Origin of the sequence: Streptomyces longisporus (assembly GCF_039532765.1) — a bacterium.
Lineage (GTDB): Bacteria > Actinomycetota > Actinomycetes > Streptomycetales > Streptomycetaceae > Streptomyces > Streptomyces longisporus.
In genome coordinates this window covers 451892-913264 of record NZ_BAAASG010000002.1, presented here as the reverse complement: position 1 = coordinate 913264, position 461373 = coordinate 451892, and the positions used below count along the sequence as shown (strand labels likewise).

Here is a 461373-nt window from a genome sequence, read left to right as displayed (position 1 = left end):
GTGTCCCGCTCCGGCGTGATGATGATCTGCGCCGCCGCCTGCCTGGTGCTCGCGGCGAGCATGATCAGCGGCCAGGACACCTCCGGCGACGCCGCCCACTCGCAGTCCGCCGCGTCCGTGCGGCACACCGCCACGGCGACGATGTCCCCCGGGCAGCCGGTGGGCAAGCACCTGCCCCGGTCGATGCCCGTGCGCCTGCGCATCCCCAAGATCTGGGTCGACGCCCCCTTCACGGGCCTGTCCATCGGCCCCAACGGACAGCTGCAGCCTCCCCCCGCCAACGACACCAACCTCGTAGGCTGGCACACCAAGGGAGCCTCCCCCGGAGAGACGGGAACCGCCGTCATCGCCGGGCACGTCGACACCAAGACGTCCGCGGCCGTCTTCGCCAACCTCGGCCAGCTGACCAAGGGCGACGTCTTCTACGTCCAGCGCGCCGACGGGCGCACGGCGACCTTCCGGGTCGACAGCGTGGAGACCTTCGAGAAGGACGACTTCCCCAGCGACCGCGTGTACGACGACACCCCCCAGGCCCAGGTGCGGCTCATCACCTGCGCGGGCAACTACGACCGGTCGGTCATGGACTACACGGACAACCTGGTGGTCTTCGCCCACCTCGTCTGAGCATCACCCGCGTAGGCCATACGAGTCGCGCGCTGCGGGCCACGGGCACACGATCGAGGAACGCCGACGCCGACGCCGCCGACCGCGGCCGACGTCGGGTTCCGCCCCCGCGAAGGAGATGTGCGCAGGATGACGACCACGTCCGAACGTGTTTCCAGTCCGCCGGCCCGACAGGTGTCGCCCCGGGTGTCCCAGTCCGTGTTCGACGGCTCCAGACTCCGGGTCGTCCTGCTGGTGGACGTCTACGACGGAGCCCAGCAGCAGTTCCTGGAGGCGTACGAGCTCCTGTGCAACCAGGTGGCCTCCGTCCCCGGACATGTCAGCGACCAGCTGTGCCAGTCCATCGAGAACCCCTCCCAGTGGCTCATCACCAGCGAGTGGGAGAGCGCTCCGCCGTTCCTCGCCTGGGTCAACAGCGAGGAACACGTGCGGATGGTGGAACCGCTGCACAGCTGTGTCCGCGACACCAGGTCGCTGCGCTTCCACATCGTCCGCGAGACCGGCAGCCCGGCCCCCCACGCCGAGCCCGGCGAGCGCCGACTTCAGGCGGCACCCAGGATCGGCGACGGCCTGATCCGGCACGCCCTCACGTTCACCGTCACACCGGGCAGCGAGGAGAAGGTCGCGAAGATCCTCGCCGACTACGCCTCACCCGAGCCGAAGGTCGACGACTCCACCCGGCTGTGCCGCACCTCCCTGTTCATGCACGGCAACCGGGTGGTACGGGCCATCGAGGTGCGCGGCGACCTGCTCGCCGCACTGCGCCATGTCGCCCGGCAGCCCGAGGTGCGCGCCGTCGAGGAGGCCATCAACCCGTACCTGGAGCAGGACCGGGACCTCGACGACCCCGAGTCCGCCCGCGTCTTCTTCACCAGGGCCGCACTTCCCGCCGTCCACCATGTGACGCTGGAGCAGCAGGACGCGCACGAGGAGCGGCACGCCCTGTCCTATCCGGTCCGGCCCGGCTGCGGCATGCGCCTGGCCGAGGCGCTGGCCCGGCAGGACGAGGCCGCGGCGGACGACCCGCGCAGCCCGATCCTGCGCAGCACCGTCTTCCAGCGCGACGACGTCGTCGTACGGCTGATCGACGTACGCGGCGGACTGACGGCCGCCGACCCCGCCCTCGCCCTCGGCCTTCAGGACCCCGGGCAACTGGCCGAGCTGACGACCTTCCGCATCGACGCGTCCGCGCCCCTGCACGGCGAGCTCGCACGCTGCACCGGGCTCGCCCGCATGGACCTCGTCACCGACCGCCGCTCGCCCGAGGCCTGAACCGCCCTCAGCCGGCAGTGGCGGCCACCGCCCCCACGTCGATGCAGGACCTGATCGGAGGAACGCCGTGATCACATCCCGTCCCAGAATCGTGGATCTCAGCGAGGTCGAGCCCAACCGTCGGCGCGGCGGCGATCTGCGTGCCATGCTCACCCCCGCCACGGTCGGCTCCACCAGCGGATTCATGGGCGTCGCCATCGTCCAGCCCGGCGAGCGCATCGGGGAGCACTACCACCCGTACTCCGAGGAGTTCGTGTACGTCGTGTGCGGGGACCTGGAGGTGGACCTCGACGGCGTCCCCCAGCCGCTGCGGCCCGAACAGGGCCTCATGATCCCCATGCACATGCGGCACCGCTTCCGCAACGTCGGCAACGTCGAGGCCCGCATCGTCTTCCACCTCGGCCCGCTGGCCCCGAGCCCGCCGCTCGGCCATGTCGACACCGAGGAGAGCGACGCCGCCGCAGAGGTCCCGTCATGACACGCCGGGTGGCGGTCACCGGCATAGGCGTCGTCGCACCCGGCGGCACAGGAATACCGGCGTTCTGGGACCTCCTGGCCGCCGGGCGCACGGCGACGCGGGGCATCACCTTCTTCGATCCGGCCGGCCTGCGCTCCCGGATAGCCGCCGAGTGCGACTTCGACCCGGCGGCGCACGGTCTCGACGCGGAGCAGACCGCACGGTGCGACCGCTACATACAGTTCGCCCTGGCCGCCGCGGCGGAGGCGATACGCGACGCCGGCCTGGAGCCCGAGCGGGAGAACCCCTGGCGGATGGGGGTCTCGCTGGGCACCGCGGTCGGCGGCACCACCCGGCTGGAGCACGACTATGTGCTGGTCAGCCATCACGGGCAACGCTGGGACGTGGACCCGCGGCAGGCCGGCCCGTATCTGCACCGCGCGTTCGCGCCCAGCACCCTCGCCTCCACGGTGGCCGAGCGGTTCGGGGCGCGCGGCCCGGTGCAGACCGTCTCCACGGGCTGCACCTCGGGGCTCGACGCCGTCGGATACGCCTTCCACACCGTCGAGGAGGGCCGCGCCGACGTGTGCATCGCCGGCGCCTCGGACTCGCCGATCTCCCCGATCACCATGGCCTGCTTCGACGCGATCAAGGCCACGTCCCCGAACAACGACGACCCCGCACACGCCTCGCGCCCCTTCGACGCCGACCGCGACGGGTTCGTCATGGGCGAGGGCGGCGCGGTGCTCGTCCTGGAGGAACTCGACCACGCCCGGGCCCGCGGCGCGCACGTGTACTGCGAACTCGCCGGCTACGCCACCTTCGGCAACGCCTACCACATGACCGGACTCACCCGTGAGGGCGTGGAGATGGCGAAGGCCATCGAGGCCGCCCTCGACCACGCCCGGCTGGACGGCACGGCGATCGACTACGTCAACGCGCACGGCTCCGGCACCCAGCAGAACGACCGCCACGAGACCGCCGCCGTCAAACGGGCCTTGGGCCCGCACGCCTACGACACCCCGATGAGCTCCATCAAGTCCATGGTGGGCCACTCCCTCGGCGCGATCGGCGCCATCGAACTCGTCGCCTGCGTCCTGGCGTTGGCCCACCAGGTCGTCCCGCCGACCGCCAACTACGAGACCCCGGACCCCGAGTGCGACCTGGACTACGTCCCGCGCATCGCGCGTGAGCGGAAACTGGACAGTGTGCTCTCGGTGGGCAGCGGGTTCGGCGGCTTCCAGTCCGCGGTGGTCCTGACCCGGCCGAGGGAGAAGACACGATGAGCGAACCGCATCCACGGCGGGCGGCCATCACCGGAATCGGCGTGGTCGCACCCAACGGATCAAGCACGGAGACCTTCTGGAAGTCCGTCAAGGAGGGCATCAGCGCCCTGGACCGGGTCACCCGCGAGGGCTGCACGCATCTGCCGCTGCGGGTGGCGGGCGAGGTCCGGGATTTCGACCCCTCCACCGCCGTCGAGGAACGCTTCCTCGTCCAGACCGACCGGTTCACGCACTTCGCCATGGCCGCGGCCGACCTCGCGCTGGACGAGGCCCGGATCGGCCGGGCCGCGACCGACGGCTCCCCGTTCTCCGTGGGCGTGGTCACCGCGGCCGGTTCCGGCGGTGGTGAGTTCGGGCAGCGGGAGCTGCAGCAACTGTGGGGAAAGGGCAGCCGGTTCGTCGGCCCCTACCAGTCCATCGCCTGGTTCTACGCCGCCAGCACCGGCCAGATCTCCATCCGTCACGGGTTCAAGGGCCCCTGCTCGGTCGTCGCCGGCGACGAGGCCGGCGGCCTGGATGCCCTTGCGCACGCGGCGCGGGCGGTGCGGCGTGGCACCGACGTGATCGTGACCGGCTCGACCGAGGCGCCGCTCGCCCCCTACTCCGTCGTCTGCCAGCTCGGCTACCCGGAGCTCAGCACCGAGGCCGACCCGGCCCGCGCCTACCGCCCGTTCACCTCCGCGGCCTGCGGATTCGTGCCCGCCGAGGGCGGCGCCATGTTCGTCGTGGAGGACGAGGAGACGGCCCTGGCGCGGGGCGCGCGCGTGCGGGCGGTGCTCGCCGGACACGCGGCCACCTTCACCGGAGCCTCCCGCTGGGAGGAGTCCCGCGAAGGCCTCGCCCATGCCGTCCGGGGCGCCCTGGCCGAAGCCGGCTGCGCCCCCGAGGAGATCGACGTCGTCTTCGCCGACGCCCTCGGCGTGCCGGAGGCGGACCGCGCCGAGGCCCTCGCCATCGCCGACGCGCTCGGCGCGCACGGCACCCGCGTGCCCGTCACCGCACCGAAGACCGGCATCGGCCGCGGCTACGGCGCGGCGGCGGTCCTCGACACCGCGGCGGCGGTGCTCGCCATGGAGCACGGGCTGATTCCGCCCACCCCCAACGTCTACGACATCTGCCATGACCTCGACCTCGTGACCGGCCGGGCCCGCGCCGCCCAGCCCCGTACGGCGCTGGTCCTGAGCCGGGGCCTCATGGGGTCGAACTCGGCGCTGGTGCTGCGGCACGGCGCCACCGGCGCCTCGTCCTGAGGCGCCGCCGAGCAGTAGAGGAGAACCGCATGTCCGACCGAATAACCGTCGAAGAGCTGGCCGAACTCATGAAGAAGTCCGCCGGTGTCACCGTCACCCCCGAGGAACTCGGGCTGCACAACCCCGGCTTCGACACCCTGGGCGTCGACTCGCTCGGCCTGCTGGGCATCGTGGGCGAACTGGAGAACCGCTACGGCACGCCGATGCCCGCCGACGCCGAACGCTCCAAGACCCCCCGGCAGTTCCTCGACCTCGTCAACAGTGCCCTCATGACAGGAGCGTGAGATGACCGGACACACGCAGAACGAGATCACCATCGCGGCACCGCTGGATCTGGTCTGGGAGATGACCAACGACCTGGAGAACTGGCCGCGGCTGTTCACCGAGTACGCCTCCGTCGAAGTCCTGGCCCGGGAGGGGCGCAAGACCACCTTCCGGCTGACCATGCACCCCGACGAGAACGGCACCGTGTGGAGCTGGGTCTCCGAACGCGAACCGGACCGCGACACGCTCACCGTCAGGGCCCGCCGGGTCGAGACGGGACCCTTCGACCACATGAACATCCACTGGCAGTACGAGGAAGTGCCGGGCGGCACCCGCATGGTGTGGACGCAGGACTTCGCGATGAAACCGGAAGCACCGGTCGACGACGCCTGGATGACCGACAACATCAACCGGAACTCCAAGGTCCAGATGGGGCTGATCCGGGACCGCATCGAGAAGGTCGCCGCCGAGCGCGGTGCCACTCCGGGTCTGACCGACTGAACCGGACGGAGAACCAGCCCCCATGCACCAAGCACTGATCGTCGCCCGTATGGCCCCGGGATCGGCCCCGGACATCGCCAAGGTGTTCGCGGAGTCCGACCGCGGAGAGCTGCCGCATCTCGTCGGGGTGGTCCGGCGCAGCCTCTTCCAGTTCGGCGACGTGTACATGCACCTCATCGAGTCCGAACGGGACCCCGGCCCCGCCATCGCCAAGGTGACCGAACACCCCGAGTTCCGGGACGTCAGCGAGCGGCTGTCCGCGTACGTCAGCGCGTACGACCCCCAGACCTGGCGCTCCCCGAAGGACGCCATGGCACAGCGCTTCTACCTCTGGGAGCGCGACCCGGCCGGCTGACCCCGCCGTGACCTCACCGGTCGCCGGGCCCGCAGCTTCGCGGGCCCGGCGACCGGTGGTCTTCGGGGGGCCGTTCAGCCCGGGACGTGGCAGTCGAACGCGTGCAGATAAGGGTTGACCGGGCGGATGTCGTCGATGACCAGCCCCGCCTCGGTCAGCCGGCCGACCATGCTGTCGGTGGTGTGCTTCGCCCCGCCGACGTTGAGGAGCAGCAGCAGGTCCATCGCGGTGCTGAACCGCATCGAGGGCGAGTCGTCGACGAGGTTCTCGATGACCACGACCCGGGCCCCCGGGCCACCCGCAGCACGCACGTTGCGCAGCGTCCGGGCGGTGCTGTCGTCGTCCCACTCCAGGATGTTCTTGATGATGTAGACGTCCGCCGCGACCGGCACGGACACCCTCACGTCGCCGGGCACCACACAGGCGCGGTCCGCGAGGTCGCCGCCCGGCCGCAGCCTCGGCAGCGCGTTCTCCACCACCCGCGGAAGGTCGAGCAGACTGCCGTGCAGCGAGGGGTACTTGTCCAGCAGGCTCACCAGCACATGCCCCTGCCCGCCGCCGAGATCGGCGACCGACGCGCTCCCCGACAGGTCGAGGAAGTCGGCCACGTCCCGCGCCGACTGCACGCTGGATGTCGTCATGGCCCGGTTGAAGACGTCGGCGGACTCCGGGGCGTCCTCGTTGAGGTAGGGGAAGAACTCCTTGCCGTAGAGGTCCTCGACGACATTGCGCCCGGTGCGCACCGCCTCGTCGAGCCTCGGCCAGGCGTCCCAGGTCCATGGCTCGGTGCACCACAGCGAGATGGCGCGCAGACTGTTCGGATCGTCCTCGCGCAGCAGCCGGGAGACATCGGTGTGGGCGAAGGTCCCGTCCGGCAGCTCGGCGAAGACGCCGTAGCAGGAAAGGGTGCGCAGCAGTCGGCGCAGCGGCCGGGCCTCGGCCTTCACGGCGGCCGCAAGGTCCTCCGCGGTCATGGGGTGGTCACCGAGGGCGTCGGGGACTCCCAGCCGGGCGGCCGCCCGGAGGGCGGCGGCACATGCCGCCGCGAAGGCTAGCTCCCTCAGCCGCATGGACGGCGGTGGGGCTGTCTGTGCGGTCGTCATGTGCCGCTTCCTTCCTTCTGGGCCCGCAGGCGGGCCATGACCTGCGGGTCAGCACATTCCCGCGGGCTGGGAGGCCCGGCAGGAGTTGCGTTCGAAGGTGTTGCCCGTGCCGTGGTCGGCGTTGATGAGGTCCGCGGGGGAGTTGCCCTCGACCACGTTGTCGTTGATCCGGTTGCGGTCGCTGGTGACGCCGACAAAGCTCTTGAACAGGACGATGCCGCCCGACATCGACGAGTTGCCGACGTTGTTCCTGACCACGTTCCGGGTCACCAGGGTGTCCTCGGCGCCGGTCAGGACGATGCCGGAGCCCTGCAGGGCGTCCAGCCGCGCCGTCTTCGGGCACGACTTGTTGTTGCGTACGAGGAGGTTGTCGCGCACGGTGAGCGCGCCGGCCTTCGGCTTGTTCTCGTCACCGACGACGAACACCGCCACGCAGTTGGCGGTCGCGCGGTTGCGAGCGACGGTGAGGTTGCGCAGCCGCCGGACCGTCACGCCGATCCGGTTGCCCTCCAGCCGGTTGTGGTCGATCAGTGTTCCCCCGGTGTCCGTGGCGCCCGCCTCCTCATTGATCGTGTTGGCGAGGAAGACACCCGCGTCGCCGTTGTTCAGGGCGCTGTTGTCCTGGATCACCGAGCGGACCGACCGCTCCTGGGCGATGCCCCACACGCCGTTGCGCGCCGTGGTCACGTTCCGCACGGTCAGCTGGTCGGTCGCCATGGCGAACACCCCGGTCCTGGCAAAGCCCGTGACGGTCAGCGAGGCGATGGTCACGCCCTTGACGTCACGGTCCTTCGTGCCCAGGACACAGATGCCGTTGCCGCCCTCGGCACAGCTGTTGGCGGCCTTCTTCCCGCTCGGCTCGATCACGGTGGCTCGCCCCATGCCGCGCAGGGTCAGCCCGGGCGTGGTCACCTTGATGCTCTCGTGGAACGTGCCGGGGGCCACGAGAACGGTGTCTCCGGGCTTTGAGGCGTCCACCGCCTTCTGGATCGACTGGCCCGGCATGACCACATGGAACGCATGACGGGCGGCCGGCGGAGCGGCACCCAGTCCGGTCCCGACCACCACGGCGGTGCACATCATGTACGTAATGCGGTATTTCTTCATATCGCGAACGCTATGACCAGATAGGCCGTTTACCTGCTGAATGGGCCATTCGGCGGCGTGTCCTGCGGGCGCCCTGCGCCTGGCGCGGGCTCGGGGCGGGGCGGCATCCGTCGAACAGGGCGATAACCGGAGATAATTCGTACGGCGCCTTCGGAGTGTCCGGGGCGTGTCGCGTGAGCAGGCCGCTGCGGGCCGGGCGGGAGCGATGTTGATCCGTGTTCTTCTCGTCGAGGAGACCGACCTGGTGCGCGGGGCCCTGGCCGCCCTGCTGACACGTGAGGAGGACATCGAGGTGGTCGCAGCGGCACCGGGGTGCGGACAGGCCGTCACACGGGCGCTGTCGTACCGGCCCGACGTCGTCGTCATCGACTGTGACGGCGATGCCGTCGAGGACGGGGCGCTCGGTACCTCGCAGGAGCTGAGCGAGCGGCTTCCGGAGTGCCGGATCCTGCTGGTGGCCGGCGCGGCGACGCCCGAGTATCTGCGCCAGGCGCTGGCCCACCCCGTCGCGGGGCTCATCGGCAGGAACAGCCCCAGCAACTTTCTGACGGAGGGCGTACGCAAGGTGGCGGCGGGCGGGCGGTTCATCGACCCGGAACTGGCGCTGCTGGCGCTCTCCTCGGCCCGGAGCCCGCTGACCCCCAGGGAGCTCGAGGTGCTGCGGCTGGCCGCGGACGGCACTCCTACGCGGGAGATCGCGGAGCGACTGTCACTGTCGGTGGGAACGGTCCGCAATCATCTCAACGCGGTCTCCCGGAAGACCGGTGCCCGCAACCGCATCGACGCGATCCGCATCGCCCGGCAGTCGGGCTGGCTCTGACCGGGCCTGTGGCCGGCCGCCCGGCTCACATCCCTCTACGGCAACCGAGCTCGCCGCCGCCGGCCGGTCGCTCCGTACCTCCCTTGCCCGTCCCAGTGGCCGATCAGGTGGCGGTTGGGGGTGCAGTCTGTCATCGGCCGGCCGTCCGGCCATGCTCTGTCCGGCTCATGTCGCTTTGCGGTGGGTGAGTTCGCGGCCGTCGGCCGGTTGTTCCGTACCCTCTCGTCCGTTGCAGTGGCCGATCAGATGGCGGTTGGGGGGCGCAGTCCGCCATCGGTCGTCCGGCCACGTCCTGTCCGGCTCATATCGCTTTGCGGTGGGTGAGTTCGCGGTCGTCGGCCGGTCGCTCGGTATCGTCTTGGCCGTTGCAGTGGTCGATCAGATGGGGGTTGGGGGTGCAGTCTGTCATCGGTCGGTCGGCCATGCTCTGTTCGGTTCATGTCGCTTTGCGGTGGGTGAGTTCGCGGTCGTCGGCCGGTCGCTCGGTATCGCCTTGTCCGTCCCAGTGGCCGATCAGGTCGCGGTAGAGGGCGCAGTCGGCCATCAGTCGGTCGTGGGTGCCGAGGCGGCAGTGGGAGCCGTCCATGACGAGGACGAGGTCGGCGCGCAGCGCGGAACTGATCCGGTGGGCGCACACGATCAGAGTGGCCGGGCGGCCGGCGAAGGCCCGTTCGGCGACCGCCTCCGCCGCCGGGTCGAGGTGACAGGTGGCCTCGTCCAGCAGGACCAGCCGGGCCGGCGGCAGCAGGGCCCGGACCAGGGCGATCAGCTGCCGCTCTCCCGCCGAGAGCACGGCAGGATCCACGGTCGCGCCATAGCCGCCGAGGCGCCGGACGAGCGCCTGCGCACCGATGGCGTGGACCGCCGCGTCCAGATCGGACTCGGTGGCCGTGGGCTCAAGGTAGGCGAGATTCTCGCGCAGGGTGCCGGCGAACACATAGGCCTCCTGCGGGATCAGCACACGGCACCGGGACAGCCGTCCCCGATCCAGCTGCCGCACCGGCACACCCCCCAGCCGGATCCGGCCGGCCCGCGGTTCGAGCACCCCGGCGATCAGCGAGGCCAGCGTCGACTTGCCCGCCCCGCTGGGGCCCACGACGGCCAGATGCGTGCCAGGCGCGAGTACAAGGTCGAGATCCCGGACGACCGGCTCGGCGGAACGGGCGTATCCAAAGGTGACCCCGCGCAACTCCACCCGGCCGTCGCGGGGCTGCGTCCTCCCGGGCGGGTCGGCCGCGGGCATGGGGAGTGGCCCGACGCGTCGGGATGTACCCGGACGGGAGACGGGGGCGGCGCCTCTCCTGAGGGAGTGGGGCCCTTGGGGCCCGTCCGGCACAGCCCCGGGGGAGAGGCTGGGTCCGGGAGGGGGTGCTGCTGCCGTTGGGGTGGATGCTTCCAGGATTCGGGTGAGGGTGACCAGGAGCCACAGGCCGCTGCCGCCGAGGCCCTGGACGAAGCCCCGTAGGGCGGGTTGCAGGGACTGGGAGACGTAGGTCAGGGCCCCCAGGATGGCGCCCGTCGTCATGCCGCCGTGGACCAGCCAGGGGGTTCCGGCGAGGATCAGCACGATCGGGAGCCAGCCGCCGACGCCCAGGGCGGCGGTCCGCACGGCCGTGAGCCGGGCCAGGGCGCGGGCCGCGTCCGCCGCCGCGTCGATGCGGGCGCCGACCCGGACACGTACGACATCCTCGGCGCCGCAGGCCGTGACGTCCCGCAGACCGTCGGCCACCGTGCCCACCTGCTCGGCAATGGCCTCGTCGGCCAGTACGACAGCCCGCTGCCGAGCGGCCATCGCGCGCAGGGCCAGCAGGAACAGCGCAAGCCCGGCCGCGAGGGGCGGCAGCACGAACAACAGAAGGGCGGGATCGAGTACGACCAGCCCGAGCAGCACGCTCACCGCGGTGACCGAGAAGGTCTGCACGAACATCACGATCGCCCCGTACGACTCACGGGCGATCTCGACCTGCTCGGTCAGCCGTGCCACGCCCGCCGTGTCGGGCGGCCCGGTCAGGCGGGCGGAGCGCTGCAGCGTGCCCGTGGTGACAAGGGTGACCAGGTCGTCGCGGAACGGCTCGACGACCTCGGCGAGTTGGAGTGTGGCCCGCCGTGTGCCCCAGGCGCCGAGGAGGACGCTGCAGGCCAGCAGCGCCAGCCAGCCGAGGCCCTCGGCACTGCGGCCGGCGAGGAAGCCGTCGTCGACGGCCCGGGCGACCAGCCAGCCGGACAGCAGCGCGGGCACCGCCTGCACCAGCGACCAGCCGGCGAGCCGTGCGAACTCCGGGCGCCGGGCGCGGAGGGCGGAGCGAAGCAGACCGTGGGCCGCCCGGTTCATCGCGGCCCCCCGTCGGGCGGCCGGAACACGGCCCGGTACTCCGGGTCCGCCCAGAGCTCGCGGTGGGTGCCCTGTCCGCGGACGCGGCCCGCCTCCAGCCAGACGACGTGGTCCGCGCGGGCCGCGGTCGACGCCCGGTGGGTCACCACGAGCCGAGTACGCCGGGCGAGCCGTCCGGACCCGGTGAGCACCTTGCCGATGTGGTGCTCGGTGACGGTGTCGAGGCCGGCCGTCACGTCGTCGAGAACCAGGACGCGGCCGGCCGGGCCGGCCTGGACGAACGCGCGTGCAAGACCGACCCGTTGGATCTCCCCGCCGGACAGCGGGGCGGCGGCCGGCCGGGTGCCGTACCCCTCGGGCAGGGTCTGCAGGAAGGCGTCGGCGCGTGCGGCGGTCGCCCCCGCCAGCACCTCGGCCCGCGCGGGGGCGCGGACCCCGAGGGCGATCGCGTCGGCGTACGTCTCGCCCAGCAGCACCGGCCGGTCGAAGCCGTACGCCACGGCCCGCCGCAACGCCGCGCGGCCCACCTCACGCAACGGCACCCCGTCGAGCAGCACCTCGCCCTCGTCCGGGTCGGCCAGCCGCCCGGCCAGCGCGGCGAGCAGCGACTTGCCGGATCCCGAACGCCCCACGACGGCCGTGAGCAGACCGGGTGGCGGCGCCAGGTCGATCCCGTCCAGCACCGTGCCGCCCTCCGGCGTGCGGACGGTCACCCGGCGGAACTCCAACCGGCCGCCGCCCCCGTCCGGCAGTGGCGTGTCGCCGTACACCACCGCGGGTGCTCTCAGCACCTCGGCGACCCGCCCCGCCGTGGCGCGCGCGAAGGCGAGCCGGTGCGCCGAGGCCACCAGCGAACTCACGCCCGTGGCCAGCAGCACGTACTCGCTCGCGGCAAGCGTCTGACCCGGTGTGATGCGGCCCCGGGCGAGCTCCAGTCCGGCCACCGCCAGCACGGCGACCTCCAGCAGCGGGACGACCGCCGCGTCTTGCGAGCAGACCCGGGCGTACGCCCGCCACATCCCCATGCCATGGCGGTGCAGTTCCGGCAGCGGCCGCAGGATCCGCTCGGCCTCCCGGGCCGTGGTCCCGGCGGCGGTGATGGAACGGATGCCGGTGAGAGCGTCGACGAGGCGGGCGGCGATACGGCCCTGCGTGGCGAAGTAGCGGTCGTTGACGTCGGAGACGTCACGGACGAAGGCGCGCACCACCAGGACGACCAGCGGCAACCCGGCGAGGAACGTCAGGCACAGCCGGGGGTCGATGAGGGCCAGCGCGACCACCGCCCCGACCGGGGGGAGCACTTCGGTCACCGCCCACACCAGACCCGAAGGAGCGCTGCCCGTCCGGGCGGTGTTGCTCACCAGGCGCGTCACCAGATCGCCGGGAGTGTGACGGCGGGTGGCGCGGGCGCCCATGTCGAGGACGTGCCCCAGCAGGGTGTGCCGCAGCCATGCCGTGGAGCGGGAGTTGGCGACGGCGCCCGCGTAGTCGTCCGCCGCGTCGCACACCACGACGAGCGTGACGGCCACGGCGGACAGGCTCAGCCACAGGCTTGCGTCGCCGCGCCCCAGCACGGCGTCGACCGTGCGGCCCAGGACGGCGGGCAGGACGACGTAGACCCCGGCGAGCACAAGAGATGTGGCGGCCAGGACACCGCCCCAGGCGCCGCCCCGCCGGACCGCCGTCAGCAGCAGTCGGTCCGCCGCACGTCGGTCCACCGGCCGCTCCCGTCGCCGTCGTCGATGGTTCCAGCGGAGGGGGCGGGGACACCGGAGGTGCCCCCGCCGTTGGGGTGAGAACTAGCAGAGCAGCAGGCTCAGGCGGCTGCCTCCACAGCCCTTGCTCGCGCGGCTGCCCGGCGGCGGAGCGTGCCCGGTTTCGGTCTCGATGGTGAGACCCTGCAGTTCGAGGAGCGACATGGCGTCCTCACCTCCTCTCTGGTACTCGCATGGGGACGGGGAAGTCATGAGCGGGCAGGTCGGGTGTCAGGAACGGCAGTCCGGCCGACCGGGAGTGGAAGGCGGCGCCCAGCGCGAGCAGGACGCCCGCGCCGCCTGTTGCCAGGTCCATGGACAGCCGCAGCAACTGCTCGCCGGGGAAGGCCAGTTGCCCGTCCAGGAGACAGGCGTGGCGGGCCAGACGGCGTACGTGGTCGGCGATCAGGGGGTCCCGTTCGGCGGCCGTGCCGGGCGGGTGCGGGCGGCTGAGGTGGAGGATCATCCCGGCGAGACCGTCGAAGAGCCCGGGCTCGATGTAGAAGGACGCCCTGGCCGCCTTACGGATGGCCGCGGCGGCGTCCAGGAACTCCTCGTCCGCGCGATGGGCCAGATAGTCCTCGAGGACCATTCCGATGCCCACACTGCCGTCGGCGAGATACGGCATGGTGCGCCAGCCCTCGTTCACCTCCATCGACCCCTCCTCGCGCACGACACAGCGACGCAGGTCCTGGCGCAGCGCCGTGGCGGCCAGGTCGAGCAGGGCCGGGTCCTTACTGCGCTCGTACAGGCGCAGGAACAGCAGCGCCGGCCCGGAAGACCCGAACATCAGGCCCGCCCTGGGGTGGGCACCGCCGCTGGTCTCCGGCACGGCGTCGGCCGGGCCCAGGCGGTCGGCGACGACCTCCGCCACCCGGCAGGCGGTGTCACGGCAGGTGGCGTCGCCGGTGGTGGTCGCGAAGTGCAGCAGGTTGAGGCCGATGCCGGACAGGCCGCCCTTGAGGTCGAGGGGCAGCGGCTCCCACCGTTCGCCCAGGCACATGTCGAGCACCTTGACGGCCTCCTCGTGGTGCCCGAGGCGCTCGAGGACATGGGCGACGCCGTGCAGGCCGTCGTAGAAGCCGAGGCGGGTGCCCGGTGCCGGGTCGAGCGCGTGCCGGATCAGCCACTCCTCGTGGTCGGGGTTGCGTCCCGCGCCCGTCACGTCCAGCGCGTACAGCACGCCTGCCGCGCCGTGGGCGAGGCCCAGCCCGCTTCCCGGGAGCAGGAACTGCTCGATGTCGCCCGGGAAGAGCCGGTCGTGCCGCTCCGGTGTGGCGGCGGCCAGGACGGCGGAGGCGATCGAGTCCCGGGCGTGCAGCCAGCCCGCCCGGTCGGGCTCCAGTCGGGGCGCGTCGTCCGCGCCCTCGTCGATGCCGCCGTCGCCGGTGATGGTGCGTACCGCCTCGTCGAGGAAGGGGCGGGGGACAGGGAACAGGCGGGCGGCCTCCCTGGCGAGCTGCCCCGCCTTGCCGACGTCCAGTTCGATCAGGCCGGTCAGCGGCAGGAACAGGAACAGTCGCAGACTGGCCAGCGCATACCGGTCGATGTCGAAGCCGGTGGCGCCGCGGGGGGCGATGAAGCCCGGTGCGGCGAGGACCTGACGCCGGGCCTGCGTCACGTCCATGGCGCCCTCGAAGTCGACCAGCACCACCCTGCCGTCGGGGCGCACCAGGATGTTGTCCGTGTGGACGTCGCCGATCACGATGCCCCGCTCGTGAACCGCCGCGACCGCCTCCTCCACCTGCCGGTGGATGTCGAGAGCCCAGTCGGTGTAGTCGGCGAACGCGGCGGCGTCCGGGGCCAGGGCGGCGAGCGGATAGCGCTTGACGAACTCGTTGTACAGAGCCGTGGCCTCGACGAGTTCCTCCACGAGGAAGTGGTGGCCGCCCAGCTCGAAGTGGTCGCGGACCGCGGGCACGAACGGCAGTCCGGCCAGCCGCTCCAGGGCCTCCCGCTCGCGCCGGAGCCGGGTGACGGCGTCCGCGCCGTCCGGGGTGAGCCCCGCGTGCGGTCGCCCCTCCTTGAGGACGACCCGCTCCTGCGACCGGGTGTCCACCGCGGCGTACAGTCCGCCGGCGTTGGAGAAGTGCAGCGCCTTCTCGATCCGGTAGGGCAGGTCGGCGACGGTGGTGCGGCGGCTCTCGGCGAGGTGGGGTTCGAGGAATCCGGGCAGCTGCACCCACTCGGGCAGCCGGAAGGTGGGGCCGCGCACATCGGGCACCAGACGGCCGGAGGGATCCTCCACCGCCTGCTCCAGCTCGCCGTCGTCCGACACGCAGTACCGGTCGGCGAAGGCCCCGTACCTGACGTAGAGCGGACCCTCGCCCCAGCGCAGGTCGCTGAGAATGTACGGGCCCTGCCGGCCGTCGAGCAGAGCGCCCAGCTCGGTGAGGATGCGCTCGCACTCGGCCTCGTCCACGGGGTAGACGGTCACGAACTTGCCGCTGGAGCCGCGGTGCGCGTACTTCGCGTTCGCGAGGAACAGGGCGTCCATACCGGGCAGGAACTTGAACGCGATGCGGCGCGGGACGCAGTAGTCCCACACCTCGTCCAGGATCGACTGCGCGTTGTCCGGACAGGCCGAGACATGGATCTTCCAGCCCTGCCGGGGAAACACGGTGCCGTTGGGACGGCACACTACCCAGTCGCCGAGCTCCTCGCGCGCCCAGGAAGCGGGCAGCGGCCGGGCGGCCTGCCGGAAGCGGCCACGCGTCCGGCCGTGATGCGGTGCGTCGTAGAAGTGGGGGTCTGTGAGGCAGTAGACCTCGTACCGCTTGTCCACGGAGTCTCCAAGGGTTCAGTCCGCCTCCCTGGTGCCTCTCACCTCCCACGATGGCAGAAGGCGCAGGCGTGGACATCGTGCGTCTGTCACCTGACGAGCGTGGGATTCACCCGGCTTCCCTGTGCGAAACGCACACCTCGGGACGTGGATAATCACGACCGCAGGAGTATTCGAACCTCCCGAAAGGGTGGGTGTTTCCCGCCATGCGCAACGGTCCCGCACGATGAGCGTCGCCGACTCCTTCCCGCTCGGTGCCGCCACCACGCTCGACGAACTCGCCCGGGACCCGCATGCCCGCCTGGCACAGCTGCGGGCGCACGAGCCGGTGTCCTGGCTGCCGGAGCTGGGCGGCTGGCTGGTGACGCGCCGCGACCTCGCGCTGCACGTGATGCGGGACGCCGCGACCTTCACCGTGGACGACCCCCGGTTCTCCACCGCACGGGTCGTCGGGCCGAGCATGCTGTCGCTGGACGGCGAGCAGCACACCCGCCACCGCGAGCCGTTCAACGCCCCCTTCCGGCCACGGCAGGTACGCGACGGATTCGCCTCGTTCATCGAGCAGGAGACCGGCCGGCTCATCACCGCTCTGGAGCCGGCCGGCGCCGCGGAACTGAGACGTGCCTTCGCCGGACCGCTCGCGGTCGCCGTCGTGACCGAGGCACTGGGGCTGGCCGGTGCCGGAACGGACACGGTGCTCTCCTGGTACGACTCCATCGTGCGCTCCGTCTCGGACATCACCGCCGGACACGAGGCGGGACCCGACGGAGCCGCCGCGTACGCGGAGCTTCGGGCCGCCGTGGAGAACACCGTTGCCGACGGGGGCAGTTCCTCGCTGCTGGTCTCCGCCGCCGGGCGGCTGGCGCTGCCCGAGGTGGCGTCCAATGCCGCGGTCCTGATGTTCGGGGGCATCGAGACCACCGAGGCGATGATCACCAATGCGCTGCTGCACCTGCTGGGCCACCCCGACCAACTGGCCCTCGTACGTGCTGACTTCGAGCTGCTGGACGGTGCGATCGACGAGTCGCTGCGCCTGGAACCGGGCGCGGCGGTCGTGGACCGCTACGCGGTATGTGACACGGCGCTGGGCCCCGCCACCATCCGCCGGGGCGACCTGGTCACGGTCTCCCTGGCCGGCGCCAACCGCGACCCAGCCGTCTTCCCCGACCCCGACCGCTTCGACGTCCGCCGCGGGAACGCGCGCCTCCAACTGGCCTTCGCCCACGGCCCGCACCACTGCATCGCCGCCCACCTGGCCCGCCTGGAGACCCGCATCGCCCTCCAGCACCTGCTCGAACGCCTCCCGGCGCTGCGCCTCGACCCGGACCGCCCCACAGCCCCCCACGGCCTGGTCTTCCGCAAGCCGTCGGCCCTGCATGTGCAGTGGGACAGCCCTTGCTGAGCGGCAGTTGCTGCCGTCATCGCAGTGCGTCGGCGGAGGGTGCGGCAGGACCTCCGGTCCGGCGCACGCCGCGCATGCCCCGATGCCGAGGAAACCGGCGTCACCTCCGGCAGCGGAGCGCGGTGTGTCCGGCCGCGAACAGGTCGTCGCCCAGGCGGCACGAGCCCTGACCGGCCGGCTCGCAGGCGCGCGCTGCTCTGCGAGCGGGCGGACCGGGCCCGGCGCCTCGGCCTCCACGAGAATGGGTCTCGATGCCATCGTCGGCGGGAACATCCCGCTCGCCCGTACCGCCGTGCGCACCCACCTGCGGGCGCGCACCGTCGTGGTCCGGGAACGACACGCTCCGGAGGAGGGTTCCGGCTCGGCCCCCCCGGCTCGTAGGTTCGTCACGTGAACAGCGACAGCCGAGAACGAGCGGAACGATTCGTCCAGTTGCACCAGCAGGGCTGCTTCCTGCTCCCCAACGCATGGGACGTGGGCAGCGCCCGGATCCTGGAGGCGGCCGGCTTTCCGGCCGTGGCGACCACCAGCGCGGGTGTCGCGTTCTCCCTGGGACGCCCGGACCACGACTTCTTCGCCGAGCAGCCGGAGGGCCGCATCGACCGTGAGACGATGCTGCGCCGCATCCGCGAGATCGCCGACGAGATCACGGTGCCGCTGAGCGCCGACCTGGAGGACGGATACGGCGAGGCGCCCGAGACGGTGGCGACCACGATCTCCATGGTGCTCGCGGCCGGCGCGGCGGGCGGCAACATCGAGGACTTCACCGGCGAGCGCAAGGTGCCGCTCTACGACCCGGCCCTCGCCGCCGACCGCATCCGGGCAGCCCGCGCCGCCGTGGACGCCGGCGGCGAGCCCTTCGTCCTGGTCGGCAGGACCGACGCGCTGCTCGTCGGGGGCACGCTCGACGAGTGCATCCGGCGGGCCAACGCATACCTGGCGGCCGGAGCGGACTGCGCGTTCGTGCCGGCAGCCGCCGATGCCGGGACCATCGGCACCCTGGTGCGCGAACTCGACGGCCCGCTCAACGTGGTGATGGGCCTGACGGGCGGCACGCTGTCACTGGACGACCTGCGCGAACTCGGCGTACGGCGGGTCACGGTCGGCGGCAGCATCGCCCGCGCGATGTACCGTCACCTGCTGAGCGCCGCGCGGGAACTGGCCGACCGGGGCACCTTCTCCTACGCCGACGACCAGATCCCGCAGCCGGACCTCAACGACCTCTTCCAGCGGCGTCATTGATGCTCAGACGGCGACATCCAGGCCCGCGACGACGTGCCGCAGGAAGTCGGCCGCCGTGCCGCCGTCGCAGACCCGGTGGTCGAAGGTCAGGGACACATTGACGACCTTGCGGACTTCGACGCGGCCGTCCTGCGCCCAGGGGCGGTCGGTGATGCGGCCCACCCCGATCATCGCCGCCTGGGGGTGGTTGAGGATCGGCGTGGCGCCGTCGACGTCGAAGCCGCCGTAGTTGTTCAGGGTGAAGGTGCCACCGGTGCGGTGTTCGGCGGGCAGTGCACCGTGGCGGGCGAGGTCGGTGAGCCGTCGTAGTTCGGCGGCCAGGGCGTCGAGTGAGAGGCGGTCCGCGTCCCGGACCACGGGGACGACCAGTCCGTGGTCGGTCTGCGCGGCGAAGCCGAGATGCACGTGCGGGAGGCGCACGAGCTCCTGACGGTCGGCGTCGACACGGGAGTTGAGCTCCGGGAAGGCGGCCAGCGCGTCGAGGCAGGCCCGGGCGAGCAGGGGCATCAGGCCCGTACCGAGGGCGGTGCGGGCGGCGAGCAGGCCGCCTGCGTCGGTGTCCGCCCAGATGGTCACCGCAGGTGTGTCCCGGTGCCCGCGGACGAACTTGTCGGCCGAGGGGCCCAGCGGAGTACGGCTGGCGGACGCCGCCGCGTGGACCGGGCCGTACGACTCGTGTACGGCATCGGTCGTCCTGGTCGTGTTCGCCGCACGACCCGCCCGCCCGGAAGTTCCGTAGCCGGTCAGGACGGCACCCGAACCGGACGCGGCTGCCGACTCCTCCACGGTCAGCAGCGGCGCCCCCACCTCGACGACCTCACCCGTCCCGCAGTGCAGGGCCGTGACGGTCCCCGCGAACGGACTCGGCAGCGTCACCACGGACTTGGCCGTCTCGACCTCCGCAACGACCTGATCGTGCTCGACGGGATCGCCCACGGCGACCTTCCACTCCAGCACCTCCGCCTCGGCCAACCCCTCACCCAGGTCGGGCAGGAGGAACGTACGGCCGGACACGGGTGCGTCTGCGGCGGCGGGAAGGGAGGGGCGGGCCCGTCGCGCGGAGGAGGGCAGCAGGCGGCGCAGACCGTCCAGCACCCGGCGCACGCCCGGCAGATGGGCGTCCTCCAGCAACGGCGGCGGATACGGGATGTCGAGCCCCGTGACCCGCAGCACCGGAGCCCGCAGCGCGTCGAAGCACCGCTCCTGCACCCGCGCCGCGATCTCGGCGCCGACCCCGGCGAAGCCCTGCGCCTCGTGCACCACCAGGCACCGGCCGGTCCGCCGCACCGACGCGGTCAGCGCGTCGTCGTCGAGGGGCACGAGGGTCCGCAGGTCCAGCACCTCGACGTCCAGGCCTTCCGCGGCGGCCAGCCGGGCCGCCTCCAGCGCCACGGCGACCGAGGGGCCGTAGGCGACGAGCGTGGCGTCGTCTCCGGCGCGGCGTACGGCGGCGGCGCCGAAGGGCCCGGTCCGGACCGGGAGTTCGAGATGCTCCTTGGTCCAGTAGCGGCGCTTCGGCTCCAGGAAGATCACCGGGTCCGGGTCGTCGATCGCCTCGCGCAACAGGGAGTACGCGTCCGCCGCCGTCGCCGGGGTCACGACCTTCAGGCCGGCCGTGTGCGCGTAGTACGCCTCGCTGGAGTCGCTGTGGTGCTCCACACCGCCGATGCCGCCGCCGTAGGGGATCCGGACGACCAGGGGCAGCGGGAGGGCGCCGCGGGTGCGGTTGCGCATCTTCGCCATGTGGGAGGTGATCTGCTCGAACGCCGGGTAGGCGAACGCGTCGAACTGCATCTCCACCACGGGCCGCCAGCCGGCCATCGCCATGCCGACCGCCAGGCCCGCGATACCGGCCTCGCTGACGGGCGTGTCGAAGCAGCGGCCCTCGCCGAAGGCGTCCCGCAGCCCGTCGGTGACCCGGAAGACGCCGCCGAGCCGGCCGACGTCCTCGCCGAAGACGACGACCCGTTCGTCCGCGCCCAGCGCGTCCCGCAGGGCGGCGTTGAGTGCCTGGGCCATCCCCGTGTCGACCGCGGTCATGTCAGCGCTCCTCCAACTCGGCCCGGAGGATGGCCTGTTGATCGGTCATGTGTGGGGTCGGCGAGGAGAAGACGTGGTCGAAGAGGGCTGCGGGGTTCAAGTCCGGATCTGCGCGGAGTCGTTCGCGTACGTCGGTGGCGTACGCCTCCGCCTCGGCGGCTGCGGTCTTCACGTCCTCGTCCGTCAGCAGGCCCCGTGCCCGCAGCGCCGACTCCAGCCGGGCGATCGGGTCGCGCTCCCGCCAGCCGTCGGCCTCCGCGGCCGCGCGGTACCGGGAGGGATCGTCGGCGCTGGTGTGGGGGCCCATCCGGTAGGTGTGCGCCTCGACCAGCCACGGACCACCGCCCGCCCGGGCGTCCTCGACCGCTCCGCTCAGTACGGCGAGTACGGCCGCGGCGTCGTTGCCGTCCACCTGCTGCGACCGGATGCCGTAGCCGACTCCCTTGTACGCCAGGCTCGGTGCCGCGCACTGCTCGGACAGCGGGACCGAGATGGCGTACCCGTTGTTCTGCACCAGGAACACCACCGGAGCCTTCAACACGCCCGCCAGATTGAGGGCTTCATGGAAGTCGCCCTCGCTGGTGGCGCCGTCGCCCACCAGCGCGAGGGCGACCGTGTCCGCGCCCTTGAGGCGCTCGCCGTGGGCCACTCCCGTGGCGTGCGCGGCGTGGGTGGCCAGCGGGGTGCACTGCGGTGCCGTGCGGTGCCGTATCGGGTCGTAGCCGCAGTGCGCGTCCCCGCGCAGCAGCGTCAGCGCCTCGACGGGGTCGATCCCCCGGCTGACCAGCGTGACACAGTCCCGGTAGGTGGGGAACAGCCAGTCGGTGGCACGCAGGGCGAGCGCGGCGCCCACCTGGCAGGCCTCCTGGCCGAGGCTGGAGGGATGGACCGCGAGCCTGCCCTGCCGGGCGAGCGCGGTCGCCTGCTCGTCGAAGCGGCGCCCGAGGACCATCTTCCGGTACACCGTCAGCAGCGACTCGGCCGGAGGCTCGGAGTACGTCGTGCTCACCGTCCCGCCGTCCGAGGACAGAAGGGAAACCGGAACCGGGGAGGGAAGCCAGCGCCAGGGCTCCGTCTCATTCCCCGCTTTCGTCCCCGTCGGCTTGTCGCCCATGTATCCGCCACCCTTTCCGAACGGCTATCGCGCTTCGGATGATCTCCACGGGTATGCGCTTTCTCAACTGTCCGGCAGATAAGGGCAAGTGAAGCGGAACTGAACAGTCCGCCGATCCGCATAAGGAGATGGTAAGCGCTTCCTGTCCGTCAACCAGGCGTCGCCAAAAGGTAATTCGTGCGTCGCCCGCCCTTCCTGAACCGCCGGGTCCAATTGATCAGCGAGACGCGGCACTGCGGAAGGCAAGCGAAGATGTCCGGAGTAGGCCCGGGAACACGTCACTACACCGTCGTCTGTTCCTCCTGCGGAAACCGTTACGAGGACGACGGCCTCCTCCTCGACTGCTCCCGCCGGCACGAACCGGCATTCCTGCGCACCGAGTACAACGGCGACCACGAGACAACCGGAACCCGCGTCGGCGAAAACAGCGGCCTGTTCCGGCATGCCTCACTGCTGCCGGTGGTGCGCACCTTCCCCGACGTTCCCGGACCGGTCGTCCACCGCGCCGAGCGCCTCGGGCGCCGTATCGGCCTCGACCGGCTGTGGGTCGCCTTCAACGGGTACTGGCCCGAGCGCGGGGCGGCCCTGCCGACCTGTACCTTCAAGGATCTTGAGGCCTACACGGTGCTCGGCCGGCTGCCCGCCGAACCGCCCGTGCTCGTCATTCCCTCCGCAGGCAACACCGCCGCCGCCTTCGCCTGGGCCGCCACCTGCCACCGGGTGCCCTGTCTGCTCGTCGTGCCCGCACCGGCCCTGGAGCGGATGCGCTTCCCCGCACCGCTCGACCCCCGCGTCCGGCTCGTGGTCCTCGACGGCACCGCCACCTACAGCGACGCCATAGCCTGCGCCGACCTGCTGTCCGCCCTGCCCGGCCACCATGCCGAGGGCGGCGCACGCAACGTCGGCCGCCGCGACGGCCTGGGCACCGTGATGCTGGCCGCCGCCGATGCCCTCGGGCGGCTCCCGGAGACCTATGTGCAGGCCGTCGGCAGCGGCACCGGAGCCATCGGCGCCCACGAGGCCGCCCGCAGACTGCGTGCCGACGGCGAGGCACTGCCCCGCCTGCTGATGTGCCAGAACGCGCCCTTCGCACCGCTGTACGACGCGTGGCGATGTACCGGCGCCACTCCTGCCCACCGGGACAGCGATCGCGAACTCGAGCCGCTGGCACGCGAACTGACCAACCGGCGCCCGCCGTTCACCGTCCGCGGCGGTGTCCGCGACGTGCTCACCGAGAGCGGCGGCGACGTCCTGTGCACCGACAACGTCACTGCCCTCGCCGCGATGGCCCTGTTCGAGGAAATCGAGGGCATCGACATCGAGCCGGGTGCCGGAGTGGCCCTGGCCGCCCTGGCCGAGGCGGCACGGACCGGTCGCGTCCGCCGCGACGAACTCGTCCTCCTCAACATCACCGGAGGCGGTCGGGCACGCCAGGCCCGCGACCTGCCGCTGATCTCCGCCGAGCCCTGGCTGCGCGTGCCCTGGCCCGGCCGCGACGAGGGCCCGCGGCACGCGGCCGAGCTCGTGGCACGGCAGCTGACCGACCTCACGGCGGTCACGGAGGCCGCCCGATGACCCTGCCCCGCACCCTGGACGTGTCCGCCGCCCAGCGCTCCATGTGGTTCGGGCAGCGGCTCGACCCCGCAGGGCCCGCCTACAACGTAGGTGAATACACCGAGATCCACGGCCCCGTCGACCCCGTCCGCTTCCGGGCGGCCGTCCAGAAGGTGGTGGCGGCCACCGAGACACTGCGGGTCCGGTTCACGGCCGAGGACGATACCGTCCGCCAGCTCGTAGACCCCGACCCCGCCTGGGAGCTGCCCGTCGTCGACCTCACGGGCGAAGCCGACCCCCGGTCGGCAGCCGAGGCCTGGATGGCCGCCGACTTCGCCACGCCGTTCGAGCTCGACCGGTCACCGCTCTTCCGGTACGCGCTGCTGCACCTCACGGCCGCCCACTGGATCTGGTACCAGCGCTACCACCACATCGCCGTCGACGGCTACAGCTGCTCCCTCCTCGCGCGCCGGGTCGCCGACGCCTACAGCGCCCTCGTCGCGGGCACGCCGCACGTCCCGCCGCCCGCGCCCCTCACCCCGCTGGTCGCCGCGGACGAGGCCTACCGCGCCGGCCAACGACACGCGGCGGACCGGGAGTTCTGGACGTCCGCGTTCGCCGACCGCCCCGACCCGGTGAGCCTGTCCGCCCGACGGCCACATGTCGCGGGGCGCTTCCTGCGCCGTACCGGCCATCTCCCGCAAACAGCAGGGGACTTGGTGCACGCGGCTGCCGAACAGACCGGCACCCGCTGGTCGCGTGTCCTGCTCGCGGCGACCGCCGCCTATCTGCACCGGCTCACCGGCGCCCGGGACATCGTCCTGGGCCTCGCCGTCACCGCCCGCGAGAGCGAGACCGAACTGGCCACGCCGGGCATGGCGTCCAACGTGCTTCCACTGCGGCTGTCCGTACGGCCCGACACCGCCGCTGAAGACCTCGTACGCCGGACGGCCGCCGCCACCCGCGAGCTGCTGGTGCACCAGCGGTACCGCGGCGAGGACCTCCGCCGGGAGCCGGACTGGCCGCAGGACGGCCCCCGCTTCTTCGGGCCGGTCGTCAACATCATGGCGTTCGGCCCGGAGCTGCGGTTCGCCGGGCATCCGACCACCCGGCACAACCTGTCCACGGGGCCCGTCGAGGACCTCGCCGTCAATGTGTACGACCGTGCGGACGGCGGCGGCATCCGCATTGACCTCGACGCGGGCCCCGACCACTACACGGACGCCGAACTCGCGGCCCATCACCGGCGCTTCGCGCGCTTCGTGGAGCACTTCACCCGAGCCGTCGTCGCCTCCGGCACCCCGGTCGGCCGGGTCGAGGCGACCTTGCCGCAGGAGCGGGCGGACGCCCGGCTCGTCGGCTCCGCCGCGCCCGCGGGAGCGGCGACGACCGTGCCGGAACTCCTCGCGGCCCGGGCCGCGGCCACCCCGGACGCCACGGCGGTCATCCAGGGCGAACGCACCACCACCTACCGGCAGTTGAACAGCCGCGCCAACCGGCTCGCGCACCGCCTGATCACCCTCGGCGTCCGCCCGGAGGACCGCGTGGCGGTCCTGCTGGACCGCTCCGACGGGCTGCTGGCCGCGCTCCTGGCCGTACTCAAGGCGGGCGCCGCATACGTCGGCCTCGATGCGCGCGCGCCGGCTGCCCGCACCCGGCAGCTCCTGGCCGAGACCGGCGCAAACGTCCTGCTGACCGACACCGAGCCGACCGAGCCGTACGACGGCGTGACCACGGTCGCTCCCGCGGACCCGTCGCTCGCCGCCGAACCGGACACGGACCCCGCCGTGCTCCTGCACCCGGCGCAGCTCGCCTACGTCAGCTACACCTCCGGCTCCACCGGCACCCCCAAGGGCGTCGCCGTCACCCACCGCGACGTCACCGCGCTGGCCGCCGACCCGGCCTTCGCGGGCGGCGCGCACGCGCGCGTGCTGGTGCACTCGCCGACGGCGTTCGACGCCTCCACCTACGAGATGTGGGTACCGCTGCTGACCGGCGGCACCGCCGTGGTCGCCGGGCCGGAGGAGGACGTGGACGCCGCCGCCGTCGCCCGTCTGACACAGCGCCACGGGCTGACGGCTCTGTGGCTCACCGCCGGGCTGTTCCGCCTCGCCGCCGAGGAGGACCCGGGCTGCTTCGCGGGACTGCGCCAGGTCTGGACCGGCGGAGAGGCCGTGCCCGCGCCGGCGGTCCGCCGGGTCCTGACAGCCTGCCCCGAGCTGACCGTCACCGACGGCTACGGCCCCACCGAGACGACCACCTTCGCCACCATCCGCCCCTGCACGGCGGCCGCGACGGTACCGGACCCGCTGCCCATCGGCCGCCCTCTCAACGGCATGCGCGCCTACGTCCTCGACGGCGCCCTGCAGCCACTCCCACCGGGCACCGTGGGGGAGCTGTACCTCGCAGGACCGGGTGTGGCCCGCGGCTACCTCGGCCGTCCCGGCACCACCGCCGAACGCTTCACCGCCGACCCGTACGGGCCGCCCGGGTCCCGTATGTACCGCACGGGCGACCACGCGCGCGTGACGGACGACGGCGAGCTGGAGTTCCACGGCCGCACCGACGGCCAGGTCAAACTCCGCGGCTTCCGCATCGAACCGGGCGAGATCGAGACGGCTCTCGCCGCCCATCCCGAGGTCACCCAGGCGGTGGCGGTCGTCCGCGAGGACCGGCCGGGCGACCGACGGCTGGTCGCGTACGCGGTCTGCACCGGGGTCAAGGCCACGACGACGGGTGAACCGTGGGCCGCCGACGCTGCAAGGTCGGCATCCGCGCGCGAGCCTCGCCGAGCTGAACATGCCTTGTCGGCGCGGGCGGCCCGGCGAACTGAGAACGCGGGGGTGGTGACTGAGGCCGGGCGTGTGGCAGATCGGGCACCGGAACAGGGAGCTCCCGCCCCTGGTGCTCAGCTCGCCCACCGTGCTGTTCTCGCCTCCGGCGTCGATCCAGCCCGCCGTGCTGTTCTCGCCTCCGGCGTCGACCCAGGCCACCGTGCTGTTCTCGCCGCCGGCGCCGATCCAGCCCACCGTGCTGTTTCCGCCTCCGGCGCCCACCCCGCCCACCGTCCCGCTCCCGCTCCCGAAGATCTGCGGGACCACCTCGTCGCCCTCCTGCCCGACTTCATGGTTCCCTCGGCTGTCGTCGTCCTCGACCGGCTGCCGTTGACGCGCAACGGCAAGCTCGACCGGGCCGCGCTGCCTGCTCCGCCCGCTGCTGCCGCCCCGCAGGCGCACGCGCCGCGCAGTCCCCACGAAGACGTCCTGTGCGTCCTCTTCGCCGATCTGCTCGGCCTCCCGGACGTCGGCCCCCGGGACAGCTTCTTCGCGCTCGGCGGACACTCGCTGCTCGCTCTTCGCCTCCTCGGGCGTATCCGCACCACCCTCGGCGTCGAACTGACCCTGCGCGAGGTCTTCCAGGCGCCCACTCCGGCCGGGCTCGCCCCGTTGCTGGCGGGAGCCGGGGCGGCCGTACGACCCGCCCCGCGGCCGACTCCGCGCACAGAACTCGGTGAGGCCCCGCTGTCCTCCGCCCAGCGGCGGCTGTGGTTCCTGCATCGGCTGGAGGGCCCGAGCGCGGCCTACAACATCCCCCTCGCCGTCCGGCTGACCGGCGCAGGCCTCGACGCGGACGCCCTGCGCGCGGCCCTCGCCGACCTGGTCGCCCGGCACGAGATCCTGCACACCGTCTACCCGGACGCCGACGGCCTGCCGTGCCAGCGGCTGCTGGACCCCTGTCCGCCGGAGCTGCAGGCCGACCACGTGACCGAGGCCGAACTGCCGCAGCGGCTGGCGCAGTTGGCGGGGGAGGGGTTCGAGATCTCGGCGGACGTTCCGTTCCGGGCGCGTCTCCTTGTCCTCGGTCCCGAAGACCACGTCCTGCTCCTCGTCCTGCACCACATCGCCGCCGACGGCTGGTCCCTCGACCCGCTGCTGCTCGACCTGGCGACTGCCTATCGGGCCCGGCTGGAGGGCCGGGAGCCGGACCGGGCGCCCCTGCCCGTCCAGTACGCCGACTACTGCGTCTGGCAGCGCGAGGTGCTCGGCGACGACCTGGACCGTCAACTCGACCACTGGCGCCGGGCGCTCGCCGGGCTCCCCGACGAACTCCCGCTCCCCGCCGACCGCCCGCGCCCGGCCCGCGCCACCCACCGGGGCGGCGACATCCCCGTCAGGCTGGACGCGGACCTGCACCGGCGGCTGCGGGCACTGGCCGGCGAGACCGGCACGACGGTGTTCATGGTGGTGCAGGCGGGCCTTGCCGCCCTGCTGACCCGGCTGGGCGCGGGCACCGACATCCCGTTGGGCACGCCGGTCGCCGGTCGCGCCGACGAGGCGCTGGAGGACCTCGTCGGCTGCTTCGTCAACACCCTCGTGCTGCGCACCGACACCTCGGGCGAGCCCAGCTTCCGTGAACTGCTGGCCCGGGTCCGGGAAACCGACCTGGCGGCCTACGCCCACCAGGAGCTGCCCTTCGAGCACCTGGTGGAGGCCCTCAACCCGCCCCGCTCACTCGCCCGGCACCCGCTCTTCCAGGTGATGCTCGCCTTCCGCCCCACCGCCGGACCCCGTCTCGACCTCCCCGGACTGCAGGCCCGGACGCTTCCCGTCGAGACCGGCGCCACCAAGATCGACCTGACCTTCAACCTGGGCGAGCAGCGCGCCTTTGACGGCTCCCCTGACGGGATCGAGGGCATCCTCCAGTACAGCGCCGACCTCTTCGACCGGCGCACGGCCGAGGACCTGGCCGCCCGTCTGGAGCGGCTGCTGCGGGCCGCCGTCCGTCATCCCGACCGCGCCATCAGCACGCATGACCTCCTCGACGACCGCGAACGCCACCAGCTCCTGGCCGAGTTCAACGACACGGCACACGAGGTACCGGACATCACCTTTCCTCGGCTCTTCGAGGCGCGCGCCGCCGAGTCGCCGGCCTCCGTTGCCGTCGGGGACGGCACCACCTCACTGACGTACCGTCAACTCGACGACCGAGCGAATCGTTTGGCGCGTGTCCTCTCCTCGCACGGTGCCGGTCCGGGGCGGATCGTCGCGTTCTCGCTGCCCCGGTCGGTCGACCTCGCGGTCGCCGTGCTGGCCGTCCTCAAGGCGGGCGCCGCGTATCTGCCACTGGACCCGGAACATCCGGCCGACCGCACCGCGTATCTCCTCGCCGACGCGGATCCGGTGTGTCTGATCACCCGGGACCGGCTCCCCGCCGGGTGCAGCGTCGGCTGTGCGGTGGTGGAGCCCGACGCGGCCCCGGACGATCCGGACACACCTCTCCCGGAGGCCCGGCCCGCCGATCCCGCCTACCTGATCTACACCTCCGGCACCACCGGCCGCCCCAAGGGCGTCGTCGTCGAGCACCGCAACCTCACCACCTATGTGGCCCGTTGTGTCGAGGCGTACCCGAGTCTGCGCGGTGCCTCGCTGCTGCACGCGACGATGTCCTTCGACGCCACCGTGACCACCCTGCACGGGGCGCTGGCCGCCGGAGGCCGCGTGCACATCGCCGGTTTCCACGATGCGGGCGCGACGCCGGCGAACGGCGGCTACACGTTCCTCAAGGCGACCCCCAGCCACCTGCCGCTGCTGCCCGTACTGCCGCACGACCTCTCCCCCACCGAGGAGTTCATGCTCGGCGGCGAGGCACTGGTCGGCGAGGCCCTGCGCACCTGGCGCCGCGACCACCCCGACGTACGTCTGATCAACCACTACGGCCCGACCGAGCTCACCGTCGGCTGCACCGACCACCGCATCGAGCCCGGCGACGAACTGCCGACCGGACCGGTGCCCATCGGCCGCCCCATGTGGAACACCCGGACGTATGTGCTCGACGCCCGGCTGAACCTCGCACCGACCGGTGTGGAGGGCGAGTTGTACGTCGCCGGCGATCACGTGGCCCGCGGCTACTGGAGGCGGCCCGGCCTGACCGCCGAGCGGTTCGTCGCCGACCCCTTCGATCCGTCCGGCGGACGCATGTACCGGACCGGTGATCTCGCCGTGTGGCGGGCCGACGGCACCCTGGAGCTGCGCGGGCGGGCCGACGGCCAGCTCAAGATCCGCGGACTGCGGATCGAGCCCGGCGAGGTCGAGGGCGTGCTCACCGCCCACCCGGCCGTCGCCCAGGCCGCGGTGGTGGTCCGCGAGGACCGGGCCGGAGTCCGGCGCCTGGTCGGGTACGTCGTGGGAGCCACCGAGGCCGACTGCCCCACCGTCCTCGCGCACGCCGCCCGCCATCTGCCCGCCCACATGGTCCCCGAGGCCCTCGTGGCGCTCGACGCGCTGCCGATGACCCCGAACGGCAAGCTGGACCGCACCGCCCTGCCCGCACCGGACACCACCCGGGAGACGGCGACAGGACGGGCACCGCGCACCCCCCAGGAAGAGGCACTCAGGGACCTGTTCGCCGAGGTCCTCGTAGTTCCCGCCGACGCCGTCGGTGTCGACGACGGCTTCTTCGACCTGGGCGGCGACAGCATCACCTCCATCCACCTGGTCAGCCGCGCGCTCGCCGAAGGGCTGCGACTGACCCCGCGGGACGTGTTCGAGCACCGTACGGTCGCCGCTCTCGCCGTCGCGGCCGCCTCTCGTCCGGCTCCCAGTCCGTTCCCGGAACAGGACTCGCCGATCGGCATGCTGCCCCTCACCCCGGCCATGCACCGGCTGCGGGAACGCGGAGGTCCGATCGGGGCGTTCAGCCAGTCGGTGCTGTTCGTCACTCCGCCCGGCGCGGACGAGAAGCGCCTGACGGCCGCGCTGCAGGCCGTACTCGACCACCACGACGTGCTACGGATGCGTCTGACGCCCGACGAACGGAAGGCCGAGATTCCTCCGCCCGGGACCGTCGACGCGGCCACGGCGCTGGAACGCATCGCCGGACCGGCAGACTTCGCACAGATACTGAACAAGTCGGCGTCACAACTACGGCCCGATCAGGGGCAGTTGCTGCGCGCGGTGTGGTGCGATGCCGGTCCCGACCGTCCCGGGCGGCTCCTTCTGACCATCCATCACCTCGCCGTGGACGGTGTGTCCTGGCGCATCCTGTGCTCCGACCTGGCCGCGGCCTGGCGCGAGGAGAACCTGCCCGAGCGGGGCACTTCCTTCCGGCACTGGGCCCGCCTGCTGGAGCGGGAGGCCTGTACCCCGGCACGGGCGGCGGAAATGGACGTGTGGCGCGATGTGCTGGAGGACCCCGGTCCTCCGCTGGGTGCCCGTCGGCCCGACCCCCGGCGGGACGTCGTCGGCGAGATGCACCATCTCACCCGGCAGCTCCCGGCCGCGGTAACCAACGATCTGCTCACCACCGTGCCCGCCGCCTTCCACGCCGGCCCCGACGACGTCCTGCTGGCCGCGCTGGCCGCCGCGTTCGTGCGCTGGCGGCGCGCCAAGGACGGCCACCCGGCCCTCCTGCTGGACGTCGAGCGGCACGGCCGCCAGGAGATCGCCGTCGGACTGGACCTGTCGCGCACGGTCGGCTGGTTCACCAGCGTCGTGCCCGCCCGGCTCGACCTCGCCGGAGTCGACCCCGCGGATCCGGCCCAGGTCCTCAAGACCGTCAAGGAACAGCTGCGGTCCGTCCCGGACCACGGCATCGGATACGGCCTGCTGCGCCACCTCGACCCGTCCAACGGGCCGCTCCTCGCGGCCCTCCCGGCGCCGGAAGTCGGCTTCAACTACCTGGGCCGGGCGGCCCGTTCCGCCGACGGCGACTGGCCCCTCGCACCGGAAGCCCTGCGCAACCTCGGCGCCGTGCACGATCCCGCCATGCCCGTGGCGCACGGCCTGGAGATCACCGCCGTGACCACCGAGGACGGCCGGCTCGACACCACCTGGTCCTGGGCCCCCGGCATCTGGTCCCAGGACGACGTACACGCCCTCGCGGACCGGTGGCTGACGGAGCTGACCGCGCAGGCCGCGGGCGGCACCCGCGCGGCGGGCGGGCACACCCCGTCCGACCTGCCCCTGGTGTCGCTGTCCCAAGCAGAGATCGACGAACTCGAAGCCGAGTTCGGCAATGAGTGGAGGTAACCCAGGTGACTCGGTCCGGTTCCGGAATCGCCGACATCCTGCCCCTGTCGCCGCTGCAGGAGGGCCTGCTCTTCCACGCCCTGTACGACGACGAGCAGTCCCCCGACCTCTACGCGACCCAGCAGATCCTGGAGCTGGAGGGCCCCGTCGATTCCGCGGCCGTACGCGCCGCCGGACAGGCCCTGCTCGACCGGCACCCCAACCTGCGCGCCTGCTTCCGCCGCCGGGACGCCGGGCGACCCCTGCAGATCGTGCCCACGGACGTCGAACTTCCCTGGGCGGAGGCCGACTTGACGGCCCTCGGGGAGAGCGAGCGCGACAAGGAGTGGGAACGGCTGCTGGACGAGGAACGCGCCCGCCGGTTCGACCTCGCCAAGCCCCCGCTCCTGCGGTACCTGCTGGTCAAGTGGTCCGCGGACAGCTACCGCCTGCTCGTCACCAATCACCACATCCTGCTGGACGGCTGGTCGAAGCAACTGCTGGTACGCGAGTTCACCGCTCTGCACGCGGGCGAGCACCCCACCGCCCTGCCGCCGGCGCCCGCCTACCGCGACTACCTCGCCTGGCTGGAACGGCAGGACCGCACCGCCGCCGAGTCCGCCTGGCGCGAGGCCCTGTCGGATGCGGACGAGCCCACCCTGCTCGCCCCCGCCCCGAGCACCGCCGTCCTGCCCCGCGAACTCGTCGTCGAACTCCCCGAGCAGCTGACCTGGGGCGCCGAGGCCACCGCCCGCTCCCTCGGCATCACCCTCAACACGCTGGTCCAGGGCGCCTGGGGGGTACTGCTGGGCCGTCTGACCGACCGCACCGACGTCGTCTTCGGCCAGACGGTGACCGTGCGCCCGCCCGAGCTGCCCAACATCACCGCCATGGTCGGCTTCTGCATCAACACCGTCCCCACCCGGGTCGGTTGGGACGAGGGCGGCAGCGTCACGGACCTCCTCGCCGCGCTGCACCAGCGGCAGACGGCCCTGCTCCCGCACCAGCACCTGGGACTCGCCGAGATCCGGCGCGCCGCGGGAAGCAGCGGCGAACTCTTCGACACCCTGCTGGCCTTCGAGAACCACCCGGCCGTCACCGGCCCCGGCGCTTCCCGGGTCACCCAGCTCACCGGCCGTGACGCCACCCACTACCCGCTCACCCTCGCCGTCCTGCCCGCCCGCCGCCTCGCCCTGCGCCTTTCCTACCGGCCCGACCTGTACGACGAGACCGGCGCCCGGCAGCTCCTGGACCGGTTCGCCGCCGTACTGGAGGCCTTCGTGGCCGATCCGACGCGGCGCGTGCGCGAGGTCGAGATCCTGCTGCCGGGGGAGCGGGAGCTCCTGCTGGAGGACTGGCAGGGCGAAGCCCCGGCCGATACGCAGGCGGACACTCTGCCCGCGCTCTTCGCCCGCCAGGCGGCCCGTACCCCCCACGCCACTGCCGTGATCCATGACGGCATCCGGCTCACCTACGCCGAACTCGACGCCCGAGCCGAGCAGCTGGCCCGGCTGCTCGCCGCCCGCGGCGCAGGACCGGAGCGGCTGGTGGCGCTCGCGCTGCCCCGCTCCCCGGACCTCGTGGTGGCGATCCTCGCGGTCCTCAGGACCGGCGCCGCCTATGTGCCGCTCGACCCCGAATACCCGGCGGAGCGGCTGGCCTTCACCCTGGCCGACTCGGCACCGGTGCTCCTCCTCACGACCTCCGACCTGGCACCCGGCCTGCCTGCCGCCGGCGTCCCCGTGATCCTGCTCGACGACCCGCGGCCGACAGCGCAACTGCCCTCTCCCGCACCGAATCTGACAAGCGATCACATCGCCTACGTCATCTACACCTCGGGCTCCACGGGCCGCCCGAAGGGCGTGGCGGTCACGCACCGCAACGTCGTGCGGCTCTTCGAGCACACCCGGCACTGGTACGACTTCGGACCGGACGACGTGTGGACCCTGTTCCACTCCTACGCCTTCGACTTCGCCGTCTGGGAGATGTGGGGTGCCCTGCTGTACGGCGGCAGCCTGGTCGTCGTGCCGTTCACGGTGAGCCGGGAGCCCGCGGCCTTCCTAGAGCTCCTCGCGCGCGAACGGGTCACGGTGCTGAACCAGACGCCGACCGCCTTCTCCGCACTGGTCCGCGCGGACGCGAACGCACCCGACACCGGGCGCGGACTCGCCCTGCGCTTCGTCATCTTCGGCGGCGAGGTGCTGGACCTCGGTCAGGTCGCCGACTGGTACACGCGCCACCCGGACGACGCCCCCGTCCTGGTGAACATGTACGGCATCACCGAGACGACCGTCTTCGTGACCGGACTTCCGCTCGACGGCCACCGGGTGACCGGCAGCGGTCAGGCCGACGGCATCGGACGGGCCATCCCCGACCTGCGTCTGTACGTCCTGGACAACGGGCTGCGGCCGGTGCCGCCGGGCGTGACCGGCGAACTGTACGTGGCCGGTGCGGGCGTGGCCCGCGGCTACCTCAACCGGCCCGCGCTGACGGCCGGACGGTTCGTCGCCGACCCGTTCGGCGGCCCGGGCGAGCGGATGTACCGGACGGGCGACCTGGTGCTTCGGTCGGCCGACGGCGGGCTGGAGTACGTCAGCCGGTCCGACCAGCAGGTCAAGATCCGCGGCTTCCGCATCGAACTCGGCGAGATCGAGACGGTCCTCGCCGACTGTCCGGGCGTCGCCCAGGCCGTCGTGCTGGTGCGGGACGGGCGGCTCGTCGGATACCTGGTCGCCGAGGGTGCGGCGGCCGCCCTCGACACGGCGGCGGTGCGACGGCAGGTGGCCGCCGCCCTGCCGGACCACATGGTGCCGGCCGCCGTCGTCGCCCTCGACCGACTGCCGCTGACCACCAACGGCAAGCTGGACCGCGCCGCCCTGCCCGAGCCGGCGTCAGGCCCCGGCGCGGGTCGTGGGCCGCGCACCCCGCAGGAGGAGATCCTGTGCGGACTGTTCGCCGGCCTCCTCGGGCTGCCCCCTCACCAAGTGGGGCCGGACGACAGCTTCTTCGCCCTCGGTGGCGACTCCCTGACCGCCATGCGGCTCGCCAACCGGATCAAGGGCGTGCTCGGCACCGCGCTGCCCGTCCGGGCCGTCTTCGAGGCGCCCACCCCCGCCGGGCTCGCCGAGCTGATCGGCACGGGCGAGGACGCGAAGCGCCCCGAACTCGCGCCCCGGCCACGGGACTCGGCGCCGATTCCGCTCTCGTACGCCGGACAGCGACTGTGGTTCCTGAGCCGCCTCGGCGGCGGAAACAGCACGTACACCGTGCCGTTGGCGGTACGCCTGACCGGGCCGCTGGACCGGGGCGCCCTCGAAGCGGCGCTCGCCGACCTCGTGACCCGGCACGAACCGCTGCGCACCCTCCACCCGGACTTCCAGGGCGTCCCCTACCAGCGGATCCTCAGCCCGGAGGCGGCCCGACCGCGGCTGTCCGTCGTCCCCGCCACCGAGACCGGACTCGCGAAGCGGCTCACCATCGAGGCGGGCCACCGCTTCGACCTCGCGGCCGAGCCGCCGCTGCGCGCCACCCTGTATCCGCTCGGCGACGACCTGCACGTCCTGCAGCTGGTGATCCACCACATCGCCGTCGACGGCTGGTCCACGGCGCCGCTGATGCGTGACCTGGAGACGGCGTACGCGGCCCGCCTGGCAGGCGAGCCCCCGGCCTGGGCGCCGCTGCCCGTGCAGTACGCCGACTTCTCGCAGTGGCAGCGCGAGGTGCTCGGCGAGGCGACCGATCCCGACAGTGCGATGTCCCGTCAGATCGGCTTCTGGCGGCAGGCGCTGGCCGGAATCCCCGATGAACTGCCGCTGCCCGCCGACCGCCCCAGGCCGGCCGAACCCACCGGCCGCGGAGACCGGGCCCCGATCACCATCGACGCCGACCTGCACACCGCACTCGTCGACCTCGCCGCCTCCTCACGCGTCACGGTCTTCATGGTGCTGCAGGCCGCCCTTGCGGCCCTGCTGACCCGGCTGGGCTCCGGCACCGACATCCCCATCGGCACACCGATCGCGGGCCGCACGGACGGCAGGCTCGACGACCTCGTGGGCTTCTTCGTGAACAGCCTCACCCTGCGCACCGACACCTCCGGCAACCCGACCTTCCGCCGACTGCTCGAACGGGTACGGGACTTCGACCTTGCGGCCTACGCCCACCAGGACGTCCCCTTCGATCTCCTCGTGGAAGCCCTCAACCCCGAGCGCTCGCTGGCTCGCCATCCTCTCTTCCAGGTGATGCTGGCCTTCACCGGCCACGGCTCCGGCCCCACCCTCACCCTGCCGGGCCTGAGCGTCGCCCACGAAAGCGTGGAGACCGGAGCCGCCCGCTTCGAACTCTCCCTGTACCTCGGCGAACAGCGCCATGACGACGGCACACCCGCGGGCATCGACGGCGTCGCCGAATACAGCACCGACCTGTTCGACCCCGCCACCGCCGAACGCCTCACCCAGCGACTCGTCCGCCTGCTGACCGCCCTCGCCGCCGACCCCGACCGGCGTATCGGCGACGTCGACCTCCTCGACGACGGAGAGCGCAGCCGGCTCGCGGAGTGGACCGCGACCGCGCCCGAGGTGCCTGCCGCCGCGCTCGCCGAGATCTTCCGGCGCCAGGTGCGGGTGGCTCCGGAAGCCCCGGCGCTCAACGAGCTGACGTATGCCGAACTCGACGCGCGCGCCGACCGGTTGGCACGCTTGCTGGCCGGGCGAGGCATCGGGCCGGGTGACGTGGTGGCGGTGCTCATGCCGCGTTCCGTGGAGCGGGTGGTCGCGATTCTCGCGGCGGCGCTGGCGGGGGCGGCGTTCATGCCGGTGGATCCGGGGCTGCCGCGTGAGCGGGTCGACTTCATGCTGGACGATGCCCGGCCCGCCCTCGTGATGTCCGACATCGCCCTGGACGGCGAGCGAGGCGAACTGCCCACCGCGTACGACCCGCGGCAGCCCGCCTACGTCATCTACACCTCCGGCTCGACGGGCACCCCCAAGGGTGTCATCGTCGAGAACCGGGGCCTGGCGGCCCTCGCCGACACGCAGATCGAGCGCTTCGGCCTCGGCGCGGACTCCCGGGTGCTGCAGTTCTCGGCACCCGGATTCGACGCGTCGGTGATGGAGCTGCTGATGGCGTTCGCCCCCGGTGGCGCCCTGGTGGTCCCGGAGGAGACCGGTCCGCTGGTCGGCGAGCCCCTGCGGCGGGCGCTGACCGACGGCGCGATCACCCACGCCCTGATCCCTCCCGCCGCTCTCGCCACACTCCCCGCCGGCGAACTTCCCGCACTGCAGACCCTGGTGGTGGGCGCCGAGGCATGTCCGGGCGAGCTGGTGGCCCGGTGGGCGCCCGGTCGCCGTATGGCCAACGCCTACGGCCCGACCGAATCGACCGTGTGCGCCACCATCAGTGGGCCGCTGTGCGGCGATGAGGCTCCCCCCATAGGGCGACCCGTCGCCGGTACCCGGGCGCAGGTCCTCGACCCCTGGCTGCGGCCGGTCCCGCCCGGTGCGGTGGGCGAGTTGTACCTCTCCGGTACGGGCATGGCGCGCGGGTACCTCGGCCGGTCCGCCCTCACGGCCGGACGCTTCGTCGCCGACCCGTCCGGCGAACCGGGCGGGCGGATGTACCGCACGGGCGACCTGGTGCGCTGGTCGGCGGACGGTGAGCTGGAGTACGTGGGCCGCAGCGACGACCAGATCAAACTGCGTGGCTTCCGTATCGAGCCCGGCGAGATCGAAGCCGCGCTGACCCGGCATCCGCACGTCGCCCGCGCGGCCGTCGTCGTACGCGAGGACGAGCCCGGACAGCGGCGTCTCGTCGGATACGTCGTCCCCGAGCCCTCCGCCGTGGCCGACCCGGCGGTGCTCAGGCGGCACGCGGAGGAAACGCTGCCGGACTACATGGTCCCGTCGGCGATCGTCGTCCTCGACGCCCTGCCGCTGACCCCCCACGCCAAGCTCGACCGCAAGGCCCTGCCCGCCCCCGGCCCCGCCGCGCCCGCCGGCGGACGGGAACCGTCGACGCCCGTCGAGCGCATCCTCGCCGGTCTCTTCCGCGAACTGCTGAAGCTCCCCGAAGTCGGTCTGGACCAGGGGTTCTTCGCGCTCGGCGGTGACAGCATCTCCTCGATCCGGCTGGTGAGCCGGGCGGCCGAGTCCGGTGTGGTGATCAGTCCGCGTGACGTGTTCGAGCAGCAGACGGTGGCCCGTCTCGCAGCGGTGGCCCGCGGGCCCGTGGCCTCGGCGGACCCGGACGACCACGGCATCGGCACACTCCCGCTCACCCCGGTGATGCGGTGGCTGCTGGAACGCGGCGGCCCCATCGACCGGCTCAGCCAGTCCGTGCTGCTCACGGTCCCGGCCGAGGCCGACCAGGCGCGTCTCACGGATGCCTTGCAGACGCTGATCGACCACCACGGCATGCTCCGCGCCCGGCTCACACCCGCACGGGAACTGGAGGTCGGACCCATCGGCCGCACCGCCGCCTCCGACCTCCTGGACCGGCGGGACGTGTCCGGCACCGACGACCTGCGGACCGCTGTGACCGAGGAGTTCGACCGGGTCATCGGCCTGCTGGACCCGACGGCCGGGGTGATGCTGCGCGCGGTGTGGTTCGACGCCGGTCCCGACCGCACCGGACGGCTGATGCTCGTCATCCACCACCTGGCCGTGGACGGGGTGTCCTGGCGCATCCTGCTCCCCGATCTGGCGGCCTCCTGGACGGCGATCGCACAGGGCCGCACGCCTGAACTCCCCCCGGTCGGCACCTCGTTCCGCCGCTGGTCCTTGGCTCTCGGCGACGAGGCCCGCCGGCCCTCGCGGACCGCGGAGGCGGAGCTGTGGGGCCGCATGCTCGCCGCCCCGCGCACCCCGCTGGGCGCCCGTGCGCTCGACCCCGCCCGGGACACCGCGGCCACCACGCATTCCCTGCGTCTCACCCTGCCACCCGAGACGACCGGCCCGCTCCTGACCACCGTCCCGTCCGCCTTCGGCACCGGAACGCAGGACGTCCTGCTCGCCGGACTCGCCCTGGCGGTCGCCGACCGGCAGGGCTCCGGGCACGTCCTCGTCGACGTAGAAGGGCACGGCCGCGAGGAGCTGGCACCCGGGCTCGACCTGTCCCGCACGGTCGGCTGGTTCACCTCCCTCTACCCCGTCCACCTCGACCTGGACGGCATCGACGTGCGCGAGGCGCTGGCCGCCGGACCGGCCGCAGAGGACGCCGCCAGGCGCACCGGCGCGCTGCTGCGCGCGCTCCCGGACCACGGCATCGGCTACGGCCTGCTGCGCCACCTCAACCCCGGCACGGCACCGGCACTGGCCGCACCGCCCGCCCCCGAGATCGGCTTCAACTACCTGGGCAGGTTCGCCGCCCCCGACAGCGACGGCGACTGGACCTTCGCCCCCGAGTCCTCGGCGCTCGGCAACGGAACCGACCCCTCACTCGCCGCCGCCCACGCCCTCGAACTCAACGCGGTCGTCCACGACACCCGCACCGGTCCCCATCTGGTGGCCGACTGGTCGTGGCCGGACGGCGTGCTCACCGAGCCGGAGGTACGCACCCTCGGCGAGGCGTGGTTCACCGCGCTGGCCGCCCTCGCCGCCCGCGGGGGCCACTGCGCGGGGGCCGGGTCCGACGGGATGCCGAACGGCCGGTCCCCACAGGTGCTCTGTGACATACCGCTCGACGAACTCGACGAACTCGCCGCGGGTCTTGACGGCTAGCTCCGCAGGAAGAGCAGTGACGAACGGCGCGGGATCGCGCAGGAGTCACCGAGGCCGCTCAGCACGCACCCCACAAGGACGGTGACCACACGCCATGACGCAGCCCGCGTTGGCCGACGTACTTCCCCTGACCCCCCTGCAGGAGGGGCTGCTCTTCCACGCCCTGTACGCACACGAGCGGGACGCCAAGGATGTCTATCTGGTGCAGCTCGTCCTCGACCTCGACGGCGTCGTGGACGCGGCCAGGCTGCGCGTCGCCGGACAGGCGCTGCTGGACCGCCACCCGAACCTGCGGGCGGCCTTCCGGCGCCGCCGCGGCGGCGGGCCCGTGCAGGTGATCCCGCACAAGGCCCTACTGCCCTGGACCGAGGCCGAGTTGACCGGGCCGGGCGTCGACACCGAGGCGGAGTGGGCCCGGCTCCTGGAGGAGGACCGGGACCGTGACTTCGACCCGGCCACCCCGCCCCTGCTCCGCTTCACCCTGGCCCGCACCGGCGAGCGACGGCACCGCCTGCTCATCACCCACCACCACATCCTGCTCGACGGCTGGTCGGTCTCCGTCCTCGTACAGGAACTCCTCGCGCTGTACGAGTCCGGCGGCGACCCGGCCGCGCTGCCGCCCGCCCCGCCCTACCGCGCCTTCCTGGAGTGGCTGGGCCGCCGGGACCGCGGTGCCGCAGAGGCCGCCTGGCGGGACGCGCTGGACGGCCTGACCGAGCCGACCAGGCTCGCCGCCACGGCGCGCGACGGCCGGGGCTCCGGTGCGCTCGCCGAGTCCCGCGCCGAACTGTCCGCGGAGGCCCAATCGGCTCTCACCGACCTGGCCCGACGCCTGGGCGTCACGGCGAACACCCTCGTCCGGACCGCATGGGCGATCCTTCTCAGCCGTACGACAGGACAGAACGACGTCGTCTTCGGCGCCACCGTCTCCGGCCGCCCGGCCGAGCTGCCCGGCGTCGAGTCGATGGTCGGCCTGTTCATCAACACGGTGCCCACCCGCGTCCGGCTGCGCCCCGACGAACCCCTCAGCGGCCTGCTCCGGCGGGTCCAGGACGGCCACGTCGAGCTCCTGGACCACCACCACTTCGGCCTCGCGGACATCCAGCGGGCGGTCGGCGTGCCGGAACTCTTCGACACCCTCGTCGTGTTCGAGAACTACCCGGCGGATGCGGTCAGCTCGGGCGTCGACGGGTTGCGTGTCGTCGGGTCGGGCGGACGGGACGCCACCCACTACCCGGTGACCCTGGTGGCCCTCCCCGGCCCCCGGCTCCGGTTCCGGATGGCCTACCGGGCCGATCTGTTCGACAGGGACTGGGCCGACGCCACGCTCGCCCGTCTCCTACGGATCCTGCAGGACATCGCGGCCGACCCGGACCGCCCGCTCGGTCGGCTCGCACTCCTGCCGCCGGCCGAACAGGTCCACCCGGCCGCGGCCCCGGAGACCCGTACCCTCATCGAGCTGTGGGCGGCCCAGGTCGCGGCCACTCCCGACGCCGAGGCCGTACTCGACCACGGCCGCATCCTGACGTACCGCGAACTCGACGCCCGTGCCGAGCAGGTGGCGCAGGCCCTCACCGCCCTCGGCGCCGGACCCGAGCGGATCGTCGGCATCGCGCTGCCGCGCACCGTGGAGCTGGTCGCCGCGGTCCTCGGCGTACTGAAGTCCGGCGCCGCCTATCTACCCCTCGACCCCGCCTACCCGGCCGACCGCCTCGCCTACATCGTCGACGACGCACTCCCCGTCGTCGTGCTCGCCACCGGCGAGACGGCCGAGGCGCTGCCCGCGGGCACACCGCTGCTCACCCTCGACGACCTGGATGTGCCGGGCAGTCAAGAAGGCCTGCCCACAGCCGCCTTGGACAACCTGGCCTGCATCACCTACACCTCCGGGACCACCGGCCGTCCCAAGGGCGTGGCCGCCACCCACCGCAACGCCGCCGAGTTCGTGACGTGGACACACACCGCGCTGGGGCCCGAGCGACTGGCCAGGGTGCTGTTCTCCACCTCCCTCAACTTCGACGTGTCCGTGTTCGAGATCTTCTCGCCGCTGCTGTGCGGGGGCCGGATCGAGATCGTCGAGAACCTGCTGGCCCTCACCGCCGACGACCGCGACGACTGGGACGCGACGCTGATCAGCGGGGTGCCGTCGGTCATGGCCGCGGTTGCCGCGGGCCGCCCGAACGTACCCGCCCGCACCGTCGCGCTCGGCGGTGAGCCGATCCCCGAGCAGCTCCTCACCGACCTCGAAGCGGCCTTCCCGGGCGCGCGGATCATCAACTTCTACGGGCCCACCGAGGCGACCGTCTACGCCACCGCATGGCAGTCCGACCTCGACCCGTACGGCAAGGCCGGCCCGCCGCCCCTCGGCCGCACCCTCGCGCGCAACCGCCTCCACCTCCTCGACCAGGCCCTGCACCCCGTGCCCGACGGGGTGACGGGGGAGGTGTACCTCGCGGGCGGCGGACCCACCCGCGGCTATCTGGGCCGCCCCGGCCTGACCGGGCAGCGGTTCGTCGCCGACCCGTTCGGCGGGCCGGGCGAGCGCATGTACCGGACCGGCGACCTGGCGGTGCGCGACCCCGACGGGCAGCTTCGCTTCCTGGGCCGGGTCGACCACCAGGTGAAGGTCCGCGGGTTCCGGGTGGAACTCGGCGAGATCGAGGCCGTGTTGACACAGCATCAGGATGTCGCGAAGGCGGCGGCCGCAGTGAGCGCGGACCATCGGGGCGAGAACCAGCTGGTGGCTTATGCCGTCGCGGTCGCGGGGCGGACGATCACCTCCGCGACGCTGCGGGCGCACCTGGCGCGGACCCTGCCGGCCCACATGGTGCCCGCGGCGATCGTCGTCCTGGACGCACTGCCGCTGACCACCAGCGGCAAGCTGGACCGCAAGGCCCTGCCCGCCCCCGGGGCACCGGCCCCGGCGCACGGCGTGCCGCGCACGGAACCGGAGCTGCGGCTGCGGACGATCGTCGCCGACGTCCTGGGCCTGGCTCCCGACCGGGTCGGCGTCCACGACAGCTTCTTCGACCTCGGCGGCCACTCCCTCCTGGTGCCCCTGCTGACCTCCCGTATCCGTACCGAACTCGGCACCGACCTGCCCGTACGGGCGGTCTTCGACGCCCCCAGCGTGGCCGGTCTGGCCGCACGGGCGGGCGGAGGCGAGACGGACACGATGCCCGCCTTCGGCAGGGCAGCCCTGGGTCCGGTGGTCCCGCTGCGCAGTCGCGGCGACCGTGAGCCGCTGTTCTGCTTCCCGCCGGTCTCCGGGCTGGCCTGGGGCTTCGCCGGACTGGCCCGCCACCTCGACCCGGACCGCCCGCTCTACGGACTGCAGTCCCAGGGGCTGACACCGGGGCAGCCGCGGTCGGCCGGCCCGGCCGAGACGGTCGCCGGTCACCTGGCCCGGATCCGGGAGCTCCAGCCGCGGGGGCCCTACCACCTGCTGGGCTACTCGATGGGCGGCCTGGTCGCCCAGGGCGTTGCCACGGCACTGCAGGCGGCGGGGGAGGAGGTCGCCCTGTTGGCCCTGCTCGACTCCTTCCCCGGCGCGTGGGCACGCCGGGGCCCGCGCCCGGACGACAGGCCGGCCGTGCTGCGCAGCCTGCTCAGCATCCTCGGGCGCCCGGTACCGACTCGGAACGCGACGGAAGAGCTGACCCAGGCGCGGTTCGCCGAGCTGGTGCGCCAGGTGTCCGACCTGCCCGGCAGCCTCGACGACGCCGAACTCGCCGCCCTCGTCGAGGTGACGGCGAGCAACCGGCGCCTGCTGGCGGACTTCGCCCCCACGCCGTACCGCGGCGATCTGCTGATCTTCACCGCCGCGCACGATCCCGACGCGCAGCCCGGCCGGCACGGCACCTGGCGGCCCTATGTCGAAGGCCGTATCGACAACCACGACATCCCCTGTACGCACGGGGAGATGACCGGGCCCGCGGCGCTGGGCCTCATCGGACCCGTGCTCGACCGCCGGCTCCGCACCACCGCATCCGCATCCGACAGGAGGAACCCCGCATGACGACCAATCCCTTCGACGACGACACCATCGAGCACCTCGTGCTCGTGAACGACGAGAACCAGCACTCGCTGTGGCCCGCCTTCGCCGAGGTCCCCGCCGGCTGGACCGTCGTCCACGGCCCCGCGAACCGTCAGGCGTGCGTGCAGTACGTGGACGAGCACTGGACCGACATGCGGCCCAAGAGCCTGATCCGGGCCATGGGCGCATAGCGGTTGCCCCTTCGCCCTGCGAGGTTCCTTCGGTGCTCGGTCTCCCGCCGCGAGACCGAGCACCGAAGGTGTCCGATCATCCCGCCGGCGATCGGTACCCGGGATCGACCCAGGTGAGCCCGTCCTCCGAAGCCACCAGCCCACCGGGTCGCACCGGCGTCTCCTCCTCCAACGGCCCGCCGAACACCCCTCGTTCCTGCAGAACCGCACCCTCCTGGAACACCTCACGGATGGCGGCGGACTCGAAGAGCGGGTTGCGCAGTCCGTCGGAGTCCGGCAGCCGGCCCACCGCCGTGCCGAGCTCCGAGGAGGCCGCCGTCAGCCGGGCGCCCGCCTCCCCGAGCCCCCCGAAGCTCGCGTCCCCGGAGGCCAGACCGCCCACCAGTTCCACGAACGCCTCCCGTTCCGTCGCGCCCACGTTGGTGACCTTGCGGGCCTTCCAGAAGTAGGAACGCTCGTCCTGATGCATGTCGTAGAAGGACACCAGGAACTCGTAGAACAGCCGGTACTCCTGCCGGTAGCGGGCCTCGAACTCCTCGAACAGGCGATGCTCCTCCAGCGTCCCGGCCAGGCCGGCGTTGATGGAGCGGGCCGCGAGCAGGGCACCGTATGTGGCGAGATGCACGCCGGAGGAGAGCACCGGGTCGACGAAGCAGGCCGCGTCCCCGGCCAGCAGCATGCCGGGCCGCCACAGCCGGGACTTCCAGTACGACCAGTCCTTGCGGACGCGGACCTGGTCGTAGGGCATCTCGGTGGCTTGTGGAACCCCCTGGAGGAGGTCGCGGACCTCGGGGCAGGAGTCGATCAGCCGGCGCCAGGCCGTGGCCGGGTCCCGCTGTATCCCGGCGGCGTTCTCCCGGCTCACCACCGCCCCCACGCTGGTGAGGTTGTCGCGGAGGGGGATGTACCAGATCCAGCCCTCGTCGAAGGCGGCGCAGAAGATGTTGCCGTCGTTGGGCTTGGGGAGCCGCCTGCCGCCGGCGAAGTAGCCGAACACCGCGATGTTGCGGAAGAAGTCGGAGTACGTCCGGCTGCCGCCGACCTCGGTGTGGATCCGGCTGCCGTTGCCGGACGCGTCCACGACATAGCGGGCCCGGGCCTCGCGGAGTTCGCCGCCGGGGCCGCTCCAGCCGACGCCCCGCACCCGCTCCTCGTCGGCGATCACGCCTTTGACGCGGCAGTTCTCCCGCACGTCGACGCCGACCCGGCGGGCGTTGTCCAGCAGGATCGCATCGAACCGGGACCGCTCCACCTGGTAGGCGAACGAGGTCGGGTCGGCCAGCCGGGGAGACAGGGCGAAGGAGAACTGCCACGGATCGCGGTTGCGGCCCCACCGGAACGTCCCGCCGCGCTTCAGCTTGAAGCCCGCCCGCGCGACCTCGTCCTCGACGCCCAGGATGCGGCACACACCGTGCACGGTGGACGGCAGCAGCGACTCGCCGATCTGGTAGCGGGGGAACGTCTGCTGTTCCAGGAGCAGGACCCGGTGACCGCGCAGGGCGACGGCGGTGGCGGCGGTGGAACCGGCCGGACCACCGCCCACGACGATCACGTCGAAGTCCTCGACCGCCCTGTGTTCACTGGTGGGTTGGGCAACGGTCACTGTGCTTCTCCTAGGGAGTCGAGCCATGCGCGCAGGGCCGCCACGGTGGTCGGGGCGTGCTCCTGCATGAACGAGAAGTGGTCGCCCGGGACGTCGACCTCGGTGTGCGGCAGCGGCCAGGACGTCCGCCACTCGTCCGGGCCCGCACTCGCCGCCATCTCCGGCGTGGGCAGGGTCGCCCGCACCAGCAGGGTCGGGGTGTCGACCGGTTCCGGGGCCCAGCCCAGGAACATGCGGGTGTACGCCCCCAGGGCGGCAACGCCTGCGTCCTCGTCCCCGGCGAACTCGGTGCCGCCCAGCCGCGGTGCGATCACCGCGGGCAGCGCCAGCAGCCAGTCCTTGTCGCTGTTGCCGTCGTTGACGAGGTATGTGTCCAGCAGCACCTGCCCGAGGGGGGCGGCCCCCAGCGTTTCGAGCCGCCGGGTCACGGCATGTGCCACAGCGCCCCCGGTGCTGACCCCGACGACCACGAACGGCCTGCCGCCCACGTGCCGCAGCACCGACTCGGCATGGGTGAGGGCCAGGGTCTCCCGGTTGGCCGGCACCGCGCTGCCCGCACCGATGCCCGGGTGCGGGAACTCCAGGACGTCCCACTCCCCTTGAAAGCAACCGTGGAAGCGAGCGAACTCCCCGCCCGGCGCGCCGAACGTCGGGTGGGTGCCGGTGAAGAACACGAGCACCGGCGCGTCGGCCCCGGCACCGGTGGCGCGGCGCACCGGCGGGATCGCGTGCCGACGACTCTCGCTCGCGTCGAACGTCGGAACCGCCCAGGACGCCGTGACCAGCATCTGCATCGCGGCGACCACCTGACCGGCCTCGCAGACCCGCCGGTAGAGCGAGGACAGCGTCTGCGCGGGCCGCGGAGCCGCGGCGCTCCTGGCGTCGGGCGCCGTCGCAGGCAGGTCGTCCTCCAGCAGGCCGAGGATGTGCCGGGCCAGCCCCTGAGCCGTCGGATGCTCGAACACGACGGAGGCCGAAAGGCGCAGTCGCAGCGCCATGCTCAGCCGGTTGCGGACCTGCACCGCCATCAGCGAGTCGAAGCCCAGCTCGGCGAAGGACCTGCCGGCCGGGAGCGCGTCGGCGTCCGGGTAGCCGAGCACCGCGGCGACGTCGGCACTCATCAACTCCGTGAGCCTGCTCTCCCGTTGCCCGGCGGGCAATCCGGCCAGCACCTGGCGCCACGCTCCCGGCTCCCACGCCTGCTCGGGACCCGAGCGGGCCTTTTCGACAGCAGCCGTACGAGAGCGCACCAGCCCTTGCAGGAGCGGTGGCAGCGGCCCCTGGACGGAGCGCAGGCCCGCCCGGTCCAGCAGGACGGGCGCCAGGACGGGCCCGCCGTCGCGGAGCGCCGCGTCGAACAGGGCCAGGCCCTGCGCCGTGGACAGCGGCCGGAGCACGTCACCTTCGTGCCGCAGTGCCCCGGCCATACCCCCTGCGGCCTCCCACGGCCCCCACGCCAAGGACACGGCCGGCAGGCCGAGCCGGGCACGGTGGCCTGCCAGGGCGTCCAGGAAGGAGTTCGCCGCCGCGTAGTTGCCCTGGCCCGCGCGACCCAGCAGACCCGACACCGAGGAGAACAGGACGAACGCCGACAACTCCCGGTCCCGCGTCAGCTCGTGCAGATGCCAGGCCGCATCCGCCTTCGGCCGGAGCACCGCTGCCATCCGCTCGGGGGTCAGCCCGGTCAGCACCCCGTCGTCCAGCACCCCGGCGGCATGCACCACGGCGGTCAGAGCGGGCGCACAGCCGTCGATCACCTCGGCGAGCGCGGCACGGTCGGCCGCGTCGCAGGCCACGATCCGCACCTCGGCGCCCAACTCCTCCAGCGCGACGCGCAGTTCCGCGGCGCCCGGAGCCTGGGGGCCCTGGCGCCCGGTGAGCAGCAGGTGCCGTACGCCGTACGAGGTGACGAGATGGCGGGCGAGCTCCGCACCCAGAGCGCCGGTACCGCCGGTGATCAGGACGGTGCCGGTCCAGGGAGGGGCATCTGCGGACGCGGTGCCGGTGGCCCGAACCAGCCGCGGCACGCTCAACTTGCCGGAGCGGATGGCGAGTTGGGGTCGGTCGGTGGCCACGGCCGTCGGCAGGAGCCGTAGCGACTCCGGCCGTCCGTCCACATCGACGAGGGTGATGCGCCCTGGTATCTCGGACTGGGCCGTGCGCACCAGCCCCCACACCGCTGCACCGGCCAGGTCCGGGTCCGGTGCGGTTGCGTTGCGCGTGAGCACCAGCAGGCGCGAGCCCGCCGTGCACGGGTCGTCCTGCCACTCCTGCAGCGCGCGGAGCACCTTGGCGGTCAGCGTGTGCACGGCGGGCAGCGGGTCGGGCTCCGTCGTCCCTACGGCCGTGACGACGAGGATGTCCGGTTCGGCTGCGGCGGTGTCCACGACGTCCGGGAGCAACCCGCACAGGTCCAGCTCGTCCGGGCCCAGGAGCGCCCAGCGGGTGGCGATGTCCCGTTCACCGTCGGACGGTTCCACGGGTGCCCAGTCCGGGCGCCACAAGCCCTGCCGCGCCACGTCGTGTCCGGTCGTCGGGACGGGTAGCTCGCGGGTGACGAGGGAATCCACGCACGCCACCGGGCGGCCCGCCCGGTCGGCGAGCGTCACCGAGAGGGAGTCCGCTCCGTTCGGGACGACCCGTACGCGTACCTCCGACCCCCCCGCCGCATACAGCCGCACGCCGGTCCACGCGAACGGCACCCGGAGGGCCTCCGTCTCGGATCCTGTCAGCAGCGGTGCGTGCAGTGCCGCGTCCAGCAGCGCTGGATGGATGCCGAAGCGGTCGGCTTCCCTCGACTCCCCTTCGCGAAGCCGGACGTCGGCGAAGAGGGCGTCCCCGCGCCGCCACGCCGACCGTACGCCCCGGAAGGCCGGCCCGTACGCGAGGCCGCCCTCGGCGAGACCGTCGTAGGCGTCCGTGAGGTCGACCTCGACGGCGCCCTGCGGGGGCCATGCCGTGAGTTCGGGGTCCGGCGGCGGAGTCTCCCCGGGGGCCGGGCCGAGCAGACCGGTGGCGTGTCGGGTCCAGGCGGGCTCTTCGTCCACGTCGGGGCGGGCGTAGACGTCGAACGGCCGTCGGTCGGACTCGTCCGGCTTTCCTACGACGAGGTGGACGCGCATCCCGCTGTCCGGGGCGAGGGTGAGCGGGGCCACGAGGACGAGTTCGTCGAGGATGCCGCAGCCGAGCTCATGGCCCGCCTGTACGGCCAGTTCCACGAACGCCGTCGCGGGGACGAGGACCGCCCCGGCGATCACATGGTCGCTGAGCCATGGGTGCGTGGTCGGGGACAGCCGTCCGGAGAACACCGTGCGGTCGGTGTCCGGCACGGTGAACGCCGGGCCCAGCAGCGGGTGTTCGTGGGTGTCCGCCGCCGGGGCCGGGGTGCGCGGCACGTCCAACCAGTAGCGGCGGCGCTGGAAGGCGTACGTCGGCAGGTCCACCCGCCGGGCGCCGCTGTCCGCGAACACCGCGGGCCAGTCGACCTGCGCCCCGTGCACATGGAGGCGGGCCACGGCGGTCAGGAGGGTCTGCGGCTCGTGTTCGCCGCCGCGGGTGGCGGTGACGCACACGGGCCCGTCGCCGTCCGGGCCGGTCAGACATTCCTCGGCCGCCGCCGTGAGCGCGGGCCCGGGGCCGATCTCCAGGAACGCCGAGACGCCGTGGTCCCCGAGCCAGTGCAGGGCGTCGGCGAACCGCACCGGCCGGCGGGCGTGCCGTACCCAGTACTCCGGGGAACACAGCTCCGCGGCCTCGGCCGGGCGGCCGGTCACCGCCGAGACCACGGGCATTCGTGGCGGCCGGAAGGCCAGCCTCTCGGCGACCCGGCGGAAGTCGTCGAGCATCGGCTCCACCAGCGGCGAGTGGAAGGCGTGGGCGACCCGCAGGCGTACGGTCCTGCGGCCGCGTGCCTCGAACCCGGCCGCGACGGCGAGCACCGTCTCCCGTACGCCGGAGATCACCACCGAGCGCGGCCCGTTGAGGGAGGCGATCGCCACCCGGTCGCCGGCGTGCTCCAGCGCGGCGAGGACCTCTTCCTCCGTCGCGTGCAGCGACATCATCGCGCCGCCGGCGGGCAGGGCCTGCATCAACCGGCCGCGGGCCGCCACCAGTTCGGCAGCGTCGGGCAGCTCCAGCACTCCGGCGACATGGGCCGCCGCCAGTTCCCCCACGGAGTGCCCGGTCAGGAAGTCGGCCCGCATGCCCCAGGACTGCAGCAGCCGGAACAGCGCCACCTCGAAGGCGAACAGAGCGGCCTGCGTGAAGTCCGTACGGTCGAGCAGGGCGGCCTCGGGCGAGCCCCGCTCCGCGGACAGTACCTGGTCCAGCGGCAGTTCGAGACGCCCGTCGAGCTCCCGGCAGACCTCGTCGAAAGCGGCGGCGAAGACGGGGAACGCGGTGCGCAACCCCGCGCCCATCCGGACGCGTTGGGCTCCCTGCCCGGTGAACAGGAAGGCCGTGCGCAGGCCCGGGTCGGCGACGGCCCGCATCGAACCGTGGCCGTCGCCGCCCCCGGCGAGTGCCTCCAGGGCTGTCAGCATGCGCGTCCGTTCGTCGGCCGGCACCATCGCCCGGTGGGCGAGCGCCGACCTGGAGACGGCCAGGGAGAAGCCGACGTCGGCCGCGGACAGGTCGGGGCGGGCCTTCAGGTGGTCGGCGAGTCGGCGGGCCTGAGCCCGCAGGGCTGCCTCATCGGCGCCGGAGAGCAACCAAGGCACCGGCGGTTCGGCAGCGCCCTGGAGGGGCGCGGGGAACGGCGCGACCAGCCACGACGTACCCGCAGGCGGTCGACGGCCCATCGTGGCACTCTCCGCAGAGCGCTTGGGCTCCTCCAGGATCACATGCGCATTGGTGCCTCCGATGCCGAAGGCCGACACCCCGGCCCGGCGCGGCCCGGCGCCCGTCGCCGGCCACGGACGGGCCTCGGTCAGCAGCTGCACACGGCCTGCGGACCAGTCGACGTGCGGTGAGGGGGTCTGCGCGTGCAGGGTACGGGGGAGTTCCTCGTGGTGCAGGGCCTGCACCATCTTGATGACTCCGGCGACTCCCGCGGCCGCCTGGGTGTGACCGAGGTTGGACTTGACCGAGCCGAGCCACAGCGGCGGCCGGTCCTCGGGCCGCCCCTGGCCGTAGGTGGCCAGCAGCGCCCGCGCCTCCAGGGGGTCGCCGAGCGTGGTGCCCGTGCCGTGCGCCTCCACGGCGTCCACGTCCTGTGCACGGAGCCCGGCGTCGGCCAGTGCCCGGGTGATCAGGCGTTGTTGGGCCTGGCCGTTGGGGGCCGTCAGACCGTTGGACGCGCCGTCGGAGTTGACCGCGGAGCCACGCAGCACGGCCAGCACCGGGTGACCGTGGCGGCGGGCGTCGGACAGCCGCTCCAGCAGCAGCAGGCCCGCGCCCTCGGCCCAGGCGGTGCCGTCCGCCGCGGCCGAGAACGACTTGCAGCGGCCGTCGGGCGCCAGACCGCGCTGGCGGCTGAACGCCGTGAACGGCTTGGGCGTCGCCATCACCGTGACCCCGCCCGCCAGCGCCAGGGAACACTCCCCGGAGCGCAGCGCCTTCGCCGCCCAGTGCAGCGCCACCAGCGAGGAGGAGCAGGCGGTGTCGACGGTGATCGAAGGCCCGCGCAGGCCGTAGACGTACGAGATGCGGCCCGAGGCCACACTGCCGGCCGAGCCCAGGCCCAGATGGGCCTCCAGTTCGTGGGTGGTGAAGCGGGCGGAGTAGTCGCCGTGCATCACGCCCACGAACACGCCGGTGTCGCTCTCGCGGATCGTGGCCGGGTCGATGCCCGCCCGCTCCCAGACCTCCCACGAGGTCTCCAGCAGCAGCCGCTGCTGCGGATCCATGGCCAGCGCCTCGCGCGGCGAGATCCCGAACAGCCCCGCGTCGAACTCCGCGGCCCGGTGCAGGAATCCGCCCCGGCGGGTGTACGAGGTGCCGATCCGGTCCGGGTCGGGATCGTAGAGGGCGGCCAGGTCCCAGCCCCGGTCGGTCGGGAAGTCCGAGGTGGCGTCCCTGCCCTGGGACACCAGGCGCCACAGGTCCTCGGGCGATTCGACGTCACCGGGCAGGCGGCAGCCCATGGCGACGATCACCACCGGATCGTCCGTGCTCGCCTCTGCAGCGGAGGGCTGCGGAGTCGGGGTGGCCGGGGTGAAGAGGGTGTCGTGCAGGTGCCGGGCCAGCGCGGCCGGTGTGGGATGGTCGAAGACCAGCGTCGAGGGCAGCCGCAGTCCGGTCGCCTCGCCGAGCCGGTCGACGAGCGTGACGGCACCCACGGAGCTCAGGCCGAGGTCGGTGAACGGGCCGTCGGCGTCGGGCCGTTCGTACGGCCCGCCGTCGCAGACCGCGGCCGTCTCCGCGAGCACCGCCTCGCGCAGTGCCCGCTCCCGCCCCTCCGGCGGCAGGGACAGCAGCCGCTGCCGCAGGGCTCCCGCGGCGGCCGTGGGGGAGAGTGACAGGGTCGGCCGGGCCGCTCCCGTGACCACCGCGTGGCGGGCGATCTTGCCCGACGCCGTGCGCGGTACCGCGGCGATCTCGCGGATCTCGACGGGCAGTTTGTACGCGGCCAGCCGCGTACGGCACGCCTCCAGGATCTCCCGCGGGTCGAACCCTTCCGCTCCCGGGACGACGTAGGCCACCGGGACCTCTCCGAGGACGTCGTGCGGGACGCCCACCACGACCGCGTCCCGCACGCCGGGGCAGCGCAGCAGGGCCTGTTCGATCTCCGTGGGGTGGATGTTCTCGCCACCGCGGATGATCAGCTCGCTGACGCGCCCGGTGAGGGTGAGATGGCCGTGTGCGACGCGCCGGCCGAGGTCGCCGGTGCGGTACCAGCCGCCCCGCAGCGCGGCCTCGGTCTCCTGCGGACGGTTGTGGTAGCCGCTCATCAGGCTCGGGCCGCGCACCCACAGCTCGCCCTCGTCGCCGTCCGCGACATCGTTGCCGGAGCCGGGATCGACGACGCGCACCTCCATGCCCGGCACGGGCGGACCGCAGGAACCGTCGACCCGCGGCCCGTCCGGACGGTTCACCGCGATCATGCCGCAGGTCTCGGTGCTGCCGTAGGCGTCGAGGAGCGGAGCCCCCAGCAGGTCCTCCACCGCCCGGCGCAGGGCGGGTGCGCTCGGGGCGCCCGCCACGATGCAGGTCCGCAGTCCCGGAGGGGTCGGGGAGGGCTGCTCCCGGGCGGAGGCCAGCAGCTGGTGGTAGGTGGCGGGCACCCCGGCCAGGACGGTGTAGGGGCCGCCCAGTTCTTCGAGTGGTGCGCGCAGCTCCCGCAACAGTCCGTCGGGCGGCAGGAGTTCGGCGGTGATCCTGGCACTCGCGCCGACCACGGTGACGCCCAGGACGGCAAGGGAGTGCCCGAAGCTGTGGAACAGCGGCAGCGGCCACAGCAGCCGGTCCGCGGAGGAGAGCCCGAAGAGCGGGGCGTAACAGGCCGCCGCCGACCACAGGGCGGCGCGCTGCGTGGACAGCACACCCTTGGGACGGTGGGTGGTGCCGGACGTGTAGAGCATCCAGGCGGGCTCGTCCAGGCCGAGATCGTCCCGGGGCGGCCCGGCAGGAGAGGGATCTGCGGCGACGGCGTCGAAGAGGACCGTGCCGTCCGGGGCGTCCTCGGGGAGCGGTCCCGGGCCGGTCAGCAGGAGGCGCGTACGGCGCTGTCCGGGGCCCAGGCGGTGCAGCCGGGCCAGGCGCGCGGGGTCGGTGACGAGGACGGAGGCGCCGCTGTCCTCGAGGAAATGGGCGAGTTCCGCGTCCGAGGACCGGGGATTGAGCGGCACGCCGACCGCCCCCGCCCTGACGACGGCGAGCACACTCTCCACCGTCTCGACACAGTTGCCCAGGCAGATCGCGACCCGCTCGCCCCGCCGAAGCCCGGTCCGGGCGAGGTACGCGGCAAGCCGTCCGGTGCGCTCCTCCAACTCCGCGTAGGTGACGGCGCGTACGTCGTCGGCGAACGCCACACGTGACGGTGCCTCCACCGCGTGCGCCTTCAGCAGCTCCGGCAGCGGCCGGATCAGCCCGTCGTGCGTCATGGTCCTGCCCCTCCGGCGCGTGCTCGGCACGGCAGCCGTCAATCCCCTTGCAGGTCAATGACGTTGAGCCTACGGGGCGGAGGGCCGGGTGATCGAACATTCCGGCGGGGTGGCGCAAAGGAGGAGCCCCTGCCTCACCGGCGGGGCTCCTGACTCACTGCGGGTTGAAGTCCGACGGATCCCAGTCCTGGCTGCTGCTCGACGCCTGCGGTGCCTGGTCCTGCATCTGCTCCGCGGCCACACGGGCCTCGGCCACGACGTCACCGCGCTCACGCAGCAGGCTCTCGTAAACCGGTAGGTGATCGTTTCCGGTCGGGTTCGGTATCACAGTCTGGTCCTTCTCCGTGGTGAGCTGGTCGTGCGGGCCGGCCGGTCACGGATGCCGTGACCGACCAGCCAATAAATCAGGACAGGCGGACCGAATTGAGGAGAAGGAGAACGCCTTCGGTGTCCATGGTGAAAATGTCCTGTGGGCTCAGGACTACGCGGCCGCCACGGCCGTGGCCGTCACCGTGTTGTCGCACTCCGCGAAGACACCGTCGTCCAGGGCGACCTGGTGTGCCCCGGAGCCCGGCAGACCGACCACCAGCGTCGGGTAGGCGACTGGCTTCGCGCCGGACTTGCAGTAGCCGTCCGCCTCGCCCTGGACCTGGACGAAGGTCAGCTTCAGCCAGGCCCTGGCGCCCGGTGCCAGCTTGACCGGAGCGGCGGAGCCGGACGGCGTCACCTTCAGCGGGGCGTTGTGCTGCGGGGAACCGTTGCCCGCGCCCGCCACGGTGGGGTGGCCCTGCAGGATGCACGGCTTGGCGGAGACATTGGTGAACACGACCACCGCCGCCCCGGTTCCGGTGCCCGCCGGGCGGTCGGCGGCCTGGTGCGCCGTCACCTTCAGGGCGGTCGCCGCGCAGGTCTTCACGGCCGTACCCGTGGAACCGGACCCGGATATGGGGGATGCCTTCGCGGTCGGAGCCTTCGAGGTGGGCGCGTGGGAGGGCTCCTGGGTCGTCGCGCCCGGGGTGGAGGCGGAAGCGGACGGCGCGCTGCTCGGCGCCTTCGACGACGTTTCGGCCGCCGCCTTGGAGCCGCCGGCCTGACACGCGGTCACCGACAGGGCGGCCAGGAGTGCGGCGATCGCCGGTGCGGCCTTGCGGATGCCGTTCACGTACTGCATGGAGTCCCCCGAGTTCGAATGGTGCGGGGCCGGTCCTTCGCCGGCGCCCGACCATGGAGACATGACTGCCTCACCGGGGGTTTCGCCTGTGGGTCAGCTGTGACACGTGTGGATCTTCTGTGACAGCGCCGTGACGAGACGGCACCGGTCAGGTGGACCGGCGCCGTCTGGAACGGGGATATCGGGGGTGTTCAGGCGGCCGCGGGCTCCTCCTCCGCGATGCCGACCGTCGCGTCCTTGTCGCCCTTCCCGCGCAGCGCGATCACGCTGAGGAGGCAGCAGGCCAGGGCCGAGAGGCCGCAGATCACATAGCCGATGGCGTACCCGTTGCCGAGGGCTTCCAGGGCGAGGGGGACCGCGCCTCCCGGCGGGGAGGACGGCGGTACGGAGTTGGAGGCGAGCGGGCCGCCCTCCGCCGCCACCTGCCCGGCCGCCGCCTTGACCTCGGCGGACAGATGGGAGGCGGCCAGCTTCGAGGTGAACTCGTCCGCCGCACGGCTCAGTGCGATCGCGCCGATGACCGCCGGGCCGAGCGTGAAGCCGAAGTCGCGCAGCAGGCTGGTCGATGCGCTGGCCATGCCCGCGTAGTGGACCTCCACCGTGTTGACGGCCGTCGCCGTGATCGAGGAGACCGTCAGCGCGAAGCCGATGCCGACCAGGCCGATGGGGAGGATGAGAGAGGTCAGGGCACGGTCGTGGACCGACAGGGTCGCGGCGATGAAGTCTCCCGCCGCCATCAACCCGAGACCGGCGCCGAGCACCCAGCGAGGGCTGACCTTCTCCAGCAGCCGGGAGATGAGCGGCATCAGCAGCAGTGTCCAGGCGTTGAGGAGAATGAACGCGAACGAACCGCGCAGCGGGCTCTGGTGCTGGATCGGGCCGAGCCGGATGCTGGTCGCGTAGGCGGTGCCGAGGTAGCTGAACATGCCGACCACCGCGACGAACGACGCCACCGCGAACGCCCGGTTCCTGAACAGGTCGAGCCTGAGCAGCGGGGAGGCGGCCCGGCTTTCGGCCACGACGAACAGGCCGATGAACACCGCGGCGACCACGTACGCGATCACCACCGGCGTCGCGGTCCAGCCGTCCGCCGGGCCCTGGATCACCGCGTAGAGCAGGGCGAACATGCCGATGCCGATGGTGATCTGGCCCGCCAGGTCGAGTGAACGGCCTTCCGGCGCGCTGGAGTTGTGCGCCAGCAACTGGCTGAGCACGGTGCTGATCAGGGCGAGGCCCGTGACGACGATGAACGCCCAGCGCCAGGAGCCGTAGTTGCCGGTGATGCCGCCCAGGACGGGGGCGACGAAACCGCCGCTGGACAGGGCCGCCGCCCAGACCGTGATGGTGCGGGCCCGGTCCTTGGCCGAGTGGGTGCCCGCGGCGATCATCGCGAGCGACGTCGGGAACAGCGCCGCCGCACCCAGACCGGCGATGGCCTGGCCCACCCAGAGCATGTGGATGCCGGTGCTGGCGGCGGCCAGCGCCTCGCCGACCACCAGCAGCGCACCGCCGCCGACCAGCAGCCGCTTGCGGCCGAAGAGGTCACCGAGGACGCCGAAGGTCAGCTCCAGTACGGACACGGGCAGCAGGAACGCGTCCGAGATCCAGGTCAGCTGCGAACCGACGGGATGCAGGTCCTGCTGGAAGAGCCCGTTGAGCGTGGCCGGCATGGCCAGGGCGATCTGTGCCAGACAGACCGCGAAGCAGCCGGCGATCAGGGTACCGACGGGCAGGCCGCCGGATGGTTGCGAGGCGGCGGTGGCGCCGGTTTGGGTGCGCGTTTCGGTGGACACGTGTGCTCCCCTTTGAGCGGCTGGGCGGCTTGGAACGATGCGGGGACGCCGAGAACGCGATGAATGTAGGGCAGTTTTTCGACGGCGGTCAATAGATTGCCCAGTAACGATGGGCATGGCCGTGCCCGCCGGGTGCCACCGGAGGTCCGGGTCGTGTTACGGGGCGGCCACCCGGATCACGTCGAGAGTGCTCGCGGCCGCCTGACGGGCCGGCTCCTCGCAGCGTCGCGCCAGCTCGTGGAACCGCTCCTCCGCGCGGGCCGCAGGCCAGTCCTCGGGCAGGTGCTCGGCCGGCAGATGGGGGTCCTGGCGGACCTGGTCCAGCCAGTCGGTGTGCAGCAGCAACTGCCGTACGAGGGCGTCCGCCGGTGCGTCGGCGTCCGTGCTCCAGCGGGCCAGGAACGCCTCGTATCCCTTGGCGACGGACTCCACGTCGAACGCCGTGTGCAGGATCGTCCGGGCGTCGGTCGGGGCGACGGCTGTGGCGCCCTGGAAGACGCGCAGATACGGGTCGAGGTCCAGCCCGGCGACGATCTCGGGCACGTCCACCGCGCCGGGCGCCACCCACAGGCCGTTCTGCAGCGGCCCGAAACCGCTCCACACCAGCCGGGACCGCAGGTCGTGCCGCTCGCGCCGCCACGCCTCCGGGAGGGAGAAGCCGACCAGCGTCCAGGTGCCGTCCCAGGTGCGGTTGACCGCGCCGGTGCACCAGATCCGGTCGTGGCCGTCCTGCAGCACGCGGGTGGCGCGGGGCGTCGGGGCGAAGTACGTCTTACGGCCGCGCCGGTGCCGTTCCAGCAGGCCGCGCTTGACCATGCGGGTCAGCGTCGACCGTACGGCGTCCTCGGTGATCCCGGCCTGCCCGAACACGTCGATCAGACTGCTCGCCGACAGGGCGACGTCCCGGCCCAGGGCGTGAATGCCGAGGAAGCTCAGCATCAGCGACTGCGGCCGGGGTGCGCTGCCCGCCTGGTCCGGTGGATCGAAGCTGGTCACCGGGCAAGGGTAGATCCGGTCCTTTCCACCTCGGCGGACACGTCGTTGTCCGCCGTGCCACCGGGGCGCGCCCGGCTGCGGTCACCTACCCGATGTCGACCACCCGGGCCCAGGCGGGCGGCGTATCGGGCACATGGTCGGGATCCTCCTCGTCCCAGTTCGCGCCGTGCCGGGGGAACAGGCCCACCACCGTCCGGCACGCCGGTCGGGCGTCCGGCCAGGGGGTCTGGCCGTCGGTCAGCACCACTACGACATCGGGGCGCGGCCGCGTGCGCAGCGCCTTGGCGAAGCCCGTGCGCAGATCCGTGCCGCCGCCGCCCAGCAGCGGGATGCCCTCGGCCCGGCACAGCGGGTGCGCGATACGGGCCGCCGCGTCGCACGGCACCACGGTCACCAGGTCACGGCGGCCGCCCACGGCACGGGAGATCGCGGCGACCTCCAGGAGCGCGCTGCCCAGTTCGGCGTCACTGACCGACCCGGACGTGTCGATGATCACCGAGACCCGGGGTGGCCTGCGCCGCAGGCTCGGCAGGACGACACCGGGCAGTGACGCCGAGCGCCTGGCGGGCCGGCCGTAGCTGTAGTCCTCGCCCGCACCCGACCCGGAGGCCGCCGAACGGACCGCCGCGCCCAGCAACTCCCGCCACGGCTGCGGCGGATGGAACGCCTTCTCCGCCCACCGCCGCCACCCCTGCGGGGCGTTGCCCGGACGGCCCTTGAGCCCCTCCGCCACCCGGAACCGCACGGCGTCCTGTTCCTGCGCGCTCAGGCCGTGCGCGCCGTCCGGGCCCAGCTCCCACTCCCGTGCCAGCCCGTCCGCGCCGCTGCCGCAGTCCAGCCAGGCCATGCTCTGCGTCCGCTCGCCGAGCGTGAACTGGCGCAGGTAGTCCTCCATCAGCTGCCCCTCGGACAGCCCCAGGGCCGTCGGCCGCACCGCGCCCCGGGGCAGGACCAGCCCGTCGCCGTAGATGTCGTCGTTGATCTCGCAGTCCGCGGCGATGTTCATCCGCAGCCGTTCGCCGGGGCCGGTCAGCCCCCGCTCCCGCGCGACCCGGTCGCTGCGCCCGTGGTGGTCGCGCAGCAGATGCGACACCTCGTGCACCCATACGGCCGCCAGATCCTCCACCGGCATCCGGTCCACGAACCCCGGCGAGACATAGCACCGCCAGTGCCGGTCGACGCCCATCGTCGGCACCTGCCGCGACTCCACGGTGTGCAGGGCGAACAGCGCGGTCGCCAGGTAGGGGCGGGCCCGCGCGGCCTGCAGCCGGGCCGCGAAGAGCTTGTCGAGGTCCAGAGCCCCGGGTTCGGCGGGGCTCATCGGCCGGCCTTCGCGGTCACGGCGGCGCGGGCCGCCGCCTGGTCCGCGCGCCGGGACACGGACACCGCTCCGGCGAGCTTCTCGATCGACGCCGGTACGTCCCAGTCCTCGCGGCGCAGCGCGGCGAGCGTGGTCGCCGGCACCACCACCAGGTCCGGTGCTCCGGTCTCCAGCGCGCGGACCAGGAGTGCCCAGGCCGCGTCCCAGCGGGACTTCTCGGGGCGGTTGCGGACCGCCGCCACCACGCCGTCGAGCACGGCCTGGCGCAGATCACCCCGCTCGGGCAGCTCCGCGTTCGCAGGGTCCGCCAGGAGCACCTCGGGGTCCGGCAGGTCCAACCGGTCCAGACTGGCCAGCAGTTCAAGGCCCGGCCCGTCGCCCACCGTGCCCCGGACCAGCAGCGAGAGCACATCCCGTGAGGAGCCGGCCGCGGTCGCGAAGGCGATCAGGCGCAGCGTCATCTCCCAGCTTCGGGGCGACGGCCAGGCCCCGCCCCGCCGCATCTCGTTGCCGGGAAGCTGGTGCACGAGTTTGGGGCGCGCGGTGAGCAGCCCGCACACCGCACGGCGGGCGAAGTCCACCGCCTCCGACAGCTTCTGCGGTGAGAGCCGCGGCAGCGTGGCCCGCGGCCAGGTCCCGCCGAGGCCGCGCACGACGACCTCGTGGTCGTGGGTCCACTGGAGATGCACGAAACGGTTGGCCAGCGGCGGGCTCAGCTCCCAGCCGTCGGCCGCCGAGGACCGCGGGTTGGCGGCGGCCACGATCCGCACCCCGGGCGGCAGTCGAAGGGCGCCGATCCGCCGCTCCAGCACCAGGCGCAACAGGGCGGCCTGGACCGCGGGCGGCGCGGTGGACAGCTCGTCAAGGAACAGCAGCCCCCGCCCGGCCCGCACCAGGCGCACCGCCCAGTCCGGCGGGGCCATCGGGACCCCCTGCTCCGCCGGATCGTCCCCGACGACGGGCAGCCCGGAGAAGTCGGCCGGCTCGTGCACGCTGGCGATCACCGTGGTCAGCGGCAGGTCGAGGGCCTCGGCGAGCTGGGTCAGGGCCGCGGTCTTGCCGATCCCGGGCTCACCCCACAGCAGCACGGGCAGATCGGCGGCCACGGCCAGCGTCAGGGCCTCGAGCTGTATGTCGGGACGGGGTTCGGTGGTGGCGTCGCGCAGCAGGGTCAACAGCTCCTCAGCGACGTCGAGTTGGGAGCCGGAGTCAGCGACGGTGGCAGCGAACGGAGTGTGTGCAGGCATGTGTGTGGTCACCTTTTCGTCGGGGTGAGCCGAGTGAGACGGGCGTACGAGGGTGAGGTCAGCGGAAATTCGCGTGGCGCGGGTGGGAGCGGTGGCGAGGGGTACGACAAACGTCCCCGGGTCGGTAGCGGGCAGGCCCGCGAGCAGGTCCGGTCAGCCCCTCCCTGAACAGGCCGTAGGTGATCCGCCGCTCCGCGGCCGCCTCCAGCTCGTCCCGCAAGGGGCCATCGCGCAGCACTGCCTCAGGGCCGAGGAGGCCCTCCACGACGGCCAGTGCACCAGCGATGTCGCCGTGGTCCAGACGTTCGCGGACGCCCGTGAGGCACTCCGGACGACGATGCGCCTCGTCGATCGCCTGAAGGCAGGGCAGCGGAGTCCCGGTCAGCGCGACCAGCAGCTCCTCCCGCCGGATCTCGGCCGGGTCATGGTCCAGCGGGGCCAGTACCCCGTCCACCAGACCGATCCGGTGCCGAGCTCCACGGCACTCCACGAGACGCGGCTGCCCTGCCGGGTCCGGAGCAGGGAGCGGTTCGGCCGGCGAGTGGTCCGGTGCGAGGGCGGTGGCGACCAGCGGGTGCAGCCGCTCGGGCGTGATCGCACCGGTGCGCAGGAGCTCCAGGTCGGGCGGGACCCAGGTCGCCGCATCGGGCAGCACGGGCAGCGCGGAGCCGTCGCCGTAACCGGACGCCTCGGTGAGTCGTACGGAGGGCGGCCCGGCCTCGTCGCTGCCCGCGGCCAGGTCCAGGACCAGGCGATGCCTGCCCCCGAGCCGCACGAGCACGCGACCGCCCGGCCCGCGCCGCCCTTCGGCGCCGAGCAGTAGCCCCGCCTCGGCCGCCCACCGGTCGACGGCACAGCACCGACCGTCCGGCACCGTCCCGGGCAACTCCCGTTGCCCGGCAGTGCTGTTGTCGTCGCTCGGCCGATCGGCCCCGGACCGTGTCCGCAACTCGTCGGCTCTGCTCGCGTCCCACAGATGTCGGTGCAGGTCGAGACGGAAGCGCCGGCTGGGAAGGGGGTGCGGATGACGCCGGGCCGCGACCTCGGTGTGGGATCCGTCCCACAGCGCGAGGCTGATCCGCTGCCCGGCATCCGCCCAGGCCGGCGGAGTCCGCACCACCAGGTGGACCGGAGTTGGCCCGTCCCGCCCGGCAGCAGCGTAGCGGGCCAGCGCGATGGTCAGCCCCGGGCGCAGCAACCCGTCGGGAGCGATCCTCGGCATGTGCCAGCGCAGCAGGTCGGGAGCCAGCCGGCGCAGATCGGCCCGCACCTGAGCTGCGAGCTCGCGGCCGTGGCTTCGCGCCACCGAACGCAGGTTGAGATCGACGTCGAGGCCTGCGGCGGCACACGCTCCCGCCCAGTCGCCGACCAGGCGGCGGGCGGTCGCAGTCTCGATCATGGAGGGCGGCACGGCAAACTCGCGCACGCGCTGCCAGAAGGAAAGGCGGGGATTCCCGTTCGCGGTCTCGGTGGGCATCAGCACTCACCTGGCGCGGACGGGACCCCCAATCTGTCAACAGAATGAGTCGTCATCGCGAGGAAGCGTAGCCTTCCCCCGTCTCGCTCGGCCAGGGGTTTTCCGATCCGCGTGCAGGCGGCTGACACGGCCTGTTGCCATGCCCGCCCGTGATCGCGGAGGATCTTTGGCGCCGGCCCGGCATTCGACAGGAGCTCTCGTGACGTACGACATCACCGCCATCCGCTCCCAGTTCCCCGCCCTGGCGGCCGGAACGGCGCACTTCGACGGACCGGGCGGCACCCAGACCCCGCAACCCGTCATCCGGGCCATCGCGGACGCCCTGTCCAACCCCCTGTCGAACCGCGGCCAGGTGGCGCAGGGGGAGCGCAACGCCGACACCATCGTCACCGGCGCCCGTGGGGCCATGGCCGACCTGCTCGGAGCGGATCCGTCGGGGATCGTCTTCGGCCGCAGCGCCACCCAGCTCACCTACGAGTTCTCCCGCACCCTCGCCAAGACCTGGCGGCCCGGCGACGAGGTGGTCGTCACCCGCCTGGACCACGACGCCAACATCCGCCCCTGGGTCCAGGCCGCCGCGGCGGCCGGCGCCACCGTACGCTGGGCCGACTTCGACCCCGCCACCGGTGAGTTGACGCTCGACGACATCCGCGCCGTCCTCACCGGACGCACCCGGCTGGTCGCCGTCACCGCCGCCTCCAACCTGATCGGCACCCGTCCCGCGATCGCCGAGATTTCCCGCCTGGCGCACGAGGCGGGAGCGCTCAGTTACATCGACGGCGTCCACTTCGCCGCCCATACGCTGGTCGACCTGGAGGCGCTCGGCGCGGACTTCTTCGTATGCTCCCCGTACAAATTCCTGGGCCCGCACCACGGCGTCCTCGCGGCCCGGCCGGAGCTGCTGGAGACCCTGCGGCCGGACAAGCTCCTGCCCGCCACCGACGCGGTCCCCGAGCGCTTCGAACTGGGCACACTGCCCTATGAGTTCCTCGCGGGCACCACCGCCGCGGTCGACTTCCTCACCCGCCTCGACCCGGGCGCCACGGGAACCCGCCGACAGCGCCTGACCGCCGCGTTCGCGGCGCTCGAAGCACACGAACACGGCCTGCGCACACAGATCGACAAGGGACTGTCCTCACTCGAAGGCATCACGGTCCACTCCCGGGCGGCCGACCGCACCCCCACCCTGCTGCTGACGTTCGAGGGCCGCTCCACCACGGACGCCTACCGCTTCCTCGCCGAGCGCGGCGTCCACGCCCCCTCGGGATCCTTCTACGCCATCGAGGCCTCCCGCCGGCTCGGCCTCGGTGACACCGGCGGCCTCCGCATGGGCCTCGCGCCCTACAACAGCGCGGAGGACGTCGACCGGCTGCTGGGCGGACTGTCCGAGTTCCTCAGCCTCTGAGCAGCGGCCCGGACGCCCGAAAGTGCCGCCGGGCCGTGTGGTTGACTACGGCCGTGCTGCACGAGTCGGTCCTGCGGACCCTGGATCTGCCGGCGGGCGACCGGTTCGACGCCTGGACCGAGCGCATGGGCCGCACCCACGCGCCCATGCAGCGGGACCTCGCCGACCCGGCTCTGCGCACGCTGCCGATCCATGCCATAGCCGCCCGCTGGGGCTTCCCCCGGGCCGCCGAGTTCACACGGGCCTTCCGTTCGGCCCATGGTGTTCCGCCGAGCGAGTTTCGCCAACGGAGCGGATCGCCCGCCGAGTAGCGGCCGTGGACTCTGCGCCAAGCAGGTGTGGACCGTCCGCCAACGACAGCTCCGCTGCCCTCTGCGCATCCTGGTGATCAGCGCGAGCAAGACGCGCGGACCGGGGCGGGGCCAGGACTGCCGGGGAGTCCTGGCCCCGTCGTTCCGTCCGACCAGGTGTATGTTTGAAGGATCAAACGTATTGCTCGGTTGTTCGCTCCCGGATCGAGGCCGGTTCTCATGCACGTCGTCATCAGTGGTTCCTCAGGGTTGATCGGCGGCGCGCTCGCCGCGTCGCTGCTGGCCGACGGTCACCGTGTGACCCGGCTGGTCCGGCGCGAGCCGCAGACCCGGGCCGACGGAAGCGTCGAGGCGCGGTGGGACCCGCGGGCGTCCGCGGTCGCGGTCGGTCCGGCGGTGCTCGACGGCGCGGACGCGGTGGTCGGGCTCGCCGGAGCCGGAGTCGGCGACCGCCGGTGGACCGCCGCGTACAAGAAGGAGATCCGCGAGAGCCGGGTGCGTGGCACCGCTGCCCTCGCTGAGGCGATCCGTGGCTGCGAGAAGCCGCCGCGGGTGTTCGTGTCGGGGTCCGCGGTCGGCTACTACGGCGAGACCGGGCAGACCGTGGTGGACGAGTCCGGCGGGCCGGGCCAGGACTTCCTGGCCGGCGTCTGCCAGGAGTGGGAAGCCGCCGCCGACGCTGCCCGGGCGGCCGGGACGCGGGTGGTCACCACCCGCTTCGGCATCGTCGTGTCCGGCGCGGGCGGGGCGATGGGCCGGCTGCTGCCGCCGGCCCGGGCGGGGCTCGGCGGGCGGCTGGGCAACGGCCGCCAGTACTGGAGCTACATCTCCCTGCCCGACACGGTCCGCGCCCTGCGTCACCTCCTCGACACCGAATCGGTCAGCGGCCCGGTCAACATGACCACCCCGCACCCCGCGACCAACCGGGACATCACCGCCGCCATCGGCAAGGCACTGCACCGCCCCACGGTGCTGCCCGTGCCCGGCTTCGCCCTGCGGCTGGTGCTCGGGGAGTTCGCCGACGGCATCCTGATGAGCCAGCGGGTCGTGCCGGGACGCCTCCTCGACTCGGGCTTCACCTTCGAGCACCCGACCTTCGAGGCCGCCCTCGGCTCAGCGGTCCACTGACGGTGCTTTCAGGCGCCCGCCGCGCGACGACGGCCCAGGACGGGCTCGGCCAGCACTCTCGCCGTCCGGCAGAGGGTCTGGCCGTGCCGGGCGAAGAGTTCGTCGCGCGAGTCGAAGTGGCCCAGGTCCGCCAGGACATAGGCCGAGAGATCGCACGAGGCGCCGTCGGCCGGGCAGAGTGTCACCCCGTCCCAGTCGACCGCCGTCCTGGACAGCGCCTCGAACAGCGTCTCCGCACCGGCGTTGGTGAAGCCACCGCCCCGGCCGTCGCTCAACTCGTCAAGGCTGCCGAAGAGTTCCGAGACCGCCAGCCAGGGAGCGGCGGCATGGGCGGCCGGCGCCACTGCGTCGAGACGGAACTCCGGCCATGCCAGGAGGACCTGGTCCGGGACGATCCGGCGCAGCCGCGGGAAGCGCGGATACCAGAAGGCCCCGTCGACCAGCAGCCCGCGCACCCGGGTCGCCACCCCGGACCCCCGCGCCACCGCCTCCAGCACGGCCAGCCGCTGGCTGCACGAACCACGGCCGCGGCGCAGCACCTCGGACACGGGCCGCTCGTCCTGCACCGAGTACACCGGCCGCACCGTCGCGGCAATGACCCGGTGCGCCCGGCGCAGGTCCGCTGCCCGGCGGTCGGGCGCCGCGCCCGTCCCCACGGCCGGTGCCGCGTCGATCTGCCGAAGCAGGGAAGTGACCCGCGGGTGCTGCCAGTTGAGGATCCGCGTCGGGGCAGTGCCCCCCGCCGCCACCCCGGCCGTGGTACCGGCGCGAGAACGGCCTCGTGGCGTGAGAAGCGAGCTCGTCATGACGGTGGTCCTCTCTCGGGCACCCCGATGGCATCCGTATCATCGCCCATGAATTGAACATGTTCAACTGTGCTGTGGTCGCCCGAAAATACGTGGTCATGTCCCGCACCGGCCTCTAACCTCTCCGCTCGTGGACGACAACGGGCGGAAAGCAGTGACGGCGGCGAGTGAAAGGGTGCCCTGCCGACGGGGGAGCAAGATCGCCCTCGCCCCTCTGGAGGTCGACGACGCCGAGGTGTTGCAGCGGTGGCGCTCCGACCCGGTGGCCGCGTACGAGATCGGCGTCTGGCCCCGGTCCCTGTCGTGGCTCCGTGAACGGGTGGAGCGTGACCTCGACGACTCGGACCGCGACGACTTCCTTGTGCTGCTCCCCGACGGCACACCGATCGGTTGCACGGCGCTCATCGATCAGGACCTGGCCGACGGTACGGCGGAGGTCGTCATGCTGCTCGCTCCCGAACACCGCGGGCAGGGGCACGGCGCCGACGCCCTCGACACCATGGTCGACCTGGCCTTCGGCGAACTGCCCCTGCACCGCCTCCAGGCAGTCACCCACACCGAGAACACCGCCGCCCTCAAGGTCCTGGCCAAGTCCGGGTTCGTCCGGGAGGGCGTGCGCCGCTCGGCCTGTCTGCACCGGGGGCGCCGCCACGACGTTGCGGTGCTGTCGCTGCTGCGCCCCGAGTGGGAGACGCTGTGGCGCCCGCGGACCTGGGACCTGTGAGGCCCCGTCAGCCCAGGTAGGCGGGGGCCACGGCCGAGGTCATCAGCCGGCGGGCCGTGCCGGTGCCGTCGGACGGAACGGTCCACAGGTCGGAGCCGTAGTCGCCGGGGAGGGCGTAGACGAGGGTGGAGTCGTCGGCCCACAGGGCCTGGTCGTCGACGTCGCGCTGCTCGGCGGTCGCGGTCTCCTTCATGGTGCGCAGGTTCAGCACGTACAGCCGCCAAGGGGCGTCGGGAGAGGCTCCCTTGACGCGCCTCTTGTAGGCGATGCGGGTGCCGTCGGGGGAGAGGGAAGGGCATTCGACGTTGCGGTGCAGGGTGGTGAGGGTGCGTGCCGCGACGTCTCCTCGTACGAGGTAGGTCTTGCCGCCGGTCGCCAGCGTGGCGTAGAAGCGGTTGTCGTCGGCGAAGGTGACGCCCCAGATGTTGGTGTCGGCGGCGCGGTACGTCCGGCCGTCCTTGATGATGCGGAAGGTCTCCAGGTTGTCGTCGACCTTCCAGGTGCGGGTGTCGACGACGGCCGTGCGGGTGGAGAAGTTCGTACCGGCGTAGGAGTCTCCGCTGACGAAGACCGTCCAGGCCACCAGGTGGCCGGAGGGTGAGACGCGGGCCCGGGTGGGGATGCCCGCGGCCGGGAAGCGGTGCCGCTCACGCAGGTGTGCGTCGAGGACCACCGCCCGGTAGGTGTCCCTGAGCGTGCCGTGCACGGCCTGCAGGCAGATGCCGGTGCCCGCCGCCGCGTGGAAGCGCAGGCACTTGACGCCCGAGGCGGTGCGCGGCCCCTGCGGATCGTCGGCGGGCACGGTGGCGATCTCGTCGCGGTGCGGGCCCCAGGCCAGGTTGCGCACCAGCAGCCGACGCCCGGCCGTCGGCCGGAGCGAGACGGTGCCGCTGCGCACGGTCGGGCCGTTCGCCTGCTGCTCGTCGCGCATGCCCGAGCGGTGGGCGGCGTACAGGACCGCCCCGGTGCCGACGCCACCGAGCAGCAGGACGGCGGCCAGCAGGATCACCAGACGGGTGGTTCGGGTCATGCGGACACCTCGGCGGGGGACATGTCGTCGGCGGGGCGGAGCACGAACGAGGCCACGACGGCGCTGACGGCCAGCGCGGCGGCGGTCACGGCCAGCGCGGTGCGCCCGCCCCACAGGCTCCAGGCCGCGCCGAAGACGAGCGAGCAGGTGAACCGGGCCAGCGCCTGGCCGGTGCCCACCAGTGCCTGCCCGGCGCCCTGGTGCTGGGCCGGCACGGCTGAGGCGGTGGCGGCCGCGAGGACTCCGTCGGTGGCCGCGTAGAAGGTGCCGTGCAGGACGAGTACGGCGACCACGGCGGGGATGCCGTGCCAGGGGGAGAGCACCAGGCCGTAGCCGAGCAGCAGGACGCCGTGACCGGCCAGGAACAGCCGACGGCGGCTGACGCGGTCGGCGAGTGCGCCGAGCGGGACGGCGAGCAGCAGGAAGACGGCGGCGGTGCCCAGGGGCAGCAGCGGGAACAGGTCGGCGGACAGGTCGCCCTCGCGCTGCAGCAGCAGATACAGGAAGGAGTCGCTGACGGTGGTGAGACCCAGCAGGGCCGCGCAGAGGGTGAGCCGGCGCAGCTCCGGGCGGCGCAGCAGGCCCAGCGAATCGCGCAGGGCGGGCCGGGCCGCCGATGCGGGCGGTTGCACGGCACCGGCGGGCGTGATGCGGCCAGGCACGAACAGCACCAGCACCAGGACCCCGAGCACCGCGACGCAGCCGCTGACCGTGAAAACCGCGTCGTAGCCGTCGACGGTGGCCCGCAGCACGGCGAAGGCGACCAGCGGGCCGAGCAGTGCGCCGGTGGTGTCCATCGCGCGGTGCACCCCGAACGCCCGCCCCCGGCGCTCCGGTTCGGTGGCCAGCGAGATCATCGCGTCCCGAGGGGCGGTGCGCAGCCCCTTGCCGGTGCGGTCGGCCGCGAGCACGGCGCTGATCACGGGAAGCGTGTGGGCGAGCAGCAGCAGCGGCTTGCACAGTGCCGACAGACCGTAGCCGAGGCCCGCCACGACCTTGTGCCGGCGGCCGCCGCGGTCGGCGAGATGACCGCCGGCCAGCCGGACCAGCGCCCCCACGCCGTTGTTGATGCCGTCGAGGAGACCGAAGCCGAGCGGGGACAGGCCGAGGCCGGCGACCACGTAGAGCGGCAGCACGGCGGTGACCATCTCCGAGGAGACATCGGTGATCAGGCTGACCGCACCCAGGGCCAGCACGGTGCCGGGCACAGCGGCCGGCCGCCGCCCCGGACGGATGCCCGGGGCGGCGGCGGCCTTGGTGCTGCGGGAGTCCGCGAGATACACGGGCGTCAGTTCCAGATGCCGGAGATGTCGGACGCCGAGGCGGCGTTGCCCGCGTGGGCGCTCAGACCGGCCAGGTCCTCCAGGGTGCGCAGGACGTTGTAGTGGTTGTACGTCGTCGCGTCGGAGCTGCCGGGGGCGACGTGCTGCCCGTAGAAGAGCGTCGGGATGCGGTTGCCGGAGAGCTTGTTGTCCTCGTCGAAGGTGACGGCGAGGATGCTGTTGTGCGTCTGGGCCCATGTGGCGTACGCGCCCAGGTTGTTCTTGATCCAGGTGTCGCCCGTGGAGACCGAGCAGTCGTGCATGTCGCTGCACAGGTTCGGGATGACGAAGGACACCTTCGGCAGGGTCGTGTAGTCGGTCGGGAACTGCGCGAAGGTCATCGCGGTGTTCGTCGGCACGTTGGAGAAGCCGAACCACGGGTTGTGCTTCTGTGCGTAGTTGCCGCTGCTGCAGGTCGTCGAACCCTGGCTGGGCAGCGACTCGTTGTAGCTCTTCCAGGTCTGGCCCGCGGCGATCAGCTCGGAGGCGAGGTTCGGCGCGGAGATGGACCCGACGTTCACACAACTGTCGTCGGTGCGGCCCTGGTTGGAGCCCGAGAAGAGCATGTAGTAGTTCGGCTCACTGGGGTGGGTGAGGGCGTAGGACTGGGTGAGGTTGGCGCCACCCGCCTTGAGGGTGTTGTTGATGTACGGGGCGCTGGAGCTTCCGATCACCTGAGAGTAGGCGTGGTTCTCCATCACCACGACCACCACGTGGTCGGGGGCGGGGAGAGCGGCTGCCTGAGCGGCTGAGGTCGTTGCGGCCCACACACCGACCGACGTGGCGGTGAGGGCGACAGCCCCGGCGAGTGCGGTGAGGGGGCGTCTGGTGCGCTTGGAAGCCTTTACGGCGGTCATGACTGTCCTCCGGACAGAAGTGACGGGCACGTGCGGGGGGAGGCGGCGCCGCAACCATAGGAGTCTCAGGCCGGTACTGCGTGAAGCCCAGACGAACGCCGGACCCCGATGGGCAAACATCGCACGACATGCTGGTCATGTACAGGTCATGCGCAGTGCGGGCTCGCGGTCGCCACGACATACGACCCGCGTACCCCGAGGTCCGCGGATCGATCGGCCGCGGAGCCCGTGACTTACCGCTGCGCGGACGTCATGACCTGCAGATGGCCGAGGAAGGCGAGCGTGGCCGGGTGCGTGGGAGTACGCGGCCAGGCCATGCGGACCGTCACGGGCGGTACGTCGGCCAGGGGCAGATACCGGACCCCTGGGTGCGGATGGCTCTGCTTGGTGGCTTCCGCGGTGACACCGACCGCCTCCCCGGTGGCGATCACGGTGAGCCATTCGTCGACGTTGGCCACCTCGAACGTGCGGGGCCGTCGTCCCTCGGGCCACAGCTCCGCGGTGGTCGCGGCGGTGGCGCACAGCACCACCGGCCGGTCGGCGAGATCCGTCAGCCGCACCGACGGACGCGTGGCCAGCGGGTCGCTGTCGGGTACGGCGGCCATGCGCCGCTCCCGGTACAGCGACCGCACCTCGAGGGCGGCACCGGGCGCAGGCGCGGTGCGCACCAGCGCCGCGTCGATCTCCCCGCGGCGCAGCGCCACCTCCGGATCGTCGCGCCGGTACACCTGCACCGGGGTCCCCGGATGTGCCTCCCGCCACGTACGCAACAGTGGCACGGTCAGGTCGCCGAGCGCCGCCCAGGCGAAACCGATCCGCAGCGGCCGCACCCCGGCCGCGGCCTCCGTCAGCGCGTCGTCCAGCTGACGAAGGATCAAATGAGCCCTCTCGTAAAGCTGTTGACCGGCATCGGTGAGCGAAAGAGCGCGGGTGGTACGTTCCACCAGGCGCACGCCGACCCGGCTCTCCAACTGCTCCAGGGTGCGCGAGAGGGCGGGCTGGCTGACATGGAGCACGGCCGCCGCGCCGGTGATGGTGCCCTCGTCGCCGATCGCGGTGAGTGCCCGCAGATGCCGTAGCTCCACATTCATAACTCTGGAGCATAAGTGCTCCCCAGAAGGTATTTCCCTCCCGCAGGGGGCCGGGCCTAGCGTCGCAGGCATGAAGATTCTGCTCATCGGCGCCACCGGCACGCTCGGCGCGGCCCTCCACAAGACACTCGGCACCCGCGGCCACGAAGTCCTCACCGTGGGACGCAGCGGCGGCGATCTGCGCCACGACATCACCGACCCCGCGCAGGTCACCGAGGTCTACGACCGTGCCGGCCGGGTGGACGCCGTGGTCAGCGCCGCCGGACACGTGCCGTACAAGCCGGTCGCCGAGCTGACCCCCGAGGACCATCTGGCCGCCTTCCACGGCAAGGTGCTCAGCCAGATCGACCTGGTGCGCCAGGGCATCCCCCGGATCGCCGAACGCGGCTCCTTCACCCTCATCACCGGGGTGCTGGCCCGAGAGCCCATCCCCACGGGCAGTGCGGCCTCCATGGCCAACGGTGCGCTGGAGGCGTTCGTCCGCGCCGCCGCCATCGAGATCGCCCCGCAGCGCATCAACGCGATCAGCCCGACGGTCTTCACCGAGAGCCTCGCCCAGTACGGCGACTACTTCCCGGGCATGCCACCGGTCGATCTCGCCGACGTCACCCAGGCATACGTCCGGTCCGTCGAGGGTGCGCAGACCGGGCAGATCTACGCCCTGTAGCGAGCTGAGTCCTGTCCCGGACAGGCGCCCCTTGCTCCGCTTCGCCGCGCGGACGCGCTCTGGGCCGGGGTGCGGCCCGCGGCGGGCGGGGGACGACCACCGTGTTGGCGCGCGGCCTCGTCGAGATCGCCTCGAAGACGGCGGCGGTGTCAGGGACGGAACCCTGAGCGGCGGACGGCCCTCACGAAGCCGACCATGACGCCTGGGCCGCCGGCGTCGTGGGGCAGGTTGGTGTCCTCCACGATGAGCTCCCTTGATCTCGTGCGCCGTGGCGTCGCCGATGGCGTCCTGCAGTGCGGCGGGCCTCAACACCTCGCAATGAACGGCGAGTTCAGTACCGGACGGCGCGGGCGACGAGATGGGCAGCCGCGCTCCTGGCCCGCGGCCAGGAGGTCCTCGACGTCGGACCGCTCGGGTCGGACCGGGCGCCGTGCGCGGTGGGTGCGCGACAACGGTGGCGTCGAGCCCCGTGAAGCGCCGGGCGGCCGCGCTGCCGGCGACGCCGAAGCGTGGCGGGCGACAGAGCGCCGTCCAAAGGCAGGCCCAGATGTCGGGCCGTCCCCTTGTCCGAGTCGGCGACCCGTCGCCGACGACGCCGAGCCCGTCGTACGCCGTACCGCCGAGCTGCTCGGGCGGGCCGCGGACCGCCTCGCGATCGTCCAACGCGTCCTGGACGATGGCCGCGTCGCTCTCGGGCAGCCCCATGTCCAGCCCCTCACGAGCGCGATGTCGTCGACCCCCATGCGCTGCAGCGACTCCAGGATGCGCGCCGAGCCAGTTCTTTCGGGGCATCGGCCGAGTACCGCGCCCGGCGCTCGGCGTCACCGGCGACGTCGGCGCAGTCCCTCCGGGCCGCGTCACTGGACCGTCGTCATGCCCGCCCCGCCTCGAAGTGGGCCGCGGCGACCACCAGGTCCTGCCAGGCCATGCCCACGCTCTTGAACAACCGTGGGCGATCGGAAGGGAGTGGGGCCCGGCCCCGAACGAGATCGGCGAGGCCGACCAGCGTGCCGGGATCGAGCGCCCCTGCCTGCACGGCCAGCACGATGTCGCCCGCCTCACGCAGCGCCGCCGAAACCGCCTCCACCACCACCGTCGAACGCCCGACAGCCGACTCGTCGACCTCCCGGGCGTCCGGCTCGTGCGATCCGACGGCCACCACGGTCGCGTGCGGCGGCAGCAGCGATCCGTCGAACAGCGGTGTGCGCGCCGTGGTGCAGCAGGCCACGACGTCCGCGTCCGCGACATCGTCCGCACTGCCGACTCGCGCCTTGATGTCATCGGCGAACGCGCGGGTGCGCCGGGCGTCGCGGCCGACGACCACGACGTCCCGGATCGGCCGGACGCACCGCAGGGCCTCGGCATGCGACCGTGCCTGCGGCCCCGTCCCGAACAGCACCAGTCGGCTCGCGTCCGGCTCGGCGAGCACGTCGGCGGCGACGGCGGACACCGCGGCGGTACGTACGTTGGTGAGCGCGATGCCGTCCAGCAGGGCCAGCGGGGTGAGGGTCTCGCCGTCCAGGAGCAGGTAGTTGCCCTGGATCCGCGGCAGTTCCCGCGCCGGGTTGTCCGGCGCCACGGTCACCACCTTGACTCCGGCGTACGAGCCCCAGTGCGCGGGCATGAGCAGGAGCTCACCCCGCGGCACCGGCACGGCCGAACGCGGCGGACCTGCCTCCGGATCGAGCCCGCCGAGCAGGCTCGCACGCAGCGCGCCGATGGCCGCCTCCATGGGCGGCGCACCCTCCAGAACGGTGATCACAGCCGGAAACCCTCCTTGCCCACCGGTCATCCACGACCGTTCCTCCCACGATGTGGGCCGGACAGGCGCACCCACAAGGCCAGAAGATCATCCGACTGGCGACCGCGGCACACCGCCTGGCCGCCTGAGTGCCCGGGTGCAGGCGGGCCTGCGTCACGTCGTCGCACCGCGCCGCGTACCGGCCACCGCCCGCAGCACATCGACCAGTGCAGCCACCGTCGGCCGGTGCTCGGCGGCGGAGCGGAACACCACGACGATGTGCCGCTCGACCCTCTCGCGCAGCCGCACCACGTCGAAGCGGGAGGCGCGCAGCCTGAGCATCAGCTCCGTCACCGTGCTGATCCCGATGCCCGCCTCGACCAGCGCCAGCGTGGCCGCCGTGTCGGTCACCTCGTGCTGGACGTCGGGTTCGATGCCGGCCCGCCGGCAGACAGTGCGCACGGCACGGCCGTAGTAGCTGTCGGGGGAGGGCAGGATCCAGCCCAGGTCCTGCGTCTCGGCCAGGGCGATCTCCTCGCGGCCCTCCAGCCACCCGGTGGGCACCGCAAGGGAGAACCGCTCCCGGTCCAGCTGCATCACCCGCAGCGCCGGATCGCGCGGGATGGGCACTTCCGGGTAGTCCAGGCCGAGCGCCAGGTCCACCGCACCGGAGGCGACGGCGTCGTACACCTCGTCCACGTCCATGTCGCGGCTGTGCACGGCGAGCCCGGGATGCGCCTCGCGCACCCGCTGCAGCGCCGGCGGCAGGATCTCGGCGGCGGCCGTGGCGAACAGCCCCACGACCAGCACCCCGGAGACCTCGCCCCGGCTGCGCTCCAGCGCCTCGACCGCCTCGGCCTCCGTGGACAGGATCCGCTCGGCATGCCGGGCCAGCGTCATCCCGGCGTCGGTCAGCTCCACCCGCCGCCCCACCCGCTGCAGCAGCTCCATGCCGGTGGCCTTTTCCAGCGCGGCGATCTGCTGCGAGACCCCGCCGGGCGTGTACCCCAGCGCCCGGGCCACCGCGGTGATGGTTCCGCGCCTGGTCAGCTCCACTAGCGAACGCAGCTGGGAACTCGTCCAGTCCATATAGGAACACTAATAGATCAGGCGCAGCAACTGTTCATGGACGTCAAAGGTCGGGTTGCGTCACGATGACGGCCAGAAAGCCCGATGCCCCGGCCCGGCGCGGCCTCCGGAAGGGACGGCCCCTTGTCCTCCTCATCCGCCTTCCGCTCCGTTCCGCCGACCGCGGACGTCGTGATCATCGGCGGGGGCGTGATGGGCGCCAGTGCCGCGTTCCACCTCGCCGAAGCGGGGGTGACCGACATCGTCGTCCTGGAGCGCGGCGACCTGGCGTGCGGCAGCTCGGGCAAACCGATCGGCGGCGTACGCGCCCAGTTCTCCGACCCGCTCAACATCGAGCTGGGCAGCCGGAGCCTGCGCGCCTACGAGGACTTCCCGCACCGCCCCGGCGCCGACATCCGCCTGGACACCGTCGGCTACCTCTTCCTGCTGACCACGGACCGGCAGGCCGCGGACTTCGAGGCCGGCGTCAGGACCCAGAACGCCCTCGGCGTCCCCACCCGCATGATCGCCCCGGACGAGGCCCACCGCCTCTGCCCGTACGTCAGCACCGACGGACTCGTGGCCGCCGCCTACTCGCCCGACGACGGCCACGCCCGCCCGGTACTGGTCGTGAAGGGATACGCCGACGCCGCCGCCCGAGCCGGCGCCATCTTCGCCACCCACACCACCGTGACCGGCATCGACACCGCGGGGGACCGCGTCACCGCCGTCCACACCGACCACGGCAGCATCGCCTGCAACACCGTGATCTGTGCGGCGGGCGCCTGGTCGGGCCTGATCGGCGACATGGTCGGCATCGACCTGCCGGTGCGGCCGGTGCGCCGCCAACTCGCCTTCACCGAACCGCTCGTGCCACCCGCTCCCCGCATCCCCTTCACCATCGACTTCACCTCGTCGGCCTACTTCCACAACAGCGACGACGGCCTGCTGTTCGGCCTCGCCGACCCCCGCCAGCCCGACGGCTTCGACACCACCTGGACCCCGGAGTGGCTCGAACTGTTCCGGGACGCCGTACGCACGCGGGCCCCCGAACTGGCCGACATGAGGACCGTCGGCGGCTGGGCCGGCCTCTACGAGGTCACCCCCGACCACAACGCCCTCATCGGCCGCTCCGGCGAACTCGTCAACTTCCTCTACGCCACGGGGTTCTCGGGCCATGGCTTCCTCCAGGCCCCCGCCGTCGGCGAGATCCTGCGCGACCTCCACCTCGACCGCGCCCCCTTCGTCGACATCTCCCCGCTCAGCGCCGACCGCTTCCGTTCGGGCGCCGAATTCCGCCCCGAGGCCCACGTGGTGTGAACCTGCCGGAGCCCGTGGGGTGCGCCCCTGATCGCGCTGACCGCCCTTTCCCGACTGCCGAACCCGAAGGAAGCACCATGACGAGCACGACCCTGCCCAGCACCGAGGCCTTGCGCGCCCGCGCCCGTACGAGCCTGGAGCGCATCGGCGTCACCGTCCCCGAAGGCGCCGACTTCCGGGCCCGTACGCCGATCACCGGCGAGGATCTCTTCGGCCTCACGGCTGCCACCGCCGCCGACACCGAGGAGGCCGTCAAGGCCACCCGCGCGGCCTTCCTCACCTGGCGCAGCACCCCGGCCCCGCGCCGCGGTGAACTGGTGCGCCGACTGGGCGAGTTGCTGCGCGAGAACAAGAGCGACCTGGCGGACCTCATCACCATCGAAGCGGGCAAGATCCGCTCCGAGGCGCTCGGCGAGGTCCAGGAGATGATCGACATCTGCGACTTCGCCGTCGGCCTCTCCCGCCAGCTCTACGGCCGCACCATCGCCTCCGAGCGGCCCGGCCACCGTCTGGCCGAGACCTGGCACCCGCTGGGTGTGGTCGGCGTGATCTCCGCGTTCAACTTCCCGGCCGCCGTGTGGTCCTGGAACACCGCCGTGGCCCTGGCCTGCGGTGACACGGTGATCTGGAAGCCGTCCGAGCTCACCCCGCTGATCTCCGTCGCCTGCGACCGGCTGCTGGCCCAGGCCGCCGAGGACACCGGCGCGCCCGCGGACGTACACCGCCTCCTGCTCGGCGACCGCACCGTCGGCGAACAGCTCGTCGACGACCCGCGCGTCGCCCTCATCAGCGCCACCGGCTCCACCCGCATGGGCCGCGTGGTCGGCCCCCGCGTCGCGGCCCGCTTCGGCCGCAGCCTGCTGGAGCTCGGCGGCAACAACGCGGCGATCGTCACTCCCTCGGCCGACCTCGACCTCGCCGTCCAGGGCATCGTCTTCGCCGCGGCCGGCACCGCGGGGCAGCGCTGTACGACGCTGCGCCGCCTCATCGTGCACCACGACATCGCCGACACGCTCGTCGCACGGCTCACGGCCGCCTACGCCAAGCTCCCCATCGGGGACCCCTTCGACGAGGACACCCTCGTCGGACCGCTCATCTCCACCAAGGCCCTCGACGGCATGCAGGACGCCGTGACCCGGGCCCGGGCCCAGGGCGGCAAGATCCTGGCCGGCGGTGAGCGGCGCCTCGCCGACGCCGCGCCCCGGGCCGCCTACGTCGAACCGGTCATCGTCCGCGTCGACGAACAGACCGACGTCGTACGGGAGGAGACCTTCGCGCCGATCCTCTACGTCCTTACCTACGACACGCTGGAGGAGGCCATCGCCCTGCACAACGACGTCCCGCAGGGCCTGTCCTCCAGCATCTTCACCCGCGACCAGCAGGAAGCAGAGCTCTTCCTCTCCGCCGAGGGCTCCGACTGCGGCATCGCGAACGTCAACATCGGCACCTCCGGCGCCGAGATCGGCGGCGCGTTCGGCGGGGAGAAGGAGACGGGCGGCGGCCGCGAGTCGGGCTCCGACGCCTGGCGCGCGTACATGCGTCCGGCCACCAACACCATCAACTACTCCGGCCGACTCGCCCTGGCCCAGAACGTCAGCTTCCTGTAGGGGGCCGCGGGAGTTCAGGTCGTCGCGGCGGAGCGCAGCGGGCCGGGGACCGCCAACCTGCGCGCTGCCCGCTCACGAGGTGAAGCGGGCGTGGAGCTAGGGCACAGGGCCGGTGGCCACTGATCACCGCGTCCGCCCCGGCCCACGGCAGCACGTCCGCCACCGGCGGCACCGCCAGGCCGGAGAACACGCCGACCCCGCCACCGAGGGCGGCGAACCGGGCGCGGGGGGGCGAGAGAGCCTGCTGAGCGGGTCCGTAGGCCGTGCTGGGTGCGGCGCCGTATCCGGACGGGAAAAGCCCTGCCCTTCCGCCGTGGCACCCGCGAGCGCGGCCACTCAGCGGTCGCGACGGCGTGCGGTCACGTCCGCCAGATAGCCGCGCAGCATGACCTTGGCCTCGTCGAGGAGTTCCGCGTCCCCCTCGGCGTCCTGCCGGAACGCCTCCTGGGCCAGCGCGTCGGCCGCGAGGACCGCGGCGTGGCAGGCGCGGGCGAGGGTCTCGTGGTCGTGGGCCCTGTCGAGCGCGAGCAGGACACGGCGGATTCCGTCGGCCATCCGGCACTTGTGCGCGCGGTCCGCGGCGCGGGTCCGCTCGGTCAGGCCGCTGCCGAACCACAGGGCCCGGAAGCCGTGCTCGGTGCGGTAGATCCCGGCGAAGGCGTCGATCAGCACACCCACCGGGTCCTCCCAGCGCTCCACCGCCGCGGCCTGAACGAGGCCGTCCATGGCGGCCTCGAGTTTCGCGAAGTAACCGGCGGCCAGGGCGTCGATGATCGCGTCGCGGTCGGGCAGGTACTGATACAGCGAGCCGACCGACACCTTCGCCTCCGCGGCGACCCGGGTCGTCGTCAGCGCCTCGACCCCCTCACCGATCAGGACACGCTCGGCGGCCTCCAGGACCCGCGCCAAGCGGGCCTTGCTCCGCGCCTGTTGGGGGGTGCGGCGCAAAGGAGCGGCCCCGCTGACCTCCGCGGTCGGCTCACCCACGAACGACCTCCGAACCTGAACGTGACATTGTTTCATGTTTAGGTTACGGTCCCGCCATGACCGACTCAAGCGCGGCGCTCGGGCGGGAGCGGGCCGCCGTGGCGGACGCCTGCCGCCGGCTGGGGGCCGAGGGCCTGCTCATCGGTACGGCAGGGAACGTGAGCGTGCGGGTGGAGGAGCAGGTCGCGATCACCGCGACCGGGGCGGTGCTCGCCGAACTCACCGCGGACCAGGTGACGGTGGTCGACCTGGACGGGAAGATCGTGGCCGGAACCCTGGAGCCGACCTCGGAGCTCGACCTGCACCTCGGTGTCTACCGGCGCCACGGCACCGGCGCGGTCGTCCACACCCACGCCCCGATGGCCACCGCACTCTCCCTCGTCCTCGACGAACTGCCCTGCATTCACTACCAGTTGCTCGCTCTCGGCGGCACCGTCCGCGTCGCGCCGTACGCCACCTTCGGCACCCCCGAACTCGCCGAGTCGGTGCTTGCCGCGCTGGAGGGCCGCAGCGCCGCCCTGATGGCCAACCACGGCGCACTCACCCACGCGCCGAGCCTCGACAAGGCCGTCGAGCACGCCCTGCTGCTGGAGTGGGCCTGCGGTGTCTACCAGCGCGCGGCCGTGCTCGGACCACCCCGCGTCCTCGACGAACAGCAGCAACTCGCGGTCATCGAGGCCGCCATCGCCCGCAACTACGGCACCACCCACCCCGTACCACCCGCGCAGGAGGAAGAGCGATGAAGGTCGTCACGATGGGCGTGCACGTGCTGGACGTACTGGTACGGCCGGTGGAGGAGATACCCGAGGGCCAGGGCGCGACCCTCGTCGACGACATCCGGATGACCGCCGCCGGGACGGCCGGCGGCACCGCCCTCACGCTCGCCAAGCTCGGCGCCCAGGTCCGCACCGCAGGTGCGATCGGCAGCGACCCGACCGGCGACCTGCTCGTCCAGCTCCTCGACAGGGCAGGCATCGACACCGGGTTGCTCGTCCGCCGTATCGACACCTCGACCTCCACGAGCGTCCTGCCCATCCGACCCAACGGCGACCGTCCCTCGCTGCATCTGCTCGGCGCCAACATCACCTACGGCCTCGATGACGTGCCCTGGGACGCCGTGGCCGAGGCCACCCACCTCCACCTGGGCGGCCCCGAGCTGATCGGCGCCGATGTCGCCGCGCGCATCCTGGCGTACGCCAAGGAGCACGAGGTGGTCACCTCGGTGGACCTCCTCGCCCCCGGCGAGCTGGGCACCTTCGACCAGATCGAACCGCTGCTCCCGCACGTCGACTACCTGCTCCCCAACGACGACCAGGTCCTCGGCTTCAGCGAGGAGCAGGACCTCGTGACCGGCGCGAAGAAGCTCCTCGCCGCCGGCGCCGGCCTCGTCGCGGTCACCCGCGGCGGCGACGGCGCGCTCCTGGTGACCGCGGAGGGCACGGAAACGGTCCCTGCCTTCGAGGTCGACGTCGTCGACACCACCGGCTGCGGCGACGCGTTCTCGGCCGGTTTCCTGCGGGGCATCGGCCTCGGCCGCACCCCGCGCGAGGCCGCCGTGCTGGGCAGCGCCGCGGCCGCACTGGTGGCGCAGGGGCTGGGCAGCGACCACGGGGAGTTCGACCTGCCGGAGGCCGACGAGTTCGCCATGACCCACAAGACCCGCCCATGAGCCGCTCGACTCCCCGAAGACCGGTGTGAACCGTCACCCGATCAATCAAGTGGTGACGGTCACGACAGGGGCGTACGGTCGAACGGTAGACGCCGGGGTGGACGGAACCGTTCACTACGCCCAGTGCGACACGCCATGAGCAGCAGCCCGCAGCCGACCTCCGCATCACAGGCCGCCACCCGCGAACCGGGCGGCGGCGGAAACGGCATGGCGCTGCTGGTCATCGCGTCCTGCCAGCTGATGGTGGTCCTGGACATCACCATCGTGAACATCGCGCTGCCGCACATCCAGAGCGCCCTGAACTTCTCCACCACCAGCCTGTCCTGGGTGGTCAACGCCTACACCCTCACCTTCGGCGGCCTGTTGCTCCTCGGCGGCCGTACCGGCGACATCCTCGGCAGGCGGCGCATGTTCGTCTTCGGGGTGCTGCTGTTCGCCATCGCCTCCCTGCTGGGCGGGCTCGCCCAGAACTCCGGCGAACTCCTCGCCGCACGCGCCCTCCAGGGCGTCGGCGGGGCCATCGCCTCGCCGACCGCGCTCTCCCTGGTCAGCACGACCTTCCGCGAAGGCCCGGAACGCAACCGGGCCTTCGGCGTGTTCGCGGCGGTCTCCTCCGGCGGCGGCGCCATCGGGCTGCTCGCCGGCGGGATGATCGTCGAGTGGCTGAACTGGCGCTGGGTGCTGTTCGTGAACGTCCCGATCGGCGCGCTCATCGCCCTCGCCGCACCCCGCTGGATCAAGGAGTCCGAACGTCATCCGGGCCACTTCGACATCGTCGGCGCGCTGACCTCCACCGTGGGCATGGTGCTGCTGGTCTACGGGTTCATCAGAGCCGCCCAGGACGGCTGGCGGGACGCCCTCACACTGGCCTCGTTCGCCGCGGCGGTCGTGGTCCTGGCGGTGTTCATCCTGGTCGAGCGGGGCTCGCGGCAGCCCATCACCCCGCTGCACATGTTCGCCGACCGCAACCGCGCGGGCACCTACGGCATCATGCTGAGCCTGGCCGCCGCGATCTTCGGCATGTTCTTCTTCCTCACGCTCTTCGTGCAGGACGTCCTGGGCTTCAGCCCGCTGCAGGCCGGGCTCGCCTTCCTGCCGGTCAGCGCGGTCATCGCGGTCGGCGCGGCGCTCGCCTCGCGGTTCCTGCCGAAGTTCGGCCCCAAACCCTTCATGGTGGCGGGCGCCGTTCTCGCGGCGGCGGGTCTGGCCTGGCTGACCCTGACCGACGTCCACTCCACCTACGCGGGCAGCATCCTCGGCCCCATCTGCGTCTTCGGCCTGGGCATGGGCATGGAGTTCGTCTCGCTGACCCTCATGGCGCTGTCCAACGTCCCCGTCCGGGAGACCGGCGCGGCCTCCGGACTCCTCAACGCCACACAGCAGGTGGGCGGTTCACTCGGCCTGTCCATCCTGGTCACCATGTTCGGCACGGCCAGCACCAACGAGGCGCACAAACAGATCCCGCGCTTCCTGGCCCAGGCCACCCCGGCCGAACGCCTGCGCTTCAAGCACACCGGGCAGCTCCCGAGCCCCTGGTCCGACCACGTCCTCACGTCCGGGATCTCGGCGGCCTTCATCATGGCAGCGATCTTCACCGTCCTCGCCGCCCTGATCGCCCTGGTCGTCATCCAGGTCCGCCCCTCCGACCTGGAACGACTCAAGGGCGGGACGGGACCCGCGCCGGGCTGACGCTCCTCAGCCGACCGAGACCGACTGCCCGCCCCACTCCTCCGGCGCAATGTCCGCGAGGGTCTGCGAGAACGTCCACCGATGGCCCGCGAGGTCCTCGGCCGTGTACTGGCGTTCCCCGTACTCGAAGTCGGTCGGCTCCATGACGATGCGTGCTCCGTGTGCCCGGGCCTGTTCACAGTGGGCGCGGGCGTCTTCGACGCGCACCATGACCGAGTGCGTGACCTCGCCGGGCCGCGGTGGACGGCGGTCCTTGCGGGTGTCCCCGACGATCACGGCGCCGTCCCCGAACCCGAGCTGCGCCCGGTGGTCCTCGCCGATCCGCACCCGTTCCACGAACCCGAAGGCCGCACCGAGCCACGCGACCGCCGCGCGTACATCGGGGTAGATCAGGACGGGGATGACGGTCGAGGAGGGGATGGAGCGGTTCGGCTTCATGGCCGACTCCCTGTCATCGGGAACCCGTCGCCGGAATACCCGGCCTCGGAAAAGGAGAGGCGGAGTGTGCGCCGGTCGTGCCAGGCTAGCCGGTCGGTTCATGCCTGCGCCGTACGTCCACGAGTCCGCCATGGGAGTGTCGGTGACCGTATCCCGTCTGGCTCCGTTGCTGGAGCAGTTCGACTTCGCCTGTGGGCGTCTGACCGCCCGGCTGACCGGGCCGGTGATGGACAGCGGCGACGGTTCGGACACCGAGGTCGGGCCCATGACCGACGAGGAGTACCTGTGGGAGCCGGTGGCGGACTGCTGGTCGGTGCGGCGACGGGCGGACGGGCCAGGGCCGCGCGCCACCCTGCTGGCCGGCGCCGCGGACGGAGACTGGGGGCGTGACGCGGCGTCCTACCCGCACCCCTGGCCGCCGCCCTTCACCACCATCGCGTGGCGGCTGAGCCACCTCAGCGAGATGCTGACCCTCCGCGCCGATCACACGGCAGGCACCCACAGCCTCACCCGGGACGACTACCTCGTCAGCGGGGACGTGGCAGCGGCCGTCGCCGCCTTCGACGCCGGTGTCACGGCCTGGCGGGGGGCGCTGCTGAGCAGTGGCGACGCGGCGCTCGACAAGGTCGGCCACTGCACGTATCCGCACGGCAGCGACCCGGAAGAGCCCTTCGTCGACATCGTGTGGTGGGTCAACCAGGAAGTCCTGCACCACGGCGCCGAGATCGCCCTGCTGCGCGACCTGTACCGCGCGCGCCGGCCCTGACCGCGCCGCCACCGGTCACGGCGTGGGGATCAGCCCCAGCTGCTGGGCCCGCAGGACCGTGCTGACCCGGTCGCGGGTGCCGAGTTTGCGGTAGATCTTCTCGATGTGCTTGTGGACCGTGCGGTCCGAGATGCCGAGCCGCCGGCCGATCGCGGCCGCGGTCAGGGCGTCCGTGAGCAGGAGCAGGACGGTCATCTCCCGCGGGGTGAGAGGACAGTCAACGGCCGTTTCGCCCGCGGATTCCGGGGCGGGCGTCCGCTTCAAGCGCTCCAGGAGCTGCCGTTGCTGCTCGACCGCCGCCAGCAGCGGCTGCAGCTGCCGGGCCACCCGGACGTGGTCCTCGGTGAAGTCCGTACCGGAGCGGTAGATCATGCAACCGGTGATCGGCGTCGTCGTCTGGGGCAGGGGTACGGCCAGCACGTGGTCCGCGTCCATGACGTCGCCGATCAGCCGCGCGGTCGGGCTCGCCGACCATGCGGCGCCGGCGGCCGCGCGTGCCGTGAGGGGAGTCCGGTCCGGCCCGCCCGCGTAGTGGTCCGCGAACGGAAAACCCGCCCGCAGCAGGCCCAGGTCCTCCTCCCCGAGCCCGTCGAACTCGACGGCGACCTCGGAGGGCATGCCGACCGTGCCCTGGGCCTCGTTCCAGTCGTCGAGCTTGTAGATCAGGGTCTCGCCGCCGCACAGGCCGGGCAGGGCGGACGCCAGCAGCGGCCACAACCGCTCCGGCTCACGCTCGTTGAGGGCGGCGACGGCCACCGACAGCATGCGCTCGTGGGCCCCGCCCGGCACCTGTGCCACGTTCTTCTCCGCTCGTCCGCCGCGTACGCAGTTGTACCCATACCGGCGACGTCGTCCACTGCCCCAGACTGCATGCGAGCACCCTCGAGCAACAACGACGTTCTCGCATGTACTCCAGCACACCGGCGCCACGGCAGCCGCAGCGGGGAGTCCCGGCGCTCGGGGAGGACGCCGGGAACCCCAGCCGTGCCGGGGCCGCCGGCGCGGGGGACCGGCGGCCCCGCACGGCTCACTCCGGCACGGGCGGGTCCGTACGCATCGCATCCGAGATCGACTTGACGCCCCCGTGCGCGGTGAGGCCCCCGTCCACCGGAATCTCCGCCCCGGTGATGAACGACGACTCGTCGGACAGCAGGAAGACCACGAGCGGTGCGATGTCCTCGACGCTTCCGCTGCGGCCCAGCGGGGTCTCGCGGAGGGTCGCCTCCCGGAAGGCGGGAGTGGCGGCCGCCGTCATCTCGGTCTCGACATAGCCGGGGTGGACGGTGTTCACCCGGATGCCCCGTGGCCCCAGCTCCATCGCGGCGATCTTCGACACCCCGCGCAGCGCCCACTTGCTGGCCGTGTACGCCACCGGGTAGTAGCCGGTGAGCGCGGCGGACGAGCCGACGTTGACGATCGACGAACCGGGCGGCATCAGCGGGGCCAGGTACTGGATGCCGAGCAGCGGTCCCGTCGTGTTCACCGCCTGGACCTGCGCGAAGTCCTCGGGACGCACCTCACCCAGCCGTTCGCGCCGGATGACGCCCGCGTTGTTGACCAGCCCGTGGATCTCCCCGTACGACTCCTTCAGCTCGGCGGCCAGCGCCGCCCAGTCGCTCTCGCTGCTGACGTCCAGGCGGCGTACGTCGCCCTCGGGCCGCACGTCGGTGGCTATCACCCGGGCGCCGGCCCGGGTCAGCGCCTCCGCCTCGGCGGCACCCTGGCCCCGGGCCGCCCCGGTGACGACCACGACCTTCCCGGCCAGTCGCTGTGTGTTCTCGTTGCTCACGCGGTCATCCTTCACCACCGAGGCAGCCTGAGCTCGTACTCCGGGTGGATCCGCCGCAGGTAGCCGGTGTCGTCGCGGCTGCGCATCCGGCTGAAACATTTCACCGAGCCCGTGCATGCGTCACCGGATGCCGCGGGGTGCCTGTGGCGAGCAAGAAGAAGGCCGCCGACTTCCGTCGGCGGCCTCCTAGTTCATCGGGCTGCTGGTGTCACGCCTCTGCCGGCGTTCCTGATCTCATACAGGGCGTACGGCGATACGGACCGCGGCTTCGCCTGCATAGTTCACCGAGTCCTCGCGGATGACCGCGCCCGGGCCGGGCGCGTGAATCATCAAGGCGTTGCCGGTGTAGAGGCCGACATGGCTGAAGTTGTCGTTGAAGAAGATCAGGTCTCCGGGGCGGCTCTCGGCCAGCGGAATCACCGTGCCGGCGCCCGCCTGCTCGTACGTCGTCCGTGGCAGGGTGACCCCGGCGGCCCGCCAGGCGGCCTGGGTGAGCCCGGCGTTGTCGTAGGACTCCGGCCCGACCGCACCCCACAGACACGGCCTGCCGATCTGTGCACGGGCGAAGTCGATCGCCCTGTCGGCCTTGGTGGCGGTGGGCGCAACGGCGGCGGACACACCCGTGTCGAGGACGGACGGCTGCACGGTCCACCCCCCGGCCTGGGGTATTCCGCTGTCGAGCACGGGGGACGCCTCAGTGCGCCATCCCTCCACCGCAGGTACGCCCGTGTCCAGCACGGAAGGCTGCGTATACCACTCCTGCGTCGCGGGTGCACCCGCGTCGAGCACGGAAGGCTGCGTGCGCCACTGCTCGACCGCGGGTACGCCGGTGTCGAGGACGGACGGCTGCATGAGCTGTTCCCCGGCCGGGGGCAGGCCCGTGTCGAGGACCGTCGGCTGCTGCAGCCGCCACGCCTCCTCGGCCGCCGGACCTGTCTGTTGCGCCTGGCCCTGCCAGGGGAGCTGGGCCGGTACGGCCTCAACGGCCGGGCGTGGTGCGGAGGTCTGCCGGGCGGTGTAGCGGTACAGCAGCTCGCTGGCCGCCGCGATCTTGCGCTGGTTCTGCTCCTTGGACCTGCGCAGGGAGGTCTGCCTGGACTCGGGGGCCGTAGCGGGCAGCGCGGGGGCGGCCTCCTGGCGGGGCTGGGGGACGGCGGGGAGTGCGGCCGTGGGACCGGCGGTCAGCTCGGCGACCGGACGGCGGGACTCCGCGGAGGGCAGCTCGGCCGCGGGCCGGGCGGTCGCCGCCGGCTCCAGGGCGGTGGAGCGGCCGTCCGCCGGGCGCCGGGGCTCGGCCTGGCGAGCCGGCATGCGGTCGGCCGGGAGCACCGCGGGAACCGTCGGACCCAACGAGGCGCGTGCTCCGTCGAACCACCGCCGGGACACCGAGTCGAGTGCCGGATCCGAGCGGCCGCGCTGGCGGGGCGGGGCGGCGGGCGGCCGCGCTCCCAGCAGCTGGGCCCGGGTGAAGTTGTAGTTGCCGGTGTCGGACTCGGCCTGGTCGTAGAGGCTGCTCACCCGCTGCCGGACGGCTTCGCGGCTGGGCCCCTCGTCACCGGTCGTCGGTGCGGCGTCGGCGGTCTGCGAGAACAGGGCCACCGAGGTGAGGGCCGCGGTCGCGAGAGCGGAGTTGCGCATACCGGGAAGGCCGAAGCCTCCGGTGCGCGATGGTCGATCCGGCGCCATGGGAGCCGTACTCCTTCCGTACTCCGCCTACCGAGTTAGCTGTCGGGTTCGGGCGGTCGGTTCCGGAAGGCATGCCCTACGGCCCCTGCCTCGCGGGCAGTTGGGCCGATTCACCCCGTCGTTCGGTTGGGTCCCCGGTTCCGGCTGCCGCAGGGGCGCACCGGATTCGGCGGAGGCCGCGCGTCCCGGCGGGGTTCGCCGGAGGAACTCGTGCGGCCTGAAGCCACGCTAGCCAACTTGTGCGGCTCGTGTGAAGGTTGAAGGGCGGTATGTCCGATACGCTTTTGTGACCTTCGTCGTGACGCGCCGTCAGAACCGTGTGTTGTGCACACAGTGGATCCGGACGGCGACCGTCCGTCGCGAACGGGCCGCGTCAGGCCCGCGGGCCCTCGCCGCGAGCCTCGCGCTCGGCGTTGCGCTTCTTGATGCGCGCCGCCTCCTTGCGGACCTCGGCCTGGGTGGCGCGCTCCTTCTCCAGCCACTCGGGCTGTTCCTGCTTCAGGGCCTCGATCTGCTCGGTGGTGAGCGCCTCGGTGATCCCGCCGCGGGCGAGACCCGCGATGGAGACGCCCAGCTTCGCCGCGACCACCGGACGGGGGTGCGGGCCCTTGGCCCGCAGCTCGCGCAGCCACTCGGGCGGCTCGGCCTGGAGCCGGTCGAGCTCGGCTCGTGAGACGACACCCTCCCGGAACTCGGCGGGTGTGGCCTCGAGGTACACACCCAGCTTCTTCGCCGCGGTCGCGGGCTTCATCGTCTGGGTGCTCTGGTGCGACTTCATGCCGTCCAGGGTATCGAGCATGTTCGAGCCCTCCGACCACGGCCGGTAGCCTGGCCTGGTGACAGGCTCGGAAGAATCCCAGGCGTTCCGGCTTGCGTACGTCCCGGGAGCGACGCCCGCCAAGTGGGTGCGGATCTGGAACGAGCGCCTGCCCGACATCCCGCTGAACCTCCTCGCGGTACCGGCCGCCGAGGCGTCCGACGTGCTGCGCGCGGGCGGGGCCGACGCGGGACTCGTACGGCTGCCGGTCGACCGTACGTTCTTCAGCGCGATCCCGCTCTACACCGAGACCACGGTGGTCGTCGTCCCCAAGGACCATGTGATCACGGCGGCGGACGAGGTGACCGTCGAGGACCTCGCGGACGAGGTGCTCCTCCATCCCCTCGACGACGTCTTCGACTGGGACCGGCCGCCCGGCGAGCCCGCCTTCGAGCGCCCGGCCACCACCGAGGACGCCGTGGAACTCGTCGCGGCGGGCGTCGGCCTCCTGGTCGTCCCCCAGTCGCTGGCCCGTTTGCACCACCGCAAGGACCTCACGTACCGGCCACTCTTGGACGGCCCCGAGTCGAGCGTCGCCCTGGCGTGGCCCGAGGAGGCGACCACCGACCTGGTCGAGGACTTCATCGGAATCGTCCGCGGTCGCACGGTCAACAGCTCCCGCGGACGCAAGACGGCGACAGGGGAAACGAAGGCCAAGGCGGACGACACGACCGGCGCCCGACGCAAGCCCGCGGCGGCAAGGACGACCGGAAAGTCGACCGGGAAGTCGGCGGGACGCAACCCGAGAGCCGGTTCCGACGTCTCCAAGGGCGCCAAGCGAAGGAAACCCCGCCGCCGGGCATAGCCCCCCTAGGGGCGGCCTCGCCCCGTTACGACCCTCCGGTGGGGCGATGGACGGGAGGCGGGGGAGTTTTGCTACGCAAGGGGGTGCGGTGCGCGGGCGGCGTCGCGGATTGGCTGCGTGCCCACGGACTGTGGGGCGATCCGGCCGACCGTGAGTACCGGCGGCCGCGCGGCGCGCTGTGGCGGGTGTCGGCATTCGTCGTGCGCACGCTGCGGGGCGAGTGGCAGGGCATCGTCGTCGATCCGGTACGGCAACTCAGGCGACGCGGGGTGCCCGCACTGTTCCTGGCGTTCCTGGCCGCCTTCGGTGTCATCTTCTTCCATGCGCTGGCGCAGCGGCCGGCCGGCGCGGTGGTCGTACGGCTGCTCGGCGGTGTCAAGGGCGACCTGCCGTTGTGGCTGGCCCTGCTGCGGACGCCGGTGTCCCTGTATGTCCCGGCCCTGGATCTGCCCGTGTGGGCGGGGATCACGAGCCTGTTCCTCGCGTTCGCCCTCGCAGAGCTGATCCTCGGCCGGGCCAGAACGCTCGTCATCTCGTACGCGACCACCCTCGCCGGCACCCTCATGGTGCGGGTGATGATCGCGCTGGGCCCGGGCTGGGGCGGGCTGGGGTTGCCGCGTGGCGTCGGGCACGTGCTGGACACCGGCCCGTCCGCCGCCGTCGTGGGTCTCTTCACCTATGTCGCGATCGTCCAGCGTGCTCCCATCGTGTTCGCCCTCACCGGCGGGTCGATGGTGTGGGAGTCGATCGCCGTACCCAATCTGGCCGGCCGCGAGCATCTGATAGCGGTCGGTACCGCGATCGTCCTGGCCCTTTTCCACGAACGCGGCCGCAAGCGGGCGCCCGCCCGGCCCCTCCTTCCGGTATGCCGGTCGGAGTCGCCGGGGGCGCGGGCCGAGCGTCCGCGCCCGGACGATCACGTCGCGGTCGGGTGAACGAGGTCGGCGCGCGTCGGACGCCGGTCAGGGCCGCGGGGTGCCGCCCATCTCCGCCGCGAAGAGCGTCGGGTCGCTGTCGAAGCCGCGGACCATCGCGTGGAACTCCCAGGCACCGGAGGCGTCCCGGGTGAACTCGGCGACCGTCGCCGCGGTGGCGTCGGCAACCTGCCCGAAGTCGTCCTTGAGCAGCTCCGTGTACCCGTCGACGACCAGCACGCCCGTGTTCGATATGTTGCCGAAGAACTTGGGGCCGCCGCTCTGATGGATCGCCACACCCACGACCACCCGCGCGAAGGAGGGTGCCAGGCGATCGAGCTCCATGACCATCACCTCGACGAAGCCGAGGCCCAGGCCGGTCTCGCTGTGCCGGCTCATGTTGATGGTGCCGTCCGGTGAGCGGCTCTCGGTGTGCACGACGTACACCGGCCGTCCGTGCGGGGCGTCCGCCGAGTAGGTCGTCGCCATGATGTCCAGATGGTGGGGCGGCCGGTCCCAGGGGCTGGGATCCCACTTGAGCCGCACTTCGATCTTTCCCTGTATCTTGTCGCCGCCGCTCACCCGGACGCTGCCCCTCTCGAATCAGGCCACCGCGGGACGGTCCCCCCGCAAGGTCAAGTATGTTCCCGGTCCCGTTCATTCATCCGCCCGCGACGGCGTGTGCGCACCGTGAGGGGAGTGATCCTGGCTTATCTTCGCCACGAATCCGACATCCGGAGAAAATATGAATAAAACGGATGAACTGGTTGGTGTGGCGGAAGAAGTGGCGCTCGTCGCGCCGGCCGGCCATCAGGGGCGCCGCGTCACCGGACGGCCCCTGCCCCTCGTCGTCCTCACCGCCGTCGGCTCGGTGGCGCTCCTCTCGCTCACCGGCGTCGGATGGCTGAACCAACCCGCCGTCGCGGCCTGGCGCACGGTCTGTCTGGCCATCACCGTCCAGGCGCTGCCCTTCCTCCTGCTGGGCACGGTCCTGTCGGGGGCGATCAACGCGTTCGTACCGGCCGATCTGTTCACCCGGATCCTGCCCCGCAGGCCCGCACTCGCCGTCCCTGTGGCCGGCGTGGCGGGGGTCGTCCTGCCGGGCTGCGAGTGCGCCTCGGTGCCGGTCGCGAACAGCCTGATCCGCCGCGGTGTCACCCCGTCCGCCGCCTTCGCCTTCCTCCTCTCCGCACCCGCGATCAACCCGATCGTGCTCACCGCCACGGCCGTCGCCTTCCCGGGAAACCCCGCCATGGTCGCCGCCCGGCTGCTGGCCTCCCTGATCACCGCGGCCGCGATGGGCTGGCTGTGGCTCTGGCTGGGACGCGAGGAGTGGCTGCGTCCGACCGTCCGCCACACCGGCCACCGGTCAGGACACAGTCGCGCGCGGGAGTTCCGCCTGGGCTTCCAGCACGACTTCCTGCACGCCGGTGGCTTCCTGGTATTGGGCGCGATGGCCGCGGCCACCTTCAACGTGGCCGTGCCGCGCTCGGTCCTCGACACCTTCTCCGGCTCCCCCTGGCTGTCGGTGCTCTTCCTGGCCGCGCTCGCCGTCCTGCTGGCCGTCTGCTCGGAGGCCGACGCGTTCGTCGCCGCCTCACTCACCGGCTTCTCGCCCACCGCCCGGCTGGTGTTCATGGTGGTCGGCCCCATGGTCGACCTGAAACTGATCGCCCTTCAGGCGGGCACGTTCGGCCGGTCCTTCGCCCTGCGCTTCTCGACGGCGACCACGGTGGTGGCCGTGGCCGCCGGGGTCCTGATCGGAGGCGCACTACTGTGAAGCGCCACGCCCAAATCCTCCTGCTGGTCCTGACCGGCCTGGGCCTGCTGCACGCCGCCCTGTTCAGCGACCTCTGTCTGCGCTACGTCAAGGAAGGCCTGCGCCCCCTGCTGATCGCCTCCGGGGTGCTGCTCCTGCTGCTGGGCCTGGTGGCAGCAGCGCTGGACCGGGCGGCCCCCGCAGCCGACGCGCACGCACACGGCCACGACCACTCCACCGCACCCCGCATCGCCTGGCTGCTGTTCCTGCCCGCGCTCAGCCTGCTCCTCTACGCACCGCCCGCCCTCGGTGCGTACACCGCCTCGCACGCGAGCAACAAGGCCGTGCCGAAGGCGCAGCGGTTCGATCCGCTGCCCGCGACCGTCCCGCTGCCGATGACCCTCACCGACTTCACCGCCCGGGTCCAGCAGGACCGGGAGCAGGCCGTCAGAGGCCGCAGCATCCAGATGACCGGCTTCGTCACCCCGGCGGGGCACGGCGGCGGCTGGTATCTCACCCGGATCATCTTCACCTGCTGCGCGGCGGACTCCCAGTCGGTCAAGGTCCGCATGTACGGGGCCACCGCACTGCCGGCCAACACCTGGGTGGCCGTCACCGGAACCTGGCACCCCAAGGGCACGCTCGGTACGAAGTCCGCGACGGCAGCCCTCGACGTCCACCGCACCGAGCGCATCTCCCCACCGGTCAACGCCTACACGGACGACCTTCCGCTCACGCCGTCGTGAGGGCGGATCCCGCTCCCCGCACAGGGTCGACGACGGCGGCAGCGATCCTGAACCGTTCGTCGAGCGCCCACCAGATCTCGTCCAACAGTTCCGGCCCGTTCCCGGCGTCGACGGTGACCTCGGTGAAAGGAGCGGCCACCGACACTTGTTCGCCGTCGGATTCATAGGTCGTCAGCAGGACCGCCTCGCCCGGTTGCAGATCCTCTACGGCGAGGGTCATCACGTTGCTGGTCGGGCGTGCGGCGCGGCTGGGGCGGGCGGCCCCGAAGAATGTGGTGCGTCCGCTGTCGCGGCTGATCAGCGCGGTGAGGCGGGAGGTGCGGATCGGAGGGTCGGGTTCGTACTCGAAGCCGCTGAGCGCCTCGGTCGGCGAGGCTCCCGCCCTGAGCCGTTCCGCGGCCTGGGACACCTGCTCTCCGTTGCCCAGCACCAGCCATTCGCTCGTGGTCGTGGCGGCGGCGTAGTGACGCAGGGGATCGCGCTCCCCGGGAGTGAGCGGGCCCACCACGAGGTCGTCGTCGATCAGCCGCAGCGCGCGGTCGCGTGAGGCCGGGCTGCGGCCGGTGAGGAAGTAGCCGCCCAGCACGGCCCCGGAGCGGGTGCGGGCGCACAGGACTCCGCGGCCGGGGTAGGGGTTGGCGGCCAGCAGGTCATGAACGGTGAGCATGCTGATGAGCTTTCTGGTCGGTGCGAGGGCGTCGGGTTTGGCCTGACGGGGCGTTGCTCAGTGGTGGAAGAGCCTGAGGCCGGTGCGGACCAGGCTGATCCCGTGCTCGCGGCAGGCGTCCTCGATCTCCGTGGAGCGGATCGATCCGCCCGGCTCGGCGATGTAGTCGACACCGTGCCGCTGGGCGTGGTCGACGTTGTCGCGGAACGGCAGAGCTCCGTCGGAGACGAACGAGACCCCCTTCAGACGGGCCGTCCACTCGGCGCGGCTGCCGGCCGTGAACTCCGGCACCGGCTGCGCCAGGGCAGCGGACAGCCTGGCCCTCTCGTCCGCCGTGAGGTCCCCCTCGATGAACCGGAGCTGCCAGTTGATCCGGTCCTGGCGCCGGACGCCCGGCCCGAAGGCGAGCGCGCGCACCGCCGGATGGCGGCGCAGCCACCAGGTGCCGGCCTTCGCCCCCGCCAGCCGTGTGCAGTCCACGCGGGACTGCTGCCCGGCGCCGATGCCCAGGGTCGCCCCGTCGCGCAGATAGCACACGGAGTTCGACTGCGTGTGACGCAGCACCACCAGGCCCAGCAGAAGGTCTTCCGCGGCCGTCGTGGGGAGCGCGCCGCACACGACGTTCTCCAACAGCGTTTCCGCACACGGCACTTCGTCCCGCTGCTGACTCAGCCGCAGACCGAAGAGCTCGCGCGTCTCCCGCTCCGGCGGCACAAAGGCCGGATCCGCCTCCAGGACGAGGAAGCGGCCGTTCTTCTTCCTGCCGAGTCTGCCCACGGTGCCCGGCGCATAGCCGGGCGCGATGATGCCGTCGCACACGACTTGGGCCAGCAGTTCGGCGAGCTCCTCGTCGACCGGGTGCGAGACGGCGGCGAAGTCGCCGTAGGACGACTTCGGGTCGGCGTCCCGGGCGCGCAGATACGCACTGGTCAGGGCGCCAGTCTCGGCCCGGTCGACGCCGTGCAGCTGTGCCGTCACCTCGTCGACGGGCCCGGCCACGGCCGCACCGGCTGGTGAGACGTGCTTGAAGGAAGCGGCCGCTGGCCGGCCGAGGCAGCGGCTTGCCTCCCGCACCAGCTGCCAGCCGTTCAGGGCGTCGAGCATGTTGATGTACGACGGTCTTCCGTGCACCACCCGAACCGGCCACCGGCCGGGCCGCACCGGCGTGGCATCCGCACTCTGCTGCGGGTTCATTCCGTACCGCAGATCCACGTCATGGCCTCCTCAGCGGGAACATCACCGACGGAGGCGCCCAGGCGGTCGACGCTCACGCTGAACCACGGCCGCTCCCCGGTGGTCGTCCACCCTCGCCAGTCGCGGCCGGACCCGACTCTACCGGCAACATCCGACCGGCAGGACCCGTCATCCCGCCCGGCTCCGGTGGCAGAATCGGCGGCGTGGACCGGGGGATCCTCGAGCGCGAGCCCGAGCTGGCACAGCTGGCCACGGCCGCACGGGAGGCGGCCGACGGGGCCGGTTCGGTGGTGCTCGTCTTCGGCGAGGCAGGAATCGGCAAGTCGAGCCTGGTGAGGGCCATGCCCGAGCGGCTCCCCACGCAGGCCCGGGTGCTCGTCGGACAGTGCGACGACCTCGCCACCCGGCGCCCCCTCGGGCCGTTCCGCGACCTCGTCGGCAGCGTCGGAGCCGAACTCGCCCGCGCCGTCACCGAGGGCGGCGACCGCCACCGCGTCTACGAGGCCCTGCACGGCGAGCTGGCCGTGACCCCGCACCCTGCGGTACTCGTCGTCGAGGATGTGCACTGGGCCGACGAGGCGTCCCTGGACGCCCTGCGTTTCCTCGTCCGGCGCATGGAGCGGCTGCCCGCCCTGCTCGTCCTCACCTACCGCGACGACGAGCTGAGCCGCGGACACCCCCTGCGCCACCTCCTCGGCCAGGTCTCCCGCGCACCCCGCGTGCACCGCCTGCCCCTGGCCAGGCTGTCACTCGCCGCCGTCCGCACGCTCAGCGCGGCCGGCCGCCTCGACCCCGCTCAGGTCTACGAAGTCACGTCCGGCAACCCCTTCTTCGTCGCCGAGGTCCTCGCCTCCGGCGGCACCGGGGGAGTGCCCCCGACCGTCGTCGACGCCGTGCTCGCCCGGCTGCGCGGACTGGAACCGGCCACCGTCGACGCACTGGAGCAGCTCGCCGTCGTCCCCTCGGCGGTCGAACGCCCGCTGGTGGATGCGCTGCTCCACGACGGGGTGACCGTCCTTGCCGCGGCCGAGCAGCGCGGGCTGCTGGCCGTGGCACCGGAACGGGTGGCGTTCCGGCACGAGTTGATCCGGCGGGCGGTCGCCGACTCCGTGCCCACCGCCCGGCGCATCGACCTCAACCGCGGCGTCCTCGCGGCCCTCGTCGCCCGGCCCGGCTCGGATGCCGCCCGCATCGTCCACCACGCCGCCCAGGCCGGCGACCAGGACGCCATCGCCCGCTACGGGCCCGACGCCGCTCGCGACGCCGCGGGAGCCGGTGCGCACCGCGAGGCCGCCGCCCAGCTGCGCCTCGTCCTGCGGCAACGGCACCGCTATCCTCCGCCCGACCTCGCCGACCTGCTCGAACGCTATGCCGTGGAGAGCTACACCATCGCCGACTCGACTGCCGCCGTCACCGCCCAGCGCGAGGCGGTCGCCCTGCGCCGCTCCCTCGGCGACACCCTCGCCCTCGGCGCCGACCTGCGCTGGCTCTCCCGTATCCACTGGTGGGCCGGGGACGCCGACGAGGCGCAGGAGGCCGCCCGCGAGGCCGTCGCCGTCCTGGAACACGCTGGCGACGACCGGCTGCTGGCCCTTGCGGTCAGCAACATCGCCCAGCTGCGCATGCTGTCCGACCGCTATCCCGAGGCCGTCGAACACGCCGAACGGGCCATCGTGCTCGCGCAGAAGACCCAGGACGCGGCGATCCTCTCGCACGCCCTCAACAACATGGGCACGGCCCGCTGGCGCGGTGGAGATTCCGGCGGCCGGCACCAGTTGGAGGAGAGCCTCGCGGTCGCCCTGGACGCCGGTGAGGTCGAGCACGCCTGCCGTGCCTACGCCAACCTCATCTGGACCCTGCTCGACCACCTGCAGTTCGCGGAGGCCGACCGTTTCCTGCTCCCGGCCATGGACCTGGCCGACCGCGCCGAACATCTGGGCTTCCTCACCTACCTCCATGTCGAGCTGGCCATACGCCGGCTCGCCGCCGCCGACTGGGACGAGGCCGAGCGGCACGCCGAGTTCGGCATCCACGACTTCCTGCCCGCGCGCTGCCCGGCGCTGACCGTCCTGGCCCGGGTGCGCACCCGCTGCGGCCGGCCCGGCGCCGACGAACTCCTCACCGAGGCCCGCGAGATCGCCGTACGCACGCGGGAACTTCAGCGCACGGGCCCCGTCGCCGCCGCGCTCGCGGAGGCCGCCTGGCTGCGCGGCGACCACGCCGCCGTCGTCGAGGCCGTCGCCCCGGTGCACGCCCAGGCCCGCCACCTGGCCGGTGTCCCCTACCGCGCCGAACTCGGCTACTGGCTCACCAAGTCCGGGCACCCCGTCCCGGCGGACGACTCGGGGCATCCGTATGCGCTGCAGGCTCGCGGGCAGTGGCGGCGGGCCGCGGCCCTGTGGCACACGGCGGGCTGCCCCTACGAATACGCCGCCGCCCTCGCCGAGAGCCCGGAGCCCGCCGACAAGCTCACCGCCCTCGCCCGGCTCGACGCGCTGGGCGCCGAGCCGCTGGCCCGGCTGGTCCGCGCCGAACTGCGCGGCCTCGGCGTGCGCCGCATCCCGCGCGGCCCGCTCGCCGCCACCCGCGGCAACCCTGCCGGTCTCACCGAACGCCAGCTGCAGGTGATCCGGCTGCTCGCCGAGGGCCTGACCAACTCGGAGATCGCCGCCCGGCTCGTCGTCTCCGTCCGCACCGTCGACAACCACGTCCGGGCGGTCCTCGACAAACTGGGCGCGCCGACCCGGCGGCACGCAGCCGTCCGCGCCGCGGAGCTCGGCCTGCTCGCCGAGGACGAAACGTAGGTACCCCACGGGTCCGAGCTAGGTGATGCCCACGGATGCCCCGGCGGACGCAACCCGAGTAGAACGTGCGGATCGACCCGACTCCGAAAAAAACGGGGGATATCCGTATGTCCAGTACACCCGCCCAGGCGGCACGCAGGGAACTGGCCGACTTCACCGGCGAGTTGATCGGACCCGAGGACTCCGGCTACGGACGGGCCCGCGCCGTCTACAACGCGATGATCGACCGGCGCCCCGCCCTCATCGCACGCTGCGCCGACGCGGACGCCGTGGCGCGTGTGATCGGCTTCGCCCGCACGCACGACCTGCCCCTCGCCGTCCGCGGCGGCGGCCACCACGGGGCCGGCCTGGGCACCGTCGACGGCGGCGTGGTGGCCGACCTGTCACCCCTGAAGGACATCCACGTCGACCCCGTGGCGCGTTCCGCGCGCGTCGGCGGCGGCTGCGTCTGGGGCGAGGTGGACCGGGCCACCCACCGGCACGGTCTCGCCACTCCCAGCGGCATCGTCTCCACCACCGGCGTCGGCGGCCTCACCCTCGGCGGCGGCCTCGGCCACCTGACCCGCAAGTGCGGCCTGACCATCGACAACCTCCTCGCCGCCGACATCGTCCTGGCCGACGGCCGGCAGGTGCGCGCGAGCGCCGACGAGAACACCGACCTGTTCTGGGCGATCCGCGGAGGCGGCGGCAACTTCGGCGTCGTCACCTCCTTCCTGTTCCGGCTGCACGAGGTCGGCACCGTCGTCGGCGGCCCGACCTTCTGGCCCGTGGAGATCAGCCCCGAAGTCCTCAGCGCCTACCGGGACTTCCTCCCGAACGCACCACGCGAGCTCAACGCGTTCTTCCTGTACGGCACCGTCCCACCCGCCCCGCCGTTCCCCGAGGACCTCCACCTGCGCAAGACGGCCGGGGTCGTCTGGTGCTACGCGGGCGACGACCCCGAGGCCGCCGCACGCGAGATGGCACCGCTGCTGGACGCCCTGCCGACGCCGATGCTGCACGCCGTCGGACCGATGCCCCACCCCGACCTGCAGTCCATGTTCGACGGGCTCTACCCGCCCGGCCACCAGTGGTACTGGCGTGCCGACTTCGTCAACGAGATCCCCGACGAGGCCGTCCAACTCCACGCCAAGTTCGGCGCCGAGGTGCCGACCATCCAGTCGACCATGCACCTGTACCCGATCGACGGCGCCGCCCACGACGTCGGCCCCGACGACACCCCCTGGGCCTACCGAGGCGCCCAGTGGTCCACCGTCTACGCCGGAGTCGACCCCGACCCCGCCAACGCGGAGCTCGTCAGGCGCTGGACCGTCGACTACTTCGAGGCCCTGCACCCGTACTCGGCGGGCGGCGCCTACGTGAACATGATGATGGACGAGGGCCAGGACCGCGTCCGCGCCAGTTACCGCGGCAACTACGACCGCCTGGCCCGCATCAAGGCCGACCGCGACCCGGACAATGTGTTCCGCCTCAACCAGAATGTCCGGCCCAGCTGAACGAGGCCCCGGATCACCAGGTGTCGACGAACGGGCGGTGCCCTGCCTCCGGGACAGGGCACCGCTCCAGCGCCGCGAGGATCCAGGCCCGCGACCCGGCCGGGTCGATCACCGCGTCGATCTCCAGCGCGGCCGCCGCGTTGACCGCCTTCCCGCGTTCGTACAACTCGGCGACCCGCTCCTCGAAGACACGCGCACGCTCGGCCGGGTCCGTGATCGCCGCCAGCTCCCTGCGGTAGCCGAGCCGCACCGCACCCTCGAGCCCCATCCCGCCGAACTCGCCGCTCGGCCAGGCCGCCGTGGCCAGCGGCGCCCGCGTCGAGCCGCCCATCATGGCCATCGCCCCGAGCCCGTACGCCTTGCGCAGCACCAGACTCACCAGCGGCACCCGCAGATTGGCGCCCGTCACGAACAGCCGCGCGAAGTGCCGCACGGTGGCGGTCCGTTCGGCGTCCGGGCCCACCATGAACCCCGGGGTGTCGCACAGCGAGACCACCGGCAGCCCGAATGCGTCGCACAACTGCAGGAACCGCGCCGCCTTGTCGGCCGCGTCCCGGTCGATCGCCCCGCCCAGATGCGCCGGGTTGCTGGCCAGGAGGCCCAGCGGCCGCCCCTCGATCCGTACGAGACAGGTCAGCACGCTCACGCCGAACTCCGGCCGCAGCTCCAGCACCGAGTCCGTGTCCGCGAGCCCGGTGACGGCCGCCCGCACGTCGTAGGCCCGCCGTCGGTTCTCCGGCACCACCTGCCGCAGCAGCCGCTGATCCGGCGCCTCCCAACCGTCCTGCTCTCCTTGGAAGTACGACAGATACCGCCGCGCGACCCGCACGGCCTCCGCCTCGTCGGCGACAGCGAGGTCCACCACCCCGTTGGGCACCTGCACCGGCAGCGGTCCCACCTCCTCCGGCCGGAACACCCCGAGCCCACCGCCCTCGATCATCGCGGGCCCGCCCATCCCGATCGTCGCGTCGGGCGTGGCGATCACGACGTCGCAGCAGCCGAGCAGCGCCGCGTTACCGGCGAAACACCGCCCCGAGACGATGCCGACCAGCGGCACCAGCCCGCTGAGCCGCCCCATCCGCTGGAAGGTGGTCACGTCCAGGCCCGCCACGGCCGTGGTGTCGGTGTCCCCGGGGCGCCCGCCGCCGCCCTCCGCGAACAGCACCACGGGCAGCCGCCGCTCCTCGGCGAGCTCCAGCATCCGATCCGTCTTGCGATGGTTCTGCAGCCCCTGGGTGCCGGCGAGAACCGTGTAGTCGTACGACATCGCCACGCACGGCAGGCCGTTGATCCGCCCGGTGCCGGTGACCATGCCGTCGGCCGGCGTCGACCGGATCAGGTCGTCCAGCGAGCGGCGGCTGCGCTGGGCGGCGATCGCGAGGGCGCCGAACTCGGTGAAGGTGCCGGTGTCGCACAGGTCCTCGATGTTCTCGCGGGCGGTGCGCCTGCCCAGGGCGTGCCGCCCCGCGACCGCCTCCGGCCGGTTCTCGTCGAGACCGAAGGAGTGCCGCCGTACGACCTCCGCGAGGTCCGCACGAACGGCGTCCGGATCGACCGCCACCGCCACGGGCCCCTCGCCCGGTGCACCGGAGAGGTCGTCCAGGGTGGCCAGTGGGGAGCCCTCGCCGACCGTTTCGCCCACGCGCGTGTGCAGCAGCCGTACCACTCCAGCCCCGCAAGCCCGCACCACGTGCTCCATCTTCATCGCCTCCAGCACCAGCAGCTGCTGTCCGGCCCGCACCGGTTCGCCGGGGGAGACGTCGACGGAGACGACGGTGCCGCTGAGCGGGGCGACGACCGTGCCGTCCGCGGCCGCCTCCTCGGGAACGCCATGGGCCTGTGCAAGCTCCGCCACCACGCCCGTGTGCGCCCAGAAACGCGGGTGCGCCAGTACCTCCCGCAGCAGCGGAATCCCCGTCCGCACCCCCTCCACCGCGAACTCGCCCAGCGCCCGCCGCGCCCGCGCACAAGCCGCCTCCGCATCTCCCGCCGGGGCGTGCGCGACCACCTTGGCGAGCAACGGGTCGTACCGGACACCGACTTCGGCTCCGGCGCGGATCGCCGTGTCGATCCGCACACCGGGCCCCGACGGCAGGTCGAACCGCGTGATCCGCCCCGTCCCCTCGGCCGTGACCCGCGCCTGCACGGCGAACCCGCGCGGCGCAGCAGGCGGCCCCGACAGCCCCAGCTCCTCCAGCGTGGCCCCGGCCGCCAGGCGCAGCTGCACGGCGACCAGGTCCACCCCTGTCACCTCCTCGGTGACCGTGTGCTCCACCTGAAGCCGCGGATTGGCCTCGATGAACCAGAATTCCTCGCCCCGGAGCATGAATTCGAAGGTGACCAGGCTCGAACAGCGGGCGGCCCGGGCCATCCGCAGTGCGGCGCCGAGGATCCGCTCCCTGGTGTCCTCGGAGAGTTCCGGGGCGGGCGCTATCTCGATCACCTTCTGGTGGCGGCGCTGCGCGCTGCAGTCCCGGTCCCACAGATGCGTGACGGCGCCGGTCCCATCCCCGACGACCTGGACCTCGATGTGCCGGGCGCCCTCCAGAAGCCGCTCCGCATACAACTCGTCCCGCCCGAAGCCCTGTTGGGCCTCCGAGGCGCACCGCTCCCAGGCCTCCTCCAGCTCCTCGGCCCGCCGTACGACCCGCATGCCGCGTCCGCCGCCCCCGCCCACCGCCTTGATCATCACGGGCCCGGCCGCCAGCAGCTCCCGCGCCCCTCCCGGGCCGTCGGCCCCGGCGAGCACGGGAACCCCCGACTCGACGGCGAACTCACGCGCCCGCGCCTTGTCCCCGAAGACCGCCAGCACCTCGGGCGTGGGCCCGACGAAAGTGACCCCCGCGTCGGCGCAGCGGCGCGCGAAGGCCGCGTCCTCGCTCAGAAAGCCGTACCCGGGGTGCAGGAAGTCGCAGCCGGTGCCGCGCGCGGCGGCGAGCAGCGCGCCGCCGTCGAGATAGTCGCCCAACGGGACGGCCTCATCGGCCAGCCGAGCGTGCGCGTCGTCGCCCTCGGCGTACACCGCGACCGAGCGCAGCCCGGCCTCCACGGCGGCCCGCAGAATGCGTACGGCGATCTCCCCGCGGTTGGCGACGAGCACGGCGGCATTACCCATGGGAGCCCTCCAGGACAGGAACGAACACCTTGTGCCGGACCCTGGTCACGAGGACCAAGTGCACATGCATCACGAAAGCACAGTGGCGACCAGTTCTGATCTCCTGCATCTCACCCGTAACCCGCGTACGAGGGTGTCCCGGCCGAGGCCGAGATCGTGCCCGAACTGCCCCTCACCCCGACCGGGCAGGTCAGGAAGACGGAGCTGAGCGCACGAGCCAGTCGTACGCGCCCCGCGCCGTGAACACCCCCTGACCGCGGCGCAGCAGCAGGTCCGCGGTGGCGAACTCCGGGGCGTCGGCCTGTGCGGCGACGTACGGGATCGCGATGCAGCGCATGCCGGCGGCGTGCGCCGCTGCGGCGCCGGGGGCTGCGTCCTCCAGGACCACGCAGTCGGCCGGGGCCGCCCCGAGGCGGCGGGCGGCCTCCAGGAAGACATCCGGAGCCGGTTTGCCGCGGGGGACCTCGTCGGCCGAGACTACGGTGCGCAGATACGTGTCCAGGCCGGTACCGGCGAGGATCGCCTCGATCGCCTCCGGCGAGGACCCCGAGGCCACGGCCATCGGCACGCCCTCGGTCGCGAGGAGTTCCACGAACTTCCGCATCTCCGGGTACGCGTGCGTGGCGGCCCGGGCCAGCTCCAGATAGCGGCGGTTGGTGTCGGCGAGGAGCTCGGCGGCGGGGGCCGCGAGGCCGTACTCCTGCTTCCACAGGGCGGCCGTCTCCTGGGTGCTGACACCGACGTACCGCTCGTGCTCCGCCCACGTGAAGTCAGGGACGCCGTGCTCGGCGAGGGTCTGCCGGCCTGCTTCGTAGTAGTTCGGTTCGCTGTCCACGAGCGTTCCGTCGAGATCGAAGATGACCGAAATGGCGCGGAGCTTGCTCATGCCTCCAGCATGGCAGCGCACCAGAGCAAGGTCATTTGCGGGCCGCGCGGCCGATCGACTCGACCAGCGGCAGCAGCCGCTGCGGGACGCGCTCGCGCAGCGCCACCTCGGTGCGGGTGCGGACGACGCCGGGCAGGCTGATCAGCTTCTGGATCACGTCCTCCAGATGGGCGTTGTCGCGCGCCACGACCCGGGTCAGCAGATCGCCGCCGCCGGTGATCGAGAAGGCCTCGACGATCTCCGGCACGGAGGCCAGCGCCTCACCCACGTCGTCCAGATGCCCCTGCGTGACCTCGATGTGCACGAAGGCGAGCACCGGGTGGCCGAGCGCGGCGGGGGAGAGCGTCGGGCCCGTGCCGGTGATCACGCCGTCCCGCTCCAGCCGATCGAGGCGGGCCTGCAGGGTGCCGCGGGCGACGCCCAGGATCCGGGCGTACTCGCGCACGCTCGTGCGCGGCTGCTCCATCAGCAGCCGCAGGATGCGGGTGTCGAGCTCGTCGACGGCCATGGTGCCCGGCCTCCTCGTGCATGGTCCGTTGGCTCGCTCATGGCCGCCGACGGACCGATATGCCTGTGCCAATGGTCCAGCATATTCGAGGCCGCTTGAGCCAGCCGACGCCGTGATGCTGCAATGTTCACGTCGATGGCGCTGCGGACCCCGCGGCGCCTTTTTCATGCCGGTGATTTTCGAGGGGTGGGAAGCAGTGCTGAAGAGGGTGTTCGTGGCGCCGGATCCGGGGCGGACGCGGCTGCGCTTCGCCGCGCGGGCCGTCCTCGGCATCGGGCTCGCGGTCGTGGTCTGCCTGCTGGCCGGACTCTCCCTGGCCGGTGCCGTCACCGGCGGGCTGGCCGCGCTGCTCGCCCTGTTCACCGTCACGGACCCCACCGTCCGCGGGCAGGCCGTCACCACCGCGCTGCTGCCCGCCGTCGGGCTGCCGGTGCTCGCCGCCGCGGCCGAGCTGCACGACCATCCCGTGGCCCGCGACCTCACCTTCCTCGCTGTCATCGGCGCAGGCGTGTACGCGCGCCGCTTCGGACCGCGCGGACACAGCCTCGGCGTCTTCGCGTTCATGACCTTCTTCGTGGCGCAGTTCCTGCACGCCGCCACGGGCCGGCTGCCCGAGCTGTACGCGGCCGTCCTCCTGTCCGTGCTCAGCGCCTTTGCGGTCCGCTTCGGCCTGTGGTGCTACGAGGCCAAGCTGCCCCCGGCGCCCGTACCCGCCCCGCCCGCCGGCACCGGCCTGGCCCGCGTCACCACCCGCCAGGCCGTCCAGGCCACCGCGGGCGCGGGCTTCGCGCTCGTCGTGGGCCAGCTGGTGTCCGGGCAGCGCTGGTACTGGGCCGTCGGCGCCACCTGGTGGATCTTCGTCAACACCGCCTCACGCGGCGAGACCCTGGTCCGCGGCTTCCGCCGGGTCCTCGGCACGGTGATCGGCATCGGCCTCGGCCCGCTGATCGCCGCCCTGCACGGAGCGGCCCTCCCCACGGCCGCGCTCCTCGCGGTCTGCGTCTTCGGCATCTTCTACACGGCCGCGGTCTCGTACACCTGGATGATGCTCTGGGTCACGCTCCTCGCCGAACTCCTCTACGGCCTGCTGGGCGTCCTGAACCCGGGCCTGCTCGCCCTGCGCCTCGCGGAGACCGGCGTCGGCGCACTCGGCGCCGTGCTCGCGGTGCTCTTCGTCCTGCCCGTCACCACGCACACCATCACCGACGCCTGGATCCAGCGTGCCCTGCGCTGCGTCCACGCCTGCACGGCAGAGGCAGCCGCCCGCCTCGCGGGCTCCACGGCCGCCGACCCGGCGCGGCGGGTCGCGGAACTGGAACAACTCCTCGGCCGCGTACGGCTGTCCGTCGCGCCCCTCGTACACCCGCTCAACCCGATGCTCGGCCGCAAACGACGCGCCCGCCAGGTGCTGGACCTGCTCGACGACTGCGCCCGCGAGACCCGCGGCCTGGTCGCCGTCGCCGCCGACCCGGAGGCCTCCCACGACGCCCGACTGGCAGCCGCCTGCTGGCGCGTGGAGGCGGCGGTGGAGGCGCTCACCGGTGGCGAACACCCCCGCCTTGACATCGCCACCGAGGCCCCCGCCGTGGAACCCGCCCTGGCCCACCTGCACGGCCTGGAACGGGCCCTCGCGGAACTGGCCACACCGCTGCGGACGCCGTCCGGGTCGCCGCTCGTGGGGGCGTGAGCCCCCCGCCCCGAGGCACTTTTGCCGGCCATGCAGAGGCAGGGTCAGGGCCACCACGCGGTGCGGACGCCGTGGCCGAGGCGTCCGCCGGGCATCTGTGACGCCCTCACCTCGAACCCGTCCGCGGCACCGGCGACCCACGCATTACCGGCGTCACCGCCCTCGCTGTCCGCCTCGGCGACCCCGGTACCTCCTTCGACGTCCTGCCGCAGATCGCCGGCCGTCTCGGCCTCGACCCCCGCACCGACCGCGCGCTGTGGAAGGACCGCGTGCGGACCCGGGGTGTCACTGCGCCGGGCGGGCGCCGACCGGTCGTCGATCGTGTCGCACCTACGGCACCGTCGAACCCCGCTCGATCCACGTCCACCACCCGAGTCCTCGCCCGAGCCCGCCGCGCGACAGGCTCCTCGGTTGCGGCCCGGTCAAATAGCCCGCATATGGTCTAGACCGCTGGTGATCGACTGCTAACGTCGCCCCGACGGCACAGAACCGAGAGGGGACAGCGGTGACAGACGGCGGCGGGCGGCGACGGCGGGCCTTCATCGGGTCGTTCACGGCGGCGGGAGGCCCCGGGATCGTGACCGCGGCCGTAGCCCCGGACAGCGGTGCGCTGACCGCGCTGAGCAGCGTGGACGGCGTGCCCGACCCCTCCTACCTCGCACCGGCACCCGACGGGCGGACCCTCTACGTGGTCAGCGAGACCGCCGAGGGAGCGGTCGCCGCGTACCGGGTGACGGGAGACCGGCCCGAGAAGACGGGCGCGCCGGTCCCGGTCGGCGGCAACACCCCCACGCACCTCAGCGTGTTCGCCGGGCACGTCCTGACCGCCAACTACGGCTCCGGCAGCGTCACCGCCGTGCCCGTCCGCTCCGACGGCACCCTCGCCGGCGCCGCCTCCGATGTCCTTCAGCACAAGGGCTCGGGCCCGCACACCCTGCGCCAGCAGGGACCCCACGCCCACCAGGTGCAGCCCGACCCGAGCGGGCGGTGGGCCGTCAGCGTCGACCTCGGCACGGACTCGGTCCGGGTCTGCACGCTGACCGGCGGCCGCCTCGAAGTGCACCGGGAGATCGCCCTGCGACCCGGCTCCGGACCGCGCCACCTGGCCTTCCACCCGGACGGCACGCACGCGTACGTCCTCAACGAACTGACGCCGACGGTCACCGTCTGCCACTGGGACGCCGCGACCGGTTCCCTGGAACCGCTGACCGAACGGCATGTGCTCCCCGGCGCCCCGACCGGCGACGCCTACCCCTCCGGCATCGTGGCCTCCCCCGACGGCCGCTTCGTGTGGACCGCCACCCGCGGCGAGGACGTCCTGTCCACCTTCGCCGTCGAGGGCGACGAGCTCCGCCTGATCGGCACGGTCCCCTGCGGGGGCCACTGGCCCCGCGCGATCGCCGAGTCGGACGGATTCCTCTACGTCGCCAACGAACGCTCCGGCGAGGTGACCTGGTTCACCCTCGACCCCGCCACGGGCCTGCCGCGATACGAGGCTTCCTTGGCGGTCCCTGCCGCGTCCTGCGTGGTCTTCGCCTGAAGACAGCAGGCGAGCGCCCCGAAGGGGCGCGGGGCTGTATCGACATGCGGCTCCGCCGCGCGGGCGCGACCGGCCACGATGGCGCGGTCGACGATCGACGGCATCTCATGCCGCGGCGGAGCCGCTGATCGGCCCAGCCGCCGGAGCGCTTGGCGGCGGGCGTACGGCGAGGGGCCCGCTCCCGGAGCGGGCCCCTCGCCGTAAGTGATTTTGAGCAGCAGCGCTGCCGCACGCCTCAGCGAACCGGCGTCCCCTGCGGCTGCGGCGGAGCGATACCCAGCGCCGTCGTGTACTTGGCCAGCGCGAGCTTGCCGATCGCCGGGTACGGGCCGAGCGCCTCGGCGGCGGAGCAGCCCGCCTCCTTGGCCGCCTCCTCGACCAGGCCCGCGTCGATCTCCGGCCCTATCAGGTACGGCGCGAGCGCCAGCTGCTGCGAACCCGAGCCGCGCAACTGCTCGGCGACGGCCGCGATCGAGCCGTCCTGGTCCAGCGCCGCCGCCATCACCGGCACGGCGAGACGCGCCGCGAGCAGCATGCCGGTGATCCCGGCCGCCTGAACGGCCTCGTCGCCGCCCACCGAGGCCAGGATGATGCCGTCCGCCGCGGTCGCCACGGTGAACAGGCGGGCGCGGTCGGCGCGGGCGAGACCCGCCTCCGACAGGCGCACGTGCAGCGCCTCGGCGAGCAGCGGGTGCGGGCCCAGCACGTCGGTGAGGTCGGCCGCGACGCGGCTGTCCATCACGGCCTGGCGGATGCGGCGCAGCAGCGCGCCGTCGGGGCCGGCCAGCAGCGGCACGACGACGGCGACCGGGCCGTCCGGCTCCTTGACGTCCAGGCCGGCGGCGCGGGCGTGCTCGAAGCGGGCCGCACGCTCCTCGGAGGCGTGCGCGAGCACGGCCTGCAGCGTGGGGAACTCCGCCTCGTCCCCGTCCAGGTACCCGATCCGCGCATCGAGGCCGGGCAGCTCGGAGCGGGCGATGCTCACGACCTCCTCGGCGAGGCTGCGCGTGGGGGCGCCGGGAGTGCCCGGCACCGCGAGGACGAGCGCGGGCGCGCCCTCAGGAGCCGCCAGCGGCTCGGGTCGGCGGTGCCGCCCGGGCTGGCGAGGTCGCGGCATTCGTACTGGCAGGCCGGACGCGGGCCCAGTGGGGGAGCTCATGGCGACGCATGTTACTGGCTTCCTGGGCTCCCCTGTTCGGGGAGGGTGCAGGTGAGCGGTTTCTGTCCCATTTTGTCTGATGAGTTACATACGGATCAGAAGCTTGTGGCGTACGGAGATCAGCCGTCGTCGCCGGTCATCACGCTCAGCATCGCTTCATCACCCGGGAGAGTGAGCGTTCCCGCCGCGAGATCGTCGGCGATACGCACCGAACCGGCCAGCGGATCGCCGGCGGCCGGCACCACCGGTGCATGCGGCAGCCGTTGCGACAGCTCTTCCGTGAGGGGGGCGAGCAGAGGGTCGCCCATCTTGAACAGGCCGCCGGTCAGGGCCACTTGAACGTCTCCCGCGGGCGGACAGACCGCGGCCGCGGACTCCGCCATGTGCCGGGCCGCCGCGCGCAGGATGCCCGCGGCGACCGGGTCGCCGCCGGTGCAGGCGGCCACCTGGGGTGCGAAGGAGGCGAGCACGGCGGGCCGGTCCGGCCGCGGGTAGAGCCTGCCCGGCAGCCCCGGCAGCGGACCGAACATCTCCTCGGCACGGGCCAGCAACCCGGGCGAACCGCCGGGTCTTCCGTCGAACGCGCGCAGGGCCGCCTCCAGCCCGGCCCGCCCGATCCAGGCGCCGCTGCCGCAGTCGCCCAGCAGATGTCCCCAGCCGTCCGCGCGGCGCCAGCGCGTCAGGTCGGTACCGACGGCGATCAGGCCCGTCCCGGCCGCGACCACGGCGCCCGGGCGTGGCCCGAGGGCGCCGACATAGGCGCTGACGGCGTCGGCGGCGAGGGCGACGGAGCGGATGCCGAACTCCCGGCCCAGCGCGCCGGGGAGTTCGGCACGCAGGGCATCGCCGAGGGAGGCGAGCCCGGCGGCCCCAACGACGGCCGTACGCAGTGCGGAGACACCGGTCTCTGCGATCAACGCGCGTACCATCGGCACGAGTTGGGCCATGAGATGGTCCGGATCGATCCCCCGGACTCCGGTGCGCACCGGCTCCCGGGACTCCCGCTGGGCCGGCGGACCGTCGTCCGTGCGCTTGACGACGACCCGCAGACCTGAGCCCCCCGAGTCGACCGCGAGGATTCCGGTCGTGCCCGCCCGCGCTCGGTGCCCCGCCGCGCCCGTGCCCGGTCCGTCCCCCGCACCGCTCACGGCAGGCGCCAGTCCACCGGCTGCCCGCCCTGTCTGATCAGCAGGTCGTTGGCCCGGCTGAAGGGACGCGAGCCGAAGAAGCCGCGGTCGGCCGACATCGGGGACGGGTGGGCCGACTCCACCGAGGGGAGGCTGCCGAGCAGCGGCCGCAGATTGCGGGCGTCCCGGCCCCACAGGATGGACACCAGAGGCTTTCCGCGCCCGGCGAGGGCGCGAATGGCCTGTTCGGTGACCTCCTCCCAGCCCTTTCCGCGGTGCGCGCCCGGCTTGCGCGGGGCGGTGGTGAGCGCCCTGTTCAGCAGCAGCACGCCCTGCTGCGTCCACGGCGTCAGATCCCCGTTGGACGGCTGGGGCAGGCCCAGGTCGGTGCTCAACTCCCGGTAGATGTTGAGGAGACTGCCGGGCAGCGGACGCACCTCGGGCGCCACCGAGAACGACAGCCCCACGGCGTGCCCCGGCGTGGGATACGGGTCCTGGCCGACGATCAGGACGCGTACCTCGTCGAAGGGTTGCTGGAAGGCCCGCAGAACATTCGCTCCCGCCGGAAGGTAGGTGCGCCCGGCGGAGATCTCCGCGCGCAGGAAGTCCCCCATCTCGGCGATCCGTCCGGCCACCGGTTCCAGGGCCTTCGCCCAGCCCGCTTCGACGATTTCATGCAACGGTCGTGGTGCCACGGGCGTCACCCTACTGCCGTAAGGGCAGCGGAGATCAACCGGTGGCCAAGGCCGTGCGCTCCCCCCGCAGCACTCATCCGATCACCGCGGCCCGCACGCACAGCACATCCGGCAGATGCGAGGCCAACTGCCGCCAGCTGTCGCCGTCGTCGGCGGACGCATACACCTCGCCGTTGCGGTTGCCGAAGTACACTCCCGCAGGGTCCGCGCCGTCCGTGCACAGCGCGTCGCGCAGCACCGTGCCGTAGTGGTCCTCCTGCGGCAGGCCCGCCGACAACGGCTCCCAGCTCTTGCCCGCGTCGGCCGTGCGGAAGACCCGGCAGCGGTGACCGGCGGGCACCCGGTCCGCGTCCGCGTTGATCGGGAACACATACGCCGTGTCGCCGCGGTGCGGGTGGGCGGCCGCGGCGAAGCCGAAGGTGGACGGCAGCCCTTCACCGATGTCGCTCCAGTGCCCGCCCGCGTCGTCGCTGCGGTACACGCCCCAGTGGTTCTGCAGATACAGCCGGTCCGGGTTGGCCGCGTCCCGCGCGACCTTGTGCACGCACTGCCCGAACTCCGGGTTCGGATCCGGCAGGAACACCGCGGAGACACCGGAGTTGGACGGTGTCCAACTGGCCCCGCCGTCAGTGGTCCTGAACACCCCCGCCGTCGAGACGGCGACCGTCACCGCCCGCGGGTCACGCTTGTCGGTGAGCACGGTGTGCAGCCCCTCACCGCCGCCGCCCGGCACCCACTTCGAGCGCGTGGGGTGCTCCCACAGGGGGCGCACCAGCTCGAAGGTCTCCCCGCGGTCCTCCGAGCGGTACAGAGCGGCCGGCTCCGTGCCCGCGTACACGACGTCCTGTTCCGCGGCCGCCGGATGCAGCTGCCACACCCGCTCCAGCGAAGCCCCGGTGTCCTTGGGGAACTTGACGGCCGGCCGGGCGGGTTCCGTCCAGGTGCGGCCCAGGTCGTCGGAGTGGAACACGGACGGGCCCCAGTGGGCGCTGTCGCCGCCGGCCAGCAGACGCGGACGGTCGCCGCGAGTGTCGATCGCGACCGAGTACACGGCCTGCGCGTTGAAGTAGGGAGTCTCGTCGAACTCCCATGCGCCACCTCGCCGACGCCCGATGAACAGGCCTTTGCGTGTGCCCACGGCGAGCAGTACCTCGGTCATGCCGAATCACCTCCGCTGTGTCTGTGACCGCTCTGTCCCAGACATCGGCCAGTCTGCACCCCACCACTGACAGTCACCTCTGGATCGGCATCGCGGCAGGTCAAAGCGGTGTCGGCGGATCGAGAGGCGATAGCGGGCCCCGTTTGTGAAGACGCCTGCGCGAGCGGGGTGACGCATGCGACCGTCGAGTCGGTGGAGTCGACCTGAGTATCCGGCGGTCTTCGCCCGTATGGGAGGGAGGTTCCGGATGATCGTGCGCTCATGAGGAGGATGCCTTCGATGGCGTTCCGTGGTCCCAAGGTGTGGCTGTGGCGCTGGCGGCGCAATCCGCTGAGGCGTCGCGCCGACGCGGTGGAGGCGTGGGTCGTTCTCGGTACCTGGCTGGTCACCGTCCTGGTCGGTGTGCTCGCGGGTCTGGCGGCCACCAGGTCCGTCGAGGACGGTCTGGCCCGCGAGCGCGCAGAGTGGCGGCAGGTTGCGGCGCGGCTGACGGAGAAGGCGCCCGGTTCGGCCTCCGACCACCCCGCCACGTTCAGCGGCGACCGGGTGTGGGGAAACGTGCGCTGGACCGCCCCGGACGGCACCACGCACACCGGTCAGGTCCGGGTCGGCCCCGGCAGCAGCGCCGGCACGGCGGTCACCGTCTGGAGCGACCTGCAGGGCCACCTCGTCTCCCGGCCCGCCACCGCCGCCCAGGCCCAGCTGCGGTCCTCGCTGATCGGCGCCCTGGTGGGCATGAGCGCCGCTGCGGTGCCCTTCGTCGGCGGGCGCGTCCTGTGCGGCCGCCTTGAACGCCGCCGCATGTCGCAGTGGGACACGGAGTGGGCCCGCTTCGGACCGCTGTGGGGGCGCAAGACGAGCTGACGAGGACGCCTGCCGACAGAACCGCCGGGAGTCGTCGCGCTGCGGGTTCACGGTCCCTGTGCCATCGTCGTAGGTGACGCCCCCGAGGCGGCACACACAGGCGTTGCCTCAGGGCGGAAGTGGTGGCGGTTACTCCAGTTGATGCTGGGCCCCTGGACGCCTCGCGTCGGACAACTACCCTCGCGGACACAACCATTTCTGGCGGAAGGCGGTGCCTCATGGCGGAGCAGACTTCCAGAAGGGAACTGGTCGGCGAACTGTCGGCGGAGTTCCTGGGCACCATGATCCTGATCCTCTTCGGCTGCGGTGTGGTCGCCCAGGTCGTGGCGGCCGGGATCGGTGATCACGACAGCATCGCCTGGGCCTGGGGCCTCGGCGTCACCATGGGCGTCTACGTCGCCGCCCGGCTCAGCGGCGCCCACATCAACCCCGCCGTCACCCTGGCCCTGGCCTGCTTCAAGGGCTTCGAGTGGAAGAAGGTCGGGCCCTACGTCGTGGCGCAGACCGCGGGCGCTTTCGTCGCCGCGCTGCTGGTGCGCTGGAACTACACCGAGGTCCTCGCCAAGACCGACCCAGGCCACACGATCAAGACACAGGGGGTCTTCTCCACCCTCCCCGGCAACGGCGCCCTGCCGGTGAGCGAACTCGGCGCCCTGCGCGACCAGGTGATCGGCACCGCCATCCTGGTCCTGGTCATCTTTGCCATCACCGACCTGCTCAACACCCCGCCCGGCGCCAACCTGGCCCCGCTCATCATCGGTCTCCTGGTGGTGGCGATCGGCATGGCCTGGGGTACCGACGCCGGCTACGCCATCAACCCGGCCCGTGACTTCGGGCCGCGGCTCGCCAGCTTCATCACCGGGTACGGGACCGCCTGGCGGGATCAGTACGGCAACATCTACTTCTGGGTGCCGATCGTCGGGCCCCTGGTCGGCGGCGTGGTCGGTGCCGCCATCTACAAGCTGTTCATCTCGCCGTATCTGACCGGCGAGGAGCCGCAGGAGCCGGGCCGGGTCCCGACACCGGACGGCGAACACATGGACTAGCGGGAACGGCCCGTATCGAGCCGGGCGGGCGGCGGCCTTCACCAGAGGGTCCGTCACTTGCCCGGCCGCTCTCCGCCCGACCGAGTGCGGTTACCGTCGTACGCAGCGGTGTGCGCCCGTTCGCGCAGGGCGACGAAGTCCCGCACGCCGGGCGAGGAGCACCACGGCATGGCCGGGTGGGGGAGCAGGACTACGCCGACGGCCCAGGCCGCCGGGCCGGGGATGCGGCCGTGGCGGTTCGTCGTCACGTTCGGCACGGTCAGCATGCTGGCCGACTTCGTCTACGAGGGCGCCCGTTCCGTCACCGGCCCGCTGCTCGCCTCGCTCGGCGCGTCCGCCCTGGTCGTCGGCGTGGTCACCGGCGTCGGCGAGGCCGCCGCTCTGGTGCTGCGGCTGGCCTCAGGGCCGCTGACCGACCGCACCCGCCGCTTCTGGGCGTGGACGATCGCCGGATACACGCTCACGGTGGTCTCCGTGCCGGTGCTCGGACTGGCCGGGGTGCTGTGGCTGGCGAGCGCGCTGGTGATCGCCGAACGCGTGGGCAAGGCGGTGCGCTCCCCGGCCAAGGATACGCTGCTGTCGCACGCCACCGCCGCCACCGGGCGCGGCCGCGGGTTCGCCGTCCACGAGGCGATGGACCAGATCGGAGCGCTGATCGGCCCCCTGGTGGTGGCCGGGGTGCTGGCCGCGACCGGCGACGACTACGCGCCCGCGCTGGGCGTCCTGGCCGCCCCCGGCGTCGCCGTACTGGCCCTGCTGGTGTGGCTGCGTCACCGGGTGCCGGATCCGGCCGCCTACGAACCGGAGCCGGAACGCGCGGTGGCCGTGGAACAGGCGGGCAGGGCGCGGCTGCCGCGCAGCTTCTGGGTGTATGCCGCCTTCACGGCCGCGACGCTGGCCGGCTTCGCGACCTTCGGCGTGCTCTCCTACCACCTGGTCCAGCGGCATCTGCTGCCCACCGCCGCGGTGCCCGTGCTGTACGCCGCCGCCATGGGCGTCGACGCTCTCGCCGCGCTGGCCACCGGCTGGGCCTACGACCGGTACGGCGCCCGCACGCTGGCCGTACTGCCCGTCCTCGCCGCCGGTGTGCCCCTGCTCGCCTTCACCGACACCGTCGGCCTGACCGTGGCCGGCGCGCTGCTGTGGGGCGCCGCCATGGGCGTACAGGAGTCGACCCTGCGGGCCACCGTCGCCGACCTCGTCCCGCCCGGTCGCCGCGCCACCGCGTACGGCCTGTTCGCCGCCGTCATCGGCGCGGCCACGCTGATCGGCGGCATCCTCGCGGGAGCCCTGTATTCCCGCTCGATCCCGGCGCTGATCATCGTCACCGTGGCCATCCAGGCCCTGGCGCTGGTGCTGCTCGCCGTCACCCGTCCGGGGCGTACGTCCTGACACGCGCGGACGGTCCGCGGGGCGAGTGCCCAGCGGACCGTCCGGTGCAGACTCTCCTAGCTCGCGATGTGCCCGATGCGACGCTTGCGGCGGTGCAGGGCGAACGCGGTGCCGGTGGCACCCGCGGTGAGCAGACCCGCGGCCAGGGCTATCGGGAGCGCCGGGGAGGCCGAACCGGTGTCGGCGACGTTCTGCGCCTTGAGGTCCTGGACGTAGGGCGGGTAGGCGCCCTGCGTGGAGACGGCGGTGACCGTCCCGCTGTGGTGCGGGATGCCCTTCACGGACTTGACGGAGCCGTCCGTGTTCAGCAGCACCTGCTTGTTGTTGGGGTGCTTGAAGTCGAACAGGCCGCTCAGGCTGCCGGAGCGCCGGTCGAAGGAGGCGTCACCGATGCGGCCCGTGTGCCAGTTGTTCTCGATGAACCGGGTGATCGACGCCTGCTCGGTGGCGGTGTGGTCGATCGAGTTGACCCTGCTGTACGGGGAGATGACCAGCAGCGGCTGCCGGGTGCCGGGGCCGCAGCGGTCCGCGTAACCGCCGGCCGCGGCCGGACCGGACTGGCAGGCCGGGCTGTCCAGGGCCTTGCCGTTGGAGCCGACCGTGGCGTCCTTGGAGCCGTTGAGCACCTTGGCGGCCACGTGGTCGTACCAGCCGTCGGAGTCGTCGTAGGCGACCACGACCGCGGTGGACTTCCACTGCGGCGACTGCTGCAGCGCGTTGATCTCCTTGACCAGGAAGTGCTGCTCGTCGATCGGGTCCGAGTAGCCGGCGTGACCGTCCTGGTACTCGGCCGCCTTCAGGAAGCTGACCGCGGGCAGGCGGCCGGCCTGGAGGGCGGCGTCGAAGTCCGTCAGGTCGTAGTTGTGGTTGGCCCGGCCGGCGTGTCCGATCTCGGCGATGCTCTTGGGGGCCAGGTGGTGCGGGTTGGACGTCGACTTGTAGTACTCGAACGGCGAGTGGTGCGGGCTGTAGTCCACCGAGGCCGCGCCGCCGACGTTGGCGTGGGTGGTGCCGCCGCACTTGGCGTAGTCGCCCTGCTTGCCGTCCCAGGCGGTGCTGGGGCGGAAGCCGCCCTGGAACCAACCCCAGCTCACGCCCCGGGAGTTGAGCAGGTCACCGATGTTCTTGCCCTGCATGACCGCCAGCGCGTTGGTCGACGTGTGGTCCTTGTCGGAGCAGTCGTCGAAGGCCGGGTCCGGGTCGTTGACCAGCGTGCCGACACCCTTGGCGTCGGGAGAGAGGACCGTGTACGGGTCCGGCTTCGAGGTCTGCTTCGGGTCCTCCGTGCCCGAGGCCGGGTCGACGGAGATCACGCCGTGCGTCTGGCCGGAGATCAGGTTGAGCGCGCCGGGCGTGGAGGGCCCGTAGACCGAGCTGAACGACTTGTCGTTCAGCGCGTAGTGCTGGGCGTAGTTCCACAGCGCCGTGACGGTGTTGCCGTCGTAGTAGTCCATCACCAGGCCGGGCTCGCCGAAGAGCCCGCTGCACTTGTTGACCTCGGTGTTCTCGACGTACTTGTCGGCCTTGCCGCCGTCGGCCGCGTACTGCTCGGGGCCGTAGGAATGGTTCTGGTCGCAGGTCATGGCCTGCGAACTGGCCAGCCGCTTGGGCTTGTAGAGGTTCGGGTTGTTCTTCAGGAGCCCCGCGTTGAGGAGGTTGTCGGCCTTCGGGGTGTGCGGCGCCGCCTTGAAGGGGGTGCCGTCGGTGTTGGCGGCCTTCGGGTAGGTGGCGAAGTAGTGGTCGAACGAGTTGTTCTCGTCGTAGATCACCACCAGGTGCTTGATCGGGGTCGCGGTGTGCGCGCCGGAGGGGACCTGAACGCCGGAGGCCGCCGAGGCGGGGACAGCACCGCCCGCGCTCGCCAGGGCGGCCGCACCGAGCAGGGCGCCTACGCGCGTCAACCCGCGCCGCGCCCTTGGGGTTCTACCTGTGCCGATCATGCTGTCTCGCCTTCCGGAAGCACCGAATTCCACTGCAATTCCATCGAATCCACTGCCACGGAATCCGTGGCCATGGCATCTACGGCTGGATCCTGGGCAATGGTGGCGGCGGGGCGGGGGAGTGGCAATGACGCGTCAGCGAATCTTCGGTCAGGAAATCCTCATCGTCTCTTGGCATGCTCTTGACCGGAGGGGTGGGGCGGGGTCAGGTCAGCAGGGCGCGCCCCAGCCAGTCGGAGCCGTCCCGGACGCCGGGCAGGGCGAAGAAGTAGCCACCGCCGAACGGGGTGATGTAGTCGACCAGCGGCTCGCCGGCCAGCCGCTTCTGCACCGTCTCGAACTGGCGGGCGAGGTCCTGCTGGTAGCAGCAGAACAGCAGGCCCATGTCCAGGTTGCCGTTGCTGTCCGTACCGCGGTCGTAGTTGTAGCCGCGCCGCAGGATGCGCTGGTCGTCGGTGGCGCCGGTGCGCGGATTGGCCCGCCGGATGTGGCTGTCCAGGGGGATCACATCGCCCTGGGGATCCTGCGGGTAGTTGGGAGCGTCGGTCTCGTGGCGTCCGTCCAGGGGTGCGCCGGTGTCCCGGGCGCGGCCGAACATCCGCTCCTGCTCGGTGATCGAGACCCGGTCCCAGAACTCCACCAGCATGCGGATCAGGCGTACGACCTGATAGCTCCCGCCCACGGCCCAGTCGGGCTCGCCGGTGCCGCTGCCCACCCACACCAGGCGGTCCATCGTCCGGGCGTCGCGCCGGTCGGGATTGGCGATGCCGTCCTTGAAGCCCATGTGGTTGCGGGGCGTGCCCGAAGGGCGGGGCGGGCTGATGAAGCCGTCCATGCGCCAGCGCACCTGCATGCCACCGCGGGTGTGCCGGGTCAGGTCGCGCAGGGCGTGCAGCACGGTGTCCTGGTTGGCGGCGCACAGTTGCACGCTCAGATCGCCGTGGCACCAGGCGGCATCCAGGTCGTCGTCGGGGAACGACGGCATCGTGGTGAGCCGGTGCGGCCTGCGGGAGCCCAGGCCGTAACGGTCGTCGAAGAGCGAGGCGCCGACGCCCACGGTGACGGTCAGGGCGTCCGCGGGGACGTCCGGGCCGAGGGTGCCGGAGTCGGCGGGCGGCCCGGTGATGCCCAGCTCCTCCGGGCTGCCACCGGCCGTGAGGAACCGCGCCCTGTCGGTCAACGTACGCAACAAATCGGTCAGTTCGCCCCGGTTCTCCGCGGTCGCGTCGAAGGCCACGAACGCCGTGGCCCGCTGCGCCGGAGTGACGATGCCCGCCTGGTGCCGGCCGTGAAAGGCCACCCCCCCACCCTCACGGACCGGGCCGGCGGCGGACGCAACCTGACGGTCGGCGCCCACAAGCCCGGCCCCGGCAGTGGCGGCCGCGGCGGCCAGGAGGCCGCGGCGTGCGATCTCGGGCGCCGGGGTCACGTGGTCCTCCGTATGCCGCTGGAGGTGGCTTCGGCGGGGGGTCGCTCGCCTGGCGCGCCCAGGTTGGTGCCGATGGTCTTTCGAGGGGTGCGGAGTTGCGCGCCGGCAGAGGCGGTGTGGTGCTCGGCGGCCATGAGCCCGGTCCCGCTCGTGGCGGCCAGGGGGATGTGGGATGCGATGTCGGGCGGCCGGTTCACGTGGTTCTCCGTGGGTTGGCGGGGGAGACGGCTTGGCGGTCGGTGGCCGAGAGGGCGGTTCGGGCCCTGGCGGACGCCGTGGCCAGGAGACCGCGGCGTGCGATGTTGGGCGGCGGGGGCACGCGGCTCTCCGTATCGTCGGTCGGGTGGCCAAGGCGGAGGCGGGCTTGGCGGTCGGTGGTGAAGAGGCCGCGGGGTGCGATCCAGGGTGCCGGCCACGTGATTCTCCGTGTGCCGGCGGATGTGGCTTCGGCGGGGGGTTGCTCGACCGACGCGCCCAGGTGGATGCCGATGGTCTTGCGCCGCGTGCGGAGCCGCGGGTGGAGGCGGTACTGCTGGTCGGCGGCCATGAGCCCGGTCCCGCTCGTGGCGGCCAGGGGGCCGTGGGGTGCGCTGCCGGGCGGCCGGTTCACGTGATTCTCCGGGTGTCGGCGGAGCTGCGCCGGGGCGGACGCGGTCTGGCAGTCGGCGGCCACGAGCCTGGCCACGGCGGCCCGGAGGCCGGGGTTGGTGATGTCCGGCGGCGGGGTCACGCAGTCCTCCGTACGTCCGTGAGCGTGGCCACGGCGGCGAGGTGCTCGGTCAGTTCGCCCAGGTCTGCGTCGAGCTTCTCCCGCTGGGCGCGGGGGAGGCGGTCCAGCGGTGTCCAGTCGCCGTCGTGCTCGGCGGCGTCGAGCGTGTGCCGGGCCCGGGTCATCCAGGAGTCCAGCTCGGACAGGCCCTTGTCGCGGGTCTTCAGCAGTGGACGCAGATAGCCGAGCAGCACGCCGGTGCCGTCGAGGTTGGCGCGGGCGGTGGCCAGATTGGTGCCGCTGCCGTAGTCGGTACGGCCCGTCAGCTCGAACTGCACGGTGTTCTCCAGGATCTCGTGCGCGCGCAGACCGACGTCGGCCGGATCCATCCGCTGGTCGGGCCAGCCGTCACGCAAGGCGTGCACGGCCTTGGCCAGCCGGTCCACAGGCCCGCGCAGGCTGCTCGCCGACTCGCCGTGCCACAGCCCGTACTCGACCCGGTGGAAGCCCGTGAAGCCCGCGTCGTGCACCCCGCCGGACAGGCCCGCCGTGGTCCCGTTGATCGCCGAGTCCGCGTCACCGAAGGTGCCGTAAGCGGCGCCCATCCGCTCGTACACCAGGTGCGCGGGAAGCCAGGCGGCGCGGGCGGCCGAGAGGTCCCCGCGGTCGATCGCATCGCGCAGCGCGTCGGTCCTGTCCGCCAGCTCGACCGTCCGGGCCCCGATCCACTTCTGGTAGGCGAGCGTGGGCGGGATGAGCTGCTGCTGGGTCACCGGGAGGGCAGCCGGACCGCTCCGAACGTTTCCGCCGGTGATGTGGACGGTGGGGCCGGTGACGGCGTCGGCGTCCTCGGGCAGGCACTTGAAGGCGTATGCGCCCTTGCCGAGCGTCACCCGTATCGGGCGCTCGGTGCCCGGGGCCAGCCCCTCGACCTCGCCGTAGACCGCGCCCGTCCTCGCATCGGTCAGATAGACCTCGGCCGCCGAGCCGGAGGTGTTGCGCAGATCGAAGACCTGACGGCCGGGTTCGGGATGCGTCCAGCCGCGGCCGCAGTGGGCGGAGGTGACCTCGACGGCGGTGTGCCGCAGCCCGTCGGCCGCCTTCGGCTGCTGCCGGCCCCCGCCGGAACCACCGGCAGTCAGCACACCTGCCGTCACCGCAGCCGCTGCAGCCAGGGCACCGCCTGCGAGCAGCGCGGTGCGCCGCCGGGCCCGGGGAAGGGGTGGACCGGATGCGGTGTCGGGCATGCCGGCCCTCCTGATAGTCGTACGAACGAGTCGGCGCCGAATGATCCTAAGCAGGCCGCAGGACCGCAACAGCCTTCCTGACCGGTTCCTGACCGGAGGAAGAGCCAGAATTCGGCCAGGGTTCACCCGCCCGTCGGGCAGCGTGGCGGCGTCTCACCTGCGAAGAACCCGGGCCTACGGCGCCTGCGCACCCCGCGTCGTCTCAATCCCCGCCCGGCAGCGCCCGCTCCAGCACGGCGTCCAGATCGGCGGCGTCCGGCAGAGTGCCGAAGGCGTGTCCCCAGTCGCCGCCCAGCCGAGTCGCGCAGAAGGCGTCGGCGACGGCGGGCGGGGCGTGGCGCACCAGGAGCGAGGCCTGCAGGGTGAGGGCCATCAGCTCCACCAGACGGCGGGCGCCGGACTCGGACCCGGTGGCCAGCAGGCCCTCGAGCCGGACCACGGCGGTATCCAGCCGTTCGTCCGCGCCCCGCGCCAGGGCGAGCTCGTCGAAGAGGGCCTGTGCGGTGCCGGGCTCACGCCTCAACGCCCGCAGGACGTCAAGGGCGTTGACGTTCCCGGAGCCCTCCCAGATCGACAGCAGCGGAGCCTCGCGGTAGTGGCGGGGCATGCCCGACTCCTCCACATAGCCGTTGCCGCCGAGGCACTCCAGGGCCTCCGCGGTGAAGGCCGGGCCCCGCTTGGTCACCCAGTACTTGCCGACGGCGGTCGCGATCCGCCGGAACGCCGCCTCCCCCGCGTCCCCGCGCACCGCCCGGTCCGCCGCGCCCGCCAGCCGCAGGGTGAGCGTCGTCGCGGCCTCCGACTCCAGCGCGAGGTCCGCCAGCACATTGCGCATCAGCGGCTGGTCGACGAGGCGCGCCCCGAACGCGCTGCGGTGGCGCACATGGTGCCCCGCCTCGACCAGCGTCTTGCGCATCAGCGTGGCCGACATCATCACGCAGTCGAGCCGGGTGCAGTTGACCATCTCGATGATCGTCTTGACACCGCGGCCCTCCGGCCCGACCAGCCAGCCCACCGTCCCGTCGAACTCCGGTTCGGAGGAGGCGTTGGACCGGTTGCCCAGCTTGTCCTTGAGCCGCTGGATGCGGAAGGTGTTACGGCTCCCGTCGGGCAGGATCCGCGGTACGAGGAAGCACGACAGACCACCTTTGTCCCTGAGAGGGGATGCCTGCGCCAGCACCAGGAAGACGTCGCACATCGGCGCCGACGTGAACCACTTGTGCCCGCGCAGCTGGTACACGCCCGGCTCGGCCGTCGGCCACGCGGTGGTCGTGTTCGTACGGACGTCGGAGCCGCCCTGCTTCTCGGTCATCCCCATGCCGGCGAGCAGACCGCGCTTCTCGGTCGGCACCCGCAGCCCCGGCTCGTACTCCCGGCTGGTCAGCAGCGGTTCGTAGATCTTCGCGAGCTCGGGCTGGGCCCGCAGGGCGGGTACGGCCGCGTAGGTCATCGAGGTGGGGCAGCCGTGCCCGGCGTCGGTGTGTCCCCACACCAGCCCGCCCGCGGTACGGGCGACATGGGCGCCGGGCCGGTCCTCGGCCCAGGGTGTGGCGGCCAGGCCCTCGGCGACCGCGGTCCGCATCAGATGGTGCCAGCTGGGGTGGAAGTCGACCTCGTCGACGCGGTTGCCGTAGCGGTCGTGCGTGCGCAGCACCGGCGCGTGGGCGTTGGCCTGCTCGGCCCACTCCTGCGCCTCGGCACTGCCGGCCCGCAGCCCGAGCCGCCGGACGTCCGCCTCGGCCCATCCTGCGCCCTCCCGGCGCAGGCCCTCCAGCAGGGCCGTGTCCTCGGAGGCGTCGTACGGCGTCAGGGCGGGCGGCTGGTTGGTGACGTCGTGCGTGGCGTACTGCCGGCGGGGCTGCGCGGGCGCGGGTGTCGAGACCATGCAGCCATGTTGCACCTTTTCTGCAACCGTAGCAATGTTGCAACAACAGGTGCGCACGTAAAGTACCTGCCCATGCGGAGGAACATGTCGGCCCAGCCCGGCGAGGTCGACCTGCCGCCGCTGTCCGCGCGGTCGGTGGTGCTGAGCCTGCTGCTGGGCACGCACCCGCCGGAGCTTCCGGTGAAGGAGCTCGTCCGTGCGGTGGAGCCCTTCGGTGTCGGCGGCTCCACGCTGCGTGCCGCGCTCAGCCGGATGGTGGCCGCCGGTGACCTGCGGCGCGCCGACGCCGTCTACCGGCTCAGCGACCGCCTGCTGGCCCGCCAGCGCCGCCAGGACGAGGCGGTGGAGGCCCGCACGCGCGCGTGGGACGGCGACTGGGAGATGGTGGTGATCACGGCGACGGGCCGCGGCCCCGCCGAACGCGCCGACCTGCGCACCCGGTTGACCGCCCTGCGCCTGGCCGAACTCCGCGAGGGCGTCTGGCTGCGCCCCGCGAACCTCAGCCGCTCCCTGCCGGACGACCTGGAGCAGGTGGCCCAGTCCTACACCGCCCGCCCCGCCCGGCCCGCGCACGAACTGGCCGCGCAGCTGTGGCCGCTGGACACCTGGGCCGCCACCGCCCGGTCCCTGCTCGCCCACGTCGCCGAGGCGCACCGTCCGGCGGACCGCTTCACCGCCTTCGCCGCGGTCGTCCGCCACCTGCTCGCCGACCCCGTGCTGCCGCCCGAGCTCCTTCCCGAGGACTGGCCGGGCGCAACGCTGCGTGCCGCGTACGCGGCGTTCCAGGGGGAGATCACCCGATCGATCGGCACTGAATCGATCGGAAGCTGACGCGACGGCGGCCGTACGAAGCGCCGTGCCGAGGCGCTTCGTACGACCGGTCTCACCGTGGGGGCACGGACCTTCTTCGGTTTCGACGGCCCCGGACCCGCCCCCCAAGCCAGCCCGGCGCCTGCAAGGTGACCGTCACCACCAACGCCTGGAACACCGGCCTGACCGCCTCCGTGACGATCACCAACACCGGCACGACGACGATCAACGGCTGGGGCGCCCCCGCCCCGGGCGTGAGCGTCACCATCGGCTACCAGGCCGGCCACACGGGCAACAGCCCGGCCCTGCCCGTCTTCACGCTCAACGGGACGGGCTGCACGAGCAGTTGACGTCCAGAGCCCACGGCGGCCGGGGCGCCGGGCTCCGGCCGCCGTGATCTCCATGTCCGCAGTGGCTCCGAAGTGATCAGCCTCTCCCCGGAGCCGGCAGGAATGTCATCTCGGCACACCGAGGGCGGGTGACGTCGCATTTCGCGGGAACCCGGTGCGCACACGAACGGCGACGTCATACGAGGTGAAGAGAGCTATGGACACGCAGCAAGCGTCGACGACTCTGCTCGAGCCGCTGCGGACCGCGGCCTCGGCGCTGCGCAGGGTGCCCGGTGCGGGAGCCGTGACCAGGGCGGCCGAAGGAGCCCTGGACCGGATCGGAGCCGTCTCGCCGCAAGGGCGGCGGATAGCCGTGTACACCGGAGCCGGAGTGCTCGGCCTCGCCGGTGTCGTCGAGTGGCCGATCGCCCTGACCGGAGCGGCCGTGGCCTGGCTGACCCAGCCGAAGCCGGAGGACGAGCCGAGCACGTCCGGGAGCGGGAGCACGACATCCGGCACCCGCGGCAGGACGACCGCGACACAGACCAAGAAGGCCGCGACACAGACCAAGAAAGCCACGGCAATGGCCAAGAAGGTCACGGCCTCTGCCGGGAAGTCCACGGGCCAGAGCGCGAAATCCAGCGGTCCGGCCAGTAAGTCCACCAGCAGGAAGACGACGTCCGCCGGTCGCGGCAAGTCCGCCGCGCGCACCGGCTCGACGGCCCGCCGCAGCAGCGCAACCGGCTGAGGGTGAGAGATGGTTCTGGAACTGCTCACACGCCCGGCGAGCGCCGCCGTAGGGATCGTGTCGGCCGGTCCCCGGCTGCTCGCCAGGGGGGCCGCTCCCGCCGTGGGTGTCGCCGCCGGAGCGGTCGCAGGCACGGCACGGGCCGGGGTACGGGGCGCGGACGCCGCCGTTCGTGTCGCACGGGTCGCCCGCAACGCCGTACCGCTCACCCCGCATCCCTGGCGGGCCGGATCCCGGGCCCACCTCGCGCTGCGGCCGGCCGAGCCGGACCGGGTACGGCACGCGGGCGGCATGGAACATGCTGCGCGCCGGGTCGCCAAGGCCCTGGCCGAGCGGCCTGACGTGGCCCTCGCGTACTGGGACGGCGGACTGGGGCGGCTCGTGGTGACCGCGACCGAGGAGGCCCTCACCGACCGGGTCGTGGAGAAGGCGACGGAACTCGCGGCCCGGCACGGTCTGGCGCAGACCGACGAGGAGATCGACGACGTCCCGCACCCGGCCGATCCCGCCGGGGTGCGGGCCGCGGCGACGGCGCTCGCGGTGGACGGGGCGGGCATCGCGGCCGCACTGATCGGCTACGGCCTGCGGCTGCCGGCCTCGCCCCGGATGGTGACCGCAATGGTCACCATGGTGCGGGAGAACCCGCGCTTCCGCGGCTGGCTGCGGGCCCGGATCGGCCGGTCCCGCATGGACCTGGCGCTGGCCGTCGCCAACGCGGTGGCCCATGGCGCGGGCCGGACCCCGACGCCCCTGGTCCTCGACGGCGCGCTGCGTGCTCTGCAGCTCGCCGAGACCGTGGCGCGCACGGCCGCGTTCGACGCGGTCCACGACCAGGTCTGCGTGCCCGAGCGGGACAGCATCGCCACGGGGGACCGCTGCCCGCGTCCACCGCTGCGCACCTCACCGGCCCAGGAGTACGCCGAGAAGGCGGAGACGGGCAGTGTGCTCGGCGCCGCTGCCATGCTGTTGATCAAGCACGACGGCAGGGAGGCGGCCGAGGCGGTGCTCGCGGGCTCTCCCAAGGCCGCGCGCTACGGGCCTGCCGCCTTCCACGCCGTCCTGAGCGGCGCGCTGTCCCGTGCGGGCGTGCTGGTGCGGGACACGGAACGGCTGCGGCAGCTGGAGATGGCCGACACGGTCGTCCTGCATCCGAGCGCGCTGCGGGCCCCGGGCGAGGGCGCCGACGCATGGGCCGAGGCCGTACTGGACGTGGCACGGCGCGCCCGGCTGCGGGTGGTGATGGTGGACGACCCGGCCCTTGCCGACTTCACGAGCCTCGTCGACCAGGTGGTGAGCGCCGAGCGGCCGCTCGCCGAGGTGGTGAACGCGCTGCGCGACGAGGGCGCCGTCGTCGTCACGGTCGCCCGGCCGACGGCGTCCGACGAGGACGTCCTGACCGGGCTGCTCGCCGGAGACGTGGCCCTCGCCGTCAGCGACGGTGACAGTGCCGTCCTGTGGGACGCGGACGTCCTGGCCCTGCACGGCCTGGTCGACGTGTGGCGGCTGCTCACCGCGGTCCCGGCCGCACGCGCGGTGGGCCGCAGGTCGCAGACGCTCGCACGGTCCGGTGCCACGCTGTCCGGGCTCCTCGTGACCATCGGCGAATCCCGCCGCGGACGCCCCACCCCATGGCCGGGCCTGCGGCACACACCGGTCGACGTGAGTGCGGCCTGGGCCCTGTTGAGCGGAGCCCGAGCGGCCCTCGCCGTGGCGGCGGCGCGCGCCCCGCACCCCCGGCCGCGCGTGGCCTGGCACGAACTGCGGCCGGCCGAGGTGCGTGACCGGCTGGAGCACGAGACGGAACCGGAGCCGGCCTTCGCCGAGCAGCTCACGGACCGGGCACGCACGGCGATCCGCACCCTGGGCCGGCAGCCCGTGCTCGCGCCGGTCCGCGGGTCCCTGGAGCTCGCCCGGGCCGTGCGCCGCGAACTCGACGACCCGCTGACCCCGGTGCTGGCGGTCGGCTCGGCCGCCGAGGCGATCCTCGGCTCCGTCGTGGACGCCCTGCTGGTGGTCGGCGCGCTCGATCTGAACGCCCTGGTCGGCGGCGTCCAGCGGCTGCGGGCCGAACGGGCGCTGTCCAAGCTGCTGGCCGAGCAGAAACCGAAGGCACGGGTCACGGAGGAGGAGACGTCGGCCGAACCGCACCTCGTGGACGCCGCCAAGCTCAAGCCCGGTGATGTGATCGAGCTCCGGGCCGACGACGTCGTACCCGCCGACGCCCGGATCCTGTGGGCGGACGGCCTGGAGGTGGACGAGTCCGCGCTCACGGGAGAGTCACTGCCGACCGGCAAGGACACCGACCCGGCCCCGCACGCCGCCGTGCCGGACCGGCACTGCATGGTGTTCGAGGGCACCACCCTGGTGGCCGGACGGGCCCGGGCCGTCGTGGTGGACACCGGCGACCGGACCGAGGCCGCCCGGGCCGTCCACCTCGCCGCCCGCACCCCGCCCGCCGCCGGGATGCAGGCCAGGCTGCGGGAGCTCACCAACAAGGAACTGCCGTTGACGCTGGCGGGCGGGGCCGCGGTGACCGCGCTCTCGCTGCTGCGCGGCGCACCCATCCGCCGTGCGGTGAGCGGCGGCGTGGCGGTGGCGGTGGCCGCCGTCCCCGAAGGGCTGCCGCTGGTCGCGACCGTGGCGCAGATGGCGGCCGCACGCCGGCTGAGCAGCCGCGGCGTCCTCGTCCGCACCCCGCGGACCCTGGAGGCCCTGGGCCGGATGGACACCATCTGTTTCGACAAGACGGGCACCCTCACCGAGAACCGGCTGCGCCTGGTGCGGGTGAGCGACGCGGGCGGCACCGCCCATGCGCCGGACGACGAGGCGGCCGACACCACGCTGCGGACCGCGGCCCGCGCGTGTCCCCGGCTGAACGGCGGCACCGAACGGCCTGTGCACGCCACCGACGAGGCCGTCCTGGACGCGGCAGCCCCGGACCCGCAGTGGACCCAGACCGCGGGGCTGCCGTTCGAGGCCGGCCGCGGATATGCCGCCGCCGTCGGCCAGGAGGAGGACGGCGCGCCGCAACTCGTCGTCAAGGGTGCCCCGGAGACCGTGCTCCTGGCCTGCCCCGGTCTGTCCCCGGAAGCCTCGGACGCGGCGCAGGCCCTTGCCCGCGACGGACTGCGCGTACTGGCCGTGGCCCGGCGCCGCCTGGACAGTGCGGACGCGGCCTCGCAGGTCATCGAACAACCCCTGCAGGACCTGGAGTTCACCGGGCTGCTCGCGTTCGCCGACGTACCGCGCGAGACCTCCACCGCCCTGGTCCAGGGCCTGCGTGCGGCCGGCGTACGACCCATCGTGCTGACCGGCGACCACCCGCAGACCGCCCGGGCCATCGCCGCCGACCTGGGCTGGCCGGAGGACACCGGCGTGGTCACGGGCGACGAACTGGCGTCCGCGGACCGGGAGGCGCGCGCCCGGATGCTGCGTGACATGGGTGTCGTGGCCCGGGTGGCGCCCGAGCAGAAGCTCCAGGTCGTCGAGGCGCTGCGGGACGCGGGCCGGGTGGTCGGCATGGTCGGCGACGGCGCCAACGACGCGGCGGCCATCCGCGCCGCCGACATCGGCGTGGGCATCAGCGCCCGCGGCTCGGCGGCCGCCCGCAACGCCGCCGACCTGGTTCTGACCGTCGACGACCTCACGGTCCTGATCGAGGCGGTCGCCGAAGGGCGGGCCCTGTGGCACAGCGTCGCCGACGCCACCACCATCCTGATCGGCGGCAACGCGGGCGAGGTGGGCTTCGGCATCCTGGGCACGCTGCTGTCGGGCGCGGCGCCCCTGTCCACCCGTCAGATGCTGCTGGTGAACCTGCTCACGGACCTGTTCCCGGCGATGGCGGTGTCGGTGACACCGCAGGCGGCGGGGGACCGGCAGCCCGGCTCGTCGGAGGCCGCGAACGGCGCCGAAGGGACCGAGCCGCTGGGTACCTCACTCCTCGGCGCCCCCCTGGTGCGCAAGATCCGTCACCGTGCCCTCACCACCACCCTGGGTGCGACCACGGCCTGGCTGTTCGGCCGCTTCACACCGGGCACGGCGCGCCGCTCCGCCACGATGGCACTGTGCGCCCTCGTCGGCACCCAGCTCGCGCAGACGCTGGTCGACCGCCGCAACAGCCCGCTGGTGGCGGCCACCGCCCTCGGCTCGGCGGCCGCCCTGTTCGTCGTCGTGGAGACCCCGGGCGTCAGCCAGCTCTTCGGCTGCACCCCGCTCGGCCCGCTCGCCTGGACCGGCGTCGCCGCGGCGATCGCGGTCGCGGTGGCCGGCCAACGGGCGGTGCCGCACGTGGAGCGCGCGGTGCTCCGCCATGTGCCGGCCTGGAGGCGGTGAGGGGGGCGCTCAGACGGATCGGTGGTACTGGTCGGGCACGTGCACATCGCCGCCGAGTTCCCGTGCGGCGTGCCGTGCCCACGACGGGTTGCGCAGCAGTTCCCGTCCGAGCAGCACCGCGTCCGCCTCCCCGTTGGCGAGGATCTTCTCGGCCTGCTCGGCATCGGTGATGAGCCCGACCGCGGCGACCGGCATCGTCGTCTCGGCCTTCACCCGGGCGGCGAAGGGAACCTGGTAGCCGGGGCCGACGGGAATCCGGACGCCCGACGCGTTGCCGCCGGTGGACACGTCGACCAGGTCGATGCCGTGGGCCTGGAGGTCGGCGGCGAAGCGGACGGTGTCGTCGGCCGTCCAGCCACCCTCCTCCAGCCACTCGGTGGCCGAGATGCGGAAGAACAGCGGCTTGTCGTCCGGCCACACCTCCCGTACGGCGTCCACGACTTCGAGGGCGAAGCGGGTGCGGTTCTCGTACGAGCCGCCGTAGGCGTCGGTGCGGTGGTTGGAGTGCGGGGAGAGGAACTCGTTGATCAGATAGCCGTGCGCGCCGTGGATCTCGGCGACCTCGAAACCGGCGGCCAGCGCCCGGCGGGCGGCGTCCGCGAACCGGCCCACGATCTCCTGGATCTGATCAGTGGTCAGCTCGCTCGGCACGGGGTGCCTGTCGTCGAACGGGACCGCGCTCGGCGCGAACGCCTGCCACCCGTGTGCGTCCGCACCGACCGGTGCGCCGCCCTTCCAGGGCCGGTCGGTCGAGGCCTTGCGGCCGGCGTGTGCAAGCTGGATTCCCGGCACCGTGCCCTGTGAGACGAGGAAGCGCGTGATCCGGCGGAAGGCCTCGACCTGGGTGTCGTTCCAGATACCGAGGTCGTACGGGGAGATGCGGCCCTCGGGTGAGACGCCGGTGGCCTCGACGATGATCAGCCCGGTGCCGCCGGCCGCGCGCGCCGCGTAGTGCGCGAAGTGCCAGTCGTTCGGCGCACCGGTCTCCGGGCCCTCGGGGGCGGCCGAGTACTGGCACATCGGGGGCATCCAGACCCGGTTCGGGATGGTCACATCGCGCAGGGTGAAGGGCTGGAAAAGGGCGCTCATGGGGAGCTGCTCCGTTCTCGCGGGACCGAAGGACGGCTCGTACGATAGGCATCGTAGTACGGGAGATGTCAAACTACGATGCCTCTCGTACAATGGGTGGCGTGAGTACCACCGCCCCTGCCACCGCCGGCCGTGATCTGCCGCACCCCGCGCGTACCGAGATCCGGCTGGAGGCCGTGCTGCACGCACTCTCCGACCCGATGCGGCTGCAGATCGTGCGGGAGCTCGCCGCCGAGCGCGACGAGCTCACGTGTTCGCACTTCGACCTGCCGGTCACCAAGTCCACGTCCACGCACCACTTCCGGGTGCTGCGCGAGGCGGGGGTGGTCCGGCAGTGCTACCGGGGCACGGCCAAGATGAACGGCCTGCGCCGGGAGGACCTAGACGATCTCTTCCCGGGGCTGCTCGACAGCCTGCTCTCCGCCGCCGCTCGGCAGGCCGTCCGTCTCGGCGGCTGAAGTCGCCTTCGAGGGAAGGTGGTTGAAGAGCAGGTTCAGCAGGATCGCCGTCAGACAGCCCGCGCTGATGCCGCTGTTCATCACCGTCTGGAACCAGTCCGGGAACTTCGCGTAGACCGTCGGGACGCCGACCGGCAGCATGCCCACGGCCACCGACACCGCCACGACGGTGAGGTTGTGGTTGTCCTTGAAGTCGACCTGGGCGAGGGTCCTCAGACCGCTCGCGGCGACCGTCCCGAACATCACCAGACCCGCCCCGCCCAGCACCGGCGCGGGTATCGCCGCGACCACGGCGCCCAGTTTGGGCAGCAGGCCGAGCAGCACCAGGATGCCGCCCGCGGTGGCCACCACCCAGCGGCTGCGCACCCGGGTCATGCCGACGAGGCCCACGTTCTGCGCGTACGCCGTGTACGGGAAGGTGTTGAAGACGCCGCCCAGCACGGTCGACAGACCGTCGGCCCGCAGACCGTCCGCCAGCGAGCGCGCCTCCACCTTCCGTCCGGTCATCTCGCCGACGGCGATCAGGTCACCGGTCGTCTCGGTCATCGTCACCAGTGCCACCACCAGCATGGAGACGATCGCCGAGGCGTGGAAACTGGGCGTTCCGAAGTGGAACGGCGTGCTGATGCCGAGCCAGTGGGCGTCGCCGACCCCGCCGAAGTCCGTGAACCCGAAGGGGATCGCCACCGCCAGACCCACCGCGATGCCGATCAGTACCGCGATCCGGCTGAGGAACGCCGGCGCGAACCGCTGCACGCCCAGCACCACCGCCAGCACGAAGGCGGCCAGGGCCAGGTTCTTCGGCTCCCCGAAGTCCTTCGCACCGACCCCGCCCGCGGCCCAGTTGCCCGCGACCGGCAGCAGCGACAGCCCGATGATCAGGATGACGGTCCCGGTGACCAGCGGCGGGAAGAAGCGCAGCAGCCTGCCGAAGACCGGAGCGAGCAGCACGATCGCAAGCCCCGCGACGATCACCGAGCCGTAGATCGCGGGCAGGCCGCCGCCCGTCGTCCCGATGAGCACCATCGGCGACACGGCAGCGAACGTACAGCCCTGCATGATCGGCAGCCGCACCCCGAAGCGCCAGAACCCCACGCACTGGATGAGCGTCGCGATACCGCACACCAGCAGATCCGCGGTGATCAGATACGCCAGGTCCGCGGGCGACAGTTTCATCGCACCGCCCACGATCAGCGGCACCGCCACCGCGCCCGCATACATCGCGAGCACGTGCTGCAGGCCGAAGGCGGCCAACTGCCGTACGGGTGGGACCTCGTCGACGGGATGGACGGGGGTGGTCGTGGCCATGGGCACTCCAGAGCGGCGGCGAGCAGGAGGGGTACATCCGAACAGCACGAGACCGTAAAGGGCTTGAACAGTTTGTTGATGTCTACGGTGTTGCCGATGTGTGTCCTGCCCACCGGGCACCGTTCGACTCTGCTACGGCACCTGCTGCGAACCCGCCGCCCGCGCCGCAGCCAGCAGCGACTCCCAGTCCGCCAGCTTGACGACACCGCGCCCGAGCGAGGCCCCGAGCGTCGCTTCGGCCCGCTCGATGGCCTGCCACCCCGCCCATGACACCGGTTCGATTCCCTCCGCGCGCAGCGCCGCGACCGGATCCTCCGCAAGCTCCTTGCGTACGAGCACGGGGGCGTCCTCGAGCAGCGACAGCACCGTTTCCTTGGCGCACGGACGGTTGGTGCCGATGACGCCCGTCGGGCCGCGCTTGATCCAGCCGGCCACGTACTCGCCCGGCGCGACCACGCCCGCGCGCAGCACGCGGCCGGCCAGATGCGGCACGGTGCCGCTCGCCGCGTCGAAGGGCAGCCCCTCCAGCGGCACCCCGCGATAGCCCACCGAACGGAGCACCAGCTGCGCCTCGATGTCCTCGTAGCGCCCCGTCCCCGTCACGCCGCCCTGCCCGTCGGGCGCCGTCCGCTCGAAGCGCACCGCGCCCACGCGTCCCCCGTCGGCGAGCAGTTCGACGGGGCGCAGGAAGAAGCGCAGCCGGATACGGCGCGGGGCGTCCTTGGGCGGCGCCGCGGCCCAGCCGCGCAGCACGTCCACATTGCGGCGCGGGACCGCCGACAGCGCGGCAGGATCCACGTAACCCGGATCGAGCGCCAACTCCGCCGGACCCACCAGGAGTTCGGTGTCCGGAAGACCGCCCAGCTCGCGCAGTTCCTTGGTGGTGAAGCGGGCCTGGGAGGGGCCGCGGCGGCCCACCATGTGGATGTCGGCCACCCGGCTCGCGGCCAGCGAGCTGAGCGCCGCCTGCGGCATGTCGGTCGGGCTCAGCTCCGCCGGACCCCGGGCCAGCATCCGTGTGACGTCCACCGCGACGTTCCCCACGCCGATGACCACGGCCGACCGGGCACCGCGTACGAAACCGTCGTCGGCGGAGTCCGGATGGGCGCTGTACCAGGACACGAACTCCGTCGCCGACCAGCTGCCCGGCAGGTCCTCGCCCGGGATCCCCAGATGGCGGTCGGTGGCGGCACCCACGCAGTACACGACCGCGTGGTACAGCTCGCGCAGCCGGGCGGCCGGAAGCCCGCCGGGGCCGATCCGGACGCCGCCGAGAAACCGCACCCGCTCGTGCTCCAGCACCGTACGCAGGTTGTTCTGCAGTGACTTGATCTTCTCGTGGTCCGGTGCGACGCCGTAGCGCACCAGGCCGTAGGGGCACGGCAGCCGGTCCAGGACGTCGACGAGCACCCCGGAGTCGAGCTGGACGAGGTTCTGGGCGGTGTAGACCCCGCTCGGCCCGGAACCGACGACGGCGACACGCAACACGGCGGAACTCCTTACGAGAGGAGATCGCTGACGGCTCCAGCATCGCACCGCCGGTGCTCCGCTGACAGGGTGCAGGCGCGGTACCGACGTGCGTGTCCACCCTTGCTGAATGTGATCAAGTGGTTACGTTCCGCGTGTGCTAGACGCATCCTTTCTTAATCTTTCTGATCGTTGTCCGACGGACGGCACGGTGTCCGTATGGCCCGCGTGGGAAGTGCGGGAGGACGAGCGCGCCACCTCGTGGTTCACCGTCCGGCTTGCGTTCACCGACGGTGCCCGGATCGACGCGCTCGCCGTGGTCTGCGAGGGCTGTGCCTCGCTGGAGGAGGTCCGCTCCCAGCCGGCCCTGTCCCTGCACGACCTCGCGGAACTCGCCGAGTGGATCGAGGAGCCGCTCTTCCGGGCGTGCGGCCCCGGGACGGATCCGGCCGTCGCTGGTGACGGACCCGCGGTGCCTCGGCGGGCCCGTCCCGCGTGGCCCTCGGGAGTCGAGGGCCGCTGGCTCGTCGCCCAGGAGTACCGCGCGGCACAGGAAGGGGGCTTCGACCCCGTCCTCGCGGTGATGTGCGCGACCGGCCACAGCCGCCGCAAGTCACTCAGGCTGATCTCGCAGGCACGCGACTCGGGCTTTCTGTCGCCCCGTCACGCGCGGCGCTGACCGGTCTCGGGCCCGGGCTCCTCACCGGTCGCGAAAAACCTCGAAAGATCCGTCTCGCACGTCGCGCCGGAGGCCGCTTCGGCGTCCGGCGGCACGCCCATCGCCCAGTCGAGCCGGTAGCGCTCGAACAACTCGGCCCGCAGGGTCGTGATCGGCATCGGCACGTTCGGCAGCACCATCGCATAGACGGCGCCCATCAGCAGGGAACGCAGCAACGGGTAGTCCACGTCGACGTCCTGTGCCCCGTTCCGGGCGACGACGTCCCGCAGCACCTCGGCGAGGCGCTGCTGCTCCGGGCACTGCACGAAGCCCTCCGCCTGCAGCAGCCCCGCCATGTGCTGGCGCATCAGCACGGGCCGGTCCCGGGCCAGCCGCAGAATCGCGTCGATGGCCCGCGCCATCCGCTCCCGGCCGTCCTCGGTGCGCGGCTCGCGCTCCACCGCCTCCTCCAGTGTGCGATGCATCAACCGGTGCACCGCGGACTGCACGAGCTGGCGTTTTCCCGGGAAGTAGTACGACACGAGGCCGCGCGCGGAGCCCGCTCTGTCGGCGATGTCGCCGAGGGTCGTCGCCTCGTAGCCGTGCTCGCCGACGAGTTCGACGGCGGCCTGGAGGAGCCGCTCCCGGGAACGTCTCCGCAACTCTTCATTGACCGAGGCGCTGCGCGGGGACATGCTGTAACTCCTGCGTTGACTGGCTGCCAGCCAACTATACTCAGAACGTCCTGATCGGAGCTCCATAGGGGCTGGTCAGGGCTGCCGTCTGCTTCGGGCGACGCGGGGGATCGTCCGAGGCGGGCGGCCTCCTCGCCCTGAAGGTGTCCTCAGGCTACTTTCCGGGCCGGTCGTACGTAGGCGGAGGCCCGGGACATGGAACAGGACCAGCAGATTCTGGCAAGAATCACGGAGATGGTCGAGGACGAGCGCAAGTTGCGTGAGTCCCTGGCGTCCGGCGAGATCGACGGCGCGACGGAACAGCAGCGGCTCGGGGTGCTGGAACGCGAACTCGACCAGTGCTGGGACCTGTTGCGGCAGCGGCGCGCCAAGGTCGAGTTCGGGGAGAACCCGGACGACGCGCAGGTACGGCCCTCCTCGCAGGTGGAGGGCTATCAGGGCTGACCGGGCGGCCCGGCGGTCAGCCGGCCAGCTCCAGTACCGGCCGCAGCCCGTCCGGCCGCTCGGCCGCCGGCAGATGGTCCACCAGGTGCACCCGGCACCCCAGGGCCGCCGCGCCGCCGTCCGCCCGCCGGTCGTCGCCGACCATCAGGGTCTCCCGCGGATCGGCCTCGAGCGCCTTGCAGGCCACCGCGAACAGCCGCGGGTCGGGCTTCTGGATGCCGTGCTCGTACGACAGGACGTACGCGTCGACATACCGGTCGAGGCCGTGCTCGCGGAAGACCGGGCGCAGATCCCAGCCGATGTTGCTGACCACGCCGATGCCGATCCCGCGCTCGCGCAGCGCGGACAGCACCTCGGTGGCGTCGGGGTACGGGGTCCAGGCGGCCGGCGTCTTGTGCCGGTCGTACAGCGCGTCGTGCAATCGCGGGTCGGGGAGCGCCACTTGGCGGGAGAGCCCGGTATAGGCGGCCCGGTGCAGTTCGGCGCTCTGGTCCCGGATCCGCCACACCTCGGCCAGTTCTTGGGGCAGTTGCGCCGGATTCGCCCCGCCGGGCAGGGCTCCCGCCACCTCCAGTGCCTTCGCCGCCTGCACCAACTCGGGCTCCGGCAGCGTGATGTCGGCGTCGTCCAGCACCGCCCGCAGCCAGGACGCGGTGGACTCGATGCGGAAGAGGGTGCCGGAGAAGTCGAACAGGACAGCCGTCATGAGTGGATCTTACGTTGATGGACCAGCACGGCCAGCGCCACCAGCATCGCCCCCAGCAGCCAGCCGCCCACCACGTCGGAGGGCCAGTGCACGCCCAGCCATACGCGCGTCAGCCCCACCCCTAGCACCGAGACCACCCCCACGGCCAGCGCCGTACGCCATACGGCGCGGCCGGGGCCGTGGCGGTGCAGGAGCCACAGCAGGAGGCCGCAGACGACCGTGGCGGTCATCGCGTGACCCGAGGGAAAGGCCGCGTAACTCGCCGAGTCGACGGGGTCGGACCAGACCGGGCGCGGGCGGTCGACCGCGGCCTTGAGGGTCTGTTGCAGCAGGCTGCCCAGCGCGCAGGTGACCGCCAGCCACAGCGCCGTCCACCACGCCGAGCGCCGCCAGGCCAGCCACACGACGGCGACCGCGCACACCAGACGCATCGTCCAGGGGTCCCAGACCCAGTCCGTCAGGATCCGGAAGGCGTGGGTGAGGCCGGATTCGTCGACGGCCCAGCGGTGCGTGGTGCGGGCGATGTCGCCGTCGACGCTGAGCAACGGGTGCCACTTGAGGACGACCAGGGTGAGCAGCAGCGCGGAGCACAGCGTCAGGGCGGCCGCGGCGCGGGTGGTGGTGCGGTGGTCCGGCGGGCGGGGCGGGGACTCGACGGGCGCGGAATGCATGCAGTCGATCCTCGCCGACCGACGGGGTGCGAGGCCAATGCCCGTGGTCGCGCGGCCCCGCGTCAGAGCGTGATCAGCATCGCCACCATCGCGATCCCCATCGACAGCCGGCAGGCACGCGCCAGCTCCGGACGGTCGCCCCAGCCCACCGACCCGCCGCCGGCCGTGGCCGCGCCGGGCATCAGCCGGACGCCGGCCAGCAGCACGAATCCCGTGAAGTAGAGCAGCAGTACCCCCGTCACCAGAGGGACTCCGCCCGAACCCCCGTGCCCGGCATGGTGTCCCGGGGTGGCCGCCATCACGACCGCCATGTACACCATGGCCGAGGCGCCCACCAGGTGGTGCAGATGGTGCGCGTTCGTCCGCGCCGCCCACAGGGCGCGCAGCGCGGCGGCGCCGAAGACGGCCGCGTAGCCGGGCCAGGCCCAGGTCGGCGGGCTGAACGCCGCCGCCGGTACGGCCATGGCGGCCATGCCGAAGCCCATCAGCGCCTCGCCGCCCGCGGCCCGGCGCTGCTCCTCGACCGTGCTGCGCATCCGCAGCAGACAGTAGGCCCCGGCCGCCGCACACACCGCGACCAGCAGCCAGCCGGGCGAAGCCGGTCCGTGCACGCGCACCTCCCCGCTCGACGGTGTCGACAGTCGGTGGTTGCCCGCAGCACGCGGCGCGCACGCAAGCGCAAGGATGTACACGGGGAGCATTCGCGGGAGCACAACAGGTGAGCGAGGATCGTTGAAAATCCTTTACTAGTAAAACACCTGCTAAGCTCATGGACCATGAACCGTGCGACCCCCGCCTCCGCCACCCCGCGTGTCCGCCGTCTCCCGCTGGCCGGTGTGCTGCGGGTGGGCCGTCCCGCGGACATCTGGTTCAAGCCCGCACTGAGCGTGGTCGCCTCGGTCGCGCCGCCCAATCTGGCGCTGCTGGCCCTCGGCCGGCTCGACCTGGCGATGTACACGATGGCCGGGTCGCTGTCCGCGCTGTACGCGCACCACCGTCCCTACGCCGCCCGGGCCCGCACGCTGGCCCGGGTGGTCCTCGGCATGGTCGGCGGTCTCGCCGTGTCCCTGGTCGCCGCCTCGCTCACCCACAGCGCCGTTGTGCTGGTCACGATCGGTGCGCTGCTGGCCGCCGTGCAGAAGGCGGTGTGCGACGCGACCCGCATCGGCCCGCCCGGCAATGTCGTCCCGACCTTCATCACCTCCGCGTCCCTCTTCGCCCCGCAGACCCTCGCCCAGATCCCCGCCCACCTCGCGCTGGCGCTCACCGCGGGCGGCTGGGCCTGGGTGGTCGGCATGGCGCCCGGGCTGCTGCGCCCGCACGGACCGGAGCGCCGGGCCACCGCGGCCGCGTTGAGGGCCGCCGCCGCTCATGCCGTCACCCGGGGCGCCGGCGGCGGCCACGCCCGGACCCGTGCCGCGGCGGCCGCCGCCGTCCAGGCTGCCTGGCAGTCGCTCCTGGCTGGTCGTGACACCCGCACCCGGCGCGCCCTCGAACGCCTCGTCGTCCGCGCCGAGGTCGCCCTCGCCGCCCCCGCCGACGCCGACCCCGAGCAGCTGCGCGCCTGGGCCAGCGAGCTGACCGGGACCGGACCCGTCCCGGTGGTCCACGACCCGGCGGCCACCGCCGAACTCCTCGGCGTGGACGCCGAACTCGCCATCCTGCCCCGCCCGTTGCGGCAGCGGCTCGCCCCGCTCACCCCGATCGCCGTACGCACCGCCCTGGGCTGCGCCCTCGCCGGCTACGCCGCCCTCGCCCTCGGGACCGGCCGCCCCTACTGGGCCCTGGTCACCGCCGCCTCCCTCTACCAGGCCAACCTCGCCCTCACCTGGAGCCGGGGCGTCCAGCGCGTCGTCGGCAACCTCGTCGGCGTGCTGCTCTTCGCCGTCGTCGTTCCGCTCGCCCACCTCGGCCCGGCGGCCCTCGTGCTGTGCTGCCTCGCCTTCAACTTCGGCGCCGAGGCCCTGATGGGCCGCAACTACTGGCTCGGCAGCGTCTGTGTGACCCCGATGGCCCTGCTCATCACCGAGTTCACCCGGTTCCAGGAGCCGACGGAGCTGATCACCGAACGGGTCGTGGACACCCTCGTGGGCGCCCTGGTCGGCTTCCTCGCCGCCGTCGCCGTCACCAACCGCCGTGCGGGCAGCCGCGTCGAGCAGGCGCTTGCCGCCGCCGAGCGCGCCCGCGAGCACACCGCCCGCCTGCTGGCCGAGCCCGCCCCCGCACCCGCCGCCCTGGAGGCCGCCCGCCGCTCCCTCGCCGCCTCCCTGGCCGATCTGCGCGCCACCGTCGACGCCGCGTCCGGCGAGTGGTGGCAGCGCGCCCTGCCCCAGGAGCGGGTCGTGCACGCCGAGCAGGCCGGACACCGTACGCTCGCGGCGACGGCAAGAGCCTGTGGCTGGACCCCGGCCGCCCGGTAGGGGGTCCAGCCACAGGCTCTGAGACACCAGGGACTGCACCGGAGCGCGAGAGCGGAGGGCGTACGGCCATGACGGCAGCGAACGGACGGCAGGCGGAGGCGACCAGGGGTGAGGACACCGTCTCCGCGGTCGTCCGGCAGTGGCAGGCCGTCCACCCCGACCTCGACACGGGCCCCATGGAGATCATCGGCCGTATCAACCGCTGTGCCGCCCTGCTCCAGCAGGCCGAGGACGCCCCGCTGCGCCGGGCCGGCCTCAGCCGCCCCGAGTTCGACCTGCTCGGCGCGCTGCGCCGCACCGGCCACGAACTGACCCCCGGCGAACTCGCCCGCGAGACCTTCTCCTCGGGCGCCGCCGTCACCAAGCGCCTCAAGCAGCTCACCGAGCGCGGCCTGGTCGAGCGCCGCGGCGACACCCGCGACCGGCGCGTCGCCCACCTCCGCCTCACGGACGCCGGCCGCGATCTCGTCGACGGCATCCTCCCCGAGCAGCTGGCCTACGAGACCTCCGTACTGGCCGTGCTGGATCCGCAGGGGCAGGGCGAACTGGCCGGGCTGCTGGGCGAGTTGCTCGGCCGGCTCGAGGGCCGCCTCGGCGCGCTGCGCGCCTGAACCCCGCTGAACGGCCGCCTCCGGAACTTTCGGAGGCCGTGTGCCCGTTGACGTGATCTACACCGACTCCCTACGTTCGACCAGGCCGGTTCGGATCACCGACTGGCGTACGACATGCCGAACGAGAGGGTGATGCCGTGACAGCCGAAACGCTCACCGTCGATCTGGGCACGGAGACAGGCCCCTTCCACCGGCGGCGCGAGCGGCACGCTCTACGGCCTGTACGGCGACGGTGTGCCCAGTCGCGCCGTCGTTGAGGGCATGTACGTCCGCACGGTCACCACCAAGGCCCAGGACGGCATCCAGCACCCCGGCGCCGACGCTCTGGAGATCCTGCCGTCCTTCGTCGCGGCGGGCGGCAAGGACGTCTACGTCTACCTGACCGACATCCACCGCGGCTTCCCCTACGAGTGGCCGGGCGCCACCGGCGAGGAACGGCTCACCGCCTACCTGGCGGACATCCGCCGCCAGGTCGCCCAGGTGCAGACGCTGGGCGCGCTCAAGTCCCATGTCGTGTACGTGCCGTTCAACGAGCCCGAGGGCAACATGTTCGGCACGGGGGAGTGGAGCTACGACCAGGTCTCCTGGCACACCGAGCCGGGCCCCTACTTCGCGGCCTGGCAGCAGGCGTACCACCTCATCAAGGGCCTGGACCCGGAGGCACGCATCGCAGGCCCGAACACCTGCATCCTCTACCCGGAGGTGCGCGGCTTCCTGGAGTTCGCGCGCGAGCACGGCGTGCTCCCCGACGTGATCACCTGGCACGAGCTGTCCTCGCCGGACGAGGTCCGCAGGAACGTCGCCAAGTACCGGGAACTGGAACGGGAGTTGGGCATCGGCCCGCTGCCCGTCAACCTCAACGAGTACGCGCACAACTACCATCTGTCCGTCCCCGGGCAGATGATCCAGTGGATCGCCGCGATCGAGGAGTCCAAGGTCGACGGCGACATGGCGTACTGGAACATCGCCGGCAATCTCAACGACTCGGCGGTCGAGGCCAACAAGGGCAACGGCCAGTGGTGGCTGTTCAACGCCTACGGACAGCTGTCCGGCAACACGGTCCAGGTCACCGCACCGCACCCCGACGTCCAGTACACGCTCCAGGGCGTCGCCACCCTCGACCGGCTCAAACGGCAGGCCCGCGTGCTGTTCGGCGGCGCGGGCGGCGCGGCGGACCTCGTGCTCCAGGGCGTCGACGCGGACGTGTTCGGCACGACCGTCCACGTACGCCTCCAGGAGATCGCCTGGAGCGGCCAGGTCGGCGCGAGTGCCCAGCCCTTGCGGTTGCTCGACGCCGCGCTGCCCGTGGTGGACGGCCGGGTGACGCTGGCGCTCACCGACCTGGACGAAATGTCCGCCTACCAGTTGATCGTGGCCCCCGGCGGCCACGGCGCCGCCCTGCTGCCGCCCGCGGCGGGCCGGAGGCTGACCTACGAGGCCGAGGACGCCACGTACACCGGGGACGGCTGCGTCAAGCACGGACCCGAGGGATCCCTTTCCGAGGTCGACAAGTTCGCGACCTCCGGCGGCTATCACATCGGCGGCCTGCGCACCGGCTCCGACGGTGTGCTCGCCTTCGATGTCGAGGCCCCGCAGGACGGGACGTACGACCTGCGGGTCTTCGCCAATTCGCACAACCTGGCCGAGCTGGTGCGCGAGAACGGCCCCACCAACGTCTTCCTGCGCGTCGACGGCAAGGACGCGCGCGAACTGCGGCTGCCGCTCGGCTACAAGTGGGCGGTGTGGGGTCACAGCGACACCGAGGTCGAACTGACCGCCGGCCCGCACCGGATCACCCTCGCCGCGCAGGACCCCGACCTCGGCACGACCCAGGGGGACGCGGTCGTCGACAAACTGGACCTCGTCCTGCGCGACGGCCAGGAGGCCCTGTACGAGGCCGAGTTCGCCGCCCTCGACGCGGGCGCACGGGTGAGCTACGCCAACCCCGGCGCCTCCGGTCCCGGCGCCGCCGTGCTCCCGCGAGGCGGCACCGTCACCTTCTGGGTGCATGCCGCCGACGACGGCGAGGCGACGGTCACCGTCGACCTGCTCGGCCCCGGCGAGGGCCTGCTCACGGTCAACGGCGAGGAGCTCGGACGCGTACAGCGAGGCGCCGTCCCGCTCTTCCTGGCCGGCGGCATCAACAAGGTCACGGTCACCGGGACGTCGGACCGCCTGGTCGTGGACCGGCTGCGCGTCGCCCCCTCCCGCTCACTGCTGCCCGCGTACGTGTCCGCCGCCGAGGAAGGCGTCCTGACCGGCACCGCAAGGGTGACGGGCCGCTCGTACGCCACCGGTGGCAAGGCCGTCGACGGCATCGGCGCCGGCCCCGACAACGCGCTCACCCTGACGGTGACGGCCGAGCGCGCCGGACGCCACGCGCTCACCATCCGCTACTCCAACGGCGAGCAGGCACCCGCCACCCACTACAACCCCGACCCGGTGTGCCGCCACGCGGACATCTCCGTCAACGGCGCCGCCCCGGAGCGCGTCCTGTTCCCCACCACCTTCCACTTCAACAACTTCTGGAACCTCTCCGTCCCGGTGACCCTCCTTCAGGGCAGCAACACGCTCACCTTCACCGCCGACGAACTCCCCGACTTCGACGGCCACACCAAGAACGCTTACGGTCAGCGCTCGGCGTACGCCCCGGTCATCGACCAGGTGACGGTGACACCGCTTGCGGGGCCCGATCGTGACGGGCACGAGGAAGAGGCCTGATGCTGGAGTTCACGTTCGCAGGCCGGGTGATCGAGTGGCGCGGCCCGGCGCCCTACTACTACCTGCCCGTGCCCGAGGAGGAATCCGCGGAGATCCATGAGATCGCGGCCATGGCCAGCTACGGCTGGGGCGTGATCCCCGTGGCCGCGCGAATCGGCGAGGTCGACTTCGAGACCTCGCTGTTCCCCAAGGACGGTGGCTATCTGCTGCCGCTGAAGGCCGCCGTCCGGGCGCCCCGGCAGATCACCGCCGGCGACGAGATCACCGTCGAGATGACCGTACGGCTCCCGCACTGATCAGTGCTCGTCGCCCGCCCGGTACACGCCGAACACCGCCGCCTGCCGATCCCGCAGCACCGCGATCCGCGGCCCGTCCGGCACCGAAGTGGGCTCCATGAGGACGGTGCCGCCCGCCCGTGTCGCCGTGGCCGCGCAGGCGTCCACGTCGGCCACCGCGAAGTACGGCAGCCAGTGTGGCGGCACCTCGGGCGGGAACTTCTCGTCCATGCGCACCATGCCGCCGAAGTCCGCGCCGTCGATGCCCCATTGCGGGTACTGCTCCGAAGCGCTGACGCTCCAGCCGAACACCGTCGTGTAGAAGCTCTCGGCCCGCTCGGGCGCCCGGGTCAGCAGCTCCACCCAGCCGAGCGAGCCGGGCGCGTTGAACAGTCCGGCACCCGGGAAGGCCAGCGCCTGCCACAACTGGAAGGCGGCGCCCGCCGGATCGAGCGCCACCGCGAAGCGGCCCACGTCGAACACGTCCATCGGGCCCAGCAGAACCGTCCCGCCGGCCGCGGTCACCTCCGCGGCGGCGGCATCCGCGTCCGCCACCGCGAACGACACGTTCCATGCGACGGGCTGCGACTCCTGGTACAGCGGGGTCAGCGCGGCGACCGCGGCGTCCCCGAGGTGCGCGACCGTGTATCCGCCCGCCTCCTGCCGCGGATCCGTCTCGCTGCGCCAGCCGAACAGCTCCGCGTAGAACCGCTTGGCAGCCGCGAGGTCGCTGCTAAGCCCGGCCCCGCCCTCCGGCCATCCGACCGAACCCCTCGGCCCCGGCGCCGGCCCCGACCTCCCGCATGCCCGCGCCCACGGTGCGCCACTCTCGGTCAGCCTCCCCCTTGAACTCATCAGGCAACAAGACCACCGAACTGAAATTCCGGACATAAGGGTCGATAATTTGCTTCAGATCTGCGGAGAGTGGAGCGACATTGATCCGCGTACTGCTCGTCGAGGACACCCGCCTCGTGCGGGGAGCCTTCGCCGCCCTTCTCTCTCGTGAGGACGACATGGAGGTCGTCGCGGAGGCCGCAGGCGACGGCGAGGTGCTGGCGCGGGCGCTGATGTGCCGCCCCGACGTGGCCGTGATCGACGTCGACTCCGAGAAGGGCGAGGAACTCGCCCTGCGGGGCGAGCTGAAGCGGTGGCTGCCCGAGTGCCGAGTGCTGCTGATGATGGCCTCGACCACACCGGCGCGGCTGCGGCGGATGCTCGATCTGCGCGCCGCCGGGGTGATCAGTACGAACGCTCCGGCGGACAGACTGGTCCATGGCATCCGCAAGCTGGTCAGGGGTCAGCGGTTCATCGACCCCGAGTTCGCGCTGGCCGCGCTCGACGCGGGAGCGAACCCGCTGACCCCGCGGGACGTGGAGATCCTGCGGCTGACCGCCGACGGCATCCCCGCCCGGGAGGTCGCCGAACGGCTGTCGTTGTCCGTGGCCACGGTCCGCAACCATCTGTCGGCGATCACCAGGAAGATCGGCGGACGCACCCGGATCGACGCCATCCGGATCGCCAGGGAGTCGGGCTGGGTGTGACCACCCCGGAGTCGGAGCGGGCGGTGGCCGCCGCCGGGCCGGGTTCTCACCGCTCCCCGAGGCGCGCACCGGCACGTCGGCGAGGCGCCCGAGCCCTGCCTGCGGTTCGAGCAGCGCCGCGCTCAGCGGCGACCGAACCTCCCTGCGGACCGCGGGACACGGCGGTACCGGCAGGCGTTCCGAGCCGTCAGATCCCCGGCCGATAGCGGATCGGATGGTCCGCCGGCACCTCGACCAGCACGATCCGTGTCCCGTCCGGATCCGCGATCCACATCTCGATCAGCCCCCACGGCTCTGTCACCGGCGGCCGTACGATCTCGACGCCCTTGGCCCGCAGCTCCTCGTGCGCCGCGGCCGCGTCCTCGACCTGCAGCCACAACCGGACGGCGGGGGAGGGCGGGGTCTGGGAGCGGCCCGAGACCTCCAGGAAGCCGCCACCGAGGAAGTAGACGGTGCCGCGCTGCGGCCCCGTACCGAACTCGCGGTAGACGGCGAGGCCCAACTGCTCGCCGTAGAACGTGCGGGATCGCTCTGGATCGCTCGGCTGGAGAAGGGTCCGGCTGCTGAGAACGTGCACCATGCACCCGGAGCCTAGTGGCAGGGTTACCCTCGTCCCTGCCTGTGCCGAGCCAGAAAACGGGAGTGACGCCCATGGAGACCACCGCCGCCGGACTGACCTTCCGCGACGCCACCGACGCCGACGTCGACGTGCTGGTCGCGCTGATCGAGTCGGCGTACCGCGGGGACTCCAGCCGGGCCGGATGGACCACCGAGGCGGACATCCTGCAAGGGCAGCGCACCGACCCGGAGGGCGTGCTCGCCGTCATCAAGTCGCCCGACAGCCGTCTGCTGACGGTCGAGCGGGACGGCGCCGTGGTCGCCTGCTGCCAGCTCGAACACCGCGGGGACCACGCCTACTTCGGGATGTTCGCGGTCAGCCCGCAGCTGCAGGGCGCGGGCCTCGGCAAGGTGATCATCACGGAGGCGGAGCGCGTGGCGCGCGAGAGCTGGGGCGTGCGCGAGATGCACATGACCGTGATCTCCGTGCGAGGCGACCTCATCGCCTGGTACGAGCGCCGTGGTTACCGCCGTACGGGAAAGATGACGCCGTTCCCGTACGGCGACGAGCGCTTCGGCATTCCGCAGCGCGACGACCTGCAGTTCGAGCTGCTGGTCAAGGAGCTGGTCTGAGCCTCAGGCCGTGAAGCGGCCGGTGCGCTTGATCTCCGGGTAGTCGGTGGTGGCGCCGTCCAGCTGCAGCGCCCGGACGAGCCGCAGATGGTCCTGGGTGTTCACCACCCAGCCGATGATCCTCAGGTCCGCCTTGCGGGCCTGCTCCACGATCTCCAGGGTGAGGCGGCGGATGTTGAGGCAGACGGTCGCGGCACCGGCCTCCACGGCGCGCTCCACGATGTCGGTGCCGTAGCGGCTGCCGATCAGCGCGGTCCGTACGCCCGGCACCAGGCGGGTGATCTCGGCGATGGCCTCGTCGTGGAACGAGGACACCTCGACCCGGGCGACCAGGTCCCGTTTGAGCATGACCTCGGCCAGCGCGCGTGCCGCGGCGATGTCCTTGATCTCGGCCTGCAGCGGTGCCCGCACGGCTTCGAGGACCTCCTCGAAAACGGGGACGCGCTCGCCGCGACCCGCGTCCAGGGCGCGCAGCTCGGAGAGGGTCTTCTCGGCGATCGGGCCGGTGCCGTCGGTCGTGCGGTCCACGTCGGCGTCGTGCATGACGACGAGGGCGCCGTCCTTGCTCAGATGCAGATCGAGTTCGATCACGTCGAGCCCGGCGTGCTGGGCGGCGACGAAGGAACGGAGGGTGTTCTCGGGCTCGGTACCCATGACTCCGCGATGACCGATGGTAAGGAAGTTCAAGGTTCAACTCGCTTCCGTCGACGGCGGCTCGGCTCCGCGCGCGGACCGGAGCGGACGGCCGCGCGGGCAGAGCCGCAGCCTAATGGCCCGGCCCGGCGATGAACCCGCGCGTACACGGGGTATCGGCGTGCCGCCGGGCGCGGGCCTGGCCTGTACCCGTCGGGGATCACCCGGGCGTGGGCGAGTCCTTCCGGCATTGACCGGTGGCCGGTTTCGACGCTCCGCCGCCGGGTAGCCGCGCGATACCCAAATGTCTGCCGGACGGGTTTCCGGCAGGAAAAAGTTCGGTGACCAAGGAGAAGCGCAGGATAATCTCCCGCGACCCCTCTTGCTGAGAGGAAGTCCGTATGTATACGGTCTCCATACGTGAGCTTCTCCCGTGGAGGATGGGACATGACGGAAATTCTTGTGCAGGCGGCTTCGGAGGAGCAGGTTCCTCCGGTGACCAGGGTGGTTGAGCACCCGGCCTGGGCCGTGCTCAAGAATGCCGTGGAGCAGATCCGGCCATGGCAGTCCAAGGACGGGTCGATCGACCTCGAGGCCGAGGGCGCACCCGAGCGCGCGGACGCCGAGGCGGCCGTACGGCGTGTCGTCGCGGCCGTCGAGGAGCTCTCCCCGCTGCTCCCGCACGACGCCGACTACCACGAGGCGCTGGCCAAGGACCTGCTCCGGTGGGCCGAGGGCGGCTTCGAGGTGCCCGACTTCCTCGACTCGCTGCTGGCCTTCCAGCCCGCCGCCAACCGTGCGGACGGTCTGCAGCACCTGGTCGTCTTCCCCATGTACACCCAGAACGGCAACCCGGACCGCAACCTCGAAGCGGTCGTGCTGCGCATGGTCTGGCCCGACTGGCTGGCCGAGCTGGAGCGCACCCGCTACGACAACCCGCTGTTCTGCGGCATCAAGTTCGAGGACTTCACGGCCGGCTACGACACCAACTCCGCCGTCCTCTTCCCCGAGACCATCGCCGTGCGTGAGGCGCCGGAACGTTTCTCCTGGGGTGGCATCTTCTGTGACCGCGAGGCCGCACGCTTCCGCCGCGTGACCGACGCCGCCGTCGACATCCTGGGACTGGACCTGCCCGAGGACATCGCCGCGATGGTTCACGACCAGAAGCGCTGCGAGGAGGCCTTCGTGCTGTGGGACATGGTCCACGACCGCACCCACAGCCACGGCGACCTGCCCTTCGACCCGTTCATGATCAAGCAGCGCCAGCCGTTCTGGATGTACGGCCTCGAGGAGCTGCGCTGCGACCTCACCGCCTTCAAGGAGGCCGTGAAGCTGCAGGAGGACGGCGTCCCGCAGGCCCGTGACGTGCAGTACGCCGTGCTGTTCGACCGGATGTTCCGCTTCCCGGTCACCGGCGAGCGGGTACGCAACTACGACGGCCTCGGCGGCCAGCTCCTCTTCGCCTATCTGCACAAGCACGACGTGATCCGCTGGACCGACAACAAGCTGCACATCGACTGGCAGCGCGCCCCGCAGGTCACCAACCAGCTGTGCGCCGAGATCGAGGACCTCTACCGGGCCGGCATCGACCGCCCGAAGCTGGTCCACTGGTTCGCCGCCTACGATCTGGTGTCGCAGTACCTCGCCCCGCACCCCGGCTCCCGCTGGGCCAAGGGCCCCGACGCCCTCGACCTGAGCCGCCCGCCGCGCAAGCTCGTCGATGACGTGCTTCCGGACGAGTTTCCCCTGAGCATGTTCTATGAGGCCCTCTCCAAGAAGCTGAAGAATGTGATCGCCTCCACCAAGGGCATCACGGCAAAGAGCGCCGAGCGGGTCGCCGCATGAGCGACCGCAACACCAGAACCACTGCTCAGGAGGCGAAGACCATGGCGGGGAACGGAGCTCTCAGCGGTGCGGTGATCGCGGTGGCCGGCGCGGGCGGACCCGCCGGGCGCGCGACCCTGATCCGGCTCGCGGAGGCGGGCGCGACCGTCGTCGCCGCGGACAACGATCCCGAGCGGCTCGCGGAGGCCGTGGACGCGGCCCGTTACGCGTCCGGCGGCGCCACCGTGACCGGCGAGCCGGTCGACCTGCTGGACCTGGAGTCCACCCGCGACTGGGCCATGCACATCGAGAAGGAGTTCGGCCGCGTCGACGGCCTGGTCCACCTCGTCGGCGGCTGGCGCGGCAGCGAGACCTTCATCAAGACCAGCCTCGACGACTGGGACTTCCTGGAGCTGCTGCTCATCCGCACCGTGCAGCACACCTCGCTCGCCTTCTCCGAGGCGCTGCAGCGCAGCGAGCGCGGCCGTTACGTCCTGATCAGCGCGGCCGGCGCGACCAGGCCCAGCGCGGGCAACGCGGCGTACGCCGCCGCCAAGGCCGCCGCCGAGGCGTGGACCCTGGCCATGGCCGACTTCTTCCGCAAGGCGGGAGGCGCCGAGGGGCCGACGTCGGCGGCTGCGATCCTGGTGGTGAAGGCGTTGGTGCACGACGCGATGCGCGCCGAGCGACCCAATGCGAAGTTCGCGGGCTTCACGGACGTCAAGGAGCTGGCCGAGGCCATCGCCGACGTCTGGAGCAAGCCCGCCGCCGAAGTGAACGGAAAGCGTCTGTGGCTGACCGAGAAGCCGTGAACCCCCCGAGGACCGACGCGCGTCGCCATCACGACCCGCAGGTCCGCGGCTTCGCCAGCGACAACTACGCCGGGGCCCACCCGGAGGTGCTCGCCGCCCTGGCCCTGGCCAACGGCGGGCACCAGGTCGCGTACGGCGAGGACGACTACACCGACAACCTCCAGAGCATCGTCCGCAGCCACTTCGGGGCCACGGCCGAGGCCTTCCCGGTCTTCAACGGCACCGGCGCGAACGTCGTCGCGCTCCAGGCGGTCACCGACCGCTGGGGCGCGGTGATCTGCGCCGAGAGCGCACACATCAACGTCGACGAGGGCGGCGCACCGGAGCGCATGGGCGGCCTCAAGCTGCTGACGGTGCCGACGCCGGACGGCAAGCTCACCCCCGAACTGATCGACCGGCAGGCGTACGGCTGGGACGACGAGCACCGCGCGATGCCGCAGGTCGTCTCGATCACGCAGAGCACGGAGCTCGGCACGCTCTACACGCCGGACGAGATCCGCGCGATCTGCGAGCACGCCCACGCGCACGGCATGAAGGTGCACCTGGACGGCTCCCGGATAGCCAACGCGGCCGCGTCCCTGGACGTCCCGATGCGGACGTTCACCAACGCGGTCGGCGTCGACATCCTCTCGCTCGGCGGAACGAAGAACGGCGCGCTGTTCGGCGAGGCGGTCGTCGTCATCAACCAGGACGCCGTCCGCCACATGAAGCACCTGCGCAAGCTGTCCATGCAGCTCGCCTCCAAGATGCGCTTCGTCTCGGTGCAGTTGGAGGCCCTGCTCGCCAAGGACCTGTGGCTGCGCAACGCCCGCCACTCCAACGAGATGGCCCAGCGCCTGGCCGAGGGCGTGCGCGCCGTGCACGGCGTGGAGATCCTCCACCCGGTGCAGGCCAACGGGGTGTTCGCCAAGCTCCCGCACGACGTGAGCGAGCGGCTGCAGAAGCGGTTCCGCTTCTACTTCTGGGACGAGGCCGCCGGTGTGGTGCGCTGGATGTGCGCCTTCGACACCACCGAGGAGGACGTGGACGCGTTCGTGTCGGCGCTCAAGGAGGAGATGGCGCACTGAGGCACACCTCTACCTTGCATAGGTATGCGGTCGCCTGAAAAGTCATTGACTCTCCGGTGATCGTATTCCTATGCTCTGCGGGCATGGAGCTGATCCAGAACACCCCCGACCTGTCCGCCTATTTGGCCGCTGACGAGGTCGTCGACCATGACCATCCGGTGGTACGGGAGACGGCTGCCCGTCTCGCCCGGGACGTACCGGACTCGTATGCCTATGCGCGGGCTGCTTTCGAGTTCGTGCGTGACACCATCCCGCACTCCCAGGATTCGGGCGACCCGCGTGTCACCTGGCGGGCCTCCGACGTACTGCGGCAGGGCACCGGCATCTGCTACGCCAAGGCCCACGCTCTTGCCGCCCTGCTGCGGGCCGAGGACATCCCCACGGCACTCTGCTACCAGAGGCTGGCCCACGACGACGGCGACGGCCACGCCGTGCACGGTCTGATCGCCGTCCGCTTCAACGGCGCCTGGCACCGGCAGGATCCCCGCGGCAACAAACCGGGCGTCGATGCCCAGTTCTCCCTCGAAGGCGAGCGGCTGGCCTGGATCCCCGATCCGGAGTCCCATGAGGTGGACTATCCGGGCCTGTACGCCGCACCGCATCCGGCGGTCGTCGAGGCCCTCAAGGCCGCCGCCGACCGGCCCCGTCTTTGGAAGCTGCTCCCCACCGCACTCTGAGGCAGACCATGAGGCCGGCGCACGGCGGCTCGTCAGCGGAACTCGCCGAACTGCCGGAGAAGTTCAGCCCGGGGCACGGATCACCGGCCACGCCCCGGCGTGACGATTCAGCGGGCCTCGGCGGCCTTCACCTCTTCGGGGGTCGGTGCCGTGCCGCCGAGGTGGGCGGGCATCCACCAGGTGTCGTCCGGACCCTTGGGCCGTACGGGATAGGCGCGCTGCGCCGCCTCCAGCAGCTCCTGGACGCGCTCGCGCAGCCGCCGGGTGATGGCGCCCGCGTACTGGTCCGGGGGGGCCTCCACCGGCTCGCCCACCCGGATGGTGATCGGCGTGTGGCTGCGCTTGAAGTTGCGCGGGTGGCCCTTGGTCCACAGCCGCTGGGTGCCCCACAGCGCCATCGGGATGAGCGGCACGCCCGCCTCCTGGGCCATGCGCGCGGCACCCGACTTGAAGCTCTTCAGGGTGAAGGACTGCGAGATGGTCGCCTCGGGGAAGACGCCCACGATCTCGCCGGAGCGCAGCGACTGCAGCGCGTGCTGGTAGGCCGTCTCGCCGTTCTTGCGGTCCACCGGGATGTGCTTCATGCCGCGCATCAGCGGGCCGGAGATCCGGTGCCGGAACACCGACTCCTTCGCCATGAAGCGCACCAGTCGCTTCTGCGGCAGGGCGGCCAGACCGTCGAAGATGAAGTCCAGGTAGCTGATGTGATTGCTCACCAGCACGGCGCCGCCCGAGCGCGGAATGTTCTCCGATCCCTTGAGGTCGATCTTGAGGTCCCAGACCTTGAACAACGTTTGGGCGAGACCGACGACAGGACGGTAGACAAGCTCAGCCATGGACGGGGTGGACCCTTCTCTCTGCCTGGACGGGTTCTCCCGGCGGGAAGTTACGCAGCCGTAGGTTTACGGCATTGCGCAGATCGTGCCCCAAGAACGAACGGGGGGCCAGTCCTGGCGCCGTAGAACGGCGAGATCCTCGTCACGTCCGACAACTGATCCACCTCGGATTTTTAATCGGCCTTTACTCCGTACGGACCGTCACCCGCCGTACGAGCAGGTACATCTCGCAGCCCAGGCAGTACCCGAACGCGGCATTGAGGAACGCGGCGGCCAGTGCGGCGGCGGTCGCCGCGAGCCCCAGCCAGGCCGGGCCGAGTCCGAAACCGACCAGCCCGACGCCTGCGAAGACCAGCCCCACCGCCTGCGCGAACCGCGGCGGCTCCGGCGACTCGAACTCGGCCGGCGGCCCGAGCCTGGGACGCACCACCTTGCGGAACAGCCAGCCGTACGGCGAACGGCCCACCCCGCCCGCCGCGCCCAGCGCGAACGCCAGCGTCTGCCAGGCGAGCAGCCAGGCGCTCCCGGTGATCAGCACGACCGCCAGGACGACGGTCGTCACGGCCGCCCCGAAACGGGGCCCCCTCACATCAATGTCCATGAAGCAAGCATTCCGTATGGGAAAAGATCCGGGGAGCCGGGAATCTTTGCAGTCTCGTGAATGCTTGTGCAGGTGATGACCGGACTTGTGGTGTGCGCACTGGTGCTCGTGGCGACGAGCGCCTACGGAGTGATTCATCGACGGCGAAACGGGAGGGTACGCGTGCGTGGGCGCGACGGCGGGAAGCGGCTCGCGGCAGCCGAGTTGGGCGCGGAACTCGGCGAGCGCGCCACGCTCCTGCAGTTCTCCAGCGCGTTCTGCGCGCCCTGCCGGGCCACCCGACGTGTCCTCGGTGAGGTGGCCGGGATGGTCCCGGGCGTGACCCACGTCGAGATCGACGCCGAGGACCATCTGGACCTGGTGCGCGAACTCGACATCCTCAAGACCCCGACCGTGCTGGTCCTGGACGCCGACGGCCGGATCGTACGGCGTGCCACCGGCCAGCCGCGCAAGGCCGACGTCATCGCCGCGCTGGGGGAGGCGGTTTGACGGCCGTGCTGCGGACGGTGAGGCATCTCCCATATGCCGGAACGTACTTGACTGCGCGCACCACCTATCGTCAGCCTGACCGTATGCCTACGGAACTCCTTCTCTACGGGCGGGTGCACGTCGACCTCGCCCGCACTGCGAGCGCGCGCTGTCCGAGCTGTTGAGCAGCCACGACGCCCGCCCCTCCGCGTAGAAGGACAACTCCATGACGGCCACGCCCGACCTCGGCACCCGCACCCCCCGGCTCGCCTCTCCCGACCTGCTGCGCTCCGTCTTCCGGCGGCACGCGGCAGGAGTCGCCGTGATCACCGCACGAGGCGACGCCGGTCCGGTCGGCTTCACCGCCACCTCGCTCACCTCCGTCTCCGCCGAACCCCCGCTGCTGTCCTTCGGCATCAGCACCGGGGCCTCCAGCTGGCCGGCGATCTCGGCGACCGACCACATCGGCGTCCACATACTCGGCGAGCATCAGCAGGACCTCGCGGCCACGTTCGCCAGGAGCGGCGCCGACCGCTTCGGCGCGCCCACCGCCTGGCGTACGGGCCCCGAGGGTGTTCCCGTCCTCGACGGCGTCCTCGCCTGGCTGGTGTGCCGGATCGTCGGCCGCGTCCCCGCCGGGGACCACCGCATCGTGCTGGCCGAGGTCGTGCTCGGCGACCCCACGGGCCCCGGCCGCCCGCTCCTCTACCATCAGGGTCATTTCAACGGCCTGCGCGACTGACCGCCGTCCGTCTCCGCCTGCGAAGCGGTCGAGTTCCGATTACGCTGCGTTGCAAAGGTCACAGTTCAAAGCGCTTGCTTAGCGGGAACGAACTGGGTGTACTGACGAGTAATGTTTCGCTCGGAGCGCGGGTCGCCCCGATCGGGATCGGCCGCTTGAGGCGCCTATGCTGCCTGAAAGTAGGCAGCACCGAAATGACGATTGCAGTAGGAGAGCCGGCGTGAGCTTGAGGATCGTTGTCACTGTGAAGTACGTGCCCGACGCCACTGGCGACCGGCACTTCGCCGATGACCTGACCGTCGACCGGGACGACGTGGACGGTCTGCTCTCCGAGCTGGACGAGTACGCGGTCGAGCAGGCGCTGCAGATCTCCGAGAACTCCGACGACGACGTGGAGATCACCGTCTTGACGGTGGGTCCGGAGGACGCCAAGGACGCGCTGCGCAAGGCGCTGTCCATGGGTGCCGACAAGGCCATCCACGTGGAGGACGACGACCTGCACGGCACCGACGCGATCGGTACCTCGCTGGTGTTGGCCAAGGCGATCGAGAAGGCGGGCTACGACCTGGTGGTCTCGGGCATGGCCTCCACCGACGGCACGATGGGCGTGGTTCCGGCCCTGCTCGCGGAGCGTCTGGGTGTGCCGCAGGTGACGCTGCTGTCCGAGGTGAGCGTGGAGGACGGCACGGTCAAGGGCCGCCGGGACGGCGATGCCGCCTCGGAGCAGCTGGAGGCTTCGCTTCCGGCGGTGGTGTCGGTGACCGACCAGTCGGGTGAGGCGCGGTACCCGTCGTTCAAGGGGATCATGGCGGCCAAGAAGAAGCCGGTCGAGTCGTGGGACCTGTCCGACCTGGAGATCGACGCGGAGGAGGTCGGTCTGGCGGGTGCGTGGACGAAGGTCGCCTCGGCGGCCGAGCGTCCGGCCCGTACTGCGGGCACGATCGTCAAGGACGAGGGCGAGGGCGGCAAGCAGCTCGCCGAGTTCCTCGCGAGCCAGAAGTTCATCTAAGGGACCTGCCGGTCCCTCGAAGGCTCAACTCCCTTACCGCCCCTCAGACTTCGCAATCCGCAGGAGAGCAATCCCATGGCTGAAGTTCTCGTCTACGTCGACCACGTGGACGGTGCCGTCCGCAAGCCCACCCTGGAGCTTTTGACCCTCGCGCGCCGCATCGGTGAGCCGGTCGCCGTCGCGCTGGGCAACGGCGCCGCCGGCACCGCGGCCGCGCTGGCCGAGCACGGCGCCGTCAAGGTGCTGACCCACGAGGCGTCCGAGTACGCCGACTACCTGGTCGTCCCCAAGGTGGACGCCCTGCAGGCCGCCGTCGCCGCCGTGTCCCCGGCCGCGGTGCTGGTGCCGTCCTCCGCCGAGGGCAAGGAGATCGCCGCCCGTCTGGCGCTGCGCATCGGTTCCGGCATCATCACCGACGCCGTCGACCTGGAGGCCTCGGACGAGGGTCCGGTGGCCACCCAGTCGGTGTTCGCCGCGTCCTTCACCACCAAGTCCCGGATCAGCAAGGGCACCCCGGTCATCACCGTCAAGCCGAACTCCGCCGCCGTGGAGGCCGCCCCGGCCGCCGGCGCGGTCGAGGCCCTGACGGTCTCCTTCTCCCAGCAGGCGACCGGTACCAAGGTCACCGGCCGTACGCCGCGGGAGTCGACCGGGCGTCCGGAGCTGACCGAGGCCGCGATCGTGGTCTCCGGCGGCCGCGGCGTCAACGGCGCCGAGAACTTCCCGCTCATCGAGGCGCTCGCCGACTCCCTCGGCGCTGCCGTCGGCGCCTCCCGTGCCGCGGTGGACGCGGGCTGGTACCCGCACACCAACCAGGTCGGCCAGACCGGCAAGAGCGTCTCCCCGCAGCTGTACATCGCCAACGGCATCTCCGGTGCCATCCAGCACCGGGCCGGCATGCAGACCTCGAAGACCATCGTCGCGGTCAACAAGGACCCCGAGGCCCCGATCTTCGACCTCGTCGACTACGGCGTGGTCGGCGACCTCTTCGACGTCGTCCCCCAGCTCACCGAGGAGATCAACGCCCGCAAGGGCTGATCACCCGAAGGCCGGTCGAGGCCCCCGCGACTGCACGAACAGTCGCGGGGGCCTCGGCTCATTCCAGGCTGAGCGAGGCCTGCACGGGCAGATGATCGCTCGGGAACTGGCCGTCGGCGGAGAAGGTGTCGACGGAGGCCCGGTGCGTCGTCACCCATGGCGTGGTGAGGATCCAGTCGATGCGGTCGCCGTTCGGGGTGAGCCCCTTGTAGCCGTGGAAGGTCCCGTACGGAGCGCTGCGGTGCGCCGCCGCGTCCCAGGTGTCGAGGAGCCCCGAGCCCACCAGGGTGTCGTAGACCGGGTTCCCGTGCGCGGCGGCGTTGAAGTCGCCGGTCACCACGGCCGGCAGCGAACGGTCGAGCTGGGCGATCCGCTGGACCAGCAGCGAGGCGCTGCGCTCGCGCGCGTACTGGCTCGCGTGGTCGAAGTGCGTGTTGAGGACGTAGAACTCCCGTCCGCCGTCGGCGAGATCGCGGAAGCGGACCCAGGTGACGATGCGCGGGAAGGCGGCGCCCCAGGTGTTCGAGCGGATGACCTCCGGGGTGTCGGAGAGCCAGAAGGTGTAGTGCTCGACCGGGGTCAGGCGCCGGTTGTCGTAGAAGACCGCCGTGGACTCGTCGCGGCTGCCGCCCTCGCGGCCGGTGCCGATCCAGTCGTAGGACGGCCCGAGGTCGGAGTCGATGTCGCGCAGCTGCTGGTAGAGGCCCTCCTGGGTGCCGATGACATGGGGGTGCGCGCGACGCAGCAGCTCGCCCATCACCGGTCTGCGGTCGCTCCAGCTGTTGGGTTCCTTCGTGCTCGCGAAACGTAGGTTGAAGGTCATGACCTCGAGACGGGGCGCCCGGCGCGCCTGTGTCGAGGGGGACGGCGCGGGCGAGGCGGACGAGGCGGAGATCGCGGCGCCGGCGAGCGGCACGGTGACCGCCGCGGCCAAGGCGGCCTTCAGGCCCAGACGGCGGGTGACTCGGCGTTGGTTCGGCACGGAGGCTCCTTCGGTGGCGGCAGCCGGACGAGTCGTGCGAGGGCGAGTCGTGCACAGGGAAGTGTCATACCCGGGTGTGAGATGGGCGTGAACATGCCGAGATCACGGCGCTGCTCCCCGTGGACATGGTGTTGACCACCGGAAGGTGCCCAGATAACTTCATTCTACGGATTGTTGATTCCGCACAGTGGAAAACAGGAGGGTATGGGATGGGTCAGGGCCAGCAGGAGAAGGTGGCGACGAGCCTCGCAGGCGCGATCAGCGAGGAGATCAGCGCCTCCCTCGCCCCGGTCGACGCCGAACTGGAGCGTCGCTACCCGGGGGACCCCGGCACCCGCCAGCCCGTCCACACCGTCTACGTCCCCGGTGACGTCTTCGCCGCCGACACCATCCGCTCCTGGGGCCACCAGGCCCTTGCAGCCCTCGACGCACACGCCCCGGACGCCGCCTCCTTCGCGGCCGTCCTCGGCCTGTCCGACGAGCTCGCCGAGCCCGTCTACACGCGCGTGCGCGCCAAGCTGGAGCGTGAGCCCATCGAGGACCTGCGCGTCGACTTCGAGGACGGCTACGGCCCCCGCCCGGACGCCGAGGAGGACGAGGCGGCGGCCCGCGCGGCCCGCCTGATCGCCGAGGCGTATGCAAAGGGGACGGCGGCCCCGTACATGGGAATCCGCATGAAGTGCATGGAGGCGCCGGTGCGCGACCGGGGCCTCCGCACCCTCGACATCTTCCTCAGCGGCCTGATGGAGGCCGGCGGGCTGCCCGAGGGGCTGGTGCTGACGCTGCCCAAGGTGACGTACGCCGAGCAGGTCAGCGCCATGGTGCGGCTCCTGGAGGCCTTCGAGAAGGCGCGCGGGCTCGAGCCCGGCCGGATCGGCTTCGAGATCCAGATCGAGACCAGCCAGTCCATCCTCGCCACCGACGGCACCGCCACCGTCGCCCGCATGATCCAGGCCGCCGAGGGCCGTGCCACCGGACTGCACTACGGCACCTTCGACTACAGCGCCTGTCTCGGCGTCTCCGCCGCCTACCAGGCCAGCGACCACCCGGCCGCCGACCACGCCAAGGCGATCATGCAGGTCGCGGCCGCGGGAACGGGTGTCCGGGTGTCGGACGGCTCGACCAACGTGCTGCCCGTGGGCCCGACCGAGAAGGTGCACGACGCCTGGCGCCTGCACTACGGCCTCACCCGCCGCGCGCTCGCCCGCGCCTACTACCAGGGCTGGGACATGCACCCCGGTCACATCCCCACCCGGTACGCGGCCGTCTTCGCCTTCTACCGCGAGGGCTTCGAGCAGGCCGCCGCCCGCCTCGCGCGGTACGCCAACCGGGCCGGCGGCGACGTCATGGACGAGCCCGCCACCGCCAAGGCCCTCAGCGGCTATCTGCTGCGCGGTCTGGACTGCGGCGCGCTGGACATCGCCGAGGTCGCCCGGGTGACCGGTCTGACCCGGGCCGACCTGGAGGGCTTCGCGGCGCCCCGGCGCGGCGACCTGACCGCGTCCGCCAAGTAGCGGACCTGCCACAGCCGTTACCACCGGCTGGCGTTGTCACTCCCGCCCCGTAGTCTGTACGGCACGCATTGACATGTCACAGGAACGGGGCGGGCGGTGTCTTCGGGGGAGTCCTCAGGCGGGAACAACCAGGCTGACGGGACAGGGCGGCTGCTGGCGGGGCGCTATCGCGTCGTGTCGCAGCTCGGCCGTGGCGGCATGGGCGTCGTCTGGAGAGCCGTCGACGAGGTGCTGGGCCGTGAGGTCGCCGTCAAGGAACTGCGCACCTACACCGATGCCGCCGGGCCCGAACTAGCCGATCTGCGGCTGCGGATGCAGCGGGAGGCGCGCGCGGCGGCCCGGGTGCGCCACCCCTCAGTCGTCGCCGTGCACGACGTGACCGAGGTCGACGGCCGTCCGCTCATCGTCATGGAGCTGGTCGAGGGGCCGTCCCTGGAGCAGGTGTTGCGCGAGCGCGGCTCCCTCGACCCGGTCGAGGCCGCCGGTATCGGCGCCAAGGTGATGGACGCGCTGGCGGCAGCACACCGGGCCGGCGTCCTGCACCGTGACGTGAAGCCCGGGAACATCCTGCTCGAGGGGTCCGGTCGCGTCGTCCTGACGGACTTCGGCATCGCGGCCATGGACGACCCGGGCGACGGCGCGGCCACCCATCTGACCCGCAGCGGTGCGCTCGTCGGCTCCCTGGACTACCTGGCGCCCGAGCGGGCCCAGGGCGCCGAGGCGAGCCCTGCCTCCGACGTCTGGGCCCTGGGAGCCACGCTGTACGCGGCCGTCGAGGGCTCCTCACCCTTCCGCCGCACGTCGACGTACTCCACGCTCACCGCGATCGTCACCGAGCCCCTCCGGGAGCCGGAGCGTGCCGGCCCGCTCACCCCCGTACTCCGGCAACTGCTGGACAAGCGGCCCGAGACCCGTCCGGAGGCCGAGCAGGGACGCGCTCTGCTGCAGGCGGTGGCGGATGCGGGCGGCACGGACACGCCGACGACGACCCTGCGCGATCACGGCGCGCCGAGGGCGCAGACGGAGCCCGCCGTCCCGTCGCTGCCCCCCGGGTTCCTGATGCCGGGAGCGGCGCAGGACCCCGCTCCCACCGAGCAGCGCGGGCCGGTGCCACCCGGCTCCGACCCGGCACCACGGCACGACCAGGCCGCGCCCGGCTCCCATCCCGCGCCGTTTGCCGCACACGCGACGCCGGGCTTCGGCCCGCCCGCGCCGCAGAACCCGGCACCGGACCTGGCGACGGCCCCCACCGGGCCCATATCCCCGACGACCTCCCCGCGCCGCAAGGGCCGCGCCCTGCTCGCCGCCGCGGCCGTCACCGTCGTCCTCGCGGCGGCCGGCGGCACCGTCGCCCTGCTGAACGCCCGGAACACGGAAGCGAACACGCGCACCTCCGCATCCCATTCGGATGCCCGAGCGTCCGCGTCCGCCACCGACCGCACCGACGCCGGCCACTCGGACGGCCCCAAGCCGACGGAACAGGGCGACAAGAAGACCCCGGCGCCGACGAAGACCCCCGGTCAGAAGGGTGGGGCCACGCCGACGAACCGGGCCTCGTCCTCGTCCACGGCGAAGTCCCCGGGCGGCGGCACCACCGGGGGCGGTACCACGGGCGGCACGACCTCGGGCGGCACCACCGGTGGCGGCAGCGGCGGTACGACGGGCGGAGGGGGCGCGACCACCCCGGCACCGGCCTGCACCTCCATAGGCGGCGGCAAGTACAACTGCACGGTCTGGCGCACCGCCAAGTCCTACACCGCCTCCGGCACCGAGGTCGGCGTCCTCGGCGCGGGCACCAACTACTTCTACTGCCAGCAGAACCTGGGCCGGCGCGAGACATACGGCCAGTGGACCAACGTCTGGTGGGCGAAGACGGACGACGACAGCGGCAACACGAACGTCTACATCAGCGACGTCTACGTCAAGGGCGGTGACAACGACCAGCCGATCCCCGGACTCCCGGTCTGCTGACGCCGGGCACGCTCACCCGTCCGCCAGGTACCGTTCCAGCCCCGACTCCGTCACCAGCTTCTCCTCGGCCAACACCCGGGTGCCCCGCTCGCACAGCTCCGCATCGGCACGCGCCCGCCTGCAGAACTCCTCGGGTGTGACACCGAACAGCTCCCTCAACCGCGCCGAACCGACGAGGAGTCCGGTGAGCAGCGCCCGCTGGGCGACCGGTCCGCGTGGCCTTTCCGAACCGTTGCGCAGGACCCCGCGGCGATTGACGTAGAGATACGCACCGGGCAGCCGCGTCCCGTCCTCCAACTCGATCCGCACCTGTGGCTCCTGCAGCCAGGCGCGCCGGTAGTTGCCGTACGGCAGCGGCACGCCCTCGCTGGCGTCGATCATCGCGAGTTGCCCGGCGTCCAGCCAGGTCACGAACAACTCCCGTACGGTGCCGGGTGCCTCGACCGGTGACGCGGACACATAGCCCATGCGGCTGACGTGCGCGGAGACGCCCACGTCGATGCCGGTGACCCGGGCGCGCACCATCGGGACGGGCGAGGTGATCCCGGACTCGTCCATCTTGTGGCGCAGTTGGCCCGGGCAGGCGTTGGAGCCGACCGCCACCACGGGGACGCGGTGCTCGTGCACCAGGCGGTCGAGGGGCAGAAACCGGTCGCCGTCGAGGAGCCCGGACCGCGCGGGCCAGGCTCCCGGGTAGAGCAGCGGGTGGTCGCGCGGGGCCGTCGCGAGGCCCAGCGCTTCGAGGCTGTGGTCCGCTTCGCCCTTCATGGGCGGCTCAGTCCGCCGGCGGCAGCTCGCCCGAACCGCGGGTGATCAGCCGGGTCGGCAGCTCGATGCGCTCCGGGGTGAGCAGCGTGCCGTCCAGTTGACGGAAGAGGCGGTCTGCGGCGGTGCGACCGAGGGCCGCCGCGTCCTGGGCGACGACGGTGACGCCCGGCTGCAGCAGATCGGCGAGCTCGAAGTCGTCGAAGCCGACCAGGGCGACCCGGCGGGACTGCTCGGCGAGGACCCGGACCACGGTGACCGTCACGCGGTTGTTGCCCGCGAAGACCGCGGTGACCGGGGCGGGCCCGGAGAGCATCTCCTCGGCGGCCCGCCGCACCCGCTGAGGATCCGTCACGCCCAGGGACATCCAGGAGTCCTCGACCGGGATGCCCGCGTCCTCCATGGCGGCCCGGTAGCCCCGCAGCCGCTCGGCGGCCGTGTGGATACGGGGCATGTCGCCGATGAACCCGATCCGGCGGTGGCCGTGGGCGATGAGGTGGGCGACGCCGTCGCGGGCGCCGCCGTAGTTGTCGGACAGGACGACATCGGCGTCGATCCTCCCGGCGGGCCGGTCGACGAACACCGTGGCGACGCCCGCCTTGATCTCGGGTTCCAGATAGCGGTGGTCGTCACCGGCCGGGATGATCACCAGGCCGTCCACCCGTCGCGCACACAGGGCCAGGGCCAACTCCTGCTCGCGATCGGGGTCCTCGGCGCTGGAGCCGTTGATCAGCAGGGCGCCGTGCGCGCGGGCCACCTCCTCGACCGCACGGCTGAGGGGGCCGTAGAACGGGTCGGCGAGGTCCTCCAGGACCAGGCCGATGCTGGCGGTGCGGCCCTTGCGCAGCACGCGCGCGCTGTCGTTGCGGCGGAAGCCGAGCGCGTCGATGGCCTCCTGGACGCGGCGCTCGGTCTCGGGGGTGACGCCGGGCTCGCCGTTGACCACGCGGGAGACGGTCTTCAGGCCGACTCCGGCGCGCGCCGCCACGTCCTTCATGGTGGGACGGTTGCCATAACGCGTCGCGGAGAGGGGGGCTGTTCGGCGAGCGGTCTCGGGCACGATGCGCTGTCCTGTCCTGTCTCGTCCACGGGTCTCGTCCACAGGGATGCGTCAGACCATGAGTTTGTATGAGGATGTGGCGTCGAGCATAGAGCCTGGACAACGTTGTCATATGCACGAGAGACTGTCCACCGCAATCTCCGGCCTGCGCCCCCACCGCCAGACCGGCCCGCCCATCTCCGTAGTCGAAGGGGGAACTCCCCCTGACCGACGGGGATCCGATGGTTTTCGGGGAGATCCGACACTGATGCACACCGACCTCGTGGCAGCGCTCGACATCGGCGGCACCAAGATCGCCGGGGCGCTGGTGGACGGCCACGGCCAGATCGTGGTGCGCGCTCAGCGGGCGACGCCCGCGCAGCAGGACGGCGAGACCGTGATGGGTGCCGTGCGGGAGGTCCTCGGCGAGCTGACCGCCGCGCCCCTGTGGGGTCGCGCCACGGCGCTCGGGATCGGCAGCGCCGGCCCGGTGGACGCCTCCGCGGGCACGGTGAGCCCGGTGAACGTGCCGGGCTGGCGCGACTATCCCCTCGTACGGCGGGTCCAGGACGCGGCCGGGGGTCTGCCGGTCGAGCTGATCGGTGACGGCGTGGCGATCACTGCGGCCGAGCACTGGCAGGGCGCCGCCCGCGGCCACGACAACGCGCTGTGCATGGTGGTCTCCACGGGTGTCGGGGGCGGCCTGGTCCTGAACGGTCAGCTGCACCCCGGTCCCACCGGCAACGCGGGCCATATCGGCCACATCAGCGTCGATCTCGACGGCGACTCCTGCCCGTGCGGCTCGCGCGGCTGCGTGGAACGCATCGCGAGCGGCCCCAACATCGCCCGCCGCGCCCTGGAGAACGGCTGGCGGCCCGGCCCCGACGGCGACACCTCCGCGGCCGCGGTGGCAGCCGCCGCCCGTGCCGGGGACCCGGTCGCCCTCGCTTCCTTCGACCGCGCCGCCCAGGCCCTGGCCGCCGGCATCGCGGCCACCGCCACGCTCGTCGAGATCGACATCGCGGTGATCGGCGGGGGAGTGGGCAAGGCGGGCGACGTGCTGTTCACCCCACTGCGCAAGGCCCTCGGCGACTACGCGACCCTGTCCTTCGTACAGCGCCTGGAGATCACGCCGGCCCAGATGGGCACGGACGCCGGGCTGGTCGGGGCGGCCGCGGCCGCGCTCGCCAAGCGGGCGGACGCGGCCGCGGTCTGAGGGACGGGCACCAACGGGCTGCCGGACCCTCCGGAGCGGACTCAGCAGGTCAACTGCGCGTTCGCCCAGTCGGCATGGTCCGAGTCGATGCCGTCGCCGCCGTCGGTGACCACCAGGCGGACCACCTGGGCGCCGGTCACATCGGCGGTGAGCGGCTGGGCGGGCATCGCATTGGTCAGCACGCCGGTCGAGGCGACCTTGGCGCCGTCGGCCCAGATCTCGAAGGCGACGGTGCCGTTCGAGCCTTTCTCGTCGTCGACGCCGACATCGGCCGTGACCGTCCTGCACGCCTTGCCGGTGTAGTACTCCACGGCGCTCTCCGCGTGGACGCCGAGTCCCTTGCCGTACACCACCCCGCCGATGGTGAGGGGGTTGCCGTCACCCGCGGCGCTCTCCCCGTTGCTGGTGTTGCGCTCGACCGGCCCATAGCCGTTGGTGGCCGACAGCCACGGCAGATCCCCGAGTCCGGACGTCCCCGAGGGCGGTGGCAGGACGACGGACGCGGTCAGCGGGACCGTGCTGTCGAGGCGGACACCGGCCGATGAACGGTAACTGGCCTTGAGCGTCAGCTCGTACGACCCTGTCGGCGTCCCCGGCGGGGCGGTGACCGACCACCGGGTGCGCAGGGAGCGGCCGGTCGGCAGCGAGGCGGCCGTGGTCCGTGAGGTGGCCCCGACCGCCCAGTCCTGCGGCCCGGTCAGCGAGACGGACACGCGCTGGGCGGGCGTACGGCCCAGGTCGGTGACGGCAGACGTCAGTGCGGCCGCCTTGCCCGCCTCGACCAACGGGCTGCCGTCCAGGCCGAGTTCGACGGCGGGCGGGTGCGCGGCCCACTTGGGGTCGGCAAAGACGCGCAGCAGGACCGTGCCGTGCGCCGGTACGGTCGCCGAGACGGTGCCTGCGGTGTTGTAGCTCTTGTGCTGCCACAGGTCGCGCAGGGTGTAGGCGTCGGCGGCGGGCAGGCCCACGGCCTTGGCGGTGGTGCTGATGTGCTGGGCCGTGCCGGACTCGTTGAAGAGGGCCACCGCGCGGCTGCCGTCCTTCATCTCCTTGGCGACGACCCAGCGCCCGCCCTGCGAGGAGACGACCGTGCCCTGCTTGCCCAGTGGGTCCTGGTCGACGGCGACGACCTCCTTGTTGTCGAGGATGTCGAAGGTCGCCTGGGAGGCCTTGCGCAGGTCGGAGCCGATGAGGAGCGGCGCGGCCATGATCGACCACATCGAGAAGTGCGAGCGGTACTCGGTGTCCGTCATGCCGCCGTTGCCGACCTCCAGCATGTCGGGGTCGTTCCAGTGCCCGGGGCCCGCGTACGGCGCGAGCGGCAGGTTCTTCTTCAGGATGGACAGCATCGAAGCCCAGTTGTCGCTGATGTCGCCCGTCGTACGCCACAGGTGGCCCACGTCGGCGGCCCATTCCCAGGGTTTGTTCTGGCCCCATTCGCAGATGCTGTAGACGATCGGCCGGCCGGTCGCCTTGAGCGCGTCGCGCATGGTCGTGTAACGCACCTTGGCGTCCACGCCTTGGTTATTGCAGTTGTCGTACTTGACGTAGTCCACGCCCCAGTCCGCGAACTGTCGGGCGTCGCTGTACTCGTGACCGAGCGCGCCCGGGAATCCGGCGCTGTTACAGGTCTTCGTGCCCGCGCTGGTGTAGATGCCGAGCTTGAGCCCCTTGGCGTGGACATAGTCGGCGACCGCCTTGATCCCGTTGGGGAAGCGGGCCGGATCGGGTACGAGTTTGCCGTCCGCGTCCCGGGTCGGCAGGGCCCAGCAGTCATCGAGGTTGACGTACTGGTATCCGGCGTCCTTGAGGCCTTTGTCGACGAAGATGTCCGCGATTCCCTTGACCATGGACTCGTTGAACTCGGCGCGGCAGTGCGTGGAGTTCCAGTTGTTGAAGCCCATCGGCGGGGTCAGGGCGAGGCCGTCGGCCAGGGCGGGGGCGGCGGGCGCGGTGGTGGGTGCCGCCGCGGCGGGTACGGCGAGCCCCGCGGCGCCCAGCAGTCCCGCGGTGAGCGCTCCTACCACTCTTCGGCCGGTTGTGCGGTTGGGAAGGTGACGCATCGTTACGTTCCTCCGAGCACGCGAAAGGTGGGATGACATCATGTCCGCGTCATCGCTGCGCGTTTACGGTAGAACGCGTCGGACTCTGTTGGAAGGGAGCAGGTGGGAGTTGTTCGATATCGCGACTGAGGGCTTGTGGCCATGACTGCACGGTTGTTGCCGGAACTATTGGTCTAGTCCATCTTTCCAGAGGTCATCGGATGTTCCGGATGGTCGCCTATTGCTTTTGAACGCGTTCAAGTTTTTCGGCTAGGCTTCCGCTCTACGAAGGGGGAAGCCTGATGAAGATCGTCATTCCCGGTGGGACGGGACAGGTCGGCACGATTCTGAGGCGTGCGCTGGCGGCCGCCGGTCACGAGGTCGTGATCCTCACCCGGCGGCCGGTGCGCGAGGGCGAGGTCCGCTGGGACGGCGAGCACCTGGGCCCCTGGGCCGAGGAGATCACCGGCAGCGACGTGGTGATCAACCTGGCGGGGCGCAGCGTCAGCTGCCGGTACACCCCGGCCAACCTGAAGGCCATGATGGACTCCCGGGTGAACTCGGCCCGTGTTGTCGGCGAGGCGATAGCGGCCGCCGCGCGGCCGCCCCGCGTCTGGCTCCAGATGAGTACGGCCACGGTGTACGCCCACCGCTTCGACGCGCCCAACGACGAGAGGGCCGGGGTGATCGGCGGCAGCGAGCCCGGCGTCCCCGGCTACTGGGCCTACAGCGTGGAGATCGCCAAGAACTGGGAACAGGCGCAGGAGGACGCCGACACGCCCCGCACCCGCAAGGTCGCCCTGCGCTCCGCCATGGTGATGAGCCCCGATCGCGGCGGAGTCTTCGACGTCCTGCTGCGACTGGCGCGGCTCGGCCTCGGCGGCCCGGTCGCCGGAGGCGCCCAGTACGTGTCCTGGATCCACGAGCGCGACTTCGTCCGCGCGGTGGAGTTCCTCGTCGACCGGGACGACCTGGCCGGACCGGTGAACCTCGCCGCACCGGGGCCGCTGCCGCACCGCGCCTTCATGCGGGCCCTGCGCACTGCCTGGGGCATGCCGGTCGGGTTGCCCGCCACGCGCTGGATGGCGGAACTCGGCGCCTTCGCCCTGCGCTCGGACACCGAACTCCTGCTGAAGAGCCGCCGGGTCGTCCCCGGCCGGCTGCTCGAAGCGGGGTTCGCCTTCGAGCACGCCCGGTGGCCCGAGGCCGCCGCCGACCTGGTACGCCAGGTGCGCCGCGGACGAGGGCGTGACCCGCGGGCGGTTTCACAGTTGAACCGGGCATGAAGAAACGCAGCATGCTTGCCATCGCCTCCCTCGCGACCGGGTTCGTCGTCGCGGCCATCACCCCCTCGCAGCACGCCGACCACCAGGTGGTCGGTGATCACCAGACGCTCGGCGACCTGGGCGTCGAGGACACCGTCGGCACGGTCACCCACACGACCGGGGACGAGGGCCTCGCCGGCTTCGGCAAGGCCCTCGGCCAGTAGCACCGACGCGGACGAGGCCGGATCGCGGCGCCGGTGCCCCTGCGGCAGGGGCACCGGCGCCCCCTTTCGCGCCCCCTCAACTGGGGCTGGTTTCCGTGGCAGGGTGGAGCGGGCAAGCCTCAGGGGGCCAATAGAAGAGGGGGACCTGTGACCGTCGTCTGGATCAACGGCGCGTTCGGTGCGGGGAAGACCACCACCGCACGGGAACTGATCGAGCTGATCCCGAACAGCACGCTCTTCGACCCCGAGGTGATCGGCGCAGCGCTCACGCATCTGCTGCCGGCCAAACACCTCGCCGAGGTCGGCGACTACCAGGACCTGCCGATCTGGCGACGTCTCGTGATCGACACGGCGGCCGCAATGCTCGCCGAACTGGGCGGAACCCTGGTGGTTCCGATGACCCTGCTGCGCCAGGAGTACCGCGACGAGATCTTCGGTGGCCTCGCAGCACGCCGTATCGCTGTCCGACATGTCCTCCTCGCCCCGGCGGAAACGATCCTGCGGGAGCGAATAGCCGGCCGGGAGGTGCCGCCCGACCTGCCGGACGGGGAGATGCGGGTACGGCAGTGGTCGTACGACCATATCGAGCCGTACCGCGCCGCCCTCGCCTCCTGGCTCACCGCCGATGCCTATCCCGTCGACACGGGGGCCCTCACTCCGTATGAGAGTGCGCTCCGTATCGCCGAGGCCGTCAGCGCGGGGGAGGTGGAGGCATGTGACATCGTGCAAACCCCCGAGCCCACCGCCGAGACGCTCGCTTCCGGCGTCCTCCTCTTCGACGAGCAGGACCGCGTCCTCCTCGTGGACCCCACCTACAAGGCCGGCTGGGAGTTCCCCGGCGGTGTCGTCGAACCCGGCGAGGCGCCTGCCCGCGCCGGCATGCGTGAGGTCGTCGAGGAGACCGGCATCCACCTCGACGAGGTGCCCCGCCTTCTGGTCGTCGACTGGGAGGCCCCCGCACCGCCCGGCTACGGCGGACTGCGCCTCCTCTTCGACGGCGGCCGCCTCGACTCCACCGAGGCCGCACGGCTCCTGCTGCCCGGGCCCGAACTGCGCGACTGGCGGTTCGCCACCGAGGAGGAGGCCGCGGACCTGCTGCCGCCGGTGCGCTACGAGCGGTTGCGCTGGGCCCTGCGGGCCCGCGAGCGCGGGGCGGCGCTGTATCTGGAAGCGGGCGTCCCGGTCGGCTGACCTGCACCGAAATCCCGTGGTGCCAACGGTACTTCTGGGGTTTCTGAGTGCTTGTCAGGTGACTTTGCCCGGCGGAGGTGGTTCCTGGGGAAAAGCGAGGGTGAATCGTCGCCGTCCCGGTATGAACAGGAATCCGAATAAGGTACACACGAGTTCTACCGTCAGTGCGCAGCTCAGCTCTCTCGCGGCCGCTCGGCCGCCTCGACAAGGCCGCGGAGCCTCCGTCGGCCGGAGGAGGGACATGCGCGCGCAACCATCGGCCCTCACAAGGGGACTTGCTCTGGCCGCCGGGCTCGTGCTGGCTCTGGCCGCCTGCAGCAGCAGCGGCGGCGGTGGCAGCTCCGACAAGGGCAGCTCGGCCGGGCTTTCGTCGTGCAACACCCAGGGCAAGGCCAACACCTGCAACTCCGCCGCCACCAAGTCCGGTGGAACGTTCACCTATGTGCTGGAGAAGAACATCCAGCAGTGGAACGTGCAGGACACCAACGGGAACACCTTCGAGAACGCCGAGGCCCTCGAGGTCGTACTGCCCCAGGTCTTCGTCCCGCTGCCGGACTTCACCGTCGCCCTCAACAAGGACCTGGTGACCTCGGCGACCCAGACCGGCACCAGTCCGCAGACCCTCGTCTACAAGATCAACCCCAAGGCGGTCTGGAACGACGGCACCCCCGTCACCGCCGACGACTTCGTCTACTACTGGCGCACCAACGACGGCAAGGACTGCCCGCCGCCGCCCGCCAGTGACAGCACCCAGACCAAGGGCTGCCTGCCCCAGAGCACGGCCGGATACGACCGCATCAAATCGGTCACCGGATCCGACGGCGGCAGGACCGTCACGGTCGTGATGGCCAAGCCCTTCTCCGACTGGAAGCAGCTGTTCGGCGCAGGCTATCCGCTGTATCCGGCGCACATCGCCGAGAAGCTCTCGGGTGCCAAGGCCGGCGACGCCGCACACATGACGGCCGCCCAGATGACCCAGGGCTGGCAGTACTTCCAGAAGAACCCGCCCACCAAGTACCCGACGGCGGGCCCGTACAAGATGACGCAGTGGGTGGACAACGACCACGCCACCTTCGAACCCGACCCCAAGTGGTGGGGCGCGACCAAGCCGTCCCTGCAGCGGCTGATCTTCAAGGTGATCTCGGACGCCACCCAGGAGCCGATCGCCCTGCGCAACAACGAGGTGCAGGCGATCTATCCGCAGCCCGAGGTGGACCTGGTCAACCAGGTGAAGTCCATCCCGAACGTCACCTACAACATCGGCAACGGCCTGCAGTGGGAGCACTTCGACCTCAACCTGCACAACCCGGTCCTCGGCAAGTACACGGCGCTGCGCCAGGCGATGTTCACGGCGATCAGCATCAAGGACATCATGTCCAAGACCGTCGCCCAGTTCGATCCCTCGGTGAAGCAGCTCGGCAACCACAACTACGTTCCCGGGCAGGCCGGTTACCAGGATCTGGTGACCGCCACCGGCCAGGGATCGGGTGATCTCACCAAGGCGAAGAAGTACCTCACCGACGCCAGGTTCACCGGGGTGGGCACCGCGCTGAAGACGCCGGACGGCCAGGCAGTCGGACCCTTCAACTGCCGCTACACCACCGGCAACCAGATCCGGCAGAGCGAGTGCCAGATCCTGCAGAGCGACCTCGCGAACCTCGGCGTCAAGGTCACCATCAAGCCGATCGGCGCCGCCGACCTCGGCACGGTGCTGGCCGGGCACCAGTACGACATCATCGTCTTCGCCTGGGTCGCCTCGCCGTTCCCGACCGCCAACGCCCAGCAGAACTGGGTCACCGGAGGCGGCGGCAACTACGGCGGCTACAGCGACAAGCAGGTCGACTCGCTGATCGCCCAGGCCGTCGGCACGACCGACCAGTCCAAGGCCGCCGCCCTGCTCAACCAGGCGGACAAGATCATGGTCGATGCCGCCTACGTCCTGCCGCTGTACCAGAAGCCGACGTTCCTCGCGGTCCAGACGCGGTTCGTGAACATGCGCAACAACTCCACGAACGTGGGACCGCCCTACAACACCGCCGAATGGGGCCTGAAGAAGTAGCCGCCGCACCCGTCATGTCCGGTCCCGGCGACCCCGGGACCGGGCCCGGCCCGCGAGAGAAGACATCATGCTCGCCTACACCGTGCGCCGCATCCTCGTCTCGATCCCCGTTCTGATCGCCTCGACGTTCATCGTGTTCCTGGTCGTCGTCAACGCCGGCGACCCGGTCGCCAACTTCGCCACCTCACGGCAGCCCCCGCCCAGCAAGGCCGCCGTCGCCGCTTTCGCCCGGCACATCCACGCCGACGAACCCGCCGTGCAGCGCTACTGGAACTGGATCACCGGAGTCCTGCACGGCGACTGGGGCCCGTCCGTGCAGCCCAACCTCGACATCGGGCACGACCTGTTCACCCGCTTCCGGGTGACGCTCACCCTGGTGGCCGCCGCCATGCTCATCGCCCTGGTCCTGGCCGTGATCTTCGGTGTGTTCAGCGCGATCCGCCAGTACACGGCCGCCGACTACACCATCACCTTCTTCGGGTTCCTCTTCCTCGCCATGCCCGTGTTCTGGTTCGCGGTGCTGCTCAAGCAGGCCGGAATCTGGTTCAACGAACAGACCGGCAGCCAGTTCCTCGGCACCATCGGCGAGAAGTCCCCGTACCTCGAAGTCGACACCACCTGGAACCAGTTCACCGACCGCATCGGTCACCTCGCCCTGCCCACCATCACCCTGGCCCTGGTCTCCTTCGCCTCCTGGACCCGCTACACCCGCGCCTCCATGCTGGAGGTCCTCAACAGCGACTACGTCCGTCTCGCCCGCGCCAAGGGGCTGCGCCGCCGCACGGTCATGGTGCGGCACGCGCTGCGCACCGCCCTGATCCCGCTGGCCACCGTCACCGCCCTCGACATCGCGATCATCCTGGGCGGAGCGGTGATCACGGAGACGATCTTCCAGTGGCACGGCATGGGGGAGATGCTCGTCGAGTCGGCCGCCACCGTGGACGTCTACCGGACCATGGCGTGGCTGCTGCTCTCCGCCGTCGTCGTCATCGGCTTCAACCTCCTCGCCGATCTCCTCTACGCCGTACTCGACCCGAGGATCCGCTATGACTGACATCGAGGCAGCCGGATCCGCGGGCACCCAACTGCCGCCGACCGAGCATGAGTTCACCGTCAGGCAGCGCACCCAGACCCAGCTGGTGCTGCGCCGCTTCCTGCGGCACCGGGCCGCCATGGTCAGCCTGGTGGTCTTCGTGCTGATCCTGCTGTGGGCGTTCATCGGCCCGCACCTTTGGCACTACTCGTACCAGAAGTACACGCCCGACAACTCCCGACCCCCCTCCTGGAAGCACCCGTTCGGCACCAACGCCTCCGGCTACGACGCCTACGCCCAGGTCATGCGCGGCACGCAGACCTCGCTGAAGATCGCCATCCTGATCGCGCTGGGCTCCACCCTCGTCGGTGCGGTCTGGGGCGCGGTCGCGGGCTTCTACCGCGGGTTCGTGGACGCGGTCATGATGCGGATCGCGGATCTCGTCCTGACGCTGCCGCTGTTCGCGATCGCCCTCGTCATCTCCTCCCGCAGTGGCGGCTCCTGGTACTGGATCGCCGCCGTCATCGCCGGACTGACCTGGGCGTATGTGGCGCGTGTGGTGCGCTCCACGGTCCTGTCGCTGCGCGAGAAGGAATTCGTGGAGGCGGCGAAGGCGCTCGGCGCCTCGGACGCGCGGATCATCTTCCGGCATCTGCTGCCGAACTCGCTCGGCCCGATCATCGTCAACGCGACGGTGCTGGTCGCCACCGGCATCCTCACCGAGACGGCCCTGTCCTTCGTCGGCTTCGGCGTCCAACCGCCCGACACCTCCCTGGGGCTGCTCGTCTCCCAGGCGCAGACGGCGGTCGACACCCGGCCCTGGCTCTTCTACATCCCCGGCGCGTTCATCATCGCCATCGCCCTGACCATCAACTTCATCGGCGACGGCCTGCGCGACGCCTTCGACCCCCGGCAGCAAAGGGTGCGACAGTGACGGTCATCGGCAAGGGCGAGGAGTCGGGCGCGGTCCTCGAAGTGGAGGACCTCAGCGTCGAGTTCCCCACCGAGGACGGTCTCGTACGGGCCGTGCGCGGTGTCGGCTACCGCCTCGACCGCGGCGACTCGCTCGGCATCGTCGGCGAGTCCGGCTCCGGCAAGTCGGTCACCGCGCTCGCCGTGATGGGACTGCTGCCGGCCACCGCCCGGGTGCGCGGCTCGGTCCGCTTCGAGGGCACGGAACTGCTGGGGCTGCCCGACGCACGCCTGTCGGACCTGCGCGGCAGCGGCATCGCAATGATCTTCCAGGACCCGATGACCTCGCTCAACCCGGTCTACAACGTGGGGTACCAGATCGCCGAGACGCTACGACGCCACCACCCCGGCCTGACGTCCCGCGCCGCCCGCACCCGGGCCGTCGACCTGCTCGGCACGGTCGGCATCCCCAGCCCCGAGCGGCGCGTCGACAACTATCCGCACGAACTCTCCGGCGGTATGCGCCAGCGCGTGGTCATCGCCATCGCCATGGCCAACGACCCGGACGTGATCATCGCCGACGAGCCCACCACCGCCCTCGACGTCACCGTGCAGGCGCAGATCCTCGACGCCCTGGAGACCGCCCGCGCCGAGACAGGCGCCGCCCTGGTGCTCATCACCCACGACCTGGGCGTCGTCGCCGGGCACAGCGACCGGGTCGCCGTGATGTACGCGGGCCGCATCGTGGAGACCGGCTCCGTCGAGGACATCTTCTACACCCCGCGCATGCCCTACACCCTCGGCCTGCTCGGCTCGCTGCCCCGAATGGACCGCGAGGAGGAACGCCTCACCCCGATCACCGGCTCCCCGCCCTCCCTGCTGAACCTGCCGCCCGGCTGCCCATTCGCCCCCCGCTGCCCGCTGCGCCGGGAGGCCTGCGACAGCACGGAACCCGCACTGCGCAAGGCCGGACACGAACTCCACCTCAGCGCCTGCCACTTCGCCGACGAACTCGTCGACACCGGCGCCGCGGAGGTGTTCGACGCGGTCGGCGCCGACTCCGAGGCGCTGGCCCGCTTCGCCGACACGACGACGCCCTCGCCCCACTCGACCAGCGCCGAGGAGGACTCCGTATGAGCGCCCCCGCCCAGGCCGCCGACGCGCCGCTGCCCCCGCTGCCCGGGCACGGCGGCACCGGCGAACCCGTCCTCCAGGTCCGCGACCTCGTCAAGCACTTCCCGGTCATGTCCCGGGGCGTCGTACGCCGCCGCGTCGGCGAGGTGCACGCCGTGTGCGGGGTCTCCTTCGACCTCTTCCAGAACGAGACCCTCGGCCTGGTCGGCGAGTCCGGCTCCGGCAAGACCACCACCGCACGCACCCTCCTCGGCCTGGAGTCCGCCACCTCCGGTCAGGTCCGCTACCGCGGCACCGAGCTGACCGGGCTGAGCAGACGCCGGATGCGGCCGTTGCGCCGCGAACTGCAGATCGTCTTCCAGGACCCGTACGCCTCCCTCGACCCGCGCATCACCGTCCATGAGATCGTCGCCGAACCCCTGCGCATCCACGGCCGCTACGGCGCCGGCGGCAAGGACGAGGTGCGCGAACTGCTGCGCCTGGTCGGCCTGAACCCCGAGCACGGCAACCGCTACGCCCACGAGTTCTCCGGCGGTCAGCGCCAACGCATCGGCATCGCACGGGCGTTGGCCCTGCACCCCAAGGTGATCGTGCTGGACGAACCGGTGTCGGCGCTCGACGTGTCGATCCAGGCGGGCGTCCTCAACCTGCTGATGGACCTGCAGAGCGAGCTGGGCCTGTCCTTCCTGTTCGTCGCCCACGACCTGTCGGTGATGCGCCATGTGGCCGGCCGGGTGGCGGTCATGTACCTGGGCCGACTGGTCGAGATCGCCCCCGCCCGCCGTCTGTTCACGACCCCCGCTCACCCCTACACCCAGGCCCTCGTCTCGGCCATCCCGCTGCCGGACCCGCGCAAGGAGCGCGCCCGCACCCGCATCCTCGTCCAGGGCGACATCCCCAGCCCGGTCCGCCCGCCCAGCGGCTGCCGCTTCCGCACCCGCTGCCCCAAGTTCGCGAACCAGCTGACCGAGAGCGAGCGCGAGACCTGCGTCGAGGAGGTGCCGGCGCTGATCGACCGGGGCGGCGGGAACCCGGTCGCCTGCCACTACGCGGAGAGCGTGGAGCTGTTGTAGGCGAGCCGCAGCTCCTCGTACGGGTAGGGGGTCTGCCTGCTCTGGGTGCGCAGTCGGCCGAGGAAGCCGTTGACGACGGCGGTCAGTGTCGCATCGCGCTTGATGATCGTGGCGGCGGCCTCGGGGACGCCGTCGGGGTGCGCCCCGACGGCACAGGCGCGCACGAACGCCTCCCGTTCGAGTCTGTCGTACCCGTACAGGGCGGTGACGAGCCAGTTCACCAGGTGGGCGCGGCTGTAGACGAGGTCGTAGTCGCGATGCCGGTCGAAGAAGGCGCGCTCCGGCCGGGAGAGGCGGAACCGGGAACTGAACGCGAGCCCGTAGTCCGCCAGGTAGAACCCCTCACCGTCGGTGAGGACGTTCTGGAAGTGCGCGTCGAAATGCAGCAGTTGGCGTTCTCGGAGGAAGCCGGTGAGCGCGCCCAGCCACTCGTCCACCCGGGTGCAGATCCGGTCCGAGTCGACGGTGCGCACCTGTGTGTCGAGCCAGTCGTGGAGGGTGTGAGGGAAGTACTCCAGGAACAGGGCCAGGCTCGCGGACGAGGTGCGCAGGGCCTCCAGGCGCTCGCGGACCTGTGGGGAGCCGCCGCAGTAGGCCACCGTCCCTTCCACGTCGGCCAGTTCCTCGGGAAGCGGCTGGACGGCATCCGGCAGCACCCGCCAGTGGTGCATCAGGGGGAAGCCGGGGAAGCGGTCGGAGAGCACCCAGTTCGTCGTCATCGTGTGCACGGCCAGCTCGCGCCAGGCGCCGAAGCCGGGGCTGCGGCCGGTGCCGTAATGGCAGAAGGCCGGCAGCTCGAACAGGTTCGCCGTGGACCGGGAGTTCTCGGGCAGCAACTCGACGTCAGTGAGCGGTATCCGCTTCACGAAGACCCGCCTGCCGTCCACCTCGACCAGCACGTAACGCCCGCCGATGCCGACGCCCGCAGGGGCTCCCGATGCCAGGAGGTCCGCCAGCTCGTGGTCGCTGAGAAGGGAGAGGGTGGTGGCGAGGTCGGCGTGGACGGCGCGGCGCGCGGCGGAGGACATGACCTCCATGGTCAGGGTGACGGCGGCTGCGTGTCTGCCGATCGGTGAAGCGCCGTCCTGGCGGGTGCCATCGTGACGACCCGCCGGTGGACAGGGCTTGAGCGAGTGTCAGGTCCATCATGCCTGGTCAAAGACGCTTGCGGTAGGACGTAGCGCACGCCCGTTCGGCCTTGTGCCGGGTGGTTCCGCACCCGCAGACTCGTCGTCATCCACTCTCCGGCCCACGTGCCGGCAACCGTCATCGGCTGCCGGTGCGTTCGCCGTGCTGTCTCGCCGTGTGACACGCACCGGCCGGGGAGGGAGGGGACGAAGGGGATCGATGGACCGGGACATGGTTGTGCTGGCAAAAGTCCGGCTGCTCAGTGCCAACCGGCGGGTGGTGCGGGGTGCCGAGGGACTGTGGATCTACCGACTGCTGGCGCAGGTCGAGCCGGAGGTGTACGGATCGAAGCTGGTGTACGTCCTGGTGGAGGAGAGCGGCTCACCCCTGGTGCGGGAGTTGCCCGAGCGACGGCTGGCCCTGCTGGACGAGGCCGTGGACGTGGCGAAGGCCCTCAGCACGGCGAACCCCTACCGGGAGAAGATGCTGGCGAGGGCGCTGGCCGCCAGGCAGCGCGAACTCGGGGCTGGTGCGGCGAAGCCGCGAGAACTGAATGACCCGGCAGGCGACGTGGCCCCGACGCGGCTCCTGGACGAGGGAGGACTGTGAGATGACGGTGCGCGTTCTGAGAGCGGACGAGCGCCCGGCCGTGCCATGGAAGAACGGGGGCGGACTGACCCGCGAGGTCGCCACTTTCCCCGGCCGGGCAGGGATGTCGGACTTCGTGTGGCGGGTGAGTCTCGCCGACGTGGCCGAGCCGGGACCGTTCTCCCGCTTCGAAGGTGTCGACCGGATCATCACCCTGGTCGAGTGCCCCGGCATGGTGCTGACCGTCGACGGCACCTCGCACACCGTGGCCGAGCGGTACGTCCCCTTCCCCTTTCCGGGGGACGCCGTCACCGACTGCCGGCTGCTGGGCTGTTCGCTCGTCGACTTCAACGTGATGGTCCGGCGTGGACGGGCCACCGCGCAGGTCCGGATCGTACGGGACCGGGTGCCGCTCACCCCTCTCGCCGACACGACACTGCTCGCGGTCGTACTGGACGGCTCCGCGGTTTTCGAGGCGTCCGGCCTGGTCCTCGACCGCTTCGACGCGGCCCTGATCGGCGACGCTCCCGACGAGGCCCTCAAGGTGACCGGCAGCACGGCCCTCGTCACCCTCACCGGCACAGCGGCACAGGGGTAGTTCAGGAGGCGCGACCCAATCCTCGACCGCGGCAAGGACGGTCCGGGTAGGAGAAAGGGCCCCCGCCCGCGGGCGAGGGCCCTTTCCGTGTGACAGAGCCGTCAGTTCGCGGCGTAGTTCTGCAGGAACAGGGCCTCCGCCACCGACAGCCGTTCCAGTTCCTCGGGCGAGACGCTCTCATTCACCGCGTGGATCTGGGCCTCCGGCTCGCTCAGGCCGATCAGCAGGATCTCCGCCTGCGGGTAGAGGGCGGCGAGGGTGTTGCACAGGGGGATCGAGCCGCCCTGGCCGGCGTACTGCATCTCCTGGCCGGGGTAGGCGACCGCCATCGCCTCCGCCATCGCCGTGTACGCCGGGCTGGTGGTGTCGGCGCTGAACGGCTGGCCCAGGCCGGCCTGTTCGGTGCGCACCCGGGCGCCCCACGGGGTGTGCGCCTCCAGGTGGGCCTGCAGCAGCTTGGTGGCCTCGGCCGCGTCGACGCCCGGCGGCACCCGCAGGCTGACCAGGGCGCGGGCGCCCGCCTGCACCGACGGGGTGGCGCCGACGACCGGCGGGCAGTCGATGCCGAGGACCGTGACCGCCGGGCGCGCCCAGATGCGGTCGGCGACCGAGCCGGAGCCGATCAGCTGCACGCCGTCCAGCACCTTGGCGTCCTGGCGGAACTGCTCCTCGTCGTACTGCAGGCCGTCCCAGCGGGTTTCGGGGGTGAGCCCGTCGACGGTGGTGGAACCGTCCTCCGCGCGCAGCGAGTCCAGTACGCGGATCAGCGCGGCCAGGGCATCGGGGGCGGCGCCGCCGAACTGGCCGGAGTGGAGGTTGCCGCGGAGGGTGTCGATCTGGATGCGCACCACGGTCATGCCGCGCAGCGTGGAGGTGACCGTCGGCAGGCCCACCCGGAAGTTGCCCGTGTCGCCGATCACGATGGTGTCGGCGGCCAGCAGGTCGGGGTGTGCCTCGGCGTACCGCTCCAGACCGCCCGTGCCGATCTCCTCCGAGCCCTCGGCGATCACCTTGATGTGCACCGGCACGCCGCCGTTCGCCTTGAGGGCGCGCAGCGCGAGCAGGTGCATGATCACGCCGCCCTTGCAGTCGGCGGCGCCGCGCCCGTACCAGCGGCCGTCGCGCTCGGTCAGCTCGAAGGGCGGGGTGGTCCAGGCGGCCTCGTCCAGCGGCGGCTGGACGTCGTAGTGGGCGTAGAGCAGCACGGTCCTGGCGCCCTCGGGGCCGGGCAGGTAGCCGTACACGGACTGAGTACCGTCGGGGGTGTCGAGGAGGGCGACGTCCTGGAACCCTTCGGCGGTCAGCGCGTCGGCGATCCAGTGCGCCGCGCCCTCGCTCTCGCTCCTGGGGAACTGGTCGAAGTCCGCAACCGACTTGAACGCCACCAGTTCGGCGAGCTCCGCCTGCGCCCTCGGTATCAGCGAGGCGACGGTCTCGGCGACCGGATTCGACGACATGGGCACGCTCCTTGTGGGTGCGACGTTGTACGTGTGGATATCGGGATCCTCCCACAGCGGCCTGCGGTGATGTCCGCCGTAGGATGCGGGGGACAGGTGCGGCAGCGGCTTGATCGGGAGCAGTAGACCATCGTGAGCAGCGAGAACTCTTCGGCGGACGACGTGCAGCGGGTGTGGGACGTCGTCGTGGTGGGCGCGGGGCCCGCGGGGGCCTCGGCCGCCTACGCGGCGGCGGTCGCGGGACGCAGCGTCCTGCTGCTGGAGAAGGCGGAGCTGCCGCGCTACAAGACGTGCGGCGGCGGGATCATCGGCCCCTCGCGCGACGCTCTGCCGCCCGGCTTCGAGCTGCCGTTCCGGGACCGGGTGCACGCGGTGACGTTCTCGAACAACGGGCGCTTCACCCGCACCCGGCGCTCCAAGCAGATGCTGTTCGGCCTGATCAACCGGCCCGAGTTCGACCAGCAGCTCGTCGAGCACGCGCAGAAGGCCGGCGCCGAGCTGCGCACCGGCGTCACCGTGCAGCGCGTGGAGCAGCACGGCTCGGCGGTGCCGGACCGGCGTACGGTCGCGGTGTTCCTGCAGGGTGGCGAGACGCTGTTCGCGCGGTCCGTGGTGGGCGCGGACGGCAGCGCCAGCCGGATAGGGGCGCACGTCGGGGTGAAGCTCGACCAGGTGGATCTCGGCCTGGAGGCGGAGATCCCGGTGCCTCAGACCGTCGCGGAGGACTGGAAGGGGCGGGTGCTCATCGACTGGGGCCCGATCCCCGGCAGTTACGGATGGGTGTTCCCCAAGGGGGACACGCTCACCGTCGGGGTGATCTCGGCGCGCGGTGAAGGCGCGGCCACCAAGCGGTACTTGGAGGAGTTCGTCGGACGGCTCGGCCTCGCCGGGTTCGAGCCGAGCGTCTCCTCCGGCCATCTGACCCGCTGCCGGGCCGACGACTCGCCGCTGTCCCGCGGGCGGGTTCTGGTGTGCGGGGACGCGGCGGGGCTGCTGGAGCCGTGGACCCGCGAGGGCATCTCGTTCGCGCTGCGCTCGGGACGGCTCGCGGGGGAGTGGGCGGTGCGGATCGCGGAGGCGCACGACGCGGTGGACACCCGGCGCCAGGCCCTGAACTACGCGTTCGCGATCAAGGCGGGGCTCGGCGTCGAGATGAGCGTCGGCAAGCGTCTGATGACGGCGTTCGAGCGTCGGCCCGGCCTGTTCCACGCGGCGCTGACCGGGTTCAGGCCCGCGTGGAACGCGTTCCGGGACATCACGCGCGGTTCGACGTCCCTCGCCGAGATCGTGCGCACCCACCCGATGGCGCAGCGTGCGCTGACCGCGCTCGACCGGAGCCCGGTGGCCGGCGGCGAGGTCAGCTCCTGACCGTGATCAGGAAGACGGGGTGGTCCGGGGCGATACGGCGCAGATCGGCATCGGGGGAGTCGGGGCCCACGCCCTTGAAGAAGACCCCGACCTCGGCCTTCCAGCGCTTGAGGTAGGCGCGCAGCAGCGGGACCTTGTCGTCGTCGGCGACCTCGGTCGCCGTGAACACGTCCACGTTCTTGCCGAGGCGCAGCTCGCCGCCGCCCGCCGCCCGCATGTTGTGCGTCCACTGGACGTGGCCGCGCGGGGCGAGCAGATACTGCTGCCCGTCCACCGTCAGCAGGTTCACGGGGGTGGTCCGCCACTCGCCGCTCTTGCGCCCACGGACCGCCAGTACGCGTGAGCCCCAGACGCTGATGCCGCGACGCGTCATCCACGCCACGGCGCGGTTGAAGACGTTGACGGTGAACCAGCCGGGCTTCTGGACGTGTGTGGACATGAGGACCCCCATCGGTATCGGAGAGATCGCCGCTCACTTTTGCGAGCACTGCTCTCGCTTGTTGAACAGTCTGCACGGGATCGGTGATCGAAAGCAAGAGCGGTGCTCTCTTTTTTGTTCGCTGCTCTCTATTGTGTGCGCTGCTCTCGTTTCATGGGAGACTGCATCCCATGAGCACCGCACACGGCGCCCGCGCCCGAGCCAGGATCGAGGTCACCGCGGCCATCAAGGAAGAGGCGCGCAGACAGCTCGCGGCCGAGGGCGCCGCCAAGCTCTCGCTGCGCGCCGTGGCGCGCGAGCTCGGCATGGCCTCCTCCGCGCTCTACCGCTACTTCCCGAGCCGCGACGACCTGCTGACCGCCCTCATCATCGACGCGTACGACTCCGTGGGCGAGGCGGCCGAGGCGGCGGACACCGCCGCGGCCGACGCCGGGCCCGTGCAGCGCTGGACCTCCGTGTGCGAGGCCGTACGCGAGTGGGCCCTCGCGCATCCCCACGAGTACGCGCTGATCTACGGCTCGCCGGTCCCCGGTTACACGGCCCCCGACACCACCGTCCCGGCCGCCGCCCGCGTCGGCCTCGTCCTGATAGGCATCGTCCGCGACGCCCGGCTGGGCCCCGGCCTGGCCCTGCCCGCCCTCCCCGCCGAACTGCATCCCGAGGCCGAGCGGATGGCGGCCGACTTCGCCTCCGACCTGCCGCCCGCCGTCGCCCCGGCCCTCGTCGCGGCCTGGGCCCAGCTCTTCGGGCTGATCGGGTTCGAGCTGTTCGGCCAGTTCCACCGGGTCGTGGAGGACCGGGCAGCGTTCTTCCGGCATGCCGCCGGACAGCTCGCCCTCGGGGTCGGGCTGAGGTGAACGCAGGCGCGGCGTCGTACTTCCCGGGGAGTACCGGTGATCACCACGCCCGGCGGACGCCCCGCGCGCCCGGTCACGTCTAGCGTGGCCGTCATGGACGAGCAGCGTGGGCACGGCAGCGGGCCGCCCCAGTGGTGGCGGCACGGGCCGCCGTGGCTGAACCGCTGGGGCGAGGAGCACCAGCGGGCCCGGTGGCCGTGGCTGTCCACCGTGCTGCTCACCGCGTTCGTGCTCGCCGGCTCCCACTACGCGGCGCATCAGCAGGAGGGCAAGCGGGCCGCCCTCGACATGTTCGCCCGCGTGCTGCTGCTGGTGGGCTCGGGACTGCTGCTGTGGCGGCGGCGCCATCCGGTGCTCGTCGTGTACGGCACGGCAGCCGCCGCGATGGTCTACCTGGGGGCCGGGTACGCGTACGGGCCGGTCTTCTTCACCGTGGTGGTGGCCTGCTTCAGCGCGATCGTCTCGGGGCATCGGCGAGCCGCCTGGGGTGCGGTGGCGATGCTGTGGGCCGGGCACATGCTGGTGGCCCACTGGCTCTACCGCTGGCTGCCGCCGTCGCGGGACTCGGCGGCCCCCTGGGCGCAGGAGGCCGTGATCGCCGCGTGGGTGGCGGCGATCGTGGCGGTGGCGGAGCTGGCCCGGATCCGGCGCGAGCAGTGGGCCAAGGAGCGGGCCGAGCAGGCGCAGGCAGCGCGGCGGCGGGCCGACGAGGAGCGGTTGCGGATCGCCCAGGAGCTCCATGACGTCCTCGCTCACAGCATCTCGGTGATCAACGTTCAGGCGGGTGTCGGCCTCGCCCTCATCGACACCGACCCCGAACAGGCGCGGACCGCGCTGACCACCATCAAGGCCGCCAGCAAGGAGGCGCTCGGCGAGGTCCGCCAGGTCCTCGACACGCTCCGCACACCGGGAGACGCCCCGCGCGCTCCGGCACCCGGCCTCGACAGGCTGCCCGAGCTGGTGGAACAGGCAGCGAGCGCAGGCCTCACGGTGGACGTCCAAGGCGAACCTCCGCTTCTTCCGCCCGGCACCGACCTCGCCGCCTTCCGCATCGTCCAGGAGGCCCTCACCAACGTCGTACGGCACTCGGGTTCACGCCACGCGCGCGTGCACCTCGGCCACGACGAGCAGACGCTACGGCTGCGCATCGACGACGACGGCCCTGCGACCGGCGCCGACGCGGGCGGCAGCGGCAACGGTCTGGCCGGAATGCGGGAGCGTGCCGCAGCGCTGGGTGGCACGATCGAGGCGGGCCCGCGCCCGGACGGCGGCTTCCGGGTGCTCGCCGTGCTGCCGCTCAAGGTCAAGGCCAAGGAGGACGACCGGTGATCCGCGTACTGCTCGCCGACGACCAGTCGCTGGTGCGGGCCGGCTTCAAGGCGCTGCTCGACGCGCAGCCCGACATCGAGGTGGCCGGGGAGGCCGCCGACGGCGAGGAGGCGCTGCGCAAGGTCCGCGAACTGCGCCCGGACGTCGTCCTGATGGACATCCGCATGCCGCTGCTGGACGGCCTGGCGGCGACCCGCCGGATCACCGACGAGGAGGCCCTGCAGGGCGTCAAGGTGGTCATGCTGACCACCTTCGAGCTCGACGAGTACGTCTTCGAGGCGATCCGCTCCGGCGCCTCCGGCTTCCTGGTCAAGGACACCGAACCGGAGGAACTCCTGCGCGCCGTAAGGGCGGTGGTCGAGGGCGACGCCCTGCTCTCACCCGGTGTGACCCGCCGGCTGATCGCCGAGTTCGCGGCCCGCTCCAAGGAGCCCGCGGCCGCCGGCACCCTCGCCGAACTCACCGAGCGGGAGCGGGAGGTGATGGCCCTGGTCGGCATCGGCCTGTCCAACGAGGAGATCGCCCGCCGGCTGGTCGTCAGCCCCCTCACCGCGAAGACCCACGTCAGCCGCACCATGGTCAAGCTGGGCGCCCGGGACCGGGCCCAACTGGTCGTCCTGGCCTACGAGTCGGGGCTGGTGCGGCCGGGCTGGCTGGGCTGAGCGCCCCTGCGGAAGCGCACCACGACGCTCACGACCCGGACCACGAACACGATGGGTGCGAGCGTCATGCCCAGCCGCAGCAGCACCTTGGACAGCAGGTCCGGCAGGTCGAAGAGCAACGCCGGTCCCGCGACGGCACCGAACACCACGGCCGCCGCGAACACCGCACTGACCAGCGCGTAACCGATCTCGACGGTCAGCGCATCCTGCTCGGCCTTGTGACGCCGGCCCCCGTATCCGTCCATCCACCCAGTCTCACGGCGATGCGCCCGGCGGGGCAAGCAGGCCCCGCCGGGCGCACACAGGGGAGGCGTCCCCCTAGTCGCGTACGGGTACGCGCTCCGCCTCCAGGGAAGTGGACTTGGCGACCACGACGGACTGCTGGGTACGGCGCGTCCGCAGGCCCGTGAGGGTGATCAGCAGGCCGGCGACGGCGATGCCCGTCACCACCACCAGTCCGGGGCGGTAGCTGTCCAGCACGGCCTGCGGGGTGGCGTGCTGGGGGGCTCCGGCGGTCACCACCGCGGTCACGACGGCCAGGAAGATCGCGCCGCCCACCTGCACCGAGGTGTTGAGCAGCCCGGAGACCATGCCCTGCTCGTGGTCCTCGACGCCGTTGGTGGCCTGGATGTTGAGCGAGGGGAAGACCAGCGCGCAGGCCGCACCGATCAGCAGCATCGACGGCAGGATGACGGCGGCGTACACGGGGTCGAGGTTCACGCGCAGGAACAGCGCGTATCCGACGACCATCAGCGCGAAGCCCGCCGCGATCAGCCGCTGGGTGCCGAACCGGTCGACGATCGAGCCGACCTTCGTCGAGGACACCGCCACCAGCGCGCCGGCCGGCAGGAAGGCGAGCGCGGTGTGCAGCGCCGACCAGCCGAGCAGTGACTGCATGTACAGGGTGACCAGGAACTGGAAGCCGACGTAGGACCCGAAGAAGGCCATCGCGCCGAGCTGGGCGCGGATCTGGCTGCCGGAGCGCAGCACACCGAGCCGGATCAGCGGACCGGCCGAGCGCCGCTCGACGAGCACGAACACGGTCAGCAGTGCGGCGACGGCCAGGAACGACAGCAGCGTGCGGGCAGAGGCCCAGCCGACCTGCGGTGCCTGTACGACGGTGAAGACGAGCAGCAGCATCGACGCGGTGCCGATGACGGCGCCGGGGATGTCGTAGCCGTTGTGGTCCTTCTCGCGTTCGCTGCGCGGCAGCAGCTTCAGGCCCGCCACCAGGGCTATCAGGGCGATGGGCGCGGGCAGCAGCATGGTCAGGCGCCAGCTGGCCTCGGTGAGCAGCCCGGAGAGCACCAGACCCATCGAGAAGCCGGTGGCCGCGCAGGTGGTGTAGATGGACAGGGCCCGGTTGCGCAGCGGGCCCTCGGCGAAGGTCGTGGTGATGATGGACAGACCGGCGGGCGCGGTGAAGGCCGCGCTCAGGCCCTTGATGAAGCGGCTGGCGATCAGCAACGGACCCGAGTCGACGAGTCCGCCGAGCAGTGAGGCGAGGGCGAACACGCCCAGGGCGATCAGGAAGACCTGGCGCCTGCCGAGCAGGTCGGCGGTGCGTCCGCCGAGCAGCAGCAGACCGCCGTAGCCCAGGATGTAGCCGCTGACGATCCATTGCAGCGCCGAGGTGGACAGATTCAGGTCGGAGCCGATGGACGGCAGCGCGACGCCGACCATCGACACATCGAGCGCGTCCAGGAACATCGCGGCGCAGAGCACCAGCAGGGTGCCCCACAGTCGGGGGGTCCAGCGAGCAGCCGAGGACGGGGCCGCAGGGGTGGAGAGCGGAGAGGTCATGGACACAGACACTACATGCGCATGCATCGAATGCAAATGCATTTAATTCCGGTGCAATAATTCTCTGTCTCTGCTACGGTGCGCGGATGGTGGCGAAGAAGGCCGAACAGGCGCTCGTGGACCAGTGGCGGGACATCCTCGCGCTGCATGCCCGCACCCAGTGCGAACTCGACCGCGCACTGCATCAACACGGCCTGTGCGCCAGTGACTTCGAGGTGCTGGACGTGCTGTCCGGCGACTCGTGCAACTACCGCGTGCAGGAGATCTCCGAGCGGGTCCATCTCAGCCAGAGCGCACTGTCGCGGCTGATCGCCCGGCTGGAGAAGGACGGCCTCGTCGAGCGCGCGATGTGCGCGGAGGACCGGCGGGGCGTCCGAGTCGCCCTCACCGCGAAGGGGCGCACGCTGCACGGCGAGGTGCTGCCGGTGCAGCGTGCGGTGCTGACGCGGATGCTGGCGGACGACCTCAGCTCCAGGTGACGGCCGACTTCTCGCGCCACAGCGTGGCGACCGCGCCGTCCCCCGTCACGTGCGGGAACGGCAGCCGGTTCCACAGCGCCAGGTACAACTGCGCGACGGGCCCGGCCACTTCGCAGTCCGCGTCTCCTGTCGCGTCCCGGACGGCCACCGGCGGCTCCTGAGACAGCCGTACGGTCCACACCGCGTCCTCCGTGTCCGTCGCCCGTACCCGCAGCACCCGGGGCTCGTCGCTGCGGACCTTGCTCGTGGACCGGGCGTGGAAGCCGCGCAGCAGCTCGTCGATGCCGTCCGCCGCGAAGCCGGGGTCGATCCCGCTCTGCGCTGCGCCCCTCGCCGACTCCGCGTCGACCCGGTGCACCGTGGTCTCGTGCGCCTGCCGCCGGGCCCAGAACGCGAGCGGTGACGGTGCGGGCAGGAAGTGCCAGCACTGCACGTCGGGCGCGGCGGAGGCGAGGCTGTCGACGAGATGCCGGTGTCCCTCGCGGAACCAGGCCAGCAGTTCGTCGCCGTCGAGGTCGGGCAGCCCGCCGTCGGGATGGTAGGAGGTGTGCCCCTCGGCGACGAAGCCGGCCGCCCACCGGTGCACCATCCCCGTGTGCCGCAGCAGGTCCTTCACCTGCCAGTCCGGGCAGGTGGGCACCTTGGCGTCGGTCCCTGCCTCCTCGGCGGCCACGACCAGCAATCGGCCCTCCCGGTCCACGATCTCCACGAACTCGGCTGTCTCCATGGGGCGAGTGTGCCGCATGAAGTGCGGTCGAAGGGAAGAGGGCGCGGCTGTGCCAGCCTGCTCAGGGGCGGCCGACGCGCAGCCGCCCCTGAGTGCCGGCCGGCTGCCTTACCGCTGGGTGTAGATGAAGCCGACCTTGTCGACCTCGTCGCCCGAGCGTCCGTGGAAGCCTGCGATCTGCCAGCCCGAGGGGGCGGTGCGGGTCACGCAGTCCGAGGTCGTGGTGCCGCCGGTGAGGGTGCGGCCCAGGTTGGTGGTGAACCTGGCGTAGAAGATCCGCGTGTGGCTGTCGTACGCGCCCTGGCAGAGCTGGGCGCTGGTCACGTACTCGCCGCTGCCGAGGGTGAGGGAGGACGCGGTGCCGCCCGTCCCGCCGTGCGTGAGCGTGGTGCCGTTGGCGAGGGTGAGGCTCAGCTGGTCGACCCGGGAGCCGGAGCGCAGCGCGATGGTGGTGGCGCGGGCGCCGGCGGGCACGCTGTCGATGTCGTTGTAGTAGTCGCCGTGCGGGCCGCCGAACTGGTCGCTGAGCTGGTAGGCCGAGTTGCGCGACCAGGTGAAGCCGACGGTGATCGGATCGTGGTCGGAGAGCATCAGCCCGGCGTCGGTGAGGAACTTGGCGTGCTCGTTGTTGTACGACGTCGCGTTGAGCGAGACCAGCTTGCTGCTGCGGTAGAGGACCTTGTCGACGACCTCGCAGGTGTTGGGCACGGTCGGCCCGGACTGGTCGCAGACCAGGGCGTCGCTGCCCTTGGCGGGCGGGGTGCCGCCCCGTATCAGCTGCACCCAGGCGTCGGTGAGGCCGTTGGCCGCGGCGAACTCGGCGATGGTGTCGGCCGAGCGGGTGTAGCGGGTGTTGGTGTCACCCATGACCACGACGGCGTTGCCCGCGGAGTGGGTGTTGATGAAGGCGGTGAGCTGGTTGAGGTTGTCGGCGCGGGAGGCCTCGTCGCCGTCGTTGGTGCCGGCGTTGGTGTGCAGGTTGTAGAAGTCGACGTAGACGCCTTCGGCGAGGCGCTCGCGCATGAAGGTGAAGCCCTTGGGGGTGAGACAGTCACCGGAGTCGACCTGGCATGAGTTCCAGTGGACGCGCTCGAAGTCGTCCGTGTCGTAGGGGATTTTCGACAGCGTGTTCAGTCCGCTGCCGATGCCCGCGCCGCCGCTGGTGGGGGTGCGGTAGGCGTGCGCGGTGTCGGCTGCGTAGAGGTAGGAGTGGTAGTTGAAGTCCTCCTCGACGTGGACGACGTCGTACGGGGCTATCCGCTGCCCGATCGCCGTGGTGCTGGACTCGCGGGGTGTCGGCGCGCTGTTGATGGCCGCGGGCAGGCCGGCCACGTTGTAGCTGAGGACGTTGAAGCTGCCCGAGTCGGCCGCCGCCGCGGAGGGCGCGGCGGCGGTGAGCCCGCCGAGGACGGCGGTGGCCGCCGCCAGGCAGGCGAGGAGTCTGCGCATGGGGTGTGTCTCCTGTGGAGGGAAAGCGGTTTCGGCGTGAGCCTGACAGAAGTTACCGCCGGTTACCCCAGGCGTGTCGAGTGTTTGGACGCTCTTTCGCAGGAGTTGTCGCCCCGGACTCATCCCTGCGTCGTGTACGGCACCACGCTCACGTGCAGGGTGAAGGCGGTGCGTGCGGCGCCCGCCACGTCCGGGGCCTTCGCCAGCGCGGTGACCACGGCCTCGCCGCCGCGGGTGCCGGCGCACCGCAGTGCGGCGTGGGCCGTTCCGTCGGCGTCCAGCCGCCATCCGGAAGCCACAACGAGGGCCGGTGCGGAAGTGTTCACGCCCTCCCACCGCTTGTCGTCCGTGCGGGGCCGCAGGACGAGGGACACCACGGTCCCCGGTCGCACGCACAGCCGCTGCGCGACCGCGTCACCGGGGGCGACGCTGATCTCCGCATGCCCGGCGGCACAGTGGCCCGCCGGAGCCGAGGGCGCCGTCGCCGACTTGCTCGGGCCCGGCCCGGAAGGAGACGCGGGCGCGCCCGTCGGGGCCGTGGCGGACGGCCGTGCCGAGCTGCTGCCTGACGACGACGCCGGTCCCGTGGATCCGCCGCCCGCCGACGTGCCGCAGGCCGCCAGTACGACGATCCCGGCGATCATCCATGCCCCGGACCACCACCGCATCCCAGAACCTCCCGACCCGTACGTACCGAAGCCAGCATCCCGCGGAATCCGGCCGGCAGCAGCGGGCCGCCGCCACTTTTCACGGCCGGGCGCTAGTTGAGGGCGCTGCCCTTCTTCCAGGTGGCCCAGGGGACGTTCCAGTCGCCGTAGCCGTTGTTGGCCGCGACGGTTTCGACGGAGTGGACGACCGTGACCGGATCGCCGAGCTGGACCCGGCCGTAGAACCACTGTGCGTCGCCGGTGCTCATGCCGATGCAGCCGTGGCTGCCGTTGACCACGCCGAACTTGCCCTCGTTCCAGGGCGCCGCATGCACATAGGTGCCGGACGGGGTGAGCTGGACGTCCCACTTGACCGCCCCCAGGTCGTACGCCTCGGGGCCGAAGATCCGCACGGTCGAGGAGTCCATGCGGATGGTCGGCACCTTGCCCAGGACGACCATGGTGCCGTTCCAGGTCTCGTAGCCCTTCTTGCCGCTGGAGACCTTGAGGGTGCGCAGCGTCCTTCCGTTCTTCCGCACCGTCATCGTTTTCGTCGTGACGTCCACCGTGCTCGTCACGGCGTCCCCGATGCGGAAGTCCACGACGCGTTGCTGGGTGCCGTAGAGCCCGTTGCCCGCGTTCACGCCTGCCAGGTCCATGCGCAGGGTGACACGGGTGCCCGGCTGCCAGTAGTTCACCGGGCGGTAGTCGACACGGTCCTTGCCGTCGCGGTCCTTCATCCAGCTCCAGGCGCCCTGGACCGCGGGGGAGGCGGTGACACGGAGCTTCCGCTCGACCGCCGCCTTGTCGCGGATCGGCTTGTTGAAGGTGATCGAGACCGGCATGGCGATACCGACCGTCATACCCCCGTCGGGGTGGTACTCGCCGACGAAGGCGTTCTTCGGCGTCTCGGTGGTGAAGGAGGCGGTCCTGTCGAGAGCCGACCCGCCGTCCGTCCTGCCGTGCGCCGTCACCGTGTAGGTGGCGCCCGGGGCGAGCGGCGTGGTCGAGGTCCACACGGACCTGTCCTCGGACCAGGTGCCGGAGATCCGGCCCGGGCCCGGGGCGCCCACCTGGACGGAGATCAGGGATCCGCCTCGTGCGTGCACCGTCACCTTCCGCCCGACCGGCACCTTCGCACTGCCGGCGTCGGGCTGCACGACTATCGCGGGCGGTCCCCCCTTGTCCCCGCCGTCCGCATCCCCGCCCGAGCTGCATGCGGCGAGAAGGACGGCGGCGGCCGACGCGAACGCGAGCGGAGGTGCGGTCCGGCGGCCCCACGGTGCCGGCAGGCGGTGTCGCATGGGACTCTCCCCTTCCCCAAGGGCTTACGTGCGTTTCCTGGTGCGTTGCTTTGTCGCTTTCCTGGTACCCCGGGAAGGCACCCGGCCGACCGGCCCATCGGGTGACTGCTCAGGGTGGGCGCCACCTGCGCCCTCTTTGGGCCACGATTCGAATGGGGGCCGGCGGTGACGGAGATCGGTCGCTGGACGGACGGCCTGGAGGAACAGGCCGCACGCGCTCTGCCGCCCGAGACCTACGGCTATTTCCGCCGGGGTGCCGGCCAGGGCATCAGCGCGGCCGAGGCGGCCACCAGCTGGGACGGGCTGCGACTGCGGCCCCATGTGCTGCGGGACGTCTCCGTCTGCGACACCTCGACGACCGTGCTGGGCACGCCGGTCGGCACCCCTGTCCTCGTCGCGCCGAGCACCTTGCAGCGCCGTGCCGAACCGGAGGGCGAGGCGGCCACCGCGCGCGGTGTCGCCCGTGCAGGATCGCTGCTGGCGGTCACCCCCAACACGGTGATCCCCTTCTCCGGGCTCCCGGCGAGCGAGGCGCCGTGGTGGGTTCAGGTCTACGTGGCGCGGGACCGGCCGCTGACCGTGGAGGTGCTGGAACGGGCCAAGGCCGCCGGTGCCCGAGCGGTCGTGCTCACGGCCGACACCCCGGTCATCGGCTCGTACGGCAGGCCCGGAGCCCATGTGGCGGACTTCGTCGGACCGGAGGACCTGTACGGGAACATCACCGGCATCCCGGCCCGGGAGGCGGCTGAGCACGCGCCCGACCTCACTCCGGAGGTGATCGACTGGCTGCGCGAGCGCACGGGACTCCCCGTCGTGGTCAAAGGCGTGCTCCGCGACGACGACGCCCGCGAGTTCGCGGCAGCCGGGGCCTCCGGGCTGCTGGTCTCCCACCACGGCGGACGGCAACTGGACGGGCTGGTGCCGACCGCCTGGGCGCTCCCGGAAGTCGCCGACGCGGTGGCCGGCACGGGCACGGAGGTATACGTCGACGGCGGGCTGCGCCGGGGGACGCACATCCTGGCCGCTCTCGCGCTCGGCGCACGCGCGGTGTTCGTCGGACGGCCGGTGCTGTGGGCGCTGACGGTCGCCGGGGACGCCGGAGTTGCCCGGTTGCTCGGCGAGCTCACCGGCGAACTCGCCGAGGCGATACGCCTGACCGGCATGTCGTCCCTGGACCGGGTGACGCGCGATCAGCTCTGGAGCGGGCCTCCAGCCGTGAGCTGAGGGTGCGGCGAGTGCCGAGGGGTGAGACCTTCGGTGGCCGCACGGCGTGTCACTCCGGTTTGCCGCGCGATGTCCGCGCCGGTGGGCGTTTGTGCTGGGGGCCCGGGGGTTGTCCCCCGGGAAAGCGCAGCACCAGTCCGATGAGCGCGGCGACCGCTGCCAGTGCCGCGACGCTGGTGAGGGCGGTGGGCAGGGAGAACCAGTCGGCCATGAAACCGATCGCGGGCGGGCCGAGGAGCATGCCGCCGTAGCCGAGGGTGGAGGCGGTCGCGACGCCGCTCGGGCCGGCGAGCACCCCGGCGCGTTCGACGGCGACCGGGAAGAGGTTGGCGAGACCGAGTCCCGTGACGGCGAAGCCGATCAGAGCCGCCCACAGGGAGGGCGCCAGGGACCCGGCCAGCATGCCGAGTGCGGCGGTGGCGCCGCCCGCGATCACCGTGCGGGTACGGCCGAGATGTTCGAGCAGGGTCGTCCCCGTCAGCCGCCCGACGGTCATGGCGAGCGCGAAACACGAGTACCCCAGCGCCGCGGCACCCGCGGAGGCACCCAGGTCCTGTTCGAGGTGCAGCGCGCCCCAGTCGGCCATGGCTCCCTCGCCGTATGCGGTGCACAGGGCGATGAGCCCGAAGACGGCGACCAGTCCGCGGCGACGACCGTCGAGGCGGCGCGGACCGTCCTGTGCGGGGTCGCCTGCGGGCTCGGGCGGCTTCGGTGGCTGCTGACGCAGTAGGGAGCGACCCGCCACGGCCGTCACGACGAGCCCGACGAAGGCCAGGCCGAGAAGATGCCGGGTGGGCGAGAGATGCCCGGCGACCAGCCCGCCGAGCCCGGCGCCGAGCATGCCGCCCAGGCTGAAAGCGGCGTGGAAGCTCGGCATGATCGGCCGCCGCAGGGCGCCCACGAGGTCGACGGCGGCGCTGTTGAAGGCGACGTTGATCCCGCCGTAGGCGGCGCCGAAGACGAGGAGCACGGCGCCGAGCGCGACGGCCGAACGGGTCAGCGGCGGCAGGGCGACGCTCAGGGACAGCAGGATGCCGCAGATCACGGTGACGGTGTGGCTGCCGTAGCGGCGGCACAGGCGTCCCGTGAGCATCATCGTGATCACGGCGCCGGCGGACACGCCGAGCAGGGCGAGCCCGAGGGCGCTGGCGGAGGCGCCGGTCTGTTCCTTGATCGCGGGGATGCGCACGACCCAGCCGGCGAAGATGAAGCCGTCGAGGGCGAAGAAGACGGTGAGGACCATGCGGAGCCGGGTGAGGCCGGTGTTGTCGCTGCCCGGCACGACGTTGTGCGTTCGGGGTTTGTTTATTTGCGGCACAAAACCACGCTAGAGGGACGTGGAGAGCAGGGCAAGGGATTTGCTCCGCTCGCAGGGGGCCTCGGTGGCGAGGGCGTTGCGGGCCTGTTGGGGCCGCACCCGTGTTTGAGCCGCGCTGAGGCGTGTACGCGACCGGTATGACCGAGTCGAAGCGTGAGACAGAGCGAAAGTACGATGCTCCGTCGGCCGATGACACCTCGTGGCTCCCGGAGCTCACCGGCGTGGCCGGCATCGTGGCGGTCGTGGAACAGGGCACCGATGAGCTGGATGCCGTGTACCACGACACCGAGGACCTGCGGCTGGCCGGCGCGGCGGCCACGCTACGGCGCAGGAGGGGCGGACCCGATGCCGGCTGGCACCTGAAGCTGCCCCTGTCGGGGGACAGTCGGGAGGAGGTGCGGGCCCCGCTGTCCGAGACGATTCCGGACACGCTGCGTGACCTGGCCCTTTCCCGTACCCGTGGGGCAGAACTGACGCCGGTCGTCCGCATCAGGTCCACCCGCACCACGCGGCACCTCGTCGATTCCCAAGGCGCGGTCGTCGCGGAGCTGACCGTCGACGAGGTCCGCGCCGAGTCCCTGCGCGGCACGACCACGCTGGCTGCCTGGACGGAGATGGAGGTCGAGCTCGCCGACGATGCCGATCGGGCACTCCTGGACGCCGTGGACAAGACGCTGCGCAAGAACGGCATCGACCGTGCCGCCCGTCCGTCCAAGCTGATCCGGGCCCTGGAGGAGACAGGAGTGGGCGGGCCGCGCCTGCCGGACGCGCGAGCCGAGGCCGTCGTACCCGGCTCGGCAGGCGATGACGTTCTCAGGTACCTGGACGAACAGGTGCACGCCCTGGTGCGTCTCGATCCCGCGGTGCGCCGTGACGTGCCCGACTCGGTGCACAAGATGCGCGTCACCTGCCGCCGGCTGCGCAGCACCCTGCGTTCCTACCGGTCGGTGCTGGATCGTGCGGTCACCGATCCGATCCGCGACGACCTCAAGTGGCTGGGCGGCGAACTGGGCGCGGAACGCGACCAGGAGGTCCTCATGGAACGGCTCGGTGCGCGTCTCGAGGCCCTGCCCGCGGAGCTGGTTCTCGGGCCGGTCGCGGCCCGGTTGAAGGCGTGGAACGTCGCCAATACCGACGAGGCGCGCCGGCGCACCCTGGAGGCACTGCACACACCTCGCTATCTGGCCCTGCTGGACTCCCTGGCCGCGCTGACCGAGCAGCCGCCGCTGCGTCGCAAGGCCGCCCGTGGACCGGACAAGGCGATGGCCAAGGGGATCTTCAAGGAGTACGACCGGTTCGCCGCTCGGGTGGCGCACGCGCTGGAACTCCCGCCCGGACCGGAACGCGACACGGCCCTCCACGAGGCCCGAAAGTCGGCCAAGAAGACGCGCTACGCCACCGAACCGGCACGTGCCTCGCTCGGCAAGCCCGCGAAGCGGCTCGGCAAGCGTGTGAAGGCCGTGCAGAAGGTACTCGGGGACCATCAGGACAGCGTCCTGGCCCGGGACGTCCTGCGGAAGCTGGCCCTCGCGGCGCACGCCGCGGGGGAGCCCGGTTTCACCTGGGGGCTGCTCTACGGCCAGGAACAGGGCGTGGCCAGGGAGCGCGAACGGGAACTGCCGGCCGCATTTGCCGATGCGTCGAAGCCCAGCCTGCGCAAGGGGCTCGCGCCCTGACATCGGCCCTGGGCAGGGGGGCCGGCCGGTTGCGGGGCGCCCGCCCGGGTGAAACCGCCTGGGCCTGCGGGCCGGTGCACCGAGCGCCGTCCGCACGAGGCGGCATCGTGGCGGAGTCTTGACCCCAGACTTCGCAGGAGGAAACACATGCTCGGCACCGACTTCCGCACCGGATCACCCAACTGGATCGACCTCGGCAGCCCCGACACGGGTGCGGCCGCCGCGTTCTACGGCGCCGTCTTCGGGTGGCAGTTCGTGTCCGCCGGGCCCGAGGCCGGCGGGTACGGGTTCTTCCAGAAGGACGGGAAGACGGTCGGCGCCCTCGGTCCGCTGAGCGAGGAGGGTGCCGGTTCGGCCTGGACGACGTACTTCCAGAGCGACGACATCCAGGCCACCGCCCGCGACGTGGTGGCCGGCGGGGGCGCCGTGCGCACAGAACCCATGGACGTCATGGGTGAGGGCTGGATGGGCCAGTTCACCGATCCCCAGGGCGCGCAGTTCGCCGTATGGCAGCCCGGCAGGACGAAGGGCCTGGAGAAGGCTTCGGAGGACAACACGCTGGTGTGGGTGGAACTGCATGTCGGTGACCCGGAGGCGGCGATCCGCTTCTACGCCGGTCTGTTCGGCTGGCGTTCCCAGGAGATGCAGGCACCCGGGATGACGTACCGGGTGCTCAGCCTCAAGGACGGCGACCAGCAGGAGGGCTCCTTCGGCGGTGTCGCCCCGCTCCAAGGCGAAGGGGAGGAGACGCGCTGGGTGCCGTACTTCGCCGTGGCCGACGCCGATGCCATCGTGGCGAAGGTGCAGGAGAACGGCGGCTCGGTGCTCATGCCTGCATCAGATGTGCCGGATGTCGGGCGGATCGCCTGGCTGGCCGACCCGGCCCAGGCGGTGTTCGCCGTGCTGAAGCCAAACCCGCGGCAGGCATGACAGCGTCCCGGTCACGTGTCGAAGGTGTGCAGAGGCCGCCGGAGGCAGCTGCACTCGGCAGATGGCACTGAGGGGGCCGGCGGCCGAAGGGGGTCCTGGCCGGTGGTGGGGCGTCCCTCCCGGGCCACCGGCCGCGCCGTCGCCGCCGAGATGCCGTTCCGTCTCTCCGGGAAGGGAGATGCCGCACCGTCGCCGGATTTCGTCCCTCACACGCAGTGTGGTCAGCGAGTCGGGGAGCGGGCGGACCGGCGTCTGAAGCCTGGCCGGCGTCGATGCGCCGGGCCACCTCCGCAGCCTCGAAGTGCAGGGCGCCGTGTGAGGTGTGTGGCTCGGTTGCGTCAGTTGCGTGCCGCACTGGTGATGTCAATAAGGGTCAGGGCGTATCGACAAGAGGGCCGGTGTGTCAGGCCCGTCCGTGCGCCTCCTGCGAGCGTCGTGACAGTGCGTCGATGACCACCGCGGCGAAGAGCACCCCACCGGTGATGACGAACTGGATGGCCGTCGGGGTGTCCGTGATCGCCATGCCGGACGCGATCGACTGGATGACCAGCATGCCGAGCACCGCGGACCAGGTCGTACCGCGTCCTCCGAACAGACTGGTGCCGCCGATGACGGCTGCCGCGATGGCGTTGAGCAGCAGGACGCCCGATCCCGAGCTCTGGCTGACCGAGGTGATGCGCGAGGCGAGGAACAGGCCGCCGACCGCGGCCATCGTCCCGGAGACCGCGAGCACCGCGGTCTGGATGCCGATCACATTGAGGCTGGCGCGACGGGCCGCCTCGACGCCGCCGCCCAGTGCGTAGACCTGCCGGCCGTAGTGCGTGTGGCGCAGGACGATGTCGAGTCCGGCGACCACCACGAGGAAGATCAGAAGGGCGAGCGGCAGCCCCTGGAACCGGTTGAGCAGATACGCCGTGGTGAAGGCGACCACCGCGAGTCCTCCCGCTCGTACCACGATGTCCCGCATCGAGCGGTGCGGCATGCCGGCGGCCACGCGGCGGCGCCGGTCCAGGTACGACATCAGGAAGACGAGGCCCGCGCAGAGCGCCGCCAGGCTGTAGGCGACGGCGTCATTGGTGAAGTAGTAGCTGGTCAAGTCGGCGACCAGCCCGTTCTCGTCCAGGTTGACCGTGCCGCTGGTGCCGAGGACGTAGAGCATGAGGCCGTTCCAGGTGAGCAGCCCCGCCAGCGTGACGACGAAGGCCGGTACCCGGGTCTTGGCGCAGGAGAAGCCCTGGAGGGCTCCCGCCGCGGTGCCCGCGAGCACCGCGAGGATCAGGGCGATCCATTCGGGCACGCCGTTGTTCACGTTCAGCACGGCGAAGATGGCCGCGGCGAAGCCGCTGATCGAGCCCACCGACAGGTCGAGTTCACCGAGCAGCAGCACGAAGACGATGCCGACCGCGATCAGGCCGGTGCCCACGATGTCCACGCTGAGGTTCGACAGGTTCCGCGGCGAGAGGAAGTTGTTGTTGAGGGACTGGAAGATGATCCAGACCGTGGCCAGCACGAGGACCACGGGCAGCGAGCCCAGTTCACCGGCGCGGAACCTGCGCCGCAGGAAGTCGGCCCCGTCCTTCACGGCGAGGGCCAGGGCCGCCCGGCCGTGCGGACCGCGGGGCTCGGCGGCCGCGGCCTCTTCGGCCCGCGTGTTGTCCGTCATGCGGCGCATCCCTTTCACCACGCCTCGTGGGTGGCCGGCCGGCGGGGCACGTTCTCCGTGGCACCCGTGATGGAGGAGATGATCTGTTCCTGGGAGGCGGTGTTCACGTTGAAGAAGCCGTTGTTGCGGCCGAGCCGCAGCACGGCGGCCCGGTCCGCGAGCGCTTTGACGTCCCCCATGCTGTGGCTGATGAGCAGCACTCCCATGCCGCGGTCGCGCAGCGCGTCGACGAGGTCCAGGACCTCGGTGGTCTGCTCGAAGCCCAGCGCCGCGGTCGGTTCGTCCAGCAGGAGCACCCGGGGCTCGCCGAGGAGCGAGCGTGCGATGGCGACCGTCTGGCGCTGGCCGCTGGACAGGGAGACCACCGGCGCGCGCAGTGCGGGCACGGTCCTGGTGAGGCGTTCGAGCAGTTCGATGGTGCGGCTCTCCATCTCCATCTCGTCGAGGAACCCGAACCTGCGGATCTCCCGGCCGAGGAAGAGATTGCCGACGACGTCGAGGTTCCCGCACAGCGAGAGGTCCTGGTAGACGGTGGCGATCCCGAGGTCCCGGGCGTCGTGCGGGCGCCTGATGTGCACCGTGCGGCCCTCCCACTCGATGACGCCCTTGTCCGCGGGTGCGACGCCGGAGATCACTTTGACGAGGGTGGACTTGCCGGCCCCGTTGTCGCCGAGCAGGGCGACGACCTGACCGGCGTGGATCTCCAGCTCGACGTCCTTGAGGACCTCGACGGCGCCGAAGCGTTTGCACACGCCGTGCAGCGCCAGCAAGGGGGAATCCGGCACTCGGACCATCTCCTTCCCGGGGCTCGGACTCGGCGAAGCCGGTTCGTCAGGTCAGTCCGGACCTGCTGCAGGCAGCCTGGAGTCGGGGGATGCAGATCTGCCGGACGGTGTAGAAGCCGTCCTTGACCAAGGTGTCCTTGATGGTGGTGGCGGTCACGGACACGGGGGTGAGCAGGACCGCAGGAACGGTCTTGCCGCCGTTGGCCGTGACCTTGTCCTTGGCGACCTGCTGGAGGCCGGTCCGACGCGCCGCCGCCACGGCCATGGCGGCGCCCGCGGAGGCCTCGGGGCCGAAGGGCTTGTAGACGGTCATGTACTGATCGCCGGCGACGATGCGCTGCACGGCCCCGAGTTCGGCGTCCTGCCCGGTGACCGGGGGCAGCGGGTCGACCTTGTTCGCCTTGAGGGCGGCGATACTCGCTCCGGCGAGACCGTCGTTGGCCGAGTACACCCCCTGGATGTTGGCCACGCCCAGGGCGGCGATGGCGCCGGACATGTTCGTGTTCGCGATCTCCGGGCGCCACTGCGGTGTGTCGTACGCCTTGCCGATCTTCACTCTCCCTGTGAGCACGGACAGCGCGCCCTTCTTGAACGACACCGCATTGGGGTCGCTGGGATCGCCGTTCATCATGACGATCTGGGGCAGGCGGCCGTGGTTGCCCATGGCCTTCAGCAGCGCCCTGCCCTGGAGCCTGCCGACCTCCTCGCCGTCGAAGGAGACGTAGCCCGAGATCGGGCCCTGCGCGAGCCGGTCGTAGGCGATCACCGGGATGTCCGCCCGAGCTGCCGCCTGCACGGAAGTGGCGAGCGATCGGGCGTCCACCGCCACGAGCAGGATCGCGTCGACGCCCTTGGTGATCATCGAGTCCATCTGCTCCTGCTGGAAAGCCACATCGCCCTTGGCGTTGGCGTACTCGATCGTGCAGCTCCGGCACAGCTCCATGATCTTCTTCTCGAGCAAGGGCCTGTCCTGGGTCTCCCAGCGGGCCGTGGTGGCATCCGGCAGCAGCAGGGCGATCTTCGGTGCGGTCCCCCCGTCGGAGGGGCTTCCGGTGCCCGACCCGCAGGCCGACAGGGCGACGGCCGTCGAGACCGCGGTCATGACCATGGCCGCGCCCCGTATGCAGGCCTTCATGTGCGAGACCTCCCTCCGAGCGCGGGTCGGGTGGTCACGCCGGCATGGAGATCCAGAAAGGCACTGGTCGCTGCCCGCACGCGGCGACACCTGGCCCTCTCACGTGAGCGGCAAGACGACCATGCCGTCAGTGTGGCACCGGCTACGGCGATCTGCGAATGCAGTGGCGGTTTGCTCCGATATGCGATTCTGTTGTGGGGACGCCCGATCTCAGCCGCATCCGCGGCACGGACGGGAGGTAGGTTGCGGACATGCCTGAAGACGGCGGTGCCCGGGCCGGAGTCTCTCAGCTGCGGGCATCCGGAGCCGATGCCGCGGACGCGGGCGGGCTGCCCGCGGTGCCGGAGGCGGCAGCGGACGAGCGCGCTCTGACCTTCGCCGGAGTGGCCATGGCAGCGGTCTATGTGCCTGCCGGTGACACGGACGAGCTGCGCCTGGCGGAGACGGCCCGCTGGGCCGTTTCCGACTACCGGCTGCCCGAGTGTCTGCCCCTGTCGGGGGGCTCACCCGCCGCGCACGCCTTCCGCACCGACCGGCCGCTGTGGCTCACCCCCGCGGAACTGGCCGCCCACTCCGAGGGCGGGCCCACTCCGCCGCACACGGAGGCCTCGCTCGGAGCCCTGCCGCTGGAGGCGGACGGCAGCCGGCTCGGCTGCCTCGTGGTCGTGGGCGCCGGTGCGGACGGCTTCGAGGACGAGCAGCGCCGCTTCCTGGAGCGGTACGCCGACGCCGTCGCCGGTCTGCTGCTGGCCGCCGCCGGCCGGTCCCCGCCGTCGCCGCTGCTGGGTCCCGCGCTGCGGAGCCTGCGCGTCGGCTCGTTCGTACTGGTGCCCGACACCGGTCTGATCGACGCGGACGACGCCCTGCTCGAACTCCTCGGTATCACGCCGGCCGACTTCGACGGCAAGGCGGACACCCTGCTCGCGCACGCCCTGCCCGAGGACATGCACGCGCTGGTGTCGGTCCTGGAACCGGCTCCGCAGGCGTTCGGCCGGCGGGAGCTGGAGTTCCGGGTGCGCGGCCCGACGGGGGAGATGCGCTGGCTGAGCCTGAGCTGCCGGGTCCTGGCGGGCACCGACGACCGCCCCGAGCAGGTGCTGGGCGTGGTGACGGCGACCTCCGTGCTGCGCCGCGGCCCCGACGACGTCTCCAGGATCCAGTGGCTGACCGCCGCACTCGACGACGCCACCACGGTCCGTGACGTCAGCCGCGTCGTGGTCACCGCGCTGCGGGAGCCGCTGGGCGCCGACCGGGTGGCCCTCGCGGAGCTGCAGGGCGACCGGCTCATGGTCACCGTGCTCGATCCGCCGCAGCCCGCCGCCTGGCCTCAGGCCTGGCGCGCCGAGTGGCGTACCGAGTGGCCCGACGCACCGGTCAGCGCCCTGCCCACCCTCCAACTCGCCCTGCGGGACGGACGGTTGGACCTGTGGCCGGCCGGCACGGCCTTCGAACCGAACCTCGCGGGCATCGGCGACGGAGGCCTCGCCGTGCTGCCGCTGCCCGCCAAGGGCCGGGTGGCCGGCGTCTGCATGGTCGGCTGGGACCAGCCGCACGAGTTCGCCCCCGACGAAAGGTCCCTGCTGACCGCCACCGCGGCGCTGGTCGGACAGGCCCTCAAACGGGCGCACGAGCACGACGCCGAGCAGGAACTCGCGACGATGCTCCAGCGCAGCCTGCTGCCCCGGCGCCTGCCCGAGCTGCCCGGCGGCACGGCCGTGGCCAGGTATCTGCCCGCCAGACGGGGCCTGCAGGTGGGCGGCGACTGGTACGACGTCATCGCCCTGTCCGAGGACCGGGTGGCCCTGGTCATCGGCGACGTCCAGGGGCACAGCGCCGGAGCCGCGACCATCATGGGCCAGATGCGTACGGCCGTCAGGGCCTACGCGGTGGAGGGCCATCCGCCCGACGTGGTCGTCTCCCACGCCAACCGCCTGCTGGTCGGCATGGAGACCGACCTCTTCGCCACCTGCTGTTACGCCGAACTGGACCTGGAGCAGGGCAACACCCTCTTCGTGCGGGCCGGGCACCTCGCCCCCCTGGTGCGCCACCCCGACGGCAGCACCGAGGAGATCGAGGTCGAGGGCGGACTCCCGCTGGGCATCCTCGACGAGGCGGAATTCCCCATGACGGCGGTGGAGTTGTCTCCCGGCACGGTCCTCGCCCTGGTCACCGACGGCCTGGTCGAGGCCGCCGGGCTGCCCCTCGACGAGGGCATGCGCCAGACCCGCACGGCGCTCGCCGCCGCCGATCCGGAGGATCTGGGGCGCATGGCCGACCAACTGCTCGGCGACGTGGGCCGCCGCGAGGACGACGTCGCGGTGCTGCTGCTGCGCTACGACGGCATGGGCACCCGGCCGATCAGGGCCGGCTGGGTGGTGTGGCGGCTGCCCGACGCCGTCATGCACGCCCGCCGCTTCACCGCGCGCACCCTGCGCAGCTGGCGGGCCGAGGACGTGGCCGACGCGGTCCTGCTGGTGGTGTCCGAGCTCGTCACCAACGCCCTGGTGCACACCCAGGGCCCGGTCCGCCTCGACCTCATGCTCCGCGGCGACCGGGTACGGGTCTGCGTGGCCGACTCCTCGCCCCGTGCGCCCGCCAAGCCGGTGATCGTGGACTGGGAGTCGACCGGCGGCCGGGGCCTGCTCCTGGTCGAGGCGATGTCGGAGTCGTTCGGCTCGATGCCGGTGGCCGGCGGCAAACAGGTGTGGAGCGAGATCGTCCTGCCGGGACGAGCACCGGCACCCACCGCCTCGGGCCCGGGAACGGAACGAGAGGGCCGGCGGTGAGAACCCGCCGGTGGCAGGTCGTCGCCGCGCTCCTCGCGGGACTCCTGACGATGTCCCAGGCCGCCTGCGGGGGAGACGGCAAGGCGGGATCGGGCAGCTTCACCGTCGGCCTGCTGCTCCCGAGCCGGTCGGTCCCCCGCTGGGAGCACTCCGACCGGCCGCTGATCAACAAGCGGCTGAAGGAGCTGTGCCCCCGCTGCACCATGGAGTACGCCAATGCCGAGGACGACGCCGACCGGCAGCGGCAACAGCTGACCTCCATGATCACCACGGGGGTCAGGGTCCTGATCCTCGACGCCGCCGACGCGAAGGCGCTGCGGTCCTCCATCATCGAGGCCCACCGGGCGGGCGTACCGGTCGTCGCCTACGACCGGCTCGCGGAAGGCCCGGTCTCGGGCTACGTCACCTTCGACGGAGCACAGGTCGGCAGGCTCCAGGGCGAGGCGCTCCTGAAGGCGATGGACGGGCGGGTGAAGAGCAGCCAGGTCGTCATGCTCAACGGCGATCCGACCAGCCCCAACGCGGCCTGGTTCAGAAAGGGCGCCCTGTCCGTCCTGGCGGGCAAGGTCAGCATCGGCAGGTCGTACGACGTCCAGGGCTGGAGCACGGACGACGCCCACGCCCAGATGTCCGCCGCCGTCGCGGCCCTCGGCCCGGACCGGATCGGCGGGGTCCTGGCGGCCAACGACGCGATAGCCGCGGGTGCCGTCTCCGCACTCAAGCGCGCGGGCGTCAGACCGCTTCCCCCGGTCACCGGTCAGGACGCCGACCTCGACGCCGTACGGCGCATCGTCGTGGGCGAGCAGTACATGACCGTGTACAAGCCGTTCCGGGCGGAGGCGGATGCGGCCGCCGCCATGGCCGTGGCGCTGGGGCGTGGCGACGATCTGAGCAAGGTCGCCACCACGACGACCGACAGCCCCACGACCCGCCGTATCCCGTCCGTGCTGCTCACCCCGAGGGCTGTGACGGCCCGCACCATCGAGCAGACGCTCGTCAAGGACGGCGTGTACACCGTCGACGAGATCTGCACCCGCGCGCTCCGGACTGCCTGCCGGCAGGCCGGGCTCGCGCGGTAGCCACCGTCACCAGGTGATGGAGGGTCAGGGAGTCCACTTGATGTTCGGGTTCACCTGGCCGGTCCAGTTGAAGGTGGCCATGTTGTCCCAGCCGTCCCCGCTGTTGTCGATGTCGGCGGGATCCCATCCGTTGCCGGGGACCGCGTACCAGGTCGGCTCCCAGTAGAAGACGCCGATCGCGCCGGCGCCGCGGGCCGTGTTCTGGACGGCCGTGAAGTTGGCCGCCTGGCCCTGCCAGGTGAGGGGGTAGCCCGAGCAGCCGGAGGTGACCGAGTTGGCTGTGCCGTCCGCGTTCCCCGTGGTGAACGGATACGCCGTCTCGGCGATGATCACGTCCTTGCCGTAGCGGGACTTCATGTCGGACACGACGCTGCCCATGGTGGACAGCGTGCCGTGCCACATGCAGTAGTAGGACAGCCCGGTGATGTCCCAGTTGACGCCCTTGGACTTGATGCCGTCGTAGAACCAGCGGGCATGGGCGTCGCTGTCCGCGTCCGCGGTGTGGATGACCACCTTGGTGCCGCTGTTGCAGGCCTTGGTCGCGTTGTAGCCGGACTTGAGCAGCAGGCTCAGGTTGGTGAAGTCGTTGTTGATCACCTTGCCGTCGTCCCACAGCATGCCGACGTTGATCTCGTTGCCGATCTGCACGCTGTCCGGGGTCGTGCCCTGGGCCTTGAGGCTGTTGCAGACGTCGTAGGTGTAGTTGTAGACGTCGGTCTGCAGTTGGCTGATGCCGTGCCCGGACCAGGCCGCGGGCTTGTACTGCTTGCCGGGATCCGCCCAGGTGTCCGAGTAGTGGAAGTCCACCAGCAGTTTGAGGCCCTTCGCCTTGACCGTCTTCGCGTACGCCAGGACCTTGGCCTTGTTGTTGTAGCCGCTGGCCGGGTTGTTCCAGATCCGCAGGCGGGCGTAGTTGACGCCGGCGCCCTTGAGGATGTCCAGCGGGTCCTTGGCGTTGCCGTTCGCGTCGTAGTACTTGGCGCCCAGGTCGAGTGCCCGCTGTGCCGTGGAGACATCGGCGCCGAGCATGCTGAGCGAGCCCGCGGCGGAGGCGCCCGTCGGCGTGGTGAGCATGGCCGCCGGCAGCGCGGCGGCCACTGCGAGCAGGGCGGCGACCTTCATGGTGCGCCTGGGGCCGTGCACGGACATCCCGATCTCCTTTGACCCGGCGTCGAGTTGACGAGAGGCAGCTGCTGAGAACGTGCACAGTAAGGGCTGTGGTTGTCATGGGCAATGCAAAGCGCAAGGCGGATGCGTAGGACTGGGAACGTGCACACCATGAGCACCCTCTCGTCGGACGAGGGGAGCGTGACCGCTCAGTGCGTGCTGCAGACCGTCTTCGGTGCCGCACTTGTGGCGGGCTGCGCGTCCTGCACTGCCTGTATGTCCTTGAGGAGGTGCGGGATGCCGGGGTCCTGGCGGTGGGGGGCGGCGGCCCTTGCCAGGGTCAGCAGGACGGCCTCGTAGAAGGCGTCCCGGACGGCGGGGGCCATGACGTCGGAGGCGTCCAGACAGCGCGGGCCGTCACCGGTGAGCCGCTCGGTGATCTCGTCCTCGACCCGGCCTTCGTGGGGATGTACCTGGCGATTGGCCGAGAAGACGTGCGCCACCTTCGCCCACTGCTGCTGGCCCTCCTTGGAGGCCAGCCGTTCGATGAGGTCCTTGGCCGGGCGGCGGTCGCTGAACAGTGCGGCGAAGTCTCCGGTCACCTCATGGGCCCGGACCTGATCCGGGCCTCCGGGCAGCAGCGGAGCGGAGTCCATCAGCTGCGCGTGCTTCGCGTCGGCCTCTCCGTAGAAGGAGCGGGCGAAGGAGCCCTGGTGCTCCAGGGCGCATCCGGGCCGACCACCGAACAGCAGCCCGTTGCTGCCCGGGGCGCCGCGGTGATCGGTGAGCAGGGCGTGCGCGGCCGCAGCCTTGTTCTGCTCGAACGGGCGGGCCCACGCCTCCCAGGCGTCGCGCACCGCGGCACTGGTCCACCACTTTTCCTTCTTGTTCCTGCCCAGCGCCCACTTTCCGTAGATGTCCGGGCCCGAGCGCTGCAGCACCAGGTCCTCGATCCAGTCGGTGCCGGGCCAGCCGGACGCGCCGTCGTCCCCCATGCCGATGCACCAACTCTGCAACGGCGCCGGCGCGTTGGCGGGCCTGTGGCCCTGTCGGTACCAGACGATGCTCTTCAGGTCCGCCTTGACCGGGACCCAGTACACGTCCCGGGAGGTCCCGCTCGCCGCGCTCCACGGCGAGCCGTACTGCTCAGGGTCGTAGAGGCCGTTGAGGCGCTTGAGCCGCTTCTGGTCCGCGTACTCGGCGAGTTCACCGATGCCCGGCATGATCACGATGTCCGGAGGCTCGCCCGACTGCACCTTGGAGAGCAGCACCTCGCGCTGCGCCGCGGTGCCCTGGTACCGGAAGGGGATGCCGAAGCCCTGCAGCACCTGCTTGAACTGCTTCTCCTGAGTGCCGGTCCACGTCCCGAGGATGGTCACCGGCTGCTGGTCGTCCTGCTCCGCCCACACCACCACGATGCCGGTGGCAGCGGTCAGCAGCAGTACCACGACGAACACCAGCACCTTGAACCGCCGGGTCACCGTCGCCTCCAGTAGTCGCTGTCGAGTCGGAGCACGAGCCCTGTCGCGGGCAGGAGGACGACCAGCAGTCCGCCGATCAGGGTGCCCCGGTAGACCCTGTCGGTCCAGGCGTCGTCGGCCAGTTCCCCCCGGACCTCCTCGGACTTCTCCGTGACCTCTTGCTGCGCGCCGACCAATGCGTGGCTGCAGCAGTTCTGACCGGATACCTCGGTGATCGTCTGGAGGTCGCTGAACGCGTTGTCGAGGTCGTCCTCGGTGGAGGACGTGGTCATCACCGGGACGACCGCGAGCAGCACCGTGAGGACGAAGCCTGCGAGCAGGTACGGATTCCAGTCGCGGCCGCAGCGGTCGCGCAGCACGAACAGCGCCGACATCAAAGTCAACACCAGTGCTGCCAGGGCGAGTTCGGCGACCCACCAGCCGCTGCGCTGCACCCACCCCATGGCGGCGGTGCCTTCGGCGTGCTGCAGCTGGATCTGCTGCAGTCGGTCCAGTCGTGGCACGAGTCCCACGCCCGGGCGGATGAGCAGCGACTTCGCCTCCCTGAGTTTCTGCTCCTGCATGTACGGCTGGCCCTGGTACAGCGAGGTACCGAGATTGAGGGAATTGCCGTAGGTGGCGAGCAGACCGTTGACGGTGCCCAGGTCCTGGTCCGTGCGGTCCGCGATCCGGGACAGGCTCTGGTCGGCGGCGGAGAGCTGGGACCGGTAGGTCTCGCCCGAGCCCGCGACGCGGATGAGATCGTTCTTCAGCAGGACCTCGGTCTCCCACTCGGCACGCAACACCGCGAGCCGGGCGGCGGCGAGCCCCTGTACGGCCGGTGCCTCCCGGGACGAGAGCGCCTCGGCGCCGCGCTGGGTCTGGTGGTAGGAGAGGAGCAGGGCGCCCACCGCCACCGTCGCGCACACCGTCAGGAGCAGAAGGTGCGCCTCCAGCAGCCGGCGGGTCCGAAAGGGGCTCAGGCGCCCGCGCCAGAAGGCTGTCGGGGAGTAGTCGCGCCGGGAGGCGGCGTGTCCGGTCGTCACAGCAGCTCCTTCCCGCAGGCGATGCAGTAACGGGCCTCGCTCCCGGCCGGGGTCGAGCATTGTCTGCAGTACGGGCCCGGCCGCGGGAACACCGTGTCGGTCAGGGTTCCGCCGGGATAGGACCCGGCGCGCAGGATCATCGGGCGCAGGGCACCGGAGTCGACGGCGGTCGGCAGCCGGACCCGCCCCGCGGCAGCGTCCTCGATGTCGGCGACTTCACGGATCTCGCCCAGCACCCAGTCCGCCTCGAACTTCTCAGCCATGCTCGCGGCCTGCCCCAAGCAGCGTTCGGCGACCTCCCGTTGGCCTTTCTGGAGAGCTTCGAGGCCCTCCCGAAGGGCATTGCGCATGGCGGCGGTGCCGGTCAGGAAGCGCACGCTGGCAGCGCCCGCCGAGGCGTGCGCCGGTGCCGGCCCGGGGCGGTGCCAGCGGGCGACGACGGGCTCATGGACATCGCCGATGGAGACCATGGCGAACTGCAGGTCGGTCTCCAGCGGGTCGGTGTCCGCGTCCGCGACGAGCGTGAGCAGATAGTCGCGCCTGCCCTGCTCATGCCACTGGTAGGTCGGGAAGCTCCAGCGGTGCGGCCGCTCGGGGTGGGCCTGTGCGCGCAGTCGGCGCGGCCGGGGCGCCTTCTCGCTGAGCGAGACCTGGCGCACGGAGGGCCGCACGGTCACCTCGATCGGCAGGCGCGGGGTGTGCACCCGCCGCAGTCGCTCGATGGCACCGGTGATCGCCCCGCCGAGCCCCTCGTCCACGAACTCGGCGGTTCCGTGCAGCCGTTCGGCCAGGGCCAGCAGCGGGTCGGGGTTCCAGTCCGCGCCCACGGCGAACACATCGCAGGTGAACTGCCCGGCGCAGGCCTCCAGTTCCTCCTCCAGCCGGGTCTCGCCCGGGGCACTGCTGCCGTCGGTGATCAGCACCAGATGGCGTACGGACAGCGGGCGGCCGGTGAGCAGGGCGCGCGCACCGGCCGCCCAGACGGCGTATCCCGCGGGCCGCGGACCGTCCCGGTGCAGCGGGAGCGCGCCTGCGGCGAAGACGGCCCGGCGCCTCACGGCATGGTCGGCGACGGCCCACTCGGCATCACCGCGCGGATAGCACCGCACCGGCTCGGGCCCGCTGCCGAGCACGGTGAAGGAGATGCCGTCGGGCAGGGCGCGCAGTGCGGTCGGCAGGGCGTGCCGGACGGCCGGGCGGTTGGCCTCGGCGACGTCCACCGCGATGATCACGGCCAGTTCCACCGCGGGCAGGTCGACGGGAGCGCTGTCGGCGGCCATGTCGACCCGCAGATGCGCCTCGATCTTCGCGCTGCGGTGCGGGCGCAGATCACCGTCGAGATCGACGTGCAGCCGGATGGCCGGCTGCAGCGGCAGGGTGTGGCTGCTCATGCCGTACGTCATCGCTCCTTCCCCTTCGTCGCCGTTCGGGCTGTCGTTGCCGTGCGGTCGGACGTCGGCCCGTCAGAACACGGTCTGAGGCCGTATCGCGTGCAGCAGGTCCACCAGGTGCTCATGGGCCGCGGCCGACTCCCGGTTGCGGGCTGCCAGTTGCCGGTAGTGCGACTCCAGCTCTCTGCGCAGCTCGCGTTCCGCCGCGCGCATGCGTCTGAGGCTGCGGACGTACAGCCGTCCGGCATTCCCTCCCGCGGGGCCGGGCCGGTCGTCGAGGCTGCGCAGGGCGTCCAGTTTCCATTCGTGCAGTTCGGTGCTCAGGCGGAGCGCCTCGTCCTCCGACAGGCTCGGCTCACCGGCGCCCGGCGTCTGGTGCACCAGGCCGGCCAACTCGGCCAGCGCTGCGTCGACGTCGGCCGGCGCGGGCAGCTGATCGTGCTCCCCGGGCAGCCGGGCCGCGCGGATGCGCAGGGAGGCGATCCGGGCGACCGTGTGGTCCAGGGTGCCGGGGCGGACCCGGCCGAGCACGTCGAGGGCCGCCCGGCGGTCGCCCGCACGCAGCGCGAGGCGGGCCAGGCCCAGGGCGGCGCCGCCGTGCGCGGGGTTGCGGGCGAACACGGCCTCGTACAGTTCCTTGGCGCTCGGCCCGGCCCGGTCGTCGCCGAGCCGCTCCCCGCAGTAGGCGAGGGCCAGTTTCGGCGCGTACTCGCCGGGCAGCTCGAGGTACACCTGAGCGAAATGGGTCCTGGCCTCGGAGACCTGCCGGGGGTCGTCGTGCAGGCCGGCGCTGCGCAGGGCGAGCAGCGCGCGGTGCCACTCCAGCCGCCATCGGCGCACGGCGGACGGCCCCGGGATGGAGTCGGCGGTGTCGAGCTCCAGTTGCGCCCGGTTCAGATCGTCCTCCGTGTTCCGGTCCAGCAGGACGCGCACGTTGTGCAGGCAGATCTCCACCGAGCGCGGCTCCCTGTCCTCCTGGTCGAGGAGTTGCCCCGGGTCGTAGCCGCTGCTCACCTCGAACCGCGCGGTCTGCGGATCGCCCGGATACCGCCGCGGCACCGGCAGACAGCGGGCGATCTCGGCGGGGGTGGGTGCGCCCAGGTCGAGGGCGGGGGCCATTGGCGGTTCGTAGCGGAAGCGGCGGGGGCGCTCCAGCCAGTGCTCGATGCCCGGGACCGTGCCGAGCCGGGCACCGAGCAGCTGCGGGGACGGCCGGAAGTAGTCGGAGGGCTCGGGCGGGTCGGTCTTGCCGCGCAGCGCACGGATCTCCCGTAGCGCGCCGCGCAGTTGGCCGGCCATCTCCCGGGCGTCGGCGAACCGCTTGCCCGGGTCGGTCCGCACGGCGCGCTCGACGACCTTCCAGAAGGAGGCGGTGCCGAGACCGGGCACCTTGTCGACGGCCCAGCCGCCGAGCTCCCGCAGGGTGACGCCGACGGTGTGCAGGTCGTGGGCGACGGTCGGGCTCGGCAAGTACGCGGTCTCGGGGGCCATGTACGGGGGCGTGACATGGGCCGGGGGCCGGGTCTGGCCGTGTTCGCGCATGCCGCCGAGATCGATGACCTTGACGCCGTCCTCGTGGTGCACGACGTTCGAGGGCTTCATGTCCCCGTACACGAAGACCCGTTCGCGGCCGGCGTGCAGATGGACGAAGGCCTCCAGGATCTGGCAGCCGTAGGCGGCGACATGCTCGATGTCGAGGACCGTCTCACCGCGCCGGGTCTCCTCGACGACCTTCTCGAGGGTGCCGTCGCCGACGTCGTCCATGACGATGTAGCCGCCGGTGACCTGGCCGTCGGCGTCGCTGCGGGCGACGAAGTCGCGGATCTGGACGATGCGCGGGTGGCGGATCGCGACGAGGTTCTGGCGTTCGACGTCGGCGAGCCGGGCGCCGTCGTGCTCGTACCGGTTGAGCAGTCCCTTGACGGCGACGACGTCACCGAGATGGGTGTCCCGGGCGAGGTAGACCCAGCCCTGGCCGCCGTGCGCGATGGGCCCCATGATCTGGTACTGGTCGCGCAGCATCTCGCCCTCGCCGAGTTCGGGACGGTACGAGTAGGGCTTGCCGCAGACCGGGCAGTGCCCCTCGGTCGGCACCGGGCCCTCGGTGTAGGGCGGGGCGAAGGTGATGCCGCATTCGGAGGACGAGCAGGCCATGGTGATGCGCAGCGGTGCTTCGGGGTCGATGAGGCGTTCCTCAGGGGGGCGCGGCACGCGCTGGGGCAGTGCGAGGAGCTCGTCGGGCCCCAGGTCCCGGGGGTTGTCGGGCAGGGCGGGCAGCTCGGGGGTGTCCTCGGCACGGCCGCAGTGGGAGCAGTACCCGGTGGGCAGCACGGTGCCGCCGCAGGGGGCTCCGCTGAAACGCCGGTGCGGGCAGGCCGTCATGCTCTCGTCCTCCTCCTCCGCTGCCCGGGCCGGGCGGGGCCCCTCATCCCTGGCCTCCGTGCTGCCGCAGATCGGCACGCACGGTCTTGATCAGCCCGCGCAGCCGGGACAGTTGCTCGTGCGGGTCCGTGAGGCCTTCGATCACGCGGAGCTCGTGCCGCCGCCGGTCGGCCGTCTCGGTCGCGCGGCTGAGGGAGGCGCTGTCGACGACGCCCCGGCGGATCGTGCGGCCGAACTCCTCGGTCTGCAGACGGGTGATCAACGCGTCCGCATGGGCGAGCAGCGCGGGCCGCAGGAGTTGGTCGCGGGCGGCGTTCCAGCCGGTGCCGCCCTCGTGGCGGAAGACGAGCAGCAGCCGGACGCCGAGGACCCGTAATCGGACCAGGAGTTCGATCAGCGGGCCCGGCTCGGGCTCTTCGTCGAGGCCGTCGACGAGGACCGTGACCGGGCGGACGGGCGCGCGGTCGGCCGCCCGCTGCGGCTGGGGCTTGCGGCCGAGCAGCCAGTACCAGTACGCCAGGTACTCGCCGGTCGGGACGGTGATCCTGTCCAGGGCGCGGTCGGCGAGCTCCGGTCTGCTGGCGCCGCCGCGATGGACGACGTCGGCGCGGTGCAGCAGATGGCGCAGCGAGCGGTCCTTGCCGCTGCCCGGTGTCACCACGGTGATCTTCACCGGGTCCTCGTCCCGGTCCTCGAACCACCTGATCGACCGCTCCTCGAAGTCGCGGTCCCATGCGGACGGGTGGCTCAACTCCTCCACGAGCGGCGAGAGTGCGGCGATGCGTTCCATGGGGATCAGATAGGAGAAGGCGAGCCGGTTCTTCTCGGGCAGCACCTCGTTCATGTCGCCGCGCCAGCTGACGACGAGGCCGACCACGCGTACGGGAGGCCCTTCGCGCGGCCCGGTGCACACGCCGGCGCCGCTGAAGCCCCGGCGGACCACCTCCGCCTTGGTGACGGCGTCGAGCTGCACCAGATCGCCGCTGGCCCCGCTGATCCGGCCCCACAGGCTCATGCCGTCGTCGAAGCCCACCGCGTAGCCGGTCGCGTACACCTGCATGCCGCTGTGCAGTGTGCGCTCCAGCGGGGCGGGGCGCGCCTGCGGGCGTGGGCTGTCCAGGCGCAGCACGGCCACGTCCTCGCCGCGGTCGGGCAGCCAGCCGCCGGGCAGGACGCGTGCGGCCACCGGTTCCAGTTCGCTATTCTCCGCGAACTCCAGCCACATGACCGCGTCCGGTTGGTCCACCACATGTGCGCAGGTAAGCGCCGTATTCTGGTCGACGAGCACGCCGGCCCCACAGATGGGCCCATCAGCGCCCTCGCGCCGCAGCCTGAGTCTCCAGTCCGCACGCAGTTCCCCCATGGTGTCTCACACTACGCTCGGAGCATGCTGCGTCCCTAGACTCGTGACCAGGATTGATCGGTCAATCAATGGAAGTCGGCCATGAGTTGACATGAGGGTTCCCCGCGCCCCTTGTGGGGGCGCGGGGAGTGTGCGCCTAGTGCCGGTGGTCTCCGATCCTGACGGTGCCGGTGGTCCTCGTACCGTCCTGGTTGTCGTAGACGACGTCGCCGGTGGACTTCCTCCAGATCCTGATGCGGTACGTGTCAGGGCCGTCGGTGGCGGTGATGCGGAACGCGTAGCCGCCGTGGCCGTCGACCGAGCCGGAGCCCTGGTAGACGGCCCGGGAGCCGGCGATCACCAGCCAGTCGGAGCCGGTGGAGCGGAAGGTGAGCTTGGCGGCGCCGAAGACGAAGACGGCCTCCCCGGTGGGGGTGGTGGCCCCCTTCCGGTACCGGACGCCGAAGGTGAACGCCGCCTTGCCGGTCAGTCCCGGCTTGGCCGGGAAGGCCCCGGCCGGTGACGTGATCGTGCCGGCGCCGAACGCCGGACCGGCGCCGCGGTCGTAGACGATCACCTCGGGGAGCGTCGTGCCGGCCGTGCCCCCGTCGTCGTCGGAGACGGTGATCACCGGGCGGTGGATGCCCGCCGTGGCGTAGAGGTGCTCGGCGCGGCAGGTGCCACCGGAGGCGGTGATCCGGCCCGATGTCGGTCTGGTGCCGTCCTTCCAGTCAATGGTGCAGGTGTGGCTGTCGGACGTGCCCGGATCGGTGAAGGAAGCGGTGACAACCACCGCTTTCCCGACCGGAGTCGGGGTCGCCGGGCCTGTCGCGGAGGTGATCGACGGGGCGGCGTTGGAGACCGTGACCGTGGTGGTGTCGGTGCTGCGGCCGCCGGTCAGGGTGAGCTTGAAGGTGCCGTTGTCGGTGCAGGTGACGGTGGTGCGGGCCGAGCCCGGGTCCGCGATCGTGCAGGGTGCGCCGGTCTCCACCGTCCACTTGGGCGTGCCCGCACCGGAGATGGTGCCGGCGAGCGGGATGGCGTCGCCCTCGGTCCCGGTGGCACCCGGGCCCGCGTGGACGATGGTCACGGGGTCGATGCTGGTGAGCGTCGGGACGACCTTCTTGATGAGTCCGTCGGAGTCGAACTCCATCTTGTCGATGGTGGTTTCACGGTGGGTGCCGTCTCCGCCGGGGATGGCGAAGCGGTGGTAGGCGATGTACCAGTCGTCGGTGTTCGGGACGTGTACGACGCTGTGGTGGCCGGTGCCCTTGATGCCCTGGGAGAGGTCCTTGGAGAGGATCACGCCCCGCTTGGTCCAGGGACCGGTGGGGGAAGGACCGGTGGCGTAGGCGACGCGGTAGTTCTCGTCCCGGGTGTCGTTCTCCGACCACATGAAGTAGTAGGTGCCCTTGCGCTTGATGACGAAGGAGCCCTCGTTGTAGCCGCTCGGGGTGATGTCCTTGACCTTCGAGGTGTCGATGGAGGTCATGTCGGCACCCAGCGGGACGACGTACGCATGGCCGTTGCCGAAGTACAGATACGACTGGCCGTCGTCGTCGGTGAAGACCGCGGGGTCGATCATCTGTCCGCTGAAGTCGCCCGCCTTCAGCAGCGGCTTGCCCAGCGCGTCCTTGAACGGGCCCGTCGGCGAGTCGGCGACCGCGACGCCGATGTTCGCGTCGGCGCAGAAATAGAAGTAGTACTTCCCGTCCTTCTCGGCGATGGTCGGCGCCCAGGCCCTGCTGTCCGCCCAGGAGATGTCCGGGCCGAGGTCGAGGATGACGCCGTGGTCCTTCCAGTGGACCAGGTCGGTCGAGGAGTACGCCTTGAACTGCGTACCGCTCCAGCCGTCGAAGCCGTCGGTCGTCGGATAGATGTAGAACGTGTCGCCGAAGCGGACGATGTTCGGGTCGGCGTTCAGGCCCGGCAGCACCGGGCTTTTCATCACGACTGCTGAGACCGTCCAGTTGCGCTTCTTGCCGTCGGAGCCCGTCACCTCGTACGTCACCGGCTTGCTGAAGTCCTGGACGCTGCCGGAGGCGGGGCTGATGGCCGCGCCGTGGGCCAGGGTGAACTCCGGTGCCAGGGAAGTGAGGTCGGTGCCTTCCTTCATCGGCAGCGTGATCCTGCTGTCCGCGTTGTCGACGATGGCGTCGACCTTCAGGTCGGGGTGCGTGGCCTTCGCGATGCCCGCCGTGTTGCCGCTGAGCTCCATGACCTCCGCGGCCGACAGGGCCCGGTCGTAGATGCGGAAGTCGTCGACCTCGCCGCCGAAGTACGGGTCGGCCGAGTACAGGGAGCGGCCGATGTAGCCGCTGTAGTCCTTGTTCGCGTCGTACAGCTCCGACGGCTTGATGGTGGTCGTCGTGCGGGCCGCCTCGATGCCGTCGACGTAGAGGACCATCGCGCCGGTCGAGCCGTCGAGGGTGACGGTGACGTGCCGCCACTCGCCTGGCGTGAGCTGCGAGCCGGCCGTCAGCTTCGACTCCGCCGACCAACTGGCCTTGGTGATCGCCGAGTAGAGGCTGGAGCCGCCGTTGGAGGGGGTGGCGAAGAGGTACTTGTCGCTGTCGGGCCCGAGCCCGAACAGCCACTGGAAGCTGCTGCCGCCCTTCCACTTGGCGTATGTGGACACGGTCACGCTGTCGGCGTTCTTCAGCACCCCGTTCGGGATCTTCACATACGGCGAACTCGACGCGTCCCCGGACATCTTGAAGGAGCCGCCCGTCACGCCCGTGCCGAAGTCGGGCGTGCGGACATAGGTGCCGTGGTAGCCGTGTCCGCTGGAGTCGTGGGCGATGTTGCCGCCCGTCTCGTCGAAGTCGTAGTGCAGGAGCAGGTCGGCCGGGACGTCGGCACCCTCCTGCGACACCGTGACCTCGGCCTGGACGGGGAGGGAGGTGCCGTCCGGCAGGCTGCCGGTCACGGTGAAGGTCCCGGGGTTCGCATAGGCCGAGGCCGGGACGTCGTCCCAGGTCACGGCGACGGGCCGGTCGACGCCGTCGGCGTACTTCGCGATCACGGTGGCGGGCAGGACCGGCGCCTGACCGGTCTTCGTCTTCACCTTGACGCCCTCGACGCTCTCCACCAGCTGGTCGGGCTGGTAGGCGCGCAGCAGGCGGTCGTACTCGGCCTGGGTGACCGGCAGGACGGTGCCGTGGCGCGGCTTGGCCGGGAGGTCGTAGCCGGTGGACGGGGTCCAGTTGCCGGAGGCCAGGTCCGTCGTCTCGAACGGGATGTAGCCGCGGCCGCCGAACTCGTCGAGGAAGGCGTACCACTTGTCCTCGGTGTTCGACTTGAACACCAGCGGCCCCTCGGCCGCGCTCATCGTGCCCTTGCCGATGCCCTCGGCGACCGGGTCCCAGGAGCCCAGGATCGAGTCGCTCTTCTCCTCGAAGATGAACTTGCTGTTGGGGGTGGAGGAGGTGTTGTTCCGCTCGTCCTTGGACAGGCGGTAGTACGTCCCGTCGTGCTGGATCATCGTGGAGTCGATGACCGAGTAGCCGCGGTCGATCCACACCTTGGGCTCGCTGAAGGTGTAGAAGTCACGGGTGGTGGCGTACATCATGCGGTTGTACGTGTCGCCGCTGTGCCCGGCGTTGTCGTACAGCTTCGACGCCCAGAAGACCACGTACTCGCCGCGTTTCGCGTCGTAGAAGGCCTCCGGCGCCCAGGTGTTGCCCGCGCTGTCGGGGGAGATCTTCACCAGCCGCTGGTTCGTCCAGTGCACCAGGTCGGTGGACTCCCAGATCATGATGGACTTGCTGCCGGTGCGCTGGGCGGCGTCCCAGTCGCCGTTGCCGTAGATCCTGAGGTCGGTGGCGATCTGGTAGAACTTGTCGCCCTCGGGGGAGCGGATGATGAACGGGTCTCGCAGCCCCTTCTCGCCGAGCGTGGAGGTGAGGACGGGCTTGCCGTCGTTCAACTCCCGCCAGTGCAGCGGGTCGTTGCCCTTGCTGAGGGCGTTGTAGATCTGCTCGCCGTCCGCGGTGCCCTCGCCGGTGAAGTAGCTGAACATGTAGCCCTTGAGGGCTGCCTTGGCGGGCAGTTCGGGCAGATGTGCGGTGAAGGTGCGGGTGGCGGTCGCCTCGCCCTTGGTGACGGTGGCGGTCAGCTCGACGGTGGTGGCGCCGTCGCCGTGCGCGGGGCGGTGGACCACACCGTCGGCGGAGACGACGTCCGGGTTCGCGGAGGACCAGGCGACCTGGGTGGCGTACGAACCGCTGGTCGGGAGGGTGAGGTTGCCGCGTACGTCGTCGAGGTTGTGGACGGTCAGGGCGTCGGCGGCCTGCCGGGTGGCGGTGGCGTCGTCGAAGTCGGGCAGGACCGTCACCTCGAAGGTGCGGGTGTCGGTGACCGTGCCCTTCTTCAGGGTCGCCGTCAGCGTGGCGTGGCCGTCCGGTGCACCGGCGGCGGGGCGGGTCACCTTGCCGGAGTCCGAGACGAGGGCGGTGTTGTCGCTGGTCCAGCTGATCGTGGAACCGCCCGCCGTACCGGTCTTCGGCAGGTCCAGGTCGGCGGTGACGGCGCTGGTGTCACCGAGGCTCAGGGCCGCCTTGTCGTCGGCGACGCCCTGTGTGTCGACGGGAAGGGCGAGTTGCTCGACCTCCGAGCCGGCCAGTGCGCGGTCGTAGACGCGGAAGTCGCGGATACGGCCCTTGAAGAGCCTGTCGCCGGAGTACACGGACTTGCCTATGTAGTTGGCGGTGGTGGTGCCGGAGCCGATCGCGCCGGGGGTGATCGTCACCGACGTGTTGCGGCCCACCTCGACGCCGTCCTCGTAGAGCACGCCGGTGGTGCCGGTCTGGGTGTAGGCGAGGTGCTTCCAGACCGCGCGGGTGAGGTTGTGGGAGTCGGACGGCTTCGTGGTCTGTTCCGTCGACCAGTTGCCGGTCGCCACCGAGGTGCGCAGGGAGTTGCCGGTCGTGAACAGATAGCCGTTGCCGTTGCCGCCGCTGGAGTTGCCGAAGCCGTAGAGGAAGTACGGCGTGCTCTGCGCGGAGTCGAGGAGCACGTCCAGGGAGACGGTGATCGAGTCCATGCCCTTCATGACGTCGTCCGGCACCTTGATGTAGGTGTCGGATCCGTTGAAGGCGAGTCCCTGGCCGGACGCCGACCAGTCGGCGGTGCCGCTCACCGTGCCGTCGCGGCCGTTGCCGGAGGCGTCGCTCACGGTGGTCCCGGATCCGCCGTCGAGTTTGTACCAGAGGGCGAGACCGTCGTTGAGGCCGGAGGCCCCGGCCGTCGGCGCCGCCTGTGCGGGGAGGGCGGGACCTGCGAGGGTCAGGAGCAGCGCGGCGGCGGTCAGTCCGGCGAGCCGGCCCGCCAAGCGTCTCGCGCGGCCGTGAAGTCGTGCGCTGTGCGTCATGTCGGGATTCCCTGCTGAGACATGGCTGATGAGGGGGGAAAGGCTGAATGCGGGCAAGCGGGAGCGGGCCGACAGCGCATGCGCCGAGGGCCTGGTGTTACGTGGAGGTGACGTCGTGTTGCGAGAGTTTCAATCGGCGTCCTGTGGAGCGTCAAGAGGTTTCGAACGATGTGCGACAGGTCGAACGAAAGGAGTCGGGATGAGTACGGCGACCGTCGTCGGCGCCGGGCCCAACGGTCTGGCCGCCGCCGTCGCCCTGGCCCGGGCGGGCCTGCGGGTCACGGTGCTGGAGGCGGCCGACACGATCGGCGGCGGCACCCGCTCCGGCGAGGCGATCGTGCCGGGACTGCTGCACGATTTCTGCTCCGCCATCCACCCCATGGCCGTCGGCTCGTCGTTCCTGAACTCGCTGGGCCTGGACCGGTACGGGCTGCGGTGGGCGTGGCCGGAGATCGACTGCGTGCATCCGCTCGACGGCGGCACGGCCGGGGTGCTGCACCGCTCGGTGACCGCGACGGCCGCCGGTCTCGGCGCCGACGGCCGGACCTGGCGGCGGCTGTTCGAGGGCCCGGCGGCGGCGTACGACACCTTCGGCGACGACATCATGGGCCCGCTGCTGCGCCCGCCCCGGCACCCGCTGCGCCTCGCCCGCTTCGGTGTTCCCGCGCTCGCCCCCGCCTCCCTGCTCGCGAAGGCGTTCAGCACCGAGGAGGCCAGGGGCCTGTGGGGCGGGGTCGCCGCGCACGCCTTCCACCCTCTGGAGCGGCCGTTGACCGCGAGCATCGGGCTGGGCATCGTCACCGCGGGCCACTGCTACGGCTGGGCCGTGGCCGAGGGAGGCTCACGGCGCATCACCGACGCGATGGCGGCGCTGCTGCGGGAACTCGGCGGGACGATCGAGACCGGGGTACCCGTGCGGTCGCTCGCCCAACTCCCGTATGCAGACGTGACCTTGTGGGACGTGGCACCCACCGCCCTGGCCGACATCCTCGGCGATCTGCTGCCGCCCCGGACCGCCCGCGCCTACCGGCGCTACCGCTACGGCCCGGGCGCGTTCAAGGTCGATTTCGCGGTGGAGGGCGGGGTCCCCTGGCGCGCCGAGGCCGCACGGCGGGCCGGCACGGTGCACCTCGGCGGCACCTACGCCGAGATCGCGGCCGCGGAGCGGGACGTCCATGCCGGGCGGATGCCGCGGCGGCCGTTCGTCCTGGTCGGGCAGCAGTACCTGGCCGACCCGGCACGCTCGGCCGGCGACATCCACCCCGTCTGGTCGTACGCCCACGTCCCGAACGGCTACACCGGCGACGCCACCGCGGCGATCACCGCCCAGATCGAACGGTTCGCGCCCGGCTTCCGGGACCGCGTCATCGGCACCGCGGTGCGCACCACGCCCGGCTTCGCCGCATACAACCCCAACTACGTGGGCGGCAACATCATGACCGGCGCCACGGACATCCCCCAGCTCCTCCTCGGAACGCACCTCACCCTGCAGCCCTACGACACCGGAGTCCCCGGCCACTACGTGTGCTCCGCGGCCACCCCGCCCGGCGCCGGCGCCCACGGAATGTGCGGAGCCCACGCCGCGGCACGGGCACTGCGGCGGCTGCGCACGTGACGCTGGGGCCGTGAGGGATCAGCGCCCGTCCCGGGCCGCTCGTACCAGGGCGTCGAAGAGGCCCTGCTGGGCGGTGTCCTCGTGGGCGGTGTCCTCCGGGTGCCATTGAACGGCTGTGAACCACCCGCGGGCGTCGGGGAGTTCGAGTCCCTCCACCGTGCCGTCCGCGGCGCGGGCAGTGACGGTGAGCTCCCTGCCGGGGCGGTCCACCCGCTGGTGGTGATAGCAGGACGCCTCCACCTTCTGCACGTTCGTGGCCTGCTCCAGCAGGGTGCCGGCCAGGACCGCCACCGGGTGCACGAGGTGCCGGTGCGCGCGTTCCGGACCGCCCATGTCCTGGTGCAGGGTGCCGCCGAGGGCGACGTTGACGACCTGCAGGCCACGGCAGATCGCCAGTAGCGGGACTCCCAAGTGCAGGGTCGTACGGGCGAGTTCGAGGTCGAAGGCGTCCTGGAGGTCGTCCACGTCGTACACGGTGGAGTGGGTGTCGGTGGCACCGTAGCGGTGCGGGGCCAGGTCGCCGCCTCCGGGCAGCAGGACGCCGTCGAAGGGGGCGAGCCGGGAGGCGACCTCGCAGTCCGCCGGATGGATGCTCACCGGTTCGCCGCCGGCCCGCCACACCGCCTCGATCAGCGCGCGGGCGTTGACCTCGGCGGCGTACCGCAGGGCGGAGGTGGTGGCGGAGAAGCGCGCGGGAATCGCTATCAAGGGGCGCGTCACAGCTGGATCCAGACCGTCTTGAGCTCGGTGTACTTCTCGATGGCGTGCACGGACTTGTCACGCCCGTTGCCCGACTGCTTCACGCCGCCGAAGGGCACGGTCAGGTCGCCCTCCTCGTAGCAGTTCACCCAGACCGTGCCGGCCTTGAGCGCCCGGGAGACCTTGTGGGCGGTCGACAGGTCGGAGGTCCACAGGCCGGCGGCGAGGCCGTACTCGGTGGCGTTGGCGAGTCGTACCGCCTCGTCCAGGTCGTCGAAGGTCAGGACGGACAGGACAGGCCCGAAGATCTCCTCGCGGGCCAGCCGCATGCCGGGGGTGACCTGCTCGAAGACGGTCGGCTCCAGGTAGCTGCCGCCGGTTGCCGTGAGGGTGCGGGAGCCGCCCGTGAGCAGCCGCGCGCCTTCCTCGCGGCCGGTGGCGATGTGGTCGAGGACGCGGTCCAGATGGGCTTCGCCGACCAGGGCGCCCATCTCGGTCGCCGGGTCCAGTGGATCACCGACCCGCAGCTCGCGGGCCCGGGCCACGATCGCCTCGGTGACGCGTTCGGCGACGGAGGAGTGCACCAGCAGCCGGGAGGGTGCGGTGCACATCTCGCCCTGGTTGAAGAAGATGCCCCAGGCGGCGGTGGCGGCGGCCTTCTCCAGGTCGGGGGCGTCCGGGAGGATGATGTTCGGTGACTTGCCGCCCAGTTCCAGCCAGACGCGCTTGAGGTTGGAGTCGGCCGCGTAGTGCAGGAAGTGGCGGCCCACCGCGGTGGATCCGGTGAACGCCAGGACGTCCACATCGGGATGCAGGCCGATCGCCCGGCCGGCCACCGGCCCGTCGCCGGTCACGACGTTGAGGACGCCCGGCGGCAGCCCGGCCTCGGTGGCGAGCCGCCCCAGCAGAAGGGCGGACAGGGGGGAGTTCTCGGAGGGCTTCAGGACGACCGTGCAGCCCGCGGCCAACGCCGGGGCGATCTTCCAACTCGCGAGTGTCAAGGGGAAGTTCCACGGTACGACGGCGCCCACGACACCGGCAGGTTCCCGGGTGATCAGGGCGAGGGCGTCCGGGGCGGTGTGCGGGGACTCGTCGGTGAGTTTGTCCGCCAGCTGCCCGTACCAGCGGAAGGTGTTGATGGCGGCACGCAGTTCGATGTCGTGCGCGTCCGTGATCGGCTTGCCCATCTCCAGGCTGATGGTCAGCGCGAGCTTGTCCCGCTGCTCTTCGAGCAGTTCGGCGATACGCAGCAGGATCCGGCCGCGGTCGGCGGGCGCGAGGCGCGGCCACGGGCCGGAGTCGAAGGCCCGGCGTGCGGCGGCCACGGCCAGGTCGACCTCGGCGGGGCGGGCGTCGGCGATCTCGGCGAGGACCTGTCCGTCGCGCGGCGAGACGACCGCGAATGCGGGGCCGGCGCCCGGTTCGTCAGCACCGTCGATGTGGTGAAGGGTGGGCAGTTCCAGATCCTTGGCGCGACGCAGCAGGTCGTCGTGGGCGAGGGGCGGCATCAGCTGTCCGCTCCCTGGTCCTGGCGGCTTCCGGAGGGTTCGGACCGCTGCCGGTTCCGGGTCAGCCGCGCCGCGGCCAGTCCCAGGACCAGCACCGCCGGGACGGAGAGCTGGAGCCAGACAGCGGTGGCCTGGTCGCCGCCGATGAGCGTGGTGAAGTTCTCGATGATCAGCCAGATCCCGCCGGCGATGCCGAGCGCTCCCACGACCGGTGCGACCAGGGTGTTCCAGGTCCGAGTGTCGGCCCGGGTACGGCGGAAGAAGACGACCACGGAGACCGAGGTCAGGAAGTACAGGAGCATGATCCCCAGGACGGCGACGCCGCTGAACCAGGAGAAGAGCGTCAGCACCGGGTCCTTGCCCAGCAGCGCGAACGGCATGACCAGGGCCACCGCGATCACCGTCTGGACGATCCCGGCCGCCCAGGGGGAGTGGCGCCGGTTCAGCGCGGTCAGCCGGTGCGGCAGCAGCCCTTCACGGCCCAGGGAGAACAGGTAGCGGTTGGCGGAGTTGTGGAACGCCAGGATGCCGGCGAACAGCGAGGTGGCCAGCAGGACGGGCAGCACATCGCCGGTCCACCCGCCGAACTGGGCAGCGATGGGTGCGAAGACGAAGGACGTGGCGTCGCCCGACGCCAGCGCCTTGCCGGCCTCCGCGGTCGCCCTGGACGCGCTGTGCGCGGAGATCAGCATCCACGAGGTGAAGGCGAAGAAGCAGGTGATCACCGCGACCGCCAGATAGGTGGCGCGCGGGACCGTCTTGCGGGGCTCCCGGGCCTCCTCGCCGTAGATGGCGGTGGCTTCGAAGCCGATCATCGACGCCACGGCGAACATCAGGGCGACGCCGGGGGCGCCCTGGAGCGCGGCGTGGGGGGAGAAGCTGTCGCCGAAGGCGAGGCCCTCGGGGCCGCCGCCCTTGAAGAAGGTCACCAGAGCGAAGACAGTCAGGATGCTGAACTCGGCCAGCACGAACACGGCCAGTACCTTGGCGCCCATCTCGATCCCGGCGGCACCGAGGACCTGGACGACCGCCATGGTGACCAGCGTGCAGACCCACCAGGCGACGTGTACGTCCGCGTAGTGCTGGATGAGTCCGCTCACCGTCGCGCCGTACAGCCCGTACATGGCCGCCTGGACGGCGCAGTAGGCGAGCAGGGCGACCCCGGCGCTGCCGGAGCCGGTCGAGCGGCCCAGGCCCTTGCCGATGTACATGTAGAAGGCGCCGGCGTCCACGACGTGGCGGCCCATGGCGACGAAGCCGATGGAGAACAGCAGGACCACGAGCCCGGCCGCGAGGTAGGCGGCGGGGGTGCCGGCGCCGTTGCCGATCGCGACGGCGATCGGAACCGCTCCGGCGATGCCGGTCAGCGGTGCCTGGGCGGAAAGGACGAAGAAGAGGATGCCCAGGACACCGAGGGAATCGGGCTTGAGCCTGCCGGTCATGGATGCATCTTGCGCGCTGTGCGGGGAGACCGCCGTCTGACTGTCCACTCGGATCACCTGTCGGGGGACGGGGAGGGATGGTGGTTCGTTTAGGGTCAAACGAGTTGCTTCATGGTGGGCTGGAACTATCCGTTTGGCAAGGGGGTCGGCCCAGTTTTCTGCCCCACCGCAAAAGGCCCCGGGAAACCCCCCGGGGCCTGGAAAAAGTGCAGCTCAGGAGCTGGCGTCGAGGAGTCTCAGCAGGGCGCGCAGCTGCTCCAGGGCGGCGTCCGTGACCTCCGGCTCGCCGAAGACGAGCTGGTGCAGCACCAGGCCGTCGAGCGCCGCGAAGACCAACCGGGTCATCGCCTGGTCCGCGCCGGCCGGCAGCATACGGTTCAGCTCGCGCCGGGTGGCCTCGAAGTACTCGTCGTAGAGCGCGCGCAGCTGTGGCAGCAGCTCCGGCCTGCGGCGCGCCTCCAGCAGCAGCTCGTACTGGAAGGCCTGGATGCCGGGATCCGCCGTGACCATGTCGGAGAGCCCGGTCGAGAAGTCCGCGACCTTGCCGGTGCCCGGTTCGAGGGCGCTGGTGCTCAGCGAGGTGCGGATCGTGTGGGCGAGCGCCTCCTCGATCAGCGCGTCACGCGAACCGAAGTGGTGCACGACGAGTCCGTGGGTGACCCCGGCCTCCTCGGCGACTGCCCGGTAGGTGAGCTTGCGCAGTCCGCCCCGGGCCACCACGCGCACGGCCGCGTTCAGCAGGGCCTCGCGCCCCTCGCCGTACTGCAGGCGCTTGCGTGACGGTCGGCCCTTCGGGGCGTCTGCGGACTCGCTCATGGCGGTGACCCTACCCGCAGCTGCTGAGCGGCCCTTTCGGCGTCAGCGCCGGGGCGGCCGGATGCCGCGGAACTCCCAGTCGCCGCCGAGCGCGGTGGACAGCACCTCCTCCGATTCGGTGGGCTGAGCGCCGACGTCGGAGCGGATCGGGGTCGGGCCGGTGACGATGTGGTTGGTGAGGCGGCCCAGGCCCTCGACCTCGACCTCGACCACGTCACCGGGCTGTACGGGGCGGGAGTTGGCCGGGGTGCCGGACAGCAGCACATCCCCCGGATACAGGGTGATGGTGCGGGCGATGTCGGCGACGAGATAGTGCATGTCCCACTTCATCTCGTCGGTCGAACCGTCCTGGACCACCTCGCCGTTGACGTACGTCCGCAGGGTCTTGCCGTGGAAGTCCCAGTCGGTGACCAGGCCGGGGCCGAGCGGGCAGAGGGTGTCGGAGCCCTTGACGCGGAGCATGGAACCGGCATCGGTGTCACGGAAGTCGTGCAGGCCGTAGTCGTTGGCGATCGTGTACCCGGCGATGTACTCGCCCGCCTCGGCCGGGGAGATGTTCCGGGCGGTCCTGCCGATGACGATGGCGACCTCGCCCTCGTAGTTGAGCCACTTGCAGCCCTCGGGGCGGACGATGGCGCCCTGGTGGGAGTTGAGCGCCGAGGTCGGCTTGTGGAAGTAGGTGGGCGTGTCGGGCAGGTCGATCCGGAACTCGTCCACGCGGCTGCGGTGGTTGAGGTGGACGGCGATCACCTTCGACGGCACGGCCGGCGGCAGGTGCTGCGCCTGTTCGGTCTTGACGCGGCGGCCGTCCCCGGCGACGAGTTCGTCCCCGTCGACGGTGACCTGGACGGCGGCGCCGTCGAGGAGGATGCGGCGGTATTCGGGCATGGCGGCCTTCCTAAGGGCGACGGTGCGGGTGGTGGGGCGCGGCGGGCACGGGTGCTCCCGTGCCGGTCCAGCCGTCGGCCGGGCGGTCGAACCACAGATGGACCTGGCCGGTGCCGACGGCGTTCTCGTACTCGCCGTACTGGCGGGCCCTGGCGGTGCAGGCCCGCTCGCCGAGGGCGCCCGCCATCATCAGGTAGTGGAAGAACTTCGCCTCCGGCTTGAACTTCCAGAACTCGTCCATGGTGTCGAGGACCTTGTCGTGCCGACCCTCCTTGAACCAGCCGATGCGCTCGAGGTCGGCGGCGCGGGCCTCCGGCGTGAAGATGTGCGAGGGATCGCTGGCCTCGTGGTCGCGGATCTCGCGCAGCGGCCAGAACGTGTGCGACAGCGCGCCGGAGGCGATCAGCAGGACGCGCCGGCCGGGCGTGGCGGCGATGCCGTCCGCGAGGGCGCGGCCGAGCCGCAGGTGGTCCTCCATGTCGCCGGTCTGGCACACCCCGATGGTCACCCACCGCTTGTCCGGCAGCCCTTCGCCGAGGAACTTCCAGAGGTTGATGGTGGCGTAGTAGATCGGCAGGTAGTCGTCCTCGATCGCGGTGATCCAGGTGCCGTGCTTGTCGGCGAACTTCTCGATGTTGCGGGCGAGTTCGGGATCTCCTGGAAAGTCGTACGGCATCCGGCACATGCCGCGCGGCAGCTCCTCGGAGGTGAACAGCCCTGCCCGGCGGGTCTGCGCGGTGACGACGAACTCGACCGTGGTCGCCCAGTGGGAGTCGAGGACGACGACGGTGTCGTACTCGTTGGCGGCATCGCGCTCGAAGACGTCCCTGCGCAGCTCCCGCAGACCGGTGACGAGGGTGATCTCCTTGCCCTCGTTGAGCTCCAGCCGGTCGGCCTCGGGGAGCACGATGGTGGGCACGTGGGCGAGCAGCCCGGCCCCGACGATCTCACCCATGGTGGTGCTCCCATCCCTTCGGGGCGGTCACGGTGTTCTTCAGGTCGCAGTAGAAGTCGAAGCTCCAGGTGCCGCCCTCGCGGCCGACGCCGGAGAGCCGGGAGCCGCCGAAGGGGGCCTGCAGATCGCGTACGAAGAAGCAGTTCACCCACACCGTGCCCGCTACGAGCCGGGCGGTGACGCGGTCGGCGCGCTCGCGCGAACCGGTGGCCACGGTGGCGGCCAGTCCGAAGCGGGTGTCGTTGGCCAGCCGGATGGCCTCGTCCTCGTCGGTGAAGGTCTGCAGCGTCAGGACCGGGCCGAAGACCTCCTCCTGGACGATCTCGCTGTCCTGTCGGACATCGGTGAGCAGGGTCGGTGCGTAGTACTGGCCGTCCCCCCGGTGGCCGCCGACGAGCGCGCGGGCTCCGGATGCAAGCGCCCGCTGCACGAATCCGTCGATCTTCTCCAGCTGCCGGGAGTGGATGGTGGGCCCGATGTCGGTGGCCTCGTCGCGAGGGTCGCCCTGCTTCAGCGCAGTCGCCTTGTCGACAAAGCGGCGGGTGAACTCCTCGGCCACCGACTCCTCGACGAGCAGGCGCGTCGCGGCCAGGCACACCTGCCCGGCGTTGTCGTACTGCTCCACCGCCAGGTCGACGGCGAGGTCGAGATCGGCGTCGGCGAACACCAACAGCGGGGATTTGCCGCCCAGTTCGAGGCTGAGCGGAGTGAGGTTGGCCGCCGCGGACTCCGCGATCCGCCGGGCGGTGGGAACGGATCCGGTGAAGCTGATCCGGCGCACATCCGGGTTCGAGGTGAGAGCGTCGCCGATCTCCGCGCCGTAGCCCTGCACGACGTTCAGGACACCCGCCGGCAGGCCCGCCTCGGCCGCGATGTCGGCCAGCAGGGAGGCGGTCAGCGGAGACCACTCGGCGGGCTTCAGCACGACGGTGTTGCCCGCGGCCAGCGCGGGCGCCACCTTCCAGGTCGCCAGCATCAGCGGGGCGTTCCACGGGGTGATCAGGACGCTCGGACCCGCCGGGTCCCAGCTGACGTGGTTCGTGTGGCCGCGTGTCTCGAAGTCCTCGTGGTCGAGCTTCAGCAGCCAGTCGGCGAAGAAGCGGAAGTTGTGTGCCACGCGGGGCATCACGCCTCGGCGGTGCGAGCGCAGCAGGGCGCCGTTGTCGGTGGTCTCGACGATGGCGAGCTCTTCGAGCCGCTTCTCCACACCGTCGGCGACGGCATGCAGAATGCGGGCCCGTGGGGCGCGGGGGGTGGCGGCCCAGGCAGGGAAGGCGGCCTTGGCGGCGGCGACCGCGGCGGCGGCCTCCGTCGCCGTACCGCGGGCGATCTCCCCGATCGTGCTGCCGTCGATCGGGGAGACATCGGTGAAGGTGTCGGCGGAGGCGACGCGCTCGCCGCCGATCCAGTGCCGGGTGTCGACGGCGACCCCGGCGACGGTGATGCGGTGCTCGGTCATGTCCGGTCTCCAAGTCCCTTGAGGCGTACGGTGGTCACTCGGCTCCGGACGTGCCGGACTCCAGCAGTCGCCCGCCGTCCCAGACGACGCCGACCTGGCGGTAGTAGGCGGCGATCGGCTCGTGGATCTCCAGGCGGGCCAGCTCCTCGGTGGGTGCCTCGAACAGTTCGAGATCGGCGTCCCCGACCCAGGGCTGCCCGGCCTCGAAGGCCGCGGCCCCCGTCTCGATCAGCTCGTCCAGGGCCAGGCCCTTGCCCTTCTCGACGGACGGCAGCCAGCGGTGGTGCGCCATGGGGTGGCCGTTGACGAACCCGTTCGTCGCCGACGGCTCCCGCAGCGTCACCACGGCCTGGGCCAGCCGACGGTCGGCCGCCGCAAGGGTCGCCCCGAACCGTGCGCCCGCCTCGATGCGCGGTGCGGGACCGTAGGGGTGCGGGCGGGTCTGGTGGATCGAGCCGAGTTTCTTGGGGTAGCCCTGGTGCAGGCCGCGGGCGATCGCGAAGTCCTTGTCGACCCAGATGTACACGCAGCGTGAGTACGTCTGCCCGCGGTACGTGCAGCGGACGACCGCGAAGGCCTCCTTGTACTGGGAGAGCACCGGGTCGAGCAGCTCCGCGCCCGACGCCGAGCAGGACTGCCAGTCGGCCCAGATCAACGCGACCGCGCCCGGGTCCTCGTCCGCCAGCTCCAGTGGCTCGGGCAGCAGTTCGCGGACCCGTGCGGGGTCGGTGCGGTACTCGACGGTGAGCAGGTCACCGGAGTAGCGCCAGGGCGGGGAGGGGATCAGCGACGAGGTGCCCGTCGCCGTCTTGGGGTGGAAGTAACCACGGACAGTGGTCATGGTCAGGAGCTCCCTTGGGCGCTGAGGGCGGGCTGCTTGAGCAGTTCGGCGCGGTGACGGGCGGCGGCGGATCCGGCGGCGGGGCCGCCGAGCGCCACGACACCGACCAGCCGGCCGTCGTGGTGGTAGCCGACCAGGACGTCCGCGGCCGGGTCGCCGTCGAGGACCCGCACGTCGCCGGTGCCGAGCGCGGGCGCGCCGAAGGACTGCAGCCGGAAGTCGTGCTGGTCGCTCCAGAAGGTGGGCAGCGGAGCGAAGGGCGCCGGCTCGGCGTCGGCGCCGGTGAGATGGGCGACCAGCACCTTCGCCGCGTGCCTGGCCGTGTCGGTGGGGATGCACCAGTGCTCGACCCGGCGCGGTACGCCGTCGTAGCGGGCGTTGGGGAAGCGCGCCACATCGCCCACCGCGACCACCTCCGGCCGGCCGCCGACCCGCAACTGCTCGTCGGTGAGCACCCCGTCGGTCAGGTCGAGGCCGTTGCCGTCCAGCCATTCGGTGTTGGCGACTGAACCTACCGACTCCACCACCACATCGGCGGGCAGCACGGTTGAGTCGGCGAGCACCACGCCGGTGACCCGGTCCTCGCCCTCGAAACCGGCGACTGAGGTGCCGAGCGCGAAGCGCACTCCGCGCTGTTCGTGCCGCTCCAGCAGCGCCCGCCCGAGCAGCTCGCCGAGCGGGCCGACCATGGGCAGCGGCAGCGGATCGACCACCGTCACCTCGCGGACACCGAGTCCTACGGCGGTGGCGGCCACCTCGCAGCCGATGAACCCGGCGCCGACCACGACCAACCGGGCGCCGGGCCGGGTCAGTTCGTCCCGCAGCCCCTGGGCGTCGGCCAGCGTACGGACCGTGTGCCGGCCGGCGAGCGGGCCGGGGCAGCGCAGCCGACGGGGCCGCATGCCGGTGGCGACCACGAGCCCGTCGTAGGAGAGCGTCGAACCGTCGTCGAGCTCGACGATGCGTTCGGAGAGCCGGGAGGCCACGACCTTCGTGCCAAGGCGCCACTCCACGTCCGACACGCTCGCGCGGGGGCGGAAGGCGAGCGATGCGAAGGGTGCCTTCCCGGCCAGTACTTCCTTGGACAGCGGGGGCCGGTTGTAGGGCATGTGCGGTTCGTCGCCGACGAGCGTGATCGCCCCCGTCCAGCCGGCGGCGCGCAGTTGTTCCGCGGCGCGCAGACCGGCCATGGAGGCGCCGGCCACGACGATGCGTGCGCTCATGCTCAGGCCTCGATCCGGATGGCCTGCAGCGGGCAGACGTCGGCGGCTTCCTCGACCTCGTCGCGCAGCGCGTCGTCGGGGTCGCTGACGTATCCCAGCCGCCCGTTCTCGTCGAGCTGGAAGACGTCGGGGGCCGCGAAGACGCACTGGCCGTGGTCCTGGCACTTGTTCATGTCGACGACGACCTTCATGGCGGACCCTCCTGGATCTCGTTTGGCTTCAAACAACATAGGAAGCGTGCGACCCCTGGTCAATACCTGTCCAGGTGGATAATTTTTTGATGCCACCCCCTTGCGGGTGATGGAAGCCGTTCTTATCGTTTGGCATCAAACAACATGCCGGCCGCCGAGGAGACAACGGTGAGCGCATCCGAAACACCGGACGTCCGTCAGTACCAGGAGCGGCTTGCCGCCGAGGGCATCGACGTGGTCCGGGTGACCTATCCCGATCTCATCGGCACCGACCGGGCCCGCGACGTCCTGCTCGACCAGCTGCCGACCGCCTGCGAGCACGGGCTCGCCTTCTGCCGGGCCGTCTACCACACCTCACCCCAGGGGGACGTGGTCCCCGTGACCGGTGGCCTGGACGCCGGCCTGCCCGACATCACCGTGCGCCCGGACCTGGACACCTTGGCCGCGCTGCCCTGGGAGCCCGGCGTCGCCGTCTGCCTGGGGGATGCCATCGATCCGGCGACCGGGGCACCCGCCCCCGAATCCCCCCGTGACCTCCTGCGCTCGGTCCTCGCCCGGTGCGCCGAGCAGGGGCTGCGCCCCGTGGCCGGACCCGAACTCGAGTACTTCCTGTGCGAGGAGGACCCGGGGTCCCCGAACGGCTGGAAGCGCTACTCCGCAGCCACCGGAGCCGTCTACACGGCAGGCCTGCGCGCCGACCCCGACAACCACTTGCTGCGCACCCTGCGCGGGCTCCGCGACCTGGGCATCGGCGTCACCAACGGCAACCACGAATTCGACGGCGGACAGTTCGAGATCAACCTCACCCACTCCGAGGCCATGTCGGCCGCCGACCGCGCCTTCCGCTTCAAGGCGGCCGTCAAGGAACTCGCCCGCAAGGAGGGCCGGCTCGCCACCTTCATGGCCAAGCCCTTCAACGACGCCGGCGGCTCGGGCTTCCACCTCCACCTGTCCTGCGAGGACGAGCACGGCCGCAACGCCTTCGACGACCCGGCGGGCGCCCACGGCCTCTCGGCCACCGCCCGTCATGCCCTCGCCGGCATCCTCGCGCACGCCCCGGCCCTCGCCGCCCTGGCCAACCCGACCGTCAACTCGTACAAACGCTTCGGCCCGGACACCCTCGCGCCCTGGCTGATCGACTGGGGCCTGGACAACCGCAGCGCCATGGTCCGCATCCCGCCCGAGCGCGGCTCCGGCGCCCGCCTGGAGCTGCGGCTCGGCGACGCGAGCGCCAACCCGTACCTGTTGCTCTCCGGCACGATCGCCGCCGCGCTCCTCGGCGTCCGGGCGGCGGAGGAGCCGCCCGCCCCGCTGGAGGGCTACGGCTACGACACCGCACGCGCGTCCGTGCTGCCGACGAGCCTGTCCGCCGCCCTCGACGCGCTGGAGGCGGACACCGCCCTGGCCGAGGTGATCGGCAAGGACTTCACCACCTCATACCTCAGCTACAAGCGCAACGAGGTCGAACGCTTCCAACGGCACGTCACCGACTGGGAGTTCACCGAGTACGCCTACCACCTGTGACGTTTGGGAGCCACCGATGACCGAGACCCTGACCACCGCCGTGCACGAACCGATGCCGCTCGCGGACGTGGACCTCGCCGACCTCGACAACTTCACCGACGGGGTGACGCCCTGGCGGATGTTCCACACCCTGCGCCACCAGGACCCCGTGCACTGGCAGCCGGAGGAGGCCCCCAACTCCGGTTTCTGGGCGGTGACCCGGCACGCGGACATCGCCCGCGTCGACCGCGACGCGCAGACCTTCACCTCGACCAGGTTCGTCAACCTGGAGGAGGTCGACGACGACCAGATCAAGAAGCGGGCCTCCATCCTGGAGATGGACGGTGTACGGCACCGCGCGCTGCGCAGCGTGATCCAGCGGCAGTTCGGCGCGAGCGTGATCAACGGCTACACGGACTTCCTGCGCGGCCTGACCGCCACCACGCTGGACGCGGCCCTGGCCAAGGGCAGCTTCGACTTCGTCGCCGACGTCTCCGCCGACTTCCCCATCAACGTCCTCGCCCGGCTCCTCGACGTGCCGCCTCAGGACAACCAGAAGCTCATCGACTGGGGCAACCGGATCATCGGCAACACCGACCCCGACTACGCGGACGTGCTGCTGCACAGCGCGGAGAGCGAGAAGTACCGCGACCTGCCCTTCCGCTCACCCGCCTCGCTCGAAGTCTTCGACTACGGCCGCGAATTGGCCCGGCAGCGGCGCGGCGGCGACGGCACCGACCTGGTCTCCCGGCTCGTCAACACGACGCCCCGCGACGGGATCCCGCTCTCCGAACAGGACTTCGACAACTACTTCCTGCTGCTGGTGGTGGCCGGCAACGAGACCACCCGGCACACCATCACCCACTCGATGCTGGCCCTGCTCCAGCACCCCGAGCAGCTCGCCCGCCTGCAGCAGGACCCGTCCCTGATCCCGGTCGCCGTCGAGGAGTTCCTGCGCTGGGCGTCCCCCGTCTACCACTTCCGCCGCACCGCGACCAGGGACGTGGAACTGGGCGGCAAGCAGATCAGGGAGGGCGACAAGGTCGTCATGTGGTTCGCCTCCGGCAACCGTGACGAGGAGGTCTTCGGCAACCCGTACGACTTCGACGTCACCCGGCAGCACAACGACCACGTCACCTTCGGCAAGGGCAGCCCCCATCTGTGCCTGGGCAACCTGCTCGCCCGCACCGAGATCCGCATCATGTTCGAGGAACTGATTCCCCGGCTCGCGGACATCCGCCTGACCGGCGACGTGCCGCGCGTACGGTCCAACTTCGTCAACGGCATCAAGAAGCTGCCCGTCGAGGTGACCCTGGCCTGAGGGATCAGGACGTCATCCCGTAGTGGAGGACACCGCCCGAGGTCAGCACCCCTTCCGGAAGGAAGGGGCCGTTGACGGGGAGCCCGTTCAGTCTCAGGGACCGTACGTGGGCGTTCGTGGCCGAGGCGTCCGGGGCGAGGAGGGAGAGAGTGACCCCGTTGCCGCGATGCACCGTGGCAGCCGGGAACAGCGGCCCGGCAAGGGCCAGTTGGGCGCTTCCCGGGACCTGGGGGTACATGCCCAGACATGCCCAGACCGCCCACGACGACATCTCGCCCAGGTCGTCGTTGCCGACGAGACCGTCGGGCCGGTCGGTGAAGAGAGTGGTGAGGGCCCGCCGCACGATGTCCTCCGTGCGGTCGGGGCGGCCCGCGTAGTCGTACGCCCAGGGGATGTTGAAGGACGGCTCGTTGCCGAGATAGGCGAACGGCTTGTCCGCGCCCGCGTTGAGCTGGGTGAAGAAGGTGTCGAGACGGGCGGTGGCCGCGGCGGTGCCGCCCATCGCCGTGAACAGACCGGGCAGGTCGTGCGGCACCAGCCAGGTGTACTGCGCGGCATTGCCCTCGACGTACTCCCCGTGCTGGGTGGGGGAGAAGGAGGGCCAGCTTCCGTCGGCGTTGCGGGGCTGGATGTAGCCGCTGACCGGGTTGAAGAGATTGCGCCAGTTGCCGGCGGCGCGGGTGAGGACCGCCTGGGTCTTCGTGTCGCCGAGGCGTCCGGCCAGGTGGGCCAGCGCGGCGTCGGCGATGGCGTACTCCAGCGTGGTGGCCGCGCTGCCCCAGACGCCCTTGGTGCCGGCCGGGATGTAGCCCAGGGTGTCGTACTGCTGGTGCCCCGGCCGCTGCCGGTCGTCCTGCCGGCCCGCCACGGCCGCGCGCAGCAGCCCCCGGGCGTCGAAGTCGGTGCCGCCGAAGGCGTGGATGGAGGCGGCCATGGCCGGCAGCGGGTCGCCGACCATGACGCGGGTGCCGCCGTTGGCCACCGTCCAGCGGTCGAAATACCCTGCCTGGCGGCCTTGGTTGAGGATCGACTGGGCGACGTCGGACGCCTCGTGCGGCGCGATCAGAGCCAGCAGCTGGCCCTGGGAACGGTAGACGTCCCAGCCGGAGAAGTCCGCGTACTGCACATGCCCCGGCCGGGTGCGGTGGACGCGGCCGTCCATTCCCCGGTAGCGGCCGTCGGTGTCGCTGAAGGCGCTGGGGTGCAGCAGCGCGTGATACAGCGCCGTGTAGAACACCCGGCGCTGGGTCTCGGTGCCGCCGCGCACGGCGATCCTGCCCAGCCACTCGTTCCAGCGGTCACGGGCGGCCCTGTTCAGCTGGTCGTAGGAGCGCTTGCCCTGCTCCGCGGTGACATTGCGGCGGGCGGCGGCCACGTCCACGAAGGACACGCCGACCCGGGCGGTCACCGTACGGGTCCCGGGCGCGAAGGAGACGTACGCGCCGGAGGTCTTCCCGTCCAGGGGCTCGGTGTGCGCGAAAGGGCGGTCGAAGACGACGTGGAAGTAGAGCCGGTAGCGGTTCGAGGAGTGGCAGAAGCCGCCGCTGTCGGTGTAGCCGGACAGGGTGCGCGACCCGATGCTGATCTTCCCGGTGGCCTTGTTGAAGGCCCGTCCCGCGTCCACCGTCAGCCCGGCGGGCCCCGCGTCGCCGGCCGGATAGGTGAAGCGCGCGATGCCGGAGCGCTGGGTGACGGAGATCTGCGTGCGGATGCCGTTGTCGAACCGGACCCCGTAACTGCCCGGCGACGCCTCCTCGTTGGCGTGGGAGAAGGTGGCGTGGCGCGCGGCGGGGTCAGGGTCCGGGCGGCCGGTGAGCGGCATGAACGGCACGTTGCCGTAGTCGCTGCAGCCCGCGCCGGAGATGTGGGTGAGGCTGAAGCCCCGGATGCGGTTGTCCTTGTACGCGTACCCGCCGTGCTGGCGGGTGACCGTGTCGGGGCTCCACTGGATCCCGCCCAACGCCGCCGAGGCACCGGGGAAGGTGTTCCCGGCGCCGCCGCCGTGGCCGAAGTCGGTGCCTCCCGGAGCGGTGCCGACGAACGGGTTGACGTAGCCGGCGGGGTCGTCCGTGGCGCGTGCGGGCTCGGCCGCGGCCGGGGCGGCGGACGCCGCCGGGAGCGGCGAGGCCAGCAGCACGGCCGAGGTCAGGGCAGCCGCGACAGGGTGCAGGCGCAAGAAGCTCTCCTCGAGACGGTGGGACGTCGCGGTGGCGAACGACGACGGACTGCCCACCTTCCCGGCCCAACGGCGTGGTTGCGCGACGCCTTGCCGTGGAACGCGCGCGGATCAGGCTCACGGCGCAATGCACCGGAGTGAACAGGGGCGCGCAGGAGGAGAGCTCACACCTCCCGGTGGTCGATGCCCAGCAGGCTCGCCGCGGCCCGGAAGTCGGCGCCGTGGCTGCCGACGGCGAGGGACCAGTGGTGGCCGACGCCCGTCGCGCTCCAGGCGTCGACCCACTCGCCGGGGTCACGGCCGAAGTCGACGCGGCTGGTGGTGTTGCCGATCTCCAGCAGGGGACCGGGCACGACGGTGCCCTCGGAGGTGACGAACGACAGGCTGCCGTCGGCGTCCTGGCCGAGGCCCAGGAGGGTGACCGGGCCGTGCCGGACGTCGAACTCCACGCTGACGCCCCAGCCGCGCTTTCCGTGGTAGACGCCGAGACCGCGCAGCAGCGGGTCACGGGCGCTGACGGCGAGGTGGGCGGGCCCGTCGTGACCCATCTCCACCACGCCGTCCTCGAAGTCGAGGGCCTGGATCTCGGTGAAGGAGCCCCCGGCGCCGACGCTCTGCGAGACCAACTGGGCGACGCTGGTGCGCAGTTCGTACTCGCCGGCCGCGGGCACGCCCCGGGCGGTGAGCAGGGAGGCGCCGAGGATCATGCCCGCGCCGAGCCGTTCGTGCAGTTCACCGTCGATACCGCGGTGGTAGTAGGCGAGCGTGTCCAGGCCGAAGTCCTCGACCAGCCGGTCCAGCGCGACGGACACCCTCGCGCCCCATGCGAAGTCCTCGTCCGCCACGCTGTCGTCGAGGGTGAAGACCCGGCGGGCCAGCGCCATGCGGTCGCGGGTCTCCGCCTCGCTCACCTGCTCCACCCGGTGCCGCAGGTCGTCGAACTCCAGTACCTCCACGTGCGAGCCGAAGGTCGCTGGCAGCAGGGTCAGATCCGTTGACACGTCCAGCATGCCCGGATACAGATGCCCCATCAGGCCGTGCCGGGCGTGCCGCAGCGCCGCGCGGACACGGGCCGCGCGGATCCACTGCTCGATGCGCCGCCAGGCGGACTCCTGGCGCAGCCAGCCCGACACCGACCGGAAGGGGATGCCGGCCCGGCGAAAGACATTGCCCACCTCGGGCACCGAGCACTGCGCGCAGTACGCCAGCCAGGCGCCCGTGTCGAAGGTGGCGTGGTCCATCCGCTCGGACGGCTGGAGGTCGACGACCAGCACGGGAGTGTGCGAGCGCCGGGCGATCGGCAGCACCATCGACGAGGTCAGATACGTCGTCAGGAACAGCACGATCAGATCGCAGTCGGCCCGGCGCAGCTCCTCGGCGGCGCGGGCGCCCTCCTGCGCGTCGGAGATGAACCCGACGTCCGTCACTTCCGCGTCCAGCTGCCCGAGCCGCTCGGCCAGGTACGCGGCCGACTCCTTCAACTGCGGCAGCAGACCGGGAAACTGGGGCCAGTAGGTGCCGAGCCCGCCCGAGACCAGGCCGATACGGGTACGGCGCCGCTGCACCGGCGGCAGCAACTCCTGCAGGGACATGGAGTGTTCGGCGGTTGCCATGGCTCGGGGTAGCTCCTTCTCAGGTCCGCGGTCGGATTCCAGGGGGCCCGGGCCACCCCCTACGCCCGGGCCACTCCCAGATCCGCCGGAGCGGCAGCGGCGCCGGGGAAGCGCTGGATGAGGACACGGACGATGTACACGCCCGCGACCGCCGAGGCCGCCATGCACGCGGTGATCGACCAGAGCAGCACGGAGGCGCTGTACTCCATCAGGGCGGGTGTGACGAAGGCGACGCCCGCGAAGACGCCCCGCGACACGGCGTAGGTGAGGCCCTGGGTGGTACCGCGGGTGTCCGGCGGCAGCGTGAGCTGCGACCACACCTTGTAGCTGGCCTCGCCCGCGAAGGGGTTGGAGATCTGGTAGAGCACGAAGAAGACCAGCATCCCGGCCAGCGCGCCCGCGGTCAGGGAGGCGATGCAGAACGCGACGATCTGCACGACGGTGAACACGTAGAACAGCCGGTCGCGCCAGGCGGTGTCGGCGAGCCGGACGAAGACGAGGGTCAGCACCAGTGCGATCGGCAGGAACGCCAGGTTGATCCCGGTGGCCAGGCTCTGCGAGGCGCCGCTGACCGTGACCAGCAGGTAGGTGCCGAACTGGCCGAAGGTGTTGGCGCCGATGCCCCAGGTCACGTAGTAGGCGAAGGTGGCGGCCATCGGCAGCAGTGCGGCGCGGTTGAGGATGTTCCGCAGTTCGATACCGCGCGGGGCGGCCAGCGCGGCCGCCTCCTCGGCCAGCTCGGTGTCCGAGGGCTCGTCGGCCAGGTCGAGCCGGGAGCGCAGCTGCCAGGTGACCAGCGCGGCGACGGCCAGATGACCGGTGATGATCCGCGCCCCGGTCATGCCCGTGTCCGACAGCAGATAGCCGAGGAAGATGACGACGACGATGCCCGCCACCCACATGACCTGGGTGAAGGACACCAGACGCGCCCGGCCGTCGGCGGGAGCGGCGTCCGAGACCACGGCCAGGGAGGTCGGCAGGTCGGCACCGGCCGCAAGCCCCGCCACGAGCACGCCGATGAAGAGCACGATGTCGTTCGGCGCGAGCGTGATGACGACCGCGCCGAGCGCGAAGCAGAAGATGTCCCAGTTGTAGACACGGCGGCGCCCGAACATGTCGGCCAGCCGCCCGCCGACCAGGGAGCCGACCGCGATGCAGCCGGTGACGATCGCGCTGATCGCGCCCGCCATCCACACGCCCATGTCGTAACTGTCGCGGTAGATGGCCAGGTTGACGGCGATGCTGACGATGAGAGCGGCGTCGAGGTAGGAGGCCATGCCCGACAGGGCCGCCACCTTCCACAACCGCCAGGGGATGGGTTGTTCCGGGCGTTCGGGAGCGGTCGGGGTTCGGACCATGATGCGACTCCGTCGTCTGGGGATGGGCCGAGCGGAGAGGGACGGCGCGGCTCTGAGGCCGAGTGCAGTGAATATAGGGTCGGAAAAACGTTCCAACAACCCCTCATGCGCCCATTTGCAGGAAGACGCGTCGGCGTGCTTCCCGCACCCGGGATCCGGTGCGAACATTCCAGGTTGTCGGCGACCAGACCCATGTAAAACGTTTTGAACCGCGAGGGTGCCCAGCCGTTCTCGGAAGGACCGTGTCCGTGATCTCCTCCGCGTTGCAGCAGCTGTTCGACGACCCGCCCAGGGACTTCGGCCCCACCCCGCTGTGGTGGTGGTCGGGGGCGAAAGTCACCCGCGAGCGCCTCGCCTGGCAGCTGCGCAGGTTCGCCGAGGGCGGCGTCCACAACCTCGTGGTGATCAACCTGGCGCCGGCCGGCCCGAGCTTCGGCGCCCGCGCCGACGAACCGCCGTGGTTCGGCGAGGAGTGGTGGGCACGCTTCATCGACGCCTGCGAGATCGCCCGGGACCTGGGCATGCGCCTGTGGTTCTACGACCAGATCGGGTTCTCCGGCGCCAATGTCCAAGGTGGCGTGACCCGCCGGCACCCCGAGGCGTCCGGCCTCGCCCTGCGCTGCCGCACGGCGACCGTCTCCAACGGCGCCGTCCCGCTGAGCAGTTCGCATACGCTCGTGGGCGCGTACTCGCCGGAGGGCCGGCGCCTTCCCGTCACCGGCACCGCGCGGATCGCGGCCGCCGACGGCAGCGAGGTGCAACTCGTCACCGCCGTCCCCACGGCCTTCGACTACCTGGCCCCCGGCGCCGTCCGCCTGCTCCTGGACGCCGTGCACCACGAGTACGACCGCCGCGTCCCCGAGTACCTGGGCAACGTCATCGCCGGAAGCTTCCAGGACGAACTGCCCGGCACCAACGCCTGGAGCCGCCGCTTCCCCGAGGAGTTCCTCGCCCGTCGCGGCTACGACCTGCTCGACCACCTCCCGGCCCTCTTCCACGACACCCCCGACGCCGCCCGGGCCTCGAAGGTCCGCGCCGACTACTACGCGGTCCGCGCCGAACTCACCGAAGAGGCCCTGTTCAAGCCCCTCGCCGCCTGGCACGACGAACGCGGCATGCTCCTGGGCTGCGACCAGAGCCATCCCGCCCGCTCCGGGTTCCCGGCCCAGTCGACACAGATCTACTCGGACTACTTCCGCACCCACCGCTGGTACGGCGCCGCGGGCAGCGACCACCACGGCGACGCCAAGGTCCACTCCTCCATGGCGCACCTCTACGGCCACGAGCGGGTCTGGATCGAGGCGTTCCACTCCTCCGGCTGGGGTGGCACCCTCGAGGACACCTACGACTGGCTCCTGCCGTTCCTGCGCAGCGGAGCCAACCTGTACAACCCGCACGCCAGTTACTTCGGCACCGCCGGCGGCTGGTTCGAGTGGGCGCCGCCGTCCACCGACTGGCGCCAGCCCTACTGGCCGCAGTACCCGGCCTTCTCCCGGGCCGTCGCCCGCCTCTGCTCGATCCTGTCCTGGGGCACCTACAGCGCCGACGTCGCGGTCCTGCACCCCACGACCACCATGCAGTCGCTCATCCCGCTGGACGCCTCCGTCCAGCACTTCGGCGACGGCCGCCTCGGCGAGGGCCACACCGAGGTCGACGAGACCCAGCGCCACTACCTCGACCTGTGCGGCACCAACAACTGGCTGCGGCCCCACATCGGCACCCTGGACCGGCACGGCGTCTCCTACGACGTCATCGACGACGCCTCGGTGCAGCGGGCCACGCCCGCCGACGGCGCCCTGCGGGTCGGGGACCTGGCGTACACCGCGGTGCTGCTGCCTTCGGCGAGCGTCCTGGAGCAGGACACGGCACGACGGCTGACCGAACTCCTCGACGCCGGCGGACGGGTGGTCGCCGTGGGCCGCCCGCCGACGGCTGCGGCAGGCCTGGCCGGTGACGACGCCGTCGTGGCGGCGCTGTGCGCCCATCCCGGGCTGGAGCGGGCGAGTGACGCCGAGGCAGGCGCCGCGGCCGTGGCAGACGCTGCCGGTTACGCCACGGGCGACGTGCCGCTGCTCGTGCGGCGGCAGGGCGGGGAAGCGGTCGCCCTGGTGACGGGTGCCTTCCCCGATGCCCGCACGCATCCGCCCGAGGGCAACCACGACATCGATCCCGCCCGCTACGCCACCACCAGGGTCCTCACCGTGCGCGCCCCGGTCACCGAGGCCGAGGTCTGGAACCCGGCGAGCGGCGCCCGACGCCCCGCGCGCGTCACCGTCACCGAAGGCGTCTCGACCATCGAGGTGCCACTGGAAGGTGCCCCCGCCGCCCTCGTCGTATGGCGAGAAGGCACTCCGTCGATCGCCAGGCCCGCACCACCCGAGGCGGCCCGGACCATCGACCTGTCCGACGGCTGGGAGGGCCGCCTGGCGCCCACCATGGACAACACATGGGGTGACCTCGCGCTGCCCGCCGGGTCGTCCGTCGAGGAACCGCAGATCTGGACCATGCGGTGGACCGAGAGCGACGCACCCGAGGCACGCTGGGAGCAGACACGGGCGACGTACGGCAACCGGGCACGCGTGCTGCCCCCGGTGCCCGCCGCGAAGGCCCCCGACCCGCTCGACCAGGCCTCCGTCGCACGGGTCCTGGCCGGAGAGCAGCCCCTTGTGCCCTGGGACGAGAGCTGGAGCGTGGCGCTGTTCTCGTCGAGCCGCGGAATCCCGGACCCGGACGGGCTGCTGGGCAACAAGGGGCTGGTGCCCGAGGAGTTCGTACGCGTCCCGGTGCCGGGCCTCGGAACCGTCGCCCGGGTCCGGACGATCGTCGAGACCGGCCACCGCGGGCCTGCCGATCTGCACGTCGGCGCGGCAGCGGTCAAGCGGGTGTGGTGGAACGGCGAGAGGCTGCCCACGGGCCACGGATACCTGGCGTCCGCCCGGGTGGAGGTGGACCGGCCCCGCAACGTCCTGGAGTACGAACTGTCCGACGCCGAGGACCGCCCCTCGGTGATCTCGGCCAGGGCCCAAGCCCCGTTGGGCAGTTACTTCTGTCTGTCTCTCCCGGACGGGTTCGCGGCGCGTCCGCAGTTCATGTGCCTGCCGGACGGCGTACGGCCGGACGGCGGCGTCACCTACCGGGGCCGTCTGCGTCTCTCCGGCGGCGGGGAGCGGGCGGTGCTCGTGGTGGGCGCCGCGGCGGGAGTCACCGTGCTGCTCGACGGCGCGGTCGTGGCCCGGCAGGAGAAGGTCGAGTACTACGAGTCCGACTGGGGCGCGGTGCCGATGTTCTTCCGCCACGAACTGACCCTCTCGGCGGGCGATCACGTGCTCGACGTCGTGGCCGACAGCGTCCGCGCCCGGGATGCCGTGTTCGTCGACCTCGTGGCAGGAGCAGGTGTCACCGCGCTGGTCAGCGGGGCCGGCTGGGAGGCCGGGACCGGGGAGTGGCGCGGGCGTACCGTCGAACACGAGGGCAGGTGGGGGGAGTTGCAGCACTGCCACGCCGCCGTACGAACGCACCCCTTGCCGGACACCGAGTGGCTGACCGGCGGACCGGTGCTCGGCACCCCCGTCCTGCCGCTGTGGTCCACCGACGAAGTCCGCCCCCGCGCACAGCGTTTCCGCTTCACCGTGCCTCCGGGCACCGTGTCGCTCAGGCTGCCGCTGGCGCTGCCCGCACGAGTGAGGGCCGCAGACGGCGCGGAACAGCCACTCGAAGGGCAGCTGCTGACCCTGACCCAACCTACTTCTGGCGCAACGCAGTTCGAGGTCATCACCGAACCGACCGCCGTGCTGCGGGGCGGCTCCGCCTGGTGCGGGCCGGTGCGTGTCCGTACCGTGGCGGCGCCCCTGCCCCTCGGGGACTGGCAGTCGCTGGGGCTTGGCGGCTGGAGCGGCGGTGTGACGTATTCGCGGGAGGTGGAGGTGCCCGCCGGGCCGGACCCGGTGCTCGACCTGGGGCGGGTGCGGGGGAGCGTCGCGGTTCTTCTCGACGGGAAGCCCGTCGGCGAGGCGTTCTGCGCGCCGTACCGCTTCGAGCTGCGCGGTGCCGCCGGGCGCACCGTGCGGGTCGACGTGACCGTCCACAACACCCTCGCCCCGTATCTCGCCGAAGCCACCCCCACTGCCTGGGCCTTCCCCACCCAGTTGGCGTCCGGGCTGTTGGGGCCGGTGACGCTGCGGATCCCGGAGTCAGCCGCCGGGGAGTGACCGGGTGGAGTCCCGCAGGGCCAGTCGGGGCGCGAACACCCTTGTCTCATGGGCGTGTTCGGCGCGGGCCTCCACCTCGTCCAGGAGCATCTCCACGGCGGCCCGGCCGAGATCCTCGACGGGCTGCCGGACCGTCGTCAGGGTCGTGCCCACGAAGCTCGCGATGTCGAGGTCGCCGTACCCCACCACCTGCACGTCCTCGGGGACCTTCACACCCCGCTCGGCCAGGCCCCGGCACAGCCCGGCGGCGAGGAAGTCGTTGGTGCAGAACATCCCGTCGGGCAGTTCGTCGAGCCCCTGGGCGATCTCCATGCCGTACGCCACCGTCATCTCCTCGGCGACCACCTGGCCGAGCCGTGCCTCGCGCCGGGTGCGCACGGCCTGACGGGCGCCCTGGTAGCGGTCGGCGCACTGCCGTATCGACCGTTCGCCGTTGACGACGAGGATGTCGCGCGCCCCGCACTCCAGGAGGTGCAGCACGGCGATACGGCCGCCGGCGATGTCGTCGACGGAGACGGAACAGCCGTCCTGCGCGGGCATCGCACGGTCCGCCAGTACGAGGGGAATGCCCCGCTCGCGCAGCCGTGTGAGCCGGGTGGGGTCGGCGCTGAGCGGGACGACCACGGCGCCGACGGCACGTTGTTCCACGAGCATGGTGAAGTAGCCCTGCTCGCGCTCCGGGGTGTCCCCGCTGTGGCAGAGGACGAGGGAGTAGCCGTGGTCGTACGCGGCGTCGGCGGCGCCCCGTGCGATGCGGGCGTAGAAGGAGTTGGTCACGTCGGGCAGGACGAGGCCGATCGAGGACGTGTGGCCGGTGCGCAGTCCCGCGGCGCCCGGATGGGGCACGTAGTCGAGCGCCGCGACCGCGTCCCGGACCCGCTCGGCCGTCGCCGCGTTCACACGCTCCGGGCGGTTCAGCACGTTCGACACCGTCGACACCGACACTCCGGCGGCGGCTGCGACGTCCTGGATCCGGGCGGGGCGAACCGGGATGGCGTCCACCCCCCTCGCTGTGACAGCCGTGCGACCAGGCACGACGTGGTCCTCATGGGCGACGCAAGTCTACCCCGAAGGCGGGTAAAACGTTTTTCAGCCCGCAGGGCCGCCGGACCCTCATGCAAACCCTCGCCTGACGAGCATCAGCACGCCTTCGCTGCTTGTCCACGGCCCGTGCTCCATTCCCGGATGCCGGTACGCGTACATGCCCGCGGTGAACGTCTCGCCGAGGCGCAGGTCGGTCAGCGAGCCGTCGACGAGATACACCTCCTCGAAGTAGTCGTGCCGGACGCTGCCCTGCGCGCTGGTGTCCGTGCCCGGCTCGTACCGTTGCAGCACGGTGGCGTCCCCGGTCCGCGGATCCTCGGCCAGCACCTGCTCCCACACGCCGTCGGCCGCACCGGGCGGCCGACGCCAGGGCGCCTCGGGACGGTGGAACTCGGACTGCGGTCTGCTCATCGGCGATGCTCCTCACTGTGTCGACCGAGTTCAGCACAGGCGCCGGCCCATTCACCCTCTGTCGTGCCGTCCGGCACTTCCCGCGACCGGCAGGTCGCCGACTGTGCCGGACCCCTTCGAGGTGGGACGCTGGGACGAGAGGCATCGCCGAGGGGACTCGGGAGGGCCCGATGGGACGTGACGTACCTGCCCTGGTGTTCACGCGCGAGGACCGCCGCCGCTACCGGGACAAGATGCACCTCTGTCTCGACGTGCTGGCGCAGATGCTGCGCGAGTCGGGCTTCGAGAGCGAGCGCCCCCAAGTCGGACTGGAGATCGAGCTCAACCTGGTGGACGGCGACGGACGGCCCGCGATGCGCAACACCGAGGTGCTCCAGGCGATCGCCGACCCCGCCTGGTCGAGCGAGCTCGGCCGCTTCAACCTGGAGATCAACATCCCGCCCCGGCAGCTGACGGCCGGTGGCCCCGGCGCCTGGGAGCAGGCCATCCGCGACGCCCTCAACCACGCCGAGGCACGCGCCTCCGACGTGGGCGCACACATGATCATGGTCGGCATACTGCCGACGCTCAGGGAGTCGGACGTGGGCGAGTCCGCCCTGTCCGGCGACCCGCGGTACAAGCTGCTCAACGAGCAGATCTTCGCGGCCCGCGGCGAGGACCTGCGCATCCGGGTCGACGGCGTGGAGCGCCTGTCGATGTACGCCGACGCCATCACCCCCGAGGCCGCCTGCACCAGCACCCAGTTCCATCTGCAGGTCGCCCCGAAGGAGTTCGCGCCCTACTGGAACGCGGCCCAGGCGATCGCGGGCGTACAGATCGCCCTGGCCGCCAACTCGCCCTTCCTCTTCGGGCGCGAGCTGTGGCGAGAGACCCGCATCCCCCTGTTCGAGCAGGCCACCGACACCCGGCCGCAGGAGATCAAGGCCCAGGGCGTACGGCCGCGGGTGTGGTTCGGGGAGCGGTGGATCACCAGCGTCTTCGACCTCTTCGAGGAGAACGTCCGCTACTTCCCGGCCCTGCTGCCGCTGTGCGACGAGGAGGACCCGCAGGCGACGCTCGACGGCGGCGGCGTCCCGCAACTGGGCGAACTGACGCTGCACAACGGCACCATCTACCGCTGGAACCGCCCCGTGTACGCCGTCACCGAAAGCGGCCCGCACCTGCGCATCGAGAACCGCGTCCTGCCCGCCGGCCCCACCGTGGCCGACATCATCGCCAACGGCGCCCTCTACTACGGCCTCACCCGCGCCCTGGTCGACGAGGACCGGCCGGTGTGGACGCGGATGTCCTTCGCGGTCGCGGAGGAGAACCTGCACGCCGCCGCCCGCGACGGCATCGACGCCCGTCTGTACTGGCCCGGCGTGGGCGAAGTCCCGGTCACGGAACTGGTGTTGCGGCGCCTGCTGCCGCTCGCCCACCGGGGCCTCGAACTGGCCGGCATGGACGCGACCTGGCGCGAACCCCTGCTCGGCATCATCGAGCAGCGCTGTGTCACGGCCCGCAACGGCGCCCTGTGGCAGGCGGAGACGGTCCACCACCTGGAGAAGACCGGCATCTCCGACCGCCAGGAGGCACTGCGCCGGATGACCACCACGTACATGGACTACATGCACCTCAACGCGCCTGCGCACACGTGGCCCGTGGACTGACGCCGGTGTTGCACGAGGCGAATTCGACCGTGACTTCGGCCCCATCCATAAGGTAATCTAAAGGCAAAGAAAGATTCGCCGTATGGCAAAGGGGGCAGAGGTGTTCGATCTTCGGACAGAGGCAGAGATGAGGCTGCACTCGGAAAAGACGGCCAGGGAACTCGCCCTGAAGAAGCAGCGTGAGGAGACCCTGACGGCTCCTGGCGTCGGCGAGGAGAGTGCGAGCGCTGAAACACAGCCGCCACCGACGTAGCGCACTGGTCGGTCCCCTCTGTCGGAGGGTGGCTGACCTGCGTCTTGTGTGCGGGGTGGCGTGATGGAACGCTTCCTGTCCACGGCGGCAGGGGGAGCGTACGGATGGACCTGGAGCTGCGGCATCTGCGCGTCCTGTGTGCGATCGCGGATGCCGGGAGCGTGGGCCGCGCCGCCTCGGACCTCGGCTACTCGCAACCCGCCATGAGCACCCAACTCCGGCGGATCGAGCGCCACTTCGGGCAGCCGCTGTTCGAGCGCGGGGCGACAGGGGTCAGGCCGACACGGTACGGCGTCGAGGTCGTCGCCCAGGCCCGTGACGTCCTGGCCCGCGCCGCAGCGATCGGGTGCCGTCCGGCCGCCGGTGCCACGAGCGGCCGTAGGACCCTGCGCGTCGCGGCGACCAACTCGCCGGTGCTGTCCGGCATGGTCTCGCGGGTCCGGGCCCGGCTGCCGGACGTCACGCTCGCGGTCAGCAGCGTGTACGCCTCCTCGCGGATCGTCGAACTCCTGGAGGACGGCGAGGTGGACGCGGCCGTGGCCGCGGACTACCCCGGGATGGAACTGAAGCATGCGGACACGGTGACCCACCGAGGAATCGTCACCGAGCCCACATTCGTGGCGCTGCCGACCCGCCATCGCCTCGGACATCGCGCCCAGGTCTCGCTCGCCGATCTGGCCGAGGACGCCTGGTTCCTGACACCGGACGACGGAGCAGGTTGGCCGGGCGTCTTCTACACGGCCTGTGCAGCGGCCGGTTTCTCGCCGGTCGCCGTACATGAATTCCTCGGTGACCAGCTGCAGTTGCAGAGCATGATCGCCGACGGTCTCGGGGTGTCCGTCGTGCAGGCGACGCTGCGGCCTATCCCGGACGTGGTGATCAGGCCGCTGATCGGTACGCCGCTGTGGTGCCGCTATGTGCTGGCCTGGCGGCGTGACGCGGTGGCGGAGGGCGTGGTGGAGGACCTGTTCCACTCCGCCGCCTCCGCATACCGCGAACTCGCCGGGCGATCACCGCACTTGAGGGCGTGGGCCGCACGCACTTGGCGGGGGAGCGGGGCGTAGAGGGAGCCGTTGGCGGCCGGGTGTTATGGCAGGCCGCCGCACAGTGCTATGTCACATTCCATTGTTGGGGGCAGTCGGCGCTGAGATGGTGCCTCACGCGCCTCAACTCCCTTGTCGAGGCGCATCCTTCCGCAGAGGAGTCCAGAGATGCGCTACCTCTTCGCGCTGCCCAGACGCGCTGCCGTCACCCTCGCCGTCTGCACCACGCTCGCGGGCGTGCTGTCGGTGCCGGCGCTCGCCGCACCCCCCGCCCGGCAAGGCGCCGCCCCCACGACGCCGGCCCGGAAGGCGCCGCCGCCCGCCGGCTCGACCGCCACCGCCGCCGACCGGCCGGCCGTACAGGCCCGCCCGCTCACCACGCCCCAACTGCCCCCGTTGAAGCCGACCGGACCGAAACCCAAACCGAAGCCGGTCTCGTGCACCCCGGCCGACTTCGCAAGCAGGACCGGTCCGGCGCTCGTCACCTTCGTAGAAGCCTCGACCACAGACTGCGTCAACACCCTGTTCGCGGTGACCGGCACCGACGCCCGCGACATCTTCCGTCAGCCCCAGATGATCACCGTGGCGAAGGCCTTCAGGCGAGAGGCGCAACGGTACAGGGGCGACAACTCCACCGGGGTGTGGCAGCTCGTCCTGTTCCTGAGGGCCGGCTACTACGTCCAGTTCAACCACCCGTCCGACGTCGGCCCCTACGGCGCACCCCTGGCCCAGGCCACCACCCGCGGCCTGGACGCCTTCTTCGCCAACCGGCACTCCCGGGACGTCACCGCGGCGAACGGAGACGTGCTGGGCGAGGCCGTCATCCTCACCGACAGCGCCGACCAGCAGGCCCGCTATCTGAAGGCCTATCGACGCCTGCTCAACGCCTACGACAGCTCCTACGACGCGGTCCCCAGCATGCTCACCGCCGTCAACGACGTCTACACACCGCTCTGGCGCGGCAACTGGAACCCGGACTACGTCACCGCGGTGACCGCCGACCCGGGCATCGCCCGGACGCTGCACGGGTTCGCGCTCAAGCACCTGGACCTGCTCGGCACCGACCGCGCCTACCTGGACTCCAATGCCGGGATGAACGTCGCCCGTTACGTCGAACACACCGCGCTGCGGGCCACGGTCCAGCCGCTGGCCAAGGACCTGCTGGACGCCTCGAAGATCACCGGTCCCACGGCCGGGCTGTGGGTCGCGGTGGCGACCCAGGCCGACTACTACGACCGCCCCTACTGCTCCTACTACGACATCTGCAACCTGCCCGCCCGGCTCACCGACGCGGCCCTGCCCCTCACTCACACCTGCGACGCGACCCACACCGTCCGGGCCCAGGCGCTCACCTCCGCCGAACTCGACGCCGTATGCGCCGACCTCAGCGCCCAGGACCCCTACTTCCACGACCTCGTCAAGGACGACGGCCCCATACCCGGCCAGTACCTGTCGACGGTGCAGCTCGTCGTCTTCGCCAGTCGCGCGGACTACCAGACCTACGCCGGGGCGATCTACGGCGTCAGCACGGACAACGGCGGCATCACGCTCACCGGGGACCCCACCGACCCCGCCGACCAGCCGCTCTCGATCATGTACCAGAAGCCCTCCGACGACGGCTTCACGGCCCGCGTCTGGAACCTCAACCACGAGTACACGCACCAACTCGACGCCCGCTACGACATGAAGGGCGACTTCAACCGGCAGACCTCGGTGCCGGACGTCTGGTGGATCGAGGGCCTGGCGGAATACGTCTCCTACAGCTACCGGGGCATCACCGACGAGCAGGCCGTCGGGGAGGCGGGCAAGCACACCTACCGGCTGAGCACGCTGTTCCAGAACACCTATGCGAACAGCGACGTGATCCGAACCTACCCCTGGGGCTATCTCGCGGTCCGCTACATGTTCGAGAACCACCCGGCGGACATCCAGCGCATGCTCGCCCGCTTCCGGGTCGGCGACTACACGGGCGGATACGCCGTCTACAACTCCGACATCGGTACCCGCTACGACGCCGACTTCGACCAGTGGCTCACGGCATGCGCCGCCGGCGCCTGCTCCGACACGCCCGCCCCCGGAAGGCGTAGCGCGTCGGTGTCGTGGTCCGGGCGGGGCTGAGGCCAGTGCTGGGGCGCGAGTGGCGCGCTGAACGCCGAACCGAGGGCGTGACGCCGGACTCCTGCGGATGCGCTGCGGGCCGAAATGGAGTATTGGACGTGCCCAAGATCCCAAATTACTACTTAGTGCATGTATATGCTCACACTAAGTAGTCAATCCAGGGCTTTGCGCCCAGGTGAGAAAGGGTCAACCATGCGCAGGTTTCAGCGCGCTGCGGTCGTAGCCGTAGCGGTGGCGGGGCTGTCCGTTCTCGGTGTCGGTGTCGGCTTCGCCGACGACGCCGACGGGCCGCGGCAGGCCACCGAAGTCACCCCGCCGTGGCACTTTGCGCCGACGGTGAGTTCCAAGAAGGCGACGCCGGAGCAGGCGCCCAGATACACGGTGCCGGAGCTGGATCTCAATCGGTTCATCGATGCGTTCGTCGCCCCGGTTTCCAAGGATGCCCCGGTTTCCAAGGATGCGAGCGACAAGTAGCCAGGCGCCAAGGGTGCGAGCGGCTCCGTAGCCCGCACCCCGGTAGGCCCACATCCGTCAGAGCGGCAAAGGCAGCCCGGACGCGCAGAGACCCACCAGGGTGCGCGCCCGGGCTTTTGCCGTGTCCGCCACCTCCAAGGCCTTGGTGCACGCCGGTCGACGGCGACCGCACCGGGGCCTCGATCGTGTTCGGGAACAAGCACACGTTCCATAGCTCGGGTATCCGTGAGGGAAAGGCCTCGATCAAGGGGAGGGAAATCAATCATCTGTATTCACGAATGCCGGACCGGGACGGGTTCCCGTTCCGGCAATTCGGCTTTCTGGGACACCGACGGACGGCCGGCTTTTCCGCGCATGCGAAAACCCCGGTGCCCCGGCTTGCGGCCGGGGCACCGGGGTGGGCTTTTGTGTTACTTACCGCCGACGCTGTTGTTGCAGCCCATGGACGAGCCGAGCGAGGTCGACTGCGCGCCCTCGTTGCCCTCGCCGTTCAGGGCGCCGCCCAGCAGGCCGTTGAGCAGTCCGACCTGGCCGAGGATGTCCAGGTTCAGGTCGTGTGACCTGCAGGTTGTGCTCTGCAGGACGGTGCTGCCGCCGCCCTTTCCGCCGTCGTCGTGGGCCTGAGCGGTGCCGGCACCCAGGAGTCCGACGCTGACGGCGGCGACCAGGACGGCAGCCTTGCGAAGCTGGTGCATGTCATCTCCGGTGGAGTGAAGTGGATGCGACCTGCGATAGATCGACTTCGTGCAGTTGTGGAGGTTAATAAGAAATATCCCCGGAACATCCGGCGGCGCGCCGAATTCGGGGAATGACTCACTACCCTGGTCGATGGCCCGGAAATAGGCCTTGTGAGTGAACCACGGCGTAAGCAGATATTGAGGCCTGCCAACTTGGCCGACTGCCGGGCGAGTTGTTGCGCGCCCTGTGCGACTGACGCACGCTGGTCACATGGGTGAGCACGACGGCCCCACGCTGATCACTTCCGTCCAGCGGGCCTTCCGGCTGCTGGAGGCGGCGAGCGCGCACGAGAACGGCGCGCCGGCGAAACAGCTGGCACGGGAGACGGGGCTGCCCCTGGCCACCGCCTATCACCTGCTGCGGACGCTGGTCCATGACGGATACCTGCGGAAGCTGGGCGACGGCGGGTTCGTGCTCGGCGACAGACTGCAGACGCTGCAGACCACGGGCCGTGGACAGGCACTGCTCAGCCGGATCCGCCCCACGCTCGCCGCACTGCGGGACGAGTTCGCCACCGCCGCCTACCTCACCTTCTACGAGGACGGCGAGATCCGCGTCGCCGAGATCGTCGACAGCGCCCGGGCACCCCGCGTCGACCTGTGGGTCGGGTTCGAGGACGCCGGGCACGCCACCGCGCTGGGCAAGTCGGTGTTGCGCGAACTGGACGACGAGGCCCGCAGGGACTACCTGTCCCGGCACCACCTGGCCGACCTCACCCCGCGGACGATCACCAGCAGGCCGGAGCTGCTCCGGAGGCTGGATGCCTCACCCGTGGCCCCGGCGGTCACGGACATGGAGGAGTACACCCTCGGCACGGTCTGCGTCGCCGTTCCCGTCTACAGCGGCGACACCCTCGGCTCGCTCGGCGTCTCGATGCCGGTGGATCGGCTCTCCCGGCTGCCTGAGATCCGGGCGCGGCTGCTCCCGACGGCGGACCGCGTGACGAGGAGCCTGTCGCTCACTATCTGAAAAACCTCTGCTTGTGACTGCCGGGGCTCACCCCGTTTCCTGGATGAAACAGACATTTCAGTGGCGGGCTCCAGGACCGGCGTGCCCCACACAGATGAGGACTGCAGACACAAGATGAGTCAGGCCCGAGACCATGGCGGCGGACACTGGCCCATACGGTCGCTCAGACGCGCCGTCGCACAGCTGGCCGCGGGGGCACCCGTCCTGCCCGTGCTGATCGTCTCCGTGATCGTGCTCGCCGACCTGGTCGGCGGAGCCGGTATCACCTGGCTGCCGATGCTCGCGGCCGGGCCCGCCCTGGCCGCCACCACCAACGGTCCGCGCGGGGTCCTGTGCGTCGGCCTCCTTGCCGCGGCGCTGGGCGGCTCGCTCGGCACCCGCAACGGTGTCCCGGGCAGCGAGCTGGCGGCCGTACTGTCCGCTCTGGCGGCCGTCACCCTGGCGAGCGGTTTGGCCAGCGCGTTGCGCGGACGCCGCGAACGCGTGCTCGCCGCCGTCCGTTCGGTCGCGGAGACCGCTCAGCATGCGCTGCTCACGCCCGTCCCGGCGACCGTCGGCCCCTTCCAGGTGGCCGTCCGCTACAGCGCCGCCGCGGCGGAGGCCCGTATCGGCGGTGATCTCTACGCGCTGATTCCCACCCCGTACGGGGTACGGCTGATCGTCGGCGATGTGCGGGGCAAGGGGCTGCCGGCCGTGGGAACCGCCGCGCTGGTGCTCGGGATCTTCCGGGAGGCCGCCTACGACGAGCCCGATCTCCTGGCCGTGGTCGACAGGATCGAGCGGAGCCTCGCCCGCAACCTCGGCAGCGACGACTTCGTCACCGCCGTGGTCGCCGGACACCCGAGGGCCGGGCAGCTGGAGGTGGTGAACTGCGGACACGCGCCGCCGCTGCTGGTGCGCGGGGACGGCAGCGTCACGGCGGTGGAGTCCACGCACCCGGCCCCGCCCCTCGGGCTGCGCGCGCTCACCGATCACACCCCCGGCCGCCAGGTGCTGCCCTTCGCCGAAAGGGACCAGCTCCTGCTCTACACCGACGGCGTCACCGAGGCGCGCGACCGCGGCCGGACGTTCTATCCGCTCGACGAGGGGCTGGCGCGCCATGTGTCCGACGACCCGGCCCGCACCCTCGGCGCGCTCCACGACGAACTGCTGGCCCATGTCGGCGGCCGTCTCCACGACGACGCGGCGCTGCTCTTGATCCGCAAACCGGCCCTCGCCGAGCTCGTCGCCGGCGCGGAGTCCGGCGGCAGGGACCTGGCCTCGGAGGCCGCGTGAGGGGAAGGCGCCGTCGGTTTCACCGTGCGGCGGTTCGGCCGGCGGCCGGTTCTCTCCATGTCTCGGCGGCCGTGAGCGGAACCAGAGCCGGTGGCGGTGCCGAGGTCGTCAGCTCGATGCGGCGTCCCTCGGTGGACGAGCGGAGCAGGGCGGTCATCGTCTCCAGCACGTGCAGGGCGAGATCGCCGCTCGCACGAGGCGCCCGGCGCCCGTCGGCGGTGAGGAAGTCGAGCAGACCGAGGCCGCGTGCGCCGTCGACGTAACCCGCCGACGGCGAAAGCGTGCGCCACTGGGTGCCGCCGAGTTCGAAGAGCCGCACCTCGCCGTCGAAGTGGTTGGGATCCGGCACCGTGAGCGTGCCGGTCTCGCCGTGGACCTCTATCGGGGCGGCCGTGGTGGCCACACCGTCGAAGCTCGTCGTGATCGTGGTGAGAGCACCGCCCACGTGCTCCAGCACACCGGAGACATGACTGTCCACCTCGACCGGAATCCGTTCGCCCGCCCGCGGGCCGGAACCGATCACGCGCTCGGTGCGCAGCCGTCCGACCGCCCCGATCACGGCACGCACCGGACCCAGCAGATGCACCAGGGACGCGAGATAGTACGGCCCCATGTCGAGCAGGGGGCCGCCCCCGGCGGTGTAGTAGAAGTCGGGGTGGGGATGCCAGCGCTCGTGGCCGGGAGTCACCATGACGGCCGAGGCGAACTGCGGGCGCCCGATGCTTCCCGCCTCCAGGGCCGCCCGTGCCGTCTGGACTCCGGTGCCCAGGACGGTGTCCGGCGCGCATCCCACGCCGACCCCCGCCCTCTCGGCGGCTTCCATGACGGCCCGGGCGTCGGCGAGGGTGGCGGCCAGTGGCTTCTCCCCGTAGACGTTCTTCCCGTGGGCGATGGCGCCCAGGGCTATCTCGGCGTGGGCGGCGGGAACCGTCAGGTTCAGCACCGTGTCCACGTCCGGGCTGCCCAGCAACTCCTCGACGGCCAGCGCCCGGGCGCCGGGCAGCTCGGCGGCGACCGCGGCCGACCGCGCGGCGTCGAGGTCGGCGACCGCGGTGACGTGTACGGCGGGATGGCCGAGGAGCGTGTCCAGATACGCGCCGGAGATGACGCCGAGACCTACGACGCCGATGCGGTGCGCGTCGCCCACAGCATGCCCCTCTCGATGACGGTACGGACGTTCGGGTTCTCCAGTACGTCCAGGCTGTGCCCCGGTGTCGTCACCACGATCCGCCCGGTGCCCCACTGCCGGGTCCAGATCGCCGGTGAGGTGACGGGCCGCTGCCAGGGCTGCCAGGGGCGGGCGGGGTGCGTGGTGGTGGCCAGGACGTCGATCAGGTCGTCGTGGAGCACCCAGTACTGCTCGGTGCACAGCTCGAAGTCGTCGAGCCCCTCGGTGACGGGGTGCTTGCGGCCCAGTTCGGTGATGTCGATGGTGTGCGGCAGGAAGTTGTCCTCGGCCTCGCCCCGGCGCTCGCACGGCTCCTTGCCGGGGTGGCACGCGAACTGGCCTCCGACCAGCTGGAGATAGTCGGAGGAGGCGCGGAAGGAGTCGGCGACACCGCCGTGCCAGCCGGTGAAACCGGTGCCGGCCGCGACCGCCGCGCTCAGTCCCGACAGCTGCTCGGCGCTGATCTCCGACATCGAGACGCACTGCACCACCAGGTCGGTGCGGGCCATCTCGGCGGTATCGGCGTAGACGTCGGTCGATTCCTCGACCCGGACGGTGAAACCGCTGCTTTCGAGGAAGGGCAGGAACAACTCGGTGGCCTGGACCGGCCGGTGCCCCTCCCATCCGCCTCGGACCACCAGGGCTTTCTTCGGCTGCATCGTGTTCCTTCACCCCGTCGTACGGAGTCCTCACTATGCGTCAGTCACCCGCGCCGGGCAACGGGCTGCCGGATACGCGAAAGTTTCGCGGCTGCGGAGCCCTCGGCCCGGGTCAGCGGGTGTCCGAGGTGGCCGACGCGCGGGCTTCGACCAGCCAGCAGGCGGCGGTGAAGCGGACCTCCGCGCCCTGCACAAAGGGGTCGAACGCGGTGCGGACCGTGTTGATGACGTGTGCGCGGGTCGGCTCGTCGGCCCCGTTCAGGGCCAGCCCGACCGGGCCGAGCCGGGTGAGGTAGTGGCCCAACTCGCTCTCGGGCAGGGCACAGGACACGTCGATCGGGCGGATGTCGACTTCCGTCCAGCCGCTCTCCGTCAGGATGCGGCGGACCCGGTCGGGGTCCGCGAAGGCGAACTGCCCCGGCTCGTCCGGGTGGCGAACGGGCAGGTCGGGCAGCAGCGGTGCCGCCGCGCGCTCGGCCGTCGTCATGAACGGGTTCTCCGCGGGGCCGCGCCAGGCGATGAACCGCAGCAGCGCCTCGTCCGTCGCGGCACGCCGTAGGTTCGCGAACGCCCGCACGAAGTCGTTGAAGAACATGACACCGAAGCGTGAGATGACGGCGTCGAAGGTGGCGGGCTCGAAGGCGTGGTCCTGGGCGTCGGCGAGGACGAAGGACGCCGGTGTGCCCTCGCGTTCGGCGCGCGCCCGGGCGGCGGCGATCACCGGTTCGGAGATGTCGACGCCCACGCTGCGGCCCGCCGCACCGAGCCGGCGCGCTACGGCCAGCGTGACGCCGCCGGTGCCGCAGCCGACATCGAGCACACGGCCCGCGTGTCCCGCGGCCACGGCATCGACGAGCAGGTCTTCGAAGGGCTTGAACATCTCGTCCAGCACCGCCTGCAGCTCGACCCAGGCATTGCCGCCGGGCCCCTTCCAACGGGCTGCCTGATCGTCTTCGCTCCCGCGCCTGACGTCCATGAACGCCTCCTCAGCTTGCCTTGGTCCGGTCGAGATGACACCGTGCCACTTCAAGTCGACTTGAGGTAAAGAGGATGACAGAGCTGGACATCGCCGAGGTGGTGCAGCGCGCCGGAGTTCCCGCCTCCACCCTGCGGTTCTACGAGGAGAAGGGGCTGATCGCGGCGAGTGGCCGGCGGGGTCTGCGCCGTCAGTACGATCCCGCCGTACTGGAGCGCCTGGCGCTGATCGCGCTGGGGCGCACCGCCGGCTTTTCGCTCGACGAGATCGCGCGCATGTTCGCACCGGACGGGCAGCCGCGCATCGACCGCCAGGTGCTGGCGGCCAAGGCGGAGGAGCTGGACCGCACGATCCGTGAACTGGGCGTCCTGCGCGACTCCTTGCGCCATGCCGCGGCCTGCCCCGCCCCGAGCCATATGGAGTGCCCCACCTTCCGCCGCCTCCTCAAGGCGACCGCCACGGGCACTGCAGCCGCACCGAGGAAGCGGGCTCCGCGCTCACCGCAGGAGCGCTGACGGATCCTGCGGGACCGACACCCTCAGGCCGAACTGGCGTCGTACTCGTGCCGGGACCGCTCGACCTTCTCCAGGTTGTCGGCCGACCATTCGGCGAGATGCGCGAAGAGGGGGGCGAGGCTGCGGCCGAGTTCGCTGATCTCGTACTCGACCCGGGGCGGGACCTCCGGGTGGTAGGTGCGCACGACGAGACCGTCGCGTTCCAACTGCCTCAGCCGCTGGGTCAGGACCTTCGGTGTGATCCTCGCGATGCGCCGCTCCAGCTCGACGAACCGCTGCCGGCCGTGCGTGTGCAGGCTCCACAGGATCGGTGTGGTCCACCGGCTGAACACGATGTCCACGACCGGACCGATCGGACAGGCGACTTCCGGATCCGTCCCGGCAGCTGCCGCCTGCATGCCCTTGACCGCCATGCGCATCCCTCCGGGATAGCCACTTTCCCCTAGGTACCTACTATATCGGCGGTGTTAGCGTCCTGACGGCGCCCGGGGAACAGCACTCCGCGGCGTTCGCGCCCCGCTCAGGGCATCGACAACACACCGAATCAACAGGGGAGTTGACCGTGATCGTAGTGACGGGGGCGACGGGTAACGTCGGCCGATCGCTCGTGCAGACCCTCGCAGCCGGCGGTGCGCAGGTGACCGCGACCTCCCGGGCCGTATCGGCCGTGGACACGCCGCACGGCGTCCGGCACCGACAGGCCGACCTGACCGACCCGGAGAGCCTCCGGCCGGTGTTCGACGGCGCCGAGGCGCTGTTCCTGCAGAACGGCGGTCCCAGCGCGCACCTGCTCAGCCCGCGGGACATCCTCGACGTCGCCAAAGCCGCCGGGATCGAACGAGTCGTGCTGCTCTCCTCCCAAGGGGTCGCGACCCGGCCGGAGTCGGCCTCGCACGGGGGTGTCGCACGGGCCATCGAGGACGCCGTCCGGCAGTCGGGCCTGGACTGGACGATCCTGCGGCCCGGCGGCTTCAACTCCAACACCTACGCCTGGGCCGAGTCCGTGCGCACCCGACGAGCGATCGCCGCGCCCTTCGCCGACATCGGCCTGCCCACGATCGACCCCGACGACATCGCCGAGGTCGCCGCCGCGGCCCTGCGCGAGGACCGCCACGCCGGACAGACCTATGAGCTGACCGGACCCGCCCTCACCACGCCCCGCCGGCAGGCCGAGGCGATCGGCGACGCCCTCGGCGAACCGGTGCACTTCATCGAGCAGACCCGCGACGAGGCCCGCGCACAGATGCTGCAGTTCCTGCCCGAGCCCGTGGCCGACACGACGCTCGACATCCTCGGCGAGCCCACACCCGCCGAGCAGCGCATCAGCCCCGACGTCGAACGGGTCCTCCACCGCCCGCCCGGCACGTTCGCCGACTGGGCGCGGAGCCACGTCGCCGCGTTCCGATAGGCCCAGGGCGTGCCGCGCACTCCGTCGGCTGATCCCGGCGTAGCCCGCTCTGCCACGTCGGCGCAGACTGAGGCGGTCTGCGGAGTCAGCCCGTACCGGGGTTTGGGCGAGCCCACACCTGCCGAGCAGCGCGTCAGCTCCGACGTCGAGCGGGTTCTACGCCGTGCTGCCCAGGGCCTGTGTGGGCTTCCCCGGTTGATCCGGGCGTAGCCTGCTCTGCCATGTCGGCGCGGATTCGGGCGGTCTGTGGAGTCAGCCCGTACCGGTTTGGGCGAGCCCACACTTGCCGAGCAGCGCGTCGGCCCCGACGTCGAGCGGGTTCTACGCCGCGCTGCCCAGGGCCTGTGCGGGCTTCCCCGGTTGATCCCGGCGTAGCCCGCCTCAGCTACACCGGCGTGGATTCAGGTGGTCTGTGGAGTCAGCGCGTACCGGTTTGGGTGAGTCCATACTTGCCGAGCGGCGCGTCAGCTCCGACGTCGAGCGGGTTCTACGCCGCGCTGCCCAGGGCCTGTGCGGGCTTCCCCGGCTGATCCCGGCGAAGGCCGCCTCAGCTACACCGGCGTGGATTCAGGTGGTCTGTGGAGTCAGCGCGTACCGGTTTGGGTGAGTCCATACTTGCCGAGCGGCGCGTCGGCCCCGACGTCGAGCGGGTTCTACGCCGCGCTGCCCAGGGCCTGTGCGGGCTTCCCCGGCCGATCCCGGCGAAGGCCGCCTCAGCTACACCGGCGTGGATTCAGGCGGTCTGTGGAGTCAGCGCGTACCGGTTTGGGCGAGCCCACACCTGCCGAGCGGCGCGTCGGCTCCGACGTCGAGCGGGTTCTACGCCGCGCTGCCCAGGGCCTGTGCGGGCTTCCCCGGCTGATCCGGCGAAGCCCGCCTCAGCCGCACCAGCGCAGATTCAGGCGGTCTGCAAGGTCAACCCGTACCGGTTGAGGATCTCGTTGACCGGCTGGTACCAGGTCTCGCCCCCGGAGCTGCAGTTGCCCCAGCCGCCGGAGGTGACGCCCTGTGCCTGGTCGCCGCTGATGAAGGAGCCGCCGGAGTCGCCGGGCTCGGCGCAGACGTTCGTCTTCGTCAGCTCGTGGACGGCGCCCTGGCTGTAGTTGACCGTCTCGTTCTTGGCCAGGACGGTACCGCAGTGCCAGTGCGAGGTGGAGCCGGAGCGACAGATGGACGCCCCGACGGGGGCTTCGGCGGAGCCGCGCACGAGCTGGTCGGAGACGGTGCCCCAGCCGAGCACCACCGGCACGGTCCACCAGCCGCTGCCCACGCTCACCCAGGCGTAGTCGTTGTCCGGGAACGACGAGCCCTGGAAGTTGCCGACGTAGGAGCCGTCCCAGCCGTACACCGCGCCCGTGTGCTGGTCGCAGTGCCCGGCGGTGACGAAGCCGCCGTACACCGAGAAGCCTATGGAGCAGCGGACGTTGCCGGTGTAGTAGGGGTCGCCGCCCACGGTGCCGGCGGCGAAGGTCTGCGGTGCCTCGGCGGTCTGCCGCACCGTGACCGGGCCGGTTTGGCGAGCCCGGGCCAGGAAGGCGCGGACATCGTTGTCAGCACGGTGGGCGGCGACGACGTTCACGACGACCTTGTTGGTCTTGACGTCGACGTACCAACTGCCGACACCTGCGGGCGCGGAGAGCGCGTCGATGCGTTTCTTCGCCGCGTCCAGCTGCCGCGCGCTGTGCTGCACGAGGCGTACGGTCGCGCCGGTCGCGCGCACGGCCTCGGTGTTGGCGCCACGGGTGACGGCGACGGTCAGCTTGCCGCTTCCGGCGTCGAACCATGAGCCGCCGTATGACGACCCGGCGGCACGCTTCGCCTCCCGTTCCACGGCCGTCGCCGTCTTCTCGGCGGCCAGACGCGCTGCGGCCTGACGCTTCGTCAGGCCCAGGTCGTGCTGCATTGCGAAGAGGAGCGAGGCGGATGCCGGCGGTTCGGGGGAACGTGCGGGGGAGTCGGCGGCGGCCGGCGCGGCACTCGCGGTGGCCCAGCTGCCGAGCAGGAGAAGTGCGGACAGTGCGGTGCGCATGGCTGTTGTGCGTCTCAAGGGAGTGGCCCCTTCGTTGTTCCAGCAGGGTGGGGGTGGAACAGCAGAACGTTGAGAGCGCTCTCACTTCATGCGCGGCAGAGCCTAGCGGCGGATGGAGGGGAGGTCCATACCAATCCCAAGCGCGATGCAGGTGTGATGAGTTCGATCACCTCGGGCCTGTTCGCTCGTGCGGATGCCCATCGCTGCACGGGGGTTGTCCTGACATTCCCCCGCACCTAAGGTCGCCTTCGGGCGCAAGCGCTTTCTGCAACCAGGCCAGGCATGGCAACCACCCCCACACTGCGCCCCGAGGAGTGCGCATGAGCATTCGCGTCAGTCACGCGTACGGCGACCACATCGCGGTCGCGGCGCCGGACGGCACCGAGATCCTCCGCTACGTCTACCGTCCCGACCCGGACGCCTTCGAGGCGCGCAAGCCCTATGCGCACCCGGTGCGCACCCTCGCCGGACGCACCGTGACCGGCTACCGCCCCAGCGACCACCGCTGGCACAAGGGCCTGCAGATGACGGCCAGTCATCTGTCCGGGCAGAACTTCTGGGGCGGCAACTGCTATGTCCACGGCCAGGGTTATCTGCCGCTGCCCGACCGCATCGGCTCGATGCGCCACGACGGCTTCCCCGTGTTCACGGTCGAGGACGACCGGCTCGCCTTCACCGAGGCCCTGACCTGGGTGGAGAACGGCGGCGCCGAGTGGGCGCGCGAGGAGCGCGGGCTCACCGTCCACTCGGTCGACGAGGAGGCCGGGGCCTGGGTCCTGGACTGGTCGATCCACCTCACCAACGTCCGCGACGAGGCCCTGGCCTTCGGCTCGCCCACCACCGAGGGCCGCGAGATGGCCGGCTACACCGGTCTGCAGTGGCGCGGCCCCCGCGACTTCACCGGCGGCACCGCCTTCGGCCCCGACCTCGACGGAGGAGCGGGCGCCGACGCGGGCAAGCTGATGGGCACCCAGGGCCCCTGGCTGGCCTTCACCACCGAGCACGACGACGTCGACGCCCACTCCACGCTCGTCTTCGCCCACGCACCCGAGAACCTCGACGGGCAGTCGGCGATCCACGACTCGCACTGGTTCGTGCGCTCCGAACCGATCCCCACGGTCGCGTTCTCCTGGGCGTTCTTCGAGGAGTTCGAGCTGCCGCCCGGCGAGTCCTTCGCCTACCGCTATCGGCTTGTCGTCGCCGACGGCGCCTGGGACCGCGACCGCGTCGTCGGCCACCTGGCGGGCCTGGCGTGGTGACCGACCGGCCCTGAGAGCAAGCAGTTGTGAGGAAAGAGGTGACCTCGGCATGCCCGGACACAGGACAAAGGGGTTCTGCGCAGCGGCCGCCGCACTCGTGCTCAGTGCGGTGCTGGCCGGCTGCGGGGGATCCGGGGAATCGGCCGGCGGCGGCAAGGTCGTACTGCGCTACACCTGGTGGGGCAACCCCGACCGCGCGGCACGCACCGAGCAGGCCGTCGCCCTGTTCGAGAAACAGCATCCGAACGTGCGGGTGCAGACGTCGTTCTCCGGCTACGACGCCTACAAGCAGAAGCTCGCCATCCAGGCCACGGGCGGCGACGCCCCCGATGTGATGCAGCTCGACTACCGCCAGATCGACCAGTACGCCACCGGCCATGTCCTGCTGGATCTCGGCAAGGTCAAGGACGTCCTGCGCACCGCCGAGATCGACCCGGGCCTGCTGGCCACCGGCCGGGTGAACGGCACCCAGTACGCCGTTCCGCAGGGCCGCGGCACCGAGACCGTCGTCTACGACGTGCAGGCATGGAAGGCATCCGGGGTGCCCCTCCCGCGCAAGGGCTGGACCTGGAACCAATGGGCCGACGGTGTAAGGGAGTTGGCCAAGAAGACCGGCAGGCCCGGTGCCACCGATCCGGGCCAGAGCGAGGACGCCTTCGAGGTGTGGCTGCGCGGCCAGGGCAAGGCCCTCTACACCAAGGCCGGCGGCCTCGGCTTCACCGCCGACGACCTCGCCCGCTGGTGGACCTTCACCGACCGGCTGCGCCGGGAGGGCGCCGTCTCCCCGGCCGAACAGACCACGCAGCTCGACGGCTCCGTCGAGAACACCCCGCTCGGCCGCGGCAAGGCCACCGCCGACTTCAACTGGGACGCCCCGTCCAGCGGTTACCTCGCGCTCGTCAAGGGCGGCGTCGCGCTCGCGCCCATGCCGTCGGGGGAGGACGGCACGCCCGGCCAGTACTTCAAGCCGTCCATGTTCCTCGGCATAGGAGCCCACACCGGCCACCGCAAGGAGGCCGCCGCACTCGTCGACTTCCTCCTCAACGACCAGCAGGCGGCGAAGATCCTCGGCGCGACCCGCGGCATCCCCGTCAACGAGACCATCCGCAAGCAGACGGCCTCCCAGCTCAAGGACTTCGACAAGACGGTCGCCGACTTCCAGTCCTCCCTGGAGGGCTCCCTCAAGGACCCGCCGCAGGCCCCGCCCTCCGGCGACAACGCCCTGCAGACCACCTTCCAGCGCGACTACGACCAGGTGTCGTACGAGCGCATGTCGCCGCGCCAGGCGGCCGAGAACTATGTCACCGAGGCGAAGGCGGAGCTGAGGTCATGACCACCACCGACATCCCCGCACCCACCACACGCCCACCCCGGCCCGCACCCGCCGCCGCGCGCCGCCCCAAGCGCGAACGCGAGGGCGCCGCCTGGGTGTTCCTGTCCCCGTGGGTGCTCGGCGCGAGCGTCCTCACGCTGCTGCCGATGGCCGTGTCGCTGTATCTCTCCTTCACCGACTACGACCTGTTCAACCCGCCGCACTGGGTGGGCATGCGCAACTACACGCAGATGTTCACCGAGGACCCGCGGTACTGGCGGTCGGTCGTGACGACCCTGACGTATGTCGTGATCGCGGTGCCCCTGCAGCTGGCGCTCGCCCTCGTGGTCGCCCTCGCCCTCAAGTCCATGAAGCGCGGCAAGGGCTTCTACCGCTCCGCCTTCTACGCCCCCTCGCTGCTCGGCGCGTCCATGTCCATCGCGCTCGTCTGGCGTGCGGTCTTCAACGACGGCGGCACCGTGGACAACCTCCTCGGCACCGGCGGCTGGGTCGACAAACCCGGCTGGGCGCTGCTCGCCGTAGCGCTGCTGACGGTGTGGCAGTTCGGTGCGCCGATGGTCATCTTCCTGGCCGGACTGCAGCAGATACCGGCCGAGCTGTACGAGGCGGCGGCAGTGGACGGGGCGGGCAGGTGGCGGCAGTTCCTGTCGATCACCGTGCCGATGCTGTCCCCGGTGCTCTTCTTCAACCTGGTGCTGCAGACCATCCAGGCGTTCCAGGTGTTCACCCCCGCCTTCGCGGTCAGCGGCGGCAAGGGCGGCCCTGCCGACTCCACCCTCTTCTACACCCTCTATCTCTACGACCGCGGCTTCGTCGCCTCCCACATGGGCTACGCCTCCGCCATGGCCTGGGTGCTGCTGCTCGTCATCGGCGCCGTCACCGCGGTGCTGTTCCGCACCTCGCGCTCCTGGGTCTTCTACGCCTCCGAGGGGGAGCGATGACCACAACTGCCGTAGCCCGAAGGCCCGTTCGCTGGGGCCGTATCGCCGTACATGTCGGCTGTCTGGCCGCACTGCTGGTCATGCTCTACCCGCTGGCCTGGCTGCTCGCCACCTCCCTGAAACCGGCCGACGAGGTCATCGCGAGCCTCAACCTGCTGCCCAGCCGTCTGGAGTGGTCGAACTACAAGACCGCCCTGGACGGCGTGAACGGCGTGTCCGTCTGGCGGTTGCTCGGCAACTCGCTGCTGATCGCGGGCGGTGCGGTCGTCGGCAACGTCGTCAGCTGCTCGCTCGCCGCCTATGCCTTCGCCCGGCTGCGCTTCCGCTTCCGCGGGCCGATGTTCGCGTTCATGATCGCGACGATCATGCTGCCGCACCATGCGGTGCTGATCCCGCAGTACATCGTCTTCAACAAGCTCGGCATGGTGAACACGTACTGGCCGCTGATCCTGCCGAAGTTCCTCGCCACCGAGGCGTTCTTCGTCTTCCTGATCGTGCAGTTCATGCGGGGACTGCCGAGGGAGCTGGAGGAGGCGGCGCGCATCGACGGCTGCGGGCCGTTCCGCAGCTTCTTCCAGGTGATCCTGCCGCTGACGCGCCCCGCGCTGATCACCACGGCGATCTTCACCTTCATCTGGACGTGGAACGACTTCTTCACCCAGCTGATCTACCTCTTCGACCCGGACAAGTTCACGCTCACGCTCGCGCTGCGCTCGTTCGTGGACGCCTCCAGCCAGTCGGCCTTCGGGCCGATGTTCGCGATGTCGGTGATCGCGCTGCTGCCGATCGTGCTGTTCTTCCTCGCCTTCCAGCGGTTCCTGGTGGAGGGCATGGCCAGCTCCGGACTGAAGGGGTGAGCGGGATGAGCGATGCGCGGCCGCGCGAGCCGGGGGAGGTCTTCGGGCCGCGCATGACCCTGTTCGCCGACATGCTGAGCCTCGGCCTCGCCACGGCCGCGGCCTGTCTGCCGCTGCTGACCGCCCCGGCCGCGCTGTCGACGGCCTGTGCGGTCCTGCGGGGTGCGCGGGAGGACCGGCCGGTCACCGCCGGCCGCTACTTCGCCCTGCTGCGGCGGCGCCTGCGGGCGGGCGACCTGGTCGCCGGCGCCGCCGCCCTGGCGGGTGTGCTGCTGTTCGCCGCGGACCTGGCGCTGGCGGGGGCGGGGCTGCCGGGAGCACCGCTGTTCGCGGTGACCGCGGCCGCGATCGGTGCCTGCGCCACCGTGGTCGCCCTCAGGGCCTGCGCCCGCCCCGAGTCCCTCGACGACTGGCCGACGGCCCTGCGCGAGGCCGCCAAGGATGCGGTACGGGACCTGGGCGGCAGCGCTCTGGTGCTCCTCGCGGTGGCGACGGCCGCCGTGTGTGCCTGGGTGCTGGTGCCGCTGGCGTTGCTGGCGCCGGGGCCACTGGCCTTGGCGCTCACGGCTGTGGACGTACGGCGTGCGCCTCGGGCCGACGCTGGGCGGGGATCGTCGGCGCCGGGCGGGTGATGCCGGACAGGTCGCGGGCGGTCATGCTGTTGCGGTCGGTGACGGAGCGGCCGAGCGCGTGGTGCGGCCACAGTCCTGCGGCCACCCGGCGGCTGCGCTCGGTCCATTCGCGGGCCGCGGCGCCGCTCGCCTTGTAGTGGTTCACGGCGTACCCACCCGAGTGGATCCGCAGCAGACAGAAGCCGCCGGGATAGTCCTTGACCGCGCTGACCTCCTGCATCGTGACGTGCGGGGCCTGCGGCAGCACCGTGCGCTTGTTGCGGTGGGTGTGGCCCGCGTGATGGAGGAAGACGCCGGGTGCGCTCGCGTAGGCGTCGAGGATGGAGCGGGCCTGCCGGCGGCCGAGGCGCTGCCCGCCGGTGACCGGGAAGACGGAGTCCCGCACGGCCAGCGGATGGTGCCCGAACACCACCGTGGGCTGGTCCCTGTCCTCCCTCAACCGGGCCCGGAACCAGGCCAGTTGCTCGGCGCCGAGGCCGCCCGCGTCGGCGCCGTTGCCGTCCTTCTCGTAGGTGTCGAGTCCGACGATCCGCAGCCCGCCGAGGTCGCGTGCGAAGTACGCGGGACCGTCGCCGCCGAGGAACCCGTCCCGGAAGGAGTCCCCGCAACCGCCGTCACAGGAACGGCAGTTCCCGTGCCCGGGCCGGTCGTGGTTGCCGCGTACGACGAAGTAGTCCTGACCGTGGGCGCCGAAACCGTCCAGGATCTGCCTGGCCTCGGCCAGGTCCCGCGCCGCCCCGCCGGCCGAGATGTCCCCCGCGGCCAGCAGCACGTCCGCCCCGCGTCGGCGGGCCTCCTCGACCACGGCCCGGCTCATGATCTCGGGATACGGTGCGCGGCCCTGTTCCTGCCTGATCCCGCGCATCAGGGGCATGCCGGTCACCAGTCCGGCGGTGGTCTCACCCAGGTGCAGGTCGTTGCAGAGGGCGATCGACAGCAGGTGCCGCCCCGGCGGCGGCTGCGGCGTGGTGAAGGAGTACGGGCCTCCGGCCGAACCCAGCCCGTGGCGGTTGGTGCCGACGGCGTTGCCGCGCACGAGATGCAGCGGCGTAGGCGTCGCGGCCACGCCCCGTGAGCGGGCCTGGTAGTAGTACGTCTGCCCGGGCTCCAGGTCGGTGAGTTCCACATAGTGGTGGGCCACCGGACCGTCCTCCGCCGCGACGCGGGTGAGGCGGCCGGGGTGGGTGCCGTAGACGACCTCGCCCTCGGTGACTGCGGGGAGCATGTGGCCGAAGCCGTCGTCGGTGCCGGGCACGCCGGTGTACCAGGTGATGACGGCGCGGTCCTCGGTCAGCGTGACCAGTTCCAGATGGACGGCGGCCAGGCCGTCGCGGTGGCTGTGCCTGCTCCTGCCCGCGGGGCCGCGCAGGGCATCGGCGGCGGTCCGCAGCAGGGCGGGGGTGAGCAGGGCGCCGGAACGCAGGATCTGACAGGGGTCCGGCAGGGCCGAGAGGGCGGCGAGGGGAGCGGACAGACAGCAGCGCATGCCCCAGTGTGCGCGCCCGCAGTGAACGGCGGCAGTGATGTGGATGCCGGGAGAGCGGCCGGCGGGCGACAAATCCCAGGTCGGCCCGCCTGCGACCGGTCCGGGTGAGAATGCTCACCTCATGATGATCGGCGCGGTTCACCCCGATATGTACCGAAGTACCAGCGGTTGCCTTCGGGGTCGCGGGCGGCGAAGTCGCGGGAGCCGTAGTCGGTGACGTGCAGATCCGTGGTGATCTCGGCGCCGGCGGCCTTGGCGCGGGCGTGGACGGCGTCCGGGTCGGCGGTCACGACGTAGGCGCTGAAGGCACCGGGCGGTGTCGGGCCGGTGCCGGGCTCCGTTTCCTCGCGTACGGAGCCCAGCATGATGCCGCCGCCCTCGGGCCAGCTGAGCTGGGCGTGCTGGACCAGGTCGCCCTCTGCGTAGACCACGGTCTCCTCGAAGCCGAAGGCCTCGACCAGGAAGCGGATCAGCGCGCGGGCGTCGTGGGCGCGCAGGGTGGGCCAGACCTGCGGGGCGGGCGGCTGCTTGCTGGTGTCGGGCGTACTGGTCGTCATGGTGATGCGCCTCCGTTTCGCGGGAGCCGGGAGCCTGCCGGGGGTGGCCGGCCGCTCTCACCAGGGTCACGCGGGCGGATGGTGCCCGGATTGGATGTTTCGGAACTCCTGCGCCAGCCAGGCGCTCGGTGTGCAGGAGGCGAAGGCGGCGAACTCGCGGTCGAGGTGGGACTGGTCCGCATAGCCGCAGTCGGCGGCCAGCCCCGCGAGGTCGGGCGGTCCCGGGCCGGCCGCCAGGCGTCGTCGTGCCAGGTCGAAGCGGATGACCCGGGCGGCCGCCTTGGGAGTGAGGCCGATGTCGGCGCGGAAGCGGTTGCGCAGGTGCCGCTCGCTGAAGCCGGTGTCGGCGGCCAGCTTGTCGACGCGCAGGCGACCACCGGCGGACAGCAGCCGCTGCCAGGCCTCCGCCACCGGGGAGGTGAGCGTCCCCATGCTGTCGTACCGGGACATGCGGTGCAGCAGCCAGTCGTCGACGAGCGCGAACCGGGCAGCCCAGTCCGGTGCCTCCCGCACCTTGTCGTGGACCTCGCGCACGCCCGCGCCCAGTACGTCGTCGGCGTGGACGTCGGTCCCGGCCAGCTCACCCGCGGGCAGCCCCAGCAGGACGCGGGCGCCGAGCGGGCTGATCGCGACCTGGATGCCGGACTGCCGCCCGGGGATGTCGATCAGGGCGGGCGTCAGGTGCAGGCCGCCCAGCAGGGTGGGGTAGTCGCCGGGGGCGGCGCCCGGATCGGGATGGGCGGCCATGCTGAGCGGCTCGTCGAGGGTGATGATCAGGGTCAGCCACGGCGAGGGCAGCCCCCGGTGCCGGCCGTGCGGGACGCCGCGCTGGCGGTAGCCGGAGTACCAGCCGACCAGCCCGCGCAGCGGCGGCGCGGGCACCGCCCGCACCGCCTCGTCCACCGGCTCGTCCATGCGGTCATTGTCCTGCGCCGGGCGCGGACGGCGCTACGGAAGCCCCCACGCCGCACCGGGCTCGCTCACCGCCACCGGGGCGATGACGAGATCGGGCCGTTCGCCGGTGTACAGCAGGACCTCACGGCCCTTGGGGAGGTCGATCGCGAGGGTGCCCTCTGAGGTGGTACGGGTGTGCGCCGGGCGGCCGTCGTCGAGAACGGCGGTCAGCCGGCCCTCAGGCAGCCCGTGGCGCAGTTCCAGCGGCTCACCCGCCAGGCTGCGCACGCGCACGAAGCGGGTGACCCCCTGGGTGCGGACCGCGCTGACCAGGAAGGCGCCCTCGGTGCGGAAGTCGTGCAGGGTGACGTCCGGCCAGGAGGGCGGGACGGCGGGGAAGACCCGTACGACTCCGCCCCAGCTCTGGCACAGCATGTCGTGCAGGGACTGCGAGGCCGACAGCGGTGTCTCGATGACCGGGCCGGCCTCGGTGTAGTGGGTGTTGGCCCGGCACGGGTAGCGGGTGGTGGGGTCGAAGAACTTCTTCAGGTACGTCAGTGCGGTGTCGCCCCGGCCCATCATCGCGTACATCGACGCGGCGCCCGTGTAGCTGTAGCCGCGGTGCGCGCCGGTCAGCGCGTGCCAGCGCACCACTGTCTTCTCGATCAGCTCCCGCTGCTCCGGCTGGTCCCAGTTCACGAGGTAGAGCGGATACACCATCAGCAGATGCGAGTAGTGGCGGTGGGACTGGGCGTACGGAGTCTCCGCGCCGATCATGAAGCCGTTCTCGTCGACCGGATACGGGGTCAGTCTGGCCAGTATCTCCTGCCAGCGCTGCTTCAGCGGGTCGTCGACCCCGAGCTGGGCGGTCGCGTCCAGGAGCGTGGTGCAGCCCCAACGGATCAGCGCCAGGTCGTAGTTGGTGTCCCGAGGGGGGACCACGGGGTACTCCGGGGAGAGTGTCGAGGGCAGGTGCAGCCTGCCGTCGTCGCCGGGCTGGAGGAAGTGCCAGTAGTAGTTGATCGTGCGGCGCAGCAGCGGGTAGATCGTGTCACGCAGCAGGGACTCGTCCATGGTGTGCCGGTAGCTCAGCCACGCGTTGTGCAGCGCCCAGGTCAGGTCGCCCACTTCGGCGCCGGTGCCGGGCATGCCGACGCTGCGGTCGCCGAACATGTCGGAGCTGCGGCCGATGCCGGCACTGTCCGGGCGGTAGGCGGAGGGCACATTGGCGACCAGCTGCTCCTGGCTCTGCCTCAACGTGCTGACCAGCGAGTCGAGTTCGAGATGGTTGGAGCCATGGATGAGCCAGTACTCGAGCTGGACGTTGAGGTTCCACCACACGGCGGGCCAGGGTGTCGGTTCCAGCCACGGCCCGGAGGTGGCCATCACGGGGCCGCCCGCGCGGCTCGCCGACGCGACCTTGTACAGCTGGATCCAGTGGAAGCTCTGCAGCCGCTGGTCGGGGATCGAGACGAAGCTCTTGCGGTAGAACGCGTGCCACCAACGGGTGTGCTGGGCGCGGAGTTCGCCGTAGGAGCCGGCGCGCTGGACCTTCCTGAGCGAGACCTCCCCGGCCCGGGTGTCGGAGGGGTGGCTGTGGGCCACGCTGAGCACGAGGGTGTCGCCCAGGCGGCGGTGGGCCGTCGCGGTCTGGCCGCCGCCGACGAGCGGCTGCAGGACCTGCTCGACGTCGCCGGTGGTCTGTGTGGTCCAGGGCGGGTTGGCGACGTATCCCGCCGGTGGCGCCTCCTGGATCTTGCGGGGGCTGATGGCCTCCTCGGGGTGGAAGGTCCAGCGGACCTGCTCCTCACCGTCGGCCGTCACGCGTGCGGCGAGGATCCCGTCGTGGATGAGCGCGGAGAGGGTCAGGGTGCCCTTGTCCGTGGTGACCGTGCCGGTGAGCTCGGCGTTCCACAGGCTCAGCCGCCAGTCGACGGAGGTGATGGTGCCGGCCGGGTCGAGGGTCAGGTGCCCCACGGGCAGCCGGGCGGTGCCCCAGCCGCTGCCGAGCTCCGGCCGGTGGTCCTGCACTTCGCCGTGCTGCACGGTGAAGCGGATGCTGTTCGCGTCCGGCTCCCGGTACACCATGCTGCCCAGGCGCCCGTCGCCGAGGAACGGCCCCTCGTACCAGACCGTGGGCAGCCGGTGCCACAGCAGATCCTGACCCCGCAGGAAGCCCGCCCACGCCTCGTCGGAGTCCATCCGGTTGCGAAGCCGCCAGCGACCGCCGGCCGCGGAGGTCTCCGGGGGAGCGGTGGCGGCAGCGGCGACGCCGGGTAAGGCGGCGGCCGTCGTGGCGCCGAGCGCTGAGCCGAGCACGGTTCGTCTAGAGGTCATTGCGGGGTGCCTCCACGATGCGAACGGACGGTTCTGACGGGTTGATACATCGGATCTATTTTTCGGAGGAGCGTAGGACTGGCACACAGTAGGCGTCAACTGTCCCAACACGCCGAAGATTGATCCGATGTACCGGGGTCGTTGCGCTGCCGTCGTCGAGCCGTCGCACCGCCGCCGGCATTCGCGAGGACGTCCTCCGTCGCGGCCTCGGCGGGCCCGTCGTCGATGAAGATCACTTTGCCGCCCGGAGCGAGCGCTTCGGCGACGTGCTCCAGAAGCGGGGCAACCGCGCCGGCGGGACATGCGAGAGCCAGAAGGCGAAGAAGACGGTGTCGCAGCGCCGAGGCGGCCGCCACGCGAGCAGGTCGGCCTCGACGAACTCGTCGGTGCCTCGGCGACCGCGTCGACGGCGGTCACCGAGCGCGCCCGCGCGGCGAGCAGCCGGGTCCACTGGCGCGTTCCGCAGGCCGGCTCCAGCACATCTCCCGCCATGGGGAGACCGGCGACGGAGGCCAGGAGCCCCTTCACGTCTGCGAGCTGCAACTGCGCGGCCGGCAGGGGTCGTCATCCATACGGCCACGGTCGGCCCTGTCCCTCGGGCAGGGGCGAGGCCGACCGGACATCTGGCGCGGCGGTCAGGCGCCGACGTACTCCGCGAGGTGCTCGCCGGTGAGGGTGGAGCGGGCCGCGACCAGGTCGGCCGGGGTGCCCTCGAAGACGATGCGGCCGCCGTCGTGGCCGGCGCCGGGGCCGAGGTCGATGATCCAGTCGGCGTGCGCCATGACCGCCTGGTGGTGCTCGATGACGATCACGGACTTGCCGGAGTCCACCAACCGGTCCAGCAGACCGAGGAGTTGCTCGACGTCGGCAAGGTGGAGGCCGGTGGTCGGCTCGTCGAGGACGTAGACGCCGCCCTTCTCGCCCATGTGCGTGGCCAGCTTCAGTCGCTGGCGCTCACCGCCGGAGAGCGTGGTGAGCGGCTGGCCGAGGGTGAGATAGCCGAGCCCGACATCCGCGAGACGCTCCAGGACCTTGTGCGCGGCCGGAGTGCGGGCCTCACCCTCGGCGAAGAACTCCAGGGCCTGAGACACCGGCATCGCGAGCACCTCGGAGATGTCCCGGCCGCCGAGCCGGTATTCGAGGACCGAGGCGTCGAACCGCTTGCCCTCACAGTCCTCGCAGGTACTGGCGACCCCGGCCATCATCCCCAGGTCGGTGTAGATGACGCCCGCGCCGTTGCACGTCGGGCAGGCACCCTCGGAGTTGGCGCTGAACAGGGCGGGCTTGACGCCGTTGGCCTTGGCGAAGGCCTTGCGGATCGGTTCGAGCAGACCGGTGTACGTCGCCGGGTTGCTGCGCCGCGAACCCCGGATCGGGCTCTGGTCGACCGAGACGACCCCGAGCTCCGCGGGGATCGACCCGTGCACGAGCGAGCTCTTGCCGGACCCCGCGACACCGGTGATCACGGCGAGCACACCGAGCGGGATGTCCACGTCCACGTCCCGCAGGTTGTTCGCCGTGGCGCCGCGGATCTCCAGCGTGCCGGTGGACCTGCGCACCCCGTCCTTGAGCTTCGAGCGGTCGTCGAGGTGGCGCCCGGTGACCGTGTCGCTGCCGCGCAGCCCGTCGAGCGTGCCCTCGTAGCAGACGGTGCCGCCCGCCGTGCCGGCGCCGGGGCCGAGGTCGACGACATGGTCGGCGATCGCGATGACCTCCGGTTTGTGCTCGACGACGAGCACCGTGTTGCCCTTGTCCCGCAGCCGCAGCAGCAGACCGTTCATGCGCTGGATGTCGTGCGGGTGCAGACCCGCGGTCGGTTCGTCGAAGACGTAGGTGACGTCGGTGAGCGAGGAGCCGAGGTGGCGGATCATCTTCACGCGCTGCGCCTCACCACCGGAGAGCGTGCCGGCCGGCCGGTTCAGCGAGAGATAGCCGAGACCGATCTCGACGAACGAGTCGAGGGTCTGCTGCAGCGAGGTGAGCAGCGGCGCCACCGACGGCTCCGCCAGTCCGCGCACCCAGTCGGCCAGGTCCCTGATCTCCATCGCGCAGGCGTCCGCGATCGAGATCTTCTTGATCTTCGAGGAGCGGGCGTGCTCGGCGAGCCGAGTGCCCTCGCACTCGGGACAGACGGTGAAGGTGACCGCACGCTCCACGAAGGCCCGCACGTGCGGCTGCATCGCCTCCTTGTCCTTGGACAGCATCGACTTCTGGATGCGCGGGATCAGACCCTCGTAGGTCATGTTGATGCCCGCGATCTTCATCCGGGTCGGCTCCCGGTGCAGCAGGTCGTGCAGCTCCTTCTTGGTGAACTTGCTGATCGGCTTGTCCGGGTCGAAGAAGCCGGACTCCGCGTACAGCCGGGAGTTCCAGCCGCCCCCGGTGTAGCCGGGGATGGTGAACGCACCCTCGTTGATCGACTTGCTGTCGTCGTAGAGCTGGGTCAGATCCAGATCCGAGACCGAGCCGCGGCCCTCGCAGCGCGGGCACATGCCGCCCACCTTGTTGAAGGTGACCTTCTGCTTGGCGCCGCCGCCCACCGAGATCGCACCGGCTGCGGAGACCGAGGGGACGTTGAAGGCGAACGCCCCGGGCGGCCCGACGTAGGGCTTGCCGAGCCGGCTGAACAGGATCCGCAGCATCGCGTTGGCGTCGGTGGCGGTGCCGACCGTGGAGCGCGGGTCGGCGCCCATCCGCTGCTGGTCGACGCTGATAGCGGTGGTCAGACCGTCCAGGACGTCGACCTCCGGCCGCGACAGGCTGGGCATGAAGCCCTGCACGAAGGCGCTGTAGGTCTCGTTGATCAGGCGTTGCGACTCCGCGGCGATCGTGTCGAAGACCAGCGAGCTCTTGCCCGAGCCGGAGACACCCGTGAACACCGTCAGCCGGCGCTTGGGGATCTCGATGCTGACGTCCTTGAGGTTGTTCTCGCGTGCGCCGTGCACGCGGATCATGTCGTGGCTGTCTGCGGCGTGCAGCGCGGGCACCTGCGCGTTCGTCCTCTTCGCCGTGGTCATCGTCTCTCCATGGGTCGGTCCGGGCGGGCGCGGGAGTCGTCGTTCTGCGGTCACGTTAGCCGCGGCTCACCAGAGCGCGCTTCTCGATTCCTGATCGGTTCCTGCGCCGGGCCTGCAGCAGGACGCACGCGAGCGCGCCGAGCGCCACGGTGGCGAGCCCCGAGCCGCCGAGCGTCGCGCGCGGGCCCAGCGCCGTGGTGAGCGGTCCACCGAGCGCCGTGCCGAGCGGCGACGCGGTGAGCAGCACCGCGCTGCGGGCCGCGAGCATCGCCGCCAGGTGCTGCGGGGGCGACTTGGCCTGCAGCAGCGTCACCGAGAGGGCCACGAACGGGCCGTAGATCGCGCCGCCGAGCGTGAAGCACGCGACGGTGACGGCCGTCGGCGCACCGGCCCCGAACGGCACCAGTACGAGCCCCCAGGCCGTCATGATGCCGACCGTCACGGGCCACAGCGGCAGCCGCTGCAGCGCGCCGACCGCCAGCGAGCCGAGCACGGCCCCGAGGCCGAACAGCATCCAGTACAGGCCGAGCAGGGTGCCGGGTGCGTGCAGGTCCTCGGTCACATGCAGCGGCAGGGCGACCTCGACCGGGCCGTACAGGAAGTTGAAGAACCAGGTGAGCGCCAACAGCCCCAGCAGCTCGGGGCGGGACCGCAGCAGCGCGAGCCCGCCGCGGGCGGCCGTCCCGTCGACGGGGGACACCTGCCCCGACTCCGGCAGCCGGGTGCGTACGACGAGTGCGGCGAGGAAGACGTAGGTGAGGGCGTCCAGGCCCAGTACGAGCGCGGAGCTCCCGTAGGTGACCAGTACTCCGGCGAGGGCGGGCCCGGCGATCGTGGCGGCGAAGTCGAGCGAGCCCACGAGGGTGTTCGCGGCGAGCCGTTGCTCGTCCGGCAGCAACTCGGCGAGCAGCGTGTACTTGCCCGCACTGCCCCAGGCGTGCAGCAGCGACGAGACCGCGAGCAGCACGACGTACAGCCATGGTGAAAGCAGCCCCGCGAACCAGGCGAGCGGTACGGCGCCCAGGAACACACCCCGCACCACGCTGTCGGCGATCAGCAGCCGTCTGGCCGGCACCCGGCGCAGCCTGCGGCCGAGCAGGAGCGCGCCGAGCACGCCCGGCAGGGTGTACGCGGCGACCGCGCCACCGACCCACAGCCACGCACCGGCCTGCGGCGCGAGCTCGATGGCGAGCCACGCCACCGCGACGAAGCTCATGCCGTCGCCGAGGCAGGAGACCGCGAAGCCGAGGAACAGCCGCCGGAAGAGCCGGTGGGCGAGGACCGGCCGGTAGGTGGAGGGAACGAGGCGTCGGATCACCTGGGTCACGCTAGGTGTGGCCCCGTGGACTGCGCTTCTCGATTCCTGACCGCTCTGTACGGGGTGCCCGGTGAACGGCCGTCGCCGTCCACGCGTACCCCTGTGGTACGCCCGTCCAAGCGGGGCGGGGCCACCAGCGCCGAGATGGAGACGCACGTGTTGCCGCACCCCTCGCGAGGACGCACCGTACGCGTTCCGCCCACGACCCGGCTCGTACGCGGCGCGACACTGGCCGGCAGCCTGGCGCTCGTTCCGCTGGCCGCGGCCTGCGGCGGGGGTGAGGACGGCCTCTCCGAACGGTCCAGGGCGAGCAGGACGGCGGTGACCGCCGCCCCGGAGGCCGCAGTTGTGGCACCGGCGAAGGTGGAGGTCATCGCCGAACTGACCGGCTGCAAGGCCAGGATCCGGGTGGAGGCCGAGGAACTGCGCCAGGGCGTCTGCCACACGAAGAACGCCGACTACCTCATCACCACCTTCCCCCAGGAGGAGTTCCAGCAGGTCTGGCTGGACAGCGCCGCCATGTACGGGGGCAAGTACCTCGTGGGTACCCGCTGGGTGGTCAGCGCGCAGCCGAAGATGCTGGAGCGGTTCCGGCCCAGGCTCGGCGGGACCATCAGGCAACTGGGCGAGGCCGGCCCGACACCACAGCCGGGTGCGTCGTGAGCCGGGTCCTCTAACCGGCGGCCGACGGCGTCCCGAACCGGACCGAGACGCCCGGCGAGTACAGCACGCTGACCGGCGCCTCCGCCATCCGCGGCAGACCGGCCGCCGTGATCAACTCGTCGTCCAGGTCGAGCAGTTCGGCCCGGTGCAGCGGCCAGGGCGCGTGCTCGTTCGGCAGGTGCACCGTGCGGCCGTGCCAGGGGACGTGCATGCCCCAGCGGGCGGTGAGGAACAGCTCCAGCGGTGTGGGCTGCGCTATGGGCGCGCCGGGTCGCACCACGACCCGGCTTCGGGGGCCGCGTTCCGCGGATCGTCCGCGGCGGCAGGTGTAGATGATCCTGTCGTGCTCGCGGTGCAGCCGCATCGCCGACCACACATAGGGCAGCCGCACGCCCAGCCGCCCCACCAGCACGGGCAGCAGCCGGGTCGCGTCCAGGGAGCGGAACACGACACCGCGGCGGCCCTGCCCGTCCACCGAGTACAGCCGTACGTTCGTCTCGCAGAACGTTCCTAGATACGGCAGACCGGGCCCCGGGCCGAGGCCCACGCCGCGCATCAGGAACGGCACGAGGCCGACGTAGGTGACCCCGTCGAGGGTGTCCGGCCGGGTCCCGGAAGGCAGCAGAGGGGCCACCCGCTCCGGCTCCACCGGCCAGTGCAGGAAGGTCAGTTCGTGCCAGCCCTGCACCAGCGTCGGTCTGCGCACGGGCCGCGGGGTGGAGGGGGTGACCGGTTCGATCTCCATGCCCTGCCTTGTAGCACGCGGGCAGCGGCCCGGCGGCTCGAACGGGCCTGACTTCGCGGGCGTTGTGCGCGACGGCACAGTCATCGGCGTCCCTCCGGCGGGGCGGCGGTGCTGTGCCTGACCACCAGGCGGGTCGGGACGAGATCGGTGCCGGGCTTGGAGTCGCCGCGGGTGCGGATCTGCTGGAGGGCGTCCTGGACGCAGCGACGGCCGACCTCCGCGAAGTCCTGGTGGACCGTGGTCAGGGGCGGCACGAAGAAGGCGGCGTCGGGGATGTCGTCGAAGCCGACGACGCTGATGTCCGCGGGCACTCGCAGGCCGCGCTCGTGGAACGCGCGCAGCAGCCCCAGCGCCATCTGGTCGTTCGCGGCGAACACGGCGGTGCAGTCCGGCTCTTCGGCGAGCGTGAGCCCTGCCGCGTAGCCGGACTCGGCCGACCAGTCGCCGTGCAGGGGCGGCGGCACCGGGCGTCCCGCCTCCTCGAGGACCGTGCGCCAGGCCTGGGTGCGGCGCTGCCCGGCGAAGGACGTCTCCGGGCCGGTCACGTGCCAGACGGTGCGATGGCCCAGGTCGAGCAGGTGGCTGACGGCCTTGCGGGTGCCGTCGGCCTGGTCGGTGTCGACCACGCTGTAGCGGTCACCGGCGTCGGAGTCCACCACGACGACGTGTACGCCGGGCGGCAGCTGGACCGTGCCGGTGTCCAGCAGATGGATCTCCATGATGACGATGACGGCGTCGACGGCCAGCTCTCCCATGCGCGTGAACGCCCCCAGGACGTTGTCCTGGGTGGGGACGTCGATGGGGATCAGGGTGATCGCATACCCCTCGGCCGCGGCATGGGTGGCAATCGCCTCCACGGTGCGGCTGTTGCCCGTCGAGGACAGGCTGAAGAGGATCACGCCGATGGTGTTGAACTGGCCGTAGCGCAGTGCGCGCGCCGCGCTGTTGGGCCGGTAGCCCAGGTCCCGCATGGCCGAGAGCACCTGCTCCCGGGTCGAACTGATCACCCCGGGGTAGCCGTTGGAGACCCGCGAGACCGTCTGGGAGGACACGCCCGCGAGCTTGGCGACGTCGGCCATGGAGACCCGCTGCTTGCGGCGCCCGCCCGGGACGCCGGTGCTGCCCCGTTCCACCACTGGTGCCTCCCTCGGGTGCCCGACCTGTTGCGCGACGCACCGGATGTTACGCGTGAGGAGCCTTGACGGCCGCTGGGGCGGATGCCACGATTCCGGCGCCGCCGAGTTTACGTAAACATCCGTTGCGACGACAGGCCATGTTTACGTAAACATGCGGGGCGCCGAGCCGACCTCATGAAAGGCCACGTCGATGCGCAAGACCCCCACCCACCGCCTCGCTCCCCGGCTGCGCGCCGCCTGCGTGGCGGTCGCGATCGCCGCGGTCAGCGGCGCGACCCTCACCGGCAGCCCCGCCTCCGCGACACCGAAGACGGACACCACCCAGTTCAAGGGCGTCAACTGGGCCGACCCCCGGGACAACTACGCCAACGACCCCGTCGTCCTGTCCGGCCTGTCGCTCTCCGACACCTACGCCCAGACGTACACCAAGGCGAGCCGGGTCATCTCCGCGTTCCGCGCCAACCTCGGTGCCAACACCGTCCGGCTGCCCATCAACCCGTACACCGTCAACGGCTCGTACTGGAAGTCGTACCGCGGCGTGATCGACGCGGCGACGGCCAAGGGCTTCAAGGTGATCCTGTCGTACTGGGAGGGCACGGGCGCCCAGAAGGACGGCTTCATCGACGACGAGGCCACCTACTGGCCGATGTGGAACACCGTCGTCAAGGCCTACAAGGGCAACTCGAAGGTCTACTTCGAGCCGATGAACGAGCCGCACGGCTACACCGACACCCAGTGGGCCGACATCGCCGCCAAGTGGCTGTCGACATACGGATCCGTCCCCCGCAACCGGGTCTTCGTCAGTGGTGCCGGTTACAACGACCATGTCACCTCGGTCTGCGCCGACCCGCGGCTGAAGGGCACCTACCTGTCGTTGCACCACTACGGCTTCTGGAAGTCGTACGCCACCTACGACCAGTGGACCGCCGATCTCAAGGAGCGCATCGGCGACTGCGCGAGCCGTACGGTCATCGACGAGTTCGGCGCCCCGATGACCACCGGACTGAACTACAACAAGCCGGCGCCCGACGACAACTACGTCAACTTCATCCAGGCCGAGACCGACACCGCCCGCGAGCTGAAGATGGGCTCGGTGTACTGGCCGGGCCTGCGTACCGACGACATCTACTCGATACAGAAGCTCGTCGGCGACGCCTCCCGCCCCTGGCTGGCGACCACCAACCAGTCCGGCGCCGACCGTCTCGCCTGGGCCTGGGGCCGCGGCCGGCCCGTCCAGCCCTGACCCGCGCCACAGCCGCCGGACGGCCCCGGAGCCACTGGGCCCGGGGCCGTCCGGTCTCTCCCAAACGTCACGGCTACGGTTTGATGCCCACCCCGGTCCAGAGGCTGACCTCCGCGTCCGTGGCACCGGGGTCGCCGTCCGGGCGCCAGCGGTGGCCGACCGCGATTCCGGGGTCGAGCAGCTCCAGTCCGCTGAAGAACTTGGCGACGTCGTCCTTCGAGCGGAACTGCACCGGCGTGCCCGCACTGGTGTAGATGTCGGTGACCTTCTGCCAGGTGACCGGGTCGAAGTCGGGCGTGCAGTGGCTCAGGGCCAGCGCGCTGCCCGAGGGCAGGACGGCCAGCAGACGGTCCACGATGCCGTACGGGTCCTGCGCGTCCGTCACGAAGTGCATCAGGGCGTTGAGGGACAGTGCCACGGGCTGGTCCAGGTCCAGGACCTCGGCCAGCGCGGGGGAGTTCAGCAGCGCGGCCGGGTCGTTGACATCCGCCTCGATGTACGTGGTGCGGCCCTGGGCCGTGCTGCGCATCAGACGCTCGGCGTACTTGAGGACGAGCGGGTCGTTGTCCGCGTACACCACCCTCGCCTCGGGGACCACGGACTGGGCCACCTGGTGCAGGTTCGGCTCGGTGGGGATGCCGGTGCCGATGTCCAGCCACTGGCGGATGCCGTGCTCCTGGGCGAGCACCCGGGTGGCGCGATGCATGAACGCCCGGTTCTCACGGGCGCACACGAAGATCGCCGGATAGACCGAGGCGACGGTCTCCGCGGCCTGCTTGTCGACCTCGAAGTGGTCCTTGCCGCCGAGGTAGTAGTCGTACATCCGGGCGGAGTGGGGCCTGCTGGTGTCGATGTCCCGCGCGGCGTGCGAGTTGGTCATGCTGTCCCTTTCGGTGGGCGTGGGGGGTACAGGGCCGTCAGATGATCGGCGAGACCTCGTTTGACTCCCGCGACGAACGCGGTGATCTCCTCCGGGGTGTAGATCAGTGCGGGTCCTGCGGGGTCGGTCGACTGCCGCAGGGCCACCCGGCCGTCGGCGAGCTGTTTCGTCTGCACGCACTGGCCCCCGTTGGGACCGCTCCATGGAGACTCCCAGCCCTGTTCGCCGAGGTCCGACGCCGGCATGCCGTTGTAGACGCCGCGGACGGCGCCGTCGGCGCTGGTCATGAGTACTCCTTTCGCATGCGGTTCAGGAGCGCCCTGCTCTCCGTGTCCGAGGTCAGCAGGGACATGCGGTTGTGCGCCTCGAGATGGGCCGCGACGTCCGAGCGCTGGTCCAGGTACATGGCGCCGGAGAGGATCTCGCTGTAGACGATGTCGGGCAGCTCGGGCTCCTTGAACCGGAAGTAGGTGAACGGGGCGCACGCTCCGAGGTGGGCGCCCGCGGAGAACGGCACGACGTCGACGCTGACGTGCTCCAGCTCCGAGACCTCCAGGAGCCGGTCGATCTGCTCCCGCATCACCTCGGGCCCGCCCACCACCCGGTGCAGCACCGTCTCTTCGAGTACCACCCACAGCGTGGGCGCATCGGGTCTCTCCAGCAGGCTCTGCCGGCGCAGCCGCAGATCCACCCGCCGCTCCAGCTCCTCCTCGCTGCCGCTCGGGAAGCCGCCGCGCAGCACCTCGCGCGCGTAGTCGTGGGTCTGCAGCAGCCCGGTCACATAGTGCGGCTCGTAGGTGCGCAGCGTCGTCGCCCCGGACTCCAGGCTGACGTAGCCGCTGAACCAGCTCGGCAGCACATCGCGGTACACATGCCACCAGCCGGGCTCGTTGGCCCGCTCGGCGAGGGCGACGAACTCGTCGATCTCCTGCCGGTCGGCACCGTACGTCTCCAGCAGCTTGTCCACGTACAGGGGCTTGAGGCCGACCTCCGCCTTCTCCAGGCGGCGGATGGTCAAGGACGTCACCCGCAGGGCCCTGGCCGCCTCGTCCAGCGTCAGACCCGCATCCTGGCGCCGCTCCTGCAGCCGCCGACCGAGGATCATGCGCAGAACGGTGGGTGCGCTGGGGCTGTTGCCCGCGCCCGACCGACCTTCGTTCACCACGCACTACCTCCTGAGTCGCCGTCACCGCGTCGCCGACGAAAGCGACTTGCCGATGCGGTCGGACAGATACCGGCTCCATGAAATTATCAGGCAGCTGGTTGCAGCTTGAACTGCCCTGTGAGCATAGTTACTTACGTGATTCGTTTCGACGGTCACTGCGCGCCCCGCTCCCCACGGAAGGCAACTGCGTGTCCCCCCACACGACTTCCTCGCCGCAGCTCTTAGACGCCCCGAACCAGGAGCGCACCCACTGGCTCGAACTGCCGCCGCACCGCTCCAGCATCAAGGTCGCCCGCCGTTCCATCGGCGCGCGGCTGAGTGCCTGGCGGCTGCCGGGCGACCTGTGTGCGGACGCCGTCCTGCTCGTGTCCGAACTGGCCACCAACGCCGTACGGCACACGCTCAGCGCCCGGATCCTGTGCGGCATCGGGCTCATCACCGACCAGTGCCTGCGCCTCGAGGTCCACGACCACGACCGCAGCGACCGCGCCCTGCCCCGGTGCGAGCCGTGCCCCGACGACGAGAGCGGCCGCGGGCTGCTCATCGTGGAGGCGGTCGCGGACAGCTGGGGAGTCGACCGGTCCAGACTCACCGGCGGCAACGCCGTGTGGGCACACCTGACGGCCTGAGAGCTTGACGAGGAAGGGCGTTCAGCCCTTCTGGGGGGTCAGCTCGGCGAGCAGCAGGGTGCGGTCGTCGGCGGCGGCCGCGGCGGAAGGGGTGCTCAGCAGCCGTCGGCACAGGGACTGCAGGTGATCCTGCTCGCCGGCTGCCGCGGACTCGACGGCCGCCGCATCCAGGGCGCGCGCGAGGCGGACGATCTCCTGGTCGATGTCGGCGTCCCGGGACTCGACCAGGCCGTCGCTGTACAGGACGAGCAGAGCGGGCTCGTCCACGGCCAGTACGGTCGCCTCGTAGCTGCCCGTGCCCAGCCCCAGGGGCAGGCCCGGGCCGGCGAGCGCGACCGGCGACGTCCGGCCGTCGGGGCCGCGCAGCAGCGGGGGCGGGTGGCCGGCCCCCACCAGGGTGCAGGTGTGCCGCCGGGCGTCCCACTCGGCGTACATACAGGTCGCGAACGAGGCTCCCGGGGTGTCGCAGGCGAGTGCGTCGAGGCGGCGTATGAGATCGGCCGGCGGGATGTCGAGGGTCGCCAGCGTGCGGACGGCGGTGCGCAGCTGGATCATCGCGACGGCGGACTCCGGGCCGTGCCCCATGGCGTCCCCGACGACCAGACTGACCCGGTCACCGGGCCGTCTCAGCACGTCGAACCAGTCACCGCCGATGATGTTGCCCTGCCCGGCGGGCAGACAGCCGTGTGCGATGCGGCAGCCCTCGACCTCCTGCGCCGTGCCGGGCAGCAGGCTGTTGCGGATGGCCAGGGCGGTACGGCGCTCGCGCTCGTAGCGGCGCGCGTTGTCCAGGGCCGTGGCGGCGCGTGCGGCCAGCGCCTCCGCGGCCACCACATCCGCGGGCCGGAAGGGGGCCCGGTCCGGGCCGCGCGAGCAGGCGACGAAGCCGACCGCGGTGCCCCGCAGCTGCAGCGGGACGACGACGAAGGACGACACGTGCAGCAGCTCGTCGATCCGCGCGTCGCCGCCCCCGGAGGCCACAAGGCGCTGGGAGGTGTGCGGGTCGATCGTGTCGAGCAACTGCGCGTGCCCGGCGGCGAGCGCACGCGCATACGGCGTCTCGCGCGGGAAGACGATCACCTCGCCGACCGGGAGCACGCCCTCCCAGTCCTCCACCGCGTCCGTGCCGATGCGCAGCGCCAGCCGGCGCGCCTCTATCTGGGGCGGGTCCGCGACGGCGTACGCGTTCTCGTCGCGCAGCCAGCGCTCCAGCAGGTAGATCGAGGCCGCATCGCAGAAGCCGGGGGTCAGCGCGTGCACGACATGGCTGCCGGTCAGCCCCAGGTCGAGTTCCGAACCGATGGCGTCGGCGGCGGGGGAGAAAGCCGACCGGCGGGGCGAGGGCAGTGCGGCGGGGGGTACGTCGGTGCGGCTGTGCGGTTCGTTCCGCAGGGGTCGTGCCTTTCCGGGTGGGGGCCGGGCGCACGGCGATGAGGGTGGCTCGCCGTGTGTCGTCGGCAACTATATGATGTCGCGTCAAGGCCCCTGGCCGGGAAGGGAGTTGTAGTGCTCGACAACGAACGGATCCCGCCGGGGACCGATCCGGACAAGGCGAGTGTGGCCCGCATGTACGACGCCATGCTGGGCGGTCAGCACAATTTCGCCATAGACCGGGAAGCGGTGGCGGCCGTCACGGGCATCGATCCCCAGGTGCGCACGCTGGCCCGGGCCAACCGCGCCTTCCTCGGACGGGCCGTGCGCCACCTGGTCGACGCCGGGGTGCGGCAGTTCATCGACCTCGGCTCCGGCATCCCCACCCAGGGCAATGTGCACGAGGTGGCCCAGACGGCGAGCCCGGGGGCCCGGGTGGTCTACGTGGACAAGGACCCCGTGGCCGTGGCCCACAGCACCTCCCTGCTCGCGGACAACCCGGACGCGGACATCGTCGACGCCGACATCCGCCGGCCGGCCGACGTCCTCGCCGCCCCGAAACTGCGCAAACTGATCGACTTCGAGCAGCCCGTGGCCGTCCTGATGGTCGCGATCCTGCACTTCGTCACGCCCGAGGAGAACCCCGCCGGTATCGTCGCCGCCTTCCGGGACGCCCTGCCCGAGGGCGGCTGGCTGGCACTGACCCACGCCACGAACGAGGACCGCCCGGACACCGCCGCCGCCGTGAGCAAGCTGTACAGCGCCAGGGCCACCTCCCCGGTCACCGCCCGCTCCCACGACGAGATCCGCGACCTGTTCACCGGCTTCGACCTCGTGAAGCCGGGCCTGGTCCACGTACCCCTGTGGCGCCCGGACCCCGGCGACCCGATCCCGGAGAAGCCGTCGGAGTACTGGGTGTATGCGGGAGTCGGCCGCAAGGCCGGGTAGCCGGGCGCACCATGTCCGGGTGCCGGTCGCCGTGCGCTGTCGATTCGGCGGACCCTCGTTCGTGTAGAGGTCGAGAGGCCGGCACCGGGCCGGCCCGAGCCCAGGGCTGTGAGAACGATGACCCATGTATCCACGCTGCTCACCGGACGGGGCCTGGTCGAGTCACCCCGCTGGCACGGCGACCGGCTGTATTTCTCCGACTGGACGGCCGGCGAGGTCCTCGCCGTCGACCGGGACGGCCGCACCGAGGTCGTCGCAAAGGTGCCCTCGCTGCCGCTGTGCACCGCCTGGCTGCCCGACGGCCGACTGCTGATCGTCTCGTCAGGAGAAGGGCGGTTGCTGCGCCGCGAGACCGACGGCAGCCTCGTCGAGTACGCGGATCTCGGCATCCCGGGCTGGAACGACATCGTGGCGGACGGCCGCGGCAACACCTACGTCAACCGCGCCCACTTCGACCCCATGGCGGGCGAGGCCGTCGAACCCGGCTCCGTCCACCTGGCCACGCCCGACGGCTCGGTCCGTGAGGTGGCCGACGACATCGCCTTTCCCAACGGCATGGCGGTGACCGCCGACGACACCACCCTGATCGTCGCCGACTCCTACCGCCACCGCCTGCTCGCCTTCGACATCGAGGCCGACGGCACCCTGTCGCACCGGCGCATCTGGGCCGACCTCGGCCAGGGCGTCCCGGACGGCATCTGCATCGACGCGGAGAACGCCGTCTGGTACGCGGACGTGCCCGACCGGCGGTGCGTACGGGTCGCGGAAGGCGGCGCCGTCCTGCAGACCGTGCCCCTGGACCGCGGGGCCTTCGCCTGCGTGCTCGGCGGCCCCGACCGCAGCACGCTGTTCATCACCGCGGCACGATGGCAGGGCATGACCGAGACCGAGATGGTGACACCCGGAACCGGCCAGGTGCTCGCGGTGCCGGTCGAGGTACCGGGAGCAGGACGGCCGTAGCAGAGTGCCGCCTGCGCCTCACAGGAACGGCGTGCCCGCATCGAGTCCCGACAGGACCCGGCCGTAGATCTCCAGATTGGTGGCGGGATTGACGAACGAATGCAGATTCAGGGCCTGCACATCGCGCACCACCCGCTGAATGGGCACCTCCCGGTGCAGCGAGGACGCCCCGGAGGCGGAGGCGATCAGGTCGACGGCCTCCTTGCACAGGCGTGCGACATAGCCGCTCTGCCCGCGGATCCTGGCGCGCTCCTGATGACCGTACGGTTCGCCGGCCTCGATACGGGCGACGAAGTCGCTGGTCAGCAGCTCGGCGCAGGAGATCTTCAGCGCCGCCTCGGCCGCCTGGAGATGGGTGACCGTCGCCTCGTTCTGCCGCTGGTGGAACGTATAGGTGATGCCCCGCCGATGGATCCGGCCGGTGAACTCCTCCAGCGCAGCCCGCGCCAGGCCGAGCGCGTTCGGGGCCGTCCAGGCGCAGAACATCAGCAGGACGGGCATCCGGTAGAAGGGGTCGTCGGCGTTCGACTTGGAGGGGAACTCGCCGTTGAGGAGGGGCCCGAGGGGCATCGCCCGGTGGGCGGGCACGAACACGTCACGGGCGACCACGCTGTTGCTGCCACTGCCCGCCAGCCCGGAGACATACCAGTCGTCCAGGATCTCCAACTCGGCCATGGGTACGGCGGTCCACAGCATCTCGGGCGGCCCCTCACCGGACTCCACGCGCACCGTCAGCAGATGCCAGTCGGCGTGCCGGCAGCCAGTCGCGAAGCGCGAGGTGCCGTTGACGACATAGCCGTCGGCCGTGGCGACCGCGGTGGCGTCCGGGACGAGGGTGCCGCCGACCCGTACATCAGGACTGGTGAAGATCTCGTCCTGCGCCTCGTCGGGGAAGAGCGCCGCGATGAACGCGCAGCCGGCCTGGATCAGGGCCGTGAAGCCGGTCGAGCCGCACGCGGCGGCGATCTCGGCCAGGGCGTCGACCTGGGTGCGCAACCGGGTCTGGTAACCGCCGTACCGCCAGGGCACGTTCATCCGGTGGATCCCGGCCTCCGTCAGCGCCGCGACGACCTCGCCCGGCACACTCCTCTCCTGCTCGGTACGGAGGGCCTGCTCGCGGATCAGCGGTGCGATCGCGCGTGCGCGTTCGACGATGCCGGCGTCGGAACGTGGTGCGGACGACGAAGCCATGGACGACCTCCGGGCACGACGGGCCCTCACCGTGACCCGGATCGTGCGCCGTGTCAACGGCGCCCGCAACGGCCGGAGTTGGCGTGGCCGGGAGTGTCCCTGCCGACGGTTGAGGCCGACCGTTGCGAGGGGCGGATCATCCCCGCAGCGGATTGGCGCGGGCCGCCGCGAGCAGATACCAGGCCGTGGCGCCGACGTGTCGGTAGGGGTAGTAGCCGAAGCCGAAACCGGTGTCCAGAGGACTGCTGGCCGAGACCACGCCCGACCGTTCGGGCAGCGCTCTGCTCCCCACCGTCTGGCCCGTCCCGAGCTGGTCCTGGGCCCGCTCGATGGAGGCGATGAGGCGCGCGGCACGCCGTTCGTCACCGCTCGTGCAGCGGTCCCGCAGGGCCAGGGCGAGGTGGGCGGTGCCCTCGAACCACACGCCGTTGCGGTCGGGCTTGGGCTGGGAGGCTGCGATGGGCGAGCTCTCATCCGCGACGAGGGACGCCGAACTGAAGGTGACCCCTTCGTACGACTGCCCGGCGGGGACCGTGCTGTTGGGCCGGTCGGCGGTGTCCAGTACCGCGAGGTGGACTGCCGCCCAGTCCACCGACCGGGCACGACGGCGGTCGTGGAGGGACAGACAGCTCCAGGTCTGGGTGTCCTCGGGCACCGGGGAGGTGTTGACGGTGACGCCGTCGTTGGTGCCGGTGTAGAAGAAACCGCCGGACTCGTTCCACATCTTGTCGAGGAACGCCCGCGCGCGGGCCCGCCGCTCCAGCCAGACGCCGTCCCCGGTCAGCCGGGCGAGACGGGCGAAGAGGCAGGTCAGGTCGATGTTGTGCTCGGTCGAGGTGAACGGGAGCTTCTGATCGCTGCCGTCGACTCCGAACTTGTAGCCGCCGAGGGGCTCGTCGGTGCGGCCGTGGGTCTCCACCCACTCACCGATCCGCACGGCACCCGCCAGGAACCGCGCCGCCCCCGTGCGGGCGGCCAGCGCGGCCAGCGCGATGCCCGCCCAGGCCATGTCCCCGACCGCCGTACCCGTGAAGCCGAACTGCGTGCCGACGTTCACGGTGCCGTCCGCGCGCACGAAGCCGTCCGGTTGCGGTGAACCGTCGTAGAACACGTACGGCCCGACGTTGTACGCCTGGCGGAGCCTGCCGTCCGTGTGCTGCGGGTCGTGGGTCTGCGCGTAGAGCAGCGCGTCCCCGAGGGCGACGGCTCTGGCGCGCGACCCGGGGCCGGAGCCGGCGAGATGGGCCAGGATCGCGAGGGCGTTGTCGTATGTGAACGCCGTACTGAAGAGCCCGGCCTGATCGCTGTAGCTCTGGGCCAGGCGGATGCCGCCGTGGTCCGGGTAGCCGTCCATGGCCGCATCGAGAAAGGCGTAGCCACGCGTCCGGGCATCTCCCGCCTCGACGCCGGGAGTTGAGCCGCCGGCCGCGCGAGCCGTGCCACTGCCGAACACGGCCAGGGCGGCAGCGGCGCTCCCCGCCCCGATGATCGTCCGGCGGGCGATCTCGGCCATGGCTGCTCTCCTCGGGGTCACTGACGCTGCTGGGTCCGAGAGTTCAGCTCTTTGAGAGCGCTCTCAAGGGGCCACATTCTGCTGGTGCGGGCGGTGGTGGTCAAGGTGATGCGCGGGGAAGAAGCGTCTGGGTGCCGGAGGGTGACCGGTGGCCCGTGTCAGTCTGTCGCGCCCGCAACCTGGTCGAGGAACCCGTCGACCAGGTTGCGGGCGTTCGCCCGGGCGGCCGGTTCCAAGTCACTGCTACGGGCGAGGAGTTGGCCGGGGTCGACGCCGTGCCGCAGCGCCTGCTGTTCACCGCCGTTCGCCAGCCATCCGCACAGCATCCACAGGGTGATCTCCGGATGGAACTGCACCCCGAGGCTCCGCCCGACCCGGAACGCCTGCACGCCCACCTCGTTCCGCGCCAACTCCTCGGCGCCCGGCGGCAGTACGCACCGGTCGTAGTGCCACTGCATCCAGGGGCCCGGGCCCACGAGCGAGGGGTCGTCCGTGTCGATCTCGGTCCAGCCGATCTCGGGACGCGGCGACGGCTCGACCGAGCCGCCGAGGGCGGTGGTCAGTGCCTGGGCGCCGAAGCAGACGCCGAGCACCGGTATGTCGAGATGGTGGGCCTTGCGCAGCAGCGCGAGCTCCCCGCCGATCCAGCTTCCTATGGCCGTCTCGTCGTACACCGACCAGGGCGCGCCGAGCGAGACGACGAGATCCCAGTCGGCGGGGTCGGGGAAGCCGAAGGCGACGTCCGGGGTGAGGTGACGGTGCTCGGGCACGACCGTCACGACCTCGAGGTCGTAACCACGTTCCACGAGGCGGGCACCGACCAGCCCCGGTTCCGTCGTGTGGTCGTGCTGGACGACGAGTGCGCGCACGGTGGCGACTCCTTGGTTCTTGGCGGGCCTCTTCGAGTATGTTGTTTGAGTTCAAATGATAGTGGGTGTTTGCCGCACCCGACAGGGATCACGGTGGCCGAAACTCAGCCCTTCGCCCGGCGGCCACTCCGTCGGGGTGCCGGCTCGGCGCCGTTGAGAAGGGACTGGCGGCGCTCCTCGCCGTTCTGCTCCACCTGCATCACCACGCGCCGCAGGCCCTCCGCCAGGGTCCGGCACTCCTCGTCCGTCAACTGGCCGGTGACGAAGGCCTCTTCCTCGTTGAAGGCAGGGAACAGCCGCTGCATCAGCTGCTCGCCCTCGTCGGTGAGGCTGAGCAGCACCAGCCGGCCGTCCGTGGGGTGGCCGGCCCGCTTGACCAGTCCGCGCGACTCCAGGGTGCGCGACACCCCGGTCAGGGTCCCCTTGGAGATGCCCGCTTCCTCGGCCACGTGCCGGGTCTCCGACTCGCCCCACACCCATACGACCCACAGCACGACGAACGCCGTCCAGGTCAGGTCGGAGCCGCGCAGCACCGAGTTCTCCACGTGCTGGCGCACGGCGGAGGCGGCCCGGTAGATGTTGGCCACGGCGGCCATCTGGTCCCGTCGTATCGGGATGCCGCCGAGTTTCGCCGCGGCGAGCTTCTCGGCTTCGGTGATGGATCGCTGGCCGGGCACGGGCGCTCCCTCGCACTTCATTGACCGTTCGGACTCAAATTGTACGGGTCAGCGTTCGTGGACGATGTGCCCGTCGAACACCGTCAGGTCCACCTCCGTGTCCGTGATCGCATGGGGATCCAGGCCGAGCAGCGGGCGGTCCAGGACGCACAGGTCCGCGACCTTGCCGGCCTCGACCGTCCCCTTCCGCTTCTCCGCGAAGTCCTGCCGGGCCGCGTTGACCGTGTACGCCCGCAGGGCCTCGGCGAGGCCCACACACTGGTCGGGGCCGCTGGGCCGGCCGCTCGCCTTCGACTCCCGCAGCATCATCGCGGCCACTCCCTGCCGCCAGTCCGGCTCGGTGATCGGTGCGTCCGAACTGGCGCAGACCGCGATCCCGGCTTCGACGGCGGACCGTACGGGCCACTGGTAGGCGGACCGCTCGGGCCCGACGACCTCGTCCATCAGGTCGGAGATCGTCCACTTGATGGCGGGGTTCATGTTGATTCCGTAGCCGTGCGCGGCGAGCTTGGCCAGGCTGCCGGCGCCGATGAAGTCGCCGTGAATGACGTAGTGCCGGGCGTCGGGCCGGGGCGCGGCCTCGTTGGCGGCGACGAAGGCGTCCACGACCGTGTCGATGGCGCGGTCACCGGTGACATGCACACCGAGCTGGAAGCCCGCCTCGTGCGCGGTGCGGATCATCTCGCGCAGTTCGTCGACCTGGAGCGCGGGAGTCTCGCCGTGCACGCACAGCGCGCCGTGGCCGCCGCCGGCGTAGGGCTCCTTCATCCAGGCCGTACGGTTCGGAGGCACCCCGTCGGCGAAGATCTTCACGCCGATGGCACGCAGCAGGCGCGGGTCGGCCGACTCCGGGCGCCGCAACTCGGCCAGGCCCTTGCGTACGTCGTCGGCGGAGCCGCCCATCGGCGCGGGCAGCAGCAGGACGCTGACCCGGGCGTGCAGCTCACCGGCGGCGGCGAGGTCGGCGTAGGCGGTCCAGTTGTCGGTGCTCAGCCCGCCGAAGAGGGTGGTGGCGCCGCCCGGGCCGAGGCCGGGTTCGGTGTAGCTGGTGATGCCGCGGGAGTGGAGTTCGGCGATCACGTTCCGGATGGCGTGGCGGCGCTGCTCGACGGTGGGGGAGGGGAGGGCGACCTGGACGAGCCCCTGGGCCGCCTCGCGCAGGATGCCGGTGGGCTCGCCGTCCGGGCCGAGGTCGACAACGCCGCCGGCCGGCGGCACGCTCGACGCGGTGATGCCGCACTGGCGCAGCGCCGCGCTGTTGACCCAGGCCATGTGTGAGGAGAAGTCGGTCAGACAGACCGGATTGTCGGGCGCGACCGTGTCCAGGTCCCGGCGGTGCGGGAAGCGACGCGGGTCGGCGAGGCACTCCGCGAGGTAGCCGGGGTCCCAGCCGAGGCCGATGACCCACTCCCCGGGCCGGGCGCCCTGCACCGCCCGGCCCACGGCGGCCGCGATGTCGGCGATCGAGCCCACCGCCGGGTGGCCGACGGCGAGGGCGAACGGCGGCTTCGTCATGCCGTACGCCGCCCCGTGCAGATGGGAGTCGTTGATGCCGGGCAGGACGGTCCGCCCGCCCAGTTCGACGACCCGCGTGCCGGGCCCGGCCAGGGCACGCATCTCGGCGTCGCCGCCGACGGCGACGACGGTCCGGCCGCGCACGGCCACGCCTTCGGCCACCGTGAAGCCGTCGTCGACGGTCAGGACCTGGCCGCCGGTCAGGACGAGGGTGGGGGTGCTGTCGCTCACGTGCTGCCTCTCAGCGATGTGTAGGAGGGTACGAGGGACGGGGTACCGGTCACCGCGCCGGTCGCGGGCCGAGGCGGGCGAGGGCCGCGCCGGCGACGAGGGCGGCGCCCTGGGCCATCTGCTGCCAGAAGGTGGGCACGTTCAGCAGGGTGAGACCGTTCTGCAGGCAGCCGAGGAAAAGCACGCCGAGCAACACCCCGAAGACCGAGCCCGAACCGCCGGTCAGCGCGACTCCGCCGAGCAACACCGCGGTGAGCACGGTCAGTTCGAAGCCGGCACCTGAGGTCCCGGCGACGACACTGTCCAGCACCGACGCCTTGATCGCCCCGGCCAGCGCGGCCGCGACGCCCGTGACCACGAACAGCGCGAAGGGCGTACGGCGGACGCCGATGCCGGAGAGGTAAGCCGCCTCCCGGTTCACACCGATCGCAAAGACATGCCGCCCGGCGGGCGTGAGCGCCAGGAACAGCGCGCCCGCCACCAGCACGAGCACGGCGATGACGACGGGGGCGTCGACGCCCGCGACACGCGACCCGCCGAGCCAGGCGAACCCCGATCCGAAACCGCTCAGCGGCAGCGGAAACAGTTGCTGCGCCAGCCCGCGCACCGCGGTCAGCATGCCCAGCGTCACGATGAACGCGGACAGGCCCAGACAGCAGCACAGGATGCCGTTCACGGCGCCCACCGCCCCGCCCACCACCAGAGCGCCGAGCACCGCCACGACCGGCGACTGGTGCTGCTGCCCGGCGAGCCACCCGGCCACCAGCCCGCCCAGGGCGAGCGTGGATCCCACCGACAGATCGAGGTAATCGCTGATCACCAGCAGCGCCAGAGGCACCGCCACGATGGTGAGCGTGGCCGCGTCCGTGGCGATCCCGCGCAGATTCCCCCCCGTCGAGGAAACTCCCGGTCGTCAACTGGATAACCAGCACCATCAACCCGAGAACACCGAGCAACGGATGCCGCCGCACGAGGCCGATCCCGCTGCCGACGAGGGCACGCGGCCCCGGGACCAGGCGGTCGGCGGGGGAGGTGGTTGCGGTGGTCATGCCGTTCCTTTCGGGGACGTGGGGGTTGGGATGGGTTCGCATCGGGCAGGTCCGGCCGAGGCGGGTTCGTCCCGGTCGGAGCCGACCGGGCTGGACACGGCCGCCTCGTGTACGGCCGACAAGAGGGCGGATTGGGCACCGAGATTGGTGGCCTGGGTGTCGGCGTTGCCCGCGTCGCTCGTGGTCAGCAGGGAGAGGTGCTGCATCTTCGCGGCGGTGGTGGAGAGCTTCACCAGCGTGGAGTAGAGCGGGAGTTGGGTGAAGGGGTAGTCCAGGCCGATCCTGGTGAGGGCTTTCGGGTCCGATGACGAGCCGGCGGCTACGCCCGCCGCCTTCGCCGCGCCGGCTCCGTCGCCGGGCGCCGAACAGCCCGCCGCGGCCAGAGCGCCGGCCGCCGTGAGACCGCCGGACCAGGCGAGGAACTGCCGGCGTGAGGGCGAGGAGGCGGTCTGCGGGAATCTGGTCATGGCGGTGCGCTCCCAGGGAAACGGGCCCGTCACGGCGGGCGTCCGGTGGTGCCGAACAGAAAAGCCCCGGGCCTGTTCGCCCCGCCATCCGTACAAATACCGACTCTCCGAGCGCTCCCCGCCCACCTGCGGGAAACCGGTCACGCCCAACCGCGAACGGCTTGTCCTGGGCGGCCGCCGCGCCTACCGTTAGGGCCCAAACAATCTCCGGAGCCCTCGGGAGGCGCGCATGCTCACCCACCAGCAGATCGCCGCCGCGACCCGCATCGGCATGCTCACCCGTGAACGTGACACGGCCACCGCATGCGACCAGGCTCTGCAGGAGCTCGGCCGGGCCCTCCCGTTCGACGCCGTGACCCTGCTCGGCATCGACCCCCTGTCCGGGGAGTATGTGCAGATCGCCGGCGTCGGCTACACCGCCGAGACCTCGCAGGCCTTGGCCGCCGAGTTCGTCTCCACTCCCTGGTACCGCAATGTCGTACGGCAGGAGCTGCCCCGCTCCATCTCCGAGGACGCCGACGATCGTCCAGGACCGCGCTTCCGGCACGGCTGGTTCTACGCCGAGCGGGTCCGGCCGGCCGGATTCCGTGACGGGCTGACCGGGGCGCTGCGCCACCAGGGGCGGCTCGTCGGCCTCATCCATCTGTCCACCGAAGGGGCCGATGCCTACGACACCGAGGCGCGGCACCTGCTCGCCTCGATCCTCCCGGCACTGGGCGTCCTCACCGACCCGACGGCTCACGCCGACGGCCTCGCCGGCCTGCCGTCGGGTGCGGGCGCGAACCTCGTCACCGCCGACGGGGTGATCGACCTGCCGGGCCGGGCGCCCGCCGAATCGTTGCAGGACCCGGACTTCGCCCGGCTCGTCGAGGTGTTCGTGCTGTCGGGCGGGCTGCGGCTGCGGATGCTGTGGCCGCTCGGATCCGGCTGGTGCCGGGTCGTGCTGCACCGGTGCACAGTGGGGCCGGGCGCCGCCCGCAACGCGGTCCTGGTGCACGAGGAGCGCGTCCACCTGCCGTACGGCCTCAGCACGCGCGAGCTGGAGGTCCTCACCCGGGCCGCCCGCGGCCAGACCAACCAGGCCATCGCACAGGCCCTGTTCCTCTCGCCGCGCACGGTCCACAGCCATATCGAGCACCTGCTGCGCAAGACCGGCTGCGCCTCGCGCGCCGAGGCCACGGCGCTCGCCGTACGCGACGGCGTGCTGCGGCCCACCCCCGACGACCTCGAGTACTTCGTGGAACGGGCGCCCGCCGCCCGGGAAGAGGGAGAAGACCGACGATGACCCGCACGCCCCGCATGCTCCTCGTCCTCAGCGAGAACTGGACCCTGACCGGCGGCCGCGCCGATCTGCCCACGGCCGTACGGTGGGCCCGCGAGGCCGAGGACGCCGGCTTCGACGCGGTCATGGTCAGCGAACACATCGTGCTCGGACCGGACGCCGGCGCCGACGGCATCATGGGCAACCCCCGCGACTACGCCCTCCCGGGCAACCAGGACCCGTACAGCCCCTGGCCGAACTCGCTGCTGCTGCTCGCCGCCATCGCCTCCGTCACCGAACGCCTGCGGCTGGCCGCCGCGGCCGTACTGGCTCCGTTGCGTCATCCGCTGCTCATGGCCCGGGAGTTGGGCACCCTCGACCTGATCAGCGAGGGCCGGCTGCTGGTGCAGCCCACGGTCAGCTGGAGCAAGGACGAGTACGACGCGCTGGGGGTGCCCTTCGGCATACGGGGGCGGCTGCTGGACGAGCATCTTGAGGTCTGGGCCAAGGCCTGGGGGCCGTCCCCGATCTCGCACGAGAGCGAGCACTACCCCTTCCGGAACGTCTTCTTCGAGCCCAAGGCGTACCGTCCCGAGGGGCCGCGGCTGTGGTTCGGCGGCCAACGCCTGCACGGACCCGTCCTGCGCCGACTCGTCCGGTACGGTCACGGATTCCACCCGCTGGGCCGGCCCGCACCGCAGGACCTGCAACTGCTCAAGGACGCGATGGCCGCCGCCGGCCGGGACGTCAACGAGGTGGAGATGATCGGCGGTACCCAGGCCGTGTTCCCCGACGACCACTCGCCGGCGGACCTCGGCGCGGCCCTCGCGTCGATCCCCGAGCAGCTGGAGCAGGGCTTCACGACCTTCTGCATCAAGCCGAACCAGTTCATCGACGACCCGGACGGGGTCGGAGCGTTCTGCCGTGACGTGATGCGTCGGGTTTCCTGACTTTCGCCCTCAAGGTGGCCTGACCGGGCGACCCTTGGTTCATGCCGCAGCGCGGGCCGGGGGTTGTCCCGGCCCGCGCTTCGTCGATCCGCCGTCAGCAGCCCGGGGTCAGCCGAGCAGCTTGCTCGCCAGGGTCGCGGCGTTGTACGAGCCCCATCCGGTGGTGAAGTCCCAGCCGGTGGCTGCGGAGTAGGCGCCGTTGCTGCCGCTGGTGATGTCGTGGAAGCCGGTGCCGTTCGCCGAGTAGAGGGCGGGGTTGGCGAAGCCGAGGTTGGCCTTGCCGGCCGCCGCGGCCTGCTGGTTGTACAGGGCCGCGAACGCCGCCCACTCGGGAGCCGCGGCACTGGTGCCGCCGACCGACGACCAGGAGCCCTGCGAGTAGATCGAGACACCCGGGCTGGGGTTGGCGTGCGCCGAGACGTCCGGGACTTGGCGGAAGCCGCCGCCGGCGCTCTTCTGCACCGCGGTCTGCCAGCTGGGAATCTTGAAGACGGAGGACTTGCCGCCGCCACCGCCGGACCAGGCGACCTCCTTGCTGAAGGTGTTGGACGAGGTGACGGTCAGCTTGGTGCCGCCGACACCGGTGACATACGGGTCGCTGGCCGGGTAGTCGACGGAGGTGCCGCCGTCGCCCGCGTCGTCGGAGCCGCTGTCACCGGAGGCCGCGTAGAAACCGAGGCCCTGGGCGGCACCCGCCTTGAAGACGGCGTCGACCGCGTTGATGCCCGAGGTGGTGCGGGCGCTCTCGGCGGCGCCCCAGCTGATCGAGGTGGTGGGGATGCCGCTGTCGACGATGGCCTGGTAGGTGTCGACCTCGCCGGCGTCGGAGTTGGGGCCCTCGAAGACGGTGACGTTCGCCTTGGGGGCGATCGCGTGCAGGACCTCGATGTCCAGCTCGACCTCGACCTGGCCGTCGCCGAGAGCGCCGGAGCCGCCGTCGACCTTCTGCACGGTCGGGTTGGGCGAGCCCAGGCTGTAGTTGGTGTCGTACTTGGTGATGTTGGACTGCTGGAAACCGTCGAACTCCAGCAGCGCGATCTTCTGGCCGCTGCCGGTGTACGTGCCGGAGACGTTGTAGCCGCCCTTGAGCTGCGCCGGGGTGTAGCCGCCGCCCGGGCCGTTGTGCGGGGTGAGGGTGGAGGGCGCCTGGTGGTGCAGGGTGAGGCGGTTGTTGAGGCCGGCCACGTCACTGACGAGGGAGGCCAGGGAGGCCGGCAGCGTGGGCGCGGTGTCGTTGGCGTAGAACGAGCGCCCCGAGGCCGTGTCCTTCCAGGTCGACAGCGTGGTGCCGAAGGCCTTCTCCAGCTGGGCGGCGGTGCCGTCGGCGTCGACCAGCAGATTGCCCGAGTGGACCTTGCCGACGGTGAGGCCCTGCGCGCGCAGATAGTCCTTGAGCTGCTGAACCTCGGCGGCGGTGCGGCCGAAGCGCGCCGCGAACTGGCCCTTCGTCAGGTAGTGGCCGTAGGAACTGGACCGCGGATCGCTGACCTTGGCGACGAAGGTGTCGAGCGCCTTGGCGTTTCTGGGGGTCAGGCTGATGGCCACGGATATCCGCTTGCCGGCGGCGACGCTGCCGGTGCGGGTCGCGTTCTTGTTCAGTCCCTTGAGGACATCTCCGGTGACGGCCGCGCGCGTCGCGTGCGGTTGGGCGGTGCCGGCGGCGTAGGCGGAGGGTACGGCGGCGGCGAGCAGCGCCGGCACGGTGACCAGGCCGAGCAGTTTCAGGCGTGACTTCACTGAGGTCCTCCGGAGGTGGGGGGTGGTGTCCCGGAAGTCGGAACGGCTTCAACGTAGGAACATCCGCCCCACCCGCATAAGCGGGGGAACCCTTGCTTCACGTGTTAACAACTGATGTCACGTGAACGCCGGATGTCACGTCAGCGGCGGCTGTCCAGCGCACGGGCCGCCCGGATCCGTCCGGGCTGACTCGACGTCACTGCCTGTACGGCAGGCGTGACTTGGTCGTCGTCGGAGTTCACGGCCGTCGCCCCGGATGCGATGACGGCGACCGCCATCGCATGGGCGAGGGCGGTACGCGAGCGGACGCCGACCTTGCGGTAGACCCGCGACAGGGCGCCTTCCACCGTCTTGACGCTGATGAACAGCTCCGCGGCGACCTCGCGGTTGGTGGCCCCGCCGCCGACCAGTTCGGCGATCCTGGCCTCCGTCGGGGTGAGTTCGGGTCCGGCCGCGCCCGCCTCGCCGCCGCGGTCCCCGGCATCCAGCCGTGCCAGCTCGTCCCCGGCCCGCGCCGCCAGCGGAGCGGCGCCGATGCGTCTCGCGGTCTCCAGCGCCTCGCCGAGTGCTGCTCGTGCCGCGGTCCTGCGGCGCGCGCGGCGCTCGACCGCGCCGAGCGCGATCAGAGTGCGCACCAGCTCCATGGGCAGGGGGAGTTGGCGCAAGCGGTCCGCCGCGGCACGCAGCCGCAGCGACCCCTCCTTCGCGCGGCCGAGCCCCGCCTCCCGCAGCCCCTCCGCCCGTTCCAGAGCCGCCAGTACGCTGCCGGGCGCATCGCCGGACACCCGGGTGCGGGCCTCGCGGAGCACCGCCCCTGCGGTGTCCGTCTCGCCCAGGATCACCAGGGCTTCGGCCAGGTCGCCGTACCAGTGCAGCAACGGCGGATCGGCGGCACCCATCGCCTCGCCCAGTTCCCTGACCCGGTGCAGCGCCTCGGCCGCGGCCGCCGCGCCCCGCGGGTCGCCGGCGAGCAGCCCGGCCTGTCCGAGCACCGCAAGCGCGCGCAGCAGGAACAGCCGGTCGCCGTCCGCCTCCGAGGCCCTGACCGCCTGTTCGGCCAGCTGCCGGGCCTCGTCGGCGGTGCCGCCCGCGGTCGCCGCGAGCGCCGCCGCATACAGCGCGGGAGCCGCCTGTACGCCCGTCGCGGCGAGGGCGCGCGAGCAGCGGCCCGCGGTGCGCAGTGCTTCCCGGCAGTGCCCGGCGCGCACCTGGATACGGGTGAGCGCCACCAAGGTCGCCATGACCTCCTCGACCCCCGCGAAATCGCCGATGTCCGCGAGGAGTTCGGAGACCTGCTGTCCGGCCTCGGTGACCCGGTCCGAGTCCAGGGCGAGGATGGCCCGCATCCGGATGAGCCCCCAGCTCTCCGGGCCGGCTTCGGCGCCGCCGACCAGAGTGAGGGCCTCCTCCAGTGCGGCACTGGCGGCGGCCGGTTCCCCGGCCAGGGACTCCACCCGGGCGAGGGTGGCGAGGGCGCCGATGCGGGTGTCGGTGTCGTCTGCCCGGGCCGCCTGCCGTGCGGCGCGCCGGGCATGCCGGGCCGCCTCAGCCAACTCCCCGCACAGCAGGCCGCGAACGGCAGCCCAGTGGTGCAGCCATCCCTCGGCCTCGGGGTCGCCGTCGGCGTCCCGCAGGCCTTCCTCGATCAGGTCGCGGGCGCCGCCCAGCGCCTGCCCGGCGTTGCGCAGCAGGATCAGCCGGGCCTGCACCCGCTGCCGTGCCGAGCCCGACCCGGCGAGCACGGTCTCGGCAGCCTGCCCCGCCTCCTCCAACTGCCCCGCGTCACATGCGTAGTCGGCCGCGGCCAGCAGCCGGTCGGTCCGGTCCGCGGGGCGGTCGCCGGGAGTGCGCAGGGCGGCGAGCCCGGCCAGTTCGAAGGCGGCATCGGGTGCGCCGTCGCGGCGCGCCGACTCGGCCGCGGACATCAGCGTGCGCGCGGTGTCCTCGTCCTCGTACGGGTGCGCGAGGGCGAGGTGGCGGGCCTGCTCCACGGGCTCGGTGACCGCACGGGCCAGCAGGGCATGCGCCTGCCGGCGGCTGTGTTCCGGGGCGTCGGCGCAGACGGCGGCCCGGAACAGCGGATGGCTGAAACGTACGGTTCCGTCGGCGTCGACCGCCGCCACACCGAGCCGTTCGGCCTCCGCGAGGTCCGCGGCCGGGTCGCCGAGCCCGGCGGCACGCAGCACGGTGAGGCTGGGGCGGGCGGCGGTGGACGCGACGAGGAGGGTGTGCCGAACGGCCTCCGGCAGCGTACGCACCTGGTCCAGCAGCAGAGCGCGCAGCCTCCGGGGCACGGGCAGCGCCCGCCCGAAGCCGACGGACACCGCATTCCGCGGGGCCGCCCGCCCCAACTCCAGTGCGTACGACGGGTTTCCGGCAGCGGTGTCCTGGACCGCCCGCAGTACCGCCGACGGCAGATCGGCACCGATCACGGCGCTCACGAGGTGGGCCACCTCGGCGTCCGTCATGGGCGGCACCGGCAGCTCGACGGTGCCCGGCGGGCAGCAGCGCAGCCGTTCGGGCTGCACGCCGTCGGGCACCCGCTCGGCGGCCACCACCCGGACAGCGAGGCCTTCGAGGCGCCGTACCGCGAAGGCGAGCACCTCGGTGCTCGGCTCGTCGAGCCACTGGAGGTCGTCGACGACCAGGAGCACGGGGCCGGTGGCGGCGAGGGTGCGCAACACGTCGACGACGGCGACGCGCACCGCGAGACGGACCTGGTCGTCGGCCGGCTCCGGGCCGCGCAGCAGGACCGCCCGCAGCGCCGCCCGCGGCTGGGGCGCCAGGGCCTCCAGGCAGTGCTCCGGAACTCGCGCGAACAGGTCGATCAGGCCGACGAAGGGCAGCCGGGCGTCCTCCTGGGCGGGCGAGCAGTACAACACCGTGCCTGCCTTGTCCTGTGCGGCCAGGGACGCCGCCAGGGCAGTCAGGAGAGTGGTCCTGCCGATGCCCGCGGGGCCGTGGAGGAGTACTCCGGGGCGGGCCGTCAACTCGGCCAGGGCGGTGTCGAGCAGCGCGCGGCGCCCGCTCAATGACGGTACCCGCGGCGAGGGCAGCAGGTCCCAGAGCATCGCAGCATGTGGACATGACAACCTTGGTTGATCCGGCTTGTCAATGACGTCCGGCGCCTGCCGGTCACGGGCTGCGTTTGAGGACCACGTAACCGTAGGCGGCGTCGTCGATCGCGTAACGCGCGTGGGGGTGCAGCTGATGGGCGTATGCCTGGACGTCGTCGACCCACTTGCCGGTGTTGTTCAGGGCGATGTAGTCGGGCGTGATGCCCCGGGTGGCGCCGATCCAGAAGACACGGCAGCGGGAGGTGAGACGGCTGCTGGGACCGATGTCGGCCTCGACCGTGGCGTCGTCCGGGATGCGGTCCAGGGCGCGTTCGATGCGGGGGACGCCTTCGGGGGTGTCGTAGGTGGCGGATTCCGTCAGCGTGGCCAGCGGCAGCGTGGTCGTGAGGGCCAGGGCGGCTGCTGCGACCGCCGCGGGCAGGTGCTGGGCGTACGAACGCAGCCAGGGCCGGGAGCTCACCCGTGCGCGGGTGAGCGCGTCGACGAGGGCCAGCGCGACGACCGGCATCAGGACCGCGCTGTAGTGCCAGCCGGTGCCCCAGTAGTGGTCGTCGGAGGAGTAGAAGCGCCAGCCCAGGGTGGGCAGTGCCACGACGGACAGCGGGGAACGCAGGGCGAGCAGTCCGCTGGTGGGGATCAACAACCAGGCCAGGGTGCGGAGTTTGATGTCCGTGCCGTCGAAGAGGGTGAAGCCGCTGTCGACCTTGGTCCAGTACTCGTAGCCACCGGAGGTGTTGAAGGAGGGGATGACGAGGGTGAGGGTGACAAGGGTGGCCGCGATGCCCAGGACCGCCACCGTGAGGGCGTACCCGAGCGCGCGCGGGGAGCGACGGCAGCGCAGGGCGACGACCAGCGCGATGGCGGCCACCGTCAGGCCCAGGTCCTCCTTGACCAGCAGCAGCGGCAGCGCCCGGAGCAGCGCGGGCCGCCATCTGCGGGCCAACAGCGCCTCCAGGCTGAAGGCGATCAGGGGTACGGCGAAGCAGATCTCGTGGAAGTCGAAGTCGACGGCCCGTTGCAGACCCCAGGACAGCCCGTACGCGACGCCGAGGACGAGCCCGCGCGGCCGCCCCAGCAGCCCCGCGGCCGCCCGGGTCACCGGCACGGCCGACAGCGCGAACAGTGCGGCCTGGGCGATCAGCAGCGTGACAGGGGAGGGGAAGAGCCGGTAGACGGGGGCGAGCAGAGCGAGCACCGGGCTGAAGTGATCGCCCAGGATGTTGAAGCCGGGCCCCTTCAGATCGACGACCGGCGCCCGCAGATGGGCGTAGGCGCGGACCGCCTGCTCGAAGATGCCGAGGTCCCAGGAGCGGGTCGCCAGGTGCTCGTACCGGAGGATGGACAGGATCGCGTACGCGGCGAACAGGGCGGTCGCCAGGAGGTAGGGATCGTGACGGCCGGGCGGACAAGGGCGCCGGTCACGCGGGGGAGGCGCGACCGGCGCCGGTATGGAGGGGTCGGAGAGAAGCGAAGTGGGGGCGTCCTGCTGGGTGTTGGGCACGGTGGGGGGCGTCCTTATGTGCCGGCACGGATCATCCGCCGCGGGCACTCGATGACTACGTCATCTGCTGTGACCGTCTTGACCGGCCCCCGGTTCACCCGCTGAGACGTAGATCACTTACTGCTGGGGCGGCCAGCGTCGGCGCCGCGCCCGTCTCAACGGGGCTCGTACGGCTTGGGCAGGCGCATACCCCGGTCGGCCATGATCTGCCGTACGTGGTTGGGGTAGTTGGTGATGATGCCGTCGACGCCCATGTCCATCAGCGCTTCCACGGTGGCCGGATCGTCGCAGGTCCACGGGATGACCTTCAGGCCCCGTGCGTGGGCCTCCTGGACCATCGTCCGGTCGGAGTAGAAGCGGAAGTCCGGGTCGCCGACCTTTCCGGTCTGCGGGAAGCCGTAGTTGGGGGAGAGGGCCCTGACCCCGGGGATGGTGGCGGCCGCCCTCACGAAGTCGCCGCCGTAGTCGTCGGCGTCGATCCCGCCGAGCCACGGCGAGGCGCCGGGCCGGCCGACCTGGAGGAAGTCGTAGTTCGTCAGCGCGACGAGGGGCCACTTCGGGGCCAGTTTGTGCATCGCCTTGAGCGCGCCCCAGTCGAAGGACTCGATGGTGACCTGGCGCTCGATGCCGGAGCGGTGGATCTCCTCGTAGACCCGGCGCACGAACAGCGCGCGCGGTGCGGTCTGTTCGGGGGCGCCCGCCTCGACCTTGGTCTCGATGTTCAGCTTGAGCTGCTTGGCGTGATAACTCCTCACCAGATTCAGGACGTCCTTCAGCTCCACCATCCGGAACCCCTTGACCACCTCCTGCTCGGGGAAACCGGGCAGCTGCCGGTAGCCGCAGTCCATGGTCTTGATCTGGGCCAGCGTGAGGTCCTTGATGTACTTCCCGACGTACGGATACATCGGATCGCCCGGTGTGACGGGCGCGGTGTCACGGCACTTCTGGGCGCTGACCTGCCGGTCGTGGTTGACGACGACCTTCTCGTCCTTGGTGATCTGGGTGTCCAGCTCCAGGGTGGACACCCCAAGACGCATCGCCTTGCCGAATCCCTCCAGGGACTCCTCGGTCGTCATGCCGATGCCGCCCCGGTGAGCCTGCAGATCGAAGTGCCTCTTCCCGGGCGGCACGCGGGAGCCGTCGTACGTCGTCGCATGAGCCGCCGCCGGGAAGGCGAGCACCGGAGCCAGCGCCAGGGCGGCGAGGGTGTGTCTTGCGGACATCGAAACCTCACTCGGGTCGGTTCGGGCCACGGCACGACGCTAGTTGGAGCCCTGCTCGGCGGAACGGCCCGCACATGAGGTCGGCGTGAAATGTACGTGCGCGGGAAGGAGCGCTGCTTCCGCTGCCGTTTTGTAGCGGCAGGCACTCTTGACAACATGCGTACTGTTTCGCGACGTTTGATCCTCGGCGGACAGTTCGGAACCCGAGGATCGACCGCGCAACGACCGTGTACACGGCCGGGAACCGGCTGATACTCAAGGAACGTGGTAGGACGCGGACAGTGCGCCGCGGGGGGACGTCACGGGGGGAGCGGTCGCGGATGCGATCAATGAACAGGGGTCCACACGCTCTACCGGCCTGCCCTGCGGCCGGGTCGTCCCTCGCGGAACCTGGGGAAGGGCGGATGATCTGACGTGGACGTCACGATCCACAGAGTCGACGAACTGAGCACCTCGCTGCGTACGGCGTGGCATGCGGCGATGGACGAGTCCCCCGAGTACGCCAATCCCTTCCTGGCTCCGGAGTTCGCCCTCGGGATCGGCAGATACCGCGCCGGCACCCGGATCGCCGTCCTGCGTGAGGAGGGGGCGCCGGTCGGCTTCTTCCCGTACGAACGAAACGCTTTCGGCGTCGGCCGGGCCGTCGGGCTCGGCCTCTCCGACTGCCAGGCGCTGGTGCACCGCCCCGGAGTCACCTGGGACGCCCAGGAACTGCTGAGAGCCTGCGGGCTGTCCATCTTCGAGTTCGACCATCTCGTCGAGGAACAGAAGCCGTTCGGCCGGCATGTCACGGGGATGTTCGCCTCCCCGGTCGTCGATCTGAAACCCGACGAGAGCGGTTATGCGCCATGGCTGCGCGGTGCCTACCCGGGGCTGGCCAAGACGACGCTGAAGAAGGAACGCCGTCTCGGGCGCGACGTGGGCGAGGTGCGCTTCGAGTTCGACGAGCGCGATCCGCGGATGCTGCGTCGGCTCATGCAGTGGAAGTCCGCCCAGTACCGCAGGACGGGCCGTATGGACCGCTTCTCGCGGCCGTGGATCGTCGACCTGGTGGACCATCTCTTCGAGGTCCGCGAGGAGCACTTCACCGGTGTGCTGTCGGTGCTGTACGCGGGCGACCGGCCGGTGGCGGCGCACTTCGGGCCCCGGTCGCGGACCGTGCTGGCCGCCTGGTTCACCGCCTACGACCCCGACCTGCACTACTACTCGCCCGGCCTGATGATGCATCTGCGCACCGCCGAGGCGGCTGCCCGGAACGGGGTGACGCTGATGGACCTGGGGCGCGGCGACAAGGAGTACAAGGACTGGCTCAAGACCCGCGAGCTGCGCGTGGCGGAAGGATTCGCCAGCCGCCCCCACCCGGTCGCGGCGGCGCACCGGCTGTGGCGGAGACCGGTGCGGGGCCTGCGGAACACGGTCAATGCCCACCCCGAGCTGCGCGCACCCGCCGACCGACTGCTGAAGACGGTCGGCACCCTGCGCACCTCGGGGCGGACGGACTCCGGCACCGCGGGGCCCCGCACACGCTGAACAGGCGCCGGCGTCAGCCCGCAGCGAAGTCCGGTCCGCCTGCCGGAGCAAGGGTGTAAGCATGTAATACGCGCATGCATGCCCTTGGGCCAGCGGAAAGGTCGACTCGTGGCCGAGACACTTTCCGAGCCCGACCGCTCCCGTCAGGAGCAGGCCGCGCTCGACTCCTACTCGCAGATCGTCACCTCCGTCGCTGCCGAGCTCACTGCGAAGGTGGCGGCCCTGAACGTCGCGCACCGCCGCTCCAGAGGCCGATTCGTCAGGGGGACCGGCTCCGCGGTGGTCTTCACCGACGACGGCTTCCTGCTCACCAACGCCCATGTCGTGGGGCACTCCGACGCCGGTACGGCGCACTTCGCCGACGGCACGACCACCCCCTTCCATGTCATCGGCGCCGACCCGCTCTCCGACCTCGCGGTGGTCCGCGCCGACGGGCCGACCCCGCCCCCGGCCCGGCTGGGCGAGGCCGACGCGCTCCGGGTGGGACAGCTGGTAGTGGCGGTCGGCAACCCCCTCGGACTGACCGGCAGCGTCACCGCCGGCGTGGTCAGCGCACTGGGGCGGTCACTGCCGGCGAGCGCGGGACGGGCGACCCGGGTCATCGACGACGTCGTCCAGACCGACGCCACCCTCCACCCCGGCAGCTCGGGCGGGGCGCTCGCCACGGCCGACGGCAGCGTGGTCGGCATCAACACCGCCATCGCCGACGTCGGCCTGGGCCTCGCCATCCCGGTGAACGGCACCAGCCGCCGGATCATCGCGACCCTGCTCTCCGACGGCAGAGTCCGCCGCGCCTACCTCGGCCTCGCCGGCATCCCCGCGCCGCTGCCGCCCCTGCTGCGGGCGCGAACCGGCCGCCACACGGGCCTGCGGATCGTCGAGGTCGTGCCCGCGTCCCCCGCCGCCCGGGCCGGACTACGGGACGGCGACCTGCTGATCACCGCCCACGGCGAACCGGTGACCAGCGCCCAGGCCCTGCAGCGGTTGATGCTCGAGGACGCGATAGGGCGCCCCCTCGCCCTCACCGCCCTGCGCGGCGACGCCCTCGTTGACGTCATCGCCACACCGGTGGAACTGATCGCGGAGGACTGAGGGGCTGAGGATCCCGGCACGCCGAATGATGGATCCCCTGCCTCGGCCGGTACGTGGGCTCGCAGCCCGGCGTCGCATCCGCCGTCGGGGGCGCGCCCGTCGCGAGGCTTGCGACTGGCGCCTGGGCCTGCGCCCCGGAGAGGCGTGCACTGCCTGAGTTCGCGGTCGGGTGCCTGGGCGTGGGGCCGAGCACCCGCGCGGTCCAGCGCCCGTGCCGTCCAGTGCCCGTGCTGTCCGGCGTCCGCGTGCCGTCCGCGTCCGCGTGCCGTCCAGCGCCCGCGCAGTCCTGCGTCCGCGCAGTCCTGCGTCCGTGCTGTCCGGCGTCCGCGTGCCGTCCAGTGCCCGTGCCGTCCAGCGTCCGTGCCGTCCAGTGCCCGTGCTGTCCGGCGTCCGTGCCGTCCGGGGTCCGTGCCGTCCAGTGCCCGTGCTGTCCGCTGTCCGTGCTGTCCGGTGTCCGTGCTGTCCGGTGTCCGTGCTGTCCGGGGCCCGTGCCGTCCAGTGCCCGTGCTGTCCGGCGTCCGTGCCGTCCGGCGTCCGCGTGCCGTCCAGCGTCCGTGCTGTCCGGCGTCCGTGCCGTCCAGTGCCCGTGCCGTCCAGTGCCCGTGCCGTCCAGCGTCCGTGCCGTCCAGTGCCCGTGCTGTCCGGCGTCCGTGCCGTCCGGGGTCCGTGCCGTCCGGCGTCCGCGTGCCGTCCAGCGTCCGTGCTGTCCGGGGTCCGTGCCGTCCAGCGCCCGTGCTGTCCGGCGTCCGTGCCGTCCGGCGTCCGCGTGCCGTCCAGCGTCCGTGCCCGTCGTCCAGCGCCCGGTTCCGTCGAGGCGGCGGTGCTTTCGATCGGCGGCCGGGCTTCGGGCCCGCCAAGGCGCCTGAGGGTCGGCGATGGGCCGTTCCGTCCGGGAGGGCCCGACGGCCGGCCGACGGGCTGGGGCCCGAGGGCGGGGCCTGCCCGTCGGCACTCAGCTCTATGTGGGCTTGCAGTCCGGCGTGCGTTCGCCGATTTGCCGAAACGGCAACAGGCATCGACCGCATCGCCGCCCACCCGGCATGATCGTCGCCCGCGCCTTCGGTCGCGCTCGCCCCGGGAGGGACCCATGCCGCAGACCCCCGCCGACCAGCCTCACCACCGCCTTGTGCCCGCACCCGCCGGCCGGATCCATCTGGTCGAGCAGGGCAGCGGGCCCCTGGTGCTGCTCGTGCTGCACCAGCTGCAGGCCCTGGCGGCCGCCGGTTACCGTGCCGTGGCCCTCGACGTCCGCGGTTACGGACGTTCCTCCAAACCCGGGGACGTGGCCGCGTACCGCATGCTCGACCTGGTCGCGGACAACGTCGCCGTCGTCGACGCCCTCGGCGAGCCGTCCGCGGTGATCGTCGGCCACGACTGGGGCGCGACCATCGCCGCCACCTCGACTCTGCTGCGGCCCGATGTGTTCCGCGCGGTCGGGCTGCTGAGCGTGCCCTACACCCCGCCCGGCGGGCCCAGGCCCAGCGAGGTCTTCGCGGGAATGGGCGGCGAGGAGGAGTTCTACGTCTCCTACTTCCAGAGCCCCGGCCGGGCCGAGGCCGAGGTCGAGCCCGACGTACGAGGCTGGCTCGCCGGTTTCTACGCGGCCCTGTCCGCCGACACCATGCCCGCGCCCGGCGCGCCCGACCCGCACTTCGTCGGCCGCGGCGGGACGCTGCGCGACAGGTTTCCGGCGGACCGTCTGCCGCACTGGCTCGGTGAGACCGAACTCGACGTCTTCGCCGGGGAGTTCGAACGGACCGGCCTCACCGGCGCCCTGAACCGCTACCGGAACATGGACCGCGACTGGGAGGACCTGGCCGCCCACCACGGCGCCCCCGTCGCGCAGCCCTCGTTGTTCGTGGGCGGAGCCCTCGACGCGTCCACCATCTGGCTGGCGGACGCGATCAAGGCGTACCCCACCACCCTTCCCGGTCTGACCTCCTCTCACGTCCTCGACGGCTGCGGCCACTGGATCCAGCAGGAACGCCCCGAGGAGGTCAACCGGCTACTGATCGACTGGCTCGGCTCTCTCGATTCTCCAGACTCTCCTGGTGTCTGACGCGCGTCAGGGCTTGCCGGTCCAGGTGTGGGCCACGTCCACGATCACGTGGCCGTCCGTCCGCAGCACACGGAACGGCAGCCGGGCCCGGACGCCGAGCCCGAGCTGGGTGTCTCCCTCGAAGCTGCCGGCGAACCGGGTGTCCCGGAAGGCGCGGTACCCGGTGAGGTCGACGCCCGGCAGCGGTCGGCCCGCCCGGGCGGGATAGGTGGGCGCCCCGGTGTCGGGGTCGTAGCTGGGCGCATGCACCCGCACCTCGAGGATGGCGCCGCCGCCGACGGGTATGAGGCGCCCGGAGCCGTCCTGGTAGAGGCGGTTGACGTACCTGACGGAGTAGCCGAGGCTGCTCCGGCCCGCGCCGGGGATGTCGATGACCATCCGGTCGTAGCAGGTGTGGCGACCGGTCCTGATGTTCTTGACCGGCTTCGTCGTGGATGCTGCGCGTGTCTTGGCGAGGCTGCCCCAGCCGGTGGGGCAGGCGACGGTCCGGGCGGTGGCTGCCGGTGCGGCGTCGGCCGGAACCGCGGTCGCTCCCATTGCGGCGCCCAGGAGCATGAGCGTCGCCCATGCGGTTCTGCTGCGTATTGCTCTGCTTCGTCTCATCTCGTCCCCCGAAGCATGGTTCGTACTGGTATTTGATGAGACATTCCGGGTGGCTGAAAGGTTGCGGCTTTGGGCTGGTCATTTCCAGGATCCATGGGGGCTCCGACAGCATCGACAAGCCCCGGTGCAGGCAGCGGTCGCGAATGCCGTTGCGGAAGTGATCCCATGAGATACCGGCTCCGCTGTGCGTCCTGTGTCCCCGGGGGTACCCGGTTCGCAGGGATGCCCTGGCGGTTTCTCCAGTGACGGGAGGCAGAGATGACGGGCCTGGATGGTCCGCGGGAGGCGGTCGCCCTGGCTCTGGACACCCTCGGCACGGGCGCTTACCTGACGGACGAGCGAGGCTTGATCGTCGCAGTCAACACGTGCGGCGAACAGCTCCTGGCCCGCCCCACCGCTGATCTGGTCGGCCGGGACGCCCACGACCTGCTGCACCGCACCAGCTGCGGAGAACTGGTGCCGAGGGCGCAGTGCCGCATGCAGGAGAGCGTTCCCGGCGGGCGCACGCAGCAGGGTGAGGGCGAGTGGTTCGAGCGCGGAGACGGCACCCTGCTGCCGGTGGGGTGGCTGGCTACCTCCTGCGACATCGGCATCCGTGAGTCGGCCACGCTGGTCCTCTTCCACTCCGCGGGGCGCCCCGATCGCCCGGCGCAGCGACCACCGGCCGGAGGACGGCTCCTCGAACTGGAACGGCTCGCTCTCCTCGCCGAGACGACCACCCTGCTCACCTCCACCCTGGACATCCACGAGGCGCTGCGCCGCCTGATCGGTCTCGTGGTGCCTCGCATCGCCGACTGGACCGTCATCGACCTGATCGGCGAGCGGGACGAAGTCCGGCGCTTCGCTGTCGCCCATGCCGAGGACGGCACCGTGAGGTTTCGCGAGGACCTCCAGGGGCCCATGCCACCGGTGCCGCAGGAGTCCCCGATGCCCCTGTCCCGGGCCCTGCGGGGCGTCGCGTCCTCCTTCGCCGGCCCCGAGACCTATCAGGGCCCGCCCGACTCCGGGATTGCGGTGGAGCAGCGGCGCCTGTTCGAGGCGACCGGCATGCACTCGGCCATCGTGGTTCCGCTCCGCAGCCTGCACGAGGTGATGGGCGCCCTCACCCTGGGCCGCGCCGACCAGCCCGAGCAGTTCACCGCGGCTGATACCGCCCTGCTGGAGGACATCGCCCGACGGGCCAGCCTCGCCCTGGAGAACGCCCGCCTCTACGAGCGCCAGCGCCAGGTCGCCGAGACCATGCAGCGCCATCTGCTGCCGAAGCTCCCGCGCTCGCCCGGCCGCGCCATGACCGCCCGCTACCTGCCCGCGCCGGACGCCTCCCACGTCGGCGGCGACTGGTACGACGCGTTTACCCTCACGGACGGCGCCATCGCCCTTGCGGTGGGGGACGTCGTCGGCCACGACCTGGAAGCGGCCGCCGGCATGGCCCAGCTGCGCAACATGCTCCGCGCATACGCCGTATCCCAGCAGAGGCCACCGAGCAAGATCGTGGAATGGCTCGACCATGCGACCCTGCACATCGCCGAGGTCACCATGGCCACGCTGGTCTTCGCCCGCATGAGCGACAAAGCCGACGGCAGCTGCGAGTTGTCCTGGACCAACGCGGGCCACCCACCTCCCCTGCTCGTCACCCGTGAAGGTGTGGCCCGTTATCTGACCGACGGCCACGGGATCCTGCTGGGCGTCACACCCGAGCAGGCCCGTCCCGACGCGACGGCGGAGCTGCCGCCCGGCGCAACTCTGCTCCTCTACACCGACGGCCTGATCGAGTCCCCGGGCCACACCCTGGACGAGGGCCTGGAGCGCCTGCGCCGGCACGCCGCATCATTGGCCCATCGCCCCCTGGAACCCTTCACGGACGAGTTGTTGGCGCGGGCGCGCCCACCGGACAACGACGACGACGTGGCCCTGCTGGCCGTGCGGCACGGGTCCGGTGGTCTTCTCGACGCGGGGACACCTTCTGATCCGTAACTCCGTATGCGGTTCTGTGGACGAAAATGTTGTCGCCTCGGTTGATCAGGAGCGCCGTTCGCCGTCAGTGCGGCCCGTGCGACCACCGTCCGCCCAGCATCGTGGCGTGCACCGGCGTCTCCCAGAGCGTGCGCGCGTCCGCCTCGCGGCGTCCACGTCCACGACCATCAGGTCTGCCGTGTCACCGACCCGGAGCTGCGAACGTCCCCGCGCCGCCGCCGCAAGCGCCGCCGCCACCGGGATCCGCTGCTCGGGACGCCAGGCGGGCCGCTCGTCGTCCGTCCGGTGTACGGCCGCCGCGATGCCCAGCCAGGGGGCGATCGGGGCCCGGTACGCCGTCGAGGCTCGTCATCAAGGCTCCGGCGGGTGAGGTCCCGGTGATCCGTGGCCGAGGCTACGCGGCGATGGCGTCGCGCAGGCGGGTGGAGCTGCGGTAGGTGGAGATGCCGACGGCCAGCAGCCAGTAGCTGAGGATCGCCCCCATCAGGGCGGTCGTGCCCCAGCCGTTCGCGGCGTAGAAGTGCGCGGGTGTGTTGCCGAAGAACAGGGACGGTACGAAGGCCACGTTGATCGCGGCCAGGACGTAGGCCGAGCGGCTGATCCAGCGGGGGAGCACGTCGGTGCGGGCGACGATGTAGCCGACCGCCGTCAGGAAGAGGCCGAGCATCAGCCGGGAGATCGATCCGTAGAGGATGTAGGTGCCGCTGACCGTGATGGTCGGATCGATCGGATGGTCGGCGGCGATGACCGCGCCGGCCTCCAGGCCCATGGAGACCAGGGTGATCGTCGCGTAGACCAGCCCCGTGGCGGAGGCGATCGAGCCTGCCAACTCGTAGCCGGGATGGGTGCGTTTGACCAGTTCACGGAAGGCCGTCACGAACACGACCAGGCATGCGAGGGCGACGATTCCCAGCAGCAGCCGGGCGAGTACGTTCGCGTCCGGCGGCGGGCCCGAGTAGACGAAGTACAGCGGTACTTCGACGATGAGTGCGGCCGCGGCGGCGATGCCGGCGACGCCTGTCAGGCGCCTGGCGAAGGCTTCGGTCATGGGTGTTCCCCCGAGTCCGTGAGGTGGATTCCGCGTCGGCCTGTGTGCCGACGTGATGAATCCTTCCGGCCGCGGGGCCCGCCGTCCCTGGGCCTGGGGACCCGATCCAGGGTGTCCCCAGCACCACCCTCAGCCCAGGGCCTTGTCCAGGTTGAAGGCCGCGCTGATGAGGGCCAGATGCGTGAACGCCTGGGGGAAGTTGCCCTGTTGCTCGCCGGTGTGGCTGATCTCCTCGGCGTACAGGCCCAGATGGTTGGCGTAGGTGAGCATCTTCTCGAAGGCGAGGCGTGCCTCGTCGATGCGGCCGGCGTGGACCATGGCCTCGACGTACCAGAACGAGCAGATGGAGAACGTGCCTTCGTCGCCGCGCAGCCCGTCGGGGCTCGCCATCGGGTCGTAGCGGTAGACGAGGGAGTCGGACACCAGGTCGTGGGTGAGCGCGTCGAGGGTGGACAGCCACTTGGGGTCGGTGGGTGCGATGAACTTCGTCAGCGGCATCATCAGGACGGCCGCGTCGAGCACGTCGTCGCCGTCCTCGTGCTGGACGAACGCCTGCCGGGTCTCGGACCAGCCCCGCTTCATGATCCGCCGGTAGATCGTGTCACGGGACTCGCGCCAGCGGGGCAGATCGGCGGGCAGACCGCGGCGGTTGGCCATGCGAATGGCCCGCTCGATGGCCACCCAGCACATCAGCCGGGAGTAGAGGAAGTTCTTGCGGCCGCCGCGGGTCTCCCAGATGCCCTCGTCGGGCTGGTCCCAGTGCTGGCACACCCACTCCACCAGCGTGCACACGTCGTCCCACTGGGCGCTGGATATGGGCTTGGCCCATTTGTCGTAGAGGTATATCGAGTCGATCAGGGCGCCGTAGATGTCGAGCTGGAGCTGGTCGGCGGCCGCGTTGCCGATCCGTACCGGCGCGGAGCCCTGATGCCCCTCCAGATGGTCGAGTTCGACTTCGGTGAGGTCGGTGCGGCCGTCGATGCCGTACATGATCTGCAGGGGTGCGGAGGTGCCGTCGGCGCACGGACTGACGTGCCGGGTGAGGAACCTCATGAACGCCTCGGCCTCTTCGGTGAAGCCGAGCCGCAGCAGCGCGTACACGGCGAAGGCTGCGTCACGTACCCATACGTAGCGGTAGTCCCAGTTGCGTTCGCCGCCCAGCTGCTCGGGAAGGCTCGTGGTCGGCGCGGCCACGATCGCGCCGGTGGGCGCGTAGGTGAGCAGCTTCAGGGTGAGGGCGGAGCGGTGCACCATCTCCCGCCAGCGGCCACGGTACTTGGAGGCCGACAGCCAGCGCCGCCAGTACGCCACCGTCGTGCCGAACTGCTCCTCCGCCTCCAGCTTCGCGCACCGGCGCGGCTCCACGTCGCCGCCGACCTGGTCCAGCGCGAAGACGGCGGTCTCGCCCTCGGAGAGCTTGAAGTCGGCCCGAACGTCCCGTCCGTCGGCCTCCAGCGGCACCGTCGCCGTCAGAGCGAGCGACAGCTCCTCGGATGCGAACACCGCGACCTCGCCGACCAGGCGCACGGTGTGCGGCCGGGTGCCGTAGTCGAAGCGCGGGGCGACCCGCGTACGGAACGGGATGGAGCCGCGTACGCACACCACCCGCCGGATCAGCCGGTGTCGCTCGGTCTCGACGTCGCCGCCGTTGAGCGGCATGAAGTCCTGCACCTCGCCGACGCCGTCCTCGGTGAAGAACCGGGTGATCAGCACGTTGGTGTCGGGGAAGTAGAACTGCTTGGTCTTCGCCGGCACGGCCGCCGCCAGCTCGAAGGAGCCGCCGCGCTCCGCGTCCAGGATCGCCGCGAAGACGCTCGGCGCGTCGAAGGCCGGGCAGCAGTACCAGTCGATGGTGCCGTCGGTGCCCACGAGGGCCACGCTGCGCAGATCGCCGATCAGCCCGTGCTCGGCGATCGGCAGATACCGGGGAGCGGGCTCCGGGACGCCCTGGTCGATCGCTCCTGAGCCCATCGCAGCCTCCCTGCCCCGACCCGCATCTGCGCTTCCAGCCTAGGCGGAATCAACCGGCCGGGCGTCTGGATCGCGCGGGCCGGGGCGCACTGTCGTGAGTCGGACCGTGACGACCGTGATACGTCCGCGAGCGGCACTCGACGTGCAGCCGGCCGCGCTCGACGAGCAGTCTCCGCAGCGCCTGCCCACGGGCGTCGCGGGACATGCCCACGCTCCGTTCCGCGAGGGCCCGTCGCCCCTGCCGGACCCCGCATGCGCCCGAATGCTTGATTCTGCTCGAAAGCTGGCTATATCTTGCAATAGCAATCAAGCGTGTCATCGCGTCAAGATCGAAGCAGGGGAGGGCCCGGCATGACCCATGTCGAGGACGAGCTGACCAGCCAGCCCGAGTGCTGGATACGTGCCGCGTCGGAGGTCGACCGCTACCGCGGAGCGCTCCCGGAGCCCGGGCAGCGGGTCGCGATCGTCGGGTGCGGCACCTCGTACTTCATGGCGCAGGCGGCCGCGGAACTACGCGAGGGCGCGGGACAGGGCGAGACGGACGCCTTCGCCGCCTCCGAGTTCCCCCACGGCCGCTCGTACGACCGTGTCGTGGCCCTCACCCGCTCCGGCACCACCACCGAAGTCCTCGACCTGCTGGGCCAGTTGAAGGGACGCACGCGGACCACGGCGATCACCGCCGACCCGGACACGCCGGTCATGGCGGCCGCCGACGACCTCGTCGTGCTCGACCACGCGGACGAACGCTCCGTCGTGCAGACGCGGTTCGCGACGACGGCGCTGACCCTGCTCCGCGCGCACCTGGGCCTGCACACCGACGCTGTCGTCACCGACGCCCGCACCGCACTCGCGACCCCGCTGCCCGAAGGACTCGTCGCCTGCACCCAGTTCACCTTCCTGGGCCGCGGCTGGACGGTGGGCCTGGCCAACGAGGCCGGCCTGAAGATGCGCGAGGCCGCACTCGCCTGGACCGAGTCCTATCCGGCGATGGAGTACCGGCACGGCCCCATCAGCATCACCACCCATGGCACGGCGACCTGGATGCTCGGCGAAGCCCCCGAGGGCCTGGCCGAGCAGGTGCGCGCCACCGGCGGCCTGTGGATCGCGGGCGGCCTCGACCCGCTCGCCGAACTGGTCGGTGTCCAGCGCCTCGCGGTCGCCGTCGCCGCGGCCCGCGGCCTCGACCCGGACCAGCCGCGCCACCTCACCCGCTCGGTGATCCTCGCGCCCTGACCGACCCGAAAAGCCCGAAGGAGAAGCCGTGCCTCTCGTCACCACCGGCGAACTGGTCACCCGGGCCGCCGCCGGGCGGTCCGCCGTCGCCGCCTTCAACATCATCACCCTCGAACACGTCGAGGCCGTCATCGCCGGCGCCGAGTCCGCCGAGGCCTCCGTCGTCCTCCAGGTCAGCGAGAACGCCGTCAAGTTCCGCTACGGACGGCTGCTCCCGCTCGCCCGCGCGGCCGCCGTCGCCGCCGAACGCGCCTCGGTGCCCGTCGCCCTGCACCTCGACCACGTCCAGAGCGACGACCTGCTGCGCCAGGCGGCGGACGCGGGATTCAGCTCCGTGATGTACGACGCGGCCCGCCTGCCCTACGAGCAGAACCTCGCCGCGACCCGGGCCGCCGTCGACTGGGCGCACGCCCAAGGCCTCTGGATCGAGGCGGAGTTGGGGCAGGTCGGCGGCAAGCCGGGGCCGGGTGGGCGGGAGGAGTCTGCCGCGCCCCCGCTGGACGCCCACGCGCCCGGCGCCCGTACCGACCCCGCCGAGGCGCGCGCCTTCGTGGGCGACTCCGGTGTGAACGCCCTCGCCGTCGCCATCGGCAGCACCCACGCCATGACCACCCGCACCGCAACCCTCGACCACGACCTCCTCAAACGCCTCTCGGCCACCCTGGACGTGCCCCTGGTCCTGCACGGCTCCTCGGGCGTACCGGACCACGAACTGGCCGCGGCGGTCGCGGGCGGCATCGCCAAGGTGAACGTCGGCACGGCCCTCAACATCGCCATGACGGGCGCGATCCGCGACTTCCTCGCCGCCCATCCCGAGGCGGTCGACTCACGCAAGTACCTGAGCGTGGGGAGGGAGGCGATGGTGCGGGCGGTGACCGGGATCATCCGGACCGTCGGCCGGCCCGCCGCCTGATCACTTCCTGACGGCCTTCAGCACCACGAACTTCGGGTCGCCGGCGACCAGTTGACTGTTGCCGAACACCTTGCGCAGCTTCACGTGGTATCCCAGGTGCCGGTTGCCGACCACCCACATCTCACCGCCGGGACGCAGCACGCGCCGCGCCCCGGTGAACATCCGCCACGCCGTGGTGTCCGTCGTCGCCTGGTGCGAATGGAACGGCGGATTGCTCAGCACGAGGTCCACACTCCCGTCCGGCAGCCCCGCCAGCCCGTCCCCGACCCGGAACTCCGCGTGCCCGGGCACCCCGTTCGCCTTGTACGTCGCCTCCGCCGAGGCCACCGCCTGGAACGACTCGTCCACGAACAGCACCTCGGCCGACGGCTCGGCCACCGCCACCGCCGTACCGACCACGCCGTTGCCGCAGCCCAGGTCCACCACCCGCCGGCCGCCGAGCGCGCCCGGCAGATGCTGCAGGAAGAACCGCGTGCCGATGTCGAGGCGGTCGGCGCAGAACACCCCCGCGTGGTTGACCACGGTGCGCCCCGAGACCGGGCCGATGCCCTCGGGCAGCGCATAGCTGTACGGCCACGGGTTGGCGGGCCGCTCCAGTGCGGTGTCCGGCGTGCAGAAGATCAGCCGGGCCTTCCGCTCGGCCAGCGAGGTGCGGGTCGGGCCCAGGATCCGCTCGAACAGCTGCAGCGTCGAGGTGTGGATCTCCTTCACCATCCCGGTGCCGACGACGACCGTCCCCTGGTGCACAGCGGGCGCCAGCCGCAGCAACTGGTCCTCCAGGAGCGCAAGGCTCTTGGGCACCCTGACCAGGAGGACGTCGACACGCTCGGGCGGCGGATCCTGCGTGGTCAGCAGCCGTACGGCACCGGTCTCGACGCCGGCTTGGGCCAGGTTCGCGCGGGTCGCTTCCTGCGCCAGGAGCGAGTCGGTGATCTGCACCGGCCGGTGCGCCGCGAGCGCGGTCACCAGGGCGCCCCAGCGGTCGCCGAGGACCACGACCGTGCCGGACAGCGGCACCTTCTCGGCTTCGAGGTGCCTGAGCAGGTACTCGTCGGAGGCGTCCCAGGCACGCAGCCTCTCGCGCGGGTCCTCGGGGAAACGGGCCAGCGCGAGCTCGCCCCACGGCGTCGTCATACGGTCGTTCATCGTGTGTCAAGGCTAGCCGAGCCGCAGCTCACGGCCGGTGGGGGAGGATGGATGACATGGATGCCGAGCTGTTCCCACGGGAGCGCACGCAGGTCGCGCCCGGCGCGGTGCACGTGCCCGGCTGGCTGGCCGCGGACTCCCAGGGCGAGCTGCTGGACGCCTGCCGCGAGTGGGCACGCCCACCCGCAGGCCTGCGCACGGTGCGCACGCCCGGCGGCGGCACGATGACCGCCCGACAGGTCTGCCTGGGCCGGCACTGGTACCCGTACGGCTATGCGCGCACGGTGGTCGACGGTGACGGCGCTCCGGTGAAGCCGTTTCCGGGATGGCTGGGCGAACTCGGCCGACGCGCGGTGCTGGAGACACTCGGCGAACCGCCGGAACCGTACGACATCGCACTGATCAACTTCTACGAGGCCGAAGCCCGCATGGGCATGCACCGCGACAGCGACGAGAAGTCCGACGCACCGGTGGTCTCCCTGAGCCTGGGCGACACCTGCGTCTTCCGCTTCGGCAACACCGGGACCCGCACCAGGCCCTACACGGATGTCGAGCTGCGCAGCGGCGACCTGTTCGTGTTCGGCGGACCGTCCCGGCTCGCCTACCACGGGGTGCCGCGCGTGTACGCGGGCACCGGGCCCCCGGAGTTGGGGCTGGCAGGACGGCTGAACATCACGCTCCGGGTCAGCGGCCTGTAGCCCGCTGTAACTGCGGATCATGGGAGACTCGCCCTCATGAGCGGCAAGGCGGACCCCCGGCCGACGGGGGAAGGGACCACCTCGAGGACGCGGTTGGACCGGGGGCGCGGTGCGCTCGGGCCCGCGTTGGAGCTCGTGCACACCGGGCGCGCGCCCACGAGGGCGGTGCTCACCGCCGAGCTCGGCGTCACACGGGCCACGGCCGGAGCGGTGGCCGCCGAGCTGGAGGCCCTCGGGCTGATCCGGGTCGACGCCCGGCCCGGCGCGGCGGCCGGCTCGCAGGGCAGGCCCTCGCACCGGCTCGCCGTCGCCGAGGACGGCCCGGTCGTCCTCGCCGCTCAGGTGCACGCCGACGGGTTCCGGGCGGCGCTGGTGGGTCTCGGCAGCCGCATCGTCGCCACCGCACCCGGCAGCGAGACCGTGGACGCCGACCCGGCGAAGGTCCTCGGCTCGGTGGTGGAGGCAGGCGCCGAGCTGCTGCGCTCGACGGGGCGGCGCTGCGTGGGCGCCGGACTCGCCGTACCCTCCGCGGTCGCCGAACCCGACGGGCTCGCCCTCAACCCCCTGCACCTGGCGTGGCCCGTCGGTGCGCCCGTCCGCCGTATCTTCGCCGAGTGCGTGCGCGCCGCCGGCATCACCGGGCCCGCCTTCGCCGGCAACGACGTCAACCTCGCCGCCCTCGCCGAGCACCGGCACGGCGCGGGCCGCGGCGCCCGGGACCTGCTGTGCGTGGCCACCGGGCACCGGGGTGTGGGCGGCGCGCTGGTCCTGGACGGCCGTCTGCACACGGGCAGTTCGGGCCTGGCCCTGGAGGTCGGCCACCTCACCGTCAACCCCGAGGGCCGCCCCTGCCACTGCGGCAGCCGCGGCTGCCTCGACGTCGAGGCCGACCCGCTGGCCCTGCTCACGGCCGCGGGCCGCGAGCCCGGCCCCGAGGTCAACCTCCTCCGGCAGGCCAACGACCTGATCCGCCACCACTACGACGATCCCGCCATCCGCACCGCGACCGAGACCCTCATCGACCGTCTCGGCCTCGGCCTCGCGGGCCTGGTCAACATCCTCAACCCCGACCGCATCATCCTCGGCGGCCTCCACCGCACGCTCCTCGACGCCGACCCCGAGCGCCTGCGCGCCGTCGTCGCCGACCGCAGCCTGTGGGGCCAGAGCGGCGGCGTCCCCATCCTCGCCTGCACCCTCGACCACAACAGCCTGGTCGGCGCCGCCGAGTTGGCCTGGCAGCCGGTACTGGACGATCCGCTGGGGGCGCTCGGCCGGTGAGGCCGCCGGCGCCTTTTGCGGTTCGGCACCCTCCCCGGAGAACCGGGCAGCCCGCTCGGCGGTGAGCCTGGGGGGCAGCCTGCCTCGGTCAGCCTGTCCTGGTCGCCCTTGAAGGCCGGGGCAGCGGGGCGAGCACGGGCCCCTACTCGGCCGTCTCCAGGATGCGCGTCCGCGGCGCCCCGGACAGGGCGGGTGCGTTGTCCGGCGAGGACCACACCGTCGTCCTGAGGAACCCCAGGAACCGCTCTGCGTCCGCCACGTCGTCGAAGTCCAGGTCGATGACGACGTACGCGGGATCGTCGACCGGGCGCTGAACGCGGTGGCGTCGTACGCCCGCGCTCTTCCGGGCGGACGCGAAGCGGTCGAAAGCCGTCTTCCAGGTGGCGAAGTCCGTGATCGGGTGCTCGATGTGCAGGGTCGCCATGGCTCCTCCTCAGGGGTTCTCGCGGTGCACCTTCATGCTGGGCGGCGGGCCGGACCGCCGTACATCCCAGATGTGTGGGGGATGGCGCGGCGTACGCTCGGATCATGGCCGACCAGGACCGGCTCGCAGCCCGCCACGACCGCATCGTCCGGCTGTGCGAGGCCGGTGGCGACGCGCGGGAACTGCGGATGCGGCTCCTGGACGAGCTGGGGGCCGCCGTCGGGTTCGACGCGTACGCGTTCCTGCTGACCGACCCGGAGACCGCGGTCGGCTGTGCACCGATCGCCGACGTGCCCTGTCTGGCGGAGCTGCCCCGGCTGATCCGTCTCAAGTACCTGACGCCGACCGGCCGGTGGACCGCGATCCGTGACCTCGCCCTGCTCAGCGACCACCCCGAGCCCGAGCGCGGTCCGCTCTGGCAGGATCTGCTGCGGCACCACGGCGTCCGGGACGTCGCCTCACTGGTCTTCAGGGACCGTCACGGCACCTGGGGCTTCCTCGACCTGTGGCGCCGCGACCGGGAGTTCAGCCGCGCGGAGGCCACCCACCTGGCCGGGCTCACCGCGCCGGTCACCGCCGCCCTCCGCCGCGCCCAGGCCGCCACCTTCGTCGTACGGCCCCACCAGGCACCGCGCCCCGGCCCGCTGGTGCTGCTGCTCTCACCCGGTCTCGACGTGCTCGGCCAGACCCCCGAAACGCACGCCTACTTGCGCGTCCTCGTGCCGCCCGAGCAGGGACGCCCGCCCGTTCCCGCCGGCGCCTACAACGTGGCCGCGCAGCTCCTCGCCGTGGAGGCGGGCGTGGACACCCACCCGCCACGCGCGCGCGTGCACCTTGCCGACGGGCTGTGGCTGACCCTGCGCGCGGCCCGGCTCGGGGAGGAAGGGCCCCGGGGGCAGCGCACCATCGCCGTCACCATCGAGGAGACCGCCCCGGGCGAACGGCTGGCCCTCTTCGGCCGGGCCTTCGCCCTCAGCGCACGCGAGCGCGAACTGCTCGGCCTGCTCACCAAGGGCGCCGACAGCCACACCGTGGCGCGCAGCATGTACGTCACCGAACACACCGTGCAGGACCACCTCAAGTCCGTGTTCGCGAAGACCGGCACGCACAACCGCCGGGACCTGCTCACCCGCGCACTGGGGGCGTGAGCCCGGCGGAGTTAGGCTCCGGAGCATGCGGATCTCGGTCTCCTCGGACATGGACGAACCCGTGGCGCGCTCGCTCGTCGCGGAACTGGGCAGACGCGGCCACGAGGTCGTACCCCATGGGGCCCTGAAACCCGGGGACGACCCCCAGTGGGCCGCGTGCTCCGAGGCCGCGGCCCGCGAGGTCGCCGAGGGAACCGCCGACCAGGCGGTGGTGTGCTGCTGGACCGGCACGGGCGCGTCCATCGCCGCCAACAAGGTGCCCGGCGTACGGGCCGCCCTGTGCACCGACGCGTACACGGCGGACGGTGCCCGCCGCTGGAACGACGCCAACGTACTGGCGCTCAGCCTGCGCCTGACCTCCGAGCCGCTGCTGGGGGAGATCCTCGACGCCTGGTTCGCGGCGCAGCCCAGCCAGGATGCCGAGGACCGGGAGAACGTGGAGCGCGTGGGACGGCTCGACACCGGCAGGACCACCCGCTGAGGACACGTGCCGCCGCTCAAGACCTCGACGATCACCTCTTGCTTACTTCGATAAAGGCGCTTTAACTTTGTCAGCATGATGTTGACCCAGCGGGAGCGCGAGATCATCGCGCTGCTGCGCCGCGACCCGCTGGCCGGGCCACAGGCGATCGCCGACGCCCTCGGCAGCACCCGGGCCGCGGTGAACGTGCACCTGTCCAACCTGGGCAAGAAGGGCGCCATCCTCGGCCGCGGCTACATCCTCCGCGAGGAGAACGCCGTCGTGGTCGTCGGCGGGGCCAACGTCGACGTGAAGGTACGCAGCCTCGCCCCCGTACGGCAGCGGACCAGCAACCCGGGGCGGGCCGGCACCACCGCGGGCGGCGTCGGCCGCAACATCGCGGAGAACCTGGCGCGGCTGGGCACCCCGACCCATCTGATCGCCGCCGTCGGCCGGGACGCGGCGGGCGAGCGGCTTCTCGCCGAGACCGCGGCGGCCGGGGTGCGCCTGGACCACATGCACCGCAGCGCCCACCCCACGGGGACGTACACGGCGGTCCTCGACGCCGACGGGGACCTGGTCGTGGCGGTCGCCGACATGGCGGCCACCGAAGCCCTGGCACCCGAGGACCTGCACCCGGCCCGCGAGCTGATCGCCCACGCCGACATGCTGGTCCTGGACGGCAATCTGCCCGCCGCGGTGCTGGCCCACGCGATGGACGTCGCGCAGCCCGCCGCCGTACCGGTGGTGATCGACCCGGTCAGCGCCCCCAAGGCGGCCCTGCTCGCACCGCTGCTCACCGACCGCCGCCCGGTCTTCGCCCTGACACCGAACCTCGACGAACTACGGGCCCTGCTCGGCCGTCCCGTCGGCGACAGCGAGGCCGAGGTGACGGCCGCCGCCGACACGCTGCACGCGCGCGGGGTGCGCCATGTGTGGGTACGGCTCGGGGCGCGCGGCAGCGTGCTGAGCACCGCCGGCGAGGAAGGGACCCTCCTGCCCGCACCGCCCGCCGAGGTCGCCGACGTCACCGGCGCCGGGGACGCCATGCTCGCCGCGTTCGTCCACGCCCTGCTCGCCGGCGGCGACCCGGTGGACGCCGCCCGCTACGGACACGCGGCCGCGGCCCTGACGGTGCAGAGCCCGGCGACGGTGCGCCCCGACCTGACCCCGCGTCTGATCGAGGACGCCCTGACCGACCCGACCGAACCGACCGACCTGAACGATCCGATGCGGAGCCAGAGATGACCACGCCCACCCCCGCCCCGACTCCCGCGACCCCCGTACCGCACCCGCGTCTCGTGCTGACCGACGAGGTCCGCGAGGCGCTGCGCGACGGGTGTCCCGTCGTGGCGCTGGAGTCGACGATCATCAGCCACGGCATGCCGTACCCGCAGAACGTGCAGATGGCCGTGGAGGTCGAGCAGATCATCCGCGAGGGCGGCGCCGTCCCCGCGACGATCGCCGTCCTGCACGGCCGGCCCCACATCGGGCTGACCCAGGCGGACCTGGAACTCCTCGCGACCGCGCCGGACGTCACCAAGGCCAGCGTCCGCGACCTCGCCTATGTCATCGCACGGGGCGCCCACGGCGCGACGACCGTCGCCGCGACCATGCGGCTGGCCGCCCTCGCCGGCATCCGTACGTTCGTCACCGGGGGCATCGGCGGCGTGCACCGCGGGGCGCCGACGACCTTCGACATCAGCGCCGACCTGACCGAACTGGCCGCGACCGGCGTCGCGGTGATCAGCGCGGGCGTCAAGAGCATCCTCGACATCGGCCTGACCCTGGAGACGCTGGAGACCCTGGGCGTGCCGGTCCTGACCTACGGCACGGACGAGTTCCCGGCGTTCTACTCGCGCCGCAGCGGCTTCACCTCGCCCATGCGCGTGGACTCGCCCGCCGAGATCGCCGCCGTGATGCACGCCCGCTGGGACCTCGGCATCCCCGGGGGCGTCAGCATCGCCAACCCGGTCCCCGAGGACGAGGAGGTCCCGGCCGAGCGCATGGACGGCGTCATCGCCCAGGCCCTGGCCGAGATGGACAAGGCCGGCATCACCGGCAAGGACACCACCCCCTACCTCCTCGGCCGGATCGTCGAGCTGACCGGCGGTGAGAGCCTGCGCACCAACATCGCGCTGGTCAAGAACAACGCCCGGCTCGGCGCGCGCATCGCCGTCGAGTACGCCGAGCTCGGCTGAGACCCGGGCCGCACCCCTCACAGGCTCCACAGCGCCGCCACCAGCGGCCGCCGTGGATCCGCCCGCCGTACGCACAGCCCGATCGGGAACTGCTCCGGCGGCGGATCCGCGGCAACCACCGCCAGCCGGTCGCGCACCGCACTGTGCTCCAGCACGAGCCGGGGCACCACGCCCGTGCCGCAGCCCAGGGCGACCGGCGTCAACAGCCCCTCGTGGCCGTCCGGTTCACAGGCCACCTCGGGTTGCACACCGCGGGCGCGGAACCAGCGGTCGGCCGCCTCGCGGACCAGCCCGCGGTGGGGGAGGACGAACGGACCGTCACCCACCCCGTGCACGAGGCGCCGGCCGCGGCGGCGAAACTGCGGCCGTCCGTGGACACCTCCGTCTCCTGAGGTCGTTGTCAGTGGCGGCGGCTAGCCTGCGGGCATGATCGAGACGATCGGCGACGACCGCCGCTTTCCGTCTGCCCTGGCCGCCGTGGCCGAGGTGGAGTTCGACTACGACGACGGCGAGGGCATCGACTTCGAGCCCTACACCGCCTTCGACTCCGCGGAGGAGAGCACCGACTGGATCCGTCACTGGACCGGCAACCACGAACTGGACGGCGACGCCTACCGGGTCTTCGGCCAGGACGGCACCGGAGGCCTCGCCGCCCTCTGGTGCACGCGGCCGGGGCGGCCCCTGGCCGAACAGCCCGTGGTGTTCCTGGGTTCGGAGGGGGAGCGGGGCGTCATCGCCGGCAACCTCTCCGACTTCCTGTGGGTTCTGGCCGACGGCCTGGGCCCGATGGAGGTCATCGAGTACGAGCAGCGCGAGGCCCGCCCCAACCCGACGCTGACCGAACTGGCCGAGCGCCACGCCACCACCCCGCGCCGCACCGCCCAGGAGATCGTCGCGCAGGCGCAGGCCGAGTTCCCGACCTTCTGCGAGGACCTGGACGAGCTCTGCCGTTGATGCGGGAGGTCAAGGACCGGCCCCATCCAGGTGCTGCGCCGCCCCATCACCGAGCGACCAGTCGGCCGACCCGTCCTCGGTCATGATGACGAAGACGTTGGGTGGCTCGGTGCATGCGCAGGCATGAGCGAGTTGGCCGGTCCGGCGGTGTGGCGCCGGTTCCTGGGCAGGCAAAGCCTCGCGCACGGCTCTGTCCGGGGCGTCCAGGCGGGCCGGATCGGCACCCGGCGCGTCGCTACGGGCCAAGGGCATGGGCGGTGACCCTGCCGGTCAGTGCCACTCGACAGCGAACGCCCGGCCCGGGTTGTCCGTGAGGACGCGGTTCATCAGTTCCTCACCCAGCTCCCGCGCGAGACGTGGTCGGATCCTGCGTAGCAGATACGGCATCCCCGGGCCGCCGTCGACCGACCGCGCCCCGGCGACCACCGTGTCCCCACCGAGCAGCAGCCGGTGCCCGAAACCCGCCGCCGCGAGGGCCCGTACCGCGTCCGGCATGCGCCAGTCGGTGGCGTGATGGGCGCGGGAGGGGCCGTCGAAGGCCAGCCAGCAGCCCGCCTCCGCGGCCTGGCGCTGGACCACGAGGTCGGGGCAGCGGTTGAGGTGGCCGAGGATCACGCGCTCGGGCGGGACGCCCAACTCGCCGCACAGCAGGTCCAGTACATCGAGTGCGCCCGTTCCCATCTCGAGGTGGACGGCGATCGGCGCCCCCGTGGCGTGGTGGGCCTCGGCCGCCGCGGTCATGGTCCAGCGGGCGTGCGCGTCGAGCGCATGGAAGCCGCCCGCCACCTTGACGAGGCCGGCCCGGACGCCCGATGTGCCGATGCCCTCGGTGAGTTCGGAGACGAACACATCGGCGAGCCTGCCGCGCAGCTCGTCGAGCAACTCCGGTGCGTAGTGGGCGGCTTGGTGCAGTCCGGTCGCGCACACCACGTGCACACCGGCCGCTCGGGAGAGGAGGGGCAGGTCGGCGGCCCGACGGCCCATCCCCAGCGGGGTCCACTGGACGACGCTCGCTCCGCCCGCCGCACGGAACGCCTCCAATTCGGCCCGCGCGGCGGCGGCGTCGTTCAACTCCTGGCCGGGCAGCTGCGGGCTCCGGAGGAAGAGATGGTCGTGCGCGTCGCACACCCCCAGGTCCTCGGGCCGCACGTCCCCCAGCACCGTGCGGACGCCGCTCACCACTGGCGCCCGCGCGGCAACTTCTCACGCCCCGGCGCCGACAGGTGCAGCACCTCGAACACATCGCCGTCGGCCTTCGGCGTGTCGTGCTCCCACAGCGAGAAGTGGACCAGCTCCCAGCGGCTGGAGTCCACGGCCGCCGCCGCAAGCACCGCGCCGTCCTCGTCGGCCAGCCGCACCGTCTCCTGCGCCGCGTCCGCCATGACGTCGGCCAACACCACGCCCTCGGGCATCGGTTGACGCCGCCGCACCGCGAACCGCGCCGGTGAGCCCGGCGCGCCGCCCTCCTCGTATGCCAATCCGGTCCACTGCCGCACCGACGGCCGCCCGAAGTCGTTGCTGAGCCCCTGGAAGGCGCCGCCCCACAGGAAGGTGTTCATGCCCTCCATGGTGTTCCACAGGTAGAACGGCGCGTACTGGTTGACCGGTGAGCCGTTCACACCGCGCTCTCGCAGGAGATACGTCTTGAGGCCGAGGCCCTCCCAGTCGTCCAGCAGATGCCCGATACGGGCGACACGGCCGCGGATGATGCCCGTGTCGTAGTCGGCGGGCAGCGTCAACTCGTACTGCATGGCGTGCATCGGATGCCTCCTCAGGCAGAAGAGCCGTTCGCGGGACGGTCCTCGGGACCGACGTGCGCGTCCCACTCCGTGGTGGTGCCGTCCTCGGCGGCCTCGACGACCGCGAGATGCGTCATGAAGGTGCGCGGCCCGGCGCCGTGCCAGTGCCACTCGTCCGGCTCGATCCACACGGTGTCGCCCGCGCGGATCGACTCCGGCGCGCCGCCCTTGCGCTGCACGAGTCCCTCACCCTCCAGGACGTGCAGCACCTGACCGTGCGGATGGCGGTGCCAGGCGGTGTGGGCGCCGGGCGCGAAGTGGACGTTGAACATGCGCAGTCGCGACGGGGCCGCGGGCGCGGCCAGCTCGTCGAGCCAGACCGAGCCGGTGAAGTTCTCCGCCGGGCCCTGCCGGGTGTCGGGGCGCTTCCTGGTGATGTGCACAGACCTGAACTCCTAACGCGGGGCGAGCAGGGAGAGCAGCCCTCGGACGCCGGCGTCGAAGGCGGCGGGGGAGCCGGAGGCGCGGGCGAGGACATAACCGCCCTGGACGGTCGCGAGGACGGTCGCGGCGATCTCCTCGCCGTCCAGCGAGGGCGCGAACTGCCCCTGCTCCTTGCCCTCTTCGACGATCCCGGCGATCAACTCCCGGATCGCGTCGAGCGTGTCGTCGACCGGCGCACGCAGCTTGTCGCTGGCGATCACGTCCGGATCCATCGTCAGCCGTCCGACGGGGCAGCCGCGCAGCACGTCACGGTCGCGCAGCAGATAGGCCTCGATGCGCTCGTACGGCGTTCCCGGCCCGCCCAGTACTCCCTCGGCGGTAGCCCGCAACTCCTCGGCAGTCCGCCTGATCGCCGCCAGGGCGAGGTCCGGCTTGCCCTTGAAGTGGTGGTACATGCTGCCCTGTCCGGCGCCCGAGCGCTCCAGGATCGCCTTGGGGCTGGTGCCCACGTAACCGCGCTCCCACAGCAGCTCACGGGTGGACTCGATCAGACGGTCCGAGGTGCTCTCCGAGGTGCTCATGCACGGACTGTACATACTAGTAGTTACAGAAGTCGAGCCTTTGGGGAGCAGCGGCCACGACCGCGCCTACTCCCCGGGAGGTACACGCACTGCCGCTGACCGTACGACGACCCGGACCCCTCCCCGGCGGGAGCCTCGAGCCATCACCACAAGACGCACCACAGACCCACCCAGGAGATGACCCGAGATGCAGACTTTCGCAGACTGGCACGGCGGCCCCGGCCCGTGGATCCTGTTCTTCCCGCTGATCTGGGCGGCCGTCGTGATCGGCGTCGTGACCGTCCTGCGCCGCACCGTGTGGCGCGGCCGCGGCGGCCCGTGGCGGCCCATGGGGGACCCCCGGCCCTCCGGCGACTCACCCCTGGCCGTGCTCGGCCGCCGCTTCGCCTCCGGCGAGATCGACGAGGACGAGTACTGGCGCCGACTGTCCGTGCTGGACGAGCAGTTCGGTCGCACCAAGGGCGGTGCGGCGTGACCACCACGACCGCCCTCCGTACGGCCGCCCGGGTCGTCGACGCCGTGAAGGTGTACGGCCGCGGCGACACCGAGGTGAGGGCCCTGGACGGGGTGAGCGTCGACTTCCCGGTCGGCCGCTTCACCGCGATCATGGGGCCCTCGGGCTCCGGAAAGTCCACCCTGATGCACTGCGCGGCCGGCCTCGACACCCTCAGCGCGGGCACCGCGTACATCGGTGACACCGACCTCGGGGATCTCGACGACCGCCGCCTGACCCTGCTGCGCCGCGACCGCGTCGGCTTCGTCTTCCAGGCGTTCAACCTGGTGCCGACGCTGAGCGTCGCGGAGAACATCACGCTGCCCCTGGACCTCGCCGGCCGCAGGGGCGACCCGGAGTGGATCGAGGCGCTCATCGACGTCGTCGGCCTGCGCGACCGCCTGCACCACCGGCCCGCCGAACTCTCCGGCGGGCAGCAGCAACGCGTCGCCGTGGCACGGGCGTTCGCCGGGCGGCCCGACGTCGTCTTCGCCGACGAACCCACCGGCAACCTGGACTCCCGCTCCGGCGAGGAGGTCCTCGGCCTGCTCGGCCGCGCCGTGCGCCAGACCTCCCGCACCGTCGTCATGGTCACCCACGACCCGGTCGCCGCCGCCCACGCCGACGAGGTCGTCTTCCTCGCCGACGGACGCCTGGTCGACCGTATGGAATCCCCGACCGCCGACAGGGTCCTGGACCGCATGAAAGCCCTCGAGGTGCCCTCGTGAACGCCTCCGTACGCCTGAGCGTGTCCTCCCTGCGCGCCCACAGACGGCGCTTCGCCGGCACCTTTCTCGCCGTGTTCCTCGGCGTCGCCTTCCTGGCGGGCACCCTCGTCATGGGCGACACACTGCGCGCCGGCTTCGACTCGATGTTCGGCCACGCCACCAGCGGCACGGGCGCCGTCGTCCGCAGTGCCGACGCCATCACCACGCCCGGTGAGAGCCAGGGCGTGCGCCAGCCGGTCGACACGGCCCTGGTGAACACCCTCGAACGGGTGCCCGGGGTCGCGGCCGCCGCACCCGACATCGAGGGCGCCGGCCAACTCGTCGGCAAGAACGGCAAGCCCATCGGCGGCAAGGGCCCGCCCACCCTCGCCGGCAACTGGATCCCCGACGCCAGGCTCAACCCGTACCAACTCGCCGAGGGCCGCGCCCCGCAGAAGTCCGGCGAGGTCGTCGTCAACCGCGGCGCCGCGAAGAAGGGCAACCTGAAGATCGGCGACACCACCATCCTCCGGACCCCCGACCCGGTCAAGGTGACCATCGTCGGGCTGGCGACCTTCGGCGGCGAGGACGGCATGGCGCAGGTGACCTTCACCGGCATGACCCGCGCCGACGCCGAGAAGTACCTCACCGCCCGCCCCGGCGAGGCGGCGAGCATCAAGGTGCGGGCGGGCCCCGGCGTCAGCGAGAAGGAACTCGTCGCCCGCCTGACCCCCGTACTCCCCGAGGGAGTCGAGGCGATCACCGGTCAGGCCTCGGCCCAGGAGAACACCGACATGATCTCCAGCCAGTTCCTGACCATCTTCACCACCTTCCTCCTCGTGTTCTCCGGCATCGCCCTCCTCGTCGCGACCTTCTCCATCCACAACACCTTCGCGATCGTCGTCGCCCAACGCGCCCGCGAGAACGCCCTGTTGCGTGCCCTCGGCGCCTCCCGCCGCCAGGTCACCGCCACGACCCTGATCGAGGCCACCGCCGTCGCCGTGACCGCCTCGGCGACGGGCCTCGCGGGCGGCATCGGCATCGCCGCCGGACTGCAGGCCCTGTTCCCGGCGATCGGATTCCCCTTCCCCGACGGCAACCTGGTCATCAGCGCCCTGTCCATGACCCTTCCGCTCGCGGTCGGCATCGTGGTCTGCCTGGGCTCCGCACTGCTGCCCGCCGTACGCGCCGGCCGCACCGCGCCGCTGGCCGCCCTGCGCGAGACGGCCGTCGACACCTCCGGCGCCTCCCGCACCCGCGCCGTCACCGGCATGGGCCTGGCCGCCCTCGCCGTAGCCACCACGCTCAGCGGAGTGCTCGTCTCACCGTCCCTCTGGATGGCGGGACTCGGCGCCGCACTGGCCCTGGTGGCTTTCGTGGTCCTCGGCCCGGTCGCCTCGACCACGGCCGTACGCATCCTCGGCGGCCCGCTCGACACACTCCGCGGCGTCACCGGCGGCCTCGCCCGCCGCAACGCCCTGCGCAGCCCCAAGCGGACGGCCGCCACCGCGAGCGCTCTGATGATCGGCGTGGCCGTCGTCTCCCTCTTCACCGTCTTCGGCGCCTCGCTGAAGGCCACCATGGACCAGACCGTGTCCCGCTCCTTCGCCGGCGACGTCGCCGTCAGCACACCCTCCTTCGGCGCGGGCGGCAGCGGCCTGAGCCCCCGGCTCGCCGGCGCGATACAACAACTCCCCGAGGTCGACACGGCCGTGGGCCTTGGCCGCGGAGTGGCGAAAGTCGACGGCAGGGGACGGGCGTTGACCGTCACCGACCCCGTCGCCCTGGAGCGCACCTTCGACCTCGGCAAGGTCGACGGTTCACTCCGCACCCTGGGCACCGACGGCATCGCCCTCACCAGAACGGAAGCCGACAACCAACACCTGTCCACCGGTGACAGGGCCCAACTCACCTTCACCGACGGCAAGAAGCAGACCTTCACCGTCCGAGCGGTCTACGGCCGGTCGGAACTCGCCGGGGACTACGTCATCACCCGCGCCGCCTGGGCCCCGCACCGCACCCAGGACTCCGACACCCTGATCGCCGTCTCCTTCAAGGACGGCGTGAGCACGGACGCCGGCAAGGCCGCCGTGCGGAAGGTCGCCGCCCGCTACGGCAACCCCCAGGTCCAGACCCGCAGCGAGTACGCGCAGTCCTCGGCCGGAGGCATCGACATGATGCTGACCCTCGTCTACGCCCTCCTCGCCCTCGCGGTCCTCATCGCACTGCTCGGCATCGCCAACACCCTCACCCTGGCGATCCACGAACGCACCCGCGAACTGGGTCTGCTCAGGGCCGTCGGTCAGACCCGCCCCCAACTGCGCGCCATGGTCCGCTGGGAGTCGGTCCTCGTCGCCGCCTTCGGCACGGCCGGCGGCCTGGGCCTCGGCGCCTTCCTCGGCTGGGTCCTGGTCAAGGCCTCGGACGGCGCCGACGACAGCGCCTTCACGTTCGCGATCCCACCCACGCAACTCGCGATCGTGGCCCTGGTGGGCCTTGCAGCCGGCGCCCTGGCAGGCCTGCGCCCGGCCCGACGGGCGGCACGCCTGGACGTCCTGCGCGCCATCGCCACGGAGTGACCGACACCGGGCAACGTGGCGGTCAGCGGCCGCCCTACAGCTGGCGGTACAGGCCCTCCAACGCCCACTGCACCGCCGGACACCGGCCGGGAGGGAGCCGTACGCGACTCGGGCGCCCCGAAGGCGACCGACCCGTCCAATACGGTCACCGCCCGGTCAGCCGGGAACGGCGGACCGGGCGGGAGCGTGCGTGGACCTGTGGCTGTCGGCCGCGTGCTCGAGCTCCACCAGCCGGCGGGCCGGCGTGTCGGCCGTACGGCGCGGAGGGCGGGCCGGGGCAGCCACCGGAGCGGGTGTCGTGGGCAGCGCGAACCAGACGACCTTGCCCGAGTCGCCGTCCGGGCGCGCCCCCCAGCTCTCGCTCACCGCGGCCACCATGGCCAGCCCGCGCCCGGTGGTGGCGGAGGCTTCGACGTCCCGCACCTCGGGCAGGCGGGGGTCGTGGTCGTGCACGGAGACCATGAGCCGGTCCAGCACGAGCTCTATCTCCACGGTGCACTGTTTGTCGGGCTGGGCGTGCAGGTGGACGTTGGTCAACAGCTCCGTCACACCGAGCGCGGCCCGGTCGATGAGTGCGTCCAGATGCCAGTAGCGCAACTGCGCAGAGACGATTCTGCGGACCTGGCCGATCCGCGACGGCAGGGCTTGCAGCTCTACCGTGCAGTGCCTGCTTGGGTGACTGATCACGGCTGCGACTCCCCGACTTAAGAGGTCCGGAAGAACACGGAGTACGGATCCAGCAGGTGCCTGAGGGCCTGGCCACCTGCCGTCGTGCCCGGCGGGCTGGTTCGCAGCGTTATCGCCGGTAAACCCAGAGTGACGTGAGAACAGCGTGACCCAGGGGGCGCGGGAGCGCAACTCGCGATCGGCTGCGCCGACCGCGCGGGTGCAGGCCCGCCTCCGGCCTGTCGGCCCTGTCAGCCGCCCCGCCCCGCCGCTTTGCGTACGGCCTCGATGAAGCGGCGCGCCGCGGGCGGCCCCGGCTCGCCCGGCGCGGGGTCGTGCTCGCCCAGGGTCAACAGGTACCGCTTGCCGTTGAGGTCCGCGAGCGCCCGGTCCTCCGCGGCGAACCAGGGCTTGGAGGCGCGCACCGCCTGCACCGGCGCGCTGTCGATCTCGGTGCCGTAACTGGTGAGCAGCGCAAGTCTGCCGTCGCTGATCCGGACCTGCCCGGCCCGGGTGAGCGAACGCAGCCGTTTTCCGATCCGCACGCCCGTCGCCGTGAACTCCGGCTCCGCCATGCCGCCGCCCCCTTGTGGCCGTCCGGTGCGCTGGACCGTGCTCCTGCGCGGATCGTGATCCAGCTCGTGTCGTGATCCAGTGTGCGCCCCCGTTCGGTGCAGTCTGCCCCCACCCGACGTCTGGCACCAGTACGCACGACACGCTCGGGGCGGGCGCCCGGAGCACTCGCGCGAATGCGCCCCCACCTTCGCCCCGCCCCCGTCCCCAGGGTGTTCTTTGGGGTGCTCAAAGGTGCGTTTATGCAGGTGAGAAGCGTGCGCAAGGTGTTTATGATCGGTGCGTCGGCCGCGCCACGCGCCGTCGGCGCACAGCCTAAGGAGCATCCGTCGTGAGCACCCCCCAGCAGACCCGGACCGGCAAAACCCTCGATGTCGACCACAGCGACGCCGCCTATCGCGACTGGCTGAAAGAAGCCGTCCGCAAGGTCCAGGCCGATGCCAACCGCTCGGCCGACACGCATCTGCTGCGGTTCCCGCTGCCCGAGAAGTGGGGGATCGACCTGTACCTGAAGGACGAGTCGACCCACCCGACCGGCAGCCTCAAGCACCGGCTCGCCCGCTCGCTCTTCCTCTACGGACTGTGCAATGGCTGGATCCGGCCGGGCCGCCCGGTGATCGAGGCGTCCAGCGGCTCGACGGCCGTCTCCGAGGCGTACTTCGCAAAGCTGATCGGCGTGCCCTTCATCGCCGTCATGCCGCGCACGACGAGTGCCGAGAAGGTCCGCCTGATCGAGTTCCACGGCGCGCAGTGCCACTTCGTGGACGACTCCCGCAAGATGTACGACGAGTCGGCCCGCCTCGCGGTGGAGACCGGCGGCCACTACATGGACCAGTTCACCTACGCCGAACGGGCCACGGACTGGCGCGGCAACAACAACATCGCCGAATCCATCTTCCGCCAGCTGGAGTTGGAGCGGTTCCCGGAGCCCGCGTGGATCGTGGCGACGGCGGGCACCGGCGGCACCTCGGCGACCCTCGCGCGCTACGTCCACTACACCCAGCGCGACACCCGCATCTGTGTGGCCGATCCGGAGAACTCCTGTTTCTTCGAGGGCTGGACCACCGGCGATCCGGACGTCACCAGCGACTGCGGCTCACGCATCGAGGGCATCGGCCGGCCCCGTATGGAGCCGAGCTTCGTGCCCGGTGCCATCGACCGGATGATGAAGGTTCCCGACGCGGCCAGCGTCGCCGCAGTACGGGCGCTGGAGCAGGCCATCGGCCGCAAGGCGGGCGGCTCCACGGGCACCGGGCTGTGGAGCGCGCTGAAGATCGTTGCCGAGATGGTGGCCGAGGGGCGGCAGGGGAGCGTGGTGACGCTGCTGTGCGATCCGGGGGACCGGTACCTGGACAAGTACTACTCGGATGCGTGGCTCTCCGAGCAGGGGCTGGAGATCGAGCCGTACGCGGCGGCGATCGATGCGCTGCTGGAGACGGGCGTCTGGCCCTGCTGAGCCGCTCCGCGGGGTGCCGGCTGTCGTCTGCGGCTTCGTCGTGGCTGGTCGCGCCCGCGCGGCGGAGCCGCACATCGACACAGCCCCGCGCCTTTGAAGGGGCGCGGCTGAACCGTAGCGGACTTGGCCTGCTCAGTCCTGGCGGGCGAGCCGCCGGTCCAAGGAGATGACCGCGTCCCGGAAGGCCCGCCCCAGCCCCGCGCGCGCCGCCTTCACCGCGAAGCGGAACGGTGTCGTGCCGTCCGCGGCGAAGGTCCACTGCACGCGGGTGCCCGTCCCGGTCGGTACCAGTCGCCACTCCTCGGCGAGGGCGCGGGCGCCCGGTGCGTTGGTGACGTCGACCCGGTAGGCGTACACCTCCGGCTCCTTCGCCGCGATGACCGTCTCCCGGAAGCGCCCGCCGCCCTTGAGCCGGATGTCTCGCCCGGCGCCGTCGTCGAGGGACCGCGCGTGTGTCACGGCCGCGAACCATTCCGCCCACCCCGGCACATCGTCGTTGAGGGCGTGGAAGACCGCCTCGGGTGTCGCGGAGATCTCCTGGGCGAAGACCAGACGCACGGGTGCGGTGTCGATGAAGTCGAGCCCGACGGGACGCAGACGGTGGGCCATGAACGCGAACCCCCTTGGCGCAGAAGGGTGGTTGACCGGGGCGTCGTCACGATAGCTGGCGACCCGTCAGATGTCAGCAGCGCCCCGAGAAGTCAGCTTTCCGACTCGCCCACCACGACCAGCCGGCGCAGATGCTCGGAGATCTCCTCGCGCGCGTCGCCCGCCAGACCCGCGTCCGTCACCAGCGTGTCGACCTGCTCCAGCGCCGCGAACGAACTGAGCCCCACCACGCCCCACTTGGTGTGGTCGGCGACCACCACGACCCGCCGCGCCGACTGCACCAGGCGCCGGTTGGTCTCGGCCTCCGCGAGGTTCGGCGTCGACAGGCCGGCCTCTACCGATATGCCGTGCACACCGAGGAAGAGCACATCGAAGTGGAGCGCCGCGATCGCCTGGTCGGCCACCGGCCCCACCAGCGAGTCGGAGGGTGTGCGCACCCCGCCGGTCAGCACCACCGTGGCCGCACCCTGCCGGGGGCCGGAGGTGCGCTGCGCCGCATGGAAGACGTCGGCCACCCGCACCGAGTTCGTCACCACGGTCAGGTCCGGCACGTCCAGCAGATGGTGGGCCAGCGCATACGTCGTCGTACCGCCCGACAGGGCGATGGCGGTACCCGGCGCCACCAGTTGCGCCGCCGAGCGGGCGATGTCCTCCTTGGCCGTCAGCTCAAGGCCCGACTTGGCCTCGAAGCCCGGTTCGTGCGTGCTCGCCTCCACGACCGGCACCGCGCCGCCGTGCACCTTCTCCAGCACGCCCTGGCGGGACAGTGCGTCCAGGTCGCGGCGCACCGTCATGTCCGACACGCCGAGCTTGCGGGTCAGCTCGTTCACACGGACCCCGCCCCGGCGCCGGACCTCGTCCAGGATCAGGGCGCGCCGCTGCTCCGCGAGGAGGTTCTGATTCTCGCTCACGTACGCTCCGGTCCTTTCGCCTCAAGCCGTCCGACACGCCCTGCGCACCTGCTCCGACAAGGACATTCTTCCCTGCCCCGGTGCGCGGACGCCCCATCCTTGCACGGGTGGGCCCCCATGACGCCACCTGCCCGACGCGCGCATGTCACCAATGCCCCTTCTGTTCCACCCAGATCACCCGGATCGGGGAGATTCCGTGTTCACGGGTGTACGCCCCCGCCCGAGCAGAGATCCTTGTGCCCGCACGGTGACAAGAAGACGGCGCGTCACGGGGGAAGTGCGAACAGTGGAACATGCACAGGAACGTGTCCCGACCAGCGGTCCCGTCCCGGGACCCGAGAGATCCGCGATCGCCCTGGAACTCCTGGTCCACGGCGTGGGCGGCACCACGCCCCAGGAGATGCTCGATGATCCGCGGACGGTGCGGATCACCGGCGACGACACGGCGGCCGTCTTCCGGCGCGCCGAGGACGTCGACGCCGAGAGCAGACCCGGGGACTACCGCGGCAGACCGGTGCCGGAGGCCTACGTCTGGTGCAATCTCACCTCCGGCAACAGCGCGCGGGCACTGTGGCTGCTGCTCCTGCCGTTCATGGTGGTCAACCTCGCCCACTGGATGCGGCCCACCGCGCGCGGCCACCGGCGCACGGTCCGCCTCTACGGGCTGCTGGTGCGGCTGGCGGGTCTGACGCTGACGGTGCTGTTGGTCGCGGCCGCCTGCGAGGTCGCCCTTGACCTGGCGGTCTGGCAGTGCGCGGGCACGCGCGCGTGCGCCGAGCGACACTCCTGGCTGGGCTTCCTGTCACCCGAGGTGTCGCAGAACGGCTGGTGGAGCAGGCCCGGTCGGCGGCTCGCCGTCGCGGCCCTGGTGCCCGCAGCGCTCACCGCCCTGCTGTGGTACCTCTCCCACCGCACCTGGAGCGCGTACGAGTCCCAGCAGCCCATCGACCGCCGGCCCGGACCCGACGAGGAGACCGGCCGCACCGCCCTGGGCCGGCCCGGCTTCTGGTACGGCCGCCGACTGGTCGCCCGGCTGCGCGCCGCGCACACCGCGGCGGGCCTGCTGACGGTGGCCGCGGCGGTCGCGTCCTCCCCGGCCCGCTTCGACCGCAGGCCAGGCGGCCCCGCGGCACTCGACACCGTGGGCCGGCTCCTGGAGATCGCACTCGTCGCCACCGCCGTCGTCGTGGTGTGGGTGGTCTGCCGCCGGGGGCGCACCGAGAACCGCGTCGACCAGGAACTCGACGAGCACCTCGTACGACGCCTGCCGCTGACCGCGCTCGGCCTGCTGCTGCTGTGTGCGGTGTACGCCGGCTGGGAGCGACCGGGCTGGCAGTCGGCCGGTCTGCTGCCCGGCGGCGGCACCACCTTCGGCGCCCTCGCCCTGGTCCAGGGCTTACTGGTGATCGCCCTGGCGGTGGTCGCCCACCTGCTGTACCGCGGCCATCCCGATGCCCGCGCGGTGCTGCGCGGCCAGGGCGGACCCGCCGTCGCGATGCTGGCCTGCGCCCTGGGCGGGGTGATGTCCGGTGGCGTCTCCCAGCGGGTGTCCGACTGGCTGGACGGCACCGGCACCTCCATCGACGGCCCGCCGGTGCTGCTGACCTGGCAGGCGTCCGTGATCCCCGTACTGCTCCTCGTCCTGCTCGTCTTCTGCGCCGGGCTCGGCCGGCGGGCCTGGCTGCTGCGCCGCACCGAACTGGGCACCGTAGAGCTCGACTACCCCGGCGAACCCAAGGACACGGCGCGCACCCGCCGCATCGCCACCACCCGCGCGCTCGCCGCACTCACCGATCGCGGCCCCCTCGTCGTCGCCGTCACCTCCGCCACGACCCTGCTGCTGGGCGCCGGAGCCCTCCTCGGTGCGAAGATCACCGAAAAGGCGCCCGGCGAGGCCGCACAGCATGCCTTCGCCTTCGTGCACGGCGCCGCACAGACCGCCCAGGCGCTCGGCTCCTGGCTGATCGGCCTGGGCTTCATACTCTTCGTCACCTGGGGCAGGCGCGCCTACAAGGACGCCTCCGCCCGCCGCACCATCGGCATCCTGTGGGACGTCGGCACCTTCTGGCCGCGCGCCGCCCACCCCTTCGCCCCGCCCTGCTACGCGGAGCGTGCGGTGCCCGACCTGACCTGGCGGATGGCGACCTGGACGCGCGCCACGGGCGGCCGCCTCGTCCTCTCCGGGCACTCCCAGGGCAGCGTGCTCGCGGCCGCCGCGGCCTGGCAGCTGAAGCCGTCCGTCCGCAGACGCGTCGCCCTGCTGACCTACGGCTCCCCGCTCGAGCGCCTCTACGGCCGCTGGTTCCCGGCCCACTTCGGGCCCGCCGCCCTCAGCTCCCTCCACCACGACGTCGACTGCTGGCGCAATCTGTACCGTCTCACCGACCCCATCGGCGGCCCGGTCCGGCTGTCCGGTGACTGCGGCCCCGAGGTGGACCGCGCACCCCTGAAGGACCCCCTCGTCTACGGCCGCACGGCACAGCACCCGCTGCCCGCCCCGATCCTGGGCCACGGCGACTACCAGGCCGACCCGGCCTTCGCCGAGGAGCGGGAGCGGCTGCTGGCCCGCCTGCGTTCGGAGGTGCCCGGTCCACGCCCCGAGCCGGTACCTCAGGGTGACTCGGGCAGATCCTCGGCGTAGAGCAGGGTCAGATCGTCCGTGCTCGGCTCGTCGACCTGGGCGACCCGGCCCGCATGCCGTTCCACCATCGCCTCGAAGGTCTGGCGTGCGGTCCGGCCGTTGCCGAACGCCGGGCCCTTCGGGAGTGCCGTGAAGTACTTCAGCAGCGCCTGAGCGGTGCCCGGCGCCAGCCGGTACTCGTGCTCGTCGGCCTGCTGCTCGACGATCCTGAGCAGTTCGTCGGGCTCGTAGTCGCTGAAGGTGATGGTCCGTGAGAAACGGGACGCCACACCGGGGTTGACCGAGAGGAACCGCTCCATCTCGGCCGTGTAGCCCGCGACGATCACCACGACCGCGTCCCGGTGGTCCTCCATCAGCTTCACCAGCGTGTCGATGGCCTCCTTGCCGAAGTCCCGGCCCGAGTCCTCCGGCGACAGCGCATACGCCTCGTCGATGAACAGCACACCGCCGCGCGCCCGGTCGAAGGCCTCCTGGGTGCGGATCGCCGTCGAGCCGATGTGCTCGCCGACCAGGTCGACCCGCGACACCTCGACGAGATGCCCCTTCTCCAGCACACCGAGGGAGGCGAGGATCTCGCCGTAGAGCCGGGCCACGGTCGTCTTGCCGGTGCCGGGGGAGCCGGTGAAGACCAGATGCCGCTTGACGGAGGCCGCCTTGAGGCCCGCCTGCTGCCGGCGTCGGCCCACCTCGATCATGTCGGTCAGGGCCCGCACCTCACGCTTGACGCTCTCCAGGCCGACCAGCGCGTCGAGTTCACCCAGCACGGCCTTCGACGTCCGTGCCGGCTGCTCGGGCTGCGGGGGCTGCGCGGCGCCCAGCAGGGGCTCCTGTTCGGTGCTGCGCTGCCCCGGGATCGCGCCCAGCAGGCCGGGTGACTGAGCAGTCTGCTGTACGGCGGTCTCCCGGGCCGCGGGCGGCCTCAGGCCCGCGCTCTCGTCGCTGGTGCAGTCCTCGACGACCGGGCCCGAACCGGGGGCCGCGTCGCCGCCCTCCGCGAACTCGTACCCGCCGCGCGCGCACCGCTCCGTGCGGCACTTGCGCAGCGTCGTGCGGCTGCCGTCGATGACATGGAAGCCGTAGCCGCCGCTGCCGGTCACCCGGCAGCCCACGAAGCTGCCGCGGCCGCCCGCCGACACATAGAAGCCCGCCTCGGCGGGGGCGTCGATGGTGCAGCGCTCGATGGCCGGGTCCGCGCCCTTGGTGACGATCACGCCGGTCTGGGTGGCGTCGATGGTGCAGTTGCTCAGAGTGCCGCCGCTGCCGTGGTCGCGGAACCAGGCGCCCGTCGCGGCGTCCCGGATGCGGCAGTCGTCGAGCTGGGCGGTCGCGCCGTCGCTCACCGACACGGCCGTGTTGCGGACCTGGGTCAGGTCACTGTCGACGACGTCCGCGCGCGAGCCGCGGTCCAGGACGAACAGGGCGTCCGGCACGTCGTGCACCCGGCAGGACTCCAGCACCGCGGTGGCGCCGTCGCTGACCCACACCGCCGGGTAGTCGCCGGTGCTGTCGAAGATCTCGCACTGGTTGGCGTCCACGCGCGTGCCCGGATCCCACACCGACAGGCCGTTGCGCCCGAACTGACGCACCGTCGTGCGGGTCAGCGTGAGCACCGAGCGCGAGCGCAGATCGACCGCGTTCTCCGGGATGTCGTGGATGCGGCAGTCGGCCAGGGTGAGAACCGCGTCCGTGTCCAGGGTGACACCGTCCGCGGTGGTGCGGTGCACATCGCAGTCCGTCAGGTGCGCGGTGGCCCGGCCGGTGACCTGGACGCCGCTGCCGCGGACCTCGTACACCTCGCAACCCACCGCCTCCAGCGCGGAGTTCTCCCCGGTCGCCGACAGGCCCGCCCCCGAGGCGTGATGGATCCGGCACCGCTCCAGGCGCGGGTGCGCACCGCCGCGGACGGCGACCCCCGACTGACCGGCGGCCACGATCTCGCACTCCTCGAACACCCCGCCCCCGCCGTCGAGTACGGCGATGCCGATGCCGGCCGGGTTGTCCACGGTGCACCGTCGCACGGTGGGACGGGCGCCGGCGCGCACCTCTATTCCGGCCGCGGAGCGGGTGATGATCCGAATGTCCAGCAGCTCCGGTGTGCCCTCCTCGACCAGCAGGGCGGGCACCGAGGCGTCCTGCCCCTCCACGTGCAGATCCTGGACCACCGCCGAGGCACGCACGGTCAGCGGCACTCCGTCCACCGGTGCGATCCGCACCGAACCGGGGGAGCCCTCGGGCCCGCGCAGGGTCACCGACCGCTGGACCACGAGGTTTTCCCGGTAGGTACCGGGCGCGACGGTGAGGACGTCACCGTCGGCTGCGGCCTCCAGGGCGGCGGCGAGCGATGCGTACTCACCCGTGCGGCGTCGCCACCGCGATGTGCCGGTGTGCGTCACCTGGACCGTGCCCTGTGCCATGGCGTTGCTGTGCCCCCACCTCGTGGTACGCGGGTTGATGCCGATTGCGTTCGGCCGGTCCACCGTAGCGTGCGCGCGGGCGGTGGGTTGACCAGAGCCGTAAGGCCGTCAGCTGCCCGTGCCGGTCCTGCCCCAGTCCGGGCCCGCCCGGTCCCAGGCCTGGTCCCAACGGGCGTACCGGCGACGGACCATGCGCCAGACGATCAGCCGCCGGGCGCCCTCGATGGCACCCGCGGTGAGCATGGCGGCACCGAACCCGGCGAGCACCGCATGCGTCGTCGCCGTCGTGGAGTCCAGGGGACGGGCCACCATCTGGCCGTGCTGGTCCGTCCATATCGTGAAGTGGTCGCCGCGGTGCGGTGACTTGAGCTGCGCCAGGGCCGCGCCGTGGTGGCGGGAGCCGTCCGGTGCGGTCCAGTCGGCGACGACGCGGCTGCGCAGGTCCCGCGCCGAGGCCGTTTCGGGGTCGGTGTCCAAGGGGGAGCGGTTCAGTTTGCGCACCACGGTGGCCGTCACCAGGTGGCGGGCAGTGCGCTGGTCGCGGACGGACCGCTGCAGGGCGTCCTGGGCGATGCCGCCGACGAGGGAACCGACCACGGGCGCGACGGCCAGGATCAGCAACAGCGCCACCAGCGCCACCCACGCCTCGATCAGATCGCTCGTGCGCCGCAGCGGATTGTGCCGCCAGCGCCAGAGTCCGCCGATTGCTCGCACTGTCCTGCACCCCCTTCCCGCTCCGTGATAACCCCCGGTGGAGCCGTTCACCCGCGGGCCCGGTCAAAGAGAGATCGAAATCACCTGCCCCCGGGGCCTCTCATGAACTTCTCACGAAGAACCCAACGCCCAGGCCCCCGACGCGGGTTCCCGCGCACCGGTCCTTGACCGGATCTTTCTCCGCCGGCCGTCGCGCAGCCGTCCGAGAGTCGTCCGCCGGAGAGCGGCTACGCGAGGGCCGTCACCGGATCGCCGACCCGGATCGTGCCGGGGGAGAGGGGAACCAGGTTCTGGCCGAAAGCCAGCTTGCCGTCGATGCGGCGGTGGCGTCCCAGTGTGGCCAGGGGTTCCTTGCCGCGCACGGCGCTGTTCTGGTCGGTGGTGGTCACCACACAGCGCCCGCAGATCTTGGCGACGCGGAAGGTGACCTCGCCGATCGCGATGCGGGACCAGTCGTCCTCGGCCCACGCCGCGGTGCCGGCCACGACCACGTTCGGCCGGAAGCGGTTCATCGGCAGCGGCCCCTCGGCCGGGCGGGCACCTTGGGCGATCAGGGAGTTGAGAGCCTCGAGGGAGGCGACGGTGGTGAGCAGCAGCGGGTAGCCGTCGGCGAAGCTGACGGTCTCGCCCGGCTGTGCGTACTCCGGGTCGAGCGGCCGGCGCGTGGCCGGGTCGTCCATGTGCACCAGACGCGCTCCGATGCCGAGATACGCGCTGCACCAGGCGTGCGCGGCCGCCTCCGCGGCGGGGACCCCCTCGACCTTGTCACCGAAGATCTCCACCGGGACGGTGCCGACCGCACGGGGTACCGGCACGGTCAGCGGGTCCATGCCCGGCGCGGACAGACGAACACCGCCGCCGGGCAGGAGCTCGGCGGCGGCCAGCGCGAGGCGCGGCTGCTGACGTTGTGTGACGACCTTTCCCCCGTCGTCGATCAGCACCCAGCGCCGGTCTCCGGCCAGCCCCCAGGGCTCCACGACGGCTTCCCGGGGCGCAAGGCCCCGGAACGCCTTCACCGGATGGACGTGAATCGACTGCAGCAGCGCGTTCCCCATCAGGCCATCCTGCCAGGCGGCAGTGACAACCGGGGAGGAGCGGTCAGTAGCCGCGGTACTGCTGCTGGTTGTTGTACGGGTCCTGATACGGAGCCGGGGCGGGCCGGGCGGCCGCGGGGCGCATCGCCTCGTAGCCCGTGCCGGCCGCCATCGGCCGTTGTGGCTGCGGCGGCTGCGGGCCGGGATAGCCGCGCGCCGTGGCCTGCTGGGGGATGTAGGCCGCGGGCGCCTGTTGCAGCGGAGCCGGCTGCTGCGCCTGCGGATAGCCGTAGGAGGGCTGGGAGGGGCCCGCCGGAAGGGCGGGCAGGGCCGACGGCAGGGCCGGCAGGTAGCTGCCCGGCGCGTCGTACGCGGCGGGGACCCGGATCGGAGCGATCTGCGGGGTGCCCCGCTCGGCGACGAGCCGGTCGTAGATCGGGGTGTCCGGGAAGGCGGAGTAGTAACCGCCGCCGAAGGTGGAGCGGGGGGAGGTCATGGCTCATAAGTTAAGCCCTCGATGTGCTAGTTGGGGAGACCGATAAGAGGGTTGTTTTGAGTGTTCGCAGTGACGCGGGATCCCCAATGCGAGCGAACTTGGCAAAAAAGGGCGTCGAACGAGGTACAGGTCCTGTAAAGGCCAAGCTCCGGGCGGGTTACCGGCGGGTCGGTCTCCGCTCTTCCTGTGCCCCTCGTGGGAGTTCGCCGCCCCGGGGAATAGGTTGTGCGGGTAGAGAACCGGAAGAGCCGCCGGGGCCACGGACTGGCGCAGTGACACGTGATGGGGGCGGACATGTCAATGCCGAAAGGATCGAATACCCCGGTGCCGACGACGGCACTGCGGGTGGAATTGGGCTGGCGTTCCGGTCCCGGTGTGCCGGACGCGGACGCCTCGGCCCTCCTGCTGGTGGGCGGCAAGGTCCGTTCCGACGGCGACTTCGTCTTCTACAACCAGCCCGCGCACGTCTCCGGGGCGGTCCGGCACGAGGGCAAGCGCGACGGTGGCGGCCGCATCGTCGACACCCTCCTCGTCGACCTCGCGCGCGTGGAGCCCGCCGTCGAGACGATCGTCCTCGCCGCCTCCGCGGACGGCGGTACGTTCGGTCAGGTCCCCGAGCTCTACATCGAGGTCCGCGATGCCGCCCAGGGCGGTGTGGTCGCCCGCTTCGACAGTACCGGCGCGAGCGTGGAAACCGCTTTCGTGCTCGGGGAGTTCTACCGCCGCCAGGGCGCTTGGAAGTTCCGTGCAGTGGGACAGGGCTACAGCAGCGGACTCGAGGGCCTGGCGACGGACTTCGGGATCACGGTGGACGAACCGCAGCACACAGCTCCGGCGCCCCCGCCCCCGGTCGCACCGCCGATGACCCCGCCGCCGGGCCACATGGCCCCGCCGATCGCATCCCCGGCCGCCGCCGTGCAGCCGCCACCCCCGCCACCCGCACCCCCCGCGCAGCCGGTGCGCCTGAGCAAGGTGACGCTCACCAAGGCGGCCCCGGCGGTCTCGTTGGCCAAACAGGGCGGCACCTCGGGCGCCATGCGGGTGAACCTCAACTGGCAGGTGCGCAAGCAGTTCTCGGGATGGGGCAGCAAGCGCGGCCGCGCGGTCGCCATGCATGCGGACCTCGACCTCGACCTGTGCGCGCTGTACGAACTCACCGACGGCAGCAAGGGCGTCGTCCAGGCCCTGGGCAACGCCTTCGGGTCCCTGCAGCGGCCGCCGTACATCCACCTCGACGGCGACGACCGCACCGGCGCCCTCGCGAGCGGCGAGAACCTCACGATCAACCTGGACCACAAACAGTCCTTCAGGCGGATTCTGGTCTTCGTGACCATCTACGAGGGCGCGCGTTCCTTCGCCGACCTGCACGCCACGGTAACCCTCCAGCCGCAGCACGGCGCCGCGATCGACTTCTCGCTCGACGAGTGCACGGTCCCCTCGACGGTGTGCGCCCTCGCCCTGATCACCAACACGGGCAGTGACCTGGTCGTCCAGCGCGAGGCCCGCTACCTGGTGCCCGAACGCGGAGTGAGCCCCCAGCGGACCGTCGACCACGCCTACGGGTGGGGCATGAACTGGACTCCTGGCAGGAAGTGAGCGCTCCACCGGCTAGCGCCACGCGCCGGCTCGGCACGCCTTGGACCACTCCACCAGGAGGAACCGGTGTCATACCCGCAACCGCTCACCCCCGAGGAGAAGCTCGCCGACGCGAAGAAGCAGCTGGGCCTCGCGCGTATCGTCGTGATCTGCGGCTCCACCCGCTTCATGACCGAGATGACCGAGGCCGATCTTCGGGAGACCAAAGCCGGCAAGATCGTCGTCAAGCCGGGTTGCGACATGAAGTCGCCGCACGAACTCTGGTCCGATGCTGTCGAGGCGGCGGCGCTGAAGGTTCGACTCGACGATCTGCACCGGGCGAAGATCCGGCTCGCTGATGAGGTGCTCGTGGTCGGCGACTACATCGGAGACAGCACCCGAGCCGAAATCGCCTACGCCCGGTCGCTGGGCAAACCCCTGCGGTTCACGCACCCCGAAGTCGACCCCGACGCCTGACTTCTAAAGGGGGTGCTCGTCCACGACGGCGTCCGGGCGCGCGTAGGTGCGGCCCTTCCAGGCCGCGCCGCGTCCTCTGTAGTGCTGCACCGCTGAATCGACCGTCATGAGGAGATAGAGCAACGCGGTGAACGGCAGCAGCGGGGCCAGCCACAGCGGCTGGCGGTAATAGCGGAGCATCGGGAGGTACGTCCCGGTCATCACCAGCCACGCGGCGCCGCCGACGAGGGCGGCTGTCCCGTCCCCGGCGGTCAGACCTGCGACCAGGGCCGCGGGCGGCACCAGATACACCAGGACCAGCCCCGCGACCGTCCCGAGCAGCAGCAGCGGGTTGTGCCGCAACTGTGCGTACGCGCTGCGTGACACCATCCGCCACAGGTCGTGCAGCCGCGGATAGGGCCGCACGCTGTCCACCCGCTCGGCCAGCCCCAGCCAGATGCGTCCGCCGCTGCCCTTGACCGCCCGCGCGAGCGCCACGTCGTCGATGACGGCGTGCCGGATCGCGTCCGGGATCCGCGCCCGCTCGGCGGCCTCGGTGCGCAGCAGCACGCAGCCACCCGCGGCGGCCGCCGTCCGCGTCTCCTTACTGCCGATCCGGCGGAAGGGGTACAGCTGCGCGAAGAAATAGACGAAGGCCGGCACGACGAGCCGCTCCCACAGGCTCTCCACCCGCAGCCGGGCCATCTGCGACACGACGTCGAAGCCGCCGCCGCGCGCAGCGGCGACCAGCTTGCGCAGGCTGTCCGGCGCGTGCGCGATGTCCGCGTCCGTCAGCAGCAGATATGCGGGTCCACGCGCGCGTGCCAGACCGATGCCGTGCCGCACGGCCCACAGCTTGCCCGTCCAGCCCTCGGGCGGCTCGCCGGGGGAGGCGACGGTCAGCGGCAGTCCACCGTGCCTGTCCGCCAGTTCGCGGGCCAGCTCCCCGGTGCCGTCCGAGCTGCCGTCGTCGACCAGGAAGATCTCCGCCCGGCCCGGATATTCCTGGGCGAGCAGTGACGGCAGGCTCGCGGGCAGCACGGTGGCCTCGTCACGCGCGGGGACGACGACGCACACCGACGGCCACTGGTCGGGATCCCGGAGCGGCGGCAGCCTGACGTCCGTGCGCCAGAAGAAGCCCTGACACAGCAGCAGCCACAGCCAGGCGGCCAGTGATACGGCGGCGATCCACACGATGGCGCTCACCCGCGCAGTCTGCCCCACCCGACCTGCCCGTAAGGGCCCATCGTCTATCGTGGCCGGGTGAAGATCGCGCTCATGGACTCCGGAATCGGTCTGCTGGCGGCCACCGCTGCGGTACGGCGTCTGCGACCCGACGCAGATCTCGTACTGTCCCTGGACCCCGACGGCATGCCCTGGGGACCCAGGACCCCCGAGGACCTGACCGCGCGCGCCCTGGCCGTGGCCGAGGCGGCCGCCGCGCACCGGCCCGACGCCTTGATCGTCGGCTGCAACACGGCGTCCGTGCACGCCCTGTCCGCCCTGCGCGCCCGTCTCGAACCCGAGCTGCCGGTCATCGGCACCGTCCCGGCGATCAAGCCGGCCGCGGCGGGCGGCGGCCCCCTGGCGATCTGGGCGACACCGGCCACCACCGGCAGCCCGTACCAGCGCAACCTCATCGCGGAGTTCGCCGACGGTGTGACGGTCACCGAGGTGCCCTGCCACGGGCTCGCCGAGGCCGTGGAACACGCCGACGAGGCGGCCATCGACGCCGCCGTCGCCGCGGCCGCCGCGCTGACCCCCGGCGATGTAACGACCGTCGTCCTGGGCTGCACCCATTACGAACTGGTCGCCGAACGCATCCGCGGAGCCGTGCAGCAGCCCGGCTTCCCGCCGCTCGTCCTGCACGGGTCCGCGGGTGCCGTTGCCGCCCAGGCGCTGCGACGCCTTGGTGAGCAGCCGGCCCCCGAGGCGCCGGCCACCGGGACTTTGACGGTGTTGCTGAGCGGACGTGAGGGCACGCTCCTGGCGCCTGCCCTGGCTTATGAGGAGGGCCGGCTCCTGCAGGCGGTCACTCCCGCACGGTGACGGAAGGCCGCGAGACGGGCGCCTGTGGTCTGTGATCGGCAACGTCACTGGACGGCTCGGCCGGTGCCGTTGCCGCCCAGGCGCTGCGCCGCCTTGGTGAGCAGCCGGCCCCCGAGGCGCCGGCCACCGGGACTTTGACGGTGTTGCTGAGCGGACGCGAGGGCACGCTCCTGGCGCCTGCCCTGGCTTATGAGGAGGGCCGGCTCCTGCAGGCGGTCACTCCCGCACGGTGACGGAAGGCCGCGAAACGGACGCCCGCGGCCCGTGGTCGGTCCTGTCGGCATGGTCACACTCCGCGACTCGGTGCCCGCGCAGCGAAACCTGAGTAACCTCGTAGCCATGAGGGACCACCCCCACGGCGAGAAAGCCAAGCACCCCGACGTCTGGACAGGGCACGCCACCAAGCGGGTCCAGTGGCTGCCGGCGCTGGCCGGTGCGGCTGTCATGGCGCTCGGTATCGAGCTGGCCGTCGACTCCGCCTGGACGTCGGGCATCGCCCCGCTCGTCATGGCCGTCGTCGGCTGCATCGCCGCCGGGCTGCTGGTCCTCTTCGGCACGCTCGCGTTCCTGCACGTCGATCTGAAACTCGACACGGAGTGCCTCGAGGTGCGCTGCGGCCACATCGGGGTGCCGCGCCGCCGCATTCCGCTCTCCCATGTCGCGGGCGCAGAGTTCGCGGAGCACGTCACGCCCTGTCACTGGGGCGGCTGGGGCTACCGCTGGCGGCCCGAGAAGGGCACTGCGGTCGTCGTGCGGCGCGGCGAGGGTGTCGTGCTGCGCCTGTGGGACGGGCACACGTTCACGGTCACCGTGGACAACGCCGAGGCCGCGGTGCGAGTCATCAAGGACCGGCTGCGTCCGGGTACGACCGGCGCACTGCACTGAACAGCCCCGTCATGGAGTGAGCCGGTCACGGCGCGGTCGTACGACCGCCTCCCGCTGAGGTGGCTCGTCGGCGAGCGGCCGGGCCGTGGCCAGGCCCGCGAGGAGGCCCGCGCCGACCGACACCGCGGTGAAGCTCAGCGCGTTGCCGACCGCGGCGATCGCCGCGAGCCCCGTCAGGGCCGCCCCCGCGGTGAGCACCACCGGCGTGGGCCGCGGTGAGCGCCACAGCCCGTGCAGCACCCAGCAGAAGGACGCCCCCAGCAGCACCACCCCCACGACGCCCTGTTCCGAGGCCTGCTGCAGCAGCGCCGAGTGCGGCTTGCCGTCGGAGAGCAGGGTCCGGGTGGCCGTCGTACTCAGTTCACCGAAACGCTCCGGGCCCACGCCCAGCGCCGCGTTGCGGTGCGCCATGTGCAGGGCGTCCTGCCACAGCTGAATCCGGTGCTGGGTGAGCGGGCCGTCCAGGGACGTGGTCAGTCCCTCGGGCAGCGAATTGCCCGCGACGGCCCACGTCAGTCCGGTGACCAGGGCCGCGGTCAGGGCGAGTCCGGCGATGCCCGCTCTACGGCTGTGCATGCGGCCCGCCGCCAGCGAGCACAGCAACACCGCGGAACAGATGATGAAACCGCTGATCGACCCCAGGAAGGCCGCGGTCACGGTGATGCCGGCCGCCAGCGAGCCCATGGCGAACCGCGCGGCCGGCGAGTCGGCGGCCCAGGCTGCGCAGCACGCAGCACCCACGCACAAGGTCAGCAGCGCGGCAGTGGCACCGGTGTGTCCGAGCGGTGCCACGATCTGCGGCCCCGGGACGAGGTGCGGCACGGCGACTGCCAGGCCCAGTCCGGCCAGCGCCCCGGCACACGGCGCGGCCACCGGCAGCAACGCCCCGCAGATCCGCCCCGCGGCATAACCGGCTGCCACGGCCAGCACCGCGAGCAGCACACCCTCCGGGCGGCCGTCATGCACGGTCGCCGTGACCAGCGACCAGGTGGCGCACGCCCCGAGCACCACCACGCCCACCGCGTCGGAAACGTTTCGTCTCTCGCCGACCTCCCCCGGACCGGCTTCAGACGTCATCCCTGTGGAACCCACCCCGCCCCCCGAACCGGACCGAAGCCCCCCGACCTCGAACGACCCAGGCCGCCGAGGCCGTGACCGGCCGCGCGACTGTGGCTGGGCACACCGTAACTGCTGATGGACGTTTTGTGGATGAGTTGGACCGAGTTGCGCAGGAACGATACGGCTCCCACGCGGACCGGCGCCCCGTGTCGCCCCCTGGACCGTGCTGTCCGTGTCAAAGTCACGCGCCGTACACTCCCGGAGTGACCGTCACCGCAACCTCCGTGGACGAGTCGGACCAGTTGCAGCCGCAGGGCGCGCCCGCATCGCGCGCGGCGCGCCTCGTACGCTTCGTTCCGGCCCTCGCCGCGGCGCTCTCCGGAGTGCTGCTCTACGTCAGTTTCCCGCCCCGCACCCTGTGGTGGCTGGCCGTTCCGGCCTTCGCCGTCTTCGGCTGGGTGCTGCGCGGCCGCACCTGGAAGGCGGGCCTGGGCCTCGGCTACCTCTTCGGCCTCGGCTTCCTGCTGCCGTTGCTGGTGTGGACCGGCGTGGAGGTCGGCCCGGTGCCCTGGCTGGCGCTGGTGGCGATCGAGGCGATCTTCGTGGCGCTGGTCGGCGCGGGTGTCGCCGTGGTGTCCAAGCTGCCCGCGTGGCCGGTGTGGGCGGCAGCGGTATGGATGGCCGGCGAGGCGGCACGCGCGCGTGTGCCGTTCAACGGCTTCCCCTGGGGCAAGATCGCATTCGGTCAGGCCGACGGCGTCTTCCTGCCGCTGGCAGCGCTCGGCGGCACCCCGGTCCTCGGTTTCGCGGTCGTCCTGTGCGGCTTCGGCCTCTACGAGGTCGTACGCCTGGCCCTGGACGCGCGGCGTACCCGGGCCGTCCAGCGGTCGGCCGCGGCTGTCGCCCTGCTGAGCGTGGCCGTCCCGGTGGTGGGCGCGGTCGCCTCCCGCTCGCTGGTCAGCGACAAGGCCGAGGACGGCTATGCGACCGTCGCCCTCATCCAGGGCAATGTGCCGCGCTCCGGGTTGGAGTTCAACGCCCAGCGGCGTGCCGTGCTCGACAACCACGCGCGCGAGACGATGCGCCTGGCCGCCGAGGTCAAGGCGGGCAAGACGCCCAAGCCCGACTTCGTGCTGTGGCCGGAGAACTCCTCCGACGTCGACCCCTTCGCCAACGCCGACGCGTACGCCGTCATCGACAGCGCGGCCAAGGCGATCGGTGTGCCCATCTCGGTCGGCGGCGTCGTCGAGCGGGGCGGCAAGCTGTGGAACGAGCAGCTCCTGTGGGACCCCAAGAAGGGCCCCACCGACAGCTACGACAAGCGGCAGATCCAGCCGTTCGGCGAGTACCTGCCGCTGCGCTCCCTCATCGGCGCGATCAACAGCAACTGGACCTCGATGGTCCGCCAGGACTTCAGCCGGGGCACCAAGCCCGGCGTGTTCACCATGGGCCACGCCAAGGTCGGCCTGGTCACATGCTACGAGGCCGCCTTCGACTGGGCCGTACGCTCCGAGGTCACCGACGGGGCGCAGCTGATCTCCGTGCCGAGCAACAACGCCACCTTCGACCGCAGCGAGATGACCTACCAGCAGCTCGCCATGTCGCGCGTGCGCGCCGTCGAACACAGCCGGACCGTCACCGTGCCGGTCACCAGCGGCGTCAGCGCGGTCATCATGCCGGACGGGAAGATCACCCAGAAGACCGGCATGTTCGTCCATGCCCACCTGGTGCAGAAGGTGCCGCTGCGCTCCTCTCAGACGCCCGCCACGCGAGTGGGCATCCTGCCGGAGATCGCCCTCGTGCTGGTCGCCGCGGGCGGCCTCGGCTGGGCGATCGGCGCGGGTCTGCGCGGGCGGCGCGCCCGGAACGTGTAGCCGTACGCCCGGCGCACGCTCCCTGAAGTGCGCCGGGACCGGGACACCGGCCCCTTAGGGTCGGTGTCATGCCAACACCTGACTTCATCCGCGAGATCCGGGCCTCCGCAGGCCACCAGCTGCTCTGGCTTCCCGGCGTGAGCGCCGTCGTCTTCGACGACGAGGGCAGAGTGCTGCTCGGGCAGCGTGCGGACAACCACCGGTGGGCGCTGATCTCCGGCATCCCGGACCCCGGCGAGCAGCCCGCCGCCGCCCTTGTGCGCGAGGTGGAGGAGGAGACCGGCGTCAGGGTCGCCGTCGAGCGGCTGATCACCGTCCGGTCCGGACGGCAGGTCACCTACCCCAACGGCGACGTCTGCCAGTTCATGGACCTGTGCTTCCGCTGCCGCGCCATCGACGGCGAGGCCCGGGTCAATGACGACGAGTCCTTGGCGGTCGGCTGGTTCGCCCCGGACGAGCTGCCGCCCATGACCGACTACCACTACTTCCGGATCAAGCAGGCCTTGTCCGACGAACCCACATGGTTCGAGCCTATGAGTTCCGAGTGAAGTATGGGTGCTGAGCACATGTGGTGAGGCGCGGCTGCTGCTTAGGGTCGAGACATGACCCCGCCCAGCGCCCTCCCGGCTCCCCACGCCCCCTCCCTCGACCTCGGCGGCCGCACCGCCCTCGTCACCGGCGCCGCCGGCGGCATCGGCCGCGCCTGTGCGCTGCGCCTCGCGGCCGCCGGGGCCAAGGTGAGAGCGGTCGACCGGGACGCCGAGGGTCTGGACTCGCTGGCCGAGCAGGCCCGGGGCCTCACGGGCACGGTCGAAGGGCAGGTTCTCGACCTCACCGACCTGGACGCCGCCGAACTGGCCGCCGCGGGCACCGACGTGCTCGTCAACAATGCCGGCCTGCAGCTGGTGCGGCCCATCGAGGAGTTTCCGCCCGAGGTCTTCCACACCGTGCTCACCGTGATGCTGGAGGCGCCCTTCCGGCTCATCCGCGGAGCGCTGCCCCATATGTACGGCCAGGGGTGGGGCCGCATCGTCAATGTGTCCTCCGTCCACGGACTGCGCGCCTCGGCCTACAAGTCGGCCTATGTGGCCGCCAAGCACGGTCTGGAGGGCCTGTCCAAGACTGCCGCTCTCGAAGGCGCACCCCACGGCGTCACCTCGAACTGTGTGAACCCCGCCTATGTGCGCACCCCCCTCGTCGAGAAGCAGCTCACCGACCAGGCGCAGGCGCACGGCATCCCCGCGGAACGCGTCCTGGCGGAGGTGCTGCTGCAGGACAGCGCCGTCAAACGGCTCATCGAACCGGAGGAGGTCGCCGAGGCCGTGGCCTACCTGTGCAGCCCGCAGGCCTCCTTCGTGACCGGCACCTCGCTCGTCCTCGACGGCGGCTGGACCGCGCACTGACGGGGCAGGCACTGGTGCATCGGCAAGTTGTCCACAGGGCTGACGGGGCGGCCTCGCGATGAGTAATCCTGTGGGCATGTCCCGCGATCACGTGCAGTCCGCCGAGCGCACCGACGCCGAAGCCGCGGCTGGAGGCCTCACCGGCGCCGAGACGCCGTTCCTTCAGCTGCTGGCCCGGGGTGCGTCCGCCGATGCCTACGAGCAGCCGGTGCTGCTGGCCCGCGCCGAGGGACGGCCCGCCGAGGCGATCGCCGCGCTCGAGCACGCCAAGCTGCTCGCGCTACGCGTGCGCGCGGAACTGGAGGGGCGCCGCCGCCGCGAGGCCGAGCTGTCCGCGCTCTTCGAGACCGCCCACGACCTCGCGGGCCTACGGGACCTGGACGCCGTACTGCAGGCGATCGTGCAGCGCGCCCGCTCCCTGCTCGGCACCGACGTCGCCTACCTCAGCCTGAACGACCCGGAGCGCGGCGACACCTACATGCGGGTGACCGAGGGTTCGGTCGCCGCCCGCTTCCAGCAACTGCGGCTCGGCATGGGGGAAGGGCTCGGCGGGCTCGTGGCCCAGACGGCCCGCCCGTACGTCACCGACGACTACTTCAAGGACGACCGCTTCCAGCACACGCACGCCATCGACGCCGGTGTGCACGACGAGGGCCTGGTCGCCATCCTCGGCGTGCCCCTGATGCTGGGTCACCACGTCATCGGTGTCCTCTTCGCGGCCGACCGGCGCGCCCGCGTCTTCGAACGGGAACAGATCGCGCTGCTCGGCTCGTTCGCCGCACTGGCCGCGGCCGCCATCGACACCGCCAACCTCCTCACCGAGACCCGCTCGGCCCTGGCCGGTCTCGAGCGTGCCAACGAGATCATCCGCGACCGCAGCGCCGTCATCGAACGCGCCTCCGACGTCCACGACCGGCTCGCGGAGCTGGTGCTGCGCGGCGGCGGGGTCCACGACGTGGCCGCGGCGGTCTCCCAAGTCCTCGACGGAACGGTCGAGTTCACCGAGGCGGGCGACGCCCCGGCAACACCCCTGGAGGTCTCCCGGGCCGAAGGGCATGCCGTACGGCACGAGGACGACTGGATCGCGGCCGTGGCCGCAGGCGGCGAACTGCTCGGCGCGCTCGTCCTGCGCGGCCACCCCGGCCTCGACCCCGTGGACCAACTCACCCTGGAACGCGCGGCGATGGTCACCTCGCTGCTGCTGCTCGCCAGACGCTCGGCCGCCGAGGCCGAACAGCGCGTGCGCGGCGAGCTGTTGGACGACCTCCTCGACGCCCGCGACCGCGACCCGCGCCTGCTGCGCGAGCGGGCGTCCCGGCTGCACGCCGACCTCGACGCCACCCACGTGGTGCTCGCCGCCCGACTCGACGGCACCGCACCCGACGCCGACCAGGAGGCGGCTGCCCGCCGCCGCCTGTGGTCCGCCGCCTCGCACCTCGCCGCGACCCGGCACGGCCTGGCCGCCGCCCGCGACGGCGGCACCGTCCTGCTGCTGCCGCTGGCCCCCGGCGACACCGCCACCGACCTGGCCCGCCGCACCGCCCGCCAACTGGGCACGGCGGTCCACGAGGCGGTCACCGTCGGTGCCTCCGCCCCCGTCCAGGACCTCGCCGCCCATCCCGACACCGCGGCCGCCGCCTACGCCGAGGGCCGACGCTGCCTGGACGCCCTGCGTCTGCTCGGCCGCTCCGGCGACGGAGCCGCGGCCGAGGACTTCGGCTTCCTCGGACTGCTGCTCGCCGGGGACCGCGACATCGCCGGCTTCGTGGACCGCACCATCGGCCAGGTCGTCGCCTACGACGAACGACGCGGCACCGAACTCGTGCACACCCTTGACGCCTACTTCACCTGCGGCATGAGCCCGGCCCGCACCAAGGACGAACTGCACGTCCACGTCAACACGGTGGCACAGCGCCTGGAGCGCGTCGCCCGCCTCCTGGGCGACGACTGGCAGGCTCCCGCCCGCGCCCTGGAGATCCAACTCGCCCTGAGGCTGCATCGGTTGTCGGCCCGTGCACAGCACTGACCCCCGTACGCGAGGCGTACGGGGGCAGGCTGACGGCAGGTCACACGGTGCGGGCGTCCGCCGCCGGGGCAGTCCCAGGCTCCGCGCCCGCGGACGGTTCGACGTCGGACAGGTCCCGCTGACGGGTCTCCTTGGCGAGCCCCACCGCGAGGACCGTCAGCAGGGCCGCGGCGATGACGTACAGGGCGATCGGGGTGGAGCTGCCGTAGTCCTCCAGCAGCGCGGTGGCGATCAGGGGTGCCGGGGCGCCCGCCGCGACCGACGCGAACTGGGCGCCGATCGAGGCGCCCGAGTAGCGCATCCGGGTCGCGAACATCTCGGAGAAGAAGGCGGCTTGGGGTGCGTACATCGCGCCGTGCAGCACCAGACCCACGGTGACCGCGAGGATCAGGTTGCCGAAGCCGCCGGTGTCGATGAGGGAGAAGAACGGGAACATCCACAGCCCGACGCCGACCGCGCCCAGCAGATACACCGGACGCCGTCCCACCCGGTCCGACAGTGCGCCCCAGGCCGGGATGACCGCGAAGTGCACGGCTGACGCGATCAGCACCGCGTTGAGCGCGGTCTGCTTGGAGACGCCGGCCGAGGTGGTGGCATAGACGAGGATGAACGCCGTGATGACGTAGTAGCTGATGTTCTCCGCCATGCGCGCGCCCATCGCGACCAGCACATCCCGCCAGTGGTGGCGCAGCACGGACACCAGCGGCAGCTTCTCCGCCTCCGCACTCCGGTCGGCCTTGCGGGCCTCGGCCTGCGCCAACGCCTGCTGGAACACCGGCGATTCGTCGACAGACAGACGAATCCACAAACCGACGATCACCAGCACCCCGGAGAGCAGGAACGGAATCCGCCAGCCCCAGGTCCCGAAGGCGTCGTCCGACAGCACGGCCGTCAGCAGGGACAGCACACCGGTGGCCAGCAACTGCCCCGCGGGCGCGCCCGTCTGCGGCCACGAGGCCCAGAAGCCGCGCCGCCGGGCATCCCCGTGCTCGGACACCAGCAACACGGCCCCGCCCCACTCGCCGCCCAGCGCAAAGCCCTGAATCAGACGCAGAGTTGTCAGCAGCACGGGCGCCGCGGCTCCGACGGTCGCGTGGGTGGGCAGCAAGCCGATCGCGAACGTCGCCCCGCCCATCAGCAGCAGACTCAGCACCAGCAGCTTCTTGCGCCCGATCCGGTCGCCGTAGTGGCCGAAGACGAGTGCGCCCAACGGACGGGCCGCGAACCCGACGGCGTATGTCAGGAAGGACAGCAGCGTGCCGACCAGGGGGTCGGAGTCCGGAAAGAACAGCTTGTTGAAGACGAGCGCGGCGGCGGAACCGTAGAGGAAGAAGTCGTACCACTCGATGGTGGTGCCGATGAGACTGGCGGCGACGATGCGCTTGAGGTTGGCGGGCGGTGGGGGAGCGGTGGTTGCGGAGGCCATGTGCGCCACTTCCTCGTGTGCGGTGGGGACGGGTACGTGTTCGCACACCGTAGGAAGGTGCAGGTCAGGGGCACATGTGGCGGGGCAACATAGTTCGGGGCGCGGCTATGCGTCGGACCACCATGACGGCTCACGGAGCGACGGCCGAGAGCCTTGGAGAGGGGCGAAGTGAGTGCTGCCCGGGAAGGACGCCGAGCCTGGCTCGCTGCCCGGCCGGCGGGCGCGGTTCGATGGAGCGCAGGGGCTGCGGCGCCAGTAGGTACTTCAACGTGGGCAGTCCGCGCCGGGCGTGCGCACGCTGCGGTCACGGTGATCTTGGGAGACTCGCCGCCTCCCAGGTGGCCGCCAGGCAGCTCGGCGGGCGTCCCGAACTGTTCCGGCAGGACAGTTCGTTCGTGCCGGTGGCGTCGGACGGGGTCCGCGTAGTCTCGCGGGGTGCACTCTCATCCGAGCTTCGAGAACCCTCCGGCTCTCCCTCACGAGGTTGTGGTCGAGAAAACATCGCGTCGTCCGGATCACCACCGGACGACGCGTCACCACGGGGCGAACGTTGCTTGATGCGGCACTAGTTGCGCCATTCAGATCAAGGATCTGCACATGGACGAGACACTCGCCGGCCCCTTGTCGTAGGCGGTGTGTGCCTACACGGCCGACCAGCGGGCCCGTGTCGATGTCCTCGCAACAGTGCTGGAGGACATCGCCGCCCATGGGTAACCGGCCGTAAAGTCTGGCGTGCCGTGGGAGGACGCCCGCGACGCCCATTGGAGCGTCTCGCCGGCAGCACAGGTTCGTCTAGCAGTAAACCCATGCACTGGTGGCGAGGTTGCTGTCATCCAGCGCGCGCGACGTCCATGCGGGGGTTTCGTCCCACCGCCCGTCCTGGTAGGTGACCCTGAATTTGTTGCCGTGGGCTTGACCTGCGTTGAACCAGTAACTGAGGCCGTGCATACCGCAGCCGATAAAGTTCCAGGCATTCCCGCGGCCCGGGTCCCCGTGATTCGTCCAAACGCACGCCCGTCCGGGATCACAGCCATTGGCCCAGTACCCGTCGGCGGCGGCGGCCGGACCACTGCTGAGTACCACGGTGGCTCCCACGGCAGTGGCCATCGTGGTGGCCCACACGCTGATTCGGCTGATTGATCGCATCTCAGATCTTCTTTCTTCTAAACGACCGTAGAGAGCTGATGCCCGCAGGCGCGGCAATCCGCTGTGGCCAAGGCTTCCGGGATCGGGAGTCGAATCCGCGGCTCGTTGACGTTTCACCGCCGGCTCGCAGTCGCGAGAACCTCCGTGCTTGCACGGAAAAGTAGACCCCGACCCGAGCCGAACCCTCCATCAATTCGATCGTATTCGAAGTGTGTTTAGCGGCGGTTCGAGCTGCTATGGCTCACAGCAGGTCGACCACGGCGTTGCCGCGCTAGGTGCGTCGGATTACGCACGTCGTCGGCCTTGCCGCTGACGCTCGATGAGCCCGGTGTCCGCGAGCTGTAGGCAGTGATGAGTGGCCTTGGCCGGGCTGAGACCGAGCAGGTGGGTTACTTCGCTCATGGTCTACGGCTGCGCAGGCGCCCGCAGGATCGCCGCGCGCAGCGGGCCGACCACCAGCGACAGCACGTCGACCGTGTGGGCAGGGGCGCCTGCGGGCGCCACCCACATCCGGCCGATCGCGGACAGCCGATATGCGATCCGCACCGGGTCCGAGCGATCCAGCGCGAACATCGACGCACCCGGCCCCGACACGATGGGGACCAGGACCAGCCACCGCCTGTTCAAACGAAAGGTTTCGGCCTGTCGATCGGGCAGATGCAGGCTGCCGCCCTGCAGGCGAAAGCGCGGACTCAGGTCCTGGAACACTAGGTCGGCGCAGCCTTGGAGGACCGCGGCGCCCACTCGTTCAGCTTCCCGTCGGATGTGCTACTCCGCATGCTTCCGGACCGGTTCGAACTCCCGCCAGACGCACCGGGACAGCCGGGCATAGGCACGCATCCACTACTGCGGACGGTCCACCACCAGCCGCCACCGCTCGGGTACGGCGATGCGGAACTCCGGGTTGTCCGCGCTGTTCCCCGTTTTCCCCGCACGACCTGGCACGCAATTGGCACGAGTCATTCGGCGTAGCACCTCTCCAGGGCCGGACTCGCGGTTCCTCTCGGTCAGCAGTCCGGCGTCTCGGGTATGGCGAGCATCCGGCGCACGAACAGTTCGCAGGTGGCGCAGACTTCCTCGAATGCGAGACTTCCTTGAGCAAGGAGTAGTTGTGCGCCCGTGCCTCGCAAGAGGCCAGTGATGGCGGCTGCCCCACCTGCTGAGTCGACGTCCTGCCTGATCTTGTCGTGTCCCTGACCGGCGCGGGCGAGCTCTTTGTGACGCAAGCCTGGGGCCGTGCCGCCTGGTCCCGTCCTGCCCTGTCCGGCAACTCTCGTGCACACTTGGCGAGTTGCTCGAAGAACTCGCGCCCTGGGTGCAGGCCGCGAAGGCGGGCAGCCGGCGCCGGGCCTACTGACTTCCTCGGGGTGTTGTCGGGGTGACGGGTGGTGATCCCTACGGTAGGCCGGTGGTATGCGGTACGCGCAGGTGGCGGGCTGACCGCCGAGAGGTGACGGCTTCGTGAGCGGAACCGGTACGAGGCAGGTGAGCGGTTCGGCCGTGGGAGAGGACCGCGGTGATCTCTCTCGGGCCGGTGGCCGAGGACTGCCGCACTGCCGGAACCGCCGCTGGCCACCCTGCGACCGCATCCGGCTCGCCGAACAGTCACTTCCACCGGGTCACAAGCAGCCGGTAGGGGCTGAGGCTGGGGCTGGGGCTACTACTTGGTGCCGACCGTGCGCAGTGTGGCGAGCACCAGTGCCCGGGTGACGGTGACGATGTCGCTCACGCGGACCTGTTCCTGCGGACCGTGCGCGAGGCGTACGTCGCCGGGGCCGTACTGCAGCGTGGGGATGCCCGCCCCGGAGTACAGTCGCAGGTCGCTGCCGTAGGGGGCGCCTCGCTCGGAAGGTCGCGGGCCGCCGGTGACGTCGGCGTGCGCGTCGGCGACCTGGGCCGCGAGCGGATGCCCGGCCGGCAGCCGTCCGCTGGCGAACTGTCCGCCGGGCCACGTCACCGTGGCGGGGTGCGTGCGCAGCCAGGGGTCGGCCGCGCAGGCTTCGGCCACGCACGCCTCCAGTTCGGCGCGTGCCTGGGCCGGATCCTCGCCCAGCCGGACGCCCAGTCTTCCCTCGGCCACCAGGAGGTCGGGCACGCTGCTGGCCCAGTCGCCGGAATGGACGGTACCGACGGACAGCGGGTAGGGGATGGGGTATTCGGACATGAGCGGGTCGGCGCCGACGTTGCGGCGGGCTTCCAGATGGGCGAGCGCGCGGTGGATGGGCAGGTATGCGTCGATCGCGCTCACTCCCACGTATCTGGTGCTGCCGTGGGTTGCCCTGCCGGGTACTTGGATGCGAAAGGTCAGGGCGCCGGCGTTCGCAGTCATGACCGCGCCACTGGTCGGTTCGGTGATGATGCAGGCGTCGCCGGTGTGGCCGCGTTGGAGGGTGCCGAACGCCCCGAGTCCCCCGTCTTCTTCGCTGACCACGAAATGCGTGGACACCTGGCCGCGCAACCTTGCGCCCGCCTCCCGTATCGCGGCTAGGGCGGCGAGTATCGCCACCACACCCGCCTTCATGTCGCACGCTCCTCGTGCGTGCACCACGTCCCCGGTAACCCGAGGGCGGAACGGGTCACCCTCCCAACGCGCCAGGTCTCCGGAAGGGACGACATCGACGTGCCCCTGGAGGATCAGGGTCGGCCCGTCGGCCTGGGGCACCGTGCCGCCCACCAGGCCCCACGCCTCGGTGCGCGGGGCCTCACTGCCGGGAAAACGGGGATGGTCACATAGCTCGGGCAGGTTCATGGACCACAGGTCGACATCGAGGTCCATCCGCTTCAGATGCCGGGCCAGGACGTGCTGAACCTCGGACTCCGCGGCGCTACCCGTCACGCTCGGAACAGCGAGAAGTTCCAGCAGCAGCCGGGCGATGGCCGCCTCGTCCACCGCGGCCAGTGCCGAGGCTTCCACATCGCTCAGGCTCGCTGTCATCTCAACACTGCTCCCAGCACGTGACATCAGGACAAGCCGGAGACTATGTTCGGCGGACAACGCAAGCAATCGCCATTTGCTGCTGCCTACTGTCGCTTTCTTGCAATGTCAGCGGGCTCCTGGCCATTTCTTGCGCCGGGCCGCAGGCTCCGACGTCTGGAGTGAGGTCATGGACGCCATCGATCAAGCGATCATCCGGTACGTGCTGCACGACGCGCGGGCCACATACGCCCAGATCGGCAAGGCGTGCGGGCTGTCCGCGCCCGCCGCCAAGCGGCGTCTCGACCGCCTCGTGGCCACCGGAGCGATCCGCGGTTTCACCGCTCTCGTCGATCCTCAGGCGTTGGCCTGGCATACCGAGGCTTTCGGCGAGGTCTACTGCACCGGCAATCCCACCCCCGCCGAACTGCGCCAAGCCCTGGAGGCCATCCCCGAGGTCGTCGAAGCCTGCACCGTCTCGGGCGCGGCCGACGCAGTCGTCCACATGCTCGCCAGAGACATCCCCCACCTGGAACAGGCCATCCAACGCGTGCGCGCCACCGCTCCTGTGGAACGGACCGAGAGCGCCATCGTGCTCTCCCGGCTGTTGAACCGGCCTCGTGTGTGATCGACACCGTGGGACCACCGCGAGTGCCGAGGCCGGCGTCCCAACCCGTTGTCGACGTACCACACACCGCCGGGATTCCGGTCGGTCAGCAGCTGCTCCACCGTCAGCACCAGGTGGTTTCCCAAGGCGGCCCCACCGTCGGTGGCAGCGACCTGTATGTGCTGTACAGCGACGTCAGCCGACGACTCCTGTCGCTGGAGCTGGAGTTCGGCTCCGGACAGACCTGCTGGCGCCGACTGGGCCGGTGGCACGAGGCCGGGGTCTTCAGGCGCTGCACCACATCCTGCTCGCCGAATTGCACGCGGCCGACGCCCTGGACTGGACCCGGGCCTGCGTGGACGCCTCCCACGCTCGCGCGAAATAAGGGGCGAGGCCGCCGGCCCGTCACCGGTCGACCGCGGCAGGACGGGCAGTACACACCCACCTGATCTGCGACGGAAAGGCCACCCATTAAAGGTCATCACTGCCGCGGCCAACGTCAACGACGTCACCCAGACCCTGGCCCAGGTGGTCGAGCAGACCTTCGCCCTGCTCCAACCAGCGCAGCAGGATGCGGACCGGTCCGGCGTGCACGTCCAGGGGAACGCCGACAGGCTGTTCCGGGCTCACAGCCATCAAGTACCGCCATCTGACTGACCAGTTGGCGAAGGTGCCGCTACCGTGGGAGGTTCCATCGCCTGAACCACCAGCTCCAGGCGCGGAAATAAGGGGACCGCCCTCGGGCCCGGAAGGGGTTTTGGGCCCGAGGGCGGCACCTTCCACAGACGGGGACCGGTATCCCCTTGCCGGCGCCCCGGACGGGCTCGCCCGTCGTTCTATCCGCGTTGGAGCTGGACTCAGGAGGTGGAAGGTGGCCGAGAACAAGAAGGAGTGGCGCAGGGATCTGGCCTCAAAGTTCGTCGTCGCAGCAGCTGTAAAGGTGCTGTGGGGTCTGATCGTTGAGCTGGTGATCCGCCCTCACGAATGATCTTGGCGTCAAGCGGTGCCCCGGTTACCCCTTACCGGGGCACCGCCCACCTCCCCGCATGAGGACACGCCCGGTCCGGTCAGCTACCGGAGTCCCCGACAGCCTTCGGTGGGTCTCCCCCACAACGTCACGCAAGCAACCTCGCGTGGAATTTCCTCGCGTGGTCGCGCTCGCGTTCTGCTCGGGTTCCAAGCCGGCTTCGGTGTCCCGCCATATACGCCCCTGATCTGCGCGTCCTACGGTGTGGCGACCGCCGAACGCCGTCCGAGTTCTTGGCGCGGGCACAAGCGCACACACCATGGAGATGCTGCTGGGGCCTCGGCGACGAACGCATGGCCGCGGCACTCCATCGCGCAGATTGTCGAAAGTGACCCTTGACTTCCTCGTGGTCCAGGGCGGCCGTCTGCGCAGCCCCGGTGTCTGCCTGCGTCAACAGAGCGGGCAGATTCCGTTTTCCGGGTGCCGTCGACCGCTCCCACCCGCAACCACCGCCCCGTGCTCACCGACGAGATCGCGTCGGACGGACCCCGTCCGCACCCGGCAGCACAGGTCACAGGCGCGTCCTCCGTCGCCACGGCACCCGCAGGCGGGCACCGATCCATTGGAGCCATCTTCAAATCTCGGGCACAAATTCCACACGTTCCTCTCTCCAGGCGGGTTCCGATGGTCTAGATTGACCTTGCTTCGCATGCTGGGACACGAGGCGACAAATGGTGATCCATGGGTCGGCGATGCAGACGGCCAGTAGCCGCGTCTCTGGCGCCGACGTGGGGGTGATCAATTCTTGGGGCCCGAAAGGGGCTTCGGGTGCGGGGAGCATCCGAGGTGCCGACGGGTTTCCGTACAGCTCGAGAGTCTGGCCGGGCATGTGAGTCGCCGCGGCCGGGGCGAGTTGTTCAGGTGCGGTTGCAGTAGCCGTGATGTCGTGCGCGGGAGGCGGGGGCCTCCCTCGGGAAGGGACAGCGCATCGCGGGGGCGGGGACCTCCCAAGGGGAGGAAGCGTGCGGGAGGCGGGGGCCTTCCGTGGGGGAGGGGCAGCAGTGTTGGGCGAACACGTCGTATCACTGGGGACCGGGGGGTTTCTGTGCGACAGGGGGGAATAGTCGACCCTTTTTCGTCGGCGCGCGGGCGTCTGGCGAAAGAGGCGATCAGTCAGCCCGCGAACGACTGGGAACAGCGGTACCGCCGTACCGTGATCACCAGCGACACCGTGGCCACCGCCTTGGTGGTGGCATCGATAGGCAACTTCTTCGGGGCCCGGGACGCGGCCAACTGGCACGAGAAGTGGGGGATACTCGCCTTCGGCACCTGGCTGCTGGTGCTGGCAGCGCTTGCGGTCGGCCGGGCCTGGGCTCCGGCCGTGCTCGGCCAGGGCGCCGAGGAATTCCGAAGACTCGGACGCTCACTGTTCGCGGCGACGGTCGTACTGGCGCTCGGCGGGATAGCCCTCACCTCGCGCAACATCAAGCTCTGGATCTTCGTCGCGATCCCCGCGATCGCGTTGGTCACCATGACCGAGCGGTATGTGCTCCGCCTCTGGCTGCACAAACAGCGCAAGGAAGGCCGGTGCCTGAGACCGGTGCTCGCCGCCGGAAGCCCGGCCACGGTGCGCGACCTGATCACCCGAACCCGCAAGTTCCCGCACATCGGCTGGCGCGTTGAGGCCGTGTGCACGCCGGACGGCCGCGGGCGCGACGGTGACCAGCTGGACGGAGTGCCGGTCGTCGGCCGGCTGACGGACGTCGCCAAGCACGTCCACCACGACGGCTACCGTGTCGTCGCCGTCACACCCGACCCGCACTGGACGCCGGACCGGCTGCAGCGGCTGGCCTGGAACCTCGAAGGCAGCGATGCCGAGATGGTCGTGGCGCCGGTGCTGATGGAGGTGGCCGGCCCGCGGCTGCATGTCGACGCGGTGCTCGGTATCCCGCTGCTGCGGGTCAGCATGCCGGCCTTCACCGGAGGCCGCCGGGCCATCAAGGCGGTCGTCGACCGAGTCGGCGCGGCGGTCCTGCTGATGCTGTTCGCGCCGCTGATGGTGTTCGTCGCGCTGCTCGTGCTGGCGGACAGCCGGGGCGGGGCCTTCTACCGCCAGCGCAGGGTCGGCAAGGACGGCCGAGAGTTCACCATCCTCAAATTCCGCACCATGGTCGTCGACGCCCACCGGGCACGTGCCGAACTCGCCGACCAGAACGAGGGCGCAGGGCTGCTGTTCAAGGTCCGCCACGATCCGAGGGTGACCCGGGTGGGGGGAGTGCTGCGCCGGTACTCGATCGACGAACTCCCTCAGCTCTTCAACGTACTGACGGGATCGATGTCGCTCGTCGGTCCGCGGCCGCCCCTGCCGGAGGAGTGCGCCGCGTACGACCCGGACATCCGGCGGCGGCTGCTGGTCAAGCCCGGGCTCACCGGTCTGTGGCAGATCAGCGGACGCAGCGACCTGCCGTGGGAGGAGGCGGTCCGCCTCGACCTCAGGTACGTGGAGGACTGGTCGCTCGCCCTGGACACGGTGATCTTGTGGAAGACGATGCGTGCGGTGCTTCACGGGCAGGGGGCCTACTGATGCGCGGGGGGCGTCGTCCGGCCGACATGTGGACGGCAGGCCACAAGGGCCTTGCTGGGGGGACCGCAGGCCACAAGGGCCTGTGTGGGGGGAGGAACGGGTCATGAGAGTCAGCGTTTTCGGGCTCGGCTACGTGGGCTGCGTATCGGCCGCGTGCCTGGCCAGCATGGGGCACGAGGTCATCGGCGTGGACGTCAACCAGGTGAAGGTCGACCTGGTCAACGACGGCAAGGCCCCGGTGGTCGAAGAGCGGATCGGCGAGCTCATCGCCGACGTCGTGCGGACCGGCGCCCTGCGCGCCACCGCCGACGTCCGCGAGGCCATCATGGACAGCGAGATCTCGCTGGTCTGTGTGGGCACGCCGTCGGAGCCCAACGGCAGCCTGTGCACCACGTACTTGGAGCGGGTCACCGAGGAGATCGGCGCCGCGCTCGCCGAGCGCGGCGGGCGGCACACCGTCGTGTTCCGCAGCACCATGCTCCCGGGTACCTGCCTGAACCTGCTGGTGCCGATCCTGGAGAAGAACCTCGGCGGTACGGTCGGTGTGGACGTCGGGGTCGCGGTCAACCCGGAGTTCCTGCGCGAGGGCACCAGCGTGCGGGACTTCTTCGACCCGCCCAAGACCGTCGTCGGCGAGCTCGACCCGGCCAGCGGCGACGCGGTGATGGCGCTGTACGAGGGCCTGCCCGGCGAGGTGTTCCGGGTGCCGGTCCCGACGGCCGAGGCGATCAAGTACGCGGACAACGCGTTCCACGGACTGAAGATCGGCTTCGCGAACGAGCTGGGCGCGGTGTGCCAGGCGCTCGGGGTGGACTCGCACCAGGTGATGGACGTGTTCCTGGCCGACCGCAAGCTGAACATCAGCCCCGCCTATCTGCGGCCCGGCTTCGCCTTCGGCGGCTCCTGCCTGCCCAAGGACCTGCGCAGCCTGGTCCACGCGGCGCAGCGGGCGGACGTCTCGGTGCCCATCCTGTCCCACGTTCTGCCCTCCAACGCCGACCATCTGCAGCGCGCGGTGGACCTGGTCGAGCGCACCGGCAAGCGCAGGGTGGGAATGTTCGGGCTGTCCTTCAAACCCGGCACCGACGACCTCCGCGAGAGCCCGCTCGTCGAGCTGGCGGAGCGCCTCTTCGGCAAGGGGTACGACCTCAAGATCTACGACGCCAATGTGAGCCTGTCCCGGCTGCTCGGCGCGAACCGCGAGTACATCGAGAACCGGCTGCCGCACCTCGCGCAGCTGCTCGCGGAGTCCGTCGAGGAGGTGCTCGACCATGCCGAGGTGTGCCTGGTCGGGACCCGGGATCCGGCTGTGCTGTCGGTGCTGCCCCATGGGAACACCCCGGTGATCGTCGACCTCATCCACCTTCCCGACGCCGATGAGCGTCGGGCCGAACCGGGGTATGTGGGCCTTGCTTGGTAATGCAATCAGCGGTGAGGGGCCGGGGCGACGCGCCCTGATCCTGGTGGAGAACCTGTCGGTGCCCTTCGACCGGCGGGTGTGGCAGGAGTGCACGACGCTGCGCGACGCGGGCTGGACGGTGGACGTCATCTGTCCGCAGGGCACCAAGCGCGACACGGAGCCGGAGGCCGTGATCGACGGGGTGCGGATCCACCGCTACCCGTTGCGCGCGGCCACCGGAGGGCCGGCCGGCTATCTCAAGGAGTACGGATCGGCGCTGTGGCACACGGCCCGGCTGGCCCGCAAGGTCGGCCCGGTCGACGTGGTCCACGCCTGCAACCCGCCCGACCTGCTGTTCCTGCCGGCCCTGTGGCTCAAGCGGCGCGGCGCGCGGTTCGTCTTCGACCAGCACGACCTGGTGCCCGAGCTGTACCTGTCCCGGTTCGACCGCGGCAAGGACCTGCTCTACCGCGGTGTGTGCGCGCTGGAACGGCGCACCTACCGGGCCGCCGACATCGTCCTCGCCACGAACGAGAGCTACCGCGACGTCGCGATGCGCCGTGGCGGTAAACGCCCGGAAGACGTCTTCGTGGTGCGCAGCGCACCCCAGATCGAGCGGTTCCAACCGGTGCCGTCCGAGCCGGAGTTGAAGCGCGGCAAGCCTCATCTGCTGTGCTACCTGGGCGTCATGGGCCCTCAGGACGGCGTCGACTACGCCCTGCGGGCCCTGGCGAAGCTGCGCGACGAGCTCGGGCGTACGGACTGGCATGCGGTGTTCGTCGGCTCCGGGGACGCCTTCGACGCGATGGTGGAGCTGTCCAAGAAGCTCGGCCTCGCCGAGCAGGTGCAGTTCACCGGGCGCATTCCGGACGCGGACCTGGTGCGCTACCTGTCCACCGCGGACGTGTGCCTGTCTCCCGACCCGCGCAATCCGCTCAACGACGTGTCGACGATGAACAAGGTCCTCGAGTACATGGCGATGGGCCGGCCGATCGTCTCCTTCGAGCTGAAGGAGGCGCGCGTCTCCGCCGGTGACGCCGCCGTCTACGCACCCGCCAACGACGAGGCCCGGTTCGCCGAGCTCGTCGCCGAGTTGATGGACGATCCGGACAGGCGGGCCCGGATGGGCAAGATCGGCCAGGAGCGGATCAGCGGGCCGCTGTCCTGGGAGAACTCACAAGCGTCGCTGCTCGCCGCCTATGCCGCCGCCTGCCGTGACCACACCCCGGTGTCGGCGGTCGAGCCGGTCCGGACAGGGAAGAGGCAGCGCAGTTGAGCGAGGACACGATACGCCTGGTCACCATCGGGCGGATATTCCGTCGGCGCTGGCGGCTGCTCGCCGTCCTCGCCGTCGTGGGCGCGCTGGTCGGCTTCGGCGCCTCGGTCGTGGTGTTCCCACCGCGGTACACGGCATCGGCCCCGGTACTGCTGCCGGGACTGTGGGAGGAGCGCGAGCTGCTCACCCAGGTGGATCTCGCGACCAGTTCGGCGGTCGTCGACCGCGCGGCCGACGCTCTGCACTGGTCCGGCGTCAGCACCACCGACCTGCGCAAGCAGGTCAGCGCCAAGGCCGCGGACGGGAACATCATCACGATCGCGGGTACGGCCGACACCCCGAAGCGCGCGCAGCAGCTCGCCGACCAGGTGGCCCAGCAATTCGTGCAGTACACCGCGCAGATCGCGGGCAGTGGCACGGACTCCGCAACCACCACGGCCAACGACACGCTGCGCAAGCAGGTCGAGGAGACCAACCGCCGCATCAGCGACCTGGCCAAGGCGGCCAACCCCGGTCAGACCGTGGAGAGCGTGCAGGCCCGTACTGCGCTCGAGAACCTGCGCACCTCGCTGGAGGGGGCCATGAAGAAGGTGGACGAGGCGAACCCGGCGACCAACAAGGCAGGCATGGTCGTCATGGGCCCCGCCGCCCCGCCGACCGGCGAGGCCGCGCCGACGAGGATCCAGCTCATCGTCGGCGGAGCGCTGCTGTTCTTCCTGCTCGCGGTCATCGGCCATCTCGTGGCCGCCCGCATGAACCGCCGGCTGCGCACCGAACCGGAGATCGCCGCGGCGCTGGGTTCGACGCTGCTGGGCACCGTCGACGTGGCCGGTGAACGGCGCGCTCACCGGCCGGAGGGCGGGGGCCCCAGAGCCGGGATCCGCCGACTCGTCGGCCTTGACACGCCGTGGAACGTACCGGCCCCGCAGAAGTCCGGTGACGAGGCCGGCCGACGGCTCCGCTACCGGCGGGTGTGTGCCCGCCTGAAGGAGCGACTGCCCGCTGCCCAGCGGCTGTTGCTCGTCGTACCGGCGGGCGACGACATCGCCCGCCGGGCCGCAGGACAGCTCGTCGCCGAGGCCAGGAGCGGTCCGACGCTGCGGATGGTGGAGGTTTCGGTGGACCGCCCGGTGGTCCCGGACCGCGAGAACGAGTCCGGCGCCGTGGTGGTCCTCAGCGCGGACAGCTGGACCGCGGAGGAGCTCGTCGGCATCGCGGAGGCGTGCGCGGACGGCAGGCACGAGGTCGTCGGCATCGTCGTCGCCGACCTGGTCCAGGCCCGCCCCACCAGGTCCGCCGGCCCGCTTCCGGACGATGCCACGCTGGCACTCGCGGTGCGCGGCCACGCAACGGGAGGTTCAGCGTGACGACAAGCACGACCTCGGAGTCGTCGGCTGCCACTCCGCTCATCGACCTGCAGGCGCTGGTGGTGGCGGTGCGCAGGCGCCGCCGCCTGTGGACGGCCATGGCGCTTCTCGGCCTGCTGGCCGGCGCCGCGGTGGCGGTCCTGATGCCGCCGCCGCCGACCGCGGTGACCAAGGTGCTGGTCACCCACGCGGAGGACCAGCCGAACGACACCGGAACGCTGATCCGCACCGACGTCCAGCTGCTGCAGACCACCCAGATCGCCGACAAGGCCCTGCAGTCCCTGAAGTCCCCGGAAAAAGCCGCGGACTTCATGAAGGAGTACCAGGGCGCCGGTCTGACCAACAACCTGCTGCAGATCACCGTGACAGGCGACAGCGAGGCGCAGGCGGTGGCCCGCGCCAAGGCACTGGCCGACTCGTTCGTCGCCGACCATGTACGGCGGATGAAGGACACCGCGCAGGCCGAGGCCAAGGCCCTGCTCGACCAGCGTGACCGCATGCGGGTCGAGCTCGCCCAGGTCAACAAGCAGATAGGAAACCGGTCGCCGGACAGCGACCCGAAGGCGTCGGCGGGCATCGAGACGCTCTTCGCCCGCCGGGCCGAACTCAACTCGCGCATCTCCGACTTCGACCAGCGCGCCGCGGACGCCCGCACCGGCACGCCCAAGGTCATCGCCGGCACGCAGATCGTGGACGCGCCGCGCGCGGTGCCCCACTCCCTGCCCAAGGCGCTGGTCACCGACGCCGCCGTCGGGGGGATCCTCGGGCTCGTGATCGGGCTTGCCATCGCCGCGGTCGGCACGGTGGTGGCGGACCGCCCCGTGCTGCGCCGGGACATCGCCGCCAACCTGGGCGCCTCGGTCATCGCGGAGCTGCCCCGCCGCTCGGGCAAGCTGTGGCGGCGCCGACGCACCCGGGTGACCCGAGAACGGCTCACCGCGACCCTGGCCCGTACGACGGGTGACTCCACGGAACCGGTGTCGCTGCTGGAACTGGGGTGTGCGCGCAGCACAAGCGTGATCGCCCTGGACCTCGCCAGGGCCCTGGCGGCACAGGGCCCGGTGACCGTCGTCGACGATCTGCCCGGCGGGCAGCTCGAAGGCCGCACCAAGCCTGGAGATCCGCCCGTGGTCAGCGGCGAGCGTGCCGCGACCCTCTCGCCTCAGGAGCGCCGCATCGGCGTCGGCTCGGTGGCGCCCGGCACGGCGTGGACCGACCTGCGCCACCTCGGCACCCAGACCGTGCTCGTCGTACGGGCCGGACACGGCAGCGCCGCCTGGCTGCACACCGTGGCACGGCAGCTCGCGGACCAGCGCATCCCGGTGATCGGTGTGGTGCTGATCGACCCCGATCCGCGTGACCGGACCGACGGCACCCTGTGGGACGGGCTGCACACCGCGCTGCGCGGCCGTGCCGAGCGGCCGGCCCGGCAGAACGGCACCAACCAGCCGCGGACGGAGCGGCAGCCGATCTGGGCCGCACACGTCCCGGGCAACGACCAGGACGGGCGGTAGCACATGTGTGGCATCGCAGGCACCTATCGCTGGCCGGACGGAAAGGTCGTGACCGACCGGCTCACCGAGACCCTCGTCCACCGCGGCCCGGACGGAGCGGGCCGCTACGGCCACCCCGTCGGTGACGGCGAGGTGCACCTCGGGCACCGCCGCCTCTCCATCATCGACCTGACCGAGACCGGCGCCCAGCCGATGGTCTCGGACGGCCTCGCCCTGACGTACAACGGCGAGCTGTACAACGCGCCCGAGCTGCGCGCCGAGCTGGAGGCGGCCGGGGTGCGCTTCCGCGGCACCTCGGACACCGAGGTGCTCCTTGAGGCCTGGCGGCGCTGGGGCACGGACTGCCTGCCCCGGCTGCGAGGCATGTTCGCGTTCGGGATCTTCGACGAGCGCACCGGTGAACTGGTCCTGGTCCGCGACCAGTTGGGCATCAAGCCGCTGTTCCTGCTGCGGCGCGGCGGGGGCCTGGTGTTCGCCTCCGAGCTGAAGGCACTCGCCGCCGCCACCGGCGGCAAGCTGGAGGTGGACCACGCGGCGCTGGTGGCCTCCCTCCTCTACTACTGGGTGCCGGACTCCCGGTGCGCGTTCCGCGAGGCGGAGAAGCTGCCGCCGGGCAGCTGGCTGCGGTGCCGGCCCGACGGCCGGGTGGAGCGCGGCCGGTTCTGGGACCTGAAGGAGGTCGCCGCCGAGGGCCGGGAGCGGGCCCGGGCCGGCGAGCAGCCCGACCTGGCCGCCGTCGTCGAGGAGTCGACCCGGCGCCACCTGCTCTCCGACGTACCCGTGGCCACCTTCCTCTCCGGCGGCCTCGACTCCAGCTATCTGACCGCGCTGGCGGCCCGCCACCAGCCGGGCATCTCCGCCTACACGATCGGCTTCCGGGCCGAGGACGCCAAGTTCGAGGCGATGCCGGACGACCTGCGCTACGCCCGGCAGGTGGCCCAGCGGTTCGGCGTCGACCTGCACGAGATCGAGATCGCCCCGAACGTGCTCGACCTGCTCCCCGAGATGACGTACCACCTCGACGAGCCGATCGGCGACCCCGCCGCGATCAACACGTTCCTGATCTGCACGGCCGCACGCGAGGCCGGGGTCAAGGTGATGCTCTCGGGAATGGGCGCCGACGAGCTGTTCGCGGGCTACCGCAAGCACCTGGCCAACCTGATCGCGCTGCGCTACCAGCGCGTCCCGCGGTCCCTGCGGCGCGGGGTCTCGGCAGCCGTGGACCGGCTGCCGGTCGCCACCTCCCGCCGGGGGTTCCGGTCGGTGCGCTTCGCGAAGCGGTTCCTGTCCTTCGCCGATCTGCCGGAGGAGACCGCCTTCCGGCGCAGCTACACCATGTACGACCAGGACGAGCTGCTCGCTCTGCTCGACCCGGATCTGGCCGGGACGGTCGACGACGTACTGACCGAACACAGGGACGTCTACCAGGACAACGAGCTCGACGACTTCGTCAACCGCATGTGTCTGACCGACGCCCGGATGTTCCTGCCGGGGCTGAACCTCACGTACACGGACCGCTCCAGCATGGCCGCGTCGACCGAGGTACGGACGCCGTATGTGGACGTCGAGGTGGTCAAGGCGGCGTTCGTCATCCCCGGCGACCGCAAGATCGCCGGACGGCAGGGCAAGGCGGTCCTGAAGGAGGCGGCCACCTCGATCCTGCCCCGGGAGATCGTGTACCGGCCCAAGGGCCTGTTCAGCGCCCCGCTGCGGGCCTGGATGAGCCGGGATCTGGCACCGCTGGTGCGCGAGGTGGTCAACGACGGCGAGCTCGTCCGGTCCGGGATCCTGCGCCGCGACGCGCTGAGGCGGATGGTCGCCGAGGACGCGGCCGGACAGCAGGACTTCTCCAAGCATCTGTGGCACGTACTGACGCTCGAGTACTGGTATCGCGACGCGACCTCTGGGTCCGGCCAGAGCACTCGTTTGACGGCTTAGGAATTTCAGAGGAGTTCGGGTGAAGCAGGTTGTGCAGAACTACAAGAGCGGCGAGCTGGCGGTGCTCGACGTTCCGGTGCCGGGGTGCAAGCCGGGCGGGGTGCTGGTCCGCAGCGCCTACTCGCTGATCTCCACCGGCACCGAGATGATGAAGGTGTCCGAGGCCGGCATGTCGATGCTGGGCAAGGCCCGCTCCCGCCCGGACCAGGTCGCCAAGGTCATGCAGAGCGTGGCCACCAACGGGGTGCCCGCCACCTACCGCAAGGTGATGGGCAAGCTGGACTCCTACACACCGCTCGGCTACTCGCTGTGCGGGTTGGTCGAGCAGGTCGGCGCCGGCATCGACGACGTGAAGGTCGGCGACCTGGTGGCCTGCGCGGGCAACGAGCACGCGCTGCACGCCGAGCTCAACTGGGTGCCGAAGAACCTCTACGTCCCGGTGCCGGACGGCCTCGCGCCGCAGCACGCGGCCTTCGGCACCGTCGGGTCGATCGCGATGCAGGGCGTCCGCCAGGGCGAGCCGCAGCTCGGCGAAGTGGCCCTGGTCATCGGCCTCGGACTGATCGGGCAGCTGGTGGTGCAGCTCCTGGCCGCCTCGGGCGTCCGCGTCGTCGGCGCCGACCCCGACCCGGCGCGCTGCGAGCTCGCCGAGCGCCTGGGCGCCGCGGCCTGCGGCGACCCCGCCTCCGCAGCCGTGGAGAACGCCGTCGCCGAACTCACCGACGGCCACGGCGTGGACCAGGTGTACCTGGCCGCCGGCGGCGGCAGCAACCAGCCCGTCGAACTGGCCGCCAAGCTGGCCCGGGACCGCGGCCGGGTCGTCGACATCGGCAAGTGCCGCCTGGACCTGCCGTGGAACGCGTACTACGAGAAGGAACTCGACGTCCGCTTCTCCCGCTCCTACGGCCCCGGACGCTACGACCCGGAGTACGAGCTGGAGGGCCGCGACTACCCGATCGGCTACGTCCGCTGGACCGAGCGCCGCAACCTGGCCTGCTTCCTCGACCTCGCCGCCCGCGGCAGGATCGACGTGGAGCCCCTGATCTCCCACGTCGCCGACTTCGACGACGCCGTCGAGACCTATCAGCGCCTGAAGGACGGCGAGCTGAAGGCCATCACCGCGCTGTTCCGGTACCCCGAACAGACGGGGGAGGCGGAGGAGGCGAAGGCCCCGGCGGTGGCCGTACCCGCGGTGACCGTGAAGCCGAGTCCGGCGCGCGGCGCCAGGACGCCGGTGAAGCTGGCGTTCGTCGGCGCCGGGAACTACGCGACGTCGATGCTGCTGCCGCACCTGGCACAGCGCGAGGGCGTCGAGTTGTCGACCGTCGTCACCACGACCGCGCTGTCCGCGGCCAACGCGCAGCGGAAGTTCGGCTTCACCGAGGCGACCACCGACCTCGACGCCGTGCTCGGCGACAAGTCCATCGACGCGGTGTTCGTGGTCACCCGGCACAGTTCGCACGCCGACCTGACCCGCAAGGCACTGCTGGCCGGCAAGACGGTGTTCGTGGAGAAGCCGCTGGCCCTCACCGAGGACGAGCTGGCCGGTGTGATGGCGGCGGTGGAGGAGTCCGGCAACGACCGGCTGCAGGTGGGCTTCAACCGCCGCTTCGCGCCGCTGCTGCAGGAGGCCAGGAAGCAGTTCGGTGCCCGCACCGGCCCGGCGAGCCTGCGCTACCTGGTCAACGCGGGCCGGCTGCAGCACGGCAGCTGGTACCTCCAGCAGGGCACCGAGGGCTCACGGTTCGCCGGCGAGGGCGGCCACTTCATCGACACGGCGAGCTGGCTGCTCGACGCCGACCCGGTCTCCGTCTACGCGGTCGCCCCCTCCGGCAACGAGGACCTGCAGGTCGTGCTGCGCTACCCGGACGGGTCCACCGCCACCATCAGCTACGTCACCACCGGCGCGGCCGGCTTCCCCAAGGAGACGCTGGACCTGGTCGCCGACGGCAAGGTGCTGCGGCTCGACGACTTCGTCCGCGCCTCGGTCTACGGCCGTAAGAAGTGGGTCAGTTCGCGGCTGCCCAAGGCCCGCGACAAGGGCCAGAACGCCGAACTGGCCGCGTTCATCAAGGCCGTGCGGACCGGTGGGCCGATGCCGGTGCCGCTTCAGTCGCTGGTCGCCACCACCGCGGCCACCCTCGCCGTGCAGGCCGGCCTGGCCGCCGGTGCGCCGGTGACGTTGGAGAACGCACGATGACGATGAGCGCGGGCTGGTACCTGCGGCGGCTGTCCCGGATGGGACCGCAGGAGGTCGCGGGCCGGGTGGGCGACACGGTGCGCAGACGGCGGTGGCGGTCCGCGCCGCCGGCCTGCCCGAGCGTGACCGGCGCCCGGTTCACCGCGGCGCTGCCCGCCGAGGCGATCACCGCGGTGCCCTCGGACGCCGCGAAACGCCTCGTCGCCGAGGCGGACCGGCTGATGGAGGGACACGTCGAGTACTTCGGGGTGGCCCGCGACGACCTCGTCGACCCGGACTGGTGGTACGACCCGAAGACCGGGCGCCGGGCCCCGTCGGGCTACGCCTTCGACGTGCCGTACCGCAGCGAGGACGCGGTCGGGGACATCAAGCAGATCTGGGAGCTGTCCCGGCACCACTACCTGACCCAGCTCGCGGCCGCCTACGCGATCACCGGGGACGAGCGGTACGCGGAGCGCGTGGCCGCGCACCTGCGGTCGTGGTGGGAGGCCAACCCGCCGCTGCGCGGGGTCCACTGGATCAGCGGCATCGAGCTGGGCATCCGGCTGCTGTCCTGGGTGTGGGTGCGGCGGCTGCTGGAAGGATGGCCGGGCGCGGCCGGGCTGTTCGAGGACAACCCGGTGGGGTTGAACCAGATCTGGCACCACCAGCGCTGGCTGGCCGCCTTCCCCAGCCGGGGATCGTCGGCGAACAACCACGTCATCGCCGAGGCCGCCGGGCAGTTCGCCGCGGCCTGCGCGTTCGGCTGGTTCCCCGCCTCGGAGCGCTGGCGGGCCGACGCCCTGCGCTCGCTCGACCGGCATCTGCGCAGCAACACCTTCATCTCCGGCCTCAACCGTGAACTGGCCTCCGAGTACCACGGACTGGTGCTGGAGCTCGGTCTGGCCGCGCTGGCCGAGGCGGACGCCGCGGGCGTGCCGGTCCCCGCGACCCTCCGTCTGGTACTGCTGCGGATGACCGACGCGCTCGCGGCCGTCGTGGACAACCGGCTGCGTCCGCCGCGCCAGGGCGACGCGGACGACGGCCACGGTCTGATCCTGGACGGCGAGGGCACCGACCGCTGGGGCTCGCTGCTGTCCACCGGGGAGGCGGTGTTCGGCCGGCTCGACTGGTGGCCGACGGTGACCGGCACCGATGTGCGCACCCCACTGCTGGCCGCGCTCATCCGGCCGTACGCGAAAAACGGAACCGGGCGGGCCGTGTCCCGCCCGGCGAGCAGGCCCGGTCACTTCGCCGATGCGGGCATGACGATCCTGCGCGGCCCGGAGGAGATCTGGTGCCGCTGCGACGGCGGCCCGCACGGCTTCCTGTCCATCGCCGCGCACGCCCACGCGGACGCACTGTCCGTGGAGGTCCGCCACGACGGCGTCGACGTGCTCGCCGACCCGGGGACGTACTGCTACCACGGGCAGCCCGAGTGGCGGCAGTACTTCCGCTCGACCCTCGGCCACAACACCCTCGAACTGGACGGCGCCGACCAGTCCGTCTCCGGGGGCCCGTTCCTGTGGACTCGGCATGCCAACAGCCGCGTGCTGCTCGCAGAGACATCCGGCGAGGGGGCGGCCCGCTGGAGCGCGGAGCACGACGGCTACCAGGGCTCGGTGCACCGCCGCCAGGTGGAACTCGCCGCCGAGAGCCGGGAGTTGAGGGTGCTCGACGAGGTGCGCGGCCCGGGCGGGGCCGTGCGGCTGGCCTTCCACCTCGGCCCGGCGATCACCGCCGACCTGGTGGACAACCGGGCGGAACTCACCTGGACCCGGGACGGCGAGGACCGCTCCGCGGTGCTCGACCTGCCCGGGCAGCTGTCCTGGCAGGCGCATCGCGGCGAGACCGATCCGCCGCTCGGCTGGTACTCCGCGGGATTCGGGCGCAAGGAACCCGCCACCACCCTGGTCGGCACCGGCTTCACCGACGGCACGGAGGGCTTCACCACCGTGCTCAGGTTCCGCGGCTAGGGAGGGGCACGTGGGGATCAAGAGGCGGCACTGGGCGTGGGCGGCGGCACCGCTGACGCTGGCCCTGCTGGCGTTGACGGGCTGCGACAGCTCACAGCCCGCCGAGGCGAAGACGACGACCGCCGCGCCCACCATGTCCGGGGCGCGGTCCGCGGCCGTGGCCCGGGTGTGCGCCAAGCCCGAGGCCGGGCCGGCGAAGGCGCCGGCGGGCGCGGTGACGGTCGACCCCGCCAAGGTCGGCGACCTGGCGGAGAAGACCAAGGACAACCCCGCGAACACCACGTTCTGGTTGCGACCGGGCCGGCACCGGCTCGACCCCGACCGCTACGCCCAGGTCATCCCCAAGAAGGGGGACCGCTACCTCGGCGCGCCCGGCGCGGTGCTCGACGGCCGGAAGACCAACCAGTACGCGTTCGCCGGCACCGCCGAGGGCGTCACCATCGGCTATCTGACCGTGCAGGGTTTCGTGCCGCCGCAGAACGAGGGCGTGGTCAACCACGACTCGGCCGACGGGTGGGTGATCGAGCACTCGACGATCCAGAACAACCTGGGTGCCGGGCTGATGGCCGGAGCCCGCCAGCAGGTCCGCGGCAACTGCCTGCGCGCCAACGGCCAGTACGGCATGAACGCCTACAAGGGCAGCGGCCGTATCAGCGGCCTGGTGGTCGAGGGCAACGAGATCGTCGGCAACAACACGGGTGACTGGGAGCGGCGCCAGCAGGGCTGCGGCTGCACCGGGGGCATCAAGTTCTGGGCCGTCGACGGCGCCGACGTACGCGGCAACTGGGTGCACGACAACCGCGGAACCGGGTTGTGGGCGGACACCAACAACAACGACTTCCGCATCGAGGACAACGTGCTGGAGGCCAACGACGGTGCCGCGCTGATCTACGAGACCAGCTACAACGCGGTCATCCGCAACAACACGATCCGGCGCAACAACTGGGTCGAGGGCCGCAAGGCAGCAGCCCGCGGCGACACCTTCCCCTTCGCGACCGTCTACCTGTCCGAGTCCGGCGGCGAACCACGGGTCAAGGCCCGCACGAGCGAGATCGAGATCTACGGCAACCTGATGGAGAACAACTGGTCCGGAATCACCCTGTGGGAGAACGCCGACCGGTTCTGCAACAGCCCGGCCAACACCTCCTCCGGTGACTGCACGCTGCTGGTGAAGAAGACCAGCCGCTGCACGAAGTCGACGATCACCAAGGCACCGCTGTACGCGGACTGCCGGTGGAAGACCCAGCGGGTGGACATCCACGACAACCGCTTCGTGCTGGACAAGTCCGTCCTCAAGTGCACGACGAAGTGCGACCGCATGGCCGTGCTCTCCAACTACGGCACCTATCCGGACTGGTCGCCCTACAAGGGCGAGGCGGTGGCCGACGCGATCACCCTCAAGCAGCACAACCGCTGGCACGCCAACGTCTACGTCGGGCCGTGGGCCTTCGTGGTCCACGACCCCAGCAAGGTCCTCGACTTCCAGAGCTGGCAGGGCGCGCCCTACCAGCAGGACGCGGGCAGCACGATCAGCGGACAGGCGGGTGGTTGAGATGAGCACGCTGTCCGGCGCCGAACCGCGCCCTGCCGGCGCACCGAGGATCATCGGGATCGTCTGGGGGCTGCTGGTCCTCAACACGTTGGGCTCCGCCGGGGCGAAGACCATCGTCCCGCTGCCCCGCTCCCTCATCCAGATGGTCACGATGGGCGCCCTGGTCGCCGCATTCACCCTGGCGCTCGCGGTCAACCTCCGGCTGCGCATCCGGCCCAGCGCCTACGTGCTCCTGCTCACCCTGCTGCTGGTGTCGAGCATCATCTCCAGCGCCCACCTGGAGTCCGGTTTCGGCGCGCTGTTCCGCTGCTTCAGGCTGACTCTGTTCGTCGGCACCCTGTGGCTGCTCACCCGCTGGTGGAACGGCGGCCTGACGTTCGTACGGCACCACATCCGGATGTACTTCGCGGTGCTCGGATCGGTGGCCGCGGGACTCGCCGTCTCACCGGGCGCGGCCCTGCCCGACCTCTACGGCGGGCGCCTGGTCGGCGCGTTGTGGCCGCTCACCCCGCCGCAGATCGGACAGTACGCGGCGGTGATCATCGGGCTCACCGTGCTGCTCCTGCTGGGCCGCCGGACCGACAAGAAGAGCGCGGCGGTCATCATCGTGCCGTCCCTCGTCCTGCTCGCGCTGACCCACACCCGTACGGCCACGCTCGGCCTGATCGTCGGGCTGGTGCTGGCGATCGGCTCGCTCCTGCTGACCAGCGCCGCCGCCCGCCGCTTCTTCAGCTGGACGGTGGTGTTGGCCGCGGTGGCCGCGGTGGGGTTCGCCTCCGCACTGCAGAGCTGGTTCCTGCGCGGACAGAGCCAGGAGAACTTCTCCAGCCTCACCGGCCGGGCCAAGGTCTGGGACGCCCTGTTGTCCGCACCCCGCTCGACCTCGGAGCAGCTGTTCGGTGTGGGCCTCGGCGACAAGTCGTTCGGCGGGCTGCCGATCGACAACAGCTGGCTGGCCGTCTACAACGAGCAGGGCCTGATCGGCGTGACCCTGGTCGCGGTGATCATCGTGGTGCTGGGCGGTGTCGCCCTGCTGCGGCCGCCGTCGCTGCAGCGGGCCTGCGCGATCTTCCTGATCAGCTATTGCGCGATGGCCTCGTACACCGAGGCCGGTCTCGGTGACGCCTCGCCGTATCTGCTGCATCTGGCCCTGGCCGCCTCACTGCTGGCGCTACCTGCCGAGGCCACCGTCCTCTCGACGCCCGACGTCCCCCGGCTCGCGATGCCGGAACTCCCGCGACAGCGCGTCCCGCGCTGGGCCCGCCGATCGGAGGCGACCTGAGCATGCACATCCTCGTGGTGCACAACCGCTACGCCTCGGCGCAACCGAGCGGCGAGAACAAGGTCGTCGACCAGGAGGTGGAGCTGCTGCGCGCGGCCGGCCACCGGGTCGAGGTGTTCGAGCGGCGCAGCGACGACATCGCCGCCCGCTCCCTGCTGGGCAAGGTCGCGGTGCCGCTGCTCGTGCCGTGGAACCCGGCGGTGCGCACGGAGCTCGCCGCCAAGCTGCGCAGCGAGCGGCCGGACGTGGTGCACGTCCACAACGTCTTCCCGCTCCTGTCGCCCGCGGTCCTCGCCGCCTGCGCCGACGCCGGCGTGCCCGCCGTGGCCACGCTGCACAACTACACCCAGGTCTGCCCGCCCGGCACGCTGCAGCGGGACGGCCGGCCGTGCACCGAGTGCGTCGGGTCGGCGGTACCGCTGCCCGCCGTCCGGCACGGCTGCTACCGGGGCTCCCGCCTGGCCACGGTGCCGCTCGCGGTCAGCATGTCGGCCAACCGGCGGCGCTGGTGGTCCGGCGTGGAGCGGTTCTTCTGCATCTCGGCGGCGCAGCGCGACACCCTGGTCGGGGCCGGAATGCCGGCCGAACGGCTGGTGGTGAAGCACAACTTCGTGCCCGACCCGGGCGATCGCCGAGCAGGCGAGGGCGAGCATCTGCTCTATCTCGGCCGGCTCGCGGAGGCCAAGGGCGTACGGCTGCTCATGGCCGCGTGGGACGAGCTCGCGGCGAGCGGTGGTGCGGGCGTGCCGCTGGTGATCGCCGGCACCGGGCCGCTGGAGGCGGAGGTGACCGCCTGGGCGGCGGGCCGGGACGACGTCCGCTACGTCGGCCTGCTGGACACGGCGGAGTGCCAGAAGGCCATCGCGCGATCGGTCGCCGTGGTGGCTCCCTCGACCTGGCTGGAGGCGTTCGGCCTGGTGGTCGTGGAGGCGATGGCGGCGGGGGTCCCGGTCGTCGCGGCCGGGCACGGCGCCTTCGTCGAACTCGTCGAGGACGGCGTGACCGGGCTGCTGCACCAGCCGGGCGAGTCCGCCTCGCTCGCGTCCTGCATACGCCGGATCACGTCCGAGCCGGAGCAGAACCGGGAGATGGGCCGAGCGGCCCGGCTCCGGTACGAACAGGGTTTCAGCCCGGCGGTCGGCCTCGACCGCCTGGTTGATGAGTACCGCACCGCGATCGCGGGGCGGTCAGCACAGACTCGCGGCGGGGACATCCGCGCGAGCAGGGGGGATGGGAACAGCAGATGACACGATGCCGACTGTGCGGCTCGGAGGCGACGGCGAGCGTCGTCGACCTCGGGGCGACGCCACCGTGCGAGAGCTTTCTCGCCGCGGACCAACTCGACCAGCCGGAACCGGCGTACCCGCTGCATCTGCGGGTCTGCACCGACTGCTGGCTGGCGCAGATCCCGCCGCTGATCACGCCGGAGGAGACCTTCAAGGAGTACGCGTACTTCTCCTCGTACTCGACCTCCTGGGTGGAGCACGCCCGGACGTTCGTCGCCGACGCGGTGCAGCGGGTGGGACTCGGCACCGAAGGCTCCGACGCCTTCGTGGTCGAGGTCGCCAGCAACGACGGGTACCTGCTGAAGCACGTGGTGGACCGCGGGATCCGCTGTCTGGGCATCGAGCCTTCGGTGAACGTCGGCGCTGCGGCCCGGGACAAGGGCGTGCCCACGCTCACGGAGTTCCTGAGCCCTCAGACCGGTGCGGCCGTCCGCGAGGAGCACGGCCCGGCGAACCTGGTCGTGGCCAACAACGTGTACGCGCACATCCCCGACGTGGTCGGCTTCACCCAGGGGCTGCGTGCCCTGGTCGCCGACGACGGCTGGGTCTCCATCGAGGTGCAGCACCTGCTGACCCTGATCGAGGAGAACCAGTACGACACGATCTACCACGAGCACTTCCAGTACTACACGGTCGCCTCCGCGATCCAGGCGCTGGCGAGCGGCGGACTCACGCTCGTGGACGTCGAGTTGCTGCCCACGCACGGCGGCTCCATCCGGCTGTGGGCCCGCCCCGCCGAGGTCGCAGGCGAGCCGACCCAGCGGGTCGCCGACGTACTGGCCCGGGAGAAGGCCGCGGGGCTGCAGGAGCTGTCCGGGTACACCGAGTTCTCCGCCCGGGTGGCCAAGGTGCGCCGCGACCTGCTGAAGTTCCTCATCGAGGCGGCCGAGCGCGGCGAGACGGTCGTCGGCTACGGCGCCCCCGGCAAGGGCAACACCCTGCTCAACCACTGCGGCATCCGCCCCGACCTGCTCGCGTACACGGTCGACCGCAACCCGTACAAGCACGGCAGGTTCACCCCGGGCACCCGCATCCCGATCCTCGCGCCCGAGCAGATCGCCGTCGACAAACCGGACTACGTCCTCATCCTCCCGTGGAACCTGCGGGCCGAACTGGTCGAGCAGCTGTCCTACGTGCACGAGTGGGGCGGCCGGCTGGTCTTCCCCATCCCGGAACTGAGCATCGTCGAGGCCGCGTCCCGAAAGGTCACAGCATGAAGGTCGTCCTGTTCTGCGGCGGTTACGGGATGCGGATGCGCAACGGAACCTCCGACGACGTGCCCAAGCCGATGGCGATGGTCGGCCCCCGGCCCCTGATCTGGCACGTCATGCGCTACTACGCGCACTACGGGCACAAGGAGTTCATCCTGTGCCTCGGCTACGGCGCCCACCACATCAAGGACTTCTTCCTCAACTACGAGGAGACGACGTCCAACGACTTCGTGCTGCGCAAGGGCCGGACCGAGCTGCTGTCCACCGACATAGCCGACTGGACCATCACGTTCGCGCAGACCGGCATCGAGTCGCCCATCGGGGAGCGGCTGCGCCGCGTGCGCCACCACCTGGACGGCGACGAGATGTTCCTCGCCAACTACGCCGACGTCCTCACCGACGCCCCGCTGCCGGAGATGATCGACAACTTCGCCCGGCGCGACGCCGGCGCGTCGATGATGGTGGTGCCGCCCCAGTCCTCGTTCCACTGCGTTGACCTGGGCGAGGACGGCCTGGTGGGGGGCATCACCGCGGTGAGCGACATGCCGCTGTGGGAGAACGGCGGCTACTTCGTGCTCCGCCAGGAGGTCTTCGACCACATCCCGGAGAACGGGGACCTGGTCGCCGACGGATGCGCCCAACTGGCCAAGCGCGGACGGCTGGTGGCACACCAGCACCGCGGCTTCTGGAAGCCGACCGACACCGTCAAGGAACGGGCCGCGCTCGACGAGGCCTACGCCCGGGGCGACCGCCCCTGGGCCGTGTGGGAACACGACAACGCCGGGGTGCACGCGTGATCCGCCTCGAAGCCGGGCGCCTGGACCGGATCGTCGCCGTGGGTGCGCACTGCGACGACATCGCCATCGGCGCCGGCGGCACCCTGCTGACGCTGTGCCACGCCCGGCCGGGCCTGCGCGTCGACGCGCTGGTGCTCTCCGGCGGCGGCAGCGAGCGCGAGCAGGAGGAGCAGGCCGCGCTCGCCGCCTTCTGCCCGGGCGCCGACCTGCGGCTGACCGTGCACAAGCTGCCCGACGGCCGGCTGCCCGTGCACTGGGACGAGGCCAAGGCCGCGGTCGAGGAACTGCGTGCGCAGAGCGACCCGGATCTGATCCTGGCCCCGCGCACCGACGACGCCCACCAGGACCACCGCGGCCTGGCCCAGCTGATACCCACCGCGTTCCGCGACCACCTGGTCCTCGGCTACGAGATCGTCAAGTGGGACGGCGACCTCGGCCGGATGGCCGCCTATCAGCCGCTGTCGACGGAGATCGCCGAAGAAAAGGTACGGCTGCTGCAGGAGCACTACGCCTCGCAGCGCCACCGGCCCTGGTACGACCGCGAAGCCTTCCTGGGTCTTGCCCGGATCCGCGGCATCGAATGCCACGAGCGATACGCCGAGGCGTTCGCCGTCACCAAACTCACGCTCAACCTGGGGGGTTGAACCATGCGCGTACTCCTGACCGGACACCAGGGATACCTGGGCACCGTGATGGCCCCGGTCCTCACCGCCGCCGGCCACGAGGTCGTCGGCCTAGACTCCGGCCTGTTCGCCGACTCCGTCCTCGGCGAGACACCCGCCGACCCGCAGGGGCACCGGGTGGACCTGCGCGACGTCACGGCCGAACACGTGGCCGGAGTGGACGCCGTGATCCACCTGGCCGCGCTGTCCAACGACCCGCTGGGCTCGCTGGCGCCGGAACTCACCTACGACATCAACCACCACGCCTCCGTACGCCTGGCCCAGTTGGCCCGCGACGCCGGAGTGCGGCGCTTCCTGTACGCGTCCACCTGCTCGGTCTACGGCGCCGCCGGCGGCGACGACCTGGTGGGCGAGGACGCACCGCTGCGCCCGGTGACGCCGTACGCCGAGTCCAAGGTGCGGGTGGAGGACGACCTGCACGCGCTGGCCGACGACGACTTCACCCCGGTGTACATGCGCAACGCCACCGCCTTCGGCTACTCGCCCCGGCTGCGCGCCGACATCGTGCTGAACAACCTGGTCGGCCACGCGCTGCTGTCCGGTGAGGTGCTGGTGCTCTCCGACGGCACCCCCTGGCGCCCGCTGGTGCACGCCGCCGACATCGCGCGGGCCTTCACGGCCGCGCTGACCGCGCCGCGCGAGGCGGTGCACGACCGGCCGTTCAACATCGGCAGCGAGACCAACAACGTCACGGTCGCCGAGATCGCCGAGCAGGTCGCCGAGGCGGTGCCCGGCGCGAAGGTGAGGATCACCGGGGAGAACGGGGCCGACCCGCGCTCCTACCGGGTGGACTTCTCCCGGTTCCGCGCCGCGATCCCCGGCTTCGACATCGAGTGGTCGGTCAAGCGCGGCGCGCTCGAACTCGCCGACTCCTACCGGAAGTTCGGCCTCACCAAGGAGGACTTCGACCAGCGCTTCACCCGGCTCGCCGTGCTGCGCGCGGCGTCCGAGGCCGGCACCGTCGACGACACCCTGCGGTGGCGCCGATGACCCGTCCCGGCGAAGAGATGCACGCCCTGGTGGAGCGGATGTACCCGCTGTGCCGGAGCATCACCGGCGACGGTGTCCGCGCCACCCTGGACATCGTCGGCGAGTACCTGCCGCTGCAGGTGCACGAGGTGCCGACCGGGACGCAGGTGCTCGACTGGACGGTGCCGCAGGAGTGGAACATCCGCGACGCGTACATCGCCGACAGCGCGGGGAACCGGGTCGTCGACTTCGCCGCGTCCAGCCTGCACGTGCTCGGCTACAGCGTCCCGGTGTCGGCGACCATGCCGCTGGCCGAGCTGCGGGAACACCTGCACACCCTGCCGGACCACCCGAGCTGGGTGCCGTACCGCACGAGTTACTACAAGCCGGACTGGGGGTTCTGCCTGGCCCAGGAGACCCTGGATGCGATGCCGGACGGCGAGTACGAGGTCCGCATCGACTCCACCCTCGCCGACGGCCACCTCACCTACGCCGAGCACGTGGTCCCCGGGCAGGTCTCCGACGAGGTGATCGTCTCTTGCCACGTCTGCCACCCTTCGCTGGCCAACGACAACCTGGCCGGCATCGCGGTGGCGACGTTCCTGGCCCGGGAACTCGCGGAAAGAACGCCGTACTACACCTACCGGTTCATCTTCGCGCCCGGCACCATCGGGGCGATCACCTGGCTGGCCCGCAACGCGGAGCGGGTGGAGCGGGTCAAGCACGGCGTCGTGCTGGCCTGCGCCGGGGACCGCGGCCAGTTGACGTACAAGCAGAGCAGACGCGGTGACGCGGAGATCGACCGGGTGATGCGGCACGTCCTGACCGCATCCGAACGGCCGCACCGCGTCACCGAGTTCACTCCGTACGGCTACGACGAGCGGCAGTACTGCTCACCCGGGTTCAACCTCGGCGTGGGCTCGCTCACCCGGACCCCGTACGCCGGTTACCCCGAGTATCACACCTCGGCGGACAACCTGGACTTCGTCTCCCCGGAGGCGATGGCGGACACCCTCGCGGTCTGCCGCGAGGCGTTCGCCGTCCTGGACCGCAACCGGAGCTACCTCAACCTGAGCCCCTACGGCGAACCGCAGCTGGGCCGGCGCGGGCTGTACGACGCGCTCGGCGGCCGAAGCGACACCAAGCAGGCCCAGATGGCCATGCTCTGGGTGCTCAACCTCTCCGACGGCGAGCACAGTCTGCTGGACGTCGCCGAGCGGTCCGGGCTGCCGTTCGTCACCGTCGCCGCCGCAGCCGACGCCCTGCACGGCGCCGGGCTGATCAAGGCGTGACGCAGATGACCATGGAGGGGGAGAAGACGACGGCACCGGCCGGGTCCGCCAAGCGGGCCCTGGTCGGCCGGCTGTCCTGGGGGCTGGCCGACCAGGCGGCCTCCAGCATGTCCAACTTCGCGGTGGGCATCTACGTCGCCCGCTCGCTGGGGGTGACCGCGTTCGGCGTGTTCAGCCTCGCCTGGGTGACCTACGGCGTGGTGCTCAACGTCTCCCGCGGCCTGTCCACCGACCCGCTCGTGGTGCGCTTCAGCGGTGTCCCGGACGCGTCCTGGCGCGGCGCGGTGGCCCGCTCCACGGGCACCGCACTCGGCGTCGGCACCGCCATAGGCGCGGTGTGTCTGCTGGCCGGGCTCGGTCTCGGCGGCCGGCTGGGGCCCGCGTTCGCCTGCCTCGGCGTCATGATGCCGGGCCTGCTGTTGCAGGACGCCTGGCGGTTCGGGTTCTTCGCCGCAGGCAACGGGCGCAAGGCGTTCGTCAACGACGTCGTGTGGGGCGTCGCGCTCGTCCCCGCCATGGTCGTCGCCGCCCATGTGGGCAGCGTGGCCGCCTTCGTGCTCGCCTGGGGCGCGTCCGCCGCCGTGGCCGCCGCGTACGGCTGCCTCCAGTCCGGCATCCGGCCGCGGATGACCGAGGCACGCGGGTGGCTGCGCGAACAGCGCGATCTCGGCTACCGGTACCTGGTCGAGAACGTCAGCCTCAGCGGGGCCAGCCAGCTGCGAGCGTACGGGCTCGGTGCGATCGTCGGGGTCGGCGCGGTGGGTGCGGTGCGGGGCGCCGAGCTCCTGATGGGCCCGTTCCTCGCCCTGCTGATGGGCCTGTCGCTGGTCACCGTCCCGGAAGCGGCACGCGTACTGCGCCAGGCCCCGCACCGCCTCGGCGCGTTCTGTCTCCGGCTGGGCGGCGGGCAGGCCGCCGCCGCCCTCCTGTGGGGCGGGGCCCTGCTGCTGATGCCCGACCGGCTCGGAGACCTCGCGCTCGGCGACGTCTGGCGCTCCTCCTCGCACCTCATCGCGGCGATCACCTTCAGCGTCGCGGGCGCGGGCCTCGGCACCGGCGCGGCGGCCGGACTGCGCGCGCTCGGCGCGGCCCGGCGCAGCCTGCGCTGCCAGCTGTTCGCCTCCGCCTGCTACGTCGGCGGCGGGCTTGGCGGCGCTGCCCTGGCCGGCACGGTCGGCTCGGCCTGGGGTGTCGCCGCCGCGACCGTCGGTGGCTCGGCCGTGTGGTGGCTGCAACTGCGGGCGGCCCTGCGTGAGCGCGACCACAACTCCGTTCCCGAAGTGAGGACCTCATGACCGCCCAACCCAGGCTGAGCATCGGCCTGCCCGTGTACAACGGCGAGGAGTACCTCGCCGAGTCGCTCGACGCCCTGCTCGGCCAGACCTACGAGGACTTCGAGCTGGTCATCTCCGACAACGCCTCGACCGACGGAACCGAGGACATCTGCCGCAAGTACGCCGCGCAGGACTCCCGCATCCGCTACATCCGGCTGCCCCGGAACGTCGGAGCCACGCCGAACCACAACTACGTGTTCACCCAGTGCCGCGGCGAGCTGTTCAAGTGGGCCTCGCACGACGATCTCTACGCCCGCGACCTGCTGCGGCGCTGCATCGAGGCCCTCGACGAGCAGCCCGACGTGATCCTCGCCCACGCCGACCAGGCCGTCATCGACGGCGACGGCCAAGTGAAGGTGCCCTACGAGTACACGCTCGCCACCGACTCCCCGCACGCGCCGGAGCGCTTCCGCAGCCTGCTGTTCGAGCCGGGCGGCGACGACTTCTACGGGGTGATGCGGGCCGACATGCTGCGCCGGGTCAAGCCCCTCGACAGCTACCACCACGCCGACCGCACCTTCGTCGCCGAGATCACCCTGCACGGGCGCTTCCACCAGGTGCCGGAGCTGCTGTACTTCCGCCGCGACCACCCCAACCGCGCCGAGCGCGCGAACCCGTCCAAGCGCGCCCGGTGCGTCAACCTGGACCCGCGCCGGGCGGGCCCGCTGCACCCGACGCCCCGGCTGCTCGCCGAGTACATCTGGGGCTTCGCCGCGGCGATCCGGCGGGCGCCGCTGTGCCCGGCCGACCGGCGCGAGTGCTACCGCCACATGGGCGCCTGGATGACCAGCCGGGTCCGGCCGGGCGCCGGCGAGCGGGTCGAGGACCGCGCCCCCGTCGACCCGGCCGCACTCACGGTCTCCGTCGACGACCTCGTCGCGGGCCGCGAGGGGCGGCGGGCATGAAGACGGCGACACGCGTGGGCGTGTTCGGCCTCCTCGGCTCCGGCAACCTCGGCAACGACGGCTCGCTGGAGGCCGTACTCGGGTATCTGCGCACCGAGCACCCGGACGCGGTCGTGGACGCCCTGTGCGGCGGACCCGAGGCCGTGACGACCCGGTTCGGGATCCCCGCCACACGGCTGCACTGGAACCGCGCGGAGTACCGGACCGCGTCACGTGCGGGCGCGATCGTGTCGAAGGGCGTGGGCAAACTCGTCGACGTCTTCCGCACCGCCGCCTGGGTGCGCCGGCACGACGTGGTGATCGTGCCGGGCATGGGCGTCCTGGAGGCCACGCTGCCGCTGCGGCCCTGGGGCTTCCCGTACTCGCTGTTCCTGCTCTGCGCGAGCGGCCGGCTGCTCGGCACCCGGGTGGCGCTGGTCAGCGTCGGGGCCGCCGAGATCCGCAACCGGCCCACCCGGGCCCTGGTGCGCTGGTCGGCGCGGCTGGCCGCGTACCGCTCCTACCGGGACGCCCAGTCCCGTGACGCGATGCGGGCGATGGGCGTGGACACCGCACGCGACGAGGTCTACCCGGACCTCGCGTTCTCCCTGCCGACGCCGCAGACGAGCGCGCCCTCGGGCTCGCCGGGCACGGTCTGCCTCGGTGTCATGGACTTCCACGGCGGAAACGACGACCGCGCCCGGGCCGACGAGATCCACCGGCGCTATCTCGACGGGACCATCCGGTTCGTCCGCACGCTGGTCGAGGAGGGCAGACCCATCCGGCTGCTCACCGGCGACCAGTGCGATGTGGCGGTGGTCGAGGCGATCCTCGACGCCGTGGACTCGCCGCTGGTCACCGCCGCCGAACCGGCCTCACTCGCCGACCTGATGAAGGAGATGGCGGCGGCCGACACCGTGGTCGCGGTCCGCTATCACAATCTGATCTGCGCGCTGAAAACCGGCACTCCGGTGCTCGCCCTCAGTTACGCGGCCAAGAGCGACGCGCTCATGGACCGGATGGGCCTCGGCGCCTTCTGTCACCCGGCCCGCGAGGTCGATGCCGACCGGCTGCTCGAACAGTTCCGGACGCTGGAGAAGCGATCGGCGGAGCTGCGGCAGGTCCTCACCGAGCGCAACCAGGCCGCGGCAGAGCAACTCGCCGAGCAGTTCGCCGCCTTGAATGCGGCCCTGTTCCCGGCGGCCGACCAGCCCCACACCCTGCGGAAGGCTTCATGAAAGCGACCCAAGTCCCGGAGATTGCCGGCGCGTACCTGTTCGAGCCCACGCCGTACGCCGACGAACGCGGCTTCTTCTGCCGCACCTTCGACGCCGACGTGGTCCGCTCGGTGGGCCTCGACCCGAACGCCTTCGTCCAGGACAGCGTCTCCCGCTCGGTGCGGGGCGTGCTGCGCGGCCTGCACCTGCGCTCAGGGGCCGGCGAGGCCAAGCTGGTGCGCTGCTCGTACGGGGAGATCTTCGACGTCGTCGTGGACCTGCGCCCCGACTCACCGACGTACCGCAACTGGACCTCTTTCGAGCTGTCCGGTGACACGCAGAAGACCGTGTACATCCCGGCGGGATGTGCCCACGGCTTCCAGGCTCTTACCGAAATCGCAGACACCTCTTACCGTATCGACCGTCAGCACGATCCGTCCGAGGACGTGACGATCGCCTTCGACGACCCGGAACTCGCCATTCCCTGGCCGCTGCAGGTCACATCCATGTCCCAGCGGGACCGGGAGGCGCCGAGCCTCGCCGAGGTCCTCAAGCACCAGGAAGGGTGAAGTCGGTTGACCACCGAACACACCGAAGCGACCGCGGAGTTCGTCCTGTCCCGGTCACGGGCGGCGAACGAGCGCCTGCACGCCATGATCCCCGGAGGCGCGCACACCTACGCCAAGGGCGACGACCAGTACCCCGAGAACCTGGCCCCGGTCATCAGCCACGGCCGCGGCGCCCATGTGTGGGACGTCGACGGCAACCGCTACATCGAGTACGGCTCCGGCCTGCGCTCGGTCAGCCTCGGCCACGCCCATCCACGCGTGACCGAGGTGGTACGGCGGGAGATCGACCGCGGCAGCAACTTCGTCCGGCCGTCCATGGTGGAGGTCGAGGCCGCGGAGCGCTTCCTGGCCACGGTGCCGACCGCCGAGATGGTGAAGTTCGCGAAGAACGGCTCCGACGCCACCACCGCCGCGGTGCGCCTCGCCCGCGCCGCCACCGGCCGCCCGCGGGTGGCCCTCTGCGCCGACCATCCGTTCTTCTCCACCGACGACTGGTTCATCGGCACCACGCCGATGTCCGCCGGCATTCCGGAGACGACGAACGAGCTCACCGTGTCCTTCCCCTACGGGGACCTGGCCGCCACGGAGGAGCTGCTCACCCGGTACCAGGACGAGATCGCCTGTCTGATCCTCGAACCCGCCACCCAGACCGAGCCGCCGCCCGGATACCTCGCCGGACTGCGAGCACTGGCCGACCGGCACGGCTGCGTGCTGATCTTCGACGAGATGATCACCGGCTTCCGCTGGTCCGAGGCGGGCGCCCAGGGCCTGTACGGCGTCGTCCCCGACCTCTCCACCTTCGGCAAGGCACTGGGCAACGGATTCGCCGTCTCCGCGCTGGCCGGTCGCCGCGAGCTGATGGAGCGGGGCGGGCTGCGGCACTCCGGCGAGCGGGTGTTCCTGCTGTCCACCACGCACGGCGCGGAAACGCACTCGCTGGCCGCCGCCATGGCCGTGCAGAGCATCTACGTCGAAGAGGGCGTCACCGCACGGCTGCACACGCTCGGCGAGCGGCTGGCTGCCGGGGTCCGCGAGGCCGCGGCCGGCATGGGCGTCGGCGAGCACGTCGTCGTCCGGGGCCGGGCCAGCAACCTGGTCTTCGCCACCCTCGACGAGAACGGGCAGCCGTCGCAGGAGTACCGCACCCTGTTCCTGCGCCGGCTCCTGGAGGGCGGTGTGCTGGCTCCGTCGTTCGTGGTGAGCAGCGCGCTCAGCGACGCCGACATCGACCACACCGTCGATGTGGTGGCCCAGGCATGTGCGGTGTACCGGAAGGCACTGGACGCCGGTGACCCCATCCCCTGGCTGGCCGGACGACCGGTGAAGCCCGTGTTCCGCCGCTTGGCGTGACGTCAGCGATGCTCCAGCCGACCGGCGTCGGCCGTGCGAACGGCCCGCCGGTCGGCCGCGCGGTCGATCAGCCAGGCGGTCGCCGGTACCACCGCCAGTGCGGTGCACCAGCCGCCCAGCGCGTCGGTCGGGTAGTGCGCACCGAGGGCGACCTCCGCCCAGCCCATCGCGGCGCCGGCCACCAGCGCCGCGACGAGCACGAGTGACATGCCGGCCGCCCTGCCGAGGCCGAGCCGGCCGGTCGCGGGCAGCGCCGCCGCGAGGGCGAGCGCGGTGAAGAAGGCGGTGTGCCCGCTCGGGTAGGACAGGTTGTCGGCACCGTGGATGGTGCGTCCCACCACGTGCTTGAGCAGCGTCGCCGTCCCCACGGTCAGGCCGACTCCGGCCACGACGAGCACCGCGACGCGAGGACGCCGAAGCAGCAGACATCCCGCCACCGCGGCCAGGATCACCATCACCGATCCAGCGGGCTCCCCCAGGAAGTCGAGGGTCAGAGCGACATACCGCCACGGCGGCCGCACACTGTCCGCGGTCGGCGCGATGATCCACCGGTCCACCCTGCCCGGCTCGCTGTGGCCGGCGTACAGGATCCCGATCGCGGCGACCACCAGCACGGCGAGAACCGCGATGAGCCCGAGCCACGGGCGCAACGACGAGGGCAGCACCGCGGGCGCCGGCCGGCCGGTCACACGCACACCGCGTCCGGTCGGCCCGCGCCGACGTCCAGGCCCGCTCCTGACAGGCGATCCAACGCGAGCCCCCCGTCGTGTCCGATTCCCCCTCCGGCGATCATAACCGCCGCGTGGACACCCGTTCTGGGCCCTTTACGACTCCTAGGGATAGTTGGTCAGGTTGGCCACGTTGGTGCTGGAGTTGGACGGGCCGCCGGTGTTGTTGACGATGTGGCTGATGGTGCCGGTGCCGCCGAGAGCGACCGTCACCATGCTGGTGAAGCGGACGCCCGCGTTGTTCGGCGCCTCGATGGCGTGTGCGGCCACGACACCGGGGTTCACGTTGAAGTAGCAGTAGCTGCCGAGACCGTACGCCTGGTGGCTGGTCACCGAGTCGGCGACCTTGTAGGCCGCGTAGCCCTGGGTGGAGCCGTTCATCCAGGCCGCCTGGCTGGGCGGGTCGTAGGGCATCTCGTTCTGGAAGAAGTAGGTGCGGCCGCCGTTGCCGTTCCAGACTGTCTGGTACTTCTGGAAGTGCTCGACGAACAGGCCGTACATCGTCACGTCGTCACCGTTGACGATCATCCCGGTGTCCGCGGTGTTGCTGGTCCAGCCGACGCCGCTGCCGTGGTCGGCGCGCCAGATCCACATGTGGTCGCCGATGACGTTGTCGCTGTTGACGATCAGGCCGGTGGTCACCTTGCCGACGCCCGCGCCGCCGACGCGGAAGTAGACGTCGTGCAGGGAGGTCGGGTCGGTCGTGTGGGCCACGGCGGAGCCGCTGGGCCCGACCTCGAGCAGGGAGGGCGAGTTGGCCGTGCCGGCGTCGAACAGCAGGCCCGCGATCTTCACCCCGTCGACGTCGGCGACCCTCATGGCCGTGATCCCGTTGTCGGGGACGAAGGTGGCCAGGCCCAGCCCGAGCACGACCGTGTCGGCTCGGTTGATCTGCAGGGTCTGGTCGAGGTGATAGACACCGGGGGTGACCAGGAGGTTCTTGCCCACCGCGAGGGCGGAGTTGATCTGCGAGGCGGTGGCGCCCGGCTTGACGACGTAGAAGGAGTCCAGCGAGAGCGAGGAGCCCGAGGTGCCGCTCGACCAGCTGGTGCCGGACGAGTTGGACCGCAGGGACGGCACGAACACCTGGTAGGCGCCGTTGGAGTCGACGTACAGGAACGGCTTCTCGCGGGAGACCGGGCTCTGGGCGACCGTCGTGTAGGGCGGGTGGGGGAAGCTGGTGGCGGGGACTCCCGCGCTGCCGGTGAAGACCATGTTCCAGTTGGAGCCGGTCCAGCTGCCCAGCTGGGAGTTACGGGTCAGCCACTGCTGCTGGGTGCCCGAGTTGACCTGGCCGTCGATCCTGCTGTCGGCGATGAGGCCGCCGCTGGACCAGCCGCCGTCGTCCAGGGCGAGGTTGCCGCGCAGATGCATCCGTCGGTACGGCGCCGCCTGCGAGACCGCCCAGCGGTCGCTGCCGCCGGTGGGGTTGACCGACAGGTTCTCCGCGCCGCGCCAGAAGTTCTGGGTGGCGTTGCCCTGGAACCAGTCGGCCTCGGCGTGCACCGCGCCGTTGATCGTCACCGCGTCGGGCGACAGACCGAGGCCCAGCACCTGCGTGGAGAAGCCGACGTTGACGTCGGCGCTGTAGGCGCCCGGCTTGAACAGCACGGCGTAGCGCTGGGAGCCGAACTGGTTGGTCTCCTGCTGCTGGAAGATCGAGTCGAGTCTGCTCTGGATCGTCGAGGACGACATCGACGGGTCGAAGACGACGACGTTCGGGCCCAGGTCGGGGTGGGCGGCCGACTGGGTCACGGGTACGACCTGGAAGCGCTGGGCCGCGGTGCCGTTGCAGCTGTACTGCACGAACTGCACGCTGTCGGCGGTGGAGGCCGCCGGGTCGTCGAGGCACTTGCCGCTGTTGCGGTTGACGAAGTGGTAGGCGCCGCCGCCGTCGTCCACCGGCAGCCACTGTTGGTTGGCGCCGCCACCGTAGGCCCACAGGTGGACCGGTGCGTTGTCGGCGGTGGAGACGTCGGCGACGTCCGCGACCTGGTTGGTGTCGTTGGCGTTGTTGATCCGGACGTATCCGTCGCCTGTGGCGGTGAAGCTCCACTGCTGTGCCGCGGTGCCGTTGCACGAGTACTGCTGCACGACGGTGCCGTTGGCGGTGGCGGCCGCCTTGGCGTCCAGGCACCGGCCGCTCGCGGCGTTCATGACGGTCGCGAAGCCGGTGGGCAGGGTCGTGGCTGCGGCGTGCGCGGGGGCGCCGGTGAGCAGGCCGGCGGACAGGGTGAGAGCGGTGACCGCCAGGGCGGCGGATACGGGGAGCCGTCCGGGTCTGGGCATGACGGGCGCCCTTTCGTGGGGGGTGGGTACCCGCGCCGCGTTCACTGTGTGAACGGGCCAGTGCGCGCGGGGGGTTGGGGTCGCTCGGTGAAACTAAAGGTACGGACCACATCCGTCAAGGTGTGAAGTAAGAGTTGAGGGAAGGGGTTTGCTGGGCCCGAGCTGAGTGGCGAGGACCGTCAGCTGTGCAGGAGCCGCAGGTCGATGGCGTCCGCCATGGCCTTCATTCCCGCGTCGTTGGGGTGGATGTGGTCGCCGGAGTCGTACGCCGGGTTGAGGGCGGCCGGGTTCGCGGGGTCACGCATGGTCCGGTCGAAGTCGATGACGCCGTCGAAGGTGCCGCTGGTGCGGATCCACCTGTTGACGCTCTGGCGGATCGCCTCGGCGGCGGGTGTGTAGTAGCCGTTGCCCTCGTCGGGCATCAGGGTCGCCCCGATGACGTGGACATGGGCGGCGTGTGCCTGGTCGATCAGGGTGCGGTAGCCGGCGACGAGGTCCTGGGCGGTGAGCGGGCGGCCGTCGGGGCCGGCGTTGTTGCCGATGTCGTTGATGCCTTCGAAGAGGATCACGTCCTTGACGCCGGGTTGGCCGAGGGCGTCGTGCCGGAAGCGCTTGAGGGCGCTGACGCCCTGCCACAGGTTCGGGACGTCGGTGAGGACGCGGTTGCCGCCGATGCCGGCGTCGACGACGCTCAGCCTCTGCGGGCCCGGTCCGGCGCCGAGCCGACGTGCGAGGAAGTCGGGCCAGCGGGTGTAGGTGCCGGTCGAGGAGTGGTAGCCGTCCGTGATGGAGTCGCCGAAGGCAACGACGGTCCCCCTCGCGGTCGATGACAGCACGTCGAGGCCCGCCAGGTAGTACCACGAGGTCGTGGTGGTGCCGAACGCGGTCGCGCTGTCGTCACCCGTGTGGTTGCCGGAGGCGATGTAGGTGGTGTCGAAGGCGTCGGAGTGCCAGGTCGACATGCCGGTCGCACCGGGGACGTAGAGGCTGACGAGCAGGTTCTCGCCGGCGCGAACCGGGATCGGGACCACGTCACTGACCGCCTCCGCGCCCGCCGGGATCGTGGGGTGGCGGGAGCCGGCGAAGGTGACGTTGCGGATGGTCCCACGTGTCGCCTCACCGCCGTCGGCCTGGACGGCCACGTCCATCTCGCCGACATCGAGCGGGGCGCTGCTGTACCGGTTGGACAGGGTGATGCGTGCGCCAGAGCCCCCGACGCTGCTGTGGACCACCATCCGGATGGTCTGGTTGTCGAAGGACGGGCCGCCGGTGGTCATGCTGGGCGACCAGGCGCTGACCCTGGTGGCCTTTCCCTGCGGCGCAGAGGTGGCCGCGCTTGCCAGGTGGGAGGTGCTCAACGGAACGACCGTGAGCGCCATGCCGGTCAGTGCGGCGCACACGGACGGCAGCGGTCGGCGAAACGCCGTAGGTCTTCCCTTTGCAGAGGACATCGTCGTTCTCTCCGCTCATGTCGTCGTGTCGGGGGATTGGGGCCGGACCGGACTCAGCCGAAGTTGCTCAGCGTGACGGACGCACCGGGCTTGAGGCTGACCTTCCGAGAGGTGCTGCCCGCGAAGACGGTCGTGTCGCGGCCGCCGACGCTCCTCAGCGTCAGCTGTGTGACCTTGCCGCCTCGCCACCTGAGGTCGGCGACGAAGCCGCCGCGGACGCCGACGCCGGACACCGAGCCGGACGCCGCCCATGCGGCGGGCAGGGCGGGCAGCAACTCGAGGTGACCCGGCCGCGAATAGACCAGCATCTCGATCATCGCGGAGGGCGTGCCGAAGTTCGCGTCGATCTGGAAGATGCCGCGGCCGCCTCCCATGTCCATGATGTCGAAGAGGTTGGACGCGCTGCCGTTGCTGCCGTTCACCGATGGCTTCAGGTTGTTGACGACCAGCTGGTAGGCCTTCTCCGCGTTCTTCAGCCGGGCCCAGCACAGGCTGCGCCAGGCGTTGGACCAGCCGTAGCTGTTCATGCCGCGGGCGGTCAGCAGGGCCGTCGCACCGGCGAGGATGTCCTTGGGTGTGGAGCCGTCCGGGCGGATCCGGTCGCCGGGGAAGAGGCCGAACAGCGGTGAGAGATGACGGTGCGTGGTCTCACCGAGGTTGTCGGGCGACATCCACTCCTCCAGCCAGCCGGTCGTGGGGCTGACCACGGGCAGATACAGGCGTTCACGCAGGCCGTCGACGGTCGCGCCGTAGGAGAGGTCCTTGCCGAGTACGCGGGTGGCGGTCCGGAAGTTGCCGAACAGGTTCCACACCGCTTCCTGGGCGTAGGTGATGCCCTTGGCGTCCTGCGGGCCCTGCTCCGGCGACCAGTCGCTGTCGTCGACGAGGACCTCGCGAGAGGCTCCCGAGGCGTCGGTGACGGTCGTGGTGATGAAGCGGGCCTCCCAGAACTCCACGGCGCCCTTGAGGAGGGGATAGATCCTTTCGAGGTAGGCGCGGTCCTGGGTGAACTCGTAGTGCTCGAACAGGTTCTGGCAGAGCCAGGCATTGCCCGCCGGATGCCACCACCAACCGCTGCCGCCATAAGGGTTGGTGGAGAAGGCCACAGCCCAACCGGCGACCTTTCCACTGGAGTTGCGGAACCTGTTGGTCGAGGTGTTGAACAGCCGCTGCGTGACGTCCGTCCACGAGGGCAGCTGTGCGAGGCAGTAGTCCGCGAAGGCGTCGAAGCAGTCCGGCAGGCCTGTCCGGTCGGCCATCCAGTAGTTCATCTGGACGTTGATGTCGGTGTGGTAGTCGCCCATCCAGTCCGGATCGTTGCCGTCCAGCCACGGGCCCTGCAGACCCATCGGCAGGCTGCCCCGCGACCCGGAGATCATCAGATAGCGGCCGAACTGCAGGTAGGCCGCCTCGAGTTCGGGGTCGGGGACGTCGTCCCGGTAGCGCGCCTGTATCCGCTGCCAGGTGTCCAGCCTGCGCTGGGCGGTGGACGACCCGCCGAGGTCGATGTCCTGCTGCTCGAACACCGGGCGGAAGTCGGCGACATGGGTGTGCAGCAGCGTGCTCGCGGAGTGTCCGGCGGCGGCCAGGACCTTGGTCCGCGCCAGGCGCTCAGGATCCATGGACGGGTCGCGGAACCCGGCGGCCGCGTCAGGGGCGTAGTTGGTGCCGCCGCTGACCACGACGGTCAGGTCCTTGCAGTTGCGGAACGAGATCGACGTACCGTCGACGGCGACCGAGCCGGCGCTGCTGTGGGCCGTGACGGCGGCGCCGTACTTCAAGCCGTTGGCGAAGGAAGCACCGAACGAGGCGTAGCGCCCCGTGCGGTTCGCCGTGGTGGTCTCGCCGTGGGTGCCGGCGAGGGAGACGGTGCCGGTGTAACTGCCGCCGCCCTGCTGGGAGAAGTACAGGACGATGACGTCGTCGGGGCGGCTGGCGAAGACCTGCCGCTGGTAGGTGACGCCGGACAGGTCGTACGAGACGCTGACGAAGCCCTGGGCCAGGTCGAGGGTACGACGGTAGTTGTCGACCGAGCCCAGGTCGTGCGCGGGGATGTCGACGGTGAGCTCGGCCAGCAGCGTCAGGGAGCCGAAGTCGTCCCGGCCGTAGGGGAATTGGCCGTCGCTCTGCAAGGTGTCGTTGAGACCGCCGGTCCACAGGGTGGAGTCGGTGATCGTCAGCAGTTCGGCGGCGGGATCGTTGCTCATGAGCGCTCCGAGGCGCCCGTTCCCGATCGGCAGACCTTGCTGGATCATCGAGGTGGGGGAGCCGGGCGCCCGCCACCACAGCTGGTTCCTCGCGGCGGCGGCCGCGGACAACAAGGGGGAGGAGGAGGGCCGGAGGGGGGCCGCGGAGGCGGTGAAGGCGGGCAGACCGCCAAGGGCGGCGACCGCGCCGGCCGTGGAGGCGAAGGTCAGAAAGCGTCTGCGGCTCGGGTGGTCGTCGGATGGCTCGGGGTGCTGAGTGTCCACGTTGTGCACTCCATGTCCGGGGGGAACGGCGCATGCGGGAACGACGGACAGGGGCCGTCGGGAGGCGGACTGATCAGGACGGGAGGCTGATCAGGCGGACTTGGGTACGTCGATCCGGTCGATGTCGGGGGCGTAGTCCCAGCCGCTGTCGAACGTGATGGTGTTGGAGCCCGCCTTCAGGGCCAACTGGACGCTGACGGTCTCGACCGTGCTCCAGTCACCGGTGGAGGGGAATCTCAGGCTGGTGCCGTGGCCGCTGTTGGAGTAGACGGTCACCGAGCGGGGATCGCCGCTGACGTAGCCGACGTTGACGGTGTAGATGCCGTCCTTCTTCACCGTGACGTCGTTGAACTGCAGCTTGCTGTCGAGGTAGAGGTTGCCGACCTTCTTGCCGCCGGAGCAGGCTTCGCACGAGGCCACGGATGCGTTCCCGGTCAGGGTGTTGTTGCCGGACTCGGCCTCGTAGCGGGTGGTCGCGAGCGGAGCGCCGCCGGGCTTCACGGTGAACAGCCGGGAGCCGTGTGCGGGCAGCGTCGAGGTGATCCGGTTCTTGTACGCGCCGAGGTTCTGGTGGTTCCACAGGTCGCGCACGGCGGCCGCACCGGTGAAGCCGAAGGATGCCCAGTCCGCGGTGACGGAGGCCGGCGAGCCGCCGAGGTTGAACAGGGCGACGGTGTAGCTGCCGTCGGGGTTCATGGTTCCCCAGACCTGCTGGTCGCCCATCGGGGTGACGGGACGGGCGACGGGCGAGGAGTTCTGGTCGACGGCTATGACCTCCTGGTTGGTGAGCAGGGAGAGGCCGTAGCTGTCGAGCCGGGTGAGGTCGTCACCGGTGAAGAGGGGCGACTTGTTGATGGCCCACAGCGTCATGTAGCTCTGCCGCTCGGCCTTGGTGAGGCCGTCCATCGCGCCGTTGCCGACATCGATCGCATCGAGGTCGTTCCAGCCTCCGGGGCCCGCCTTGCGGCTCCACGCCGGGGCGTCGTTCCACCGGTCGTCGACCGAGTTCTCCCAGGTGACCAGGGTGTTGCAGTAACACTCGACGTCGGTGTCGATGCGCCAGCCGTTGGAGTACTTCTTCCAGTCCGCGGCATGGGAGATGTCGAGCGACCAGGACAGCTCCAGATGGATCGGCCGCCCGGTGTCGGCGATGGCCTGATGCCAGGCGGCGACGTCCGCCACGTTGTTGTAGTTGTCACCCGACTTGGACGAACCGGGGCCCACCCCGTCGAGCTTCAGGAAGTCGTAGCCCCAGCCCGCCAGCAACTGCGCCTGCGAGTCGATGTACTTCTGCGCGCAGGGGTTGTCGAAGTTCAGCTTGTAGGCGCTGTCCCAGCCGTTGGTGGTGCGAAGGTCCGGGTAGACGGCGTCTGCGGTGGTGCAGCCCGGGGCGTCGTGGATCGGCACCTTGCCGTCGCCGTAGGCCCCCTTCTCCAGGCCGACGGGCAGATAGATGCCGGCCTTGAGGCCCTTGGCGTGGATGTGGTCGGCGACCGACTCCATGCCGTGCGGGAAGCGCACCGGGTCGGGGGTCTGCCGGCCGTACTGGTCGAATTCGGAGGTCCAGTTCTTGTCCATCCACCAGCCGGCGTCGATGTTGACGTGGTCGTAGCCGTACTTCTTCAGCGTGGTGGCCAGGGCGTCCGTCTGCTTCAGTACGTTCGCCTCGGTGAGGTAGCTGTAGTTGCCGTCCGGGTTCAGGCCCGGGTACTGGGAGGACTGCATGCTCCAGCTGGACCAGCCCATGTACGGCTTGGCCGCCGGGCCGAGGTCCGCAACGGAGGGAGCTGAACCTGCCGCTGTGGGCGCTGACTTGGAGGCGGCGGGTGCTGCTTGGGTGGCGGCGGCCGGGACCGCGGTGCCGAGCCCGGCCGTGACGGCCAGCACCAGCACGGCTCTGAGGGAACGGCGCGTGAAGCCGGGGAGGGCTCTGGAGGGGGATGAGGGCATGGCTCGCCTCCTGCTTGTGCGGTGAGTGGAGTGGTGCGGCGGTACCCGGTGGGGGCGGGGTTCTCGGGTGAGATCCGGACTAGGGGAGGTCGGCGACTGCGGCGGGCTGCGGGGTGCGGGTCTGCAGCGTCATGGCTGCTCCTCGTACGTGTCCGACCCCATGAAGGACTGGATCGCGGTGGCCGCGGCGCCGCGCGCCCACTCCTCGAAGGGCAGCGGGCGGGTCATCACGTCACACTGCGAAGCGGTACCGAAGGCGGAGGCGGCGAACGCGTCCCGGATGCCTTCGGCGAAAAGGTCGTACGCGGCCAGGCCCTCCCCGGAGATGACCACCCGCTCGGGCCCGAGGAGGTTCACCAGGGAGGCGATGGCCCTGCCGATGGCTTCTCCGGCCCGCGCATAGACGGCTCGGGCGCCGGGGTCTCCGCCGTGGGCCAGGTCCAACGCCTCGGCCGGATCGGTCAGTTGCCTGCCCGTGGCCGCGCTCACCGCGCGGAGAATCGCGGGGTCCGCCGCGATCGCCTCCACACAGCCGCGGTTGCCGCAGTGGCAGAGCGGACCCCTCGGATCGAGGGACAGATGCCCGATCTCGCCGGCCACGCCGTGCGCGCCCGACACCACCCGGCCGTGCACCACCAGGCCACAGCCGATTCCGGCGCCCACGGTCACCAGGGCGAAGTCCGAGAGCCCGACTCCGGCCCCGAACCAGTGCTCGGCGACCGTGAGCGCCCGCACGTCGTTGTCGACCGTGACCGGCAGCCCGGTGGCGGTACCGGCGAGTTCGGCGAGCGGTACGTCGCGCCACTCCAGGAAGGGGGAGTAGCGGACCAGGCCGTTCGCGCGGTCCACGTCCCCCGAGATGGCGATGCCCAGCCCCCGTACCTGCACACCGAATCCGACGGCCTCGATGAGCAACTCCTGTACCAGGGCGGTGATGGCGGGCAGCACGGCCTGCGGCTCACGGCCCGTGAGGGCCACGTGCCGGGACACCCGGATACGGCAGCACAGGTCGGCCAGCACCGCGATGATCTCGTCGCCGGTCACCTTCACGCCGATGAACAGTGCCCTTCCCGCGTCCACCGACACCAGATTGGCCGGACGCCCCACCGCGGGCCGCGCCTCTTCGTCCGCGCCCTCGACGAGATAGCCGAGCTCCATCAGCGGCCGGACCGCCTTGGTGACCGCGGCCGGAGAGAGCTTGGTGCGCCGTCCCACCTCGGCCCGGGTGAGAGGGCCGTGGGAGAGCAGCGTGGTGAAGACCAAGGAGGCGGCCGGAGTCAGGGTGGGAACCGACTCGCGGGCGAAGGTCGGGCGCATGGCCGGAAACCTAAGGTCGGATCTTTTCCGCTGTCAATAAAAAAACCGCACTTGTTCCGAGGCTTGGTGGAGGAAGTGATCAGATGAAGAAAGTACGGCCTGCGGCGCCCTGGCAGCACGGAATCGAAGGCATGGACTTCGGGCCGGTCAGGCCGACGGCAGGATGTTGCACATCCGGATGTCACCCGTCAGTATGGTTACGTGAATCACGCTTTTCCCTGCGGGACGCTTCCTCTGGACTTCGTCGGCACGTTGCGCGCGCGACGCAACGGTGAGCCGCTCGAGAAGCTCGCCACCCCCGAACTGCTCGACGACTGGTTCCTGGAGTCGGGGATGCTCGATCTGGCACCCGGGGCGAGCGAGGCCGACCTCTCCCTCGCAGTGGAGCTGCGTGAGGCGATCTACTCGCTGGTGGCGGCCCGGATCGAGCGGCGGCCGCTGCCTGCGGAGGCCGTCGACGAGGTGAATCAGCAGGCATCGGGTCTCCCTGTGACCGTGCGGCTCGGTCCCGATGGTGCGACCCGGACCGGCACGGCTGCCCAAGGACTCGCCGCCCTCGCCCGTGAGGCTGTCGAGATCATCGGCGGTGAAGAAGCCGCGTTGCTGCGCGAGTGTTCCCGCCCCGAGTGCACCCAGGTCTACCTCGACCGCTCACGAGGCCACCGACGGGAGTGGTGCGCGATGCGAACCTGCGGCAACCGGGTCAAGGCCGCCGCCTACCGGGCACGCCAGCACAGCGCGAAGACTGTGGAGGCATAGACCGAACCGCTTCCGGTCAGCCGTCCGTCGGCTACGGAGCATCTGTCGTTCGAACCCCGTATGCGGGGACCAGGGATGAGGCCGTGCTCGCCTACGCGTACCGTGTCACCAAGTACGACCCCGCTGACCGCAACGACCGGGGGCACTACACCGGTTCCGAGGACACTGCCGGCGACCACGGCGAGGTCGAGGCGGCCTACCTCCGGGCGGTTGCCGCCTTCGCCGAAGACACCGGCATCGATCACCTGGTCGTGCGCGAACCGCAGGTTCCCTCCCTCGCGCACTTCGGGGTCGAGCCTCCAGTGGACGGTTTCGGGCTGGAAGGGCTCTTCCCGTCGGGCCAGGCAGGCTTCCACGACGGCGCAGAGGTGCAGCTCGACATCGCCCTGGAGCTGGTGCGGGTCATGCTGCGGGACAGCGGTGCCTGGTGCCGACTGGAGGCGGAGGACACGTTTGCGGTCCATGTGGGGTGGGATCAGTACCTCTACATCAGCAGCAGCCGGCCTTGTCAGGAAGCGCTCGCCCGTACGCGCGAGCTCGGGCTGTTCCCAGAACGCCTGGACGCCTCCCCGTACGTCTTCGAGACCGAAGAGGAAGAGCAGGTCATCCAGCGGCCCGGCGATGACGACTTCTGGGCCGAGCTGCACGGAGCAGTCGCCGTCGGCCGTGCAGGAATCCTGGAAGAGACGCATGTCGAAGGTGCCTCACGATGGCACCACCTCACCAGCGACACCATTGAACCCGTTCGTGTCGGACTGGCTCCGCGGGCCCGTCTTGCCGTCTGGCCACCCCTTTCCACCGACGTAGACGCTGTCCTGAGAACCCTGCCTGCGGATGGCCTCGTCGAAGGCGTATGGCAGGACGACGACGGCACCATCCGCAGCGCCATCGCCGACGAGCACGAGTTCCCCGAACTGGTCGCCCGGATGTCCCGTGCCCATGCCGCCGCGCTTCTGTCGGTGTATGCGGGTGAACGTGTGCCTCTGTGCACTGCTGTCATGCCCGACAACGACGGAGTTCTGAGGGCTCGTTGGAGGACCGCGCCGACGCCGAGCGACCGCGACTGGGCACTTCGTCGGCCCACAGCGTGAGCGCGGCATCGACGTCCGGCCGGTTCACTCCGCCGTGGCAGGGGCGGTGGCGGTGCGTCGTGGTCGCAGGGTCAGTACCCGTTCGGCATGGTGCTCCTCATGTACGTCGATGCGGCGCGCTTGGAGGAGGTCGCGCAGGCTGACGATGCCCTCGACAACCGCGGTGTGCGGGTCACGGGAGACGATGAGCAGACGGGTGACGCCGTGCTGGGCCATGCGGTTGGCCAGGGTCCGCAGGGTCTCGTCGGGGTGCGCGGTCACCGCGGGTACGGCAAGTCGGGCCAGCGGCGTGGGGTCGGCGGGGTCGGCATGGAGCAGTTGGGAGCGGGTGACCACGCCGGCGAGGTGGTCGTGCTCGTCGAGGACGGGGTAAAGGCGCTGGGCCAGCAGCCGTTCGGGGTCCGCTGCCTGATGAGCGGTGCGCAGCACGGTGGTGGCCGTACCCGCGGTGTCGTCCGCGTGGAAGCTGACCGCTATCGGTGTCTCCAGTTGTCGGACGAGGTGGACTTCGAGCGGGTCTACGGAGTACTCGCGGGTCAGATGCAGGCCACGCCGGGCGAGCTTCTCGGTCAGCACTGATCTCTTCAGGAGGGTGACGGACAGCAGATACGCCGCGGAGGCGGTGATCACCATGGGCACCAGCGCGTTGATCTCGTGGGTGAGCTCAAGGCAGAAAACGATGCCGGTGAGCGGAGAGCGCATGACGCCGCCCAAGACTCCGGCGAGCGAGACGAGCGCCCAGAACCCGGGGCTGACCTGCGGGAAGACCAGGCCCTCGGCAGCTCCGAGAGCGCCGCCGACCATGAACATCGGGGCGAGGACACCGCCGGAGGTGCCCGAGCCGAGGGACAGGCCCCAGATGAGGGTCTTGACGACGAGGATGCCGACGACGAGGCCCACGGTGGCCCGGCCGGTGAGGAGTTGCCCGATGACGTCGTAGCCGACGCCGAGGGCACGGGGTTCGATCAGGCCGCCGACGCCGATGATCGCCCCGCCGATGGCCGGCCACCACATCCAGTGCAGGGGCAGCTTGGCGAAGAGGTCTTCCGAGAGGTAGACGAGCGCGGTGGCACCCAGCGCGAGGAGCCCCGCGGCGATTCCGGCGACTACGCACAACGCGTAGGCGGTGGGGGCGATGCGGGCGGGGACGTGGGCGCCGCCGAACAGCGGGTCGGTGCCCAGGAGCGGACCCCGTACGAGCGTGGCGGTGACGGCGGCGACGGCGACCGGCAGGTAGGAACGGGGGCGCCATTCGAACAGCAGGAGTTCGACGGCCAGCAGGATGGCGGCCAGGGGTGCGTTGAAGGTGGCGGCCATGCCGGCGGCGGAGCCGGCGACCAGCAGCGCCTTGCGTTCGTCGGTGGTGACACGCAGCAGCTGGGCGAGGAGGGAACCGACCGCTCCGCCCGTCATGATGATCGGGCCCTCGGCGCCGAACGGGCCGCCGGTTCCTATCGAGATCGCGGCCGACGTGGGCTTGAGTATCGCGACCCGTGGCTGCACGCGGCTGCCGCCGACCAGGATCGACTCGATCGCCTCCGGCATGCCGTGCCCGCGGATCTTCTCCGAGCCGTACCGGGCCATCACCCCGATCAGCAGACCGCCGGCCACCGGCATGACCAGCAGCAGCCACCTGTGGGCGGTGTCGCCCGGCACGGCCTGGCCGAAGCCCAGCCGCCCGAGGAAGCTCAGGTTGGTGATGAGCGCGATGAGCTTGAGCAGGCCGACGGCCACCAGCGCCGCGGCGGCACCGATGGGCACCGCCAGGGCCGTGATCGCCACGACGCGGGGCGGAACGTGGAAGTCGCCGAGATGAGGGATCTTCACACTCTTGTGCGACTGGTTCCCGGCGGGCTCGGGGTGAGGCGGGTGCTGGGACTCGGCAGGGTGGGATGAGGGCATGGCGGACTCCGGTGTCGGCTGGTGAGCGGTGGGCTGCCGGTGTCAGGGCGTGCCCGGACAGGGGGCGTTCATCGGCATGCACGGGTCGGCGCCCCGGCGAGGCAGCAGGTGGGAACGGGCGGCGCTGCCCGTGGCAGGACGAGAGACGGGGGACGGGAGTCGTCACGGCGGGGCGGTGAGGGCGGCGGTCACCTCACACATGTGCGGATGCGCATCGTCGCGCATCCGCCCTCCCCGCGCTGCTGTCAGTCGAATTGGGGACGGGCGGATCGCACCCGGCCGGGCCGCAGGATCCGGATCCGGAATCCGCGGCACATCCGGCACCTGTTCGAGGTCAGCGGCGAGGGAACCCGGAAGCCTTTCTCGTAGTAGTCCGCGCGCAGGCGGCCCGCACGATCGAGGATGTGCCGGATCTCGTAGGAGCCCTCCCAGCCATGCCCGCACCGCAGGCACACGAACGAATACGCTTCATGTATCGGCTCGGTCTTCAACGTCATCACGCCCTTGTCGCCGGAACCGTCGCGCCCGCGCGGCTCCAGCTTCGTCATGCTCATCGTACCATTGCATTCTGCAATGATCGCAAGGGTGGCGGTGTCGGGCCGGGTCACTGGATCGCCGGACGAAGAGGTGGAGCGGACACGATGACGCGGCAGGATTCCCATGGACCCAGCACCCCTGGCGGACCGCTGTCCCCGGCGGAGCTCGATCAGGAGGCCGAGGAGCTGACCTTGGCCGTCATGGCTGCGTCCAGGCTGCTCGTCGCGATCTCCGCTCGCGCCCTTGCGTGCAGCGACGACTCCCTGACCCTGCCCCAGTTGCGTGCCCTGGTGGTGCTGGACACCTGCGGACCCGTGAAGCTCGTCGCTCTGGCCGCCACCCTGGGCGTCAATCCCTCGACCGCCCTGCGCATGGTCGAACGCCTTGAGTCCGTCGGTCTCACCGACCGCAAGTCCAACCCCGACAACCGGCGCGAGGTCATCCTGAGCCTCACCCCCGCCGGCCGGGACCTCGTGGAGCGCGTCCTCGCGCACCGGCGCACCGAGATCCGCACCCTCGTCCAGCAGCTGCCCGCCGACGCGCGTGGCGGGCTCGTTCCCGCACTGACGGCGCTCATCGAGGCGGCGGACGAGATGGCCGTGGACCCCCTTGACGCAGTGCGACGCGTCGGCGGCCTCATCGACGACCCGCTCAACCCCGCGCCCCCGGACCGCCCTCAGGGGGGACGCCGTCGGCCGAAGGGTCGCCCCGCCTGACCTCGGCCCTTCACTGAGCCGCACGGACAGGGCATTTCTTTGCAGCGGCTCGGAGCGGCGAGCGTGACGGTGTCCAGGGACCGCTCCGTCGCAGCCGGGGACTGGGCGGGCGTTGTCGGGACGGGCGACTGTGCGGGAGCGGCCGGCCCGGGTCGGGCGGCCACGAGGCCGGCGCCGATGGTCGTACTCGGCGGCTTGCCCGGGCGTCCAGCCGGCCGTCTCGGGACGCCCGGGCGCTTCCTTCGGTGAGCGTGGCCTGGTGGACGCGGAGCCCGGCGGCCCGGAGCTGCGCAACGCGCCGGTCCGAAGGGAGCGCCCTCGAAGCACTCGTCGCGAAGGGGCGGGTACGTCGCCCCAAGCGGGAGCGGGCGGTGTCGTACTCCCTCGCGGAGCGTGTGACGGACTGGCCTCCCCGTCAGAGACGGTCGGCGTCGACGACGGCCTGGGCGAAGGCCGTCGGTGCCTCCTGCGGCAGGTTGTGGCCGATGCCGGTCAGCGTCCGATGCTCGTACTTGCCGATGAACTTGTCGCGGTACAGGGAACCGTCGCCGGGCAGGGTGAAGGGGTCCTTCTCGGGGTCGAGGGTGATGGTCGGCACCGCGACGGGCGGTGCCGTGGCCAGCTTCTCCTCGTAGCGGTCGTAGCGGGGTTCGCCCTCGGCCACGCTGAGCCGCCAGCGGTAGTTGTGGATGACGACCGCGGCGTAATCGGGGTTGTCGAAGGCGGCCGCGGTGCGCGCGAAGGTGGCGTCGTCGAAGTTCCAGGTGGGGGAGACGAGGTCCCAGACGAGCCGGGTCAACTGAAGACGGTGGTCGTGGTCCTCCATGGCCTTCTTGCCGCGCTCGGTGGCGAAGTAGAACTGGTACCACCACGTGTGCTCCGCGGCCGCCGCGAGCGGTTCGAGCTGGGCCTTGCGATCGGTGATGAGGTAACCGCTCACCGAGACCAGGGCCTTGACGCGCTCGGGCCACAGCGCGGCGAGGATGTCGCCGGTCCGTGAGCCCCAGTCGAAGCCGGCGATCACCGCCTTGTGGATCTTGAGGGCGTCCATCAGCGCGATGATGTCCAGGGCGATCGCCGACTGCTGTCCGTTGCGGAAGGTGCGGGGCGACAGGAACCGGGTGGTGCCGTGACCGCGCAGGTAGGGCACGATCACGCGATAGCCCTCGGCCGCCAGCAGGGGAGCCACGTCGACGTAGCTGTGGATGTCGTACGGCCAGCCGTGCAGGCACATGACCACCGGGCCGTGAGCGGGGCCCAGTTCGGCGTAACCGACCTCCAGCAGGCCGGCCTTGACCTGTTTCAGCGAGGGGAACGAGGTGTGGGCGCCCGCAGTGGTCGCGAGGTCCGGCGCGGCGCTCGAAACGCCCTGCAGGCCGGCCAGTGAGGCGGCGGCAGCTCCCGTGCCCAGACCCATGGCTGTGTTGAAGGTACGCCTGTTGATCATCTGAAGCCTCCCGTTTATGCGGCCAAGTGCCGCGCAGCCGCCGCGACTTCGACGGCGGGGCGACTCTGGCACACGGTTCGTCACCTGTCAAAGAGGTTACGACGTGAGGCGCGTAACCGATTGGAAGGGTGACGCGTCTTGTGGTCTCGGTCGTCACCTGTCAGAGTGGTTACGCGATCGAGGGCATCGACCGATGAAGAAGTGGAGTTCGGCCATGAACAAGGAACCGTTGACGGACCGGGCCGCGTCGGCACGGCACGCGCGCTACGGAACGCTTCCCGAGCGCATCCGCTTCGAGGACATGACCGAGGAGGTGGACGCGGGCCGCGGCGGCGGGGCCGTCTCGTACAACCCCGAGGGCTCCTGGAAGTACTACTCGTGCCTCGCCCTGGACCTGGGCCTTTAGCAGTCCGTTCGTGATGACAGGAAAGCCAATGAGACGAGTTCTGATCCTTCTCGCGGCCGGAGTGCCGCTGGCGGCGGCCTTATGCCTGCCGGCCGACGCTTCTGCGGACAGCCGAGGCTCTGCCTCCGCCCCCTTCAACTGCTCGACCGTTTCCGTGCAGGCGCCGGCCGGCACCGAGGTGGAGTCCGTGACGGTGACCCGCCAGGAGGGCGGCACGGTGAACGGGACCGGGATCCTGGGCGGTTCGGTCTCCGGCGTACCGGCCTACTGCGAAGTGACCGCCACCCTCACCCATCCTGGCGACGGCGACCACGCCAAGGTGCGGACATGGCTGCCCGCGCGGGACTGGAACGGCCGTTTCCAGGCGCTCGGCGGCAGTGCCTATGCCGCCGGGGACAACGACGTGGGCCTGGCAACAGCGGTCAAGAACGGCTATGCCGCCGCAACCACCGACGCAGGCGTGGGTGACGTCCTGGACACCGGCTGGGCGTTGAACAGCAAGGGGCAGGTCGACACCGCGCTGCTGAAGAACTTCGCCGACCGCTCCCAGCACGAGATGGCGCTCGTCGGCAAGCAGGTCGTCGACGAGGTCTACGGCAAGGCAGCCTCCTACTCCTACTGGAACGGCTGCTCCACCGGCGGACGCCAGGGCTATATGGAGGCCCAGCGCCACCCGGACGACTTCGACGGCATCCTCGCCGACGCACCCGCCGTCAACTGGGACGAGTTCGAGGTCGCCACGCTGTGGCCGCAGGTGGTCATGAACGAGGCGAAGACCCGCCCGAGCATCTGTGAGTTCAACGCCTTCAACCGGGCCGCGCTCAAGGCCTGCGACAAGCTCGACGGCATCAAGGACGGCCTGGTCTCCGACGCCGAGCGGTGCACTTACGATCCCCGCAGCCTGATCGGCACCAAGGTCGTCTGCGCCGGCAAGGAGGAGACCGTCACGGCGGCCGACGCAGCCGTGGTGCGCAAGATCTGGGACGGCCCGCGGACCACCTCGGGCAAGAGGCTCTGGTACGGCCTGCCGGTCGGCGCCGACTTCACCTATCTCGCGGGCGACGCCCCGTTCTCCGTGCCGGCCGCCTGGGTTGCGTCGTGGGTGAAGAAGCAGCCCTCCTACGACACCTCGAAGCTGACGTACGACCAGTTCACGCAGGTGTTCCGGCAATCGCAAGAGGAGTACGGCAAGCTCATCGGCACGGACGACCCGGACCTGTCCGCGTTCCGTGACGCCGGAGGCAAGCTCCTCACCTACCACGGTCAGGCGGACCAGCTGATCCCCACGCGGGGCACGGTCGACTACCGCGAGCGCGTCGAACGGAGGCTGGGCGGCTCGCACCGGGTCGACGACTTCTACCGCCTCTTCCTCGCTCCGGGCACCGCCCACTGCGCACTCAGGGGCTCGGTGGACGACCTGGCGGCTCTGACCAAGTGGGTCGAGCAGGGCAAGGCACCCGCAACGCTCACCGCCTCCCTCACCAACGCCTCCGGCCAGTCACTCACCCGCGACCTGTGCCGCTACCCCCTGATCTCCCACTACAAGGGGCAGGGCGACCCGGCCGACGCGGACAGCTTCCGCTGCGTCCCGCCGCACCGGCGCTGACCGGCCTCGCTGCATCAACCGTTCAGCCCGTCTTCCCGACACATCCCGACCCAAGATGGGGACCCTTCATGGCAGTCAGCTACACAGCCGTCGTCAACGTCACCGGACAGGGGCGCAACGGCGGCACCGTCCGCTCGCAGGACGGCCTCCTCGACCACAGCCTCGCCATACCCAAGGAACTTGGCGGCGCGGGCGACGCCACCAACCCGGAACAGCTCTTCGCGGCCGGCTGGGCAGCCTGCTTCCTCGGTGCGCTGCGTCGCGCCGCCGCCACCCGCAGGATCAAGCTCACCAGCACAGCCATCACCTCCGAGATCACCCTCACGCACGGCGACGACGGCGAGTTCACCCTGTCCGCCACGCTCAACCCCGTCCTCGGCGGTGTCGACGAGCACACCGCCCGGGAGCTCGCCGAGGCCGCCCACCAGATCTGCCCGTACTCCAAGGCCACCCGCGACAACATCCCCGTGACGATCAATGTGGCCACGACCGCGGAGAAGGGTGACGTGCAGTGAAGGCCGACAAGGGCATGAAGCGTGCGCGCGGACGGCGGTTCGCGACGGTTGCCGCCGCGACGGTCCTCGCGGGCGTCGTGGCCGGTACGCTCGCCGCCACCGCGAACGGTGAGCCCCGGCCCGCCGCGCAGGACCGGCAGGCCAGGCCGACCATCGTCCTGGAACACGGCGCCTTCGCCGACGGCTCCAGCTGGAACGGCGTGATGGAAAGACTGCAGGCCGACGGCTACTCGGTCGTCGCGGCAGCAAACCCGCTGCGCGGCCCGCACAGCGACGCCACCGCTCTGCGTACCGTCCTCGACCACATCAAGGGGCCCGAGATCCTCGTCGGCCACTCCTACGGCGGCTCGGTGATCAGCGAGGCTGCCGCCGACGACCCCCAGGTGAAGGCGCTGGTGTACGTGGCGGCCTTCCTCCCGGCGCCCGGCGAGAACGCCCTCGGTCTGACGAACAAGTACCCGGGCTCCACTCTCCCCGACGCCCTCGACCCCGTTCCGTACACCAATGCCGACGGCAGCACCGGAACCGACCTCTACATCCAGCAGGACAAGTTCCGTCACCAGTTCGCCGCCGACGTCCCCGCGAACCAGGCCGCCCTGATGGCGGCCGCCCAACGGCCCATCGCCCAGGCGGCGTTGGAGGAGAAGGCCACCGTCGCCGCCTGGAAGGGCAAGCCCGCCTGGGACATCGTCACCACCCAGGACCTGAACATCCCTGCCGCCGTGCAGCGATTCATGGCCCGGCGCGCCCACGCCCACACCATCGAGGTCGCCGCTTCGCACTCGGTGGCCGTCTCACATCCCCGTCTCGTCGCCGAGGCCATCGAAAAGGCGGCACGGGCCACCCGCTGAGGCTCTCACCGCCGACGCACGCGGTTGTTCCGCCGGCCCTTTCGGCGGCGGAGCAACCGGCAGTCCCGCGGTGTCCGTCCCGACGACGGCCGGGCTCACGATCCGGCTGCCGGTCACCTTCGCCCCGGCTCCCGAGCACCGAGCGGTTGACCCCCGACGTGGCCGGCGGTCCACCAGATCGCCCCCATAGGGGCCGGTGTGCTGTGCCCCCATGGGCAGAGTTCGCCAGGTGAAGTGTGCTTCACTGATGTCCGGCAAAATCGCGCACGGACCGGAGGCCGCCGAGTGGCGGTGCCTGAGGAGCCATCATGAGCAGTGCTGAGTTTCCAGAGGCCGACACCGCCGCGGGCGCGGTGCGCGGCCGCCGTGAGAAGGGCCTGGCCGTCTTCCGCGGCATCCCGTATGCGCAGCCGCCGGTGGGCGAGTCCCGCTTCGCGGTGCCGCGGCCGGCGGTGCGCTGGGACGGCGTCCGGGAGGCGTTCGCGTTCGGTCCGCCGCCCCCGCAGGAGCCGCTCGGACCCGACGCCGAGCCCGTCGGCACGCTCCCGGCCGGTGACGACTGGCTGACGGTCAACGTCTGGACGCCGGAAGCGGACCCGGCGGCGCGACGCCCGGTGATGGTGTGGATCTACGGCGGCGCCTACAAGTTCGGCTCCGCCGACGACCCCGCCTACGACGCCGGTCGTCTGTCACGGGAGGGCGAGCTGGTCGTGGTGACCTTCAACCACCGCGTGGGTATGGAGGGTTTCGCATGGATCGAGGGCGCCCCGGCCAACCGGGGGCTGCTCGACCAGGTGGCCGCCCTGGAGTGGGTGCGGGAGAACATCACGTCCTTTGGCGGCGACCCGGAGCAGGTCACCGTCTTCGGTGAATCGGCCGGCGCCGGATCCATCGCCGCGCTGATGGCCATGCCGCGCGCCCGGGGTCTGTTCCGGCGGGCCATCGCGCAGAGCGTGCCGGGCACGTTCTTCTCGGACGCGCTGGCCGCGGACATCGCCGAGGCCCTCGCGGGCGAGCTGGGGCTGCGACCGACGGTGGCCGACCTGTCCGGTGTGGACCCGCGCAAACTGACCGGGGTGGGGGCCGCCTTGAGCGCCCGGATGCGCGAGCACCTCCACCGGTGGGGCCCGGTCGCCCTCACCCCGACCCCGTATTCGCCGGTCGTCGACGGCGAGATCCTCCCCGCGGCGCCATGGGAGGCACTCGCGGGCGGATCCGCACGGGACATCGAGGTGATCGCCGGGCACACCCGGGACGAGTACCGGCTCTTCCTCCTGCTCGCCGGACTGCTCGGCCAGGTGGACGACAATCTCGCGTCGACGGCGCTGGCGCTGTTCGGCCCCACGCCGGACGCCGGGCAGGCTTATCGGGCCGCCTTCCCGAGGGCCTCCGCGGAGTCCCTGTTCGAACTCGTCCAGTCGGACTGGCTGTTCCGCATGCCCACGCTGCACCTCGCTGAAGCGCAGGTGGCGGGCGGCGGCCGGGCGCACCTGTACGAACTCACCTGGTCCGCGCCGGCGAACGGCGGCGCCCTGGGCGCCTGCCACGGCCTGGACGTACCCCTGACCTTCGGTGTGTACGGCGGCCTGGGAGCCATGCTCACCGGACCCGTCCCCACACCCGAGACCGAGGCACTCTCCGCCCGCATCCGCTCGGCCTGGACCACCTTCGCCACCACCGGTGACCCGGGTTGGCCCGCCTACGACAACGAACGTCGTCTCGTCCAACTCCTCGATGCCGAACCCACGGTGGCCACCTACCCCGAGGAAGCCTCCCGCCGGCTCTGGGAGCGGCACACGTTCGCTCCCCTGGGTCTGGCGACGCCGTAACGACGTCTTGAACTGATCGGGCGCGCCCGAACCGACGACCTCAACCGCCGTGCTTCAGGGCGGAGTTCATGCACACTTGCTGATGCGTCTGAACTTGCTGTGTCACCGGGATCAGCGGCCGGAGGTTGTCCAGTGGCCCTGGAAGACCCGCGCGAAACCTCATGGGCCCAGGTCCCTGAGGGCATCGAGGCTGTGATCGGCCGCTGGGACGACGCGCTGGCACATGTCTCCGACGAGACGGCGGCACAGCGCACCGTCCGCGACCATCTCGTGGACTACGTGTTTCCGCAGGGCGGTGGCTCCCCCCAGGAGCGCGCAGAGTTCCTGTTCCTGATCATGCAGCGCCTGGCGCAACTGGGGCGGGCCGGTGACGGCCTCACCGTCCTGGAGTGGATCGCGGAGTTGTACGCCGGCCACGCCGACCCCGATGTGGCCGTCCCCGCGCTCATGGCCCTGACCGACGCGGCCGTGGCACTGGCAGCGCACGACAAGGACCTGGGCCAGGCCGTCGCGGTCCTGAACCGGGCGGCGGACCAGGTTGCGCCGCAGGCTCACGTGACGATCCAGCGAGCAGCGTCCCGAGCGCTCGCCCATGGAGCTCTCCTCATCGGCACGACCCGGGCTGCCGACGGGGACCGGGCTGTCAGGCAGCAGGCCGAGCCGTGGCGCACGATCCTCGACCGCTGGTCAGGGAGCGGGGACGTGATTCTGCGCTGGCGGCTCGCCCAGGCGCACTTCCATATCGCTCTGGCCCACCTGCTGTTGGGAGAGGACGCGTCGGCCGACGACCGGTTCGCCAGTGCGGCGGCACAGTGGAACGGCCTCGCCGTCGACCCCGACGTGACCGGGGAACTCGACACGGAGTACTTCGCCCGGGGCCGGTACGCGCGCCGCATCCTCCGCGCCGTGGAACTCCCGGGCCAAGCGGCGAACCTCACCGCAGAGCTGTTGATGAGGCCGACCGCAAACCGGTGGGAGAGGGGGCGCGAGCGCCATGAGGCGAAGAAGCTCGTCCGCGCCGCGCAGCACCGGCACCGCAGGTCGGTCGGCGAAGTGAAGACCTGGTGCTGCTGCGGACAGCCCTTTGCGCTGCTCCTGCGCAACTTCGGCCTGTTGGAGTGGACGGTCCGTCAGCCGGGGGCGGACTACGCGGGCGGACCGGGCTTCCACCAGGTTCAGACGTTCACGTATCAGCGTCGTGGCGATCACGTGGTGCGAGAGCTGGGACGTGAGGTGCCCATCGTGCAGGTGGCCACCTCGGACTCGGCAGGACTCGAACTCGACTCCTGGCGATTCCACGGCGAGCCCCTGGCCCAGGCCCAGCTGTACCTCTCGAACGACAGCTGGTTCGAGACGGTGACTCACCTGATCACCCTCGCCGAAACCATCGTCATCTGGGCCGAGGGCATGACACCGGCACTCGCGCAGGAGATGGCTGCCGTACGCGCCCAAGGCCGCACCCAGGACGCGGTCGTCCTCATCGAGAAGCTGGACGACGACCCCGCCCAACGGGCCCCGATCGCCTTCGCCCTGGCGCAACAGATCGTCGGGGAGGACAGCGACGACCACGATGCCGTCCGGTCCCTGGCGAACGATCTGATGACCCAGGTCAGAACCTCACGTGAGCAACTCACCCCTGAGTCCCCGCCCCTTGCCGGATTCCCGCATGTGGTGGACCTCCGCCAGGCCCCCGAGTCGGCCGGCGCGCAGCATCCGGCCGTCCTGGCCAGGCGGCGGCATCACCAGGAGCTCGGGGAGCTCGCCTGGGACGAACGGATGGCGCGTCTGTCGAGCCGACTCGGCACCTGACCACGGCTGCGGAGACTACGGCAGGTGCCCCAGTTGCCGGTCGACGGCGTCCTGCGCGGCGGGGGACAGCAGTGTGCCGGCGCGTTTGAGGAAGCCGTACAGCCCGGGGCCGTGCTGCTCGGCCAGTTCGGCGTTGTGCGCCAGTACGTCGAGTTCGTTGGCGGCGGTGATCTCCAGGAACGCCCTGAGATCGGCGGGGGAGGGCTGGTGCTCTCGGCCGGTGAAGCGGTCCCGGAAGGTGACTGCCGCGGTGCCGTCGATCCGTGGATAGACGGTGGCGCGGTCGCAGCCGGCGTACAGGTGCACCAACGCCTCTGCCGACTCACCGATCAGGGCGACGAGCGTTGCGCGTTCGGTGAGCGGCAGCAGAGCCGTGGCGAAGCCGTCGGTTCCGTAGGTCGCGTGACACAGTCCCGCTGTCTGGACGTCGGGGCCCGCTCCCCACGCGGCCAGCAGCTGCTGGACTCGCAGCAGATGCTGGAGCAGGGTGCCGCCCGGATGAGGCAGTCGGTCGGCTCCGTGGCCGCGCAGGAATTCCTCGATCGCTGCCTGAGTACTTCCCCCGCTCGGGGGCTGTCGCCGGGCCGGTGGCATCGTCGGACGTCCTCTCACGCCGGGTGATCTCGCGAACGAGGAGCAGCCTATTGCTCGGGGTTCACCAGCTGATCCCGGCCGCCACCGGCAGGTGGTCGCTGCCGGTGGCCGGCAGCACCCACGAGCTGACCGGCTGCACGCCGCGGACCAGGATCTGGTCGATCCGCGCCACCGGGAACGCCGCCGGCCAGCTGAAGCCGAAGCCGTCCCCGGCCACCTCCTGCGCGGAGCGCAGCCGAGCGGTGAGGCCGGCGAACGCACGGTCGTCCGTGGTGCCGTTGAGGTCGCCGAGCACCACCACCCGCTTGCTCTTCTCGGCGGCGACGGCCCTGCCGAGCAGTTGCGCGTTCCTGTCCCGCGCGTCCGTCGCGAAGCCCGCCCTGGGATTCACCCGTGCGGATCCCAGGTGGGCCACATACACCGCCAGTGGACCGTGATGCGTGGCGACCGTGGTGCGCAGCCCCCGGTTGTAGGCCAGCTTGACGGCGGCCGGTTTGGTGGCCCCCAGCGGCCCGTAGTCCATCCCGATGTCGACCGGACGGCTGTCCGAGAGGGGCAGCTTGCTCCACAGCCCGACCGTGCCCAGCACCGTGTGGTACGGGTACGCCTTCGCCAGCCCCTTCTCGTAGACGCCCCGCGCCTGCGGCGTGATCTCCTCCAGAGCCAGCACGTCCGCGCCGGAGGCGACCAGGTCGCGGGCGGTGCCGGCCGGGTCGGGGTTGTCGGCGCTGACGTTGTGGCTGGCCACGGTGAGGTCGCCGCCCGCGTGGGACTTGTCGCTGAGCATCCCGCCGAAGAGATGCAGCCACACCGTCACCGGCAGCAGCAGCGCGGCCACCGCGGAGGCGGAGCGGCGCCAGAGCGCCCCGGCCAGCAGCACCGGGACGAACACGCCGAACCACGGCAGGAAGGTCTCCACCAGGCTGCCGAGGTTCCCGACCCGGTTCGGGATCTCGGCGTGCAGCAGCATGAGCAGGCCGAGCAGCAGCGCCGACGCCGCAAGGACCGGGCCGCGCTTCCAGGGCTCGGGCCGGGAGCCACGACGGATCGCCCGCCGGATGGAGGCGCTCCAGGCACCGGAGCCCAGGTCCCGGCGGCCGGCACCGCCTTGTCCGGTCTCCGCCGTGTCCACCTGCGTCATCGTCTGTCCTCGCTCACTGCCGGTCACTGCTGCATCCTCGGGTCTTCGGTGGGGTCGGCATACATGGGTGGGCAGCCACGAGCGATCGCACTGGTGCGCAGCTCGTAGTGCCAGGCTTCGTTTCGGTAGATCTGGCACAGTCCGTAGTCGGCGCCGTGCCGGGACAGCCAAGCCGTCGCATCGGAACGGCCGAGGTCGACCGCGTCTCCCGTAACGTGAGGAGAAGTCGCCGCGGTGGCCACCCATCGGGCCGCCTCGTTCGCGGATCCGTACGTGGCGACCGCCTGGCGAAGCAGCTGATTCTGGTACGCCTTCGAACGCCAGCCGCTGTTGACGTAGAAGGTCACTCCGTCGTGCTCGGCAGCCGACGCCGCTCGGCGCAGTGCCTGGAGCAGATCCGGATCGAGCTTGGCCACCGCCGGAATCGTGTCGTCGAAGACCGTCACACCGTTCGGGACGAGGCCGTCGGCCTCGCCCAGCGCACCACTGTGCTCACCGCCATGAGCATCCGAAGGCAATGCGGCCGACGGAGGCGAAGGTGACGACGAGGACGAGGACTTCGGCACCTGGTGACCGAGGACTGCGGTGATCACCGCTAAGACGACCATCAGGCCGACGACAAGCAGCCCGCGCGTTCGAGTCATACGACCAGTCAAGGCAGCACGGTGTTGCCGGCACGTATGTGGTTTTCGATATGCCGACGACATGCACCGGCTCGGAGCGTAAATGACGTGCGTCTGCGGGAGGTTGAGGACGAACCTTGTCCGGCAAAAGCCATCGGGGGCCACAGCGGGCGTCCCCGTCTTCGGTCGTACGAGAGGTCCGTGTGCCGTTGTCTTCCTTCGCCGTATCCGATTCCGGCCGACGTGCTCCGTCAAGTCCGTGGCGGGACGGCGACTTCCGCCGGCTCTGGGTGGGCCAGACGGTCTCCCAACTGGGCGAGCAGACAAGCCTGGTGGTTCTGCCGCTCCTTGCCGTCCTGACGCTCGACGCCGGCGCCGGTCAGCTGGGCGCCCTGCGCGCGGCGGGCCAGGCGCCGATCCTGCTGCTGTCGCTGTTCGTCGGCGCCTGGGTGGACAGGTGGCGGACCCGTACGGTGATGGTGCTGACGGACGCCGGTCGGGCCCTGGCACTGGGCGCCGCCGCTGTGACCGGCCTCCTCGGATGGCTCGGCCTGCCGGAGCTGCTCGTGGTCGCCGTCGCCGTCGGGGCGCTGTCCGTGTTCTTCGACATGGCATACCAGGCGTCTTTGGTACGGCTGGTGGAGCGCGATCAGTTGGTTCGGGGCAACAGCGCACTCGAGGGCAGCCGGTCCGCTGCGCAGATCGGCGGTCCGGCCCTCGGCGGCGCGTTGGTGTCCCTGTTGTCGGCGCCGATCGCCGTCGCCTCCAGCGCGGTGTTCTTCGCCCTGTCCTTCCTTTCGATCCGACGGATGGGGCGCCGCGAATCGGTCCCGGAACGCCCGGAGGGTCCTCCGCGGCTGTGGCGGCGCATCCAGGAGGGCCTGCGCTTCGTCGCCGGCGACGCCTTGCTGCGGACCGTGTGCCTCGCGTCAGCCGCCTTCCAGTTCTTCTTCGCGGCGGCGATGACCGTCTATCTGCTGTTCCTGCCACGGGACCTGCACCTGTCGGGCACCGCGATCGGGTTCGCCCTCGCGGCGACGGGGCCGGGCGCGCTCCTCGGCTCGCTGCTGGCCGCCCGTCTACCGCGCCGCTTCGGATACGGCCCGGTGCTCGTGTCCGCGGCAGCGCTCGGCGACGGCGTGTTCCTGTTCGTGCCCGTACTGCACGGTGCCCCTGCGGTGACGGTTCCCGCGCTCAGCGCGCTCAACTTCGTCTTCGGGACCTTCAGCCAGCTGGTGAACGTCACGGTCATGGCCGTACGGCAGACCGTCACTCCGGACGGCATGCAGGGCCGCGTGGCCGCGACGATCAACTTCGTCGGCATGGGGATGACCCCGCTCGGCTCCCTGCTCGGCGGCTTTCTCGCACAGGCGTGGGGCACGCACACCAGCCTCCTGGTGACCGCCGCAGGCATGCTCCTGTCGCCGGCCCTGATGGCCCTCTCCCCACTCGCCCGCCTGGGACCGCAAGGTGCTCACGTCGCCAATGACGCTTGAGGAAGACGAGGAGGGCGGAGACGGAACAACCCTCTCCGCCCAGCGGTACGAGACCGCACGTCATGTCCAAAAGGTCGGTCGCGGACTACGCATGCCCGAACCAACTGCCGCCCCACACCGCGCGGGTTCCCGCGGGACAGGTCAGACGGAAGTCCCACCGGCCGGAGTAGGAACGCCGGAACTCATGGCGGCCGTCGGTGCAGTCCACATACACCGGGTACGTGTGGCTGTCGCAGGTCAGGTAGACGTTCCGGTTGCCGTCGGTGCGCCCATTGAAGCAAGCCACGCCGAGCTCGCTCTCCTCCGGGGAGGAGGCGCGCTGCACGAAGTCGAGCAGCGAGTGCTCCAGCGGGGCGCTCTCCTCGATGGTTCGCCCGTCGACGTTGGTGGCCTGGGCCTGCGCATCGCCGGACGTGCCCGCAGCGCCGGCCGGCACGGACGCGCCTGCCAGCGCAGTGACAGCGATCGCCACAGTGGCTGCAACGTTCCTCATGGACGTCAAGTTCTCCTCCACAGAAGGGACAACTGGCTATAGATGCAACGGAAGGTAGCGAATTACTCACGGCACCTCCAGCCAGACATCCACCGGAACGCCACTGGTTGACTGAGCATGTGTCCGAAGAACTGTTATCCGAGAGCCACCCACCGGTCTCCCAGGTATCGGGCAGGATCGTTCGGCGTCGAGGACGGGACAGTTTTCATGGGTACACAGCGCACGGTGGAGCCGGCGGCACTGGTCGCCGCCGCCCGAGGGGGCGACCCGGAAGCTCAGGACGCCCTGGTCAGTGCGTACCTCCCGCTGGTCTACAACATCGTGGGGCGGGCGCTGAACGGCTCGGTCGACGTCGACGACGTGGTGCAGGAGACCATGCTGCGCGCCCTGGACGGACTGGGCGGTCTGCGCACCCCCGAGAGTTTCCGTTCCTGGCTCGTGGCGATCGCGATGAACGAGATCCGCAAGCACTGGCAGGACCGGCAGTTCGCCCCGGGCACCGTGGAGGAGGCCGAGGAACTCGCCGATCCGGGCGCCGACTTCGTGGACCTCACCCTCGTGCAGCTTCAGCTCTCCGGGCAGCGCCAGGAGACCGCGCGCGCCACTCGCTGGCTGGAGCCCGACGACCGGGGACTGCTGTCGCTGTGGTGGCTGGAGTGCGCAGGCGAGCTGACCCGCGCCGAGGTGGCTGCCGCCCTGGAGTTGTCGCCGCAGCACACGGCCGTACGGGTGCAGCGGATGAAGGCGCAGCTGGAGGCGGCCCGTGTGGTGGTGCGGGCGCTCGACGCGCAGCCGCCGTGCCCGGAGCTGCGCGGCATGCTGGGCACCTGGGACGGGCGGCCCTCGGCGCTGTGGCGCAAACGAATAGCCCGGCACGCACGGGGCTGCGGTCGGTGCTCCGGCCTGTGGAGCGGGTTGATGCCCGTGGAGGGGCTGCTGGCCGGGCTGGCACTGGTTGCCGCGGCGCCCTCGCTGCTGACGGGCGTGCGCGCCGCCTGCGGAGGGATGGCCGAGGCCGGGATGGCGTTGCCCGGCACGGGGCCCCGGCCCTCCGAAGGCCGCACAGGATCGGGCCCGGAAGCCGGACATCGTGCCGCGCGCGGGCGCGCGGGATCCCGGAGCGAGGTGCGCCGACGCCGGCGCAACCGGCGCAGGGCCGTCGGCGGAGCGGTCGTCGCGGCCTGTGTGGCAGGCGGCGGGCTCTGGTACCTCGGCACGGGCCCCGGGACCGGCAGCGAAGGGGCGAGCGCCGAGCACACCGCGGGCGCCCCCGTCGCGGACCTGTCGGAATCCAGTGCCGTCGAGACACCTCCTACGGCCTCGACGTCTCCGTCTCCGTCCGCGTCACCGGCGAAGAAGGCGAGCGCGTCCAAGAGCCCGCGCCCCGCGAAGAAGGACGCGTCGGCTCCCCGCCCCTCCGCTCAGCCCTCGCGGACGGCGACCGGCACACCCGAGGCGGCGGCGACGCCGTCCGGCACCGCCGCGCAGGTGGTCGCGCTGGTGAACAAGGAGCGGGCGGCGAACGGCTGCGGTGCGCTCACCGAGGACCCGCAACTGGAGAAGGCCGCGCAGGGCCACTCCGACGACATGGCCGCGCGCCACTTCTTCGACCACACCAACCCCGACGGCCTCGACCCCGGGCAGCGCATCACCGCCGCGGGCTACCAGTGGTCCACGTACGGGGAGAACATCGCCCAGGGCCAGCAGACGCCTCAGGCGGTGATGGAGTCCTGGATGAACAGCCCCGGCCACCGCGCCAACATCCTCAACTGCTCGTTCAAGGACATCGGCGTGGGCGTCCACGACGGGTCGGGCGGGCCGTGGTGGACGCAGGACTTCGGCGCCAAGCTCTGACGGGACAGAGGCAGTTGCCCGGCCGGGGTTCAGCGCACCGGGAAGCCGAAGGAGCGCCCCTGCTGCTTCAGCCAGGGCAGGACTTCGCGCAGGGCGGCCACCGTCTGGGAGCGGTCTCCCCCGGCGTCGTGGAAGAGGATCGTCGGGCCGTTGGACAGCTCCCTCTTGACGGTGGCGACGATGGCGGCGGTGCCGGGGCGTTCGAAGTCCTTGGAGTCCACGTTCCAGCCCAGCGGCCGCATCCCCTGCGCGGCGGCGAGGTTCCTGCTGTAGGGCGTGAAGGCACCGCCCGGGGCCCGGTAGTACAGCGGCCGGACGCCCCCGGAGGCCTTGGTGATCATGTCGGCGGCGTCCAGGATCTCCTTGGACTGGTAGGAGTTGGGCTTCTTGTCCATGGTGGTGTCGTGCGACACGGTGTGGTCGCACAGCCGGTGCCCGGCCGCCACCACCGCCTTGACCAGGTCCGGGTGCGCCTGGGCCTGAGTGCCGACCATGCAGAAGGTGGCTTTCACGCCGTAGTCCTTGAGCACCTGGAGGACCTGCGGTGTCCAGACCGGGTCCGGCCCGTCGTCGATGGTGATGTTGACGCCCCGGGCGCCCTGGTCCGAGGCGTGGACGATGCTCATCGCCACCGGGGTCGTCCGGCCGGCACCGGCCGCCGCCGAGGAGGGGTGGGCCGAGGCGCCCGAGTGCCGGTCGCTGGAGGGGCCGGCCTGCGCGGTCCATACCGAGGTGGCCGCCGCCACCGCCGTCACCCCGACCGCCGCCGCGAATACCCGGCCGTACCATCCCCGCCCGCCATGCCGCGCCATTTCTGCCCCGCCCTAGTCATTCCGGTGTTGCTTGTGCATCTGTCAGGACGGCGAAAGGTTGCTCCGGGATCCGTCTGTTACTGATCACGGACAATTCCGCGGAAGTTCCGAGACGCACAACCGGCGCATAGGGGCGGAGCAGGGGCGATGCATGCGCCGGGGAGCGGGTTCTGCAACCCGCGGGCGGGCTTGACTTGGCCGATGTCGCGCGTGGTCGACTTCGCACGCCGAGTTCGAGGCGCGGCTCGGTGCGCATGAAGGTGGCGTACTCGCCGTGGCCACGCGCGGAGGGCGGCTGACTGCGGAAGCAGGGCGAGTTCACCCGGCTCACCGTCAACGGGGCGGTTGCGTACCGGATTTCCTCCCGATACCTCGCCGCAGTCGACAGTGCAGAGCGCCTCCTCAGGCCGCCGGCCGGATCAGCCCGGACTCGTAGGCGAACGCCACCGCCTGGACGCGGGCGCGGGCGCCGATCTTGGCGAGGATGTGGCTGACGTGGGATTTGACGGTGGTGGGGGCGATGGACAGTCGTACGGCGATCTCGGTGTTGGACCATCCGGAGGCGACGGCGGTCAGGACGTCGCGTTCGCGTTCGGTGAGGGTGTTCAGTCCGAGCTCCCGCCCCGCGGGACGGGAGGTCGGCTGTTCGCGGACCGCTTCGATGAGCGCACGGGTCAGGGCGGGGGTGATCGCCGCGTCTCCGGCGGCCACCACGCGGATGGCCGCGGTCAGTTCGTCCGGGGCGGCGTCCGTGAGGAGGAATCCGGCGGCCCCGGCGCGGAGGGCGGCATAGGCGTGCCTCTCCTGCGGAGTCGAGGTCAGAACCAGGACGCGGGGAGGGGGTCCGCCCGCCGTGGCGTTTTCGGAGGCCGCAAGGAACCGCGGGAGGTGCGCGGGACGGGCGATGCGCCGGATGGCTTCGATGTCGTCGGTACCGGCGAGGTGGCTGTCCATCAGGACGACGTCCGGACGGAGCGCGGAGCACAGGCCGACCGCCTCGGCTGCGCTCGCGGCTTCGCCGATCACACTCAGGTCGGGCTCGGCAGCCAGGAGCATGCGAAGGCCGACGCGTTGCAGGGACTGGTCGTTGACGATGAGTACGGAGACCATGTCTGTCCTTCCCGCCTCTAAACGAAACGGTTTCGTTCACTTGGAGGTCAGAATAACCCTCTGTATTAGCGAAACGGCATCGTTCTCCTTATGGTCTGGGTCACATCTCACGACCGTCTTGGACGGACGCCGCTTCCCGGGGAACGGTCAGGGTTCGCGGTGCTCGTGGGCCGCCTGCTCCAGCGCCTCCGCCTCTGCCTCGGCCAGCCGCTGCTCGGCCTCCACGTCGATCGAACGGGTCAGCAGCCAGTAGAGCGCCGCGGCCACCGGCAGTCCGATGAACAGCGAGATGTCGGCTCCGTCGAGTGCGTGGGCGACGGGGCCGGTGTAGAGGGTGCCGACGGAGAAGAAGGGGATCATGACGGCGAAGCCCACCAGATAGGCGATGATGCCGTGCCAGCCCCAACGGCCGTAGATTCCACGGGGGTTGAAGATCTCGGCGATGGCGTAGTGACCGCGTCGCACCACGTAGTAGTCCATCAGGTTGACCGCGGTCCACGGGATGAACAGGTACAGCACCAGCAGCAGGAAGTTGTTGAAGTTCTCAAGGAAGTTGGAGGTCGCGGCCAGCGCGCCGACCAGGGAGAGCGCAGCGGTCAGCCCGATGGTCACCAGCCGCACGCCGAGCGTCGGGCGCACCCGCTTGATCGAGTCGATCGCGCTGATGAGCGTCAGCGAGCCGCCGTACATGTTCAGCGCGGTCACGGAGACCAGGCCCAGGACGGCGAAGAGCAGCACGATCGCGCCGAACCCGTTGAAGATCTTGTCGCCGGCCGCGTTGATCGACTTGATCGTCTCGAAGTCCTTGCCCGCCCACGCGGCGAGCAGCGCCCCGAGGACCATCAGCCAGATGCCGCCGAGCGCCGAACCGAAGTAGGTCCAGTAGAAGGTCTTGCGGACGGTCACGCCCGGCGGGAGGTAGCGCGAGTAGTCGGAGACGTAGATGGCCCAGCTGATCTGGTAGCCGGCGACCACGCCGAACTGCGCGAGGAACGGTGTGGCCTTGAAGGCGCCGAGGTCGAAGGAGCCCGCCGGGTAGTGCAGCGTGACCAGGACGCCCACGGTGAAGATCCCGAAGACCACCAGGAAGGAGTACGTCAGGAACTGCTCGGCCTTGTGGATGACGTCGTAGCCGACGAGCGCGATGACCAGGGCGACGGCGGTGACCACGACCACCCACAGCTTGACGCCGCCGTGCACCGTGGTGTGCATCGCCTCACCGGCGAGGATGGTGTTGAAGACGTTGAAGCCCGCGTACTGCACATAGGCGAACAGCCACACCAGCAGGGCGCCGACATAGCCGAACTGGGGCCGCGACTGGATCATCTGCGGGAGGCCCAGCTGCGGGCCCTGGGCCGAGTGGAAGGCCATGAAGAAGGTGCCGAGGACGGTGCCCGCCACGATCGCGATGAGCGACCAGATGAGGTTGCCGCCCTCGGTGATGCTGATCAGGCCCACCGCGAGGGTGGCGATCTGCGCGTTCGACATGAACCACAGGGGGCCCAGATGCCACAGCTTGCCGTGGCGCTCGTCCAGTGGGACGTAGTCGATGGAGCGGATCTCCAGGCCTGACACCCGCGGTTCCGACGAAGTGGTCACGGCACCCTCCAGCGTGATGACCCGCCCCTGTGGCCGGATTCATTCCCCGGAGGCGTCCGGTCAAGCGGTCATTGCCGACCCTTGACCGGACGGTTCACCGAGGTCAGGCCGCCGGGCTGGGGAACGTCGGGTACTCCACCCCGGAGACGTGCTGGACGACACGGATGACCTGGCAGGAGTAGCCGAACTCGTTGTCGTACCAGAGGTAGAGGATGGCGTTGTCGCCGTCCACCTTGGTGGCACCCGCATCGATGATCGAGGCGTGGCGCGAGCCGATGAAGTCGCTGGAGACCGCGTCCGGAGCGGTCGTGAAGTCGATCTGGCGCTTCAGCGGCGAGGTCAGCGACACGTTGCGCAGGTAGTCCAGGACTTCCTCGCGGTCGGTCTCGCGGCCGAGCCGCAGGCTGAGGATCGCGATCGAGACGTCCGGCACCGGGACGCGGATCGAGCTGCCGGTGATGGGCGCCTTGAGGTCCGGCAGCGCCTTCGCCACGGCCGAGGCGGCACCGGTTTCGGTGATGACCATGTTCAGCGGCGCGGAACGGCCACGGCGGTCGGCCTTGTGGTAGTTGTCCAGCAGGTTCTGGTCGTTGGTGAACGAGTGGACGGTCTCCACATGGCCGCGCAGCACGCCGTACTCGTCCGCCATCGCCTTCAGCGGGGGCACGATCGCGTTGGTGGTGCAGGAGGCGCAGGACAGGATCTGCTCGTCCGGCTTGATCGTGTCGTGGTTGACGCCGTGCACGATGTTCGGGACGTCGCCCTTGCCCGGAGCGGTCAGCACGACCTTGTCGATGCCGGGGCGCAGGTGCTGGGACAGGCCCTCGCGGTCGCGCCACTTGCCGGTGTTGTCGATCAGGATGGCGTTGCTGATGCCGTACGCGGTGTAGTCGACCTCGGACGGGTCGTTCGCGTAGATCACCTTGATCGCGTTGCCGTTGGCGAAGATCGTGCTGCTCGCCTCGTCCACCGTGATCGTGCCCTGGAACTGGCCGTGGATCGAGTCGCGGCGCAGCAGCGAGGCCCGCTTGACGATGTCCTGTTCGCCGCCGCCGCGCACGACGATCGCCCGCAGCCGGAGACCGTTGCCGGAGCCCGCCTTCTCGATCAGCAGGCGGGCCACCAGACGGCCGATGCGCCCGAAGCCGTAGAGGACGACGTCACGGCCCTCGCCGCGCTCGATCTTGTTGGCGCCGGTGGCGCCCGCGACGGCCTCCGCGGTGAACGCCTCCACCGACAGACCGCGGTCGTCGGCCTTGTACGTCGCCGCCAGCATGCCGATGTCGATCTGCGAGGGGCCGAGGTCGAGCGCGGTGAGCGCCTCCAGGAACGGCAGGGTCTCGGTGACCGAGAGCTCCTCACCGGCGATCTGCCGGGCGAACCGGTGCGTCTTGAGGATGCTGACCACCGACTTGTTCACCAAGGAGCGGCTGTGCAGCAGGACCGTCACGTCCCGCTCGCGGTGCAGCTTCCCGATGATCGGGATCATCGACTCCGCGATCTCCTCGCGGGTCTTCCAGTTGGTGAACGAGTCGTCGTTGACAGTCACAGATCCATCTTTCGAGCTAGGCAGCGCTCATATGTTAATCCCTGTTTGATCGATCGTTTGAGCGGGGTTCGTCACACCGGTCCTGACGGGCGCCACAGGCCCGGAATCGAGACGATCCGGCCGTTCGTCCGTACCTGACGGGCAGGGGCGCGCCCGCCCCGCAACCGCCACCGGACCGACCGAGGGACGTACACCATGAACGCAACCGCAGCCATCGGCGTGACCGGCCTGGGCGTGATGGGCCGCAACCTGGCGCGGAACTTCGCCCGCAACGGCTACACCGTCGCCGTCCACAACCGCACGGCGGGCCGCACCCGCGCGCTCATGGAGGTGTACGGCGACGAGGGCACGTTCGTTCCCGCCGAGACGCCCGCGGACTTCGTGGCCGTCCTCCAGCGCCCCCGCCGACTGATGATCATGGTGCAGGCGGGGGAGGCCACCGACGCGGTCATCGACGAGTTCGCCCCGCTCCTCGAACCCGGCGACATGATCATCGACGGGGGCAACGCCCACTTCGCCGACACCCGCCGCCGCGAGGCCGCCCTGCGCGGACGCGGCATCCACTTCGTCGGCACCGGTGTCTCCGGCGGCGAGGAGGGCGCCCTCGAAGGCCCCTCGATCATGGTCGGCGGCTCGGCGGAGGCGTACGACGTCCTCGGGCCCATGTTCGAGACCATCAGCGCGAAGGTCGGCGGCGAACCGTGCGCGGCGCACATCGGCAGCGACGGCGCCGGGCACTTCGTCAAGATGGTCCACAACGGCATCGAGTACGCCGACATGCAGCTCATCGCGGAGGCCTACGACCTGCTGCGCCAGGTCGCCGGCTACACCCCGGCCGAGATCGCCGAGGTCTTCAGCCACTGGAACAAGGGCCGGCTCCGCTCCTACCTGATCGAGATCACCGCCGAGGTGCTGGCCCATACCGACCCGGTCACCGGCGTCCCGTTCGTCGACGTCGTCGCGGACGCGGCGGGGCAGAAGGGCACCGGCCGCTGGACCGTGCAGACCGCGCTCGACCTGGGTTCGCCGGTCACCGCCATCGCCCAGGCCACCTTCGCCCGTGCCGCCTCCGGCCAGCGCGACCTGCGCGCCGCCTACTCCGGTCTGCCCGGCGGCACCCGGCCACCGCTCAGCCGCACCGAGGCCGAGCGCTTCACCTCGCAGGTCGAGCACGCCCTGTACGCGTCGAAGGTCATCGCCTACGACCAGGGCTGGAAGATGATCCAGGACGCGGCCGCCCAGTACGGCTGGAAGATCGACCTCGGCACCGTCGCCCGGATCTGGCGCGGCGGCTGCATCATCCGCGCCTCCTTCCTCGACCGCATCCGCGCCGCCTACGCCTTCGACCGCGACCTGGTCAGCCTGCTGGGTGAGATGGAGTTCGCCATGGAGATCACCGACGCGCAGGTCCCCTGGCGGGAGATCATCGCCTCCGCCGCCCGCCGTGGCATCCCCGTCCCCGCCTTCTCCGCCGCCCTCGCCCACTACGACACCCTGCGCGCCGACCGCCTGCCCGCCGCCCTTCTGCAGGGCCAGCGCGACTACTTCGGCGCCCACACCTACAACCGCACCGACTGCCCCGGCACCTTCCACACCCACTGGACCGCACCGGAACGCTTCGAGACGACGGCCTGAGTACGTCCTGTGCAGCCTTGACGCCCCGACCTGCGGCGACAAGGCTTCGGGCAACACCCGCCCGGACAGGTAGGACGACGATGGCAGACTCCCCGGACACTCCCGACAACAGAGCCACGGGCCGGCAGCTCCAGGTGGAGACGCACGGCCTCGACGTCATCGCCGACGCCGAGCGCAAGGGCACCCCCCGGACCCTGTTCTGGCCCTGGTTCGGCGCCAACGTCTCCATCCTGGGGCTGAGTTACGGTGCCTTCGCGCTCGGCTTCCGGATCTCCTTCTGGCAGGCGCTGACCGCGGGCGTCATCGGCATCGTCTTCTCGTTCCTGCTCGGCGGGTTCATCGCGGTGGCCGGCAAGCGTGGGTCCGCGCCCACCATGGTCCTCAGCCGCGCCGCCTACGGGGTGCGCGGCAACCGCCTGCCCTCGGTGATCTCCTGGGTGCTCACCGTCGGCTGGGAGACCGTGCTGTGCGCCCTGGCCACCATGGCCACCGCCACCGTCTTCGGACGGCTCGGCTGGGGCGGCGGCACCGGGACCCAGGTCGTCGCGCTGATCGTGGTCGGCGCCCTCACCGTCGTCGGCGGTGTGATGGGCTTCGACCTGATCATGCGGCTGCAGACCGTGATCACTGTGGTGACGGGCGTCCTGACCGTCGTTTACATCGTGCTGGTCGCCGACCACATCCACTGGAGCACCGTCAGCGCCCTCCCGGCGGGCTCCGCCCAGGAGTTCATCGGCGCCCTGGTGTTCATGATGACCGGCTTCGGCCTCGGCTGGGTCAACGCCGCAGCCGACTACTCCCGCTATCTGCCCCGCAGTTCGTCGAATCGGGGCGTCATCGGCTGGACCACCTTCGGCGCATCCGTGGCCCCGCTGCTCCTGCTGGTCTTCGGACTGCTGCTGGCAGGCTCCTCCACGAGACTCAACACGGCCGTGGCCGCCGACCCCATCGGCGCTCTCACCACCATCCTGCCCACCTGGTTCCTGGTCCCGTTCGCCGTGGTCGCGGTGCTCGGCCTGGTCGGCGGCGCGGTCCTCGACATCTACTCCTCGGGCCTGGCCCTGCTGTCGGCAGGCATCAGGATCCCCCGCTATCTGGCCGCCTTCGTGGACGGCGTCCTGATGATCGCCGGCTCGATCTACATCGTCTTCTTCGCCGGCGACTTCCTCGGCCAGTTCATGGGCTTCCTGACCACCCTCGGCGTCCCCATCGCCGCCTGGTGCGGCATCATGCTCGCGGACCTCGCCCTGCGCCGCCGCGACTACGACGAGGCAGACCTCTACCGGCCTGCGGGCCGCTACGGCGACGTACCGCCCGCACCGCTGCTCCTCACCCTTGCCGCCACCGCCCTCGGCTGGGGCCTGGTCACCAACTCGGCGGCGAGCTGGCTCAGTTGGCAGGGCTACCTCCTCGAACCGTTCGGCCTCGGCGGCAAGTCCGGCTCCTGGGCCTACGCCAACCTCGGCGTCCTCGCCGCCCTCGCACTCGCCTTCCTCGGCACCCTGGCCCTGGGCCGCGCCCGCGTCCGTGCCCAGGAGGCCGAGGCGCCGAGCCAGGCCACGGGGGAGGAGGTGCCGATCGCATGACCCCGTCCGCCACCGGACTGCTCGCCGTCATCGACATGCAGCGCGTCTTCGCCGACCCCGACAGCCCCTGGGCCACCCCCCGCTTCACCGAGGCCGCGGCAGGAGTGCGACGCCTGCTGCCGGCCTACGGCGACCGGGTCGCCTTCACCCGCTTCCTGGCCCCCGCCAAGCCGGACGGTGCCTGGCAGCCCTACTACGAACAGTGGCCCTTCGCCCTCCAACCGCCGGACGCCCGACTCTGGGAGCTCGCCGACGAGTTCGCCCACCGGGCACGGCATGTCGTCGACGCCACGACCTTCGGCAAGTGGACCCCGGAACTCGCCCGGCACCTCGGCCCCGAAGGCCGCCTGGTCCTGACCGGCGTCAGCACCGACTGCTGCGTGCTGTCCACCGCGCTCGCCGCCGCCGACGCCGGTGTCGAGGTGCTGGTCGCCGCCGACGCCTGTGCCGGCGCGGACGACGACTCGCACGCCAAGGCGCTGCAGATCATGGACCTGTACCGCCCGCTGATCCGCGTCACCACCGTCGCCGAACTCCTCGCGGAGGCGGGATGAGCCAATCCCCGCTCGAGCAGCGCCGTCTGGCCCTCCTCGGCGGCGGCTTCAGCCTCGACGACGACGGCCTGCTGGACGACTGGCTGCTGGGCCACGCACGCACCCCCCCGACCCCGTGTGTGCTTCGTGCCCACCGCCAGCGGGGACGCCGCCGCGTACATCGAACGGTTCTACGACGTGTTCCGGTCACGCCACACCGGTGAGCCATCCGTACTGCCGTTGTTCCGGCGGGAGTTGGACGACGAGGCGCTGCGGGCGTTCGTGCTGTCGCAGGATGTCGTGTACGTGGGCGGCGGCAACACCGCGAACATGCTGGCGGTGTGGCGCACACACGGTGTGGACCGGCTGTTGCGCGAGGCCTACGACCGGGGCACCCTGTTGTGCGGCATCAGCGCCGGCGCCAACTGCTGGGCCGAGGGCTCGCACACCGACTCCTTCGGCCCCCTCACCTTCCTGCCGGACGGCCTGGGCCTGCTGCCCGGCTCGGTCTGCCCGCACTACGACAGCGAGCCGGGCCGCCGCCCCTCCTACCGTGCAGCGGTCGCCGACGGCTCGCTGCCCGCCGGCTGGGCGCTGGACGACGGGGTGGGCGCGCTGTTCCTGGACGGGCAGCTGACCGAGACGGTGACGCGGGTGGCGGGCGCCCAGGTGTACCGGGTGGAGCCGGACGGGCGGGGCGGCGCCGAGGAGCGGGCGCTGCCGTGCCGTCCGCTCAGCTGAGTCCCGGGCGACCTTGGCCTTATCCAGTCGGTACCCGCAGGGCATTTGCCGTGTTCAATCACCTCTATCGCGTGATGTGACCGACGGCCCCACCGTCAGGAGGCACCGTGCTCGCCGTTCCCGAACCCGACCTCACCGAAGACGACATCATCGAGCGCGCCGTCGCGCTCAGGCCCGTCCTGCTCGAACGTCAGCCGGAGACCGAGCGGTTGACGCACTACCCGAAGGACACCCACGACGACTTCCTCCAGGCCGGCTTCTACCGGATGCTTCAGCCACGGCGTTACGGCGGCTACGAGTTCGGCCTGCCGGTCTTCTACCGCGTGGTCACCGAGATCGCCCGCGGCTGCCCCTCCACCGGATGGGCGCTCTCGCTGACCGCGGCCCATGTGCTCCAGGTCGCCACCCTCTTCGACGAGCGGGCGCAGGACGAGATCTTCGGCGCCGACGGCGACTTCCGGGCCGCCTCCACCGTCGTACCCGTCGGGGTCGCACAGCCCGACGGCGAGAGCCATGTCGTCCTGGACGGCACCTGGCCGTACTCCTCCGGCGCCCCCTACTCCACGCACTACGTCGGCCAGACCCTGCGCGCCCCGGCCGCACCCGGCGAGGCACCGGGACCACCGGTGCTGTTCGTCGCCCCGCGCTCGGTGTGGACGGTCCTCGACGACTGGCACGGGGTGCTCGGCCTGCGCGGCAGCGGCTCCAACAGCATCCACATGGAACAGGCCCGCATCCCGGTGTACCTCACCCGCGAGGCCTTCCTGCTCGACCTGCCGGTCGAGGGCGGCAGCGTCGGCTCGGAACTGCACGGCAACCCCATGTACGCAGGGCGGGCGCCGAGCTTCTTCCACGGTGAGCTGGCCGCCATCATGATCGGCACCGCATACGCGGCCGCGGACGAGTACGCCCGGGTCGTCGCCGCCCGGCCCCTCACCCTGGAACCCGACCGTACCCGTGCCGACCTGCATGACTACCAGCGCCACCTCGGCGAGGCGCTCGGCATCATCGACATGGCCGATGCGGCGCTGCGGCAGACCGCGCAGGACTGGATGGAGACGTGCCGGCGCAACGTCACCGGCGAGGCCCCCTTCACCGTCGTCGAGGACAACCGGCTCGCGCTGATGTTCCTGAACGCCGGGCGCGCGGCCTGGGACGTGCTGCAGGGCATCCTCTTCCGCACGGCCGGCTCCCGGCACGCCCGCGACGGCGAGCGGATGCAGCGCTACTTCCGGGACGCGGCCACGTACTGGACGCATGTGGGAGCCGGCATGGCGGAGCCGCTGACCCGCCGGGTCGGCTGCGACCGCCTCGGGCTGCCCTCGCAGGACATCCCGCTGATTCCCTGAGGCAACCACCCTGGTGAATTCCCGGGGAACGGATGAATGGGCTGGTGGGGATCGGGTACGCGAGCAGGACCGTGCCGGGTGCCGATCTTGTCCCGGGCGGGCCGTACGACCGCCGCTACCAGGGGATCTGCCATGGAGATACCTGCCAACGACCACACCGCCACACCGGCCCGTCAGGCGCTGGACGCGCTGGCGGTGAACACCGAGGACACGGCGGCGCTGGACACGCTCGCCGGCAGCGAGGTGCTCGTTCCCGTGCCCGACGACGCAAGCCAGGAGGATGCAGTCGATCCGAGCGCGGTGGCGCTGCCGGTCCTGGAGCAGCCGGGCGGCGACCCGGTGGTGCCCGTGTTCACCTCGGAGGGGGAGATGGCCGGGCTGCTGCCGTTCGTCTCCCGCTACCGTCTGGTGCCGCTCGGTGCGCTGGCCTCGCAGTGGCCGGCCGATGATCTGTCGCTCAGCATCGACGCCGGGTCCGAGCACCCGCTGACGCTCACCTCCGAGGGCGTACGCACGCTGCTGGTCCGGCCCTGACGGTCGGCGAGTGAGGCAGGGGAGGGCGCCGGGCCCGGAGATGAACGGCGCCGTCCCCGCTCATGCCCGGGCACCCGCGGTCGCCGTGCAGACGATACGACCGCCCCGGCCGCCGCGCCGCTGCCGGACACGCGGCGACCGTCCGCAGAACACGGCGGATCATGGCATTTCTTGGTGTGCTTCATGAACCCCGGCGCATGCGTGAGACGCAGGCGGGCGAAGTAACGTGATCGCATGGAACAGCGCATCACATTGATCACGCTGGGAGTGTCCGACCTCGCCCGCGCCAAACGCTTCTACGAGGCGCTGGGCTGGCGGGGCCAGGAGGTCGAGGAGACCGTGTTCTTCCAGGCAGGCGGTCTGGGGCTGGTCCTTTGGAGCCGCGAGAAACTCGCCCGGGACTGCGGCCTGGAGCCCCAAGCAGCCGGAGGCTTCGGCGGAATCACCCTCGCGCACAACGTCCGCTCGGAGGCGGAGGTCGACGCCCTGCTCGCCACCGTCGAGCGGGCCGGCGGAACCATCACCAAGCCTGCGGCCACCAACGCCATCGGCTTCTACTCCGGCGCCTTCGTCGACCCGGACGGCCACGCCTGGGAGATCGCCCACAACCCCGGATTCCCGCTGGCCGAGGACGGGACGCTCACGCTTCCCGATTTCGGGGCCGCATAGGGCCTGGTGAGCAGTCCGTTGACGTTCCCCGGCTCTCGTGCGCGGCGGACGCCCGCAGACGGGTGCCTGTCGCCGTCCTGGAGCACGCGGGCGAGCGCCGGCTCGTTTCCACCGTGGTCTGAGCGACCGGCCACTGAACCATGCGCGTTCGCTCGACTGCCGGCTGACCGATCAGGCCCGCCCAGAGCCGCCGCAGCCGAGAACGGCGAGGCTCCACGGCCTCACCGCGGGAGGTGTCCGAGGTCGCGGCGCCAGGAGTGCGGCGGCGTGCCGCCGGTCTGCGGCTGGCCGCTCTGCCCGATCTGGCCGACCACCCGGTCTTCCGTCTTCGCGGGCGCACTGGTGATCTCGCCGCGTGGGAGGTGTCCGAGGTCGGGTGTGCGCCAGGAGTGCGGCGGTGTGTCGACGGTGTGCGTGGTGTTGGCCGTCCTGTCCGATCTGGCCGAGCACCCGGGCTTCCGTCTTCGCGGGCGCACTGATGACCTGGCCGCGTGGGAGGTGTCCGAGGTCGGGTGTGCGCCAGGAGTGCGGCGGTGTGTCGACGGTGTGCGTGGTGTTGGCCGTCCTGTCCGATCTGGCCGAGCACCCGGGCTTCCGTCTTCGCGGGCGCACTGATGACCTGGCCGCGCGGGGGGTGTCCGAGGTCGGGTGTGCGCCAGGAGTGCGGCGGTGTGTCGACGGTGTGCGTGGTGTTGGCCGTCCTGTCCGATCTGGCCGAGCACCCGGGCTTCCGTCTTCGCGGGCGCACTGATGACCTGGCCGCGCGGGAGGTGTCCGAGGCCGGGCGTGCGCCAGGAGTGCGGCGGCGTGTCGACGGTGTGCGTGGTGTTGGCCGCCCTGTCCGATCTGGCCGAGCACCCGGGCTTCCGTCTCCGCGGGCGCACTGATGATCTCGCCGCGCGGGAGGTGTCCGAGGTCGGGCGTGCGCCAGGAGTGCGGCGGCGTGTCGACGGTGTGCGTGGTGTTGGCCGTCCTGTCCGATCTGGCCGACCAGCCGGTCTTCCGTCTCCGCGGGCGCACTGGTGATCTCGCCGCGCGGGAGGTGTCCGAGGTCGGGCGGGTGTACGGCGGCATGCTCACGGTCTGCGCGGTGCTGGCCGCCCTGCCCTGCCCGGCCCCTCCGCCTCCCCGGTCGTAACTGATCACCGCACGCCGGAGCGGTCCACAATGGCCGCATGACGTGGATCTCCGGCGTGGCCGGCGGGCTGCTGCTGGCGGTCATGGCCGGGAGCGTGGTGCGGACCCTGGTGGTGCCGCGCGGGCTCTACTCGATGCTGGTGTACCGGCTGTGGTGGGTGCTGCGCCGCCTGCTGCGGCTGGCCGAGGTAGGCGGCGGCTACGGCGCCGTCGACCGCGCACAGACCTGGCTCGCCCCCCTGATCCTGATCGGCATGCTCGCGACCTGGCTCGGCGGAGCCCTGGCCGGCTTCGGGCTGCTGCTGCACGCCCTGTCCGGGCTGTCCTGGGGCAGTTCCTTCCGGGAGGCGGGTTCCAGCCTGTTCACCCTCGGCTTCGCCAGCGGCGCCCGGCTGCGACTGTCCGCGCTCGACTTCGTCGCGGCGGCCACGGGACCGGTCCTGATCGCCCTGCAGATCGCCTACCTGCCCACGCTCTACGCCGCCTACAACCGACGCGAGCTGGAGGTGACCCTGCTGCAGTCCCGGGCCGGCGAGCCCGCCTGGGGCCCGGAGATCCTGGCCAGGCAGTGGCTCGTCGACACCGAGACCGCGCTTCCCGAGCTGTACCGGGCCTGGGAGCGGCTGGCCTCCGACATCGGCGAGAGCCACTCCACGTACCCGGTCCTGATGGCGTTCCGCTCGCCGCGGCCCTACCGGCACTGGCTGGTGGGCCTGGTCGCCGTGATGGACGCGGCGGCCGTACAGTTGGCGCTCACCCCGCGCACCGCCCCGCCGGAGGCCCGCCTGGTGCTGCGGGCCGGCTTCACCGCATTGCGCGACATCGCCCGCGTCCAGCGCTTCCCCTTCGACCCCGATCCTGCGCCGGACGCCGCCCTGCGCCTCACCTACGGCGAGTTCGAGGCCGCCGTCGCGATGCTGGAGGCGGCGGGCTTCCACGCCGAACGCAGCGTCGCCGACGCCTGGCCGCACTTCCACGGCTGGCGGGTCAACTACGAGGCGATCGCCTACGAGATGTGCCACCGCTGCGACGCGGTACCCGCCCTGTGGACGGGGCCGCGCGCCTTCGCGTCGACGCCGATCCCGCCCCGCAGACCGGCGGATCGCAGGCCCGGCGAGGACCGGCCGGGTCAGCCGGACCCATCGGCGGGCAGCGGTCCCTGATCACGGGCCGTCCTGAGCACTTGCTAGCGTGCGGCCGTGCCCACAGAGATCACCCGGCTCGTCGACGACCTCGTCGCCCAGATGAGGTCCCGCTCCGGCCCCGGATACCACCAGGCCATGCGCCGGCTCGGCGAGGCCGCCCGCGCCGGCGGCCCCGAGAGTGCGACCGCGGTGATCGAGGCCCTTGCCCCGTGGCTGCGCGGCCTGCAGGGCGACTACGCCAAGACAGCCGTGCTGGCGGGGGCGTGCGTGGAATGGGGCGGCTCGCCCATGGCCCTGGTCGACGTCCTGCCGCAACGGGCCTCGGAAGCCATGATGCTCAATGCGGCGCTGCCTGAATTCTGGGCCGGGGCGACCCGGTGGAGACCGCTGCCGGAGCCGGTGAGCGCGAGCACCGACCGGCTGGTGAAGACCCTCGGCAAGCTGGCCCGGCAGGGCGCCGACGAAGGGTTCCTGACCCGCATGGCCATGTCCTGGTTCGACATGGAGGACTGGCTCAAGGCACTGATCACACTCCTCGCCCGCGGCCCCTTCCGGACAGCCGTCGCCGCCCCGGTCAAGGCCGAACTGCGCGAGCACGCCGCCGCGGTCGCCGACCGTTCACAACGCGCCGCCTGGGTGGGGCAGTTGGCCGCGGTCCTCGACGACGAGCCGCTGCTCGTCCTGGACCCCCGCACCCGCAGGGGGTACGCCCTGACGATGGGCGGCATCGGGGACAACTTCCAACTGCACACCCTCCTCGCCGACCGGTTGATAGGCGATCCCGAGCAGGGGTTGGTGGCGGGGGAGCGCCCGGCGCGCACGTGGGTCGAGGCGGCAACCGCGGGGGATCCCGGCCTGGGTGCCGGCGACCCCGCGATACGGCGCTTCCGGCTCTTCGACGGCCATGGCGCATACGTGTACCCCGAGGGCATCCCCGCCGACGTCGAACCGCTCGACGGCACCCGCGTGCTCGTCCTGCACCCGCCCAACGGCAGCTTCGGCATGGGAGTCGGCCGCGTCTTCGAGCACATGACGCCCACGCTCGAACTGGACCGCGTTCTCGAACCTGCGCAGACGCAGGTCTGGTTCGACAGGGTGGCGCCCGCCGTCGAGAACGACCTGATGGCGGGCTAGGCCGGGACCGAAGCCGGCTGCGGGAAGGCCACCCCGGTGAGCTCCTCGGAGACCGTCCACAGACGGCGGGCGGTCGCCGGGTCGCTGGCCGCCGCCGAGCGGCCGACCAGGGTCGGGGCGCCGCGCATCTCGCCGAGGCCGTCCGGGCCGACGTAGCTCGCACCGGGCAGGTCCTGCACGGCGGCGTACAGCGTGGGCAGCGCGCCCGCCCTGCTGTCCTGGGCCATGAAACGGTTGCCGACCCGCATCAGGGCGCGGCGCAGTGCACTGCCGTCATGGCTCTGGAGGTTCGTCGCGGCATAGCCGGGGTGGGCGGCCAGGGCGCGTACGGACGAGCCCGACTCGGCGAGGCGGCGCTGCAGTTCGAGGGTGAAGAGCAGGTTGGCCAGCTTGGACTGGCTGTACGCCGTGATGGGCGCGTACTCGCCGGTGAGGTTGAGGTTGTCGAAGTGGATGCGCGGGCTGCCCGGCATCTTGTGCGCACCGGAGGACACCGTCACCACCCGGTCGGTGATGTGCGGGAGCAGCAGGTTCGTCAGGGCGAAGTGGCCCAGGTGATTGGTGCCGAACTGCATCTCGAAGCCGTCCTTGGTGGTGGACTCCGGGATGTTCATGACACCGGCGTTGTTGATCAGCAGATCGAGCCCGCCCTGCCAGCCGGTGGCGAACTCGCGCACCGAGGCGAGATCGGCGAGGTCGAGCCGGCGCACCTCCACGCTGCCTCGCACGCCCGCGGCGGCGGCCTCGCCGCGCTGCACGTCCCGTACGGCGAGCACCACATGTGCGCCGGCGCCGGCCAGTGCCTCGACGGTGGCGATGCCGAGTCCGCTGTTGGCGCCGGTCACGACGGCGGTGCGGCCGGTCTGGTCGGGGATGTCGGTCACGTTCCACTTGCTCGGTGAAGTAGTCATGACCGCCAATGTAGGCGGCGCCAACAATGCTGTCAATGACAACAATGGTGACGGTGACAACAATGTAGGCGGCACAAACATGACCGATACACTGACGCTCATGCACACCCGCAACCGCCGCTACCACCACGGAGATCTCCGCGCCGCCCTGCTGACCCGTGCCGAGGACACGCTCCGCGAGAAGGGGCCCACCGCGCTGTCCCTGCGCGAACTCGCCCGCGACCTCGGCGTCAGCCATGCCGCGCCGAGCCGCCACTTCAAGGACAAGCAGGCACTGCTGGACGCGCTCGCGCTGACCGGATTCGAGCGGCTCACCGCCGTTCTCGGGGCCTCGCAGGAGGGCGTCGGAGAGGCGTTCGCCAAGAGGCTCGACGCGATGGTCCGGGCGTATGTGGGTTTCGCCCGGGACAACGCCGAGCTGCTCGACCTGATGTACTCGATCAAGCATGATCCGGGTGCCTCCGACGCGCTGCGCGAGGCCGAGCAGCGCTGGTCGGACCTGGTCGTCCGGCTGATCGGCGAGGGACAGGCCCAGGGCGAGGTGCGGCAGGGCCCGATGGAACGCGTCGGCCTTCCGGTGTTCGCGGCCCTGCACGGCTACGCCGACCTCGCGGTGACCGGCATGCTGCCCCCCGAGGTGGACGAGCACGGGCTCGACGACGTGATCGCGTTCATGCTGCGAGGGTCCGCGCCGGCGTGACATGGATCACTAAAGATCTGCCCGCCTGATGCAACTGCCGCCCGTGTCGTAACTGTCTGACAGGGAAGCAGGCCCCTCAGGGCCGAGGAGCGAGAGAGCGGGGCAGGTCGTGGGACGGCGCAAGGGCATAGGGATCGCACTCGTCACGGTCGCGGTGCTGGCGGGTACGAGTGCCTGCGGTGGAGCCGGCAGCAGCAAGGCGAGTGCGGACGACGGAAAGGCGGGCAAGGCGAGCGCGAGTGCCTCGCCGTCACCGACGAAGCCCGCGGGTCCGCCGATGCTGCTGGACACGATCACCCCGCAGACGGGAACCACGGTCGGCGTGGCCATGCCGATCTCGGTGATCTTCTCGAACCCGGTGGCGGCCAAGGCGCGGGCCACCGTCGAGAAGCACATGAAGGTGAGCGCCTCGCAGCCGGTGGTCGGCGCCTGGCACTGGATGGGCGACCGGCGCGCCGACTGGCGGCCGAAGACGTACTGGCCCTCCGGCACGAAGGTGAAGATCGACGCCGACCTGAAGGGCATCAGCAACGGCAACGGGCGCTACGGCGTGCACGGCTACACGCACACCTTCACCGTCGGCGACGACGTGCGCGCGGACGTATCCGTGACCGGCCACACCATGAAGGTGACCCGGAACGGCAAGCTGGTGCGCACCCTGTCGATCAATGCGGGCAGCGCCCAGTACCCGACGTGGGACGGCACGATGGCCGTCATCGACAAGCAGGAGAAGGTCCACATGACCTCCTGCAGCGTCGGCATCAGCTGCGACAAGAGCAGCCCGAACTTCTACGACCTGACGCTGCCCTGGGACGTCCACCTGACCCAGTCCGGCACCTACGTGCACTACTCGACCGGCGACCCCAACCCGGGCAGCGGCAGCGCCCGCGGCTCGCACGGCTGCGTCCATCTGTCCATGTCGGACGCCAAGTGGTTCTACGGCCAGGTCAAGCAGGGCGACCCGGTCACCGTCACCGGCTCGCCCCGTGGCAAGGCCTCCGCCGACAACGGCTACGCCGCCTTCAACCTGAGCTGGTCCGAGTGGCTCGCAGGCAGCGCGGCCGGGGAGCAGACGGCCGCACAGCTGTGACGCCGAGAGCTCGACACGGGCTCTAGGAAGAACCGTGGGCCGCGGCCCGGCCGCCCAGCAGCCGGGCCAGCACCTCGCGCTGCAGCGGCAGCACCTCGGTGTGCAGGTCACGGCCCTTGCCCGTCAGGGCGACATACACCCCGCGCCGGTCCTCCGCGCAGACGGAACGCTCCACCAGGCCGTCCTTCTCCAGTCGGCCGATGAGCCGGGACAGCGCGCTCTGGCTGAGATGGACCCGTCCCGCGAGGTTCTGCACCCGGCACTGGTCGCCCTGGCCGGGGGCCTCGGACGCGAGGATGTCGAGCACCTCGAAATCGCTCGCGCCCAGGCCGTGCGGGTGCAGGACCCGGTCGATCTCGCACATCGTGCGGGCATGCACGGAGAGGATGTCGCGCCATCTCTCCTCGAGCCGGGACTCGGCCGTCTTCACTGCCATACCTGCACGGTAACACCGAATCAGCCATTGGTTGACTGTGCAATGAATGCGGATGCATGCAGCCGGGCGGCGGTCAGGCGGGCGGGTCCTGGAGCAGCCCGACCAGATTGCCGTCGGCGTCCTTCAGCGAGGCGATCAGGCGGCCGTTGCCGACGTCCTGGACGTCCTGCACCACCTCCGCACCCGCGTCCACCAGGGCGGCGAGCCGGCCCCTGATGTCGTCGACGTGCCAGTACGGCACCGGTCCGGTGAGGCCCTTCGCGTGTCCGTTGGGGTCGAGGCCGACGTCCTGTCCGGCGTCCTTGAAGCCGACGTAGTACGGCGCATCCGCGTACGGCTCCACCTGCAGCAGGGCGCTGAAGAGGGCCTTCGCCCGGGCGATGTCCTTGACGGGGTAGATGATCGTCTTGAGGCCGGCGGTCATGGTGTGCTCCTCCGCAGTAGTGGGCCGACGGCTTTCGTCGGTGCTTTCACGCTAGGGCGGGGGAGGGGGGATCGGCTTCTTCGATCCTGATCGGTTGACCGGGGGGCCGGGGCCGAGGTGCGCCGGTGGCCGTATCGCCGACCGGCGCGTCCTCCACAGGTTCTTACGTCGAGTCCCGCTTCACCAGCTCCGTCGGCAGAATCACCGCCGCCGGGTCCTCGCCGCCGATCTGCGCCAGCAGCACCCGTACCATCTCGGAGCTGATGCGGTCGTAGGGCTGGCGGATCGTGGTGAGGGCGGGGATGGCCTCCGTCGCCGCGACGGAGTCGTCGAAGCCGCCCACGGACACGTCCTCGGGCACCCGGCGGCCCGCCCGGCGCAGCGCCGTCAGAGCGCCCTGTGCCATCAGGTCGGAGGCCACGAACACGGCGTCCATGTCCGGGGCCTGAGCCAGCAGCCGTTCGCAGCCCGCCTCGCCGCTGGCCCGGCTGTAGTCGCCGGAGACGATGAGCCGCTCGTCGATCTCGACGCCCGCCTCCGTGAGCACCTCCTTGTAGCCGGCGAGGCGATCGACACCGCCCGGGGTGTCCAGCGGGCCGCTCACCATGCCGATCCGGCGGCGCCCCCGCGACAGCAGGTGGCGCACCATGTCACGGGCGCCGTCCCGGTCGTCCGCGGCCACATAACTCACCTTGGATCCGAGCCCCATGGGCTTGCCGCACTGGACGAGGGGCACACCCGCCTCGCGCAGCTGCTCGGCGACCGGGTCCCCGGAGTGGCTGGAGACCAGCAGCACCCCGTCGACGTGCCCGGCCGTGATGTACCGCGTTATGCGCCGCCGTTCGTCCTCGGTGCCCGCCAGCATCAGCAGCAGCGGGATGTCGTGCGCGGCCAGCGCCTGGGTGCACGCGCTCAGCAGGACGTTGAAGTTCGGGTCCTCGAAGAACCGCTCCTGAGGTTCCGTCAGCAGGAAGCCGACCGAGTCCGAACGCCCGGTGATCAGCGAACGGGCGTGCCGGTTCACGACGTAACCCGTCTTGCGGATCGCGGCGTTGACCGCCTCCTGGGCGGACGGACTGACGTAGTGCCCGCCGTTGAGCACCCGCGAGACGGTGCCCCGTGAGACACCCGCCTCGCGGGCCACGTCGTGGATCGTCGGCGGTCTGCGTCGGCCCCCCGTGTTGCTCATGGTCATGACTTTACGGCCCCGGAGAGCAGATCGAGGCTCCAGAAGCGCTGGATGACCAGGAACAGCGCGATCAGCGGGAGCACCGCGAGGAACGCACCCGTGATCACCAGGGTGTACAGCGCGGGTTGGTTGGAACCCTGCTCCAGCAGCGTGTACAGACCGAGCGTGATCGGGAACTTCTCGTCGTCGCTGAGCATGATGTACGGCAGCAGGAAGTTGTTCCAGATCGCCACGAACTGGAACAGGAACACCGTCACCAGGCCGGGCACCATCATCGGCAGCGCGACCCGGGTGAAGATCCGCCACTCGCTCGCCCCGTCCATCCGCCCGGCCTCCACCACATCGCCCGGGACGGCCGCGGCCGCGTAGATGCGGGCGAGGTAGACGCCGTAGGGGGAGAGGATCTGCGGCAGCATCACGGACAGATAGGAGTCCGTGAGGTCGGCCTTGGCCAGCAGCAGGTACTGCGGGATGGCGAGGATGATCGGCGGCATCAGCACACCCGCGAGCAGGATGTTGAACATCGTCTCGCGGCCGCGGAAGCGGTAGGTCGCCAGCGCGTAGCCGCTGAAGGACGACACCACCGTGGACAGCAGCGCGCCGAGACCGGCGTACAGGGCGGAGTTGCCCATCCACTTCCAGTACACGCCGTCGCGGTAGGCGTTGAGCTCCTTGATGTTCTCGGTGAAGCCGGTACCCGGCAGGAACGTGAACGTGGAGAACAGCTCGCGGCCCGACTTGGTGGACGCGATGATCACCCACGCCACCGGCAGCAGCGTGTAGACCGCGCCGAGCACCAGCGTGATCGTCGGGACCAGAGCGATCCGGCGGCGCAGCGGCGGACGCCCCTGGGCCGCACCGGTGGTGCCGGCCGCCGACGGGACCTTCTGTACGGCGAGAGAACTCATCGTGCCGCCTCCTGCTTCTGACGACGGTTCGCGGCCCGCAGGAAGCCGAAGGACAGGACGAGCGTGGCGAGGGCGATGATCACGGCCTCGGCGGCGGCCTGGTAGATGTCACCCTTGCGGAACGCGTCCTGGTACACGTTCATCAGCGGACTCCACGTCAGCGGCAGGGAGTTGGTCAGCGGCTTGAGGGTGGTCGGCTCGTTGAACACCTGCAGCGTCGCGATGATCGAGAAGAAGAAGGTCAGCACCAGCGAGGGCGCCACCATCGGAATCTTGATCCGCAGGGCGATCTGCAGCGGGGTGGCGCCGTCCAGCTTCGCCGCCTCGTACACCTCGGCCGGGATGGACTGCAGTGAGGTGTAGATGACGATCATGTTGAAGCCGGTGCCGCCCCATACCGCGATGTTCGCCATGGCGAGATACAGCGGGCCGCCGTCGAGCAGATCGGGCTGCGGCATGTGCAGCTTCTCGAGCAGGTAGTAGAAGGGGCTGACGTCCGGCAGGTACAGGAAGCCCCACATCAGGGCCGCCACCACGCCGGGGATGGCGTACGGCAGGAAGATCGCGAGCCGGGTGAACGGCGCGAACCGCACCTTGTCCGAGTCGAGCATCAGCGCGAACAGCAGGGCGAGGCCGAGCATCACCGGCACCACGATGCAGCCGTAGCCGAGGACGCGCAGCGCCCCGTTCAGCAGTTCGTTGTCGGTGAGGGCGTCGGTGTAGTTCTGCAGGCCGGCCCAGACCTCCTTCCGGGCGTTCGCGCCCAGGCCCAGCCCGGAGACGTGCACCTTGCGGAAGCTGAGGTAGACCGCGTAGCCGATGGGCAGCGCGAAGAACAGGGCGAAGAGGAGCGAGGCGGGTGCGAGGAAGGCGTACGGGGCCCCCTTGACCCCGTACGACCTGCGGCGTGCGGTGGTCACTCGGAGACCTCGAAGCCCTGCTTCTTGAGGTCGGCGACCGTGGCCTCCTGCATCTTGGCCAGGGCGGCGGTGAAGTCCGACTTGTTCTTCGCGGCGGCACCGAAGGCGTCGTTGAAGGTCGTGTAGGCGACGTTCACGTTCGGGCCCCAGGCGGAGGGCGCCGTCGTCTTCGCGATCGCGGCGGCCTTGGTGTAGAAGTCCGACTGGTTGGAGAAGTAGGTCGGCGGCTGCGCGAAGGCGCCGCTGGTCTGGGCGTTCGTCGCGGCCGGGTAGATGCCGCTCTCCTTGGCCAGCGCCTGCAGCGCGGAACCGTCGGTGTTCAGCCAGGCGGCGAACTTGGCGGCGGCCGCCTGGTGGGCGGAGTCCGTGGTGACGGCGGTGGAGGAACCGCCCCAGCTGCCGGTGACGTTCTCGCCCGCGGACCACTGGGGGAGCGGGGCCATGGCCCACTTGCCCTTGGTGTCGGGCGCGGCGGTGGTGAGCGTGCCCGGCGCCCACACGGCGGAGACCCAGGCGATCTGCTTGCCGGTGTCGAGCGCCTTGTTCCAGGCCGGGGTGTACATCGGCTGGTTGTCGATGGCGCCCTCCTTGACCAGGCCGCCCCAGAAGTCGGCGACCTTCTTGGTGGCCGCGTCGTCGATGCCGACCTTCCACTTGCTGCCGGAGGTCGTCCACCACTTGGCGCCGGCCTGCTGGGCAAGGCCCGCGAAGAGGCCGGAGTCGTTGGCGGAGAAGGTGGTGAGGTCCTTGTCCGGGGCCTTCTTCTTCAGCGCGCGGGCCGTCTGGGCGAACTGCTCCCAGGTGGTGGGAACCGTCAGGCCGTACTTCTTGAACAGGTCGGCGCGGTAGTAGAACATCATCGGCCCGATGTCCTGCGGGATCGCGTAGACCGCGTCCGTGCCCAGGGTGGTCTGCTGCCACACCCCGTCGGCGAACTTGCTCCTGGTGTCGCCGACGTCCTTCGATATGTCGGCCAGTGCGTCATTGCTGACCAGCGTCGGCAGCGCCTGGTATTCGGCCTGCACCAGGTCGGGCGCCTTCTTGGCCTTGTGCGCCGTGAGGATCTTGGTGATCAGCGAGTCGCCGGACGCCTGCTTCTTCACCGTGACCGTGATCTGGTCCTTCTTGCCCGGACCCTTGTTCCACAGGTCCACGACCTTGTCCATGCCGGGCGTCCAGGTCCAGTACGTCAGCGAGACCGGACCCGACTCGGTCCTGCTGTCCGAGCCGGACGAGCCACAGGCGGCGAGGGCGGTGGCGCCGAGGACGACGGCGATGGTGGATGCTGCCACTCGACTGAGCCGGCCGCGCTTCGTGTTGGGCATGGATCTCTCCCCTGACCTGGGTCCCCGCCTGGTGCGGAAACCTGCCATGCGAATCACAGGAGCCCGGTCCCCGCCCGTCGCGAGGAGCTGGGACGCTGTCTGTGAGCGTTCACAGTAGAGAAACATCCCGGACACTTGTCAATGGTTGTTGCTGTGCGGTTGTGTTGGGCTCACACCGCCGCCGCTGTGTGTGCACGTTCCCAAATGATCGATGAAACGGGAGAGATCCATGCCGGAGACCAGCCCCAGGGGCCTCACCAGGCTCGCCTTCGGCGGGGACTACAACCCCGAGCAGTGGCCGGAAAGCATCTGGCACGAGGACGTGCGGCTGATGCGGGAGGCCGGCGTCACCATGGTGAGTGTCGGGATCTTCTCCTGGGCGCTGCTGGAGCCCTCACCCGGGGCGTACGACTTCGGCTGGCTGGACCGCCTGCTCGACCTGCTGCACGAGCACGGCATCCGAGCCGACCTGGGCACACCCACCGTCTGCCCGCCGGTCTGGTTCTACCGGGCCCACCCCGAGGCCCTCCCCGTGACCGCCGAGGGCGTGCGCCACGAGTTCGGCTCCCGCGCCGCCATCTGTCACAGCAACGCCGACTACCGCGCGGCCGCCGCCGGCATCACCACCCGGCTCGCCGAGCGCTACGGCAACCACCCGGCCGTGGCGATGTGGCACGTGCACAACGAGTACGGCGTCCCGGTCTCGGCCTGCTACTGCGACTCCTGCGCCGCCCACTTCCGCCGCTGGCTCGGGGCCACGTACGAGAGCGTCGAAGCCGTCAACGCGGCCTGGGGCACGGCCTTCTGGGGCCAGCGCTACACGGACTTCGAGCAGATCAACCCGCCGCGCGCCACCCCGACCGCCGTCAACCCGGCCCAGGCGCTCGACTACAAGCGCTTCGCCGACGCCACCATGCGCGAGAACTTCCGCATGGAGCGGGACATCCTGCACCGCCTCTCGCCCGGCATCCCGGTCACGACGAACTTCATGACCGCCCTCAGTCAGTGCGACTCCGTCGACTACTGGGCCTGGGGCCGCGAGGTCGACCTCGTCACCAACGACCACTACCTGATCACCGACGGCCGGCGCACCCACGTCAATCTCGCGATGGCCGCCGACCTCACCCGCTCCGTCGCCGGCGGCGCCCCCTGGCTGCTGCTCGAACACTCCACCTCGGGCGTCAACTGGCAGCCCCGCAACCCCGCCAAGGCCCCCGGTCAGATGGCCCGCAACTCCCTCGCCCACGTGGCCCGCGGCTCCGACGGCGCGATGTTCTTCCAGTGGCGCCAGTCACGGCGCGGCGCCGAGAAGTTCCACTCGGCGATGCTCCCGCACGGCGGCACCGAGACCCGGGTGTGGCGCGAGGTCGTCGAACTGGGCGCCGCTCTCGACTCGTTGAGCCAGCTCCGCTCCACCCGCACCCGGGCCGATGCCGCCGTCCTGTGGGACTGGCACTCCTGGTGGGCGCAGAACCTCCAGTGGCGCCCCACCGAGGACCACGACGCGCGTGAACGCGCCGACGCCTTCTACGAGACCCTCTACGACCGTCACCTCACGGTCGACTTCGCCCACCCGGAAGCCGACTTGTCGGCCTATCCCCTTGTCGTCGTGCCCGCCCTGTATCTGATGACGGAGGCGGCCGGCAACAACCTCAAGGAGTACGTCGAAGGCGGCGGCACCCTCGTCGTCTCGTACTTCTCGGGCATCGTCGACGAGCACGACGCCGTGCACGAAGGCGCCTACCCCGGCGCGCTCAGGGACGTGCTCGGCCTGACGGTCGAGGAGTTCTCACCGCTGCTGCAGGGCCAGGCGGTGCGCATCGGCGGCCCGGACGGCTGCGAGCTCAGCGGCGACGTGTGGACGGAGTTCGTCGTCCCGCAGGGTGCCGAGACCGTGTGGACCTACGCCGACGGCCTGACCGCGGGCCACCCCGCCGTCACCCGCCACCGCCTCGGCGAGGGCACCGCCTGGTACGTCTCCACCCGCCTCGGCGCGCAGGGCCTGGACGCCCTGCTCGGCCGGGCGATCGAGGACGCCCGCATCGCCCCGCGCGCCGACCTGCCCCGGGACGTCGAAGTGGTGCTGCGCACCGGCGAGTCGGGCAGCTATCTGTTCGCCATCAACCACACCGCCTCGGACGCCAAGGTGCCGCTGGAGTCGCACGGCACCGAGCTGCTGACCGGCGAACGCGCCGCGGGCCGCCTCGAAGTGCCCGCGGGAGCCGTCCGGGTCGTCCGACTCGACGGCTGAACCGACTCCCCTCCGCCCGCGTGTGCCACGAGAGCCGTGGGCGGAGGGGCCCTCCCTCAAGCACCCACCGGAGGGACACCCCATCCTCAGGGACCTCCCCATTCCCATTCGTCGAAGGGACGACGGACGACGATGTTCCATCCCAGACGCACCCTCAGGGCCCTGCTGCTGCCGCTGGCGGCCGGGCTCGCCCTGGTCGCCCTGCCCGCACCCGGCGCACAGGCCGCCGGCACCCTGACCAACGGCGGCTTCGAGTCCGACGGCACCGGCACCGCCACGCCGGCCGGCTGGTCGACGTACTCGGCAGCCGGCCAGAACGCCGCCTCGTACACCGAGTCCGGTGGCCACAGCGGCAGCTACCGGCTGTCCCACTACTCCGCCTCCGCCTACAAGGTCGAGACGTACCAGTACTTGTCGGGGCTGACCAACGGCACCTACACCCTCACCGCCTGGGTCCGCTCCAGCGGCGGTCAGAACTCGGCCTACATAGCCCTGAAGAACTGCGGCAGCCCGGACCAGCGCACCGATCTGCCGGTGTCCACCAGTAGCTGGGTCCGGATCGTCACGTCGATCAATGTGACCAACAACCAGTGCACGGTCAGCATCAACAGTGACGCGAACGCGGGCAACTGGATCAATGTTGACGACCTGAGCTTCGCATCCGGCTCCACCGGCCTGTCCATCAAGGGTGCCGACATCTCCTCCCTCGCCAAGAGCGAGGCCCTCGGCGGCGTCTACAGGACCAGCTCCGGCACCACCGGCGACGCGGTCACCATCCTCAAGAACGCCGGCATGAACTACGCCCGCCTGAAGGTGTGGGTCAACCCCGCCGACGGCTACAACAACGAGACGCGCGTGCTGGCCATGGCCAAGCGCATCAAGGCGGCCGGCATGAAGCTGCTGGTCGACTTCCACTACTCGGACACCTGGGCCGACCCGGGCGCCCAGAGCAAGCCCGCCGCGTGGTCGGGGCACTCGTACAGTCAACTCAAGACGGACGTGTACAACCACACGTACGACGTGCTGAACGCGCTCAAGGCCCAGGGCACCACGGCCGACATGGTCCAGGTCGGCAACGAGATCAACGCCGGCATGCTGTGGTCCGAGGGCTCCACGGACAACTGGTCGCAGCTCGCCGGCCTGATCAACTCCGGCTACAGCGCCGTCAAGGCCGTCTCCGCCGGCACCCAGGTCGCGCTGCACCTCGCCAACGCCGGTGACGACTCCACGGTCCGCTGGTGGTTCGACAACGCCAAGACGTACGGCATCAACTACGACGTGATCGGTCTGTCGTACTACGGCTACTGGCACGGCTCGCTCGCCGCCGCGCAGACCACCCTGGACGACGTGGTCTCCCGCTACGGCAAGCCGGTGTTCATCGCCGAGACGGCCTACCCGTTCCGGCTGGACAGCAAGGACTCGCTCACCAACCAGATCGACACCACCGGCGAACTCGTCTCCGGCTACCCGGCCACCCAGGCGGGCCAGCTTGCCTGGATGAACGCCGTCGCGAACATCGTGGAGGCCGTCCCCGGCAACAAGGGCCTCGGCGTCTTCTACTGGGAGGCGACCTGGACCGCGGTCACCGGCAACGGCTGGGACCCGACCGACCCCACCTCCGGCAACGGCTGGGAGAACCAGGCCCTCTTCGACTACGACAACAAGGCCACCACGGCCACGAGCTGGTTCAGCCACCGCTGAACCCGTGTGGAGAGGGCCCGGTCGCAGGGGAGCGGCCGGGCCCTCGCCCATGGTCCCGGGCTAGGAGCGCAGGGCCGAGGGCCCCTGCCCGCGGTCCGTCGGCGCCCGTGCCGTCCGGCCGGGCGGGTCCGGCGGCTCGTCGAGGTGTCCGAGCCACTCGCAGATGAGCCGCCCCACCAGCGCACCGCCGTAGACGACGAACCCCACTCCGACCAGCCAGGACTCCACGACCAGGACCGTGCCGACCGGGCCGTAGCTGATCGCGTTGGTGACCAGGAGCGGGGTGAAGACCAGATACGAGAAGCCGCGCAGGCCGACCAGGCCCGCCATCGTGGCGAGCGCACCGGGCAGCAGATAACGCCAGGGGACCTGGCGGCTGAGCAGGAAGTGCGGTCCCCACCAGAAGAACAGCACGCCGACCCCCATGCTGAGCAGGATGCGGGAGGGGCCCTCCAGCACGCTGCGGGTCTGCACCTGGGCGTACAGGTACGCCATCAGCATGATCAGCCAGATCGCGTGCCGCCAGAGGTGGTGCCACGGAGCGGCGGCCGTCCTCCAGATCCGCTCATAGCCGTTCTGCACGCTCGAGGCGAAGGACATGCCGAAGAACGCGAGCAGCGCGACGCTCAGCGCGCTGGTGGTGCTGATCACCTTGCGGGTCGGACCGAACACATGTGCGAGCGCGTCGGCGGACCGGCCGTTCAGAGCCATGCCGTCCACCAGCCACCCCGCGAAGCCCCCGTGCCCCAGCGGATCCGCGGCGGCCACCACGATCAGCAGCGGCGCCAGAGTGACCAGGGCGAGCGTCGCGAACCCCATCGACCGGTGCATCAACTCCAGCTCGTTACCGCGCCGGTGCAACTCGGCAAGCCCCAGCCGGTGCCAGGCGGCCAGCCGTGACATGGGGACCACCCCTTCCTCCGGCCGGGGCTACCGGTGGTGATGTCCTGAGTGGCCAGAACGCATCCCGTTAAACCTGATCGGGTGACGCGGCACCCGATGGGCATCCCTACACATGCCAGCATGAACTGTCCCGACCTCGACAAGGAGGTTTTCATGGACCGTCCCAGTGAACTCGTCCCGCTCCGGTACGTCGCCATCGGCGGCCGTGGCCCCGAGGACGTCGTCGCCGACGCCCACGGCCGGGTGCTGACCGGAGTGGAGGACGGCCGCATCCTGCGCATCGACGGACTGGCCGAGCCCTCGGCCGCCCGCGTCGAGGTGCTCGCCGAAACCGGCGGCCGGCCGCTGGGCCTCGAACTTCTCCCGGACGACGCCCTCTTGGTGTGCGACGCCGAACTCGGGCTGCTGCGCGTCGACCTCCGTGAGGGCATCGTGCGGATCCTCGCCGACTCGGTGGCGGGGGAGAGACTGCGGTTCTGCAGCAATGCGGTCGCCCTGTCCGACGGCAGTGTCTGCTTCACCGTCTCCAGCCGCCGCTACCCGCTGGACCAGTGGATCGGCGACATCGTCGAGCACACCGGAACCGGCCGTCTGCTGCGCCTGGCCCCGGGCAGTGAGAGTCCCGAAGTCCTGCTGGAAGGGCTCCAGTTCGCCAACGGTCTGGCGCTGAGCGGTGATGAAGCGTTTTTGGTCGTCGCCGAGACCGGCGCCCGCCGGCTGACCCGCTACTGGCTCACCGGCGAGAAGACCGGACAGAGCGAACCCTTTGTGGAGAACCTCCCGGGCATGCCCGACAACATCTGGCGGGCCGCCCCGGACGGCCCGGTCTGGGTCTCCCTGGCCGGGCCCCGCGTCCCCCCGCTCGACCTGCTGCACCGCACCGCCCCCACCGTCCGCGCCGCCGCCGCCCGCATCGCAGTCCGCGCCCCCTACCGCCCCACCGGCACCATCGGCGCCCTCGCGGTCGACGACCAGGGGACGATCGTCCACCACCTCGCCCGCCGGCACTCCGGCTACCGCATGGTGACCAGCGTCTGCGAGGCCGCCGGGCAGCTGGTCCTGGGCAGCCTCTGGGAGCGGGGCATCGCCGTGTGCGAGCGACCGGCCCCGAAGTGACCCGGGTCCCGGCCGGACGCTACCCTGTTGCCCGGCCGCGAGCACCCCTTGCGGCGCGGCGGTGGGGCCCGCCGTACCCGAACCGCGGCAGAGCTGCCGCCAACGGTCCCTACTTGCGAAGGAGCGGCGCCCGCATGCCCAGGGCCCCGGCGAGTAGGAGACGTACGACCATGACAGCCCCGGAAGCCGAGAGCGTCCGCGCCCGCCCCCACACCCCCCGACCGCCCGCCTGGCGCGCCCAGGCCCCCGTCGTCGCGGTGGTCGCGCTGGGCGGCGCCCTCGGCGCCACCGGCCGCTACGCCCTGTCCCTGTGGTGGCCCACCCCGCCCGGCGGATTCCCGTGGGCGACCTTCTGGACCAACGTCGTCGGCTGCGCCGTGATCGGCGTGTTCATGGTCGTCATCACCGACGTATGGGCCGCCCACCGCCTGGTACGCCCCTTCTTCGGCACCGGCGTGCTCGGCGGCTTCACCACCTTCTCCACCTACGCCGTCGACATCCAGAAGCTGGTCGACGCCGGCCACCCGCGCACCGGGCTGGCGTACCTCGCCGCGACCCTGCTCGCGGCGCTCACAGCGGTGTGGCTCGCGGTCACCGCGGCCCGCCGCGTCCTGAAGTGGAGGCAGCCATGACGAGGCTGACCGGCAGCGCGCTGCGCGTGACCGTCTTCATCGGCGAGAACGACACCTGGCACCACAAGCCCCTCTACTCGGAGATCGTCCACCGTGCCCACGCGGCCGGACTCGCCGGAGCCAGCGTCTTCCGCGGTATCGAGGGCTTCGGCGCCTCGTCCCTGATCCACACCTCGCGGCTGCTGTCGCTCAGCGAGGACCTGCCCGTCGCGATCGTCATCGTCGACACCGAGGAACGCGTCCGCGCGTTCCTGCCGCAGCTCGACGAGCTCGTCGACGAGGGCCTGGTCATCCTCGACGACTGCGAGGTCATCCGGTACGTGGGCCGCGAGAACGGCTCCGACAAAACGGACGTGAAGGGTAAGAGATCGTTGTGAACTGGCTGTTGGTCGTCGCGGGCGCCATGGTCGGCGCCCCGCTGCGCTACCTCACCGACCGCGCGGTGCAGTCCCGCCACGACTCGGTCTTCCCCTGGGGTACCTTCGCGGTGAACGTCACCGGCTGCCTGATCCTCGGCCTGCTCACCGGCGCGGTGGCCGAGGGGGCCGCCGGTCCCCATCTGCAGCTGCTCCTCGGCACCGGCCTGTGCGGGGCCCTGACGACGTACTCCACCTTCTCCTACGAGACCCTGCGGCTGACCGAGACCGGGGCGGGGCTCTACGCTGCCGCCAACGTCGTCGGGAGCGTGGCGGCGGGCCTCGGTGCGGCATTCGCCGGGGTGTCGATCGCCCAGGCCCTGTGGGGGTAGGCGACCGGCCTGGCTCCCGCAGGTAGTAAGACTGTCTACAGCACTGTCGACCAACTCCTCAGAACTGGATCCCATGAGCGTCATCAACGTCGGTCAGGCCGCCGTCCTCGGAGTCGTGGAAGGGCTGACCGAGTTCCTTCCCGTCTCCTCCACCGGACATCTGAAGATCACCGAAGGGCTCATGAGCATCCCGGTCGACGACAAGGCCGTCGTCGGCTTCTCGGCCGTCATCCAGGTCGGCGCGATCGCCGCCGTGCTCCTGTACTTCTTCAAGGACATCGTGCGGATCGTCTCCGCCTGGGGCCGTGGCCTGCGCAACAAGGAGGAGCGCTACCACCACGACTACAAGTTCGCCTGGTGGGTCATCTACGCCACCATCCCGATCGTGATCGTGGGCCTGGCCGCCAAGAAGCTCGTCGAGGGCCCGCTCGGCTCGCTGTGGGTGGTGGCCGGCTCGCTGATCGTCGGCAGTGGCGTGATGTGGGCGGCGGACCAGATGGGCCGGCACAAGCGCGGTGAGGACGACACCACGTTCAAGGACGCGATGCTGGTGGGCTGCTCGCAGATCCTCGCCCTGCTCTTCCCCGGCTTCTCGCGCTCCGGCGCCACCATGTCCACGGCCCTGATCCTCGACCTGGACCGCGTCGCCGCCACCCGCCTCTCCTTCTTCCTCGGCATCCCGGCGCTGACCGGCGCCGGCATCTACGAGCTCAAGGACGCCCTGGGCACGGGCGTGGGCGCCGTCCCGCTGGCCGTCGGCACGATCGTCTCCTTCGTCGTCGCCTACGCCTCCATCGCCTGGCTGCTGAAGTTCGTCGCCAAGCACTCCTTCAACGCCTTCGTCGTCTACCGGATCGTCGTCGGCGTGCTGCTCCTCGGTCTGCTCAGCACGGGTGGGCTCAGCAGCTGACCGCGGTCGCGGAGACGGGCGCCTCTCGGGAGCCGACCATCGTTGCGGACGAGCCCTTCGTGCGCGGCGATGCCGAGCAGGCGCCGTGTCCGCCGATTTCCTGAGGCGTTGCCCCGGAAAACGCGCGTGCGCAGGGGATCTCCGCCGTGCCACGATGGCGCGGGGAAGCGAGGTCTCGTGGACGAGATGAGGCGATTTCGCCGGGCGCTGGTCGCGTGGGCGGCCGGGGGAGCGGGGGCGAGTGCGGCCGCGGATGAGGCGCGGCGGCTGGCCGGCGGCGGTGTGCGGACGGTCGTGCTCGTCGAGGGAAGCAGTGATCAGGTCGCGCTCGAAGCGCTGGCCGCGCGCCACGGCCGGGACCTCGCCGCGCAGGGCGTCGCGGTGGTGCCGCTCGGAGGCGCGACGAACATCGGGCGTTTCCTGGACGTGTGCGGTCCTGAGGGACTGGGCCTCCCGCTGGCCGGTCTCTGCGACATCGGCGAGGAGCGGCACTTCCGGCGACATCTGGAGCGGGTCGGGCTCGGGTCCGCTCTCACCCGCGCCGGACTGGAGGCACTCGGATTCCACCTGTGCGTCGCCGACCTGGAGGACGAGCTGATCCGCGCGCTCGGGCCCGAAGGCGTGCAGCAGGTGATCGAGGCCCAGGGAGAGACGCGCCCCTTCCGCACCTTCCAGGGCCAGCCGGCGCAGCGGGAGAGGCCCGTGGAGCACCAGCTGCGGCGCTTCATGGGCACCCACAGCGGCCGCAAGGCGCTCTACGCGCAGGCGATGGTCGAGCACCTGGACCTCGCGCGCGTCCCCCGCCCGCTGGAGCGGCTCCTTGCGCACGTGTAACAGCTCGGATGCGTGAGGGACGCCTGGCGGGGGACTTGGGGGTGAGGCCGGGTTGCGCGGCGTTCCCATGGGGGCCGACTCGGCCAGGCTCCTCTGGTTCAGACAACGAGCCGGGGGAGCCGCTGCCTGGTCATGACACGGTGCCCTGCTCGCAGACCCGGCGGGCGACCTCGTGGAGTTTGATGTTGTTCTCCTGTGAGAAGCGCCGAAGGGTGTCGAAGGCCTGCTCCTCGGTGAGGTGGTGGGCGCCCATGAGGATGCCCATGGCCTCCCCGATGGTGTGGCGGGTGGCGACGGCCCGTTCCATCTGGGCCTGGGTGCGGGCGCTGGAGAAGGCGACCGCGGCGTGGGAGGCCAGCAGCCAGCCGGCCAACTCGCTGGCCTCGGTGAAGGCGCCGGGCTTGCGGGAGTACAGGTTCAGCGCACCGAGCTCCTCGTCCTCGGTGAACAGCAGAAAGCCCATCATGCTGCCCACGCCGAGGGCGCGTGCCTGCGGGGCGTAGGCGGGCCACTGCGGCTGCTCCCGGGTGAAGTCGGCGATGCGGAAGACCCGCTCCCCCTCCACGTTGCGGGCGGCGTCGAAGCAGGGCCCTTCGCGCAGCCGCTCCTGCAACTGGTCGCTGTCGACGACCAGCTTCTCCGTGGGTGCCAGCGTCTCCACCATGGTGCCGTGCAGCATCAGAATGCCGGCCGCGTCGCAGCCCTCCACCAGCTCGGTCGCCGAGTGGGTGATCCGTTCCAAGGTGGCATGGACTGAGTCCTGGGCGAGGAGATCCCGGGCCATCGACGCCATCTGCTGCGCGAACCGACCCCAGTCCATATCGGCCTCCGCGTTTCGGCTCGAGCTCGTCAAGAAGCTGTCTACCCAGCTTCTGCCTCGCATCCCTTGACAGCTCCCGCCCGTCACCCGCAGGATCGCTCCCGTGAACCTGTCAGACAGCAAGACAGCCAGTCAGGGTCCGCGGCGCATCAGCGCCATGGAAGCGGTCCTGGCACACCTGCGCTCCGCCATCGAGAACGGCGAGTACGCCGTGGGGGACAAGCTCCCCTCCGAGGCGGAGCTGTGCCGCACCCTCGAGGTCAGCCGGCCCGTGCTGCGCGAGGCCCTCAGGGCGCTGCAGACGATGGGCCTGACCGTCTCCAAGACGGGCAAGGGCACCTTCGTCGTGGCGAACACCGTCGAGGACCCCACCTTCGGCGACTACGCGGCCAGCGACCTGCTGGAGGTGCGCCGCCACGTGGAGATCCCGGTGGCGGGCTACGCGGCCGTGCGCCGCACGCCCGAGGACCTCGACCACCTGGCGCATCTGCTGGAGCGCATGGAGCTCGAGACCGACACCACCTCGTGGGTCGCCCTCGACACGCTGTTCCACCTCGCTGTCGCCCAGGCCGCCCAGAATCCGGTCTTCCGCCGGGTCATCGAGGAGATCCGCGACGCACTGGCGCGTCAGTCGGCCTTCCTCAACGAGCTGGGCGGACGCCGCGAGCAGTCCAACCGCGAGCACCGGGCGATCGTCGAGGCGCTGATGGACGGTTCCGAACTCGACGCGGTGGACGCCATGGCGCACCACCTCGACCGCGTCGAGACGACCCTCACCGACATCGTGCGCCCCGCGCGCACAGACATCCCCACGGAAGGCGGACCCGAGGCGTGAGCGAGCACCTCAAAGAAGAGACGCGCACACCGGCCGCACATGTCGACGCAGGCGACGAGGGCTACAGCAAGTCGCTGAAGTCCCGGCACGTCAACATGATCGCCATCGGCGGCGCGATCGGCACCGGGCTCTTCCTCGGCGCGGGCGGCCGCCTCGCCGACGCCGGCCCGTCCCTGTTCATCGCGTACGCGGTCTGCGGCGTCTTCGCCTTCCTGGTGGTGCGCGCCCTCGGCGAACTCGTCCTGTACCGACCCTCGTCCGGCGCCTTCGTCTCCTACGCCCGGGAGTTCCTGGGCGAGAAGGGTGCCTACACCGCGGGCTGGATGTACTTCCTGAACTGGGCGACCACCGGTATCGCCGACATCACCGCGGTGGCCACCTACACGCACTACTGGGGCATGTTCTCCGACATCCCTCAATGGTTGATCGCATTGATCGCCCTTGCGGTCGTCCTGACGGTCAACCTGATCTCGGTCAAGATCTTCGGTGAGCTGGAGTTCTGGTTCGCCATCGTCAAGGTCAGCGCACTCGTGGTCTTCATGTGCATCGGCATCTTCCTGCTGGTCACCCAGCACCCCGTCGACGGCGCCCACCCCGGCCCTGCCCTGATCACCGACAACGGCGGCGTCTTCCCCAACGGCCTGCTGCCCATGCTGCTGATCATCCAGGGCGTCGTCTTCGCCTACGCCTCCGTCGAGCTGGTGGGAGTCGCCGCGGGTGAGACCCAGAACCCCGAGAAGATCATGCCGAAGGCGATCAACTCGATCATGTGGCGCGTCGGCCTCTTCTACGTCGGCTCGGTCGTGCTGCTCTCGATGCTGCTGCCCTGGAACAAGTACAGCGCCGCCGAGAGTCCCTTCGTGACCGTGCTGTCCCACATCGGCATCCCGGCGGCCGGCGGCGTGATGAACCTCGTCGTCCTCACCGCGGCCATGTCCTCGCTCAACTCCGGCCTGTACTCCACCGGCCGCATCCTGCGCTCCATGGCGATGTCCGGTTCCGCACCCAAGTTCACCTCGGTGATGAGCCGCAGCCAGGTCCCGTACGGCGGCATCCTGCTCACCAGTGGTATCTGTGTGCTGGGCGTCGGCCTCAACTTCGTGGTCCCGGCGGACGCCTTCGAGATCGTCCTGAACTTCGCGGCGATCGGCATCCTCTCCACCTGGGGCATGATCATGATCTGTCACCTCCTCTTCTGGAAGAAGACCCAGAAGGGCGAGCTGACCCGCCCCGGCTACCGACTGCCGGGCTCCCCCTGGACCGAACTCGTGACGCTGGCCTTCCTCGCCTCCGTCCTGGTCCTCATGTACGCCGACGGAGGCGCCGGCCGCACCACCGTGCTGTGCCTGCCGCTGATCGTCGGAGCGCTCGTCGCAGGCTGGTACGCCATCCGCGGCCGCCTGCAGCGCACCTCAGCCAAGGCCGACGCGTAACCCGGCGCCGGCTCCAGACAACCCAGAAGTGAACAGGCAGTGATGTACAGCAGCTCTCACACGGACGCCCCCGCGATCCGCGAACCCCTCCACGCGCCCGTCGCGCACCTCGTCCGCGGCGGAGTGACCGAGGGCGTCCACTACGGCTCCGTGGTCGTCCTGGGGGCGGACGGTGAGGTCGAGTTCCAGCTCGGCGACATCGAGGCCGCCTTCTACCCGCGCTCCTCGCTCAAGCCCGTCCAGGCCGCGGCCATGGTGCGGGCGGGACTGCCGCTGGAGGGGGAGCTGCTCTCGCTCGCCGCCGCCAGCCACTCCGGCGAGGAACGCCACCTCGCCGGGGCCCGGCGGATCCTGGAACTCGCGGGCGTCACGGAGGACGACCTGCGCAACGTCAAGGACATGCCGTACGACCCGGCGGTCCGCGACATGTGGATACGCGAGGGCCGTGAGCCCTCCCGGCTGGCCCAGAACTGCTCCGGCAAGCACGCCGCCATGCTGTACACCTGCAAGCTCAACGGCTGGTCCCTCGACGGCTACCTCGACCCGCAGCACCCGCTGCAGCAGGCGATCGCCGAGATCGTCGAGGACCTCACCGGGCAGCGGATCGCCCGGGTCACGGTCGACGGCTGCGGCGCTCCCCTCTTCTCCATCTCCCTGCACGGCCTCGCCCGGGCCACCGCCCGCATCGCCACGGCGGCCCAGGGCACTCCGGAGGCCCGCGTCGCGGACGCCATGCGCCAGCACGCCGAGATGGCCTCCGGCGCCGGCCGTGATGTCGCCGCCCTGATGCGGGCCGTCCCGGGGCTTCTCGCGAAGGACGGTTTCGAGGGCGTGGAGGTCGCCGCCCTGCCCGACGGCCGGGCGGTCGCCGTCAAGATCTCCGACGGCGCGAACCGGGCCCGGATCCCGGTCACCGCCGCCGCGCTCGCCCGGGCCGGCGTCGACCCCGCACTCCTCACCCCGTTCGCGGGCGAACCCCTCCTCGGCGGAGGCGAACCGGTCGGCGAGATCCGCCCGGTCCGCGCGCTGGAGCCCCTCACGGTCCGGGCCTGCGCCTGAGAGCCGGTGTCACATCCCCGCCGGGGCGCGCCAGGCCCGGCACACACGCCCGGTGGCTCCCCTCCCTCTCGACTTCGCGTGAGCGGGAGACCCGGCCGCCGTGCGCTGATCCGACCGGGGATGTGACACAGGCCCTGACAGCTCCGGTGGCCACCGAGTGTGCGCGGTGGCCATCGGCGGAGTCACCGGATCCGGTCGCGGGACGGCCGGATCCACCCAGTCGGCGCACAACCGCCGGCCCCCGAACCACCGGTCCAGTCACCACCGGGCCGGTGCCTCGACCGGCTCGGGCGGGCGTCACCCCGTACCGCCCGAGCCGGCTCCACCCCACCCCCGACGTCGCCGACCACCCAACCCTCACCACCCTCAGAAAGAGGACCCGCACCTCATGACCGCCGCCACCCGCAGCGAACACGACCTGCTCGGAGACCGCGACGTCCCCGCCGACGCCTACTGGGGTGTGCACACCCTGCGCGCCACGGAGAACTTCCCCATCACGGGCACCCCGATCTCCGCCTACCCGCACCTGATCGACGCGCTCGCCGCCGTCAAGGAGGCGGCCGCCCTCGCCAACGAGGAACTCGGCCTGCTGGAGCCGAGGAAGGCCGCCGCCATCGTCGAGGCCTGCCGCGAGATCCGCGAAGGCAAGCTGCACGACCAGTTCGTCGTCGACGTCATCCAGGGCGGCGCGGGCACCTCGACCAACATGAACGCCAACGAGGTCGTCGCCAACCGGGCGCTGGAGCTGCTGGGCTTCGAGAAGGGCCAGTACCAGCACCTGCACCCCAATGAGGACGTCAACCTCGGTCAGTCGACCAATGACGTCTACCCGACCGCCGTCAAGATAGCGACGGTCTTCGCGGTACGTGGACTGCTCAAGGCGATGTCCGTACTGCAGGACGCCTTCGCCCGCAAGGCCGTCGAGTTCCGCAAGGTGCTCAAGATGGGCCGTACACAGTTGCAGGACGCGGTGCCGATGACGCTCGGTCAAGAGTTCTCCGCGTATGCCGTCATGATTGACGAGGACCGCAACCGTCTTGACGAGGCCGTCCAGTTGATCCATGAGATCAACCTGGGCGCCACGGCCATCGGCACCGGACTCAATGCCCCCGCCGGATACGCCGAGTCGGCCCGCCGCCACCTCGCCGACATCACCGGCCTGCCCCTGGTCACCGCCGCCAACCTGGTCGAAGCCACCCAGGACTGCGGCGCGTTCGTGCAGATGTCCGGCGTGCTCAAGCGGATCGCCGTCAAGCTCTCCAAGAGCTGCAACGACCTGCGGCTGCTGTCGTCGGGGCCACGTGCGGGTCTCGGTGAGATCAACCTGCCGCCGGTACAGGCCGGTTCGTCCATCATGCCCGGCAAGGTCAACCCGGTGATCCCCGAGGTCGTCAACCAGGTCGCCTTCGAGGTGATCGGCAACGACGTCACCATCACCATGGCCGCAGAGGCCGGACAGCTCCAGCTCAACGCCTTCGAGCCGATCATCCTGCACTCCCTCTCGGAGTCCGTCACCCATCTGCAGAGCGCCTGTCTGACGCTCGCCGAGCGGTGCGTCGACGGCATCACCGCCAACACCGAGGCGCTGCGCGCGAGCGTGGAGAACTCCATCGGCCTGGTGACCGCCCTCAACCCGCACATCGGGTACACGGCCGCCACCGACATCGCCAAGGAGGCCCTCGTCACCGGCCGCGGCGTCGCCGAACTCGTCCTGGAGAAGGGCCTGTTGCCCGCCGAACGCCTTGCCGACCTGCTGCGGCCCGAGGTCCTCGCGGGCAGCGGCCCCGCCCTCGCCTGAGCCACGGCCGCGCACCAGGACCGACCCGGAGGCACAATAGTGATCATGACAACGACGTCGTCCTACGCCTTCCAGCCGGTCCTGGAGCGCATCGCCGAGGAGATCGGGCGCACCCCCGGCCGCGGCCGCCCCGCCGACTACATCCCGGCACTCGCGGCCTGCGACCCGCGCCGCTTCGGCATGGCAGTCGCGGAACTGGACGGCACTGTGTACGGAGTGGGGGACTGGCGCGAGCCGTTCTCCACGCAGTCCCTGACCAAGGTCTTCACCCTCGCCCTCGACCTGGCCCGCGAGGGCGACGAACTGTGGGAGCACGTCGGCCGCGAACCTTCCGGCAATCCCTTCAACTCGCTGATCCAGCTGGAGTACGAGAACGGCATCCCGCGCAACCCGTTCATCAACGCGGGCGCCCTCGTCGTCACCGACCGCCTGCAGACCCGTACCGGAGACGCGGCGGGCGAACTGCTGGCCTTCCTGCGGAGCGAGAGCGGCAACCCGGCCCTGGACTTCGACAAGGACGTCGCGGCCTCCGAGTCGGCACACGGCGACCGCAACGCCGCGCTCGCCCATTTCATGGCGTCCTACGGCAACATCGACAACCCGATCCCGGTGCTGCTCGACCAGTACTTCCGTCAGTGCTCCCTCACCGCGTCCTGTGCGGACCTCGCCCTCGCCACCGGGTTCCTGGCCCGCCACGGCATCCGCGCCGACGGCAGCCGGCTGCTGTCCCAGAGCCAGGCCAAGCAGGTCAACGCGGTCATGCTGACCTGTGGGACCTATGACGCGGCGGGCGATTTCGCCTACCGCGTGGGCCTGCCCGGCAAGAGCGGGGTGGGCGGCGGCATCATCGCGGTCGTCCCCGGCCGCTGCACCCTGTGCGTGTGGAGCCCCGGACTCGACGAGCGCGGCAACTCGGTGGCGGGCGTCGCGGCGCTGGACCGCTTCACGACCCTGACCGGCCTGTCGGTGTTCTGAACCGGCGGGCGGTCCTGGGCCGAACCGGTGCTTCAGCGCAGCACCTCGGTCAGTCGGCGCTGCCCGGGGATCGCCTCGCCCGTGCGATCACGTGCCGGTCACACGCAGGCCCCCGCCTCGAAGGCGGCGCGTCAACTTCCGGCCACCCGGCATTGACACGCTTCCCGAGTGTTGGCCATGGCTTTCCCCGTCGATCTCCGCCGTTGCCAGGTACTGGGCCTGGCCGGCACCGCCTTCCTCGCGCTGGGGGGTGAGACGGCCGGCGCCCTGCCGGTGCGGGATCTCCTGGCCCCGGCGACCGCCCGCGCGGCCCTGGGCCTGGTCGGCGTGTACTTCGGTGTGGTGCTGCTGATCGCCGCCTGGGTGCTGCTCGGGCGGCTCGTGCGCGGCGCCGATGCGCCCGCCCCGCGCGAACTGCTGCTCGTGCTCGCCGTCTGGGCGGCCCCGCTGCTGCTGGCCCCGCCGCTGTTCAGCCGGGACGTCTACAGCTACCTCGCGCAGGGCGCCATGGTCGACGCCCACATGGACGTCTACGCATACGGGCCCGCCCAGCTCGGCGGCCCGCTCGCCGACGAGGTCGCCCCGCTGTGGCAGCACACCGGCGCCCCCTACGGCCCCGTGTTCCTCGCCGTCGCCTCCGCGCTGTCCGGCCTGACCCGCGGCGAAATCCCCGCCGGGCTGGTCGGGATGCGGCTGGTCGCGCTGCTCGGTGTGGCACTGATGGCGGTCGCGTTGCCCCGGCTCGCCCGGCACAGCGGCGCCGATCCGGCCGCCGCGCTCTGGCTCGGCGCGCTCAATCCGCTGGTGCTGCTCCACCTGGTCGCCGGCGCCCACAACGACGCCATCATGCTCGGTCTGCTCGGTGTCGGCCTGGTCGCGGCACTGGGCCGGTGGCCGGTTCTGGGCGCCGTGCTCGTCACCCTCGCGGCCCTGGTCAAGGCGCCCGCCGTGCTCGGACTCGCCGCGGTCGTCGTCCTCCAGGTGCGGGCCGGGCAGCGCCCGGCGAAGGCCGCCCTGTCGACCGCCCTCGCCGCCGCGGCCACCACGGTCGCCGCGACAGCCGTCGCCGGCACGGGATACGGCTGGATAGGCGCCCTCGACACCCCCGTCTCCCCGCACAACTGGGCCCTGACGAGCCTCCTCGGCCGCGCCACCGGAGCCGTACTGGAACGCCTCGGCAGCGACCTCGCCCCCCTGGCCCTGCCGGTCTGGCACCTGCTCGGCCTGGCGATCACCGCGCTCGTGATAGCGGCCATCTGGTGGCGGCTGCGCCCCCGCCCGGTCTACGCGCTCGGCCTGAGCCTCGCCGCCGTGGCCGCCTTCGGCCCGGCGATCCGCCCCTGGTACGCCCTGTGGGGGCTGTTCCTCATCGCCGCCGCGGCCCCCACCACCTCGGTGCGGCACCGGGTGGCGGCCGTGACGGGCGTACTCGCGCTCGCCGCCCTGCCGAGCGGGGGGCCGGTCGACAGCGGGCAGTTGATGCTGGCCGTCTCCGGCGGGGCGCTGGCCGTGGTGGTGCTCTGGCAGGTCCACCAGGCGGCCCATGCGCCCGCGCTGGGAGAAACCGCATGACCCTGCCCCGCACCGACCGCGGCCGACTGCTCCTGATCCTCGCCGTCGCCGCGGCCGTCACCGCCTTCACCGCGACCGTGCCGCTGCTGCGCGACTGGTTCGACCTGCGCGTGTACTACGGCGCCGTCAACAGCTGGATCCACCACGGCGGCCGGCTCTACGACTACCGGGTGCCGGGCACGGCATACGGCTTCACCTACCCGCCGTTCGCCGCCGTCAGCATGCTGCCCATGGCCCTGGTCGGGCTGCGCACGGCGATCGCCGGATCCGTGCTGCTCAACCTGGCGGCCCTGGCCTGGATCCTGCACATCCTCACCGAGGGGGCCTGGCGCCGCTACGGCTGGTTCGGCTGCGCCCTGGGCGTGTGCGTGCTCGCCCTGTTCGAACCGCTCCGCGACACCTTCAGCTTCGGCCAGGTCAACCTCCTGCTGCTGGCGCTGGTCCTCACCGACGCCTGGCTGCTGACCACCGGTCGGGAGCGCTGGGCAGGCATCGGCATCGGCCTGGCGGCCGCGGTCAAACTCACGCCCGCACTCTTCATCGGTCTGCTCCTGCTCGCCGGCCGCCGGCGTGCCGCCGCGGTCGCGACGGCCGTCACCGCGGCGGCGACAGCCCTCGCCGCCTGCGTTGCCCCGGACGCCTCCCGCTTCTACTGGACCGAGGCGCTGTGGGACACGAACCGGGTGGGCCGTCTCGACTACGTCTCCAACCAGTCGCTGCAGGGCATCCTGGCCCGGCTCGGCGTGGCGGACCGTGCGGTGTGGGCCGCGGCGGTCCTGGTGGTCCTCGGCATCTGGGCCTGGCGCACCCGCCGGGCCGTCACCACCGCCGACTGGCCGGCCGCCTTCGCGCTCACCGGCCTGACCGCCTGCCTCGTCAGCCCCATCACCTGGGTGCACCACCTGGTGTGGCTGCTGCCGTCCTTCGCCGTACTGATCCGCGCCGGGCACCCACGCGTGACGGGCGCCCTGTACGCGGTGCTGTGCACCAGCGTGGTGTGGCTCTGGTTCCACGACGCGTCCGGCGTCGACGGTTTCCTCGGCAGCAACACCTACACCTGGATCACCCTGGGCCTGCTGCTGTGGCTGCCGGTGGGTCAGCTCCGCGCCGACAGCCCGCCCTTGCGCCGCAGCACCAGCACCACCGCCCCCGCGCCGAGCACGACGGCACCCGACACGACGCCCGCCGTCGGCCACCCCGGCCCGCCGTCCGGCGCCACGGCCACCGGCGTGGCGCGCGGCCCCGGCCGCGGCCTTTCCAGCAGCGCGTCCAGCGAGCCCACCGGTTCGACCCGCCCCGCGGCCTCGAACCCCCAGTCCAACAGCGCGCGCGCCTCCTCGTAGACGGTGAAGCCACCGCCCGCCTGAGGGTTCATCACGGTGACCACGAGCGTGCGCCCGCCCCGGCGGGCGGCGGCGACGAGCGTGTTGCCCGCGTTGCTGGTGTAGCCGTTCTTGACGCCGATCAGCCCCGGATACGGCTCCACACCGTCCGCCCCGGTCAGCAGCCGATTGGTGTTCTCGATCTCGTACGACCAGCCGCTCCCGCCCGGGAACCTCGCCACCGCCGTACCGCAGTACTCGGCGAAGTCCGGAATGCGCAGTCCCGCCCGGCCGAACACCGCCAGGTCGTACGCCGACGACACCTGGCCCGGCGTGTCGTACCCGTCGGGCGACCGCACCTGTGTGTCGAGGGCCCCCAGCGCACGGGCCCTGGCCTGCATCTGCTCGGCCGTCGTCTGCCAGCCGCCGTTCAGCGAGGCCAGTACGTCCACGGCGTCGTTCCCGGAGTTGAGGAAGACCCCGCGCCACAGATCGGCGATCCGGTACGTCCGCCCCTCGGCGACCCCGACCCTGCTGCTGCCCTCACCGATGTCCTCCAGCTCCTCCTCCCGCACCGTGTGCCGGGTGCCCGCAGGCAGTGCGGGCAGCACGGTCAGCGCGAACAGGGTCTTGAGCGTGCTGGCGGGCGGCAGCTTGCGATGGGCGTCGTGCGCGGCCAGCACGTCCCCGCTCCGGGCATCCGCCACCACCCAGGACAACGCGGACACGTCCGGTACCCGAGGCGCCCCGTGATGGGGCCGCACCTGGGTGCCCTCGCGATACAGGAACGACGGATCGGGCAGCGCCGCCCGCGGCACGCCGGGCGGGGTGGGCTCCGCGCCGGCGGCGACGGGTGTCAACGCCAGGGCGCTGGCCGCACAGAGCGCGCAGGCGGTGACGGCCGTCCGGGACGAGAAGTGGATGATCACATGATCAACGTAGGAATCGGCCTGGCGTCCGGGACGGTGACCGGGCCGGATGCGGTGCTCCAGCACCCGGATGCCGCAGTGCAGGGCCTGCGAGCGGCCGGACCGCTGCTGCGGCCGGGCGGAGCCCACGAACGCGGACACCGACGGTACCCACGTAGTACCGCGGTACTACGTGCCCCGCACGGGTCAGCCTCCGGGTACCACGGGATCGGGCGGATCGGCTCCTAGCGTTGCCGGTGAGGCGCCGGAAGCGACGGACGCCGTAAGCCGACAGAGAGAACGCCAATGATCGACGCACGGCAGCTGACCAAGAGGTACGGCGACAAGACGGCCGTGGACGGGCTGGACTTCGTCGTGAAGCCGGGCACGGTGACCGGCTTCCTGGGGCCCAACGGCGCGGGAAAGTCCACCACCATGCGCATGATCGTCGGACTCGACGCCCCGACGAGCGGCTCCGTCACCGTGAACGGCCACCACTACGCCCGCCACCGGGCCCCGCTCCAGGAGGTCGGGGCGCTGCTCGAGGCGAAGTCGATCCACCCGGGCCGCTCGGCGTACAACCACCTCCGCGCCCTCGCGCTGACCCACGGGATTCCGCGCCGCAGGGTCGACGAGGTCATCGACCTCTCCGGACTTGCCAGTGTGGCCAAGAAGCGAGCCGGTGCCTTCTCCCTCGGGATGGGCCAGCGGCTGGGCATCGCGGCCGCGCTGCTGGGAGATCCGCAGACGGTGATGCTGGACGAGCCGGTCAACGGGCTGGACCCGGAGGGCGTCCTGTGGATCCGCAACCTCCTCAAGGCGCTCGCCGACGAGGGCCGCACGGTGTTCGTCTCCTCGCATCTGATGAGCGAGATGGCGCTGGTGGCGGACCATCTCATCATCGTGGGCCGGGGCCGCCTGCTGGCCGACACCACCGTGGGGGACCTGATCCGCGAGGCGGGCGGCGACACGGTGACGGTCGCCACCGAGGACCCGGCGCGGCTGCGGGACGTCCTCGCGGGACCGGGCGTCGACATCACGGGGCGCGTGGGCTCCGAGGAACTGCAGGTGACCGGGCTGAGTGCCCGCAGTATCGGCCTGAAGGCGGCCGAGCACGGGATACCCCTGTTCGAGCTGAGCGCGAGGACGGTGTCGCTGGAGGAAGCATTCATGGACCTGACCAGGGAGGCCGTGGAGTACCACGGATCCACCACCGGGATCGAGACCCTCGGGAGGCCGGCATGAGCACCCTCACCGCAACCGTCGAAGAACCCCGCACCGCGCCGGCCCGCCCCGCCTACCGGGTGACCGGACGGCGCGTGCTGTCCTCGGAGTGGGCCAAGCTGTGGTCCCTGCGCTCGACCTGGATCACCCTGGGGCTCGGCCTGCTGTTCCTGGTGGCGTTCGGGCTGATCGCCGCGAGCCGGTACAAGTCCGGGATCAACTCCGGCCACATGGACCGCGACTTCGCCACCTCGACGGCCGTGAGCCTGTCCCTGTTCGGTACGAACTTCGCCCAGCTCGCTCTCGGAGTCCTCGGCGTGCTGGTCACGGCGGGGGAGTACTCGACCGGCATGATCCGCTCCACACTCGCGGCGGTGCCCCGCAGGCTGCCCGTGCTGTGGTCCAAGGCGACGGTGTTCGGGCTGGTCGCGCTGGCGGTGGGTACCGTGGGCGCGTTCGTCGCCTTCCTGTTCGGCAGCGGCATCGTCTCGGGTACGCCCGCGGCCATGGGCCTCTCGCACGCGGGTGTTCTGCGCAGTCTGCTGGGCGCCGGGCTGTATCTCGGCCTGGTCGGGGTGATCGGCACCGCGCTGGGTGCGCTGCTGCGGTCGGTGGCCGGCGGGATCTCGGTGCTGGTGGCCTCCTTCATGCTGATCCCGGGACTCATCTCGCTGCTGCCGAGCTCCTGGCAGGACAACATCAGCCCCTACCTGCCGTCCCACGCAGGAGAGTCGATGTTCGCCCTGACCCATGACTCGACGACGCTGTCGCCCGGCGCCGGACTGCTGGTCTTCCTCTGCTGGACGGCGCTGGCGCTGGCCGGCGCGGCCTACCGGCTCGCGCGCAGCGACGTCTGACGCACCATGGACAGGTGACGTCCGTGACCACCGATGACATCAGCGGGATGGGACCGCTGGTCGCCCGTCTCTCCCGGGGCGGCCAGCGGCTCAGGCAGGCCGACCGGAACCGTCCGTGGGTGCTGGACACCGCGGTCGCGGTCCTGGTCTTCCTGATGTTCTGCCTGGCCGACCTGCTGCACGGCGGGGGCGGCGACGGCGACGGCCCGCGCCGCTTCCGGCTCGTCTTCACCCAGCTGCCCCTCGCCGGGATGCTGGCACTGCAGGCCGGACTGGTGCTGCCCCTGCTGTGGCGGCGGCGCAGGCCCCTGGCGGCCTTCGGTGTCATCGCCGCGGTGTTCGTCGTGCAGTGGTCCCTGAACGCGGTGCTGCGCGCGGACATCGCCCTCTTCGTGGCCCTGTACAGCCTGGCCCTGCACGGGCGGCTGAAGCAGCTGCCGTGGGCCTGCGCCGCCATGGCGGGTGCCATGGTGCTGGTCGCCCTGCGGGTGTCCGCGGCCATGTCCGTCTGGGACGCGCTGTTCTTCCTGCTGAGCACCACGACCGCGGCCCTCGCGCTCGGCCTGATGGTCCGCATCCGCCGGGCCCAGCTGGCCGGACTGCGCGAGCGGGCCGCCCGGCTGGAGATCGAACGGGACCAGCGCAGCAGGCTGGCCGCGGTGACCGAACGCACCCGGGTCGCCCGCGAGATGCACGACATCGTCGGCCACAACCTCTCCGTCATCATCACCCTTGCCGACGCCGGCGCCTACGCGAGCGACCTCGCTCCCGAACGCGGCAAGGAGGCCCTCCAGCTCATCGGCGACACCGGCCGCCAGGCCCTCGGTGAGCTGCGGCGCGTGCTCGGTGTGCTGCGCGAGGCGGCGGACGGTCCCCCGGCCGGGCCCGAACTCAGCCCGCAGCCCGGCATCGCGGACATCGACGCCCTGTGCGCCAAGGTGCGCGCCGCCGGACTGGAGGTCGTCTACCGCACCTCCGGCGACGTGGACGCCCTCGACAACGGGGTGCAGCTGACGGCGTATCGCATCGTCCAGGAAGCCCTCACCAACACCCTCAAACACGCCGACGCCGACACCCGGGTACATCTGGCGATCATCGAGACGGACACCCGGCTGACCATCCGGGTCCAGGACACCGGCCCGGCGACACCGCCGGGCCCGCACGAAGAAGGGCACGGACTGGTGGGCATGCGGGAGAGAGCGGCGCTCTACGGCGGTACCGTCAGCGCGGGACCGGCGGGCGGCGGAGGCTGGAGCGTCGAGGCCGTCCTCGACCTCACACCCCAAGGCGGTGTCCGGTGACCACGGTGCTCGTCGTGGACGACCAGCCACTGCAACGCTACGGCTTCCGTATCCTCCTGGACTCCGTCGCCGAGACCGAGGTCGTCGGTGAGGCGGCCCACGGTGCCGAGGCCGTCCGCAAGGCCGCCGAACTGCGCCCGGACGTCGTACTCATGGACATCCGGATGCCCGGCATGGACGGCATCGAGGCCACCCGCCGCATCGTCGCCGCCGGCGAGCGTTCGCGTGTCCTCGTGCTCACCACCTTCGACCTCGACGAGTACGTGCACGCCGCCCTGCGCGCCGGGGCCAGCGGCTTCCTCCTCAAGGACGCGCGACCCGAGGAACTCCTCGCCGGCATCCGTGCCGTCTCGATCGGCGACGCGGTGATCGCGCCTGCGCTCACCCGCCGCCTCCTGGACGAGTTCGCCCAGTACGTACCCGCGCACCGGGGCGACCTCGCGGAGGACCCGAGGCTGAGTTCCCTCACCGACCGCGAGCGCGAGATCCTCGTCGCCGTCGGCAAGGGCTGGACCAACGGCGAGATCGCCGGGCATTTCGTCCTGTCCGAGTCGACCGTCAAGACCCACGTGGGCCGCGTCCTCGCCAAGATCGGTGCCCGGGACCGCATCCAGGCCGTGATCTTCGCCTACGACCTGGGACTCGCGCGACCGAGCACGGACTGAACGGCCCGGGCGCAGGCCTCTGCTTATGCCGAGAAGTCGCGCGATCGGGAATTTGAGGTTTCCTTGAGCATTGCACGTCGAACTGGCTGAAGGTAATCAATTGAGCGTAAAGGCTTGATCATCAACTTCCCATGTCTGTTGCTGCGAGGTATGCGCTTGCTGCAGCCTGATCAAGCCCGAAAGAATCCGGGCGGAAATTCAACGGGGGCGTCCGCTCTCGCCTGCCCAGAGAGAGGAAAAAGGAATGCTGAAAAGCCTGAAGCGTGCCTTGACGGTCACCGGCGTGTCCAGTGCGGCGGTTGTACTCGCCGCGACCAGCGCGTTCGCGTCCGGCGTGAACTACCCCAAGCAGAGCCAGAACGTGTCGTACGGGAACTGCACTGTCACCGTCAGCGGGCACTCTTCGTACAGCTCGACGTACGGCGGCTATGTGTTCATCGGGGACTCGTCGGCGAATTCAATTTACTGCTCCCAGGTGTACCTCGAGGTCGTCTGGATCGACAAGAGCGGAAATGAGCAGTACAAGAAGGTTTACGCGAACGGCGGTGCGACCGAAACCGCGAACGCGAGCTACAAGCTTCTGCCCAGCCAGTACTCCAAGGTGCTGGAAGTAGTGGGGTCCGGCATTAACGGCACCCACGGCACTCCCACCGCTTATCTGTACTTCTGAGCCGGCCCTGATGCCCCGCCGGAGTTTCCGGCGGGGCATCAGTCTGTTATTGCCGGTGGGACTCAGCCGTCCGAGCCCGCCGGGGTCGTGGTGGTCTTGAAGCCCTCGGTCTTGTTGGCCTTGAGGGCGAACTCATTGGTGAACGTCGTGCCGAGGTTCACCTTCGACGTCGCGTGGCCGACGAGTTCCTCGGAGGCCAGAACGGTCTTCGGGCCGCCGGCCGGCATGATGCCGTCCGGGAGGAACTGTCCCTTGTCCTGGTCCAGTGCCTTGATGTAGTCGGCCTTGGTCACCAGCTGGTTCGACACGTACGACTGCGGCAGCTTGTTCGCGATGTCGGCCGCACTGTGCGTGTTGATCCAGTGCATGGTGGCGACGAGCGCGTCGACGACCTTCTGCGCCGTGTCCTTGTGCGAGTTGACCCAGCTGGTCTGGGCGAGGACGGTCGCGGCCGGCCAGGTGCCGCCCAGCGCCGCCTTGGCGCCCGCCGTGGTGGCCAGGTCGATCGCCGAGGTGCCGATGCCCTTCTTCTCGATCGCGGCCACCGTCGGCTGCGTCGTCATGACACAGGCGGTCTTGCCGTTCTGGAGCGCGGCGATGGCCGTGGCGCCCTGGCTGACGCCGATCCGGCTGAACTGGTTGGCCTTGACGCCCTTCTGCGCGCCCATGAACTGGGTGAGCATGTCGGTGCCGGACCCGATGTCGGTGACACCGAGCGTCTTCCCCTTGAAGTCCGCCCCGGAGTGGACGCCGCTCTTCGGGACACACATCTCCCGTTCGCCCGGCGCTCCGGACAGCTGGACGATGCCCTCCACCGCCTTGCCCTTCACCTGGAAGTCGATGGTGTGGACGTACCAGGCGCCCGCCATGTCCACCTGTCCGGAGGCCATGGCGTCCTCGGCGCCGAGGCCGCCCTGCTGCTCGGTGCTCAGCGAGACGTTGACGCCGTACTTCTTGTAGAAGCCGAGGTTCTGGGCGAGCTCGTAGGGGAGGTAGATCTGCTTGTCGATGCCGCCGACCATGAGCTTGACGGTCGGCGTGCCGCCGGAGCTGCTGGAGCTGCCCGAGTTGCTGGAACAGGCGGTGGCGGCACCGAGGGTGAGGACGGTGAGGAGAGACGCGGCGACGGCGGCGGGTCGTCTGGACATGGCAGGCCACTTTCGTTCAGGGGAGGATCAGAAGAGGGAAAACAGAGGGGGGTGACGGAGACGGAGTCAGAGGGAGCTGACTTCGGACGGGGCCGGCGGGCGCCAGGCGAGCAGCCGGCGTTCGAGCTTGCCGATCAGCCACTCCGCGCCGAGCACGATCACGGCGATGACGACCATGGTCGCGAACACGCCATTGGGGTCGAAGTTGTCCTGCGAGGTCTTGATGACCAGGCCGAGGCCCTTCTGCGCGCCGAGCACCTCGCCGACCAGTGCGCCGACGATGGCGAAGCCGAAGGCGCTGTGCAGGCTGGCGATGATCCAGGTGAGCGCGGACGGCACGGTGACGTGCCGGATGATCTGCAGCTCCGAGGCGCCGAGCACCTTGGCGTTGGCGAGGATGTTGGGGTCGACCTCACGCACGCCCTGGAAGGCGTTGAAGAAGACGATGAAGAACACCAGGACCGCGGCGAGCAGGACCTTCGGGAGGGTACCGATACCGAACGCGATCATGAAGATCGAGCCGAGGACGATACGCGGGATTGCGTTGACCACCTTGATGTACGGACCGAGCACCCCGGAGAGATAGCGGCTCTGGCCCAGCGCGATGCCGAAGATCACTCCGGAGACGGTCCCGACGGCGAAGCCGATGATCGCCTCCTGGACGGTGGTCCAGATGTCCGCGTAGTAGGACCCGTTCTCGGTGCCCTTCTGGAACAGCTCGACCAGCCGTTTGGCGATGCCGGTCGGCTGCCCGAAGAAGAACTTGTCGACGATCCCCCAGGTGGTGAAGGCCTGCCAGCCACCAATGACGATGGCCGCGAGGACGATGCGGCCCGCCCACTGCAGCGCGATGCCCCTGCGGACCTTGCGCCTGGCGGCGGCTGCCGCGGCCGAGGGTGGTGCGCCGTCCTTGGCCCGAGCGGCGGAAACGGTGGACGTCGTGCTCATGCCGTACCTCCTGCGGTGCGTGCGTAGGCGCGCTCCACCTCCTCGCGCAGCGAGTCCCAGATCTGGTGCTGAAGTTCGATGAAGCGGGGCTGGAAGCGGATCTCCTGGACCGAGCCGCGCGGGCGCGGCAGGTCGATGTCGAAGACCGCCTTGACCGAGCCGGGGCTGGACGTCATGACGACGACCCGGTCGGCGAGCGCCACGGCCTCGTCGAGGTCGTGGGTGATGAAGATGACCGACGGCCGGATCTGCTCCCACAGGCCGAGCAACTCGGTCGACATGATCGCCTTGGTCTGCACGTCCAGGGCGCCGAACGGCTCGTCCATGATCAGGATCCGGGGCTCGTTGATCAGCGCCGCGGCCATCGCCACGCGCTTGCGCATACCGCCGGAGAGCTGGTGCGGATAGCGGTCCTCGAACCCGGTGAGGCCCACCCGGCGCAGCCAGTCACGTGCCGAGGCCTGCGCCTGCTGCTTGGGCACACCGCGGAAGATCGGGCCCATCAGCACATTGCCGAGGACGGTCTTCCAGGGCAGCAGCGCGTCGGCCTGGAACATGAAGCTGACGCCGTCGGTGACGCCGTCCACCTCACGGCCGCCCACCTTGACGGAACCCTCGCTGGGCCGGTCGAGCCCGGACACCATGCTCAGCGTCGTCGACTTGCCGCAGCCGGTCGGGCCCACCACCGCACAGAACTGGCCGGGCTCCACGGTGAACGAAACGTCCTGCAGTGCCGTGAAGACCTCACCCGCAGGAGTCAGAAATCGTTTGGTGAGCCCGGATATCTCGACTCGTGCGCTGTCCTGGCCGACCTTCTCGGCGACCGGGCTCACCGCCGCATCGTTTCGCGAAGCCATCTGAGGCCTCTCCTTCCTAACCTCGGAGGTCGAGGAAGGCAGACGCTAGAGGCCGCGGAGTATTACGTCGCTGTTTCATCTGTATCTCGCGTTAGCCGTGTTCCCTGGAGTTCTGCGCGTTCTGCTCAAGGGGCCGGGGGTGGGCATAAGCTCGGTGTCGGGGGCACAATCACGCCACCACGGGTGCGGCGCAGGGGCTGCGCCCGGGCCTCGTACGACAGGCAGAGACACCCGTGACACCCATCCGTATCCCGTTCGGCCGCGGCGGGAAGGGGCGGCTCTCCGCGCGGATCCTGGCCAACCAGCTGGCGATCCTGACCCTCACCGGAGTCATCGGCTTCGTCCTGTTCGCGTTCGCCCAGCGGGCCGAGATCGACCGTGCCTACGAGAAAAGGGCGCTGGCCATCGCGAAGACCACGGCCGCCGAACCGCAGATCCGGCAGGCCATGGCGCACGGCGGTGGCAACGGCATCGTGCAGACCGTCGCCGAACGGATCCGGAAGGCGTCCGGTGCGTCCTACGTGGTCGTGCTCGACCTGCACGGCGTCCGCCACTCCCACCCCGACCCGGCGCTGATCGGCGTACCGACGGGCGACAAGATCGTGGTCCTCGACGGCCAGTCGCACGTCGGCACCGACCCGGGCGGACTCGGTCGCTCCGCCAACGGCAAGGCCCCGCTGAGGGCCCCCGACGGCAGGCTGGTCGGCGAGGTGTCCGCGGGCATCCCCGAGCACTTCGTGCTGGGCGAGCTGTGGCGCGAGCTGCCCACCTTCGCCCTGTACTCCGCGATCGCCGTCGCCCTCGGCTCGGCCGCCGCGTTCCTGCTGGCCAGGAGGCTGAAGCGGACGACGTTCGGCCTGGAACTGGAGGAGATCGCCGGACTGCTGCAGGATCGTGAGGCGATGCTGCACGGCATCCGCGAGGGCGTGATCGCCTTCGACCCCGACGGCAGGATCACCGTCGTCAACGACGAGGCCCGGCGGCTGCTCGGTCTCGGCACGGCTCTCGGCAGCACGCTCGAGGAGGTGCTGCCCGACGGTCGGCTGCGCCGCGCCCTGGACGGCACCCTGACCGGCGCCGACCTCAATGTGCTGACCGACGAGCACTGCCTGGTGGTCAACCGGATGCCGGTGACCCTGCACGGCCGTGAGCTGGGCGCGGTCGTCACCGTGCGCGACCGCACCGAGCTGATCGGGCTGCTGCGCGAACTGGACTCCGTACGCGGGCTGACCGACGCCCTGCGCGCCCAGCAGCACGAGTTCACCAACCGCATGCACACCCTGGCCGGGCTGCTGGACATCGGCGACCACGACGCCGCCTACGAGTTCGCCGTCGAATCGGCCGGCGCCGACCAGGCGCTGACCGAGTCCGTACGCGAACGGATCGGCAACCCGCTGCTCGTCGGACTGATCGTCGCCAAGACCACGGTGGCCGCGGAGCGCGGGGTGCACATGGAACTCAGCGAGGACTCCGCGCTCGGCGAGGACCCGCCGCATCTGCGCCGGCTGCTGACCATCGTAGGCAATCTGCTGGACAACGCGATCGACGCGGCGGCCGGCGGACCGCCTCCGGCGGGGGGCCGCGAGGTGCGGCTCTCGCTGGTGGAAGCCGTCGACCAGGTGCTGGTGCGGGTCTCCGACAGCGGTCCGGGGATTCCGCCGGGCGCCGCCGAGTCGATCTTCGAGGACGGCTGGTCGACCCGGCCCGACCGGGGCACCGCCCGGCGCGGCCTCGGCCTGGCCCTGGTCCACCGGCTGGCCGCGCGGCACGGCGGGAGCATCACGGTCAGCGAGGGGCCGGGCGCCGTCTTCACCGTCGTACTGCCGTTGCCGGACGCCACTCCCGTACGACGAGAGGCACGGCTCACGACGGCCCTGCCGACCGGAG

At 71.4% G+C, this 461373-nt stretch carries 373 protein-coding genes, 7 pseudogenes and 2 riboswitches (2 of these 382 only partly in view); of the genes and pseudogenes, 200 read left to right on the top strand and 180 right to left on the bottom strand.

Features of this window, described 5'->3' with window-relative positions; translation table 11 throughout:
- The 8 genes from ABD355_RS05605 to ABD355_RS05570 all read left to right on the top strand — a co-directional run.
- Positions 1-624 carry the 3' portion of a class F sortase gene (locus tag ABD355_RS05605; RefSeq protein WP_344398927.1) on the top strand. Its footprint begins 60 nt before the window's first position, so only the last 624 of its 684 coding nucleotides appear in the window; its start codon lies off the left edge, out of view; it ends in the stop codon at positions 622-624.
- 129 nt (positions 625-753) lie between these two features.
- Positions 754-1896, top strand: a complete 1143-nt coding sequence (locus tag ABD355_RS05600; RefSeq protein ID WP_344398926.1) for a SchA/CurD-like domain-containing protein — start codon at positions 754-756, stop codon at positions 1894-1896.
- Positions 1897-1963: 67 nt separating this feature from the next.
- Positions 1964-2374 (top strand): cupin domain-containing protein, encoded by a 411-nt coding sequence (locus tag ABD355_RS05595; RefSeq protein ID WP_344398925.1) that lies wholly within the window; start codon positions 1964-1966, stop codon positions 2372-2374.
- Positions 2371-3639 carry a beta-ketoacyl-[acyl-carrier-protein] synthase family protein gene (locus ABD355_RS05590; RefSeq protein ID WP_344398924.1) on the top strand — a complete coding sequence of 423 codons (1269 nt, stop codon included), beginning with the start codon at positions 2371-2373 and terminating at the stop codon, positions 3637-3639. Before ABD355_RS05595 ends, ABD355_RS05590 begins: the two co-directional genes overlap by 4 nt.
- A complete protein-coding gene (locus ABD355_RS05585; RefSeq protein WP_344398923.1) occupies positions 3636-4889 on the top strand; it encodes a ketosynthase chain-length factor in 1254 nt (417 codons plus the stop codon). Before ABD355_RS05590 ends, ABD355_RS05585 begins: the two co-directional genes overlap by 4 nt.
- Positions 4890-4918: 29 nt before the next feature.
- Positions 4919-5173: an acyl carrier protein gene (locus ABD355_RS05580; RefSeq protein WP_344398922.1), complete on the top strand. Its 255-nt coding sequence runs from the start codon at positions 4919-4921 to the stop codon at positions 5171-5173.
- Position 5174: 1 nt separating this feature from the next.
- Positions 5175-5654 (top strand): SRPBCC family protein, encoded by a 480-nt coding sequence (locus ABD355_RS05575; RefSeq protein ID WP_344398921.1) that lies wholly within the window; start codon positions 5175-5177, stop codon positions 5652-5654.
- 22 nt (positions 5655-5676) lie between these two features.
- Entirely contained in the window at positions 5677-6009 is a 333-nt protein-coding gene (locus ABD355_RS05570; RefSeq protein WP_344398920.1) for a TcmI family type II polyketide cyclase, read from the top strand.
- Positions 6010-6083: 74 nt separating this feature from the next.
- On the opposite strand, the gene ABD355_RS05565 is transcribed toward ABD355_RS05570, so the two are convergent.
- Positions 6084-7112 carry a methyltransferase gene (locus tag ABD355_RS05565; protein ID WP_344398919.1) on the bottom strand — a complete coding sequence of 343 codons (1029 nt, stop codon included), beginning with the start codon at positions 7110-7112 and terminating at the stop codon, positions 6084-6086.
- A gap of 48 nt (positions 7113-7160) precedes the next feature.
- On the bottom strand, positions 7161-8219 hold the full coding sequence (locus tag ABD355_RS05560; protein WP_344398918.1) for a right-handed parallel beta-helix repeat-containing protein: 1059 nt from the start codon (positions 8217-8219) through the stop codon (positions 7161-7163).
- 205 nt (positions 8220-8424) lie between these two features.
- On the opposite strand from ABD355_RS05560, the gene ABD355_RS05555 reads away from it, so the two are divergent.
- Positions 8425-9039 carry a response regulator transcription factor gene (locus ABD355_RS05555; protein WP_344398917.1) on the top strand — a complete coding sequence of 205 codons (615 nt, stop codon included), beginning with the start codon at positions 8425-8427 and terminating at the stop codon, positions 9037-9039.
- Positions 9040-9475: 436 nt separating this feature from the next.
- Here ABD355_RS05555 and ABD355_RS05550 read toward each other — a convergent pair whose 3' ends face one another.
- From ABD355_RS05550 to lanKC, 4 genes are all read right to left on the bottom strand, one after another.
- On the bottom strand, positions 9476-11371 hold the full coding sequence (locus tag ABD355_RS05550) for an ATP-binding cassette domain-containing protein (RefSeq protein WP_344398916.1): 1896 nt from the start codon (positions 11369-11371) through the stop codon (positions 9476-9478).
- Entirely contained in the window at positions 11368-13089 is a 1722-nt protein-coding gene (locus ABD355_RS05545; protein WP_344398915.1) for an ABC transporter ATP-binding protein, read from the bottom strand. The genes ABD355_RS05550 and ABD355_RS05545 overlap by 4 nt, the downstream gene beginning before the upstream one ends.
- 81 nt (positions 13090-13170) lie before the next feature.
- The gene (locus tag ABD355_RS05540) at positions 13171-13290 is read right to left on the bottom strand and encodes a SapB/AmfS family lanthipeptide (RefSeq protein WP_099926849.1); all 120 of its coding nucleotides are present in this window, start codon (positions 13288-13290) and stop codon (positions 13171-13173) included.
- A 7-nt stretch (positions 13291-13297) separates the two neighbouring features.
- On the bottom strand, positions 13298-15910 hold the full coding sequence (gene lanKC, locus ABD355_RS05535; protein WP_344398914.1) for a class III lanthionine synthetase LanKC: 2613 nt from the start codon (positions 15908-15910) through the stop codon (positions 13298-13300).
- Positions 15911-16133: 223 nt separating this feature from the next.
- On the opposite strand from lanKC, the gene ABD355_RS05530 reads away from it, so the two are divergent.
- From ABD355_RS05530 to ABD355_RS05520, 3 genes are all read left to right on the top strand, one after another.
- A complete protein-coding gene (locus ABD355_RS05530; protein WP_344398913.1) occupies positions 16134-17309 on the top strand; it encodes a cytochrome P450 in 1176 nt (391 codons plus the stop codon).
- Positions 17310-17433: 124 nt separating this feature from the next.
- On the top strand, positions 17434-17703 hold the full coding sequence (locus ABD355_RS05525; RefSeq protein WP_344398912.1) for a hypothetical protein: 270 nt from the start codon (positions 17434-17436) through the stop codon (positions 17701-17703).
- Positions 17700-18551 (top strand): isocitrate lyase/PEP mutase family protein, encoded by an 852-nt coding sequence (locus tag ABD355_RS05520; protein WP_344398911.1) that lies wholly within the window; start codon positions 17700-17702, stop codon positions 18549-18551. The genes ABD355_RS05525 and ABD355_RS05520 overlap by 4 nt, the downstream gene beginning before the upstream one ends.
- Before the next feature lie 3 nt (positions 18552-18554).
- Here the strand turns inward: ABD355_RS05520 and ABD355_RS05515 are convergent, their stop codons facing one another.
- Together ABD355_RS05515 and pdhA are read right to left on the bottom strand one after the other, a co-directional pair.
- Positions 18555-20591 (bottom strand): 2-oxo acid dehydrogenase subunit E2, encoded by a 2037-nt coding sequence (locus ABD355_RS05515; protein WP_344398909.1) that lies wholly within the window; start codon positions 20589-20591, stop codon positions 18555-18557.
- Position 20592: 1 nt separating this feature from the next.
- Positions 20593-21705, bottom strand: coding sequence for a pyruvate dehydrogenase (acetyl-transferring) E1 component subunit alpha (pdhA, locus tag ABD355_RS05510; protein WP_344398907.1), 1113 nt, complete (start codon positions 21703-21705; stop codon positions 20593-20595).
- A 252-nt stretch (positions 21706-21957) separates the two neighbouring features.
- On the opposite strand from pdhA, the gene ABD355_RS05505 reads away from it, so the two are divergent.
- The 5 genes from ABD355_RS05505 (at position 21958) to ABD355_RS05485 (ending at position 43204) form a co-directional block, all read left to right on the top strand.
- Positions 21958-23280 carry a cysteate synthase gene (locus ABD355_RS05505; protein ID WP_344398906.1) on the top strand — a complete coding sequence of 441 codons (1323 nt, stop codon included), beginning with the start codon at positions 21958-21960 and terminating at the stop codon, positions 23278-23280.
- Positions 23277-31286 (top strand): amino acid adenylation domain-containing protein, encoded by an 8010-nt coding sequence (locus ABD355_RS05500; protein ID WP_344398905.1) that lies wholly within the window; start codon positions 23277-23279, stop codon positions 31284-31286. The genes ABD355_RS05505 and ABD355_RS05500 overlap by 4 nt, the downstream gene beginning before the upstream one ends.
- Positions 31287-31291: 5 nt before the next feature.
- The gene (locus ABD355_RS05495; RefSeq protein WP_344398904.1) at positions 31292-38977 is read left to right on the top strand and encodes an amino acid adenylation domain-containing protein; all 7686 of its coding nucleotides are present in this window, start codon (positions 31292-31294) and stop codon (positions 38975-38977) included.
- Positions 38978-39071: 94 nt separating this feature from the next.
- Positions 39072-42995, top strand: coding sequence for an amino acid adenylation domain-containing protein (locus tag ABD355_RS05490; RefSeq protein WP_344398903.1), 3924 nt, complete (start codon positions 39072-39074; stop codon positions 42993-42995).
- Complete coding sequence (locus ABD355_RS05485) at positions 42992-43204, top strand: MbtH family protein (protein ID WP_344398902.1); 213 nt, start codon at positions 42992-42994, stop codon at positions 43202-43204. Before ABD355_RS05490 ends, ABD355_RS05485 begins: the two co-directional genes overlap by 4 nt.
- Positions 43205-43280: 76 nt before the next feature.
- On the opposite strand, the gene ABD355_RS05480 is transcribed toward ABD355_RS05485, so the two are convergent.
- The 9 genes from ABD355_RS05480 to ABD355_RS05440 form a co-directional block, all read right to left on the bottom strand.
- A complete protein-coding gene (locus ABD355_RS05480; protein ID WP_425585696.1) occupies positions 43281-44834 on the bottom strand; it encodes a tryptophan 7-halogenase in 1554 nt (517 codons plus the stop codon).
- Positions 44804-52849, bottom strand: a complete 8046-nt coding sequence (locus ABD355_RS05475) for an SDR family NAD(P)-dependent oxidoreductase (RefSeq protein WP_344398900.1) — start codon at positions 52847-52849, stop codon at positions 44804-44806. Before ABD355_RS05475 ends, ABD355_RS05480 begins: the two co-directional genes overlap by 31 nt.
- A gap of 154 nt (positions 52850-53003) precedes the next feature.
- Positions 53004-53177 carry a hypothetical protein gene (locus ABD355_RS05470; protein WP_344398899.1) on the bottom strand — a complete coding sequence of 58 codons (174 nt, stop codon included), beginning with the start codon at positions 53175-53177 and terminating at the stop codon, positions 53004-53006.
- Between the two features lie 153 nt (positions 53178-53330).
- The gene (locus ABD355_RS05465; protein WP_344398898.1) at positions 53331-54020 is read right to left on the bottom strand and encodes a DUF4232 domain-containing protein; all 690 of its coding nucleotides are present in this window, start codon (positions 54018-54020) and stop codon (positions 53331-53333) included.
- 191 nt (positions 54021-54211) lie between these two features.
- The gene (locus tag ABD355_RS05460; RefSeq protein WP_344398897.1) at positions 54212-55813 is read right to left on the bottom strand and encodes an MFS transporter; all 1602 of its coding nucleotides are present in this window, start codon (positions 55811-55813) and stop codon (positions 54212-54214) included.
- Between the two features lie 156 nt (positions 55814-55969).
- Positions 55970-56809 carry a PaaX family transcriptional regulator gene (locus tag ABD355_RS05455; protein WP_344398896.1) on the bottom strand — a complete coding sequence of 280 codons (840 nt, stop codon included), beginning with the start codon at positions 56807-56809 and terminating at the stop codon, positions 55970-55972.
- Between the two features lie 85 nt (positions 56810-56894).
- Positions 56895-58130: a vWA domain-containing protein gene (locus ABD355_RS05450; RefSeq protein WP_344398895.1), complete on the bottom strand. Its 1236-nt coding sequence runs from the start codon at positions 58128-58130 to the stop codon at positions 56895-56897.
- Positions 58127-59377: an AAA family ATPase gene (locus ABD355_RS05445; protein ID WP_344398894.1), complete on the bottom strand. Its 1251-nt coding sequence runs from the start codon at positions 59375-59377 to the stop codon at positions 58127-58129. Before ABD355_RS05445 ends, ABD355_RS05450 begins: the two co-directional genes overlap by 4 nt.
- A 58-nt stretch (positions 59378-59435) precedes the next feature.
- Positions 59436-60854 (bottom strand): hypothetical protein, encoded by a 1419-nt coding sequence (locus tag ABD355_RS05440; RefSeq protein WP_344398893.1) that lies wholly within the window; start codon positions 60852-60854, stop codon positions 59436-59438.
- A gap of 199 nt (positions 60855-61053) precedes the next feature.
- Here ABD355_RS05440 and ABD355_RS05435 point away from each other — a divergent pair, with 199 nt between their 5' ends.
- The 3 genes and pseudogenes from ABD355_RS05435 to ABD355_RS05425 all read left to right on the top strand — a co-directional run bounded on the left by ABD355_RS05435 (position 61054) and on the right by ABD355_RS05425 (position 63698).
- The gene (locus ABD355_RS05435; protein WP_344398892.1) at positions 61054-62259 is read left to right on the top strand and encodes a cysteine desulfurase-like protein; all 1206 of its coding nucleotides are present in this window, start codon (positions 61054-61056) and stop codon (positions 62257-62259) included.
- A gap of 149 nt (positions 62260-62408) precedes the next feature.
- Positions 62409-62570, top strand: a pseudogene (locus tag ABD355_RS05430) (helix-turn-helix domain-containing protein); the annotation flags it as partial.
- A gap of 219 nt (positions 62571-62789) precedes the next feature.
- Positions 62790-63698 carry a TIGR01777 family oxidoreductase gene (locus ABD355_RS05425; RefSeq protein ID WP_344398891.1) on the top strand — a complete coding sequence of 303 codons (909 nt, stop codon included), beginning with the start codon at positions 62790-62792 and terminating at the stop codon, positions 63696-63698.
- A gap of 8 nt (positions 63699-63706) precedes the next feature.
- Here the strand turns inward: ABD355_RS05425 and ABD355_RS05420 are convergent, their stop codons facing one another.
- Positions 63707-64504: a transglutaminase domain-containing protein gene (locus ABD355_RS05420; RefSeq protein WP_344398890.1), complete on the bottom strand. Its 798-nt coding sequence runs from the start codon at positions 64502-64504 to the stop codon at positions 63707-63709.
- Between the two features lie 130 nt (positions 64505-64634).
- Between ABD355_RS05420 and ABD355_RS05415 the strand changes: the two genes are divergently transcribed.
- Positions 64635-65228 carry a GNAT family N-acetyltransferase gene (locus ABD355_RS05415; RefSeq protein ID WP_344398889.1) on the top strand — a complete coding sequence of 198 codons (594 nt, stop codon included), beginning with the start codon at positions 64635-64637 and terminating at the stop codon, positions 65226-65228.
- Between the two features lie 7 nt (positions 65229-65235).
- On the opposite strand, the gene ABD355_RS05410 is transcribed toward ABD355_RS05415, so the two are convergent.
- The 4 genes from ABD355_RS05410 to ABD355_RS05395 form a co-directional block, all read right to left on the bottom strand.
- Positions 65236-66258: a TolB family protein gene (locus tag ABD355_RS05410; RefSeq protein WP_344398888.1), complete on the bottom strand. Its 1023-nt coding sequence runs from the start codon at positions 66256-66258 to the stop codon at positions 65236-65238.
- A complete protein-coding gene (locus ABD355_RS05405; RefSeq protein ID WP_344398887.1) occupies positions 66255-67541 on the bottom strand; it encodes an MFS transporter in 1287 nt (428 codons plus the stop codon). The genes ABD355_RS05410 and ABD355_RS05405 overlap by 4 nt, the downstream gene beginning before the upstream one ends.
- A gap of 5 nt (positions 67542-67546) precedes the next feature.
- Positions 67547-68437, bottom strand: a complete 891-nt coding sequence (locus tag ABD355_RS05400; protein WP_344398886.1) for an alkaline phosphatase family protein — start codon at positions 68435-68437, stop codon at positions 67547-67549.
- Positions 68438-68670: 233 nt separating this feature from the next.
- Positions 68671-69528 (bottom strand): LysR family transcriptional regulator, encoded by an 858-nt coding sequence (locus tag ABD355_RS05395; RefSeq protein WP_344398885.1) that lies wholly within the window; start codon positions 69526-69528, stop codon positions 68671-68673.
- A 70-nt stretch (positions 69529-69598) separates the two neighbouring features.
- Between ABD355_RS05395 and ABD355_RS05390 the strand changes: the two genes are divergently transcribed.
- Positions 69599-70195 (top strand): short chain dehydrogenase, encoded by a 597-nt coding sequence (locus tag ABD355_RS05390; protein WP_344398884.1) that lies wholly within the window; start codon positions 69599-69601, stop codon positions 70193-70195.
- An 871-nt stretch (positions 70196-71066) separates the two neighbouring features.
- Here the strand turns inward: ABD355_RS05390 and ABD355_RS05385 are convergent.
- Complete coding sequence (locus tag ABD355_RS05385; protein ID WP_344398883.1) at positions 71067-71957, bottom strand: ornithine cyclodeaminase family protein; 891 nt, start codon at positions 71955-71957, stop codon at positions 71067-71069.
- 153 nt (positions 71958-72110) lie between these two features.
- Complete coding sequence (locus tag ABD355_RS05380) at positions 72111-73025, bottom strand: LysR family transcriptional regulator (RefSeq protein ID WP_344398882.1); 915 nt, start codon at positions 73023-73025, stop codon at positions 72111-72113.
- Positions 73026-73148: 123 nt separating this feature from the next.
- Here ABD355_RS05380 and ABD355_RS05375 point away from each other — a divergent pair, with 123 nt between their 5' ends.
- Positions 73149-74324, top strand: a complete 1176-nt coding sequence (locus ABD355_RS05375; RefSeq protein ID WP_344398881.1) for an NAD(P)/FAD-dependent oxidoreductase — start codon at positions 73149-73151, stop codon at positions 74322-74324.
- A 77-nt stretch (positions 74325-74401) separates the two neighbouring features.
- Positions 74402-75931, top strand: a complete 1530-nt coding sequence (gene amaB, locus ABD355_RS05370; protein WP_344398880.1) for an L-piperidine-6-carboxylate dehydrogenase — start codon at positions 74402-74404, stop codon at positions 75929-75931.
- A 336-nt stretch (positions 75932-76267) separates the two neighbouring features.
- Here amaB and ABD355_RS05365 read toward each other — a convergent pair whose 3' ends face one another.
- A complete protein-coding gene (locus tag ABD355_RS05365; RefSeq protein ID WP_344398879.1) occupies positions 76268-76918 on the bottom strand; it encodes a TetR/AcrR family transcriptional regulator in 651 nt (216 codons plus the stop codon).
- Between the two features lie 56 nt (positions 76919-76974).
- On the opposite strand from ABD355_RS05365, the gene ABD355_RS05360 reads away from it, so the two are divergent.
- The 3 genes from ABD355_RS05360 to ABD355_RS05350 all read left to right on the top strand — a co-directional run bounded on the left by ABD355_RS05360 (position 76975) and on the right by ABD355_RS05350 (position 80276).
- Positions 76975-77661 carry a class II aldolase/adducin family protein gene (locus tag ABD355_RS05360; protein WP_344398878.1) on the top strand — a complete coding sequence of 229 codons (687 nt, stop codon included), beginning with the start codon at positions 76975-76977 and terminating at the stop codon, positions 77659-77661.
- Positions 77658-78587 carry a carbohydrate kinase family protein gene (locus tag ABD355_RS05355; RefSeq protein WP_344398877.1) on the top strand — a complete coding sequence of 310 codons (930 nt, stop codon included), beginning with the start codon at positions 77658-77660 and terminating at the stop codon, positions 78585-78587. The genes ABD355_RS05360 and ABD355_RS05355 overlap by 4 nt, the downstream gene beginning before the upstream one ends.
- 135 nt (positions 78588-78722) lie before the next feature.
- Entirely contained in the window at positions 78723-80276 is a 1554-nt protein-coding gene (locus ABD355_RS05350; protein ID WP_344398876.1) for an MFS transporter, read from the top strand.
- A gap of 6 nt (positions 80277-80282) precedes the next feature.
- Here ABD355_RS05350 and ABD355_RS05345 read toward each other — a convergent pair whose 3' ends face one another.
- A complete protein-coding gene (locus ABD355_RS05345) occupies positions 80283-80714 on the bottom strand; it encodes a VOC family protein (protein WP_344398875.1) in 432 nt (143 codons plus the stop codon).
- Between the two features lie 142 nt (positions 80715-80856).
- Between ABD355_RS05345 and ABD355_RS05340 the strand changes: the two genes are divergently transcribed.
- Complete coding sequence (locus tag ABD355_RS05340) at positions 80857-81480, top strand: DinB family protein (protein WP_344398874.1); 624 nt, start codon at positions 80857-80859, stop codon at positions 81478-81480.
- Between the two features lie 15 nt (positions 81481-81495).
- Here the strand turns inward: ABD355_RS05340 and ABD355_RS05335 are convergent, their stop codons facing one another.
- The 4 genes from ABD355_RS05335 to ABD355_RS05320 all read right to left on the bottom strand — a co-directional run bounded on the left by ABD355_RS05335 (position 81496) and on the right by ABD355_RS05320 (position 85733).
- Positions 81496-82278 carry a helix-turn-helix transcriptional regulator gene (locus ABD355_RS05335; protein ID WP_344398873.1) on the bottom strand — a complete coding sequence of 261 codons (783 nt, stop codon included), beginning with the start codon at positions 82276-82278 and terminating at the stop codon, positions 81496-81498.
- A gap of 229 nt (positions 82279-82507) precedes the next feature.
- On the bottom strand, positions 82508-83269 hold the full coding sequence (locus ABD355_RS05330) for an SDR family NAD(P)-dependent oxidoreductase (protein ID WP_344398872.1): 762 nt from the start codon (positions 83267-83269) through the stop codon (positions 82508-82510).
- A gap of 234 nt (positions 83270-83503) precedes the next feature.
- Entirely contained in the window at positions 83504-84955 is a 1452-nt protein-coding gene (locus ABD355_RS05325; protein ID WP_344398871.1) for a C40 family peptidase, read from the bottom strand.
- Between the two features lie 8 nt (positions 84956-84963).
- A riboswitch (cyclic di-AMP (ydaO/yuaA leader) is annotated at positions 84964-85137 on the bottom strand.
- Between the two features lie 191 nt (positions 85138-85328).
- A complete protein-coding gene (locus tag ABD355_RS05320) occupies positions 85329-85733 on the bottom strand; it encodes a DUF5997 family protein (RefSeq protein WP_344398870.1) in 405 nt (134 codons plus the stop codon).
- Positions 85734-85791: 58 nt separating this feature from the next.
- On the opposite strand from ABD355_RS05320, the gene ABD355_RS05315 reads away from it, so the two are divergent.
- Positions 85792-86577 (top strand): LysR family substrate-binding domain-containing protein, encoded by a 786-nt coding sequence (locus ABD355_RS05315; RefSeq protein WP_344398869.1) that lies wholly within the window; start codon positions 85792-85794, stop codon positions 86575-86577.
- Between the two features lie 176 nt (positions 86578-86753).
- Positions 86754-87512 (top strand): hypothetical protein, encoded by a 759-nt coding sequence (locus ABD355_RS05310; RefSeq protein WP_344399048.1) that lies wholly within the window; start codon positions 86754-86756, stop codon positions 87510-87512.
- A 27-nt stretch (positions 87513-87539) separates the two neighbouring features.
- Here the strand turns inward: ABD355_RS05310 and ABD355_RS05305 are convergent, their stop codons facing one another.
- On the bottom strand, positions 87540-88073 hold the full coding sequence (locus tag ABD355_RS05305; RefSeq protein WP_344398868.1) for a TerD family protein: 534 nt from the start codon (positions 88071-88073) through the stop codon (positions 87540-87542).
- 163 nt (positions 88074-88236) lie between these two features.
- Between ABD355_RS05305 and ABD355_RS05300 the strand changes: the two genes are divergently transcribed.
- Together ABD355_RS05300 and ABD355_RS05295 are read left to right on the top strand one after the other, a co-directional pair.
- Positions 88237-89271 carry a permease gene (locus ABD355_RS05300; protein ID WP_344398866.1) on the top strand — a complete coding sequence of 345 codons (1035 nt, stop codon included), beginning with the start codon at positions 88237-88239 and terminating at the stop codon, positions 89269-89271.
- Complete coding sequence (locus tag ABD355_RS05295; RefSeq protein ID WP_344398865.1) at positions 89268-89996, top strand: TIGR03943 family putative permease subunit; 729 nt, start codon at positions 89268-89270, stop codon at positions 89994-89996. The genes ABD355_RS05300 and ABD355_RS05295 overlap by 4 nt, the downstream gene beginning before the upstream one ends.
- Here the strand turns inward: ABD355_RS05295 and ABD355_RS05290 are convergent.
- Together ABD355_RS05290 and ABD355_RS05285 are read right to left on the bottom strand one after the other, a co-directional pair.
- Positions 89983-90663, bottom strand: a complete 681-nt coding sequence (locus ABD355_RS05290; protein WP_344398864.1) for an IMP cyclohydrolase — start codon at positions 90661-90663, stop codon at positions 89983-89985. The genes ABD355_RS05295 and ABD355_RS05290 overlap by 14 nt on opposite strands.
- A 57-nt stretch (positions 90664-90720) precedes the next feature.
- A complete protein-coding gene (locus ABD355_RS05285; RefSeq protein ID WP_344398863.1) occupies positions 90721-91875 on the bottom strand; it encodes a phosphoribosylaminoimidazolecarboxamide formyltransferase in 1155 nt (384 codons plus the stop codon).
- 31 nt (positions 91876-91906) lie between these two features.
- Positions 91907-91991, bottom strand: a riboswitch (ZMP/ZTP riboswitch).
- Between the two features lie 69 nt (positions 91992-92060).
- On the opposite strand from ABD355_RS05285, the gene ABD355_RS05280 reads away from it, so the two are divergent.
- Both ABD355_RS05280 and ABD355_RS05275 read left to right on the top strand, forming a co-directional pair.
- On the top strand, positions 92061-94661 hold the full coding sequence (locus ABD355_RS05280) for a helix-turn-helix transcriptional regulator (protein WP_344398862.1): 2601 nt from the start codon (positions 92061-92063) through the stop codon (positions 94659-94661).
- Between the two features lie 107 nt (positions 94662-94768).
- Entirely contained in the window at positions 94769-96157 is a 1389-nt protein-coding gene (locus ABD355_RS05275; RefSeq protein ID WP_344398861.1) for an FAD-binding oxidoreductase, read from the top strand.
- 13 nt (positions 96158-96170) lie between these two features.
- Here the strand turns inward: ABD355_RS05275 and ABD355_RS05270 are convergent, their stop codons facing one another.
- The 3 genes from ABD355_RS05270 to ABD355_RS05260 all read right to left on the bottom strand — a co-directional run bounded on the left by ABD355_RS05270 (position 96171) and on the right by ABD355_RS05260 (position 100666).
- On the bottom strand, positions 96171-99272 hold the full coding sequence (locus tag ABD355_RS05270; protein ID WP_344398860.1) for an acetyl-CoA carboxylase family protein: 3102 nt from the start codon (positions 99270-99272) through the stop codon (positions 96171-96173).
- Between the two features lie 190 nt (positions 99273-99462).
- Entirely contained in the window at positions 99463-100158 is a 696-nt protein-coding gene (locus ABD355_RS05265; RefSeq protein WP_344398859.1) for an HAD family hydrolase, read from the bottom strand.
- A 31-nt stretch (positions 100159-100189) separates the two neighbouring features.
- Positions 100190-100666: an Lrp/AsnC family transcriptional regulator gene (locus ABD355_RS05260; RefSeq protein WP_030931193.1), complete on the bottom strand. Its 477-nt coding sequence runs from the start codon at positions 100664-100666 to the stop codon at positions 100190-100192.
- A gap of 196 nt (positions 100667-100862) precedes the next feature.
- Between ABD355_RS05260 and ABD355_RS05255 the strand changes: the two genes are divergently transcribed.
- Both ABD355_RS05255 and ABD355_RS05250 read left to right on the top strand, forming a co-directional pair.
- Positions 100863-102353, top strand: coding sequence for an FUSC family protein (locus ABD355_RS05255; RefSeq protein ID WP_344398858.1), 1491 nt, complete (start codon positions 100863-100865; stop codon positions 102351-102353).
- 505 nt (positions 102354-102858) lie between these two features.
- Positions 102859-103893 (top strand): lactonase family protein, encoded by a 1035-nt coding sequence (locus tag ABD355_RS05250; RefSeq protein ID WP_344398857.1) that lies wholly within the window; start codon positions 102859-102861, stop codon positions 103891-103893.
- Between the two features lie 235 nt (positions 103894-104128).
- Here ABD355_RS05250 and ABD355_RS05245 read toward each other — a convergent pair whose 3' ends face one another.
- The 4 genes from ABD355_RS05245 to ABD355_RS05230 all read right to left on the bottom strand — a co-directional run bounded on the left by ABD355_RS05245 (position 104129) and on the right by ABD355_RS05230 (position 108033).
- Positions 104129-105052 (bottom strand): sirohydrochlorin chelatase, encoded by a 924-nt coding sequence (locus ABD355_RS05245; RefSeq protein ID WP_344398856.1) that lies wholly within the window; start codon positions 105050-105052, stop codon positions 104129-104131.
- A 119-nt stretch (positions 105053-105171) separates the two neighbouring features.
- Positions 105172-106131, bottom strand: a complete 960-nt coding sequence (locus tag ABD355_RS05240) for an N-acetylglucosamine kinase (protein ID WP_344399047.1) — start codon at positions 106129-106131, stop codon at positions 105172-105174.
- A gap of 65 nt (positions 106132-106196) precedes the next feature.
- Entirely contained in the window at positions 106197-106874 is a 678-nt protein-coding gene (locus ABD355_RS05235; RefSeq protein ID WP_344398855.1) for a uracil-DNA glycosylase, read from the bottom strand.
- Between the two features lie 73 nt (positions 106875-106947).
- Positions 106948-108033 (bottom strand): WD40/YVTN/BNR-like repeat-containing protein, encoded by a 1086-nt coding sequence (locus ABD355_RS05230; RefSeq protein ID WP_344398854.1) that lies wholly within the window; start codon positions 108031-108033, stop codon positions 106948-106950.
- Between the two features lie 279 nt (positions 108034-108312).
- On the opposite strand from ABD355_RS05230, the gene ABD355_RS05225 reads away from it, so the two are divergent.
- A complete protein-coding gene (locus ABD355_RS05225; RefSeq protein ID WP_344398853.1) occupies positions 108313-108897 on the top strand; it encodes an Rv1733c family protein in 585 nt (194 codons plus the stop codon).
- Between the two features lie 218 nt (positions 108898-109115).
- Entirely contained in the window at positions 109116-109943 is an 828-nt protein-coding gene (locus ABD355_RS05220; RefSeq protein ID WP_344398852.1) for an MIP/aquaporin family protein, read from the top strand.
- Positions 109944-109996: 53 nt separating this feature from the next.
- Here ABD355_RS05220 and ABD355_RS05215 read toward each other — a convergent pair whose 3' ends face one another.
- A complete protein-coding gene (locus ABD355_RS05215) occupies positions 109997-110191 on the bottom strand; it encodes a hypothetical protein (RefSeq protein WP_344398851.1) in 195 nt (64 codons plus the stop codon).
- Between the two features lie 16 nt (positions 110192-110207).
- Here ABD355_RS05215 and ABD355_RS05210 point away from each other — a divergent pair, with 16 nt between their 5' ends.
- Positions 110208-111335 carry an MFS transporter gene (locus ABD355_RS05210; RefSeq protein WP_344398850.1) on the top strand — a complete coding sequence of 376 codons (1128 nt, stop codon included), beginning with the start codon at positions 110208-110210 and terminating at the stop codon, positions 111333-111335.
- 56 nt (positions 111336-111391) lie between these two features.
- Here the strand turns inward: ABD355_RS05210 and ABD355_RS05205 are convergent, their stop codons facing one another.
- The 6 genes from ABD355_RS05205 to ABD355_RS05180 form a co-directional block, all read right to left on the bottom strand.
- On the bottom strand, positions 111392-113275 hold the full coding sequence (locus ABD355_RS05205; RefSeq protein WP_344398848.1) for a phospholipase C: 1884 nt from the start codon (positions 113273-113275) through the stop codon (positions 111392-111394).
- A 205-nt stretch (positions 113276-113480) separates the two neighbouring features.
- The gene (efeB, locus tag ABD355_RS05200; protein WP_344398847.1) at positions 113481-114704 is read right to left on the bottom strand and encodes an iron uptake transporter deferrochelatase/peroxidase subunit; all 1224 of its coding nucleotides are present in this window, start codon (positions 114702-114704) and stop codon (positions 113481-113483) included.
- A complete protein-coding gene (locus ABD355_RS05195) occupies positions 114701-114901 on the bottom strand; it encodes a hypothetical protein (protein WP_344398846.1) in 201 nt (66 codons plus the stop codon). The genes efeB and ABD355_RS05195 overlap by 4 nt, the downstream gene beginning before the upstream one ends.
- Positions 114898-115434 (bottom strand): hypothetical protein, encoded by a 537-nt coding sequence (locus ABD355_RS05190; protein ID WP_344398845.1) that lies wholly within the window; start codon positions 115432-115434, stop codon positions 114898-114900. Before ABD355_RS05190 ends, ABD355_RS05195 begins: the two co-directional genes overlap by 4 nt.
- The gene (locus ABD355_RS05185) at positions 115431-116660 is read right to left on the bottom strand and encodes an EfeM/EfeO family lipoprotein (protein ID WP_344398844.1); all 1230 of its coding nucleotides are present in this window, start codon (positions 116658-116660) and stop codon (positions 115431-115433) included. The genes ABD355_RS05190 and ABD355_RS05185 overlap by 4 nt, the downstream gene beginning before the upstream one ends.
- A 202-nt stretch (positions 116661-116862) precedes the next feature.
- Entirely contained in the window at positions 116863-118545 is a 1683-nt protein-coding gene (locus ABD355_RS05180) for a DNA alkylation response protein (RefSeq protein ID WP_344398843.1), read from the bottom strand.
- Between the two features lie 72 nt (positions 118546-118617).
- Here ABD355_RS05180 and ABD355_RS05175 point away from each other — a divergent pair, with 72 nt between their 5' ends.
- The 4 genes and pseudogenes from ABD355_RS05175 to ABD355_RS05160 all read left to right on the top strand — a co-directional run bounded on the left by ABD355_RS05175 (position 118618) and on the right by ABD355_RS05160 (position 124764).
- A complete protein-coding gene (locus tag ABD355_RS05175) occupies positions 118618-119376 on the top strand; it encodes a PaaX family transcriptional regulator C-terminal domain-containing protein (protein ID WP_344398842.1) in 759 nt (252 codons plus the stop codon).
- A 36-nt stretch (positions 119377-119412) separates the two neighbouring features.
- Positions 119413-119705 (top strand): annotated as a pseudogene (locus ABD355_RS05170) (cellulose binding domain-containing protein); the annotation flags it as partial.
- Positions 119706-119901: 196 nt separating this feature from the next.
- A complete protein-coding gene (locus tag ABD355_RS05165; protein WP_344398841.1) occupies positions 119902-120432 on the top strand; it encodes a hypothetical protein in 531 nt (176 codons plus the stop codon).
- A 9-nt stretch (positions 120433-120441) separates the two neighbouring features.
- A complete protein-coding gene (locus tag ABD355_RS05160) occupies positions 120442-124764 on the top strand; it encodes a cation-translocating P-type ATPase (protein ID WP_344398840.1) in 4323 nt (1440 codons plus the stop codon).
- 9 nt (positions 124765-124773) lie between these two features.
- On the opposite strand, the gene ABD355_RS05155 is transcribed toward ABD355_RS05160, so the two are convergent.
- Positions 124774-125853, bottom strand: a complete 1080-nt coding sequence (locus tag ABD355_RS05155) for an NADH:flavin oxidoreductase/NADH oxidase (protein ID WP_344398839.1) — start codon at positions 125851-125853, stop codon at positions 124774-124776.
- A 92-nt stretch (positions 125854-125945) separates the two neighbouring features.
- Here ABD355_RS05155 and ABD355_RS05150 point away from each other — a divergent pair, with 92 nt between their 5' ends.
- Positions 125946-126311, top strand: a complete 366-nt coding sequence (locus tag ABD355_RS05150; protein ID WP_344398838.1) for an ArsR/SmtB family transcription factor — start codon at positions 125946-125948, stop codon at positions 126309-126311.
- Here the strand turns inward: ABD355_RS05150 and ABD355_RS05145 are convergent.
- Positions 126234-127619: a nucleobase:cation symporter-2 family protein gene (locus tag ABD355_RS05145; RefSeq protein ID WP_344398837.1), complete on the bottom strand. Its 1386-nt coding sequence runs from the start codon at positions 127617-127619 to the stop codon at positions 126234-126236. The genes ABD355_RS05150 and ABD355_RS05145 overlap by 78 nt on opposite strands.
- Before the next feature lie 132 nt (positions 127620-127751).
- A complete protein-coding gene (locus tag ABD355_RS05140; protein WP_344398836.1) occupies positions 127752-129107 on the bottom strand; it encodes an FAD-dependent oxidoreductase in 1356 nt (451 codons plus the stop codon).
- A gap of 190 nt (positions 129108-129297) precedes the next feature.
- Here ABD355_RS05140 and ABD355_RS05135 point away from each other — a divergent pair, with 190 nt between their 5' ends.
- A complete protein-coding gene (locus ABD355_RS05135; RefSeq protein WP_344398835.1) occupies positions 129298-129765 on the top strand; it encodes a DUF6214 family protein in 468 nt (155 codons plus the stop codon).
- Here the strand turns inward: ABD355_RS05135 and ABD355_RS05130 are convergent.
- Positions 129750-130439 (bottom strand): TetR/AcrR family transcriptional regulator, encoded by a 690-nt coding sequence (locus tag ABD355_RS05130; RefSeq protein WP_344398834.1) that lies wholly within the window; start codon positions 130437-130439, stop codon positions 129750-129752. The genes ABD355_RS05135 and ABD355_RS05130 overlap by 16 nt on opposite strands.
- Positions 130440-130634: 195 nt before the next feature.
- Here ABD355_RS05130 and ABD355_RS05125 point away from each other — a divergent pair, with 195 nt between their 5' ends.
- Positions 130635-130883, top strand: coding sequence for a DUF2630 family protein (locus ABD355_RS05125; protein ID WP_344398833.1), 249 nt, complete (start codon positions 130635-130637; stop codon positions 130881-130883).
- A gap of 16 nt (positions 130884-130899) precedes the next feature.
- Here ABD355_RS05125 and ABD355_RS05120 read toward each other — a convergent pair whose 3' ends face one another.
- The 3 genes from ABD355_RS05120 to ABD355_RS05110 all read right to left on the bottom strand — a co-directional run bounded on the left by ABD355_RS05120 (position 130900) and on the right by ABD355_RS05110 (position 132871).
- Positions 130900-131589: an HAD family hydrolase gene (locus ABD355_RS05120; protein ID WP_344398832.1), complete on the bottom strand. Its 690-nt coding sequence runs from the start codon at positions 131587-131589 to the stop codon at positions 130900-130902.
- Positions 131586-132260 (bottom strand): phosphatase PAP2 family protein, encoded by a 675-nt coding sequence (locus ABD355_RS05115; RefSeq protein ID WP_344398831.1) that lies wholly within the window; start codon positions 132258-132260, stop codon positions 131586-131588. Before ABD355_RS05115 ends, ABD355_RS05120 begins: the two co-directional genes overlap by 4 nt.
- 62 nt (positions 132261-132322) lie before the next feature.
- On the bottom strand, positions 132323-132871 hold the full coding sequence (locus ABD355_RS05110) for a DUF5134 domain-containing protein (RefSeq protein ID WP_344398830.1): 549 nt from the start codon (positions 132869-132871) through the stop codon (positions 132323-132325).
- A gap of 165 nt (positions 132872-133036) precedes the next feature.
- Here ABD355_RS05110 and ABD355_RS05105 point away from each other — a divergent pair, with 165 nt between their 5' ends.
- From ABD355_RS05105 to ABD355_RS05090, 4 genes and pseudogenes are all read left to right on the top strand, one after another.
- Positions 133037-134680 carry an FUSC family protein gene (locus ABD355_RS05105; RefSeq protein WP_344398829.1) on the top strand — a complete coding sequence of 548 codons (1644 nt, stop codon included), beginning with the start codon at positions 133037-133039 and terminating at the stop codon, positions 134678-134680.
- Between the two features lie 68 nt (positions 134681-134748).
- Positions 134749-135291 (top strand): MarR family winged helix-turn-helix transcriptional regulator, encoded by a 543-nt coding sequence (locus ABD355_RS05100; protein WP_344398828.1) that lies wholly within the window; start codon positions 134749-134751, stop codon positions 135289-135291.
- Positions 135292-135428: 137 nt separating this feature from the next.
- A pseudogene (locus tag ABD355_RS05095) lies at positions 135429-138012 on the top strand (cellulosome protein).
- A 2-nt stretch (positions 138013-138014) separates the two neighbouring features.
- Positions 138015-138308, top strand: coding sequence for a DUF1905 domain-containing protein (locus ABD355_RS05090; protein WP_344399046.1), 294 nt, complete (start codon positions 138015-138017; stop codon positions 138306-138308).
- Here ABD355_RS05090 and ABD355_RS05085 read toward each other — a convergent pair whose 3' ends face one another.
- Complete coding sequence (locus tag ABD355_RS05085; protein WP_344398827.1) at positions 138309-139142, bottom strand: VOC family protein; 834 nt, start codon at positions 139140-139142, stop codon at positions 138309-138311.
- A gap of 80 nt (positions 139143-139222) precedes the next feature.
- On the opposite strand from ABD355_RS05085, the gene ABD355_RS05080 reads away from it, so the two are divergent.
- A complete protein-coding gene (locus tag ABD355_RS05080; RefSeq protein ID WP_344398826.1) occupies positions 139223-139828 on the top strand; it encodes a response regulator transcription factor in 606 nt (201 codons plus the stop codon).
- A 187-nt stretch (positions 139829-140015) separates the two neighbouring features.
- On the opposite strand, the gene ABD355_RS05075 is transcribed toward ABD355_RS05080, so the two are convergent.
- The gene (locus ABD355_RS05075) at positions 140016-140408 is read right to left on the bottom strand and encodes a VOC family protein (RefSeq protein ID WP_344398825.1); all 393 of its coding nucleotides are present in this window, start codon (positions 140406-140408) and stop codon (positions 140016-140018) included.
- Positions 140409-140479: 71 nt separating this feature from the next.
- On the opposite strand from ABD355_RS05075, the gene ABD355_RS05070 reads away from it, so the two are divergent.
- Positions 140480-141019 (top strand): GNAT family N-acetyltransferase, encoded by a 540-nt coding sequence (locus ABD355_RS05070; protein WP_344398824.1) that lies wholly within the window; start codon positions 140480-140482, stop codon positions 141017-141019.
- A 3-nt stretch (positions 141020-141022) separates the two neighbouring features.
- On the opposite strand, the gene ABD355_RS05065 is transcribed toward ABD355_RS05070, so the two are convergent.
- Entirely contained in the window at positions 141023-141706 is a 684-nt protein-coding gene (locus ABD355_RS05065) for a glycerophosphodiester phosphodiesterase (RefSeq protein ID WP_344398823.1), read from the bottom strand.
- Positions 141707-142099: 393 nt separating this feature from the next.
- Between ABD355_RS05065 and ABD355_RS05060 the strand changes: the two genes are divergently transcribed.
- The 4 genes from ABD355_RS05060 to ABD355_RS05045 all read left to right on the top strand — a co-directional run bounded on the left by ABD355_RS05060 (position 142100) and on the right by ABD355_RS05045 (position 146032).
- Positions 142100-143497: a DUF6421 family protein gene (locus ABD355_RS05060; RefSeq protein WP_344398822.1), complete on the top strand. Its 1398-nt coding sequence runs from the start codon at positions 142100-142102 to the stop codon at positions 143495-143497.
- Positions 143494-144288, top strand: coding sequence for an SDR family NAD(P)-dependent oxidoreductase (locus tag ABD355_RS05055; protein ID WP_344398821.1), 795 nt, complete (start codon positions 143494-143496; stop codon positions 144286-144288). The genes ABD355_RS05060 and ABD355_RS05055 overlap by 4 nt, the downstream gene beginning before the upstream one ends.
- On the top strand, positions 144285-145355 hold the full coding sequence (locus ABD355_RS05050; protein ID WP_344398820.1) for a threonine aldolase family protein: 1071 nt from the start codon (positions 144285-144287) through the stop codon (positions 145353-145355). The genes ABD355_RS05055 and ABD355_RS05050 overlap by 4 nt, the downstream gene beginning before the upstream one ends.
- An 83-nt stretch (positions 145356-145438) precedes the next feature.
- Positions 145439-146032 (top strand): transglutaminase domain-containing protein, encoded by a 594-nt coding sequence (locus tag ABD355_RS05045; protein WP_344398819.1) that lies wholly within the window; start codon positions 145439-145441, stop codon positions 146030-146032.
- 107 nt (positions 146033-146139) lie between these two features.
- Here the strand turns inward: ABD355_RS05045 and ABD355_RS05040 are convergent, their stop codons facing one another.
- On the bottom strand, positions 146140-146868 hold the full coding sequence (locus tag ABD355_RS05040; RefSeq protein WP_344398818.1) for a lysophospholipid acyltransferase family protein: 729 nt from the start codon (positions 146866-146868) through the stop codon (positions 146140-146142).
- Between the two features lie 184 nt (positions 146869-147052).
- Positions 147053-147469 (bottom strand): DUF4395 domain-containing protein, encoded by a 417-nt coding sequence (locus tag ABD355_RS05035; protein WP_344398817.1) that lies wholly within the window; start codon positions 147467-147469, stop codon positions 147053-147055.
- A gap of 75 nt (positions 147470-147544) precedes the next feature.
- Here ABD355_RS05035 and ABD355_RS05030 point away from each other — a divergent pair, with 75 nt between their 5' ends.
- The 4 genes from ABD355_RS05030 (at position 147545) to ABD355_RS05015 (ending at position 150726) form a co-directional block, all read left to right on the top strand.
- A complete protein-coding gene (locus ABD355_RS05030) occupies positions 147545-147958 on the top strand; it encodes a TlpA family protein disulfide reductase (RefSeq protein ID WP_344399045.1) in 414 nt (137 codons plus the stop codon).
- A 205-nt stretch (positions 147959-148163) separates the two neighbouring features.
- Positions 148164-148679, top strand: a complete 516-nt coding sequence (locus ABD355_RS05025) for a flavin reductase family protein (protein ID WP_344398816.1) — start codon at positions 148164-148166, stop codon at positions 148677-148679.
- Positions 148680-148899: 220 nt separating this feature from the next.
- Positions 148900-149688: an electron transfer flavoprotein subunit beta/FixA family protein gene (locus tag ABD355_RS05020; protein WP_344398815.1), complete on the top strand. Its 789-nt coding sequence runs from the start codon at positions 148900-148902 to the stop codon at positions 149686-149688.
- A gap of 75 nt (positions 149689-149763) precedes the next feature.
- The gene (locus ABD355_RS05015; protein WP_344398814.1) at positions 149764-150726 is read left to right on the top strand and encodes an electron transfer flavoprotein subunit alpha/FixB family protein; all 963 of its coding nucleotides are present in this window, start codon (positions 149764-149766) and stop codon (positions 150724-150726) included.
- 58 nt (positions 150727-150784) lie between these two features.
- Here ABD355_RS05015 and ABD355_RS05010 read toward each other — a convergent pair whose 3' ends face one another.
- Complete coding sequence (locus tag ABD355_RS05010; RefSeq protein WP_344398813.1) at positions 150785-151708, bottom strand: endonuclease/exonuclease/phosphatase family protein; 924 nt, start codon at positions 151706-151708, stop codon at positions 150785-150787.
- A gap of 209 nt (positions 151709-151917) precedes the next feature.
- Here ABD355_RS05010 and ABD355_RS05005 point away from each other — a divergent pair, with 209 nt between their 5' ends.
- Both ABD355_RS05005 and ABD355_RS05000 read left to right on the top strand, forming a co-directional pair.
- Positions 151918-153222, top strand: a complete 1305-nt coding sequence (locus ABD355_RS05005) for a DUF6986 family protein (RefSeq protein ID WP_344398812.1) — start codon at positions 151918-151920, stop codon at positions 153220-153222.
- A 96-nt stretch (positions 153223-153318) separates the two neighbouring features.
- Positions 153319-155193, top strand: a complete 1875-nt coding sequence (locus tag ABD355_RS05000) for a serine/threonine-protein kinase (RefSeq protein ID WP_344398811.1) — start codon at positions 153319-153321, stop codon at positions 155191-155193.
- Between the two features lie 12 nt (positions 155194-155205).
- Here ABD355_RS05000 and ABD355_RS04995 read toward each other — a convergent pair whose 3' ends face one another.
- Both ABD355_RS04995 and ABD355_RS04990 read right to left on the bottom strand, forming a co-directional pair.
- Complete coding sequence (locus ABD355_RS04995) at positions 155206-155961, bottom strand: hypothetical protein (protein ID WP_425585695.1); 756 nt, start codon at positions 155959-155961, stop codon at positions 155206-155208.
- 7 nt (positions 155962-155968) lie between these two features.
- Positions 155969-157018, bottom strand: coding sequence for a LacI family DNA-binding transcriptional regulator (locus tag ABD355_RS04990; protein WP_344398810.1), 1050 nt, complete (start codon positions 157016-157018; stop codon positions 155969-155971).
- A 247-nt stretch (positions 157019-157265) separates the two neighbouring features.
- Between ABD355_RS04990 and ABD355_RS04985 the strand changes: the two genes are divergently transcribed.
- Positions 157266-158213, top strand: a complete 948-nt coding sequence (locus tag ABD355_RS04985) for an ROK family protein (protein WP_344398809.1) — start codon at positions 157266-157268, stop codon at positions 158211-158213.
- Between the two features lie 41 nt (positions 158214-158254).
- Here ABD355_RS04985 and ABD355_RS04980 read toward each other — a convergent pair whose 3' ends face one another.
- Positions 158255-160276 carry an NPCBM/NEW2 domain-containing protein gene (locus tag ABD355_RS04980; RefSeq protein WP_344398808.1) on the bottom strand — a complete coding sequence of 674 codons (2022 nt, stop codon included), beginning with the start codon at positions 160274-160276 and terminating at the stop codon, positions 158255-158257.
- Between the two features lie 281 nt (positions 160277-160557).
- On the opposite strand from ABD355_RS04980, the gene ABD355_RS04975 reads away from it, so the two are divergent.
- The 8 genes from ABD355_RS04975 to ABD355_RS04940 all read left to right on the top strand — a co-directional run bounded on the left by ABD355_RS04975 (position 160558) and on the right by ABD355_RS04940 (position 169146).
- On the top strand, positions 160558-161541 hold the full coding sequence (locus tag ABD355_RS04975; protein WP_344398807.1) for a TIGR01777 family oxidoreductase: 984 nt from the start codon (positions 160558-160560) through the stop codon (positions 161539-161541).
- Positions 161538-161744, top strand: coding sequence for a hypothetical protein (locus ABD355_RS04970; protein WP_344398806.1), 207 nt, complete (start codon positions 161538-161540; stop codon positions 161742-161744). The genes ABD355_RS04975 and ABD355_RS04970 overlap by 4 nt, the downstream gene beginning before the upstream one ends.
- Before the next feature lie 147 nt (positions 161745-161891).
- Positions 161892-162935 carry an NUDIX hydrolase gene (locus ABD355_RS04965; RefSeq protein ID WP_344398804.1) on the top strand — a complete coding sequence of 348 codons (1044 nt, stop codon included), beginning with the start codon at positions 161892-161894 and terminating at the stop codon, positions 162933-162935.
- Positions 162936-163176: 241 nt separating this feature from the next.
- Positions 163177-164994 carry an ABC transporter family substrate-binding protein gene (locus tag ABD355_RS04960; protein ID WP_344398802.1) on the top strand — a complete coding sequence of 606 codons (1818 nt, stop codon included), beginning with the start codon at positions 163177-163179 and terminating at the stop codon, positions 164992-164994.
- A 67-nt stretch (positions 164995-165061) separates the two neighbouring features.
- A complete protein-coding gene (locus tag ABD355_RS04955; protein ID WP_344398801.1) occupies positions 165062-166048 on the top strand; it encodes an ABC transporter permease in 987 nt (328 codons plus the stop codon).
- Positions 166041-166961, top strand: coding sequence for an ABC transporter permease (locus ABD355_RS04950; protein ID WP_344398800.1), 921 nt, complete (start codon positions 166041-166043; stop codon positions 166959-166961). Before ABD355_RS04955 ends, ABD355_RS04950 begins: the two co-directional genes overlap by 8 nt.
- Positions 166958-168076, top strand: a complete 1119-nt coding sequence (locus ABD355_RS04945; RefSeq protein WP_344398799.1) for an ABC transporter ATP-binding protein — start codon at positions 166958-166960, stop codon at positions 168074-168076. The genes ABD355_RS04950 and ABD355_RS04945 overlap by 4 nt, the downstream gene beginning before the upstream one ends.
- The gene (locus ABD355_RS04940) at positions 168073-169146 is read left to right on the top strand and encodes an ABC transporter ATP-binding protein (protein WP_344398798.1); all 1074 of its coding nucleotides are present in this window, start codon (positions 168073-168075) and stop codon (positions 169144-169146) included. Before ABD355_RS04945 ends, ABD355_RS04940 begins: the two co-directional genes overlap by 4 nt.
- Here ABD355_RS04940 and ABD355_RS04935 read toward each other — a convergent pair.
- Positions 169119-170174: a protein kinase family protein gene (locus ABD355_RS04935; RefSeq protein WP_344398797.1), complete on the bottom strand. Its 1056-nt coding sequence runs from the start codon at positions 170172-170174 to the stop codon at positions 169119-169121. The two genes, ABD355_RS04940 and ABD355_RS04935, sit on opposite strands and share 28 nt — an antisense overlap.
- A gap of 331 nt (positions 170175-170505) precedes the next feature.
- Between ABD355_RS04935 and ABD355_RS04930 the strand changes: the two genes are divergently transcribed.
- Positions 170506-170883 carry a hypothetical protein gene (locus ABD355_RS04930; protein WP_344398796.1) on the top strand — a complete coding sequence of 126 codons (378 nt, stop codon included), beginning with the start codon at positions 170506-170508 and terminating at the stop codon, positions 170881-170883.
- Between the two features lies 1 nt (position 170884).
- Positions 170885-171460, top strand: a complete 576-nt coding sequence (locus ABD355_RS04925) for a HutD/Ves family protein (RefSeq protein WP_344398795.1) — start codon at positions 170885-170887, stop codon at positions 171458-171460.
- A gap of 101 nt (positions 171461-171561) precedes the next feature.
- Here ABD355_RS04925 and ABD355_RS04920 read toward each other — a convergent pair whose 3' ends face one another.
- Positions 171562-172917 carry a dipeptidase gene (locus ABD355_RS04920; RefSeq protein WP_344398794.1) on the bottom strand — a complete coding sequence of 452 codons (1356 nt, stop codon included), beginning with the start codon at positions 172915-172917 and terminating at the stop codon, positions 171562-171564.
- 132 nt (positions 172918-173049) lie between these two features.
- On the opposite strand from ABD355_RS04920, the gene ABD355_RS04915 reads away from it, so the two are divergent.
- The gene (locus ABD355_RS04915) at positions 173050-174285 is read left to right on the top strand and encodes a geranylgeranyl reductase family protein (RefSeq protein WP_344398793.1); all 1236 of its coding nucleotides are present in this window, start codon (positions 173050-173052) and stop codon (positions 174283-174285) included.
- On the opposite strand, the gene ABD355_RS04910 is transcribed toward ABD355_RS04915, so the two are convergent.
- Positions 174275-174724 (bottom strand): nitroreductase family deazaflavin-dependent oxidoreductase, encoded by a 450-nt coding sequence (locus ABD355_RS04910; protein WP_344398792.1) that lies wholly within the window; start codon positions 174722-174724, stop codon positions 174275-174277. The two genes, ABD355_RS04915 and ABD355_RS04910, sit on opposite strands and share 11 nt — an antisense overlap.
- 170 nt (positions 174725-174894) lie before the next feature.
- Between ABD355_RS04910 and ABD355_RS04905 the strand changes: the two genes are divergently transcribed.
- The 3 genes from ABD355_RS04905 (at position 174895) to ABD355_RS04895 (ending at position 177572) form a co-directional block, all read left to right on the top strand.
- On the top strand, positions 174895-175581 hold the full coding sequence (locus tag ABD355_RS04905) for a TetR/AcrR family transcriptional regulator (protein ID WP_344398791.1): 687 nt from the start codon (positions 174895-174897) through the stop codon (positions 175579-175581).
- A 93-nt stretch (positions 175582-175674) separates the two neighbouring features.
- Positions 175675-176910 (top strand): sensor histidine kinase, encoded by a 1236-nt coding sequence (locus ABD355_RS04900; RefSeq protein WP_344398790.1) that lies wholly within the window; start codon positions 175675-175677, stop codon positions 176908-176910.
- Entirely contained in the window at positions 176907-177572 is a 666-nt protein-coding gene (locus ABD355_RS04895; protein ID WP_344398789.1) for a response regulator, read from the top strand. Before ABD355_RS04900 ends, ABD355_RS04895 begins: the two co-directional genes overlap by 4 nt.
- Here the strand turns inward: ABD355_RS04895 and ABD355_RS04890 are convergent.
- On the bottom strand, positions 177533-177817 hold the full coding sequence (locus tag ABD355_RS04890; protein WP_344398788.1) for a DUF6332 family protein: 285 nt from the start codon (positions 177815-177817) through the stop codon (positions 177533-177535). The two genes, ABD355_RS04895 and ABD355_RS04890, sit on opposite strands and share 40 nt — an antisense overlap.
- A 73-nt stretch (positions 177818-177890) precedes the next feature.
- Entirely contained in the window at positions 177891-179375 is a 1485-nt protein-coding gene (locus ABD355_RS04885; protein WP_344398787.1) for an MFS transporter, read from the bottom strand.
- Positions 179376-179461: 86 nt separating this feature from the next.
- Here ABD355_RS04885 and ABD355_RS04880 point away from each other — a divergent pair, with 86 nt between their 5' ends.
- Positions 179462-179854: a MarR family winged helix-turn-helix transcriptional regulator gene (locus ABD355_RS04880; protein WP_344398786.1), complete on the top strand. Its 393-nt coding sequence runs from the start codon at positions 179462-179464 to the stop codon at positions 179852-179854.
- On the opposite strand, the gene ABD355_RS04875 is transcribed toward ABD355_RS04880, so the two are convergent.
- From ABD355_RS04875 to ABD355_RS04860, 4 genes are all read right to left on the bottom strand, one after another.
- Positions 179841-180581, bottom strand: a complete 741-nt coding sequence (locus ABD355_RS04875) for a maleylpyruvate isomerase family mycothiol-dependent enzyme (protein ID WP_344398785.1) — start codon at positions 180579-180581, stop codon at positions 179841-179843. The two genes, ABD355_RS04880 and ABD355_RS04875, sit on opposite strands and share 14 nt — an antisense overlap.
- Positions 180582-180689: 108 nt before the next feature.
- The gene (locus ABD355_RS04870; RefSeq protein ID WP_344398784.1) at positions 180690-182030 is read right to left on the bottom strand and encodes a jacalin-like lectin; all 1341 of its coding nucleotides are present in this window, start codon (positions 182028-182030) and stop codon (positions 180690-180692) included.
- Positions 182031-182149: 119 nt separating this feature from the next.
- Entirely contained in the window at positions 182150-182698 is a 549-nt protein-coding gene (locus tag ABD355_RS04865; protein ID WP_344398783.1) for a hypothetical protein, read from the bottom strand.
- 92 nt (positions 182699-182790) lie between these two features.
- Positions 182791-183981: a L,D-transpeptidase gene (locus ABD355_RS04860; RefSeq protein WP_344398782.1), complete on the bottom strand. Its 1191-nt coding sequence runs from the start codon at positions 183979-183981 to the stop codon at positions 182791-182793.
- A gap of 165 nt (positions 183982-184146) precedes the next feature.
- Here ABD355_RS04860 and ABD355_RS04855 point away from each other — a divergent pair, with 165 nt between their 5' ends.
- Positions 184147-185205, top strand: a complete 1059-nt coding sequence (locus tag ABD355_RS04855; RefSeq protein ID WP_344398781.1) for an alpha-hydroxy acid oxidase — start codon at positions 184147-184149, stop codon at positions 185203-185205.
- 49 nt (positions 185206-185254) lie between these two features.
- On the opposite strand, the gene ABD355_RS04850 is transcribed toward ABD355_RS04855, so the two are convergent.
- Positions 185255-186487: an MFS transporter gene (locus ABD355_RS04850; protein WP_344398780.1), complete on the bottom strand. Its 1233-nt coding sequence runs from the start codon at positions 186485-186487 to the stop codon at positions 185255-185257.
- A gap of 173 nt (positions 186488-186660) precedes the next feature.
- Here ABD355_RS04850 and ABD355_RS04845 point away from each other — a divergent pair, with 173 nt between their 5' ends.
- Positions 186661-188199: a CYTH and CHAD domain-containing protein gene (locus ABD355_RS04845; RefSeq protein ID WP_344398779.1), complete on the top strand. Its 1539-nt coding sequence runs from the start codon at positions 186661-186663 to the stop codon at positions 188197-188199.
- 147 nt (positions 188200-188346) lie between these two features.
- Positions 188347-189129 (top strand): VOC family protein, encoded by a 783-nt coding sequence (locus ABD355_RS04840; protein WP_344398778.1) that lies wholly within the window; start codon positions 188347-188349, stop codon positions 189127-189129.
- A 403-nt stretch (positions 189130-189532) separates the two neighbouring features.
- Here ABD355_RS04840 and ABD355_RS04835 read toward each other — a convergent pair whose 3' ends face one another.
- The 3 genes from ABD355_RS04835 to ABD355_RS04825 are packed head-to-tail and all read right to left on the bottom strand — an operon-like array spanning position 189533 to position 192712.
- Complete coding sequence (locus tag ABD355_RS04835; protein WP_344398777.1) at positions 189533-190801, bottom strand: sugar ABC transporter permease; 1269 nt, start codon at positions 190799-190801, stop codon at positions 189533-189535.
- Between the two features lie 5 nt (positions 190802-190806).
- Positions 190807-191586, bottom strand: a complete 780-nt coding sequence (locus ABD355_RS04830; protein WP_344398776.1) for an ATP-binding cassette domain-containing protein — start codon at positions 191584-191586, stop codon at positions 190807-190809.
- Positions 191587-191623: 37 nt separating this feature from the next.
- Positions 191624-192712, bottom strand: coding sequence for a substrate-binding domain-containing protein (locus ABD355_RS04825; RefSeq protein ID WP_344398775.1), 1089 nt, complete (start codon positions 192710-192712; stop codon positions 191624-191626).
- Positions 192713-192963: 251 nt separating this feature from the next.
- Here ABD355_RS04825 and ABD355_RS04820 point away from each other — a divergent pair, with 251 nt between their 5' ends.
- Both ABD355_RS04820 and ABD355_RS04815 read left to right on the top strand, forming a co-directional pair.
- Positions 192964-195498 (top strand): SpoIIE family protein phosphatase, encoded by a 2535-nt coding sequence (locus ABD355_RS04820; protein WP_344398774.1) that lies wholly within the window; start codon positions 192964-192966, stop codon positions 195496-195498.
- Entirely contained in the window at positions 195495-196577 is a 1083-nt protein-coding gene (locus tag ABD355_RS04815; RefSeq protein ID WP_344398773.1) for a sugar ABC transporter substrate-binding protein, read from the top strand. The genes ABD355_RS04820 and ABD355_RS04815 overlap by 4 nt, the downstream gene beginning before the upstream one ends.
- Before the next feature lie 24 nt (positions 196578-196601).
- Here the strand turns inward: ABD355_RS04815 and ABD355_RS04810 are convergent, their stop codons facing one another.
- The 7 genes from ABD355_RS04810 to ABD355_RS04780 all read right to left on the bottom strand — a co-directional run bounded on the left by ABD355_RS04810 (position 196602) and on the right by ABD355_RS04780 (position 210676).
- The gene (locus ABD355_RS04810; protein WP_344398772.1) at positions 196602-197726 is read right to left on the bottom strand and encodes a glycoside hydrolase family 53 protein; all 1125 of its coding nucleotides are present in this window, start codon (positions 197724-197726) and stop codon (positions 196602-196604) included.
- Between the two features lie 167 nt (positions 197727-197893).
- Positions 197894-199165 (bottom strand): ABC transporter substrate-binding protein, encoded by a 1272-nt coding sequence (locus ABD355_RS04805; RefSeq protein WP_344398771.1) that lies wholly within the window; start codon positions 199163-199165, stop codon positions 197894-197896.
- Complete coding sequence (locus ABD355_RS04800; protein ID WP_344398770.1) at positions 199162-200190, bottom strand: hypothetical protein; 1029 nt, start codon at positions 200188-200190, stop codon at positions 199162-199164. Before ABD355_RS04800 ends, ABD355_RS04805 begins: the two co-directional genes overlap by 4 nt.
- On the bottom strand, positions 200187-201581 hold the full coding sequence (locus ABD355_RS04795; RefSeq protein WP_344398769.1) for a vWA domain-containing protein: 1395 nt from the start codon (positions 201579-201581) through the stop codon (positions 200187-200189). Before ABD355_RS04795 ends, ABD355_RS04800 begins: the two co-directional genes overlap by 4 nt.
- Before the next feature lie 72 nt (positions 201582-201653).
- Positions 201654-203963, bottom strand: a complete 2310-nt coding sequence (locus ABD355_RS04790; protein ID WP_344398768.1) for a tetratricopeptide repeat protein — start codon at positions 203961-203963, stop codon at positions 201654-201656.
- 43 nt (positions 203964-204006) lie between these two features.
- Positions 204007-205326 carry a S1 family peptidase gene (locus ABD355_RS04785; protein ID WP_344398767.1) on the bottom strand — a complete coding sequence of 440 codons (1320 nt, stop codon included), beginning with the start codon at positions 205324-205326 and terminating at the stop codon, positions 204007-204009.
- A gap of 136 nt (positions 205327-205462) precedes the next feature.
- Positions 205463-210676 carry a family 43 glycosylhydrolase gene (locus ABD355_RS04780; RefSeq protein ID WP_344398766.1) on the bottom strand — a complete coding sequence of 1738 codons (5214 nt, stop codon included), beginning with the start codon at positions 210674-210676 and terminating at the stop codon, positions 205463-205465.
- Between the two features lie 199 nt (positions 210677-210875).
- On the opposite strand from ABD355_RS04780, the gene ABD355_RS04775 reads away from it, so the two are divergent.
- Entirely contained in the window at positions 210876-212291 is a 1416-nt protein-coding gene (locus tag ABD355_RS04775; RefSeq protein ID WP_344398765.1) for a phytoene desaturase family protein, read from the top strand.
- An 18-nt stretch (positions 212292-212309) separates the two neighbouring features.
- Here ABD355_RS04775 and ABD355_RS04770 read toward each other — a convergent pair whose 3' ends face one another.
- The 10 genes from ABD355_RS04770 to ABD355_RS04725 all read right to left on the bottom strand — a co-directional run bounded on the left by ABD355_RS04770 (position 212310) and on the right by ABD355_RS04725 (position 222313).
- Complete coding sequence (locus ABD355_RS04770; RefSeq protein WP_344398764.1) at positions 212310-213011, bottom strand: gamma-glutamyl-gamma-aminobutyrate hydrolase family protein; 702 nt, start codon at positions 213009-213011, stop codon at positions 212310-212312.
- Complete coding sequence (locus ABD355_RS04765; protein ID WP_344398763.1) at positions 213008-214498, bottom strand: aldehyde dehydrogenase; 1491 nt, start codon at positions 214496-214498, stop codon at positions 213008-213010. The genes ABD355_RS04770 and ABD355_RS04765 overlap by 4 nt, the downstream gene beginning before the upstream one ends.
- Positions 214498-215988, bottom strand: a complete 1491-nt coding sequence (locus ABD355_RS04760) for an APC family permease (RefSeq protein WP_344398762.1) — start codon at positions 215986-215988, stop codon at positions 214498-214500. The genes ABD355_RS04765 and ABD355_RS04760 overlap by 1 nt, the downstream gene beginning before the upstream one ends.
- Positions 215989-216153: 165 nt before the next feature.
- Positions 216154-216756 carry a TetR/AcrR family transcriptional regulator gene (locus ABD355_RS04755; RefSeq protein ID WP_344398761.1) on the bottom strand — a complete coding sequence of 201 codons (603 nt, stop codon included), beginning with the start codon at positions 216754-216756 and terminating at the stop codon, positions 216154-216156.
- Positions 216757-216798: 42 nt separating this feature from the next.
- On the bottom strand, positions 216799-217644 hold the full coding sequence (locus tag ABD355_RS04750) for a fumarylacetoacetate hydrolase family protein (RefSeq protein WP_344398760.1): 846 nt from the start codon (positions 217642-217644) through the stop codon (positions 216799-216801).
- A gap of 10 nt (positions 217645-217654) precedes the next feature.
- Positions 217655-218599 (bottom strand): 3,4-dihydroxyphenylacetate 2,3-dioxygenase, encoded by a 945-nt coding sequence (locus ABD355_RS04745; protein WP_344398759.1) that lies wholly within the window; start codon positions 218597-218599, stop codon positions 217655-217657.
- Entirely contained in the window at positions 218592-220058 is a 1467-nt protein-coding gene (locus tag ABD355_RS04740) for an aldehyde dehydrogenase (RefSeq protein WP_344398758.1), read from the bottom strand. The genes ABD355_RS04745 and ABD355_RS04740 overlap by 8 nt, the downstream gene beginning before the upstream one ends.
- A 34-nt stretch (positions 220059-220092) precedes the next feature.
- A complete protein-coding gene (locus ABD355_RS04735) occupies positions 220093-220899 on the bottom strand; it encodes an acetoacetate decarboxylase family protein (RefSeq protein WP_344398757.1) in 807 nt (268 codons plus the stop codon).
- A 2-nt stretch (positions 220900-220901) separates the two neighbouring features.
- Positions 220902-222122: an NAD(P)/FAD-dependent oxidoreductase gene (locus ABD355_RS04730; protein ID WP_344398756.1), complete on the bottom strand. Its 1221-nt coding sequence runs from the start codon at positions 222120-222122 to the stop codon at positions 220902-220904.
- A 2-nt stretch (positions 222123-222124) separates the two neighbouring features.
- Complete coding sequence (locus ABD355_RS04725; protein ID WP_123963264.1) at positions 222125-222313, bottom strand: ferredoxin; 189 nt, start codon at positions 222311-222313, stop codon at positions 222125-222127.
- Positions 222314-222481: 168 nt separating this feature from the next.
- On the opposite strand from ABD355_RS04725, the gene ABD355_RS04720 reads away from it, so the two are divergent.
- Together ABD355_RS04720 and ABD355_RS04715 are read left to right on the top strand one after the other, a co-directional pair.
- Positions 222482-223837, top strand: a complete 1356-nt coding sequence (locus ABD355_RS04720; RefSeq protein ID WP_344398755.1) for a glutamine synthetase family protein — start codon at positions 222482-222484, stop codon at positions 223835-223837.
- A 16-nt stretch (positions 223838-223853) separates the two neighbouring features.
- Positions 223854-225137: a cytochrome P450 gene (locus tag ABD355_RS04715; protein WP_344398754.1), complete on the top strand. Its 1284-nt coding sequence runs from the start codon at positions 223854-223856 to the stop codon at positions 225135-225137.
- A 4-nt stretch (positions 225138-225141) separates the two neighbouring features.
- Here the strand turns inward: ABD355_RS04715 and ABD355_RS04710 are convergent, their stop codons facing one another.
- The 3 genes from ABD355_RS04710 to ABD355_RS04700 form a co-directional block, all read right to left on the bottom strand.
- Positions 225142-227313: a GH92 family glycosyl hydrolase gene (locus tag ABD355_RS04710; protein ID WP_344398753.1), complete on the bottom strand. Its 2172-nt coding sequence runs from the start codon at positions 227311-227313 to the stop codon at positions 225142-225144.
- Positions 227314-227477: 164 nt separating this feature from the next.
- Positions 227478-228926, bottom strand: a complete 1449-nt coding sequence (locus ABD355_RS04705; RefSeq protein ID WP_344398752.1) for an L-fucose/L-arabinose isomerase family protein — start codon at positions 228924-228926, stop codon at positions 227478-227480.
- A gap of 59 nt (positions 228927-228985) precedes the next feature.
- A complete protein-coding gene (locus tag ABD355_RS04700; protein WP_344398751.1) occupies positions 228986-230284 on the bottom strand; it encodes an MFS transporter in 1299 nt (432 codons plus the stop codon).
- Positions 230285-230532: 248 nt separating this feature from the next.
- On the opposite strand from ABD355_RS04700, the gene ABD355_RS04695 reads away from it, so the two are divergent.
- Positions 230533-234492 (top strand): glycosyl hydrolase, encoded by a 3960-nt coding sequence (locus ABD355_RS04695; protein ID WP_344398750.1) that lies wholly within the window; start codon positions 230533-230535, stop codon positions 234490-234492.
- On the opposite strand, the gene ABD355_RS04690 is transcribed toward ABD355_RS04695, so the two are convergent.
- Positions 234475-235494 carry a LacI family DNA-binding transcriptional regulator gene (locus tag ABD355_RS04690; protein ID WP_344398749.1) on the bottom strand — a complete coding sequence of 340 codons (1020 nt, stop codon included), beginning with the start codon at positions 235492-235494 and terminating at the stop codon, positions 234475-234477. The two genes, ABD355_RS04695 and ABD355_RS04690, sit on opposite strands and share 18 nt — an antisense overlap.
- A gap of 111 nt (positions 235495-235605) precedes the next feature.
- Complete coding sequence (locus ABD355_RS04685; RefSeq protein ID WP_344398748.1) at positions 235606-235947, bottom strand: cupin domain-containing protein; 342 nt, start codon at positions 235945-235947, stop codon at positions 235606-235608.
- 170 nt (positions 235948-236117) lie between these two features.
- Between ABD355_RS04685 and ABD355_RS04680 the strand changes: the two genes are divergently transcribed.
- The 4 genes from ABD355_RS04680 (at position 236118) to ABD355_RS04665 (ending at position 241484) form a co-directional block, all read left to right on the top strand.
- Positions 236118-237596, top strand: a complete 1479-nt coding sequence (locus ABD355_RS04680) for a glutamate-cysteine ligase family protein (protein ID WP_344398747.1) — start codon at positions 236118-236120, stop codon at positions 237594-237596.
- Between the two features lie 357 nt (positions 237597-237953).
- The gene (locus ABD355_RS04675) at positions 237954-238913 is read left to right on the top strand and encodes a LysR family transcriptional regulator (RefSeq protein WP_344398746.1); all 960 of its coding nucleotides are present in this window, start codon (positions 237954-237956) and stop codon (positions 238911-238913) included.
- A 147-nt stretch (positions 238914-239060) separates the two neighbouring features.
- Positions 239061-241010, top strand: a complete 1950-nt coding sequence (locus ABD355_RS04670) for a collagenase (RefSeq protein ID WP_344398745.1) — start codon at positions 239061-239063, stop codon at positions 241008-241010.
- Positions 241011-241202: 192 nt separating this feature from the next.
- The gene (locus ABD355_RS04665; RefSeq protein ID WP_344398744.1) at positions 241203-241484 is read left to right on the top strand and encodes a hypothetical protein; all 282 of its coding nucleotides are present in this window, start codon (positions 241203-241205) and stop codon (positions 241482-241484) included.
- 410 nt (positions 241485-241894) lie between these two features.
- Here ABD355_RS04665 and ABD355_RS04660 read toward each other — a convergent pair whose 3' ends face one another.
- Entirely contained in the window at positions 241895-242179 is a 285-nt protein-coding gene (locus tag ABD355_RS04660) for a hypothetical protein (RefSeq protein ID WP_344398743.1), read from the bottom strand.
- A gap of 253 nt (positions 242180-242432) precedes the next feature.
- On the opposite strand from ABD355_RS04660, the gene ABD355_RS04655 reads away from it, so the two are divergent.
- The gene (locus tag ABD355_RS04655) at positions 242433-243191 is read left to right on the top strand and encodes an IclR family transcriptional regulator (RefSeq protein WP_344398742.1); all 759 of its coding nucleotides are present in this window, start codon (positions 242433-242435) and stop codon (positions 243189-243191) included.
- 114 nt (positions 243192-243305) lie between these two features.
- A complete protein-coding gene (locus tag ABD355_RS04650; RefSeq protein ID WP_344398741.1) occupies positions 243306-244466 on the top strand; it encodes a PP2C family protein-serine/threonine phosphatase in 1161 nt (386 codons plus the stop codon).
- A 19-nt stretch (positions 244467-244485) separates the two neighbouring features.
- Here the strand turns inward: ABD355_RS04650 and ABD355_RS04645 are convergent, their stop codons facing one another.
- The 3 genes from ABD355_RS04645 to ABD355_RS04635 form a co-directional block, all read right to left on the bottom strand.
- Positions 244486-245613, bottom strand: coding sequence for a Gfo/Idh/MocA family protein (locus ABD355_RS04645; protein WP_344398740.1), 1128 nt, complete (start codon positions 245611-245613; stop codon positions 244486-244488).
- A complete protein-coding gene (locus ABD355_RS04640) occupies positions 245583-246293 on the bottom strand; it encodes a ThuA domain-containing protein (RefSeq protein WP_344398739.1) in 711 nt (236 codons plus the stop codon). The genes ABD355_RS04645 and ABD355_RS04640 overlap by 31 nt, the downstream gene beginning before the upstream one ends.
- A 112-nt stretch (positions 246294-246405) precedes the next feature.
- Positions 246406-247269, bottom strand: a complete 864-nt coding sequence (locus ABD355_RS04635; protein WP_344398738.1) for a class I SAM-dependent methyltransferase — start codon at positions 247267-247269, stop codon at positions 246406-246408.
- 74 nt (positions 247270-247343) lie between these two features.
- Between ABD355_RS04635 and ABD355_RS04630 the strand changes: the two genes are divergently transcribed.
- Positions 247344-247784, top strand: a complete 441-nt coding sequence (locus tag ABD355_RS04630; protein WP_344398736.1) for a helix-turn-helix domain-containing protein — start codon at positions 247344-247346, stop codon at positions 247782-247784.
- Positions 247785-247807: 23 nt separating this feature from the next.
- On the opposite strand, the gene ABD355_RS04625 is transcribed toward ABD355_RS04630, so the two are convergent.
- Positions 247808-248197, bottom strand: a complete 390-nt coding sequence (locus ABD355_RS04625; RefSeq protein ID WP_344399044.1) for a winged helix-turn-helix transcriptional regulator — start codon at positions 248195-248197, stop codon at positions 247808-247810.
- 149 nt (positions 248198-248346) lie between these two features.
- Between ABD355_RS04625 and ABD355_RS04620 the strand changes: the two genes are divergently transcribed.
- Positions 248347-249192 (top strand): SDR family oxidoreductase, encoded by an 846-nt coding sequence (locus ABD355_RS04620; RefSeq protein WP_344398735.1) that lies wholly within the window; start codon positions 248347-248349, stop codon positions 249190-249192.
- Between the two features lie 898 nt (positions 249193-250090).
- Here ABD355_RS04620 and ABD355_RS04615 read toward each other — a convergent pair.
- Positions 250091-251221, bottom strand: a complete 1131-nt coding sequence (locus ABD355_RS04615) for a S1 family peptidase (RefSeq protein ID WP_425585704.1) — start codon at positions 251219-251221, stop codon at positions 250091-250093.
- Between the two features lie 320 nt (positions 251222-251541).
- Here ABD355_RS04615 and ABD355_RS04610 point away from each other — a divergent pair, with 320 nt between their 5' ends.
- Genes ABD355_RS04610 through ABD355_RS04590 form a run of 5 tightly spaced genes read left to right on the top strand, consistent with a single transcriptional unit; the run spans position 251542 to position 256243 of the window.
- Positions 251542-252480 (top strand): DUF6807 domain-containing protein, encoded by a 939-nt coding sequence (locus tag ABD355_RS04610; protein ID WP_344398733.1) that lies wholly within the window; start codon positions 251542-251544, stop codon positions 252478-252480.
- A 49-nt stretch (positions 252481-252529) separates the two neighbouring features.
- Positions 252530-253813, top strand: coding sequence for an ABC transporter substrate-binding protein (locus ABD355_RS04605; protein ID WP_344398732.1), 1284 nt, complete (start codon positions 252530-252532; stop codon positions 253811-253813).
- Positions 253810-254754 (top strand): carbohydrate ABC transporter permease, encoded by a 945-nt coding sequence (locus tag ABD355_RS04600; protein ID WP_344398731.1) that lies wholly within the window; start codon positions 253810-253812, stop codon positions 254752-254754. The genes ABD355_RS04605 and ABD355_RS04600 overlap by 4 nt, the downstream gene beginning before the upstream one ends.
- Positions 254751-255611 carry a carbohydrate ABC transporter permease gene (locus ABD355_RS04595; protein WP_344398730.1) on the top strand — a complete coding sequence of 287 codons (861 nt, stop codon included), beginning with the start codon at positions 254751-254753 and terminating at the stop codon, positions 255609-255611. The genes ABD355_RS04600 and ABD355_RS04595 overlap by 4 nt, the downstream gene beginning before the upstream one ends.
- Before the next feature lie 5 nt (positions 255612-255616).
- Entirely contained in the window at positions 255617-256243 is a 627-nt protein-coding gene (locus ABD355_RS04590) for a hypothetical protein (protein WP_344398729.1), read from the top strand.
- Here the strand turns inward: ABD355_RS04590 and ABD355_RS04585 are convergent.
- The 6 genes from ABD355_RS04585 to ABD355_RS04555 form a co-directional block, all read right to left on the bottom strand.
- Complete coding sequence (locus ABD355_RS04585; protein WP_344398728.1) at positions 256173-257729, bottom strand: purple acid phosphatase family protein; 1557 nt, start codon at positions 257727-257729, stop codon at positions 256173-256175. The genes ABD355_RS04590 and ABD355_RS04585 overlap by 71 nt on opposite strands.
- Before the next feature lie 119 nt (positions 257730-257848).
- Entirely contained in the window at positions 257849-258286 is a 438-nt protein-coding gene (locus ABD355_RS04580) for a VOC family protein (protein ID WP_344398727.1), read from the bottom strand.
- A 66-nt stretch (positions 258287-258352) separates the two neighbouring features.
- Entirely contained in the window at positions 258353-259201 is an 849-nt protein-coding gene (locus ABD355_RS04575) for an AraC family transcriptional regulator (protein ID WP_344398726.1), read from the bottom strand.
- A gap of 33 nt (positions 259202-259234) precedes the next feature.
- The gene (locus tag ABD355_RS04570) at positions 259235-261517 is read right to left on the bottom strand and encodes a glycosyl hydrolase family 95 catalytic domain-containing protein (protein WP_344398725.1); all 2283 of its coding nucleotides are present in this window, start codon (positions 261515-261517) and stop codon (positions 259235-259237) included.
- 635 nt (positions 261518-262152) lie between these two features.
- A complete protein-coding gene (locus tag ABD355_RS04560) occupies positions 262153-264534 on the bottom strand; it encodes an ATP-binding cassette domain-containing protein (protein ID WP_344398724.1) in 2382 nt (793 codons plus the stop codon).
- A 55-nt stretch (positions 264535-264589) separates the two neighbouring features.
- Positions 264590-265852, bottom strand: a complete 1263-nt coding sequence (locus ABD355_RS04555) for an MFS transporter (protein WP_344398723.1) — start codon at positions 265850-265852, stop codon at positions 264590-264592.
- A gap of 24 nt (positions 265853-265876) precedes the next feature.
- Here ABD355_RS04555 and ABD355_RS04550 point away from each other — a divergent pair, with 24 nt between their 5' ends.
- A complete protein-coding gene (locus tag ABD355_RS04550; protein ID WP_344398722.1) occupies positions 265877-266515 on the top strand; it encodes a hypothetical protein in 639 nt (212 codons plus the stop codon).
- Between the two features lie 10 nt (positions 266516-266525).
- Here the strand turns inward: ABD355_RS04550 and ABD355_RS04545 are convergent, their stop codons facing one another.
- Both ABD355_RS04545 and ABD355_RS04540 read right to left on the bottom strand, forming a co-directional pair.
- On the bottom strand, positions 266526-267260 hold the full coding sequence (locus tag ABD355_RS04545) for a YqjF family protein (RefSeq protein ID WP_344398721.1): 735 nt from the start codon (positions 267258-267260) through the stop codon (positions 266526-266528).
- A gap of 80 nt (positions 267261-267340) precedes the next feature.
- Positions 267341-268396 carry a LacI family DNA-binding transcriptional regulator gene (locus ABD355_RS04540; protein ID WP_344398720.1) on the bottom strand — a complete coding sequence of 352 codons (1056 nt, stop codon included), beginning with the start codon at positions 268394-268396 and terminating at the stop codon, positions 267341-267343.
- A 190-nt stretch (positions 268397-268586) separates the two neighbouring features.
- On the opposite strand from ABD355_RS04540, the gene ABD355_RS04535 reads away from it, so the two are divergent.
- Positions 268587-269639: a glycoside hydrolase family 5 protein gene (locus tag ABD355_RS04535; protein WP_344398719.1), complete on the top strand. Its 1053-nt coding sequence runs from the start codon at positions 268587-268589 to the stop codon at positions 269637-269639.
- 73 nt (positions 269640-269712) lie between these two features.
- Here ABD355_RS04535 and ABD355_RS04530 read toward each other — a convergent pair whose 3' ends face one another.
- From ABD355_RS04530 to ABD355_RS04520, 3 genes are read right to left on the bottom strand one after another with little or no spacing between them, the layout of a single operon-like run.
- Entirely contained in the window at positions 269713-270519 is an 807-nt protein-coding gene (locus ABD355_RS04530; RefSeq protein ID WP_344398718.1) for an SAM-dependent methyltransferase, read from the bottom strand.
- The gene (locus ABD355_RS04525) at positions 270516-270806 is read right to left on the bottom strand and encodes a DUF397 domain-containing protein (RefSeq protein WP_344398717.1); all 291 of its coding nucleotides are present in this window, start codon (positions 270804-270806) and stop codon (positions 270516-270518) included. The genes ABD355_RS04530 and ABD355_RS04525 overlap by 4 nt, the downstream gene beginning before the upstream one ends.
- Positions 270803-271681: a helix-turn-helix domain-containing protein gene (locus ABD355_RS04520; protein ID WP_344399043.1), complete on the bottom strand. Its 879-nt coding sequence runs from the start codon at positions 271679-271681 to the stop codon at positions 270803-270805. Before ABD355_RS04520 ends, ABD355_RS04525 begins: the two co-directional genes overlap by 4 nt.
- 191 nt (positions 271682-271872) lie before the next feature.
- Between ABD355_RS04520 and ABD355_RS04515 the strand changes: the two genes are divergently transcribed.
- Entirely contained in the window at positions 271873-272313 is a 441-nt protein-coding gene (locus ABD355_RS04515) for an ATP-binding protein (protein WP_344398716.1), read from the top strand.
- A gap of 21 nt (positions 272314-272334) precedes the next feature.
- Here the strand turns inward: ABD355_RS04515 and ABD355_RS04510 are convergent, their stop codons facing one another.
- On the bottom strand, positions 272335-273774 hold the full coding sequence (locus ABD355_RS04510) for a PP2C family protein-serine/threonine phosphatase (RefSeq protein WP_344398715.1): 1440 nt from the start codon (positions 273772-273774) through the stop codon (positions 272335-272337).
- 105 nt (positions 273775-273879) lie between these two features.
- On the opposite strand from ABD355_RS04510, the gene ABD355_RS04505 reads away from it, so the two are divergent.
- Positions 273880-274632, top strand: a complete 753-nt coding sequence (locus tag ABD355_RS04505) for an SAM-dependent methyltransferase (RefSeq protein WP_425585703.1) — start codon at positions 273880-273882, stop codon at positions 274630-274632.
- A 117-nt stretch (positions 274633-274749) separates the two neighbouring features.
- Positions 274750-275592, top strand: coding sequence for an SMP-30/gluconolactonase/LRE family protein (locus ABD355_RS04500; protein ID WP_344398713.1), 843 nt, complete (start codon positions 274750-274752; stop codon positions 275590-275592).
- 18 nt (positions 275593-275610) lie between these two features.
- On the opposite strand, the gene ABD355_RS04495 is transcribed toward ABD355_RS04500, so the two are convergent.
- The 7 genes from ABD355_RS04495 to ABD355_RS04465 form a co-directional block, all read right to left on the bottom strand.
- Positions 275611-276783, bottom strand: a complete 1173-nt coding sequence (locus ABD355_RS04495) for an acyl-CoA dehydrogenase family protein (RefSeq protein WP_344398712.1) — start codon at positions 276781-276783, stop codon at positions 275611-275613.
- A 136-nt stretch (positions 276784-276919) separates the two neighbouring features.
- Positions 276920-278296, bottom strand: coding sequence for a Tat pathway signal sequence domain protein (locus ABD355_RS04490; RefSeq protein ID WP_344398711.1), 1377 nt, complete (start codon positions 278294-278296; stop codon positions 276920-276922).
- Positions 278297-278454: 158 nt separating this feature from the next.
- Positions 278455-279165: a type 1 glutamine amidotransferase gene (locus tag ABD355_RS04485; protein WP_344398710.1), complete on the bottom strand. Its 711-nt coding sequence runs from the start codon at positions 279163-279165 to the stop codon at positions 278455-278457.
- 104 nt (positions 279166-279269) lie between these two features.
- A complete protein-coding gene (locus ABD355_RS04480; protein WP_344398709.1) occupies positions 279270-279842 on the bottom strand; it encodes a MarR family winged helix-turn-helix transcriptional regulator in 573 nt (190 codons plus the stop codon).
- 48 nt (positions 279843-279890) lie between these two features.
- Positions 279891-281588: an amidohydrolase gene (locus ABD355_RS04475; RefSeq protein WP_344398708.1), complete on the bottom strand. Its 1698-nt coding sequence runs from the start codon at positions 281586-281588 to the stop codon at positions 279891-279893.
- Between the two features lie 49 nt (positions 281589-281637).
- Positions 281638-282432 carry an ABC transporter permease gene (locus ABD355_RS04470; RefSeq protein WP_344398707.1) on the bottom strand — a complete coding sequence of 265 codons (795 nt, stop codon included), beginning with the start codon at positions 282430-282432 and terminating at the stop codon, positions 281638-281640.
- A 201-nt stretch (positions 282433-282633) separates the two neighbouring features.
- Positions 282634-283104, bottom strand: coding sequence for a twin-arginine translocation signal domain-containing protein (locus tag ABD355_RS04465; protein WP_344398706.1), 471 nt, complete (start codon positions 283102-283104; stop codon positions 282634-282636).
- Positions 283105-283333: 229 nt separating this feature from the next.
- Between ABD355_RS04465 and ABD355_RS04460 the strand changes: the two genes are divergently transcribed.
- Both ABD355_RS04460 and ABD355_RS04455 read left to right on the top strand, forming a co-directional pair.
- The gene (locus ABD355_RS04460) at positions 283334-284389 is read left to right on the top strand and encodes a helix-turn-helix transcriptional regulator (RefSeq protein WP_344398705.1); all 1056 of its coding nucleotides are present in this window, start codon (positions 283334-283336) and stop codon (positions 284387-284389) included.
- Entirely contained in the window at positions 284386-285315 is a 930-nt protein-coding gene (locus tag ABD355_RS04455; protein WP_344398704.1) for an LLM class flavin-dependent oxidoreductase, read from the top strand. Before ABD355_RS04460 ends, ABD355_RS04455 begins: the two co-directional genes overlap by 4 nt.
- A gap of 108 nt (positions 285316-285423) precedes the next feature.
- Here the strand turns inward: ABD355_RS04455 and ABD355_RS04450 are convergent, their stop codons facing one another.
- From ABD355_RS04450 to ABD355_RS04435, 4 genes are all read right to left on the bottom strand, one after another.
- The gene (locus ABD355_RS04450; RefSeq protein ID WP_344398703.1) at positions 285424-287052 is read right to left on the bottom strand and encodes a S53 family peptidase; all 1629 of its coding nucleotides are present in this window, start codon (positions 287050-287052) and stop codon (positions 285424-285426) included.
- A 140-nt stretch (positions 287053-287192) separates the two neighbouring features.
- The gene (locus ABD355_RS04445) at positions 287193-290123 is read right to left on the bottom strand and encodes a helix-turn-helix transcriptional regulator (protein ID WP_344398702.1); all 2931 of its coding nucleotides are present in this window, start codon (positions 290121-290123) and stop codon (positions 287193-287195) included.
- A gap of 64 nt (positions 290124-290187) precedes the next feature.
- Positions 290188-291630, bottom strand: coding sequence for a DUF2079 domain-containing protein (locus tag ABD355_RS04440; RefSeq protein WP_344398701.1), 1443 nt, complete (start codon positions 291628-291630; stop codon positions 290188-290190).
- 155 nt (positions 291631-291785) lie between these two features.
- A complete protein-coding gene (locus tag ABD355_RS04435) occupies positions 291786-292853 on the bottom strand; it encodes a glycerophosphodiester phosphodiesterase family protein (RefSeq protein ID WP_344398700.1) in 1068 nt (355 codons plus the stop codon).
- A 414-nt stretch (positions 292854-293267) separates the two neighbouring features.
- On the opposite strand from ABD355_RS04435, the gene ABD355_RS04430 reads away from it, so the two are divergent.
- The 3 genes from ABD355_RS04430 (at position 293268) to ABD355_RS04420 (ending at position 297534) form a co-directional block, all read left to right on the top strand.
- The gene (locus ABD355_RS04430; RefSeq protein ID WP_344398699.1) at positions 293268-294383 is read left to right on the top strand and encodes a GNAT family N-acetyltransferase; all 1116 of its coding nucleotides are present in this window, start codon (positions 293268-293270) and stop codon (positions 294381-294383) included.
- Between the two features lie 108 nt (positions 294384-294491).
- Positions 294492-295475, top strand: a complete 984-nt coding sequence (locus ABD355_RS04425) for a S1C family serine protease (protein ID WP_344398698.1) — start codon at positions 294492-294494, stop codon at positions 295473-295475.
- Positions 295476-296562: 1087 nt separating this feature from the next.
- Entirely contained in the window at positions 296563-297534 is a 972-nt protein-coding gene (locus ABD355_RS04420) for an alpha/beta fold hydrolase (protein ID WP_344398697.1), read from the top strand.
- A gap of 6 nt (positions 297535-297540) precedes the next feature.
- Here ABD355_RS04420 and ABD355_RS04415 read toward each other — a convergent pair whose 3' ends face one another.
- Entirely contained in the window at positions 297541-298137 is a 597-nt protein-coding gene (locus tag ABD355_RS04415) for an AMIN-like domain-containing (lipo)protein (protein ID WP_425585694.1), read from the bottom strand.
- A gap of 258 nt (positions 298138-298395) precedes the next feature.
- On the opposite strand from ABD355_RS04415, the gene ABD355_RS04410 reads away from it, so the two are divergent.
- The gene (locus ABD355_RS04410; protein ID WP_344398695.1) at positions 298396-300111 is read left to right on the top strand and encodes a SpoIIE family protein phosphatase; all 1716 of its coding nucleotides are present in this window, start codon (positions 298396-298398) and stop codon (positions 300109-300111) included.
- Between the two features lie 394 nt (positions 300112-300505).
- Here ABD355_RS04410 and ABD355_RS04405 read toward each other — a convergent pair whose 3' ends face one another.
- Complete coding sequence (locus ABD355_RS04405) at positions 300506-301159, bottom strand: hypothetical protein (protein ID WP_344398694.1); 654 nt, start codon at positions 301157-301159, stop codon at positions 300506-300508.
- Positions 301160-301288: 129 nt separating this feature from the next.
- Positions 301289-303130, bottom strand: coding sequence for a glycoside hydrolase family 15 protein (locus tag ABD355_RS04400; RefSeq protein WP_344398693.1), 1842 nt, complete (start codon positions 303128-303130; stop codon positions 301289-301291).
- 351 nt (positions 303131-303481) lie between these two features.
- Here ABD355_RS04400 and ABD355_RS04395 point away from each other — a divergent pair, with 351 nt between their 5' ends.
- Both ABD355_RS04395 and ABD355_RS04390 read left to right on the top strand, forming a co-directional pair.
- Positions 303482-304363, top strand: a complete 882-nt coding sequence (locus tag ABD355_RS04395; protein ID WP_344398692.1) for an SIS domain-containing protein — start codon at positions 303482-303484, stop codon at positions 304361-304363.
- A gap of 28 nt (positions 304364-304391) precedes the next feature.
- Complete coding sequence (locus ABD355_RS04390) at positions 304392-305276, top strand: class II fructose-bisphosphate aldolase (protein WP_344398691.1); 885 nt, start codon at positions 304392-304394, stop codon at positions 305274-305276.
- Here the strand turns inward: ABD355_RS04390 and ABD355_RS04385 are convergent, their stop codons facing one another.
- On the bottom strand, positions 305277-306410 hold the full coding sequence (locus ABD355_RS04385; RefSeq protein ID WP_344399042.1) for a methyltransferase: 1134 nt from the start codon (positions 306408-306410) through the stop codon (positions 305277-305279).
- A 68-nt stretch (positions 306411-306478) separates the two neighbouring features.
- Between ABD355_RS04385 and ABD355_RS04380 the strand changes: the two genes are divergently transcribed.
- Positions 306479-307120: an alpha-ketoglutarate-dependent dioxygenase AlkB family protein gene (locus tag ABD355_RS04380; RefSeq protein ID WP_344398690.1), complete on the top strand. Its 642-nt coding sequence runs from the start codon at positions 306479-306481 to the stop codon at positions 307118-307120.
- Positions 307121-307156: 36 nt separating this feature from the next.
- Positions 307157-308398 carry an ROK family protein gene (locus ABD355_RS04375; protein WP_344398689.1) on the top strand — a complete coding sequence of 414 codons (1242 nt, stop codon included), beginning with the start codon at positions 307157-307159 and terminating at the stop codon, positions 308396-308398.
- Positions 308399-308540: 142 nt separating this feature from the next.
- On the opposite strand, the gene ABD355_RS04370 is transcribed toward ABD355_RS04375, so the two are convergent.
- Entirely contained in the window at positions 308541-308822 is a 282-nt protein-coding gene (locus ABD355_RS04370; protein WP_344398688.1) for a hypothetical protein, read from the bottom strand.
- Between the two features lie 104 nt (positions 308823-308926).
- Between ABD355_RS04370 and ABD355_RS04365 the strand changes: the two genes are divergently transcribed.
- The 4 genes from ABD355_RS04365 (at position 308927) to ABD355_RS04350 (ending at position 312631) form a co-directional block, all read left to right on the top strand.
- Positions 308927-309970 carry a helix-turn-helix transcriptional regulator gene (locus ABD355_RS04365; protein WP_344398687.1) on the top strand — a complete coding sequence of 348 codons (1044 nt, stop codon included), beginning with the start codon at positions 308927-308929 and terminating at the stop codon, positions 309968-309970.
- Positions 309971-309995: 25 nt separating this feature from the next.
- On the top strand, positions 309996-310451 hold the full coding sequence (locus tag ABD355_RS04360) for an RpiB/LacA/LacB family sugar-phosphate isomerase (protein WP_344398686.1): 456 nt from the start codon (positions 309996-309998) through the stop codon (positions 310449-310451).
- 75 nt (positions 310452-310526) lie between these two features.
- Positions 310527-311678, top strand: a complete 1152-nt coding sequence (locus ABD355_RS04355; protein WP_344398684.1) for a PfkB family carbohydrate kinase — start codon at positions 310527-310529, stop codon at positions 311676-311678.
- Positions 311675-312631, top strand: coding sequence for a pseudouridine-5'-phosphate glycosidase (locus tag ABD355_RS04350; protein ID WP_344398683.1), 957 nt, complete (start codon positions 311675-311677; stop codon positions 312629-312631). Before ABD355_RS04355 ends, ABD355_RS04350 begins: the two co-directional genes overlap by 4 nt.
- Positions 312632-312648: 17 nt before the next feature.
- Here the strand turns inward: ABD355_RS04350 and ABD355_RS04345 are convergent.
- Positions 312649-312951, bottom strand: a pseudogene (locus tag ABD355_RS04345) (LysR substrate-binding domain-containing protein); the annotation flags it as partial.
- Between the two features lie 106 nt (positions 312952-313057).
- Between ABD355_RS04345 and ABD355_RS04340 the strand changes: the two are divergent.
- Positions 313058-313585 (top strand): SMI1/KNR4 family protein, encoded by a 528-nt coding sequence (locus ABD355_RS04340; protein ID WP_344398682.1) that lies wholly within the window; start codon positions 313058-313060, stop codon positions 313583-313585.
- Between the two features lie 270 nt (positions 313586-313855).
- Here the strand turns inward: ABD355_RS04340 and ABD355_RS04335 are convergent, their stop codons facing one another.
- Genes ABD355_RS04335 through ABD355_RS04320 form a run of 4 tightly spaced genes read right to left on the bottom strand, consistent with a single transcriptional unit; the run spans position 313856 to position 316364 of the window.
- The gene (locus ABD355_RS04335) at positions 313856-314767 is read right to left on the bottom strand and encodes a phosphotriesterase family protein (protein WP_344398681.1); all 912 of its coding nucleotides are present in this window, start codon (positions 314765-314767) and stop codon (positions 313856-313858) included.
- Positions 314761-315345: a DUF4865 family protein gene (locus ABD355_RS04330; protein ID WP_344398680.1), complete on the bottom strand. Its 585-nt coding sequence runs from the start codon at positions 315343-315345 to the stop codon at positions 314761-314763. Before ABD355_RS04330 ends, ABD355_RS04335 begins: the two co-directional genes overlap by 7 nt.
- Positions 315346-315356: 11 nt before the next feature.
- Positions 315357-315767 carry a (R)-mandelonitrile lyase gene (locus ABD355_RS04325; RefSeq protein WP_344398679.1) on the bottom strand — a complete coding sequence of 137 codons (411 nt, stop codon included), beginning with the start codon at positions 315765-315767 and terminating at the stop codon, positions 315357-315359.
- A gap of 12 nt (positions 315768-315779) precedes the next feature.
- On the bottom strand, positions 315780-316364 hold the full coding sequence (locus tag ABD355_RS04320; RefSeq protein ID WP_344398678.1) for a TetR/AcrR family transcriptional regulator: 585 nt from the start codon (positions 316362-316364) through the stop codon (positions 315780-315782).
- A gap of 172 nt (positions 316365-316536) precedes the next feature.
- On the opposite strand from ABD355_RS04320, the gene ABD355_RS04315 reads away from it, so the two are divergent.
- Genes ABD355_RS04315 through ABD355_RS04305 form a run of 3 tightly spaced genes read left to right on the top strand, consistent with a single transcriptional unit; the run spans position 316537 to position 320128 of the window.
- Positions 316537-316824: an SHOCT domain-containing protein gene (locus tag ABD355_RS04315; protein ID WP_344398677.1), complete on the top strand. Its 288-nt coding sequence runs from the start codon at positions 316537-316539 to the stop codon at positions 316822-316824.
- On the top strand, positions 316821-317570 hold the full coding sequence (locus ABD355_RS04310; RefSeq protein WP_344398676.1) for an ABC transporter ATP-binding protein: 750 nt from the start codon (positions 316821-316823) through the stop codon (positions 317568-317570). The genes ABD355_RS04315 and ABD355_RS04310 overlap by 4 nt, the downstream gene beginning before the upstream one ends.
- Positions 317567-320128, top strand: coding sequence for an ABC transporter permease (locus tag ABD355_RS04305; protein WP_344398675.1), 2562 nt, complete (start codon positions 317567-317569; stop codon positions 320126-320128). The genes ABD355_RS04310 and ABD355_RS04305 overlap by 4 nt, the downstream gene beginning before the upstream one ends.
- Positions 320129-320284: 156 nt before the next feature.
- On the opposite strand, the gene ABD355_RS04300 is transcribed toward ABD355_RS04305, so the two are convergent.
- Positions 320285-320815 carry an ATP-binding protein gene (locus ABD355_RS04300; RefSeq protein WP_344398674.1) on the bottom strand — a complete coding sequence of 177 codons (531 nt, stop codon included), beginning with the start codon at positions 320813-320815 and terminating at the stop codon, positions 320285-320287.
- Between the two features lie 230 nt (positions 320816-321045).
- On the bottom strand, positions 321046-321369 hold the full coding sequence (locus ABD355_RS04295; protein WP_344398673.1) for a hypothetical protein: 324 nt from the start codon (positions 321367-321369) through the stop codon (positions 321046-321048).
- Between the two features lie 329 nt (positions 321370-321698).
- Between ABD355_RS04295 and cds1 the strand changes: the two genes are divergently transcribed.
- The gene (gene cds1, locus ABD355_RS04290; RefSeq protein WP_344398672.1) at positions 321699-322823 is read left to right on the top strand and encodes an L-cysteine desulfhydrase Cds1; all 1125 of its coding nucleotides are present in this window, start codon (positions 321699-321701) and stop codon (positions 322821-322823) included.
- 132 nt (positions 322824-322955) lie between these two features.
- Here cds1 and ABD355_RS04285 read toward each other — a convergent pair whose 3' ends face one another.
- The gene (locus ABD355_RS04285) at positions 322956-323432 is read right to left on the bottom strand and encodes an SRPBCC family protein (protein ID WP_344398671.1); all 477 of its coding nucleotides are present in this window, start codon (positions 323430-323432) and stop codon (positions 322956-322958) included.
- A gap of 92 nt (positions 323433-323524) precedes the next feature.
- Positions 323525-324343, bottom strand: a complete 819-nt coding sequence (locus ABD355_RS04280) for a DeoR/GlpR family DNA-binding transcription regulator (protein WP_344398670.1) — start codon at positions 324341-324343, stop codon at positions 323525-323527.
- Positions 324344-324629: 286 nt separating this feature from the next.
- Here ABD355_RS04280 and ABD355_RS04275 point away from each other — a divergent pair, with 286 nt between their 5' ends.
- A complete protein-coding gene (locus tag ABD355_RS04275; RefSeq protein WP_344398669.1) occupies positions 324630-326984 on the top strand; it encodes a hypothetical protein in 2355 nt (784 codons plus the stop codon).
- Here ABD355_RS04275 and ABD355_RS04270 read toward each other — a convergent pair.
- From ABD355_RS04270 to ABD355_RS04255, 4 genes are all read right to left on the bottom strand, one after another.
- The gene (locus ABD355_RS04270; protein WP_344398668.1) at positions 326954-329398 is read right to left on the bottom strand and encodes a right-handed parallel beta-helix repeat-containing protein; all 2445 of its coding nucleotides are present in this window, start codon (positions 329396-329398) and stop codon (positions 326954-326956) included. The two genes, ABD355_RS04275 and ABD355_RS04270, sit on opposite strands and share 31 nt — an antisense overlap.
- Before the next feature lie 108 nt (positions 329399-329506).
- Positions 329507-330112 carry an Rv1733c family protein gene (locus ABD355_RS04265; protein ID WP_344398667.1) on the bottom strand — a complete coding sequence of 202 codons (606 nt, stop codon included), beginning with the start codon at positions 330110-330112 and terminating at the stop codon, positions 329507-329509.
- A gap of 227 nt (positions 330113-330339) precedes the next feature.
- A complete protein-coding gene (locus tag ABD355_RS04260; RefSeq protein ID WP_344398666.1) occupies positions 330340-331167 on the bottom strand; it encodes an MOSC domain-containing protein in 828 nt (275 codons plus the stop codon).
- 43 nt (positions 331168-331210) lie between these two features.
- Positions 331211-331642, bottom strand: coding sequence for a DUF6643 family protein (locus ABD355_RS04255; protein ID WP_344398665.1), 432 nt, complete (start codon positions 331640-331642; stop codon positions 331211-331213).
- Positions 331643-331942: 300 nt separating this feature from the next.
- On the opposite strand from ABD355_RS04255, the gene ABD355_RS04250 reads away from it, so the two are divergent.
- Positions 331943-333238, top strand: a complete 1296-nt coding sequence (locus ABD355_RS04250; RefSeq protein ID WP_344399041.1) for a TerD family protein — start codon at positions 331943-331945, stop codon at positions 333236-333238.
- A 66-nt stretch (positions 333239-333304) separates the two neighbouring features.
- Positions 333305-333694, top strand: coding sequence for a hypothetical protein (locus ABD355_RS04245; protein ID WP_344398664.1), 390 nt, complete (start codon positions 333305-333307; stop codon positions 333692-333694).
- Between the two features lie 3 nt (positions 333695-333697).
- On the opposite strand, the gene ABD355_RS04240 is transcribed toward ABD355_RS04245, so the two are convergent.
- Positions 333698-334897 (bottom strand): glycosyltransferase, encoded by a 1200-nt coding sequence (locus ABD355_RS04240; RefSeq protein ID WP_344398663.1) that lies wholly within the window; start codon positions 334895-334897, stop codon positions 333698-333700.
- 39 nt (positions 334898-334936) lie between these two features.
- Between ABD355_RS04240 and ABD355_RS04235 the strand changes: the two genes are divergently transcribed.
- From ABD355_RS04235 to ABD355_RS04225, 3 genes and pseudogenes are all read left to right on the top strand, one after another.
- A complete protein-coding gene (locus ABD355_RS04235; protein ID WP_344398662.1) occupies positions 334937-335722 on the top strand; it encodes a glutamate racemase in 786 nt (261 codons plus the stop codon).
- Positions 335723-335769: 47 nt separating this feature from the next.
- Positions 335770-335955, top strand: a pseudogene (locus ABD355_RS04230) (glutamate racemase); the annotation flags it as partial.
- A 106-nt stretch (positions 335956-336061) separates the two neighbouring features.
- Entirely contained in the window at positions 336062-336607 is a 546-nt protein-coding gene (locus ABD355_RS04225; protein ID WP_344398661.1) for a hypothetical protein, read from the top strand.
- Between the two features lie 9 nt (positions 336608-336616).
- Here ABD355_RS04225 and ABD355_RS04220 read toward each other — a convergent pair whose 3' ends face one another.
- On the bottom strand, positions 336617-337684 hold the full coding sequence (locus ABD355_RS04220; RefSeq protein ID WP_344398660.1) for an O-antigen ligase family protein: 1068 nt from the start codon (positions 337682-337684) through the stop codon (positions 336617-336619).
- A gap of 245 nt (positions 337685-337929) precedes the next feature.
- On the opposite strand from ABD355_RS04220, the gene lnt reads away from it, so the two are divergent.
- The 4 genes from lnt to ABD355_RS04200 all read left to right on the top strand — a co-directional run bounded on the left by lnt (position 337930) and on the right by ABD355_RS04200 (position 342969).
- A complete protein-coding gene (gene lnt, locus ABD355_RS04215; protein ID WP_344398658.1) occupies positions 337930-339540 on the top strand; it encodes an apolipoprotein N-acyltransferase in 1611 nt (536 codons plus the stop codon).
- A gap of 68 nt (positions 339541-339608) precedes the next feature.
- Positions 339609-340088: an NUDIX hydrolase gene (locus ABD355_RS04210; protein ID WP_344398657.1), complete on the top strand. Its 480-nt coding sequence runs from the start codon at positions 339609-339611 to the stop codon at positions 340086-340088.
- Between the two features lie 54 nt (positions 340089-340142).
- Positions 340143-340943: a 3-hydroxybutyrate dehydrogenase gene (locus ABD355_RS04205; protein ID WP_344398656.1), complete on the top strand. Its 801-nt coding sequence runs from the start codon at positions 340143-340145 to the stop codon at positions 340941-340943.
- Positions 340944-341019: 76 nt separating this feature from the next.
- Positions 341020-342969 (top strand): helix-turn-helix domain-containing protein, encoded by a 1950-nt coding sequence (locus ABD355_RS04200; RefSeq protein WP_344398655.1) that lies wholly within the window; start codon positions 341020-341022, stop codon positions 342967-342969.
- A 40-nt stretch (positions 342970-343009) separates the two neighbouring features.
- Here ABD355_RS04200 and ABD355_RS04195 read toward each other — a convergent pair whose 3' ends face one another.
- The 3 genes from ABD355_RS04195 to ABD355_RS04185 all read right to left on the bottom strand — a co-directional run bounded on the left by ABD355_RS04195 (position 343010) and on the right by ABD355_RS04185 (position 348476).
- Positions 343010-344395, bottom strand: a complete 1386-nt coding sequence (locus ABD355_RS04195) for an MFS transporter (RefSeq protein WP_344398654.1) — start codon at positions 344393-344395, stop codon at positions 343010-343012.
- 1551 nt (positions 344396-345946) lie between these two features.
- Positions 345947-346285 (bottom strand): hypothetical protein, encoded by a 339-nt coding sequence (locus ABD355_RS04190; RefSeq protein WP_344398653.1) that lies wholly within the window; start codon positions 346283-346285, stop codon positions 345947-345949.
- 916 nt (positions 346286-347201) lie between these two features.
- Positions 347202-348476, bottom strand: a complete 1275-nt coding sequence (locus ABD355_RS04185) for an ArgE/DapE family deacylase (RefSeq protein WP_344398652.1) — start codon at positions 348474-348476, stop codon at positions 347202-347204.
- Between the two features lie 169 nt (positions 348477-348645).
- Here ABD355_RS04185 and ABD355_RS04180 point away from each other — a divergent pair, with 169 nt between their 5' ends.
- From ABD355_RS04180 to ABD355_RS04075, 22 genes are all read left to right on the top strand, one after another.
- Positions 348646-349083 (top strand): Lrp/AsnC family transcriptional regulator, encoded by a 438-nt coding sequence (locus tag ABD355_RS04180; protein WP_344398651.1) that lies wholly within the window; start codon positions 348646-348648, stop codon positions 349081-349083.
- Between the two features lie 2051 nt (positions 349084-351134).
- The gene (locus tag ABD355_RS04175) at positions 351135-352613 is read left to right on the top strand and encodes a sugar transferase (RefSeq protein WP_344398650.1); all 1479 of its coding nucleotides are present in this window, start codon (positions 351135-351137) and stop codon (positions 352611-352613) included.
- A gap of 103 nt (positions 352614-352716) precedes the next feature.
- The gene (locus tag ABD355_RS04170) at positions 352717-354033 is read left to right on the top strand and encodes a nucleotide sugar dehydrogenase (RefSeq protein WP_344398649.1); all 1317 of its coding nucleotides are present in this window, start codon (positions 352717-352719) and stop codon (positions 354031-354033) included.
- Complete coding sequence (locus ABD355_RS04165; protein WP_344399040.1) at positions 354014-355288, top strand: glycosyltransferase family 4 protein; 1275 nt, start codon at positions 354014-354016, stop codon at positions 355286-355288. Before ABD355_RS04170 ends, ABD355_RS04165 begins: the two co-directional genes overlap by 20 nt.
- Positions 355285-356655, top strand: a complete 1371-nt coding sequence (locus ABD355_RS04160) for a Wzz/FepE/Etk N-terminal domain-containing protein (protein ID WP_344398648.1) — start codon at positions 355285-355287, stop codon at positions 356653-356655. The genes ABD355_RS04165 and ABD355_RS04160 overlap by 4 nt, the downstream gene beginning before the upstream one ends.
- Complete coding sequence (locus ABD355_RS04155) at positions 356652-358169, top strand: Wzz/FepE/Etk N-terminal domain-containing protein (RefSeq protein ID WP_344398647.1); 1518 nt, start codon at positions 356652-356654, stop codon at positions 358167-358169. The genes ABD355_RS04160 and ABD355_RS04155 overlap by 4 nt, the downstream gene beginning before the upstream one ends.
- Positions 358170-358172: 3 nt before the next feature.
- Positions 358173-360107 carry an asparagine synthase (glutamine-hydrolyzing) gene (gene asnB, locus ABD355_RS04150; RefSeq protein WP_344398646.1) on the top strand — a complete coding sequence of 645 codons (1935 nt, stop codon included), beginning with the start codon at positions 358173-358175 and terminating at the stop codon, positions 360105-360107.
- Positions 360108-360126: 19 nt separating this feature from the next.
- The gene (locus ABD355_RS04145) at positions 360127-362307 is read left to right on the top strand and encodes a bi-domain-containing oxidoreductase (RefSeq protein ID WP_344398645.1); all 2181 of its coding nucleotides are present in this window, start codon (positions 360127-360129) and stop codon (positions 362305-362307) included.
- Entirely contained in the window at positions 362304-364262 is a 1959-nt protein-coding gene (locus ABD355_RS04140; RefSeq protein WP_344398644.1) for a heparinase II/III family protein, read from the top strand. The genes ABD355_RS04145 and ABD355_RS04140 overlap by 4 nt, the downstream gene beginning before the upstream one ends.
- 10 nt (positions 364263-364272) lie before the next feature.
- The gene (locus ABD355_RS04135) at positions 364273-365814 is read left to right on the top strand and encodes a right-handed parallel beta-helix repeat-containing protein (RefSeq protein ID WP_344398643.1); all 1542 of its coding nucleotides are present in this window, start codon (positions 364273-364275) and stop codon (positions 365812-365814) included.
- A 1-nt stretch (position 365815) separates the two neighbouring features.
- Positions 365816-367096, top strand: coding sequence for an O-antigen ligase domain-containing protein (locus ABD355_RS04130; protein WP_344398642.1), 1281 nt, complete (start codon positions 365816-365818; stop codon positions 367094-367096).
- Positions 367097-367098: 2 nt separating this feature from the next.
- Positions 367099-368343 carry a glycosyltransferase gene (locus ABD355_RS04125; protein WP_344398641.1) on the top strand — a complete coding sequence of 415 codons (1245 nt, stop codon included), beginning with the start codon at positions 367099-367101 and terminating at the stop codon, positions 368341-368343.
- Entirely contained in the window at positions 368340-369599 is a 1260-nt protein-coding gene (locus ABD355_RS04120) for a class I SAM-dependent methyltransferase (protein WP_344398640.1), read from the top strand. Before ABD355_RS04125 ends, ABD355_RS04120 begins: the two co-directional genes overlap by 4 nt.
- Positions 369596-370390 carry a sugar phosphate nucleotidyltransferase gene (locus ABD355_RS04115; RefSeq protein WP_344398639.1) on the top strand — a complete coding sequence of 265 codons (795 nt, stop codon included), beginning with the start codon at positions 369596-369598 and terminating at the stop codon, positions 370388-370390. Before ABD355_RS04120 ends, ABD355_RS04115 begins: the two co-directional genes overlap by 4 nt.
- On the top strand, positions 370387-371034 hold the full coding sequence (locus tag ABD355_RS04110; RefSeq protein WP_344398638.1) for a PIG-L deacetylase family protein: 648 nt from the start codon (positions 370387-370389) through the stop codon (positions 371032-371034). Before ABD355_RS04115 ends, ABD355_RS04110 begins: the two co-directional genes overlap by 4 nt.
- 3 nt (positions 371035-371037) lie before the next feature.
- On the top strand, positions 371038-372063 hold the full coding sequence (locus tag ABD355_RS04105) for an NAD-dependent epimerase/dehydratase family protein (protein ID WP_344398637.1): 1026 nt from the start codon (positions 371038-371040) through the stop codon (positions 372061-372063).
- Positions 372051-373334, top strand: coding sequence for a DUF4910 domain-containing protein (locus ABD355_RS04100; RefSeq protein WP_344398636.1), 1284 nt, complete (start codon positions 372051-372053; stop codon positions 373332-373334). The genes ABD355_RS04105 and ABD355_RS04100 overlap by 13 nt, the downstream gene beginning before the upstream one ends.
- 5 nt (positions 373335-373339) lie before the next feature.
- On the top strand, positions 373340-374629 hold the full coding sequence (locus ABD355_RS04095) for an MATE family efflux transporter (protein WP_344399039.1): 1290 nt from the start codon (positions 373340-373342) through the stop codon (positions 374627-374629).
- Positions 374626-375573: a glycosyltransferase family 2 protein gene (locus tag ABD355_RS04090; protein WP_344398635.1), complete on the top strand. Its 948-nt coding sequence runs from the start codon at positions 374626-374628 to the stop codon at positions 375571-375573. The genes ABD355_RS04095 and ABD355_RS04090 overlap by 4 nt, the downstream gene beginning before the upstream one ends.
- On the top strand, positions 375570-376790 hold the full coding sequence (locus ABD355_RS04085; RefSeq protein ID WP_344398634.1) for a polysaccharide pyruvyl transferase family protein: 1221 nt from the start codon (positions 375570-375572) through the stop codon (positions 376788-376790). The genes ABD355_RS04090 and ABD355_RS04085 overlap by 4 nt, the downstream gene beginning before the upstream one ends.
- Positions 376787-377338, top strand: coding sequence for a dTDP-4-dehydrorhamnose 3,5-epimerase (gene rfbC, locus ABD355_RS04080; protein WP_344398633.1), 552 nt, complete (start codon positions 376787-376789; stop codon positions 377336-377338). The genes ABD355_RS04085 and rfbC overlap by 4 nt, the downstream gene beginning before the upstream one ends.
- 6 nt (positions 377339-377344) lie before the next feature.
- On the top strand, positions 377345-378688 hold the full coding sequence (locus ABD355_RS04075) for a glutamate-1-semialdehyde 2,1-aminomutase (RefSeq protein ID WP_344398632.1): 1344 nt from the start codon (positions 377345-377347) through the stop codon (positions 378686-378688).
- A gap of 2 nt (positions 378689-378690) precedes the next feature.
- Here the strand turns inward: ABD355_RS04075 and ABD355_RS04070 are convergent, their stop codons facing one another.
- The 6 genes from ABD355_RS04070 to ABD355_RS04045 form a co-directional block, all read right to left on the bottom strand.
- Positions 378691-379377, bottom strand: coding sequence for a phosphatase PAP2 family protein (locus ABD355_RS04070; protein WP_344398631.1), 687 nt, complete (start codon positions 379375-379377; stop codon positions 378691-378693).
- Between the two features lie 144 nt (positions 379378-379521).
- On the bottom strand, positions 379522-381705 hold the full coding sequence (locus tag ABD355_RS04065; RefSeq protein WP_344398630.1) for an RICIN domain-containing protein: 2184 nt from the start codon (positions 381703-381705) through the stop codon (positions 379522-379524).
- A gap of 179 nt (positions 381706-381884) precedes the next feature.
- Positions 381885-383063 (bottom strand): SGNH/GDSL hydrolase family protein, encoded by a 1179-nt coding sequence (locus tag ABD355_RS04060; RefSeq protein ID WP_344398629.1) that lies wholly within the window; start codon positions 383061-383063, stop codon positions 381885-381887.
- 146 nt (positions 383064-383209) lie between these two features.
- Complete coding sequence (locus ABD355_RS04055; protein ID WP_344398628.1) at positions 383210-385627, bottom strand: glycosyl hydrolase family 95 catalytic domain-containing protein; 2418 nt, start codon at positions 385625-385627, stop codon at positions 383210-383212.
- 90 nt (positions 385628-385717) lie between these two features.
- Positions 385718-387577, bottom strand: a complete 1860-nt coding sequence (locus tag ABD355_RS04050; RefSeq protein WP_344398627.1) for an alpha-galactosidase D — start codon at positions 387575-387577, stop codon at positions 385718-385720.
- 129 nt (positions 387578-387706) lie between these two features.
- On the bottom strand, positions 387707-388894 hold the full coding sequence (locus ABD355_RS04045; RefSeq protein ID WP_344398626.1) for an ROK family protein: 1188 nt from the start codon (positions 388892-388894) through the stop codon (positions 387707-387709).
- 201 nt (positions 388895-389095) lie between these two features.
- On the opposite strand from ABD355_RS04045, the gene ABD355_RS04040 reads away from it, so the two are divergent.
- Both ABD355_RS04040 and ABD355_RS04035 read left to right on the top strand, forming a co-directional pair.
- Positions 389096-389653 carry a CGNR zinc finger domain-containing protein gene (locus ABD355_RS04040; RefSeq protein ID WP_344398625.1) on the top strand — a complete coding sequence of 186 codons (558 nt, stop codon included), beginning with the start codon at positions 389096-389098 and terminating at the stop codon, positions 389651-389653.
- 83 nt (positions 389654-389736) lie between these two features.
- Positions 389737-390744: an RNA-binding protein gene (locus tag ABD355_RS04035; RefSeq protein WP_344398624.1), complete on the top strand. Its 1008-nt coding sequence runs from the start codon at positions 389737-389739 to the stop codon at positions 390742-390744.
- Between the two features lie 24 nt (positions 390745-390768).
- Here the strand turns inward: ABD355_RS04035 and ABD355_RS04030 are convergent, their stop codons facing one another.
- Positions 390769-392646, bottom strand: coding sequence for a chloride channel protein (locus ABD355_RS04030; protein WP_344398623.1), 1878 nt, complete (start codon positions 392644-392646; stop codon positions 390769-390771).
- A 245-nt stretch (positions 392647-392891) separates the two neighbouring features.
- Positions 392892-393194 carry a hypothetical protein gene (locus ABD355_RS04025; protein WP_344398622.1) on the bottom strand — a complete coding sequence of 101 codons (303 nt, stop codon included), beginning with the start codon at positions 393192-393194 and terminating at the stop codon, positions 392892-392894.
- A gap of 93 nt (positions 393195-393287) precedes the next feature.
- Here ABD355_RS04025 and ABD355_RS04020 point away from each other — a divergent pair, with 93 nt between their 5' ends.
- On the top strand, positions 393288-393899 hold the full coding sequence (locus ABD355_RS04020; protein ID WP_344398621.1) for a MarR family winged helix-turn-helix transcriptional regulator: 612 nt from the start codon (positions 393288-393290) through the stop codon (positions 393897-393899).
- Between the two features lie 415 nt (positions 393900-394314).
- On the opposite strand, the gene ABD355_RS04015 is transcribed toward ABD355_RS04020, so the two are convergent.
- Entirely contained in the window at positions 394315-395346 is a 1032-nt protein-coding gene (locus ABD355_RS04015; protein WP_344398620.1) for an alpha/beta fold hydrolase, read from the bottom strand.
- A gap of 214 nt (positions 395347-395560) precedes the next feature.
- Between ABD355_RS04015 and ABD355_RS04010 the strand changes: the two genes are divergently transcribed.
- The 6 genes from ABD355_RS04010 to ABD355_RS03985 all read left to right on the top strand — a co-directional run bounded on the left by ABD355_RS04010 (position 395561) and on the right by ABD355_RS03985 (position 402362).
- A complete protein-coding gene (locus tag ABD355_RS04010; protein ID WP_344398619.1) occupies positions 395561-395752 on the top strand; it encodes a hypothetical protein in 192 nt (63 codons plus the stop codon).
- A 28-nt stretch (positions 395753-395780) separates the two neighbouring features.
- Positions 395781-397358 carry a tannase/feruloyl esterase family alpha/beta hydrolase gene (locus ABD355_RS04005; protein WP_344398618.1) on the top strand — a complete coding sequence of 526 codons (1578 nt, stop codon included), beginning with the start codon at positions 395781-395783 and terminating at the stop codon, positions 397356-397358.
- 68 nt (positions 397359-397426) lie between these two features.
- The gene (locus ABD355_RS04000) at positions 397427-397873 is read left to right on the top strand and encodes an Ohr family peroxiredoxin (RefSeq protein ID WP_344398617.1); all 447 of its coding nucleotides are present in this window, start codon (positions 397427-397429) and stop codon (positions 397871-397873) included.
- Positions 397874-397887: 14 nt separating this feature from the next.
- Positions 397888-398724 carry an alpha/beta fold hydrolase gene (locus tag ABD355_RS03995; protein ID WP_344399038.1) on the top strand — a complete coding sequence of 279 codons (837 nt, stop codon included), beginning with the start codon at positions 397888-397890 and terminating at the stop codon, positions 398722-398724.
- Positions 398725-399032: 308 nt separating this feature from the next.
- Positions 399033-400553, top strand: a complete 1521-nt coding sequence (locus ABD355_RS03990; RefSeq protein WP_344398616.1) for a carboxylesterase/lipase family protein — start codon at positions 399033-399035, stop codon at positions 400551-400553.
- A 132-nt stretch (positions 400554-400685) separates the two neighbouring features.
- A complete protein-coding gene (locus ABD355_RS03985) occupies positions 400686-402362 on the top strand; it encodes a hypothetical protein (RefSeq protein ID WP_344398615.1) in 1677 nt (558 codons plus the stop codon).
- Positions 402363-402377: 15 nt separating this feature from the next.
- Here the strand turns inward: ABD355_RS03985 and ABD355_RS03980 are convergent, their stop codons facing one another.
- The 3 genes from ABD355_RS03980 to ABD355_RS03970 all read right to left on the bottom strand — a co-directional run bounded on the left by ABD355_RS03980 (position 402378) and on the right by ABD355_RS03970 (position 404741).
- Entirely contained in the window at positions 402378-402956 is a 579-nt protein-coding gene (locus ABD355_RS03980; RefSeq protein WP_344398614.1) for a DUF6817 domain-containing protein, read from the bottom strand.
- Positions 402957-403017: 61 nt separating this feature from the next.
- Positions 403018-404097: an endonuclease/exonuclease/phosphatase family protein gene (locus ABD355_RS03975; RefSeq protein ID WP_344398613.1), complete on the bottom strand. Its 1080-nt coding sequence runs from the start codon at positions 404095-404097 to the stop codon at positions 403018-403020.
- A 23-nt stretch (positions 404098-404120) separates the two neighbouring features.
- Entirely contained in the window at positions 404121-404741 is a 621-nt protein-coding gene (locus tag ABD355_RS03970; protein WP_344398612.1) for a M15 family metallopeptidase, read from the bottom strand.
- 182 nt (positions 404742-404923) lie between these two features.
- Here ABD355_RS03970 and ABD355_RS03965 point away from each other — a divergent pair, with 182 nt between their 5' ends.
- Positions 404924-406216, top strand: a complete 1293-nt coding sequence (locus ABD355_RS03965; protein ID WP_344398611.1) for an MFS transporter — start codon at positions 404924-404926, stop codon at positions 406214-406216.
- Between the two features lie 85 nt (positions 406217-406301).
- Here the strand turns inward: ABD355_RS03965 and ABD355_RS03960 are convergent, their stop codons facing one another.
- Complete coding sequence (locus tag ABD355_RS03960) at positions 406302-406709, bottom strand: hypothetical protein (RefSeq protein ID WP_344398610.1); 408 nt, start codon at positions 406707-406709, stop codon at positions 406302-406304.
- Positions 406710-406916: 207 nt separating this feature from the next.
- Between ABD355_RS03960 and ABD355_RS03955 the strand changes: the two genes are divergently transcribed.
- Positions 406917-408563: a sigma-70 family RNA polymerase sigma factor gene (locus ABD355_RS03955; protein ID WP_344398609.1), complete on the top strand. Its 1647-nt coding sequence runs from the start codon at positions 406917-406919 to the stop codon at positions 408561-408563.
- A 29-nt stretch (positions 408564-408592) separates the two neighbouring features.
- On the opposite strand, the gene ABD355_RS03950 is transcribed toward ABD355_RS03955, so the two are convergent.
- The 4 genes from ABD355_RS03950 to ABD355_RS03935 form a co-directional block, all read right to left on the bottom strand.
- On the bottom strand, positions 408593-409375 hold the full coding sequence (locus ABD355_RS03950) for a polysaccharide deacetylase family protein (protein WP_344398608.1): 783 nt from the start codon (positions 409373-409375) through the stop codon (positions 408593-408595).
- A gap of 402 nt (positions 409376-409777) precedes the next feature.
- Entirely contained in the window at positions 409778-410485 is a 708-nt protein-coding gene (locus ABD355_RS03945; RefSeq protein WP_344398607.1) for a LuxR C-terminal-related transcriptional regulator, read from the bottom strand.
- Between the two features lie 147 nt (positions 410486-410632).
- Complete coding sequence (locus ABD355_RS03940) at positions 410633-412084, bottom strand: purine-cytosine permease family protein (RefSeq protein WP_344398606.1); 1452 nt, start codon at positions 412082-412084, stop codon at positions 410633-410635.
- Between the two features lie 103 nt (positions 412085-412187).
- On the bottom strand, positions 412188-413633 hold the full coding sequence (locus tag ABD355_RS03935) for a glyceraldehyde-3-phosphate dehydrogenase (protein WP_344398605.1): 1446 nt from the start codon (positions 413631-413633) through the stop codon (positions 412188-412190).
- A gap of 195 nt (positions 413634-413828) precedes the next feature.
- On the opposite strand from ABD355_RS03935, the gene gndA reads away from it, so the two are divergent.
- The 10 genes and pseudogenes from gndA to ABD355_RS03885 all read left to right on the top strand — a co-directional run bounded on the left by gndA (position 413829) and on the right by ABD355_RS03885 (position 424096).
- A complete protein-coding gene (gene gndA / locus ABD355_RS03930; protein ID WP_344398604.1) occupies positions 413829-415268 on the top strand; it encodes an NADP-dependent phosphogluconate dehydrogenase in 1440 nt (479 codons plus the stop codon).
- 80 nt (positions 415269-415348) lie between these two features.
- Positions 415349-416854, top strand: a complete 1506-nt coding sequence (locus ABD355_RS03925) for a purine-cytosine permease family protein (RefSeq protein ID WP_344398603.1) — start codon at positions 415349-415351, stop codon at positions 416852-416854.
- A complete protein-coding gene (locus ABD355_RS03920; protein ID WP_344398602.1) occupies positions 416851-417408 on the top strand; it encodes a cysteine hydrolase family protein in 558 nt (185 codons plus the stop codon). Before ABD355_RS03925 ends, ABD355_RS03920 begins: the two co-directional genes overlap by 4 nt.
- A pseudogene (locus ABD355_RS03915) lies at positions 417405-418128 on the top strand (Type 1 glutamine amidotransferase-like domain-containing protein). Before ABD355_RS03920 ends, ABD355_RS03915 begins: the two are co-directional and overlap by 4 nt.
- Before the next feature lie 107 nt (positions 418129-418235).
- Complete coding sequence (locus ABD355_RS03910; RefSeq protein ID WP_344398601.1) at positions 418236-419477, top strand: acyl-CoA dehydrogenase family protein; 1242 nt, start codon at positions 418236-418238, stop codon at positions 419475-419477.
- A 132-nt stretch (positions 419478-419609) separates the two neighbouring features.
- Complete coding sequence (locus ABD355_RS03905) at positions 419610-420011, top strand: SseB family protein (RefSeq protein WP_344398600.1); 402 nt, start codon at positions 419610-419612, stop codon at positions 420009-420011.
- A 234-nt stretch (positions 420012-420245) separates the two neighbouring features.
- Complete coding sequence (locus ABD355_RS03900) at positions 420246-420680, top strand: VOC family protein (RefSeq protein WP_344398599.1); 435 nt, start codon at positions 420246-420248, stop codon at positions 420678-420680.
- 943 nt (positions 420681-421623) lie between these two features.
- Positions 421624-421818 (top strand): hypothetical protein, encoded by a 195-nt coding sequence (locus ABD355_RS03895; protein ID WP_344398598.1) that lies wholly within the window; start codon positions 421624-421626, stop codon positions 421816-421818.
- Between the two features lie 37 nt (positions 421819-421855).
- The gene (locus ABD355_RS03890; protein ID WP_344398597.1) at positions 421856-422980 is read left to right on the top strand and encodes a hypothetical protein; all 1125 of its coding nucleotides are present in this window, start codon (positions 421856-421858) and stop codon (positions 422978-422980) included.
- Positions 422981-423016: 36 nt separating this feature from the next.
- Positions 423017-424096, top strand: a complete 1080-nt coding sequence (locus ABD355_RS03885; RefSeq protein WP_344398596.1) for a hypothetical protein — start codon at positions 423017-423019, stop codon at positions 424094-424096.
- Here the strand turns inward: ABD355_RS03885 and ABD355_RS03880 are convergent.
- Entirely contained in the window at positions 424093-425007 is a 915-nt protein-coding gene (locus tag ABD355_RS03880) for an oxidoreductase (RefSeq protein ID WP_344398595.1), read from the bottom strand. The two genes, ABD355_RS03885 and ABD355_RS03880, sit on opposite strands and share 4 nt — an antisense overlap.
- A gap of 100 nt (positions 425008-425107) precedes the next feature.
- On the opposite strand from ABD355_RS03880, the gene ABD355_RS03875 reads away from it, so the two are divergent.
- Positions 425108-425707, top strand: coding sequence for a TetR/AcrR family transcriptional regulator (locus tag ABD355_RS03875; RefSeq protein WP_344398594.1), 600 nt, complete (start codon positions 425108-425110; stop codon positions 425705-425707).
- Between the two features lie 109 nt (positions 425708-425816).
- Positions 425817-426797, top strand: coding sequence for a L,D-transpeptidase (locus ABD355_RS03870; protein WP_344398593.1), 981 nt, complete (start codon positions 425817-425819; stop codon positions 426795-426797).
- Positions 426798-426819: 22 nt separating this feature from the next.
- Here the strand turns inward: ABD355_RS03870 and ABD355_RS03865 are convergent, their stop codons facing one another.
- The 6 genes from ABD355_RS03865 to ABD355_RS03840 all read right to left on the bottom strand — a co-directional run bounded on the left by ABD355_RS03865 (position 426820) and on the right by ABD355_RS03840 (position 431999).
- Entirely contained in the window at positions 426820-427233 is a 414-nt protein-coding gene (locus ABD355_RS03865) for a MarR family winged helix-turn-helix transcriptional regulator (protein ID WP_344398592.1), read from the bottom strand.
- Positions 427234-427306: 73 nt separating this feature from the next.
- Positions 427307-427657 carry a VOC family protein gene (locus ABD355_RS03860; RefSeq protein ID WP_030926708.1) on the bottom strand — a complete coding sequence of 117 codons (351 nt, stop codon included), beginning with the start codon at positions 427655-427657 and terminating at the stop codon, positions 427307-427309.
- Positions 427658-427820: 163 nt separating this feature from the next.
- Complete coding sequence (locus ABD355_RS03855; protein WP_344398591.1) at positions 427821-428852, bottom strand: LacI family DNA-binding transcriptional regulator; 1032 nt, start codon at positions 428850-428852, stop codon at positions 427821-427823.
- Positions 428849-429754: a carbohydrate ABC transporter permease gene (locus tag ABD355_RS03850; RefSeq protein WP_344398590.1), complete on the bottom strand. Its 906-nt coding sequence runs from the start codon at positions 429752-429754 to the stop codon at positions 428849-428851. The genes ABD355_RS03855 and ABD355_RS03850 overlap by 4 nt, the downstream gene beginning before the upstream one ends.
- Positions 429751-430674, bottom strand: coding sequence for a carbohydrate ABC transporter permease (locus ABD355_RS03845; RefSeq protein WP_344398589.1), 924 nt, complete (start codon positions 430672-430674; stop codon positions 429751-429753). The genes ABD355_RS03850 and ABD355_RS03845 overlap by 4 nt, the downstream gene beginning before the upstream one ends.
- Positions 430671-431999: an ABC transporter substrate-binding protein gene (locus ABD355_RS03840; protein WP_344398588.1), complete on the bottom strand. Its 1329-nt coding sequence runs from the start codon at positions 431997-431999 to the stop codon at positions 430671-430673. The genes ABD355_RS03845 and ABD355_RS03840 overlap by 4 nt, the downstream gene beginning before the upstream one ends.
- A 229-nt stretch (positions 432000-432228) precedes the next feature.
- Here ABD355_RS03840 and ABD355_RS03835 point away from each other — a divergent pair, with 229 nt between their 5' ends.
- Together ABD355_RS03835 and ABD355_RS03830 are read left to right on the top strand one after the other, a co-directional pair.
- On the top strand, positions 432229-434250 hold the full coding sequence (locus ABD355_RS03835; protein WP_344398587.1) for a beta-galactosidase: 2022 nt from the start codon (positions 432229-432231) through the stop codon (positions 434248-434250).
- Positions 434251-434382: 132 nt separating this feature from the next.
- A complete protein-coding gene (locus ABD355_RS03830; RefSeq protein ID WP_344398586.1) occupies positions 434383-435951 on the top strand; it encodes a glycosyl hydrolase 53 family protein in 1569 nt (522 codons plus the stop codon).
- A gap of 60 nt (positions 435952-436011) precedes the next feature.
- Here ABD355_RS03830 and ABD355_RS03825 read toward each other — a convergent pair whose 3' ends face one another.
- The gene (locus ABD355_RS03825) at positions 436012-436854 is read right to left on the bottom strand and encodes a ribonuclease BN (protein ID WP_344398585.1); all 843 of its coding nucleotides are present in this window, start codon (positions 436852-436854) and stop codon (positions 436012-436014) included.
- Between the two features lie 153 nt (positions 436855-437007).
- Between ABD355_RS03825 and ABD355_RS03820 the strand changes: the two genes are divergently transcribed.
- The 6 genes from ABD355_RS03820 (at position 437008) to ABD355_RS03795 (ending at position 441094) form a co-directional block, all read left to right on the top strand.
- Positions 437008-437970: an SMP-30/gluconolactonase/LRE family protein gene (locus ABD355_RS03820; protein ID WP_344398584.1), complete on the top strand. Its 963-nt coding sequence runs from the start codon at positions 437008-437010 to the stop codon at positions 437968-437970.
- A gap of 170 nt (positions 437971-438140) precedes the next feature.
- Entirely contained in the window at positions 438141-438602 is a 462-nt protein-coding gene (gene crcB, locus ABD355_RS03815; protein WP_344398583.1) for a fluoride efflux transporter CrcB, read from the top strand.
- Positions 438599-438979: a DUF190 domain-containing protein gene (locus ABD355_RS03810; protein ID WP_344398582.1), complete on the top strand. Its 381-nt coding sequence runs from the start codon at positions 438599-438601 to the stop codon at positions 438977-438979. Before crcB (ABD355_RS03815) ends, ABD355_RS03810 begins: the two co-directional genes overlap by 4 nt.
- A complete protein-coding gene (crcB, locus tag ABD355_RS03805; RefSeq protein ID WP_344398581.1) occupies positions 438976-439350 on the top strand; it encodes a fluoride efflux transporter CrcB in 375 nt (124 codons plus the stop codon). The genes ABD355_RS03810 and crcB (ABD355_RS03805) overlap by 4 nt, the downstream gene beginning before the upstream one ends.
- 73 nt (positions 439351-439423) lie before the next feature.
- Positions 439424-440260 (top strand): undecaprenyl-diphosphate phosphatase, encoded by an 837-nt coding sequence (locus ABD355_RS03800; protein ID WP_344398580.1) that lies wholly within the window; start codon positions 439424-439426, stop codon positions 440258-440260.
- A 177-nt stretch (positions 440261-440437) separates the two neighbouring features.
- On the top strand, positions 440438-441094 hold the full coding sequence (locus tag ABD355_RS03795) for a TOPRIM nucleotidyl transferase/hydrolase domain-containing protein (RefSeq protein WP_344398579.1): 657 nt from the start codon (positions 440438-440440) through the stop codon (positions 441092-441094).
- A 130-nt stretch (positions 441095-441224) separates the two neighbouring features.
- Here the strand turns inward: ABD355_RS03795 and ABD355_RS03790 are convergent, their stop codons facing one another.
- Entirely contained in the window at positions 441225-441914 is a 690-nt protein-coding gene (locus tag ABD355_RS03790; RefSeq protein WP_344398578.1) for a GAF and ANTAR domain-containing protein, read from the bottom strand.
- A gap of 157 nt (positions 441915-442071) precedes the next feature.
- Between ABD355_RS03790 and ABD355_RS03785 the strand changes: the two genes are divergently transcribed.
- The 7 genes from ABD355_RS03785 (at position 442072) to ABD355_RS03755 (ending at position 450929) form a co-directional block, all read left to right on the top strand.
- Entirely contained in the window at positions 442072-442749 is a 678-nt protein-coding gene (locus tag ABD355_RS03785) for a FadR/GntR family transcriptional regulator (protein ID WP_344399037.1), read from the top strand.
- Complete coding sequence (locus ABD355_RS03780) at positions 442746-444182, top strand: amino acid permease (protein ID WP_344398577.1); 1437 nt, start codon at positions 442746-442748, stop codon at positions 444180-444182. Before ABD355_RS03785 ends, ABD355_RS03780 begins: the two co-directional genes overlap by 4 nt.
- Positions 444183-444224: 42 nt before the next feature.
- Positions 444225-445241, top strand: coding sequence for an asparaginase (locus ABD355_RS03775; RefSeq protein ID WP_344398576.1), 1017 nt, complete (start codon positions 444225-444227; stop codon positions 445239-445241).
- A gap of 388 nt (positions 445242-445629) precedes the next feature.
- On the top strand, positions 445630-447039 hold the full coding sequence (aspA, locus tag ABD355_RS03770; RefSeq protein WP_344398575.1) for an aspartate ammonia-lyase: 1410 nt from the start codon (positions 445630-445632) through the stop codon (positions 447037-447039).
- A 45-nt stretch (positions 447040-447084) separates the two neighbouring features.
- Positions 447085-448014, top strand: a complete 930-nt coding sequence (locus ABD355_RS03765) for a glutaminase (protein ID WP_344398574.1) — start codon at positions 447085-447087, stop codon at positions 448012-448014.
- A 177-nt stretch (positions 448015-448191) separates the two neighbouring features.
- Positions 448192-449586, top strand: coding sequence for a polyprenol phosphomannose-dependent alpha 1,6 mannosyltransferase MptB (gene mptB / locus ABD355_RS03760; protein ID WP_344398573.1), 1395 nt, complete (start codon positions 448192-448194; stop codon positions 449584-449586).
- Positions 449583-450929: a glycosyltransferase 87 family protein gene (locus ABD355_RS03755; protein WP_344398572.1), complete on the top strand. Its 1347-nt coding sequence runs from the start codon at positions 449583-449585 to the stop codon at positions 450927-450929. Before mptB ends, ABD355_RS03755 begins: the two co-directional genes overlap by 4 nt.
- An 83-nt stretch (positions 450930-451012) precedes the next feature.
- Here ABD355_RS03755 and ABD355_RS03750 read toward each other — a convergent pair.
- A pseudogene (locus ABD355_RS03750) lies at positions 451013-451591 on the bottom strand (D-alanyl-D-alanine carboxypeptidase family protein); the annotation flags it as partial.
- 531 nt (positions 451592-452122) lie between these two features.
- Here ABD355_RS03750 and ABD355_RS03745 point away from each other — a divergent pair.
- The 5 genes from ABD355_RS03745 (at position 452123) to ABD355_RS03725 (ending at position 456533) form a co-directional block, all read left to right on the top strand.
- Positions 452123-453061: an ABC transporter ATP-binding protein gene (locus ABD355_RS03745; protein ID WP_344398571.1), complete on the top strand. Its 939-nt coding sequence runs from the start codon at positions 452123-452125 to the stop codon at positions 453059-453061.
- Entirely contained in the window at positions 453058-453897 is an 840-nt protein-coding gene (locus tag ABD355_RS03740; protein WP_344398570.1) for an ABC transporter permease, read from the top strand. The genes ABD355_RS03745 and ABD355_RS03740 overlap by 4 nt, the downstream gene beginning before the upstream one ends.
- Before the next feature lie 23 nt (positions 453898-453920).
- Positions 453921-455198, top strand: a complete 1278-nt coding sequence (locus tag ABD355_RS03735) for a sensor histidine kinase (protein WP_344398569.1) — start codon at positions 453921-453923, stop codon at positions 455196-455198.
- A complete protein-coding gene (locus tag ABD355_RS03730; RefSeq protein WP_344398568.1) occupies positions 455195-455863 on the top strand; it encodes a response regulator in 669 nt (222 codons plus the stop codon). The genes ABD355_RS03735 and ABD355_RS03730 overlap by 4 nt, the downstream gene beginning before the upstream one ends.
- Before the next feature lie 244 nt (positions 455864-456107).
- Positions 456108-456533, top strand: coding sequence for a hypothetical protein (locus ABD355_RS03725; protein ID WP_344398567.1), 426 nt, complete (start codon positions 456108-456110; stop codon positions 456531-456533).
- A 62-nt stretch (positions 456534-456595) separates the two neighbouring features.
- On the opposite strand, the gene ABD355_RS03720 is transcribed toward ABD355_RS03725, so the two are convergent.
- The 3 genes from ABD355_RS03720 to ABD355_RS03710 all read right to left on the bottom strand — a co-directional run bounded on the left by ABD355_RS03720 (position 456596) and on the right by ABD355_RS03710 (position 459486).
- Positions 456596-457681, bottom strand: coding sequence for an ABC transporter substrate-binding protein (locus ABD355_RS03720; protein WP_344398566.1), 1086 nt, complete (start codon positions 457679-457681; stop codon positions 456596-456598).
- 66 nt (positions 457682-457747) lie between these two features.
- Complete coding sequence (locus ABD355_RS03715; RefSeq protein ID WP_344398565.1) at positions 457748-458629, bottom strand: ABC transporter permease; 882 nt, start codon at positions 458627-458629, stop codon at positions 457748-457750.
- Complete coding sequence (locus ABD355_RS03710; RefSeq protein WP_344398564.1) at positions 458626-459486, bottom strand: ABC transporter ATP-binding protein; 861 nt, start codon at positions 459484-459486, stop codon at positions 458626-458628. Before ABD355_RS03710 ends, ABD355_RS03715 begins: the two co-directional genes overlap by 4 nt.
- A 233-nt stretch (positions 459487-459719) precedes the next feature.
- On the opposite strand from ABD355_RS03710, the gene ABD355_RS03705 reads away from it, so the two are divergent.
- On the top strand, positions 459720-461373 hold the 5' portion of the coding sequence (locus tag ABD355_RS03705; RefSeq protein WP_344398563.1) for an ATP-binding protein. The gene runs 14 nt beyond the window's last position; only the first 1654 of its 1668 coding nucleotides appear in the window; its start codon is at positions 459720-459722; its stop codon lies beyond the right edge, outside the window.

What these genes read in the sequence shown, in the direction of transcription:
- ABD355_RS03825 (WP_344398585.1), bottom strand. Translation starts at nt 436,854, where the DNA reads ATGTCACGGCTGGCCGCCTGGCACCGGCTGGGGCTTGCCGAGTTGCAC.
- ABD355_RS04740 (WP_344398758.1), bottom strand. Translation starts at nt 220,058, where the DNA reads ATGACCGAGCACCGCATCACCGTCGCCGGGGTCGCCGTCGACACCCGG.
- ABD355_RS04295 (WP_344398673.1), bottom strand. Translation starts at nt 321,369, where the DNA reads ATGGCGGAGCCGGAGTTCACGGCGACGGGCGTGCGGATCGGAAAACGG.
- ABD355_RS03865 (WP_344398592.1), bottom strand. Translation starts at nt 427,233, where the DNA reads ATGGCAGTGAAGACGGCCGAGTCCCGGCTCGAGGAGAGATGGCGCGAC.
- ABD355_RS03810 (WP_344398582.1), top strand. Translation starts at nt 438,599, where the DNA reads ATGACGAGGCTGACCGGCAGCGCGCTGCGCGTGACCGTCTTCATCGGC.
- ABD355_RS04490 (WP_344398711.1), bottom strand. Translation starts at nt 278,296, where the DNA reads ATGGCCGAGATCGCCCGCCGGACGATCATCGGGGCGGGGAGCGCCGCT.
- ABD355_RS05355 (WP_344398877.1), top strand. Translation starts at nt 77,658, where the DNA reads ATGAAGGTCGTCACGATGGGCGTGCACGTGCTGGACGTACTGGTACGG.
- ABD355_RS04635 (WP_344398738.1), bottom strand. Translation starts at nt 247,269, where the DNA reads ATGGACGTCAGGCGCGGGAGCGAAGACGATCAGGCAGCCCGTTGGAAG.
- ABD355_RS05105 (WP_344398829.1), top strand. Translation starts at nt 133,037, where the DNA reads ATGAACCGTGCGACCCCCGCCTCCGCCACCCCGCGTGTCCGCCGTCTC.
- ABD355_RS04585 (WP_344398728.1), bottom strand. Translation starts at nt 257,729, where the DNA reads ATGCGCTGCTGTCTGTCCGCTCCCCTCGCCGCCCTCTCGGCCCTGCCG.
- ABD355_RS05490 (WP_344398903.1), top strand. Translation starts at nt 39,072, where the DNA reads ATGACGCAGCCCGCGTTGGCCGACGTACTTCCCCTGACCCCCCTGCAG.
- ABD355_RS04975 (WP_344398807.1), top strand. Translation starts at nt 160,558, where the DNA reads ATGAAGATCGTCATTCCCGGTGGGACGGGACAGGTCGGCACGATTCTG.
- ABD355_RS04940 (WP_344398798.1), top strand. Translation starts at nt 168,073, where the DNA reads ATGAGCGCCCCCGCCCAGGCCGCCGACGCGCCGCTGCCCCCGCTGCCC.
- ABD355_RS03820 (WP_344398584.1), top strand. Translation starts at nt 437,008, where the DNA reads ATGGACCGTCCCAGTGAACTCGTCCCGCTCCGGTACGTCGCCATCGGC.
- ABD355_RS04615 (WP_425585704.1), bottom strand. Translation starts at nt 251,221, where the DNA reads ATGCGCACCGCACTGTCCGCACTTCTCCTGCTCGGCAGCTGGGCCACC.
- ABD355_RS05345 (WP_344398875.1), bottom strand. Translation starts at nt 80,714, where the DNA reads ATGAAGCCGAACCGCTCCATCCCCTCCTCGACCGTCATCCCCGTCCTG.
- ABD355_RS04545 (WP_344398721.1), bottom strand. Translation starts at nt 267,260, where the DNA reads ATGGAGATCGAACCGGTCACCCCCTCCACCCCGCGGCCCGTGCGCAGA.
- ABD355_RS03775 (WP_344398576.1), top strand. Translation starts at nt 444,225, where the DNA reads ATGTACAGCAGCTCTCACACGGACGCCCCCGCGATCCGCGAACCCCTC.
- ABD355_RS05125 (WP_344398833.1), top strand. Translation starts at nt 130,635, where the DNA reads ATGGAACAGGACCAGCAGATTCTGGCAAGAATCACGGAGATGGTCGAG.
- ABD355_RS03720 (WP_344398566.1), bottom strand. Translation starts at nt 457,681, where the DNA reads ATGTCCAGACGACCCGCCGCCGTCGCCGCGTCTCTCCTCACCGTCCTC.
- ABD355_RS04010 (WP_344398619.1), top strand. Translation starts at nt 395,561, where the DNA reads ATGAACAAGGAACCGTTGACGGACCGGGCCGCGTCGGCACGGCACGCG.
- ABD355_RS04900 (WP_344398790.1), top strand. Translation starts at nt 175,675, where the DNA reads ATGGACGAGCAGCGTGGGCACGGCAGCGGGCCGCCCCAGTGGTGGCGG.
- ABD355_RS05180 (WP_344398843.1), bottom strand. Translation starts at nt 118,545, where the DNA reads ATGGTCTCGACACCCGCGCCCGCGCAGCCCCGCCGGCAGTACGCCACG.
- ABD355_RS03995 (WP_344399038.1), top strand. Translation starts at nt 397,888, where the DNA reads ATGAAGCGTGCGCGCGGACGGCGGTTCGCGACGGTTGCCGCCGCGACG.
- ABD355_RS04260 (WP_344398666.1), bottom strand. Translation starts at nt 331,167, where the DNA reads ATGGGGAACGCGCTGCTGCAGTCGATTCACGTCCATCCGGTGAAGGCG.
- ABD355_RS04465 (WP_344398706.1), bottom strand. Translation starts at nt 283,104, where the DNA reads ATGACCAGATTCCCGCAGACCGCCTCCTCGCCCTCACGCCGGCAGTTC.
- ABD355_RS04505 (WP_425585703.1), top strand. Translation starts at nt 273,880, where the DNA reads ATGTACGACGCCATGCTGGGCGGTCAGCACAATTTCGCCATAGACCGG.
- ABD355_RS04590 (WP_344398729.1), top strand. Translation starts at nt 255,617, where the DNA reads ATGAGCGATGCGCGGCCGCGCGAGCCGGGGGAGGTCTTCGGGCCGCGC.
- ABD355_RS04405 (WP_344398694.1), bottom strand. Translation starts at nt 301,159, where the DNA reads ATGACCGAAGCCTTCGCCAGGCGCCTGACAGGCGTCGCCGGCATCGCC.
- ABD355_RS04090 (WP_344398635.1), top strand. Translation starts at nt 374,626, where the DNA reads ATGACCGCCCAACCCAGGCTGAGCATCGGCCTGCCCGTGTACAACGGC.
- ABD355_RS04750 (WP_344398760.1), bottom strand. Translation starts at nt 217,644, where the DNA reads ATGCCCGAATACCGCCGCATCCTCCTCGACGGCGCCGCCGTCCAGGTC.
- ABD355_RS04795 (WP_344398769.1), bottom strand. Translation starts at nt 201,581, where the DNA reads ATGAGCAGCCACACCCTGCCGCTGCAGCCGGCCATCCGGCTGCACGTC.
- ABD355_RS04700 (WP_344398751.1), bottom strand. Translation starts at nt 230,284, where the DNA reads ATGGTCCGAACCCCGACCGCTCCCGAACGCCCGGAACAACCCATCCCC.
- ABD355_RS05445 (WP_344398894.1), bottom strand. Translation starts at nt 59,377, where the DNA reads ATGCCTGCACACACTCCGTTCGCTGCCACCGTCGCTGACTCCGGCTCC.
- crcB (WP_344398583.1), top strand. Translation starts at nt 438,141, where the DNA reads ATGACAGCCCCGGAAGCCGAGAGCGTCCGCGCCCGCCCCCACACCCCC.
- ABD355_RS03880 (WP_344398595.1), bottom strand. Translation starts at nt 425,007, where the DNA reads ATGACTACTTCACCGAGCAAGTGGAACGTGACCGACATCCCCGACCAG.
- ABD355_RS04595 (WP_344398730.1), top strand. Translation starts at nt 254,751, where the DNA reads ATGACCACAACTGCCGTAGCCCGAAGGCCCGTTCGCTGGGGCCGTATC.
- ABD355_RS04205 (WP_344398656.1), top strand. Translation starts at nt 340,143, where the DNA reads ATGACCCCGCCCAGCGCCCTCCCGGCTCCCCACGCCCCCTCCCTCGAC.
- ABD355_RS04115 (WP_344398639.1), top strand. Translation starts at nt 369,596, where the DNA reads ATGAAGGTCGTCCTGTTCTGCGGCGGTTACGGGATGCGGATGCGCAAC.
- ABD355_RS04120 (WP_344398640.1), top strand. Translation starts at nt 368,340, where the DNA reads ATGACACGATGCCGACTGTGCGGCTCGGAGGCGACGGCGAGCGTCGTC.
- ABD355_RS04220 (WP_344398660.1), bottom strand. Translation starts at nt 337,684, where the DNA reads ATGACGTCTGAAGCCGGTCCGGGGGAGGTCGGCGAGAGACGAAACGTT.
- ABD355_RS04020 (WP_344398621.1), top strand. Translation starts at nt 393,288, where the DNA reads ATGACGCGGCAGGATTCCCATGGACCCAGCACCCCTGGCGGACCGCTG.
- ABD355_RS04930 (WP_344398796.1), top strand. Translation starts at nt 170,506, where the DNA reads ATGGTTGTGCTGGCAAAAGTCCGGCTGCTCAGTGCCAACCGGCGGGTG.
- ABD355_RS04065 (WP_344398630.1), bottom strand. Translation starts at nt 381,705, where the DNA reads ATGCCCAGACCCGGACGGCTCCCCGTATCCGCCGCCCTGGCGGTCACC.
- ABD355_RS05260 (WP_030931193.1), bottom strand. Translation starts at nt 100,666, where the DNA reads ATGGCCGTCGACGAGCTCGACACCCGCATCCTGCGGCTGCTGATGGAG.
- ABD355_RS03950 (WP_344398608.1), bottom strand. Translation starts at nt 409,375, where the DNA reads ATGGCGCGGCATGGCGGGCGGGGATGGTACGGCCGGGTATTCGCGGCG.
- rfbC (WP_344398633.1), top strand. Translation starts at nt 376,787, where the DNA reads ATGAAAGCGACCCAAGTCCCGGAGATTGCCGGCGCGTACCTGTTCGAG.
- ABD355_RS05565 (WP_344398919.1), bottom strand. Translation starts at nt 7,112, where the DNA reads ATGACGACCGCACAGACAGCCCCACCGCCGTCCATGCGGCTGAGGGAG.
- ABD355_RS04920 (WP_344398794.1), bottom strand. Translation starts at nt 172,917, where the DNA reads ATGTCGTCGAATCCGGTCGCCGAGACCGTCGCCTCGCTGATACCGAGG.
- ABD355_RS04045 (WP_344398626.1), bottom strand. Translation starts at nt 388,894, where the DNA reads ATGCGCCCGACCTTCGCCCGCGAGTCGGTTCCCACCCTGACTCCGGCC.
- ABD355_RS04630 (WP_344398736.1), top strand. Translation starts at nt 247,344, where the DNA reads ATGACAGAGCTGGACATCGCCGAGGTGGTGCAGCGCGCCGGAGTTCCC.
- ABD355_RS04580 (WP_344398727.1), bottom strand. Translation starts at nt 258,286, where the DNA reads ATGACGACCAGTACGCCCGACACCAGCAAGCAGCCGCCCGCCCCGCAG.
- ABD355_RS05465 (WP_344398898.1), bottom strand. Translation starts at nt 54,020, where the DNA reads ATGCAGTACGTGAACGGCATCCGCAAGGCCGCACCGGCGATCGCCGCA.
- ABD355_RS04670 (WP_344398745.1), top strand. Translation starts at nt 239,061, where the DNA reads ATGCGCTACCTCTTCGCGCTGCCCAGACGCGCTGCCGTCACCCTCGCC.
- ABD355_RS03900 (WP_344398599.1), top strand. Translation starts at nt 420,246, where the DNA reads ATGGAACAGCGCATCACATTGATCACGCTGGGAGTGTCCGACCTCGCC.
- ABD355_RS03790 (WP_344398578.1), bottom strand. Translation starts at nt 441,914, where the DNA reads ATGGACTGGGGTCGGTTCGCGCAGCAGATGGCGTCGATGGCCCGGGAT.
- ABD355_RS04820 (WP_344398774.1), top strand. Translation starts at nt 192,964, where the DNA reads ATGCCTGAAGACGGCGGTGCCCGGGCCGGAGTCTCTCAGCTGCGGGCA.
- ABD355_RS04810 (WP_344398772.1), bottom strand. Translation starts at nt 197,726, where the DNA reads ATGTCCGTGCACGGCCCCAGGCGCACCATGAAGGTCGCCGCCCTGCTC.
- ABD355_RS03905 (WP_344398600.1), top strand. Translation starts at nt 419,610, where the DNA reads ATGGAGATACCTGCCAACGACCACACCGCCACACCGGCCCGTCAGGCG.
- ABD355_RS04835 (WP_344398777.1), bottom strand. Translation starts at nt 190,801, where the DNA reads ATGCGCCGCATGACGGACAACACGCGGGCCGAAGAGGCCGCGGCCGCC.
- ABD355_RS04460 (WP_344398705.1), top strand. Translation starts at nt 283,334, where the DNA reads ATGCTCACCCACCAGCAGATCGCCGCCGCGACCCGCATCGGCATGCTC.
- ABD355_RS05175 (WP_344398842.1), top strand. Translation starts at nt 118,618, where the DNA reads ATGCGGAGGAACATGTCGGCCCAGCCCGGCGAGGTCGACCTGCCGCCG.
- ABD355_RS05145 (WP_344398837.1), bottom strand. Translation starts at nt 127,619, where the DNA reads ATGGCCACGACCACCCCCGTCCATCCCGTCGACGAGGTCCCACCCGTA.
- ABD355_RS03920 (WP_344398602.1), top strand. Translation starts at nt 416,851, where the DNA reads ATGACCCCGTCCGCCACCGGACTGCTCGCCGTCATCGACATGCAGCGC.
- ABD355_RS04910 (WP_344398792.1), bottom strand. Translation starts at nt 174,724, where the DNA reads ATGTCCACACACGTCCAGAAGCCCGGCTGGTTCACCGTCAACGTCTTC.
- ABD355_RS05160 (WP_344398840.1), top strand. Translation starts at nt 120,442, where the DNA reads ATGGTTCTGGAACTGCTCACACGCCCGGCGAGCGCCGCCGTAGGGATC.
- ABD355_RS04650 (WP_344398741.1), top strand. Translation starts at nt 243,306, where the DNA reads ATGAGTCAGGCCCGAGACCATGGCGGCGGACACTGGCCCATACGGTCG.
- ABD355_RS04625 (WP_344399044.1), bottom strand. Translation starts at nt 248,197, where the DNA reads ATGGCGGTCAAGGGCATGCAGGCGGCAGCTGCCGGGACGGATCCGGAA.
- ABD355_RS04195 (WP_344398654.1), bottom strand. Translation starts at nt 344,395, where the DNA reads ATGGCCTCCGCAACCACCGCTCCCCCACCGCCCGCCAACCTCAAGCGC.
- ABD355_RS05205 (WP_344398848.1), bottom strand. Translation starts at nt 113,275, where the DNA reads ATGATCGGCACAGGTAGAACCCCAAGGGCGCGGCGCGGGTTGACGCGC.
- ABD355_RS05555 (WP_344398917.1), top strand. Translation starts at nt 8,425, where the DNA reads ATGTTGATCCGTGTTCTTCTCGTCGAGGAGACCGACCTGGTGCGCGGG.
- ABD355_RS04355 (WP_344398684.1), top strand. Translation starts at nt 310,527, where the DNA reads ATGATGTTGACCCAGCGGGAGCGCGAGATCATCGCGCTGCTGCGCCGC.
- ABD355_RS05165 (WP_344398841.1), top strand. Translation starts at nt 119,902, where the DNA reads ATGGACACGCAGCAAGCGTCGACGACTCTGCTCGAGCCGCTGCGGACC.
- ABD355_RS04765 (WP_344398763.1), bottom strand. Translation starts at nt 214,498, where the DNA reads ATGCCGCCCCTCGCCCACGACGACCTGCTGCGTCGCGCCAAGGATCTG.
- ABD355_RS05380 (WP_344398882.1), bottom strand. Translation starts at nt 73,025, where the DNA reads ATGGACTGGACGAGTTCCCAGCTGCGTTCGCTAGTGGAGCTGACCAGG.
- ABD355_RS03945 (WP_344398607.1), bottom strand. Translation starts at nt 410,485, where the DNA reads ATGGTCTCCGTACTCATCGTCAACGACCAGTCCCTGCAACGCGTCGGC.
- ABD355_RS04745 (WP_344398759.1), bottom strand. Translation starts at nt 218,599, where the DNA reads ATGGGTGAGATCGTCGGGGCCGGGCTGCTCGCCCACGTGCCCACCATC.
- ABD355_RS04955 (WP_344398801.1), top strand. Translation starts at nt 165,062, where the DNA reads ATGCTCGCCTACACCGTGCGCCGCATCCTCGTCTCGATCCCCGTTCTG.
- ABD355_RS04360 (WP_344398686.1), top strand. Translation starts at nt 309,996, where the DNA reads ATGCGGATCTCGGTCTCCTCGGACATGGACGAACCCGTGGCGCGCTCG.
- ABD355_RS04015 (WP_344398620.1), bottom strand. Translation starts at nt 395,346, where the DNA reads ATGATCAACAGGCGTACCTTCAACACAGCCATGGGTCTGGGCACGGGA.
- ABD355_RS05485 (WP_344398902.1), top strand. Translation starts at nt 42,992, where the DNA reads ATGACGACCAATCCCTTCGACGACGACACCATCGAGCACCTCGTGCTC.
- ABD355_RS04870 (WP_344398784.1), bottom strand. Translation starts at nt 182,030, where the DNA reads ATGCGCAGACTCCTCGCCTGCCTGGCGGCGGCCACCGCCGTCCTCGGC.
- ABD355_RS03715 (WP_344398565.1), bottom strand. Translation starts at nt 458,629, where the DNA reads ATGAGCACGACGTCCACCGTTTCCGCCGCTCGGGCCAAGGACGGCGCA.
- ABD355_RS05035 (WP_344398817.1), bottom strand. Translation starts at nt 147,469, where the DNA reads ATGGACATTGATGTGAGGGGGCCCCGTTTCGGGGCGGCCGTGACGACC.
- ABD355_RS05530 (WP_344398913.1), top strand. Translation starts at nt 16,134, where the DNA reads ATGAGCGTCGCCGACTCCTTCCCGCTCGGTGCCGCCACCACGCTCGAC.
- ABD355_RS04415 (WP_425585694.1), bottom strand. Translation starts at nt 298,137, where the DNA reads ATGAGACGAAGCAGAGCAATACGCAGCAGAACCGCATGGGCGACGCTC.
- ABD355_RS04610 (WP_344398733.1), top strand. Translation starts at nt 251,542, where the DNA reads ATGAGCATTCGCGTCAGTCACGCGTACGGCGACCACATCGCGGTCGCG.
- ABD355_RS05030 (WP_344399045.1), top strand. Translation starts at nt 147,545, where the DNA reads ATGACCGGACTTGTGGTGTGCGCACTGGTGCTCGTGGCGACGAGCGCC.
- ABD355_RS05120 (WP_344398832.1), bottom strand. Translation starts at nt 131,589, where the DNA reads ATGACGGCTGTCCTGTTCGACTTCTCCGGCACCCTCTTCCGCATCGAG.
- ABD355_RS05360 (WP_344398878.1), top strand. Translation starts at nt 76,975, where the DNA reads ATGACCGACTCAAGCGCGGCGCTCGGGCGGGAGCGGGCCGCCGTGGCG.
- ABD355_RS04380 (WP_344398690.1), top strand. Translation starts at nt 306,479, where the DNA reads ATGGATGCCGAGCTGTTCCCACGGGAGCGCACGCAGGTCGCGCCCGGC.
- ABD355_RS04935 (WP_344398797.1), bottom strand. Translation starts at nt 170,174, where the DNA reads ATGTCCTCCGCCGCGCGCCGCGCCGTCCACGCCGACCTCGCCACCACC.
- ABD355_RS04875 (WP_344398785.1), bottom strand. Translation starts at nt 180,581, where the DNA reads ATGGAGACAGCCGAGTTCGTGGAGATCGTGGACCGGGAGGGCCGATTG.
- ABD355_RS04680 (WP_344398747.1), top strand. Translation starts at nt 236,118, where the DNA reads ATGGGACGTGACGTACCTGCCCTGGTGTTCACGCGCGAGGACCGCCGC.
- ABD355_RS04370 (WP_344398688.1), bottom strand. Translation starts at nt 308,822, where the DNA reads ATGGCGACCCTGCACATCGAGCACCCGATCACGGACTTCGCCACCTGG.
- ABD355_RS04605 (WP_344398732.1), top strand. Translation starts at nt 252,530, where the DNA reads ATGCCCGGACACAGGACAAAGGGGTTCTGCGCAGCGGCCGCCGCACTC.
- ABD355_RS04285 (WP_344398671.1), bottom strand. Translation starts at nt 323,432, where the DNA reads ATGGCCCACCGTCTGCGTCCCGTCGGGCTCGACTTCATCGACACCGCA.
- ABD355_RS04140 (WP_344398644.1), top strand. Translation starts at nt 362,304, where the DNA reads ATGACGATGAGCGCGGGCTGGTACCTGCGGCGGCTGTCCCGGATGGGA.
- ABD355_RS05570 (WP_344398920.1), top strand. Translation starts at nt 5,677, where the DNA reads ATGCACCAAGCACTGATCGTCGCCCGTATGGCCCCGGGATCGGCCCCG.
- ABD355_RS04435 (WP_344398700.1), bottom strand. Translation starts at nt 292,853, where the DNA reads ATGTCCGCAAGACACACCCTCGCCGCCCTGGCGCTGGCTCCGGTGCTC.
- ABD355_RS04315 (WP_344398677.1), top strand. Translation starts at nt 316,537, where the DNA reads ATGCAGACTTTCGCAGACTGGCACGGCGGCCCCGGCCCGTGGATCCTG.
- ABD355_RS04445 (WP_344398702.1), bottom strand. Translation starts at nt 290,123, where the DNA reads ATGCTCTGGGACCTGCTGCCCTCGCCGCGGGTACCGTCATTGAGCGGG.
- ABD355_RS04790 (WP_344398768.1), bottom strand. Translation starts at nt 203,963, where the DNA reads ATGACGGCCTGCCCGCACCGGCGTTTCAGCGGAGCCCCCTGCGGCGGC.
- ABD355_RS04210 (WP_344398657.1), top strand. Translation starts at nt 339,609, where the DNA reads ATGCCAACACCTGACTTCATCCGCGAGATCCGGGCCTCCGCAGGCCAC.
- ABD355_RS04050 (WP_344398627.1), bottom strand. Translation starts at nt 387,577, where the DNA reads ATGCCCTCATCCCCCTCCAGAGCCCTCCCCGGCTTCACGCGCCGTTCC.
- ABD355_RS03725 (WP_344398567.1), top strand. Translation starts at nt 456,108, where the DNA reads ATGCTGAAAAGCCTGAAGCGTGCCTTGACGGTCACCGGCGTGTCCAGT.
- ABD355_RS03835 (WP_344398587.1), top strand. Translation starts at nt 432,229, where the DNA reads ATGCCGGAGACCAGCCCCAGGGGCCTCACCAGGCTCGCCTTCGGCGGG.
- ABD355_RS04180 (WP_344398651.1), top strand. Translation starts at nt 348,646, where the DNA reads ATGGACGCCATCGATCAAGCGATCATCCGGTACGTGCTGCACGACGCG.
- ABD355_RS05515 (WP_344398909.1), bottom strand. Translation starts at nt 20,591, where the DNA reads ATGACCGCGGTCGACACGGGGATGGCCCAGGCACTCAACGCCGCCCTG.
- ABD355_RS03955 (WP_344398609.1), top strand. Translation starts at nt 406,917, where the DNA reads ATGGGTACACAGCGCACGGTGGAGCCGGCGGCACTGGTCGCCGCCGCC.
- ABD355_RS05505 (WP_344398906.1), top strand. Translation starts at nt 21,958, where the DNA reads ATGTCCGGAGTAGGCCCGGGAACACGTCACTACACCGTCGTCTGTTCC.
- ABD355_RS05040 (WP_344398818.1), bottom strand. Translation starts at nt 146,868, where the DNA reads ATGGCTGAGCTTGTCTACCGTCCTGTCGTCGGTCTCGCCCAAACGTTG.
- ABD355_RS04530 (WP_344398718.1), bottom strand. Translation starts at nt 270,519, where the DNA reads ATGACCAACTCGCACGCCGCGCGGGACATCGACACCAGCAGGCCCCAC.
- ABD355_RS03830 (WP_344398586.1), top strand. Translation starts at nt 434,383, where the DNA reads ATGTTCCATCCCAGACGCACCCTCAGGGCCCTGCTGCTGCCGCTGGCG.
- ABD355_RS05085 (WP_344398827.1), bottom strand. Translation starts at nt 139,142, where the DNA reads ATGAGTTCAAGGGGGAGGCTGACCGAGAGTGGCGCACCGTGGGCGCGG.
- ABD355_RS03765 (WP_344398574.1), top strand. Translation starts at nt 447,085, where the DNA reads ATGACAACGACGTCGTCCTACGCCTTCCAGCCGGTCCTGGAGCGCATC.
- ABD355_RS04320 (WP_344398678.1), bottom strand. Translation starts at nt 316,364, where the DNA reads ATGTACAGTCCGTGCATGAGCACCTCGGAGAGCACCTCGGACCGTCTG.
- ABD355_RS05390 (WP_344398884.1), top strand. Translation starts at nt 69,599, where the DNA reads ATGAAGATTCTGCTCATCGGCGCCACCGGCACGCTCGGCGCGGCCCTC.
- ABD355_RS04085 (WP_344398634.1), top strand. Translation starts at nt 375,570, where the DNA reads ATGAAGACGGCGACACGCGTGGGCGTGTTCGGCCTCCTCGGCTCCGGC.
- ABD355_RS04365 (WP_344398687.1), top strand. Translation starts at nt 308,927, where the DNA reads ATGGCCGACCAGGACCGGCTCGCAGCCCGCCACGACCGCATCGTCCGG.
- ABD355_RS04970 (WP_344398806.1), top strand. Translation starts at nt 161,538, where the DNA reads ATGAAGAAACGCAGCATGCTTGCCATCGCCTCCCTCGCGACCGGGTTC.
- ABD355_RS04095 (WP_344399039.1), top strand. Translation starts at nt 373,340, where the DNA reads ATGACCATGGAGGGGGAGAAGACGACGGCACCGGCCGGGTCCGCCAAG.
- ABD355_RS05225 (WP_344398853.1), top strand. Translation starts at nt 108,313, where the DNA reads ATGGCGTTCCGTGGTCCCAAGGTGTGGCTGTGGCGCTGGCGGCGCAAT.
- ABD355_RS05425 (WP_344398891.1), top strand. Translation starts at nt 62,790, where the DNA reads ATGCACGTCGTCATCAGTGGTTCCTCAGGGTTGATCGGCGGCGCGCTC.
- ABD355_RS04025 (WP_344398622.1), bottom strand. Translation starts at nt 393,194, where the DNA reads ATGACGAAGCTGGAGCCGCGCGGGCGCGACGGTTCCGGCGACAAGGGC.
- ABD355_RS04375 (WP_344398689.1), top strand. Translation starts at nt 307,157, where the DNA reads ATGAGCGGCAAGGCGGACCCCCGGCCGACGGGGGAAGGGACCACCTCG.
- ABD355_RS04500 (WP_344398713.1), top strand. Translation starts at nt 274,750, where the DNA reads ATGACCCATGTATCCACGCTGCTCACCGGACGGGGCCTGGTCGAGTCA.
- ABD355_RS04980 (WP_344398808.1), bottom strand. Translation starts at nt 160,276, where the DNA reads ATGCGTCACCTTCCCAACCGCACAACCGGCCGAAGAGTGGTAGGAGCG.
- ABD355_RS05275 (WP_344398861.1), top strand. Translation starts at nt 94,769, where the DNA reads ATGTCCAGTACACCCGCCCAGGCGGCACGCAGGGAACTGGCCGACTTC.
- ABD355_RS03925 (WP_344398603.1), top strand. Translation starts at nt 415,349, where the DNA reads ATGGCAGACTCCCCGGACACTCCCGACAACAGAGCCACGGGCCGGCAG.
- ABD355_RS05400 (WP_344398886.1), bottom strand. Translation starts at nt 68,437, where the DNA reads ATGACCGCCGTAAAGGCTTCCAAGCGCACCAGACGCCCCCTCACCGCA.
- aspA (WP_344398575.1), top strand. Translation starts at nt 445,630, where the DNA reads ATGACCGCCGCCACCCGCAGCGAACACGACCTGCTCGGAGACCGCGAC.
- ABD355_RS05475 (WP_344398900.1), bottom strand. Translation starts at nt 52,849, where the DNA reads ATGACGCACGACGGGCTGATCCGGCCGCTGCCGGAGCTGCTGAAGGCG.
- ABD355_RS05585 (WP_344398923.1), top strand. Translation starts at nt 3,636, where the DNA reads ATGAGCGAACCGCATCCACGGCGGGCGGCCATCACCGGAATCGGCGTG.
- ABD355_RS04250 (WP_344399041.1), top strand. Translation starts at nt 331,943, where the DNA reads ATGCCGAAAGGATCGAATACCCCGGTGCCGACGACGGCACTGCGGGTG.
- ABD355_RS03785 (WP_344399037.1), top strand. Translation starts at nt 442,072, where the DNA reads ATGGAAGCGGTCCTGGCACACCTGCGCTCCGCCATCGAGAACGGCGAG.
- ABD355_RS05410 (WP_344398888.1), bottom strand. Translation starts at nt 66,258, where the DNA reads ATGACCCGAACCACCCGTCTGGTGATCCTGCTGGCCGCCGTCCTGCTG.
- ABD355_RS03860 (WP_030926708.1), bottom strand. Translation starts at nt 427,657, where the DNA reads ATGACCGCCGGCCTCAAGACGATCATCTACCCCGTCAAGGACATCGCC.
- ABD355_RS05115 (WP_344398831.1), bottom strand. Translation starts at nt 132,260, where the DNA reads ATGCATTCCGCGCCCGTCGAGTCCCCGCCCCGCCCGCCGGACCACCGC.
- ABD355_RS04785 (WP_344398767.1), bottom strand. Translation starts at nt 205,326, where the DNA reads ATGGGGGAACTGCGTGCGGACTGGAGACTCAGGCTGCGGCGCGAGGGC.
- ABD355_RS04840 (WP_344398778.1), top strand. Translation starts at nt 188,347, where the DNA reads ATGCTCGGCACCGACTTCCGCACCGGATCACCCAACTGGATCGACCTC.
- ABD355_RS03840 (WP_344398588.1), bottom strand. Translation starts at nt 431,999, where the DNA reads ATGCCCAACACGAAGCGCGGCCGGCTCAGTCGAGTGGCAGCATCCACC.
- ABD355_RS03975 (WP_344398613.1), bottom strand. Translation starts at nt 404,097, where the DNA reads ATGACGCAGGTGGACACGGCGGAGACCGGACAAGGCGGTGCCGGCCGC.
- ABD355_RS04225 (WP_344398661.1), top strand. Translation starts at nt 336,062, where the DNA reads ATGAGGGACCACCCCCACGGCGAGAAAGCCAAGCACCCCGACGTCTGG.
- ABD355_RS04780 (WP_344398766.1), bottom strand. Translation starts at nt 210,676, where the DNA reads ATGACGCACAGCGCACGACTTCACGGCCGCGCGAGACGCTTGGCGGGC.
- ABD355_RS05500 (WP_344398905.1), top strand. Translation starts at nt 23,277, where the DNA reads ATGACCCTGCCCCGCACCCTGGACGTGTCCGCCGCCCAGCGCTCCATG.
- ABD355_RS05100 (WP_344398828.1), top strand. Translation starts at nt 134,749, where the DNA reads ATGACGGCAGCGAACGGACGGCAGGCGGAGGCGACCAGGGGTGAGGAC.
- ABD355_RS04330 (WP_344398680.1), bottom strand. Translation starts at nt 315,345, where the DNA reads ATGCACGCCATGCAGTACGAGTTGACGCTGCCCGCCGACTACGACACG.
- ABD355_RS04165 (WP_344399040.1), top strand. Translation starts at nt 354,014, where the DNA reads ATGTGGGCCTTGCTTGGTAATGCAATCAGCGGTGAGGGGCCGGGGCGA.
- ABD355_RS04400 (WP_344398693.1), bottom strand. Translation starts at nt 303,130, where the DNA reads ATGGGCTCAGGAGCGATCGACCAGGGCGTCCCGGAGCCCGCTCCCCGG.
- gndA (WP_344398604.1), top strand. Translation starts at nt 413,829, where the DNA reads ATGAACGCAACCGCAGCCATCGGCGTGACCGGCCTGGGCGTGATGGGC.
- ABD355_RS04735 (WP_344398757.1), bottom strand. Translation starts at nt 220,899, where the DNA reads ATGACCACTGTCCGTGGTTACTTCCACCCCAAGACGGCGACGGGCACC.
- ABD355_RS04535 (WP_344398719.1), top strand. Translation starts at nt 268,587, where the DNA reads ATGCGCAAGACCCCCACCCACCGCCTCGCTCCCCGGCTGCGCGCCGCC.
- ABD355_RS04600 (WP_344398731.1), top strand. Translation starts at nt 253,810, where the DNA reads ATGACCACCACCGACATCCCCGCACCCACCACACGCCCACCCCGGCCC.
- ABD355_RS04675 (WP_344398746.1), top strand. Translation starts at nt 237,954, where the DNA reads ATGGACCTGGAGCTGCGGCATCTGCGCGTCCTGTGTGCGATCGCGGAT.
- ABD355_RS05045 (WP_344398819.1), top strand. Translation starts at nt 145,439, where the DNA reads ATGGAGCTGATCCAGAACACCCCCGACCTGTCCGCCTATTTGGCCGCT.
- ABD355_RS04385 (WP_344399042.1), bottom strand. Translation starts at nt 306,410, where the DNA reads ATGACGACGCCGTGGGGCGAGCTCGCGCTGGCCCGTTTCCCCGAGGAC.
- ABD355_RS05350 (WP_344398876.1), top strand. Translation starts at nt 78,723, where the DNA reads ATGAGCAGCAGCCCGCAGCCGACCTCCGCATCACAGGCCGCCACCCGC.
- ABD355_RS03890 (WP_344398597.1), top strand. Translation starts at nt 421,856, where the DNA reads ATGACGTGGATCTCCGGCGTGGCCGGCGGGCTGCTGCTGGCGGTCATG.
- ABD355_RS03850 (WP_344398590.1), bottom strand. Translation starts at nt 429,754, where the DNA reads ATGAGTTCTCTCGCCGTACAGAAGGTCCCGTCGGCGGCCGGCACCACC.
- ABD355_RS05005 (WP_344398812.1), top strand. Translation starts at nt 151,918, where the DNA reads ATGGGTCAGGGCCAGCAGGAGAAGGTGGCGACGAGCCTCGCAGGCGCG.
- ABD355_RS05220 (WP_344398852.1), top strand. Translation starts at nt 109,116, where the DNA reads ATGGCGGAGCAGACTTCCAGAAGGGAACTGGTCGGCGAACTGTCGGCG.
- ABD355_RS04715 (WP_344398754.1), top strand. Translation starts at nt 223,854, where the DNA reads ATGACCGAGACCCTGACCACCGCCGTGCACGAACCGATGCCGCTCGCG.
- ABD355_RS04845 (WP_344398779.1), top strand. Translation starts at nt 186,661, where the DNA reads ATGACCGAGTCGAAGCGTGAGACAGAGCGAAAGTACGATGCTCCGTCG.
- ABD355_RS03990 (WP_344398616.1), top strand. Translation starts at nt 399,033, where the DNA reads ATGAGCAGTGCTGAGTTTCCAGAGGCCGACACCGCCGCGGGCGCGGTG.
- ABD355_RS05580 (WP_344398922.1), top strand. Translation starts at nt 4,919, where the DNA reads ATGTCCGACCGAATAACCGTCGAAGAGCTGGCCGAACTCATGAAGAAG.
- ABD355_RS04665 (WP_344398744.1), top strand. Translation starts at nt 241,203, where the DNA reads ATGCGCAGGTTTCAGCGCGCTGCGGTCGTAGCCGTAGCGGTGGCGGGG.
- ABD355_RS04350 (WP_344398683.1), top strand. Translation starts at nt 311,675, where the DNA reads ATGACCACGCCCACCCCCGCCCCGACTCCCGCGACCCCCGTACCGCAC.
- ABD355_RS04705 (WP_344398752.1), bottom strand. Translation starts at nt 228,926, where the DNA reads ATGGCAACCGCCGAACACTCCATGTCCCTGCAGGAGTTGCTGCCGCCG.
- ABD355_RS05325 (WP_344398871.1), bottom strand. Translation starts at nt 84,955, where the DNA reads ATGGCGCCGGATCGACCATCGCGCACCGGAGGCTTCGGCCTTCCCGGT.
- ABD355_RS05060 (WP_344398822.1), top strand. Translation starts at nt 142,100, where the DNA reads ATGACGGAAATTCTTGTGCAGGCGGCTTCGGAGGAGCAGGTTCCTCCG.
- ABD355_RS05270 (WP_344398860.1), bottom strand. Translation starts at nt 99,272, where the DNA reads ATGGGTAATGCCGCCGTGCTCGTCGCCAACCGCGGGGAGATCGCCGTA.
- ABD355_RS03875 (WP_344398594.1), top strand. Translation starts at nt 425,108, where the DNA reads ATGCACACCCGCAACCGCCGCTACCACCACGGAGATCTCCGCGCCGCC.
- ABD355_RS05075 (WP_344398825.1), bottom strand. Translation starts at nt 140,408, where the DNA reads ATGGTGCACGTTCTCAGCAGCCGGACCCTTCTCCAGCCGAGCGATCCA.
- ABD355_RS04685 (WP_344398748.1), bottom strand. Translation starts at nt 235,947, where the DNA reads ATGAGCAGACCGCAGTCCGAGTTCCACCGTCCCGAGGCGCCCTGGCGT.
- ABD355_RS04880 (WP_344398786.1), top strand. Translation starts at nt 179,462, where the DNA reads ATGGTGGCGAAGAAGGCCGAACAGGCGCTCGTGGACCAGTGGCGGGAC.
- ABD355_RS05015 (WP_344398814.1), top strand. Translation starts at nt 149,764, where the DNA reads ATGGCTGAAGTTCTCGTCTACGTCGACCACGTGGACGGTGCCGTCCGC.
- ABD355_RS03800 (WP_344398580.1), top strand. Translation starts at nt 439,424, where the DNA reads ATGAGCGTCATCAACGTCGGTCAGGCCGCCGTCCTCGGAGTCGTGGAA.
- ABD355_RS04755 (WP_344398761.1), bottom strand. Translation starts at nt 216,756, where the DNA reads ATGAGCGAGTCCGCAGACGCCCCGAAGGGCCGACCGTCACGCAAGCGC.
- ABD355_RS04005 (WP_344398618.1), top strand. Translation starts at nt 395,781, where the DNA reads ATGAGACGAGTTCTGATCCTTCTCGCGGCCGGAGTGCCGCTGGCGGCG.
- ABD355_RS03980 (WP_344398614.1), bottom strand. Translation starts at nt 402,956, where the DNA reads ATGCCACCGGCCCGGCGACAGCCCCCGAGCGGGGGAAGTACTCAGGCA.
- ABD355_RS05300 (WP_344398866.1), top strand. Translation starts at nt 88,237, where the DNA reads ATGAATAAAACGGATGAACTGGTTGGTGTGGCGGAAGAAGTGGCGCTC.
- ABD355_RS04890 (WP_344398788.1), bottom strand. Translation starts at nt 177,817, where the DNA reads ATGGACGGATACGGGGGCCGGCGTCACAAGGCCGAGCAGGATGCGCTG.
- ABD355_RS05245 (WP_344398856.1), bottom strand. Translation starts at nt 105,052, where the DNA reads ATGAGCTCCCCCACTGGGCCCGCGTCCGGCCTGCCAGTACGAATGCCG.
- ABD355_RS04495 (WP_344398712.1), bottom strand. Translation starts at nt 276,783, where the DNA reads ATGGCTTCGTCGTCCGCACCACGTTCCGACGCCGGCATCGTCGAACGC.
- ABD355_RS04775 (WP_344398765.1), top strand. Translation starts at nt 210,876, where the DNA reads ATGAGTACGGCGACCGTCGTCGGCGCCGGGCCCAACGGTCTGGCCGCC.
- ABD355_RS03960 (WP_344398610.1), bottom strand. Translation starts at nt 406,709, where the DNA reads ATGAGGAACGTTGCAGCCACTGTGGCGATCGCTGTCACTGCGCTGGCA.
- ABD355_RS04640 (WP_344398739.1), bottom strand. Translation starts at nt 246,293, where the DNA reads ATGCAGCCGAAGAAAGCCCTGGTGGTCCGAGGCGGATGGGAGGGGCAC.
- asnB (WP_344398646.1), top strand. Translation starts at nt 358,173, where the DNA reads ATGTGTGGCATCGCAGGCACCTATCGCTGGCCGGACGGAAAGGTCGTG.
- ABD355_RS05600 (WP_344398926.1), top strand. Translation starts at nt 754, where the DNA reads ATGACGACCACGTCCGAACGTGTTTCCAGTCCGCCGGCCCGACAGGTG.
- ABD355_RS04030 (WP_344398623.1), bottom strand. Translation starts at nt 392,646, where the DNA reads ATGCCCTCATCCCACCCTGCCGAGTCCCAGCACCCGCCTCACCCCGAG.
- ABD355_RS04455 (WP_344398704.1), top strand. Translation starts at nt 284,386, where the DNA reads ATGACCCGCACGCCCCGCATGCTCCTCGTCCTCAGCGAGAACTGGACC.
- ABD355_RS05130 (WP_344398834.1), bottom strand. Translation starts at nt 130,439, where the DNA reads ATGTCCCCGCGCAGCGCCTCGGTCAATGAAGAGTTGCGGAGACGTTCC.
- ABD355_RS05575 (WP_344398921.1), top strand. Translation starts at nt 5,175, where the DNA reads ATGACCGGACACACGCAGAACGAGATCACCATCGCGGCACCGCTGGAT.
- ABD355_RS05550 (WP_344398916.1), bottom strand. Translation starts at nt 11,371, where the DNA reads ATGAACCGGGCGGCCCACGGTCTGCTTCGCTCCGCCCTCCGCGCCCGG.
- ABD355_RS04130 (WP_344398642.1), top strand. Translation starts at nt 365,816, where the DNA reads ATGAGCACGCTGTCCGGCGCCGAACCGCGCCCTGCCGGCGCACCGAGG.
- ABD355_RS04525 (WP_344398717.1), bottom strand. Translation starts at nt 270,806, where the DNA reads ATGACCAGCGCCGACGGCGCCGTCCGCGGCGTCTACAACGGCATGCCG.
- ABD355_RS04825 (WP_344398775.1), bottom strand. Translation starts at nt 192,712, where the DNA reads ATGAAGGCCTGCATACGGGGCGCGGCCATGGTCATGACCGCGGTCTCG.
- ABD355_RS03970 (WP_344398612.1), bottom strand. Translation starts at nt 404,741, where the DNA reads ATGACTCGAACGCGCGGGCTGCTTGTCGTCGGCCTGATGGTCGTCTTA.
- ABD355_RS04105 (WP_344398637.1), top strand. Translation starts at nt 371,038, where the DNA reads ATGCGCGTACTCCTGACCGGACACCAGGGATACCTGGGCACCGTGATG.
- ABD355_RS04925 (WP_344398795.1), top strand. Translation starts at nt 170,885, where the DNA reads ATGACGGTGCGCGTTCTGAGAGCGGACGAGCGCCCGGCCGTGCCATGG.
- ABD355_RS04660 (WP_344398743.1), bottom strand. Translation starts at nt 242,179, where the DNA reads ATGCACCAGCTTCGCAAGGCTGCCGTCCTGGTCGCCGCCGTCAGCGTC.
- ABD355_RS04200 (WP_344398655.1), top strand. Translation starts at nt 341,020, where the DNA reads ATGTCCCGCGATCACGTGCAGTCCGCCGAGCGCACCGACGCCGAAGCC.
- ABD355_RS05450 (WP_344398895.1), bottom strand. Translation starts at nt 58,130, where the DNA reads ATGAGCCCCGCCGAACCCGGGGCTCTGGACCTCGACAAGCTCTTCGCG.
- ABD355_RS05395 (WP_344398885.1), bottom strand. Translation starts at nt 69,528, where the DNA reads ATGAATGTGGAGCTACGGCATCTGCGGGCACTCACCGCGATCGGCGAC.
- ABD355_RS04995 (WP_425585695.1), bottom strand. Translation starts at nt 155,961, where the DNA reads ATGAAGGGCGAAGCGGACCACAGCCTCGAAGCGCTGGGCCTCGCGACG.
- ABD355_RS04865 (WP_344398783.1), bottom strand. Translation starts at nt 182,698, where the DNA reads ATGCGGTGGTGGTCCGGGGCATGGATGATCGCCGGGATCGTCGTACTG.
- ABD355_RS04000 (WP_344398617.1), top strand. Translation starts at nt 397,427, where the DNA reads ATGGCAGTCAGCTACACAGCCGTCGTCAACGTCACCGGACAGGGGCGC.
- ABD355_RS04950 (WP_344398800.1), top strand. Translation starts at nt 166,041, where the DNA reads ATGACTGACATCGAGGCAGCCGGATCCGCGGGCACCCAACTGCCGCCG.
- ABD355_RS05540 (WP_099926849.1), bottom strand. Translation starts at nt 13,290, where the DNA reads ATGTCGCTCCTCGAACTGCAGGGTCTCACCATCGAGACCGAAACCGGG.
- ABD355_RS04860 (WP_344398782.1), bottom strand. Translation starts at nt 183,981, where the DNA reads ATGCGACACCGCCTGCCGGCACCGTGGGGCCGCCGGACCGCACCTCCG.
- ABD355_RS04420 (WP_344398697.1), top strand. Translation starts at nt 296,563, where the DNA reads ATGCCGCAGACCCCCGCCGACCAGCCTCACCACCGCCTTGTGCCCGCA.
- ABD355_RS04905 (WP_344398791.1), top strand. Translation starts at nt 174,895, where the DNA reads ATGAGCACCGCACACGGCGCCCGCGCCCGAGCCAGGATCGAGGTCACC.
- ABD355_RS05420 (WP_344398890.1), bottom strand. Translation starts at nt 64,504, where the DNA reads ATGACGAGCTCGCTTCTCACGCCACGAGGCCGTTCTCGCGCCGGTACC.
- ABD355_RS03740 (WP_344398570.1), top strand. Translation starts at nt 453,058, where the DNA reads ATGAGCACCCTCACCGCAACCGTCGAAGAACCCCGCACCGCGCCGGCC.
- ABD355_RS03755 (WP_344398572.1), top strand. Translation starts at nt 449,583, where the DNA reads ATGACCCTGCCCCGCACCGACCGCGGCCGACTGCTCCTGATCCTCGCC.
- ABD355_RS04395 (WP_344398692.1), top strand. Translation starts at nt 303,482, where the DNA reads ATGACCCATGTCGAGGACGAGCTGACCAGCCAGCCCGAGTGCTGGATA.
- ABD355_RS05210 (WP_344398850.1), top strand. Translation starts at nt 110,208, where the DNA reads ATGCTGGCCGACTTCGTCTACGAGGGCGCCCGTTCCGTCACCGGCCCG.
- ABD355_RS04575 (WP_344398726.1), bottom strand. Translation starts at nt 259,201, where the DNA reads ATGGACGAGCCGGTGGACGAGGCGGTGCGGGCGGTGCCCGCGCCGCCG.
- ABD355_RS04960 (WP_344398802.1), top strand. Translation starts at nt 163,177, where the DNA reads ATGCGCGCGCAACCATCGGCCCTCACAAGGGGACTTGCTCTGGCCGCC.
- ABD355_RS05155 (WP_344398839.1), bottom strand. Translation starts at nt 125,853, where the DNA reads ATGAGCGCCCTTTTCCAGCCCTTCACCCTGCGCGATGTGACCATCCCG.
- ABD355_RS05150 (WP_344398838.1), top strand. Translation starts at nt 125,946, where the DNA reads ATGGGTGGCGTGAGTACCACCGCCCCTGCCACCGCCGGCCGTGATCTG.
- ABD355_RS04725 (WP_123963264.1), bottom strand. Translation starts at nt 222,313, where the DNA reads ATGAAGGTCGTCGTCGACATGAACAAGTGCCAGGACCACGGCCAGTGC.
- ABD355_RS04560 (WP_344398724.1), bottom strand. Translation starts at nt 264,534, where the DNA reads ATGACCACGGCGAAGAGGACGAACGCGCAGGTGCCCGCGCTGCACGCC.
- ABD355_RS04730 (WP_344398756.1), bottom strand. Translation starts at nt 222,122, where the DNA reads ATGAGCGCACGCATCGTCGTGGCCGGCGCCTCCATGGCCGGTCTGCGC.
- ABD355_RS05055 (WP_344398821.1), top strand. Translation starts at nt 143,494, where the DNA reads ATGAGCGACCGCAACACCAGAACCACTGCTCAGGAGGCGAAGACCATG.
- ABD355_RS05560 (WP_344398918.1), bottom strand. Translation starts at nt 8,219, where the DNA reads ATGAAGAAATACCGCATTACGTACATGATGTGCACCGCCGTGGTGGTC.
- ABD355_RS04885 (WP_344398787.1), bottom strand. Translation starts at nt 179,375, where the DNA reads ATGACCTCTCCGCTCTCCACCCCTGCGGCCCCGTCCTCGGCTGCTCGC.
- ABD355_RS04340 (WP_344398682.1), top strand. Translation starts at nt 313,058, where the DNA reads ATGATCGAGACGATCGGCGACGACCGCCGCTTTCCGTCTGCCCTGGCC.
- ABD355_RS05480 (WP_425585696.1), bottom strand. Translation starts at nt 44,834, where the DNA reads ATGGCTCGACTCCCTAGGAGAAGCACAGTGACCGTTGCCCAACCCACC.
- pdhA (WP_344398907.1), bottom strand. Translation starts at nt 21,705, where the DNA reads ATGGGCGACAAGCCGACGGGGACGAAAGCGGGGAATGAGACGGAGCCC.
- ABD355_RS04255 (WP_344398665.1), bottom strand. Translation starts at nt 331,642, where the DNA reads ATGACCTCCCCCCGCTCCACCTTCGGCGGCGGTTACTACTCCGCCTTC.
- ABD355_RS05185 (WP_344398844.1), bottom strand. Translation starts at nt 116,660, where the DNA reads ATGCCCGACACCGCATCCGGTCCACCCCTTCCCCGGGCCCGGCGGCGC.
- ABD355_RS04270 (WP_344398668.1), bottom strand. Translation starts at nt 329,398, where the DNA reads ATGGCACAGGGCACGGTCCAGGTGACGCACACCGGCACATCGCGGTGG.
- ABD355_RS04125 (WP_344398641.1), top strand. Translation starts at nt 367,099, where the DNA reads ATGCACATCCTCGTGGTGCACAACCGCTACGCCTCGGCGCAACCGAGC.
- amaB (WP_344398880.1), top strand. Translation starts at nt 74,402, where the DNA reads ATGACGAGCACGACCCTGCCCAGCACCGAGGCCTTGCGCGCCCGCGCC.
- ABD355_RS05265 (WP_344398859.1), bottom strand. Translation starts at nt 100,158, where the DNA reads ATGAGCAAGCTCCGCGCCATTTCGGTCATCTTCGATCTCGACGGAACG.
- ABD355_RS05440 (WP_344398893.1), bottom strand. Translation starts at nt 60,854, where the DNA reads ATGCCCACCGAGACCGCGAACGGGAATCCCCGCCTTTCCTTCTGGCAG.
- ABD355_RS05320 (WP_344398870.1), bottom strand. Translation starts at nt 85,733, where the DNA reads ATGAAGTCGCACCAGAGCACCCAGACGATGAAGCCCGCGACCGCGGCG.
- ABD355_RS05590 (WP_344398924.1), top strand. Translation starts at nt 2,371, where the DNA reads ATGACACGCCGGGTGGCGGTCACCGGCATAGGCGTCGTCGCACCCGGC.
- ABD355_RS04410 (WP_344398695.1), top strand. Translation starts at nt 298,396, where the DNA reads ATGACGGGCCTGGATGGTCCGCGGGAGGCGGTCGCCCTGGCTCTGGAC.
- ABD355_RS05290 (WP_344398864.1), bottom strand. Translation starts at nt 90,663, where the DNA reads ATGCTCACCGTTCATGACCTGCTGGCCGCCAACCCCTACCCCGGCCGC.
- ABD355_RS05230 (WP_344398854.1), bottom strand. Translation starts at nt 108,033, where the DNA reads ATGACCGAGGTACTGCTCGCCGTGGGCACACGCAAAGGCCTGTTCATC.
- ABD355_RS04185 (WP_344398652.1), bottom strand. Translation starts at nt 348,476, where the DNA reads ATGACAGCGAGCCTGAGCGATGTGGAAGCCTCGGCACTGGCCGCGGTG.
- ABD355_RS04570 (WP_344398725.1), bottom strand. Translation starts at nt 261,517, where the DNA reads ATGACCTCTAGACGAACCGTGCTCGGCTCAGCGCTCGGCGCCACGACG.
- ABD355_RS05070 (WP_344398824.1), top strand. Translation starts at nt 140,480, where the DNA reads ATGGAGACCACCGCCGCCGGACTGACCTTCCGCGACGCCACCGACGCC.
- ABD355_RS03710 (WP_344398564.1), bottom strand. Translation starts at nt 459,486, where the DNA reads ATGGCTTCGCGAAACGATGCGGCGGTGAGCCCGGTCGCCGAGAAGGTC.
- mptB (WP_344398573.1), top strand. Translation starts at nt 448,192, where the DNA reads ATGGCTTTCCCCGTCGATCTCCGCCGTTGCCAGGTACTGGGCCTGGCC.
- ABD355_RS03855 (WP_344398591.1), bottom strand. Translation starts at nt 428,852, where the DNA reads ATGACCATGAGCAACACGGGGGGCCGACGCAGACCGCCGACGATCCAC.
- ABD355_RS04830 (WP_344398776.1), bottom strand. Translation starts at nt 191,586, where the DNA reads ATGGTCCGAGTGCCGGATTCCCCCTTGCTGGCGCTGCACGGCGTGTGC.
- ABD355_RS04985 (WP_344398809.1), top strand. Translation starts at nt 157,266, where the DNA reads ATGCACACCGACCTCGTGGCAGCGCTCGACATCGGCGGCACCAAGATC.
- ABD355_RS05025 (WP_344398816.1), top strand. Translation starts at nt 148,164, where the DNA reads ATGACGGCCACGCCCGACCTCGGCACCCGCACCCCCCGGCTCGCCTCT.
- ABD355_RS03745 (WP_344398571.1), top strand. Translation starts at nt 452,123, where the DNA reads ATGATCGACGCACGGCAGCTGACCAAGAGGTACGGCGACAAGACGGCC.
- ABD355_RS04655 (WP_344398742.1), top strand. Translation starts at nt 242,433, where the DNA reads ATGGGTGAGCACGACGGCCCCACGCTGATCACTTCCGTCCAGCGGGCC.
- ABD355_RS04170 (WP_344398649.1), top strand. Translation starts at nt 352,717, where the DNA reads ATGAGAGTCAGCGTTTTCGGGCTCGGCTACGTGGGCTGCGTATCGGCC.